The 433,669-nt window shown below is 45.1% G+C and carries 350 protein-coding genes, 1 rRNA gene, 2 pseudogenes, 4 riboswitches and 1 other annotated feature (1 of these 358 only partly in view); of the genes and pseudogenes, 277 read left to right on the forward strand and 76 right to left on the reverse strand.

Features of this window, described 5'->3' with window-relative positions:
- The 4 genes in view from H509_RS0102745 to H509_RS0102760 are tightly spaced (at most 37 nt apart) and all read left to right on the forward strand, a layout consistent with a single transcriptional unit that may run on beyond the window.
- Window positions 1-194, forward strand: partial view of a LytTR family DNA-binding domain-containing protein gene (locus H509_RS0102745; protein WP_028543719.1) — the 3' portion only. Its footprint begins 268 nt before the window's first position; 194 of the gene's 462 nt are visible here — the last part of the coding sequence; the start codon falls outside the window, past its left edge; it ends in the stop codon at window positions 192-194.
- Window positions 184-591, forward strand: coding sequence for a DUF3021 domain-containing protein (locus H509_RS0102750; RefSeq protein WP_028543720.1), 408 nt, complete (start codon window positions 184-186; stop codon window positions 589-591). Before H509_RS0102745 ends, H509_RS0102750 begins: the two co-directional genes overlap by 11 nt.
- A 14-nt stretch (window positions 592-605) precedes the next feature.
- The gene (locus H509_RS0102755) at window positions 606-1,526 is read left to right on the forward strand and encodes an ABC transporter ATP-binding protein (protein WP_028543721.1); all 921 of its coding nucleotides are present in this window, start codon (window positions 606-608) and stop codon (window positions 1,524-1,526) included.
- 37 nt (window positions 1,527-1,563) lie between these two features.
- Window positions 1,564-2,712, forward strand: a complete 1,149-nt coding sequence (locus tag H509_RS0102760) for an ABC transporter permease (protein WP_028543722.1) — start codon at window positions 1,564-1,566, stop codon at window positions 2,710-2,712.
- A gap of 133 nt (window positions 2,713-2,845) precedes the next feature.
- Here the strand turns inward: H509_RS0102760 and H509_RS0102765 are convergent, their stop codons facing one another.
- Both H509_RS0102765 and H509_RS0102770 read right to left on the reverse strand, forming a co-directional pair.
- The gene (locus tag H509_RS0102765) at window positions 2,846-3,901 is read right to left on the reverse strand and encodes a saccharopine dehydrogenase family protein (protein WP_036695951.1); all 1,056 of its coding nucleotides are present in this window, start codon (window positions 3,899-3,901) and stop codon (window positions 2,846-2,848) included.
- A gap of 12 nt (window positions 3,902-3,913) precedes the next feature.
- Complete coding sequence (locus tag H509_RS0102770) at window positions 3,914-4,627, reverse strand: class I SAM-dependent methyltransferase (RefSeq protein WP_028543724.1); 714 nt, start codon at window positions 4,625-4,627, stop codon at window positions 3,914-3,916.
- A gap of 148 nt (window positions 4,628-4,775) precedes the next feature.
- Between H509_RS0102770 and H509_RS0102775 the strand changes: the two genes are divergently transcribed.
- The 3 genes from H509_RS0102775 to H509_RS0102785 all read left to right on the forward strand — a co-directional run bounded on the left by H509_RS0102775 (window position 4,776) and on the right by H509_RS0102785 (window position 7,714).
- Window positions 4,776-5,084: an MGMT family protein gene (locus H509_RS0102775; protein ID WP_028543725.1), complete on the forward strand. Its 309-nt coding sequence runs from the start codon at window positions 4,776-4,778 to the stop codon at window positions 5,082-5,084.
- A gap of 142 nt (window positions 5,085-5,226) precedes the next feature.
- The gene (locus H509_RS0102780; protein ID WP_028543726.1) at window positions 5,227-5,520 is read left to right on the forward strand and encodes a DUF6509 family protein; all 294 of its coding nucleotides are present in this window, start codon (window positions 5,227-5,229) and stop codon (window positions 5,518-5,520) included.
- A 283-nt stretch (window positions 5,521-5,803) separates the two neighbouring features.
- Window positions 5,804-7,714: a beta-N-acetylhexosaminidase gene (locus tag H509_RS0102785; RefSeq protein WP_028543727.1), complete on the forward strand. Its 1,911-nt coding sequence runs from the start codon at window positions 5,804-5,806 to the stop codon at window positions 7,712-7,714.
- A 252-nt stretch (window positions 7,715-7,966) separates the two neighbouring features.
- On the opposite strand, the gene H509_RS0102790 is transcribed toward H509_RS0102785, so the two are convergent.
- The gene (locus tag H509_RS0102790; protein WP_028543728.1) at window positions 7,967-11,293 is read right to left on the reverse strand and encodes a DEAD/DEAH box helicase; all 3,327 of its coding nucleotides are present in this window, start codon (window positions 11,291-11,293) and stop codon (window positions 7,967-7,969) included.
- A gap of 311 nt (window positions 11,294-11,604) precedes the next feature.
- Between H509_RS0102790 and H509_RS0102795 the strand changes: the two genes are divergently transcribed.
- The 8 genes from H509_RS0102795 to H509_RS0102830 all read left to right on the forward strand — a co-directional run bounded on the left by H509_RS0102795 (window position 11,605) and on the right by H509_RS0102830 (window position 21,904).
- Window positions 11,605-12,735, forward strand: coding sequence for a glycosyl hydrolase family 8 (locus H509_RS0102795; protein ID WP_028543729.1), 1,131 nt, complete (start codon window positions 11,605-11,607; stop codon window positions 12,733-12,735).
- A 30-nt stretch (window positions 12,736-12,765) separates the two neighbouring features.
- Window positions 12,766-14,256 (forward strand): glycan biosynthesis hexose transferase WsfD, encoded by a 1,491-nt coding sequence (wsfD, locus tag H509_RS24070; protein ID WP_211234300.1) that lies wholly within the window; start codon window positions 12,766-12,768, stop codon window positions 14,254-14,256.
- 27 nt (window positions 14,257-14,283) lie between these two features.
- Window positions 14,284-15,846 (forward strand): DUF2334 domain-containing protein, encoded by a 1,563-nt coding sequence (locus H509_RS0102805; protein WP_028543730.1) that lies wholly within the window; start codon window positions 14,284-14,286, stop codon window positions 15,844-15,846.
- A gap of 10 nt (window positions 15,847-15,856) precedes the next feature.
- On the forward strand, window positions 15,857-17,107 hold the full coding sequence (locus H509_RS0102810) for a glycosyltransferase family 2 protein (RefSeq protein WP_028543731.1): 1,251 nt from the start codon (window positions 15,857-15,859) through the stop codon (window positions 17,105-17,107).
- A gap of 16 nt (window positions 17,108-17,123) precedes the next feature.
- Window positions 17,124-19,232, forward strand: coding sequence for a cellulose biosynthesis cyclic di-GMP-binding regulatory protein BcsB (locus H509_RS0102815; protein WP_028543732.1), 2,109 nt, complete (start codon window positions 17,124-17,126; stop codon window positions 19,230-19,232).
- Window positions 19,213-20,067, forward strand: a complete 855-nt coding sequence (locus H509_RS0102820; protein ID WP_028543733.1) for a diguanylate cyclase domain-containing protein — start codon at window positions 19,213-19,215, stop codon at window positions 20,065-20,067. The genes H509_RS0102815 and H509_RS0102820 overlap by 20 nt, the downstream gene beginning before the upstream one ends.
- Window positions 20,068-20,225: 158 nt before the next feature.
- On the forward strand, window positions 20,226-21,017 hold the full coding sequence (locus H509_RS0102825) for a DUF817 domain-containing protein (RefSeq protein ID WP_028543734.1): 792 nt from the start codon (window positions 20,226-20,228) through the stop codon (window positions 21,015-21,017).
- A gap of 161 nt (window positions 21,018-21,178) precedes the next feature.
- Entirely contained in the window at window positions 21,179-21,904 is a 726-nt protein-coding gene (locus H509_RS0102830; RefSeq protein ID WP_028543735.1) for a MerR family transcriptional regulator, read from the forward strand.
- A gap of 108 nt (window positions 21,905-22,012) precedes the next feature.
- Here H509_RS0102830 and H509_RS0102835 read toward each other — a convergent pair whose 3' ends face one another.
- Entirely contained in the window at window positions 22,013-22,234 is a 222-nt protein-coding gene (locus H509_RS0102835; RefSeq protein ID WP_028543736.1) for a hypothetical protein, read from the reverse strand.
- A 308-nt stretch (window positions 22,235-22,542) separates the two neighbouring features.
- Between H509_RS0102835 and H509_RS0102840 the strand changes: the two genes are divergently transcribed.
- The 3 genes from H509_RS0102840 to H509_RS0102850 all read left to right on the forward strand — a co-directional run bounded on the left by H509_RS0102840 (window position 22,543) and on the right by H509_RS0102850 (window position 25,041).
- On the forward strand, window positions 22,543-23,739 hold the full coding sequence (locus H509_RS0102840) for a ParM/StbA family protein (RefSeq protein WP_028543737.1): 1,197 nt from the start codon (window positions 22,543-22,545) through the stop codon (window positions 23,737-23,739).
- A gap of 44 nt (window positions 23,740-23,783) precedes the next feature.
- Window positions 23,784-24,131 carry a hypothetical protein gene (locus tag H509_RS27075; protein WP_028543738.1) on the forward strand — a complete coding sequence of 116 codons (348 nt, stop codon included), beginning with the start codon at window positions 23,784-23,786 and terminating at the stop codon, window positions 24,129-24,131.
- Window positions 24,132-24,333: 202 nt separating this feature from the next.
- A complete protein-coding gene (locus tag H509_RS0102850; protein WP_028543739.1) occupies window positions 24,334-25,041 on the forward strand; it encodes a DNA alkylation repair protein in 708 nt (235 codons plus the stop codon).
- A gap of 159 nt (window positions 25,042-25,200) precedes the next feature.
- On the opposite strand, the gene pepT is transcribed toward H509_RS0102850, so the two are convergent.
- On the reverse strand, window positions 25,201-26,442 hold the full coding sequence (gene pepT, locus H509_RS0102855) for a peptidase T (RefSeq protein ID WP_028543740.1): 1,242 nt from the start codon (window positions 26,440-26,442) through the stop codon (window positions 25,201-25,203).
- Between the two features lie 338 nt (window positions 26,443-26,780).
- On the opposite strand from pepT, the gene H509_RS0102860 reads away from it, so the two are divergent.
- The 10 genes and pseudogenes from H509_RS0102860 (at window position 26,781) to H509_RS0102905 (ending at window position 33,747) form a co-directional block, all read left to right on the forward strand.
- Window positions 26,781-28,022 carry an MFS transporter gene (locus H509_RS0102860; RefSeq protein ID WP_028543741.1) on the forward strand — a complete coding sequence of 414 codons (1,242 nt, stop codon included), beginning with the start codon at window positions 26,781-26,783 and terminating at the stop codon, window positions 28,020-28,022.
- Between the two features lie 146 nt (window positions 28,023-28,168).
- Window positions 28,169-29,209 (forward strand): ComEC/Rec2 family competence protein, encoded by a 1,041-nt coding sequence (locus tag H509_RS24075; RefSeq protein WP_051286774.1) that lies wholly within the window; start codon window positions 28,169-28,171, stop codon window positions 29,207-29,209.
- Between the two features lie 69 nt (window positions 29,210-29,278).
- Entirely contained in the window at window positions 29,279-29,524 is a 246-nt protein-coding gene (locus H509_RS0102870; RefSeq protein ID WP_051286775.1) for a DUF3006 domain-containing protein, read from the forward strand.
- Window positions 29,525-29,749: 225 nt separating this feature from the next.
- Window positions 29,750-29,815, forward strand: a pseudogene (locus H509_RS28725) (SF0329 family protein); the annotation flags it as partial.
- 251 nt (window positions 29,816-30,066) lie between these two features.
- On the forward strand, window positions 30,067-30,204 hold the full coding sequence (locus tag H509_RS27470) for a hypothetical protein (protein ID WP_157277418.1): 138 nt from the start codon (window positions 30,067-30,069) through the stop codon (window positions 30,202-30,204).
- Window positions 30,205-30,215: 11 nt separating this feature from the next.
- Complete coding sequence (locus tag H509_RS0102885; protein ID WP_028543743.1) at window positions 30,216-30,428, forward strand: hypothetical protein; 213 nt, start codon at window positions 30,216-30,218, stop codon at window positions 30,426-30,428.
- Between the two features lie 109 nt (window positions 30,429-30,537).
- Entirely contained in the window at window positions 30,538-31,164 is a 627-nt protein-coding gene (locus H509_RS0102890) for a TetR/AcrR family transcriptional regulator (protein WP_028543744.1), read from the forward strand.
- A gap of 26 nt (window positions 31,165-31,190) precedes the next feature.
- On the forward strand, window positions 31,191-32,081 hold the full coding sequence (locus tag H509_RS0102895; RefSeq protein ID WP_036695955.1) for an ABC transporter ATP-binding protein: 891 nt from the start codon (window positions 31,191-31,193) through the stop codon (window positions 32,079-32,081).
- Between the two features lie 6 nt (window positions 32,082-32,087).
- Window positions 32,088-32,885: an ABC transporter permease subunit gene (locus H509_RS0102900; RefSeq protein WP_028543746.1), complete on the forward strand. Its 798-nt coding sequence runs from the start codon at window positions 32,088-32,090 to the stop codon at window positions 32,883-32,885.
- A 58-nt stretch (window positions 32,886-32,943) separates the two neighbouring features.
- Window positions 32,944-33,747, forward strand: coding sequence for an ABC transporter permease subunit (locus tag H509_RS0102905; protein ID WP_028543747.1), 804 nt, complete (start codon window positions 32,944-32,946; stop codon window positions 33,745-33,747).
- A gap of 67 nt (window positions 33,748-33,814) precedes the next feature.
- On the opposite strand, the gene H509_RS24080 is transcribed toward H509_RS0102905, so the two are convergent.
- Window positions 33,815-34,297 (reverse strand): GyrI-like domain-containing protein, encoded by a 483-nt coding sequence (locus H509_RS24080; protein WP_036695959.1) that lies wholly within the window; start codon window positions 34,295-34,297, stop codon window positions 33,815-33,817.
- A gap of 251 nt (window positions 34,298-34,548) precedes the next feature.
- Between H509_RS24080 and H509_RS0102915 the strand changes: the two genes are divergently transcribed.
- Window positions 34,549-35,016, forward strand: coding sequence for a GNAT family N-acetyltransferase (locus tag H509_RS0102915; RefSeq protein ID WP_028543748.1), 468 nt, complete (start codon window positions 34,549-34,551; stop codon window positions 35,014-35,016).
- A gap of 137 nt (window positions 35,017-35,153) precedes the next feature.
- A complete protein-coding gene (locus H509_RS0102920) occupies window positions 35,154-37,454 on the forward strand; it encodes an ATP-dependent DNA helicase (protein ID WP_028543749.1) in 2,301 nt (766 codons plus the stop codon).
- Between the two features lie 91 nt (window positions 37,455-37,545).
- Here H509_RS0102920 and H509_RS24085 read toward each other — a convergent pair whose 3' ends face one another.
- From H509_RS24085 to H509_RS0102935, 3 genes are all read right to left on the reverse strand, one after another.
- On the reverse strand, window positions 37,546-39,918 hold the full coding sequence (locus tag H509_RS24085) for a fibronectin type III domain-containing protein (protein ID WP_157277420.1): 2,373 nt from the start codon (window positions 39,916-39,918) through the stop codon (window positions 37,546-37,548).
- Between the two features lie 420 nt (window positions 39,919-40,338).
- Complete coding sequence (locus H509_RS0102930) at window positions 40,339-41,427, reverse strand: chymotrypsin family serine protease (protein WP_028543750.1); 1,089 nt, start codon at window positions 41,425-41,427, stop codon at window positions 40,339-40,341.
- Window positions 41,428-41,626: 199 nt separating this feature from the next.
- A complete protein-coding gene (locus H509_RS0102935; RefSeq protein ID WP_028543751.1) occupies window positions 41,627-42,292 on the reverse strand; it encodes an NAD(P)H-dependent oxidoreductase in 666 nt (221 codons plus the stop codon).
- A 128-nt stretch (window positions 42,293-42,420) separates the two neighbouring features.
- On the opposite strand from H509_RS0102935, the gene H509_RS24090 reads away from it, so the two are divergent.
- The 3 genes from H509_RS24090 to H509_RS0102950 all read left to right on the forward strand — a co-directional run bounded on the left by H509_RS24090 (window position 42,421) and on the right by H509_RS0102950 (window position 45,450).
- On the forward strand, window positions 42,421-42,762 hold the full coding sequence (locus H509_RS24090) for a winged helix-turn-helix transcriptional regulator (protein WP_051286777.1): 342 nt from the start codon (window positions 42,421-42,423) through the stop codon (window positions 42,760-42,762).
- Window positions 42,763-43,077: 315 nt separating this feature from the next.
- Window positions 43,078-43,725, forward strand: a complete 648-nt coding sequence (locus H509_RS0102945; protein WP_028543752.1) for a TVP38/TMEM64 family protein — start codon at window positions 43,078-43,080, stop codon at window positions 43,723-43,725.
- Between the two features lie 456 nt (window positions 43,726-44,181).
- On the forward strand, window positions 44,182-45,450 hold the full coding sequence (locus H509_RS0102950; protein WP_028543753.1) for an ammonium transporter: 1,269 nt from the start codon (window positions 44,182-44,184) through the stop codon (window positions 45,448-45,450).
- Between the two features lie 467 nt (window positions 45,451-45,917).
- Here H509_RS0102950 and H509_RS24095 read toward each other — a convergent pair whose 3' ends face one another.
- Window positions 45,918-46,508, reverse strand: coding sequence for a hypothetical protein (locus H509_RS24095; protein ID WP_051286778.1), 591 nt, complete (start codon window positions 46,506-46,508; stop codon window positions 45,918-45,920).
- 383 nt (window positions 46,509-46,891) lie between these two features.
- On the opposite strand from H509_RS24095, the gene H509_RS24100 reads away from it, so the two are divergent.
- Window positions 46,892-47,911 carry a hypothetical protein gene (locus H509_RS24100; RefSeq protein WP_051286779.1) on the forward strand — a complete coding sequence of 340 codons (1,020 nt, stop codon included), beginning with the start codon at window positions 46,892-46,894 and terminating at the stop codon, window positions 47,909-47,911.
- Window positions 47,912-47,994: 83 nt separating this feature from the next.
- Here the strand turns inward: H509_RS24100 and qoxD are convergent, their stop codons facing one another.
- The 5 genes from qoxD to H509_RS26595 form a co-directional block, all read right to left on the reverse strand.
- Window positions 47,995-48,282, reverse strand: a complete 288-nt coding sequence (gene qoxD / locus H509_RS0102965) for a cytochrome aa3 quinol oxidase subunit IV (protein ID WP_028543754.1) — start codon at window positions 48,280-48,282, stop codon at window positions 47,995-47,997.
- A gap of 1 nt (window position 48,283) precedes the next feature.
- Window positions 48,284-48,880, reverse strand: a complete 597-nt coding sequence (qoxC, locus tag H509_RS0102970) for a cytochrome aa3 quinol oxidase subunit III (protein ID WP_028543755.1) — start codon at window positions 48,878-48,880, stop codon at window positions 48,284-48,286.
- Window positions 48,877-50,820 carry a cytochrome aa3 quinol oxidase subunit I gene (gene qoxB, locus H509_RS0102975; RefSeq protein ID WP_028543756.1) on the reverse strand — a complete coding sequence of 648 codons (1,944 nt, stop codon included), beginning with the start codon at window positions 50,818-50,820 and terminating at the stop codon, window positions 48,877-48,879. Before qoxB ends, qoxC begins: the two co-directional genes overlap by 4 nt.
- A 27-nt stretch (window positions 50,821-50,847) precedes the next feature.
- The gene (gene qoxA, locus H509_RS0102980; protein WP_028543757.1) at window positions 50,848-51,849 is read right to left on the reverse strand and encodes a cytochrome aa3 quinol oxidase subunit II; all 1,002 of its coding nucleotides are present in this window, start codon (window positions 51,847-51,849) and stop codon (window positions 50,848-50,850) included.
- A gap of 488 nt (window positions 51,850-52,337) precedes the next feature.
- Window positions 52,338-52,790, reverse strand: coding sequence for a hypothetical protein (locus tag H509_RS26595; RefSeq protein WP_051286780.1), 453 nt, complete (start codon window positions 52,788-52,790; stop codon window positions 52,338-52,340).
- Window positions 52,791-52,982: 192 nt separating this feature from the next.
- Here H509_RS26595 and H509_RS0102990 point away from each other — a divergent pair, with 192 nt between their 5' ends.
- The gene (locus H509_RS0102990) at window positions 52,983-53,294 is read left to right on the forward strand and encodes an antibiotic biosynthesis monooxygenase (RefSeq protein WP_028543758.1); all 312 of its coding nucleotides are present in this window, start codon (window positions 52,983-52,985) and stop codon (window positions 53,292-53,294) included.
- 38 nt (window positions 53,295-53,332) lie between these two features.
- Entirely contained in the window at window positions 53,333-54,052 is a 720-nt protein-coding gene (locus tag H509_RS0102995; RefSeq protein ID WP_028543759.1) for a 3-ketoacyl-ACP reductase, read from the forward strand.
- 227 nt (window positions 54,053-54,279) lie between these two features.
- Here H509_RS0102995 and H509_RS0103000 read toward each other — a convergent pair whose 3' ends face one another.
- Window positions 54,280-54,813: a GNAT family N-acetyltransferase gene (locus H509_RS0103000; RefSeq protein ID WP_028543760.1), complete on the reverse strand. Its 534-nt coding sequence runs from the start codon at window positions 54,811-54,813 to the stop codon at window positions 54,280-54,282.
- Window positions 54,814-55,005: 192 nt separating this feature from the next.
- Here H509_RS0103000 and H509_RS28120 point away from each other — a divergent pair, with 192 nt between their 5' ends.
- The 4 genes from H509_RS28120 to H509_RS24110 all read left to right on the forward strand — a co-directional run bounded on the left by H509_RS28120 (window position 55,006) and on the right by H509_RS24110 (window position 57,605).
- A complete protein-coding gene (locus H509_RS28120) occupies window positions 55,006-55,194 on the forward strand; it encodes a hypothetical protein (protein ID WP_211234301.1) in 189 nt (62 codons plus the stop codon).
- A gap of 160 nt (window positions 55,195-55,354) precedes the next feature.
- On the forward strand, window positions 55,355-56,308 hold the full coding sequence (locus H509_RS0103010; RefSeq protein ID WP_028543761.1) for a 1,4-dihydroxy-2-naphthoate polyprenyltransferase: 954 nt from the start codon (window positions 55,355-55,357) through the stop codon (window positions 56,306-56,308).
- 190 nt (window positions 56,309-56,498) lie between these two features.
- The gene (locus H509_RS0103015) at window positions 56,499-57,353 is read left to right on the forward strand and encodes an SPFH domain-containing protein (protein ID WP_028543762.1); all 855 of its coding nucleotides are present in this window, start codon (window positions 56,499-56,501) and stop codon (window positions 57,351-57,353) included.
- An 18-nt stretch (window positions 57,354-57,371) separates the two neighbouring features.
- On the forward strand, window positions 57,372-57,605 hold the full coding sequence (locus tag H509_RS24110; RefSeq protein WP_036695966.1) for a type II toxin-antitoxin system antitoxin: 234 nt from the start codon (window positions 57,372-57,374) through the stop codon (window positions 57,603-57,605).
- Between the two features lie 187 nt (window positions 57,606-57,792).
- Here H509_RS24110 and H509_RS0103025 read toward each other — a convergent pair whose 3' ends face one another.
- Window positions 57,793-59,052, reverse strand: coding sequence for a Glu/Leu/Phe/Val family dehydrogenase (locus tag H509_RS0103025; protein ID WP_028543763.1), 1,260 nt, complete (start codon window positions 59,050-59,052; stop codon window positions 57,793-57,795).
- Window positions 59,053-59,304: 252 nt separating this feature from the next.
- Here H509_RS0103025 and H509_RS0103030 point away from each other — a divergent pair, with 252 nt between their 5' ends.
- From H509_RS0103030 to H509_RS0103070, 9 genes are all read left to right on the forward strand, one after another.
- Entirely contained in the window at window positions 59,305-59,883 is a 579-nt protein-coding gene (locus tag H509_RS0103030; RefSeq protein WP_028543764.1) for a sigma-70 family RNA polymerase sigma factor, read from the forward strand.
- Entirely contained in the window at window positions 59,873-60,859 is a 987-nt protein-coding gene (locus tag H509_RS0103035; protein ID WP_028543765.1) for a hypothetical protein, read from the forward strand. The genes H509_RS0103030 and H509_RS0103035 overlap by 11 nt, the downstream gene beginning before the upstream one ends.
- Window positions 60,860-61,099: 240 nt before the next feature.
- Window positions 61,100-61,231: a DUF4023 domain-containing protein gene (locus H509_RS27080; protein WP_036695970.1), complete on the forward strand. Its 132-nt coding sequence runs from the start codon at window positions 61,100-61,102 to the stop codon at window positions 61,229-61,231.
- A 440-nt stretch (window positions 61,232-61,671) separates the two neighbouring features.
- Entirely contained in the window at window positions 61,672-62,622 is a 951-nt protein-coding gene (locus H509_RS0103045; RefSeq protein ID WP_028543766.1) for an ABC transporter permease, read from the forward strand.
- Window positions 62,622-63,566 (forward strand): iron chelate uptake ABC transporter family permease subunit, encoded by a 945-nt coding sequence (locus H509_RS0103050; protein ID WP_028543767.1) that lies wholly within the window; start codon window positions 62,622-62,624, stop codon window positions 63,564-63,566. The genes H509_RS0103045 and H509_RS0103050 overlap by 1 nt, the downstream gene beginning before the upstream one ends.
- Window positions 63,560-64,318: an iron ABC transporter ATP-binding protein gene (locus tag H509_RS0103055; RefSeq protein WP_028543768.1), complete on the forward strand. Its 759-nt coding sequence runs from the start codon at window positions 63,560-63,562 to the stop codon at window positions 64,316-64,318. Before H509_RS0103050 ends, H509_RS0103055 begins: the two co-directional genes overlap by 7 nt.
- A gap of 99 nt (window positions 64,319-64,417) precedes the next feature.
- Window positions 64,418-65,386: a siderophore ABC transporter substrate-binding protein gene (locus tag H509_RS0103060; RefSeq protein WP_211234306.1), complete on the forward strand. Its 969-nt coding sequence runs from the start codon at window positions 64,418-64,420 to the stop codon at window positions 65,384-65,386.
- Between the two features lie 237 nt (window positions 65,387-65,623).
- Window positions 65,624-65,824 carry a cold-shock protein gene (locus H509_RS0103065; protein ID WP_028543770.1) on the forward strand — a complete coding sequence of 67 codons (201 nt, stop codon included), beginning with the start codon at window positions 65,624-65,626 and terminating at the stop codon, window positions 65,822-65,824.
- A gap of 261 nt (window positions 65,825-66,085) precedes the next feature.
- Window positions 66,086-66,676 (forward strand): GNAT family N-acetyltransferase, encoded by a 591-nt coding sequence (locus H509_RS0103070; protein WP_245595972.1) that lies wholly within the window; start codon window positions 66,086-66,088, stop codon window positions 66,674-66,676.
- A gap of 131 nt (window positions 66,677-66,807) precedes the next feature.
- Here the strand turns inward: H509_RS0103070 and H509_RS0103075 are convergent, their stop codons facing one another.
- Together H509_RS0103075 and H509_RS0103080 are read right to left on the reverse strand one after the other, a co-directional pair.
- Entirely contained in the window at window positions 66,808-67,152 is a 345-nt protein-coding gene (locus H509_RS0103075; protein WP_028543772.1) for an MmcQ/YjbR family DNA-binding protein, read from the reverse strand.
- A 79-nt stretch (window positions 67,153-67,231) separates the two neighbouring features.
- Window positions 67,232-67,609: a nitrous oxide-stimulated promoter family protein gene (locus H509_RS0103080; RefSeq protein WP_028543773.1), complete on the reverse strand. Its 378-nt coding sequence runs from the start codon at window positions 67,607-67,609 to the stop codon at window positions 67,232-67,234.
- A gap of 119 nt (window positions 67,610-67,728) precedes the next feature.
- Here H509_RS0103080 and H509_RS0103085 point away from each other — a divergent pair, with 119 nt between their 5' ends.
- Both H509_RS0103085 and H509_RS0103090 read left to right on the forward strand, forming a co-directional pair.
- On the forward strand, window positions 67,729-68,712 hold the full coding sequence (locus H509_RS0103085; RefSeq protein ID WP_028543774.1) for a helix-turn-helix transcriptional regulator: 984 nt from the start codon (window positions 67,729-67,731) through the stop codon (window positions 68,710-68,712).
- A gap of 146 nt (window positions 68,713-68,858) precedes the next feature.
- The gene (locus H509_RS0103090) at window positions 68,859-69,401 is read left to right on the forward strand and encodes a DinB family protein (RefSeq protein ID WP_028543775.1); all 543 of its coding nucleotides are present in this window, start codon (window positions 68,859-68,861) and stop codon (window positions 69,399-69,401) included.
- A gap of 104 nt (window positions 69,402-69,505) precedes the next feature.
- On the opposite strand, the gene H509_RS0103095 is transcribed toward H509_RS0103090, so the two are convergent.
- Window positions 69,506-70,690: an MGDG synthase family glycosyltransferase gene (locus H509_RS0103095; RefSeq protein ID WP_028543776.1), complete on the reverse strand. Its 1,185-nt coding sequence runs from the start codon at window positions 70,688-70,690 to the stop codon at window positions 69,506-69,508.
- Window positions 70,691-70,963: 273 nt separating this feature from the next.
- Here H509_RS0103095 and H509_RS0103100 point away from each other — a divergent pair, with 273 nt between their 5' ends.
- From H509_RS0103100 to H509_RS0103145, 10 genes are all read left to right on the forward strand, one after another.
- Window positions 70,964-74,203, forward strand: coding sequence for a hybrid sensor histidine kinase/response regulator (locus H509_RS0103100; protein WP_028543777.1), 3,240 nt, complete (start codon window positions 70,964-70,966; stop codon window positions 74,201-74,203).
- Window positions 74,175-75,359: a response regulator gene (locus tag H509_RS0103105; RefSeq protein ID WP_028543778.1), complete on the forward strand. Its 1,185-nt coding sequence runs from the start codon at window positions 74,175-74,177 to the stop codon at window positions 75,357-75,359. Before H509_RS0103100 ends, H509_RS0103105 begins: the two co-directional genes overlap by 29 nt.
- 500 nt (window positions 75,360-75,859) lie before the next feature.
- Window positions 75,860-77,257 (forward strand): cytochrome ubiquinol oxidase subunit I, encoded by a 1,398-nt coding sequence (locus H509_RS0103110; protein WP_028543779.1) that lies wholly within the window; start codon window positions 75,860-75,862, stop codon window positions 77,255-77,257.
- On the forward strand, window positions 77,254-78,270 hold the full coding sequence (gene cydB, locus H509_RS0103115) for a cytochrome d ubiquinol oxidase subunit II (protein ID WP_028543780.1): 1,017 nt from the start codon (window positions 77,254-77,256) through the stop codon (window positions 78,268-78,270). The genes H509_RS0103110 and cydB overlap by 4 nt, the downstream gene beginning before the upstream one ends.
- The gene (cydD, locus tag H509_RS0103120; RefSeq protein ID WP_028543781.1) at window positions 78,270-79,997 is read left to right on the forward strand and encodes a thiol reductant ABC exporter subunit CydD; all 1,728 of its coding nucleotides are present in this window, start codon (window positions 78,270-78,272) and stop codon (window positions 79,995-79,997) included. Before cydB ends, cydD begins: the two co-directional genes overlap by 1 nt.
- Window positions 79,994-81,781 carry a thiol reductant ABC exporter subunit CydC gene (gene cydC / locus H509_RS0103125; protein WP_028543782.1) on the forward strand — a complete coding sequence of 596 codons (1,788 nt, stop codon included), beginning with the start codon at window positions 79,994-79,996 and terminating at the stop codon, window positions 81,779-81,781. The genes cydD and cydC overlap by 4 nt, the downstream gene beginning before the upstream one ends.
- Before the next feature lie 241 nt (window positions 81,782-82,022).
- The gene (locus H509_RS0103130) at window positions 82,023-83,285 is read left to right on the forward strand and encodes a multidrug effflux MFS transporter (RefSeq protein WP_028543783.1); all 1,263 of its coding nucleotides are present in this window, start codon (window positions 82,023-82,025) and stop codon (window positions 83,283-83,285) included.
- A gap of 354 nt (window positions 83,286-83,639) precedes the next feature.
- A complete protein-coding gene (locus tag H509_RS0103135) occupies window positions 83,640-85,370 on the forward strand; it encodes an ABC transporter ATP-binding protein (RefSeq protein WP_028543784.1) in 1,731 nt (576 codons plus the stop codon).
- Window positions 85,363-87,207, forward strand: a complete 1,845-nt coding sequence (locus H509_RS0103140) for an ABC transporter ATP-binding protein (protein WP_051286782.1) — start codon at window positions 85,363-85,365, stop codon at window positions 87,205-87,207. The genes H509_RS0103135 and H509_RS0103140 overlap by 8 nt, the downstream gene beginning before the upstream one ends.
- 261 nt (window positions 87,208-87,468) lie before the next feature.
- Window positions 87,469-88,251, forward strand: a complete 783-nt coding sequence (locus tag H509_RS0103145) for an alpha/beta hydrolase (protein ID WP_028543786.1) — start codon at window positions 87,469-87,471, stop codon at window positions 88,249-88,251.
- 99 nt (window positions 88,252-88,350) lie between these two features.
- On the opposite strand, the gene H509_RS0103150 is transcribed toward H509_RS0103145, so the two are convergent.
- The 3 genes from H509_RS0103150 to H509_RS0103160 are packed head-to-tail and all read right to left on the reverse strand — an operon-like array spanning window position 88,351 to window position 90,436.
- A complete protein-coding gene (locus tag H509_RS0103150) occupies window positions 88,351-89,088 on the reverse strand; it encodes a polymer-forming cytoskeletal protein (protein ID WP_028543787.1) in 738 nt (245 codons plus the stop codon).
- A 33-nt stretch (window positions 89,089-89,121) separates the two neighbouring features.
- Window positions 89,122-89,796: an integral membrane protein gene (locus H509_RS0103155; protein WP_028543788.1), complete on the reverse strand. Its 675-nt coding sequence runs from the start codon at window positions 89,794-89,796 to the stop codon at window positions 89,122-89,124.
- Window positions 89,797-89,812: 16 nt separating this feature from the next.
- Entirely contained in the window at window positions 89,813-90,436 is a 624-nt protein-coding gene (locus H509_RS0103160; RefSeq protein WP_028543789.1) for a YhbD family protein, read from the reverse strand.
- 282 nt (window positions 90,437-90,718) lie between these two features.
- On the opposite strand from H509_RS0103160, the gene H509_RS0103165 reads away from it, so the two are divergent.
- Genes H509_RS0103165 through H509_RS0103175 form a run of 3 tightly spaced genes read left to right on the forward strand, consistent with a single transcriptional unit; the run spans window position 90,719 to window position 92,877 of the window.
- Window positions 90,719-91,213 carry a cation:proton antiporter regulatory subunit gene (locus H509_RS0103165; RefSeq protein ID WP_028543790.1) on the forward strand — a complete coding sequence of 165 codons (495 nt, stop codon included), beginning with the start codon at window positions 90,719-90,721 and terminating at the stop codon, window positions 91,211-91,213.
- Between the two features lie 4 nt (window positions 91,214-91,217).
- Entirely contained in the window at window positions 91,218-92,444 is a 1,227-nt protein-coding gene (locus H509_RS0103170) for a cation:proton antiporter (RefSeq protein ID WP_028543791.1), read from the forward strand.
- A gap of 49 nt (window positions 92,445-92,493) precedes the next feature.
- A complete protein-coding gene (locus H509_RS0103175) occupies window positions 92,494-92,877 on the forward strand; it encodes a hypothetical protein (RefSeq protein ID WP_028543792.1) in 384 nt (127 codons plus the stop codon).
- On the opposite strand, the gene H509_RS0103180 is transcribed toward H509_RS0103175, so the two are convergent.
- Window positions 92,835-93,377 carry a cob(I)yrinic acid a,c-diamide adenosyltransferase gene (locus H509_RS0103180; protein WP_028543793.1) on the reverse strand — a complete coding sequence of 181 codons (543 nt, stop codon included), beginning with the start codon at window positions 93,375-93,377 and terminating at the stop codon, window positions 92,835-92,837. The two genes, H509_RS0103175 and H509_RS0103180, sit on opposite strands and share 43 nt — an antisense overlap.
- An 82-nt stretch (window positions 93,378-93,459) precedes the next feature.
- On the opposite strand from H509_RS0103180, the gene H509_RS28125 reads away from it, so the two are divergent.
- Entirely contained in the window at window positions 93,460-93,636 is a 177-nt protein-coding gene (locus tag H509_RS28125; protein ID WP_157277422.1) for a hypothetical protein, read from the forward strand.
- Between the two features lie 2 nt (window positions 93,637-93,638).
- The gene (locus H509_RS27085; RefSeq protein WP_157277424.1) at window positions 93,639-93,884 is read left to right on the forward strand and encodes a hypothetical protein; all 246 of its coding nucleotides are present in this window, start codon (window positions 93,639-93,641) and stop codon (window positions 93,882-93,884) included.
- 183 nt (window positions 93,885-94,067) lie between these two features.
- Here H509_RS27085 and H509_RS0103190 read toward each other — a convergent pair whose 3' ends face one another.
- The 5 genes from H509_RS0103190 to H509_RS0103215 all read right to left on the reverse strand — a co-directional run bounded on the left by H509_RS0103190 (window position 94,068) and on the right by H509_RS0103215 (window position 100,568).
- Window positions 94,068-95,417 carry a TrkH family potassium uptake protein gene (locus tag H509_RS0103190; RefSeq protein ID WP_028543794.1) on the reverse strand — a complete coding sequence of 450 codons (1,350 nt, stop codon included), beginning with the start codon at window positions 95,415-95,417 and terminating at the stop codon, window positions 94,068-94,070.
- 201 nt (window positions 95,418-95,618) lie between these two features.
- The gene (locus H509_RS0103195) at window positions 95,619-96,449 is read right to left on the reverse strand and encodes a carbohydrate ABC transporter permease (RefSeq protein ID WP_028543795.1); all 831 of its coding nucleotides are present in this window, start codon (window positions 96,447-96,449) and stop codon (window positions 95,619-95,621) included.
- Window positions 96,449-97,336 (reverse strand): carbohydrate ABC transporter permease, encoded by an 888-nt coding sequence (locus tag H509_RS0103200; RefSeq protein WP_028543796.1) that lies wholly within the window; start codon window positions 97,334-97,336, stop codon window positions 96,449-96,451. The genes H509_RS0103195 and H509_RS0103200 overlap by 1 nt, the downstream gene beginning before the upstream one ends.
- A 104-nt stretch (window positions 97,337-97,440) precedes the next feature.
- The gene (locus H509_RS0103205) at window positions 97,441-98,793 is read right to left on the reverse strand and encodes an extracellular solute-binding protein (RefSeq protein WP_028543797.1); all 1,353 of its coding nucleotides are present in this window, start codon (window positions 98,791-98,793) and stop codon (window positions 97,441-97,443) included.
- Window positions 98,794-99,287: 494 nt separating this feature from the next.
- Window positions 99,288-100,568, reverse strand: a complete 1,281-nt coding sequence (locus tag H509_RS0103215) for an MFS transporter (RefSeq protein WP_028543798.1) — start codon at window positions 100,566-100,568, stop codon at window positions 99,288-99,290.
- Between the two features lie 341 nt (window positions 100,569-100,909).
- On the opposite strand from H509_RS0103215, the gene H509_RS24125 reads away from it, so the two are divergent.
- The 6 genes from H509_RS24125 to H509_RS24130 all read left to right on the forward strand — a co-directional run bounded on the left by H509_RS24125 (window position 100,910) and on the right by H509_RS24130 (window position 113,136).
- A complete protein-coding gene (locus tag H509_RS24125; protein WP_245595973.1) occupies window positions 100,910-101,434 on the forward strand; it encodes a MarR family winged helix-turn-helix transcriptional regulator in 525 nt (174 codons plus the stop codon).
- Window positions 101,431-103,158, forward strand: a complete 1,728-nt coding sequence (locus tag H509_RS0103225; RefSeq protein ID WP_028543799.1) for an ABC transporter ATP-binding protein — start codon at window positions 101,431-101,433, stop codon at window positions 103,156-103,158. Before H509_RS24125 ends, H509_RS0103225 begins: the two co-directional genes overlap by 4 nt.
- A gap of 44 nt (window positions 103,159-103,202) precedes the next feature.
- Entirely contained in the window at window positions 103,203-105,029 is a 1,827-nt protein-coding gene (locus H509_RS0103230) for an ABC transporter ATP-binding protein (RefSeq protein WP_157277438.1), read from the forward strand.
- Between the two features lie 157 nt (window positions 105,030-105,186).
- A complete protein-coding gene (locus H509_RS27935) occupies window positions 105,187-105,378 on the forward strand; it encodes a hypothetical protein (protein WP_028543801.1) in 192 nt (63 codons plus the stop codon).
- A gap of 64 nt (window positions 105,379-105,442) precedes the next feature.
- Complete coding sequence (locus tag H509_RS0103240; RefSeq protein WP_036695984.1) at window positions 105,443-106,474, forward strand: response regulator transcription factor; 1,032 nt, start codon at window positions 105,443-105,445, stop codon at window positions 106,472-106,474.
- 200 nt (window positions 106,475-106,674) lie between these two features.
- Window positions 106,675-113,136: a phosphodiester glycosidase family protein gene (locus H509_RS24130; protein ID WP_036695987.1), complete on the forward strand. Its 6,462-nt coding sequence runs from the start codon at window positions 106,675-106,677 to the stop codon at window positions 113,134-113,136.
- A gap of 615 nt (window positions 113,137-113,751) precedes the next feature.
- On the opposite strand, the gene H509_RS0103255 is transcribed toward H509_RS24130, so the two are convergent.
- The 3 genes from H509_RS0103255 to H509_RS0103265 form a co-directional block, all read right to left on the reverse strand.
- On the reverse strand, window positions 113,752-115,899 hold the full coding sequence (locus H509_RS0103255; protein WP_028543803.1) for a YhgE/Pip domain-containing protein: 2,148 nt from the start codon (window positions 115,897-115,899) through the stop codon (window positions 113,752-113,754).
- A gap of 226 nt (window positions 115,900-116,125) precedes the next feature.
- Window positions 116,126-117,868, reverse strand: a complete 1,743-nt coding sequence (gene ade / locus H509_RS0103260; RefSeq protein WP_028543804.1) for an adenine deaminase — start codon at window positions 117,866-117,868, stop codon at window positions 116,126-116,128.
- A gap of 110 nt (window positions 117,869-117,978) precedes the next feature.
- Window positions 117,979-118,081, reverse strand: a riboswitch (purine riboswitch).
- A 59-nt stretch (window positions 118,082-118,140) separates the two neighbouring features.
- The gene (locus tag H509_RS0103265) at window positions 118,141-118,506 is read right to left on the reverse strand and encodes a YxeA family protein (protein ID WP_028543805.1); all 366 of its coding nucleotides are present in this window, start codon (window positions 118,504-118,506) and stop codon (window positions 118,141-118,143) included.
- Window positions 118,507-118,807: 301 nt separating this feature from the next.
- On the opposite strand from H509_RS0103265, the gene H509_RS24135 reads away from it, so the two are divergent.
- A complete protein-coding gene (locus H509_RS24135; RefSeq protein ID WP_051286784.1) occupies window positions 118,808-120,463 on the forward strand; it encodes a DEAD/DEAH box helicase in 1,656 nt (551 codons plus the stop codon).
- A gap of 80 nt (window positions 120,464-120,543) precedes the next feature.
- Window positions 120,544-122,343: an MASE4 domain-containing protein gene (locus H509_RS0103275; RefSeq protein ID WP_028543806.1), complete on the forward strand. Its 1,800-nt coding sequence runs from the start codon at window positions 120,544-120,546 to the stop codon at window positions 122,341-122,343.
- Window positions 122,344-122,416: 73 nt separating this feature from the next.
- Here H509_RS0103275 and H509_RS24140 read toward each other — a convergent pair whose 3' ends face one another.
- Window positions 122,417-123,331 (reverse strand): TetR/AcrR family transcriptional regulator, encoded by a 915-nt coding sequence (locus H509_RS24140; RefSeq protein WP_051286785.1) that lies wholly within the window; start codon window positions 123,329-123,331, stop codon window positions 122,417-122,419.
- Window positions 123,332-123,570: 239 nt separating this feature from the next.
- On the opposite strand from H509_RS24140, the gene H509_RS0103285 reads away from it, so the two are divergent.
- A complete protein-coding gene (locus tag H509_RS0103285; RefSeq protein WP_028543807.1) occupies window positions 123,571-126,843 on the forward strand; it encodes an efflux RND transporter permease subunit in 3,273 nt (1,090 codons plus the stop codon).
- A 261-nt stretch (window positions 126,844-127,104) separates the two neighbouring features.
- On the forward strand, window positions 127,105-127,266 hold the full coding sequence (locus H509_RS27485) for a hypothetical protein (protein WP_157277426.1): 162 nt from the start codon (window positions 127,105-127,107) through the stop codon (window positions 127,264-127,266).
- Window positions 127,267-127,293: 27 nt separating this feature from the next.
- Here H509_RS27485 and H509_RS0103290 read toward each other — a convergent pair whose 3' ends face one another.
- Both H509_RS0103290 and H509_RS0103295 read right to left on the reverse strand, forming a co-directional pair.
- A complete protein-coding gene (locus tag H509_RS0103290; protein ID WP_028543808.1) occupies window positions 127,294-127,731 on the reverse strand; it encodes an Rrf2 family transcriptional regulator in 438 nt (145 codons plus the stop codon).
- A 41-nt stretch (window positions 127,732-127,772) separates the two neighbouring features.
- Window positions 127,773-128,861: an ArsR/SmtB family transcription factor gene (locus tag H509_RS0103295; protein ID WP_028543809.1), complete on the reverse strand. Its 1,089-nt coding sequence runs from the start codon at window positions 128,859-128,861 to the stop codon at window positions 127,773-127,775.
- Window positions 128,862-129,363: 502 nt separating this feature from the next.
- Between H509_RS0103295 and H509_RS0103300 the strand changes: the two genes are divergently transcribed.
- From H509_RS0103300 to H509_RS24145, 7 genes are all read left to right on the forward strand, one after another.
- On the forward strand, window positions 129,364-130,797 hold the full coding sequence (locus tag H509_RS0103300; RefSeq protein WP_028543810.1) for an APC family permease: 1,434 nt from the start codon (window positions 129,364-129,366) through the stop codon (window positions 130,795-130,797).
- Window positions 130,798-130,988: 191 nt separating this feature from the next.
- On the forward strand, window positions 130,989-131,762 hold the full coding sequence (locus H509_RS0103305) for a DUF2087 domain-containing protein (RefSeq protein WP_051286786.1): 774 nt from the start codon (window positions 130,989-130,991) through the stop codon (window positions 131,760-131,762).
- 28 nt (window positions 131,763-131,790) lie between these two features.
- The gene (locus tag H509_RS0103310) at window positions 131,791-132,156 is read left to right on the forward strand and encodes a GIY-YIG nuclease family protein (protein WP_028543812.1); all 366 of its coding nucleotides are present in this window, start codon (window positions 131,791-131,793) and stop codon (window positions 132,154-132,156) included.
- 142 nt (window positions 132,157-132,298) lie between these two features.
- On the forward strand, window positions 132,299-134,092 hold the full coding sequence (locus tag H509_RS0103315; protein WP_028543813.1) for a S9 family peptidase: 1,794 nt from the start codon (window positions 132,299-132,301) through the stop codon (window positions 134,090-134,092).
- Between the two features lie 279 nt (window positions 134,093-134,371).
- On the forward strand, window positions 134,372-137,116 hold the full coding sequence (gene hrpB, locus H509_RS0103320) for an ATP-dependent helicase HrpB (protein ID WP_051286807.1): 2,745 nt from the start codon (window positions 134,372-134,374) through the stop codon (window positions 137,114-137,116).
- 144 nt (window positions 137,117-137,260) lie between these two features.
- Window positions 137,261-137,782, forward strand: a complete 522-nt coding sequence (locus H509_RS0103325; RefSeq protein WP_245595974.1) for a CcdC family protein — start codon at window positions 137,261-137,263, stop codon at window positions 137,780-137,782.
- Between the two features lie 210 nt (window positions 137,783-137,992).
- Complete coding sequence (locus tag H509_RS24145) at window positions 137,993-139,357, forward strand: radical SAM/SPASM domain-containing protein (protein WP_036695992.1); 1,365 nt, start codon at window positions 137,993-137,995, stop codon at window positions 139,355-139,357.
- A 207-nt stretch (window positions 139,358-139,564) separates the two neighbouring features.
- On the opposite strand, the gene H509_RS0103340 is transcribed toward H509_RS24145, so the two are convergent.
- Together H509_RS0103340 and H509_RS0103345 are read right to left on the reverse strand one after the other, a co-directional pair.
- Window positions 139,565-140,845: an MFS transporter gene (locus H509_RS0103340; protein WP_036695997.1), complete on the reverse strand. Its 1,281-nt coding sequence runs from the start codon at window positions 140,843-140,845 to the stop codon at window positions 139,565-139,567.
- A 248-nt stretch (window positions 140,846-141,093) separates the two neighbouring features.
- The gene (locus H509_RS0103345) at window positions 141,094-142,476 is read right to left on the reverse strand and encodes a YjiH family protein (protein WP_028543817.1); all 1,383 of its coding nucleotides are present in this window, start codon (window positions 142,474-142,476) and stop codon (window positions 141,094-141,096) included.
- Between the two features lie 185 nt (window positions 142,477-142,661).
- Here H509_RS0103345 and H509_RS0103350 point away from each other — a divergent pair, with 185 nt between their 5' ends.
- Window positions 142,662-142,955 carry a YciI family protein gene (locus tag H509_RS0103350; RefSeq protein WP_028543818.1) on the forward strand — a complete coding sequence of 98 codons (294 nt, stop codon included), beginning with the start codon at window positions 142,662-142,664 and terminating at the stop codon, window positions 142,953-142,955.
- Window positions 142,956-143,057: 102 nt separating this feature from the next.
- Here the strand turns inward: H509_RS0103350 and H509_RS0103355 are convergent, their stop codons facing one another.
- The 3 genes from H509_RS0103355 to H509_RS24150 form a co-directional block, all read right to left on the reverse strand.
- Entirely contained in the window at window positions 143,058-143,774 is a 717-nt protein-coding gene (locus tag H509_RS0103355) for an ABC transporter permease (RefSeq protein WP_245595975.1), read from the reverse strand.
- On the reverse strand, window positions 143,771-144,625 hold the full coding sequence (locus H509_RS0103360; RefSeq protein ID WP_028543820.1) for an ABC transporter ATP-binding protein: 855 nt from the start codon (window positions 144,623-144,625) through the stop codon (window positions 143,771-143,773). Before H509_RS0103360 ends, H509_RS0103355 begins: the two co-directional genes overlap by 4 nt.
- 169 nt (window positions 144,626-144,794) lie before the next feature.
- Window positions 144,795-146,105, reverse strand: coding sequence for a LytTR family transcriptional regulator DNA-binding domain-containing protein (locus H509_RS24150; RefSeq protein WP_051286787.1), 1,311 nt, complete (start codon window positions 146,103-146,105; stop codon window positions 144,795-144,797).
- 269 nt (window positions 146,106-146,374) lie between these two features.
- Window positions 146,375-146,474: riboswitch (purine riboswitch) on the forward strand.
- Window positions 146,475-146,571: 97 nt separating this feature from the next.
- On the opposite strand from H509_RS24150, the gene H509_RS0103370 reads away from it, so the two are divergent.
- Window positions 146,572-148,005 (forward strand): NAD(P)/FAD-dependent oxidoreductase, encoded by a 1,434-nt coding sequence (locus H509_RS0103370; protein ID WP_028543821.1) that lies wholly within the window; start codon window positions 146,572-146,574, stop codon window positions 148,003-148,005.
- 90 nt (window positions 148,006-148,095) lie between these two features.
- On the opposite strand, the gene H509_RS0103375 is transcribed toward H509_RS0103370, so the two are convergent.
- Complete coding sequence (locus H509_RS0103375; RefSeq protein ID WP_028543822.1) at window positions 148,096-148,674, reverse strand: hypothetical protein; 579 nt, start codon at window positions 148,672-148,674, stop codon at window positions 148,096-148,098.
- A complete protein-coding gene (locus H509_RS0103380; RefSeq protein ID WP_028543823.1) occupies window positions 148,674-149,207 on the reverse strand; it encodes a hypothetical protein in 534 nt (177 codons plus the stop codon). The genes H509_RS0103375 and H509_RS0103380 overlap by 1 nt, the downstream gene beginning before the upstream one ends.
- 281 nt (window positions 149,208-149,488) lie before the next feature.
- On the opposite strand from H509_RS0103380, the gene H509_RS0103385 reads away from it, so the two are divergent.
- The 4 genes from H509_RS0103385 to H509_RS0103405 all read left to right on the forward strand — a co-directional run bounded on the left by H509_RS0103385 (window position 149,489) and on the right by H509_RS0103405 (window position 154,962).
- Complete coding sequence (locus H509_RS0103385; RefSeq protein ID WP_028543824.1) at window positions 149,489-150,376, forward strand: formate/nitrite transporter family protein; 888 nt, start codon at window positions 149,489-149,491, stop codon at window positions 150,374-150,376.
- A gap of 511 nt (window positions 150,377-150,887) precedes the next feature.
- Window positions 150,888-152,303 (forward strand): flavocytochrome c, encoded by a 1,416-nt coding sequence (locus H509_RS0103395; protein ID WP_028543825.1) that lies wholly within the window; start codon window positions 150,888-150,890, stop codon window positions 152,301-152,303.
- Between the two features lie 80 nt (window positions 152,304-152,383).
- The gene (locus H509_RS0103400) at window positions 152,384-152,728 is read left to right on the forward strand and encodes an FMN-binding protein (protein WP_028543826.1); all 345 of its coding nucleotides are present in this window, start codon (window positions 152,384-152,386) and stop codon (window positions 152,726-152,728) included.
- A 323-nt stretch (window positions 152,729-153,051) separates the two neighbouring features.
- A complete protein-coding gene (locus H509_RS0103405) occupies window positions 153,052-154,962 on the forward strand; it encodes a beta-N-acetylhexosaminidase (protein ID WP_028543827.1) in 1,911 nt (636 codons plus the stop codon).
- 179 nt (window positions 154,963-155,141) lie between these two features.
- Here the strand turns inward: H509_RS0103405 and H509_RS26605 are convergent, their stop codons facing one another.
- From H509_RS26605 to H509_RS0103420, 3 genes are all read right to left on the reverse strand, one after another.
- Window positions 155,142-156,371 carry a copper amine oxidase N-terminal domain-containing protein gene (locus H509_RS26605; RefSeq protein WP_028543828.1) on the reverse strand — a complete coding sequence of 410 codons (1,230 nt, stop codon included), beginning with the start codon at window positions 156,369-156,371 and terminating at the stop codon, window positions 155,142-155,144.
- Between the two features lie 251 nt (window positions 156,372-156,622).
- Window positions 156,623-157,984: an anaerobic C4-dicarboxylate transporter family protein gene (locus H509_RS0103415; RefSeq protein WP_028543829.1), complete on the reverse strand. Its 1,362-nt coding sequence runs from the start codon at window positions 157,982-157,984 to the stop codon at window positions 156,623-156,625.
- 137 nt (window positions 157,985-158,121) lie between these two features.
- Window positions 158,122-159,222 carry an FAD:protein FMN transferase gene (locus H509_RS0103420; RefSeq protein ID WP_051286788.1) on the reverse strand — a complete coding sequence of 367 codons (1,101 nt, stop codon included), beginning with the start codon at window positions 159,220-159,222 and terminating at the stop codon, window positions 158,122-158,124.
- 235 nt (window positions 159,223-159,457) lie between these two features.
- On the opposite strand from H509_RS0103420, the gene H509_RS0103425 reads away from it, so the two are divergent.
- From H509_RS0103425 to H509_RS0103470, 10 genes are all read left to right on the forward strand, one after another.
- Entirely contained in the window at window positions 159,458-159,850 is a 393-nt protein-coding gene (locus H509_RS0103425; protein ID WP_028543831.1) for a NusG domain II-containing protein, read from the forward strand.
- Complete coding sequence (locus H509_RS0103430) at window positions 159,834-160,391, forward strand: Gx transporter family protein (protein WP_028543832.1); 558 nt, start codon at window positions 159,834-159,836, stop codon at window positions 160,389-160,391. The genes H509_RS0103425 and H509_RS0103430 overlap by 17 nt, the downstream gene beginning before the upstream one ends.
- A 116-nt stretch (window positions 160,392-160,507) precedes the next feature.
- Window positions 160,508-161,332: an ATP-binding cassette domain-containing protein gene (locus tag H509_RS24160; RefSeq protein ID WP_036696000.1), complete on the forward strand. Its 825-nt coding sequence runs from the start codon at window positions 160,508-160,510 to the stop codon at window positions 161,330-161,332.
- Window positions 161,305-162,273 (forward strand): ATP-binding cassette domain-containing protein, encoded by a 969-nt coding sequence (locus H509_RS24165; protein ID WP_051286789.1) that lies wholly within the window; start codon window positions 161,305-161,307, stop codon window positions 162,271-162,273. Before H509_RS24160 ends, H509_RS24165 begins: the two co-directional genes overlap by 28 nt.
- A 3-nt stretch (window positions 162,274-162,276) precedes the next feature.
- Complete coding sequence (locus H509_RS0103445; protein WP_028543833.1) at window positions 162,277-163,068, forward strand: energy-coupling factor transporter transmembrane component T family protein; 792 nt, start codon at window positions 162,277-162,279, stop codon at window positions 163,066-163,068.
- A 140-nt stretch (window positions 163,069-163,208) separates the two neighbouring features.
- On the forward strand, window positions 163,209-165,191 hold the full coding sequence (locus H509_RS0103450) for a peptidase U32 family protein (protein ID WP_028543834.1): 1,983 nt from the start codon (window positions 163,209-163,211) through the stop codon (window positions 165,189-165,191).
- Window positions 165,192-165,355: 164 nt separating this feature from the next.
- A complete protein-coding gene (locus H509_RS0103455) occupies window positions 165,356-166,666 on the forward strand; it encodes an aspartate aminotransferase family protein (protein ID WP_036696003.1) in 1,311 nt (436 codons plus the stop codon).
- A gap of 12 nt (window positions 166,667-166,678) precedes the next feature.
- A complete protein-coding gene (locus tag H509_RS0103460; RefSeq protein WP_028543836.1) occupies window positions 166,679-167,554 on the forward strand; it encodes a UbiA-like polyprenyltransferase in 876 nt (291 codons plus the stop codon).
- Between the two features lie 198 nt (window positions 167,555-167,752).
- Window positions 167,753-168,079: a PadR family transcriptional regulator gene (locus H509_RS0103465; RefSeq protein WP_028543837.1), complete on the forward strand. Its 327-nt coding sequence runs from the start codon at window positions 167,753-167,755 to the stop codon at window positions 168,077-168,079.
- A 3-nt stretch (window positions 168,080-168,082) separates the two neighbouring features.
- Complete coding sequence (locus H509_RS0103470) at window positions 168,083-169,447, forward strand: FtsW/RodA/SpoVE family cell cycle protein (protein ID WP_028543838.1); 1,365 nt, start codon at window positions 168,083-168,085, stop codon at window positions 169,445-169,447.
- An 88-nt stretch (window positions 169,448-169,535) separates the two neighbouring features.
- On the opposite strand, the gene H509_RS0103475 is transcribed toward H509_RS0103470, so the two are convergent.
- The 5 genes from H509_RS0103475 to H509_RS0103495 all read right to left on the reverse strand — a co-directional run bounded on the left by H509_RS0103475 (window position 169,536) and on the right by H509_RS0103495 (window position 174,805).
- Window positions 169,536-170,066 (reverse strand): hypothetical protein, encoded by a 531-nt coding sequence (locus H509_RS0103475; RefSeq protein WP_028543839.1) that lies wholly within the window; start codon window positions 170,064-170,066, stop codon window positions 169,536-169,538.
- Between the two features lie 239 nt (window positions 170,067-170,305).
- Window positions 170,306-171,301 carry a polyprenyl synthetase family protein gene (locus tag H509_RS0103480; protein ID WP_028543840.1) on the reverse strand — a complete coding sequence of 332 codons (996 nt, stop codon included), beginning with the start codon at window positions 171,299-171,301 and terminating at the stop codon, window positions 170,306-170,308.
- Window positions 171,288-171,770: a hypothetical protein gene (locus H509_RS0103485; protein WP_028543841.1), complete on the reverse strand. Its 483-nt coding sequence runs from the start codon at window positions 171,768-171,770 to the stop codon at window positions 171,288-171,290. Before H509_RS0103485 ends, H509_RS0103480 begins: the two co-directional genes overlap by 14 nt.
- 96 nt (window positions 171,771-171,866) lie before the next feature.
- On the reverse strand, window positions 171,867-173,741 hold the full coding sequence (locus H509_RS0103490; protein WP_028543842.1) for an FAD-dependent oxidoreductase: 1,875 nt from the start codon (window positions 173,739-173,741) through the stop codon (window positions 171,867-171,869).
- 212 nt (window positions 173,742-173,953) lie between these two features.
- Window positions 173,954-174,805 carry a hypothetical protein gene (locus H509_RS0103495; RefSeq protein WP_028543843.1) on the reverse strand — a complete coding sequence of 284 codons (852 nt, stop codon included), beginning with the start codon at window positions 174,803-174,805 and terminating at the stop codon, window positions 173,954-173,956.
- Between the two features lie 302 nt (window positions 174,806-175,107).
- Here H509_RS0103495 and H509_RS0103500 point away from each other — a divergent pair, with 302 nt between their 5' ends.
- The 5 genes from H509_RS0103500 to H509_RS26610 all read left to right on the forward strand — a co-directional run bounded on the left by H509_RS0103500 (window position 175,108) and on the right by H509_RS26610 (window position 180,764).
- A complete protein-coding gene (locus H509_RS0103500) occupies window positions 175,108-175,650 on the forward strand; it encodes a PadR family transcriptional regulator (protein ID WP_028543844.1) in 543 nt (180 codons plus the stop codon).
- A gap of 154 nt (window positions 175,651-175,804) precedes the next feature.
- Window positions 175,805-176,518 (forward strand): queuosine precursor transporter, encoded by a 714-nt coding sequence (locus H509_RS0103505; protein ID WP_028543845.1) that lies wholly within the window; start codon window positions 175,805-175,807, stop codon window positions 176,516-176,518.
- 531 nt (window positions 176,519-177,049) lie between these two features.
- Window positions 177,050-178,549: an ABC transporter substrate-binding protein gene (locus tag H509_RS0103510; protein ID WP_028543846.1), complete on the forward strand. Its 1,500-nt coding sequence runs from the start codon at window positions 177,050-177,052 to the stop codon at window positions 178,547-178,549.
- A gap of 71 nt (window positions 178,550-178,620) precedes the next feature.
- Entirely contained in the window at window positions 178,621-180,144 is a 1,524-nt protein-coding gene (locus H509_RS0103515) for a sulfatase family protein (RefSeq protein ID WP_036696007.1), read from the forward strand.
- A gap of 251 nt (window positions 180,145-180,395) precedes the next feature.
- A complete protein-coding gene (locus tag H509_RS26610; protein ID WP_028543848.1) occupies window positions 180,396-180,764 on the forward strand; it encodes a hypothetical protein in 369 nt (122 codons plus the stop codon).
- Window positions 180,765-180,792: 28 nt separating this feature from the next.
- On the opposite strand, the gene H509_RS0103525 is transcribed toward H509_RS26610, so the two are convergent.
- On the reverse strand, window positions 180,793-181,530 hold the full coding sequence (locus H509_RS0103525) for a ZIP family metal transporter (RefSeq protein WP_028543849.1): 738 nt from the start codon (window positions 181,528-181,530) through the stop codon (window positions 180,793-180,795).
- A 98-nt stretch (window positions 181,531-181,628) separates the two neighbouring features.
- A complete protein-coding gene (locus tag H509_RS24175; protein WP_036696010.1) occupies window positions 181,629-182,105 on the reverse strand; it encodes a YbgA family protein in 477 nt (158 codons plus the stop codon).
- Window positions 182,106-182,266: 161 nt separating this feature from the next.
- A riboswitch (TPP riboswitch) is annotated at window positions 182,267-182,379 on the forward strand.
- 364 nt (window positions 182,380-182,743) lie between these two features.
- Here H509_RS24175 and H509_RS0103535 point away from each other — a divergent pair.
- The 6 genes from H509_RS0103535 (at window position 182,744) to H509_RS0103560 (ending at window position 188,611) form a co-directional block, all read left to right on the forward strand.
- Window positions 182,744-183,790: an ABC transporter substrate-binding protein gene (locus H509_RS0103535; RefSeq protein WP_028543850.1), complete on the forward strand. Its 1,047-nt coding sequence runs from the start codon at window positions 182,744-182,746 to the stop codon at window positions 183,788-183,790.
- Window positions 183,791-183,881: 91 nt separating this feature from the next.
- Window positions 183,882-184,175, forward strand: coding sequence for a thiamine-binding protein (locus H509_RS0103540; protein WP_028543851.1), 294 nt, complete (start codon window positions 183,882-183,884; stop codon window positions 184,173-184,175).
- On the forward strand, window positions 184,172-184,948 hold the full coding sequence (locus tag H509_RS0103545) for an ABC transporter permease (RefSeq protein WP_028543852.1): 777 nt from the start codon (window positions 184,172-184,174) through the stop codon (window positions 184,946-184,948). Before H509_RS0103540 ends, H509_RS0103545 begins: the two co-directional genes overlap by 4 nt.
- A 13-nt stretch (window positions 184,949-184,961) precedes the next feature.
- Entirely contained in the window at window positions 184,962-185,816 is an 855-nt protein-coding gene (locus H509_RS24180) for an ABC transporter ATP-binding protein (RefSeq protein ID WP_084159060.1), read from the forward strand.
- Window positions 185,817-186,121: 305 nt separating this feature from the next.
- Window positions 186,122-187,654 carry an MDR family MFS transporter gene (locus H509_RS0103555; RefSeq protein ID WP_028543853.1) on the forward strand — a complete coding sequence of 511 codons (1,533 nt, stop codon included), beginning with the start codon at window positions 186,122-186,124 and terminating at the stop codon, window positions 187,652-187,654.
- A gap of 132 nt (window positions 187,655-187,786) precedes the next feature.
- Window positions 187,787-188,611 carry a TatD family hydrolase gene (locus tag H509_RS0103560; RefSeq protein WP_051286790.1) on the forward strand — a complete coding sequence of 275 codons (825 nt, stop codon included), beginning with the start codon at window positions 187,787-187,789 and terminating at the stop codon, window positions 188,609-188,611.
- A gap of 150 nt (window positions 188,612-188,761) precedes the next feature.
- On the opposite strand, the gene H509_RS0103565 is transcribed toward H509_RS0103560, so the two are convergent.
- The gene (locus tag H509_RS0103565) at window positions 188,762-190,129 is read right to left on the reverse strand and encodes a Na+/H+ antiporter family protein (RefSeq protein WP_028543855.1); all 1,368 of its coding nucleotides are present in this window, start codon (window positions 190,127-190,129) and stop codon (window positions 188,762-188,764) included.
- Window positions 190,130-190,519: 390 nt separating this feature from the next.
- Between H509_RS0103565 and H509_RS0103570 the strand changes: the two genes are divergently transcribed.
- The 3 genes from H509_RS0103570 (at window position 190,520) to H509_RS0103580 (ending at window position 195,390) form a co-directional block, all read left to right on the forward strand.
- The gene (locus H509_RS0103570) at window positions 190,520-191,794 is read left to right on the forward strand and encodes an MFS transporter (protein WP_028543856.1); all 1,275 of its coding nucleotides are present in this window, start codon (window positions 190,520-190,522) and stop codon (window positions 191,792-191,794) included.
- Window positions 191,795-191,935: 141 nt separating this feature from the next.
- Window positions 191,936-192,276, forward strand: a binding site (T-box leader).
- Window positions 192,277-192,353: 77 nt separating this feature from the next.
- The gene (gene ilvA / locus H509_RS0103575) at window positions 192,354-193,607 is read left to right on the forward strand and encodes a threonine ammonia-lyase IlvA (RefSeq protein ID WP_028543857.1); all 1,254 of its coding nucleotides are present in this window, start codon (window positions 192,354-192,356) and stop codon (window positions 193,605-193,607) included.
- Between the two features lie 115 nt (window positions 193,608-193,722).
- The gene (locus H509_RS0103580) at window positions 193,723-195,390 is read left to right on the forward strand and encodes a glutamine--tRNA ligase/YqeY domain fusion protein (RefSeq protein WP_028543858.1); all 1,668 of its coding nucleotides are present in this window, start codon (window positions 193,723-193,725) and stop codon (window positions 195,388-195,390) included.
- 210 nt (window positions 195,391-195,600) lie between these two features.
- On the opposite strand, the gene H509_RS0103585 is transcribed toward H509_RS0103580, so the two are convergent.
- The 3 genes from H509_RS0103585 to H509_RS0103595 all read right to left on the reverse strand — a co-directional run bounded on the left by H509_RS0103585 (window position 195,601) and on the right by H509_RS0103595 (window position 198,782).
- Entirely contained in the window at window positions 195,601-196,344 is a 744-nt protein-coding gene (locus H509_RS0103585; protein ID WP_028543859.1) for an SDR family oxidoreductase, read from the reverse strand.
- A gap of 359 nt (window positions 196,345-196,703) precedes the next feature.
- Entirely contained in the window at window positions 196,704-197,822 is a 1,119-nt protein-coding gene (locus H509_RS0103590; protein ID WP_028543860.1) for a Gfo/Idh/MocA family protein, read from the reverse strand.
- A 90-nt stretch (window positions 197,823-197,912) separates the two neighbouring features.
- Complete coding sequence (locus H509_RS0103595; protein ID WP_028543861.1) at window positions 197,913-198,782, reverse strand: sugar phosphate isomerase/epimerase family protein; 870 nt, start codon at window positions 198,780-198,782, stop codon at window positions 197,913-197,915.
- A 307-nt stretch (window positions 198,783-199,089) separates the two neighbouring features.
- Between H509_RS0103595 and H509_RS26615 the strand changes: the two genes are divergently transcribed.
- Complete coding sequence (locus H509_RS26615; RefSeq protein WP_051286791.1) at window positions 199,090-200,592, forward strand: VanW family protein; 1,503 nt, start codon at window positions 199,090-199,092, stop codon at window positions 200,590-200,592.
- A gap of 169 nt (window positions 200,593-200,761) precedes the next feature.
- On the opposite strand, the gene H509_RS0103605 is transcribed toward H509_RS26615, so the two are convergent.
- A complete protein-coding gene (locus tag H509_RS0103605; RefSeq protein WP_028543862.1) occupies window positions 200,762-201,643 on the reverse strand; it encodes a C40 family peptidase in 882 nt (293 codons plus the stop codon).
- A 397-nt stretch (window positions 201,644-202,040) separates the two neighbouring features.
- Between H509_RS0103605 and H509_RS24190 the strand changes: the two genes are divergently transcribed.
- The 9 genes from H509_RS24190 to H509_RS0103650 all read left to right on the forward strand — a co-directional run bounded on the left by H509_RS24190 (window position 202,041) and on the right by H509_RS0103650 (window position 215,266).
- Complete coding sequence (locus H509_RS24190) at window positions 202,041-202,508, forward strand: OsmC family protein (protein ID WP_051286792.1); 468 nt, start codon at window positions 202,041-202,043, stop codon at window positions 202,506-202,508.
- A 269-nt stretch (window positions 202,509-202,777) separates the two neighbouring features.
- Entirely contained in the window at window positions 202,778-204,694 is a 1,917-nt protein-coding gene (locus tag H509_RS0103615) for a sensor histidine kinase (RefSeq protein WP_028543863.1), read from the forward strand.
- A gap of 45 nt (window positions 204,695-204,739) precedes the next feature.
- Window positions 204,740-206,296, forward strand: a complete 1,557-nt coding sequence (locus H509_RS0103620; protein ID WP_028543864.1) for a response regulator transcription factor — start codon at window positions 204,740-204,742, stop codon at window positions 206,294-206,296.
- Between the two features lie 200 nt (window positions 206,297-206,496).
- A complete protein-coding gene (locus H509_RS0103625) occupies window positions 206,497-207,435 on the forward strand; it encodes an ABC transporter permease (protein WP_028543865.1) in 939 nt (312 codons plus the stop codon).
- 17 nt (window positions 207,436-207,452) lie between these two features.
- On the forward strand, window positions 207,453-208,370 hold the full coding sequence (locus tag H509_RS0103630; protein WP_028543866.1) for a carbohydrate ABC transporter permease: 918 nt from the start codon (window positions 207,453-207,455) through the stop codon (window positions 208,368-208,370).
- Between the two features lie 102 nt (window positions 208,371-208,472).
- Window positions 208,473-209,957, forward strand: a complete 1,485-nt coding sequence (locus H509_RS0103635; RefSeq protein ID WP_028543867.1) for an ABC transporter substrate-binding protein — start codon at window positions 208,473-208,475, stop codon at window positions 209,955-209,957.
- 203 nt (window positions 209,958-210,160) lie between these two features.
- Entirely contained in the window at window positions 210,161-211,444 is a 1,284-nt protein-coding gene (locus H509_RS0103640; RefSeq protein ID WP_028543868.1) for a glycoside hydrolase family 125 protein, read from the forward strand.
- A 43-nt stretch (window positions 211,445-211,487) separates the two neighbouring features.
- Window positions 211,488-214,208, forward strand: a complete 2,721-nt coding sequence (locus H509_RS0103645) for an alpha-mannosidase (protein WP_028543869.1) — start codon at window positions 211,488-211,490, stop codon at window positions 214,206-214,208.
- A gap of 305 nt (window positions 214,209-214,513) precedes the next feature.
- Complete coding sequence (locus H509_RS0103650) at window positions 214,514-215,266, forward strand: alpha/beta hydrolase (RefSeq protein ID WP_084159072.1); 753 nt, start codon at window positions 214,514-214,516, stop codon at window positions 215,264-215,266.
- 108 nt (window positions 215,267-215,374) lie between these two features.
- On the opposite strand, the gene H509_RS0103655 is transcribed toward H509_RS0103650, so the two are convergent.
- Window positions 215,375-216,463, reverse strand: a complete 1,089-nt coding sequence (locus tag H509_RS0103655) for a M24 family metallopeptidase (protein ID WP_028543871.1) — start codon at window positions 216,461-216,463, stop codon at window positions 215,375-215,377.
- 712 nt (window positions 216,464-217,175) lie between these two features.
- On the opposite strand from H509_RS0103655, the gene deoB reads away from it, so the two are divergent.
- Together deoB and tkt are read left to right on the forward strand one after the other, a co-directional pair.
- Complete coding sequence (gene deoB, locus H509_RS0103660) at window positions 217,176-218,363, forward strand: phosphopentomutase (RefSeq protein ID WP_028543872.1); 1,188 nt, start codon at window positions 217,176-217,178, stop codon at window positions 218,361-218,363.
- 60 nt (window positions 218,364-218,423) lie between these two features.
- Complete coding sequence (gene tkt / locus H509_RS0103665) at window positions 218,424-220,412, forward strand: transketolase (protein ID WP_036696015.1); 1,989 nt, start codon at window positions 218,424-218,426, stop codon at window positions 220,410-220,412.
- Window positions 220,413-220,568: 156 nt separating this feature from the next.
- On the opposite strand, the gene H509_RS0103670 is transcribed toward tkt, so the two are convergent.
- On the reverse strand, window positions 220,569-223,076 hold the full coding sequence (locus H509_RS0103670) for a glycoside hydrolase family 38 N-terminal domain-containing protein (protein ID WP_028543874.1): 2,508 nt from the start codon (window positions 223,074-223,076) through the stop codon (window positions 220,569-220,571).
- A 135-nt stretch (window positions 223,077-223,211) separates the two neighbouring features.
- Window positions 223,212-223,775: an ROK family protein gene (locus tag H509_RS26620; RefSeq protein ID WP_245595976.1), complete on the reverse strand. Its 564-nt coding sequence runs from the start codon at window positions 223,773-223,775 to the stop codon at window positions 223,212-223,214.
- A gap of 8 nt (window positions 223,776-223,783) precedes the next feature.
- Between H509_RS26620 and H509_RS28310 the strand changes: the two genes are divergently transcribed.
- A complete protein-coding gene (locus tag H509_RS28310; RefSeq protein ID WP_245595977.1) occupies window positions 223,784-223,999 on the forward strand; it encodes a hypothetical protein in 216 nt (71 codons plus the stop codon).
- A gap of 366 nt (window positions 224,000-224,365) precedes the next feature.
- Here H509_RS28310 and H509_RS24200 read toward each other — a convergent pair whose 3' ends face one another.
- Both H509_RS24200 and H509_RS24205 read right to left on the reverse strand, forming a co-directional pair.
- Window positions 224,366-226,585 (reverse strand): class I mannose-6-phosphate isomerase, encoded by a 2,220-nt coding sequence (locus H509_RS24200; RefSeq protein WP_169450842.1) that lies wholly within the window; start codon window positions 226,583-226,585, stop codon window positions 224,366-224,368.
- A 112-nt stretch (window positions 226,586-226,697) separates the two neighbouring features.
- Window positions 226,698-227,645: an AraC family transcriptional regulator gene (locus H509_RS24205; RefSeq protein WP_051286794.1), complete on the reverse strand. Its 948-nt coding sequence runs from the start codon at window positions 227,643-227,645 to the stop codon at window positions 226,698-226,700.
- A gap of 490 nt (window positions 227,646-228,135) precedes the next feature.
- Between H509_RS24205 and H509_RS0103690 the strand changes: the two genes are divergently transcribed.
- On the forward strand, window positions 228,136-228,804 hold the full coding sequence (locus tag H509_RS0103690) for a TorD/DmsD family molecular chaperone (RefSeq protein ID WP_028543876.1): 669 nt from the start codon (window positions 228,136-228,138) through the stop codon (window positions 228,802-228,804).
- 226 nt (window positions 228,805-229,030) lie between these two features.
- Here the strand turns inward: H509_RS0103690 and H509_RS0103695 are convergent, their stop codons facing one another.
- Genes H509_RS0103695 through H509_RS0103705 form a run of 3 tightly spaced genes read right to left on the reverse strand, consistent with a single transcriptional unit; the run spans window position 229,031 to window position 230,288 of the window.
- Window positions 229,031-229,345 carry a DMT family transporter gene (locus tag H509_RS0103695; protein ID WP_028543877.1) on the reverse strand — a complete coding sequence of 105 codons (315 nt, stop codon included), beginning with the start codon at window positions 229,343-229,345 and terminating at the stop codon, window positions 229,031-229,033.
- Window positions 229,345-229,689, reverse strand: a complete 345-nt coding sequence (locus H509_RS0103700; protein ID WP_036696018.1) for a DMT family transporter — start codon at window positions 229,687-229,689, stop codon at window positions 229,345-229,347. The genes H509_RS0103695 and H509_RS0103700 overlap by 1 nt, the downstream gene beginning before the upstream one ends.
- Entirely contained in the window at window positions 229,686-230,288 is a 603-nt protein-coding gene (locus H509_RS0103705) for a TetR/AcrR family transcriptional regulator (protein WP_036696020.1), read from the reverse strand. The genes H509_RS0103700 and H509_RS0103705 overlap by 4 nt, the downstream gene beginning before the upstream one ends.
- 249 nt (window positions 230,289-230,537) lie before the next feature.
- Between H509_RS0103705 and cls the strand changes: the two genes are divergently transcribed.
- The 15 genes from cls to H509_RS0103775 all read left to right on the forward strand — a co-directional run bounded on the left by cls (window position 230,538) and on the right by H509_RS0103775 (window position 248,781).
- Window positions 230,538-232,049, forward strand: a complete 1,512-nt coding sequence (cls, locus tag H509_RS0103710; RefSeq protein ID WP_028543880.1) for a cardiolipin synthase — start codon at window positions 230,538-230,540, stop codon at window positions 232,047-232,049.
- 241 nt (window positions 232,050-232,290) lie between these two features.
- Complete coding sequence (locus H509_RS0103715) at window positions 232,291-233,139, forward strand: ABC transporter ATP-binding protein (RefSeq protein ID WP_028543881.1); 849 nt, start codon at window positions 232,291-232,293, stop codon at window positions 233,137-233,139.
- A gap of 211 nt (window positions 233,140-233,350) precedes the next feature.
- Window positions 233,351-234,013: an L-serine ammonia-lyase, iron-sulfur-dependent subunit beta gene (gene sdaAB, locus H509_RS0103720; protein ID WP_028543882.1), complete on the forward strand. Its 663-nt coding sequence runs from the start codon at window positions 233,351-233,353 to the stop codon at window positions 234,011-234,013.
- 145 nt (window positions 234,014-234,158) lie between these two features.
- Window positions 234,159-235,040, forward strand: coding sequence for an L-serine ammonia-lyase, iron-sulfur-dependent, subunit alpha (gene sdaAA, locus H509_RS0103725; protein ID WP_028543883.1), 882 nt, complete (start codon window positions 234,159-234,161; stop codon window positions 235,038-235,040).
- Between the two features lie 258 nt (window positions 235,041-235,298).
- Window positions 235,299-236,369: a type 2 isopentenyl-diphosphate Delta-isomerase gene (fni, locus tag H509_RS0103730; RefSeq protein ID WP_036696024.1), complete on the forward strand. Its 1,071-nt coding sequence runs from the start codon at window positions 235,299-235,301 to the stop codon at window positions 236,367-236,369.
- 422 nt (window positions 236,370-236,791) lie between these two features.
- A complete protein-coding gene (locus H509_RS0103735) occupies window positions 236,792-237,355 on the forward strand; it encodes an ECF-type riboflavin transporter substrate-binding protein (RefSeq protein WP_028543885.1) in 564 nt (187 codons plus the stop codon).
- A gap of 45 nt (window positions 237,356-237,400) precedes the next feature.
- Window positions 237,401-239,113, forward strand: coding sequence for an ABC transporter ATP-binding protein (locus H509_RS0103740; RefSeq protein ID WP_028543886.1), 1,713 nt, complete (start codon window positions 237,401-237,403; stop codon window positions 239,111-239,113).
- The gene (locus H509_RS0103745; protein ID WP_028543887.1) at window positions 239,106-239,942 is read left to right on the forward strand and encodes an energy-coupling factor transporter transmembrane component T family protein; all 837 of its coding nucleotides are present in this window, start codon (window positions 239,106-239,108) and stop codon (window positions 239,940-239,942) included. Before H509_RS0103740 ends, H509_RS0103745 begins: the two co-directional genes overlap by 8 nt.
- 158 nt (window positions 239,943-240,100) lie before the next feature.
- A complete protein-coding gene (locus H509_RS28130; RefSeq protein ID WP_211234302.1) occupies window positions 240,101-240,271 on the forward strand; it encodes a hypothetical protein in 171 nt (56 codons plus the stop codon).
- Window positions 240,272-240,328: 57 nt separating this feature from the next.
- On the forward strand, window positions 240,329-242,881 hold the full coding sequence (locus H509_RS0103750; RefSeq protein ID WP_245595980.1) for a glycerophosphodiester phosphodiesterase family protein: 2,553 nt from the start codon (window positions 240,329-240,331) through the stop codon (window positions 242,879-242,881).
- Window positions 242,882-242,997: 116 nt separating this feature from the next.
- Entirely contained in the window at window positions 242,998-244,347 is a 1,350-nt protein-coding gene (locus H509_RS0103755; protein ID WP_028543889.1) for an ABC transporter substrate-binding protein, read from the forward strand.
- A gap of 132 nt (window positions 244,348-244,479) precedes the next feature.
- Entirely contained in the window at window positions 244,480-245,373 is an 894-nt protein-coding gene (locus H509_RS0103760; protein WP_028543890.1) for a carbohydrate ABC transporter permease, read from the forward strand.
- A gap of 131 nt (window positions 245,374-245,504) precedes the next feature.
- A complete protein-coding gene (locus H509_RS0103765) occupies window positions 245,505-246,287 on the forward strand; it encodes a carbohydrate ABC transporter permease (RefSeq protein ID WP_036696186.1) in 783 nt (260 codons plus the stop codon).
- A 255-nt stretch (window positions 246,288-246,542) separates the two neighbouring features.
- Window positions 246,543-247,460 carry a hypothetical protein gene (locus H509_RS0103770; RefSeq protein WP_028543892.1) on the forward strand — a complete coding sequence of 306 codons (918 nt, stop codon included), beginning with the start codon at window positions 246,543-246,545 and terminating at the stop codon, window positions 247,458-247,460.
- Between the two features lie 133 nt (window positions 247,461-247,593).
- A complete protein-coding gene (locus tag H509_RS0103775; protein WP_169450844.1) occupies window positions 247,594-248,781 on the forward strand; it encodes a hypothetical protein in 1,188 nt (395 codons plus the stop codon).
- A gap of 69 nt (window positions 248,782-248,850) precedes the next feature.
- On the opposite strand, the gene H509_RS27945 is transcribed toward H509_RS0103775, so the two are convergent.
- Window positions 248,851-248,994 (reverse strand): hypothetical protein, encoded by a 144-nt coding sequence (locus H509_RS27945; RefSeq protein WP_169450846.1) that lies wholly within the window; start codon window positions 248,992-248,994, stop codon window positions 248,851-248,853.
- Window positions 248,995-249,444: 450 nt separating this feature from the next.
- On the opposite strand from H509_RS27945, the gene ychF reads away from it, so the two are divergent.
- From ychF to H509_RS0103895, 23 genes are all read left to right on the forward strand, one after another.
- Window positions 249,445-250,545, forward strand: a complete 1,101-nt coding sequence (gene ychF, locus H509_RS0103785) for a redox-regulated ATPase YchF (protein WP_028543894.1) — start codon at window positions 249,445-249,447, stop codon at window positions 250,543-250,545.
- 142 nt (window positions 250,546-250,687) lie between these two features.
- Window positions 250,688-251,761: a peptide chain release factor 1 gene (gene prfA / locus H509_RS0103790; RefSeq protein WP_028543895.1), complete on the forward strand. Its 1,074-nt coding sequence runs from the start codon at window positions 250,688-250,690 to the stop codon at window positions 251,759-251,761.
- Window positions 251,758-252,681, forward strand: coding sequence for a peptide chain release factor N(5)-glutamine methyltransferase (prmC, locus tag H509_RS0103795; protein WP_425414215.1), 924 nt, complete (start codon window positions 251,758-251,760; stop codon window positions 252,679-252,681). Before prfA ends, prmC begins: the two co-directional genes overlap by 4 nt.
- Window positions 252,682-252,999: 318 nt before the next feature.
- Window positions 253,000-253,764 (forward strand): stage II sporulation protein R, encoded by a 765-nt coding sequence (gene spoIIR / locus H509_RS0103800; RefSeq protein ID WP_028543897.1) that lies wholly within the window; start codon window positions 253,000-253,002, stop codon window positions 253,762-253,764.
- Window positions 253,765-253,958: 194 nt separating this feature from the next.
- Window positions 253,959-255,398, forward strand: a complete 1,440-nt coding sequence (locus H509_RS24210; protein WP_425414216.1) for an L-threonylcarbamoyladenylate synthase — start codon at window positions 253,959-253,961, stop codon at window positions 255,396-255,398.
- A gap of 156 nt (window positions 255,399-255,554) precedes the next feature.
- Window positions 255,555-256,121, forward strand: a complete 567-nt coding sequence (locus H509_RS0103810; protein ID WP_028543898.1) for a manganese efflux pump MntP — start codon at window positions 255,555-255,557, stop codon at window positions 256,119-256,121.
- Between the two features lie 89 nt (window positions 256,122-256,210).
- Window positions 256,211-256,792 carry a low molecular weight protein arginine phosphatase gene (locus H509_RS0103815; protein WP_028543899.1) on the forward strand — a complete coding sequence of 194 codons (582 nt, stop codon included), beginning with the start codon at window positions 256,211-256,213 and terminating at the stop codon, window positions 256,790-256,792.
- 44 nt (window positions 256,793-256,836) lie between these two features.
- A riboswitch (ZMP/ZTP riboswitch) is annotated at window positions 256,837-256,919 on the forward strand.
- Between the two features lie 246 nt (window positions 256,920-257,165).
- Complete coding sequence (rpiB, locus tag H509_RS0103820; RefSeq protein ID WP_028543900.1) at window positions 257,166-257,624, forward strand: ribose 5-phosphate isomerase B; 459 nt, start codon at window positions 257,166-257,168, stop codon at window positions 257,622-257,624.
- A gap of 15 nt (window positions 257,625-257,639) precedes the next feature.
- The gene (locus tag H509_RS0103825; protein ID WP_051286795.1) at window positions 257,640-258,230 is read left to right on the forward strand and encodes a TIGR01440 family protein; all 591 of its coding nucleotides are present in this window, start codon (window positions 257,640-257,642) and stop codon (window positions 258,228-258,230) included.
- A gap of 73 nt (window positions 258,231-258,303) precedes the next feature.
- Complete coding sequence (locus H509_RS0103830; RefSeq protein ID WP_028543902.1) at window positions 258,304-259,554, forward strand: serine hydroxymethyltransferase; 1,251 nt, start codon at window positions 258,304-258,306, stop codon at window positions 259,552-259,554.
- A gap of 161 nt (window positions 259,555-259,715) precedes the next feature.
- A complete protein-coding gene (locus tag H509_RS26625; protein WP_051286796.1) occupies window positions 259,716-260,870 on the forward strand; it encodes a glycine-rich domain-containing protein in 1,155 nt (384 codons plus the stop codon).
- 262 nt (window positions 260,871-261,132) lie between these two features.
- Window positions 261,133-261,762: a uracil phosphoribosyltransferase gene (gene upp, locus H509_RS0103840; protein ID WP_028543903.1), complete on the forward strand. Its 630-nt coding sequence runs from the start codon at window positions 261,133-261,135 to the stop codon at window positions 261,760-261,762.
- Window positions 261,763-261,843: 81 nt separating this feature from the next.
- Entirely contained in the window at window positions 261,844-263,004 is a 1,161-nt protein-coding gene (wecB, locus tag H509_RS0103845) for a non-hydrolyzing UDP-N-acetylglucosamine 2-epimerase (protein ID WP_028543904.1), read from the forward strand.
- Window positions 263,005-263,180: 176 nt separating this feature from the next.
- Entirely contained in the window at window positions 263,181-263,423 is a 243-nt protein-coding gene (locus H509_RS0103850; RefSeq protein WP_028543905.1) for an AtpZ/AtpI family protein, read from the forward strand.
- Window positions 263,416-263,790, forward strand: coding sequence for an ATP synthase subunit I (locus H509_RS0103855; protein WP_028543906.1), 375 nt, complete (start codon window positions 263,416-263,418; stop codon window positions 263,788-263,790). Before H509_RS0103850 ends, H509_RS0103855 begins: the two co-directional genes overlap by 8 nt.
- Window positions 263,791-263,818: 28 nt before the next feature.
- Entirely contained in the window at window positions 263,819-264,610 is a 792-nt protein-coding gene (atpB, locus tag H509_RS0103860) for a F0F1 ATP synthase subunit A (RefSeq protein ID WP_028543907.1), read from the forward strand.
- A gap of 92 nt (window positions 264,611-264,702) precedes the next feature.
- The gene (gene atpE, locus H509_RS0103865) at window positions 264,703-264,927 is read left to right on the forward strand and encodes a F0F1 ATP synthase subunit C (protein ID WP_028543908.1); all 225 of its coding nucleotides are present in this window, start codon (window positions 264,703-264,705) and stop codon (window positions 264,925-264,927) included.
- A gap of 134 nt (window positions 264,928-265,061) precedes the next feature.
- Window positions 265,062-265,547 (forward strand): F0F1 ATP synthase subunit B, encoded by a 486-nt coding sequence (atpF, locus tag H509_RS0103870; RefSeq protein WP_028543909.1) that lies wholly within the window; start codon window positions 265,062-265,064, stop codon window positions 265,545-265,547.
- A complete protein-coding gene (locus tag H509_RS0103875; RefSeq protein ID WP_028543910.1) occupies window positions 265,547-266,095 on the forward strand; it encodes a F0F1 ATP synthase subunit delta in 549 nt (182 codons plus the stop codon). Before atpF ends, H509_RS0103875 begins: the two co-directional genes overlap by 1 nt.
- A 35-nt stretch (window positions 266,096-266,130) precedes the next feature.
- Entirely contained in the window at window positions 266,131-267,645 is a 1,515-nt protein-coding gene (gene atpA, locus H509_RS0103880) for a F0F1 ATP synthase subunit alpha (RefSeq protein WP_028543911.1), read from the forward strand.
- A gap of 111 nt (window positions 267,646-267,756) precedes the next feature.
- The gene (gene atpG, locus H509_RS0103885; RefSeq protein ID WP_028543912.1) at window positions 267,757-268,629 is read left to right on the forward strand and encodes an ATP synthase F1 subunit gamma; all 873 of its coding nucleotides are present in this window, start codon (window positions 267,757-267,759) and stop codon (window positions 268,627-268,629) included.
- An 80-nt stretch (window positions 268,630-268,709) separates the two neighbouring features.
- Window positions 268,710-270,116 carry a F0F1 ATP synthase subunit beta gene (gene atpD, locus H509_RS0103890; protein ID WP_028543913.1) on the forward strand — a complete coding sequence of 469 codons (1,407 nt, stop codon included), beginning with the start codon at window positions 268,710-268,712 and terminating at the stop codon, window positions 270,114-270,116.
- A gap of 66 nt (window positions 270,117-270,182) precedes the next feature.
- Window positions 270,183-270,596, forward strand: a complete 414-nt coding sequence (locus tag H509_RS0103895) for a F0F1 ATP synthase subunit epsilon (RefSeq protein ID WP_028543914.1) — start codon at window positions 270,183-270,185, stop codon at window positions 270,594-270,596.
- 112 nt (window positions 270,597-270,708) lie between these two features.
- Here H509_RS0103895 and H509_RS0103900 read toward each other — a convergent pair whose 3' ends face one another.
- On the reverse strand, window positions 270,709-272,043 hold the full coding sequence (locus H509_RS0103900; RefSeq protein WP_028543915.1) for an FAD-dependent oxidoreductase: 1,335 nt from the start codon (window positions 272,041-272,043) through the stop codon (window positions 270,709-270,711).
- Between the two features lie 311 nt (window positions 272,044-272,354).
- Window positions 272,355-273,008: an SDR family NAD(P)-dependent oxidoreductase gene (locus H509_RS0103905; RefSeq protein WP_028543916.1), complete on the reverse strand. Its 654-nt coding sequence runs from the start codon at window positions 273,006-273,008 to the stop codon at window positions 272,355-272,357.
- A 586-nt stretch (window positions 273,009-273,594) separates the two neighbouring features.
- Between H509_RS0103905 and H509_RS0103910 the strand changes: the two genes are divergently transcribed.
- From H509_RS0103910 to argH, 70 genes and pseudogenes are all read left to right on the forward strand, one after another.
- Window positions 273,595-273,963, forward strand: a complete 369-nt coding sequence (locus tag H509_RS0103910) for an NADH-quinone oxidoreductase subunit A (protein ID WP_028543917.1) — start codon at window positions 273,595-273,597, stop codon at window positions 273,961-273,963.
- On the forward strand, window positions 273,948-274,466 hold the full coding sequence (locus H509_RS0103915) for a NuoB/complex I 20 kDa subunit family protein (RefSeq protein WP_028543918.1): 519 nt from the start codon (window positions 273,948-273,950) through the stop codon (window positions 274,464-274,466). The genes H509_RS0103910 and H509_RS0103915 overlap by 16 nt, the downstream gene beginning before the upstream one ends.
- Window positions 274,463-275,527 carry an NADH-quinone oxidoreductase subunit C gene (locus tag H509_RS0103920; protein ID WP_028543919.1) on the forward strand — a complete coding sequence of 355 codons (1,065 nt, stop codon included), beginning with the start codon at window positions 274,463-274,465 and terminating at the stop codon, window positions 275,525-275,527. Before H509_RS0103915 ends, H509_RS0103920 begins: the two co-directional genes overlap by 4 nt.
- A 5-nt stretch (window positions 275,528-275,532) precedes the next feature.
- Window positions 275,533-276,633 carry an NADH-quinone oxidoreductase subunit D gene (locus H509_RS0103925; protein WP_028543920.1) on the forward strand — a complete coding sequence of 367 codons (1,101 nt, stop codon included), beginning with the start codon at window positions 275,533-275,535 and terminating at the stop codon, window positions 276,631-276,633.
- Complete coding sequence (gene nuoH, locus H509_RS0103930) at window positions 276,633-277,643, forward strand: NADH-quinone oxidoreductase subunit NuoH (protein WP_028543921.1); 1,011 nt, start codon at window positions 276,633-276,635, stop codon at window positions 277,641-277,643. The genes H509_RS0103925 and nuoH overlap by 1 nt, the downstream gene beginning before the upstream one ends.
- 16 nt (window positions 277,644-277,659) lie before the next feature.
- Entirely contained in the window at window positions 277,660-278,112 is a 453-nt protein-coding gene (nuoI, locus tag H509_RS0103935) for an NADH-quinone oxidoreductase subunit NuoI (RefSeq protein ID WP_028543922.1), read from the forward strand.
- Window positions 278,105-278,617 (forward strand): annotated as a pseudogene (locus H509_RS24220) (NADH-quinone oxidoreductase subunit J); the annotation flags it as partial. The gene nuoI and the pseudogene H509_RS24220, both read left to right, overlap by 8 nt.
- A gap of 119 nt (window positions 278,618-278,736) precedes the next feature.
- Window positions 278,737-279,048: an NADH-quinone oxidoreductase subunit NuoK gene (nuoK, locus tag H509_RS0103945; RefSeq protein ID WP_028543923.1), complete on the forward strand. Its 312-nt coding sequence runs from the start codon at window positions 278,737-278,739 to the stop codon at window positions 279,046-279,048.
- Window positions 279,049-279,069: 21 nt separating this feature from the next.
- A complete protein-coding gene (gene nuoL / locus H509_RS0103950) occupies window positions 279,070-280,971 on the forward strand; it encodes an NADH-quinone oxidoreductase subunit L (RefSeq protein ID WP_028543924.1) in 1,902 nt (633 codons plus the stop codon).
- Complete coding sequence (locus tag H509_RS0103955; protein ID WP_028543925.1) at window positions 280,971-282,581, forward strand: complex I subunit 4 family protein; 1,611 nt, start codon at window positions 280,971-280,973, stop codon at window positions 282,579-282,581. The genes nuoL and H509_RS0103955 overlap by 1 nt, the downstream gene beginning before the upstream one ends.
- 4 nt (window positions 282,582-282,585) lie before the next feature.
- Window positions 282,586-284,166 carry an NADH-quinone oxidoreductase subunit N gene (locus tag H509_RS0103960; protein WP_028543926.1) on the forward strand — a complete coding sequence of 527 codons (1,581 nt, stop codon included), beginning with the start codon at window positions 282,586-282,588 and terminating at the stop codon, window positions 284,164-284,166.
- 353 nt (window positions 284,167-284,519) lie between these two features.
- Window positions 284,520-287,372, forward strand: a complete 2,853-nt coding sequence (locus H509_RS24225; RefSeq protein ID WP_036696031.1) for a S8 family serine peptidase — start codon at window positions 284,520-284,522, stop codon at window positions 287,370-287,372.
- Window positions 287,373-287,414: 42 nt separating this feature from the next.
- Complete coding sequence (locus H509_RS0103970) at window positions 287,415-287,669, forward strand: DUF1146 family protein (protein WP_028543927.1); 255 nt, start codon at window positions 287,415-287,417, stop codon at window positions 287,667-287,669.
- 426 nt (window positions 287,670-288,095) lie between these two features.
- Window positions 288,096-289,430 (forward strand): UDP-N-acetylglucosamine 1-carboxyvinyltransferase, encoded by a 1,335-nt coding sequence (gene murA / locus H509_RS0103975; protein WP_028543928.1) that lies wholly within the window; start codon window positions 288,096-288,098, stop codon window positions 289,428-289,430.
- A 545-nt stretch (window positions 289,431-289,975) separates the two neighbouring features.
- Window positions 289,976-291,073 (forward strand): stage II sporulation protein D, encoded by a 1,098-nt coding sequence (spoIID, locus tag H509_RS0103985; RefSeq protein ID WP_036696034.1) that lies wholly within the window; start codon window positions 289,976-289,978, stop codon window positions 291,071-291,073.
- Between the two features lie 84 nt (window positions 291,074-291,157).
- Window positions 291,158-291,931, forward strand: a complete 774-nt coding sequence (locus H509_RS0103990; RefSeq protein ID WP_028543931.1) for a M23 family metallopeptidase — start codon at window positions 291,158-291,160, stop codon at window positions 291,929-291,931.
- A 311-nt stretch (window positions 291,932-292,242) separates the two neighbouring features.
- On the forward strand, window positions 292,243-292,530 hold the full coding sequence (gene spoIIID / locus H509_RS0103995) for a sporulation transcriptional regulator SpoIIID (protein ID WP_028543932.1): 288 nt from the start codon (window positions 292,243-292,245) through the stop codon (window positions 292,528-292,530).
- A gap of 186 nt (window positions 292,531-292,716) precedes the next feature.
- The gene (gene mreB / locus H509_RS0104000; RefSeq protein ID WP_028543933.1) at window positions 292,717-293,718 is read left to right on the forward strand and encodes a rod shape-determining protein; all 1,002 of its coding nucleotides are present in this window, start codon (window positions 292,717-292,719) and stop codon (window positions 293,716-293,718) included.
- 51 nt (window positions 293,719-293,769) lie between these two features.
- Window positions 293,770-294,627: a flagellar hook-basal body protein gene (locus H509_RS0104005; RefSeq protein WP_028543934.1), complete on the forward strand. Its 858-nt coding sequence runs from the start codon at window positions 293,770-293,772 to the stop codon at window positions 294,625-294,627.
- A 49-nt stretch (window positions 294,628-294,676) separates the two neighbouring features.
- Window positions 294,677-295,513: a flagellar hook-basal body protein gene (locus H509_RS0104010; protein WP_028543935.1), complete on the forward strand. Its 837-nt coding sequence runs from the start codon at window positions 294,677-294,679 to the stop codon at window positions 295,511-295,513.
- A complete protein-coding gene (locus H509_RS27490; protein WP_036696037.1) occupies window positions 295,483-295,842 on the forward strand; it encodes a DNA-directed RNA polymerase subunit beta in 360 nt (119 codons plus the stop codon). The genes H509_RS0104010 and H509_RS27490 overlap by 31 nt, the downstream gene beginning before the upstream one ends.
- A 542-nt stretch (window positions 295,843-296,384) precedes the next feature.
- Entirely contained in the window at window positions 296,385-297,635 is a 1,251-nt protein-coding gene (locus tag H509_RS24235) for an S-layer homology domain-containing protein (RefSeq protein ID WP_051286797.1), read from the forward strand.
- Window positions 297,636-297,751: 116 nt separating this feature from the next.
- Entirely contained in the window at window positions 297,752-301,039 is a 3,288-nt protein-coding gene (locus H509_RS24240; RefSeq protein ID WP_157277430.1) for a DUF5704 domain-containing protein, read from the forward strand.
- A 238-nt stretch (window positions 301,040-301,277) separates the two neighbouring features.
- Entirely contained in the window at window positions 301,278-301,793 is a 516-nt protein-coding gene (locus H509_RS0104035; RefSeq protein ID WP_028543937.1) for a CDP-alcohol phosphatidyltransferase family protein, read from the forward strand.
- A gap of 183 nt (window positions 301,794-301,976) precedes the next feature.
- Complete coding sequence (gene fabZ / locus H509_RS0104040; protein ID WP_036696041.1) at window positions 301,977-302,411, forward strand: 3-hydroxyacyl-ACP dehydratase FabZ; 435 nt, start codon at window positions 301,977-301,979, stop codon at window positions 302,409-302,411.
- Between the two features lie 139 nt (window positions 302,412-302,550).
- Complete coding sequence (locus H509_RS0104045) at window positions 302,551-304,557, forward strand: DUF5693 family protein (RefSeq protein ID WP_028543939.1); 2,007 nt, start codon at window positions 302,551-302,553, stop codon at window positions 304,555-304,557.
- On the forward strand, window positions 304,533-305,660 hold the full coding sequence (csaB, locus tag H509_RS0104050; RefSeq protein ID WP_028543940.1) for a polysaccharide pyruvyl transferase CsaB: 1,128 nt from the start codon (window positions 304,533-304,535) through the stop codon (window positions 305,658-305,660). The genes H509_RS0104045 and csaB overlap by 25 nt, the downstream gene beginning before the upstream one ends.
- Before the next feature lie 12 nt (window positions 305,661-305,672).
- Entirely contained in the window at window positions 305,673-306,431 is a 759-nt protein-coding gene (locus H509_RS0104055) for a WecB/TagA/CpsF family glycosyltransferase (RefSeq protein ID WP_028543941.1), read from the forward strand.
- Between the two features lie 115 nt (window positions 306,432-306,546).
- Window positions 306,547-307,671 carry an MraY family glycosyltransferase gene (locus tag H509_RS0104060; RefSeq protein WP_028543942.1) on the forward strand — a complete coding sequence of 375 codons (1,125 nt, stop codon included), beginning with the start codon at window positions 306,547-306,549 and terminating at the stop codon, window positions 307,669-307,671.
- A gap of 249 nt (window positions 307,672-307,920) precedes the next feature.
- Window positions 307,921-311,880, forward strand: coding sequence for an S-layer homology domain-containing protein (locus tag H509_RS0104065; RefSeq protein ID WP_028543943.1), 3,960 nt, complete (start codon window positions 307,921-307,923; stop codon window positions 311,878-311,880).
- Window positions 311,881-312,452: 572 nt separating this feature from the next.
- Entirely contained in the window at window positions 312,453-315,512 is a 3,060-nt protein-coding gene (locus H509_RS26630) for an S-layer homology domain-containing protein (protein ID WP_051286799.1), read from the forward strand.
- Window positions 315,513-315,675: 163 nt separating this feature from the next.
- Complete coding sequence (locus tag H509_RS0104075; protein ID WP_028543944.1) at window positions 315,676-318,165, forward strand: hypothetical protein; 2,490 nt, start codon at window positions 315,676-315,678, stop codon at window positions 318,163-318,165.
- A 9-nt stretch (window positions 318,166-318,174) separates the two neighbouring features.
- Window positions 318,175-318,675 (forward strand): hypothetical protein, encoded by a 501-nt coding sequence (locus H509_RS0104080; protein ID WP_036696045.1) that lies wholly within the window; start codon window positions 318,175-318,177, stop codon window positions 318,673-318,675.
- A gap of 302 nt (window positions 318,676-318,977) precedes the next feature.
- Window positions 318,978-319,262 carry an alpha/beta-type small acid-soluble spore protein gene (locus H509_RS0104085; RefSeq protein WP_028543946.1) on the forward strand — a complete coding sequence of 95 codons (285 nt, stop codon included), beginning with the start codon at window positions 318,978-318,980 and terminating at the stop codon, window positions 319,260-319,262.
- Between the two features lie 181 nt (window positions 319,263-319,443).
- On the forward strand, window positions 319,444-320,646 hold the full coding sequence (gene metK / locus H509_RS0104090) for a methionine adenosyltransferase (protein ID WP_028543947.1): 1,203 nt from the start codon (window positions 319,444-319,446) through the stop codon (window positions 320,644-320,646).
- A 134-nt stretch (window positions 320,647-320,780) separates the two neighbouring features.
- The gene (locus tag H509_RS0104095) at window positions 320,781-325,133 is read left to right on the forward strand and encodes an Ig-like domain-containing protein (RefSeq protein WP_028543948.1); all 4,353 of its coding nucleotides are present in this window, start codon (window positions 320,781-320,783) and stop codon (window positions 325,131-325,133) included.
- Window positions 325,134-325,547: 414 nt separating this feature from the next.
- Window positions 325,548-328,274 (forward strand): stalk domain-containing protein, encoded by a 2,727-nt coding sequence (locus tag H509_RS0104100; protein WP_028543949.1) that lies wholly within the window; start codon window positions 325,548-325,550, stop codon window positions 328,272-328,274.
- A gap of 121 nt (window positions 328,275-328,395) precedes the next feature.
- Window positions 328,396-329,556, forward strand: coding sequence for a sensor histidine kinase (locus tag H509_RS0104105; protein WP_028543950.1), 1,161 nt, complete (start codon window positions 328,396-328,398; stop codon window positions 329,554-329,556).
- A gap of 4 nt (window positions 329,557-329,560) precedes the next feature.
- Window positions 329,561-330,283, forward strand: a complete 723-nt coding sequence (locus H509_RS0104110) for a response regulator (protein WP_028543951.1) — start codon at window positions 329,561-329,563, stop codon at window positions 330,281-330,283.
- Between the two features lie 107 nt (window positions 330,284-330,390).
- Window positions 330,391-330,834, forward strand: a complete 444-nt coding sequence (locus H509_RS0104115; protein ID WP_028543952.1) for a hypothetical protein — start codon at window positions 330,391-330,393, stop codon at window positions 330,832-330,834.
- A 267-nt stretch (window positions 330,835-331,101) separates the two neighbouring features.
- Window positions 331,102-333,291: an ATP-dependent helicase ComFA gene (locus H509_RS0104120; RefSeq protein ID WP_028543953.1), complete on the forward strand. Its 2,190-nt coding sequence runs from the start codon at window positions 331,102-331,104 to the stop codon at window positions 333,289-333,291.
- 97 nt (window positions 333,292-333,388) lie between these two features.
- A complete protein-coding gene (locus tag H509_RS0104125) occupies window positions 333,389-334,264 on the forward strand; it encodes a ComF family protein (protein WP_028543954.1) in 876 nt (291 codons plus the stop codon).
- A 117-nt stretch (window positions 334,265-334,381) separates the two neighbouring features.
- Window positions 334,382-334,783: a TIGR03826 family flagellar region protein gene (locus tag H509_RS0104130; protein ID WP_028543955.1), complete on the forward strand. Its 402-nt coding sequence runs from the start codon at window positions 334,382-334,384 to the stop codon at window positions 334,781-334,783.
- A 357-nt stretch (window positions 334,784-335,140) separates the two neighbouring features.
- Window positions 335,141-335,416 (forward strand): flagellar biosynthesis anti-sigma factor FlgM, encoded by a 276-nt coding sequence (gene flgM, locus H509_RS0104135; protein ID WP_028543956.1) that lies wholly within the window; start codon window positions 335,141-335,143, stop codon window positions 335,414-335,416.
- A gap of 14 nt (window positions 335,417-335,430) precedes the next feature.
- A complete protein-coding gene (locus tag H509_RS0104140) occupies window positions 335,431-335,928 on the forward strand; it encodes a flagellar protein FlgN (protein WP_028543957.1) in 498 nt (165 codons plus the stop codon).
- A 30-nt stretch (window positions 335,929-335,958) separates the two neighbouring features.
- Window positions 335,959-337,527, forward strand: a complete 1,569-nt coding sequence (gene flgK, locus H509_RS0104145) for a flagellar hook-associated protein FlgK (protein ID WP_028543958.1) — start codon at window positions 335,959-335,961, stop codon at window positions 337,525-337,527.
- 14 nt (window positions 337,528-337,541) lie between these two features.
- On the forward strand, window positions 337,542-338,432 hold the full coding sequence (gene flgL, locus H509_RS0104150; RefSeq protein WP_028543959.1) for a flagellar hook-associated protein FlgL: 891 nt from the start codon (window positions 337,542-337,544) through the stop codon (window positions 338,430-338,432).
- Between the two features lie 14 nt (window positions 338,433-338,446).
- Entirely contained in the window at window positions 338,447-339,019 is a 573-nt protein-coding gene (locus H509_RS0104155; RefSeq protein WP_028543960.1) for a DUF6470 family protein, read from the forward strand.
- A gap of 63 nt (window positions 339,020-339,082) precedes the next feature.
- On the forward strand, window positions 339,083-339,514 hold the full coding sequence (gene fliW / locus H509_RS0104160) for a flagellar assembly protein FliW (RefSeq protein ID WP_036696050.1): 432 nt from the start codon (window positions 339,083-339,085) through the stop codon (window positions 339,512-339,514).
- Window positions 339,514-339,753 (forward strand): carbon storage regulator CsrA, encoded by a 240-nt coding sequence (csrA, locus tag H509_RS0104165; protein ID WP_028543962.1) that lies wholly within the window; start codon window positions 339,514-339,516, stop codon window positions 339,751-339,753. Before fliW ends, csrA begins: the two co-directional genes overlap by 1 nt.
- Window positions 339,754-339,920: 167 nt before the next feature.
- Window positions 339,921-340,751 carry a flagellin N-terminal helical domain-containing protein gene (locus H509_RS0104170; protein ID WP_028543963.1) on the forward strand — a complete coding sequence of 277 codons (831 nt, stop codon included), beginning with the start codon at window positions 339,921-339,923 and terminating at the stop codon, window positions 340,749-340,751.
- Between the two features lie 93 nt (window positions 340,752-340,844).
- Window positions 340,845-341,183 (forward strand): flagellar protein FlaG, encoded by a 339-nt coding sequence (locus H509_RS26635; RefSeq protein WP_051286800.1) that lies wholly within the window; start codon window positions 340,845-340,847, stop codon window positions 341,181-341,183.
- Between the two features lie 16 nt (window positions 341,184-341,199).
- The gene (fliD, locus tag H509_RS0104180) at window positions 341,200-342,675 is read left to right on the forward strand and encodes a flagellar filament capping protein FliD (RefSeq protein WP_028543964.1); all 1,476 of its coding nucleotides are present in this window, start codon (window positions 341,200-341,202) and stop codon (window positions 342,673-342,675) included.
- A gap of 39 nt (window positions 342,676-342,714) precedes the next feature.
- The gene (gene fliS, locus H509_RS0104185) at window positions 342,715-343,095 is read left to right on the forward strand and encodes a flagellar export chaperone FliS (RefSeq protein WP_028543965.1); all 381 of its coding nucleotides are present in this window, start codon (window positions 342,715-342,717) and stop codon (window positions 343,093-343,095) included.
- Between the two features lies 1 nt (window position 343,096).
- Window positions 343,097-343,435 carry a hypothetical protein gene (locus tag H509_RS0104190; RefSeq protein WP_028543966.1) on the forward strand — a complete coding sequence of 113 codons (339 nt, stop codon included), beginning with the start codon at window positions 343,097-343,099 and terminating at the stop codon, window positions 343,433-343,435.
- Window positions 343,436-343,450: 15 nt separating this feature from the next.
- Window positions 343,451-347,422, forward strand: a complete 3,972-nt coding sequence (locus H509_RS0104195; protein WP_028543967.1) for an IPT/TIG domain-containing protein — start codon at window positions 343,451-343,453, stop codon at window positions 347,420-347,422.
- 67 nt (window positions 347,423-347,489) lie between these two features.
- Entirely contained in the window at window positions 347,490-348,581 is a 1,092-nt protein-coding gene (locus H509_RS0104200; RefSeq protein WP_028543968.1) for a glycosyltransferase family 2 protein, read from the forward strand.
- A 26-nt stretch (window positions 348,582-348,607) separates the two neighbouring features.
- Window positions 348,608-350,470 (forward strand): glycosyltransferase, encoded by a 1,863-nt coding sequence (locus tag H509_RS0104205; RefSeq protein WP_028543969.1) that lies wholly within the window; start codon window positions 348,608-348,610, stop codon window positions 350,468-350,470.
- A gap of 362 nt (window positions 350,471-350,832) precedes the next feature.
- Window positions 350,833-351,030: a cold shock domain-containing protein gene (locus H509_RS0104210; protein WP_021257113.1), complete on the forward strand. Its 198-nt coding sequence runs from the start codon at window positions 350,833-350,835 to the stop codon at window positions 351,028-351,030.
- A 331-nt stretch (window positions 351,031-351,361) separates the two neighbouring features.
- Window positions 351,362-351,901: a ribosome hibernation-promoting factor, HPF/YfiA family gene (hpf, locus tag H509_RS0104215; protein ID WP_028543970.1), complete on the forward strand. Its 540-nt coding sequence runs from the start codon at window positions 351,362-351,364 to the stop codon at window positions 351,899-351,901.
- 317 nt (window positions 351,902-352,218) lie between these two features.
- Complete coding sequence (gene secA / locus H509_RS0104220; protein WP_028543971.1) at window positions 352,219-354,720, forward strand: preprotein translocase subunit SecA; 2,502 nt, start codon at window positions 352,219-352,221, stop codon at window positions 354,718-354,720.
- 188 nt (window positions 354,721-354,908) lie between these two features.
- Window positions 354,909-356,025, forward strand: a protein-coding gene (gene prfB / locus H509_RS0104225) for a peptide chain release factor 2 (protein ID WP_157277434.1) whose coding sequence is annotated in 2 segments (ribosomal slippage) — window positions 354,909-354,980 and window positions 354,982-356,025 — 1,116 coding nt in all. Because the reading frame shifts where the segments join, the coding sequence is not laid out codon by codon here.
- A 284-nt stretch (window positions 356,026-356,309) separates the two neighbouring features.
- A complete protein-coding gene (locus tag H509_RS0104230) occupies window positions 356,310-357,203 on the forward strand; it encodes a YitT family protein (RefSeq protein WP_028543973.1) in 894 nt (297 codons plus the stop codon).
- Window positions 357,204-357,591: 388 nt separating this feature from the next.
- Window positions 357,592-358,644, forward strand: coding sequence for an N-acetyl-gamma-glutamyl-phosphate reductase (argC, locus tag H509_RS0104235; protein ID WP_028543974.1), 1,053 nt, complete (start codon window positions 357,592-357,594; stop codon window positions 358,642-358,644).
- Window positions 358,645-358,696: 52 nt separating this feature from the next.
- A complete protein-coding gene (argJ, locus tag H509_RS0104240; RefSeq protein ID WP_084159067.1) occupies window positions 358,697-359,977 on the forward strand; it encodes a bifunctional glutamate N-acetyltransferase/amino-acid acetyltransferase ArgJ in 1,281 nt (426 codons plus the stop codon).
- Window positions 359,978-360,128: 151 nt separating this feature from the next.
- Window positions 360,129-360,947: an acetylglutamate kinase gene (argB, locus tag H509_RS0104245; RefSeq protein WP_028543976.1), complete on the forward strand. Its 819-nt coding sequence runs from the start codon at window positions 360,129-360,131 to the stop codon at window positions 360,945-360,947.
- A gap of 111 nt (window positions 360,948-361,058) precedes the next feature.
- Window positions 361,059-362,264, forward strand: coding sequence for an acetylornithine transaminase (locus tag H509_RS0104250; protein WP_036696055.1), 1,206 nt, complete (start codon window positions 361,059-361,061; stop codon window positions 362,262-362,264).
- Between the two features lie 254 nt (window positions 362,265-362,518).
- Window positions 362,519-363,466, forward strand: coding sequence for an ornithine carbamoyltransferase (gene argF, locus H509_RS0104255; protein WP_084159068.1), 948 nt, complete (start codon window positions 362,519-362,521; stop codon window positions 363,464-363,466).
- 80 nt (window positions 363,467-363,546) lie between these two features.
- Window positions 363,547-364,842 (forward strand): argininosuccinate synthase, encoded by a 1,296-nt coding sequence (locus H509_RS24255; RefSeq protein ID WP_051286814.1) that lies wholly within the window; start codon window positions 363,547-363,549, stop codon window positions 364,840-364,842.
- A gap of 147 nt (window positions 364,843-364,989) precedes the next feature.
- A complete protein-coding gene (argH, locus tag H509_RS0104265; RefSeq protein WP_028543979.1) occupies window positions 364,990-366,402 on the forward strand; it encodes an argininosuccinate lyase in 1,413 nt (470 codons plus the stop codon).
- 260 nt (window positions 366,403-366,662) lie between these two features.
- On the opposite strand, the gene H509_RS0104270 is transcribed toward argH, so the two are convergent.
- Window positions 366,663-368,090 carry a VanW family protein gene (locus tag H509_RS0104270; protein ID WP_028543980.1) on the reverse strand — a complete coding sequence of 476 codons (1,428 nt, stop codon included), beginning with the start codon at window positions 368,088-368,090 and terminating at the stop codon, window positions 366,663-366,665.
- 463 nt (window positions 368,091-368,553) lie between these two features.
- On the opposite strand from H509_RS0104270, the gene ftsE reads away from it, so the two are divergent.
- The 5 genes from ftsE (at window position 368,554) to H509_RS0104295 (ending at window position 374,415) form a co-directional block, all read left to right on the forward strand.
- Window positions 368,554-369,240: a cell division ATP-binding protein FtsE gene (ftsE, locus tag H509_RS0104275; protein WP_028543981.1), complete on the forward strand. Its 687-nt coding sequence runs from the start codon at window positions 368,554-368,556 to the stop codon at window positions 369,238-369,240.
- Entirely contained in the window at window positions 369,230-370,141 is a 912-nt protein-coding gene (gene ftsX, locus H509_RS0104280; protein WP_028543982.1) for a permease-like cell division protein FtsX, read from the forward strand. The genes ftsE and ftsX overlap by 11 nt, the downstream gene beginning before the upstream one ends.
- Window positions 370,142-370,176: 35 nt before the next feature.
- Window positions 370,177-371,460, forward strand: coding sequence for a murein hydrolase activator EnvC family protein (locus H509_RS0104285; protein WP_036696057.1), 1,284 nt, complete (start codon window positions 370,177-370,179; stop codon window positions 371,458-371,460).
- A gap of 113 nt (window positions 371,461-371,573) precedes the next feature.
- Window positions 371,574-373,016, forward strand: coding sequence for a S41 family peptidase (locus tag H509_RS0104290; protein ID WP_028543984.1), 1,443 nt, complete (start codon window positions 371,574-371,576; stop codon window positions 373,014-373,016).
- Window positions 373,017-373,113: 97 nt separating this feature from the next.
- Window positions 373,114-374,415, forward strand: a complete 1,302-nt coding sequence (locus H509_RS0104295) for a PDZ domain-containing protein (RefSeq protein ID WP_028543985.1) — start codon at window positions 373,114-373,116, stop codon at window positions 374,413-374,415.
- 317 nt (window positions 374,416-374,732) lie between these two features.
- Here the strand turns inward: H509_RS0104295 and H509_RS0104300 are convergent, their stop codons facing one another.
- Window positions 374,733-375,611, reverse strand: coding sequence for a flagellar motor protein MotB (locus tag H509_RS0104300; protein WP_028543986.1), 879 nt, complete (start codon window positions 375,609-375,611; stop codon window positions 374,733-374,735).
- Window positions 375,595-376,407, reverse strand: a complete 813-nt coding sequence (locus H509_RS0104305; protein WP_028543987.1) for a flagellar motor protein — start codon at window positions 376,405-376,407, stop codon at window positions 375,595-375,597. The genes H509_RS0104300 and H509_RS0104305 overlap by 17 nt, the downstream gene beginning before the upstream one ends.
- A 464-nt stretch (window positions 376,408-376,871) precedes the next feature.
- Here H509_RS0104305 and uvrB point away from each other — a divergent pair, with 464 nt between their 5' ends.
- The 8 genes from uvrB (at window position 376,872) to galU (ending at window position 390,229) form a co-directional block, all read left to right on the forward strand.
- Window positions 376,872-378,869 carry an excinuclease ABC subunit UvrB gene (uvrB, locus tag H509_RS0104310; protein ID WP_028543988.1) on the forward strand — a complete coding sequence of 666 codons (1,998 nt, stop codon included), beginning with the start codon at window positions 376,872-376,874 and terminating at the stop codon, window positions 378,867-378,869.
- A gap of 249 nt (window positions 378,870-379,118) precedes the next feature.
- The gene (gene uvrA, locus H509_RS0104315) at window positions 379,119-381,986 is read left to right on the forward strand and encodes an excinuclease ABC subunit UvrA (protein WP_028543989.1); all 2,868 of its coding nucleotides are present in this window, start codon (window positions 379,119-379,121) and stop codon (window positions 381,984-381,986) included.
- Between the two features lie 229 nt (window positions 381,987-382,215).
- Window positions 382,216-382,992 (forward strand): HAD family hydrolase, encoded by a 777-nt coding sequence (locus H509_RS0104320; protein ID WP_028543990.1) that lies wholly within the window; start codon window positions 382,216-382,218, stop codon window positions 382,990-382,992.
- Between the two features lie 488 nt (window positions 382,993-383,480).
- A complete protein-coding gene (locus H509_RS0104325) occupies window positions 383,481-383,687 on the forward strand; it encodes a DUF2759 family protein (protein WP_028543991.1) in 207 nt (68 codons plus the stop codon).
- 214 nt (window positions 383,688-383,901) lie between these two features.
- Window positions 383,902-385,065 (forward strand): S1C family serine protease, encoded by a 1,164-nt coding sequence (locus tag H509_RS0104330; RefSeq protein ID WP_036696059.1) that lies wholly within the window; start codon window positions 383,902-383,904, stop codon window positions 385,063-385,065.
- Between the two features lie 52 nt (window positions 385,066-385,117).
- Entirely contained in the window at window positions 385,118-386,113 is a 996-nt protein-coding gene (locus tag H509_RS0104335; RefSeq protein WP_028543993.1) for a stalk domain-containing protein, read from the forward strand.
- 420 nt (window positions 386,114-386,533) lie between these two features.
- Window positions 386,534-389,149 (forward strand): U32 family peptidase, encoded by a 2,616-nt coding sequence (locus tag H509_RS0104340; protein ID WP_028543994.1) that lies wholly within the window; start codon window positions 386,534-386,536, stop codon window positions 389,147-389,149.
- A 189-nt stretch (window positions 389,150-389,338) separates the two neighbouring features.
- On the forward strand, window positions 389,339-390,229 hold the full coding sequence (gene galU / locus H509_RS0104345; RefSeq protein ID WP_028543995.1) for a UTP--glucose-1-phosphate uridylyltransferase GalU: 891 nt from the start codon (window positions 389,339-389,341) through the stop codon (window positions 390,227-390,229).
- Between the two features lie 42 nt (window positions 390,230-390,271).
- Here the strand turns inward: galU and H509_RS0104350 are convergent, their stop codons facing one another.
- Entirely contained in the window at window positions 390,272-392,740 is a 2,469-nt protein-coding gene (locus H509_RS0104350) for an O-antigen ligase family protein (protein ID WP_028543996.1), read from the reverse strand.
- Between the two features lie 86 nt (window positions 392,741-392,826).
- On the opposite strand from H509_RS0104350, the gene H509_RS0104355 reads away from it, so the two are divergent.
- The 24 genes from H509_RS0104355 (at window position 392,827) to H509_RS27495 (ending at window position 421,740) form a co-directional block, all read left to right on the forward strand.
- Entirely contained in the window at window positions 392,827-393,606 is a 780-nt protein-coding gene (locus tag H509_RS0104355) for an ABC transporter permease (RefSeq protein ID WP_036696061.1), read from the forward strand.
- Between the two features lie 12 nt (window positions 393,607-393,618).
- Window positions 393,619-394,887 (forward strand): ABC transporter ATP-binding protein, encoded by a 1,269-nt coding sequence (locus H509_RS0104360; protein WP_028543998.1) that lies wholly within the window; start codon window positions 393,619-393,621, stop codon window positions 394,885-394,887.
- A gap of 12 nt (window positions 394,888-394,899) precedes the next feature.
- A complete protein-coding gene (locus tag H509_RS0104365; RefSeq protein ID WP_245595978.1) occupies window positions 394,900-398,208 on the forward strand; it encodes a glycosyltransferase in 3,309 nt (1,102 codons plus the stop codon).
- An 11-nt stretch (window positions 398,209-398,219) separates the two neighbouring features.
- A complete protein-coding gene (locus H509_RS0104370) occupies window positions 398,220-399,575 on the forward strand; it encodes a mannose-1-phosphate guanylyltransferase/mannose-6-phosphate isomerase (protein ID WP_028544000.1) in 1,356 nt (451 codons plus the stop codon).
- Between the two features lie 55 nt (window positions 399,576-399,630).
- Window positions 399,631-401,283, forward strand: a complete 1,653-nt coding sequence (locus tag H509_RS26640; RefSeq protein ID WP_051286802.1) for an acyltransferase family protein — start codon at window positions 399,631-399,633, stop codon at window positions 401,281-401,283.
- Window positions 401,284-401,312: 29 nt separating this feature from the next.
- On the forward strand, window positions 401,313-403,871 hold the full coding sequence (locus H509_RS0104380) for a hypothetical protein (RefSeq protein WP_028544001.1): 2,559 nt from the start codon (window positions 401,313-401,315) through the stop codon (window positions 403,869-403,871).
- A 33-nt stretch (window positions 403,872-403,904) separates the two neighbouring features.
- Entirely contained in the window at window positions 403,905-404,831 is a 927-nt protein-coding gene (locus H509_RS0104385) for a glycosyltransferase family 2 protein (RefSeq protein WP_036696065.1), read from the forward strand.
- A 9-nt stretch (window positions 404,832-404,840) separates the two neighbouring features.
- A complete protein-coding gene (locus H509_RS0104390) occupies window positions 404,841-405,500 on the forward strand; it encodes an acetyltransferase (RefSeq protein ID WP_028544003.1) in 660 nt (219 codons plus the stop codon).
- Window positions 405,490-406,434: a hypothetical protein gene (locus H509_RS0104395; protein WP_028544004.1), complete on the forward strand. Its 945-nt coding sequence runs from the start codon at window positions 405,490-405,492 to the stop codon at window positions 406,432-406,434. Before H509_RS0104390 ends, H509_RS0104395 begins: the two co-directional genes overlap by 11 nt.
- Before the next feature lie 9 nt (window positions 406,435-406,443).
- Window positions 406,444-407,157, forward strand: coding sequence for a WbqC family protein (locus H509_RS0104400; RefSeq protein WP_028544005.1), 714 nt, complete (start codon window positions 406,444-406,446; stop codon window positions 407,155-407,157).
- Complete coding sequence (locus H509_RS28730; RefSeq protein ID WP_169450848.1) at window positions 407,124-407,501, forward strand: DMT family transporter; 378 nt, start codon at window positions 407,124-407,126, stop codon at window positions 407,499-407,501. The genes H509_RS0104400 and H509_RS28730 overlap by 34 nt, the downstream gene beginning before the upstream one ends.
- Entirely contained in the window at window positions 407,498-407,824 is a 327-nt protein-coding gene (locus H509_RS28735) for an EamA family transporter (RefSeq protein WP_028544006.1), read from the forward strand. Before H509_RS28730 ends, H509_RS28735 begins: the two co-directional genes overlap by 4 nt.
- A complete protein-coding gene (locus H509_RS26645) occupies window positions 407,821-408,354 on the forward strand; it encodes an acyltransferase (protein WP_051286803.1) in 534 nt (177 codons plus the stop codon). The genes H509_RS28735 and H509_RS26645 overlap by 4 nt, the downstream gene beginning before the upstream one ends.
- Window positions 408,341-409,468, forward strand: coding sequence for a dTDP-4-amino-4,6-dideoxygalactose transaminase (rffA, locus tag H509_RS0104415; protein WP_028544007.1), 1,128 nt, complete (start codon window positions 408,341-408,343; stop codon window positions 409,466-409,468). Before H509_RS26645 ends, rffA begins: the two co-directional genes overlap by 14 nt.
- 24 nt (window positions 409,469-409,492) lie before the next feature.
- Entirely contained in the window at window positions 409,493-410,236 is a 744-nt protein-coding gene (locus H509_RS0104420) for a sugar phosphate nucleotidyltransferase (protein WP_028544008.1), read from the forward strand.
- 12 nt (window positions 410,237-410,248) lie between these two features.
- The gene (gene rfbC, locus H509_RS0104425; protein ID WP_028544009.1) at window positions 410,249-410,797 is read left to right on the forward strand and encodes a dTDP-4-dehydrorhamnose 3,5-epimerase; all 549 of its coding nucleotides are present in this window, start codon (window positions 410,249-410,251) and stop codon (window positions 410,795-410,797) included.
- An 11-nt stretch (window positions 410,798-410,808) separates the two neighbouring features.
- Window positions 410,809-411,816: a dTDP-glucose 4,6-dehydratase gene (rfbB, locus tag H509_RS0104430; RefSeq protein WP_028544010.1), complete on the forward strand. Its 1,008-nt coding sequence runs from the start codon at window positions 410,809-410,811 to the stop codon at window positions 411,814-411,816.
- A gap of 9 nt (window positions 411,817-411,825) precedes the next feature.
- Complete coding sequence (gene rfbD / locus H509_RS0104435; protein ID WP_028544011.1) at window positions 411,826-412,674, forward strand: dTDP-4-dehydrorhamnose reductase; 849 nt, start codon at window positions 411,826-411,828, stop codon at window positions 412,672-412,674.
- Window positions 412,675-412,773: 99 nt separating this feature from the next.
- The gene (locus H509_RS0104440) at window positions 412,774-413,658 is read left to right on the forward strand and encodes a glycosyltransferase family 2 protein (protein WP_028544012.1); all 885 of its coding nucleotides are present in this window, start codon (window positions 412,774-412,776) and stop codon (window positions 413,656-413,658) included.
- 119 nt (window positions 413,659-413,777) lie between these two features.
- Entirely contained in the window at window positions 413,778-415,184 is a 1,407-nt protein-coding gene (locus H509_RS0104445) for an undecaprenyl-phosphate glucose phosphotransferase (RefSeq protein ID WP_028544013.1), read from the forward strand.
- A 475-nt stretch (window positions 415,185-415,659) separates the two neighbouring features.
- Complete coding sequence (pcrB, locus tag H509_RS0104455; protein WP_036696229.1) at window positions 415,660-416,367, forward strand: heptaprenylglyceryl phosphate synthase; 708 nt, start codon at window positions 415,660-415,662, stop codon at window positions 416,365-416,367.
- 308 nt (window positions 416,368-416,675) lie between these two features.
- The gene (pcrA, locus tag H509_RS0104460; RefSeq protein ID WP_028544015.1) at window positions 416,676-419,129 is read left to right on the forward strand and encodes a DNA helicase PcrA; all 2,454 of its coding nucleotides are present in this window, start codon (window positions 416,676-416,678) and stop codon (window positions 419,127-419,129) included.
- A gap of 361 nt (window positions 419,130-419,490) precedes the next feature.
- Window positions 419,491-421,545 carry an NAD-dependent DNA ligase LigA gene (ligA, locus tag H509_RS0104465; RefSeq protein WP_028544016.1) on the forward strand — a complete coding sequence of 685 codons (2,055 nt, stop codon included), beginning with the start codon at window positions 419,491-419,493 and terminating at the stop codon, window positions 421,543-421,545.
- A gap of 36 nt (window positions 421,546-421,581) precedes the next feature.
- Entirely contained in the window at window positions 421,582-421,740 is a 159-nt protein-coding gene (locus tag H509_RS27495) for a hypothetical protein (protein WP_211234304.1), read from the forward strand.
- 136 nt (window positions 421,741-421,876) lie between these two features.
- On the opposite strand, the gene H509_RS0104470 is transcribed toward H509_RS27495, so the two are convergent.
- From H509_RS0104470 to H509_RS0104480, 3 genes are all read right to left on the reverse strand, one after another.
- Window positions 421,877-422,266, reverse strand: coding sequence for a DUF5684 domain-containing protein (locus H509_RS0104470; RefSeq protein ID WP_028544017.1), 390 nt, complete (start codon window positions 422,264-422,266; stop codon window positions 421,877-421,879).
- Window positions 422,267-422,418: 152 nt separating this feature from the next.
- Window positions 422,419-424,167: an alpha-glycosidase gene (locus H509_RS0104475; protein WP_028544018.1), complete on the reverse strand. Its 1,749-nt coding sequence runs from the start codon at window positions 424,165-424,167 to the stop codon at window positions 422,419-422,421.
- A 93-nt stretch (window positions 424,168-424,260) separates the two neighbouring features.
- A complete protein-coding gene (locus H509_RS0104480) occupies window positions 424,261-425,283 on the reverse strand; it encodes a LacI family DNA-binding transcriptional regulator (RefSeq protein WP_028544019.1) in 1,023 nt (340 codons plus the stop codon).
- A 279-nt stretch (window positions 425,284-425,562) separates the two neighbouring features.
- On the opposite strand from H509_RS0104480, the gene H509_RS0104485 reads away from it, so the two are divergent.
- The 4 genes from H509_RS0104485 (at window position 425,563) to H509_RS0104500 (ending at window position 431,747) form a co-directional block, all read left to right on the forward strand.
- Entirely contained in the window at window positions 425,563-426,846 is a 1,284-nt protein-coding gene (locus H509_RS0104485; RefSeq protein WP_028544020.1) for a sugar ABC transporter substrate-binding protein, read from the forward strand.
- 119 nt (window positions 426,847-426,965) lie between these two features.
- Complete coding sequence (locus H509_RS0104490) at window positions 426,966-428,357, forward strand: carbohydrate ABC transporter permease (RefSeq protein ID WP_084159070.1); 1,392 nt, start codon at window positions 426,966-426,968, stop codon at window positions 428,355-428,357.
- Window positions 428,354-429,196, forward strand: a complete 843-nt coding sequence (locus tag H509_RS0104495; RefSeq protein WP_028544022.1) for a sugar ABC transporter permease — start codon at window positions 428,354-428,356, stop codon at window positions 429,194-429,196. Before H509_RS0104490 ends, H509_RS0104495 begins: the two co-directional genes overlap by 4 nt.
- A 100-nt stretch (window positions 429,197-429,296) precedes the next feature.
- On the forward strand, window positions 429,297-431,747 hold the full coding sequence (locus tag H509_RS0104500; RefSeq protein ID WP_036696070.1) for a glycoside hydrolase family 31 protein: 2,451 nt from the start codon (window positions 429,297-429,299) through the stop codon (window positions 431,745-431,747).
- A gap of 265 nt (window positions 431,748-432,012) precedes the next feature.
- On the opposite strand, the gene H509_RS0104505 is transcribed toward H509_RS0104500, so the two are convergent.
- Window positions 432,013-433,035 (reverse strand): LacI family DNA-binding transcriptional regulator, encoded by a 1,023-nt coding sequence (locus H509_RS0104505; protein ID WP_028544024.1) that lies wholly within the window; start codon window positions 433,033-433,035, stop codon window positions 432,013-432,015.
- A gap of 539 nt (window positions 433,036-433,574) precedes the next feature.
- Between H509_RS0104505 and H509_RS0104510 the strand changes: the two genes are divergently transcribed.
- Window positions 433,575-433,669 (forward strand): 16S ribosomal RNA (locus H509_RS0104510); the annotation flags it as partial.

Consider the following 433,669-nt stretch of genomic DNA (forward strand, 5'->3'; position numbering starts at 1 on the left):
TGACTCCGCTTCAGTTTATGCGATTTTCCAAATCGGTTATCGGCAATATCGATTTAATTGACAGGTTTGAGTTGGCGTTTAACGGCAACCTTTGTGTCTACTTTAAATCAGGAAGCAAGGAATACGTTTCTCGCAGCTATGTAAACGCACTTAAACAGCAGTTAATTTTGGGAGGCGTCAAAAATGATTATTGATATGGTGAAACGGATATCCGTCGGGTTTTGTTACGCTGCTATTATAACGTTTATATCACTTACCGTACTAATGCTGAACGATGCGGAAGTATCCGTTCGTGTGTTGTGGCTGAATATGTTAGGCAGTATGATTATTGGCGCTTACTTCGGCCTCGCTTCTTTTATATTTACTTACGATAAATGGAGTCCGCTGAAGCAGCTAATTGTTCATTATGTGCTCTCACTAATCGTATATTTTAGTACGGCATTTCTGATTGGCTGGATTCCGCCTATCTTCACAGCACTGATGATGTCACTCGTTATTTTTAGCGCTATTTATACTCTATTCTGGTTAGGGTATCGATCTTATTACAGAAAGCAAGCCAAAGAGCTTAATGATTCGGTCAGATTTAAGTAGAGGGGGATAACGAAATGAAACATGTTCTTGAAGTAGCGGATGTAGTTAAACGATATGGCAGCAAAACGGCACTTGATCAAGTAGACGTTCACGTAAAAGAAGGAAGCTGCTTTGGGCTGCTTGGTCCGAATGGGGCGGGCAAGTCAACGCTAATGAAGCTTATGACTGGTATATTGCAGGCTGACAGTGGCATGATTCGTGCATTTGGCATGGATACACGTCATCAAATGAGCGAAATTAGACAGCGCGTTGGGTATGTACCACAGGAAATTACATTGTACGAGAAGCTGAGCGCAGTTCAGAACTTGAAATTTTTTGGGGAAATGTATGGAGTAAACGGTGCTGAACTGAAGCAGCGCATTGCACATGTTCTGGAGCAGGTAGGCTTGTCTGATCGGGCTAATGAAGCCGTAGAAACCTATTCGGGCGGGATGAAGCGTCGTATCAATTTGGCTGCGGCGCTGCTGCATCAGCCCCAATTAATTATTCTGGATGAGCCTACAGTAGGGATTGATCCACAATCGCGAAATCATATATTTGAAATGATACGGGGTCTAAAGAAGGAAGGGCTGACTCTCGTCTATTCCACTCACTATATGGAGGAAGTAGAGGCACTGTGTGACGATATCGCTATTATTGATCACGGTTCGGTCATTGCACAGGGCAGCTTGCACGAAATATTGGAGCAGCACGCCGATCAGGCTGTATATGTAGAGTCTGACTACATAACGGAACCACCACAGTTGAGCAGCATAAAGCGGGCAAGTGCTCGTGGTCGGGGCTGGGTGTTGGAGAGCGAACAACCACTACATACTTTACGTGATCTGTCTCAACTGTTTGCTGAGGCGGGTGCCCGTGTGCATGCACTCGAGCTGGTTAAGCCTTCGCTTGACCGTGTGTTTCTGAAACTGACAGGTACAGCACTGCGCGATTAATCGTTAATGCCAATATAATGTAGTGGGGAGTGGGATTATGATTCGTAGCATTTTTATAAAAGAGACGCAACTGCTGCTAAAAGATAAGGGGACCTATTTTTGGCTGTTTGTACTGCCTATTTTATTTATTGTGATGTTCTCCTCTATATTTGGAAATGCAGGTACGACAACCTATACGATTCGTTATTTTGATGCGGACGGAACGAAGGAATCCCGTCAGTTCATGGATACGCTGGCTCAAATTAAAGGATTTGAGCTGGCAGCAGATAACGAGAAGTCACTAGCTGATCAAATTCAAGCCGTGCGAGATGGCAAGCAAACATCGTTGCTTGTAATCCCGCAAGGTTACAGCCAACGCCTGCTTGGCAAGGGTGCGGCTGAAGTGGAACTGCATCGTGATGCTGCGGAGGATGCTGCCGCAGCGCCTGTCGCAGCTGTATTGGACAGTGTAACGAAGCAGTATCAGGAACATAAATTGCGGGTCGCGCTAAAGGGGACGGGGCAGAGCCAGACAGGGATTGATGCGTTGCTGACTGCCCCCATCCAAGTAAAAGATATTAAGGAAAACGTGGCTAAAGCGAATCCGGTCACGCAAATTGTACCCGGTTATACCGTCATGTTTGTATTTTTTATTATGATTACGATGATTCATAACTTTCTGCGGGATCGGGATTCAGGTATGGTGTCCCGCCTCAAAGGCACACCGCTGAAGGCACATCAATACTTGATTGGCATGTGGCTGCCCAACATGATGGTAGTACTTGTCCAATCGACGGTTCTCCTGACGTTTGGATTTATCGTATACGGCCTTCATCTAGGCGACTTGTTTGCAGTAGCGGCTGTCATTATTAGCTTGTCCATTTGCGCAACAGGAATTGGGCTAATGTTGTCGGTGCTGGTCAACAGTGTCAACACAGGGGTGGCAATCGTTCAAATTATTGCGATGGGTGGTGCCATCGTCGGAGGGCTTTGGTTTCCCTATGAGCTCTTGCCGAAGGCGGTGCAGTGGATCGGTTTATTTACGCCCCAATATTGGGCGCAGCGTGGTATGCAGGATGTCATGATTCGGGGAGCACATCTGGACGGTGTATGGATGACGATTCTTATTCTGTTGGCATTTGGGCTGGCAGGTTTGGCGGTGGCAACTGCAAGCTTTAATCGTTTTGCAGCCAAAGCTAAAAATTAAAATACGACTGAAATCGAGTACCCCCGCGACTTGCAGCCAACGGTCGGGGGGGGGGGGCTTACTTCCGAAGCGGAATAAGGACGGTTACATAGATGCTCTACTCTTTCTTCGTATTAAGCACTCCATGACGTGACTACGCATCCTGCTCCAGCCAAGCTGTTAGTTCTTTCATTTCAAATAATTGCTCAATATGGTAAACACCAGCTGGATATGGCGATTTGTTAATTGCATGAGCGACATAAGCTGCTACTCTCGCAGTCATATCTGATTGATCTTTGCCATGAAGCATACAGGCAACGGTTGACTCTATGCCTGCTCTTTGTCCTTTTGCTTTAGCCGTCACGGCGAAGTGATCTTTACCGAAGTGAAGATGGCTAAAACATTTTACGGTTGCATGTCGAACCCACGGTATTCGAAGCAGACGAGATAAGCCAGATTTACGCAGCCCTGCGACGAGAGTTGTTACTACAGACGAATCAAAGCATAAGCGTGTAGCAACGGATGGTACCCCCAAAGTATGGGGTAGTGTCTGTTGATCGGAAAAGGGGAAGCGATAGGCTCGCTTGTGTCCTCGCTTATACCCAAAATCGGTTGTTTGGCTATCCGTGAAGCTGTTGACGACCACCTTTTTATTGTTTTCGATAACTTCAAACGAAGCAGATAATTGATCCACGGTCCACTCAATGGCGGCCGTTCCATGCCGGTCCCCGAGTCCAAGCATAATGGCTAGATCAATGCTGTCTGTTTGCTCCAGCTGCTTTGAAGCTTGGAGCGCCAACAAGTTGGTCAGGCCGGGAGCAAGTCCAACGCTTAATACAGCGGTTGCGCCGTATTTCTCAGCCACCCCGCGCATCTGCTCGACCTCGACAAGAAAGGAACCGTTGGCTGAGACGTCGATATAGTGCGTCCCACTCTGGAAGCAGGCGCGGACAAAGCTGCTGTCCGCCTGATCGAGACACATTACGACCAGCTTGACGCGTGTCAGCAGCGTAGGGTCTATGGGAGCACTTATATCCAGCAGCAAGGGCTTTACTTGGCCATTTAAAGCGGTGGATAGCTGCTCTGCCTGCTTGAAATTGCGGCCCGCAGCATACACTTTGCCAGGATATAAAGCCCCCAACTGACGGCATATCGTACGGCCAACATGGCCGTAACCGCCAACTACAACAATACAATCTTTCACTGTCATGATGATGACCACCTATTCTTTGATAGCGAACCAGGCGTCAATGAGATAGGCTCCATAATAGGATGTTGGCTCTCTGAATCCTGCTTCTCTAAGAAGTGTTAATAATGTGCTAGTTGGAATGGGATCAAATTCCTTACCGAAGGAAGTTGCAAATCGCTCCCATTCCTCTATCGGAACACCGTTGTCCAGCATATGAGCTTTCCAAGCTTGCATCATAATTGTAAAGGCCTCTGTAGCAGGGCTGCCATTAATGGCGGCTATACATAAAGGCGCACCAGGTTTTAATCGTTGGGCTAGGCTGCTGAGCAGCCTAGCTTTTTCGCTCAGACCCTGTACGAAATGAAGGACAAGCAGGCAGGTAGCAGCATCATAAAGGCGTGACTGCGGTAATTGATCTACACTGCCGTGGACCAAGGTCACGGGGGGCGTTAGTGACATTGACTCCATCCGACGTGTGGCGACCTCTAGCATGCGATCCGATGGATCTAGGCCAGTGAGTTTCCAGTCAGGATGCGCACTTCCGAGTGTTACCAGTTCTTGGCCCCCGCCTGCGCCAACGATCAGCACCTCCGGCGGCTGTTGTAAAGATTGCAGCAGCACGTTCATTAGACGTGCAGTCATATCATACAGGTGATGATAACCGGGAATTTTAGCAGCTATTGTATCGATGTACCGATCTGCCCGCAAATGATTCCAGTTCATGGAAGCGTCTGATGAAGGATTCATAGGGTTGCTCCTCACGTGATTTAATATACAATAGGAATACGATTTGATCTTAATTATAAGGATTGTCATCTGTTCCACCATCCCAGATATGTGGGATTTGATGTGGACGTGCGCTGCTTATAACAAGATGATGGGAGATGAAGGCGCTATGCAGCCTTTTACGAGACGGGTTATCGAAATTGTTAAAGGTATACCCGAAGGTTCTGTTATGACGTATGGTCAAGTGGCGGAACTGGCGGGAAGCAAGCGCGGGGCAAGACAAGTTGTGCGAGTCCTTCATTCTATGAGTACGGCTTACGAGCTCCCGTGGCACAGAGTGATTAATGCCAAAGGAGAGATTGCCTTGTCGGATGATGAAGCCCGATTTAAGCAAATTGTTTATTTAAATAGTGAAGGTGTCATGCTGGATGAAGCGGGACGTATTGATCTCGTAAAATATCAAGCGAAGATGCAGTAGCGTCGGTGCGGTTATGTAATTGTCACACAGGCGGTTACGTGATCTCATATAGGTTGTTAGAACTGGCTGGTACTTGAGGCATACATCATTTTTGGCTGTAACGTGTATAATGGAAGCTAGGACTACGAGAAGGGATGAGTATATGCTGAACATTACGGAATACAGCGTGGAAATATTAAAGGATCCCTTTGGTATTTTGTCAGGCAAGCGATATGAGTTTATAGTGGATCTGGATGTTCCAGAGGATGATGAGCTCCATTCAGAGCATGGCGTATACATAAAAGCGATCTTTATGGTAGATGAAGATCAATCACGTATCGTCAAATATGATTTTTATGAACACACCACCCATCAATATTTGGACTTTGATATGGAGCCTGAAGAGGAAGCTGCGTTAGCAGATTTCTGCAAGGCGCATACTGGAGACGCAGAGTAACAGGCAGTCGGGTACATTGTGCCATCTAAATGTGTCACCTAAAGAGGAAGCTGGTTCCCACGCGTATTTTTACGTACAGGGAACTGGCTTTATTCTTTGAGTTATGTAATTCCGCTCTACAATTGTTTAAGCGATTTCACAATTAACCCTCCCAATCCCGCTCCAATTTAAATATAATGAAGGCAGTGTTATATTTTTCCTGACTTTCAGTCACATCTTACAATTGAATAAGCAGAGAATGTTCTATATTAATCAATGGGTAATAGCTGAGGGGGAAGCCGTAATGAAGCTGCAATTTGAAGGAAATGTAAGCGATCTGCGTGCTGGTATTGAACTGCTCGCGAAGGAAATTCAATTCGTGGAAGCGCAAGATGGTATTCCTGTCCTTGTCGAATCCTCGTCTGGTACGCTGGAAGTTGGTTTGGATCAGGGCAAAGGGTACATACGTTACGGACATAAGCATCAATTTTTTAGAGGACTGGGGCTGTTTGTGCAGCATGCTCGCAAGGGTCTACCGTTCCAGCATAGGGAGACGCAGCAATTTGATACGGTGGGTCCTATGTTCGACCTGTCTCGTAATGCGGTGCTGACGCTGGACAGCTTTAAATTTATGCTGCGTAAGATGGCATTAATGGGCATGAATACAGTCATGTTGTACATGGAAGACACCTACGAAATTGGCGAAGAGCCTTACTTTGGTTATATGCGAGGACGGTACTCGCCAGCGGAGCTGCGTGAAATTGACGATTACGCTGATCAATTTGGCATTGAGGCATTTCCTAGCATTCAGACACTTGCACATTTGGAGGAGTTTCTGAAGTGGGAGCCTGTCAAAGAGTACAAGGATACTAAGGGAGCACTGTTGGTCGGGGACCAGAAGACAGATCAATTGGTGGAACGCATGATAGATGCTGCAAGTGCTCCGTTCCGCAGTCGTAAGATTCATATCGGGATGGATGAAGCGGAGGAGCTTGGCCGCGGCAAATATTTGGACCTTAACGGGTTTACGAGCCGCTTTGATATTATGACGGCGCATCTGGATAAAGTGTTGGATATTGTACGGCGTCGTGGCTTAAAGCCCTTGATGTGGAGCGACATGTTTTTAAAATTTGCTTCAACCGACGGCAGCGAGCATTACGATACAGAAACTCAAATTCCAGCAGAAATGGCGAGTCGTATCCCAAAAGATGTAGACATGGTGTATTGGGATTATGTGCACACGGAGCGAGAGGATTATGAGAAGCTGATCGCGAAGCATCGTCCACTGGGCTGCAATCTGGTGTTTGCCGGAGGCGTATGGGTGTTTAACACCTTTGGAGTTAATTACGGCTTGTCTCTTAACGCGACAGACATCGCCTTGCAGGTGTGCAAGGAACAGGGCATACGCGAGGTTTACGCGACTATGTGGGGTGATGACGGTATGGAAAGCAATCCGTATATTGCCCTGTACGGATTGCAATTCTATGCGGAGCATGCGTATGCAACTGGCAAACTGGACGACGCACAACTTGCGGAGCGGGTGAAGTTCTGCACAGGGATTGATGCCGATGCCTATTTGCAGCTCAAATATTTGGACGAGACGCCAGGTGCTGAACCGGACAATCGCAAGCAGAGCAATCCTTCCAAGTTCCTGCTCTATCAGGATGTGCTGCTTGGTTTATTCGACAAGCAGATTGAAGGACTTGATATTGCGCAGCACTATGCGCAATTAGAGCAGCGAATTCGCAGCAGCCGCGTTCAGGAGGCTGAACTGGATTATATATTCGAGGTACCAGAGAAGCTGTGCGGCGTTCTGAAGCGTAAGAGCGAGATTGGCATCGCCCTGAAGCAGGCGTATGACGCCAAGGACCACGATACGCTGCGACATATCGCCGTGGAAGTGCTGCCTCAGATAACGGAGGCCGTACAGGCGCTGCGGGCCGCTCACCGGACCCAATGGCTGCGTATGTTTAAGCCATTCGGCTGGGAAGTGATTGATATCCGGTATGGAGGCATCGTAAATCGCCTGGATACAGCTTCTATGCGGCTGCTTGATTATACAGAGGGACGGATCGGACAGATCGAGGAGTTGGAACAAGAGCGGTTATTGTACAGCTCGTCCAACCGATTTAATCAAAAGGGCTTGGGCTGGTGCAGCTATTATTATCGGATGGCATCACCAAATGTGTTCTTCCATGTGTTAAATCCCTTTTAAATGAAAAAAGCGGCAGCGCTCTTCTGTAGCTAAATTAAAGAAAAGACGTCCCACATGGTGTTATCTGGACCATCTGTCGTGAGGACGTCTTTTCCCTGCGTGTATCATGTATAGGCTTGAGTCCGCTCAACCATAATGAAAGAGCCTATGCGGCATTCCTGTACGTTATACATAGTGTTATGTGGTATGCCTACTGGTAGAACTAACGGTGAGCGAGTGGAGCTAATAGGCAGACCGACCAGTAGATTGATTTTAAAGCATCAAAATGTCCCGAATTTCTTGCTCTGTTAGGGAGGACAAAGCTTCTTCACCAGGCTGAATGACTTCTTCAATGAGGTCCTTTTTCCTTTGCTGCAATTCATACATTTTGTCCTCTACGGTGCCTTGTGTAACCAGTCTGATCACTTGTACGACCTTCTTTTGCCCGATGCGATAGGCCCGATCTGCTGCTTGCTGCTCTACAGCCGGATTCCACCATAGATCATACAGAATAACGGTGTCTGCTCCCGTTAAGTTAAGACCTGTGCCACCTGCTTTTAACGAGATGAGAAACAAATCACGTTCGCCTTCATTAAATCGGCTGCACAGCTCTACGCGTTCTGCTGACGGGGTACTGCCGTCCAAATAAAAATGGGCTGCTCCCCGTTCGGTTAACTCTCGTTTGATCAGATTAAGCATCCCTGTAAACTGAGAAAATACGAGCAGGCGTCGGCCAGCAGCTATAGACTGTTCGATAATTTCAAGCAGCAGTTCGAATTTAGCTGAGCTTCCGACGTAACCGTCGACGAACAGAGCAGGATGGCAGCATAACTGGCGTAATCGGGTAAGACCTGCCAAAATTTTAATGCGGCTTTTCTGAAATCCCGTCTCGTCTAAATGTTTAAGTGTGTCTTTTTGCAGCTTGGCAAGATAGGCGAGATATAACTTCTTCTGCTCGGGCAGCAGTTCAGTTGCTTGGACCGATTCTATCTTCTCAGGCAGCTCTTTCAGTACGTCCGTCTTCAACCGACGAAGTAGAAAGGGACGTGCACGTTTGGCCACGGTATCACGCGGCAAATCGTTAAAGGTTTGTCTATTCGAGAACAGTTCAGGGAACACGGCATCAAAAATCGACCAAAGCTCTTCCAGTCTGTTTTCCACAGGCGTACCTGTAAGGGCGAATCGGTATTTGGCCTGAATAGTTTTTACAGCGTGTGCCGTTTGTGTTGTGTAATTTTTGAATGCTTGTGCTTCATCCAAAATGAGCGTATGGAAAGCAGACTTGGCATATAACTGGATATCCCGGCGCAGCAGCGGATACGAAGTAATAATCACATCTGCTGCAAATTTACTGCTCAACAACCGAAGGCGTTCTGGCTGGCTGCCATCTGCGATGGCAACGCTTAGTTCAGGAGCGAACTTGTGCAGCTCATTTCGCCAATTGTATAGCAGCGACGCAGGGGCGATGACAAGAGCCGACATATTTTGCTTGCGAATGTCAGGCAGCACGGACACAAGGAATGCGATGGTTTGCAGCGTTTTGCCCAGGCCCATGTCATCTGCGAGAATGCCCCCAAAGCGATAATGGGCTAACGTCTTCATCCACTGATAACCGTACTTCTGGTAATCACGAAGCACTGGTGTTAGATGGTCTGGCAGCGGGAAATCCAGATTGTCCGGATTTCGCATGTTTTCGATAAAAAGACGTAACGACCGACCGATGGAGATTGCTTTCCCATGCTCGTTAGTATGCATCAGCTGCAGGCTGCGGGCGATTGGAATTTTGAACAAGGCAGCCTTTGTTTCTTCCTTGTGAAGCTCCATCGTATTCATAAAGCGGCTAATTTCTTGAAAAGCTTCGCTTTCCAGTGACAGCAAGGTGCCGCTTGGCAGGCGATAATATTTCTTTTTATCTTCTAACGATTGCAGCAGTTGGCGAATGTCAGCCTCGGCAATCCCGTCCATCTCAAACTTAAATTCAAGCCAGTCCGTGCGCTCATCCACATCAACCGTAATGTGTGGCGCCACAGGTGCGGCATGTAATCGTGCCTTCACAGCGGAGGTGGCATAAATCTGCATCGATGCTTTCAGTTTTGGGACGATATGGTACAAAAAATCATATTCTGCATCCTCGTCATCAAGGAAGTAGCCACTTTCTGTTTTGGCAAAAGGACATTGTTCTATCATCTCTATAATTTGTTGCTCTTGCTCCGTGTCTCGCATAAGAATGCGGTTAGCGGCACGCTGCTGGGTGTGTGCTTCTAAAGGATTAAGAACGATGTCGCCATACTGGAACTCCAATCCTGCCAGCAGCCGATCCCGAACGCGGTCCAGATAGAGCTTAGCTTGCAGTGCAGGCTGGACAATCCGCTCGGCTATGCTTGGCGTAATGTGGACACTTCCTAGCTTTGATAAGCCAGGGATGACTTGTTCCATGTATGGCTCGATCTGGCCTGCAGGAATTCGAAATGATTGCTTGCGGTAGGACTCCAGCAATTGCCTCATCTCGCTGAGCCGCTTGCAATGATCAGGGGCTAGCTGAACTAGCTTTCCTTCAGACACGACCATTCCGTATTGTTCCATTATGGTTATCTGGTCCATTCCTTGCACGTCCATCTGGAAGCCTTCATCGCCAGCTTGATCCAGCTTAAACAGGAGCGGCAGCGACTCGTCAACTACTCGTAAACCAGAATAACTGACCCCTTCATGCTCCAGTGTGACGGATTTGGCTTGGGCGAGCAGGGGAAAAAGGTCGTTCCATATATAAGCAGGCAGAGGAAGGGTACGTTCCCCGCCTGCACGATTGGCGGGGTTGGAGTAGCTATGCGCAGTTTCCAGATGGACTTCTTCCTGACGATAAGCACGGATCAGCTGCTGCAAAATCGCATCATCGTGTGGATGAAAGCTGTGCAGCAACGGATCATATGTAAACAATTTGGAGAAGGTGTAGCTTCTCCCTCGATCAACGCTGTCCAGAAACTCGCGCAGCTTCTGAATGATATAGAGCCGCTTCGGGCCGACCTTGCATTCGATAGCTAAAATGAATTTGCGATATCCGTAAGCAATAGGCTTGCAGGTAAACTCCATTTCAAGCTGAATGCGCTCATCAAAGCGTAAGCGAGTTCCCGTCGAGTTCTTCTGCTTTCGGGCAAAGAGGCCCAGCATCCCGTGTGTGACTTGGATGTCGCTGTTAGCAATTGTAGAGCGTTCATCTACCCGTGTATGACTTTGTGATGTAGAATGCTCCGATCGGCGGGCAGTACGAGCAGCAAGAGAAATGGGACTAGCATAAGCAGAAGACGGCTCTTCCTGTTCCATTTCATATATACATAAAAGAACGGCAGCAACATGTTTGCAGAAGCTTCCCTTTGCGGGGAACCCGGGACATGTGCATGTAGCTGATATATGTTTATTTGGGTCTTTATCTACATTTACGCGGTAATAATCTTCAGTGCCGTGTACGGTAGCTTGAAAGTTTCCGGCTTTGAGATTATGGTGCGTTAGTGTTACTCGTCCGGCGCTGTAGTAAGCTTCACCGCGTTCATAAGAGAATAAGCCACATTGTGACTTAATAATAGGCAGGGTCAACTTTAAGCTCATGGTCTCGATCCTTCCTTGGCATAGATGAAAATAGGAATGGGGATTGGACTTCTTATGTACATGATAGCAGAAATAAAGGCAAAAAAATAAAGCGGGGTAGGAAGAGGAACAGATGTTAAGAATATGTTCAGTATAGTTTGATAACATTAACAATACTGTATATCCATAAATAAAACCAATATATGGTTTTCTGTAACAATTACATAATGAGTTGACAGTATAGATATGATATGTTTCTGTATGTATAGAGGCGCCACTTTGTGGGTTTTATCGACAGTGATGGTGTTTATTTTGATGAAGGAGACTGAGCTATGAGCAAGAATGTGATCGTGTGTTTAAGTATTGTTCTGTCTCTGTTTACGACGGTGGCATGCAAGCAGCCTGAGCATGCTGAACCGCCCGCAAGGGAAGCCCATTTATTGCCGATCCAGCATTATGGTGATGCTCTACATATGCAGGACAAACAAAAGGAACTGTACAGCTTTATCGTGAACAAGCTGTCAGGCTCAAGTGGTATACATACCAATTATCGTGATACCAGCCAAGCGGCGGAAATGGCGACCGGACATGAAGTGTTAAGTGAATCCGCGGGACTTATGATGCGATACTATGCACTTACTGGTCAACAAGACGCATTTGATCAGGAATGGGCGAAAGCGCAGCGAAGCTTCAATTTGTCCGCAGGCTTCAGCTATCGTTTCAGTCCGAAACAGCAAAAGAAGTATACACTTAATGCGGCAGTTGATGACTTGCGAATCATCCGTGCGTTGTATGAAGCAGGGGAAGCGTTTAAGAACGAGCGTTACGTGAAAGAGGGGGCAACTTACGGCAGCAGGCTCTATGAGCATAATGTCAAAGCCGGCTACTTGTACGACTTTTATGACGAAACGTATCAGATTACAAACGACTTTGTGACTTTATGTTATATTGACCTAGCTACGCTGAGGCTGCTTCCATTAGATTCAAAGCAACAGGAGCAGTTGTACGGAAATATGCTAGGCATTGCGAAGAACGGCTATTTATCAGATCACTTCCCTTTTTATGAGACCCGATATCAATATAAGACCAACGCTTACAGTTCAGATAACATCAACACAGTAGAGTCGCTGATTACGATTTTATCTCTTGCTGAAGTGAACCAGCATAATAAAGCGAGCATTCAATATATTAAGAAACAGGTCAAAGCAGGCACTTTGTACGGTCAATATACGAGAGAAGGAAAGCCAACCAATAATATTCAATCAACGGCTATTTATGCAATTGCTGCGATGATTGGTGCTGAGCTTGGGGACAAGTCCTTATACGAAGACAGCATTCGGAGGATGAATCTATTTCAGGTTGAGGATAGAGACAGCCACTTGCAAGGGGGATTTGGTGATACCGCTTCTGAACAAGCCTTTTCTTTTGATAATCTAATGGCTTTGCTGGCTTATGCCTATTAATAGAAACGTAATGAGGAGATGGCGTGCGACATGGCTAACATCAGGTCCAAATTACATATGGAGCGCGGACTTGCGTCGTTAAGCCGCTATGTGTCACCGTCGTTATTGGCTGCGGCCGGAGTACTAATCATCACGATTATGGCTTTGTTTGTTCCTCCCTATATCGGGATGGCGGATAACGGCGACTATTTTCGTATTTTATATAGCAACGGCTTATATTTTAATACGCCCGACTACGACAGCCAGTATTTTGGTTACTTTATTAAGAAGTTTGGCATTTTTCAATATTTCAATGAGAACCAAGCGAGTTTGTTTTCATCGCAATCACTCTTTATTAAGCTTTCAATCTGGTTAAATACGTTTGTGGATCAGCAAGTATTTGATGTGCGGGTTCAGGCCGCGCTGTTTACCGTCTTATATATCGTAGCGGTTTACCTATTGGTGGAAAGCTTGACGTGGAAAGTGCCTGTGAAGTACGGCTATCCGATTGCAATACTGGCTATTTTTTTGTTTGCAGATACCGCATACACTGCTTATTTTAACTCCTTCTTTGGAGAAAGCATTGTATTTATTATGATGGTATATGTATTTGCGGCAGGACTGCTGATGTATAGGAAACGATATAATGACTATGTTTTGATGGCGATAATGCTCGTGAGCGGTTTGCTTCTAACGACCAGTAAGCAGCAAAATGCACCTCTTGGCATCATAATTGCCCTAATGGGTATCTGTTTGATCTTTATTCGTAAGGAACGAAAGTTCCGTGTGTGTATGGCTTCTTCACTAGCGGTCTTACTGCTGGCGGGTATTGGGACATACGCATTAATTCCGAAGGAATTTGTTAATATTAACAAATACCACGCGATGACTCGGGGAATTTTGATGGGATCGGAAGACCCTGAAGAGACGCTGAGCAAGTTTGATATCGACAAGCAGTATGCCATTCTAAACGAAAGTATCTATTATGAGCTGTACACCACAATAGATGTAGATTCTCCGATACTGGAAGATCATTTTTATAACAAGTATGGGTTTGGATCTATTTTAAAATATTACGTGACACATCCTGGAAAGGCTATTGATATGTTAGATCTGGCTGCCAAGAGTGCATTCAAAATTCGTCCTCCTGCTATGGGGAACTATGAGAAGTCAGTAGGCAAAGCATTCAGGGAGCAAACGAACTTCTTCTCAGGCTACAGTACTTTAAAGGCCGCAATGGCTCCTAAAACATTTGGCTTTGTTGTCATCTGGATGACCCTCATACTCGGGTTATACATGCCGGCGTTTATTGCTGCTGTAAAGGCCAAAAATAGTAGGCGCATGCTCCGATTGCCACTAATTGTAACCATGATCCTAATGGGCTTGTCTGGTATTGCCGTTTCTATCATTGGTGCGGGGGATGCGGATTTATCTAAGCATGAATTTGTGTTTACGGCTGCTTTTGACATCGTAACATTTGTTGTGGTTGCTGATGCGATTCGTCGACGTTTATGGAGCGGTCAAGAGTTGGACAGTCCCTAATATATAATCGGTATCGGAGGTGACGTGATGGCGGGCTGCAAGTACATTAAAGTAGCATTGATCTTGGTGGTTACACTAGGCATATGGATGGGGAGCACTTCAGCTTCTGTTCTCGCTGTAGATGCCGATGCCGTGAAGGAAAAGCCGAAGCATGTCCTGCTCACCTACGATAGCTACGGCATTGGTACATCAAGACAAGGCAATATGGATGCGTTACAGCAACTGCTTGCCGCATTCGGTGCCCAAGTCACTATTGTGGATATTGATCGCTATCAACCCGGAACACTTCAAACCTATGACAAAGTGATTGGTGTACATAATGCGTATGACCTGCCTTTGTCAAATGCCGATTACATAGCAGACTTAGAAGCCTATAAAGGTGACTATTTCCACATCGGGGCCATGATTCCGCCCCAAGTAAAAGCTAAACTGGGTTTGCAGACACAAATGGCAAGTGGCGGCACAATCCGGATTTCCATCGATAAGCTGCAACAAACCTTTATTCAAGCGGAACCACTTCCCTACGTGCAGAAGGCCACAGGCCGAACATACGGTGAGCTCACGATTGGAGGAACAGCATATCCATTTGCGGTATCACATGAGAAATATGGTTATATTCCTTATTTGAAGCAAGGTAATCTTAGTGAAATTGCAGCAGCTTACGTGTTAAAGGACTGGCTTGAAGTGAGCCATAAAGGACGCACTTACCTGTTATTTAAAGAAGTGTATCCCTTTTCTGATTTAAACTTGTTGGAACGACTTGCGGATCAGCTTCATGAAGCCGGACTCCCCTTTATGGTCAGTGTCAGACCTGTGTTCAGCAATACTGATTACCCAGCCATGAAGCGTTATTTGGAGACGCTAAAATATATGCAGTCGCGCAATGGCAGCATCCTCATTAACGCTCCGGTCGTGGCTTCGACGATCAGCGTACAAGATGATACTTTGCAGGCCAAAATGGAAGGGTTTGTAGATGTATTGGCTGATTACGGTATAGCACCACTAGGTGTAGGAGCGGAAATGTATTGGTCCTATGACCATTTGTATGCGGAGCAGGGAATGTCCTTCTCGAATTCAGCTGTACTGTATCCGAATGAACAGGCCAGTTACAGATCCAGATCGGATACCTCTAAAGCATTTCAATCGTCGTTGTTTAGTATGTCGCTAAGCTTCATGGATCAGTTTGATCGCTCTAGCAAAGCGATCCCGCCCTTACCGATGGATTCAGTTATTACATTTGATTTTTTTAAGGATCAGGCGCAGTTGGATACCGCCATTCAAAATTTGCTGGATAGCTGGATTACATTTTCAGACTACAAATATGAATCACATGAGGTAAAAACACCGCGAAACCATATTGTATCGTATAAAGGGGCTATCGCTATTAATGGTCAACGTGTTGACCTTGGAAGTGCAATCAAGGATATCAGCTCAGACTATACATATAAGGAAGAACAGCAAAAAAGCTTTGAGAAGCTGTTTAATGTACAAAACAAAATATTTATTATCATTATCATCATTACACTGATGGTGTTTGGCGGCTTCTTTATCGTTGGGTATCGATTGTATAAACGAAAATATTACAAATAAGGAGGCAGACATGACGATAGCAGATGTTCTTATGTTGATTGCGGTTATCTGCATCTGGTCCCTCTTGCTCGTGAATGTGGTCTTGATTATAGCGGGTTACCTGTACTATATCGACATTGAAGGCGAGACTGTGCCTGAGATTAAAGGCGAGGCGCCATTTGTCTCCATTATGGTACCTGCCCATAATGAGGGCGTTGTCATCACGCAGACGGTTGAAGCTTTGCTGGCACTTGATTATCCACATGAACGTTATGAGATTATTGTTATTAATGATAACTCATCCGACAACAGTAGTGAACTGCTCGGCGAACTGAAAGGACGTTATCCTGGACGCAACCTGATTATTATTAATACAGATGCGGTTACAGGCGGCAAAGGGAAATCCAATGCCCTGAATATTGGATTTGCGCAGAGCAAAGGCGAGTTGATTGCCATCTACGATGCCGATAATACGCCTGAGAAGACCGCTTTGCGTTATTTGGTAGGCGAAATTATGAATGATGAGTCGTTAGGTGCTGTCATCGGCAAGTTCAGAACACGCAATCGCAACACAAATTTGCTGACACGTTTTATTAACATAGAGACCTTATCGTTTCAATGGATGGCGCAAGCGGGGCGATGGAAACTATTTAAGCTTTGTACGATACCAGGAACTAATTTTATAATGCGACGACATATTGTGGAGGAAATTGGGGGCTGGGATGTCAAAGCAATCGCGGAAGATACCGAAATCAGCTTCCGTATCTACATGATGGGTTATCGAATCAAGTTCCAGCCTAAAGCCGTGACGTGGGAGCAGGAACCGCAGACGCTGAAGGTATGGTTCAAGCAGCGCACACGCTGGGCTAAGGGCAACATTTATGTCATCGTTAAAAATATCCCACTGCTGTTTGAGCGTTCAGCCAAGATTATCCGGTTTGATATATTATACTTTTTATCGATTTATTTTCTATTGCTGACTTCCTTGGTTATGTCTGATATTCTGCTTATTCTACATGCATTGGGTTATGTGCACACGACGATTGCGGGATTCAGTTCTTTCTTATGGGTGCTGGCGATTACGCTCTTTATTGTAGGAACTTTTATAACCATTATTACGGAAAAAGGAGAGATGAGGCTCTCCAATCTGTGGATTATTATGCTTATGTATGTATCCTATTGTCAATTATGGATGGTTGTTGCGGCTTACGGTTTATACAACTATGTAAAGGATCAATTGTTCAAGCGGGAAGTAAAATGGTACAAAACGGAACGTTATTAAGACAGGAGAGAAGCTCGTGAATAAACGGTGGATTGTGATAGGCATGACCTGTTTGTCCTTGTTATTTGTACAGTTAGGACAAGCTTCGGCGGCTGTAGCTAATCGTATTCAAGCGGCCGGCCAACAGATGTATGAGACGGTGCTCAGCAGCACCGATACAGCATTGTCAGGCGTAGTGGCATCACGGCAGTTTTTTTTCCAGACGGAATCCTATTGGAATGTTGGCGAAGTAAAGATCAATTTAGACTATAAAGCCTCACCGCTGACACGTGGTGAGCAATCGAGTGTCACACTAGTCATGAACGGAACGAAGTTCCATTCGTTCCGGCCTGCTGTAAGTGATGCGGTGAAACAGCGCCTGACTGTAACGGTGCCGAGTGAGCTGATTGTGAAGGGCAGCAACACGTTAACCGTGGAAGGTTATATTGTTACTAATCTGGAGAACCAAATTTGCGTACCCGTTGAGAAGCGTGATAATTGGTTGCAATTGCGGCAGACATCCAGTGTGGAGGTAAGCTATAGAAGTGAAGCATTAACGGGAAGCATTAATGACTTCAACCGCCACTTTGTGGGCAGGGACACGATAAAGGCCAGCCTTGGTGCGATTGCGGTGCCTTCCAAGAGTGAGCCGGCTGAATTGGAAGCAGCCGTTCACGCGTTGTCTGGCTTTGCCAAAGCGAACAGTCTAAAAGAGAAAGCAATTCCCATGCATACTTGGGATACGGCTGCATTAAAAGAAAAGCAAGCTATCGTGGCGATTGGTTTATATGATCATTTGCCATCAGATGTGCGGAGCGCTATAGGTAATGAAGACTTAAGCAGCACCGCACTTATTCAAGTCATCACGTTGGATCGTCAACCGACACTTGTTGTTACGTCACAAAATCCCGACGTATTAGTGAAAGCTGGCCGATTGCTGGCTAATCAGGAGATGGTCGGCCAATTAGACGCAAATCGTAAACTAGTGGATGCCAATACAAACGTGGACACGCCCGATGTTACAGTGAACCGAAACGTCACATTAACCGAGACAGGCGATCGTTTGACAGGCTGGATGCACCAAGAGAAGACATACTTTGTATCTCTACCCGCCAACCGCTCAATAGCCGATGCAAGTAAGGTTAGTCTGGATCTGCGTTATGCGAAGAACTTGGACTTCCATCGTTCCTTGGTGACGGTGCTGATCAACAATACACCAATCGGTAGCAAGAAGCTGACTTCGGAACTGGCCAATGGGGATACACTTTCATTGCCAATTCCAAAAAACCTTGAAGTAACCGGCAATTTCTCTGTGACGGTTGCTTTTGATCTGGAACTGGAGAACGTGACTTGTGTAAGGCCACAAGATCAGATGCCTTGGGCGTACATTACGAAGGACTCCTTGCTGCAACTTAACACAAAGGATAAGACCGATCTGCTGTTTAACAATTATCCGAATCCGTTTCTTCGAGATGGTGGATATAACCAAGTGGCGGTAGTCATGCCGCAGGTTAAGGATAGTTATACCTACTTGGCATTATCTAACCTGTTTAATTTGTTGGGGCAATATGCTGAGGGCAACACAGGGGACGTAAAGTTCTATGAAGACAGTGAAGCCGCGAAGGCGCTTAAGGAGCGTAACATTATTGCGATTGGCTCCTACCATAACAATAAGATTTTTCAGGACCCCAAACTAAAGCTATACTTCCAGTACGATTCCAAAGGTGATGGTTTCATTTCCAATGAGAAAATGAGTATCGACACGGATTATGGAAAACGTATGGGCACGCTGCAATTGTTAGACTCACCTTATGAGGCGGGTCATGGATTGCTGGCAGTTACAGGGGCAAGCTCGGAGTATTATTATCTTGCATCCAAGCTTTTGGCGAGTGAGAATACGAAGTGGAAAGTGTATGGAGACGGTGTAGCTACGGATAAGGATGGTAACATCCACGCCTATCGCTTCAAGAAACAGACGGAGCAGGAGGCGGCATCTGTTCTGGATGACGTATTGGAACGGGGAGACGTACTTGGCTTCATGGTAGCTGCTGTGCTGGTGATGCTTCTTGTCTTGGTGGCATTAATTTTAATGATCCGTAAATATAGAAAGAAACGGGGGGCGGGCGATGAAACGGAATCAAAGTAGCCTAGTATCGGATGGCGCCTTCTTGTTCTGGTTTGTTATCACCTTTATTTGCGTCGTTTTTATGGTTGGCGACCCTAACCGTTACCTCGTCAATATTATTTTTCTAAACGTTGCTTTCCTCATCGCCATTGTGACCTACTTTACGACGGTAACAACGGGATTAATGATGAACATCGTGTTTATTTTTGGATTTGGAACGTTCACTTTGTACCAGACTGTGGTTGAAGGCGGAGTCATCGGTGTACACAATTATTTCTGGCTAGTAATGACTCCGATATTTACAGTGACCGCTTGGATGATGACTCTTGGGAATCGGCGGCTGCAAAATGAAAACGAGCAGTTAAAAAAGAAAAATACGTCACTTGCAACGATGGATGAGACGACGGATTTAAAAAATGCACGTTCGTTCCAAAAGGACGCGACTATATTTATGGCGCTGTCCACTCGGTATCAGATTCCACTGACGCTGCTAGTGGTAAAAGTGAAATATTGGGACGAGTTAAAACGGATGGTTAGTGAAGAGCAGATGTCGGAGATGATCTATGATTTATCCAAATTAAGCGAGACTAGCATCCGGATGAACGATTCCCTGTATATGTTAAATGCAGATAACCCAACTTGGGGACTATTGTTATTTACAGATCGCGACGGAGCAAACGTAGTCATTGATCGTTTGAAGGAGAAAGTTGCTGCGTTTAACACGGTGGAGTTCGCTGGAAAGTACAAAATTGAGCTGAACCTCAACATCGGTGCAATTGAGTACCAGCCGGATAAAGTGCCAACACCGCTCGACTTTATCGTGCAGGCTCGAAAACAGTTGGAGTATGATGTATAGTCTCCTAACGATAGCGACAAACGACGAATACAGTCTAATCAGAACAGCCTATCCCGTTAGCTTGGGTGGGCTGTTTTTTCTGTATTGCCGGAGGTAAGTTGGTATATCGCTCACATCTCCATTATAATCATAGGCAGTGGAAGGAGTGAGGTATTTAGATGACGGCTGAGCATAAGCTTAATCCATTTATGCAGTTGCTGCATTTCGGATATCATCAGGCGATGAGTTGCCTATTTCCTGTTCTTATTTTTGTAACGTTGGCGGTATCCAAATTTATAGAGGTTCCTTTTATTCCACGGTATGATCTCATTTTGCTCATCTTGCTGCTGGTTCAGGTGCTGATGTATAAAGGTGGATTAGAAACGCTTGATGAAATCAAAGTGATATGTGTATTTCACGTAATTGGCCTCGCCCTTGAGTTATACAAGGTACATATGGGCTCATGGTCATATCCAGAAGCGGCATATACGAAATGGTTTGGTGTACCGCTCTATAGCGGCTTTATGTATGCAAGTGTAGCCAGCTTTATGTGCCAGGTATGGCGGAGATTACGAATGGATATGACGGGCTGGCCAGGGATGATGGCCACGGTGCTGCTAGGCGGTGCTATTTATTTTAACTTTTATACTCATCATTTTATACCGGATTTCCGATGGTGGCTGACGGGGCTTGTGTTTATCGTTTTTTGGCGGACACAAATTTTGTATACAGTAAGAACCAAAACGTATCGGATGCCGCTAACACTTGCTTTTTTAATTGTAGGTTTTTTTATTTGGCTGGCAGAAAATATCGCTACATTTTTTGGGGCCTGGAAGTATCCAGATCAGCATGAAACCTGGCGAATTGTTGGTGTCAGCAAAATTAGCTCATGGTTTCTGCTTGTCATTATTAGCGTAATTATTGTAGCGCAGCTTAAATATGTGAAGGCGAATCGGATCAAAAAGACATAGTCGAGTTGGATGAGTTTCTTGTCAGTAGCTAGGTGAGGCGCTGTACGAGCAACTGTACAGTAGCCAAGTGTTTTTCTTTTTTTGCAAAATGGATTTATTTTCGGTTGACCCTCACGTTACGGGATAGTTTAAAGTGAGTGGTGAAAGGAGGCCAAGAGGATATGAAAGTAAAAGAAGTTGCCGATCTGGCCGGAATCAGCGTGCGCACGCTGCATCACTATGATGAAATTGGACTATTAGTACCAAAAGAGACGACCGAGGCAGGCTATCGTCTGTACACACAGGATGATGTGGAGCTACTACAGCAGATTTTATTTTTCAGAGAACTTGGCTTCCCTTTAAAAAGAATTAAGGAGATTATTGATGATCCATCGTTTGATCGAGAGGAAGCGCTGAGAATGCACCGCAGCATTCTGCTTGAACAGCGCAGTCGCTTGAACCGAATGATTATGACCATCGATAAGACGATCCAACACGCAAAAGGGGAGATTCAAATGGCTGACAAGGAACGTTTTGAAGGGTTTGACTTTAGCCGCAACCCGTATGAGGAAGAAGCACGGAAACGTTGGGGGGATACGGCGGTTGATCAAGCAAATGCTAAAGCCGCTCACATGACAAAGGAACAGCAGGATGCCTTTCATCAGGTATATGTTAACCTTGCTGCTGTGCGTCATTTGGCTCCTGCATCAGAGGAGGCCCAAACGGCAATTACAGCGTGGTATGTGCTGCTGAATGAGTGGGGTAACTACTCGCCGGAGGCTTTCCGGGGTCTAGGACAAATGTATGTTGCCGATGAACGCTTCACCAACAACATTGATCAGTTTGGTGAAGGCCTGGCCCAGTTTATGTGTGACGCGATGGGGATTTATGCGGATAACCAGTCTTGATGGCTGGCTGCCTTCCCATTCTAAAGAGAACTAGTGGAGAGTCCCGATCCTTATTAAGGAAATCGGGGCTCTTTTCGTGTACACGGGCCCGTGCGCGAGCTAGTCGGCTCAATCCTCGTCTATGTCGCAGCTTTCAATTGCGGTGAAAAATACGTCCAAAATGTCCTTGTCATAGTGCGACCGCACATAATCGGAAATGGACGCCAGTTGCTTCTCGCTTGTATATTCAAGGCAGGGCCGCCCTTCGCATCGCAACACAGTACAGTCAAATTGCTGCTTCACATCTTCAATGACATTATCTGTGACAATTCCATTACTTGCCGCCTTCATAACGATTCCTCACTTTCGGTTAAGTAAACGCTAATGTACGCCATTTCTGGTAATGGCCTTCCTTTTCTATTATTCAAAATTTAACTATTTGTTCCGATGACATTTATCACAACATGTGGAGATCAAATGCTCAGTGAATGATGACCGCATCTGTTGTATGAAGTCGATATGTGCAGAAACTTACCGTATACGACAGCAAGCGGGAAGATCGTTGCGGTTTAGAATAGGTCTCCCAGCAGATTGTCTGATAACACTCTGTATGGCAAAGTAATACCAGGTCATATGTTTCAGATGAGGAGGAATGGAAGATGAACTTTCACTTTTTTGTCGGCAATGATAACGGGAACAGTGAGCATGATCTGATTATTGATGGAAGATGGATTGCGCAGCCAAATGTTAATTGTGCGGTGGACGAGCTACCGTGGAGTGAGGAACAGCAGCCAGAAAGCTTTGTTAAGCAGTTGCAGGAGCAATTGGTTGTTACGATCGATTCCCCAGCGGCGCGGCCAGGTATGTATTATATCGGTCAATTTGCGCTGGAGAGCGGGGAACTGCTAGACAATCTTCAGATCGGTATTGATTTGAAAAGTGACATGGATTTGCCTGTTGTGAATACACTTGCTCAAATCGCGGCGGTTGCTGTACAGAAAGCCTATGAGGAAAGTAATCATATTGCTGAGCAAATAGAGGTGGAAGCCGATATGGCGACAGCACTTCCAGTCACACAGCATACGGATGAGACATCTGCAAAGTTTGAGAGGCGGTTTACATCCAGTCCTCACCATGTGACGGTTCATCTCGGAACGCGTCGTGTTGCGGTGAGGATTACTTTTCCTTTTGTGAAAGCAGTGCCCGAAGCTACACCGGTTATATTTACTTTGCAAAAAGACGAAGATGGTAAATGGCGCGATGGCGACATTTTTCAACAGTTTGCTGCCAGCTATGGCATGGATAAAAAGTTTAACGGCAGCTACTTTAAAGACAAGCGTATCCTTCATGTCGATATTGGCGATGGTTCGACAGAATATCCGATTACGGAGGGGAACAAATTTCTGCGTCAGTTTGTACATGGTAGTCATCATGGTGCGGGTTATGCCATTGAAGAAGCACTGGATGACTTTAATCGCCTCATTCATCTCCCGAATTCTCCGCGTCAATTTTTTAGCGACGTCCTTAAAAACCCACATCATAAGTATTATGCTCGTGCGATCAAGACTGTAAAAAGACCGCTGGAAAGTCAGGTGAAGCAGATTGTGCAGCATGTTAAGCGGCAGCTCACGAAGTCCCGTAATGAAGTTGATTTGATCTGCGTGTATGGTGGTGGCAGCATACTAATGCGTTCCAGCTTGTACCCTCATCTTCATGAATTGTGCAAGGAACGTGAATTGCAGCTTCTCTATATCCCCGATGCCTATGCCGTTCAAATGAATGCTATGGGATTAAACGCTTTTGTACGCGGTAAAATCTATGAGGGCTTAAAAAGCAAGGCTATGCAAACCGTGTAGATCAGGTATGTGCTGATCAAAAGTGAGGTGGAAGGTGATTCGCTGTGAAAAAAAGCAAGCTGCCGGGGGACAATATTAGTCTAAAAACAAAAAAATCGGAAGATCCTTTAATTATGGATTGGATCAATGCACAAACGAACCTGATGGACTCCTTGCGTTATTTAATAGAACAGGAGATTGTACAACAAGGCATTCGTAATTTGCAGGCTGTAGTGCCTGTCGAGCGTAACGTATTAGCCGCCGTAACAACTTTGCTGCCGCAGTTTGGATTAGAGGAACGTTCTACATTTGAACAACTTATAGAAGATAGCGAAGATGCGCAAGCGAAGGAAGAACTGGCAAAGGAACTGGATGATGAACTGGTAGAGGGAGATATTGAGGCATGGGTGTAAACGTGGCGGTAGGCAGGAACTGTCCCTAAGTATCGGTATTACTTGGTGTTACTTGATCATCTGGAGTATGACATTGTAGTATTTAGAAACATAAAGTGTTATATAATCACACAAGCTTGGATACCATGAGCCGCAAGGGGAGTACAAGCATTATGAACTAAGCATGATGTGTGTATGATCGTAAGGAAATGAGGGATGTGGTATGACTTTAGAGGAGGTCATGTCCAGATTAGAGGCAATGGGCACGGAGCAGACGAAACGAACTTTTATTCGTCACGGAGCCAAGGAACCGCTTTACGGTGTAAAGATTGGTGACTTAAAGAAGCTGGTCTCCACCGTGAAGAAGGACCAAGCACTTGCTCGGGCGTTATATGAGACTGGCAATAGCGATGCTATGTATTTAGCGGGTTTGACCGTCAATCCACGTACGATGGATAAGGAGACACTACAAGCTTGGGCGAAACAAGCCAACTGGGTGATGCATTCGGAAACGACAGTTCCAGGGGTCGCGGCAGAGAGCCCCTTTGCTTTTGAATTGGCACGAGAATGGATGCAGTCCAGTGACGAAGGGATTGCCGCGTGTGGATGGAGCACCTATATTAATGCGATGTCCATTACACCTGATGAGCAGTTGGATCTGGAGGAAATTAAACAATTGCTCCATCAAGTGGAGAGGACGATTCATGAGGAACGTAATCGGGTGCGATATACGATGAATGGATTTGTCATTGGCGTTGGTGCTTTTGTTGCGGCGCTCCACGAGGAAGCCGTCCGAACTGCGGCAGCGATTGGTAACGTTCATGTTCATATGGGTGACACAGCTTGTAAAGTTCCAGAAGCGACAGCTTACATTAAGAAGGTAGAAGCGGCTGGGAAGCTTGGGGTCAAGCGAAAGACGTGTATTTGCTAATATAATAATAGGGTCTAATCTGTACGGATCTAGGCTGATATTGGGCAATATCCAGTATCGGCTTTTTGTGTTATGAATAGCTGTACACGCGGTGTCCGGTCGGGTTCACGTTTTCTCCTGCAACTGGGCACCGCATGTCGTGTAGGTACAACTTGTAGGTTAGGCCTCGCTTTGTTGTTCAAAACGTTTAATAATCTCAATTACCACTTGCGTTGCTTTGACCATGTTATCAACCGAAACATATTCAAATTTGCCGTGGTAGTTCTCACCGCCCGTAAAAATGTTGGGTGTAGGCAGTCCCATGTAAGATAACTGGGAGCCGTCAGTACCCCCACGGATTGGACGGATAATAGGTTTAATATCAAGTGACTCCATCGCTTCACGTGCCAGATGTACAATCTCGATGACTGGCTCAATCTTATCCTTCATGTTGTAGTATTGGTCGTACATATCAAGCACAACGTTATGCTCACCATACGTTTGCTGAAATTCCTGTACGATGCGGGTTAAATGGGCTTTCTTGGCATCAAATTTCTCCCGATCAAAGTCACGAATGATGTAGCTTAGTTTCGTTTCCTCCACATCACCACGGAAGGAACTTAGGTGATAGAAGCCCTCATAACCATCGGTATGCTCAGGCGCCTCTTCTACTGGCAGCCTTCCATGCAACTGCATGGCGATTTTCGCCGAATGGATCATCTTATCCTTCGCGCTGCCAGGATGAACATTCGAACCTTTCACCGTAATCTTGGCGGCTGCGGCATTAAAGCTCTCGTATTCAAGCTCACCGAGAGGTCCACCATCTACCGTATAGGCATAAACAGCGTCAAAAGCAGCGACATCAAAATGCTGTGGTCCTCTGCCGATTTCCTCATCTGGTGTAAAGGCTACGCGTACTCGACCGTGCTTAATCTCAGGGTGCGCGATCAAATACGCCATTGCCGTCATAATCTCAGCAATCCCTGCTTTGTTGTCTGCACCGAGCAGCGTAGTGCCATCGGTTGTTATTAAAGTATGGCCTTTATACTGGCTTAGCTCTGGAAAGTCCTGCGGTGACAGGACAACACGCAGCTCTTCATTTAACGTGATATCACCCCCGTCGTACGATTCAACGATCTGGGGTTTTACGTCTTTGCCTGTAAAGTCAGTCGCGGTGTCCACATGGGCGAGGAAACCGATCGTGGGCACTTGCGACTTGTCCGTATTGGAAGGAAGCGTGGCCATGACGTAACCATTGGCGTCTATCGTCACTTCCTGCATCCCTATTTCTTCAAGTTCTTTAACAAGCATGTTGCCAAGTGTAAGCTGCCCCGGCGTAGTTGGGCATGTGGTGCTGTCTTCATCGGATTGCGTGTCCACCTGTACGTAAGTTGTTAATCTAGCAATAAGGTCTTGTTTCAACTTGTTCCACTCCCTTCTATTTCCTATTTTATTTTAACACGAACTATCAGTTGTCATGTACTCCCTTATAAATTCGTATTGCTTGAGCTTGTTGGAATTGACCTCATGTCTATTTATGCGGATAAACCTTTACAAATAGATGGAATTATTTATAATAAAATAAATCATTAGGAGGTGTGTCATCATGCAAAAATGCTTATCATTTACCCCACACGATCGAAAGAAAATACAAATCGAGCGGTAGAGGGCGCGCGCGAGTAAAGCGCAGGTAAGGATACGGCAATTTAACGTAGGCTTAACGTGACGTGCCATCTGCCGGAGAGGCGGATATAACCAATATGAACTTACGCGCGGCACAAGTCTATATCATCATGATGTTTATGACGGCTTTAGCTAGCTCAACGATGTTTGTTACACATGGCATTTATTTTGTTGCCGAATTAGGATTAAATCCTGTTCAGCTCGTATTGATGGGAACGGTGCTAGAGCTGACGGTTCTATTATTTGAAGGAATTACAGGTGTTGTTGCGGATACCTATAGTCGACGGCGTTCCGTTATTATCGGAATGTTTGTTATTGGAGCAGGCTTTGTACTGGAAGGCAGTGTGATGTGGATAGGAACTATGATTCCCGTCCTTTCTTTATTCGCATGGGTACTGGTGGCTGAATTGATTTGGGGTATAGGCCATACTTTTATTAGCGGCGCAGATTCAGCCTGGATTGTGGATGAAGTTGGCGAATCAAACGTAGGCAACCTTTTCTTACAAACGAAGCGAGTGTCGCTGTGGGGCAACTTGTTAGGAATTGGCTTGAGTGTCTGGATGTCCACAATTGCACCTAATTTGCCGTATGTGTTAGGAGGGCTTATTTATGCAAGCGTGGGTGTATTTTTGCTTTTTTTTATGAAGGAGACCGCCTTTGTGGGCGCAGTCCACAAGCAGCAAGTTTCACATTGGCAGCATATGAAGTCAACCTGGCTATCTGGTGCGTCCACGGTAAGAAGGAATCCTATACTCTTTATGATTGTCGGGGTGACTTTGTTTAGTGGTGCAGCATCAGAAGGTTATGACCGATTATGGGAGATGCATTTGATTACAGAAATCGGATTCCCGCAAAATATGGCTTTATCGATGCCTATGTGGTTTGGCTTGATCGCGATGGTGTCAACTTTGATTAGCATTGCTGCTGTCAGGATTACGGATAGCAGGCTGGATATGAGCAATGAACGGGTCGTCTTTGGGGCCATGTTTGGGCTGACAGCTGTCCGAATTGCGGGTATTGTAATGCTTGCTTTCTCGCCGAATTTGATATGGGCACTTGGCTCAATTCTTATTGTCGGAGTCGTCAATACGTTGAGTCAGCCGATTTATGAGACGTGGCTTAATATGAATATGGAAAGCAAGTCTCGGGCGACGGTACTATCAATGATTAGTCAGACGGATGCACTCGGTCAAACGGCAGGTGGCCCCATCGTTGGCTGGGTAGGCAGTCGTGTGTCTGTGCGGGCTTCCCTAATTACAGCAGCGGTGCTGCTAGGACCGATCTTGACGGTGTTCAGTCGTGCGCTGCGCAGACGATAGCAGGGTAATTTATAAGGACATGTTATCCCATTCGACGGGATAGCACGATGGAGGGCACGATAGAAGTGCTCTCTTTGTCGTAGATACGGATATGTACATTTGTTATGATAGGCATAACATCATGAGAGAGAAAGGTCGGTAACGTAATGCCTCCCAACAAATCTAACACGCAGGCTAGTCGTAAAAAAGCAAGCGGTGCAACATCAGGCGGGCGTAAGTCAGCACGCAACACTAAACAACAATCAAAGGGATTAACGGTCCTCATAAACCTGCTTGTACTGGCTGCTGTGCTCGTAGGCATATATATTGCGAATATTCCAGCGGATTCCAGCGATGGGCATCGTGCGGCTTCAAGTGCGCAGACGCAAAAAACGGGGCTTCCGGCTTCGAAGGTGAAACCGGCGAGCGGAGAAGCTGACGAGAAGCTGGAGGTCCACTTTTTTGATGTTGGCCAAGGCGACAGTACACTGGTGGTTACGCCTTCAGGTGAGACGATCTTGATCGATGCGGGACAAAACAATAAAGGTGAGCTTGTGGTTGATTATTTGAAGGAACTTGGCATTGATCGACTGGATGCGGTCATTGCTACTCATCCCGATGCGGATCATATCGGAGGTCTGGATATTGTCGTAAATAAGTTGGATGTCAAAAGTGTCTATGCACCTCGCGTTGCGCACACCACACAAACGTATAAAGACTTTCTGAACGCAGTGAAGCACAAAGGCTTAACGATTAAAGCTGCGCGATCAGGTACTTCCCTTCCGTTATCAGATGGCGTTACGGCGAGTTTTGCTGCGCCAGTCAACAGTTATGGGGATCATTTTAACGAGTGGAGCGCGGTTCTGCGGCTGGAGTATGGGAATACATCGTTCCTGTTTACAGGAGATGCGGAGCAAGAGTCGGAAGCAGATATGTTGGCAAGTGGCTTCAAGCTTGCTGCGGATGTGCTGAAAGTAGGCCACCACGGTTCGCGCACCTCTTCGAGCCAAGCTTTCTTACATGCGGTAAAGCCACGCTATGCTGTAATTAGCGCTGGTACTGGCAACAAGTACGGCCATCCGCACGACGTTATTTTGAAACGTCTAGCTAAAGCAGGAGCTTCCGTGTATCGAACGGACAAGCAGGGCAGCGTTGTGGCATACAGCAACGGGCACGAAATCTGGATGACGACAGATAAGGGGTCGTAGGGATACTTTGTTTTGCATCTCCACCGACAAGTCTGAACATGAATGCATGAAGTGACTAGGAGGGATTGCATGTGTGACTCACAAAAGAAGGGAACACGTTTTGGCGTAATCGACAGGTTTGAAGAGGAATGGGCTGTAATTGAGGTGGATGGTAATATGCAAGAGGTAAAACGTCATCTACTGCCTGTACACGCACGTCCTGGAGATGCAGTTGTGATCGAGAATGGGGCGATTCGTGTGGATCAGGAACGAACGGCACGTCTGCGTCAAGAGGCGGAGCAGATGGTAGATGAGTTATTTGAGGATGAGCATTAAGCAGTGTAACTAAAGGGTATTGGAGTAGGTTCGTAAAAGGTGTAGTTCAAAGTCAGTCTAAACTGACTACGGACGCCCCGTTTTTGTTGAATGTTAACAATATATGAAGGAGAAAACAAGTCGTTACAAAAGGACATTCGGCATGCCTCGAACTGGACGTATGAAGAGCACAATGATCGGTTCGAGTGCCCGAATGGCCGCTACGTTCGCTTTAAGAAATACAAATCTTTAGAGGAGAGCATAGAGAGCAAGGATATCTGGTTGAATATTCTGGCTTTGGTGGACAGACGATCCGTTATGTGCGGTAAAAATATTCTTTTGGTGTAGCTGCCAAGACAGGATATCCGCTATTGCCTCCAAACTACCGCCAAACGGGCACGAAATACGCAAATAGCGTACCTCCTTGTCCGCTAAGCAGTCTAATAATCCTTGCATCCACCCTATAACGGATCTCTCGTCCGGTCACGTATTCCACGCTGCTTCCGCACCATCATACCGATGTCCGTGCACTCTGCACCTAAGCTGTAACGAGGTCTTTTAATGTGCGCATTTTAGGAGCAATGGAAGAGCTGCCTGTTAACAAACATCTGCTCGCACCTACTTTAACTCCTATTGAAAATAAACGAGCTCAGATGCTTGTGGATTTGCAGCGCTACGTTTATGCGTATTTTTGCTTATGAAGGAAGATCACATGAAAAACGGTCAATTAATACCGGGCTACGATGTACAAATGGCGACCGAAAGCCAGTTGAAGGTAGCGGGCATCCGTTCCGTAATTTTTCAAAAGGAGCATAAGCACCAACAAAGTTGGACGGAAAACATTACGTTTTCTGCCCAACTTTTTTATTTTGGGGCTTTTCGGAGAGCTCCTTTTTTGTTGAGTATTGGAGATGAAGGCCGCTAGTAATGGTTTCATGTCCACAAGCGAAATAATTAGGGCATTGACCACGGTGGTCAATTGGCATATACTAACATTGACCGTGGTGGTCAACGATATCGGTGGAGGACATCAAATGATTGAAAAATTTCTTAACCTAAGCATGGATAAGCAGGAACGGATCATTAATGCAGCACTGAAAGTATTTTCACAGCAGGGGTATGAGCAAGCCTCTACCAATGAGATTGTAAAAGAGGCAGGTATATCGAAAGGGTTGCTGTTTCATTATTTTAACAACAAGAAAGAGTTGTTTTTTTACTTATATGGTTATGCGGTTGAACAATTGATGAATGAGTTTGTGGCGAAGCTCAGCCGGGATGAGAAAGATATTTTTATGAAGCTGAGGCAAGCTGTGCTGCTTAAGTTTGACCTGATTCAAAGGTACCCGGACGTATTTGACTTCCTCAAAACAGCCTACTTTGAAAATTGTGCCGAAATTAAACCGGAGTTAGAGCATTACAATAAGGAGCTTATGGCTAGTGGCTATAGCACCATCTTCCACAATATTGACCATAGCTTATTTAAAGAAGGGATCGATGTGACACGAGCAATCCAAATTATTTTTTGGGCGTTGGAAGGCTTCGGGCTACAGCAGCAGGAGAAGTGGAAGGCAAATCGTTATGAGGATATCAACATGGATGAGGTTATGGAAGAAATCGATCAATATATGCACATATTAAAGCAAGCTTTCTATCGCCAATAAGGGGCATGCTGAGAGGAGTGTCACAAATGAGCGTAAGTGTAATTGAATTGAACCAGTTAACGAAGGCTTACGGCAGTGCAAGAGGGATCTCCAATTTAAGCTTTACGGTCGAGCAAGGTGAAATATTTGGATTTATTGGACCTAACGGAGCGGGAAAGTCGACCACGATTCGTACGCTGCTAGGGCTAATTAAGCCTACAAGCGGCAGTGCAGCCATTTTCGGCAAGGATACAGTGCAGCATGGAACGGAAATCCGCAAAGAGATCGGGTATCTTCCTTCAGAAGTATTTTACTATGATCATATGAAAGTGAAGGACTTATTAAACTATTCTGCAAGCTTCTACAAGAAGGATTGCCGGTCGCGTATTAAGGAATTGGCTGATAGTATGAATTTGGACTTAAACAAAAGGATCAATGACTTGTCGCTAGGCAATAAAAAGAAGGTAGGCATCATACAAGGGTTGTTGCATGAACCGAAACTGATCATTTTGGATGAGCCGACGAGCGGCTTAGATCCGTTAATGCAGCAAACGTTTTTTGAGCTGCTAGAGCAGGAAAACAAGAAGGGGGCGACCATTTTGTTCTCCTCGCATATTTTGAGCGAGGTCCAACGTTTATGTGATCGCGTGGCGATCATTAAGGAGGGAAAGCTCGTAAAGCTGGAGAAGATGAGCGTGCTGAAAGCAGACAGTTACAAAAGAATTAAGCTGGAAACAACTGCTCCGATTCCGCTTCATTATTTTCAATTAAGTGGGGTGCATGAATTAGAGGTTAAAGGTTCAATGATCCAGTTTTTATATAAAGGCAATCTGAATGTAATAACGGCCAAACTTGCGGCAATCGAGATTAACAATTTGTGGTTGGAGGAACCGGATTTAGAAGAGATCTTTATGCATTATTATGAGCGGGAGGGCTGACCCGTAATGAACATGTATAGCTATGAATTAAAGGCGTATCGTTCGTTCACCCTGATTTGGACTGCTGCGTTGGTGGCACTGGCTGCTTTTATGTTGTCCATGTTCCCGACGTTTACGCATGATGCGGAGTCGTTTAAGTCGCTGCTGAGAAGTATGCCCGAGTCTGTTCTGCATGCGGTAGGCATTCAAATTGAATCGATCACTTCATTGTTAGGGTTTTATTCCTATACGTTTATGTATGTGACATTGTGTGGGGCCATCCAGGCGATGACTCTTGGGGTTTCCATAATATCCAGGGAATGGCGCGACAAAACAGCGGACTTCCTGCTAACGAAACCTGTGGCGCGTTCTAGCATCCTGACAGCAAAGCTGCTTGCAGCTTGTACTTTGCTGGTACTAACGAATCTGATTTATTTATGTGCAGCCAGTACACTAGCCTTACTTGTAAGTGCAGCTTCGTTTGATTTAACTGTATTATTGTTGGTGTCCGTGACGCTGTTTTTTGTGCAAATCATATTTTTCTCTTTGGGTATGCTGTTAGCCGTGCTTGCGCCCAAAATAAGAGCTGTTTTGTCCATATCGCTCGGAGTTGTGTTTGGTTTTTTTCTCATTGGCATTTTAGGCGCGTCCACGGGAGCGGATAAGCTGCGTATATTAACCCCCTTCAAATATTATGATGCTGCGTACATTGTGCGGCATGCGGGATACGAGGTTTCATATCTATGGATGGGGCTGGTTGTCGCTGTTACGTCGATCATAGTTAGTTACATCGTGTTTATGAGGCGGGATGTAGATTTGGTTTAAATAATGCGAGGACGCCACTGGACACGAGGAACTTACAAGTACGTGAGGGGGTTCTACGGTGAATATATTTAGACGGGAATTAAAGGCTACGCGCAAGTCATTGCTTATATGGTGTATCGGAATTATCGTAATGATCATATCTGGAATGGGGAAGTATGAGGGGATGTCCGTATCTGCAACAGGTCAGTCAATGAACGAGCTTGTTGCTAATATGCCTAAGTCACTACAGGTCATTTTGGGTATCGGCACATTTGATTTATCAAAAGCAAGCGGGTACTACGGGGTGCTATTTTTGTATTTGCTCATGATGGCTACGATTCATGCAGCTATGCTTGGTGCGAGTATGATCTCGAAGGAAGAGCGAGACAAGACGGCTGAGTTTTTGCTCGTAAAGCCCGTCTCCAGAAGCTTTGTGTTAACGGCAAAGCTGCTAGCCGCTTTGGTTAACGTAATGGTGGTTGGTCTTGTCATGTGGATTTCCTCGGTGGTAATAGTTAACAACTACAGTCACGGTGAGTATGTGAATGGTGATATTGCACTCATGATGGCAGGGATGTTTATATTACAGCTATTATTTCTTATGATAGGCGCTATGATTGCGGCAAATAGTCGTCATGCGAAGCGGGCAGTCTCTTGGTCAACAGCGATCCTGTTAGTCACTTTTATGTTGGCGCTGGGGATAGATTTAAGCGGCAAGCTGGATCTGTTGGCTTACGTAACCCCCTTTAAATATTTTGAGGCTAAAAATGTAATGTACGGTGGCGGCTTATCTAAGGTTTCTGTAGGGTTGTCAGTTGCAATTATAGGTATTTGCTCGGTGCTGACCTATGTGGGGTACAATAGGCGAGATTTGAATATGTAGCATGGTACAGTAGAACACGAGCGGTTGGGTGGCCAAGGCGGCTATCCATCTGCTCGTGTTTATTAGTTTATTGTTTTTTGTTAATCGGAATCCAGACTTCAAATGAATAGTCTTCAGATGCGGGATTACCCGGATAATATACCTCTAACTCAGGGCCGGCAGCATGTTCATATCCGGTAGCAGGTAACCATTCCTGGAAAATTCGGGCCCATAGCTGCTGCATCGCATGCGGCATCTCGCCTGAAGCAGGGAAAACGGCCCACGTGTAGGCTGGAATTAAATAAGAGTCCAGAGTCGTATCCTCCACCGCTTGCTTACTTTCGACAGCAATCCAATAATACATCTCTCCTGTTTCAGGTTTAAAATCGGTGCAAATTCCAAGCAAATGATGGGTTGGTTCAAGCTCGGTTAGTCGGCAGCATGTTCCGTCCTCGTTGCATTGCTTCCAGAATTGAGGAATGTGCCGTAAGTTTTCGCCATCTTTGGTCGTAGTATGAAGTGCCTTACCAATGACATGAAAAGCGGGTTTATCGATTACTTTGTATTCCATTTCCTCATCTCCCTTCAAAATAGATGAAATGCCACGCAAGGGAAGGCTTTAAGCGAGCCCTCCAATTGGCGTACGGCAGAGGGTGCGGCAATATGTTACGATGCTATGCGCTTTCCGAAGGGTTTTTGTAAATGAACGCATTTGTGTAGGGAAGGATGAGCGCACAGCAGCACGAATATGTAAATTATATACTATTTTAAATGCGAGTAAAGCGGGATTAGATGCCACTTTTCATAAAAAGGAGATTTAGCATGAACATACGCAAGTTAAATACAAACGAATTATATCCAATGGAATTGTTGCTGCTAGCAGATCCTTCGCGTGCTATTGTAGAGGAATATGTCCAGCGTGGCCATTGTTACATAGCAGAACAGAACACTGAACATAACAACAAGGACGTTGTCGGAGTGTACGTACTGTTGCCAACAAGACCGTCTACGGTAGAGCTTGTTAATGTGGCAGTTGCTGAAGAGCATCATGGTAAAGGCATCGGAAAATGTCTAGTGCGGCACGCCCTTGAGACGGCTAAATCATTAGGCTACAGCACGGTGGAGTTGGGAACTGGCAATTCGAGCATTGGTCAGCTTGCACTTTATCAGAAATGCGGGTTCCGCATTGTGGGCATCGATCACAATTTCTTCGTCCGGCATTATCCGGAGCCTATTTTCGAAAATGAAATCCAATGCAGGGATATGGTGCGTTTATCTCAAGACTTGTAAGAGGTGTACTAAATTAACGCTGCTGCTCAACAAATGAAGAAGAAGGCGCCCGAAACTTTTGTCGTTGTATCTTACTGCCAACGGTCGTGGTAAAATGAAGAACAAATGTTCTCCACTACACAACGATAGGTGATATCATGCCGAGCTTGATTTATATAGCTGTAAGAACGTTGGTTGAATATGTATATCGCAGCGGAAGCATTGATGCGGGCTTTCGGACGACAAGTACGCTGGCAGAAGGTACGAAAGCGCATCAGAAGATACAACGCAATTATGGGGAGCAAGATCAGAAGGAAGTACATTTATACACCGAGATTCCTTATGGTAAGTATTTGTTTGGCATCGAGGGGCGATGTGACGGCTTGCTTGTACAAGACGGTCAGTTGACCATAGATGAGATCAAATCTACTGCAAAGGATATCGGTCAGCTTACAGCAGATGCGTATCCTGTCCATTGGGCGCAGGCGAAGTGTTATGCCTTTATGTACGCAAAGGAGCATCAAGTAGATCGGATGCGGATTCAGTTGACCTATGTACAGGTAGATACGGAGCAGCAAAAGCACTTTGTTCAGGAAGCTACATATGGTGAATTGGAGCAGTGGATACAGGATATATTGGGGCAGTATGCACCTTATGCCGATTTACTGAATCAGCACAGATACAGCAGGAATAAAAGTATCGAGCAATTAACATTTCCGTTTAATACTTATCGGGCAGGCCAACGCAGGCTGGCAGGTGCTGTGTATCGTACGATTGAAGAAGGCGTATCGCTGTATGTCAGAGCACCTACCGGAATAGGCAAGACGATCTCGACGATATTTCCGGCTATTAAAGCAATAGGACAAGGGTTGCTTGAGCAGCTGTTTTATTTGACGGCCAAGACGATTACACGTACAGCGGCAGAGGATGCGTTTGCCCATTTGCGTACAAATGGCCTTGTGGTGCATAGTGTGACGCTGACGGCCAAGGAGAAAATATGTTTTCAAGCGGAGATGAGCTGTCGGAAGGAAGATTGTCCCTATGCAGATGGCTACTATGACCGATTAAATGCGGGTCTATTGGATATGCTCTCCCAAGAGACGTTGATGACACGCACGGTCATTGAACATTACGCACGAAAGCACCGTCTGTGCCCTTTTGAGCTGTCATTGGATGCTGCTTATGTGGCGGATGTGGTGATAGGGGATTACAATTATATTTTTGATCCGCGTATCTCTTTAAAGAGAATGTTGGCAGAACGCAGAAATGAAACTGCTTTGTTAGTGGATGAAGCCCACAACTTGGTTGATCGCGCCCGGGAAATGTTCTCGAGCACTTTAGTCAAGTCGGCTTTTCTTGCTTTACAAAGGGAGTTTAAGACGGTCAATGCAGAGATTTATCAGTCTGCCAAAGCGATTAATGACTATTTTGTGCGGTTTCGCAAGCTGAGTGACGAGAAATGTCGTGTAGAGAAAGAATTGCCGGAGGAATTAGTAACATTGGTAGCGGCTTTTGTCATACAGGCAGAGAGGCAGCTTGCATCATCTGGTAACGCAGATACGAGTCCGCTGCTGTTGGATACGTATTTTGCGTCACAAAGCTTTGTTCGAATCGGAAAGTTGTTTGATGAAAAATATGTTGCTTATGCCGAATTAGAGCGAAGCGAGGTACGGTTAAAGTTGTTTTGTCTGGACCCCTCTTATTTGCTCCATCAGATGGGGAAAGGATTTCGCGCGCATATTTACTTTTCGGCCACGTTGTCTCCAATCGCTTACTACAGGGATATGCTAGGAGCTGGCGAGGAGGACTATTCGTTGTCTCTTGCCACCCCATTTTCTGCGGAGCAGTTGGAAGTATCCGTACTTCCCGTGTCTACTCGTTATGCTGACAGGGAGCGAACAAAAGAGGGGATTACGCAGCAGCTTCACCAGTTGGTGGAGAGGCGGCAGGGCAACTATTTGTTCTTTTTCCCTTCCTATGCTTATATGAATCTCGTATATGAGATGTTTGCAGCAGAAAACCGTCCAGATGTGGATGTGATCGTGCAGCAGATGGATATGACGGAAGAGGAACGAGAGCAGTATTTGAGCGCGTTTCAGCCTGACAATGGCCGTACATTGGTTGGGTTTGCGGTGATGGGCGGCATATTCTCAGAAGGCATTGATCTGGTTGGAGATCGCTTGACTGGAGTCGTCGTCGTTGGCGTAGGGCTGCCACAGCTTGGGGTGGAGCGGGATATTTTGCGTCATTTTTTTAATGGGATGGGCAAGCACGGGTATGATTATGCTTATGTCTACCCTGGTATGAATAAGGTGCTTCAAGCCGGTGGCAGACTCATTCGATCGGAGCAGGATCGGGGGATGCTGATGCTGGTAGATGACCGATATTTGCAGGGGCACTATAGAAGCTTGTTGCCAGAGGAATGGCGTAATTACACCGTGTTACATGTAAGGAATTAGTATGATCGATTTAATATTTGATACCTTCCCATAATAATAAGGCTGAGCGGATAATCCACTCAGCCTTATTATTATGATTTTCAATTAAATTTTAATACTCCTCGGGATTAGGATCCGTTTGGTTACCGCCATTAGACGTTTCTGAACTATTCCCGCCAGAAGAATCTGCCGTATCGTATCCGTTCACTTCAAATGTAATAATTTTATCGAAGAAAACATAGTCCTTTCGATTTTTAAACGGACCTTTATTATTATTGTGTTTATCGATAGCATACATTACGGAACCTTTACCGGTTGCGCGCACTTCATACCATGTAATGAATGCATTTACTTCTGCCATGGAAAGATCATACTCTTTCTCAATGCTGTTATTCAACACAAGACGAAGAATAGCACGATTGCCCGCTTGTTCCTCTCCACCTGGGCCAGGAGGGGTTACAACCTCCGTTTTAGGCGTTGCGGAAGCTTCATTTGAATTTCCGCTTTCTCCTGCAGTATTTACAGCAGTGACGACATAGTAATAAGTGGTTCCGTTGGATACAGCCGTATCTAAATAGCTATAGGTACTTCCGGTAACCGTTGCAATTGTTGTGTATGGTCCACCTGCTGTTGTGCTACGTTTAAGATTATAACTACCTGCATTGCTGACGACATTCCAATTTAGAACGACTTTGCTATCTCCTGCTTTAGCTGTCAGGTGGAGTGGTGCCGGTACTGGCTGTTCAATTGCTTTACCGAAAACGTTCCATTCCGTAATTTTCATAGCAGAATTAGCTTTTAATACTACCATTTTTACCTTTTCTACTTTATTTGGCAGTGTTTCTAATTTGTCATTTTCGACAGGGTGGTGAGAGTACACCAAGTTGTTTTTATCATCATAAAATTCCATGGTAGCTTTAATGTCAGTTGAATTTAATATAGAGGAAGTAACCTCTACTGGATTATTAAAAGAGTACCAAGCAAGCGTTCCGATGCTAGCATTAAGATACTGGCCTGAAGTTGTATTGTTATCTGTCATCTCGCGCGTCATAAGTAGCGATTTAGCCACATCTTTTCCTACATTTAAAGCAAGTCCATCTAATAATCCACCTGTATATTTGGTGGCATCTGGCTTAATGCTGCGTTCAGGAGAGTTTGTGCTTTCTCCTGCCTCATTTAAAGAGGATACAACATAATAATAAGTAGTACCATTAGTTACTGACTTATCGTAGTATGAAGTACCTGACAGCCCGGATACTAGTGGGGCATATGGTCCGCTTTTGGATGTGGCGCGTTTCACGTTATATGTTTTTGCCCCAGTATCAGCCCACTCTAGATAAACGATTTTGTCCCCGCCATGTATCCAGCTAATAGTAGTTGGATTGGGTGCTACGGATGGAGATGAGAATACATTCCACTCATCAACACGACCGTTAGAGTCGAGTTTGAGAACGACAGAGGAAACGTCTTTCATAATTTTTGGAAGTGACTGCATACCATCGATACTTAGTGATTTATAAGTGTCAATCAATCCGTTTTCTTTATTATAAAATTCGATGGTTGCTTTTGGGACGGAAGTGCTCAGGATGACAGACGATATATCAACCGGATCAGCAAAGGAATGCCATGTCATAGATCCAAGCTGTTGATTCATGTACTGATATGTATTTGCATTGTTATCGGTGATCTCACGAGCTTTACGTAATGGTTGTTTTACATCATGACCGACACTTAAAGCAATCCCGTCCAACAATCCACCCGTATACTTTGTTGCATCTGGTTTAATACTGCGTTCAGGAGAATTAGGACTTTCTCCAGCTTCGTTTACAGCAGATACTACATAAAAATAAGAAATGCCATTTGTAGGGACCTTCTCGGTATAAGAAGTACCAGATACTGAACCTACAGTAGTGAATGGACCACCAGAGGAAGTATGACGTTTCACGTTGTAAGATTTTGCCCCAGTGTTATCCCACTCTAGGTACACGCTCTTATCTCCGCCTTGTATCCAATTAATAGTTGTTGGGTTTGGTGCAACAGATGGGCTGGAAAATACATTCCACTCATATACAGCTGTGTAAGAATCCCCCTTAAGGACGACCATTGATACATTTTCAGCAACTTTGGGAAGTGTTTCAATACCGTTAATGTTTAGTGTTTTGTAGGAATCTATAAACTTGTTATTGGCATCGAAAAATTCTATAACGGCACTTTTGTTGCCGTACATCATGACAGATGTAATGTTTTGTGGTGAAGCAAAGGTGTGCCAAGCTAATTGTGATCTAAGGTATCCTATGGTAGTTGGGTCACCATCTGTCATTTGAGTCATATCGTTAATGGAAGGTTGTCCGACCTTAGCGCCAATCTGAATCGGAACATTGTCTAAGAGACCATCTGTATATTTACTTGGTGCAGCTTGAACAGAAGCTATCGAAATAAAAGTAAACAGGGTAACAAAAAATAAGGATAAACTAAATTTCTTCACTTGATTTCCTCCAATAATGGTAATTAAAATAATCCCAATTAATTATTTTTTTTCATTAAATTTGATTAAATTCTTATATAAGATTTATATGGGATAATAATGAATTCTTAACTAAAATATCACGCAATTTAATTTATGTCTAAACATTTAATGGCATTAATGTTTTTATTATTCAACCAGATACTTACATATCTTGCGATTAAGGAAAGGTTTTGTCCCTGATATGTTGGAAGAAGTGCGAGTTAGTAGTTAGTATTTATTACTGACTCTGTCCCCTTTATACAAGGACCACTCAGCCTCTGCAAACACAAGCAAAGAGTGCCCTTGTATAAAGGGTACATTCCAGTAGAAGGAACTCAGGGATAAAACGTCAGAGCTGAAACGTAAAAGTGAGGCGATGCAGTTTCACTCTTGATGTTTCTATCTTCGCCGTGCGCGTCGAGCTCTGACGATCTTGATGCTGGATAACTGCTTTGCTGTGAGTGGTTGGGCATAAGCGGGGCTGCTCTGTCGCTTGCCTTTTACACGTCCGGTTAAACGTGCTGGTCTGGCTACGAGCACATTAAATGCTTGAGCAAACCAGTTAAAAGGATAGCTGATGGAGCGCAGACCGTTAGAAGTGGAAGCATAATTGACGGCGGCAGCAAAGTTGTCATTGTCTCGCAGCCATACAGAACCCGAATCGCCTGGCAAAGATACAGCAGAGCTGCCTAGTACGACTGTTTGATTGCGGAACAATATAGTGCCTAGCCCGCCGTAGCTGCCGTAATCCACATTAAAGTCTGAATTTACGGATTCAACCGTGCCTCTGACAAAGCCTGTTGTGCGGCCTGACTTCTTGAAACGTTCACCAACGCGATAGGTTAGCAAGTGGCCAGGTATGACACCGACACCTGCATAACGGGGATCTAGGAGGCTATTGCTCAGCGGAATGGAGGTGGCTGCATCGAGGAAGTTGGCGGCGTTTCGCTGTAGTTGTATAAACCGTTCGAGTCGCCCTATCCGATCCGTGACAGAATTTCCGCCGTCTGCGGCTCCTGGCTGAATCGTTTCGGTGTATCCCGCAGTATTGTTGCGATTGAGCACGTGGTTGTTGCTGCAAATTAGCAGTTGGTTTCGCTGCGGATTGTTAATCACGATCAGGCCAGCTGTTCCGGACACACCGCCGGAACCTGGAATACTCGGGTACCCGACACTGTAGCCGGCGGGTACGGGGCGGACGCGATCGCGTAATTGACTGATCGCAGCTTTGTTGGCTTTGATGTGACCCGACACGATAACTCGTATAGGTACAGAAACGGATGAACCTCCACTGCCAGTCGTTACGGCACTAGGTATGGAAAGCTTCGCTGCGGCGGATGCTTTCGCCGTATACACAATGACACTTGCACCCTTACTTGGCTTAGTAGGATTCGCATAACCCACACCGATGCCTACAATTCCTTTTTTCTTAAGATAAGCCGGTGCCAAACGTGTTTTGGCTTTATAGGCTTCATGAAAGCTGGCCATAGGTTCCCTCTTTTCGTTGAAATTCCATCCTATTTTATGCGATGTCATTAGGCGAGGGACTAGGCGTTTTGACTAATTTGGGGATACCCGTCTACAGAAGCCCGATACAAGCGTATTATACTTGGCTTTTAGAGAAAGGTAATTAATGAACAAAGAAAGAGACACCCGTCCAAATGGTGTCCCGTTAAGAAATGATAGTTTATTTGACCCACTGAACCACTTGTTTAATTGCTTGACGAGTTTTAGGGCGGGGATCACTGACACGATAACCGAAGGCGACCATACAAGAAACCCCGAATTCATCTCCTATAATGATTCCTTCTTCTCTTAAAATGGCTTCCACCTTCTCCTTGTCAAATCCTTCAATAGGACAAGAATCAATGCCAATCTGTGCAGCCGCAGTCATCATGTTTCCGAGTGCGATGTACGTCTGCCTACATGCCCATTCAAACATAGCTCTGTCGTTCCCGAGCAGCTTAAAATCGTCTTGCAGGAAGTTATGATACATGCTGCCCTTAGATTGCACCGCTTCAGGAGGTAGCTGTTGAATATCGGTCATCATCTTTTGGATATGAGTTGATTGAGCAGCCATGTAAGGGGCTGTTCGTGCTAATAGAATGACGAAGTGACTCGATGTGGGAAGTTGGCGTTGCGCCCCCCAGGTCACTGTTTTTAATTGATCGCGGAGGTCGTTGTTTTGTACTACAACGAATTTCCAAGGCTCAAAGCCAAAGGAGCTTGGGGATAATCGTCCCGTCTCCAAAATAAAATCAAAATCGTCCGCATTGATTTTCCGCTGCTCATCAAACTGCTTGCAAGCGTGTCTAAAGCGATAAGCTTCTAAAATTTGTTCTTTCGTATTCATCGGTTTCCCTCCACGATATTATTTACAACAATAGTTCTCATAATGGAGTATAACGTGTATAGTTACTTTTAGTAAGTACGCACAATTTTGATATGTAGTATCAATTTATATACTTCAGGAGGTACTATATGGCTAAAGAACGTAACGGCTTAAATCAGGAAGTGGCAGGATGTCCGGTGGAATTGACATTGGATGTTATTGGTGGAAAGTGGAAAGGGGTATTGCTGTATCATCTGATCGACGGTGAGAAACGATTTAATGAATTTCGTCGGATCTGCCCTAATATTACACAACGAATGCTGACACTTCAACTCCGAGAGCTTGAAGCGGACGGCATTATTCATCGAGAAGTATACCACCAGGTTCCCCCGAAGGTGGAATATTCCTTAACGCAGCTTGGTCGAACGTTGGTGCCCATCATTCTACTAATGCGAGATTGGGGCAAACAAAATAGAGATATTTATTTATAATAGCTTAGAGCAGCATACTAAAGCGGACCTGTGTGAGGAAATAGGGAGCGATTGTGGCGCAGACTTATTAACTTTTGTGTAAGGAATGTAATAATATAGTGTGTTTAAAATTATGAATAAAGGATGAACTTGTGAAGCGAACGTATCCGTTTTGCTTCTTCTTTTTTCTGGAACCAAACCGTTCATTTCATTATTTATGGTATGCTAGTGCAAAGGTCACATAACAACAACTTTACACATAATAGCTTATATATAAAGGACGGGTTGAGGCATGTCGACAGCGGGTTGTGCAGTAGAGGGTGTAGGTGCTCATTTATGGTAATAGCGGATATTGCTTCTTATTTGACAGAAGAACATTTGACGGCATTTATGGAAACGTTCCGTTCCTTTGGACCGCTCCCCGGCATTTTGCTGACATTTATGAAATCATTTATCCCCCCACTCCCGACGATGATTATCGTAGGTGTGAACGCTGCTGTATACGGATTGTGGCTGGGATTTCTTTATTCCTGGATTGGCATTGTAAGTGGATGTTTGGTTACCTTTCTAATCATACGTAAACTAGCAGGGCATCGGTACGTGGAACGCTGGTCACAAAAGCCCAAAGTACAGAAAGCGATGCTGTGGGTACGTCACAATGCTTTTAGTTATGTGTTTTTACTAAGTATTTTCCCAGTAGGACCGTTTGTAATTATTAATATGGTAGCTGCGATCGCGCAGATGCGGCTCCGCTCATACTTGATTGCGATTGTATTCGGGAAAGCATTGATGGTATTCTCTGTTTCGATTATTGGACACGATCTGGAAAGATTTGTTTACCATCCGATAGAGCTTATATACGTTGTATTATTTGTAGGCATATCGTTATTTATTAGCAAAAAGATTGAAGCTCGTTTTACTAAAGCTACAACCAAACATCAGGAGGCAAAGTCGGCTGTAGCCGAGCAACGCCAATCCATATAATGGGTGGTGGGATGCCGACCTTCTGAGTGCCATTAGATTTATATGAAGCAGCCCGGAGAGTAGATGTACTTGCTCCCCGGGCTATTTGCTGTCTGCGGAGCTTCAGCTTGGTTTCCTGTATCAGGATTTGAAGAGCGGAGAGAAACATAAAAAACATCACATTTGACGTAATGTATGTAAGATAATATTACATTTGTTCTGCGCTTATTTGATTTGAATAGCGTTATTAAAGGTTTTTACTTAATAAATTCAACAAATAAAACGTGTTAAGGTTAAAAAATAATAAATTCAAAAATTGATGTTATATATATTGACATTAATAAGGTGTGTCTTTAAAATACTAAGAAAATGAATTAAGCATGTTATAAAACATGACATTATGAATGGTTTTGCTTCTAGTTGTGAACAAATGCAAGAAATATAACATCATATTAGATTGCGAAAGGACTGGTCAGGATGGAGTTAGGAACTAGCGCAATATGGACAATGTTGGGGGCAATATTGGTGTTATTTATGCAGTGCGGGTTCATTATGCTGGAAGCGGGTTCTACACAAATGAAAAATGCGGGTCATATTGCAGGTAAAACCGTCTTTTCAGTAGGAATTGTGTCGCTGGTATTTTGGGCGGTGGGTTATGCCTTTATTTTTGGTACACATGGGGGCCCCATAATAGGCTGGGGAGATTTCTTTGCGTTTGATATGAAAGATGTGCCAGATGGGAGCGTGGTGGCACCGACAGTTATGTTTATGTTCCAATTAGCTTTTGCTGCCATCTCAATGTCCGTTGCTTGGGGAGGCTTTGCGGAAAGGGCGAAGCTTTCTGTATATCTGATCTTTGCTGTAATTTTCTCTGCTATTATTTATCCAGTTATTGCGCATTGGATATGGGGTGGCGGCTGGCTTGCCGAGCATGGGAAGCAAGACTATGCGGGCTCAACTGTCGTGCACTTAACAGGGGCAATGGCAGCATTAGCCGCAACTATATTACTGAAGCCGCGTCTCGGCAAATATCATCCATCTGGTAAGCCTAATGAGATTCCAGGGCATAATCAGGTGTTTACGACCTTGGGTGTCATGCTGTTGTGGATCGGTTGGTTTGGTTTTAATGCAGGCAGTACGATTACGGCTGGGGATGGCAGCTTTTTCGGATTTATAGCTGTGAATACGCAGTTGGGCGCGGCAGCTGGAGCTGCTGCTGCTCTGTTGATCTCTTGGGTGCTCATGGGCAAAGCTGATATCCCTACTATGCTTAATGGAGCTTTAGCGGGGCTTGTTGCGATCACTGCCTCATGTGCTTTTGTGGAGTCGTGGGCAGCTATCGTCATCGGTCTAGTTGCAGGGTTACTCGTATACGGCAGTATGCGAATGTTTGACAAGTTAGGCATTGATGACCCAATCTACGCCTTGTCCGTTCACGGGATGGCTGGCGTATGGGGGACCTTATCCAATGGTCTGTTTGCTACACCTGAGCTGGTGGATCAAGTAGGTGTAGGCAAGCCAGGCTTGTTCTATGGCGGTGGACTGGAGCAATTGGGAGTTCAGGCAATGGGTGTTGCGGTATGTGCCGCATTTGCTTTCACAGCGTCGTATGTTGTCCTTGCTATTATGAAGTCAGTGATGGGTCTTCGGGTTACAGAGGAAGAAGAACTGGTTGGACTGGATATGAGCGAACATGGCTCTTATGGCTATCCAGAGCAGATGAAAGGTGTAACTACTCATCGTTAAAATAAATGAGGTTATATTATATATTTCCAAATCATTATGCACGTTCTATTTACAGGACGGGGATGTCGGTGAAGTCTGGCGATATCCCGTCTTTTTTTGTTCCAATGACACATATTGATATACGGTTAAATTAGAGGGCAAAGAATGTGTTAGGACATTGAATGTATTATCGAAAAATACAACTAATTTCATTTCCTCTTTTGCGAAATTTGTATAGCTATTATCGTGGATAACTGGATAGACATAGTTAAAGCCAAGATATTGAGAACATCTTGATCCGTAGATCCACCAATAACGATCATGATTAAGTTGAATATAATAAATGAGACAAGCAGCGATGCCAGTAGTACAATAATGGTTACTTTCCCTAATGCACCTCTAAATGACTGGCGAGCCTTTGTAGGAACTGCTATTAAGCAAGATTGCTATTTAGAAACGGTACTTTAGTAGGTTTAGCTTTGCTTGGATTATGGTGTAATACTAAACATATTTATCAAATCATGCCTTATTTTTTCATGTTTACTGCTATTTTTATCTGAAGTATTTTTACGTTCAGATAAAGATTCTCCTTCCACATTTAGATTAAATACCCCATTCTGCATGTTTATGATGCTATAGTTACCTGAAGTATTTTTTGCAAGTGTCACAAGGTATTTCGTATCTTTTTTCATTTCAATATAATGATCTGTTGTGATTTTTCTTTGCCCATCTATGCGCTGTATGTATGCAACGGGTTCAATAACAGGGAGGGGAGAATTTAAATCCCATTCCCCTTTTAGTATTTTTTCAACCTTTATATCCGTCACTGTGTAGAAGTCCTGAATTGCACCTGAGGTGTAATTCTTTACAACATGCTCGCGATCTTTAAACTCATGAATAGGAGTGCCGATTAGAATGAGTTCCGCGCTGTTCGTTAATTCAATTGCAGTGTCATGTGAAATGTAGGATGCTTGAGTATTAATTTCTCCGCGATACACATTATATACAAAAAAATAATATAAAGTAAAACACGTGAACAAGGACAATGTACTCACGACAATTTTATTTTTAATAGACATATGATCCCCCTTTTTTAATTGCAATTCCACCAACTTAGCGCTTAAGTGACCCACTTTGCATGGAACTATGGTGTAGATTAACAGGGATGATAGGGATAAATGGGGAGGCAAAGACTGGGTAATGCAGTGTTAAATAAATAGCTATTTCTAATCTTACAACAAATTATTAGAACAGAGCCAGTCCGCCTATGGACGATGAGGCGCATATGCGTTACGTGATGATATGAGCGTAGGCATTCTATCCAATTCAAAGGGACGTAGGTTAATAGGCCTGATTCAAATACGCCGCTCTCAACTCTATTGAAGCAGAATAGAAACATTTAACAGTTAGAAACGTAACAAAAGAGTGTGAAAATTCCGGTGTTTAAAGGAACGGTGTGTAAATGAGAAAATTAGCGTTGCTTACGATGACGGCAGTTGTGTTGCTGTGTACCCTTTTTAGTGTACCTTCATACGCGGAGCTTAACGTTGATGCCGCAGACAGTAAGGTCAATTCTGAGCTTGATTCAACTGTAATGGATCAGGTAAAAGCAGCTGTGAAGCAAGTCGCACCAGACAATAACATAAAACCTGACATCCATGTGATCGTAGAGGATCGTGACGGAATTAAATTGGAGGGGGAGCTGTCTCAGCCAGCCGCAAAGTTCAGTATATTTTATGACAAAAAGAAGCAGAGGGTCAATCATACATCGGTCTATTATCAGATTCAACAACAAGAGATGGTGTTAGACGATGCCTTGCAGAACAAGATAACTAACTTTAAAAAGACGTTTGAGGATAAAAAGTATCCTTTTAAGTTTGACTCGTTCTGGCGGATAAAATCCCCTTATCAGGATAACGAGCCGAGAAACTACTGGGTATTCTGGGGTGTTGATCAGGCGCTAGAGATCGACCTTGATAAAGGGAATCGGATTACCGCTCACCAAAGCTTTTCTTTAAAGCAAATCGATGCAAAGCTGTTGGCAAAAGCAACAAAAGCGATTAACCAGTTAAATTACTCCGATAAAATCGATATTACATACGTGTCGCGAATGAGAAATGAGCAAGATGGAAGCTTTTTCTGGTATTTTTATGATCGATACGAACATAATTACATTAAGATAGGTGTCTTGACGAATAAGGTTTGGGAAGCAGAGGCAACGAATATAGATTGGTTTGATGAAAAAGACTTTGCGAAGTCGTTTGCGAAGCCGAAATATAGTCCAACTAAGGCGATTTCAATTGCAAGTGTTTCTGTTAAAGCACTATTTAATGTAAATCTAACAGGTTATAAAGTGAAAGTGAAGTTAAACGAATATACGTTTACACGAGACAAACAGGCTACAATAATCGGAAAAATAAACAAGAAGGGCCAGTTTTATTCTTTAAAAATGATACCGTCTGCTGGAGCTTTAATACAATAATAAAGAAGCAGCCATCCTATCACAGGATGGCTGCTTTGTCTTATAGAGGTGTTATTTGCATAACTACACTTGTACTCTCGATCTTACAAGTAACCCCAAATCATTGTAAACAATGTGCCAAAGATCGTAACCAGACCAACAAACAACGCATAAGCGATATTGGTATAGTTCGAAGCTTTGTTCGACTTGTCTTCATCAATGTGCATAAACATAAACAACTGAACAGCTGCTTGAATGGCAGCACAGATGAGTAGAATCGTAATTGCTGTCGTAAAGGACATATCCCAGACGATGACCGCTAGTGCGACTACAGAAAGGATGAGAGAGAAGACGTATCCCATCACATGACGAATCGGGAATAGTTGTTTCATGTCACATCAATCCTTTCAAGTATACAAAGCTGAAGATAAAGATCCAGACAACGTCAAGGAAGTGCCAGTACAGCGAGAAAATAAACGATTTGTTCGCTGTATCGTGTGTAAAGCCTTCACGTTGGGTCTGAATCATAATACCCGAACCCCACAACAGACCCATTGTAACGTGGGCACCGTGCGTACCTAGCAAGACAAACAAGCTAGACAAGAACGCTGACGTTTGCAAAGTCGCGCCTTCGTGAACATAAGTGACGAATTCATAGATTTCGATTCCTAAGAAACCGAGACCTAGCAGCAACGTGATGGCCATAAACGTCATAAACGGCTTCTTCATACCTAAGCGCATAGCATGGATAGCTAGACCACACGTAAAGCTGCTCGTTAAGAGCAAGAACGTTTCCAGCAATACAGGCTTGATCTGGAATATTTCCGCAGCCGAAGGGCCAGTGCCCGAACGGGTCCAAAGCGTAAAGTAAACGGCAAACAGAGTCGAGAAGAGCACGATCTCCGCGCCGAGGAAGATCCAGAAACCAAATATGCGGTTACTGTTCTCTTCCGTCTGATATTCTAGCGGCAGCGTTTTATCGATCTTCATGCTTTATCACCCCGCAGTTGTTGTTCCGTCTTGTTGATTTCCTTCACCGATATATGACGACCATGATCACGTTCAAAGGAACGGACAGCAAGCATAACCACAATCGCGATACCGGAAATGATAGCTGGTGTCCACCAACTGAATATCATAAAGAATCCGAAGAAGAAGAAAATAACACCAAGTACGAATGGCTGCCCATTGTTGTTAGGCATATGAATCTCTTCAATCTTATCTTCAAATAAAGGTTGTTTGTCTTTTTTCCAGAACCAGAATGCATCCAAGCTTTTCACATTTGGTGTGACTGCAAAGTTGTATTCAGGAACAGGACTGTGTGTTGCCCACTCAAGTGTACGTGCATCCCACGGATCGCTTGTTGTATCGCGTGGCTCGTATCTGAAACTCCAGTAGATGCTGTATACGAGTACTGCAAATCCGATAGCAAGTCCGATGGAGCCAATCGTTGCAAGCAAGTTAAGCGGCCCGAATCCTGTACTTGCAGAATACGTGTACATACGGCGTGTCATCCCTTTTAGTCCCAAGAAGAATAACGGCAAGAATGTCACGTTAAAGCAAATTGCGATCAACCAGAATGCAAGCTTACCAAGACGCTCGTTCAGGCGGAAGCCGAACAATTTAGGGAACCAGTAGTACATACCTGCGATAACTGCAAATACAGTACCTGGAATCAATACGTAATGGAAGTGAGCAACCAGGAACATCGTGTTATGGTACTGATAATCGGCACTCGCCATAGCAAGCATAACGCCGGTTACGCCACCGATCGTAAAGATCGGAATAAAGGCGAGAGAATAAAGCATTGGTGTTGTAAACTGTATCCTACCCTTATGGAGGGTGAAGAGCCAGTTGAATATTTTAACCCCTGTCGGAATGGCGATTGCCATCGTCGTAACGGAGAAGAATCCGTTAACCATCGCACCGTGTCCCATCGTATAGAAGTGATGCGCCCATACGAGGAAGGATAAAAGTGAAATTGCGACCATACTGATAACCATCGATTTGTAGCCATACAAATTTTTGCGTGAGAATGTAGAAATAATTTCACTGTAAATACCGAAAGCAGGTAATACAACGATATATACTTCAGGATGTCCCCATACCCAGAACAGGTTGGCCCAGAGCATATCCATACCGCCGTTCGCCATCGTAAAGAATTGCGCACCGAACATCCGGTCGAACATCATTAACGCAAGTGCAACTGTCAAGACAGGGAATGCAAATACGATAATGACACATGTAATTAATACGGACCATGTAAACATAGGCATACGCATCAATTTCATGCCAGGAGCACGCATTTTGAGAATCGTAACGATAAAGTTAACACCTGTCATTAACGTACCGATACCTGCAATCTGCAAGGCAATTGAGTAGAAGTTATTCCCTACGGTTGGGCTAAGCTCAAGACTTGCAAGTGGGAAGTAAGCCGTCCAACCTGCATCTGGAGATCCGCCGATAACAAAAGAGATGTTAAACAGCATGGCTCCGGAGAAGAAGAGCCAGAAGCTTACCGCGTTCAGACGTGGGAACGCTACGTCGCGTGCACCAATCTGGAGCGGAATAACAACGTTCATCAAACCGATAATAAATGGCATTGCCATAAATAAGATCATAATGATGCCGTGAGTCGTAAATACTTCATTATAGTGCTGCGCGTCTAAGAACTTCATGTCTGGCCCTGCGAGCTGCGTACGCATCATGAGTGCGTCTACACCGCCGCGGAACAGCATGACAAGCGCGGATAAAATATACATGATACCGATTTTCTTGTGATCGACAGTAGTCAGCCACTCGCGCCAAAGATAGCCCCACTTCTTAAAGTAGGTTAAGCCTACGAGGATGGCAAGCGATACAAGCACGATGCTGGCCATAGCGCCATAGATCATCGGTTCGCCGGTAACGAAAAATTCGTCCCATTTCATACTGAGTTGACTCCTTTCTGTTTCTTTCTAGTTGCCGTGCTGAGCATGGTCATTTTCTTTGTTGTCCATGTCCATTTCGGAATGGTCCATTTTCGAGTGATCCATATTGTCCATCTTAGAGTGATCCATCTTCGAATGGTCCATTTCCTTGTCTGCTTCGTTATGGGAGTCAGCATCAGAAGATCCGTGGTTATGTCCACCATTAGCGCCCTCTGGTGCTGGTCTGAATGTTAAATGAGTAGACGAATAAGATTTGCGGCCGAGATGATCGGCTTCAAGCAAGCTGTCAAACTCAGCTTCTGTTAATGCCGGAGCGGTCTGCTTCACTTCATTGACCCAGTCCGTATAGCCTTTAGGTGACATCGCTAGCACTTCAAAGTCCATGTGGGCAAAGCCTTTACCCGAGAAGTTCGAGTTCTTGCCGACAAAGGAACCTTCATGCTCTGCAACAAGGTTTAACTTCGTAACCATGTCACTCATGGCGTACTTCTGCCCGCCAAGTTGTGGTACCCAGAAGCTCGTAATCGGTCCGAAAGAGTACAGACGGAATTGAACAGGGCGGTTAGTCGGGATGTTGACATAGTTAACGGTCTCGACGCCCTCTTCCGGATAGCTGAAGTGCCATTTCCAGTCGGAAGAAGAAGCATAAATAATTAATGGCTTCTGATCTTCATAGCCTACTGGTGTTGTTTCTACTGCATTAGTCGAACGAATCGTTACGACTGACAGAATAACAACGATGATGACGGGAATAATCGTCCAAGTGATTTCCATCCATTTGCTGCCCTCTTCATGTGGCGGTTCATAGTCTGGAGCTGCTTTGGATGCGCGATACTTCGTCAACATGTAGATGTACAGTACATAGACGACCAACAATACGACTGCCATGACGATCATGGAGAAGATGATGACGTCCGATTGGGTCTTGGCTACAGGGCCTTTTGGATTCAGAACCGCAAGTGAATCACAGCCGGTCAGCAGCACAAGAAGAGCTGTAAATACGGTGAGTAACAACCCTTTCTTTTTCATTAACGTACCCCTTTCTCTGTGGTGAACTATATATTAAGAATTGTTGGGATAATCCAATCTGCGACCATGGTCTATCTTATTGAAGTAACACCATAAAAACAAACCAAAGAGAAAACCATAATTGACAGCAAAAACCAGATATGGTGGCAATATTTGAGCGTCGCATGCTTGAATTTGCTTGAAATGTGAGGAATATCACTGAATTTGGCCGAAAACAGGCGTTTTCAAAATTTGTACACAATTGTTGAATTAGCGATAGAATTTGCAATATTGTCACAAATTAGTGCCAGATTGTGCTTAAGTTCACTTAATTTTGGCCGCATTTATTCTAGGAATACAGATTGGTTACCATTATGTAAACATTTCTAGGACGTATGGAGTAGATGTCTCGGTGAACAAACCTTGAACATTATGTGTTCAAAAAGTGAAAACAGCCTTAACCGATGTTAAGACTGTCTCTAATCAGCACTATTATACGTTAATTCTCATTATTTACGTTTTGTTCCATCTACCGTGTATCGATCCGTAATATGACGCCCGCCGCCTGCCTTCTCGGAGTACTTAATTTCGTTGCGCATGGAGTCGTATTCATAGCCATCCTGAAGAAAAAGATGCTTCACTTCAAGCTTGAATTTGATCGCACATTCAGGGCATAAGTAGCCGCGTTGAATGGTCTTGTCACAGAAATAACATTCGTAATGCAAGTTAGGATAATCCTGTACGTATAATTTACCTTCGTTAATGAATCGAATGATTTTGCCCGCGGGCACTTCAGTCGCTTCGCTCAGTTCTTGAATGGTGCTGTCGCGATACTTTTTGAGGTAGGCTGCACAGCGATCTAACTCGGACCGAATAAAAGCAAAGCAGTCGGGGCAGTACACAGAATAATATTTTTGAAAAATTTTGCCGCACCGTTTGCAATTGTCCACATTTATAGTCATGAAAGACACCTCGATGATGTAAAAGTAATTAAGTGATAAATTAGTAGGACATTGTGCTTATATAGTATACCTTTTTATAGGAAAAAAGGGGTGTTTGGTTTCAGTTTGCTGCTTTCGTTATAATAAAGAAGGAGATTCAAGCTGCTGTTATGCAGGTCTCTTATAACTATTATCGGAATTGGAGGCGAGAGTATGTTAGTGGTAACGAATACGATTCGAATTAAATCCGGGTTTGGCAAGCAGGTGGCGGAACGGTTTGCTGCGGCAAAAGGGGTTCAGCAAATGCCGGGCTTCGTACGGCTGGAAGTATGGCTTGGCGAAGGCAAAGAAGGCGAAGAGGAACTGAAGGTCTGTACCCTGTGGGAGGACGAGGAATCGTTTAAAGGTTGGACTTCAAGCGAAGCTTTCCGTCAAGCACACCGTGGATCAGGTGACAGTAAAGAGTACATGCTGGGCGCCTCGTTAAATAAATATGAAGTCGTCGTCAGTCAGGATACACCTTAGTTTTTACATAGAACGATTAGGATTAGGAGGATATACAGATGGAGTTAACTAATAAAGCAGCTATTATTACGGGTGCGGGTAAAGGAATCGGTAAAGCTATCGCAGTAGCGTTGGCAAAGGAAGGTACTCATCTAGGTCTAATTGCCCGTACTGCATCTGATCTGGAAGCACTTCGCTCGGAATTGACCGAACAGTACGGTATTCGTGTGAGTGTGGCAACTGCGGATATTTCCGTACAGGAAGAGGCGGAACGCGCAGTAGCTTCTTTGATTACGGAATTAGGTACAGTAGATATACTGATCAACAATGCGGGTGTGGCCAAGTTTGGCACATTGGTTGATATGGACCCGTTGGAGTGGGAGCGTATTATCCGAATCAATTTGATGGGAACTTACTACGTAACACGTGCGGCTCTGCCAACGATGATTGCCAACAATGTAGGTAATGTCATAAACGTTGCTTCTACAGCAGGTGAGCGCGGCTTTGCAACAGGCTCGGCGTATAATGCCTCGAAGTTTGCAGTGATGGGGATGACGGAAGCGTTAATGCAAGAGGTGCGCAAGTTTAATATTCGTGTGGTGGCTTTAACACCTAGCACGGTAAATACGGACTTGGCTCGTGATGCCGGATTAAAGACGGATGATGGCGATAGCATCATGCAGCCGGAAGATGTGGCGGAACTGGCGTTAGCTACCTTAAAGCTGCCACAGCGTGTATTTGTGAAGACCGCAGGTATTTGGTCGACAAATCCGCAGTAAGAATAGTTAGGACCATAGTCCTTATACGGTCGTTGCGAGTGAGCGTCCAGAGCTGCAGGATGGAAAAAGTGGCGTAATTGCTGAGAAGCTTTGATCATACAACCGGTTCGTTTGGAGCAGCAGAGGCTGATGTATGGACTGTACTGTACCCCCAAGGAGGACACTTTGAGAAAAGGGAGCCTTTTGGGGGTTATTTGTATGCTCATTTCTTCATGGCGAATGTACACTTAGCGGCGTAATTTTTCAAACAGATGAAATCCATTTTTTATACCCCTATGTGTATATCCAAGACTGCTGTAAAAGGTAAATAACCGCATATTTTGTTCGATACAATCCAGTCGAATCTGGTGCTTGCCCGTAAATGTAATGCCGTTCTCTACCCACTTCATCACAGAAGAGCCAAGCTCTGACCCTGCATAGTCCCGGTTAATGGCTAGACGGTGTACATATATAGATGAATCGTGGCCTTCATCTCCCCATAGATCGATGTCCCACGGGCTTGGTTGTTGCAAGAGCATCACCATTGCAGCAAGCGTACTTCCCTCATGGAATACAAATACATCTCCACGAATGATAGCTTTGCTAGTGCCATGCACGTCCTCACCACTGAGCAAAGAATTCCACTGTGTAGAACCTTGGCTGTGCAGCCATTGCGCGGTCTTAGTGAGCAGGTTCATTACGTCGGCAGTATCCGCCTCAGTCGCTTGGCGGACTTGTACGCGGTCTAATATGCTGTGCTGTTGCAAGGTGTAATGTGTCATCTGAACCTCCCATTTTACATGTTACTTTAGTTATATCGAATGTAAAATCACTTGGCAAGTTACAGGACACCCGCAGGGGAGAAGTTAACTAAATCTCAATATGATAGAGGACAAAGACCTTGAAACAGCTACCTTTTGCAGTCGATAAAATAACGTTTGTTAATTTAGTTAGTGTTCACTTATCATAGGCGTATGAAGAAAAGAGTACATATTGATAGTAAAAAAATGGACATCGCACAGGCGGCTATGCGTTTATTTGCTGCTAAGGGGATTGACGGCTATGTGAACCAACAAGGAACCTTTATCGATCGTTACCACAAGATGATTGATCATCTTTTGAGCGCACTTATCTGCGGTGCTTATTATAGTATCGTTTACTAGAATGGCTGTTAGTGCTGTGCAGGCAGCACTTGGATTTTGCTCTCATTTGAACTGAAGTGATTTCATCAATCATCATTTTTACAGGATAAATTGGAGAAAATAAGCTATTATCATATGTAGCAATAATCATTACAGTACGATTTATTGAAGGGGTATGAATGTGACATTAGGACGTTTTATGCAGCTAGTTGAAATCAAAACAAAAGCGGCCAGCATGATTCCATTTGCTATCGGGTCGTTGTATGCAGTTTACCGTTTCCACGAGTTTCAGTGGCTGCATTTTGTGCTTATGTTTGTGTCGCTGCTCAGCTTTGACATGGCGACAACAGCTATTAACAACTACATCGACTATAAGAAAGCCGTCAAGACACAGGGCTATGGTTATGAAGAGCACAACGCCATTGTTAAGTATGGAATCAGGGAATGGACAGTAGTAGGCATTATTTTTGTCTTGTTAGGAACGGCAGGGGTAACGGGATTTATTTTGTTTTTACATACCAACTTAGTTGTGTTGCTTTTGGGCGGATTATCTTTTCTTGTCGGTATATTGTATTCCTTCGGTCCTATTCCGATTTCGCGGATGCCGCTAGGTGAGATTTTCTCAGGGTTGTTTATGGGGTTTGTAATTATTTTTATTTCCACATACGTTCATGTTGGACAAGAGCAGCTGGTTTCCTTGCTTTATGATAACGGCTGGGTTCATGTTCACATCAACATACTGGAAGTGCTGCTTGTGTTCTTTATTTCTTCCCCTGCCATTATGGGGATCGCTAACATTATGCTGGCAAACAATATTAGTGATATGGAAGATGATATCGAAAACAGACGATATACACTTCCCGTTTATATCGGCAAGCTTAATGCACTAAGATTGTTCCGTTATGCGTACTGGGCAGCGTACTTGGATCTTATCGTATTGTGGGCTTTAGGTGTCCACCCTGCCATTTTGTTGTTGGTACTACTAACTTACATACCAGTTAGCCGCAACATAAAGCTTTTTGAAGCTAAGCAAACGAAGAAGGATACGTTTATTTTGTCGGTAAGAAATTTTATGATCACAAACGCAGCACGTATTGCAGCATGGGGGACAGCTATTTTGTTGTCTCAATGGTAGCGATAACGTAGCCGTATATAGTGGCTGACACCCTCCATTAATCCTGTGAAACGAAAGGCTTTCAAGGAAGGTGGAGGTTGTTTGTGGTTGAGTTGTTGAAGGTGGTGAACAAATTTAATTTACATATATATGAAAAAGTGATATCATAAAGATATCAAAAATATAAACTTGTTTTTAGGGAGTGATGACCGTGTTCAAAGAAGAGAAATGCTCTAGCTTGAATGGTTTTGCTGCTCTATTGCTTATTGCCGCTATGGCTGCTGCGGGAGTGTACCTGATCGTGTTAGAGACTACGGTGACTATTGCGGCCGGAATTGTAGTGTCCAGCTTGGCCGCTATTCTGCTCACTGGCTTGACAATCGTACAGCCTAATCAGGCTCACGTAGTGACGTTTTTTGGGCGCTATTTAGGTGTCATTCGAGAAAGCGGCTTTTATATGATTATTCCGTTCTCCAGTCGTAAGCGGATATCGCTCCGCGTACGTAACTTTAACAGCGTCAAGCTTAAGGTGAACGATGTGGATGGCAATCCAATTGAGATTGCAGCGGTTATCGTATTTTCCGTCATCGATTCCGCCAAAGCCTTGTTCGAGGTAGATGAATATGAGAAGTTCGTCGAAATCCAGAGCGAGACGGCCCTTCGACATGTAGCGAGTAAATACCCGTATGATTCGGTGGAAGCCGGGGTGTTTTCTTTACGTGGCAATACAGAGGAGATCGCAGCGGAGCTTAGCGACGAGCTTCAAAATCGCTTGGCAATTGCGGGCGTGAAAGTAATAGAGTCTCGCCTGACACATCTTGCGTACTCGACGGAGATTGCGAGTGCCATGCTTCAACGTCAGCAAGCAGCAGCTATCATTGCTGCACGCGAAAAAATTGTGGATGGCGCAGTTACGATGGTTCAGCTTGCCATTGAACGGTTGCAAGCTGATGGCATCGTTGAACTTGATGATGAACGTAAAGCAGCTATGATTAATAACTTACTCGTTGCCGTAGTTTCTGATCGCTCTGCCCAGCCGGTCATTAACACGGGTACGATCTATTAACGTGAAGCAGGCCGATTAATGGCCAGTAAGAAGAAGAACTTTCCGCTCCGTCTTGATCCAAGCGTGTATGAGGCTTTGGAACGCTGGGCATCTGATGAATTCCGAAGCGTAAATGGGCACATGGAGTTTTTGTTGAGGGAGGCGCTTCGAGAAGCAGGAAGACTTCCGTCTACTCGTCGCCGTACGTCCCCTGAGGCGGGTTCAAAGCCGATACTACCACAAGGGGATTCAACGACAAGCGCCGAAGACTAGTCTTGTGCTGCACATTATCATTGCATTCAGTGGAATGTGGTAACACGCCGACAACTGTTCTACAACCGATATAAGCCCCCTTGTTATCCTGTATCAGGAGGCAAGGGGGCTTATATAATGCTGTCTCATCCGGCTAATTAAGCTTGCATCAAGTCACATTAGCCGACATTAGCGCATGAGTTGGGTATTATACCCAACCGCGTGCCTGCATTGCTACGGTAACACGATGAAGGGAAATCATGTAAGCTGCCGTGCGAAGATTAGTTTCGTACTCTTTTGCCATTTTACGGACGGCATCGTACGATTTCACCATATTCGCTTCAAGCTTTTCTAGTACCTCTTCTTCAGACCAGTAGTAGTTCATCAAGTTTTGTACCCATTCAAAGTATGAAACGGTAACGCCTCCGGCGTTAGCCAAAATGTCAGGAATAACGATACAGCCTTTAGCGTCCAGAATTTCATCTGCTTCAGGTGTAGTAGGACCGTTAGCTGCCTCGGCAATAATACGGGCTTTTACGTTGGCTGCGTTTTCTTTTGTAATAACATTTTCAAGTGCAGCAGGTACCAAAATGTCTACTTCAAGCTCTAGCAATTGCTCGTTGCTGATCGCATACTGAGCGCCGTAGTCCGCAAGCTTTGCCGTGTCCTTTAACTCCTCGACGCGGGTGATGTCCAGACCAGCCGGATCATAGATGCCGCCTCGGGAATCGCTTACAGCTACAATGGTTGCCCCAAGGTCATGCAGTAATCGGGCAGCGATGCGACCCGCGTTGCCGTAGCCTTGAACCGCTACTCTAGCTTGTTCCATTGGAAGGTCAATATCTTTTAAAGCGGATTGAATCGCGTATACACAGCCTTGTGCGGTAGCTTCGCCGCGTCCTTGGGAACCGCCAATAATAATCGGTTTGCCTGTGATGACGCCTGGAGCATTGTGGCCGCGCAGCTTGCTGTACGTATCCATCATCCACCCCATAATTTGTGGTGTTGTATATACGTCAGGTGCAGGGATGTCGCGTTCTGGTCCTACAATGTCAGCGATCGCTTCCATAAATGCACGGCTTAAGCGTTCCAACTCACCGATGCTTAATTCGCGTGGATCACAGATAACGCCGCCTTTACCGCCACCGTAAGGCAATCCAACCACGCCACATTTAAAGGTCATCCACATCGATAAAGCTTTAACTTCATCAAGTGTAACTCCTGGGTGGAAGCGAATTCCGCCTTTTGTGGGTCCGATTGCGTCGTTATGCTGGGAGCGGTAGCCGTCAAAGATACGAACACTTCCATCATCCATCTTAACAGGGAAGCTGACCGATAATACGCGTTTCGGTTTCTTTAGCAGTTCCGTAACATGTGAGGGAAGCTGCAATTTAGCGGCTGCTGTGTCGACTTGGCGTTGCGCAATCAAGTAAGGATTTAACTCTTCTTGCTGAGTAGAATGACTCATCATTAATCACCAATCCTTTTTCTGTTAATCTCGCTTTTTAAAGTATTATAAAGGTTAGGATGTAAAGTTGAAATAAAAAATATATAGATCTAGTGAAAAATGTTTAAAAAAATATAATTTCCCGAACATAAAAGCGCTTTATCTGTTAAATTCTTCGTGTTTATGGCATTCTGCATTTTATTTCTATGAAAGTGAACCTAAAACGCGATTGGAGCCAATATCTCATGTAACACCTGAATGGAGGCCGGCTACATGAAGGAATTAAATATTACCCCGCTAATCATCCGGATGAGGGCTGGGGACACCGAAGCATTTCAACAACTTTATGAGGAGACAAAAGATTATACGTACCGTCTAATTTATTTCCTTGCCCCGAATAAGCAAGATACAGCGGACATGATGAGTGAGGTTTATTTGGAGCTGTTCCGAGCATGGGACAAATACGACCCAACGCAACCGTTCTATGCGTGGATGAACGGCATTATTGTACGCCAAGTGCGGAGCTGGAACAGGGGAGTGTGGCGTCGGTTTCGGTTGTTGGAACGAGTGAAGTCACATGGTGCCCAACCGCCATTTGCAGAGATGGACGATCGTCTGTATGCCATGCATGCTCAGATGGAAGTGCTCCCTGTTGTTGAATTGCTTTCTCAAAAGTTAAAGGAAGTAATTGTGCTCCGGTACGTACATGACTACACCTTACAGGAGATTGCGATGATACTTGATATCCCTGTAGGTACTGTAAAATCCCGCCATCACTTGGCATTAAAGCAGTTGCGTCGTCATATGGACGAACGAAAGGCAGAAAGGGGAGAAACATCCTATGTCCATTGAGCAAAAGTTAAAGCAAGAATATCAGTCAGCATCCGAATCACTGCATCTACCTTCCTCGCTGGACACTCATATGACGGCCTTAATTGCCGAGCAAGGCATGAAATGGAGAGAGGGGAAACCTATGATTGTAAAACGTAAATTCACTGCACGCAAATGGATGTACGCCGCGCTAATTGCAGTAGTATTGTCAGGGTTCGGTTATGCGACGCAGAAATTGCTGTTTCAATCCGACCACGGTTTAGTTCAGACTGAGGTGTGGACAGATAGCAGCTTTAAGCTTGCGCCGTCTTTGAAGACTGATATTCGTCGTACGATGGCAGAGGTGAAACAGCAACTGCAAGAAGGTCAGCAAGCAGTTGTCTATATGGAGGCGCTTGAGAAAGCGGAGTCTGCGTCATTTAGGCAGCATCCTTTGCTTAGTGTATCCAAGCCTATTTCTGAACAGCATTTAGAGCAATGGAGCGAGAAGGTGGCGAGTGCGGGCATTTACAATGCGGTGCCCCACCAGCTGAGCGGGTTTACTTTTGAATCAGGCAAAGCTGAGCCTGCTTTCGGTGGCATTGTTGGTCTGGAAGGGCTTGAGATGTTAGGTGAGCTGCGTCAGGACAGTGAGGACCAAGGAAAAGCGTACAGCTGGAAACTTCAACAACAGGAAACAAATACGCCAGTCCATATTTACACGTCCACATATAAGAACGCGGATGCGGACCGTCTGTATGTGCAGTATGATCATTTTTTGGAGAAAATCAAAATAAAAGCGATGTCGCCAGACACGATCATCCATGAGCGGATACAAAAAGATGGGGTCGATGCCGACTACGTTGAGAACAACGACTATCTATTTAGTGATACAGGAATATACAAAGAGCTGTCATGGATGTCGAAGAGCTCCTCGTCTGTCCTTATCCGTGTCATTACTGACTCCCCTCATATTTCGAAAGAGCAGCTTATTCAAGCAGCCCAATCCTTGGAGTGAGCTAGGGATAAAACCATATCGTCCGTACGTCCCGTAACCAGGGAGTTATAAGTTAAATAAAGAAAATCATGGGCTATGAACCAAATGGTTATAGGTTCTTAACGATTGCAAAGCAGGCTTTGCTCTCACAGCAAATGGGTGAAATTAGGACGCCATCATGGGTAACGGGACATGATTTCGCTGCTTCTTGGTTAAAGTAAAAGGGACTTCGTGGGCAGGAAATAAGGAGGGTACATCATAATGGACAACACACACGAATTTGTGCAGAAGGTGCACGAAAATCAGGAGAAAGCTCGGAAAAATCAGCAGCATTATGGAAAAGGGACACCAGGCGATAAGCTGCCAGGAAAGCAAAAAAGCACGAATAAATAACGAGGTAAGAACATGAAATTTGAACTGATGATGGTAGGAAAGTAAAAATCGTTTTCAGTATGAGTTTACAAATGAACGAAGCCGTCTACTCGATTAACTAGCGAGGGGCGGCTTTTTTAATGTGGTAATCAGCGAGTATTACAACCTATGTCAGGTGCTTGAGTTCGCTTTAGTTCGGGATATGAAGGAATTTGTGCAATCATTTGGAAAAATGAAAAGGGATTACTTCCAGTAGTAAACAATATTGTGACAAAAGGGTGAGCGATAACATTAAATTCTTTGTTTTTGTTGACTTATACCTTTAGTGCGTTATAATCGTAACTGTTACAGTAAATGAGAATCAATCTCAATTATACGACACCTAATCTCAGTCAGCTAACTTTCGATCATAACATGATTATTGCGAATGAGTTAACGACGTTACAGTGAAAAGGATAACTATGAGAAAAAGATATCTTGTGATTGCGCTCGTTGTCTTATCAGTCATATCTCTGTTTATAGGAGTTAAAGAATTGTCTTTGCTTGATTTGTTTCATTTGACAGAAGATAAGACACAAACTTTGTATATTAGCCGTATTCCACGACTAATGAGCATTATTATTGCAGGAATGAGCATGAGTATTGTCGGGCTTATGATGCAGCAGTTAAGCCGCAATCGCTTCGTGTCGCCAACGACGGCAGGAACGATGGATTCTGCCAAGTTTGGGGTGTTGGTCGCCCTGATGATCTTTCCGACGGCCACGCCACTTATAAAGATGTCTATAGCTTTTCTATTTGCCCTTTTAGGCACTTACATCTTTATGAAAATACTGGACCGGGTGAAGTTTAAAGATGCCATTTTTATTCCACTCGTCGGCCTTATGTTCGGCAGCATAGTTAGTTCGATTACGACATTTTTTGCGTATAAGCATGACTTGATCCAAAATATATCATCTTGGATGCATGGAGATTTCTCCATGACGATTCAAGGGCAGTATGAACTGATTTACCTAAGTGTTCCGGCGCTTGTTGTCGCTTATTTATTCGCTAATCGGTTTACAGTAGCCGGCATGGGGGAAGAGTTTTCGCACAACCTGGGCTTGAAATACAAACAAGTAGTAAACCTTGGCCTTGTCATCGTGGCGTTAGTCTCGGCTGTCGTCCTGCTAACAGTAGGTACAATTCCGTTTCTCGGGCTTATTATTCCGAATATTGTTACGATCTACCAAGGTGACAATTTGAAGAAAAATTTGCCTCATACGGCATTGCTCGGTGCGGTGTTTGTCCTGGCCTGTGACATTATAGGTCGACTCATCATCTATCCGTACGAAATCTCAATTGGACTGACGGTGGGTGTGATAGGCAGTATTATCTTTATTTACTTACTTATGAGAAGAAAGGCTTACCAGTGATGAGAGGGAAACTATGGACACTAGCAGCATTAGCATTGACCTTGATCATTATATTTATGGTTATTAAGGCTAACGGAAACTGGGATTACATCCTTCCACGCAGGGGCAAAAAAATAGTGGCCATCGTTATAACGGGAGGCGCAATTGCTTTCTCCACGATGATATTTCAGACCATTACGAACAACCGTATCCTTACTCCGAGCATTCTCGGCCTGGATTCACTTTATATGCTTATTCAAACGACAGTTGTCTTTGTATTTGGCTCAACGAGTATGACGATGCTGGATCGGAATCTGAACTTTGCCCTATCCGTAGGGCTGATGATGCTGTTTGCCAGTGTGTTTTACAAGGTGTTGTTTCGTAGAGAGGGCCAAAATATTTACTTTTTGCTGTTGTTAGGTCTTATCTTTGGTACTTTATTTTCAAGTATGTCATCGTTTATGGAAATTCTCATCGATCCGAATGAGTTTCAGATCGTCCAGGATCGGATGTTTGCCAGTTTTAACAACATTAATACCGATCTGCTCATTCTTTCTATAGTGGTGTTAATTGGTGTTTTACTATATTTTATGAAATTCATGAAGTTCTTGGATGTATTGTCATTAGGCAGAGAAGAGGCTATAAATCTGGGTGTCGATTACGACTATGTCGTCAAGCGTCTGCTCATAATTGTGGCCATTCTAATCTCGATTGCAACTGCTTTGGTTGGGCCTATAACATTCCTCGGACTGCTGGTGGCCAATATAGCGCATCAATTGTTTAAAACCCATCGTCATCGTGTTTTGATTACAGGGTCTGTACTCATTAGTATTGTGGCCTTGATTGGTGGGCAGCTAATTGTAGAACGAGTATTTACCTTTGAGACAACGATTAGCGTCATTGTTAACTTTGTTGGCGGTGTGTACTTTATATATCTTCTGCTAAAGGAGAACAAAACGTGGTAGAAGTCAAACTAGTCTCCAAACAGTATAGCGGCAAGCCGGTTGTCGATAACGTATCGGTCAATATTGCAAAGGGCAAGATTACGTCTTTCATTGGGCCAAACGGCGCAGGGAAAAGTACATTGCTATCAATGGTGAGTCGATTGCTCTCCAAAGATTCAGGTGAAATTATTTTGGATGGCAAGGAGATCAGCCAGTGCAAGAGTGCCGAGCTCGCCAAGCAAATTTCGATTCTGAAGCAGTCAAACCATATTACAGTGCGCTTATCCATTCGTGATTTGGTTAGCTTTGGGCGGTTTCCTTATTCACAAGGCAAATTGACGCCGCAGGATTGGGTTTTCGTTGATGAGGCCATTCAGTATATGGAACTGGAGGATATCCAGCATAAGTTTCTGGATCAACTAAGCGGAGGCCAACGTCAGCGTGCTTATATCGCGATGGTGCTGGCTCAGAATACGGAATACATTTTGCTGGACGAACCTTTAAACAATTTGGACATGAAACATTCGGTTCAGATTATGAAGGTGCTGCGCAGATTAGTGGATGAGCTTGGCAAGACAATAGTTATTGTTATTCATGATATTAACTTTGCTTCTTGTTACTCCGATTATATCGTGGCTCTAAAAGAGGGACGAATTGTAAAAGAAGGTCCAACAGCGGAAATTATCGATTCTGCCGTTCTAAAGGACGTATACGATATGGACATTCCGATTCAGGTCATTAACGGTAACAAAATTTGTGTTTATTTTAAATAACACTTGAAATGTACGCTTCTTATATTGGGTGATACGTGTTAGTTCACATATAAATAATTTCTTGAGGTGATAGAATTGAAGAAAAAATGGTTAGTTATTATGATGACATTAGTCATCGCGGTGGTTGCTGCTGCATGCGGCGACAAAAATACAGCTTCGAATGGCGGTTCGACGGAGCAAGCAACAGGCTCTACAACGTCCACAACGGCTGCTGAGCAGTCGGAGCTTGAGATTACACATAAATTGGGAACGACTAAAGTCAAATTAAACCCACAAAAAGTGGTTGTGTTCGACTTTGGTGCATTAGATACATTAGATAAATTAGGCGTTCCAGTTGCGGGAGTTCCGCGTGCAGGTAACGTTCCAGCATACTTGGCAAAATATAATTCCGCAGAAATTGAAAATGTTGGTGGTTTAAAAGAGCCTGATTTTGAGAAAATTAATGATATGAAGCCAGACCTGATCTTGATCTCGGGTCGTCAATCTGACGCTTACAAAGAGCTGAGTTCGATTGCACCGACTGTATACGTGGGAGTAGACACTAAAAATTACATGGGATCTTTTAAAGAAAATGTGAAAATGCTGAGTAAAATATTCGGCAAAGAAGCAGAAGCGGATAAACAATTGGCAGCAATTGACGATTCCATCAAAGCATTAAATGAAAAAGCTACTGCTAGCGGTAAAAATGCACTCATAATTTTGGCGAATGAAGGAAAGATAAGTGCATATGGTCCGAAATCACGTTTTGGTATTTTGCATGATGTGTTTGGTATGAAGGCTGTTGATCCTAATATTGAAGTGTCCACTCATGGACAAAGTGTGTCATTTGAGTACATCGCAGAAAAAAATCCGGACTATTTGTTCGTTGTGGACCGTGGTGCTGTAGTTAAAAGTGAAGCAGGTGCGTCTTCTGTAAAAGATGTAGTGGAGAATGCATTGGTTAAGAATACGAAGGCGTCCAAGGACGGCAATATCGTATATCTGAACCCTGAATTCTGGTACCTTTCTGGCGGTGGATTAGAATCTGTAGCTGAGATGGTAAAAGAAGTATCCAAAAGCTTAAAATAGTGTTATAATGTGTTTATCAGTTTGCCGCTTCTCGGCACTGTTCGAGAAGTGGCAGCACATTGATATAATAAATATTGCATTTTGCCTCTTTTTAAGGTATGATTAAGTCAATCCTACATTTTGAAACCTTCAATTGCGTATTGTAAAAGGTTCTCATGTTAGTGAACCTTTTACAATACGCAATTTTTATTTTCAAAATAAAAAGAGGTATATGTTTTAGCGTTGGAGGTGAAATAAATGCAAACAGGTACAGTTAAATGGTTTAACGCTGACAAAGGTTTCGGCTTCATCGAAGTTGAAGGTGGCGACGATGTATTCGTACATTTCTCCGCAATCACTGGTGACGGCTTCAAAACTTTGGACGAAGGCCAACGTGTCGAGTTCAACATCGTACAAGGTAACCGTGGACCGCAAGCGGAAAACGTTGTTAAATTGTAATTGATGGAAAACAGCCCTTAACTTCGGTTAAGGGCTGTTTTTTTGTATGCTTGCAAGCCCTAGCTTCCACTAATGGGTAGACGAAGGGGTTTGACGCAGCGATCCGCAAGGAGTACCCTTTATAAGACCTCTTGTATCGTGAGCCGGAGTGCGAAGCTCCCCTGCCCTACAGGAAAGACCATTACTTAGATCCGGGGTGGAACTATTTGTAGTCGCAACATTATTACCTTAGAACGCAAACATATCCCACAAGCAGCTCAAGTGTTAGCTGCACAATTTATGGAAGACCCGCTGTATACGTTTATGCTCCCTGATTCAAGTACGAGGCAAGATGTGCTTCGTATCTTTTTTCGTCATTACTTAGAAATGTTGTCCCCTTATTCCGATCTTTATGCAAGCTCTTCACAATGGGAATCGGTTGCGCTTGTATTCCGCTCTGAGCAATTCGGCAGTTCCATACTGTCTCAGATGAAGTATTGGAGAAGAATTGCAGCAGCTATCCTAAAATCACTTCCTGCTTGCCGATATATTGGCGTTAAAGGTTTTATCAGGGGTGTATCCATTTTGCACAGTATGAGTTCAGCTTGGCTTCAGATGCTAGGTGACAGACCATATGCACATTTAGACATGTTGGTTGTGCAGCGGGCTTATCGTGGAACAGGTCAAGTGAGTAAAATGATGGAACCCCTGTTAGCGGAGTGTGATGCCAAAGGCTGGGCATGTACGCTAGAAACACAGAATCCCGATAACGTACCTTTGTATGGCCGATATGGCTTCACATTGGTTGAGACGATTCGCTTGCCTAATAGTGAGCTTGAACAATATTGTATGGTGTATAATCCAAATCATTGATTACTAGCTAGTGCAATCGAAGTGAGCGAAACTATGTAACAAAAGCCGTTGAGTTGATCAGCATGATGCTGATGAGCTCAACGGCTTTTTGAATTTCTTGAATTTCTTGCATTTCGTCCCGTATCGTTACCTTATGAACCGATCATATTACGCTCTGCCTTCGTCATTCCTTTTAAAACGAGCTCGTAGGAATGATCAATCATGGCTTGTATCTCTTCATCTGTCAGCTTGCCGTCTAGTGCGACCGTGTTCCAATGCTTCTTGTTAAGATGATAGCCTGGTGTAATCTCAGGGTATTGCTCACGCAATGAATCGGCTTTAAATGGATCACACTTCAAGCTTACAGTAGGAGTTCCATCCGAGGGAAAGAGGGCGTACATTTTGGTTCCCGCCTTCATCACATGAACTTCTGGGCCAAACGGATTGGTTTGGCTAGTCCCTCGCTTCGTCATACAATAATCTATCCACTTGCTCATCTTTGGCGCCGACCTTCTTCCTCATCTAGTTAGGATGGCCTTAGCATAGCCAATTTGTGCATGTAAATCAATTTCATATTTATTTAACAGATTTCTTTTGCCGTGTCCCAGGTATCGTGGGTGGCTTCTGTAAGCTGCTTATGAGATGGCGCATCGCCATAATAGGGCGGCGGTATACCATGCGTGGACCAGCGTAACGCATAACTTGCTTTATGCTCTCGCGCATGTCGGGTTTGTAGCAGTGAATCGGACATTTTCCACAGGTAGGCTTGTGTGCTCCGAATTGGCAGTGGCTTAGCCGCTTATAGGCATATCTCGTAAGCGCTGCACATGAATCACATAATGGCGCTGCTTTCATCTTGTTATCTATAGTTTCCTGCTGGTGATGCGCACAGCAATAAATACGCACCATATAGGTGAGTGTCTCTTTTTCTTTTGTTATACGGGGTATTCCCATCCACATGACTCCTCTGCTCAGGTTTAATATACATATCAGGTTCTATTTCATTAATATAAATTATATAAGGCTATCGTGAATAAGAAGGTGAGCAAATTAACAGAGACGGAGGAATGGGAATGAATCGTACGGATCGTTTGATGGCGATTGTACTTGAGCTCCGACAAAGGCGTGTATGTCGGGCCGAAGATCTTGCGACATTGTATGAAGTCGGAGTACGTACGATATACAGAGACATGCAGGCTTTGTCCGAAATGGGAGTGCCCATTGCTTCAATCCCTGGCATCGGGTATTCCCTGATGGAAGGCTATTTCTTGCCGCCCGTGCTGCTGCACCCTGAAGAAGCGATTCTGCTGCTCACGGGTGTCGAGCATATTGGCGGCAGGCTGGATGAGTCATGGACAGCTTATGCACAGGGCGCTCGCGCCAAGATGAAGGAACTGCTTAATGAGGCAGGCCTGCATCGTATGCGGGATATTGAAGGGCAAATACGCTTTTTGCCCGAGGATTATGGCGTGACACCGCTGCATCGGAACAAGACAGATCCGCTGCTCCACAGGATGCAGCAGGCAGTGAAGCAGCAGCGTGTGTTGTTCATTCGATATGAAGCCCCTGTAGGCATGAGCGGCTCAGTAGAGACGGAGCGTACGATTCACCCTTATGGCATTGTGCATACTGGGGCTGTGTGGGTCGTGATTGCGTACTGCGGCTTGCGATTGTCTATTCGCCACTTCCGTCTCGACCGGATTCGGGAGCTAAAGGAGATGGAAGAGCGCTTTGAGCGGCCTGCCCATTTCTCGCTGTCCGAATATATGCCTACCGACGAATGTAGGGATCGTGCCTATCACGTTACTGTTTCTTTTCCGATACGTTTGGCACAGCAAGTGAAAGAGTCACGTTATTTTTACATTCAATCAGTAGAGGAACGGGAACACGAACTGATCGTTAAGCTCACTGCGCGCAAGGAGCAAGATGTACTTTCGTGGCTGTTAAGCTGGGGCGCTCAGGCGACTGTAGTTGAGCCGGCATCGTTGGCACAAGCCATTAAAGCGGAAGCAGAACGCATGGTACAACTTTATAGCTCGGATGCAGCTCATTACTGACATAAGGTTGTCAGGAGCGCTTCGATATACTGAGTTTACAAGTGCCAACTGGTCGTATGAGAGGTGACGGTCTTGAATAGTGGGAACGTGCCGACAACTAACAGAAGGCGGACTCCGTATAAGAAGGGACGAATCATATGTTAAAAATGAATGTAAATGAAAGACTGAGCCAAGAGGTGGCGGAGATTAGGCAATCGTTGAGACAATACGAGCTTGAGCTTGACTATTATTCGACGGAGCAATTAACAGCGGTACCGTTAGTAGGCAGTTGGTCAATCGGACAAGTATATAAACACCTTATCGACTCTACGCTCCGTTTTCATTTGCGTGCTATCGAACAATGCGCAGCCGAGAAAGCAGCAGGTGGTGCTAAGACGGAAGTTGGCGAGGTGATTTATAAGGGTGGTGCATTTCCGCCGATTAAGATCAAGGTGCCGGATTCAGCGGATTATACACCACTTCAGCCGGCAGATCGGCAGCAACTGATTGACGGGTTGCGTCAAGTCTCTATCGAACTGGATGCGGCTTTGATCACGGCTGCTGGTAGTGACCCGCAATCGAAAGTCGAGCACCCTGGACTGGGATGGCTGAATGCGGAAGAATGGCTGCAACTGGTCAGGATGCATTTTCACCATCATTTACGTCAGAAAGCAGAGCTGGATACGGCCCTTGGCATGTCTGCCCGTTAAATTTCGAATTGGCTGCCAGTCGTTAAAAATAACCTTCATCCCTCCTGTGGAAATAGTGGGAGGGATGAAGGTTATTTTCATATTACTATAAGCTTATCATACAGTTAGATGGCGTTGCGACGCATCCATCGCTTCGCTGTTGGCTGCGGTCGTACAGCTGTCTGCTGCGCCATGCGAAGAATGGCTTCCGCGCTATCGGCTTGCATGCGGCCGCGTTCTGTAAGTGCACGATCACCCATCCGCTGTAGTTTCTCAGGATTGGCGGCCAAGTATGCCAACTGGCGCACCAGATCGTCGCTGCCTTTGGCGCGACACGCCAGCCCATTACGAACCAAGTACCGGATATTATCGCGTTCTTGTCCTGGCAGTGGCTTGTAAACGAGCAGCGGCAGCTGCTGCGCAATTGCTTCAGCGGTTGTGACGCCGCCCGATTTCGTAATGATAAGATCGGACATCGCCATATATTCATGCACGGGCTTTACGTATCCTTCTATGCGCAGATGGAGCGGCGAGGAACTGGCCCACTGCTGCAGCTGGCGGCGGAGCTTATCGTTGTTGCCGCACACAATAATGAATTGCAGGTGTTTAGCCCATTGCTCATGCTCTAGTGCTTCCAGAATGGACAAATCCATCAGCCCGCAGCCTCCGCCCATCAGCAGTACTGTCATTTTGTCAGGTTGAAGCAAATAGTTGGCCCGCAATGCTTGTTTATCGTATTGTTCATAAAATTCAGGGCGAACGGGTATACCCGTAACTTCTATATAAGAGGGGTTGATCCCTTGGCGAATGAGCTTTGTTCTTGCTGCCTCAGAGCCTACCATATACAGGTCTGTATAAGGGTGAAGCCAGAAGCTGTGATCTGTATGATCTGTAATTACGGTAACGGCTGGACAATGCGTGATGCCGCGTTCTTTCAGCTTGGATACAGCTGCGCTTGCGGCAGGAAAGGTGCTGACAATAACGTCGGGGGTCAGCTCCCGAATGAGCTTGCTCAATGGTCGTAGACTTGTGAGGCGGACGTTTTTGACAAACTGAGCCACTCCACGGTCTTTGCGAGTCATTTCGAACATATATCCATACATGCTAGGAAAGTGTTTTAACCATTGAACGAAGCAATAAGAGCCGACTCCATGCAGATGGGGAGCCATCTGCTCCAAGTAGTCGACGACATGAACGTTTACGTCTTCGCCGAATCGTTGTGCTACTATATCTCGTATCGCGTTTGCGGTCTGGATATGCCCATGTCCTAGCGAGCCAGTCAACACCAATATATTCGTTTGTTTACGCACTGTCGAAGCCTCCGTTCCATACGACATGTAATCTCCATCTCCCTTTAAATTATCTGAATAAGGTGCTACTATAAACGTTGTTTGTGATACTACTATATTATCGTTCCGAGCCGCTGATCAAAACAGACCGCAGGTTAGTTCTTATCCTAGACCTTCGACGGGCATAATCTGGAAGTTGTTCCGATTACGTTGAATTTGCTCTTGTAGAATACTCGGCAAGTTCGGTAAAATATTCCTAAATTGATTGTAATAACTTTATGAGGGATGGAATTTATGCTACTAGCAACACCTAACAATCACCGCCGTTCCTTTGGAGTTATTGGATTCCTGCTCCTCGTCGTCATTTTACTGTTTGGACTGCCGCTGCTTGGAACGAATGCCAAGCCTTGTGCCATATCAGAGCAGGGGATTATAGATTTAGGCCAGTGCCAATGGAGTGAAGTTGGCACGGTGGAGCTTGATGGACTGTGGGCGTATACCCCTAATCAACTGTTGTGGCCCACCTCGCAGATGGCGGATTCGGCTTATGTGCAAATTCCGCATCAATGGCAGGCTAATGGCAGGAGCCTATTTCAAGACGATGCTGTCAATTATGCTACCTATCGTATAACACTCAAGCTTCCTAGTGGTTATCACAATTATGGGATTAGGGTATCTAACGTGAAGACAGCAAGCCGGCTGTATGTTGACGGCAAATTGCTAGGGTCTAGGGGGCAGGTGGGAACGAGCAGAGAGACGTCAATCCCGTATAATCAGCCCTATACCGTATATTTTTCGACGCAGAAAGAGGAAGTGGAGCTAGTATTACAGGCATCTAACTTTCATTTCTATGCGAATACAGGTATTTCCGAACGAATATTTATAGGGACGAGCGACAGTATCCAGACTATGGAGAAACATAACGGTTTTATGGATGTCACTCTCATTTCGTGTTTGCTGTTTATGGGGATCTATTTCCTCGGGGAAAATTTTTACCGTCGTGACCAAGGATCGATAGCTTTTTTCCCGCTATTCTGTTTCTCAGGAGCGTTGTATTTTGCATGCCACGGCGAGAAGCTAATATTGGAGTTTGTTGCGGGCATTTCATATGAATGGGTAACCAAGCTTCAGATTATATCTAGTTCTGGGGTGAGCAATTTCTTTCTGGCTCATACGTATAATCAGTTAAAAGTTAATTCCTCGGCTAAGTTTGTGAAATTATCAGGTGTTGTATCACTGCTTATCGTCAGTTTCGTGCTCATGACACCAATGAGCGTTTATACCAAGTTTATGTTTTATTTTATCATTTTGTACATTGTTGGGCTATTGTATATTATTTTTATTTCGGTACGGGCATTACTTTATCGGATGACAGGTTCTGCATATATTTTTGTAAGTGTGATGTCGGCCATTCAAGTAATTGGATTGATGATATCCAGAACGGGATGGGTAGGCGCGGGTTCTTCGTTACTGCCTTTAGGCATTCCTATTTTTATGCTGGCACAGGGGCTGCTTATTTCGAGTCGATTTACGAGTGCTTATCATCAGATTAAACAGCTCTCAGAGCAGCTTATGGCTAAAATGAAAGGTCAGGAGCAATTTCTAGTTCGGACTTCACACGAGCTAAAGACTCCGTTAAACGCCATCATTAACATAAGTGAGTCTATGCTGGAAGGAGCCGGCGGCAAGCTGAATGCTTCTCAAAGAGCGGATATGCGCCTTGTTAACGGCACTGCAAGGGGCCTTAGTTATTTGGTTAAGGACATTTTGGATAATGAGCAAATAAAGAATCGCCGTATTCGCCTGCGTCCAAGCTCATTTGATGTGTACGAGATCGTCGCTTTTGTCATCGACGTGTTTCAGCGTTTGAACCGTAATGGAGAAGTAGACGTTCGTAATGAAGTGAAGGCCGGTGCGCATTATGTGGTGGGTGACGAGAACAGGGTTACACAGATTTTGTACAATTTATTGGATAATGCGCTCAAACATACAGAAACGGGTCATATAACGGTATCCTGTGTTTTTCATGAGGGTTGGCAAAAGGTTGCCGTAGCGGACACGGGGGCAGGCATTGAGGCACAGCACTTGGAGCGGATCTTCATGGATTATCAGCAGATCGACGGCGCTTCATTAACGGATACGTCAGGTATTGGAATTGGTTTGCCCATCACGAAGCAGCTAGTTGAAATGCAAGGAGGTCAAATGGAGGTTCAGTCCAAGATTGGTGAAGGCAGCAACTTTACCTTTACGCTGCCAGCAGTTAAATTAGAGGGGCAACCGACAGATGGAAGCGGGGCTATTAGCGAGCCAGTCAACCAATCCGAAGCGGAAGCGGCTTCGGCCCGTCAATTAGACAGTTTACAGGCGGCAGATCATACGGTCAGCAGCGATGAATTGAGGGAGCAGCTGCTAGGAGCAGCTGCTGAATTTCATCAGCTTGGCGAGGTAGACGTTGATAGGGATGGACAAGCAGTAATATCTTCTGCAGGTCAGGAGCAGGGCCACATCCTTCTCGTGGATGATAATTATGCAAGCTTAAAGGCACTTTCTAATCTGTTAGAGCTTGAAGGGTATACTTGTGAGCTTGCACGTAGCGGCAAGGCAGCCTTAACGTTACTTGAAGACGGCAATCGATTTAATCTGTGTATTATGGATGTGATGATGCCGATGATGTCAGGCTTTGATTTATGCCGTGCAATCCGGGAAATGTATAATCCACTGGATTTGCCGGTCTTAATGGCGACAGCGGGCTCAAACGTACATCTGAATCAAATCGGGTTTGAGGCGGGAGCTAACGATTTTATTCATAAGCCATATGATTGGACGGATCTAAAAGGAAGGGTCAAGACGTTAGTACAGCTGAAGGAAACGGTGCTGCAACTTGTACACTCGGAGCGAGATATGCTGCGCGCGCAAATTAAACCACATTTCCTGTTTAACTCTATCAATACAATATTATGGATGAGCAAGCGGGACGCAGATGAAACGAGAAAGTTGCTGCATGCACTTAGCGATTTTTTGCGAGGCAGCTTTGATTTTGACAATCAAGAAATGGAAGTCCCTTTTACGGATGAACTGCGTATCATCGAAGCTTACTTATCGCTTGAGCGGGCACGTTTTGGTTCACGCCTCAAAGTGGAATACCATTTGGAGGAGAGGAACTTCGCTGTTCCTCCGCTGCTGTTGCAGCCTATTGTTGAGAATGCTGTTCGTCATGGTGTTATGGAGAAGGTGGAAGGCGGAACTATAGTCATCACTTCACGCAAAGTGGAGACATGGATAGAGCTATCGGTATCTGATGACGGTGTGGGCATGGATGCAAGTCGTATCGATTTAGATAGGAAAGCTGCCGGAGCCTCCTTATTTGGAGAAAAGCGCAGGGGGATCGGACTTTCGAACATTAACCGCAGATTACGCAGCTTGTATGGAACATCCCTGAGCATAGTTGATCGCGAAGGCGGTGGTACTGTCGTAACGATGCGGATACGAGCAGGAGATGATAATCATGACTTATCAAATAGTCGTCGTGGATGACGAACTTCCGGCTCTGGGTGAGATGGAAGACCTGTTAAAAGAAGAGGTGTTGGCAGGAGAGGTAGTTGTGTTCTCTCATGCGGAACAAGCACTCGAGTGGGTATTACGTCATGAGCCAGATATCGTCTTACTGGATATTCAGATGCCTGGAATAAATGGACTTGCGTTTGCAGAGCGTCTCTTGGAGGCTAATACACTGATTGAGGTTGTGTTTGTAACGGCCTACAATCAGTATGCGCTGCAAGCGTTTGAGCTAAGTGCTGTTGACTATATTCTAAAGCCGGTCAAGCCAGAACGACTGAATCGCACGCTGCAACGTATCCATAACAGACGTCTAGGACAAATGAGACCTGACCATCCTAAGCTTAACCTGAATGAAGCAGATGTTCATAACGTAATCGATATTGAAAATGAGCAAGCGAGAATCACCCCTGCCATATTTAGTCTTGGCCGTTTGAAAATAGAAGCTCCATCTGGTTTGCTCAAATGGCGTACCGTAAAAGTAGAAGAATTGTTTGCGTATTTGCTGTTAAAGGGTTCAGCCAGTCTTGATCAGATTATTAATGATATTTTTCCGAACTCGGACCCCAATAAGGCGAAAGCCTACGTACACACTTGTGTATATCAAATTCGACGAGCTGTTGCGGAAGTGTCATTACAAAGCTATATACATGTAACTTATGTTGACCGGATGTACAAGCTTGTGTTGTCTAATATTTGGCACGACAGGGAAATATTTATGGATGAACAATTGGATTCCTCCGATCATAAGGCGTTAGAACAAATGTCAGCTCTTTATCGTGGCGACTGGTGTGAAGGATTGGACGGGATGTGGATGACGACGCATCGGGAGGAAACTCGGGACCGATATTTGTGGCTTCTGGAGGATATGATCAATCTTAATCAGAAGCAAGGAGAGTATCGGAAGGCGCTGGCCAACATCCGTAAGCTCATGAAGCTTGATCCTTGGAACGAGCACTATGCCGCGCTGATGACAGAGTTGTACGTGATCAATGGCGAGAAGACAAAAGCCAAGCATTTTGTGCAAGAGTATCAGGACCAGTATGAACGAGAGCTGGATGAGTCGTTGTCTGAGGGGTGGCATCAGCGTATACATACCATATTTGGGGGAGAAGTAGCTAGTGCGCAGGAATAAGGTAAGCAGCCTGCTCCCCTGCTCAGGTACATATAGAAGGTGAAGAGTCCGTCCCATTCCTGTAGCAGAGAAGTTTCCAGCATTAGGATAGCGTTCTATTTTAAGTGTAGAATTGAAAGTTTGTTGTCGATAACAATGTGATAAGCTTCGAATGGCTCGCTAGGGGTGACAACCTTTGTGCGGGCTATTTGTAATTTTAAATTTGCTATGCCTTTTCATCATAAAAGCGCCTCTGTTTTTAACAAACCTGTGACGCTTGAGAAAAAGTTCTCAAATTAATCAAGAAGAGGGCTTGGGCGTGTGATTTATGTCACAACCGGAGCGTGACTTTTTTGACAGAATAATGGTGGGTAAGGGCAGTGAGTCCTGAAACCAAGCATAATGAGTATGTTCAGCAGGCAAGACTTCGTTAAGACGCAAGGCTGCTGACGGATTTTTGTCGATTAAGACATAGTTTAACAACAGAGCTTATGAAAAAGAAATGCTGGAGGGGTAAACGAATGGATATGGTCATGCTGTCTCGGATCCAGTTTGCATCGACGACGATCTTTCACTTCTTCTTCGTCCCGGTGTCAATCGGTCTTGCACTCATCATTGCGATGATGCAGACGATGTACGTCGTTAAAGGCGATGAGCAGTACAAGAAGATGGCAAAGTTCTGGGGAAAGTTGTTCCTCATCAACTTTGCAGTAGGTGTCGTGACGGGGATTATTCAAGAATTCCAGTTCGGTATGAACTGGTCCAACTATTCAAGATTCGTCGGGGACGTGTTTGGAGCGCCGCTTGCGATTGAAGCGCTGGCTGCCTTCTTCATGGAGTCTACATTTATCGGACTATGGATCTTTGGTTGGGATCGCCTATCGAAAAAGGTACACTTGGTATGTATTTGGCTTGTAGCGATTGGAACGACGCTATCTGCTTTCTGGATTTTAGCTGCGAACTCTTTTATGCAGCGTCCGGTTGGTTATCAGATCGTCAATGGCCGTGCGGAGATGAACGACTTCTTCGCATTGATTACGAACGGTCAATTGTTGGTCGAGTTTCCGCATACGGTATTTGGGGCCTTTGCAACAGGGGCGTTCCTGATTACCGGTATTAGTGCCTACAAAATGTTAAAGAAGCAGGACACCGAATTTTTCAAGCAATCCTTTAAAATTGGTATTATAGTTGCATTTGTGGCTTCTTTCTTAGTGGCGATCTTTGGTCACCAACAAGCACAATACTTGGTGCACACGCAGCCGATGAAGATGGCTGCTGCGGAAGGCTTGTGGACTACAAGTGATGACCCTGCGCCGTGGACAGTATTTGCGGCCATTAACACAGATAAGCAGTCTAACAAGTATGAGTTCAAAGTGCCTTACGCACTTAGCTTCCTTTCCTACAGCAAATTCTCGGGTGAAGTAGTCGGGATGAAGGAACTGCAAGCTGAGTACGAGCAAAAGTATGGCCCTGGGGATTATATTCCTCCTGTTAAAACGACGTTCTGGAGCTTCCGCATAATGGTGCTCGCAGGTACGCTTATGATTTTGCTAGGCATGTATGGGGTATACATGATGGCACGCAAGAAACTGGATAAGCTGAAGCCGTGGTATTTGAACGCGATGTTGTTCGGAATATCCTTGCCGTTTATCGGCAACACTTCTGGCTGGGTGATGACAGAGTTTGGTCGTCAGCCGTGGACAGTGTTTGGTTTGATGAGAACAGAGGACAGTATCTCGCCAAGTGTAACAGCAGGGCAAGTTTTGTTCTCAACGATTTCATTTACAACCATTTATAGCATATTAGGTATATTAGCTGTCTGGTTGTTTGTTAAAGTGATCAAAAAAGGCCCGAACGCGGTAGATCAAGCACATACCGTTAAGGCTAATGATCCATTTGCAAGGGAGGGACAGCAATAATGGAACTGAGTGAACTGTGGTTTGTTCTCGTTGGGGTATTGTTTGTCGGCTTCTTTTTCCTAGAAGGATTCGACTTTGGCGTAGGTATGTCCACGACTTTCCTTGCTAAGACTGATGGAGAACGTCGAGTGCTGATCAACTCGATCGGTCCGTTCTGGGATGCAAATGAAGTATGGTTGCTAACGGCTGGTGGAGCGATGTTTGCTGCATTCCCGCATTGGTATGCAACTTTGTTCAGCGGATTCTATACACCGCTTGTTGTCGTTCTGCTTGCCTTGATCGGTCGGGGTGTGGCGTTCGAGTTCCGTGGCAAAGGGGAAACCGAAGCTTGGAAGAAAACATGGGATGTCGTTATTTTGTTAGGTAGTATGCTTCCTCCGTTCCTGTTCGGTGTTGTGTTTGCGAACTTGCTGCAAGGGTTACCGATTGATAAGAACATGGAAATGAGCGCAGGTTTGTTTGACGTCGTGAATGCTTATACGGTCGTTGGTGGTGTGACGGTAACGGTGTTGTGTCTGGTTCACGGGCTTCTGTTTGCTACTTTGCGTACCACTGGCACCTTGCAGGAGCGCGCGCGTAAACAAGCGAAGACGTTGCTTGTGCCACTGGCTGTATTGTTTGTTGCTTTTGCCATTATGACTTATACAATGACGGATATTTTTGAAGCGCGGGGAACGATCCTAACCATTATGGCAGTGCTAGGTGCGATCGCGTTTGTATTGTCAGGCTACTATATGAGCAAAAAGAGAGACGGTTGGGCATTTGCCATGACAGGTACTCTTATCGCTTTGGCGATATCAGGTGTATTTGTAGGTATGTTCCCAAATGTCATGATCAGCTCGATCGACAGTGCGTTTAATTTGACAGTGTATAATGCTGCCTCGGGAGCATATTCACTTAAAGTGATGACGATTGTAGCACTCAGCTTGCTGCCGTTTGTTCTCGGCTATCAAATTTGGAGCTACTTCGTGTTTCATAAACGGGTACATGAGAAGGAGCACTTGGAATACTAATGGGTAAAAAGACACTCGGATTCAAAGGAATAAGACCGGTAATGATCGCAATTGCGGCCCTGACTTTGATTCACAGTGTGTCCATCATATTTATGGCTATAGGGCTGGCGGAGTCGATCTCCGCCCTCTTTGGCGGATCATCGCTGCAGGAACAGTCGGGCACTATTGCCGTGTTCCTGTTTGCTTTTATTATCCGGCATGTGACAGCCCTTGTGTCGCAGAAGCTGGCCTACCGTTATGCGGAACGCACAGGGCGCGACCTGCGCAAGGAACTGATGGATAAGCTGTTCCAATTTGGTCCGCGGCTTGCGAAGACTGAGGGAACAGGTAACTTAGTTACGCTTGTGTTGGATGGTGTCGCGCAGTTCCGCACTTATCTGGAATTGTTTATTCCCCGTATGCTTGGCACGGCGATTACGCCGGTTCTAATATGGGTGTATATCCTCTGGCTCGATCGAGTGGCTGCGCTGATTTTGGCGGTAACGATGCCGATTCTGATCGTGTTTATGATTCTGATGGGGTTGGCCGCAAAGAAGCAGATGGACCGTCAATGGGAATCGTATCGGGTGCTGTCGAACCACTTTGTGGATTCGCTTCGTGGGCTGGAGACGCTCAAGATGCTCGGACTAAGCGGCTCACACAGCAGCTCTATTGAGGGTGTCAGCGACAAATATCGAACGGCAACTATGAAGACGTTGCGTGTGGCGTTCCTGTCCTCGTTTGCCCTTGATTTCTTTACGATGCTATCGGTAGCGTCGGTGGCGGTAAGCCTTGGACTGCGCCTAATCAATGGCACGATGGAACTGGAGCCTGCGCTGTTGGTGCTAATTCTCGCACCGGAATATTTCCTTCCTGTGCGTATGGTCGGCGCGGATTACCATGCCACCTTAAAGGGGAAGGAAGCGGGAAAAGCGATTCAGTCGCTGATCGATGCTGCTTCGACAGAAGCGATGACAGCTGCACTGCCCGCTGCATTGACTTGGTCAGCGGACAGCGTACTGAAGCTGTCCCAAGTGGGGGTTCAGCACGAGGAGACGGGCCCGCACTCGTTGCAGCATGTAACAGTCGAGCTGCGTGGCTGCAAGAAGGTTGGCATTATAGGCACAAGCGGCGCGGGCAAGTCCACGTTAATTGATGTGCTGGGCGGCTTCTTGCGTCCAACAGCAGGCGAACTGGAAGTAGACGGCACAAAGGTAGCTGCGTTAAGCGATCCGGCGTGGCGTACGGCAGTAACCTATATCCCACAGCATCCGTATATTTTTAGCAGCTCGCTTGCAGACAATGTGCGCTTCTATCATCCTGAAGCTACAGATGAGGCGGTTAGCAGGGCACTGGCAGCGGCAGGCTTGGCTGAGTTGGTGAAAGGACTGCCGCAGGGCGAAGCCGAGTTAATCGGCAACGGTGGCCGCCGATTAAGCGGGGGACAGGAGCAGCGCGTAGCGTTAGCCCGCGCTTTCTTGAGTGATCGTCCCATTATGCTGCTTGACGAGCCGACGGCACACTTGGACATTGAGACGGAGTATGAATTAAAAGAAACGATGCTGCCGCTTTTTGAAGGAAAGCTGGTACTGCTTGCTACACATCGAATGCATTGGATGCCGGATATGGACGTTATCGTGGTTATGGAGCAGGGAAGTATCGCTGAAATGGGAACTCACCAAGAGCTGCTTGACCGCAAAGGAACGTATTATGAATTGATGAAAGCTGAAGGGGAGGAACTAGGATGAAACGGGAGCAATGGTTTAAGCCCTACTTTCAGGCTTATTACGGCCGTTTCACGCTGATTGTCTTCCTAGGTGTGCTAACGGCTGTTAGTGCGGCTGCCCTGATGTTTACATCAGGGTACTTGATTTCCAAGTCCGCGCTCCGACCGGAGAACATATTAATGGTCTACGTGCCGACCGTGCTCGTACGGACATTCGGCATTAGTCGCGCTGTCATTCATTACGTGGAACGGCTTGTCGGGCATGACGCCATCTTGCGCGTGCTGTCGCATATGCGAGTGCGGCTGTATCGGATTTTGGAGCCGCAGGCTCTGTTTTTGCGTTCGCGTTATCGGACAGGGGATGTACTTGGCGTGCTCGCCGATGATATTGAATACTTACAAAATGTATATATGCGCACCGTATTTCCGAGCATTGTCGCATTAGTAATGTATGCCGTCGTCATTGGTGCGTTAGGCTGGTTCGATGCAAGCTTTGCTGCCATTATGGCACTTTATATTTTTGTACTAGTATGTATTTTGCCCTATGCCTCGCTTCTGTTAACTAAAGCTAAAAATCGTCAACTCAAGCGGGATCGGAACGGGTTATACCAGAAGTTAACGGACGCGGTGCTTGGGCTCGGAGATTGGGTGATTAGCGGACGTGCGTCCCAGTTCGTCCATTCTTACGAACAAGATGAGGCAAAAGTAGCGGATATTGAACGTTCGCTCAGCAATTGGTCCAAATGGCGTACACTTGTAGCCCAAGGTGTTGTAGGTACGATTATCGTGTCGATCATTTATTGGGCAGGACAGCAATATGCGGATCGACAAATGGATGTGACGTTGATTGCTGCGTTTGTGCTAGTAGTGCTGCCGCTAATGGATGCGTTTTTACCTGTGTCGGAAGCAATCGAGAAAATTCCGCAGTATCGTGAATCTGTAGATCGCCTTTTGAATATGGGATCAACAGCTGAAGCCAGCAGTACGGATGAGCAAGCAAGAGCTGCGCGTGCAAATGCCGCGTTGGAGAAGATTGCTGCTTCAGGCAAGCAGGTTACTTTAGGGATACATGATGTGCGTCATCGGTACGGCTCTGACGATCCGTGGAGTGTCAATGGTGTTACACTTGAATTGGCGCCAGGCAAGAAGGTTGCCATTATCGGACGAAGCGGGGCGGGCAAATCAACATTAATCAAGCTGATCCAAGGTGCGTTAACACCTACGGAGGGTCAAGTCACGATTAATGGTGTCCCTGCTTCTGACTTTGGCGATCAGATACCTAAGGTGATATCGGTCTTAAACCAGAGCCCGCATTTGTTTGATACGACAGTCGGGAACAATATCCGACTTGGCAGGCTGGAAGCTTCTGATGAAGAGATCAAGCACGCTGCTCACCAGGTGAAGCTGGGATCGATGATCGCTGCTCTGCCAGCGGGCTATGACACGCTGATGCATGAGACTGGGCAGCGGTTCTCGGGCGGCGAGCGGCAGCGGGTAGCGTTAGCCCGTATTTTGTTACAGAATACGCCAGTTGTTATTTTGGATGAACCGACGGTAGGACTTGATCCTCGAACGGAGCGGGAACTGCTGCACACCATTTTCCAGACGATGGAGGAGAAGACACTAATCTGGATTACACATCACCTTGTTGGGGTGGAGAAGATGGATGAAGTCATCTTTGTGGAAAATGGGGAAGTAGAGATGCGTGGCACACACGCTGAACTGATGGCACGGGAACCACGATATCGTAAGCTGTATCAATTGGATAGACCTATGCTTGCAAAAGAAGGTCGCTTGGATGTATGAGTTAGTATTTCCGGGCTATTCTATTTGTAAGGAATAAGCTAGATCACACCGTTGAACACAGGTTAGCTCTCAAGAGCAGCCTGTGTTTTTTTGCGTACGCGCAAGATTACCAGTATAACGAATGGTATTTTAATAAATTTATTAGACAGAACAGGCTCCAGTTATGTTACTATTGTCTTATCCTTATTTGTAGTTGTGAAAAAGTAAGTTACTCTATTTGAATAAGAAAGGTAGGCTTAGTATGAAATCAGCTTCACATGATTCGACAGAAGGTTCGTCAATACGCTCTATTTCAAACAAACAACGTATCGGTATGGCGGTTGTGCTTGGTTCGATGACAGCCATCGGTCCACTATCGATAGATATGTACTTGCCATCCCTGCCGATTTTGGCTGCGGATTTGCAGACAACTACATCTTATGCGCAGCTTAGCTTAACGGCATTCTTATTAGGAATTGCGCTTGGGCAATTGTTAATGGGGCCGCTTAGTGATGCACGTGGCCGCCGTATGCCGCTAATTGCTTCACTTGTTGTATACGCAGTTACGTCCTTTTTGTGTGCATTCGTACCCTCCATCTGGGGCTTGCTTGCGCTGCGCTTCATTCAAGGGGTCGCTGGGGCTGGCGGAATCGTAATCGCTCGTGCGATGGTTCGTGATATGTACGACGGTCCTGAGCTGACCAAATTTTTCTCCCTCTTGATGTTAATTAACGGACTTGCACCTATTATGGCACCTGTAGCTGGTGGCCAACTTTTGAAGTGGACCACATGGCACGGCATCTTTGTTGTGTTAGGTTTGCTAGGTATTTTGTTAATTGCGTCAGCCGTATGGGGATTAAAGGAAACGTTGCCCGAGCAGCGCCGCTTAAAAGGCGGGGTAAAAGCAACGTTGTCCACCTTTGGCGGACTGCTTGGCGACCGCGCGTTTATGGGGTTTGCATTGTCGATGGGGCTAGTATCGGCGGCCATGTTTGCGTATATATCAGGTTCACCCTTTGTACTACAAAATATTTATGGTGTGTCCCCACAAATGTTTAGCTTGTTATTTGCATTAAACGGTCTAGGTTTAATTGTGGCTACCCAAATAACGGGACGGTTAGTCGGGCGCTACCACGAATCACAATTATTTGTTGCGGGGCTTTTGCTATCACTTGCGGGTGGCTTAACGTTACTCGCCATGATTCTTATTCATGCACCATTGCTTGCGATTCTCATCCCACTGTTTGTGTCGGTATCAAGCACAGGTGTGGTTGGTACGGTAGGCTTTGCTCTAGCTATGCAAAATCAAGCTAGCAATGCGGGAAGCGCCTCTGCAATGCTAGGCTTGCTGCCATTTATATTGGGATCGGTTGTCGCCCCGCTTGTAGGCCTTGGTGGTGAACATACCGCTGTTCCTATGGGGATCGTAATCGCATGCTGCAGCCTGTTGGCGATGACCTTTTATTTAGGTATGATCCGCAAGCGTTATGCCAAGCCTGCCAATCAGCAGGATATGAGCGTTTAAGTGTTCTAACAGACAGGCATTGATTACGTTTAGAGCCATCATAATGCCACAATAGAATTATATCATTTCGTTAAGAGCCGGAGGGGGTTGTCCTTTCCGGCTCTTCTATTGAATACATTAATCATAGGGAATGCATAGATAAAAAACACTATAGCTGTAAATGTGAAGCGAGGTTGTCTGACGGTTTTAGAAACCATTTTATAGTGAGGAGGGAGCACAATTTAATCGTATAGGGCTTGGATGGCAAACAATTTTGCCGACTTATGTAAGTTCTTGAATATTTAGATTTTGACGTGAGAGGGGGAACGTGATTAGATCAATATAACAAGTGTAGACGGAGGTAAATGGAGCCAAATGAAGAAAGTGTTGTCTTACCTTAAACCTTATCGAATACCGATGGGTTTTGCGATTACGCTGATGTTAATAGAGTTAGCAGTTGAGCTGATGCAGCCGCTGCTAATTGCTAAAATAATCAACGAAGGAATAACCCCTAAAAATATGAATCTGGTTCTGCAATGGGGCGGTGTGATGCTGGGATTGGCGTTTATCGGCTTCGCTTGCGGAATCATTAACTCTTATTTTGCTTCCCGGGTAGCGCAGAATTACAGCTTTGACCTGCGGCGCAGTTTATTCGATCGCATCCAGTCGTTTTCATTTGCCAACTTTAATCAATTTCCGACTGCGACGTTGATTACACGGGTGACGAGTGATGTAACCCAGGTTCAAAATTGTGTATTTATGGCGATGCGTATTATGATGCGAGCTCCGTTATTGCTGCTTGGCGGACTTGTTATGGCACTTGTGGTCCATGTGAAGCTGGCGCTTATTTTGGCAGTAGTCACGCCGTTGATGCTTGTATTTTTAGTTTGGATGATGAAAAAGGGATTTGTTCTTTTTCGTTCTGTACAAGAAAAGTTGGATCGTGCGAACAGTGTGCTGCGGGAAAATTTGCTGGGCATGCGCCTGATTAAGTCCTTTGTACGAAGTAAGCATGAACAATCTCGCTTTGCAGCCGCTAACCAAGAGCTGGTAGATCGAACTGTAGCCGTGCTGCGTTTGATGGAGACGGCTGTGCCGGTATTGTTATTTGTGATGAATGTTAGCGTACTGCTCATTTTGTGGATTGGGCATGATCAAGTGCTTACTGGTGGTGCTAATATCGGTGAAGTCGTGGCGGTCGTAAATTATGCAGCTAGAATAACGGGGGCTTTTTCCGTTGTATCGATGATTGTGATGACTTTATCGCGTGCACGCGCATCCGCTCAGCGAATAGAGCAGGTGTTGAATGCTGAGGCGGATGTCATCGATAATGAGCAGGCTATTCCATCCGCGCGGATTAGCGATGGGGGCGTGCGCTTTGACGAGGTAACCTTTGTATATCCTGAACACGATGTCCCCGTATTGGAGCGAATCAGCTTTGTTGTAGAGCCTGGTCAAATAGCAGCTATTATGGGAGCCACAGGTGCAGGCAAGTCCACATTGTTTCAGCTTATTCCACGTCTATACGATGTAACTACGGGGCGTGTATGTATTGATGGAATCGATGTGCGAGACATGCTGCTGGATCATCTGCGCGGAGATATCGGTTATGTCCCACAAGAGGCGATGCTGTTCTCAGGCACGATTGCGGACAATATCCGCTTTGGTCATGAAGGCGCCACGCAAGCAGAAGTGGTGAATGCGGCACAGCGTGCACAGATTCATGAGACGATTATGAGGCTGCCTAATCAGTATGACACCGTTATTGGGCAGAAAGGCATTAATTTATCCGGCGGACAGAAGCAGCGCCTGTCCATCGCCCGTGCTCTGGTGCGCAGTCCTAAGCTGCTGCTGTTGGACGACAGCACAAGCGCATTGGATGTGCAGACGGAAGCAAAGCTGCTGCGTGCGCTGCCAACAGCATCGTGTACCACCTTGATGATTACGCAAAAGATCAGCACAGCAATCCATGCGGACATTATTGTGCTGCTTGACGAAGGAAAGCTGCTTGCGGCGGGTCCCCACGACGAATTGCTGCGCCAATCCGTGCTGTACCAGCGTATGGTGGAGTCGCAATTCGGAAAGGAGGCAGTACCGCATGTCTAATGAACGGGGCAGCAACCCTAATGGAATACCGTCGAGTACAGCGTCACCGCTGCCTAGGAAGGGTCATGGAGCAGGGCCGCGACAGAAGCAGAAACCAAAAGATATGTTGGGGACGCTACTGAAAATATGGGCCTACCTGTCCAATTATAGAGGTCGATTGGGGCTTATTTTAATATTGGTGCTCATCAGTTCTGTACTTGGACTTCTGGGGCCGTTCCTGCTTGGTTATGCGATCGATCGATTTATTGGTGCACCGGATCACGGAGGACTTGTGCAGCTTATCGTGCTGCTTGCTTGTGTGTATGTGGTTCATTCCATCGCTTTGTGGCTGCAAAATATTTGGATGATCCGCATTTCACAGCAAGCCGTATCACAAATGCGCAAGGAGCTGTTTCAAAGCTTGCATCGTATGCCAGTATCATTTTTTGTGAAGCGGCAGCACGGGGAACTAATGAGTAGATTGACCAATGATATGGACAATGTCAGCTCAACGTTAAACAGCTCTTTTATTCAGCTGTCATCCAGCGTGCTTACGTTTGTAGGTATGTTAGGTATGATGTTGTGGTTGAGCCCCACGCTCACACTTATTACGCTGCTTATCGTGCCGCTTATGTACTTTGGCATGAAATGGATTACTAATCGAACAGGCAAATATTTTAAAGAACAACAGCGCAACTTAGGGGATATGAACGGTTTTATTGAGGAGACATTTTCGGGTCAAAAAATGGTAAAGGCATTCTCGCAAGAGCGGAAGGTCACAGCGCAATTTATTGAAAAAAGCGAGCGTCTGCGAGAAGCGGGCTGTTGGGCTCAAATGTATTCGGGCTTTATTCCGAAGCTGATGAACATGTTGAACAACGTTAGTTTTGCCATCATTGCAGGGGCGGGCGGACTAATGGCGGTTTACGGGATGATCACCATCGGAGTTATCGTCACGTTTGGCGAATATGCAAGGCAGTTCACTCGCCCGCTAAATGATCTCGCGAATCAATTTAATACTTTTTTGTCCGCCATTGCTGGGGCCGAAAGGGTGTTTGAAATTTTGGAGCAGGACCCCGAGGCGAAGGATGAAGGGCAGGCTATGCCTATTCATGAGATCCGTGGTGAGATCCGCTATGAAGACGTATCGTTTGCGTATGAGAAGGATATGCAGACGGTATCGGAGCTTAACTTTCATTTGGCAGCAGGACAAACGGCTGCATTGGTCGGACCTACTGGTGCTGGCAAGTCGACCGTTATTCATTTACTCTCTCGTTTCTATGATCCAGATGAAGGTACAATCTACGTGGATGGCGTCGATATCCGACAAATTACACGAGACAGCTTGCGCAGCCATATGGGGTTTGTACTCCAAGATCCGTTTTTATTTCAGGGCACGATTCGTGATAACATTCGCTACGGACGGCTAGAAGCAACGGATGAGGAAGTGGAACAAGCGGCGGAGTTGGCGAATGCTCACTCCTTTATAAGTAGACTTTCGTGTGGGTACGAGACATTGCTGGACGCAGAAGGTAGTGGAATTAGTCAAGGACAGAAGCAATTAATATCGATTGCGCGTGCCATATTGGCCGATCCCTCAATATTGGTATTGGATGAGGCAACAAGCAGCATCGATACGGTCACGGAATTGAAAATTCAGGAGGCTTTGTACCGTTTGATGCGGGGCAGAACGAACATCGTAATTGCCCATCGCCTGAATACGGTGCGGCAAGCAGATGTGATCGTTGTCTTGGAAAACGGGCGCATTACGGAGCAGGGTAATCACAATGGGCTAATGGACAAGCGGGGATTTTATTACGGGCTTGTACAGAGCCAGTTTGAGGAGGTTATTGTATAGATCTGTTGGCGTGGTTTAAAAGGCTGTTAACAAGCGTGGGAAGCAATGAGCTGCGAACAAGGATGACGGAGGGGCTAAGCCCCTTCCGTGTCACGTTCAGGTAGTTTAAGTGATATAACACAAAACGCGCTTATTTATATGGTTCCGTTTATAATTGAAGTATGAACTCGGTTCATTCGTTTGATAACGATAACACAATGTTTGTGTATGGTAGAGCTATTCATTCGAATTGGATTACATCGCTATGGAGGGGACAGAGCTATGGCTTTAATGAATTGCAGTTTCTACTCGGAGGTATTGGGTCTTAATACAGAGATGACGGTAATCGTACCGCAGCAAACAACTTCTCAGATTGGTTTGGAAGGGTATGCAGCCAAGAGCCTGCATCCTACACTTTATTTGCTGCATGGTTTATCTGACGATCATACGATTTGGATACGTCGGACCTCTATCGAGCGTTACGTGGCGAAGCTTGGGCTCGCCGTAGTCATCCCGCAGATGCACCGCAGCTTCTACACCGATATGGCAAGTGGACTCGCCTATTGGACATTCTTGACCGAGGAACTGCCAAAGCTGGCACGAGGCTTCTTCCCCTTGTCAGACAAGCGCGAGGACAATTATGTCGCCGGATTATCGATGGGCGGATATGGAGCGTTTAAATGGGCGCTAACCTATCCCGAACGATTTGCAGCTGCCGCCAGTCTATCTGGTGCGCTTGATATCGGAAATGATCTGTTCAGACAACGACTGGCACAGGATATGCAGCTGATTTTTGGCGAGCAGCCTGTGTCGGGAACGGAGAATGACTTACTGCACCTGCTGAAGTTGGGCGAGGACAGGCAGGGCTTGAAGCCAAAGCTTTATCAGTGCTGCGGGACGGAGGACTTCTTATATAAGGATAACCTGACATTCCGTAATGCCGCACAACATTCTACTTATGAGCTGCATTATGAAGAAGGCCCAGGAGAGCATGAGTGGGGGTACTGGGACGCGCGTATTCAGGATGTATTGGCGTGGCTTCCATTAAGACACAAACAAAAATAAGCAGTGAATCAACAGGAGGCCCGATCACGATTGGTATACTAAATGTGGCTATTGTGTTCGGGCCAATTGAATGAGAGCTTTATTGCTAGTCAATTGAAGTTAAACTTGTAAGGCAGACTCAACAGTGCTGCTATCGTGTTGGGTATAACGATGACGGTATTCGACTCGTCCGATGCGGCAGCCCTCACCGATCCGTACATGATTGCCACGAACTACATCAGCAGTCGTGTGCTCAAGTTCGATCTCATCGCCCTCGATAATATCGGCAGTTAATCGTGCCTCTGGCATGACTTTAAACAGAGCAGGGATAAACTTAAGGACGTTGCCAATGCTGTTGCCTTTACGTACTATTATTTTTTCGCCGCCAATCTCCTTGGCACTGCACGCCCAATTAACCTTCGCATCCAAAATACCTACGTTTAACAAGCCATCGATGTTAAAACAACCGTTCGTTTCTAATCGCTCCACTTCGCAATTTCCATGAATAGTTACGCCGCCTCTAATCTTCAGTCGTTCACCGCGCAGCGATTGACTGACGTTAAACATCCCATTAATGCTTGCTTCTTGCACAAGCACATGGCCTAGCGTATTAGCTTCACCTTGAACGGACAGCTTTCTCGTCTCTAGGTTGCCTTCTGCGCGCAATGTGCCCTGTACGCTTGTTTCGTCTGCAATCGTATGGCCTAATACGACGGCGGTCCCGGAGCAGGAGAACTTATGACAGTTGATATCCCCAGTTACTTCTCCATCACCCATAATGGAAACTTTGTTGTATGTCCCCCCTGAGGCCGTAGAAGACCCCATAATTCTCATGTTTTGCGCGGAACGTTTATCCATATGTTATCCCTCCATTTATCCGTGTACTAGCTGTTATAACTTAGTTGTCCGATTCACTTTTGCTTGGTTGTGTACGTCTAATCCTACTTTGTATTCGACATGGTCTATTTCGCATCCAGGCCCGATCACAACCATGCTGCCGCGCACGATACGGGCTTTCGTATACTCTAACACGATTTCATCGCCCTCAATGGTATCGGCTTCCAGATAAGGGCTCGTAAATAAAGAAGTAACCATTCTGGAAAATGAATTCATTCGACCTTGCCTGACTGTGATCGATTCACCACCGATCTCCCGCGCGCGGCAGGCACCCAAAATGGTGGCGTCGATGGTACCGGCATTTAGCAGTCCATCAATGCTAAACATCCCATTAATCGTTACTCGTTCTGCTTCGCAGTCACGGTGGACGGTTAACTTCCCTTGCGTCTCAAGCGTATCACTGTTAAGCATGCCATCAACCGTTGCCATTCCATTGATTCTACATTGCGCTGCCCGCAAATGACCATTGATGGAGCAAGTACCATCGATTTGTGCGGATGGTGTGGTCAGGCTCCCTTTAACCTTGGATGTGCCGCTGCCTCTAAATGAATTACACGAGGCGTCTCCATTAATAGTGGCCATCCCATTTAACGTGATACGATGAAAAGACCCGCCGCTTGAACTGCCGACACCGTTAATATTCATATCTCTTAAAGGTTGTTCGTACATGAGCTTATCCTCCGATTCAAGTAAGTTTGACCTTTAATTGCTCCACGCACTCCGTCATCGAAAGCTTTGCCACCAACTTTGTGCTGTGGTCAACGTACATCTCGCTTGGGCTTGTTACGAGCAGAAATGAGGTAGAGCCCATGTTTCTCAGCATGACAAGTTCACTGCCTTTGCCCTGAAGCTTTTTGAAATGTTCACGCAGCACTTGCAGCAGCCGTTTTCCTTCTTCTATGCTCATTTGTCCGGTTTGAAGCATTTGGTCTAAAGCATATACATAAATGATTTGCTCAAATGAGTAGGCTTCTGCATCTCCCGTCTGCTCGGTAAATAACTGCATAGCTATTTCCGTAATAATGTTGCGATCAATAAGCTCAGCTTTGGTCAGCGCCATTGAGGCTAGGTTGGGAGAGAACATATCTGCCAATTCGTCCAAAGAGAGGTTATCCTTCATATTAACTATTTTATCGATGCGCTCCAGTATTTTTTCTTTAGGAAAAAACGTTTCTTGGCCGGTAAACGTTGATTTGCGAATAAACCAGTCTTCTGGAATCAAGTCTTTACGCTTCCATCTATAGAGCTGTCCATAGGAAATACCGGTCAGATCCAGCAAATCCTTTTTCGATATAAGCTGGTCTTCGATCACTTCGGCACCCTCCTTTAGCAGTTGTTTAAACTTCGTAACACTGTTTCGTTAATATCGTAACACTGTTGCGCTAACTGCGCAAGGCACCTGTAGACGGAACTAGACTACATCTATAGACGGAGGAAATGGATAGGCAAATTCATAATTAGCCATACAAATGGAGAAATTGTATATATAAGGTGCCAAATCCATACAATTCACGGCTGATAAGGGTGAATTGACGAATCCATGTTATAATTAAAGGGTGTAATTAAAAAATGTACATTGGAGGTAGTGGGAATGAACCAAATTAAAGAAACGGACCTGCCCGGTATTGGTCGTAAGTTTCAGGTAACGACCCGTAGTGGCGACAAGCTTGTCATTATTATTCATGATGATGGTCGTCGAGAGATGTATCACTTTGATTATGAGGATCCAGATGACAGCGTTTCTATGGTGACGTTGGATGATGACGAGGCACGGCAAATTGCCGGTATCGTAGGGGGATTGTCCTACAAACCTAAAGCACTTGAGAACATTGAGGTAGCACTGGATGATCTCATTATCGAGTGGTTTAAGATTGACAGCCATGCAGCTTGTATCGGCCAGACCATCGGGGGACTTGATGTAAGACAGAAGACGGGAGCGGCTATTATCGCCGTTATCGAGAAAAATGCCGAGAAAAAAATTAATCCGGGGCCTGATTATTCCTTTGTAGGAGAATCAATGTTGGTTGTGGCCGGGGAAAGGCATCAACTAAAGAAACTAAAAAATATTTTAACGAGCGGAGAGTGATACGATGGATCATGTTGTACTCGAACTTGGTCTGGCTGTTGCCCTTGTAGCTCTGGCGGGACTAATATCCACGAAGCTGAGGTTCTCTGTTATACCGTTCTACATTCTGATCGGTATGGCTGTTGGTCCACATGCTCCGAAGTTCGGAGAGTTTGATTTCCGATTTATCGAGAGTGCTCCGCTTATTGAGCTGTTGGGCAGATTAGGTGTTCTGTTTCTACTGTTTTATTTGGGGTTGGAGTTCTCAGTTGGTCGATTAATCAAGGCTGGTAAATCGATCGCCATCGGCGGTACGATCTATATTGTTATTAACTTTGGACTAGGGCTGGCCTTTGGCTTTGGCGCGGGACTTCCCTATCAGGAAGTGCTTGTCATTGCAGGTATTGTCAGTATTTCATCAAGCGCAATTGTAGCTAAAGTGTTGGTGGATCTCAAACGAACAGCTAATCCGGAGACGGAAATGATTTTAGGAATTATTATGTTTGAAGATATTTTCCTTGCTGTGTACATCTCAGTATTGTCAGGGCTTGTGTTAAGTGGAGCGAGTTCACTAGGTGGAGTATTACTGTCAGCGGCAACCGCACTTGGATTTATGCTGCTCGTACTCGTTGTTGGCCGCAAAGCTTTGCCTCTTATTAACCGGATGTTTAACATTCGTTCGAATGAACTCTTTTTACTGTCTGTGTTTGCACTGCTTTTTATCGTAGCTGGTTTCTCGGAGACGATTCACGTTGCAGAAGCAATTGGAGCTTTGCTTGTAGGCCTCGTATTAGCGGAGACAGAGCATATGAAGCGGATCGAGCATTTGATCTTGCCCTTCCGTGATTTCTTTGGCGCTTTGTTCTTTTTTAGCTTTGGTCTTACGATAGACCCATTCACGCTTGGTGGCGCCGTGTGGCTCTCGATTGGCGCTGTTGTTATTACGTTGTTCGGCAACTACATTGCCGGAATGTTGGCAGGTAGAAGCGCAGGCTTGTCACACAAGGCCTCATCCAATATTGGGTTGACGATTGTGTCCCGTGGCGAGTTTTCCATCATATTGGCGAACATCGGTAAAGCAGGGGGACTGCTAGAGCTGTTACAGCCTTTTGCCGCATTATATGTGCTTATTCTTGCTATATTAGGACCATTTCTCACAAAAGAGTCCAAGTATGTGTTCATGTTTATGAACTCCATTTTCAAATGGGACCGCAAGAAAGACAAAGTAAAACCGAAACCGTCGGCTGAATAAACGACATATTCCAGAAGTGAACCAAGCAGCGAACAGGAGGGGTTATTCGATGAACATCATCAAAAATTCCATCGTATTATCGATCATCGTAGCCTTGCTATACTCTGTGTTCGTCCCGGTAGCACTGATGGATAATGCGCATGCGCCGAACGATCCTATGTTTCTGGTGTTAAAGGATCAGATTCAAGTCAACTGCAATCAAGTATTCCGCACGCCATCCGTAAAAAAGACGATTGCGATCCAGAAGATTATCCCTACACACGGGGATGTTGCTCTTATGTTGTCGCCTATCGTGTGGATTATAAAGCAGGCGGTGTGCCTGCTCGCTATCATTTTATTTTTACGTTTACTTATGCTCATGCCTGTAAAATACTTGTCTAATTACCTCCATCAAAATTCCAAACCTAGAACGGCAGGAATACCCTCGTCGTAATAATGTTTAACGGGTTGGACTTCGGATACCAAGTCCGCAACAGCGATTACGGCCGGTGAGGCAGAACGACCTGTAATAATTAAATTTAGTTTTTCTGGGCGCTGCTGAATAACGTCTATCACCTCAGACAATGGAAGTACATCATCAATAGGGAAAGTATCGATAGCAAGTGCGTTGTTTAACTCATCCAAAATGATAAAGTCATATTGACCCGATGCAATTTCCTGCTTGGCGATCGACCAAGCCTTGGCCAACGATTCCCGATGCTCCTCTGGTGTTTTTAACCACGTAAAGCCAATACCTAATTGACGCACCTCTACGCCGATTTTTTCCAACGCAATCTGCTCTCCGTACGTTCGATCAGGACTCTTAATGAATTGTAACATTAACACTTTAAAGCCTCTGCCGACTGCACGGACGCTTAAACCTACGGCTGCTGTGGTCTTGCCTTTTCCATCCCCTGTGTATACAAGCACTAAACCTCTTGATTTCTTGGACATCGCTGCTGCCTCCTCATATAGTTTATTGTCTAAACGTTTGCGGATAGGGTAAAGCACGAACTATTTATATTGTATCCTATTCATGCGTAAAGTGCAGCGCAGTTCTATTTGTGCTTGCTATCAAAATGGATGGAAATATACGAATCTACTAGTAGCTTTGTTAGAGGCAGGCGCTCACCAATTTACATATGATGTAGTAGACCTTATTGGAGGTGAGAGCGATGTCGAGATTCTATTATTGCGGCTGTCACAGTCATAAATATGATCCTTGCAAACCAAAACATCATCCTGCCTGTGAGGACAAGCACCACGACTGCTATGAGGATGAAGAGGAAGAGGATAAATGCAAGCATAAAGAAGAGAAGTACGATCCGTGCAAGAAGAAAAAGGACAAATGCAAAGAGCACAAACATGATCCGTGCAAGAAGAAAAAGAAGAAGGAAGACAAGTGCAAAAAAAAGGATGACAAAAAGAAGTGCAAACAAAAGGATCATAAGAAGTGTGTAAAAAAGGTGAAAAAGGTGTATGTCGTGTATGAAATTACTTGTAAAAATAAACATGAAAAAGACTGATCGTTGATTTATTTGCACGTAAACACCGAAGCAGCGTCAAAGCTTGTCCGCTTCGTTTGTCATATATCATTAGATTGGATAAATAGGGGCAAAGAATGCTGCCCCTATTTAATAGTGTCTACCCTATCATAATTTTTCCTTCCGGATAACGGTACAGCGACTGTGGCTTGCGTCTATTTAATGCATAAGCAAGGGTTAGCGGTCCTAATCTGCCGATAAACATAGCGGCACAGAACACCAGCTTACCGAATACGGACAACTCTGCTGTTAAGCCCATTGATAGGCCTACGGTCGCGACCGCCGAGGTCGTATCAAACAAAATTTCCAAGAACGGTTTTTGTTCGGTGACGGCCAAAAGCATTGCGATCGATAGCACCATCATTAGGGCAAGGAATATTATCGTGAGCGCCTTTACGATTTGATCCTTGGACAAACGGGTCCGAAACAGTACCGCATCTTCACGTCCGCGAAGCATAGCTGCAACGGCGCAGATCAGGATGGCAAAAGTAGTTGTCTTGATGCCGCCTCCAGCCGAGCCCGGGGAACCCCCGACGAACATTAAAATAACCATAAAAAATTGTGTAACCTGTCTTAAACCTTGAATATCAACCGTGCTTGTCCCTGATGAACGAGACGAAATGGATTGAAAGACGGATGAATAAATTTTACCTGAAAAGGACATCGGCTGTAGAGTGTTTGGATTTGTAAATTCAAATACAAATATCATGACGGCGCCGACCACAATCAAAATAGCTGTCATAGACAACACCACTTTAGAGTGCAACGAAAACTTTCGTTTTCTTGGGAACTCGTAAAGTTCAGCTAGTACAATAAAGCCTAATCCACCTGATACAATAAGGAAAAAGGCAACGACATTAAACAAAAAATCGTCGGCATAAGCTTGGAAGCTATTTCCGAATAAATCTAGGCCCCCATTGTTAAACAATGACACAGAATGAAACAAACCATAGTAGAGCGCCTTTTTGATCGGCATTTCTCGCAGCCAGTGCAGAGCCAGAATCAACGCGGCACTAGCTTGAATAACGGCGACAAATATAATAATGCGGCGAATGATCCGCACGATTCCTTCCATACTGTCTGTGTTCATAGCTTGCTGTAAGATGAGTCGCTCGCGCAGTGATATTTTTTTGCCGAGCATTAAGTAAAATAACGTAGCAACCGTCATAAATCCGATGCCGCCAATCTGAACCAGTATAATAATGACGATTTCACCGAACATAGTAAACGTCGCTGCCGTATCTACTACGGTTAGTCCGGTGACACATATCGCCGAAGTTGCCGTGAACAGGGCATCTACCCAGCCTATAGCATGTCCGTCGTGAACGGAGATCGGCAGTCTTAACAGCACAGTGCCAATTAGAATTAGCAGTAGAAAGCCGGTCACTAATACTCGCGAGGGAGTCCAGTTTTTCCACTGCCTGGCAAGGGAATTCCACCAGGATGCCATGAGTACACCTCCTTTAACCAAAACGTTCACTAGTATATCGTTTCCAGCGGCACTTGTAAATGGCATGTGTTGCACAATGATATGAAGATAAGTACGTTTAGTATCCCCAATCTGCTGTGGAGCAACCTGTTGATGCTAATAAAAGCAAAAAAATCCGCCCCCGTAGGAGCGGATTTGTGCCAGCTTATAGTCGTTGTTAGGTTAGCCTTTTACACTTCCGGCCGTCACCCCTTCGATAATTTGCTTTTGCAAAATGCCGTAAATGATAATGACGGGTACAACGCTGATCGTAATGGCAGCGGTCAGCGCCCCGTAGTTCATATTAAACTTGTCCGCGAATGATACGACGGCAACGGGAAGCGTTCGCAGTTCCTGATTGGATAGGAACAAGTTGGCCAGAATGTATTCGTTCCAGTTGCCGATAAAGTTAAGGATAAACACGGTAACTAGCGTAGGCATCGTTAACGGGATGACGATACGTCCCAACAGGCCGTAAGTAGACAAGCCATCCATAATGCCGGCCTCTTCCAGTTCAGTCGGCATCGATTTTAGGAAGGCAGCAATGACAAATGTAGTCAGGGGAATACCAAATGCGGCATAAGGAATCATTAATGCAAACGGCGTATTATAAATTCCAAAATCTTTAATCATGATATAGAGTGGTATAAGTAATGATGCAGGCGGAATTAAGATGGACAACAACAGCAGGCCCAGAACGAGCTTGCTTAACGTAGGGAATTTCATTCGTGTCACCGCGTAGGCGATGGCGGTTGATAACAATATAGTCGTGACGGTTGATACGATGCTGATATAGAGACTGTTGACAAAGTAAGTACCTATATGAGAGCTTGATAGCGCATTGGCATAGTTGTCCCAACTCAGTCTGGACGGCAGGCCCCACGGGTCGTTAAATATTTCCGTATTGTTTTTGAAGGAAGAAATAAAAACAAACAGTAACGGAAACACAACGATAACGACATAGACAAGAAGGACGACGTGAGACAGAATACGACTTTGGGCACGGAGCTTCATTAATATTCGGCCTCCTTCGACGTCTTCTTGTTTACGAGATGATAGATAAGAGACAGTATGGCGGTAAACACCGTAATAATAATGGCAATTGCATTTGCGTAACCGAAATCTCCAAGTGCATAAGCTTGCTGATACATGTATGTAGCCATCACTTCAGAGCTGCCGAATGGCCCGCCATTGGTCATGATGAGTACAATATCAAGCGCCTTCATCGCACCTGTAATAGATAGCAGCATCGTCACTACGATGACCGGGCGAATCAGTGGAATGGTCAATAGCCAAGCCTTGCGCCAGCCTACAGCGCCGTCGATTTCACCAGCCTCTAATATTTCCTTAGGAATAGCAAATATGCCCGCAAGTACAAGCACGATGTAGAACCCCGTCCACTGCCAGCCATTCGTGACCAGCACAGACAAAAAGGCGGTCTTCTCATCCCCCAGCCACAATCTTGTCCACGTTTCCAGCCCTGCTGCCTTAAGAATTTGATTAAGCAATCCCGCATCCGGCGAATAAATAAACTGCCAGATGACCGCAATCGACGCTGTTGATAAAATGCTGGGCATAAATACAGTCAACTTATAGAAATCGAGGAGCCGCTTTACACCGCTCACTAAAATAGAAACGACAATAATAATCGGAACTTGAATAAAGACGGAAAACAGTACAAAATAAATATTATTTTTAAAGGCAACCCAAAATTTCTCGTCTGATAATGCACGGATAAAGTTATCAACCCCATTATAAACGGGGGCTGTAATACCGTCCCAACTCGTCACCGAATATTGAAGAGACTTAAATAATGGAATCAAATAAAAAGTAATATAGAGCACGAGAGCCGGTACGACAAATACCATATAAGCGACACGATTCCGGAGTATTTTGTTCATCGTTCATCTCCTACGTTCCGGTGAGCATCGAGCCATAACCGGGATGGAATGTAAGAAGCGGGAACCACAGCTGAAGGCTGGTTCCCGATACGAATGCTTATCACTTATTTCCCTTCCTTGATCGCTTTCTCTTGCGCTTGCTGCATACGCTCAGCTGCTTTTTCTGGTGTTATTTTGCCGCCCAGCAGCTCTTGTACCGTCTGCTCCAACGTAACTTTTACACTCTTTTGTACAAGTGCATCGAATGCAGGGAACGCACCTTTGGCGGAGCCTTGAGATTCACCTAGTGACTTCACCAGCTCTGTTGCCCCTTCCACGTTGCTAACTCCTTTCATCGCAGGAATACGACTTGATTCGATAAGGCTTCGTTTTTGCTGCTCCACATTGTACCAGTTTTTAATAAAAGCTTTGACCGCTTTTAATTCGTTTTCCTTTAAGTTGGCAGAGACACCAAATCCATTGGACCAGCCGCCGTTAATATAACCGTCTCCAGGGCCGCCAACGTCAGGAAGCCGGAAGAAGCCGGATACATCTTTAACTGTAGAGGTGTCGCCTGTGATGGCATTAGCAGCCCAACTGCCATCAAACAGCATCGCCGCTTTGCCTGTATAGAAGTTGGCTTGACCTTGAGAATACTTTAGACCAAGAACGTTCGGATCGATGTACCCTTTGTTTTTCAGATCCTGTACACGTTTTAAAGCTTCCACAACAGCAGGATCTGTCCACTTGGTTGCGCCTGTCGCAAAGCCATCTTGCAGTGCAGGTCCGCCAAGGCCAACGAACAGACTGTTCACGAGCATGTTGGCTACCCATCCGTCGCCAGAACCATCTCCCATTGCAATTGGTGTAATGCCTTTTGCTTTAAGTGCTTCGCACACAGCAAGCAATTCATCCCAGGTTTTAGGGACGGTTACACCTGCATCTTCGAATAGCTTTTTATTATAAAAGAACCCCTCAATATAACCTGATTCGGGAAGTCCATATATTTTTCCATCCACTGTGAATTCCCTTAAATTAAAGAAGGCGTCCGCGATACCAAGCTCGGTCAACATATCATTTAGGGCAAGTAAACGTCCTGCTTTTGCGTATTTGATCGTATCATCTCCACCAAACAGGTTAAATAATGGAGGCTGTGTACCGCTGGTCATCTCGGCTTTCAGCTTTACGTCGCGGTTCACTGTATCTTCAACACCATCGAGCTTGAATTTCAAGCCAGGTACTTCCTTCTCTGTTGCCGCGGATACTTCCTCAAGCTGTTTTAGCATGGCCTTTGCGGTGTCACGTACGTTTATGTGACGGATAACAACGTCAAACGACTCTGCTTTCTCTGGTTCAGGAGTCGTAGTTCCACCTGATTCCTTTGGTGGGTCAGCCGGTTTGCTAGAACCGCTGCATCCTGCTAGTGTGAGCATTCCCATAAGTGCAACGATCATCAATAACGTCAAGCTTTTTTTCATTTCTTAACACTCCCGCATTCAAATTTGTTTTAGCGTGAAAGATGGACAAGGCTACCATTCAAGCTGATGCGTGAACTTGGAGCTGGCGAAATGAGGACTGAACCTGCTGACTGTATCCCCCTCTTTGGATAATACGTATTCAATAAAGCTATACGCAGCAAAGCTAGGCAGCATCACCTCCTTAAAGCATGTTGTGAAGTATGTTTTAAAGTTAGCTGTGTAGGATAAGGTGTGTAGAATTTATAAATGTAGCAGGTAAAATGGTGTGTAAAGTCGATGGTGAGTCTTCGGTTGAGTTAATATTAGCTACCGTATTTGTGAGTAACGTGAGGTGAGTTGTTCGTTAGGTCAGTGGTTGTTAGAAAGTGTTAGCGGTTATCTTTTTAGCCATAAACCACAATAATGAAAGCGCTTTTTTAGTTGATATGAGGATAATAACACAAATAAATCAAATTACAAGATGCTTGAATCGAAAATAGAAAAAAGAAAAAGCCTCATGGGGTTGAGGCTTCAGTAGTTGAGGTTCGTTTCATATGAGCTTCTCGAAACATGAAGTAAAAGCATACAGCGGCTGTCACATACAACAATCCCGTTATACAAAATGTCAGGGCATACCCCCAGTAGCTTCCATAATGCGTAATGAGAGACGATTGTACGGTACCCATGCTAGCCCATCCTAACATAAAGGCAGTCTGGGTAAAGGAATTAGCGATCCCTCTCCTGCGGTCGGACACAAGGTCAACCATTAGGGTAGATTGAATAGGGTTAGCCGCATTCATAAGCGCTTGCCGAAATAAGAAGCTGACGGAAGCAATGACGAACAGGTTCGTAAAGCCGGTCAAGAGCAGAAAAGGCAATGACAGCAGTTGAAAATATACAACCGCGCGTACTTGGCCGACGCGCTTGGCTAACGATGGTCCGATCAGGATCGAAAAAATGGTCATTACTTGCCCAAGTGAAACCAGTAGGCCGACTGCCGTTAACGAGACGTGGAAGCGGTCGGTAAAGTACAGGTTCAAGTAGGGTACGACCAGGCCGGAGCCAAAGCCAACAAGAAGTTGGGCTAATGTAAATTGAATGATTCGTTTCCAGTCCTCATCCTGGCGCAAGCCTGACGGTAACGGGGAGGGTTGTTTCTCGACTAGTAAAGGCTCAGGCTGCACCAGCTTGTTTTCTTTTACGAACAGTAAGGGCACAAAGGAAGCGAGGCTGACTGCACCACCAACCATAAGTACCAATTGGAGACTGGATACTTTGTCCCAGCCAACGCCTTGCATCCAGTCGGCCCAGATGCCGCCTCCTATGCTACCGATAACCTGTGCAGCAAGCACCATAGAGAAATGGTAGCTGAAAATGTGCAGCCTTTGTGACTTGTCAATGTTGGCAGCAAGGAAAGGCACGGCAAGCACTTGATAAAAGGAAGCAAACAAGCCGGAGCACACAGCAAACAGTTGCAGCCCTAGTTCACCTTCGACATACGACCGTCCCATAAAGCTAAGTCCGGTAAATAAGGCGCCGATAATGAGGATGTTTTTCCGGCTAATGCGATCCCCTGCGAGGCCGATGGGGATAAACATCAGGGCGGTGGCCAGGGACTGTATGCTGACAAGTGTTCCATTCATCGCCTGATTAAATCCAAGTGCCTGAATATATAAGTTGTACAGCACCATAAACATGCCGCTTCCGAATTGATAGAGCAAATTAGAAATAAAGAACAGCTTAATATTCCGGTTCCAATGTTTGATTTCTGACCATAAATGATGAGGATAACGCATAAATAACCTCCGAGTATTGGTGAATGGCTTATCTATTGTATCAGGGGTTAATCTGGAAGGGAAAGGGAGGAAAGTCATAGTTTATTGCTAAAACAGCCTTATATCTGCCGATTGCTCCTGCTATCTATTAAACAGCAGTTAAATAGTCACGAAGCAAATAAAGACGAGATGCATGCGTTGTATATGTAACGGGGGGAGTAAGTTCTCCATATGTATGTCAGGGCGTGCCGGATTAAGAATTTGACAGTAAAAGTTTTACGAATATATAATTATATTAATAAAATAATAAATAGATTAATAATTAGATTAGCTATTAAATAGTAAAGCTATTGAATAAATGGGTGAACATAAATGATGAAGGGGGAGATGGGTTGTTTGATCAAGAGACGACAGCTTATAAGCTTGCGCAGTCTTTTATGCGATTAAGCAGGGCTGAGTGGCATCAACGTATGCATACTGGTAAAAAGCGCAGTGAGATGATGGTGTTGTTCTGTTTGAAACGTCGGGCACATGATGGAGAGCCAGCTATGCGAGTGTCTGAGATTAGCAGTTTGCTGCGAGTTGCTTCACCTACAGTTACACAGACTTTAAATGGTATGGAAAATAAAGGATTGATTCAAAGAGTCATGGACAAGCAAGATCGACGTGCAGTTCGGGTAAAGCTAACGGAAGCAGGCATGAAGTTGACAGAGGAAGGGGAGCAGCAATTTGCTGTTCATATGAACGGCCTCCTTACATACTTGGGTGAAGAGGATAGCGGTCAACTAGCCGAATTGCTGAACAAAGTATACGAGTATTACGACATGCTTAACAAGGAACATGAGCAGTATAAAGAGACATGTAAAGATGGAGTTGAGGAAACATGATGAAATTGTTTCGTTATTTAAAGCCGTATCGGCTGCCGATTGGAATTATATTGGCGCTTGTATTTGTACAATCGCTGTCTGAATTGTACTTGCCTACGTTAATGTCCGATATCGTTAACTTTGGTATTTCAAAAGGAGATGTACCTTATATATGGCAGATTGGGGGCATCATGCTCGCAGTAGCTATTGGCGGGACAATCTGTGCCATCATTAGCAGCTACATGTCGGCAAAAGTAGCTATGGGGTATGGTAAGTTGATGCGTGGCAAAGTATTTAACCATGTGCAGCACTTCTCTTTACAGGAATTTGATCAAATAGGGACATCGTCGCTAATTACAAGGACGACCAATGATATTACCCAAGTGCAGCAAGTGCTCGTTATGATATTGCGGATGATGATCAGTGCGCCAATGATGTGTATCGGCGGTATCATTATGGCGGTTAACAAGGACGCAAAGCTTACATTGGTGCTCGCAGTCGTCATTCCCATTTTGGCTTTGGCGATATTTGCGGTAGCGAGCAAAGGCATACCTTTATTTAAAGCGATGCAAAAAAAGCTGGATCACCTCAATTTAGTGCTGCGTGAAGGTTTGATCGGTATTCGTGTAATCCGCTCCTTTAACCGAACGACTCATGAGAAGCAGCGCTTTAATGACGCCAATACAGATTTAACGCAGACAGCAGTCAAGGTTAACCGGATTATGGCGTCACTTATGCCGATTATGATGTTGGCGTTTAACTTTTCAACGATTGCTATTATATGGTTCGGCAGTGAACGGATTAACGCAGGTAGCATGCAAGTAGGCGATTTAATGGCATTTATCCAATATGCGACCCAAATTATGTTTTCCCTCGTTATGGTCTCGATCATATTTGTAATGATTCCGCGTGCTTCTGCTTCGGCAACTCGTATTAATGAGGTGTTGGACATGGAGCCTGTTATTCGGGACCAAGTGAATGGAAAGCAGACAACCAGCCAACACGGATATGTTGAATTTGATCGTGTTACGTTTAGTTACCCTGGAGCAGAAAATCCTGCCTTGTCCAATATTTCATTTAGCGCCCGCCCAGGTGAGACAACTGCGATTATAGGTGGCACAGGATCGGGCAAGTCCACGATGCTTAACTTAATTCCGCGCTTCTACGACATTGACAGCGGGCGAATTCTCGTGGATGGCATCGACGTCAGGGAGATGTCACATGATTATTTAAGATCGAAGATCGGACTCGTGCCACAGAAGGCAGTCTTGTTTTCGGGCACAATTGCTGACAACATCCGGTACGGTAAACAGGATGCTACCGATGAAGAGATAAGACACGCAGCAGATGTGGCACAAGCGACAGCCTTTATTAACGAAATGCCGGATGGATTTGAATCTATGATTGCCCAAGGCGGCACGAATGTCTCTGGAGGCCAGAAGCAGCGATTATCTATTGCTCGCGCCTTGGTGCGCAAGCCGGAGATTTATATATTTGATGATAGCTTTTCGGCGCTGGATTTCAAGACGGATGCGAAGCTGCGGGCAGCTTTAAAGGGAGAAACGGTAAATTCGACCGTCATCCTAGTTGCGCAGCGTGTTAGCACCGTTATGGATGCCGACCGGATTATTGTAATGGAGGAAGGCAAGATTGCAGACGTTGGTACGCATAAAGAGCTGCTAGAGAAGAGCGACGTATATCGTGAGATCGTGTCCTCGCAGTTGTCAGAGGAGGAGATTGCGTGAGTGACCTGAAAAAATCAACAAAGTCTGGCGGTAAGCATGGCGGCATGGGGCCGATGGGGCCTGGCATGATGATGCCTGGCGATAAGGCTAAAGATTTCAAAGGAACGTTAAAGCGGCTGCTCCGGTATTTAAAGCCTAGTCGCACGAAGTTGATTGTTATTTTCTTTATGGCCATTTGCAGTACGGTGTTCTCTATCGTCAGCCCAAAAATTATGGGGAAGGCGACTACGAAGCTGTATGAATTTACGATGGCCAAGCTGAACGGTTTGCCAGCCGTAATGGACTTTGAATTTATTAATCAAATCCTGCTGCTGCTCGTTGGTTTGTATTTGTTCAGCGCTTTGTTCAGTTATGTGCAGCAATATATTATGGCTGGTGTAGCGCAAAATGTGGTTTATGATATGCGGAAGGAAGTAAATAATAAGTTAAACCGACTGCCGCTTAAATATTTTGACTCACGGACGCACGGTGAAATTTTAAGCCGTGTCACCAATGACGTTGACAATATTAGTACAACATTACAGCAGAGCCTGACACAGCTTATTACATCTATTATTACGATTATCGGTGTCATTGTAATGATGCTGACGATCAGCCCGCTGCTGACGTTGATCTGCATGCTCACACTGCCACTAAGTGCAATCGTCATTAAGATGGTCGCATCGCGTTCACAGAAACACTTTGTGGGTCAGCAGAAATCGCTTGGTGAGTTGAACGGACACGTGGAAGAAATGTACACAGGACACAACATCGTGAAGGCATTCGGCCACGAAGATCAATCGCTTGCACAATTTGGTCAAATTAATGATCGTCTGTATGAATCGGGTTGGAGGGCACAATTTATATCCGGTATGATTATGCCGTTGATGAATTTTATCGGCAATATCGGTTATGTGCTTATCTGTGTTGTGGGTGGTATTCTAGTTACTCAAAAATCGATTGAAATCGGGGATATTCAGGCGTTTATCCAATATGCGCGCCAATTTACACAGCCCATCGCACAAACAGCCAATATCGCTAACATCATCCAATCAACGATAGCTTCAGCAGAACGTGTATTTGAAATATTGGATGAGACGGAAGAGGTTCCGGAAACTGAGTCTGCTGTAGCAATTGCTAGTCCCGCGGGCAGAGTGGAGTTCGACCATGTTCAATTTGGGTACAAGGCAGATGAGCTGCTGATCAAAGACATGAATGTTGATGTAAAGCCAGGTCAAACTATTGCGATCGTGGGACCAACGGGAGCGGGTAAGACGACCTTAATTAATCTGTTAATGCGATTTTATGAAATTAACGGTGGTGCAATTAAGATTGACGATGTGGACATCACACATATGAAACGCAGTGATCTACGCACCCTGTTTGGGATGGTTCTACAAGACACCTGGCTGTTTAACGGCACGATTCGCGACAATATCGCTTACGGTCGTGAGGGCGCTTCGGAAGCCGATATAATACGTGCCGCAAAGGCCGCTCATGCGGATCACTTTATTCGTACGCTGCCGAAAGGTTATGATACCGTGCTGAATGAAGAAGCGTCTAACATTTCACAAGGGCAAAAGCAACTGCTGACGATTGCACGCGCGATATTAGCTGACCCTGCAATCTTGATTCTGGATGAAGCGACAAGTAGTGTGGATACACGCACCGAGGTTCATATCCAGAAGGCGATGAATCAATTAATGCAGGGCAGAACGAGCTTCGTAATCGCGCATCGTTTGTCCACCATTCGTAATGCGGATCTGATTCTGGTCATGAATCAAGGAACCGTGATTGAGCAAGGCACACATGATGAGCTGATGCAGCAGAAAGGCTTCTACGCCGACCTGTACAACAGCCAATTTTCAGACTCCGCACCAGCGGTCATCTAAACGCAGCGCCATTTCATGATAACCCGATGCACACCATCCCTTTGTATGGTGATTGTGATCGGGTTTTTTTATTAACTAAATATTTACATTCCTATAACGACCACTTGACACTTGTGAAGTAAGGTATTTATACACCTACTATAAAGAAGGCTGACAGATGACGGATGTAGACAAGCCTGCACGCAAGAGAGCCAATCCTTCACGGGTAATGGTTTGCTTTAGGTTGTTTATTGTCTTTGTTGTAGTGGTGTCATATGAAAAATTTCCACCTGTGGCCTCGCCAAGCAAAATTGGCGTTGACGAATCAGGTGTTGTTTGTGTTGTCAGGATGTGGTTATCGGGTCTTTAACATGGATGGCAGAGTGGATAAGCTATTTTCGTCTAAATACATCGTAAATAAGGGGGGATGTAAAATGCCACGTATTATGATTGCTTCAGCCGACGGCAGTCTGCGTGCGCAAGTACGTGATATGATCGCCAGTCAAGGCTACGACGTCTGGTTAGAAGTCGCTAGTAGGGAGGAGGCTCTTTGTACTTTAGAGCAGGTGTTGCCCCGCATCGTGCTTGCTGACATGCTGCTGCCAGCAAGCGGTGGGCTGCGACTGATGCAGGATATCGAGCAATCTCAGCTGCCGGTGGCAATGATCCTGCTCAGTCCCGTATGCAGCTACGACTATGTTCACCAAGCCTTACAAAGTGGAGCGGTTGATTATCTCGTCTATCCATTCGAGCCGCAAGAGCTTGCACAAGCTTTGCGGCGAGCCGAGAAGCGCTGCGGCATGCTAGAGGGCAATCGCCGCCTCGTGTTATACATGATGCAGCTATTTCACGATATGCATGCCATCAAGCCTCATGAGCTGCTAGAGCGGCAAGAGGAGCTGTTACGGCACATCTTTCGCTTAAAACATAGCTATGGCGGGGTGCGTGAGATGTATATTCGTATGCTGCAAATGAAGTGGAATCAGATGTTGAAGTCTTATGAGCTGTCGTCAGAAACAGGAGAGACCCAGAACGAGCAGCTTGTGTTGAAGTGTTCCGAAGATGAGGCCCGGATCAGATGTTATTTCCAACAAATTGCGGAACTCTGGTTAGAGCAATCCGCCAAGCTTCACGGACCGAACAGGAGGCTTCTTATGAAGATGGCTTGCCTGTATATTAACGAGAACTACAAACAGGAGTTTACGTTAACACAAATCAGTGAGCGTTATGGGATGAGCGTATCTTATTTTAGCAAACAGTTTAAGCACTATTCTGGTGATACGCTTGTGAATTATGTAAACAAGGTGCGCATTCAAAAAGCGAAGCAGCTTCTGATGCAGCCCCAACTTAAAATATACGAAGTTGCACATGAGGTCGGTTACTCCACATTGCAATACTTTAATCGCGTATTCAAACAGGTTGAAAATGCGACTCCGCTGGAATACCGCAGGAAGATTGGTTTATAGAGGATAAGATTTTGTGAAGAACAATATTGACGAATAAATAGCCAGATTGTTTCATTACTTCGATCCTGCTGCTCTCTATACTTTACTGGTGTAGGGGGTGGTTCAACGCAAGCAGCGAGGCGGAATCATCGTTGGTTCGAGAATAACGCTCGCTAGTCCAATAGTAGGTTGAACAACAGTAGGAGGCCGTGAAACGAATCATGAAACATATAAAGCGCACCATGTCGCTATTATTAATTGTCATGTTGCTGACATCTTTAGGCAGTCCAATGGGTCAGGCTATGGCAGCGGACACCGGATCTCCGTCGAATGCTCAAGTGCTGGATGAACGCCGGATGAGTATTGGGCCAGGTGCAACGTATGTATGGCAGGACATGAAATTAAAGCAAGGCTTGGAAAAAGTACACTACGTTGAATTTGACCCGTCCAATCCGATGCTGGATGTACAAGCTGGAAGGACCAATGGAAAAGTATATGGCATGACAGGCGTTACGCAAATGGCAAACGATGCAGATAAGCCTGGCAACCGCGTCGTTGCGGCTATTAACGGGGACTTTTACGACATGTCAACAGGTGTCCCGCTAGGTTTGTTTATGGATAGCGGTCGCATTTTGGTCAGTCCTCCATATAAAACAGATTGGTATGCGTTTGGGCTACGTGAGGATGGTACAACGGTTTATGATCTGAGTCCAACGTTGGAGCGAACAATTACGATCGGCGGAGATATCGTTAACATATCGCACATTAACCGTATGCGTGATAACTCAGAGTCGCTTATGCTGTACACGAGTGATTTTCATACTTCGACGCTGACAAATGATCTGGGCGACGAGGTTGTGCTGGACGTGCTCAGTGGAGAAGTGAAGAGCGGGAGCAGCTTAAAATTAAAAGTGGCAGACATACATAAAGATAAAGGTGATACCTCATTAACAGATGGTCAGGTTGTATTGTCTGCCTCGGGCAAGTATCGTGATGTACTCGCGAAGTTAAAGCGCGGCGATGAGGTTGAGGCTCATTTTGAAATGGAGGATGCTTGGAAAAATGTCAAAATGGCCATTGGCGGCGTTCACATTTTGCTGAAGCAGGGCACAGTTCAGCCTCATGCTGATAAGACTTTACAGCCGCGTGTTGCCATCGGAACGAAGGCAGACGGCTCGATCATGATGATGGTAATTGACGGTCGAGCACCTGGCTTCAGTGAAGGAGTCTCGTACGATGACCTGGCGCTCATTATGAAGCAGGCCGGGGCTGAAGATGCGCTTTGTTTGGATGGCGGCGGATCATCTACCTTTGTAGCCAGACTTCCTGGTGAGCCAAAACGAAGTGTGTTAAATCAGCCATCTGATGGACATGAGCGAAAGACGGCGAACGGCATTTTACTCGTAAATAAAGCGCCTGAAGGGCCTGCTCATAAGTTGGTTGTCCAGCCTTCGTTTGAGCGCGTGCTTACAGGGTCCACTGTCGCGTTTAAGTCGGCAGGCGTTGATGCATCCGGTCATCCAACGTCTATGACAGCGTCCCCTACTTGGAACGTTGACGCCGCAGTGGGGAGCATTGATGCACAAGGACGGTTTACAGCCGGTACTGTAGCAGGAACTGCTGAAATCCGTGCCGCGGCGGGATCGCTGACTGGCAGCGGACAGGTGGAAGTGGTAGATACGTTAACAGAATTGAGATTACCAGATGCTGTACGTACGGTTACGTCAGGCGGCAAGGTACCGCTAAGTGTAACGGCGCTGCGAGACGGGCAAGTTATTCGGTCATCCCAAAATCAATTTGACTGGAAAGTGGAGGGGCCTATTGGCACTGTGGATGCCAATGGTGTGTTTACCGCTACTAACGATACACAGAAGGAAGGACGGGTCATCGTCAGCCATAAAGGGGTGACAGCGTCTATGGATGTGAAGGTAGGACTTCCGCCTATTATACTGGAGGATTTTGAAAACGGGGTTGACCGCTATCACGAGTCATCTGGTGCACGCTTCAAACGGGTGCGCGCTTCTGAGGAAAGCAGCGAAGATTTTGTTCGCTTCGGGCAAAAGTCAATCAAGTTGGAATATGACTTTAGAGAGCAATTGGGTACCTCTGGTGCATATGTCGCGGCAAAAGACAAATCGCAGTGGATTGAAATTCCAGGGTATCCAGAGAAAATAAGCGCATGGGTATACGGAGATGGCAAGAAGCATTGGCTTCGTTCACAACTGCGGGACGGTAATGATGCTGCTGTCGGCATCGACTGGATCGACGCTTCGATCGGTGTGGATTGGGTCGGTTGGAAGTATGTCGAAGTAAACGTTCCGAAAGGTAGACCACTCCCGCTGCGGATCGATCAGCCTTTTCGATACATGGAGACAAATAACAATAAGAAGGATGAGGGGGTACTATATTTTGATCAGCTTCGTGCTTTGTATGGGCCTGTTCAGGATGATATGAATCCGCCTCTTATTAAAGATGTTACGCCTCAGGACGGCGCCACTGTTCATACCAACACACCTAAGATCCAGGTCGTGGCTGAGGATGATGGATATGATGCAGTGAAGCATCCAGGCACGACGTTGATTGACCCTAACTCGATACGTATGTATGTGGACGGTGTACAGGTTAACGCTACTTTGTATCCACCAAAGGGACAAATTCATTATACACCGTCAGTGCCGTTGGCTGATGGCGTTCACGCCGTCAGGGTGAGGGTAAAGGATGAGTCAGGCAACATGACAGAGAAAAACTGGACGTTTACCGTAGATACAGGGGCTTCCAAAATAGTGTACAGCGGCAATCCAGAAGTGTATGCAGGTGAAACGTATACGGTAAATATAAAAGCTATCAAAGCCGCCGAGATCAGATCGGGATATGTTGAATATCGTTATGATCGACAATTGGTCGATAGTGTTCAAGTAGATAAACATGTCTCGTTAACGGAAGCGCAGCTAAGAGCTGATGTGGATGAAGCGAAGGGGATGGTGAGAATTACCTTTAACGATTTGAACACGTCTTCCTTACAGGATGATCAAATTATGGCTGCTATCCGCTTCAAATTAAAAGCAGAAGCGGAAGGTCACTTTAAGCTTCATTTTGAAACAGGAGCTTTTAAGTTAAAGGACAAGGGTGAGACATTATTCGCTTTTTATGGACTTCCTGTTGAAGCGACCATTAAAAATCAATTGCAATTGACTTGGGAAGAGGATGGCATCGCTCACGGTTATGAGACGGTGTTCCATGTGAGAGATGAGCAAGGACTGCCGGTAGAAGGAGCATCAATTGTTACGGTGGATGGTCTATTGGTAGGTGTTACTGCTGCGGGTGGTCAGGTCCAATCTTCTATACTGACAGCAGAAGTAAAAGAATACGTGATACGTGCGATAAAAGCAGGACAATACAGCCGTACCCACAAATTTAAAGTATCCAAGCTGTTTGGCACGGCGAGTCCGCATAATATTAGCGTATCGATGGGAGTGGATGCGTCCAGTTCGCGTGGTTTTACGTGGCACACCCATCCTAATACGACGAATACTGTAGTGGAACTGGTCAAGAAGAAAGACTTTACGGACTTTACTAGCAGTTCAGTGCAAAAAGTAATCGGCAGCAGTTACATTTTTAATACAACCGATATTGGTACTGTACGCGTGCATAAGGCTGTAGCTGAAGGGTTGGAGCCAAATACCACATATGTATATCGAGTTGGTGATGGAAGTGGAAATTATAGTGCAGAAGGCAGCTTTAAGACGGCAGGTTTAGGGGATGAGCGTACTAAATTTGTGTATATTGCAGATTCACAAGCGACGGACGATGCCGGTTTTAAGCTGTGGGGTGACATTTTAGATAAGGCAATGACAGATCACCCAGATGCACAATTTTTGTTACATACCGGCGATATTGTGGAGGATGGCTATAAAGAAAATGAATGGAATTTGTGGTTTAAGCACGCACAGGAGCAATTGCTAAAAACCACGATTGTATCTGTGGTAGGGAATCATGAGGTTACGGGGCCTAATAAAAATGATTATTTCCTGGCTCACTTTAACCATCCACAGAATGGAATCGATAAGTTAAAAGGTACCAGTTATTCTTTTGACTATAAAGATGTTCACATTGCAGTCTTAAATAGTGAATACGAGTTTGAAGCGCAGCAAGAGTGGCTGCGTCAAGATTTAGCTGCCACTAAAAAGAAGTGGAAGCTCGTTACGTTCCATCGCGGGCCATATGGCAGCGTTTATGACACGGAACATATTCGGAAACAATGGGCTCCTGTGATGGATGAATTTAAAGTGGATCTTGTGCTTAACGGACATGATCATGTGTACATGCGAAGTCATCCGATGAAGGGAGAACAGGTCGTAGGGAACGGTGAGGGCACAACTTATGTCATCGCTGGCTCTTCCGGACCGAAGTTCTATGCGATCTTTGACCGTTATTGGCAGAAGGTTGTGGATGACGAGAAGACGCAAATCTACACAGCAGTTGAAGTGGAAGGCGATGAATTAAAGTTTGTCGCCAAAACCAAAACGGGTCGCGTGGTGGATCAATTTGTACTCACGAAGCCTGAAAGTAAGCCGGAACAAATCTTAATCGATCGTACGCAAGCAGAGATGGCCGTAGGGGAAGCGATCAAGCTGAATGCAACCGTAATGCCAGAGGGCACTTATGACCGTTCAGTAACATGGTCCGTCTATCAAGCGGTGCCGACAAGCCCGACAACTGGACGTGATGTCGTACAAGTGACGCCTGACGGTGTCGTCACAGCACTTCAGCTTGGTCAGGCATGGGTTCGGGCGCAAAGTGTTGTCGCTTCCGTGTATGCGGACGCGTTGATCACAGTCAACCGTCCACAGCAGGTTGAGATTAAAGGAGTAGAAGTAAGTCCGACTATTGCTAAGCTGAAAGTCGGAGATACGTTGCAGGCACGTGCCGTTGTTTTACCAACAGATTTGGCTAGTCAAAGTGTCGTCTGGTCGGTATACGGCTCGCATGCAGCAGGTATCGTTAAAGTGACAGATCAAGGCTTGATTACGGGACTTAAGCCCGGCACGGCTTTGATACGGGTGATAAGTCAGGTGGATAGCTCTAAGTATGCAGACATGCAGCTCACGGTAGAACCATCAGGACCTGTAATTGTACCTGTGCAGAACGTGATGTTAAGCCGTTCTAGTGCGACTTTGAAGGAAGGCGAAGGGCTGCAATTGACGGCAACAGTTCTTCCTGCTAATGCCACCAATGCATCCGTCGTCTGGTCGGTGTACGGCCAATCCGCTATGCAGGACATTGTAGAAGTGTCTCAAACGGGCTTTATTAGGGCGATGAAGGAAGGAAAGGCCATCATTCGGGTAACGAGCTTAAGTGACGTTAGCAAGTATGCTGATTTCACGCTTACAGTAGTGAGACGGACAGAAAGTGGTGGTGATACTTCCACTCCGAATCAGCCAAGCAGGCCAGAAACAGGCAAGCCGGACACTGACAAGCCTAATATTTCAGATACCGCATATGGCGTAAAGGTGGTTGCTGGTCGTATTACGGGAACAGCTCAAGTTGATGTCAACAATCGGCATGCCGTAATAGAGCTGCCAAGCAAAGTGTGGGAAGAGGCATTATCCCAAGCTAGCGCTGATGAAGGCGGCGTGAGACGGGTCCGATTCGATGTGGCGGGGACAAAAGATGCGGTACAGCTTGAGGTGAAGCTGCCAACAGCTGCTGTTGCAGCAGGCAATCTCAAGACTCGCCTCCTACTGGTGACCGATATGGCAGAGGTTGTGTTCGCGTCGAATACATGGTCTTCTTCTAACAGCAGCAATCAGATTTCCTTGATTGTGCGCAAAGAGGATGCGGCCGCCATCCCGTCCAGTTTATTTGTCCAAGTAGGTAATCGGCCTGTAATCAGCGTTTATGCGAAGCAAGGAGAGCAGCTGTTATCTTGGAACAAAGCCAGTGAAGCATCACGTATCGGGATAACTTACAAGCCGCAGCCGGCTGAATTAGCGAAGACGCAAGGAATTATAGTGTGGCATATTAATGAAGCGGGAGTAGCAGCCATCATCCCGAATGGTCGATACGATGCCAAGTCAGGTGCTGTGCAGTTGTTATCACAGGAGCCAGGAACATACGCGATCGCATATGTGAATCACACCTTCCGTGATGTCCAGTCGATGGTCTGGGCTCGTGAAGCGGTGGAGTTCCTTGCCGCGCGTAACGTGGTGAAAGGTGTTGACGGCAACAGCTTTGCGCCTGCTCGTAGTGTGACTCGCGCAGATTATATCGTAATGCTGGTGCGTGCTTTGGGGCTGACTGCCCAGCACAGGTCTGGTTTTATGGACGTGGCCAGTGATAAGTACTATTACGAAGCCGTTTCTATTGCGAAATCGCTTGGCATTACACAAGGTGTTGGTCAAGAACGATTTAAACCAAATCAAGCTATATCACGCGAAGAAATGATAGTGATGACTGCACGTGCACTCAAGCAGGCCAATAGGCTGGATGTGGCCTATAACCCGAGTGTTATGTCTCCATTTGAGGATGCCAAGCAAGTAAATAGTTACGCAGCTGCGAGCGTATCTACTTTAGTGGAAGCGGGCGTCCTCACAGGCAGCGGGAATCGGTTGTATGTACAACGTCATGCTTCGCGTGCAGAAGTGGCGGTTCTACTTACACGGGTTCTTCAAGTCGTGTATTAAATAGCAGATTACGATCGTCTAGTTGTTCAAACACAGAGAAGAGATATAACGGCTTGCTGTTGTATCACCCTAACAACCCAATGGATCAACGGAGTAGTATCGTTGTTCTGTTGGGTTGTTTTTTATGTATGGAGAGGCTCTACTCTAGCATTCATTTAATCTTCTAAAGGCAAATAAATATCGATGATACACGCTACTTGTTCAAGGGAATCCAATTGATGTGCGATTTCATGGCGTCTTTTTAAAAGATCCTTACGCATGTTTACGACAATATCATTTTCGAGATTCTTGATTTGCCGACGCTGTAACGGAAAAACCTACTAGCTTGGTTATACGACGTTCTAACGTTTGCATTGGTGTGGTTGTCATAACGTCACAACTCCTTATATAGAGGGTAAAAATAGAAATTTAGCTGATTTTCAATTGATTATAAAATCTACCATGCAGTAAGGGAAGCCGTTTCAAGTTTGGGATGGCTTATGTTCTTGTTGACACTCACGTGTCAACTGCTGTTTGTTATGGAGCTAACCTGATGTAACGAATAGCAGACGGAATAAAGGTGATCGTGTATGAAATGGCACAAAATGAGTGGTTACCAATGCAGTCATTGCCAGTTTAATGAATGAGCTTGCTTGACTTTGCTTTTTTCACCAATACAGCGCTGCTGCGGTTAATTGATGTTTTTAGAGCTAGTCCGATAACTAGGAAAATACCGGCATAAATAACCATCATGAGCAGATCTCGCTGAATGATATCCCACAATATGCCCCCTACTGCTTCACGCATCATACTAATGGCATATGTAAAGGGAAGATAGGGATAGATCGCCTGAAAAAAAGGCGGTGTTACCTGTATGGGGAAAGTCCCCCCTGAGCCGGCTAGCTGAAGTACGAGCAGCACAATCGCTAACGCTTTGCCGACGTTGCCAAACACGGATACAAGTGTGTAAACAATTAACATAAATACACTGCTAATAAGCAGTCCGAACAGGATAAACCAGCTTTTGTGCAGCACATAAGCACCAAGGATATACATATCCCCTACTGTGACAAAGAAAGATTGGAACCATGCAATCGTCAAAAATGTGAGGTAGCGTCCAAAATAAATCTGGTAGTCCTTGTATGGCGCGTTTTCCTCATGTACGTCTACTGTGAGCAGCGAGACCAACAGCAGTGCGCCGACCCAGAGCGACAGCGTCGTAAAGAACGGTGACATAGCCGAACCATAGTTTGGGATAGGGTAAAGCTTATTTTCCTTTAATCGCACGGGCTCTGCAAAAAACTCACTTTCCTTCTCAAAATTGTTTTTGAGCAGATCAATAATTTCATTCAAATCGCCACGTGCTTCAATTGCACGAATTTTATCGGCTACATCCTTTATTTTTCCGCGAACAGCAGGTAAATTGCTCTTTATCGTTTGTATTTCCTTATTGCCAATGACTAGCGCCTTAGAGGCATCCTCCAGTATGCTTTTCACATCTGGCATTCGCGAAATGCCCTGCTGGAGCAGCTTGCTTGTATTTTGCACCGTTTGTTGTGCCTTCTTCACACCTTGTGTAATTTCAGGTGCAATTTCTGTGTCAAAGCGATTATACAGTTGGCGGCTCATATTTGCGGTGCTCCCAGCAGCACTGTTCAAACGGCTAATGAGCTCGTCTGAGGCATTTTCGCCGCGTTGTATGGCATCCTGAAGCTCTTTGACGACAGCTTGCTGTTGTTCCAGCTTATTCGTTAATCCTTGCACCTGATTCGTAATAAGCGAAGGCTCCCCTGGGAGCAAGCGACCAAGGCGAGAGAACCAATCAGCAATACCAGATGACACACGGATAGCGGATTGAAGTCGTGTATCCGTTCGTTCCAAAGTGTTGAGCACAAGCGAGGGTTTCGCGTTGACATCCTGTAATAAGGAGGTTACATCCTGAGTCGCGATCGCTGTTTGTTCGATAGAACGAATGTCCTGTTTGATGTAAGGTGCTATTGCCTCAATGCCCTCGTTGCTATATGTCAGAAGCTCTGACACACCTTGTGCAAATACGGCCCCTTCTTCAGCAATTTGCGCGACTAGGGGGAGACTCTGCTTGGCCTCCGCAACGATCGCATTCGTTTTGCTCACATCGGTCAGGGCAGTATCTACTGCTTGGGCAATTTGCGGAAAGTTCTGCTCTAGCTTAAAGACGAGACTCCTTACTTTCTCAATTGTGGGCAATTCATTTTTAAGTTCCACACCAACCTCGTTAAATATTTGAAAAATGGTGCGATTTGCGGTTTTTACGAAATTAGAGCTCACTTGTTCAATAATGCTGGATGCCCCTTTGGATGTAATTTTAGGTGAGATCGCGTTTATTTTTTCATTGACATCGTATTCGATTTCAGCCTTGATTGGATTGTCGGTTAATACGGTTCCGATTCTGGCCGAAAAGTCTTTGGGAATGACAATGCTGGCATAATAGTCGCCGTGCTGAACGCCGCGATAAGCTTCCTTCTCATCTAAGAAAATCCAGCCAATGGCGTGGTTTTCTTTTAGAGAGGCTATAATTTCACGTCCGATGTTAATCGGTTTGTTTAAAATTGTAGTGCCGGCATCATTGTTAGCAACCGCAATCTGAATCCCTTTTGTATTGCCATAAGGGTCCCATGAGGCCTTGATATTAAACCAAGCATAGAGAGAGGGTAGAACGACAAGTCCGCCGATAATAATGGCTGCTGCCCAGTTGGTAACGATTCGGGATAAATCGGTTTTGTATATCGAGAAAATGGTTTTCATAAGTCCTCCATATTAAGCGAATGCAAATGAATTGCTAATCCACATTATGTGTCGGACAATAGGTTGTCATGCATGAAGTGGCAATAATGTTGTGGCATCAAAACTAAACATCAAAACTAAAAAAGAAAGACTCCACCGCTGACGAATGCAGTGTATGCACATGGTCAAGGGTGGAGTCTTTGCAATTTCGGTACTTCGGCACGATAACCGAAGGAAGGGGATTAGGTTATTTCTGCGTAATAGCAATGTGACAGAAGGACTGGAAGTCAAACAGTCCCATATCGGTCAGCTTCAGCTCTGGTATGACGGGCAAGCACAAAAACGATAACGTTACAAAGGGGTGGAATGCCTTTGAGGCATTCACGAGATCAAGCGCCTGATGAAGCTGCTCAAGCTGTGCGAGGACATCTTCATAACGGGCAGTAGAGATTAAGCCCGCAAGTGGCAGATCAAGAACAGCTAGCACTTGTCCCTCTTTAATGACTGCTAGGCCACCGCCGGATTGGCGCAGCGTCTCTATGGCGAGCAGCATATCACGGTCATTGGTGCCCGCGACGACCAAGTTGTGCGAGTCATGGGCAACCGTCGAAGCGATAGCCCCGCAAGTAAGGGCAAAGCCCTTCACGATGCCAAGACCGATGTTGTTAGTAGCACGATGACGCTCCACGACCGCCATCTTGAGCTGATCCTTTACGATAGAAGGCTGAAAGCAGCCATCTACGGTATCAACTTCCTCGACGAGATGGCGCGTAATCAAGCTGTTAGGCGAGATGCCTATAACATGACAGTTATGGTTGCCCTCTAACGGCAATTGAAGGTGCTGTTCATTGACCTGCTGGATGTGAACTGTACGCAGCATGTTGTCAGGTGGAGCTATCATGTCTAACGAAGGTCCTACGTATTGTCCCTCCTGTGCGACCAGTTGTCCTAATCGGTACACTTGGTGAATCTTGATTTGTTCCAGATCATCCAAGAGCAGCAGATCGGCGTCATAGCCAGGTGCTACTGCTCCTTTTGACATAAAGCCGAAGCACTCGGCCGCATTCAGCGAGGCCATCTGGATAGCGATGAGCGGGGCGATGCCGCATCGAATCGCTAGCCGAACATTGTAGTCAACGCTGCCTTCCGCGATCAATTCGTCTAGGTGCTTGTCATCCGTGCAAAATACGCATCGACGTGCGTTATGCGCCGTCACAACCGGAGCGAGTGCCTGCACGTCTTTGGCGACCGAGCCCTCGCGCAGCATCACGTACATACCGCGTCGAAGGCGCGATTTCGCCTCCTCGACGCGGACGCACTCGTGATCCGTGCGAATGCCTGCCGCACGGTAGACGTTCACGGCATCGTCGTCAAGGCCCGCGCCGTGCCCATCCAAATAGCCGCTATGCTGTAACGCATCCGTGAGCTTTTGCGTCATATCTTCAGCGCCTTGTCGAACGGAAGGATAGTCCATCACTTCGGCGAGACCAAGTACGCGCGGATGCGCATAGAAGGGGCGCAGCTTGTCGGCGGTTAAGACGGCGCCTGCGTTCTCAAACGGTGTCGCCGGTACGCAGGACGGCAGCATAACTCGAACGTCCAACGGCAGCCCTTCCGAGGCATCCAGCATGTATTGGATGCCATCCGTGCCGCTAACGTTAGCGATCTCATGCGGGTCTGTCACAACTGTAGTTATCCCGTGAGGCAAGACGACACGGGCAAACTCAGGTGGCGTCACCATAGAGGATTCGATATGAACGTGTGTATCTATAAAAGAAGGCGCAATGTAACGGCCTTGTGCATCGATTTCTTGTTTACCTTCATAACACCCGATTCCGACGATCCGACCGTCAGTAATTGCGATGTCACCTGTCGTCACTTCCAGATTAAACACATCGATAATCCGTCCGTTCTTAATGACCAGATCGGCGGGCTGCTGCTTGCTTGCAGATGAAATGAGGCGTTGTACTTGCTGCTTCGTGACAGTCATGGGGTCAATAATCTCCTTTAAATATTAATAAAAGCAAAAAAACTCTAGCGCGCTGCTAGAGCTTGACTGCAAGGAGAATGGAAAGCGTCAGCCGCCTTGCTTGGGCGGCCATCTGCTGACTCCTTCCTCGTAGTCAAACTATTTACGGTAGTTTGGTAGAAACTTACGGACCTTATTTCCGCTGATTATACGAGAATAAATGAACACATATTTAGATCATCTTATAGAGTGGTAACTAACACGTCAAGGCCATTCTTGAGGTATCTAAAAGTTTACTTACTTATTTTTACTTTAGCCGCATCAGGAATGTCTTCAAGCTGCACCTCTGTATAGGAAATAACGGTATCCGCTCGCAGTGAAATTTTCAAATAGGCATGCTGACGCAGCACTTTCAGACCATTAAACGTAATGTCGCGTTTATTGCCTTGCTCATCAAAGCCAGGCAGGGTATACATATAGTTGGCATATTCTTCGCCTTTGTCGGTTTTCGATTTTTCAACGGTGTATTTATCTCCGACCTGAACGTAGTATTCTTCTTTTTTGGAAAATGGATTATGTTCTGGCGCATAATTAATAAAAGCAATAAATACGCCTGCCATTAAGGCGAATACAAACACGAGTGCAATTAGTTTTTTCATGCTGACACGTCCCTTTATTGTTGTTATGGATTCCAGTATGTTCTCTGTCATAATCATAAAATACAATTCTAAACGAAACCATTTATTTGACAGGCAATTACCTTAAGATTTTGTCACACAAGAACAACAGCAAAATATAACCTAATAAAGAAGGTTCATGAATGGACCACCTTAGAAATTGATAATAATCCTATACAGATATGGTATGATTAACGCTTAGTAATAACGTGTAATATCTCCTGTTATACCGTTTAATACTATGTATTTTACCGCGCGTAAACGCGAAAGGATGATCAAATAAATGACACAGCATAAGGGTGCTCCTATACCTACGTTTAAGAAATGCGGCATTAATGATGAATGGATACAAGCTTTAAGCATCCAAGGTATCACACAGCCTACGGCCATTCAAGGCCAGACCATTCCCGATGTATTGCTAGGCACGGATGTAATTGGTCAAGCAAAAACGGGAACTGGCAAGACGCTAGCTTTTCTGCTTCCGATGCTGCAACGATTGGATCGGCAATCAGAGGCTGTGCAGGGGCTGATCGTTGCCCCGACACGAGAATTGGCGCTCCAGATTACAGCAGAGGCGAATAAGCTTGCTGCGGCATATGCGGCCAAATCCAAAGAAACACCTATTCCGGTGCTTGCCGTATACGGTGGACAAGATGTAGAGCGTCAAATGCGGAAGCTGAAAGGAAACGTGCAGATTGTTATTGCTACCCCTGGACGATTGCTGGATCATTTGCGCCGCGGCACGATCGAATTGTCCCATTTGCAGACGCTCGTGCTTGATGAGGCTGATCAAATGCTTCACATGGGCTTCCTTGATGAGGTAGAACAAGTGATAGCGCAGACGCCTGCTAATCGTCAGACGTTGTTGTTTTCCGCGACGCTAACGGATGAGGTGCGTGCTTTGGCTGCCCGCTATACTCGTTCGGCTAAAGATGTGAGAGTGGAGAGCGAACGTATTACGGTAAAGGGAATTGAGCAGTGGGTATTGGAAACGACAGATCGTACGAAGCAGTCTACGCTGCGTGGCTTGCTGAAGGAGCTTAACCCTTATCTGGCCATTGTATTTTGTCGTACGAAGATTCGTGCCAAGGCACTGAATGAAGCGTTGCAGCAGTATGGCTTCGTCTCGGACGAGCTGCATGGAGATTTGTCACAAACGAAGCGTGAGCAGGTAATGCGCAACTTCCGAGATGCCAAGCTTCATATTTTGGTTGCAACAGATGTAGCTGCTAGAGGTATCGACGTAGACGGTGTTACGCATGTATTTAACTATGACATGCCGCTCGACACGGAAGGTTACGTCCATCGTATCGGACGTACGGGCCGCGCGGGCAACAAAGGTGTAGCTATCACGATGGCTGCTGCTAAGGATGGCGGCTTGCTGCGTGCGATTGAGAAGGGACTCGGCCAATCCATTCCGCGTTGGCAGCAGAGTGGAGTATCCGCCAAAGCGGAGCGAATTGTAGAAGGACGCTCCAAGCCGTCCGATTCTCGCTCAGCACAATCTGACAGAGGGCGGTCAAGACGTTCATCTGATGCGCATACAGAGCGTGATGGCGCGAGCAGAACTGGCCGCGCAGCAGCTTCTTCACGCCGTTCAGATCGCGCGGCTTCAGAGCGGTTTGGTCGTTCTGCTTCACGGAGCAAGGGCGGACGGCAGATGGATCAAGACAAGTCACGCCGCGCTGGTACGTCGACGGAACAAAGCCGTAAGGCGGAGCGAGGCTTTGATGCAGGTGCGAAAGGTCAAGGATCACGGAATAAGAAATCGGATAGAGGTTCAGCAGCACGATCTGCTGCTACGCGTGAGCATGGAGCAACTGCGGCTACTAGATCGGGCAAGCAAGGTGGAAGAGGCACACAAAGTGCGAACGGTGCATTGTCGTCCAAGCGAGGGGCTCAACGCCAACCTTCACGATCTTCTCGTCGATCACGTTAAGCACATACATCGAGCGAAACCTTTTTGGTCCAAGGCTAGTACAACTTAGGGTACAAATGTGAAGGAAGGGTGTACTTGCTATGTCGCATATGCGTGATTCGATAACGAGTCTCGTGAACTTGACGACGACACGTAAACAGAGGATAGCAGCACTGCTGTTTGCCATCATGATCTTGATCGTATCAGTTGCCATTATGCCGACTGCAAATACGAAGATATACGAGATTAAATCCTTTATCCCGATGTTGACGGCCTGGATTTTGTTTGGTGACTTGATGACGTCGTACTTGTTATATATTCAATATCGAACTTCTGGCTCGAAGCCGCTGCTCATTTTATCTGCATCGTTTATGTTTACAGGGCTTGTTGTCATTCCACACCTGTTAACATTTCCGAATATAGTGACAGAAGGCTGGTTTGTAGGGAAGGAGCAAACATCGGTCTGGCTGTGGATTGTGTGGCATATGGGATTTCCTATAGGGATTCTGTTATACACGTTTACGATAGACCGATGGGGCTCTGCGTGCGAGGGACGCCGTGCTTTCTGGCTGCGCTGTTCGATTGTGACGGGAACAGTTTGCGTAATTGGATTGATCGTGTTTGCTGTTATACGTTACGAATCACAGTTGCCCGAAATGATTGTCCATAACGATTACAGCCATCTAACGCGGTCAATTATCGGCCCTGTCTTGTGGGCAGTAAACTTATTGGCAGTTGTCTATTTGTATTACAAGACACGTGCCCAAAGTGTACTGCATTTATGGCTGATGGTATCCACGTTTGCTTTTTTTCTGGATGTATCGCTAACCTTGTATGCAGAGTCCAGATATAGTCTGGGCTGGTACGTGGCACGTGTGAACTCACTATTCTCGGCATCAGCGGTACTAGTTATTTTCTTTTATGAAATTAACCGTCTCTATATTCGTTTAATTCGTTCTCAAGAGAAGTTGGAGCATTCAGAAGAGCATTTGAACCGCATTTTAGGCAGTATAACAGATTCCTTTTTGGCGGTAGATCGTCAGTGGAAGTATACGTATATGAACAAAGAGGCTGAGAAATATGTAGGCATCTCGTTTGAAAAGGTAAGAGGAAAGCATTTCTGGGCGATTAATTCACACCTGTTAAATACAGCGTGGTATACGATGGCGCAGCTAGTAATGAAGAACAAGGCTGCGGAGGAATTTGTCTGGTACGACACATCCAAGGAACATTGGTTGGAAATTCGTATTTATCCGTCTAACGATGGCATTTCCATTTTCTTTCGTGATGTGACGGAGCGGATGATCGCTGAGGGTCAATTAAAAGAAGCAAACGAGAAGCTGCAAATGGCCAATCGGCTGCTGACAGACTTCTCATTTACAGATGGATTAACAGGTGTATATAACAGAAGGTACTTTGACCAGATGCTTCAGCAAGAATGGCAGCACTCGATGCATGATCAAATTCCACTTTCCTTAATTATGTTTGATATTGATTTCTTCAAAATGTATAACGACACTTATGGGCACCAGATGGGTGATGAATGTCTAACTTCAGTTGCACATGCGGTCAGGGATGCGCTTTCGCATACGACGGCTATTGTTTGTCGCTATGGTGGTGAGGAATTTGCAATCTTACTGCCACAGGCGGACCGTAAAGCTGCCGTTGGCTTTGGAGGTATGGTTCGTGAAACGATTAATAACCTTGCCATTCCCCATCAGGCGTCCAATGTTTCGGCATATGTCACCTGTAGTGTAGGGGTCGCCACTGTACATGTACCTGCGCATACAGATTCAAGCTCGCTGCAAGGACAGCTTATAATGAGGTCAGACGCGGCATTATACGAAGCAAAGCTGTCGGGTCGAAATCAAGTGAAATTTATGGATGTTCATCTGAAATAAAGAGGGCAGGCTCACCGATAGGGAGAACTGCCCTCTTTGCCATATTTGAAGGTCACTTAGAAAACGAAGTCAACTAGTTTAGGTCGCCAGCGCTTGTGCTTGCAGGTGCGGAAAAAGCTTTAATCTCATAGTAGGCACCAATCTTGGCTTGCAAACTGTGCAGCTCCGGTGTAGCTGTTAAATTGTGCAGCATCCCTTCAATTAGAGGCAGACGCGGCTCATCGGCTTCCATCTCATCTAAAAGAATACGAAGCGTAACCTGAAGGTGACTTGAGTCTGGCTGATCCATAACTTTGGCGAGAGTGCGTTTCAGCTGTTGGATCAATATTGGCCGCATGTCCTTTGGACTTTGAGGGAACGCTGAACACATCATATTTGAGAGTGCATGATGTGTGAGCAGCGGACGTTCTTGCGATTGAATTAATCCCTCAACCAAATCGTCCAGCCGATTCACCATGTAGGTTGCGACGCGATCGGGTTCCAACTGCGCCTTGTCAAAAATAATAAGCTCCATGACAGCGTTAAGCATCCCTTGAAGCAGCAGCACAATGTCGTTAACATATGCAGTAATTCGTTCCCCATACATCTTAACCACGTGTGATGTATAGAAAGTAATTCCTTCGGATCGCATTTGTTGTATAAATGCAGCCATTTCCTCATTAAAAGGGATTGCGTGTTCTCTGGCATGCATAATAATAAACTCTTTGTGCTGCGCGAGTTCCTCGAATTGGCACTGCATTTGTTTAATAAAGGTATCTCTTTCATTAAGTCCTTCATTTTCTATTTCTAACACACGACTCTGAATCCGGTCGTAGTAATAGTGGAAGGTGGCTAACAACAGTGCTTCCTTTGATTCAAAGTATAAATAAAAAGCACCCTTGGATATGCCGCATTCAGTCGCAATTTCCTGGACGGAAGTGGAAATAACCCCCTTACAGGCAAAAAGCTTCATTGCGGTTTCGATAATGAGCTTCTCTTTTTCTTTCATATCTACGCTCCTATATGCTTCAATACTTTCCATTATGCTGTTTCCGTGGCAAGAGTCAACAACAGATTATACTGTAACCTAGTTAAGGGGATAGCTATATGCATTACGTCTAACAGGACAAGCATTCATTAACTCACTGGTCATTTGACTTGAACTGACTAGTCAGTTATATTATGAGTGGTTATGACTTTCGGGTCAAGACGGAGAGGAAACCAGATAGAGATAGGAGGAGAATCGGGTTGAACAGCCTTATAAATTTTACTTTAAAAAATAAGTTTGCCGTATGGTTATTAACGATTATTGTCACCGTTGCAGGTCTATACTCCGGGATGAATATGAAGTTGGAGACGCTGCCTGACATTACGACCCCGGTGGTCACTGTCACAACTATTTATCCGGGGGCAACCCCGCTAGAAGTGACCGATAAGGTAACAAAGCCGATTGAACAACGACTTCAAAATTTAAGTGGGGTAAAGCGGGTAGGATCTTCCTCGTTTCAGAATGCCTCCCAAATTCAGGTCGAGTACAGCTTTAGCTCGGATATGGACAAGTCGGAGGAAGAAGTAAAACAAGTTCTTTCCGATATAAAGTTACCTGAAGGCGTGCAGCCTTCGAAAGTATCTCGTCTAAGCTTTAACGCTTTTCCGGTTATTACGTACAGTGTATCCAACGATAAAGCATCACTTGCCGTATTAACCAAGCAAGTGCAGGATTATGTTCTTCCGAAGCTGGAGGGCATTGAAGGAGTAGCTAATGTTCAAATTTCGGGTCAGCATGCAGAGGAAGTGCAACTCCTCTTTGACCAAGGGAAGCTAAGCAAGTATGGTTTGTCCCAAGATACGGTACAAGCTATGATTAAAGGCTCAGATTTAAGGTTTCCATTAGGTGTATACACATTTGGTTCTAAAGAGCAGTCCGTTGTTATTGATGGGAAGTTCACAACTATAGAAGATCTCAAAGGACTTGAAATCCCATACAGTCCAGCCCCTACGGGGGGTGCTGGCGGAATGGGCGGTGTGGCAGACCAAGCAGGCAATGCGAAAGGGATGTCTGGTATGGCAGGTTCCGCAGGCAGTGGCGCTGCGGAAGGCGCTGCACCTGGTCAGACGGGGACGATACCTGGCGCAGGTGTAGCAGCGGGACTAGGAAAAGGTGCTTCTGGCGGGGTGACCCCAGGCCAGAAGTCACAGCCTATAGAACTGAAGCTGCCGACCGTAAAGCTCGGTGAACTAGCCAAGATTGAACTTGTGGGCAAAGCGGAATCGATTTCCCGCACAAACGGGAAGGATGCGATCGGCATTCAAATCGTTAAAGGTGCGGATGCTAACACGGTTGATGTAGTGAATGGAGCCAAGCAGGCTGTCAGCGAACTACAGGATAAGTACCCTGATCTTGAAATGATTTCGACGATGGACCAAGGCAAGCCGATTGAAGAATCGGTAAATACGATGCTCAGCAAAGCTATTTTTGGCGCCGTCTTTGCCATGTTGATTATATTGCTGTTTTTACGTAATTTCCGAACCACTTTAATTTCAGTGGTGTCGATTCCATTGTCCTTGTTAATTGCCATTTTGGCGCTTAATCAGATGGATATTACGTTGAATATGATGACTCTTGGCGCAATGACCGTAGCGATAGGACGTGTGGTAGACGATTCGATTGTCGTTGTGGAAAATATATTCCGACGTATGTCGCTGCCGAACGAACCCCTTAAGGGCAAGGATCTGATGCGTGAAGCTACGAAGGAAATGTTTATGCCTATCTTTTCCTCCACAATCGTGACGATTGCGGTATTTTTACCGCTCGGTTTGGTTCAAGGGATGATTGGTGAAATGTTTCTGCCATTTGCGTTGACCATAGTATTTGCACTGCTGGCTTCGTTGCTGGTAGCCATCACGATTGTTCCGATGATGGCGCACTCTTTATTTAAAAAAGGAGTTAAGAGCAAGCAGCACGCACATGAGGAGCACCCAAGTCGGTTAAGCCGCAGTTATAAAAAGGTGTTAAATTGGTCCCTGAATCACAAAGTTATTACATCTATTGTTGCTGTTTTGCTGCTGGTTGGCAGCTTTGCGCTAGTGCCGTACGTTGGGGTCAGCTTCTTGCCTTCGCAATCTGAAAAAATGGTGATCGCCACGTACAGTCCAGAGCCTGGACAAACCTTAAGCGATGTCACCAAAACTGCAGAACAAGCCGATCAATTTTTCCGTAAGCGTAATGGGGTTGAGACTGTTCAATATTCATTGGGCGGTAAAAATCCTTTCAGTCCGGGAAGCACCAATCAAGCGTTGTTTTTCGTGAAATATAGCAAGGATACGCCTGATTTTACAAAAGAACAAACTCAAGTTCTAAAGGATCTACAGGCGGATACAGAGAAAGGCCGCTGGGGAACGATGGATTTTGGAGCCGGTGGCATGGGAAGCAATTCCTTAAAGGTGTATGTATATGGAGATAAGATCGAAGAGATGAAACCCGTGGTGCAGGATTTGGAAGCACGCATGAAAAAGATTGCGGATCTGAAAAATGTAAAGTCGAGCTTATCTAAAACGTTTGATGAATATACACTGGAAGTAAACCAGGAGAAGCTTAGTGAACTCGGGCTGACAGCAGCGGAAGTTGGAATGAGCCTCAGTCAGCAGCGGGAACGTCCGGTATTAACGACTGTTGAGAAAGATGGTGAGGAGCTAAACGTCTATTTGCAAGTGGAACAGCCGAAATATGCGTCCATCGATGACCTGGTGAACAAGAAGATTACATCTCGACTCGGTCAAACAGTTGCGATTAAAGATGTTGTCGAGGTGAAAAAGGGCACAACATCAGACACTGTTACTCGCCGCGATGGCCGTCTCGTTATAGATGTGGGCGGTGACATTACGTCGAGCAGTGTTACAACGGTATCCAATGAAGTGAAAAAGGAAATGGATGCGATTAATGTACCTGCAAACATTGAAGTATCGATGGGCGGTGTTACCCAAGATATTAAGGAATCATTTACACAACTAGGTGTTGCGATGGCAGCAGCGATTGCTATTGTGTATTTGATTTTGGTCATTACATTTGGGGGAGGATTAGCGCCGTTTGCGATTTTGTTCTCCCTGCCATTTACGATTATCGGTGCATTGGTTGCGCTGCTGATAGCGGGCGAGACCATTAGTATTTCCGCTATGATCGGGGCGCTTATGTTAATTGGTATCGTTGTGACGAACGCTATCGTCTTAATTGATCGCGTTATTCATAAGGAGAAGGAGGGCATGTCTACTCGGGAAGCCTTGCTGGAAGCAGGAGTTACTCGTCTGAGACCAATTCTGATGACGGCGATTGCTACGATAGGTGCGTTAATTCCGCTTGCGATCGGAATTGAAGGCAGTGGTATCATTTCTCGAGGTTTGGGTGTGACCGTTATTGGTGGCTTAACCAGTTCGACTTTGTTGACCTTATTAATTGTACCAATTGTGTACGAGAGCTTGAGTAAGCTGCGCCGTAAGGATAAGCAGCATCAGGCTGCTGCATAACATCACGAAAAGAAGCCGCTCCCTAGGTTTTGGACTTGGGGGGCGGCTTTTGCTTAAATGGGGATGATTGTGTTTGTCTGTTTGTCTGCTTTATGTAAGCCCTTAGCACCACTATCCCATTCGCTCAGAAGAAGTGTGAAGTGTGAAGTGTGAAATGTGAAATGTGAAGTGCAAAGTGCTAAGTGGTGTCTCCCATCGGAGGTATCCGATACCCGTCGAAATCAGTGGGTATGCGTAGGTATGAGTAGGTAGTAGAGACGGATGAACAAAATCATAGAGACTGCCCTTGCAGCGGTGCTTATGTTCCCATCAGGTAAGCAGGTGAATCATACAACCTGTTACGGCAAGGGTACATGTCACAGTGATGCTGCGGACAGTCTCTTCTTAAGCTATGCATCTGGGAAGGGGATGCTGCCTCATTGATACGGAAAAGCTAACCGTGATGAGGCGCTATACGTCGAGCTGCTTTCGCCCTTGAAAATCGTCCACGAGCGCGCTCAGTGGAATCTCGGCTAACACTCTTTCCATAGCGGCTTGTGCAGATACCAAAATGCCCTCAAGGACAGACTGGATATTAGCTCCCACAAAACATTCGGGATTTGGCTGCTCGTGCATATGGAACAATTCGCCTTCTTCAACGACTTCAACGGCTCGATAAATATCAAGCAGCGTAATCTGATCCGGTTCCTTGAGTAATGTTGCTCCTCCGGTACCAGGACGGACTTGTACAAGTCCAGCTTGCTTAAGCTTACCTGTCAGTCTGCGAATAACGACAGGATTCGTATTCACGCTTCCTGCGATCCAATCAGATGTTAGGAGCTGATTACGCTCCAGGGCGAGCAGACATAAAATATGAACGGCTACGCTAAAGCGACTGCTTATTTTCATGTTGAACCACCTCAATGTAACTATTATAGTTACAACTAACTTTATTTGTCAATGTTTGAAGCGCCGCGTGGATTGGGGAGCAGTAGTGAGGATAACTGCTCTAACAAACGTTCGATCTGCTCAGGCTGCACCTGATACATAACTCGATTCTCATGACGTGTAGCTTTTACCAAACCCGCTTGACTTAAAGCATTTACATGATGCGAGACTGTAGAGTTTGTTAATTCAATCTCTTTAGCCAATTCATAACCATAACGTGGTGCTTGATTAAGCAACTGAATAATTTTGATTCGTTTCTCATCCGCAAGCAGCTTAAAGATGTCAGAGATCTGCTGGCTCTGGTTGCGCTTGGCTTGCAAGTAATCTTGTCGATTCACTCCAAGTATACATAACAGCTGATGATCATTCAAAAGCAGCATGGAGGAAGTATGAAAGAAATAGGAAGGAATAAAGATCGTTTCCTGCTCCACATTCATTTTCTCATCTAAGTCAATGCCAAGCAAGGCATTTAAGTTATGCGCTCGTTCCTCGTCAAAGGTATGTTGCAGCTGCTGTACAGCTTGTTGGTGAATTGGCTCAAAAGGCATAGAGAAGGTGGCATATACCGTCTCATAAAAGTGTGTGACAATACTCAGAAATTTGCGCTTTGTTTCTTCTACATCGTGGGCAAAGTAATATACCTTCCATTGCTCTTCCTCTGATAATGTGGATTGCTTCATGTGAGTGAGCAAGGATAAGGCATCCCATTCCGGAGTCTCGTCCAATATGTCCTTGTCTTCCCATTTGACACACCGGAGGAAAGCGTGCAGCAGTTCCTTTGCAGGCCACTGCTCCAGTGCATGGATTACAGCCTCTATATCGTGGAGCAATCCCTTTTTGTAGAAATCCGTTAGCAAATAAATACCCATAGAGCTTTCTGGATTAAAAAATAGCTGGAGATTTTTTAAACCGTCCGCACCGATTGCTTGTCTAGCCTCTTTGACGAAACGGTCCATTTCTTTGGACGCAAATGCGGCAGCGTTTGGCACGGACGGGGTCAGCATTTCATGATTAACGACACGATACATCGCGGCAAACCATTCAAAGACAGGTGATATATGGGCATAGATAGACGGGGCGATCGGAATCACGGCAATAGCTCCTTTATAAGGGTTCGATTAATGTCGAAAGAGTGATCAAATGTAAATCAAAATATATAGGGTGATTATGTAAAAGTCAACTAGGCATGATAAGGGAATATGACGGCTGTATTTATTGACCGATGGACTAAAAAAGAATTATACAAAGAGGTGTGGTTACGGTATGTTGTGAATTAGGAGGAATTGATTATTGTACATGACTGACCTGTGCAGCTGCTACTCCAGATGAAGTCAAGTATATGCGATTATAGGTTTGAAGGGGACCATGCTGCACTTCAATTATCTATAAATGGAATTTATTCTGCAATTTCCAGTAGGAAATGTTTCTCATTCTGTATATACTAATGAAGGGCCTATGGACGCATAGGCTCTTTTGTGTGTTTTTGCACATCCTGAACAAACCGATCTGTGTAAAATGATGGTAACTTTAGGCCATGCGGGGACATACCAGATTAGATTCACCGTTATATTTAGGAAAAGGGAGATTAACAGCATGAACGACAACGAAATGCAAAAAAAACTGCGCTGGTATAACATTGCTCTGATGGCTTTCATCTCGGTATGGGGCTTCGGTAATGTTGTTAATAACTATGCCAATCAAGGTTTAACCGTTATTACTTCATGGATTCTTATTATTGCGTTGTATTTTATTCCATACACGTTAATGGTAGGTCAACTAGGATCTACATTTAAGGATAGTAAGGGCGGCGTCAGCAGTTGGATTAAAGAAACGATGGGACCCAACATCGCTTACATGGCCGCGTGGACGTACTGGGTCGTACACGTCCCGTATTTGGCACAGAAGCCGCAAGCTATTCTAATTGCTTTAGGATGGGCATTCACAGGCAGTGGGAACTTAATTAAAGAGATTTCACCCGTTATGCTACAGTTTATGACATTGATCATCTTTGTCTTTTTCTTGTGGATTGCATCCCGTGGTATTACATCACTGAAACAAATAGGTACCGTTGCGGGAATTTCCGTGTTTGTGATGTCTTTGTTATATATCGTAATGGCGGTGACAGCTCCTGCTTTGACGGGCGCAACGATCGCTACGTCTGATATGTCCATCAAGTCTTTTATACCGGACTTTAACTTTGCCTACTTTACGACCTTGTCCATGCTTGTGTTTGCGGTGGGCGGGGCTGAGAAAATTTCGCCTTATGTCAACGATACTCGCAATCCAGGCAGAGAATTCCCTCGTGGGATGCTTACATTGGCTATTATGGTGGCCATATGCGCGCTGCTAGGTTCGTTTGCAATGGGAATGATGTTTGATTCGAATAACATCCCTGCCGATTTGAAGATGAATGGCCAATATTATGCATTTCAAATACTGGGAGATTATTATGGTTTAGGTAATACACTAATGGTTATTTATGCGATTGCCAATACGCTTGCTCAAATTTCAGCCTTGGCCTTCTCCATTGATGCACCGTTAAAAGTGTTGTTAGCGGACTCCAGTGAAAAGCATATTCCGAAATCACTGCTGAAGATAAACGATCGTGGTACGCCGGTGAATGGTTACATTTTAACGCTGGTATTGGTAGGTATTTTAATTATGGTGCCCGTTATCGGTATTGGTGAAATGAACTCATTGTTTAACTGGCTTCTGGATCTAAATTCCATCGTTATGCCGCTGCGGTACTTGTTTGTATTTCTTGCCTTTATGGCATTGATGAAATTGTCCGATAAGTTTACATCGGAATATCGTTTTGTTAAAAACAACAAGATTGGATTTGCTATTGGTTTATGGTGTTTCCTCTTTACAGCGTTTGCTTGTATTATGGGGATGTTCCCGAAAATGGAGGCTTTCACGAGCGAATGGTATTTCCAACTCAGTTTAAATGTGATCACTCCATTTATTTTGCTCGGTCTTGGTTTAATCTTGCCCATGCTGGTGAAGCTTAAGCAGCCCCGTAAATAACAATGACTCAACTCATTGAACACTAACTGCAGCCTGTCTGAAGGATGACTTCGGACAGGTTATTTTTATGTTTTGCACCCAACTCCAGAAAGTTTATTGACAAAATATAAACAAAATAAGATAATGTTTATAAATTAACAAACAATCTATTAATATGTTTACTAAATATAAATTGAAACGGAGCTCATATGATGAAAAAAGACATAACCGATCTATTTCAGAATGCCACCGTTGCGGAGCTGAAGCTAGGATACGTACACGATCCATCCGATGATCACTACGTTTGCCTTATTTGTGGTGATGGCTACGAGCGAGGTGTTATTTATGCGGATGAAGAAGGGAGTACCGGATTATTTTACGAAGCAGAGAAACAAATGAAGCGTCATATTAAGCACAAGCATCAATCGATGTTTCACCATTTGATTGAATTGGATAAGAAGCGCACAGGATTGACGGATTTGCAAAAGGAACTGATCAGCCTGTTTTATGACGGTCTCTCAGACGCAGACATCGTCAAGAAGTTGGGCGGCAGCAGCTCCACGATTCGGAATCATCGCTTTACGATGCGTGAGAAGATGAAGCAGGCTAAGCTGTTCCTTGCGCTAACGGAGATGATGGAGGAACACAGTGCGATTGCGCCTAAGTTGGTGCCTGTGCCCGTGACTGCCAATATGGTGGATGAGCGTTATGTGATCACGGAGCAGGAGCGTGAAGGGTTCTTAAATCAGTATTTCCCCGATGGATGGGAGGGGAGATTGACCGCATTTCCGAAAAAGGAGAAGCGAAAGCTCGTCATTTTGCGTAATTTGGCCGAACGCTTTGAGCGAGGTCGTGTATACACGGAGAAAGAAATTAACGCCGTTTTAAAGGAAGCATTCCATGATTACGTAACGTTGCGCAGATACATGATTGATTACGGTCTTTTGGACCGGAAAGAAGATGGAAGCCAGTACTGGTTAAAATAAATGAGATGAAAAAGGAGAGTTGTTTACGATGAGAACACGTGAAGAGCTGAAGCAGTTTGCCCGTGAGTACGCCAAGACACATCGTAAGATGGGCATTTATCAGGTGAGAAACAAAGTGACAGGGTATCAAATCATTGGCAGCAGCATGGATTTGGAGAAGGTGTGGAATAAAGAGTCCTTTACATTAAAAATGAACGGCCATGTTAATCGTGGGTTACAGAAAGAGTGGAACACCTATGGTGAGGAGTCGTTTGAAATTGAATTTCTGGAGCTGATTGAGCCAGAAGAAGAGTGGATTACGAGTGATCAGGAGCGAGTTAAATATAAGCTAATGCTTCAGAAGTTACTGGAAACTTGGACAGAGCGCTTGCAAGAGACATCCCGTGAAGATTAATTCACGGGATGTTTTTTCTTGTCTGGTGACGGATTAAAAAGGGTAATATTGACTTTTAATCGATATGCTAATATAGTTTTATCATAATCGAATTATATATTTTATAAATATGAAACTATATATCGACAAGGGAGGATACAGTATGATTCAGTTTCCGAAGCCAGAAGTAGAACAATATTTTCAGGTTAGTGTCATACGCCAGTTTGCCGTGAATGCGGACGAATCAAGAATTGTCTTCAGCAGCAATATGAATGGAACATTTAACTTGTGGGCGATGGATTTCCATGCAGAGCATCCTTTTCCTTATCCCTTAACGTATGAAGGGCAAACGAGCAGCTTTATTAAAATGGACGGTGAAGGCCGCTTTATTTTAACCTCCTTGGACCGTGATGGGGACGAAAATTATCATATTTATGCACTGCCCTGGAATGGGGGACAGGCGCTTAAGCTGATTGAAGGCGCGGCTGACGATAAATATTTTTATGTGCAGATGTCAGAGGACGGGAAGCGACTTTATTATGTCACAAGCAAAGACAACCCTCAGTTTATGAATAGCCGAGTCTACAACTTAGAGACAAAGGAAGATAAGTTAATTCACGAAGGCAGCGCCACATCTACCTTCCTGACCGGCGTTAGCCCTGACGAGCAAGTGATTGCGTACTCACAGTCTTATGCTAATACATATAGCGTCACTTACGTATGCCGTAAGGGTGAAGAGCCTCAATGTGTGACACCGTCGGCTGATGTTGTGCACATAGTAGGTGACGTTTGTTTTGTTGATAATGATACGGTGTTGTTTGTGACGGATTATGAGCAGGAATATGCTTATATAGCACAATACCAATTGTCGACCAAGCAATTTGAGCGGGTATGCGCCATTGAGAAAGAAAGTGTGACGAACTTGAAGTGGCATAAGGAAACGCGTACCTTGTATGTGGTCACGGAAAAGGGAGTTGTTGATAAGTTATATGCCTATGGCTATGACAGCGGCGAATTAGTAGCGATGTCACTTCCAACTGATATTGTGGAACAGCTTAGCGTGGCGGCTTCAGGCAATATTTATGTACTGGCACGCGGAGCCGTTTGTCCGACTAATATTTATCGGTATGCAGAGGGCGCGTGGGCAGCCTTGACACATAATGTGATGACAGGTTTAACCGCAGAAGATTTAGTCGATCCCGATATCGTTACGTATGACTCTTTCGACGGCACAGTTATTGAAGCGCTGTTGTATCGTGCCAAAGAAGCTGTTGCAAACGGGTACACCATCTTTTGGCCGCACGGTGGGCCGCAAGCAGCAGAGCGGAAGCAGTTTCGGGCGATGTTTCAGTATTTGCTCGCTCAGGGTTATCATATCTTTGCGCCGAACTTCCGTGGCAGCACAGGATATGGCAGCTCCTTTGTGAAGCTGGTAGAACGTGATTGGGGTGAAGGACCACGCAAGGACTGCCTGGCAGGGATGGAGTGGCTTTTTGCTCAAGGCATCTCAAGCCGCGAGAAGCTGTTTGTATTTGGCGGAAGCTATGGCGGATATATGACGCTGCTGCTGGCAGGGCGTCATGCCGATTATTTCCGCGCAGCAATTGATTATGTAGGTGTCAGTAATTTATTTACCTTTGTAAAATCAGTGCCTGAGTTTTGGAAGCCGCTCATGGAGCGGTGGCTTGGCGATCCGGAGAAGGATAAGGAACGCTTTATCAAGGATTCCCCGATTACGTACCTTGATGATATGACCAACCCGATGCTGATTGTGCAGGGGGCGAATGATCCACGCGTAGTGAAGGAAGAGTCGGATCAGATTGTGGAGGCTCTTCGTGCTCAGGGCCGTGACGTAGAGTATCTAGTGTTTGAGGACGAAGGGCACGGTGTAGTGCGCAAACAAAATGAGAAAGTTTTGTACCAGACGATTGTGGATTTCCTCAAGCGTCATCAATAAGCGAAATGGCCGTGCTCCATAGGATGGGGGCACGGCTTTATTTAATGTGGGGGGGACGGGGCTCGGATTGCGCCTGTCTGCGATGGCAGGTTATAATGCCAACATATTAGGAACGGGAAGCAGGCTGCGAAGAAAATGTAAGAGCTGAACATCATGTGAATCAGCATGTGAATCAGCAGTGAACAGCAGTGAGACAGTACGAGCAGCTGCTTACATATGCTTCAGGGACGACAATCCCATGTGCTTCTGACGGAAGGAAGGTGAGCAAAGATGAGTGAGATGGAACGGAGAAGACGGGAGCAGGGCATCTCTAATGCAGCGCCCTTGCAGCAGGCTGCGCTGCCGATAGACGTGGTATGCCCGTCTATCGTTCAAGCGTTGGCAAGCGGCAAGGGGGCCGTGCTTGTTGCGGAGCCTGGCGCGGGCAAGACGACCCGCGTGCCGCTTGCGCTGCTAGATGCGCCGTGGCTGAATGGCGGGCGCATCGTGATGCTTGAGCCGCGCAGGCTGGCCGCTCGAGCCGCTTCGCAATTTATGGCAGCCACGCTAGGCGAACGCGTAGGCGATCAGGTTGGGTATCGCGTACGCATGGATACGAAGGTAAGTGCAGCTACACGAATCGAAGTAGTGACTGAAGGCGTGCTCACACGAATGCTACAGACGGATCCGTCCCTTGAAGGGATTGGGCTGCTTATTTTTGACGAATTCCATGAAAGAAACTTGCACGCTGATCTCGGCTTGGCACTAGCTTTGGAGGCACAGAGTGTGTTAAGAGAGGATCTGCGTATATTAGTCATGTCAGCTACGCTTGAGGCGGAGCCTGTAGCAGCGCTGATGGACGGTGTGCCGATCATTCAGAGTAAGGGCAGGACGTATCCAGTCGAAACACATTATATACCACGCGTGAGCCAAGAGCCGCTAGAGACCGCCGTGGCTCGCCAAGTAGAGCGGGCGCTTCATACGCATGACGGGGACATTATGGTGTTTCTGCCTGGGGCGGGTGAAATTCACCGTACAGCAGGAGAACTTGCGAAAATGGGATATGGTGGTGCAAATAGAGCCGAACATTCCATTACAGTGCTGCCTTTATACGGGCAGTTGCCGCAAGAGGCACAAGATGCGGCGATCGCTCCGGGCCGCGCCGACGTTCGCAAAGTTGTCTTGACGACATCAATTGCGGAGACAAGCCTTACGGTTGAGGGTGTGCGTGTAGTCATCGACAGTGGTTATAGTCGAGTCTCACGATTTTCGCCGCGAACAGGAATGTCGCGTTTAGTGACGGAACGAGTGACGCAGGATGCAGCAGATCAACGGCGTGGCCGCGCAGGACGGCTAGGACCTGGCATTTGCTACAGATTGTGGTCAGCGGAGGAACATGGGCATTTGGCCAAGCAGCGGGTGCCAGAAATGCTGGATGCCGATCTGGCTCCGCTTGCGCTTGAACTGGCGGGATGGGGCAGTCCAGATGGCCAGGCGCTGCGCTGGCTAACCCCACCGCCATCAGCTGCTTTGCAGCAGGCGCGCCACCTTTTGGATCAATTAGGCGCGGTGTCAGATAAAGGAAAACTGTCGGCACATGGTCGGCGTATGATGTCCACAGGCTTGCATCCACGTTTAGCTCACATGGTGCTGATCAGCATGGAGATGGGCTACGGCCGAGAAGCGTGTGAGTGGGCTGCCCTTCTTCAGGAGCGCGATATTGTCAGGTCGGGCTCTACACGCAGTGGGGGGACTTTACCCGCGGAACGTATCGGTGGCGCTGACATTCGTTCACGATTGAAACTGATTAGACAGATGAGTACAAGTACAGTTAATAGTCGGCATAATTCAGGTGGGGGAACGAGTAGATTACAGGCTAATACCCAAGGAGACTCTGATACAGCCAATGGCTCCGAGGCAACAAGTTATGTATCTGCATCGAATAAGGTGTTAGTTGATCAAATCGATAGTGGCTCGTTATGGCGCGTACAAGAAGAAATTCGTAGACTTGAACGGACATTTCCGCAAATTTTCGAACAGAGCGATAAATGTAAGGATATTCAAGGTGGGGTGCTGCTGGCGCTTGCATTCCCTGATCGCATCGCTGAGCGCAGAGCGGACGGCCGTTATCTGTTGAGCAGCGGCAGGGGAGCCGCATTTGGAAAAGCGACTGCACAAGATCCGATTGCATACGCGCCTTATGTAGTAGCCGTGCAGTTGGATGATCAGGGAACGGATAGTCGCATTCAATTGGCGGCGCCTATTTCTTTAGAGGTCATTGAGGCACATCTAAAGGCGTTTATTAAGCGTACGATTACTGTCGAATGGGATAAAGAAGCCGAGGCGGTACGTGCATTGGAACAGATGAAGCTAGGCGCACTTGTGCTGCGCGAGCGACCGGATGCGCAGCCAGATGCGGATCAAGTGCTTGCTGTGCTCCTAGATGCTATAGCCCGTCATCCAGAAGGACTGCAAGTATTACCGTGGTCCAAATCTGCCCGTCAACTTCAGGCACGGCTTGAATTTATGCATTTTCACCGTCCTGATGAATGGCCTGCTGCGTCAGATGGTGCGCTTCTGGCTACGCTGCATGAATGGCTTGCGCCGCATTTGTATGGCATGCGCAAGCGCAGCGACCTCCAGAAGCTCCAGCTCACCTCGCTGCTGGAGGGACTGCTGCCGTGGCCGATGCGGCAGCAGCTAGACGCCGTGGCGCCGTCCAGCATCGTCGTGCCGAGCGGCTCCCGCATCGGCATCGATTACAGCAAGCCCGAACAGCCCGTGCTGGCGGTTCGCCTGCAGGAGCTGTTTGGGCTGCAAGAGACGCCGCGCATAGCAGGCGGCAAAGTGCCGCTAACGCTGCACCTCCTGTCACCGGCTCAACGACCGGTGCAAGTGACGCAGGACCTGGCAAGCTTCTGGCGGAGTACGTACTTTGAGGTGAAGAAAGACCTCAAAGGTCGATACCCTAAGCACTACTGGCCAGAAGACCCGACGGAAGCTCTGGCGACACGACGCACTCGCCCGCCAGGTGGATCAGCCTAACTCAAATAGGAACAGATTAGGCCAACAGGTATGTCATCGATTGGAAAGTGTGATCCAGATCACTTATAATAAAGAAATATCAAGTATGGATAAACTTCTACTCCATTATCTCCATAAGTAGGAGGAGAAGGTTGAAATACAGGGATGAATAATAACAATCTGGAGGTGGCACAGATGCCGCATATAGCTGTATCTTCTCATCTGTTGTCGATACTCGTATCGTTGGTCGGGGGCATAACGGTTATTATGCTGCGCTTGCGTGCGGCCAATAAACCAACCAATCAGATGAAGATTATTATGCCGCCTATTGGCATGGCGACAGGCTTTCTTATGTTTGTTGTTCCTGCGACACGGATTCCTTGGACTTATGGGTGGATCGCCTTTCTTGCAGGGGCCATCTTGTTTGCTTACCCACTTATAAAGACATCCAAGTTCCAACGAATCGAGAATGACATTTACTTAACACGTTCTAACATGTTTATCGTAGTTATTGTGAGCTTGCTTGTTATACGCTTATTGCTGCACGATGTGGTGGAGTCCTACGTAACACTGATGCAAAGCGCCAGCATATTTTTTATTTTGGCATTTGGCATGATTATGCCTTGGCGTCTCGCGATGTATGTGCAGTACCGCAAGCTAGTAGGTACGAGTAGCCGTTCTTCTTGAGAAGAGTGGAGTTGATCCGATCGGATTGCTTAATAAAAGGCCGGTCCTCTTGATGAGGAGTCCGGCTTTTTGGCTTGTAAAGGCACCTTTTTTAAATACCACGTGATAACCATCATTGTTCAAACCTAATTACGCAAGGCATGATAAGAGTGCCAATTATACATACATATAGAGATGTTGGATTACATGGGAGAAAGGATTTGTGTCACTATGCCACAATCTCAGCAATCTGCGCCCTCGGTCTGGAAGTCGTCCCGTTTTAACGCCCTTACGGAAGTTGATGACGGAGGACTCGTTGTATTTAACAGCTTTAGCGGAGCTATCGCATCATTTTCAATGGAGGAACGTCAACAAGTGCGAGATCTGTTGTCTGGCTTAACGACGGTAAGCACTCCACAGGGCATCGTGCACCATCTGATCGAGCAGGGGTTTCTCGTGCAGGAACATACAGATGAGTTGCATGGTGCAGCACACCTGCATCAAAACATATACGGCACGGATAGTATGCATCTGGTGCTGCTGGCGACGGAAGCATGCAGTTTTCGCTGTCATTATTGTTATGAGACGTTCCCCCGTGGACGGATGGAGAATCATGTAATAACGGGCGTAAAGCGTTATATACAACAGAAGGCAAATACGCTGAACCATTTGCACATTAGCTGGCACGGTGGCGAGCCACTGTTAGCTTGGGATGTCATTGCAGAGCTGTCAACATCGTTTATGGAGACGGCAGAAGCCGGAGTTATGCAGTATAGCGCGGATATGGCGACAAATGGTTATTATTTGACAGTAGAGAAGATGGAACAGTTGTTAGGGTGGAACGTGAATCGGTTGATGATTACACTTGACGGACCCGCGCGCGTTCATAACGAGCGTCGTCCGCTTGCTGGTGGGGGCGGCACGTATGAACGAATTATGAGCAATTTGATCGCATTACAGGCGACTCGTCTGCCATTTGATATTCACATCCGCATTAATTTTGATAATAGCACGCTGCAAGCCGTTGAGGCGTTTATTCCTGAACTCGCCAGACAGTTTGCCGGAGATGATAGATTTAAAATATATCCGCGTCCTGTCGGATGTATGGGAGGAGAAAATGATCTTCAACTCCCCGTATGTGATGATCGAACCAAGGATGAACGAATCTGGTCTTATCATGAGCAGATCATTAATGAAGGACTTCAGATGAGCTCTTTTGTACCGGAAATGTTAGTTCCTGGAGGGGCTGTATGTTACGCGGCTAAATCAAATTCGCTTATTGTGGGGGCAGACGGCAAACTGTACAAGTGTTCAGTCGCAATCGACGAGGAATACAATCAGCTTGGATATCTGGATGAAGAAGGACAGGCTCATATTGATTTCGATAAAATGCTGCTTTGGACCACATCAGGTGAGGAGAAAGATGAGAGATGCCAAGCCTGTTTTTTCCGCCCAGCTTGTCAGGGAAATCATTGTCCCTTGTACCGCATGCGTACTGGCAATCGTCCCTGCTCTTACGAAAAGCGTCAAATAAAGAAAACTCTTCGCACGATTTGGCTTCAAGAAGAGGCAGTTACAGCAGCGTTTATGAAATAATGAAGGAGGTGACTTGGCATGAAAATCATTCGTTCTGCTGCCCAAGCAGCTTGTATCCACACGGGGCGTGTCATGAAATCTGTGCCTGGGAATTTAAAATAATTTAAAAGAACGAAGCTGATCCTCTTTCCTGCCTACTAAAAGTGTACAGGGAAGAGGATCGCTAGTTCGTTTACTCAGTTATAGACTTCGTAAAGCGGATCACTTTTATTTCATTTGTGTCGCAAGGTGGCTATCTGTCCACGATTGTACCGTGCGATCATTTGGCAGGAACAAGGTGAGCAACCCCAGCAAGGGCAGAAAGCTTGTTGCAATCATCATGGTACTTTCGCTCGTCCACTCGTTTCCGAAACCAACCAATAAACTACCCAATCCCCCCATTCCAAAAGCAAGTCCAGTAATGAGGCCAGAGACGGTGCCGATACTGCTTGGATACAACGCTTGTGCATAGATAACGGCTGTTGCGAAGCTGGACAGCAAAATAAATCCTAATAGAGCTAATACAACGCCAGCCCAGAAGAGTGGGAGATAAGGCAAACAAAGTGCCAACGGAATAGCGCCAATTAGAGATGCAGCAATGAGGTTACGTTTGCCGAAACGATCGGCTAAAGGACCGCCGAACAAGGTGCCAAGCGCGCCCGCAGCCATAAATATAAAGATGTAGGTTTGGGCGTCCCCTTTTGTTAACCCGTAGTCGGATTGCAGATAGAAGTTGTAATACGTGCTAATTGCTGACACATACCAAGAGCGGATAGTCACGATTGTCACTAAGATGATCGTAGCCCCTAATATACGCTTACGCTGAGCAGGATCGATCGTGCCACGAGGCAGCTTCTTGGCAAATGTATATCCTTGCTTCATGCTGCTGCTATACCAGCGTGCAATAAAGCTCTGGACAATAATGCCCGCAGCGGCTACTACTGTAAACCAAATAGCGCCAACTTGCCCGAGGGGGATAAAAATCCATTTGGTCATTAGCGGAGCAAGCGATTGGCCCGTGTTACCGCCAACTTGAAAGATGGACTGAGCCAGTCCCTTACGGTTGCCAGCAGCCATATGGGCTACGCGCATACCCTCTGGATGAAAGGCTGCTGAGCCTAACCCTACAAATATAACTGCAACCATCACCATCACGTAGTTCGGAGCGTAGGCAAGCAGCAGCATGCCTGTAAATGTAAAGCACATCCCTATAGGCAGCAGCGAGGGGGTTGGCCTTCTGTCAGAAAAGAAGCCTACAACAGGCTGCATAATAGATGCTGTCACATTTAATGCAAAAGAGATCCACCCAATCTGTACGTATGTTAAGGACATCGAGTCTCGCAGGACGGGGAAGATTGCGGTAATAACGGCTTGAATGGAATCGTTAAACAAATGGACAAAGCTGATTGCAATGAGAATCCGATAAACGGTCTTCGACGTAGGCGCGGGCGCAGGTGCGGGTAACGAAGCGCCGCTAGGTGAAACGGTCAAAGAAGGGGATTGTGCCATACGTGGACTCCTCTCTTTAATCTTATATTTATAGGGGGATTTAAAGTTGTTCTCGTTGATGAATGTAACCATACTCTTGTTATGTAAAGTCAGGCAATAACGAAAAAAGCCCAATATCTGCATAAAACGGTATGTTACCGAAAGCAGACAGGGCTAATCACGATATTTCTTAAATTTCATTCTTTTTACGATAACTTAAACGAGAGGCAGTACATAAAGGCCCTTAGTGAACCGGCATTAAATAGAAGCTAGAATAGCAGATGGGCGATCCCTACTATAATAGGCAGCGTAATCATTGTCCGTAAAATAAAAATAAGGATCAGGTCCTTCATATGAACGGGAAGCTTGGAGCCAAGCAGCAGCCCGCCTACTTCGGACATGTATATCAGCTGCGTAACCGATAGAGCAGCAACAACAAACCGTGTCAGCTCGCTTTCGATACCGGAGGCCAGCACAGTAGGGAGGAACATATCCGCAAAGCCAACCATTACAGTTTGGGCGGCGGCCTCTGCTTCAGGTACACCCAGCACATTCAAGATAGGCAGAAAAGGCTTGCCAAGCCATTCAAACAGCGGTGTGTGCGTAGCGAGAGCCACTGCCGTTGTTCCTATGGCCATAACAACTGGAATGACGCCAACCCATAGGTCAAGAATGTTTTTGCCGCCATTATGGAAGAAAGAACGGAACCCTTCATGGCTTTTCGCTTTGGCAGCAGCTTGGTGCAGCCCCCAACGCCAAGACGTCCAGCCTGGCGGTACAATTTCCTCCGTTACGGCTACTGCTCCAGGCTCATACGTGTTAGGCTTGCGTGAAAGTGGCGGAATACGCGGCATAATAATAGCTGCGATCATGCCAGCAAACGTAACAGTTGCATAGAACGGCAGAAACATATGCCCGAGGTGTACATTGGATAACACAATAAAGCTAAACGTTATAGACACAGCTGTAAAGGTGGTGCCAATGACCGCAGCTTCGCGCTGCGTGTAATGACCGGATTCGTACTGCTTGCTAGTCATCATCACGCCAATTGTGCCGTCACCAAGCCAAGAGGCCATACAGTTAATAGAAGACCGACCAGGCAGCGTAAATAGTGGCCGCATCACTTTACTCATCAGCATACCTGCAAATTCCAGCAAGCCGAAGTCCACCAGCAGCGGGAGCAGCAAGCCAGCCAACATAAACACGACAAACAGACCAGGAAGCAAACTGTTGAGCAGCATCCCCCCTGTGTCAGCGGACCATATCCATTCAGGCCCTATTTTCCAATACGTTAAAATGGCAAACACAAAACCTAACGTACGCACACCAAACCAAAATGGTGTGACGTTAAACAACGTTCTCCACAGGTGATGGTGGGCAAGCCTGCTAGAACGAATGCCAATATTAATGAGTGAGCCAAGCCATGCAAGGGAAATGAGCATAACTGTTGCGGGAGCTAATATCCCTTCACACACTTGCTGAATGTATTTGGCGAGAAAAGCAATGGGCACCGTTACCTCTCCGTCCCACGAAACGGGGACTACGAATAACAATAGCCCTAAAATCGAAGGTATTAAAAAGGACAGCACTGCACTTGCAGACAGTCGCGAAGGCGGCGTCTGAAGGGAAGCTGAGTCATGGTTGGATGTCATGTAGTACGTTCTCCTCATACCGAAATAAGTATATTTATGCAACATGGACAACTTTATACGATTATAAGCAAAAATCCAACCCCTTTAGTCAAGGAATATGTTGGAATATACGGCGGAGCTTGCGTCATTTGCGGTGGGAGAGTAGGATTGACGTTGTATTTAGCAACAGAAAGGGGAGAGAACAGATGTTTTTGGTAACGATTACATATACATGTTCTGTAGAAGCGGTAGATGAATATTTAGATGGGCACCGTGCATTTCTCGACACGTATTATGCGGCGGACAAGTTTATTATGTCTGGTCCATTCGAACCGCGCAGCGGCGGTCTCATTGTAGTTGACACGGATGATGAGGACGAGCTTGAAGCGATTTTGTCTGCAGATCCCTTTTACCAGCATGGGGTCGCACGTTATGAGCGGATGCGATTCCGCCCTACGAAGGCAGCGGACTGTCTTAAAAATCGACTGTCGCTCAGCTAGTCACTAAAGCGAATCCCCCTAGCGATCACAAGCTTGCGCCAGTGTGGTCTAGGGGGATATTATTGCTCGGGAAATATTGTAAGCTTATGTCGAGCGATAACCTTAGGCGTCGTATCGTTTACTGCGATACAGAACGAGACACGCCACGATGGAAGCGATCATCCAGATGCAAATGATAGCGGCATGTACGAGTATATCTCCGATACTGCCACCTTTCCAAAGCAAGTCGATCGCTATCGTTAATCGCTCGGACGGTGTATAACTAACAAGCGTATTCACCAGCTCACTCTTGAGGGACGGTCCGAATAACGGGCCGAACATAAACAGTACCATAATCGGCATGCTGACAAATGTGGTTTCCATCGTGCTGCGGGATAACAATCCAATGATCGTGCCCATAGCCAAGTACATAATTAAAGTAGGTGCAATCGTTAAAAGTAATCCGGCGATAGGCACATGAGGCGTCTTACCTACCACAAAAGAAGCAATCAACACAAGAATGGTTAGCATACCTGCGATGACACTTTTGCCCATAAGGACTTCCATCGGTCTTGCCGGGGACAGCATCAGAACCCGTAGAGTATGCTTTTCTTTCTCTTCTGCGATCATAATCGCCTGCACGCTGGCACCTGTCATCATCAAAGCCATATTAATGGGCAGTGTTAGCACTAACGATGTTGCTCCTTCGGCAATTGTGCCAAACATATAAGAGAAGAGGATAGGCAGTACTGCCGTCAGCAGCAGGGTGGTGTTTTTCATTGCATCTTTATATTCTTTGCCAATAATAGCTTGAAGTCTACTCATGGAAAAAGTCATCATTTTAATACGCCTCCAGTTAAGGAAATAAAAATATCATTTAACGTCGGTTCGTTGGAATGAATGGATTGCACTTTGCCGCTAATCATCCAGTCATAAATCTGCTTGGCACCTTCCGCATCTTGTTTTAGTTGGAACGTACCTTCTGCTGTGGAGACGGTAACAGTATGGTCCGAATTATTTAATCGAAGCTGCTGTGGTGTGTCCATTGCGGCTAGTTTGCCTTGGTGAAGGAAGGCGATCCGGTCGCATATAGCTTCAGCTTCTTCCATATCATGTGTCGTCAAAAAAATCGTTGTTCCTGCACGATTTAGTTCACGTAGTGAATGATGAATATGACGAGTGTTGGTGGGATCAAGCGCTGAAGTAGGCTCATCGAGAAACAGCAGATCGGGTTGATGGATAAGAGCACGGGCTAATGTGACACGCTGCTTCATGCCTTTAGATAATGTTTTTACGGTTGTGCTGCGCTCCTGCTGGAGATTAACCTGCTCCAGCGCCTCATCTACACGTTTAGTGGATACGCCGTACAGCTTGCAATACAACTCCAAATTGTCTTTCACGGATAATCGGTCGTACAACGTGCTGTTGTCTGTTAATATGCCGATACGTTGTAAATGACGAGCGCGCTCCTGCTCATTCATCTTCTTCACATCAACCCCGAACACTTTGGCAATACCGGAACTGGGCATTAATTGGGCAGTTAATATTTTGACGGTAGTGGTCTTGCCTGATCCACTCGGACCTAAGAAGCCGAATATCTCACCTTTTTTGACGTGAAAATCAAGATGCTGAAGCGCGGTCTTATTCTCAAAAGCTTTAGTCATCCCTTGTACTTCAATAATGTGTTCCATGTATGCACCCTCACTTTGTAATTGGATATGATTTTGGCGGAGCGGTGTAATGTCCGTCCCTTCTGACACTTCCATCGTACGACGAGTACGCTCCTGTCACATCAAATATCGGATGAAATGCGCATACATTAGGTTGAATGGAGCCTCTTTAAGGGGTGAATGGAACACATCACGATATGCCTAGTATAAGCTTCATCTCCTCATATTTGCCTTTAGAGAGTGGGATTTTGCTTTTCTGCTCATCATCCAAAACAAGGCTGTAGCTGTTGCGTGACCAAATAATGACTTCACGAACACGCTGCAAGTTCACTAAGTAAGATCGGTGACAACGAAAGAAGCCAAAAGCTTTTAATTTTTGTTCCAACTGTAGCAATGTCATCGAGCTTGGATAGGTTTCGTGTTGGATGTGCAGATGCGACAGCCCATCTTGACTTTCCACAAAATTAATTTCAAGCGGATCAATAAGCACGATTTTGTCTTGAATACGTGCAGGTATTTTATCCAGCATAATGGGCGGGATGTATTTGACCTCGTGTTGATTGGTATCTTCAGCCTCTTCTTGTGATTGCTCAGAAGCAGGCTTGCCCGTCTCGTTCATCATATCATTGACCTTAAGCGAGGCATTTACCTCAGTGAGAGGTGCCTCGACGTGCAAGTGTGCAGCTTTTTCTGATGATGATGGCTCCTCATCGGAATAAGAAGAAGTTGGTAATTTTTCAAAGGATTCCATTTCTTCCGAATGTTCAGCGGAAAGCGCTACTTCATCGCTTGTGTCAGTGTCTGTCTTAATGTCCTGCTCTAGCACCATTTGCTTGAATCCAGCGGGTGTCCAACGGGTAATAAAGGAAGTGAGCGACATAGCGCTCTCTAAGGCTGGCACGGTCATCAACACAGCAGTGCCTTCTTCAATGAGGGCGGCAAGCCATTGACGCAGTATAAAGCAGCTTTCCATATCTAGCTGAAACTCAGGGTCTTCGATTAAAATCAGTCGAGGCGCATGAATAGCTGCACGAGCAAAATGAAAGCGTCGCTGTTCAGAAGCAGTTAATTTGAAAAGGGGCACATTTTGTTTTTCTTGCAGACCAACTATGTGGAGCATCCGGCTAATACGATCTTTATTAGAAGAGCCGAACAATTTCATATAAAACAAAAGAGCTTCTCGCGAGCTAAGCCGTTCGTAGACAGGGTCCTGTTGTCTGACCCAACCAACAAACGGCTGAAGCTGTTTCTTTAACACCAGTGGTTGATTGTTCCACGTTGCAGACCCAGATGAGGGTTGCTGTACACCTAGCAGAACATCTATTAACAATTGCCCCATCGCGTGATTACATTGAATAGCGGCACACTGGCCGGGCTCTATGTGAAGTGTTAGTGGATCAAGCAAAGTTGAATTTCCTTTGGTCACTTGCAGTTTCTTAATGTGAAGGCTAGAGCAATCATGCGAAGCTGCGGTTGTATGTGCTTGCTTGGATGCTGACATAGACTTTAATTCACTCCGTTTCTAATCGTTTCAAATTACAAATACTATACTTGATCATAAATCGAAACAGATATCTTGAATAGCCATAATATAGAAAGATGGTCGGTGGTCAGAAGCAATGTTCGGTAATTAACTAAGTATTATTTAAATTAGTAATTAAACATGAATTATATCTATATATTTACGAACAATTAGTTAAATATCTATTGACTCGTTCGCTTATGTCTATTACAATGTGATTGTTGCTTACAACAACCTGATAAGTATGATGCAATCAACATTGTCTTGTTCGTATATCCCTGATGATAAGGTTCAGGGGTTTCTACCGGGAACCGTAAATTCCTGACTACGATCGGATGTGCGGTTCTTTATCGCACTTCCGCATCGCGGTCAGGAATTTTTTTGCCTATGGCAAATGATATTCAAGTGAGCAATTACTTGATTAATGGTTATCAAGGAGGAACTTATGAGTAAGTATGATGTTATTGTAGTTGGAGCAGGTCCAGCAGGAATTTTCACTTGTTACGAATTGACTTTAAAAGCGCCGCATTTACGGGTTGCTCTGGTGGATAAGGGTCATGATATTTATCGTCGCAGTTGTCCAATTTTGGAAGAAAAGATTAAGATGTGTCCTCCGCCAGCAGGCAAGAAAGATTTTGCGGGCTGCGTTCCGGCATGCTCCATTACAAATGGCTTTGGTGGTGCGGGCGCTTACAGCGACGGTAAATTTAATGTAACGACTGAGTTTGGTGGCTGGCTGACGGACTATTTGGCGCCAACTCAAGTGCTGGATCTCATTCGCTACGTGGATAACATCAATTTGGAGCACGGGGCGACAAGAGAGATTACCGATCCGACAACAGGGACCGTGCGGCAGATCGAGCAGCAGGGTTATGCGGCTGGCTTGAAGCTGCTGCGTGCTCAAGTCCGGCATTTAGGGACAGAACAAAATCTTGAAATTTTGAAGTCCATTTATGAGTATCTTAAGCCTCGTATTGAGATGATATATAAAGCCGAAGTTACGGACATTGTGACGCATAAGCAGGACGGTAAACATAGAATCAAAGGTATAGAGTTAAAAAGCGGAGAGATTTACGAGGCGGATCAAGTCGTTATTGTACCCGGTCGAGATGGCTCGGCGTGGCTAACTGAGATTTTGAAGAAGCGCCGCTTGAAAATGTATAACAATCAAGTCGATGTTGGTGTACGTGTGGAAACATCTGACGTCGTTATGCAGGAAATTAACACGCACTTATATGAAGGGAAATTTATTTATAACACGTCTGTTGGCACCCGAGTCCGCACCTTTTGCAGCAATCCTTCGGGACACGTAGTAGTAGAGAACCATAGCGGAATTATGTGCGCAAATGGTCACTCCTACAAAGATCCGAAGCTCGGTTCGGCCAATACGAACTTTGCGCTGCTAGTGTCTCATCGGTTTACGGAGCCATTCGACAAGCCTAATGAATATGCACGTGAGATTTGTAAACGTGCAAACGACCTTTCCAGCGGGGGCGTAATTGTACAGAAATATGGCGATATTATAAGAGGCCGCCGTTCCACTGACAACCGGATTCGGGAAGGGTTTTTAGAGCCTACACTTCGCGAAGCAGTGCCGGGCGACTTAGGGCTGGTGCTTCCCTACAACACGATGAAAAGCTTGATCGAGATGATGGATGCGCTTGACAAGGTGACGCCAGGCATAGCCTCTGAGCATACGTTGTTCTATGGAGTTGAGGCCAAGTTTTATTCTGCTCGTCCGAAGCTGGACGATACACTTGAATCCGAGATTGAAGGCTTGTACTGTGGCGGGGACGGGGCAGGTATTACTCGCGGCTTAGCACAGGCAGGAGCAGCAGGCGTACACATTGCACGCAGTATTGTAGCAAAGCGGTCATAAAAGACGAGAAAACCGATTGGTAACAAAATAATAGGAGCGAGACACGGGACATATCTCTCGTGTCTCGCTCCTATTTTAGTCGAAATGGGGTTACGCTTCCCACCAGAACACACTCGTTTGAACGGACAATACGCCAAGCACGGAAAGTGAGGCACTCATGTTAAGGGATAACGTTTGTGAGGGCGGCACAATAATAGCACCATTAAAATTAAGCGTGAAAGGACCGCCCACAACAGGCATGGATATAATAGCAGTTCCTCCGCTAACAGCTGAAGTTGAGCTTGTGACGGTCATAATACTCGTGTTGCTGCTGCCTAGATTGGCATTATTAGTTGACACACCTGAAGGAGAGGACAGCGTACCACCTCTATACATCGTATATGTGGCTGACAAGCTCGACAACAGGCTTAGCCCAACCCCTACACCACCAGCAACACTGATAATATAACACGATTTTGTTGAGCTTCCATTGTTCATGCGCAGGGATGTAACAACAGAGCCGCCAAGTACGCCTAGTGAGGCAGAGTTGGTCGTAAACGCGCTGAACATATTACCGTTAATGCTGGCGCTGTATTGCGGCGGTGAGACAGCGGCGGGCGAACTGATCGTGTTAGTAGCCAAGGAGTATACTGAATTGTTGATTGAATTAAACACATGAAAGTTACTCATTATACTTCCCACCAGTTCAGGTTAACCGATCCCGTTAACGAGCCAACACCCAACGATACGGTAAAGACTTGATTTGGTGGTACGACGATACTGCCGCCAAAAGAAAAGGTGTACACACCCGCGGTCACAAAAGTAGAGTATAGAGTCGTTGGGGTTCCGCCTAGCGTACCTGTCAATTGTTTAGTCGTTACAATACTAGCTGTACCGTTACCTAGATTGCTGTTAATAGCACTCGGCGTTGTGCCTCCAGTGATGGTCCCGCCAGCGTATAGAATTAAACTGGCACTAGCGGAGGCTCCGCCTGATATGTTGTTCATATAGACAGATTTGCCGCTCCCAGATGGATTTGTAATTTGCAACAGCAGGTTTTGGCTTCCCCCTACGCTGACATTGCCTGTTGGCAGCAGAAAGGAAACTCCCGCAGCGGCAGCAGCCGCTGAAGCATCTTCTTCAACTGCCGGGTTGGTGTAGGTATTAGTGAGCAGTGCGTATAACTGGGTGGATGTCGTATTAAAGACGGCATGATTAGGCATTTATATATTACTCCCTCCTCATTAAAAGTGGGACTGATAATCTACTGTCCTTTACGGTTGATATAGAGTATGTGACGAGCAGTCATCTCGTGCGTGGACAAGTTCCGTTGTGTGGCAGGTATATAAATTTTAAGGTTTATGCCTATAGATCGCAGGTGATTGTGATAAATTGCACATTATCTATATGGAACGTTAGCTATTATAGAAATATAAGAATTTTAGCTAATTTCCATTCGTAAACCCACACCTAAAAGATGATTAGTCATAGAGGAGGAATCAACATGGCAGGCTATTTGAAGCCGCAAGAAATTGCAGCAGCTACCGTGGAGACTGGTGTAGTGAAGGCTCGTAATCCTTTAAGCGTGATGGCCCTGTTAGGCTTTTTGGCAGGTGCGTTTATCGCGCTTGGGTATTTATTATATATTCGAGTGACAGCAGGCGCACCCGCAGAGTGGGGAAGCATAAACAGCTTGATTGGAGCCGCATTGTTCCCTGTCGGGTTAATACTGGTGCTGCTGGCAGGCGGTGAACTGCTGACCGGCAACATGATGGCGGTGCCGTTGGCGCGGATGAAAGGACGTATTTCCACAATGGAGGTTGTCCGCAACCTGGTTGTGATTACAATAACGAATTTTTTGGGTGCATTATTTGTTGCTTATTTCTTTGGCCATATTGTAGGGCTGACAGGAAGCGGCGTATATTTGGAGAAAACGATTGACGTTGCAGGCCATAAGCTTCATGATACTTTCCTGCAAGCATTTGTATCAGGAATTGGATGTAACTGGCTGGTAGCTTTAGCGGTATGGCTTGCTTATGGTTCCAAAAGCTTTAGCGGAAAGATTCTAGGTATATGGTTTCCTACAATGGCGTTTGTTGCGATTGGATTTCAGCACGTCGTGGCCAATATGTTTGTAATACCTGCTGCGATCTTCGAAGGCCACTATAGTTGGGGACAGTATATGACTAATTTCGTTCCGGTATGGCTTGGTAACCTGGTCGGAGGTGCCGTATTTGTGGCAGGTATTTATTACATGGTCTATTTGAAAAAGTATGAACCTGTATCTGTTGGAGCATCTGCATCTGTCGAGAATGTAGATTCAGATTGTACAGCCGCGCCTCAAGCTTCAGCGGCATCTTCTGTTTCGAATGTGAAGCCTCATCTTAATTAGTATCAAGCTATATGTATACAGCGGATCAAGGCTGTCTCTGAAGCAATTATGCTTTTGGGGCGGTCTTTTATTTTGAATATCGTTTGTTTCACTCTCCCGATAGCTCAGGCAGATGCTAGTCTGTTGACACCCTTTTAAAAGGATTTTAAAAGGATGGGCAGTTTGGATAGGCAGTTTCTGAGTCAAGGGGAGAGTGAAGCTAAGGACGCGGATAAGATATGGATAGTAGTTGAGCAGGTGTCGCTACAACTATCTGCGTACATCCTAAAGGCGTGGTAACACGATTACATGAATAACAAGATCAAATTTGTAGTGTCATGAATTACAAATTTCAAAAGTGAACTTTTTCACATGAATGATATCGCTAACGTGATAATATAAAAGTAAGTTATTAAGTGAAAATATTCACTATTATCAAAATTACATTTTGATGTGAATTACGAATTTTGCTTAATGACAGTAGAGATAGAGCTAGGGTTAGCACTAAACTAGGCTGAAAGGGAGTATTTTAATGAAGAAGTGGGTAGCAACAGTATTATCGGCTGTGATGGTGATGTCCATGTTAGCTGGTTGCGGCAGTAAAGGGGAAACGGCGGATGTTGTTGTAGTTGGAGCAGGCGGCGCAGGTCTGTCGGCTGCGGTTAAAGCAACAGAAGACGGAGCTAAAGTTATCGTTCTTGAGAAGATGCCAATGGTCGGCGGCAACACAACGCGTGCGACAGGCGGCTTAAATGCAGCGGGCACCAAGCAGCAAATAGAAAAAGGGATTAAAGATAGCCAGCAACTATTTTTCGAGGATACGATGAAGGGCGGATATGATAAGAACAATCCGGATCTTGTTCAAGTCTTAACGACAAATGCCAAAGGTTCCGTCGAATGGCTTGAGGGCTTTGGCGCAGATTTGTCTGACGTAGGCCGGATGGCGGGTGCCAGCGTGAATCGGACACACCGTCCTACAGGCGGCGCAGCTGTAGGTTCGCATATTGCTTCGGTATTGGACAAAACAGCTAAAGCTAAAGGTATTGACGTGCGCACGCGTAATGAACTGACAGAGATCGTGACGGATAAAGACGGTAATGTAACGGGTGTCAAAGCAAAAGATAAAGAGGGCAAGGAATATACTATTAACGCAAAAGCTGTCGTGTTGGCAACAGGCGGATTCTCTGCCAACCAAGACATGGTCATGAAGTACAAGCCTGAACTAAAAGGTTTTGCCACTACCAATCACCCTGGTGCAACAGGAGAAGTGATGGATATGGCTAACAAGCTTGGTGCAGGACTTGTTGATATATCGGAAATACAAACACACCCGACCGTAGTGCCTGATAAAGGTGTGATGGTAACAGAAGCTGTTCGTGGCAACGGGGCCATCTTATTAAACAAAGAGGGTAAACGATTTGTAAATGAGCTGTTAACACGTGATGTTGTGTCCAAAGCGATTTTGGAGCAAAAAGACGGGCGCGCCTTTTTATTTTTTGACAAAGGGATGCGTGATAGCTTAAAAGCTACAGAAGAATATTTTAATATGAGTTTGGTTGCAGAAGCAGACAGCGTAGAGGCGCTGGCTGAAAAACTTAATGTAGATAAAGCAGTTATGTCCGAGTCTGTAAAAGAGTACAATGGGCTGGTTAAGGCGGGTAAAGATAGCCAATTCGAACGTGCTGATTTGCCTCGTGAGCTAAACAAAGGTCCTTATTATGCGATCGAAGTTACACCTGCTGTTCACCATACGATGGGTGGTCTCAAAATTAATACAGATGCACAGGTGTTAAAAGAGGATGGCACGATTATGAAGGGATTATTTGCAGCTGGTGAGGTAACGGGCGGCGTGCATGGCGGCAACCGTCTTGGTGGCAACGCGCTGGCTGATATTATTACATTTGGCAAGATTGCAGGCACAAACGCAGCAAAGTTAGTAAAATCCTAACCTAGCTAATAAGAACTGGTATAACTATAAAGCGAGTATAGCGAGTAAGTGATTAAATGGATGCAGGGGAGAGATTGACGATGAAAAAAGCAGCTTCGTGGGTGGCACTTGGTCTTGCGGCAGCATTGCTGTTGTCTGGTTGTGGCGGCGCTGGTAAATATAAAGATGGAACATATGAAGGAACAGGCCGTGGAGCATCGAGCGACATTAAAGTGGCGGTAACGGTAAAAGCGGGCAAGATCGAGAGCATTGAACTGAAAGAACATGAAGAAACTGCACAGTTAATTGAAGCAGTTAAAGAGAATACAATTCCTGATATTGTGACGAAGCAGGATACGGCAGGTGTAGAGGCATTAACGGGTGCAACCAAATCTTCAGAAGGTGTACTTGCTGCCGTGAAGCAAGCACTGGAGCAAGCCAAATAATTGTAACTCCATAGGAAAGGGGCCGTTCATTAGAGCGGCCCTTGTTACATGTTGGCACGGTAGAGGTTTGTTCAGTATCGTGAATGGAGAATGGGACATAACGAGAGAAAGACAACGTTATTGTAATGTTTAATTTTACATTTGTAATAAATATATCTTGATTTTAAGATTTTATGTATTATTTTTTGCACCATTTGTCACGTTAATGCTCACTTTTATTGATAAATGTATGATACACTAGTAGCAGCTCAACAGTATTTGCACATTTACATGTACGACATACTGTAAGCGCCTACAACGTGATTGATGGGAGGAATTCGGCTATGAGACTACATGTTACAGGTGACATAAGTGCGTTGCTGCCAGGCATTCAAACGTTACAGTCGAATCTGGGGTTTGAACAGAGTGAAGAGGGCATAACCGTTCAGGTGGAACAAGCCAAAGGTAAGCTATTTGTGAAGTGGGAGCAGGGTAAGGGATGGATTCGTTATGAGGAGCCCATTCACTTTTTCCGCGCGTTAAGCTTGCTGGTGGAAAGAATACAAAACGATGCAGAAGGCGTTACTGAGGAAGAGCCTCAGTTTACTTATAACGGCACGATGTTTGACGCATCGCGCAATGCTGTGCCAAACTTGCACATGATCAAGCAGACATTGCGCTCGATGGCGCTAATGGGCTTAAATGGACTTATGTTGTATACCGAAGATACGTATGAAATTAAAGAACGTCCTTACTTCGGCTACATGCGCGGTCGCTACACAGCGGCAGAGTTACGTGAAATTGACGAGTACGCAGCACAATTCGGGATTGAGGTTATCCCGTGCATTCAGACACTAGGGCACTTGGCGCAAGCGCTGAAATGGGACTCGATGCTGGAATTACGGGATACGGAAGACGTGCTGCTTGCTCATTATGAAGATACTTATGTGTTTATCGAGCAAATGTTTAAGGCAGTATCGGATTCTGTACGTTCGAAGCGGATTCATATCGGTATGGATGAAGCGTTTGGGCTAGGATTAGGTCGTTATTTGATCAAAAATGGCTTTCGGGAACGCTTTGATATAATGAATGAGCATTTGGCAAAAGTGCTGGAGCTAACAAAAAAGTATGGCTTGGAACCGATGATGTGGAGCGACATGTATTTCCATCTATTGATGAAGGATGGCGGCCATTATTATGATGGGGAAGTCGATTTCACTGCGGAAGTTGTATCCCAAATTCCAAAAGGTGTACGCTTCGTATATTGGGATTACTACCATAACGATCAGGCGTTCTATGAGGACTTTATTGATAAGCATCGCCAGCTTGGCTCAGAACCTGTATTTGCAGGAGGGATCTGGACGTGGGGCAGCATAAGTCCTAACTACGGCAAGACGTGGGAGAATACGAACCCGGCGCTGCTCGCCTGCAAGGCCAAAGGCGTGAAGGAAGTATTCGCAACGGCATGGGGTGATAATGGCCAAGAGACCAACCTAATGACGACCTTGCTAGGCTTGCAATTGTTTGCAGAGCATGGCTACACTTCCGGCGATGTGGACGATAATCGATTGAAGGAACGTTTCCGTACATGTACAGGGCAGAGCTTCGATGATTATTGGCAGCTCACTTATTTGGATGAGACTCCAGGCGTAACGGTGAACAACATGCACAGCTCAAACAGTTCGAAGTTTTTGCTTTGGCAGGACACCTTGATTGGATTGTTTGACAAGCATTTGGAGGGTGAACTGGAAACGTCGTTACCCGAGCATTATAAGCAGCTGGCGCATCGCATGACAGCGGCAGAGGCGAACGCCGACGGCGATCATAAGCTAGTATTTAACTTGTATACCAAGCTGGCTGCGGTACTGTCAGAGAAGGCCACCCTAGGCATTCAAGTTACCCGCGCCTATCAAGCGGGTGATAAGGAAACGCTGCGCCGTTTGGCGGAATGCTCCATTCCGCTTGTGCACTCGTTAGTCGATGCAACACGCAAAGCGCACCGCAAGCTGTGGATGGCCACATGTAAGCCATTTGGCTGGGAAGTGCTTGATATTCGTTACGGCGGCGTGTTGTCCCGCCTGCAATCGGCAGAAGATCGGCTGATTGATTACGTGGAAGGGCATGTGGAACGTTTGGAAGAGCTAGAGGCTGAGCGCCTGCCATTCCAATATTTAAGTCCTCCTGAGGAGCATATTATTGCGCAGGGCACCTTCTATCACCGGATCGTAACCGGTGCTGTGTTATCGGCAACTTAATAGCTCACCTCACAGCGCCATTGAATAGCTATACCATTAAATAGCTATAAAAAAGAAAGCCCTGTCGCAAAGTGATGAAGTATTAAGGACTGATCCCTGTCTCAATGACGGGACAGTCCCTCCAGCTTCATCACTGCGGCGGGGCTATTTAAGCAGCGGTGCACCGGCTTGTTGCTCCTTTACGTAGAGGCAAGGGGAGTGGTACGTAGCGGATATACGCGTACAATCATCCATTGTCCGTCTGCGCCTTGCTCCAAGACGACAACGCTAGAGGACTCGACATTCTCGAAATCGGCTCCTTTGAGCTTTTTAATGGTCTGCACCATATGAACGGCAACCTCATTGCCGCTATAATGAATGACTTTGGCTTGTTCAAGACTTACAGCCAAGTCATACGTATTAAACCGTTTGACGTACGTTTGTTTGAGGTTCGCCAGCTCGTTGGCGGACATTTTCATCTTGCCAAGCAGACCCTCTACATTTTCTTCGTTTTCATATTTAACGACCTGCTGAAGTGTACTCATAACCTGTTTCTCTTCATTATTTGGCAAACTGACACGTGATTGCAGCACATCGTCAAGTACGATATAGACGAGATCGCTAACTTCACGTTCGCTTATTTTCCATGTGCCGTCTATTTTATTTACGGTATATAAATTATCGCTGCGGCTGTCTGGTTTGAAGGCTCCTTTCGTGCTGTGTGTTAATTCAACCGTATGTACAAGCGCGCTATTACCACGTAGATCGAGCACATGAATTTCCTTGAGGGTTGTAGCCAAGTCAAATTTGTTCATCTGCTCTTGAATGCTGGAACCAAGTTGGTACAAGGAGCCTTTTGTATCCATTAATCCCATGAGACGCTCATAATGTTTTTCATTTGCGAATTGAATATATTGCGTAAATAGCGATTTTATTTGTTGTTCTTCTGTTTGATGCTCTGTCGGGGTAGTGGGAGAAGTTGAGATAAGCACCTGCTGATTGAGTTTGTCCCACTTCACGGTATTTCCTGTTGCCTCACCGATAAAACGAAGGGGAATATAAGTTGAATTGCGTATGGATTGGGGAGCACTGGTTAAGGTGACGGTAGCTCCATTAACTTGGGCTTGCTTACTGCCTATTTGAAGTTTAATGACGAGCTTGTCCCGCGTTCCGGTTACAGTCTGGCTTTTGTCATCCCACTGTACACGTAGTCCCAGTTGTTCAAAAAGGGGTCGAAAAGGAACAAGGACAGAGCCATTGCTCATGAGAGGGGGCGTGCTCAGGTGAACGTGCTTGTTGTTGATGAGTACGGATATCGTATTGGGGTGCGTACTTGCGGCTTTGGCCGGAATGACAGCGCCGGTGTAAAAAAAGAGGCATGAAAAGCTTAACAACAGAGCAGCAAAACGGGCGCGTGTGCGGGTTTGCATAGGCATATCTCCTCACTTAGCTATAAAATAAAAAGTCTAGGTATTACATTAATATTAAACTGATTATAGCGATAAATGAAAGCGATTACTATATATTCATTGAGCTAGACAGTCGTTAACGCATCAACATAGGTGCAAAAAACCTCCCCCAATTGCTGTAATGATCGACTTCATCATCATGAGACGGGAGAGGTTTAGAAGCAAGTGTGTGACTTGAATGGTACATAAGGCAACTGTTTCTTGGATGCCTGTTACAGCAGCAGACTAGAGAGGCCGAAGCCGATTGTGACCGCTGATACTGTTGCTACTATGCCTGGCAGCATAAAGCTGTGATTGAGCAGGTATCGGCCTATTCGCGTCGTACCTGTACGGTCAAAGTTGATAGCGGCAATGACGGTAGGATAGTTCGGGATAAAGAAATATCCATTAACCGATGGGAACATCGCAATTAACGCCGGCGCGGGTATGCCTACGGCTAGTCCAAGCGGCATGAGTCCACGTACGGTTGCTGCTTGTGAGTTGAGCAGAATTGACATTACAAACAAAGCAAAGGCAAACATCCACGGCGCAGCGGTGACGATATCTCTAATCGCCCCATCAATCATTTCCATGTTGCCGCGGAAGAAGGTGTCGCCCATCCATGCGATACCAAAAATGCTGATAACGGCCTGCATGCCAGCCGTAAAGATGCCGCTTGTAACAACTTTGGCTGCCGAGGCACGCGTGGCGAGCAAAATGAGCGCACCGGCTGACAGCATCACAATCTCAACAATTTGCGGCATACCGAGCGTCTGCAATACGCCTTCGGCATCGGTCCAACTAGGTCGCAAGCTTGGGAAGGAACCAAAGAAGACAACGCCGAGCACACCTAGCAGGAACAAGACGACGGAGAGTGCCGCGCCGCGTTGTTTCACCTCTCCTGTTGACGCTGTTGACTGTTCTTGGGCGGAGCCGGAGTTGGAACGTTCGTTCATTCCTATTGGCAGCACACTGCCTTCTTTAACACGGCGATTAAATTCCTCATCTTCCGCCAGCGGCTTGCCATATCGGCTCATGACAAGCGCACCAAGTGCGCATCCGATCAGTGTCGCGGGAATACTAACCATAAGGATATCCGGCAAATGATAACCTTTGGGCGCGAGCAACGCCAATAGCGCAACAGTCGCTGCCGAGATTGGACTTGCTGTAATCGCCTGTTGTGATGCGATTACAGCAATAGACATCGGGCGCTCTGGCCGCACGCCAGACTGACGCGTTACTTCGGCGATGACGGGCATGACCGAATACGCCACATGCCCAGTACCGGCGCACAACGTAAACAAATAGGTTACGACGGGCGCCATAAAAGTAATATGCTGCGGATTGCGGCGCAAGGCACGTTCGGCTAAGCGGACGAGAACATCCATGCCGCCAGCGGTTTGCATAATGGCGGTAGCCGTTACAACTGCTGCAATCATCAGCATCACATCAATTGGCGGCTCGCTTGGCGTTAAGCCGAAGCCAAATGTCAGCACGGCTAACGCCAAGCCGCCGATGACACCTAGGCCAATCCCTCCAAGGCGGGAGCCGAAATATAGGGCGAGGATAACGATTAATAATTGGAGTCCAAACATAACTCACGACCTTTCCTTAACTTATAGCGTGGCAATAAAATACCCGCCTTATCCGGCGCACGCTTCAAGATGCGCGCAGTTCGGATAGTAGGCGGGCAGAAATTGAATAACGGTACATGTTGCGTAATTCCTTACGATTACTTTAACTCAGCAAAATGATAAGCCTCGTTGGTAAGCTCGAAGTATTTTTTGATGCCAGAGGAGCAATACACTTTCTGGTCTGTCGTAATAAAGATAGCCTCTGCCTCAGTTTTGGACTCAATAAAAGCCATGCCTTCTTGTAATCCAAGTGAGAACGCGGATGTGGACAATGCATCTGCATCAGTAGAGCGATCGGTAACAATGGTCACGCTATTGAGATTGTTTACGACAGGATAACCTGTTGTTGTATCCAAAATGTGGTGATAATGCTTGCCGTCTTTAACAAAATAGCGCTCGTATACCCCTGATGTGACAATTGTTTTGTCCGCTACCTTCATGCGGCCAATCTGGTTGCCTCTTGATTCGTTCGGATCTTGGACGCCGATCGTCCAGTCTACACCGCCAGGCTTCTGACCAACGGCGTATATGTTGCCGCCAAGGTCGATAATGGCACTTTTATAGCCTTGATCCCGCACGTAGTCGGCAATTACATCGGCAGCGTAGCCTTTGCCAATGCCCCCTAAATCAAGCACCATATCCGGCTCAAGGGAGATGGTCATGTTGTTTTTGTCCAGCTTGACCTTGTTGTAGTCAAGCAGCTTGAGGCCTGCCTCAATTTCTGTCTTGGCCGGCACTCTGGCATCATCGTGTCCGATGTTCCACATGTTGACGAGTGGACCGATGCTTGGATCAAAGCGCCCGTGTGTGCGTGCTGCATAATCAAGCGATGTTTCGATGACTTGGTATAAGGGCTTCGAAACTTGAAAAGGACCTTTACCAGCCTGGGCATTCAGCTTATACAGCTCACTCGTTTCCAATGTTCGGCTCATTTCACTTTCAATGTCTTTCATAAGGGAGTTGATATGCTCGAAGTCTTGATCACTTGCGCGCGAATCGTATATTTTCACAGTCACAATAGTATCAAATATAAAGTATGATTTGGTCTTCACATCTTGCTGCGCCGTTGTGCCACCCTTTTCTGACGTTTGATCAGCACTACTTCCGCATCCGCTGAATAATAGAGCCATCGATAAAGCCACAATAAGGACAGACCCGAGGCGGTGCAATGGTAAACGTGAAGTCGAATGTGGTCTCATAGCCTATTCCTCCGTATTTCATAATCAGTGTGCTATTAGCATCTGTACAAGCACCTCATTATATCAGCAGACATGTAAATTGGAAAGGAAATGACGCATAGCATAGTACCAAAATCGCATTACAGCAGGTGTTTGTTCACAGTTACGCCTTGCCTCTAACATTGAACGATTGTTGACTAAGTTGTATAATGGCATAGATATTTAAAATTATATTTAACTCAAGGAGTCAACCAGAATGAAACGTGGAGACTTAATCCTGATTGGAGTAGTCATAGTGGCGGCCTTGGCTTTCTTCGTACCCAAATGGCTTTTTCAAAATCAAAGTGAAAATATGCACAATGCTAATGTGTATGCCGAAATATCGGTTGATGGAAAATTGTTTAAAAAGGTAAAGATCACTAAAGAAGAGCAGCTTATTCCAGTTAAAACAGACCACGGCCTAAATGTGCTGAAAGTACATGACGGTGGCATTGAAATGTTTGATGCGGATTGTCCGGACAAAGTGTGTCTGTCCTTCGGTTTTGTCACAAGGGCTGGCGATACAATTGTATGCTTGCCGCATCGCGTCTTGGTAGAACTGAAGAGTGAGAGCGGAGAGGAGAGTGACCTCGATGCCGTCGTCAGTTAAGTTAAGCGACACTTCGCTTAAGCTGAAGAAGGCGGTTATTATCGCGATCTTTAGTGCGGTTGCAGTCGTACTTGGGATATTGGAATCGTTGCTGCCAACACAGCTTATTATACCTGGTGCAAAGCTTGGACTCGCCAATATTATGGTGCTTACTTGTTTATATTTCTTGAAGGGACGAGACGCCTTTACGCTTGTCATTCTCAAAACGTTGCTTATGACATTGCTTCTTGGCACCTTCTCCGCATTTTTGTTCTCTTTTTTAGGCGCGTTGTTCAGCTTTGTTGTCATGTACGGCTTAATGAAAATCGGTCGTGGACATATTAGTTTACTTGGCATTAGCGTGGTTGGTGGCGTTGCTCACAATATCGGTCAATTAACAGCTGCGGTCATTGTATTTAAAACTTCCAAAATCTTTTATTATTTGCCGCCGTTAATGCTGCTTGGAGTCGTGACCGGAATATTTATCGGTATCGCTGTTAAATATGTTGTTGCTTCCTTGTCTAAGTTATCGATATTTGAACCATTTGTGCCAGAGAACTGATCTTTGTATTTATATTTCGAAGTGAAACATAGTTGTTGGTGGCGTCATGTCCGATATGGAGGCATGATGCCTTCATCATGTTGGCTACATTTTAGCGGGCAGGGGGCAGTACCAGAATGATTAGATTGGAAAATATACACTTTCAATATCCTAAGCGCGAAGCGTTATTTTCCGACTTGAAGCTGCATGTCCCGCGTGGACAATGGGTATCTATTGTTGGGCCTAACGGTTCAGGAAAGTCTACCCTTGTGAAGTTGGTTAATGGGTTGCTGAGCCCTGATTCGGGTACGATACATATAGACGGCACCTTGCTTGACGGGGAGAGTGTCAGCGATATACGCCGCCGGACCGGATATTTGTTCCAGAATCCGGACAATCAGTTTATTGCGACGACTGTGCGCGACGACATCGCCTTCGGCATGGAGAATCGCTGTGTGCCTCGTGCGGACATGAAGCAGCGAATTGATGCGATTGCGGAACAATTAGGCATTAGCGAATGGCTGAATCGTCATCCTGCTTCACTCTCTGGCGGTCAGAAGCAGCGGGTTGCTATTGCCGGATTGCTGGTGCTGAACCCAGAGATTATGATCTGGGACGAGGCCACTTCCATGCTGGACGAGCGCTCCAAGCAGGATATGCTGCTGCGTCTGCGGCATTTACATAAGAATCAAGGGCTTACGATTTTGTCTGTTACCCATGATGCGGAAGAAATATTAGCCTCTGACCGTGCTGTTGTCATCCGAAACGGAGTGATTGCAGCGGATATGAGTCCGATTCAATTGTTTGAGGACAGGAATCTTGCTTGGGAATGCCGATTGCAGCCGCCATTTTCCTTGGCGCTTTCACTGGAATTAAGGGAAAAAGGTATGGACATTGGGCTTCATCACCATGAGGAGGAGTTGATGAGAGCGTTATGGCCATCGTTACATGTGAACAAATAAGTTATCAATATGCGAAGGCTAGTATCCATCAGCCGCTCGCGTTGATCGATGTAAGCTTGCGCTTGGAGCAGGGGAAGTTCTATGCCATTGTAGGAGCTACAGGATCGGGCAAGTCAACGCTGCTTCAGCATTTGAATGGCATTTATCAGCCTACCAAGGGGAAGCTTCAAGTGTATGATGTTGTTTTCGCAGCTGGAGCGAAGGTGAAAGGGCTCAAGCCGCTTAGAAGCCGTGTAGGTCTCGTGTTTCAATTTCCAGAGCAGCAGCTATTTGAAGAGACAGTTGAAAAAGATCTAATGTTTGGTCCGATCCAGTTTGGCGCGGACGAGCAACAGGCACGAGCAGCCGCAGTGGAAGCGCTGCTTGCAGTCGGACTTGACGAGGCGTTTATGGCACGCAGTCCATTTGAGTTAAGTGGTGGACAGATGCGAAAGGTTGCCATTGCTACTGTGTTGGCCTCTAACCCCGAATTAATCGTGTTAGATGAGCCGACAGCTACGCTGGACCCTGTAAGCCGCACAGAACTGATTGCATTATTAAAACGGCTATGTGTGGAGCAGGGCAGAACGATTGTGATGGTCACCCACCGGCTGGACGAAGTCCTTGCAGCAGCCGATGAGTTTATATTAATGCAGCAAGGGGCAGTAACGTACACAGGGACACGTGCAGACTTGATAAGGTCTCCACATTTGCTGCAAGCAGCAGATATTGTCGTGCCCAATGAAATGAAGCTTGCTCATGAAATTTCAGAGCGACTGGGCATAGTGGTGGATGAGCTCCCTTCTGGAATAGAAGGGTGGGCGGATTGGCTCATTCACAATAGTGATGCTGCGAGCAAGGCTGTTGATCGGTATGCTACCGATAGCAGTGCTAGTCAGCAGGAGCAAACAGACAAGGCATCACCTCGTGGGATGACAGAGTCAGATGAAAAGGGGGAGTAGCATATGGATGAACGAATGGTTATGGGCCGCTATGTGGCGGCGCAATCATGGGTCCACCAACTTGATCCACGAGCTAAGCTGACGGCTATGGTGCTTTTTTTGATTGCCGTTATTTGTGCGGATTACAGCTTGGAATTAGCTGTTATTACAGCGTTCTCCCTTGTCATCTTGATGACTTCTGGTATTCCGCTGCGTCGTTATGGCCGCGCATCCAAGCCGCTGTGGCCGCTGATGGCTTTTATGTTTCTTTTTTATGTATTATTTGAACATAACGGTGATGTGTGGCTAAGCATCGGCAGCTTTACCGTAACTAGCGAAGGGGTTCTCCTCGGCTTGTATGCGGTGTGGCGCATGCTGCTATTAGTTTGTTTTACCTCTATACTTACGTTTACGACTACACCAATTGAACTTAATTTGGGCTTAGAAGCGGTGCTAAAGCCACTCAAGCTGATAGGCGTATCCCCACAACAGTGGACGATGATGATAACGATTGCCTTAAGGTTTATTCCGACTATTTTTGAGGAAGCCAACAAGATACTAAAGGCCCAAGCATCACGTGGCGCTGATTATGAGGATTTAAAACTAAAGGAAAAAGGCAAACTGGTCGTGACCCTTTTGGTACCGGTAACTGTAGGAGCTTTTCGCAGAGCTGAAGAGCTCGTAATGGCAATGGAATCACGCGGATACGTGCTGGATGCCAAGAGGACTTCGTTGCGTTATTTGACGTGGCAAGGTACAGACACACTATTTATTTTGTTATTTATCGTGCTTACAGCAGGAATGATAATCCTATAAGACGGGCCGTTCCGCATACACATGTAACACATATGCAATTCGTTTTCTGAAAATGTGAATAATGTCACATAAACCTGGCGGTATTTGTTGTAATTTAAATATATACAATTTTAAATTTATGCGGGTGAGGAGGAACGACTGTGGCGAGATATTTTAACGGTAAAGAAATTGAACTGTTGGCTCCTGCTGGAACTTTTGAAATTTTTAAATCGGTTATAGACGCTAATTGTGATGCCGTTTATTTTGGGGGACCCTCTTTAAATATGCGGATGATGCGTAAGGGGTACAATTTAAGCTACGATGAAGTAAGTGAAGCAATTAACATGACACGTGCCCGTGGGAAACGTGCGTATGTTACGGTGAATAACCTGCTCAATGAAGAAGACTTAGAGGAAGCAAAACGATATTTTGAATTTTTGAACAAAGTCGGGCCCGATGCGATTATTTCTCAGGATCTGGCTGTGTTCCCGTTGATTCAGCAATTAAATCTTAATAATATTCCAGTTCATTCATCCGTGATGATGAATGTGCATAACCTCGAAATGATTGAGGCGATGCGTGATATGGGAGTGACCCGTATCGTGGCATCCCGTGAGATGGATTTGCATACTGCAGAGCTGCTGCAAACGAAGACGGGAATGGAATTTGAGTACTTTGTTCATGGTGACATGTGTACGGTACACGGGGCAAACTGTTTGTACAGCGCTATGCTTTATGGCAACAGCGCGAGCAGAGGGCGTTGCATGAAGCCTTGCCGCTGGGATTATCGGGTGAAAAAGGATGGTAATGTTTATCCGACTGAATATCCACTCGCGGCAAAAGATATGTATATGTATGAACATATCCCTGAGCTAATCAAGTCTGGTATTACATCCTTTAAGCTAGAGGGACGTATGCGCGACATTGAATTTTTATCGATGGTCATAAACAGCTATGGTGAAGCTATTGATCGTTATATTGCAGATCCGCTTGGCTATAATCGTCAAGAGGGTGCGGATACGTTGTATGAGAACCGTAAACGCGACTTCTCCACCGCTTATGCGTTTGGTAAGCCAGGTCTGGATTATATTAATACTCGCTATGAAGGCACAGGCAAGTTCTACAGCACAGGTAAAGTATTCAGCACGCCTACAGCTGAGCGGGAGATGAAAGAGGAACGACTTGTTCAGGTTCGTGATACATTGGGTGCTGTGCAGCGTCAACCGGAGGGAACAGGGCCGAAGCCTGCTCTATCCGTTCACGTTAATAACATGGCGCAAGCGCGGGTAGCGATTGAAGAAGGGGCAGACTACGTATACTTAACTGGGGATGTGTTCCAACCCGATCGACCGTTTAATCGTGCGGAAATAGAGCAGCTTACGGCAGAGAAGGGTACGGCTCAAATTTTGTTAGGGATGCCTCGGATGATGACTGAAATGCATATGGAGCAGTACAATCATTTTCTGAAAAATGGTACTAATCATAATTACTATGGACTTGATGGACTGTTAGCTTCTAATATTGGCGCTATGCGCAAATTCCGTGATCTTGGTCTGCCCATGATTGCCGACTTCTGTGTTAACGTATACAACCATATGTCAGCTGATGTGTATCGTAATCAGTTTAACATGGAGCGTGTGCATGCATCTTTGGAGCTGCCGTTAAATGATCTTAGTAATTTGCTGGCGCACGCCAAGACGCCAGTTGAAGTTATCGTTCACGGTTCTCCAATCGTAATGTATTTGGAACTGGATTTGTATGAAAATGCGGCCACGTTGGAGCCGATCGCACAGGAAAACAATCAATATGTCGATAATCAGTACCTTGTTCTTTTGACTGATAAAGGGGAAAATCCAATCTATCGGGATTGGAGCGGTCGCAACCATTTGGCGCTTGCAAAGGAACTTTGTTATTTGCCGCTGCTGAAGGAGCTGCATGAAGCAGGTGCTAATCACTTCCGCATTGAAGGCAAGACGTATACGCCTGAACAATTGCGTCAAATTGTCCGTGTGTATCGCAAAGCAACCGCGGATTTGTCGCAGTGCGGCAACCTGTTTGAACAGATGAAGCCAGTATACGCCGGTTATACGCTTGGGTCTTTACAATTCGGGACGGCGTTGAATTTGGAGCTGACAGAGGCTTAATAAGTTTGCAGATGGTTATCATGCTGCCATTGGCTGGACCACAAGCAGAAACAAAATGCTGATTTATGTACAGTAGATTCCGCAGCGCGAGCGGCAGACCCTCGATGTCTGCCGCTTCTTGCGGACCAGCCAGATGAGATCGTGAGATAGAAGGGTGGATTAACGTGAACAGTGCGACAAATGTCATTCATGATCAGACCTATATCGGGCCAGAGGGTGTGCTTGCGAAGCGAAAAGAGTATTTTTATCCGTGCACGCATCATTTTTACAAGCAGCCGCCGCAAATTGTACGGGGCAAGATGCAGTATCTATACGACAACGAGGGCAAATCTTATGTCGATTTTTTTGCGGGCGTATCGGTTGTAGCCTGTGGCCATTGTAATGATCGGATTACAGCAAAGACGATCGAACAGCTTCAAACTTTGCAGCATACGACGACGATATACTTGACACAGCCTATGGTAGATTTGGCTGAGCGCTTGGCCAATGGTGTGCTACCAGGTGAACTGAAGCGGACCTTTTTTTGCAACAGTGGATCGGAAGCAAATGAAGGTGCCATGCTGCTCGCCCGCCTTCATACGAAACGCCGTCATTTTATTGCATTGGAACAAGGTTTGCACGGGCGAACTTTTTTGACGATGGGTGTGACCGGTATACCGATGTGGCGCTCTGATGATTATTTAGATACAGGAGTAGCCTTCATTCCTCGGCCCTATCAGCCCGATACCGATATCGATACCGCGGCACGTCGCTCTGTGGAGGCGCTTCGCGAACTGCTGGCTGCGAAAGGGGACACCTTTGCGGCAATGATTGTGGAGCCAATCCAAGGAAACGGCGGCATGATGGTACCTCCCGACTGGTACTTCAAGGAGGTCAAAGCCTTGTTGGAGCAGCATGGCGTGCTGCTGATTGCTGATGAAATCCAGACGGGATTTGGCCGCACAGGCCGTATGTTTGCGATGGAGCATTACGGTGTTGTGCCTGATATCCTGTCGATGGCCAAAGCACTTGGAAACGGTGTGCCGATCGGCGCATTTGCGACAACGGACCAAATTGCGGCCAGCTTTAATCGGCCTTCAGCCTCAACGTTTGGCGGCAATCCAGTATCTTCTGCGACAGCTTTAGCCGTGCTCGATTATATCGAGCAGGAAGGCTTGGTAGAACGTTCCGCTCAAGTTGGCGGGAAGCTAATTGCAGGGTTACGCGCTTTACAGGCGAATTATACGGTCATTGCGGATGTACGAGGCAAAGGGTTTATGGCAGGTGCAGAATTGCGCGGAGCGGATGAGCAGGCGAGTGCGGAACTGACGGACCTTGTCTTGGAGCAGATGAAGGACCGGGGATTCATTATTGGAAAAAATGGGGTTGGCCGTAATGTGCTTGCCTTCCAGCCACCTATTATGATGCCAGAAGAAGATGTCGAGGCTATGCTGACCGCACTGGAAGCGGTCTTGGCCGACGTGACATCAAGGTAGTGGGATGACAGTATGGAATTAATTCATAAGGTTATTCACAAAACGCGAATGTTTGGCGAATTGGTGATGTTCTCACACACTCTGTTTTCGCTGCCATTTGCGATCATATCGATGGTCTGGGCGGCACAAGGTGTGCCGTCTGGACATATTCTGCTCTGGTCGCTTATTGCTCTGGTCGCCGCGCGGAATGGAGCCAACGCCTTTAATCGTATCGTCGATCTGAAATTTGACGCTGCCAACCCGCGCACAGCGCATCGACACATGCCACGCAAGCTGCTGCTTGAACGTGAGGTGTACATCTTTGTCGTGGTGAACTTTGCCATCTTTATACTTGCAGCAGGGATGTTAAATGCATTGTGTTTATGGCTGTCGCCTGTTGCCATCGTGCTCATTTGCTCTTATTCGTACACCAAGCGTTTTACTTGGCTGTGTCACTTGTATTTGGGCTTTACCATTGCTTCAGCCCCTGTTGGAGCGTGGTTTGCTGTTACTGGTGAATTTGCAGTGACACCGTTTGTGTTAGGCACGATTGTGATGTTGTGGATTGCTGGATTTGATATCATTTATGCTACACAGGATATTGAATTTGATAGCAAAACAGGATTGTGGAGTGTGCCGCGTGTATTCGGGCTGGAGGATGCTTTATTTATCTCACGAGCAATGCATATGGTTATGGTGCTGCTGCTGCTTGCCTTGTATTTGGTTCAGCCAGGTCTCGGCTGGTTGTACCTCACGGGCATCGGAATTGCGTGTTTGCTGTTGGCGATTGAACACAACATTATTAAGCCAGCCAGCCGCAAACGGATGAACGTAGCGTCATACAACTTAAACCAGATTATTAGTATGGTGATCTTGTTTTGTACGTTGACAGATCAATTTCTGTTGTAATGGACAAGCTTTAACAGAAAACCAAACAAGTCGCATAGAGTATGGTGTTGGGTTTCGATTTAATAATAATGTTACAAGGCTGAACCAAGGCAGGGATATGGCTTGGTTCAGCCTTTATTGTTTTACATACATAGATTTACGATGTATAGTGTATATAGGCATTAAAAATTCCAACATTAGGAATAGGCGGTGAGTAGGTTGAAGGTTAGCAAAGAATTGTTGAAAGGCAGTACAACAATGCTAGTTCTGTCCATGTTAGAGAAGGAGCCCATGTATGGGTACAAGCTAATTAAGAAGCTCGAAGCTGCCTCATCCGGCGTATTTGCCTTAAAGGAGGGCACGTTGTACCCCATTTTGCATGCACTGGAAAGTGACGGTGCTGTGGAGGCTGTATGGAGTGAAGCGGAAGGGCGCGCACGCAAGACTTATCAGATTACGGATAAGGGACGTAAACTGCTGCAAGAGAAGACAGGCGAATGGCAGTTGTTCCAGCGGTCCTTAAATCAAGTGCTGGGGGAGGCATAGCGTGTGTGTATCGAAGCTGATAGTCAGCGTATGTGTGAGGAACGATTTGCTGCTTATGTGCAGGACGTGTTACAGCAAGTAAAGGCCAAGGAAATGCATAAGCAGATTGGTGATGAGCTGTTGGACCATTTGTGGTCTGCTCAAGAAGAAGCTGTAAGCAGTGGGCTCTCGGCGTTGGAAGCCGCCGAGAGCAGCATGAAGCAGATGGGGCCCGTCAAGGAGTTGGCAACAACCTTTAACCTTATTCACCGCCACCGGTGGCCTTGGGAAATATGGGGCCTTTTGGCTGTGTGGATTACGATCGGTCTACTTGCATTTATCTCCCACGAATTATCCGTTAATAGTATATCTTCCAAGTATGGAGGAGAGCATTCCTTTATTGTTTCCCGAATCTTTTATTTAGCAGTAGGCATCATTATATTTACAGTCGCTGTTTTCATTCATTACCGCAGGTGGCTTCAGGCAGGCGTTTGGTTATACGCTCTAATCTTAGGGGGCATTTTGTTAGCTAAAATATCGAGCTTTCGTGGACATATGGTAGGTTCAAGAAGTTATCTGGTGGCAGTTGGTCTATCGATAGATTTTGGGGCCGTGTCACCATTTGTATTTCTGCTTGCTTTTCTGCTTACGATCCATCATATCGGGAAATTACCTGTTCGAAAACATCGAATACTATTGCTCATTATGGGTTTCACGCCTATTTTGTTTTACGTGTACGAATATCGAATGTATCAACTCCTGTTCTATTTGCTTGGAATGGCAGGTTTGCTGCTGCTTCTAAAACGATATAAACTTTTGTTGTACGGGATAATCAGCCTTTGCATTGGTGGAGGTATCGTCGTATCCGCCAATGATGAACTGTTGAATTACATTACTCGGAGATTAGAGGGATGGCCTGCACATATTTTTGATCCTTCATTGGATTATGGGTACCGTACCATACGTGAAACGCTAGCATCAGCAGGATGGTGGGGAAATGGAATGAGCAGTCAGCTTCCTGTACCTCAAACTTTAAGTGATAATTTAAGTGTCTTTGTCGTGCATGCATTCGGTTGGTCAGCAGGGCTGCTCATGCTTGTTGTGATCGGGATGTTGATTTATAGCCTGCATCGTGCAGCACTAGCTGTACCAGACAGGCTGGGGCGGCTAATGATGCAGCTTGTTCCTATGCTGCTGTCCATTAAGATCTTAATCTATGTATGCGGAATCATAGGCATCTTGCCTTTAAACGGTGGAGGGTTCCCTATGCTTGGGGCAGGCCACTCGGAGAGTATGAGCTGGTTGTTTATGTTTGGTGTATTTAGCAGTGTATATATACGCAAAGATATAATTCCGTTATTGCAAGACGATAGAGTACCGATAAGGTAGCTGTTGCACAGCTAATAAGCTGATAGTCGCTGATGTGCGTCTATCAGCTTGTATATAGCTACTGCCTGTGAGAGTAATGAAGTGCCAGTTACACCTTCGGGTTTAAACCCGATGGAGTCGGCTCTTGCTCCATTGCATAATCGAAATCCTCGATATCATAGATCGGTACAGGAATTTCGTGTTCGATGATGCGGCTCACATATTCAAATTGGTCCGTTAATAACGGCGCCTGCTCGCGTATGCTCGTTAAGATGAGCTCCGTCTCAATCGGATCAAACACTTCACCATAGCGCATATTGTCCATCGCATTTATGATGACGCAGGCAACATTGTTTTGCAATAGCAGCGGAGGGCTGCTGCGCCACGGTGCGCTAAGGGCTCGTTCAATCTTCTTTTTGTTGAGATCAGTTTCGAAGAAGCCAATCAAAGCATCCATCTGCTGCTTGGCCAGCCTATCTTCTTCCGGGTCTGGCATGACTCGCTCACCGCTTTGGCGCATTTCATATAGTTCTGCGATCGTCGTGTAAGGGATCAGAAATTGAACCGGTCTGTTGGGTACGAGCAGGTGACCGTATGCGGCTAACATAACTGCTTCAATGACAAATTGCCGAGTCTGCACGGTCAAACCTCCTTTGTGATGTGACACATACACACCATTCCATAATAACACCATGCCCGATCACACGGAAGAGTAAACGGGGGAGTACGCCTGAGAGACGCAGCATGGTATTGGCGCGTGCATAGTGATGCCAGGGGAGTAGTCTTCGGTGCCACATAATTGTAACGCGTGGACTGACTGGGATATGAGATATAAATAACCGGACCTATCTTGTGAAAGACAGGCCCGGATGTCAACGATTAATAAGTCCGTTCTTCAAAATAACGCCATAACGTCTGCAAATCACGATGGGCTGGATATGAAGCTAATTGCTCAGTAATGCTCCAGGCACGATTCATAAAGTGCTGACTTTGATCTAACGCGAGTCCTAACGCGCCACTGTCACGAATGAGTCCCACTGCTTCATCAAATTGCTCCACCGTGGAATCTGCCCCCAGTTGAAGCAGCTTTTTGCGTATATAAGGGTCCTCCATAGCCAGCATGGCGGGGAGTGTCACTTGTCCGTTACGCAAATCAGCTCCTGCTGGCTTGCCCAATGTATCGGCTGACTGCATGTAATCTAACACATCGTCGCGAACTTGGAAAGCCATGCCTAGTTGGTCGCCAAACTCGTGCAGCAGCTCGATAACTGCATCATCCGCGAGTCCGGCTTGTGCGCCTAGCTGTAAGGCCGTTGCCATCAGCAAGGCTGTTTTGTTACGTGTCTTTTCCCAATATTGTTCTAATGGGACATCGAATTTGTAACGCTGGTCCATCTGTTGGTATTCGCCAAGGCAAAGCTGCGTTGTCGTGACGGCCGTAAGATCTTTAACGTAGTCTTCCAGATTGCCCTTTTGCTCAGTCAGCAATTCAACGACACGACACATCATATAGTTTCCGATAAAGACGGCTGTTTTCGGATCCGTCTTCTTGTGCAGGGCGGGTTGACCTCGTCTTGTGTCTGCCTGATCCAGAATGTCATCATGAATAAGTGACGCTGCATGTATGAATTCACACACCGAAGCGAGACGATATACATTATTATTTTCAGGATCACTGCCGAAACGACTACCGACAATAACCATAATTGGACGCAATCGCTTACCGCCGGCTCGAACGAGTTCAATTACATTTCTTGTAATGACCGATCGTGAAGTCAAATCCTCATCGTAGGTTACAATCCGCTCCAGATCGCGGTTGATACGCTTTAACGAAACGTGAAGTTGATCCGCCAAAGAGAGGCTAGATAACATCATACGTCACCTGCTTAAAGCGCTGCGTGGACTTGTATCGACGCAAGTATCGTTTCGATACGAATCTGCACAATCGCTGGTGAAGTTGCGTTTCTATGGTGCGGGAGCCTTCTGCCCGGCGAATTTGCACAAGCTTCATCGTCTTTGCCAAGTCGGCAATAAGGTCAACGAATCCATGCCGCAGTGCAAATTGCAAATAGAAGCTTTGCAAGAAGTCTCCATCCAGTACGCCACGTCCGACGTGATCCGGATGAGTTGGCAGATGATCATGGCTGCGAATGGACTGAAGCAACAGCCAATAACAGCCTAGGAGCACTCGACGGTCTTGCTGCTCCATGTCATAACCGACTAACACCTCTGCCATGTCCAGCAGGATAGGCTCGTCTGCGCCCGCATTCAAATGAATTCCCGTTTGCGCAGGAAGTTCTTGCATTAGAAGTTGGTTCGTTTCTTGTAAGAGTTGCCGGTTCATGGGAACCCCCCGCTTCCCTTAGAAATAAGTAAAGTAATGTGCAACATGTACACATTACTTTACGTTTATCGAGTGAAGCCTATTCTTATTTACGTATTAATCCGTATAAAGGTACCATTTTTTGACGAACGGAACTTTCTTCCACATCCGTTTCAGGCGTGGGTACAAGTAGTAGTCCAGACCAAGCGTGCTGCCGGAACCACCGATCAGTGCGAAAGCACCGAAGACATACCATAACATCTCATATGGAGCCATACCGGATGTATAGATCATAACACCCATTGCAATGGTACCAAGTGAAGCGATTGCCGTAAACAGACCTAGAATCAGCATAGCGCCGAATACAATCTCTGCAATAACCATACCGGTTTGGAAGAAATGAGCCAATCCAGTAAATCCACCATCAGCTGTATAGAAGAACGTATCCATAGACCAGTCAACCATGTTCTTGATAAAACCTGGAACCGGAATCGCCTCAACTGCTGTTTTTGCACCTTCAACTGCGGAAGCTGCTGTATGTGCGTCAACGGTTTCCTTAACGGCGTCAATTGCCTGAGAAGCTCCAGTGGTACCATCTGTAACCTTAGCAGGAATCAAGAAGATCTTGCTTGGATCAGTAATAACCTTTTGTAATTTCTCAATGCCTTCTAGCAGCCATTTACCACCGATAAAGATACGAAGTGGCACTAACCAGAAGTTAGGCGAACGCATAGCCAAGTGACCGCCTACAAAGCTGCGATTATTTTTCACACGGAAAAATTCGTGAATCTTGTAAGACCATACTTTGTAGAAACCAAGCACCTGAATAAAGTAAACCATGTTGATCAGATGTTTAAAGAGCATAGCCATAAAGCCCGTGCAGTTAAACATCTTGCCAGGCATACCAACAGAAGCTACGCCGTAACGACCACCGATACATACCATCGTGCCGTGGAAGGTCGGTTTATACGATTTTTTCGTACCATTTTTAATATCAGCTGTAATATTATGTGCAATTATTCCAGCGGAATGCTCCGCATTTTCTACCATCTGCGGTACAGGACGTTCTTCGCCTTCTGGGATGTAGAAAATGTTGTCACCTACGACATACACATTTTCATGATCAACAGATTGCAGCTTATCATTAGTTACGATACGTTTACGACCGTTCTGTTGAACATCCAGATTGCCAACAAGCTCGGAGCCTTCGACACCAGCAGTCCATACGACCGTTTGCGCTTTAACGTCACCTTTGTCACCAAGCACGACAGAGTTTTCGGTCACGCCTGTAATTTTAGCACTTGTAATCATTTCTACATTCATCTTGGTCAAATACTTCTCAGCCTTCTTAATCAGCTTGTCCGGCAAGATTGGCAAAATTTTAGGTGCCATATCAGCTACAACAAGACGAACTTCAGAAGGATCAACGTGGAACTCATGGCAGAGCTCTTCACGATATTCAGCAATTTCACCAATTAATTCGACACCCGTAAAGCCTGCACCAACGACTACAAAGGTGAGCATTTCTTTACGCATCTCTGCATTTAGTTCTTTGGTCGCTTTCATGAACATGTCACGAATTTGGCGTTTCAAAAGAACAGCATCCTCAAAAGACCAGAGCGTCATGGAATGCTCTTCTGCACCTGGAATACCAAAGAAGGAAGGCTTACATCCGGTACCGATAACTAGATAATCATAATCATAAGATTGTTTGCGGCCTTTAAGTGATTTCCCGTTAAAGTCAATGTTAGTAACTTCATCTAACACTACATCTACTTTACGACCCGCAAAAATTTGCTTCAAATCCATTTTGATGGCATCTTCATCGACTCGGCACGCTGCGACTTCATGCAGCTCTGTCATCATCGTATGGTAAGGTTTGCGGTCAATCAGCGTGATGCTGACGTCTTTGTCTTTATTTAGACGTTTAGCCAGCTTCTTCGCTGTGAGAACACCACCATATCCGCCGCCCAATACAACGATCTTTTTCATGGTTTTGTTTCACCCCTGCTGTGAAATTTAAAATTTAGTATAGTCTCCATAATTTAAATACAAAAGATTTAAATTTAAGCTACATGTTATCAAGAATGGAGCCCCGCCGCAGAAAAAGCTGTGATGTTTTCCACACTAGGTGTAATTCATACGCTTTTTTATGCAACGGAGCTGCCAATAGTCTGCTTCTGTATACTTAGACTAGAAATGAATTATTTTGCAGAAGCGAGTGCTTCTTGAGCCAATTTAACAAATCCGCCTACATGGACTGATACACCTGTTACTGCATCTTGTGTACCATCTTCTTTAACGACAAGCGCCGCAGGATCTTGTTTTGCGATCAACTCATCTTCCATTTTTTTAGCTTGCTCATGCCAGTTCATACCGTAAGTACCAGCAATGGATTTTTGTTTTTTTGTTTCTTTACCATCTTTGTTGATGTTATCCCAGTTAGCTGCAACGATTTGTCCGTTAAATACTGTTACATCAACTGTTTCTTTCCAACCTTTATCGTCAAAATCTTTGCCTTCAGCATGGTATCCGCCATCTTTGAATTGACCTGCTTCAACAGGGCCTGCTGCCAATGCTTGGTCAGCCAAAGTAACAAAATCACCTACGTGAATGGATACGCCAGACACAGCATCTGTTTTGCCTTCTTTAACTGCGATTGCTTTAGGATCTTGCTTTTCAATAAGTGCATCTTCCATTTTTTTAGCTTGCTCGTGCCATTCGGATTGAGCACCGCCTGCTTTCATGCCATATTTGCCGGATTCAGAAAGTTGTTTTTTAGTATCGCCGGCTGTTTTTGTGTTAGCGCCATCCCAATTAACAGCTGTAATTTTGCCGTCTTTTACTTCAAGTTTGACCATGTACATCCAGCCTTTATCATCTGGTGTACCTTTAGCAAAGTAGTTGCCGTCTTTATATTGACCTTGCTCTGCACCTGCAGATGGTGTTTCAGTTGATGTTTCTGGTTGTTTAGCTTCTTCTTTTGCTCCACCACATCCTGCTAGAAGACCAAATGCCAATACTGCTGTACAAAGCAATGCTAATTTCTTTTTCATCTTACATCTCCACCTTTTGTTTTGGAAAATTTTTTTGTTTTGAAGATCGTTGAGTAAAATATACTTTGTGAAAATTTTATCTAACTAGCCACAAGTACATTGTAACACTTTATCACAAACTTGCAAGAGTTTAAGGAATAGTTTTAAAAGGGATGTTGTATATCGATAACATTGTTCGCAAAATGATCATATTTTAGTTATTTGCCATAATGGAAATTGTAGGATGGAAACATGATGGACAATTTTATACAATAGATTATGTTTCTAAGTTATGACAATGAAATAGACAACGAGGTGTAGACATGCAAGCAAAAGATATTATATTGGGTCTGCTCATGCAGGGCCCTATGTCTGGTTATGATATCAAACAACATTATGAAGTGAGCCTCGGTCATTTCTTCGATGCGAGCTATGGTTCGGTATATCCGACCTTGAAGCAGTTAGAGAAGACTGCTCTTATTGAAAAGGAAACGATTATTCAAGAAGGGAAACCGAACAAGAATCTGTATTCCATTACGGACCAGGGCAAGGAGCAATTTTATCAATATTTATTTTCTCCTATTCAGGCGGACATTTACCGCTCAGACATTTTGGCTCGCCTCTACTTTGGCAAATTTGGCGATGCACAATCGTTGATTGAGCGGCTTCAAGAAGCGGTTATCCAGCGGCAAGCGCAATTGGCACAGCTTGAACACGCCTATCACATGCACAAGCAGGACCTTTCTGCTCCGCGTCTTATCTCGCTCCAGTTCGGCATGGAAGACTACAAAGCCCAGATCAGCGTATTCCAGAAAGGAATACAGTATCTTCGCTCTGAGGAAAGTTTCGAATTCTGGGAGCGATAACTTTCCACTTACATTTCGCTTGGCAACCCCTTGGCAACCCTATGTAGATATGTTACATTGATGTTCGTTGTGTCATTATAAGCCTGTGCTCCGCTCCTTGGGCGGGGCCGCGGTTCGTAACCATCCCGCGTTACCAAAACTAAGGAGGAATTATATGTTTAATGCTTGGTGGGGAGTGCTGTTCGTATTCACGAACTTTGCATTCTTCCTTATTTGTTATCGTTTTTTTGGTAAATACGGTCTTTATGCCTGGATCGGTGTAATGACGGTAGTAGCCAACATTCAAGTCGTCAAGACGATTGAGATGCTAGGCATCGTCATGACACTGGGGAATACAGCCAATGCGACGCTCTTTTTAACGACCGACTTATTAAATGAAAAGTATGGTGCCCGCGAAGCGCGACGTGCCGTCTGGTTTGGATTTTTTACACTCATTATGACGACGGTCATTATGCAGATGGCGCTTATTTTCACACCCCAGACCGGAGATTTGGCACAACAATCGTTGGAGCAAATATTCGGCTTGATGCCCCGCATTGCGGCGGGAAGCTTGACAGCTTACTTTGTCAGCCAGTTCCTTGACGTGAAACTGTTCAGTCTAGTGAAGGCTAAGTACGGCAAGAAGAATCAGCTATGGATTAGAAGCAATCTAAGCACAGGGATTAGTCAGTTGGCCGATTCCTTTGTGTTTTGTATGATTGCATTTGGCGGATTCTATACTTGGGACATCTGGTTCCAAATTTTTATGACCACATATGCTGTGAAATTAATTGTCTCCGTTGCATCGACCCCATTCCTGTATTGGGCTAGAAGCTTCCGTGTACGTCAGTTTGATCATACAGATGAAACAGCAGCAAACCAACCTTAAAGGTTGTACAAACCTTAATCATTGTCCCATTCGTGCGTATGCGAAAGAAGTGGGGGAGTGATTAAGGTTTTTTTGTGTATTATATGTACATTTTATGTGCAAAAACAAGTTAAAATGTTACGAATGTAACTTCTTGATGTAGAAATAAATGCGTAATTTATATCGCTTATACTTTATGGATGCGCGTGTCAGAAGTGAAATAGGCTGTAAAAGGGACAGTGTTTTATAGAAGCGGTCTGTCTGTACAGTGGATAGCCTCAAGTTGATAGGGGAATGTAAAATTTTACGTGCTCTAAATGAATATTATGGTGAAAATTATAGCGCAATAATGTAAAAAATATTGTCAAATTTTTTTACAAAAGTATTGCTCCTCTTCAAACCGTAGCTTATAATGAGATCACCATCCTTGTAAGCGATTACATTAATAGTGCGCTTCTGTTCAAAGCCATACGTTTGTATACGTTCAGAGTGCTCTTTAACTACTAGTTATGGAGGTTCTGATACAACAAAGATCAACTAGGGGGAATAAGTATGAACAAAGGAAAAAGAGTACTACTTCTCACGCTTATAATGGTGCTGGCATCTGCAATGCTGCTGTCTGCTTGTGGCAGTGGCGGCGGCTCAACAACCGAAGGAAAAGAATCAGGCAAACCTGCTGACAAAAAAGAAGAGAAGCCTGTTGAGCTTGTATGGTATACGATTGGTACGCCACAGAAGGATACGAAGGAAGTTTTTGAAAAAGTAAGTGCATACACGAAAGAAAAAATAAATGCCACAATTGACATTAAAATGCTGGATTGGGGCGATTACGACAAGAAGATGCAAGTAATTGCTGCATCTGGAGAGCCATACGATATTGCCTTTACCTGCTCATGGGCGTTTAACTATGTAAACAACGCGCAAAAGGGTGCGTTTTACAAGATGAATGACCTGTTGGATCAGTATGGCAGCGGTATTAAGGAAGTCGTACATCCATCCTTCCTTGAGGGCGCCAAAATTAAAGGTGAACTGTACGCTATTCCGGTCAACAAAGAGCTGCCCGCACAGCGCGTATACCGATTCAATCAGACCTTGGTTGACAAATATAAGTTCGACATTACAAAAATAAAAACTCTTGAAGATTTGGAGCCGATGCTAAAAACCGTTACAGAACAAGAGAAGATCAAACCGATCGCCTCCAAAATCGGCCTGCCCCAAATGTATGATTATTTGATCGATGCTAAGATTCCAATTGGTGTGCCGCTTCATGCTACAGAGCCGAAGCTTCAGATTACGCTGGATACACCAGAACAGATGAAACAGTATGAGACGATGCACCGCTATTACAAAGCAGGCTTTATGCCGTCGGATGTATCTACTTATACCGATGCTAATGCAAGTGATGCGTTGAAGACAGGCAGATGGTTTGTGGATACTGCACATTACCAACCATTTGCAGAGTCGAGCTGGTCGCAGGGCATTCCGGACAAAGTGGTCGTGCAGCCTGCGGAAGAAGCAATGGTATACAACTGGTCTGTGACAGGCTCCATGATGGCGATTTCGGCAACTTCGAAATATCCAGAGAAGGCGATGGAGTTTATTAATTTGCTGAATACGGACAAATACTTGCGTAACTTAGTTAACAATGGTATCGAAGGTAAGCACTATAAACGTGTGGACGATCAGACGATTGAGCCGCTTCCTGCAAGAAAAGAGGGTTATGACGTGCCGCAGTTTACTCTCGGCAATTTCTTCTTGCTGGATCTGCTGCCTGAAGATCCGAAAGACAAGTGGAAGCAATTTGAGGACTTTAACAACTCGGCTAAAAATGCACCGCTGCTTGGCTTCACGCTGGATACATCTAAAATTCGTAGTGAAATTGCGGCTGTACAGAACGTTTCCGATGAATTCGATAAAACATTAACAACAGGTACAGTTGACCCTAAAGTGTTTGTCCCTAAAGCGATGGAGAAATACAAGGCGGCTGGCATCGAGAAATTGATGGAAGAAGCGCAGCGTCAAATTGATGAATGGGTGAAATCCAAGAAATAAGGATGATACGAAGCCGCAGCCATTAGGCTCCGGCTTCGTGCTGTTGAATGAGAAGGAGGAGAAAGGTGAACATGTCGACAAAGCATATATCGAACAAACCTAACATCGTGTTTATTGTGACGGATCAGCAGCGACGGGATACGTTATCCTGTTATGACGCGGACACGTTATGTCAGACACCGAATCTGGATCGTCTAGCGGCAGAAGGGGTCGTATTTGATAACGCCTATGCTAGCTTTCCGGTTTGTACGCCTGCTCGGGCTTCTATGCAGACAGGCATGTACCCATTTAAGCATGGGATGCAAAACAATACGTATTCTCCTGGCTGTCTAGTGAACGAGCTTCCACAAACGGACTATTTGCTTAGCCGCCAACTCAAAGAACGTGCTGGCTACAGCGTAGGCCACACTGGCAAATGGCATCTGGGGCAAGGGCCAACAGATCGGGACTTATTCGAAAGAAATTTGAAATATATCGAATTTCCTGACATGGCTGCGGGCAATCGTTCACTGCCCACCGACGTAGGATATGAGGGTGATAACTTCCCAGGACATGGCGGCGGTGGCTGGGATTATGCGCAATTCCGTAAATATTTAGTTGAGCAGGGACTGGAACTCAAAATTGAGAATCGTATTAGTGGGCATTATGGAGGTCATTTTGGAGCTGAAGTTACTTCTCCAGTAGAAACGACAGTTGAACATTACATTACGGATCGCGCAATGATCCATATGGACCACTTTCTGGAACGGGAGGAGCCGTTTATGATGGCTATCCACTATTGGGGGCCACATGAGCCTTATATTGCGCCGACAGATACATTGGACTTGTACCGAAACGTGAGAATTCCACCTTGGCGGAACTTCAAGGATGACGGGAATGCAAAGCCTACGATACACAACGTAAAGCGAAGTTTGGTACAAGAGTGGGAAACGTTTGAACCATTTGTGAAACATTATTATGCAGTCATGACCCATATCGACCGCCAGGTTGGACGTATCGTGCAGTATTTGCAAGACAAGGGAGTCTATGACGATACGGTCATTATGTTCTGTGCAGATCATGGCGAATCGCTTGGCATTCATGGCGGCTTATGTGACAAAGGATTTTTTATGTATGATGAAACATGCCGCATTCCACTTATCGTGAAGCCTGCTGCGGGTGGTGGAGAGGGAGGGCGCAAGGTAGAGCATATGGTAGGCACTTGCGACCTTTACGCTACCCTGTTATGTTACGCAGGTATTTCCGAGCTCCATCATGGGGCAGACGGACGTTCGCTAGAACCGATTGTGAGAGGGGAACCAGTGGCGGATTGGCCGGATGCGGTTGTGACGGAATTTACGGGGCTAGGCAGCTTGTTATGTTCACAACGGATGATTCGTATGGGGAATTATAAGTATGTGTTTAACGGTGGCGACATTGATGAGCTATACGATCTGAAGTGTGATCCCTATGAAATGCATAATCGGATTCAAGATGAGGAGTACGCGGAAGTGCTGCGTTGTATGCGATTACGTTTGGCGGATTGGATGGAAGAGCATCAAGACCATCTCGTTGTGGAATACCGATTGTTACGGCTAAGGGATGTAGGTGTTTAAACTACAGCATTGATTTGGCCAATAAAGTTATCGTTAACAAAATGAGTTGATAAACATTTGAAGGAACAGGCAGCTGGGATTAGGTACTCGGCTGCCTGTTTGGGTTATTATTTAGGGAGGAGCATGACGTTGCAGGTCTGTGGCAAGCAAGGTGTTGTCTCGCACAAGGCTGCTGCCATTTCATTAATGAGATGCCTTTTAGAACGATTAAAGTGTTATAATATGTAAAATGAAAAAAGAGGGGTGCGCCATTGAAAACGAGCACGTCCTGTTTGATAAGCGCTATGTTATTAAGCGTCTCCTTTGTTGTAGGCATGGGGCTACACGGGCAATGGAGCCATACCCGAGATGCCGTTGTAGTACATCGCGAACAACCCCCGACTCCAGCTGACTTCCATGAAAATGAAATCATGGATGAAGCTCAACTGGCAGCTTACCTCCATATGACAACCCAAGAGCTTCAAAATGTGATTGTAACGGATGACCTTTTGAAGAAAAATGTTACGATTTATGATACCTATAGATTTATCCCTTATGGCATATTGGGCAGCAAGAAAGTGTTTCTCAAAACACACATTGATAAGTGGTTGGACTATATTACACGCAGTCCTGTAAAATAGCTATTCGTCACTGCACGATATGTCTATCTTAAATCCACTCGATTAAGGCGACCATCGTAATTAGACCTAGCAAAAAGGATACGGTGGCAGAGCGCTGGTGTCCGTCGCCATGACTTTCTGGAATAAGCTCCTTATACACGATAAACATCATTGCACCAGCAGCAAAGGACAATCCGTAAGGCACCATATTGCTCACAACGGTACTTAGCAAATAACCAATCAGACTTGTCACGATCTCAACCGCGCCAGTCAGCGTCGCAATAAAGAGCGCCTTTAATCGGCTAACCTGCTGATTCACTAAAAACAAAGCAACCAGAAAGCCCTCGGGTGCATTTTGCAAGCCGATGGAAAGGGCAATTAAGGGTCCTAGTGTATCATTGCTGCTAGCATAACTTACACCTACGGATAGACCTTCCGGCAGGTTGTGCATTGTGATGGCCGCAATGATCAGCAAGGAGCGCTTGTCGATATTGGCAACGCCCCGAACTACGCCTGAATTTTCAAGATCAAGGTGTGGTACGGCTTTTTCCAACAAGAGCAGTGTAAAGCATCCAAGCATAATACCGATAGCAAGTACGAATACATTTGAATGCGCCAACGCTTCCGGTATAAGACTCATCATGGAGGCGGAAGTCATAATGCCAGCGGTATAAGCGAGCAGAATATCGCGCCAACGATGTGTCATGTTTCTCAAAAATAAAATGGGGATAGCCCCCAAGCCTGTAGACAGTGCTGACACCGTACTGCCAATCAAGACGTCGTTCATCTTAGTTGTTATCCTCCTGTCTAGTCCGTCTAATGATTGAAATACAACGTAACATTGATACTCCCGTGCGTTGTAGGGTTACGATAGAGTATGCATATTTATCGGGATGTGCGCCCAAAGAAACTATTCTTAAACGTATGTTGCAAATAGGAAGAGTGATACTGATCTGCCATGAGAGCTAGCCACTGCACTACAGGAAGCCAGGATTCAGGCAAGAATAAAGCCGAATCATACACCTTATCATCCTTCGCAGCCAGTCCATTTTGCAACAAGGCTTCATACTGAATACGTTCCTCTAGGGAAACATGCTTGCTGACGTAACCCCACATATGTTCTATTGATGTACGTAAACCAGCTGGCGAATAAGGGATATGGTGCTGAGTATAGAGCAAGTCTACTTGAATTTGTTCGTAGTCCGCCACACTTTTCGCTTGGCTAAATTGAGCGGCTATCTCTTTGTAGTATCGGTAACCACGTGCCATAATATCATATTTCATTCCCGCCCACAGCTGTTCGGTGTATCGGCGTATGTCCGATAGCTTATAAAGTTGAGAGGGATCGTTCTGTGTATTCATCGGTATCGCTCCCTATTTAATGAAGAGTGCTTGATCACTTGCTCCAGAAATGTTGCTCTTTCATCATAACATGTCAAATCGATGATGGATTATGCTGGACATTCAGAGAGGTCAGGTCTATAATTACGTGTGAAAAGTCGTGTCATCACCACTTGAATTGAATAGGACGCTAGGGGAGCTGGAATAAGGCCGGCTGAGATCGTATCCCACAAGATACTGACCCTTTCACCTGATCTGGGTAATGCCAGCGTAGGTAAGACGTATGATGGTGTATAGAGTAACAGTGAAGCACTGTGCAGCTAGTTAACAGTACAAGCGATGCTACATCTCGAATAGGTTCTTGGTTAGCTGTTCCGAATAGGGATACTAGAATCAAGGTGATGCCATTAAAGACGAGATGACGAACGATCGTTGCCTGTTCTAGTAGTAAGCTGCTTTATGTTATCGCCATCCTTATAGACGCAGCTGGTAACGCCCCAATATTTTGGGGCGTTTTTTAGTATACGTTGTTTGATACGGTGCTATGGTTATACCCTGTAACAGTTGGAAGTTAGATCGTTCAATGAATCGGTGATGCTGCATGCTGCCCTGCAAGGGCAAAATAGGATACAGCTAGAGGACATTAGGAGGGGTAACACATGCAACAAACATCGCGTAAGCGCGGACTCATACTGGCAGTAATCTTGATGATGGCCACTATGTTAGCCGCTTGTGGCACAGGAACGAACAACAGTGGTGCGGATAGTGGCACTTCTGGCAAAGACGCTGAATCTTCATCTAAGTCATTGCGCAGCATAAAAATGGTGTTGGACTGGACGCCCAATACGAACCATACAGGTTTGTATGTAGCAAAAGAAAAAGGCTTCTTCCAAGAAGCAGGCTTGGACGTAGAAATTATTCCACCTGGATCTGGCGGATCGGATGCTATGGTTGCATCAGGAGAAGTGCCCTTTGGAGTAACTGTGCAAGAGAACATCACACAGGCTCGCCTTCAAGGTGTGCCGATTGTATCCTTGGCTGCTATTATTCAACATAATACGTCCGGATTTGCAGCACCAAAGGCTAAAAATATTAAAACACCTCACGACTTCGAAGGCAAAACCTATGGTGGTTGGGGTTCGCCTGTAGAAGAAGCGGTGATTCGTTCAATCATGCAGCAAGAGAAAGCGGATTATGATAAAGTAAAAAATGTAAATATGGGCAACGCAGACTATTTTACAGCGGTAAAGAAAGATATCGATTTTGCATGGATATTTTATGCATGGACAGGAATTGAAGCCGAATTGCGTGGCGAGCCGATTGATATGATCTATGTTAATCAATTCTCGGACAAGCTGGACTACTACACGCCAGTCATCGCTACAAATGAGAAGACGATTCAAGATGATCCTGAACTAGTAAAATCGTTTATGAGCGCAGTATCCAAAGGATATCAATTTGCAATTGATAAGCCAGAGGAAGCAGCTGACCTGCTGCTAAAAGCAGTGCCTGATCTGAATAAGGAGCTTGTACAGGCCAGTCAGAAGTGGCTCAGCCCTAAATATAAGGATGATGCACCACGTTGGGGCGAGCAGAAACGAGAAGTGTGGGACAATTATATGACGTGGTTAGTGGACAACAAGCTGATGGAGAAGACGATCGATATTGACAAAGCGTACACGAATGACTTTTTGCCTGCATCGTAGGAATGAATCCTTTGTGACGACGTTACTTATATTGAATGAACGTATGAACAACATAGTGTGAACTTATGCTTTATATAAAGGAGAGAGCAGGATGGCCAACAGCTTAGTGAGTATTCAAATAATTCCGAAAACACCAAACGGTGAAAATGTTATTCCCTATGTAGATCGAGCAATTGAAATCATTCAACAGTCTGGCGTAAAGCACCAGGTTAATGCGTTGGACACAACGATGGAAGGTGAGCTGAGCGAGCTGCTGCGCGTAATCGAACGCATGAATGAGGCGATGATTGAGTTCGGAAGCCCAAGTGTTATTTCTCAGGTCAAAATATTGTATACACCATCGGGGATTACGATGGATACGTTAACAGAGAAGTACCGGCCATGAGTCGACGTCGTTGGTCGCAAGCGGGGCCGCCCATCGTGGCGGTCCTTTTGCTGCTTATCGTTTGGCAGCTGGCTGTCCTTATGTTCGAAGTCGAAAAATGGATGCTTCCGAGTCCAATCGATATCGTAACAGAAGCGATACATAGTGCTCCATCTCTCTTAAAGCACACTTGGGCTACGCTGGAGCTAACCTTGATTGGTTTTGGCTGTGGGGCAGCTGTGGGGCTGGTTGTTGCTATGCTGCTGCATCCGATTCCACTTGTGAAGCGTGCCATTTATCCCCTTATCATCTTAAGTCAAAATGTGCCGACAATTGCGCTCCTGCCGCTGCTTATGATCTGGTTTGGCTTTGGACTTATGCCTAAAATTGTAGTTATTACGTTAGTCTGCTTTTTCCCGATCACAATTGCGCTAATGGATGGACTGATGCAGACGGATCGTACGATGCTTCATTATATGCGAATGGCAGGAGCAACTCGTGCGCAGCTCTTTTGGAAGTTGGAGCTTCCTCATGCCATGCCTGCGCTCTTCTCCGGTCTGAAGATTGCGGCGACTTATAGTGTAATGAGTGCTATCGTAGCTGAATGGTTAGGTACGGATAAAGGGATCGGTTATTACATGGTGCTGCAAAAAGCAGCCTTCCGTACAGACCGGATGTTTGTTGCGATTGCTATCGTTGTGCTTATGAGCATTACGATGTTTAGTATCGTGCAGGCGATCGAACGTCGTGTTGTCCACTGGCAAGCTGCACGATCACATCAGCGCAACAAGTGAAGGGGGCTTGAACATGCAGCAATGGCTTGACGATGTAAGTACAAAATTAAATAAGTCGGCTACGGGCGATACAGTAGATACGTTCACAGGTAAGGTACATGAAACAAGAGAGGACTGCTTGTTGCAGGTTCAAGGTGTAAGCGTCAGCTTCGCAGACGCGAAGGAACGTGTACATGTGCTTGACGATGTCACCCTGTCCGTAGATCGTGGACAATTCGTGACGATTATTGGGCCTTCCGGATCGGGGAAAAGCACCTTGTTTCATCTGATTGGTGGACTATTGCGGCCAACTTCGGGGGATATTGTTATTAATGGCACATCGGTTGTAGGTCAGACGGGACATGTAAGTTATATGCCGCAGCAGCCTGCTCTATTCCCGTGGCGGACTATTGAGGACAACGTAATTTTGGCACAGGAACTGGCTGGACATAGCAAGAAGATGCTTCGTCAGGAAGCTCGGCAGTGGCTGGCTAACGTAGGCCTCGCGGGTTATGAACGGGCATATCCACATATGCTGTCTGGCGGGATGCAGCAGCGTGCAGCATTTTTGCGGGCCCTGCTTAGCCCGCATGAGCTGATGCTGCTCGACGAGCCGTTCAGTGCGTTAGATGCGCTTACGCGCAGTGAGATGCAGCAGTGGCTGCTTGAGCAATGGGAACGGCATCGGCGTTCCGTGTTATTTGTTACGCACAGCATAGAGGAGGCCTTGCTGCTGTCTGATACGATTTATGTGCTGTCGAATCGGCCAGCCCATGTGTTGGAGCGGGTGCAGGTGCCGTTTGCACGACCACGGCAACAAGCATTAACGCTAGACCCTGCGTTTGCAGCGCTAAAGCAGCAGATAGCCGGGATGCTGCGGCAGCAGTAGCCGCAGTTATTGTGGATATGTGAATAGGTGCGGCATCATTAGTGGCCTTCTTCTGTCATGTAATGCTGTTTGCAGTCATAGAGTGAATTTAGAAATTGACTTTATGGTCAAGTGTAAAGGATAGTATGATGAAGTCTAAGGGTGAATCCTTTAGAATAAGGCCACATAATAAATTCTTAACCTGACTTATCGTTCAATATCTATGTAGAAAATATGTAATGATTCGTATATAATGAATGTCATTACATAAACATAGACAACATGTTATGGACAGCTTCAGTCGAGGTTGAGGAGGAAATAAAGCGATGATAAAGAAAGAAAGTGATCTGCGACCGATTGTACTTGGACTGCTGTTAGGGATTTTAATGTCAGCAATAGACAATACAATTGTAGCGACCGCGATGCCAACGATTGTTGGTGAGATGGGCGGCTTTGACAAGTTTGTCTGGGTAACATCTGCATATATGGTTGCCACGATGGCGGGGATGCCCATCTTCGGCAAATTGTCCGATATGTATGGGCGCAAACGGTTTTATATTTTTGGCCTGCTCATGTTTCTGCTTGGGAGTGCTCTTTGTGGTACGGCCCAGAGTATTGAAATGCTGGCTGTGTACCGTGCTGTACAAGGAATCGGTGGCGGCGCCTTAATGCCGATTGCGTTTACGATTATATTTGATGTGTTCCCGCCTGAGAAGCGGGGTAAGATGACGGGCTTGTTTGGCGCGGTTTTTGGAATATCTAGTGTGGCAGGTCCTCTACTCGGTGCCTATATCACGGAGTATTTCGGATGGGAGTGGGTCTTCTATATTAATCTGCCATTGGGCCTCGTATCGTTATGGCTGATTATGAAATTTTATAAAGAGACGGCTTCTACGTCGAAGCACCGTATTGATTGGGGCGGGGCGTGTACACTTGTTTTATCTATCGTAAGTTTGATGTTTGCATTGGAACTTGGCGGTAAAACCTTTGCGTGGAATTCTTATCCTATCCTTGGTTTGTTTGCATCCTTTGTTGTTTTCCTGCTTATGTTTCTAGCAATTGAAACAAAAGTTAGTGAGCCGATTATTTCGTTCTCCCTCTTTAAGCGGCAGTTGTTTGCAGCGAGCCAAAGTATCGGATTTTTCTATGGAGTCGCTTTTGTCATCGGTACGATCTACATTCCGATGTATGTGCAAGGGGTTTATGGTGGTTCGGCATCCAACAGCGGTCTGATTTTAACTCCGATGATGGTTGGATCGGTAATTACAAGCTCGATCGCGGGTTTATTGGTGAGTAAGACCAGCTATCGTAATTTGATGATTGTTTCCGGATTGTTCTTTACGGCTGGTATGATCTGCTTGAGCACCCTGACACCAGATACGCCTAGATATTTAGTGACCGTATACATGGTGCTGACTGGGCTTGGTGTGGGCTTCTCCTTCTCACTTCTCAGCATGTCTTCTGTGCATGAGCTGGAATTTGATCAGCGCGGTGCTGCGAATTCCACGATCTCCTTCTCCCGTTCGTTAGGGATGACCATCGGGATTACCGTATTCGGATCATTGCAAAGCTCGATCTTCGCGAATCGGTTAGCTGATATGATGCCAGGTGGTACCGAAACATTTGGTGAACTGAGCGGCCAAGCATTACTGACGCCAGAGATGCGAGTGAAAATTCCACCAGAGGTGTATGGCAAGATGACCTCTGCACTTGCTTCGTCAATCTCGGACTTGTTCTTGTGGGCGCTTATTCCGGTTGCTTTTGCGTTAGTTAGCATTATGCTTATGGGTAAAGATCGCTTAATTGTGAACAAAGGCGGGTTCACAGGTGAGCAGCAGCCAGTGAAACGTGCAAAATAAAAGGCAATTTGACAAAGGTCGTTCCAGGCAGCTGAAAGCAATAGCTTAAAGCGGCTTGGAGCGGCCTTTTTACGTGGCAGAAAAGAAGGTCTAATCGATTTATATTTGAACACGATAAGGGAGGGCGTCCATATGTCAACAGCATATAAGGACATCAACAATTATCCGGTCCGTCGTTATGTGGACACCCATATTCATCTGGATATGTATGAGGAAGATAGGGCAAGTGCGTTTATGAGCGCACTTGGTACGACAGCGGGGGTAGATTATGTTGTTGCGGTTTCGATGCATTTGGAATCTTGCAAGGCAACCGAGGTATTAGCGTCATGCAGCAATCGTGTGCTGCCCGCGTACGGCTATCATCCAGAACAAGAGCTGCCGTCTGAAGAGGCATATGCAGCTTTGTTCGCGTGGATGGATCAACGCCAATCGCAGATGCGTGCCATTGGTGAAGTAGGTCTGCCTTATTATCGGCGTGAAGAGGCGTTGATGAGGGGCGAGCCGTTTCATCGGGAGCCCTACATCGAATTGCTGGAGCCTTTTATAAAGCGGGCAGCCGCATGGAACAAGCCAATTGTGTTGCACGCCGTTTATGATGATGCGCCAATTGTATGTGACATGCTGGAGCGGCACAGTGTAAGAAAGGCTCATTTTCACTGGTTCAAAGGAGACAACAAAACGATTCAACGTATGGCCGCTAACGGATATTACGTATCATTTACGCCTGATCTTTTGTATGAAGCGGAGATTATGCAGCTTGCAAACCAATATCCAAGCGGTCAAGTGATGACGGAGACAGATGGTCCTTGGCTGTTCGAAGGTCCATTTGTTGGACGATCGACCGAGCCTGAGATGGTAAAGTCTGTTGCAGCGAAGTGGGCAGTACTTCAAGGTCTCTCAGAGACGGAAGCGGCGGATATATTGTACCGCAATGCGCAGCGTTTATACGAGTTCTGAGCAGTTAATTGGAGCTGTTGACACGTTGACGGAGATGTTATAGCAGGAATATGTGCAGATATGGCCTAGCTCAATTCAGAAAAGGATATCATTTTCCTTAACCGAGGATGATATCCTTTTCTCCTGTGAACGAACATGACTCCGCGTCTTCTACAGCAGCATGGCAGCTATAAAGCCGAAGACGAGCAGCGGCACGTTGTAGTGTAAAAAGGTAGGCACGCACGTATCCCAAATGTGATCGTGCTGTCCATCAGCATTAAGGCCAGCTGTTGGCCCCAATGTGCTGTCTGATGCTGGCGAGCCAGCATCTCCAAGAGCAGCGGCCGTCCCGATCAATGATATCGTTGCGAGGGGACTAAAGCCAAGCTTCATCGCTAGCGGCACAAATACTGTGGCGATCAGCGGGATCGTTGAGAACGACGATCCGATGCCAAGGGTGACAAGCAGCCCGATCGCGAGCATCAAGATGGCTGCGAATGCGCGATTGTCACCGACAAAGCTGGCGCAAGCCTGCACGAGCGACTCAATGTCGCCTGTCGCACGTAAGACGGCGCCAAAGCCCGCGGCTGACATCATAACAAAGCCGATGTACGACATCGAACGCATGCCGTCTGAGAAGACGCGATCCGAACGCTCGCGTGGCATTATTTTGGCTAGCAGCAGAAGGGCAAGCCCTGCGCCTGCGCCATAAATCATGGAGCCGGTGCTTAACTGCACCGTAAGCATCACCGCAATGGACAGTATACCTGCTATCGTCATATGCGCAGACCCTTGCTTGGCGGCTGAAACAGCAGTATCAGCCTGTATCGAATCATGTTGTCCGGCAACGAAAGGACCAGACGACGTTTGCGATGCCGAGTAGTGCCTTGCTTTGCGATACGAGAAAAATGTAGCGAAAAGCAAGCCAGTTATCATCCCTATCGCAGGGATGAGCATCGCTTTAGGAAGCATCGACGCATCTACCTGCAAGCCATTTTGCGTCATATTCGCGGCTACCGTTTCATGAAAGATCGCGCCGAATCCAACCGGAATGAGCATATACGGCATGATTAAGCCAAAGGTTAAGGCGTTAGCTATTGCTCTGCGATCGATGTGCAAAGAGTTAAACAGCCCTAGAAGCGGTGGTATAAGCACAGGTATAAATGCGATGTGTACAGGTACAGCATTTTGCGACAAGCAGGCGATACATGCAATGGCAATGACAACTGCAAAACGGGTCATATGACTCGTGTTCGCCCCTGCTTGTTTGCGTCCAACTAACAAGCTTGCTCGGTGTACGATTCGTTCAGGCAGTCCGGTTTCAGTTAATGCGGCGGCAAAAGCGCCTAGCAGCGCGTAACTTAGCGCAATAGATGCATTGTCTTTAAGCCCCTCTGTAAAAACATCGATCGTTGGTGTTACGCCAAGTCCGCCTGATAGTCCGGCTACTACGGCTGATATAAGCATTGCCATCACGATGTGGACTCGGCAAAGGCTTAAAGCGAATAAGGTCGCTAAAGATAACAATACGGCATTCATAGATGTCACCCATTCATATTAGAAAATAATTGTTTTATTACGTTTTACTATGATAACTAATTAAAACATTACCACTTTACCAAAGCAACGTACAATGTTTAACAATCAGACGTTTTGTAGACGGAAACATGAAGCTGGACTTCCTGTTCTCCCTAAGTCAGGCTACAAGAGCCGCAGCATGACGATAAACCATTATGTAGCTGTATCACCACCTCAGTTGTAAAATATGTAAACGATATCCATTCAAACCGTTCTCCAGCCCGATTGTAGCGTATTATTTATGCAGGTACACTGAATAATGTCCACTAGATGACAAGATGAGATGAAACGGAATAGTTGTCTCTAACCGTACAGTTATAGGCTCTATTTCACATGGAGGAGAGAATAATAATGAAAGCAACACATCCCCCAGGACACGCATCACCGCTTAGTCTGTTCAAAAACCGATTTGTGCAGGCCATCATGGTAGCGGGATTATTTATGCAATTGGGCATTTGGATTCGCAACTTTGCAGTGCTGCTGTATGTCGTGGAAATGACAAACAAAAATGCGACGGCTGTGTCACTTGTATCGGTGGCTGAATTTGCACCGATTTTTATTTTTTCCTTTATAGGAGGCACCTTCGCCGATCGTTGGCGTCCTAAGCGGACGATGGTATGGTGTGATATTTTAAGTGCGGCTTCTGTCTTTACTGTGTTACTTACCATAATGATGGGATCGTGGCAGGCGGTCTTCTTTACGACCTTTGTGTCTGCTATTCTGTCGCAATTTTCACAGCCATCCTCTATGAAGCTGTTTAAGCATCACGTGCCAGAAGATATGATGCAGGCAGGAATGTCCATTTTCCAGACGATGGTTGCTGTTTTTATGGTGTTGGGCCCTGGAGTAGGGACGTTTATTTTTCAAAAATACGGTATTACGGTGTCCTTGATTGTAACAGGTATTGCCTTCCTGTTGTCTGCACTTGCGCTTACTTTTCTTCCTCCGGATAAAGTGGAAGAGAACCAAACAAATTCCGGCTCTACTGTCGGGAAAGAGCTGGCAGCAGGCTTCCGTTATGTGATGAATAGCAGCTTGCTGAAATCATTAGGTGCTTGCTTTGCACTTGCAGGGCTTGCATTGGGACTTATCCAGCCTATGGCAATATTTTTAGTGACGGAACGTCTTCAACTGCCTGAATCTTATTTGAGCGTATTGCTAATGGTGAACGGCGCGGCGATGTTTGTAGGTGGCGCGCTGTCGATGGTGTTTGGCAAGAAATTCAAACCACAGCAGATGCTTGTTTTCGGTATGTTTATTAGTAGTATAAGTATGGTTATTGGCGGGTGGTCGACCGTGCTATGGTTGACTTTAATTTCACAACTGATCGGTGGTTTGGTGCTACCAAGCATTCAAATCGGAATCAGTACGTTAATATTAAAAAATACAGAGCCTGATTTTATCGGTCGAGTCAACGGTATATTAAGTCCGATGTTTATCGGTTCGATGGTCATTACGATGGCGGTATCCGGCATTTTAAAAGAAGCTTTGTCATTGGTGCCGCTATACGGGATTGCGTCGGTGCTGTTTATTTTAGGTGTTGCGGTTATGATCCCGACTTTGCGGATGCGTGAACCTGAGTCTGGGCCCACTTCATTAAACAATACGTTGGCGAGCAATGAGTAGACTATTCTGCTGTTACCTTGTCTTGAAGAGCATACGGCTGCATGAGAATGGATATGTCTCTCTATGGAAGACGAATAGCTGATAAACCATTGACTTTTAGTAACTAACGGGCACATAATAGTAAACAACATGTAGGTTGGACTAACATTGGTGATGAGAACATGTACGCTGCGGGAAGCTTCCAGAGAGTCGACGGTTGGTGCAAGTCGATGGCGAGCGCATACGTAAATCCTCTCTGAAATGTCACGCTGAAGCGAAGACGATGCAGCCGGCTAAAGGTGCATGACAGCGTCGGATACGCGAGTAAGTGTGGACGGAATCCTCCGTTATCGGGAATGCGCAGAATAGCGCGACCAAGTGCTGCACAGCATAAGGTCAGTAGAAGCACACGAAGATAGCGGAAGCTTGTCTTGTGCGGCATGCTGACGATAGGATGACGTGCAGAATAAGGGTGGTACCACGAGTATATACTCGTCCCTTCTGGGACGGGTTTTTTTTGTATTCTGGCAGAACAACGAAGAACTAGAGAGATAAGTGAGCTGAAAGCGAGGAGCTGGACATGGGAACGACAAACGTAATGATGGAGCATATTGTACGCGCGCATCACGTACTGAAGGAAGTAATTGTACGCACGCCGCTACAGCGTGATCCGATACTGTCTGCAAGATACGATTGTAATGTGTATTTGAAGCGGGAAGATTTGCAGGTTGTCCGGTCATTTAAAATTAGAGGCGCCTACAACAAGATTCGTCATCTGTCTGAGGAAGAACTGCAACGAGGCATCGTATGTGCTAGTGCAGGCAACCATGCACAGGGCGTAGCGTTTTCTTGTCAGGCTCTTCGTATTCAGGGCACCATTGTAATGCCTAGCACGACGCCAAGTCAGAAGGTAACACAAGTGAAGCGGTTCGGTGGCACCTATGTAAATGTAGTGCTGACAGGGGATACGTATGATGATGCTTACGAAGCAGCTATGAAAGTGTGTGACGAAAATGGCATGACGTTTATTCATCCGTTTGATGATCCTTACATCGTAGCAGGTAATGGAACCGTCGGGATGGAAATTATGGAGTCGCTTGATGCCCCCGCAGATTATACATTTGTGACGATCGGTGGTGGAGGACTAGCGGCAGGTGTAGGCTCTTACATTAAGACAGTAAGTCCGACCACACGCATAATCGGGGTAGAACCGCAAGGTGCAGCGTCTATGACTGAGGCGCTAGCGCAAAAAGAAGTTGTAACTTTGCAGCATATCGACAAATTCGTAGACGGTGCGGCTGTCAAACGTGTGGGGCAGCTTCCTTTTGAAATTTGCTCCCAGGTGCTTGATGACGTGATTCACGTTCCAGAAGGCAAAGCATGCACGACTATTTTACAACTCTACAATGAAAGCGCGATTGTAGTAGAGCCTGCGGGTGCTTTAACGATAGCGGCACTGGATTTGTACCGTGAACATATTCGTGGGAAGACAGTGGTGTGCGTAGTCAGTGGTGGTAACAACGATATTGACCGGATGCAGGAAATCAAAGAACGTTCACTTATATATGAAGGATTAAAATATTATTTCACGGTTAACTTCCCGCAGCGTGCGGGAGCCCTGCGCGAGTTTTTGCAGGAGGTGCTCGGGCCAAATGATGATATTACGCGGTTTGAGTATTATAAGAAGCATAATAAGGACAATGGGGCAGCGCTGGTGGGTATAGAACTCCAGCATCCTGACGATTATGCGCCATTGCTCGCACGGATGAAGAAGAAAAACTTAACTTATATTGAAGTCAACAAAGATTCTGTCTTGTTTGACTTGTTAGTGTAAGCTCGTAGTTGAACTGGACAGACGTTACCGTTATATTATGGAGAATAAGCATAGTCCCTTGTGCACTATAAATAACAATTTACTTGTTGTGAGGACATTCAGAAAGGTTGATATTATGGAGAACTCGAATCACACTTCTAATTTTATACGTAACATTATCGTGGAAGACCTAAAGGAAGGTCGCGTGAATGAAATCATTACACGTTTTCCACCAGAACCGAACGGCTACCTGCATATTGGGCACGCGAAGTCGATCTGTTTGAACTTTGAACTCGCTAAAGAATTTAAAGGCCGCGCGAACTTGCGATTTGATGATACGAATCCGATTAAAGAAGATCAAGAGTATGTCGATTCCATTAAGCAGGACGTGGAATGGCTTGGCTTTACATGGGATGAGCTTAATTTTGCGTCGAATTACTTTGAAGAGATGTACAATCGGGCTATTGTGCTCATCAATAAAGGTAAAGCTTTTGTGTGCGACTTGAACGCTGAGCAAATTCGTGAGACGCGTGGCACGCTGACGGAGCCAGGCCAGAATAGCCCTTACCGTGATCGTACTGTGGAAGAGAACTTGGAGCTGTTCGATCGTATGCGCAAGGGAGAGTTTGGGAACGGGGAGAAAGTGCTGCGTGCCAAAATTGACATGTTATCACCTAACATTAACTTGCGCGATCCGGTCATTTATCGAGTGTCTCACACGCCGCACCACAACACGGGCGACCAATGGTGTATTTATCCGATGTATGCTTTTGCACACCCGATCGAAGATGCTATCGAAGGGATAACGCACTCTATTTGTACGCTGGAGTTTGAGGATCAGCGTCCATTTTACGATTGGGTTGTCGCAGAGACAGAAATGGAAAAGGTTCCTCATCAATATGAATTTGCACGTTTAAACTTGACCAATACGGTTATGAGTAAACGGAAGCTGAAGCAGCTCGTGGATGAAGGAGTGGTTGACGGCTGGGACGATCCGCGTATGCCAACGATCTCTGGTTTGCGCCGTCGTGGCTTTACACCGGAATCGATCCGTACGTTTTGCCGCGAGATTGGCGTGACGAAGAGTAATGGAACTATCGACTCGAAGTATTTGGATTACTTTATTCGTGAAGACCTGAAGTTGAAGGCTCCACGCACGATGGGTATTCTTAAGCCGCTTAAAGTCGTCATTACGAACTATCCAGAGGGCGAAGTGGAGTGGCTGGACGCTGAAATCAACCCAGAAGTTCCAGAGATGGGTCTGCGCCAGATTCCGTTTTCGCGCGAGTTGTATATTGAGCAAGACGACTTTATGGAGAATCCTCCAAACAAGTATTTCCGCTTGTTCCCTGGCAACGAGGTGCGCTTAAAGCACGCATACTTCATTAAGTGTAATGACTTTGTGAAGGATGAAGCAGGTAATGTGGTGGAAATTCATTGTACGTATGACCAAGAAACGAAGAGTGGCAGCGGATTTACAGGCCGTAAAGTAAAAGGCACGATCCACTGGGTGGAAGCCACACACGCCGTTCCAGCGGAGTTCCGCTTGTACGAGCCGCTTATTCTGGATGAAGCGGAAGAAGCAGAGGGCGAAGGCAGCTTCCTCGATCATTTGAACCCAAATTCGATCGTAACGGAGCAGGGCTTTGTTGAGCCAAATATGAAGGATGTGCAACCTCAAGATAAATTCCAATTTTTCCGTCATGGCTACTTTAATGCTGATTCAAAGTATACGAAGGATGGCAATATTGTATTTAACTTGATTGTATCTTTGAAGAGTTCTTTTGAACTGCCCAAGTCATAATTTCATCTGCATGTGAAGATCGACAATTGGCTAGTCAAATAAATGTGAGGATGTTTGCGGCTTGGTCCGTGGCATAACACATAAAGTACACAAGTAAGTACATGAACAGCACCGCTACTCGGCGGTGCTGTTTTTTTAAATGTCAGACAAGGAGTGTGTGCTGTATATGATGTTCACCTTAAGAGGTAAAGGAAGCACTGCTCTGTACGATTAACGTGTTGATGAAGGCCAGGAATCAAGCTGGATGGCATTGATCGCACAAATTCGATCCCGCGTAAGCGCAAATGTAATCGACTCGATTACATGGCGATTTGATATTTGTTGGTCGGCATGAAAATCGCGAGGTGATAGCCAATCCTCATCTAATGGCGACACATCATCAAAATTAGGCGGATATACGGCGATGACCCGAATACCTTCTGGCTTTAGCCGCTGGCGTAGTCGATCAGTGAAGCCTGCTTGAGCGAATTTGGCAGCGTAAAATGCTTCGTGGGCGGTCTCGTGTTGATAATTAGGCAAGCCACAAACCGATATTATATTTACAATGTCAGCGGCTGTTGAGCGACGCAGCAGGGGCAGCATGTGGCGTGTTACGAGCGAGGTGCCTAAGGCGGCGGAATTAATCGTATCACTGATGGCCTCATCGGTGACACTGTCCAGATCACCTTCAAGCCAGGTAGCCCCGTTATTGACGACAATATCGATAACAGCTGTTTCCTCGGCAACTGCTGTACAGAAAGCTTGAATTTGTTGCGGACTGCACAGATCCACAATATACGTTTTTGGAAGATGTCCCGTTGTGTCTTGAATCTGTTGACACGTTTCATCCAGACTTCCTGCTTGGCGAGCCGCTAGAAACAATTCGGCTCCCATTTCTGCAAATCGAATCGCCATAGCTCTCCCTAATCCTCTTCCTGCTCCAGTGATGACAACTTTTTTTCCTGCCAAGTCCATAGTTCTTTCCTCCGTCTGCAAACGATTTGTCCCTACAAGTAGAAAGGTATATGCTGTAAGCGCGAAGTAAACCAGCCAGTTGTAGAGCGATCATATTAGACCGCTCATAAAAAGGCTAGTTAGCCTCTCCTACATTCTAAACATAAATGTTTAAAATGTATAGTTATAGCGTCGATATAGAGGGAATTGGATTGGCATGGGAGCAGCACCATATGACCACATCACACCAAAAGCCCGTCGCCAGCATAAAGAGGGACGGGCACTAAACGGTAACACCTTTAAAATGTGAAGATGAATAGGTGTTGTGGATCTTAACTTATCTGTATTCACAAGTATTCGACATTCATAAGCATTCGGGGTTACAGCTGAAGAGCTGTTGATACGGACAGATCAGCTACTTCATCGGCTGTCACTTCGCGTCCAAGCTTGCTGGACAGGTAAATTCCTTCGCTAATGAGCATCGTATCAAGAGCGAGTTGGGCAGTTGGCAGCAGCGGCACAATACCCTGAAGAGCAGCAATCCAATGATGCTGTGAGGAATCGTATGCCCATTCCGTATCTCGCAGCATATGCCAGCGGCGGTCCATCGCCTCAAGATCAATCGTGGCATCGAAATCGATATCACAATCCGTATAATGATAGCTTAATCCCTCTGTATCTTTAGCAGCTGGCAAACGGATTCCTCCTGTTGCTCCTACGATGCTGCTTCCTTCAAAAGCTCCCATATGAATGGACCAAGCCTCAATGATATCTAGCGTGATGCCACCTTCAAACTTTACAAGGCCTACACCAAGCTCTTCTACATCAAACTGGCTAATATGTCGTCGTTCGGCAAGCATATCCATCTCTTGATAGGTTTGCCCGCTAATCCGCACAGGTTTAGGAAGGCCTAGCAAATATAACAGCTGGGAGATGTGGTATACGCCCATGTCATACATAGCTCCACCCGAGGCGGTAGCTTTGCGGGTAAAGGCAGGTGTTCCGTAACCATCAACGTAAGGTCGACCACGGCGTCGGTAGCCTGTTGAACGTGCATGGTACAGCCTGCCGAGCTTTCCTCCGTCAATAATGGCTTTGGCAGCCTTAGTTTCTTTGGCGTACAAATTGCCAAGCTGGATGTGCAGCAGCTTGCCGGACGCTGTTGCTGTCTCCATCATTGCAATGGCATCACGATAGGAGCCTGCGATTGGCTTTTCACAGTAGACATGCTTTCCAGCTTGCAGCGCCTCGATTGCAATTGGCGCGTGAAGATTGTTATGCAGGCAGACGTCGATGGCATCGATGTCATCACGATGCAGCAGCTCGCGGAAGTTACTAGTGTATACGGGAATATTGTACTGAGCAGCTACACCTTGTGCCTCAACCAGATTTGTATCACATACGGCAACAAGCTCTGCGTCCTTTATTTTAGAATATTGATCTAGGTGATGCTTGCCGATTTGGCCCACTCCGATAACGGCTATTCTCTTGGCTGTCAATTTGAAGCCCTCCTTGCTTGACGTGTGACGGAAGATATAAGCAGATAAGCAGCAGTAATTAAGTTAGTTTATCTTGTACAAAATGTGAGTTTATTCTAGTTGAGAGGACGACGTGGCTGCAACAGCTGCCTCTAGGTGACTTTGCAATTGTTGCAGTGCATGAGCAATGGCTGCACGTTGGTCCTGTGGGGCATTATACTCAACTGCCCAGAACCCTTCATAGCCTGCCTGAAGGAGTGGGCTGAGCAAGGCTGGTGCATGATCAGCTTGTAGTGTCTTCTGATCGATGTGCACATGCTTGGTCCAAGGAATTACTTGCGCGTCGCCTGCAAGCGCAAATTGCTGTCTTTCCTCTGAGGAGCTGCTGCTGCGTGCATAAGACGGCACGGCGTGCTGCCATCTTCCGAGGTGCAGCAATACACCGTAATTTGGATGGTTGACCGCTTCAGAAATGCGGACGATTGAGGCAGGATTCAAGGCAAAGCCGGTATGATTTTCGGGCCCGACCCAGTAACCGCCCTCGGCAGCCCGCGCAGCGTATTCGTGGTAGCGCGTGGCAATGTACGTAAGCGCCTCATCGGACATCGTATCGGAGCCGTGCATTACCGCATCGATGCGGACGGACTTGGCGCCTAGCATCTCGGCAGCTCTAAGGTGGGACAATGCGTTCTGGTGCAGTGCTTCACGCACCTCTGGGTCCGGGTCCCATAGATGGGCTGTATCCACTGCTATATTGGCCAGTGTCATCTCCCGTTCCTTGAGGGCCTGTGCAATTCGTTTTATCGTATCGTCATCGGCGACCGCCCAGAGTGGCCGTGACGTATCAGCAAAGAAGGCATTCCAAAGATCGATTGCCTGAAGTCCGAATTGCGTATGCACCGTCTCTATATAAGAGAAGACGTCCATTTTTCCTTCCACGCGTAAGTTGTTAAAAGAAAATCCGCCAATCGATATGTTCATGGTGGGTTGAACCTCCTTCGAATGCTATTTATACAATATGTCACATCATACATTCGAGCGTAGCAGATAATAAGCGACAGAACAAAGTCATTTGTGAGCAAAATGATACCGTTTACATGGGGATATTTGCCTTGATCTCGATATAACGCCCTCAAGCTGACTTTTCTACAGAATCGCAGCCTGTTTTGTATGTAATGACCTTAATCTTGACACGATAAGGAAAGATAACCAATTCGGTAAACGCCTTGTAACCACATCAGCTCCATTTTTCGGTATAGTGATAGCAGGAGGGGAGGTATGGCATTCCATGCTTGAGGAAGAACAAGCAAATAACAATGAATCTGTTGAGAACGACAAGGAGCAGACCAAGCCTTCTATCGTGTCTTATTTACATCATATATGGAAGAAATATACGATATACATTTTAACAGCGGCGAGTATCCTCTTCATTGTAATTGCAAGCGGTGGCTGGTTTATATGGAACACGATGAACGATAACAACCTTCCTGCCGGATATCGAGTATTTGGCTTAGATGCAAAAGGGATGAAGCCTGATCAATTGCGAGAACAGATGCAGCGGCGGATTGAATCGTGGGAGCAGACAAAGATCGTCTTTATTCCAGATCGAACAGACGCTACGCTCAGCAATCTGGCCTCACAATCGCTTACATTAAAGGAACTGGGCATCTCGTTTAACAGTGTGGAAGCGGAGCAGCAACTTGAGGACTGGAGCAACGGTGGCTTCTGGAAGAGACTACAGCTGAAGGGTGAGCTGCCTACTCAAAATGTTAGCGGTGCTATAACTGTCGATCAGGAACAGCTGTGGCGGACGATGAGTGATACTTATGGCGAGGCCATTAATCGTAAGCCGAAAGATGCTGAAGTGCGATATGATATACCTTTAAAACCTAGTTATGTAAAGGAAACGGACGGTATCGAGCTGGATGCATTTCAGTTAAAGCAGCAGTTGACGGAGCAAGTATCCAAATACGTACTAAACAAACAAGAGCAGGCTAGATTGTTAATGCTGCGAATGCCGCTAATTACAGTGCCTGCAAACGTTACGCTCAGTACGTTGCAGCAGCGCAAGCCAAACGCACTTCTTGCTGAATATACGACCCGAATCGCCGATAGCGGTAAAGGACATTATCATAATATTGAAGCGAGTGCTAAAGTGTTAAATGGACTAGTTCTTCACCCAGGTCAGCGTGTAAGGTATCAAGATATTGCCGATAAGACGGAGCAAAAGTATGGGTTGCAGGAAGCTCCGGTCATAGAGAAGGGCAAGCTCATAGATGGCATTGGCGGCGGCTTGTGCCAGACGTCCACCACGATGTACAATGCGGCGCTGCGCAGCGGGCTTCAAATTGTGGAGCGTCAATCCCACTCGCTCCCTGTTGGTTATGTGCCCTTGGGGCTGGATGCAACTTATTCGGACAATGGTCCCGATTTGGTTATTCGTAACAACACGGAGGGCGACGTCGTTTGGACCAGTCGAGTGGAGGATCATAAGCTTACGATTCGGCTTTATGGGCAGAAAGAGTCTGGAACGACGTATCAAGTCGAAACGAGACTTGTGAAAGAGACGCAGCCTGCTTCGGTGTACGAGTTTAAAGGGGTTACAAAAGAAAAGCAAACCCATGTATTACAAAAGGGTAGAGCGGGCTATGTCCTTGAAACTTATCGCATTAAACTTGTGAACGGGATTGCGGTTGCAAGAGAGAAGCTAAGCAACTCGGTCTATCGCTCGCAGCCGACGCATTATACCGTTGAGGAGACGCAATTTGTTCATACACCAACAACGCCGTAGCTGAGAGCTACGGCGTTGTTTATAAGGGGAACTAATCGGGTATCCATTTATATGAAGTTATACGATGTCATGTTTCGGATCAGAGGTGAAGATGTTTAGGGTGAGGAATGAAACAACCGGGGGAATCAAGCTCCAAGTCCCGTTTATTAATTCTTCTCGTTTCTAAGCTTTATGCACGCTTGGCGCCAACGTATGTTTTCTGTGCCCAACTGGAACCCATGCTGGATACTTTGACACTTCGCGCGGAACCTGAATTGGCTTCAATAAACTTATTGTCGCCGACATAGATTCCAACGTGAGTAATCCGAGTTCCTCCAGAAGAGAAGAAGACAAGATCTCCTTTTTGAGGATTTTTCATCAAAGTGCCTAACGATTTGTACATATCATGCGCCGTGCGTGGCAACGCTGTTCCATGTTTGCGGAATACGTAATTTACGAATCCTGAACAATCAAAGCCGTTAGGCGAAGTGCCTCCCCACACATAAGGTACACCAAGATAACTGTAGGCCGAATTTAAAATTTTATTGGCTTGAGTCGTAGGCGCCGGGGAGCTTGTTGTGACTTCAGGTATCTCCTTGTAACGGTTCACCTGTGGCAGTGACTTTGTTAAAGAAGGGTCCCATTTAAATTGCAAATTCATCTGGTCAATGAGAAAACGAAAAGGCACGTATGTATTGTTCTGATAGGACCACGGGCCGTCTCCCATTTGGACAGCTTGTCCATCCACTACGACTTGGCTGTCGCCGGTGCGAAAGCGAAGCTTCTTAGTACCGTCAGTAATCGTAATTTCCAAGTGATCTTCATCTATAGTAGACCATTCCAGGTCATAATTCATTTGATCCGCAAATGCACGCAGGGGAACGTAAAGGTTCTCTCCGCCTTCCAGAATAGGAACTGTTCCGTTAAACTGGACCGTATTATTATTGATTGTCATCGAAATATTTTTTGCGCTTGTATCTGCGTAAGCTTTTGTGCCGAGCGCGCCGTCCGACAAGAGCATGCATCCAAAAACAGCGCTCGCAATAAGAGCAGCTCGTACTGCAACCTTCAAAACATCGCCTCCTCAATAGTTGTCTGCCATCTGTGTTATGTCGTGTGCGACGTTCAGTGGACATACACGATCCTACCATATCAATGGTAAATCTACCAATAGTCTGGGAGAACCATTTATGACAGAATTGTAATTTATAAAAATTATCTTACAAAATTGTAACCTTGTCAAAGGATCAGGCATAGGTAATGTATTCCTGCGACAGTTTGTGGATGAGGGCGATCCGTATGTTGGACCGATATAAGACAGTTTTGTGAACAGAGCCCTTATTGTTATGGATCAGGGGCTGTTTTAAGTTTGCATCCGAGCTGTAATGGGTAATAAGCCTTGATCGTGGCGCTCAAACGATCTGAACACTGGATATCGTTACAATCGATGAACAGGGAGGCTTATTGCCATGCAAGTATCACTTAGAAGAGTTCAACATGATCAGCATCTAGGAGTGGCGCATACACACAGTATCAGAATTGATCCAAGAACGTTCAGCGAAGGTGATGATGCTGGATTTCGTCCTTCAGAACTATGGATGCTAGGACTTGCTTCCTGTCTAGGGCGCTCCATTCAACAGTACGCGGATAAACAGGGGTGGACCATTCAGCATCTTGGTATTGAAGTAGAGGATGCTCTGGATGAATACAATCATATTCAGCAGCTGACTTTTTATTTGCGTACAGAAGGTATTGCTTATGCTGCACGTGTGGAAATGTTTCAAGCCGTGCGCTATGGCAGCAAGCTGCTGCGTACTGTGAGTTCGGAAATTAACATTCGATTTGTAGATCAGACTTCCTCACCGCAGGTGCCACGTCAGCATTCTGATAGTCTAGGGGAAAGTGTGAGTAAGGGTAAAGAGCTTTACCTCGTATAGGCTTCACACAGGACTTTGTTAAGGTGTACGCATTATATATGACGGGTTCCGCCATTGAAGAGGGGAACACGCATCATTAGGATATACTAGAAGAGGCAGACCGGACTCGCTTCGGCACATGCCTCTTTTGTTTGTGTGCAGCGGTATATTCGTATTATAAGGTAAAATATGGAATGTAATATTATCGCGGTCGCGAACCTATACGAAGATATAGATTACGTTTACAATAGATAAGGTACCTGCATGCAGTAGATGAAAGGAACAAGATCATGTTCAAACATTTCTATCAAAGGTATTTCAAGCGCAAACTGTTTAATAAGCTTATTGTCATCTACTCCTTAATTGCGGTTGTGTCACTGGTGACGTTGTCAGTGTTCGCTTATCAATTTTATGCGCGTAAAGATATCAACACAGCCGTTATGGAACAACAACGTACAGTGGATACGATTAATCGCTACTTCGATCAGAAGAATGAGATGGCACAAGCGATGATTCAGCAGCTATACCAGGATAATACGCTAATTGAAGATACGATCTATTTGCTGGAGCACGGATATGAGTCGTATTTGAAGTTCAGACTGGATACGTACAGCAAGAGTAACAGCTTTTATGCACGTGACTTCAGGGATTTCTATTCGAATCAATTTTTGAAAGACTCAGACGTACGCAACATCATTTTATACAGCCAAAAGCAGCATTTTGCTTATATGTTTAGTGGCAAGGGTGATCCGAAGCTGTACGAATGGAAAGGGCCAGGCCGTGAATCGCCTGAATTTATTATTGAGCGATACATGGGGATTGGCAAGGCAACGCTTGAACAGCCGAGCACGCTGACAGATGCGGTAAAGAACGTGCATGACATCGACGAACATGCCGCTCTAGGCAGTGAAATGGGCACGATAAGAGACAGCAAAATTAGTGGGACGGAAGAGGTAGCGGTAACATCTGAGCGCACTTTTGTGACCATCAATAATCGTGTAAATAACAAAGAAACACTTATGACCGCTGGTGAGATTAGTATCGATTTTAATACGAGTGGTATTGAACGTAATATTGACTACGAACAGCGTGAGGCGCAATACGCTGTAATGAATGGCGATGGTCAACTGATTTATCATTCAAAGACGTGGGATATGAAGCGTTTTGAGCAAAATGCTGGCAAAATATTTGCAGTAGACCGCAGCAATCCTGAGCCTACCAAGCTTGAAGGGTATGGTACGACATATGTAAACATGTCCCAAATGAATAAGCTCGGTTTGACGGTCATTGCTTTGCTTCCGCAAGAGAGCATTACTTCTCATTTGTCTGGATTACGTAACACGATTATGTTTGTGACAGCGCTTATCATTATTGCGGTTGTGTCCTTAACTTATTTTTCTGTTATTCATCTTTCACGCCGCACACAGTCCATCGTTATGGCTATGAAAAAGGTTCAGGATGGCAATCTGGAAACGAGAATACCTGTTAACCAAGAGGATGAATTGGGGCTTATTGCTCAGAGCTTTAACCGGATGTGTGAGGACTTAAAACAGTACATTAATCGTTTTTACAAGTCGGAGCTGAAGCAGAAGCATGCCGAGTTGATTGCACTGCAAGCGCAGATTAAGCCACATTTTTTGTATAATACACTAGAAGTCATTCGGATGCGGGCCGTGTCTAAGGGAGCACACGATGTAGGGGATATGATATATAATCTGGCCTCTATTTTCAGACATATGGTCAAGGACAAAACGATGATTCTGCTGTATGAAGAAATTGAAAATAGTAAGCGTTATCTGGAACTGACACGTTTGCGGTACCGAGACAAGCTGCAATACACCATTCGAATGGAGGAGCATATAGGCGGCTACAACATTATGAAGTTATCTGTACAGCCGATCATTGAGAACTATTTGGTACATGGGCTTGGCCTGGAGAGGACAGACAACCACGTGCTGATCGAGGCGGTAAAAGCAGACAATTGTCTCGTCATCTCTGTGTCAGACAACGGGAAGGGTATAGCACCTGAACGGTTGCAGCAGATTCAAAACGATCTGAATCATCCTGAATTAACGGATCATGGTTCTTTAGGGTTAAAAAATGTGCATGATCGTCTTAAAATATTATATGGAGAACAAGCAGGCTTGACCATAGACAGCGTCGTGAATTCGGGCACTGTCGTTACGCTGCGCGTGCCGCTTCAATAAGGCTGATGTCGGAGGCGGCAGGCACCAACGATGGGGGGATACGATATGTATGATGTGTTTCTAGTGGATGATGAACCGTTCATTATAGAGGGATTGCAGTCTATTCTGGAGTGGAATGATTACGGCCTTACCATTGTAGGACAAGCCGAAAATGGGGAAGAAGCATGGAAACAGCTTCAGGAGAGGCCTGTGGACCTTGTTGTGACAGATATAATGATGCCGAAGATGACAGGGCTTCAATTAATTGAGAAGGTCAAAGGATTGCATCCACAGACCCGCTTTATTATATTGAGCGGCTACAATGAGTTTGTATATGTGAAGGAAGGCATCAAGCTCGGTGTTGAAAATTATTTGCTAAAGCCAATCAATTTGGAAGAGTTCTGCTCTACACTGGAAACGACAGTACAGAAGTTGGATCAGACGCTTTCACATAAGCAAGCAGAGCAGCACAATCGGGACATTTTGCGTGATAATGTTCTTTATCGCTGGATTAGAGACCAGATTCATCTCGAAGAGCTCCAACAGCGGGCTGAATTGCTTGGTATCCACTTTTTGCATCCTTATTACTGGACGATTCTAATTCGCACTGAAAGTGATAATGGCTTGGAATTGGATATGGACCTCAAGCAGCAGGAGAAGCTGGCTAAGGGTGCACAATCGTTCGTCAAGGAGTTTGCTGAAGGGTACTGCATTCGGGAATGGGACGGCGAAATTGCGCTGGTTATAGGTCTCAATCAGTCTGCTGACAAGGCATTGATCACAGAACGATTAATTCGTTGGAAGTTGGACGTGGAGAAAGAGCATGATACAACGCTCCAGGTGACGACGGGCAGCGTCCAATCGGGTTATGCCCTGGTAGCTGTCAGCTATGCTCATGCGAAGCAGGTTCAGCCTTACCATCTGGTTAAAGATGAGGACGGTATCATTGATTACGATGAAACATTGAACTATCGTTCATCACGTCCTTCGTCCGTGCAGCCGGACATTAATCCTTATGTGAAGTTGTTGTACGCAAAGGATAAAGACGGCATTCATCGGCTGCTCGATGACGATTTTGAACGCCTGCGTGTAGTTGAAGGGGCAGAACCTCGTGATATTCGTAACTTTGCAGTAGAGCTGCTTATTGCATGGAAGCAGTCGATAAATGATGAGGCGCTGCATGCATCCGAGGGAGAGCAGGATTGGTTTGATGCTGTATATCGGATACAGTCCATACAAGCTCTGAAGGAGCATTTGGAGCAGGCGGCTGTGAAGCTGATCGACCTGCTTAATCAGCCGCAAGATATGTCGCCGGTCGTGAAGCAGGTGCTTCAGCATATTGATGATCGTTACGCCGAGGAATTATCGCTCAAGACGTTAAGTCAGGTGTACAATATAAATCCTGTTTATTTGGGACAATTGTTTCAGAAGGAAGTGCAGTGCACATTTTCAGACTATTTGAATAAAACCCGTATTAAGATGGCCAAGCAAATGTTAATTGAAACCAATTATCGTATGACCGACATTGCTGAAAAGGTAGGTTATTGGGACAAAAGTTACTTCTATAAGCAATTTAAGAAATACGTCGGCATATCTCCCAAGGAATACAGGGAGATCCATTAAAAGGAATTAATTTTCCTTTAGTTGTCCAATATAGTAAAGGGCTTCCATGGTCTGCATCTACCAAATGCGCCGTGTGTAAGCCCTTTCTTTATTTTGTACACCAAATCTAAAGTTTATTGACTGTTGAAAGCGATTTATTTCGGATACTCTAAGAGTACACCAAGCAAACAATTGCAAACAAAGCAACGGGGGATGATCGGATGCAAACCATCAAGAACATCTTAAGGAACATCAACCAAAACCGAATCTTTTTGATTATGGTACTGCCAGGGGCATTATGGTTTTTGTTCTTCTCTTACCTTCCGATGTTCGGTACTGTTATCGCTTTCAAGGACTACCGCTTTAGCCGTGACGGCTTCTTGGCGAGTCTCCAGCAAAGCGAGTGGGTAGGATTTAAGAACTTTGAATATTTATTCAGCACAAATGACGCTTACGTCATTACTAGGAACACGATCGTATACAACGTAGTGTTTATCGTGCTCGGCCTGATCTTTGCTGTAGGGATGGCTATTATTTTAAGTGAGATCGTTAACAAACGACTTGCAAAAGTGTATCAAACCGGGATGTTCTTGCCTTACTTCTTGTCCTGGGTTATCGTCGGTTACTTCACATTCAGTTTCTTGAGCGTGGATAAAGGCGTTATGAACCAGCTGCTGACTTGGATGGGTAAAGATCCGGTGTCATGGTACGCGGATACGACTTACTGGCCTTACATTCTCGTCTTCCTGAACATGTGGAAGGGTATCGGTTACTCCAGCGTTGTCTACTTGGCGGCGATCGTTGGTATCGATAAAACGTACTACGAAGCAGCAATGATTGACGGAGCTAACAAATGGCAGCAGATTCGTAACATTACGCTTCCATTTATCACACCGTTGATTACGATTCTGACGCTGCTAGCAATCGGCCGTATCTTCTATGCGGACTTTGGTCTCTTCTACCAAATTCCACGGGATTCTGGTCCGTTGTACGCGGTCACCAACGTTATCGACACTTACGTATATCGCGGTTTGAAAGCAACTGGCGAGATTTCAATGAGTACGGCGGCTGGTTTGTATCAATCGCTTGTCGGATTCGTTCTCGTTATGACATCGAACTGGGTTGTACGCAAATTCAACAAAGACAACGCGTTGTTCTAAATTAGGGGGGACTGACCTTGCGCACAAAAAAACATCGCGACGTTCACCATCTCTCACCAGGGTTGAATGTACTGTTTAATATCATAGCAGGTGGTTTTGCACTCCTGTGTGTGTTTCCATTCATCTTTGTTATTATCATCTCGCTAACAAGCGAGGCATCGTTAAACAAGAACGGTTACGCGTTCTGGCCTGAAGAGTGGAGCTTCGCCGCTTACGAATATATTTTCAAAGCAGGCGACCAATTGCTTCGATCATACGGCGTTACTATCATGATTACGATTGTTGGTACGCTTATCAGCTTGATCGTCATTGCGTTATATGCTTATGCTATCTCTCGTAAGAACTTTACGTATCGGAATTTCTTCTCCTTTATCGCGTTCTTTACGATGTTGTTTAACGGCGGTCTGGTTCCAACTTACATGGTTGTTACCCAAGTGCTGCACTTAAAAGATACGGTATGGGCATTGATCCTGCCGCTGATCATGAATGCGTTCTACGTCCTCATCCTGAGAACGTTCTATAACACAACGGTGCCGGATGCGATTATCGAATCCGCTAAGATTGACGGAGCAGGTGAGCTGCGAGCTTTCTTTACGATCGTGCTGCCAATCTCGCTGCCAGGTATCGCAACAATTGGATTGTTTGCTACACTCGGCTTCTGGAATGACTGGTTTAATGCCTTGCTGTACATCGACAATCCAGCGCTCGTGCCGCTTCAATCCATGCTCATGCGGATTGAAAACAGTATGCAATTCTTGCTTAGCAATGCACAGCTCAGCTCTTCGGGTCAATCACTCGAACTGTTGCGTACGCTGCCGCAGGAAGCAACACGTATGGCGCTCGTTGTACTGGCTACCGTGCCGATTGCATGTGCCTATCCATTCTTCCAACGTTATTTCGTACAAGGCTTAACGATTGGCGCTGTAAAAGAATAATGGTTATAGTTATAACCGGCAGGCTGTCTTCTAACGGACAGCCTGTCCGGAAATAATAAATCATCAACAGCATGCTCATTTTACAAAAGGGGATGAAACAAAATGGCAAAAGCAAAAAAATGGCTTATGATGACTTTTTGCCTCGTTATGGTCGCTTCACTCGTTCTGACTGGATGCGGAGGCAACAAAAATGAAGCAGGATCAGGTGCAGATGCAGGAACACCGGAAAAACCGGTTGAATTGGTCTGGTACACCATTGGTACTCCACAAAAAGACGTAGACAAAGTAATGGAAAAAGTCAGCGAGTACACCAAAGAGAAAATCGGCGTTACGATCAAAATGAAAATGTTCGACTGGGGTGATTACAACCAAAAAATGGGCGTAATCGCTGCTTCTGGTGAACCTTATGATATCGCTTTCACATGTTCTTGGGCTTTTGACTATGTAACAAACGCTAAGAAAGGTGCTTTCTATGACCTGACAGAGCTAGTTGACAAATACGGTCAAGGCATTAAAGATGCACTGCACCCATCCTTCTTGGAAGGTGCTAAAATTGACGGCAAGCTGTATGCAATTCCTGTAAACAAAGAGCTTCCGGCACAAAAAGTGTTCCGTTACAACAAAACATTGGTTGACAAGTACAAATTGGACGTTAACAGTGTGAAAACACTTGAAGACCTTGAGCCGCTTCTTGCAGCAGTTAAGAAAGGCGAATCTGGCGTATATCCATTGTCCGCTGGTAAAGACTTCAAATTCGACTTGCCAATGGATTTGGTGAATGAGAACTTGCCGCTAGGTGTTCGTCTCGACGACAAAGGCGACTTGAAGCTTCAAAACTTGTTTGAGCAACCAGAAGTAACAAAACATTTGGATACTATGTTCAAATACTATAAAGCCGGCTACTTGAAACAAGATGCTGCAACAGCTACAACAGGTGATGAGCAAAAAACAGGTAAATGGCTTGTAGATATGCCACAAACACAACCGTTTGCTGACACTATGTGGACTGATAGCTACGGTTATGGAATCGAATCCCACCCAGCTGAAGATCCTTACGTGTACAACTGGTCTGTAACAGGTTCCATGATGGGTGTGTCCGCTAACTCCAAATATCCGGAGAAAGCTATGCAATTCTTGAACTTGCTGAACACAGATAAATACCTTCGTAACTTGGTTAACAACGGTATTGAAGGCGAGCACTTCAAACGTCTTGCAGAAGATCGTATTGAATACTTGCCAGCAAAACAAGAAGGCTATGATATGCCGCAATTTACACTGGGTAACTTCTTTATCCTTGACAAATTGCCAACAGATCCAGACAACAAATGGGATGAGTTCAAAAAATTCAATGACGCTGCTAAAAATGCACCGTTGCTTGGATTCAACTTTGACGGTTCCAGCTTGAAAACTGAAATTGCTGCATTACAAAACGTTCGTGAAGAATTCTACCCATCCATCTTCACTGGTTCCGTTGACCCTAAAGTTTACGTGCCACGTATGATGGAAAAATTAAAAGCTGCTGGTCTTGATAAAGTTCAAGCTGAAATGCAAACACAATTGGATGCTTGGAAAGCAAGCAAGAAATAAACAGCAAGCTAGCATAACGGCATTCATTTCACCTTTGCAGATTTGACAACAGGAATGAACAATATGCCACCAGCGAAATGAATATCCCGTGCAATCAGGTGGAGCATTCGCTTCACCTGATTGTGTTTCATTTTGAAGCGTAAAATGAGCATATACACTAATAGATTACTATTGATATGGTTGGAGATAAGGAGAGAGCCGACATGGAACGTTTACCCCAAGCCGTGCTTCGCGTGATGGAAGAAGCCAATACGAAGTTGTCTGATAATCCGAAATTAAAGCAATTGTTCCTGAATTGCTTCCCGAATACACTGCAAACGACTACGAAGCTGCATGATGATGATACTTCTTACGTGTTTACTGGCGACATTCCAGCCATGTGGCTGCGTGATTCTAGTGCACAAGTGCGCCAATACTTGCCCCTTGCCAAAGAAGACGCTGATATTCGCCGTATCATTGCAGGATTGGTACGCAAACAAATGAAATATATTCAAATCGATCCTTATGCAAATGCGTTTAATGAAACACCTGTTGCACTAGATGAGATTCATCACCGTGACAACACGGAGCTGAATGGTTGGGTATGGGAACGCAAGTATGAGATTGATTCGCTTTGTTACCCGATCCAACTGGCGTACTTGTATTGGAAGACAACAGGCGATACGTCTCTCTTTACAGGTGAATTCAAGACGGTTGCTACGATCATTATGAACCTGTGGACGACAGAGCAGCGTCACTTTGAACAGTCTCCTTACCGTTTCAGCCGGATGGACTGCCGGAAGACAGATACGCTCAAAAATAACGGCATGGGTATGCCAGTAAACTACACAGGCATGACATGGTCCGCATTCCGTCCTAGTGATGATGCATGTACGTTTGGATATTTGATTCCAGCAAACATGTTTGCCGTTGTCGTACTGCGCTACCTCGAAGAAATTGCAACTGAAATTTATGAGGATGGTCCATTTGCGGATAAGGCACGTCGCTTGAAGGATGAAATAGAAGAAGGCATTCAAACTTATGGCATCTTCCACCACCCGAAATACGGCAAAATATATGCATACGAGACAGATGGTTTTGGCAATTACAACCTGATGGACGATGCTAACGTGCCGAGCTTGCTCGCGATACCTTATTTGGGCTACACAACAGCAGATGATCCGATTTATCAAAATACACGCCGCTTTATTCTGAGCGAAGACAATCCATATTACTTCAGTGGTGAGCAAGCACAAGGAATCGGCAGCCCGCACACTCCTGATCGCCACATCTGGCATATTGCTTTGTCTATGCAGGGGCTGACAGCAGACAAGCAGGATGAGGTCCAAAAACTGATCAAGCTGCTGACAACAACGGATGCTGATACAGGTTATATGCATGAAGGTTTCCATGCGGATGATGCCAAAGTATTTACACGCGAATGGTTTGCATGGTCCAATAGCTTGTTTTCAGAATTGATTTACCGCACATACTGGCTGAACAACTAATTCAATTGATATTGTTTCATGAGCAGAAGGGAGAGTTATAACAATGGCTAAAAAGACAGCACACATTATATCGCATACCCACTGGGACCGCGAATGGTATATGCCTTATGAGTATCATCATGCACTTCTGATCGAGTTAATGGATACTTTGCTGGAGACGCTTGATCGTGATCCGGACTTCAAAAGCTTCCATTTAGATGGACAAACGATCATACTGGAAGATTACTTCCAAGTAAGACCGGAAATGAAAAACAAAGTCGAGCATTACATCCGTGAGGGACGCATTCAAATTGGACCTTGGTACATTTTGCAAGATGAGTTCCTAACTAGCAGTGAGTCTAACATTCGTAATTTGCAAATTGGTCACCGAGACGCGAAGCAATATGGCGGCTTGATCTCCAAGGTTGGTTATTTCCCAGATTCCTTCGGTAACATGGGACAAGCGCCACAAATTTTGAAACAAGCCAACATTGATGTTGCTGTATTCGGTCGTGGAGTGAAGCCGACGGGCTTTAACAACCAAGTGTCAGAGGACGCTTCTTACGAATCTCCATACTCCGAGATGGTATGGCAATCGCCAGATGGTTCCCGCGTCGTAGGTATACTGTTTGCGAACTGGTATTGCAACGGCATGGAAGTGCCGGTTGACGAGCCGCAAGCACTCGCGTATTGGGAGAAACGAATTCCAGACGCAGAGAAATTTGCTTCTACGAACCATCTGTTGTTTATGAATGGTTGCGACCATCAGCCAATTCAGACAGATTTGTCGAAGGCGATTGAGGTTGCGAAAAAATTGTTCCCTGATACGGACTTTGTTCATTCCAGCTTTAACGAGTATGTGGATGATGTGTTTAAGGAGCTTCCTGAGAACTTGCAAACAGTGGAAGGCGAATTGCGCAGCCAACGTACTGATGGCTGGTATACGCTGGTGAACACGGCTTCTTCCCGTGTATATTTGAAGCAGATGAATGCTGAGAACCAAACGCTGCTGGAGAAAGTAGCTGAGCCGCTGGCGACGATTGCGCACCAAGTAGGCAAGCCTTACCCGCATCACCTGTTTGTGTATGCTTGGAAGACTTTGATGCAGAACCACCCGCATGATAGCATTTGCGGCTGCTCGGTTGACGAAGTTCATCGCGAGATGGTAACTCGTTTTGAAAAATCGAAGCATATGACGGAAATGATTATTAACGAATCTTTGGATGCACTAATGCCTACCATTGATACAAGCGTATTTGAAGGCAAGCAAGCTGTTCCGTTTACGGTATTTAACACAGCGGGTTATAACCGCAACGGTGTAGTTGAAGTTACACTTGAGTTGAAACGCCGTTATTTCAGCGAAGCTCATCCTACCGTGCTGGCTAAAGAAATGAAGGTAGAACCAGTCGAGGCGGGTGCTGTGGTTGACGCAGCTGGAAATGTGCTTGATTGTGAATGGGAAGATGCGGGTGTTATGTTTGGTTATGACTTGCCAAAAGACAAGTTCCGTCAACCATACATGGCACGTATTATCAAAGTACGTGTACAGGCAACGGATGTACCGGCATTTGGTTACCAGACGTTAGCCTGGGTACCAGGTGCAGCGAAGCAAGCAGTGGCTAACTTGGCGACTGAAGACTTTGCACTGGAAAACGAACGTTTAAAAGCTGAAGTGCTTGAGAACGGATCTATTCGTATGATGGACAAACAGACAGGTCATGTATATGAAGGGATTAACGTATACGAAGATGCCGGGGATATCGGTAATGAGTATATGTTCCGTATGCCAGAAGGCTCTACGCCGCTGACGACAGCCGATGTGAAAGCTGAACGTAAAGTGGTTGAGAATTCGCCGTTCCGTGCTGTAATCGAAGTGACACATAACTGGAGCATTCCGGTTTCAGCGGATGAGACGTTACAACAAGAACAAATCGATATCGTGGACTTCCCTACTCGTAAAGCACAGCGCTCAACGGAGATGGTACCGTTCCACATCGTGACTCGTTATACGCTGGATCGCGGCGCAAAACGTGTCGATGTACATGTGACGATGGATAATAAATCAAAGGATCATCGCGTACGCGCGTTGTTCCCGACCGGCTTCCAAGCGGAGACGCATGTAGCCGATTCGATTTTCGAAGTGGCGAGCCGCAACAACGTTCCGGCCAAGGAGTGGAAGAACCCTAGCAATGATCAACATCAGCAAGCATTTGTCAGTGTAAGTGATGGCAAGCTTGGCTTAACAGTTGCTAACAAAGGGCTCTGCGAATATGAAGTATCGCAGGACAACAAAAACACGATTGCAGTTACACTGCTTCGTTCATCGGGGGAGCTTGGTGACTGGGGCTACTTCCCGACACCGGAAGCACAGTGCTTAGGTATCAATACGGCCGAATATGCGATTATTCCGCACGAGGCTGACGTGGTTACATCAGGTGCGTTTGCAGAGGCTTACAGTTTCCCTGTACCATTCCTGACGCGTCAGACGGATGTTCATGTTGGTCAATTCCCAGCCGAGTATGCCTTTATCGCATGGGAAGGCGAGCAAGTGGCGTTCTCCTCACTGAAGATGGCAGAAGAAACTGGCGATATGGTAGCCCGTTGGTACAACATGGCACATGAGCCGCGTAAACTGTCTGTGAAATTGCCTGAACGTGTTCGACGTTTCTATCGTAGTAACGTAATGGAAGTATTAGGCGAGGCACTGTATACAAATAGCTCACAAGAAGTATCCGTTGATCTTGGCGCAGCTGAAATCTTTACAGTAGGCGTCAAAAAACAATAAGAAACGGGCGCAAGCATACCTTTTCTACAACAAGACTGCTCTTGGCGGCGCATAGCTGCTGGGAGCGGTCTTTTTTAGTTGGCCCAACGAGGGGGGACATCTGTCAATAACAGTGGAGGCGCAGGAGTAAAAACCGCAAATTTGTGCAATTTATAGGTGATGCAGTTACAGGTTAAGGAGGAATTTACATGAACAAAATGCGTTCTGCTGTCACAGTGATAAGCTTGCTCATTCTCGGTATGCTGCTGCTCCCCATGTATCCTTTACATGTACAGGCGTTAAATGATACAGGTGCTCATCAGCCTATGCTGGACACGAAGCAAGAACCTTTAACTTTTGTCCTTGTGCATGGGGCATGGGGCGACTCTAGCTACTGGGATAAAACAGCAGCCGAGCTGCGTAAACTGGGGCATACCGTCTATACGCCGAATTTGCCTGGTCATGGCAAAGATACAAACAAGAACGTCACTCACGCTGATTACGTAAAGGCTGTATTGGACCCTATCAAGCGGAATAACTTGCAGAACATCGTCCTTGTAGGTCACAGCTTTGGTGGAACAGTCATCGCCAAAGCAGCAGAGCAAATACCAGATCGCCTGCGGCGTATGATTTTTATGGATGCCTTTGTGGTTAGGGATGGCTACAGTGCAGCAGATGAAGCTCCACTTCAGGTGAAAAAGAACTGGGAAGACATTGCAGCCGCCTCGAAGGACAACACTGTAATGCTTCCATTTCCGGTCTGGCGAGAGACGTTTATGAACAACGCTGACCTAAAGCTTGCCCAAACTGTATACAAGACGGTGACACCGGAGCCAGCAGGTCCTGTATTTGAGAAGCTGAATCTTGCCAAGTTCTATCAACTGACCACTCCACGCAGCTATTTGTATTTCACGGATGACATCGCTCTGCCTCAAGGAGAGCAGTCTGGATGGCATCCACATATGTCAAGCCGCCTCGGCTTGTTCCGGCTCATTACGGCACATGGGGATCATATGACACCGTTTCATACCGATCCGGAACTTGTTGCCCGTAAATTAATCGCAGCAGGGCGCGATTAAATCAAAAAGGTGTGCTTCATCGTAATTGTCTTGTGGCTAAATGAATCCACAGCATATACGAGAAGCACACCACTTTATACATAAAAGAGTGACATAAATGAATAGTGATTATCCAATGATCGTTAATTGCTTCGGATAGGAGGTGAGAACACGTACACCTTCTTTAGTAACGACAACGTCATCCTCGATTCGTACACCGCCTTTTCCTTGGACATAGACTCCAGGCTCAATCGTAAATACATGGCCTGGTTCCAATACTGCTTCATTTTGATCATGAATAGAGGGGTATTCGTGGACGTCGATGCCGAGCCCATGACCGAGACGATGATTAAAATAAGGGCCATAGCCTTTATCCGTAATCACTTGTCTGGCTGTTTGGTCAAGCGAAGCGTAAGTGATGCCTGGTCGCACCGCAGCTATTGCTGCTTCATTGGCAGCCAGCACCGTATTATATATTTCCTTTAGTTCCTCGCTAATCTCTCCAACAGCAAAGGTTCGTGTAATATCAGACGCGTAGCCATTCAAATATACGCCTAAGTCAAACAAGAGTAGATCGCCTGCTTGAATGATACGCTGCCCAGGCACACCATGCGGCAAGGCGGAATTGTCTCCTGCCAGCACCATCGTAGAGAAGGAAGGGCCTTCCGCGCCTTGTTTCTTCATTTCATATTCCAAATCGGCTACTACTTCCGCTTCCGTCATCCCAATCCGAACACGACGAACGACATTGTCAAGCACCGTCTCGATGCAGTCGACTGCGGCTTGCAGCCGTTCAATTTCTTCCTCTGACTTAATGACACGCAACGATTGCAGCACGGCCCCAATATCTACATAATGTGCAGCTTGCACGACAGATTGCAGCGACTCATAACGCTGTACAGTCATGTGGGCTTTTTCCAGGCCAAATGTTGTTACAGTGTCTGGAAGCTGCTGCTTTAAGATGTTATAGGGGTTATCCGTATCCGAATGTGTGGCAATACGTTTGATGGATGATACAGCTGCTGCTTTGTCGGCATCAAGAGCGGGCACTATCAGGACAGGCTCTTGTCCTTTGGCCAACACGATTCCGAGGAAGCGCTCATGTGGATCACAAGCGAAGCCGGTAATATAATAAACATGTTTTGGGTCTGTGACTAAAATTGCGTCCCATTGCTCCGTTTCCATCGTGGCGATCAGTGTATGTAACGTGTGATTCATTGCATTCATCCTTTCTTTCTGAAATGTAACGGATGGCTCTTTTTGTACGATAATTCGAAGATACCATGTTCACTGGCAAAATGCGAATAGCTGAGCGTATGTGAGTAGATGAGTAGGTGATGATAGGAGGATGCGGTTACTTTGGAGTTGTCCATATGTGTTGGGGATGGATACTCATTTAGGGATGCTCACTTTGATGCCGACTTGCTTCTCTTGCGGTTCTCGTTTAATCCTCCTTAGTATCACTATCCCAATAGCTCAGTTTCTGGATAGGAGACAGATGGGAACTTAATACAACAAATCATCATTAGTACAATGATTAATAATGAAAAAAATGATGTGCAAGTGTACAAGGCTAAATAGGACTCAAAACCGTTAGCAGGGGAGAGGAATTTCCAAATGTTTCACGTTCCCCGTGGAACATTTAGGCGTTGTTCCATTTTCATACCAGAATTAAGCCCGATTTATGTGAAACAGTTAACAAAATAAGCGTGAGAGGGATAACTGAGAAATACATAAAAAGCTGCTATAGTGGAGCCATGCTGGCCTTCATGAAGGCGCGCTTGCGACTTCATTTATGTAAGCGATAACAGGACACATGTCCGCGATTTATTTAGCATTCTAGTATACAATAAATAGTCTCAAATCACGGGTGTACACCAAGCTGGCTTATTTTTTAGATTTCACTCTATTAAACGGAGGGATATGTTATATGAAATTCAAACGGATTAATGTCATTGTGATGGATAGTGTTGGTATTGGCGAGTTGCCGGATGCTCCTGACTTCGGAGATACAGGCAGCCATACGCTAGGGCACATTTGTGAGCAAGTGCCAACTATAAAGCTGCCTAATTTGACAGCGTTGGGTCTTGGTAACATTGCGCCTTTATCTGCTGTTCCGGCAGTCGAACATCCACAAGCCAGCTATGGCAAAATGGCTGAAGTATCAGTAGGCAAAGATACGATGACAGGCCATTGGGAGCTGATGGGACTGAAGGTAGAAGTACCGTTCCAAGTGTACCCTGACGGATTTCCGGAACAATTGATTAGCAAGTTTGAAGAGTTGACAGGACGAAAAGTTATCGGAAACAAACCGTCCTCTGGTACCGTCATTCTCGATGAATACGGTGAGGAGCAAATGAAAACAGGGGCATGGATTGTGTATACATCTGCGGACAGTGTCTTCCAACTTGCAGCCCATGAGGATGTTATCCCCTTGGAAGAGTTGTATCGTGCATGCGAAATTGCTCGAGAGCTGACCTTGCACGATCCCTTTATGGTTGGACGTATAATCGCAAGACCATACGTTGGGGAGCCAGGCGCATTTAAACGTACGCCAAACCGCCATGATTATGCGCTGGACCCATTCGGTGATACGGTGCTGACGCATTTGAAAGAGGCAGGCCACGATGTTATATCGGTAGGTAAAATTAATGACATTTTTACAGGTCAAGGAATAACGGCATCTCATCCGACAAAGAGCAATTTGGACGGTATTCAGACGAATATCCGTTTGTTGGAGCAGTCGTTTAACGGATTGCTCTTTACGAATTTGGTTGACTTTGATTCTTTATACGGACACCGTCGTGATCCTCAAGGATACGCAGCATGTCTGGAGGAGTTTGATCAATATATTCCGCAATTGATGGAACGGACAGGTGAAGAGGATCTGCTAATTATTACTGCGGACCACGGTAACGACCCTATACATCCAGGTACCGATCATACGCGTGAGTACGTACCTGTGCTGATCTATAACCCGCTGCTTGCGAAAGAAGCCGCATCTATCGGCACACGCTCGACATTTGCTGATCTAGCAGCGACTATTGCCGACAACTTCGGCGTCAAAGCGCCAAACATTGGCGAAAGCTTCTTGCAGCAGTTGCGTGTACAAAAATAATAAATTCAAAAATAAGCAATACAAATAGATCGAAGATAGAAATTGGGGGAAATCAACTTTATGAGTACAATTCAGGAACAAGCTATTCACAGCATTCGTACATTAGGAATTGATGCGATAGAGAAATCCAAATCGGGCCATCCAGGTATCGTTATGGGTGCAGCGCCGATGGCTTATACGTTGTGGACAAAACATTTGCAAGTGAACCCGCAGGCGCCACAATGGTTTAACCGGGATCGTTTTGTGTTATCCGCTGGACACGGTTCTATGCTTTTGTATTCACTGCTTCACCTTTCAGGTTTTGATCTGTCTATTGACGATCTTAAGGCGTTCCGTCAAGATGGCTCCAAAACTCCAGGTCATCCTGAATTCGGGCATACGGCTGGTGTAGACGCGACTACAGGCCCGCTTGGCCAAGGTGTAGCTATGGCGGTTGGTATGGCGCTTGCTGAACAGCATCTTGCAGCGAAGTACAACCGCGATCAATTATCGATCGTGGACCACTACACCTATGTTATATGCGGTGATGGCGATTTGATGGAAGGCGTATCAGCGGAAGCAAGCTCATTTGCAGGCCATCAACAATTGGGCAAGCTTATTATGATGTATGATTCCAACGATATTTGCTTGGATGGCGATTTGTCTGAAGCGTATTCCGAACAAACACGTCAGCGCTATGAAGCATACGGTTGGCAGACGATTCTCGTTGAGAACGGCAACGATGTTCATGCGCTAAATGCTGCTATTGAGGAAGCGAAGCGCGACACGAAACGTCCAACGCTGATCGAAGTGAAGACGGTAATCGGATTCGGCTCTCCGAGCAAGGCAGGGACAAATGCGGTTCATGGAGCTCCTCTTGGTGCTGAAGAAGCGGCGTTAACGAAGGCTGCTTATAACTGGACAGAAGAGCCGTTTGTAATACCACAAGACGTGTACGCACACTATGCAGACCATGTGGCAGCACGTGGACAAGCAGCAATGGCAGCTTGGACAACGATGATGGAGCAATACGAAGCGGCTCACCCTGAACTGTACAGTGAATTGCAGATGGCGATCCAGTCTGAGCTTCCAGCAGATGCTTTTGACAACCTTCCAACACATGAAGCAGGCTATCAGCAAGCGACTCGCAACTCGAGTCATGATGCCATTAACGCGATTGCGTCTAAAGTGAATTACTTCCTTGGCGGCTCTGCTGACTTGGCTCATTCCAATATGACTACGATAAAAGGGGAAGGATTGCTGACACCAGCAGAACCAGGCAACCGTAACGTACAGTATGGTGTACGTGAGTTCGCGATGGGCGCGATGCTGAACGGAATGGCGGTTCACAAAGGTTTGCGTGTATTTGGAAGCACCTTCTTTGTGTTTAGCGATTATTTAAAAGCGGCTATGCGCTTATCCTCATTGATGAGTGTGCCAGTGACCTACGTCATGACACATGATAGTATTGCGGTTGGTGAAGATGGTCCTACACATGAGCCAATCGAACAGTTGGCTGGCTTGCGTGCCCTGCCGAACATGAACGTAATTCGCCCTGCGGACGCACGCGAGACACAAGGGGCTTGGAAGCTGGCGATGCAGTCTAAGAGTACACCTACTTCAATCGTATTGACACGTCAGCCATTAGAAGTGATGGAAACGTCGAGCTTGGATCTGGTAAGTCGCGGTGCTTACGTTATTGGAGCCGAATCCAAACGTCTTGATGCGATTTTGATTGCTTCTGGGTCCGAGGTGAACTTGGCCATGCAAGCAAAAGATGCATTGATTGTAGAAGGAATTGATGTACGTGTAGTTAGTATGCCTTCTCAAGAACTGTTTGATGCACAATCTGCTGAATATAAAGAGTCTGTGTTGCCTAATCATTGCAGAGCTCGTCTTGCTATCGAAATGGGTGCAACCTTTGGCTGGCACAAATACGTCGGACTGGATGGCGATGTGCTTGGAATCGATACGTTCGGCGCATCTGCCCCTGCATCGGTATTGCTTCCGCAATATGGCTTTACAGCAGACAACGTTAAAGAAAAGGTCGTTCGCTTGCTGAAAAAGTAAGTTGTACTTGCCGAATTGTCAAGAAGGATACAGGTAGTTAGCACTTATTTTAGGTTGTAGTCTATATCTAGTACTCGAATAAATATAAAGATAGACCGCTCTTCTTATCTTGAACAGGTAAGAGGAGCGGTCTATTTATGGTGCAGAAGGGCTACCTTAATGGACGCGGGATACGAGTAATCCGCTTGTTAAGGCATCAAGCGTCGGCTTAATACTAGCCGTCTCCAAATTAGCCTTTGAAGATACGAAGTAGCGGAATTCATAGAAGCCGCCAAGCGTAGCTTTAAAGTTGGTTTCCCAATAGTTGGTCATCAGCCACGCATAAGTTTCCGGCTTCGCATCTGCGGGCTGTTGGGAATGGACAAGTCGGCGACCATACTCCAGTGATCCCCATTGTATGAGGGGGGTATCAGGTGTTGCCAGCAGCAGGGTGTTGGATGCATCCTGCCAAGCGATGCCCTCTTGAATACATGAGTAATCGAGACAAGTGCCTGGCAGTTGATCGAGCCAAGGGCGTACCAGTGCGCCTGCCTTGTCGGCATATACGGTGTCTTCCGCTGCGTTACCGCTCGTAAATGGCAGCGCCACATAGACGTTTTCGGGATTCCAGACGCTATCTTTGTGCAGCCTTATAGAGACATCGACACGATTGGAACAAGCATGTACTTTAAGGAACAGCGCATAATAGCTCATACCCTCCACCTTGTAAAGTAGTTCAACAGTTGCATATAGCGGTCCATTTTCCAAGGTGCGTACCCGCACTAATTGCCCAATGGATCGCTTCACATTTATCCCTTTGCGGTTTCGTCCCATCTGGCTTCGAACAGCCCAGACTTGTGCAGGATCTATGTCATTGACGGGTGGAGTTACCTCGTAAATAGGTGTAAAAGCATTGTAATTCCGGTCTGAGCGCAGCATTTCTTGCTCAATCTCTTTGTTGTACCACGATACAATTCCAGTGCCTTCTTGCCACGTTATTCGAGTATAGGGAGATTCAACTCCATGCTGTGTGACGTGGATAGGGTGCGCTGCGTCTGCTGCTGTTACTTGCTTGAACATATCCTCCATGTCATACACTCGATCACTACCTATTAAGCGAGTATTGGTTGTCATTACTCCAACAGGCTTGCTGCTGCCCTGTTTAGCCCGCAACGTTAACGTACATTGTTCCTGCGCTTGCAGCTCGATGTCTACAATAATGGACTGTTGGTGTGGAGCCTGATGCGGCAATATGTTGCCCGTTGTCTCGCAAACGACCTCCAGACCGTGCGGGAAATGAGCAGGTTCCCACCCGTCCAACTGCAATGTGATCGTATCTCTTGCTGTCGTATCCGCCAGATTGACGACACGATAGCGGTAAGGACGATTGGGGGACAGCGTTGACGTCCCTTGAGCTAGAAGCGCTTTATCCAGCGCACGGTAAGCTAAGCGACTAGCTTCAGCTGCGTTAGTTTGCTTACGGACTTCAAGCAGTTGGACATTCGGATGCCAAGGTTCATAAATGGACGAATGATAACCCCAAGTATGCTCGGCGTACATAATAAGTGCCTGCTCTGCTGCTCCAATCTCTTGCTCGGTAACTGCTGAACGGTCAGGGTCGAGACGTTTAACTTTGCGCAGTGTTCTTTGCGCGTCCCGGTATATTTGTGTGTGCATGGCAGTAGAGCTGACACCATCTGACCACCAATCAGGCCAATCCCCGCGATGCACGGGCAATTGGGTTAAGTTCTCCTGCTTCAAGCGAGCGAAGAAGGCGGATAACGTTGTCATTTCGATGCGAATACAATCGCCGAATTGTGCATTCCATTCCGAGATCCAATCGGCTATCGCAGCGTTAGGGGCTCCATTATCCGTTGCCAATCCTGATAACATTACAGGTACGAAGGAGAACGGATATTGTTCGGCTTCAAGCTGACAAACGTAACGATGCAGGCGGATACGGGCCAATTGGTCATGTGTAGTTTTATTTTCATAGAGTTGATGCTGAAATTCATCCTGTATCATATATTTGCCTAGCGCATCCGGACAAAGACCAAGCTCATTGCCAAACATGTAATGCTCGCCGTTCCATACGAGCAGCTTATCGCCTGAAGCAGTTTCCCACCAGAACGGCTGCTGCTTGCGGCCAAGCGCATACATTCCGTGGTGCGTATGAATACAGGAAAATAAGTGCTCGATCCCGTTATCGAGCAGGCTTTGTGCGTAACCCCAGCTGTATCCATTGATATCAGCTGTCATGGCACTATCAATGGTGTGCCCAATGGATGCAGCATATGTTTGGGCCTTGCTGTGAAGGCGCTGCAACAAGTCATAATCAGGCAGTTCTGTCATGTTTAAATAAGTGCCGGAGAGCTCGATGTCTCCGCGTAATACGGCATCAGCAAAGTTTTGCTGTTCTGCCGGTGATGCTTCTTCTAGGAAGCGCTCAACGGCCCAGAACGTTTCGCAGGTCCAACGGAAACCTGTCCACCCTGGCTTGCTGCCATCATGGGCGGCAGTAACGACTCGAAGGGCTTGGCGAATAAAGTCGATATGATATTGTTCGATTTTTTCTTGGCGCTCAGTATAACCAATATCGGTATGCGAATGATGAATGGCGTATATTGTCCACGGGCGTGATGGTTGCTCAATAGCTGTTTGTTTCACTTGTTGTTGTAAATCCATAATAAATGCTCCTTTACATCTAGGATTAGTTTAAATTTGTACGGTAGTATGAGGTAACGAGTAGATCAGTGAATCTGAAAGTGTTCTTATTTGAGTCAAATTGAGTCAAAAGTTTGCGTCTGTCTTATGGGACGTCTATCGGAATAAAAGTTCTATTCCCTCAAATACATGCTCCATCAGGTCACCTTGATGTGTAACGACCGGAGCAGGATTGCCAAGGCTGACTTCCAAATAGGGCAGCCAGAGGTCGCAGCTCTTGGCAATCTGCCCGCCTAACACGAGGCGGTCCGGTTTAAACCGCGCCGTATACGGCGCAAGCATGCGGCCGAGGTGGAATCCGTACTCGGCCCATGCATCAGCAGCGCGCTTGTCGCCTACACGGGCTGCTAATGCAAGCTCTTGCACATCCTGCTGCGGATGGCGGCGTGCGCCATATATGTCGGCAAGCGCGATCAAGCCGCGTCGGCCGAACTGCTCGTCAACCGCGGCATGGCGATAGCGCTCTGCGTACAGCATGCCGCTTGGTGGCACTCCGTCGCGGCCTTCCACCAGCTTGCCGTGGTCGACAAAGCCTGAACCTAGCCCCGTGCCAAGTGTTAGGCAGATTAGCCGCTCGGACGGGTATAGGCGGCTTACGCCTAGCGCAAACAGCGAGGCATCGTTCGCAAAGCGGATGTCCGCCTCGGCCAACCTTCGCACCCACGCTTGTGCCGTTCGTAAAGAAGCGCGTCGTCGCAGTTCGCGTTGCAGCAGCTCGCCAACGTTCATCCCGTACAGGCGCTCATACTTGCTTACCCCTTGCAGCAGGGCGACACCGTTCTCGTAATCGAACGGGCCGGGGAAGGCAAAGCCGATACGGACCTTATAACTGGGCGTCGTGGGCCGTACCGGGGCTGCTGCACGTATCATGCCGCGAGCCCTGATGTGCTCGGTATGCTCAACAGTTGTGTAGGGTCTAGCAGCATCAGCCCTTTTGTTTGTTGGGGTAATGGCTTTCTGGCGTGCGCTAAAGGGAGTTCGGTCGGCAATGGCAACGCCAACCTCATCCTGTGTAGAGCGGGCTCGTGAGGGATGGCGTGCCGCCTCATACGCCCCGAGCAATTCCATGCATACATTGGCGAAATTTGCGATTATAACGTGTGTTTCTCGCTCAGAGCAGGAAGGCTGTACGATGCGCAAATGAGGCAGCAAGCGGCCATCTTCGAGCAAGGCCGCCTTTAGTGTTGTGCCTCCTGCATCCAGAGCAAGCGTGACTGTGCGTACAGGCGCGGCGTGACGCAAGGGCGCAGTCATTTGCGTGCCTCCTTGCCATCATGCCAGCCGTGAGGCAGCAGCGGTGTACGCCAGCTTGGAGCCACCTGTGCACGGATGAGCGTACATGGCGCTCCGCCTACATTTTCCAACCGATAACGACCGATGCTAGCTGGCACAATGTAAGCCTCGGCGTACCCCCACTCTACAGCCTTCGAGACTTCTGCTTCCGGTATTAGACGGACACGTTCGCCTTCTACGAGATTTAGCATCACAAATGCATCTTCCGTGTTGTCATTCCATGTGTCGACGAGTTTCAGCCGCCGTACCTGAAACAGCAAATCGTCACGTTCGGCGAGCAGCTCTTCTACATTGGCCCCTTGTGTACGGTGTACGACAGGCTTAGCAATTAACTCTTGACGTACCATCGCCGTATCGATGCTATCGTCAATATTGCAGGCGGCGTGCTCGCGGTTAATGGGCCTAGGCAAGCCATCCTTGTCCAACCGCAAATAATCATATATTTTAAACGTGAACCACCACGTTGTTGATGAAATCTCCAGTACGAAGTTGTCCCGACCTGAGCTATGCACAGCGCCTGGCGGGATCAGGAACAGATCCCCTTTTGTAGCAGACCACTCATTAACGTAATCACTTAGCATAAGCGGTACCTGAGCAGCATGAGCTGCATCTACGCCAGTCAGCAGTTGCTTTCCTGTGACCCCCTCTTTTAGGCCAAGCGTAACTGTTGGAGTGGAGCCAGACTTTTGTTCCATCACATAATAGGATTCCTGCTGTGTCATCGTCTCGTTAAATTCAGACGCTGCGTAATGTTGCTGCGGATGAACTTGTAAGGACAAGCGATCACCATCGATGGTATCCAAATAGTTAAATCGAATCGGGAAATAGTCACCAAACAGCTCCACATTTCGTTTCCCCAATATAGCTAAGGCTTCTGCTTGGAGCAGAAGTGTGAACGGTACTTCAATAGTATAGTCACCATACCCGAGCAGCAGCGTGTTTTCCGGTGCAATCGGCTCAAAGCTCCATGCGCAATTGGACCATTCACTTGGCAGGCTGCACAGCTCTTTTAAATATTGTCCACCCCATATACCGGGGGCAAAAAACGGTTTTACTCTAAACGGCTGTCGTGCAGCCTCGTTTAGCATCGCTGACAGCATGGGGACAGGGACGGAAATGGGGGCTGCGGGATTATTCATATCTACATAAATATGAAATGCAGCAACATATTCTTTGCGGTATCGCTCCCATACCGGCCACTCCAAAAATAGAGCTTCCTTGTAGGTAGTGACGGAGTCTCCTGAGCTGTCGATACCGAGACTTCCCATCCCTTGCTGATGCAACAGCTGTTGATTTTCACGGGATAAATCCAGATAGCAGGCCAAGTTGGACGTTGCAGTTGCCTTTTCAGTTGCTGCTATATTCGATGCCGAAAAGGGTGCTGAAGTCACATCCGCAGTTGCTGTCACTGCGGTCATCCCCGTTGCTGACGCTGCATTTTCTTCTGCCTGTAGCCAATAAGCACCTGGACCGTAAATGACAAGCAGCTTATCAAGGCCAAAATGAGCTGCCTGATGTGTTAGTGTATTCAGGTTCGTGTGTTCCACTGAATTCACTGCACCATCACCGTAAATTGCTAATCTGGCATCTACATCTGACTGCCATTCGGTGCGGGCGGTATCGCGGAAATAATGATGAACGTGAACGTCTGAAGCCATATATCCAAAAGCGCGGTTGTCAGTCAAATAAGGCATGAACTGTTGTTTTAGTTGAGCGGAGCTCTTCATATAGTCGTACGTACAAAACGTAAACATAGAAATGCCGCGGTGTGAACTAGCCTCTTGCAGGACATGTATCGCCGCTTCAAAATCTGCCCCATGAGTACCATCTATTATGATGGTGCGGCAGCTTGTACGATTCGTATTTTCCTTGTCACTTAATTGCTTGGCCTCGTCATCCTTGTATGCGATTGGTGCCAAGAAGGGATGTTCCCAATTTAAGGCCCACTGGACTATAAATTCGGCCCATTCCTGATAATCTACCGTAATGCATTTTGATTTGTTATCGGTAACGGATTTATTTGTAGCTGTTTTATTAAACTGTTTCTGTTGTTCATCTTGTTCACTTTGTTCACGTTGCTGACTGACCAAATTATACGAGTTAAGGTGTACAACGTTAATCGGATACGTTTGAAAGGGACGTGCTGATAATGATCCTGTATAGGTTGCTGCTGGCACTATGAACGCCTCCATTTCCGCCAAGCGCATGTTGTTATGCTCTTATTGTAAACAGCGGATAAAGAGGCGTATTTACACAAACAAGTACGCCTTTTGTACAATCAGGACATCTTTAGGTTGAGGTGGATTTTGGTGGTGATGTTGGAAAGTGCTGAGAGCCTGATCTTCCCTCTGTGAACTGGACACGTCGAAAGCGGGCAGGAGCCACGCCAAGCTTACGCGTAAACACCCTTGTAAAATAGTGTACGGATTCAAATCCGCAGCGAGAGGCGATGTCTTTGATCGCTAGTTCCTCCCGCAGCAGCATTTCGGCTGCCAATTGCACACGCCGCTCTTGTATATAATGGACAAAGGTTTGATTCAGCTCTTGTGCAAACAGTCTCGTCAAATGGCGAGAGGAAATGTGTAAATGATGAGCAACCAGTTGGAGCGACAAGTTTTCACTTATGTTGTCATCAATAAATAGCTTGGCTTGGCGAAAAAGAGGATTGCCATCTTCTTTGCCCTCTGTTGTTACGCTCAGCGTATCTGTATCGCCGCCATGAAGCGGGAGCAGTGAGATCAGAAGTGTTAACGCGGTATGATGTACGGCAAGTGCAGGGAACGATGATGGCTCCGTGAACATGGAAATGATAGTCGACCACAAATGGGCTGTCGGCCTCACCATAGTATCTTGTAAGACGGGAACCCCCTCTTCAGCTAAATGGCGGAAAGCTTGAACATAAGAGGAAGTGCTTCCTTCTTCAATCACCTCAAATGCTGTATAACAGAGCGCCATCCCATGTTCGCTGCATATTTGATGCCATTTTCCCGGCCGAGATAAAAAAGCCGTACCCGTCAGCAGTTCATATTCGCGGCCTTCTTCCATATATATACCTTGTCCCTCCATAACATAACAGGCTTCAAAGAAGGAATGGCGGTGTGGCGTATTGTCATAATGTTCCGGCATAAATCCCCAATAAAGGACTTTTAACTGGAGTCCAGGTCCGGTTAGCTGCATAGCGGTTCGATTCAAAATCGTATTAGCTCGCTTAAACGCGGAGACGGTCTGCAAATCCATAATAGCACCTGCCTTTTAATTGCTTGATGCACATTTTAGTGAGCATAGCTTAGCTTCTATTGTATCGTTATTATGATGTTGCGTGAAAGGGGAGAGGCATTGTTCTTGAAGTGTAGAAGCGGTTCCATTTCGTCTTATAGGGTGTCATTTGTAAACTGCCATTTGTCAAATTTGCTTCGATTGTTTACCAGTAATTTAATGGATTAATAGCAATTAAACAGGTAAAGTTTGATGACTAGTCTGGGCGAGACGGAATAGGAATGGACAAGATGAAGCAAGCTGTAGAGAGGCTTACACCTGTAATGATATCGTTTTAGTGGTGAACCTTTATCACTTTGAGAACAGTATAATCTAAAGTTGATCTGGGATTCACAGCAATGTCACACCGGAGGCATAATGTCTGCAAATTGTCACAGTTTTCCCTCTTTACATATGGGAAAATGGAAGTGCAAGGAAGAAAAAAGGATTTACTTTACGGAGGGGAAGGACGATGCTAACGACGACGGAACAGCCAGCCCACTGGAATGAACAGACCGTTGAAAGATTGGAAACTCGGAAAGCTGCTTATCAACTATTGGTCGATTTTCTAGGAGAACAACCGACGCTTGAAGTGATTGTGTCTTGGCAGAATCATCCGGAACTATCTCGATTGTCTGAAATATCCGAGGGAGCTCGCCTGCTGTGCGAACGGTTGAAGTCGATGTCGCTGAGCGAGTTGTATGCGGTATTCTCTTCGATGCGCGACGAGTACGTGCGATTGTTCAGCCGGGGTGGCGAATTGCCAGTTACCCCATGCGAGTCCATGTATCGCGCTTCAGAACAGATGTTGCCGAAGTCCTACGCCCAAGAAGTACGCGAGACTTACGCCGATTTTAGTCTGTATTTTAAGAAGATGCATGGCGAACCCGATGATCATATCGCAATCGAATTGGAATTTATGGCCGTTATCATTGAGAAGATGTTGAACACCGTTATGACAGCAGAGCGTTATGATCGTTACATGAATGGACAACGCGAATTTGTTAGAGAGCATTTGCAGCGTTGGGCCGCTCGTTTCGGGGAAGATCTGGAACAGCATTCGAAGCATCCTGTATATGTTGCCGTTGGTATTATGCTACAGGATTTCTTGGCGAAAGAAGCCGCTTGGGCTGCCAACTAGCAGACTAGCTTGGCATGAAGGACAACTCTGTGCGTCGCTTTGTAAGTGACGCATGCACATACAAGAAGACGGGTCCCGTTATGAAGGGAACCCGTCTTCTTTGTTATTTCATTCTTAGCCTAATGAAGCTATGGCTATACATAAAAGCTTACATGGGCCTGCATAAACCTATAAGAGCTATAAGATCTATGAGAGCTGAGTGTTAGTGATAACTCAAATCAACATACTAAGCGATCAATTTTAAGCCAACTACAGAACCTACAATTAACGCAATACAGCCTACTCTGATGACAGATTTCTGTTCTCCAAAGACAAACATGCCAAGCAGCGTGCTGCCTGCTGTTCCGATACCCGTCCAGATGGCGTAAGCAGTACCCATAGAGATGCTCTCCATCGCATAGGACAGCAGGGTAAAGCTAACACCAAAAGTTAACGCCATGTACACATAAGAAGACCAGTGAGGGTTCGTGGTCGCACGCTTAATGGCAAGTACACCAGCGACTTCACATAGACCCGCCACGATTAGGGCGATCCAAGCCATTAGACCTCACTCTCCTTTGTCTGTGACGTGGTGACCAATTTCAAACCGATGACTCCGGCTGCTAATGTGGCGATAAATAACAATTTTAATACGTTCACAGGCTCTCCAAACACAAGCATCTCCGTTAATACAGTACCAGCGGTACCTAACCCTGTAAATACCGCATACACCGTACCAAGCGGCAAATGTTTGGCAGCCTCAATTAACACTTTAAAGCTGATCATAATCGCAATAATTGTTATGAGCCATTCCCACCAGAAGGTGGAATGCTTTAACCCCGTCACCCAAACGACTTCAATGACACCAGCGAGGATGACAAGTAGCCAATGTTTATTGTTGTTCATGATGGATGCCCTCCTTTACAATCACAGGTTAGTCCTCTCCAAAACAAGACCCAGGACGCTTCCAGCTTGCGGTCAAAGCGTTCAGGTCCTCCATACAGCAGCTCTACAAACAAGCCATCGAGAATACACATAAATGCTGTTGCAGCCTGTTCGGGATGCACTGCTCCGATTTCTCCCGTGCGTATACCTTGAGCCATGAGCGGTACAAGGCCGCTTTCAAGGCGATCAAGAAATGCATACAACTGTCCCATTACTTGCTCATGGAGAGAAGCAGGTGGAAAAAACGACATCCGCAGCATAAATTTCAATTCGGGTTTCATTTCGTAACTTTCTTTATACAACGTGAGCACCTGTTTTAACTGATCATGAAGTAAAGTTTGCTCATGCCTGCGTAAAAGAGCACCTACGTAATCCAATTCCTGCTGAAACACGCCTTGCAAGACGTGCAGAAACAAATCTTCCTTGCTCTTATAATGTGCATAAATAGAAGGTTTCTTAATCCCAACCTCTTCAGCGATCTTAGCCATAGAAGCCCCGTCATAGCCGTATTCGGCAAAGTGGGCTAAAGCGACTTGATGAATACGATTAGCTGTTACCATCGTTACCTCCAAATCAATACGTAATATCGAAAAACCTTCCTAACGTTCGGTAGTTATTATTTCACAGGATGAAGGACGTGTCAATGCTGGGAACGTCAAAATGATAAAGGTATAGCAATTAAATCGTTCATTGGGCATAATGAAAGCACAGCATACATATATTTTCAGCGCTTCGAGGCTCATTTATTCGAACTCGCGGCTGGCGGGTACGTAATATGGAAATGGGTTAGTTCGGGGAGGAGGTACACGATGAGGAGAACGTTTCAAGTCATTATTTTTATAATCATGCTGCTTACGCTCGGTTATTATGTAAACGATACATTTGGCAAGACGATTGCCTGGGCGCTCAGCCTGCTGACCACATTGGCGGTTATTACGTTGGTTATTACTATTTTTATGGAAAATCGTCATCCTTCTAGCACGGTGGCATGGATACTGATGCTTGCGCTCGTACCTGTTGTCGGGTTCTTTTTTTATTTGTTGTTCGGTCAAAATTATCGCAAACGAAGAAAGTACTCTCAAAAAGCAAAACGGGATAAACATAGCTACGGCTTTCTCGATAAAGAGCAAATGGCCAAACACCCGCGATATGCAGAATTTACGCCTGATCAGCGTCTCATGCTGCAACTAACGAATCGTATGAGCAAAAGTCCTGTTACATTTTCTTCTCATACAGAGGTGCTAACGAATGGCGAGGAGACGTTTGCTTCGCTTATTACACAACTAAAACAAGCGCGTCATCACATTCATATGGAGTATTACATTTATAGAGATGATGAAATTGGCCGTGAAATCAAGCAAATATTGATGGAAAAGGCGAGGCAAGGTGTGGAAGTTCGCTTTATGTACGATGCGGTAGGCAGTTTATATTTGAAGAAGCCGTTTGTTGAGGAAATGCGTCGTGCTGGAGTTGAAGTTGCTGCATTTGGCCCTGTGAAGCTCCGTGTTTTCTCCAGTAAAGTGAATTATCGCAATCATCGTAAAATTGTCATTGTAGATGGAAACGTCGGTTTTATTGGTGGGCTCAACGTTGGTGATGAGTATTTAAGCCGCAGCAAAACGTATGGGTTTTGGCGCGATACGCATATGATCGTAAGAGGAGAAGCGGTGCAAGCGCTGCAAGTCATCTTTCTTCAGGATTGGCGACATATGACAGAGCAGCATATAACAGGATCGCAGTATTTTGTGGCGTGCTCTTCTGGTGTTAAGGAGCAAGGTGCCGTTCAAATAATTGCTAGTGGACCTGATCAGGAATTTCAGACGATGAAAAATGTATTTTTCTCGATGCTGACGTCTGCCAAACGGTCGATCTGGATAGCAACGCCTTATTTTATACCGGATGAAGATATTTTTACGGCTCTTAAAGTAGCTGCCCTGTCTGGCATCGAAGTAAAGCTGCTATTTCCTAGCAAGCCTGATAAGTGGCTTCCTTTTTTAGCGTCCCATTCTTACTTTTCGGGATTAATCGAAGCCGGGGTACGTATATATGAATATGAAAAGGGTTTCCTGCACTCTAAACTTATTATTGTTGATGGTGAGCTGGCTACGATTGGTACAACTAATATGGATATGCGCAGCTTCTACTTGAATTTTGAAGTAAATGCGTTGTTGCTGCGTACCGAGAGTGTTCAGCGCTTGGTAAGTGACTTTGAACGTGATTTGCAGTCAGCGACGCGAATACGAGAAGAACAATTTTTACACAGACGTATGGCCACACGATTTTTGGAATCGGTGGCCCGCTTGTTCTCGCCGCTCTTATAGCGGCGGGAAATGGCCCCAATAAAGATCCATACAGTATAGATTGACGGATGGTAATCTTTGTGGCATCATAAGAGATAATTATTTGTGAGAACGATTATCATCTTCGGTTAGTGTTATTAACGTATGGACCTACGCTCTGTTGTAGAAGTTAGTTCTAATGAATGCGAATTTAGGTTATCGATTATAGCTGTCAATTATAGCATTTAAGTATACTGGCGTTTAAGCGCAAGGAGGCACGACAATGGGAGTATTGCAGACGCAGTCGTTAACGTTGTCTTACGGGGATACCAACATAATAGAAGATTTATCCGTACAAATTCCAGAAGGTAAGATTACGGTGCTTATCGGAAGCAATGGTTGCGGCAAGTCTACACTGCTCCGCTCGCTTGCTCGGCTTATGAAGCCTAACCAAGGCTCTGTACTGCTGGATGGACGTGACATTCACCAGTCGGTCACAAAGGAAGTTGCACGCAAGATGGCTATTTTGCCGCAAGGACCAGTTGCACCGGAAGGGTTAACTGTACATCAACTGGTTAAGCAGGGACGATATCCTTACCAGACATGGCTGAAGCAATGGTCTGAAGAGGATGAGAGGCTTGTAAACTATGCGCTTAAGGTAACCAATATGGAGCCTTTTGCAGACCGTTCTGTTGATGCGCTTTCTGGCGGACAACGTCAGCGCGCCTGGATCGCGATGACGCTGGCTCAAAACACGGACATTATTTTGTTGGATGAGCCGACTACATATTTGGACATGAGTCACCAGATCGAGATTCTTGATCTGTTGTATGAATTGAATCGCAAGGAAGGTCGTACGATTGCGATGGTTCTGCATGACTTGAACTTGGCTTGTCGTTATGCGGATCACATTATTGCTGTGCGTGATAAAGGGATTTATAATCAAGGCGCGCCAGAACGTATTTTGACACCTCAGTTGGTAAAAGATGTATTTCATATGGAGTGTGTAATCTGTTCGGACCCTCTATTTGGCACACCGATGTGTGTACCACGAGGCAAAGGAAGAATGTGTCCTGCGAATTGTGAATTGTTGGAACAATGTGATGCTCCACAATTGGTAGGCGCTGTATAAGGAAAGATGACGTAACATGGGTACAATGAAGCCATCTCCTGCATCCTGGTATGCAAGATGGCTTTTTTTGCTGTGAACAGGCGTTTATTTATTGACAACCTGTTAATTAACACGTACGCTTTTCTTGAAAATGTCTTTGGTAAGAGGACAATATCTGCATACAATAATGTAATTAGCTGTACTCGGGTTATTCAAATGGAGGAGGAACGGTATGAAGTACCGCAGTGTCTTTGACATTATTGGTCCGATTATGGTTGGCCCTTCGAGCTCCCATACGGCGGGAGCAGCGAAGATCGGTAGATTGGCACGCAGCATCTTCGGGCGTCAGCCCCGACAAGTTCACATTTCATTGTATGGGTCGTTTGCCGAAACGTTTAAAGGGCATGCAACAGACGTCGCTTTAATAGCTGGTTTATTGGATTATGATACCAATGACCCGCGTTTGCCTGAGGCCCCGAAATACGCAGAGGAGGCTGGTGTCGAAGTTCACATTACGACAGAAGAAGCCGTTCCAGAGCATCCGAACACGGCGCGTATCTTGATGAAGGACGATCAGGACGAGATGGAGGTTGTAGGTATCTCGATTGGCGGCGGCAAGGTCGAAATTTGTGAGCTAAATGGATTCCAGTTGAATTTGTCTGGTCAAAGCCCGGCAATACTGGTCGTGAACCATGACCGCTTCGGTGTCATCGCAGGTGTAACAAACATATTAAGCCAGCAACAAGTGAACATTGGCAATATGAAAGTGTCTCGGAAGGAAAAAGGGAAGATGGCGCTAATGGTCATTGAAACGGATGAAATGATGAACGAAGTGATTATAGATGAAATCCGCAAGCTTTCAGGTGTGAGTCGAGTGCTGCGCATGGAGGATTAAAGAAATCTGTTGCTCATATGAGCAACAGACTTGATTTATGGTTGAAATGGTTCATGCGGTTCAGGTTCAAAAAGTAGGTATATACACGTGTAACCGTAAACCGCAAATAATCGAATGAACTAATGAAAAAGGAGGTAGCGCTTACATGTTTCGTAACGTAGCTGAATTAGTTGCCTTGGCTGAAGAGCGATCTTGTTCCATTGCCGATATTATGATCGAGCAAGAAGTAAGGGTGTCAGGTCGCAGCATCGAGCAGGTCCGTGAGCAGATGGGTCGCAATTTGGATGTGATGGAGCAGGCAGTGGAACGTGGATTAAACGGCGTACGGTCCCATTCGGGATTGACGGGTGGCGACGCGGTTAAAATGCATCACTATATTTCGAGCGGCAACGGTTTGAGTGGACATACCATTTTAGACGCTGTCAGCAAGGCCGTTGCAACCAATGAAGTTAACGCAGCAATGGGCCTCATTTGCGCAACTCCGACTGCGGGTTCGGCGGGTGTCGTGCCTGGCGTATTATTTGCGCTGCGTGACAAGCTGAACCCTACGCGCGAGCAGATGATCGACTTTTTGTTCACATCGGGTGCCTTTGGCATGGTAGTGGCGAACAACGCGTCGATCAGCGGCGCAGCTGGCGGCTGCCAAGCCGAGGTCGGCTCTGCCGCAGGCATGGCCGCGGCAGCAATTGTGGCGCTTGCTGGCGGCACACCACAGCAGTCCGCGACGGGCATGGCCATTGCGCTTAAGAACTTGCTCGGCCTCGTCTGTGACCCGGTTGCGGGTCTCGTCGAGGTGCCATGCGTAAAGCGCAACGCAATGGGGGCGGCTGTGGCTATGGTTGCCGCAGATATGTCACTTGCGGGTATTACGAGCACGATCCCCTGCGACGAAGTGATCGAGGCGATGTTCCGCATCGGGCAGACGATGCCGACTGCGCTGCGGGAGACTGCGTTAGGCGGTCTTGCTGCAACACCTACAGGCAAGCGGCTAAAGCAGGAGATATTTGGCGATGGAGATTCCCGCTAGACATAAATAACGGTAAAATAACCTTTGTTATGTTCAATTGAACATTAGACAAAGGTTATTTTATTAGTATAGTCGAAGTAGGTTATATCATTTATTACAATTTTGATTAGTTCCGTTTACAACTACAGTTCATGTTCGTTACTATAGATCAGGTGTGGATTGCACATAATACACCTTGATGATTAGTGAAGTAACTCATAAACTAGGTTTCGTGAGCAAATAGAAAGTATAGAACCTCGAAAGGGGCAGCAACTTGATATGTCCAATTTGGATCTACATAGAAGACAGGGAAATGAGCAGGAAAGTGTAACCGCGCAGCGCAAAGCGGAGCATGTGCGCATTTGCTTAGAAGAGCAAGTAAATGGTGTGGGGATCACGACAGGACTTGAACACTATCGGTTTGTCCATCAGGCATTGCCTGAGATCAACTTTCATGATATTAGCATTCGTACAGAGTGGTTAGGCAAATCGATGGCTGCTCCATTTCTGATCAGCTCGATGACAGGTGGTAGTCACGGGACGGGTGCAATCAATCGCCGTCTTGCGGCTGCTGCGGAAGCCAGAGGCTGGGCTATGGGCGTGGGCTCTGTACGGGCGGCGGTTGAAGATGAGACAGTCGCTGACACGTTCCGATTACGTGACGTGGCACCGTCCATTCCACTGCTGGCCAACATTGGTGCTGTGCAGCTTAACATGGGAATGGGTATTGATCATTGCCGGCGCGCAGTCGACATTGTAGAGGCGGATGCACTTGTCCTGCATCTGAATGCGATGCAGGAAGTATTTCAGCCAGAGGGAGATGTTAACTTCTCCCGCCTGCTGCCTAAGATTGAAGCGCTGTGCAGTCAATTGGGTGTGCCAGTCGGTGTCAAGGAAGTGGGATGGGGCATAGCGGCTGACACAGCTTGCCAGCTTGCAGAAGCTGGCGTATCCTTTATCGACGTGGCCGGAGCGGGAGGAACGTCCTGGAGTCAGGTAGAAAAGCTGCGTTCAACAGCAGGTGTGCGTCGTCGTGCAGCTGAGGCGTTTGCAGATTGGGGCATCCCGACGGCAGATAGTATCATTCAAGTACGCGAGGCACTGCCAGGTATGGCACTTGTGGCCAGTGGAGGGCTGCATCATGGCGTAGACGCTGCCAAAGCGTTAGCCTTAGGCGCAAACCTTGCTGGTTATGGCCGCTCGCTGCTAACGTCGGCTGTTCATACAGATGAAGCTGTTTATGAGATGCTTGAACAGGTCGAACTGGAGCTCAAAATTGCTATGTTTGGTATTGGTGCTGCATCGTTAGGTGAACTGCGAGGGACAAGCAGATTAACTAAAGAGGGATGACTGCACCAAATAGTAGCTTTGTTTTGTATGTTGCAACTTAAAAATTGCTGTGGCTGCTTTGTCTCAGGCGTTGTGTGTAGGCCGCGCATTTTTATAAAGTTGAGTCATCATGACCACTTCAGCCGATTGTTCGCTTATTCTCGTTCATATTTTTATAACGTCGTCCTTTACGCTTAGACGGAGTTACTATTTTTGCGCCGAAAAGTGCTGAAAACGCTTGTATTTGACTATTATGCGTGAAAAAAGTAAATATTTATTTAATTATGGAAAATAAAACCTGTACCCATACAATGGAAAATCCTTTATATTAGGTTTGAAATCACAATCTAACGTTCGGAATTATGATTTGTATTAGGTTTATTCCTCGGTACCGAACGAGCGAGCGTCGATACATACTTACTTATAGAAGGAAGGTTGATGGGATGAAACAGTCAGTTCTCAACTTCAGCACCAAGACGGTGGTTGCTATCGGTATCGGAGCGGCTTTATACGGCTTGCTCGGCAATATTTCTATTCCACTAATCGCTCAGACGGCACTTCGCCCAGCTATTGCGATCTTGACCATCTTTGGCGCCATGTTTGGCCCTGTGGTCGGCTTACTTAGTGGATTTATCGGTCACATCATCACGGACTTAACGTGGGGCGGCGGCCAGATCTGGTGGACGTGGGTGGTAGGCTCTGCTGTTACGGGTCTCGGAATGGGGCTTGTTTCTATGAGCCGTTCCTTTAATGTAAATGAAGGAAGCTCAAGCACATCCCATATCGTTACATTAGCGGTAGCAGGCAGCTTGGCGCTTGCCGTAGGTTTTGGTGTGTCTAGCATACTCGACGTGTACCTGTACGGGGAAGCGCCAGATAAGATGTGGGCACAATATGGATTTGCTACGGTTTCTAACGTAATTGTTCATTTGGTGTTAGGTGTTCCGGCTGTGCTCGGCTTGTTAAAGCTGAACCGTCGCAACTCCAACCTTAAAGTAATGAAATAGGCATTCGTTTGCCACAGCATGACAACGACAGGAGTTATTGAATAGATGAACCAACCGATTATCTCTTTTCGAGATTTTAGTTTTCAATATCGCAGCTTGTCTGAACCCACGCTTAAAGGCATCAACCTCGATATTTATCCGGGGGAGAAAATATTAATCGCTGGTCCAAGTGGTTCTGGCAAGTCTACTTTAGCCCATTGTATCAATGGGCTCATTCCTTTTACGTATGGTGGCACCATTACTGGCGACTACACGCTGCGTGGTAAACGTCCGGCTGATCTGAGCATATTTGAAATTAGTCAGACAGTAGGCACGATATTACAAGATCAGGACGGCCAATTTATCGGTTTGTCGGTCGGTGAAGATGTTGCATTTGCATTTGAAAATGAATGTATGCCCCAATCTGAGATGCGTCCGCTAGTAGAGCAGGCGTTGCAGGTGGTTGATATGCTTCCACTTATCAACCAGAGCCCGCACGATTTGTCGGGCGGCCAGAAACAGCGTGTGTCACTGGCGGGTGTCATTTCAATGGACACAGAGGTGCTGCTGTTTGATGAACCGCTTGCCAATCTGGACCCAGCTAGCGGAAAAAAAGCAATTGAACTAATGGAGGACATTCACCAGAAGTCCAACAAGACGATGATTATTATCGAGCACCGTGTGGAAGACGTGCTCGAGCAGCCTATCGATCGGATCGTTGTGATGGCCGAAGGTGAAATTGTTGCGATAGGGACGCCTGATGAATTGTTAGCCTCCAGTATGTTACAGACACATGGCTTGCGGGAACCATTATATGTTGCTGCGCTCAAATACGCGGGTGTAGGGCTCGCTAAAGAAGACCATCCAACTTCGTTGGAGTTGTTAAGTGAGCGGAGCGAAGTGCGTGAACGTCTAAGCATATGGTTAGAAAAAGAGTTGGACATAACCGCTAGAAGTGCATCCGAGCCTATTCTAGCCCTACAGGACGTGAAGTTCTCATACGATGGTGAACGAGACATTATTAAAGGGGTATCGCTTCATATTGGGCGTGGAGAGCGTGTGGCTTTGCTTGGTAACAATGGCGCGGGCAAGTCTACGCTCTCGCATTTGTTTACGGGGATCGCTAAACCTTCGTCAGGTGATGTGCTTTACGGTGGAGAGCGTATTAATGATTGGTCTATTCGAAAGCGCGGCGAACATATCGGCTATGTGATGCAAAATCCGAACCATATGATTACGCAGCAAATGATCGCAGACGAGGTTAGTCTCGGTCTGCGTATGAGAGGAATGGCCCCAGACGCGGTAACAGCTCGTGTAGAAGAGACGCTGCGTACTTGCGGCTTGTACGGTTATCGGAATTGGCCGATTTCTGCGCTTAGTTATGGACAGAAGAAACGGGTAACGATCGCTTCTATTTTGGCGCTGCAACCGGAGATTATGATATTGGACGAACCAACCGCAGGTCAGGATTACAAGCATTATACAGAGTTTATGGATTTCATCGTATCCTTGTCAGACCAAGGAACGTCATTTTTATTTATTACTCACGATATGCATTTGGCACTGGAGTATACCGATCGTGCTGCTGTGCTTCATGATGGGCACTGCATCGCACAGGGCCCGACTTCACAAGTGCTGACCAATATCGAGGCCATTGCACAGGCCAATCTCAAAGAGACATCACTTGGCAAGCTTGCCCGCAGTACGGGAGTTGCGCAGCCGGAGCAGTTCGTACGGCATTTTATTCAGCATGAGAAGAAGGTGAAGCGAGATGAGTAAGTCCGGAACGTTGTATATTGAGGGCGACTCGTTATTTCACCGTATGGACGGCGCGGCAAAGCTGTTTATGTTTGCTGTTTGGACGGTATTTGTGTTTCTGTTTCAGGATATTCGTATTTTTGTGCCGCTCTTCCTATTTGGAATCGGACTGCTCATTGCAGCAAAGCTGCCTTATAAACGAATCCGTTTCTTCTTATGGTTGATGATTGTATTTAATTTGATGAATTGCCTGTTAACTTTATTGATTACGCCTGCTTATGGCAGTAAAGTATGGGGAACGACGACCGTCATCTTAAATTTGGGCTACAACGTATTGACATTGGAATCGGTGTTTTATGTGCTGACGTTAACCCTCAAGTACATGTCGATGATGCCGATTACGTTATTGTTTATTTTTACGACACATCCGACTCGGTTTGCGAGCAGCTTGAACCGCATTGGTGTACCTTACAAGATTGCTTTTGCATTTAGCATTGCTTTTCGATATGTACCCGATCTCCAGACGGAATTTCGAAACATTTCTAATGCGATGCAGGCTCGTGGCATGGGCTTTGGCAAAGGAGAGGGTTCCTATAGGGAACGCTTTAAGCACTTTGTGTCGATAGCCATACCGCTTGTGCAGTCCTCATTACATCGAATAGAAACCGTATCAAACGCGATGGACCTGCGTGGTTTTGGCCGCCATCGCCGTCGGACTTGGTTTTCAGCGACGGCATGGCAGCGAGCAGACTATTGCATTGCCGTCATTTGTGTCATTGTAATGGTAGTTGCCATTGCTGTACGCATGAACGGGTTCGGTACGTTCTGGTACCCATTTACATCTGTTTAACGTTAACAAGACCTTATTTGTTATGCGAACAATAGCAGGCAGGCCGAAAAAGTCAGTTGATGATTTTGGCCATCTTGCTGTTGTTCAGCCTGACAGTGTAGGGTCTTTTTTTGATTTACATCGTTTTTAATTCTACTTGATACGAATCTCGATTTTGTATGATAACGTGGATGTATTGGCAGTTCAAATGCTGTATGGTGGTGTCGCAGACGGGGCGAGAACAGGAGCACCCTTCTGGCGTGTATCGGGAATTTAAGACTTGCTATTGTGGCAGGAGGCTTCCGAATACGCTTGAATGGGTGTCATTTGTGCTGCTTTTGAAGCGTTAATGCAAGCAATTGAATCTGCTTGATCCATTCGGTAGAGGAGGAATTGTGTTGTTTAAAATGAAGTTTTGTCACATGAGACGTAAGCTAATTGCAGGCATGCTGATGGTACTGTCCCTAACCGTATTTCATGATGCTAAGGGGTGGCTGTCTGTGGCTGAAGCTGAAGCAGGGCAATCGGCCACTGCTCCTAGCGAAGGATTGCAAGGATTAAAAGCAGGCGTGGCTGTAAGCAAAGACCATGATCCGCTTACGGTGGTCGAATCTACTTATTTTATAGAGGATGCTTACAAGGCACAGTCTAAGTCTGTGCTAACAGTGCCTCCTTCTCCCCACATGGTGGAGACGTTTGATCACGTTCCTGATGGCCAGCTTCCAATAGGTTGGGAGACGATCGAAGGCGACTTTCAGGTTCGTAATGGTGCATTAATTGGGCGTTCATCTGCGAGCGTCAGTCCTGCACGAATTTTGCTGCCGGCCGGCATGGAAGGTGATGGTAACATCGTATTTGAAGCGGATATGACGTTTCTGAGTGTGATCGAACCTAGCCGCTGGGCATCCCTTATGTACCGGATTCAGCCTACGCAGAAGCAAGGGTATTATCCGTATTATCAGTTTGCTTTTCGCCAAGGCGCAACCGCAGCTAACGGCATCGAGTTTGCGTATCGCACACCTCAGAACAGTTGGGACGTGCGGGAGAAGACGTCCCACAGTACGTCATTTGCCATAAATAAAACGTATCATATGAAAGTGGTGGCATCACGTGAGCGAGTGCGCCAATACGTGGACGGTGAATTGCTGCTGGATACGGACCGTGCAGGCGAACACGCCAATGGCCGCCTAGGTTTTCAGGCAAATGGTGTCCAAGTTAAGTTTGACAATGTGAAGGTTACTTTGAATCCCCCGTTACTGCCTCCTATTACTTCCCAATCTAAGGCGTATCAGCCGAAGAAGCCGAGCACTACTCTCATATTTACCCCTGATGTGGCTGTAACCGAAATTGAATCGCTGGAGCAGCTTATGAAGCTTGCAAATCAAGGCACGACTACTGTATGGCTGAAGGTGAAGCAGGAAGAGGGGCAACTGACAGCGTATAGTGGCAGCTACCGGATTGGACTGTTATTAGATGTGCTGCACAAGCTAAAGGGCAACTTTATCCCTATGCTGGAACCGGCGCAATCCTATGAAGCGCAAGCAATCGGAAAGCTGCTCCAAGAGGAAGGCATTCAGGATGCCCATCTAGTAAGCTCGGATCTTGAATTACTGCGCAGCATACGACAAAAAGATATGAAGTTGCGCCGCGCTTATACGGTGACAGACAGCCCGCTCTTAACAGAAGATCAGCTTGGCAGAATAAGTCTGGATGCGCATTCGGTCGGTGCGAACATCGTGGTGCTGCCACAGGCTGTATCTACGCAGGAGAACGTGCACTATTTGGCAGTACGCGGTTTGGCTGCCTGGGTAATTACGGATAACAGCGACTTAGGTGTACATGCCGCGTTGGTATCTGGGGCAAGGGGAATCGTTACTTCTCAGCCTGCGAAGGTCAGCAATGCTTGGAGCATATATCCCAAAGATACATTGCTCAATCGCCCCATTTTAATCGCTCATCGTGGTGCGCCACAAATTGCTCCTGAGGATACATTGGCTTCGTATGAAAAGGCGATACAGTTCGGCAGCGAAGTGATGGAGAACGACATCCGGCGCACGGCCGATGGGGAATTGGTGCTGCTTCATGATGAGACAGTTAACCGGACAACAAATGGAACAGGTTATGTGCGAAATATGACGTTACAGGAAGTTAAAAAGCTGGATGCAGGGAGCTGGTTCGGATCGGCTTTTAAGGGAGAGCGTATTCCGACATTACGTGAGGCGCTGCGACAGCTAAAAGGACGCCCCGTTATTATGCTGGCTGAACCAAAGGAAGACGGTTTGGAGGCGCAGATTATTCAACTTATTAAAGAGGAGGGGGTAGCTTCTCAGGTTTTGATCCAAAGCTTTAGTGATCAGCATTTGCGTTATGTACGCGATATAGAACCTGCTTATGGAAGAGGGCTGCTCGAGTCGCAAACACCTCCTTTGAGTGCTGCACTAGATAAGGCGATGAAGCAGCAGCAATATTATACGGCGCTTCAATCCATGTCAGCGCCAAGCTATGGAAGCATGTACCCCGAATTGGCCGCATATGGCGGCAGCCGTGGTCTTACGTTTTGGACATGGACGGTTAATGATCAGAACAAGATGAAGCAGTTAATTCGTCTTGGTGTTCACGGAATTATTACAGACCTGTTGCACCAGCTAAAGGAAGATACTGTGCGTGTCCAATTGCAGGCAGATCAGTTGGAGCTAAAGATGGGCCATACGTTCCAACCCGTTATAAAACGGCATACGAGAGAAGGAAGAGCGATTGTTGCAGAGGCGGCGTCTGTAAAGTGGATTGTTGTGCAGCCCGCCCATTCCCTAATTCAACAAGTGAATCCTCAGACAGGGCTGTCTGAGCTAATTGCCAGTAGTCCAGGGAAGGCGATTGTGATGGCGGCGGTAACGGGTCATGCCGCAGGTGGAACATGGCAGTTTATAAGTGCGCCTGTTGAAGTTCTGGTTGTGCCTTAACGAAACCTTCATCTCCCGATAACATGACGATATTAATTAAACGTTACATTAGAACGGTAGGGCGTACAAGCCCGCAGATCATTGAACCGGAAGTTCAGAAGGGGAGATAAGAACAGATGCAAATGCGTGCAAAATGGATGCTGCTCGTTGTTGTGTGCTTCACGATGCTGCTCGGCTGTGCCAAGTCACAAACAACCGAAACATCAACGAGTGCAAACAAAGAGCCTGAAACGGCCCAGACGACACCAGCAGCAGAAGAGCCAATTGAGCTTCAATTTTATTATCCGATCGCGGTTGGTGGTCCGTTAACTAAAGTTATTGAAGACATGACGGCTAAGTTCACCCAAAAACACCCTAACATTAAGGTCAATTCGGTGTACACAGGCAGTTATGCGGATACGACAACGAAGATTCAAGCGGGAATTCAAGCACAGCAGCCTCCAGATGTGGCAGTTATGCTGTCAACAGAACTGTTCAGTATGCTGGATACGAATGCAGTCATACCATTGGATGACTTTATTGCAAAGGATAGCTCTTTTAATAAAGAGGATATATATCCGGCATTTATGGCGAACTCTCAGGTAGAAGGAAAGACATACAGCATTCCATTCCAACGCAGCACAATCGTTCTTTATTATAACAAAGCAGCTTTTAAAGAAGCGGGCCTAGATCCGGAGAAGCCGCCTACAACGTGGGAGGAGCTTACTCAGTACGCTAGTAAGCTGAAAAAAGATGGCCGTCAAGGCATTGAGATCCCAGGCTCTGGATTTGCTTATTGGATGTTCCAGTTGTTCTCCTTGCAAAATGCGAAAGATGTTAATCAGAACTTGATGTCCGAAGACGGCAAAAAAGCATTTTTTAACACACCAGAAAACGTTGAAGCATTGCAATACTGGGTCGACTTGTCTAAGAAACATAAAGTGATGCCAGAAGGCGTAATTGAGTGGGCAACGGTGCCAACGGACTTTATCGAAGGCAAGACGGCCATGATGATTCATACAACAGGCAACTTGACTAACGTCAAAAATAACGCCAAGTTTGATTTCGGTGTTGCCTTCCTGCCGATGAGCAAACAGTACGGCTCTCCTACTGGCGGCGGTAACTTCTACATCTTTAAAGATATCGATCCGAAGAAGCAAGCGGCAGCATGGGAATTTGTTAAATTTATGACAGAGCCAGAGATGGCTGCCCAGTGGAGCATCGATACCGGATACGTAGGCGTACGCAAGTCTGCTTATGAAACGGAGCTTATGAAAAAGTATGCGGCGGAGTTCCCGCAGGCGCTTGTCGCTCGTGACCAATTGCAGCATGCACACGCAGAGTTATCCACCCACAATAACGGCAAAGTGTCCAAGGCGCTGACTGATCAAATTCAAGCTGCTTTAACAGGTACGACAGATCCTGCCACTGCACTGAAAAAAGCGCAAGAAGATGCAGACAAAGCACTGGCTCCATTTAATAAGTAAAAGCAACCCTCCTCACATGCCAGATGGCAGCGGGTGAGCGAGGTCAAGACGAACCGGCAGTGCGACACAGGTCGTTCTGCCGGTTTGTGTTAGAAAGTCGTATATTTTGTAAGTTGTAAAGGGGCGATATCGATGACGACTGCTAAGTGGGGCGAGCGGTTGAAGCGTAATGGATTTGCTTGGGCGCTCCTACTGCCTTCGCTTATATTTCTTGGCTTGTTTACTTATTATCCAATGCTGAAGACTGCATGGCTCAGCTTGCATCAATCGGACTTGGCCACTCCAAAGCCGGTGTTTATCGGCTTTGATAACTATATAACGATGTTCCAGGACGCCGTGTTCCAAAAAGTGTTCACGAACAATATATGGTTTGCCATCGGTACGGTACCTACTTCAATGGCACTTGCGTTTGTGATGGCACTGTTTGCTGACAAAGCCATGCGCGGCCGCGGATTCGTACGTTTTGCCTACTTTTATCCAAATATGATTCCGATGATAGCCGTCGCGAATATATGGCTGTTTATTTATACGCCGCAGTATGGCCTGCTTGCGAGATTTGCCTCTTGGTTTGGTCAATCTGATATGAGTCTGCTTGGTCATCCCGATACGGTAATGGGAGCACTAGTGGTTATGTTGATTTGGAAAGAGGCAGGTTATTTTATGATCTTCTATTTAGCCGGATTACAAAACATACCGAAGGATCTGTACGAATCGGCTGCGGTAGACGGTGTAGGTGTATGGACGGTGCTGCGCCGTATTACGATACCATTAACGATGCCGACGACACTATTTGTGGCCATTGTGGCGTTAACCAACGCATTTAAGCTTGTGGATCATCTATGGATTATGACTAAAGGTGGTCCTGATAATGCAAGCAGCTTGTTGTTATACCACATTTATGATACGGCATTTAGTTTCTATGATCAGGGCATGGGTGCTGCTATGACCGTTGTTATGATTGTGCTGCTGCTTGTGTTGTCTTCCTTGCAATTTTTCGGATGGGACAAAAAAATTCATTATCAATAGGAGGGTGTTGCATGACTGAACCGATCGACGCCCCTTGGCATAACCGGTCCGAGCCGCGTCTAATGCGCTCCGAACGCGAGCTTCGAAACGAACGTATTCGCAGTCAAGCTTTAAAAGCATTGTGGACGTTTATGATGATGGTAGTTGGCGTGTTATGGCTAATCCCGTTTGTATGGGTGCTGTGGACGGCGCTTCGACCGAAGGAAGCCATCATTAGTAACGTATGGTCTTGGCAGTGGACGTTTGATCATTTTATAAAAGTATGGAACGGGGCTCCTTTCGCTCAATATTATATGAACACGTTAACGATCTCAGGTGGTGTGCTGCTTGTTCAACTTGTGACACTTACATTAGCGGCGTATGCTTTTGCCAGACTGCGATTCTTTGGGAAAGAAGTCTTATTTATGCTGTTTCTGGTGCAAATTATGGTGCCGGCAGATGTACTTATTTTCTCCAATTACCACGTGTTAAAAGAGTTTGGTCTGCTGGATACGAAGCTTGGCATTATGTTCCCTTATTTTGCTTCCGCTTTTGGAATTTTTCTGCTTCGGCAAGCCTTTAAGCAAGTTCCATATGAACTTGAAGAGGCAGCCGTAGTGGAAGGAAGCTCACGCCTTGGCATTCTGTGGCGTATTTACGTGCCGTTAACACGACCTATTTACGTATCTTTTGCTGTTGTGTCGGTCAGCTATCAGTGGAACAACTTCCTCTGGCCCCTTATTGTCACTAACTCGGTAGAAAACCGTCCGCTTACGGTTGGCTTGGCGATATTCGCCCAGTCATTTGAAACGGGAGCGCAATGGTCGGAGGTGAGCGCTGCCACACTAATTGTTGTCGCCCCACTTCTTGTGTTCTTCCTGCTCTTCCAGCGTCAATTTATTAGTAGCTTTATGCATTCCGGTATAAAAGGCTAACGAGATCAACGTACTAGCGTGCTGCCTAATAGACCCCATCATACTTTGTATGGTGGGGTTTTCAGCTATCGGATTCGTGCAGACATAGAGCGCTGTTCTCAAAAAAATATCGAGGAGTGCAACCTTTTATGGCGAGGCGGCGTCTGGGGTGGTATGAAGCAAGACAAAGTGATCTATTCTCTCTTTTTGCTGTAGCAGAAGGATGAGAATTACCATTATATCCACTATCATTCGAACAAACAGGAGGAGACAATAATGAAAACATGGACTAAATTTCTCGTGACAACTAGCCTGGTAGCTATGGTAGCGATACCGTTAACAGCAGGCGCTCAGGCGGTAAAGCCTATTTCTAGTGTTCCTGTCGAGAAGGTAGAGCAGGTTAAAGAGATAAGCAACACAGGGACAATCCAACAAATTGTCCACACTAAACAGGGTGCATATCTGATGTTTGCAAGTAACGAAGCCAAGCAAAATGAGGACTTGATTCGTCTGAATTTTAATAAGAATACTTTAGTAGTAGACCAGAATAGTAAAAAGGCGGACTTAATTGAAGCGTTGGAGAAAGGCTGGAAAGTAACGGCCAAATATGGCCCCGCAATGACAAAGAGTCTCCCACCACAAGCCTCCGCAACGAAATTTATCGTCGAGCGTGTAGAGGAGCTAAAAGCGATTAAGTCAACAGGAGTCATTGCGGAAGCGAAGGATAACCGTCTAGTTGTAGTTGGAAACAGCCCTGTTATTCTTACTGTAACGGATGAAACAGTTATTACAGATGCTGCCGGTAAAAAGCTGGATAAGAGCGCGCTGAAATCCAACATGCGCATTGAAGCAGAGTACGGTCCGATGATGACGATGAGTATGCCGCCAATGAGTGGTGCCAAGAGCATCGTTGTATTAGGCGAAACGGCTCGTGTGGAAGGTGTGGTCGCTGAATCAGCGAAGCAAGAAAGCGACAATAGCCGTGTTCATATTGACGTAAAAGCTGATGATAAGCGGGAAAATGATATCATATTAAACATAACCGATGAGACAAAGATCGTGGATGTATACGGACAAGAGCTTAAGACAAGCGATCTTACAAAAGGCGTCAAGGTGGTAGGCTTCCATTCGTTGATGACAACTAGATCAATTCCTGCGATAAGCAATGCGGTGCTTATTGTCGTTCAGCCGTAATAGAAGTGAGAATAGCACAGCCCCAGCCGTTCAGTCAGTAACGGTTGGGGCTGTTTTGCTCCGTTTGGCAACATAATATACAAAAAATGTTCGAATCGCATTGCGAACCGTCCACATACACATGCTATAATGGGTGATAAAACCACGACGCCATGTTGGCGCGTCATCTGGAGGATTAGAACTGATGGGCATAACAAGTCGAGTCGATATGTACTTTACATTCGATTCCGCGGTTAATCTGCAGGAACTGCTCTGTGTGATGGAAAATGGTACGTGGGAACAATCATCAGAAGCGGTTCAAGAATGTTTTGACTTTTTGAGTATGGAAGAAGCAAGCGAAAGCAAGGCTACTTATTTGGTTCATCCGCTGCTTGACCTGTTATGTGTCCGTAATAAATCTGTTGCCAAGGCTAATGTGCTGAACCGAATGACAGGATTGATGGTGCAGGATATGGATATATATCCTGATTTTGGCGTTACGCCGTCTATAGCGGCTGCAAGTCAACAGTCAAGCTGCCGCTACCAAGTGTGGCGCACGGCTATGATTGAACGGTTGGACGATTTGTTGGTGCTTCTGGAAGAAGATGAGGCAACAGCTGTCCAGACGATTTACGCGCTTCACCTGCTGCAATGTGAGGATGAACGCGTTGAGGCCGGACTGCTTGAGACGACCTTGCATACCAAATCGGCACGCATCCGATTGAATGGGTTGTTAGCCTTGACCGATTGGCGCCGCAGAGCCGGAAAGCCGTACAATCCCGCTATTGCATTCGGGCAGGCGCACAGTGATGCCCTTTATGAAGCGATGCGGGCGGTCTGTATGTGCTTGACAGCAGGGCAGCAAGTAAGAGCCCACGATTGGTCGCACCTGCTAAGAGGTGTTGAACTGCCAAGAATTGATCGGATGACCTTCCCTTGGGCAGACGGTTCGCCAGCAGCTTGTTGCGCACAGGCGGCACGTATTGCTATGACTAGAATGGGTTGGGAACGAGATCAGCGCGCTTGGTGGTGGAAAGAATGTTTGAGTGAGACCGTTAAAGCGCATCGTCTGCGGTCACGGACGATTACGTGGGAATGCGGTCAAGCTGAAGTGCAATGGGATGAAGAATGGCTGCAATGGAATTGGAATGGACCGATGCTTATTGCAGACAATATGCTGCAATCGCTGTTTTTGGACGGAGAAGCGGTTGGTGCATTTCACGAGCAATGTACAGCAGTAAGAGAAGCACTAAAGGTACTCGCTCATCAGCAGATCGAATCACCGAACGCTTCCAAGTATGGTGTGAAGCATTTGCTGTACCCATTGAATTTTAAAGTTTAATTTGTGAAGCGCTTGTCGATAATAAACTCCCCATGTGGCAATCCACATGGGAGTTTTTTCTATACAGGATTAATCGCTTTTTTTTGGCTTTTGTTTAAAAGGGACGGCTGTTTTGGCCTGTTCTAACGTATCGTTTACAAATGCCATGTCTTGGTTTTTGGCTTTCATATTTGTTGAGCCGACGTAGTTGCCTTGATGAGTTTTATTTTCCATAGTTAAGGTCCTTTCCTATACCGATTAAGCAAGAGCCCTTCCGGACTCGCTTAGCTTTAGTGTGGGAAGAGCAGGACCAAACTATGCGTACGGACGTGAATAAAGATAATAATTAAGATAAGAAGCACAGCTTTAAGTGGGTGAAAGTGAGGAATTTGCGAACAACGGCTCATTAAAGTGAAAGTATGGGCAATCTCTGCTGATTCTGATATAATACAAAAAGAGTGAAAAATTTCATTTTGAATCGAAAGTAATACATCTAGTCAATGGCTAGGTTTTTTTTATGTGGTTGGTTATAATGGTTAAGGAATTTTTTTTGTGGCAGGTAGGAAACGTCTGGATACGTTGTTAAAGAGACCGTAATAATTCACTTCGTAAACACTCATAACCGTGAGATGGATAACGAATGTATGGAGATAACATATACGCAGCTGAGGAGTGGGATGGGAAATGGCATTAAAAGCAGGAATCGTAGGTTTGCCTAATGTCGGGAAATCGACTTTGTTTAACGCAATAACACAAGCGGGTGCAGAATCTGCAAACTATCCATTTTGTACAATCGATCCAAACGTAGGTGTGGTTGAAGTGCCAGATGAGCGTCTGGACAAATTAACAGAACTGGTAGTTCCGAACCGTACGGTACCGACTGCATTCGAATTTGTAGATATCGCAGGACTTGTTCGCGGTGCAAGCAAAGGGGAAGGTCTAGGTAATAAGTTCCTTGCTCATATTCGCGAAGTAGATGCGATTGTACATGTGGTGCGCTGTTTTGAAGATGAGAACATTACACATGTGGACGGTAAAGTAGATCCAATTAGTGATATTCAAACTATTAATTTGGAATTAATTTTGGCTGACCTAGAGTCTGTCGAGAAGCGCCTTGATCGTACGAAGAAAAACATGAAGAGCGGCGACAAGAAATACGCGCTCGAAGCTTCTGTACTGGAGAAGCTAAAAGAGGCTTTATACGATGATAAGCCAGTTCGCAGCGTGGATCTTACAGAAGATGAAAAAGCGGCTGTTCGTGAACTGCATTTGTTGACTAGCAAGCCTGTTCTATATGCAGCCAATGTGAGTGAGGATGAAGTGGCCACAGCGGATAACAACCCTTATGTAGCCAAAGTCCGTGAATTTGCTGCTGAAGAGGGTGCAGAAGTTGTGCCGATCAGTGCAAAGGTAGAGGCTGAGATTGCAGAGCTTGAGGGAGAAGATCGTACCATGTTCCTAGAGGAGCTTGGTCTTGAAGAATCCGGTTTGAACCGTCTGATCAAAGCTGCTTATCGCCTACTTGGTCTTTACACATACTTTACAGCGGGTGTGCAAGAAGTACGCGCATGGACGATCCGTAAAGGGATGAAAGCACCACAAGCAGCGGGAGTGATCCATACGGACTTTGAGCGTGGATTTATCCGTGCGGAAGTGGTTTCCTTTGATGATTTGGTTGCAGGTGGCTCCATGAACGTAGTGAAGGAGCAAGGCAAGCTGCGTTTGGAAGGAAAAGAATATGTAGTTCAAGACGGTGACGTCATGCATTTCAGATTTAACGTCTAGCGATACTGTCGCTGCTGTTAGATCTGAATTTAACGGCTTACTTGATAAGGTAAGTTAACTATTGCTTGGAACCTACAGGATGTTCAGAAGCACGTTTTGTGTAGGTACATTGTAAACTATAAAGTGAGGTGACCCCCGTATGATGTTAGATCGTTTGCAAGCATTGGCTGACCGTTATGAGAAGCTGAGCGAGCTGCTCTGTGACCCGGATGTTGCCAGCGACCCGAAGAAGCTGCGTGATTATTCCAAAGAGCAATCCGATTTGCAAGGCGCTTATGAAGCCTATATGGAATATAAAAATGTCATAAGTGAGCTTGAGGCGGCAAAAGCCATGATGCAAGAGAAATTGGACGATGAGATGCGCGACATGGTCAAAATGGAAATTGAGGACTTGAGCGGTCGTCAGAAGGAATTGGAAGAGCGCATCCGTGTACTGCTGCTGCCTAAAGATCCTAATGATGATAAAAACGTCATTGTTGAGATCCGTGGAGCTGCGGGAGGAGACGAAGCAGCTTTGTTTGCGGCAGATTTGTACCGGATGTACACGCGATATGCGGATACACAAGGCTGGCGCACAGAGCTTATGGAAGCAAACATTAACGATCTGGGCGGCTTTAAAGAAGTTATCTTTATGATTAGCGGCAAAGGTGCATACAGCAAGATGAAGTACGAGAGCGGTGCTCATCGCGTACAACGTATTCCAGTAACAGAATCAGGCGGACGTATTCATACCTCAACGTCAACCGTTGGTGTAATGCCTGAGATTGAAGACTTTGAAGTAGAAATACTTGACAAAGATATTCGTGTAGATACGTTTTGTTCCTCCGGTGCTGGCGGACAGTCCGTTAATACGACGAAATCTGCGGTTCGTGTTACACACGTTCCGACAGGTATTATCGCAACATGTCAGGACGGCAAGTCACAAAACGACAATAAGGCCAAGGCACTGCAAGTGCTGCGTGCACGTATTTATGATATTAAACGTCAGGAAGAAGAAGCGAAATCTGCGGCTGAACGTAAAAGCAAGGTCGGAACAGGGGATCGCAGTGAGCGGATTCGGACGTACAACTTTCCACAGAGCCGTGTGACGGATCACCGGATTGGTCTGACACTGCACAAGCTGGATCAAGTGTTGAACGGTGATATGGAAGATATCGTTCAAGCGCTGACGATTACCGAACAGGCGGAGCTTCTGGAGCGTGAGAATCAATTATGATTATGAGCGGTAATGGAGATGGAACGGAACGCCAGTTCCACCTTGAACTGCCGCTTACAATAAGGGAAGCCTGGTTACAGGCTTCTTCTTGTTTATGTGCAAGCGGCGTAGAGGATGGGCAGCACCATGCCGAGCTGTTGCTTCGGCATGTGCTTGGCTGGGGGCGAGCGGCTTACTTGAGCCGCCTCCAGGAGCTGCTTCCGGAAGCTGCGGCAGCAGCGTACGAAGCTATGATTGCGCGGCGATCACTTGGGGAGCCAACGCAATATATTATGGGCGAAGCCTATTTTTATGGGCTTCGGTTCGAAGTGTCCGCGGACGTCTTGATTCCGCGTCCAGAGACGGAGCTGCTTGTGGAGGCAGTGCTGGAAGAAGCGAAGCTGCTGTATGGCGAGCGGGCTTCATTGACAGCTGCTGATATTGGAACAGGCAGCGGAGCAATCGCTTGTACAATTGCGTATGAGCGTCCAGAATGGCAGCTGGTTGCAGTGGATATTTCTTTAGGTGCGTTGCAAATGGCGCAGCATAATGCAGCGCTGCTGCATGTGGATGAACGTATTGAGTGGCTGGAGGGCGACCTGATTATGCCGTTGCAGGGAAGGGTGCCTGTTGACATTTTAATCTCAAATCCCCCTTATATTCCCGAGTCCGATATGCGGGAGCTTCAACGTGAAGTCCGCGATTTTGAGCCACACACAGCTCTTGTAGGAGGGGCGGATGGCTTAGACCCCTATCGGCGCATGATGGGAATGTTAGCGTATCTAAGTGAGCGTCCCCGCATGGTTGCCTTTGAGCTTGGGCAAGGACAAGCGCGTGAAGTGGCTGCCTTAGTTGAGCAGGCTGGCTATACAGAGAAGATTCGTATTGTTCAAGACTTGGCAGGAATTGAAAGACACGTAATCGGTATCAGGCCGTTATAACAGCTAAGAAGGTGGTTGTTGCCGTGATAGGAGTAATGTTCTGTTTGCGATGCCAGCAGCCGTTGATCGCTCATTCAAATAACCGTTTCACTAATTAGTTGAGAGGGAATATAAGTGAATGAAACCGTGAGTTATACTGCATTTGATATTTTCCTTTTGATACGAAGGTTCAATTATGGCCTTGGTGGATATAAGGGAAATATTCATCTTCAGTAGAGCTGGCGGTTTTTTTAATAGATTAATAGGTTTAGCTCGGTAAGGTTGGGGACATAATGATGGCTAAGAGGCGCGCCCAACCTCACAAGGAGCATAACCGTCATGCGTAATCGTAGACTGTTGCAGCTTATTCTGCTAAGTGTCATTTTAGCAGGAGCAATGATGAGTTGGGACTTAACAACTGTATATGGATCACAGACAAGCAAAGGGAAGCAGCAATCGGAGCAGGATTCCTCCGTTATTCCTAGTGATGCTATTCGACTTCGGATATTAGCTCATTCAGATTCGGAGCAGGACCAGAAGCTAAAACGAGAAGTTCGTGATCGGGTAGTAGAGCAGATGAATTTATGGTTAGGCGATAGTGATCTTCCGCAGACTCGAGCACAGGCGAGAGAATGGATTCAGTCCCATATGGATCAATTACACGAAATCGCACAACAAGTTGTAAAAGAGAGTGGCAAGTCGTATGGAGTCATCGCAGAGCTGAAGGAAGTTCCTTTTCCTGCTAAAATATATGGTGGTCGTGTTTATCCGGCTGGTAGGTATGAAGCACTACGTATTACGCTTGGCGAAGGTAAAGGCCAGAACTGGTGGTGTGTGTTGTTTCCTCCTCTCTGCTTTGTAGATGGTGAGCAAGGAACTGCTATTGCCAAAGCTTCAGATCAACGCGAAGATACGACCTCGGTGAAGAAATCCAAGACTGATGAGAAAAATGTGAAGCAAAGCACTCCGAATAAGCAAACGGGCAGTGCGCTGCCAATTGAGGGTTCAGCAGGCGATGAGAAAGAAGTGCGTTTTTTCTTGTGGGATATGTTTGCTGCACTTGGCAACTGGATCGGAAATTTGTTTTACGCACTTTTTGGTTAATAAATTGCCCTATCCCTAAGTTAAGTCGTTATAGGATCAGAATTGATGCTTATCGTAGATTGCACTTATCGTGTATAATAATTAAGTATATAGCTTGAATTTGTTAATCAATGAAGAACCTTTATATAAATACGAAAAAAGGAGATGTCGAACCCCTGTCGGCATCTTCTTTCATTGCTAAGGACGGAGTTAAGATGAACGATATGGGACGGCCACAATATGATCAAGCTGCGTCACAGCTAAATACACGTTGCTGGTCATTAGCAGAACAGACGGCAAGCGAGCAGGAGCAAGCTATTCAAACAGCAGCCCAACTGCTAGCACAGGGCCAGACAGTAGCTTTTCCTACGGAGACTGTATATGGACTTGGGGCAGATGCCACGTCAACGAGGGCAGTTGAACAAATATTTTACGCTAAAGGACGTCCGTCGGATAATCCTTTAATCGTCCATATAGCGGACCAAGCTGAGGTAGAGCAGCTAGTAGAGCCTTACAACGAATTGGTGAGCCGCTTGATGGAGCGCTTTTGGCCAGGACCTTTGACGTTAGTGCTGCCTGTACGTCAAGGCGCAGTATCACCTAAAGTGACGGCAGGGCTCACAACTGTTGCTGTTCGTATGCCGGATCATGAGGTTGCGAGGCGGCTTATACGCGCGGCGGGACGTCCGATTGCCGCGCCAAGCGCCAATCGATCAGGACGCCCGAGTCCGACAACAGCAGCACATGTGCTGGAGGACTTGGACGGACGCATAGCAGGTATTGTAGACGGAGGGCCAACAGGCGTAGGTGTAGAGTCAACGGTAGTAGAGGTGGACGGTGATCGTGTGCACGTGCTTCGTCCAGGCGGTATTACGATAGCGATGCTGCAAGAGCTTTGTTTGCAGGTAACGATTGATCCGGCAGTTGACCCAGCTGGAGGTATGCTGCACCCTGTTCTGATAGAGCAGGAGCTGGGAACGTACAAGTCTACAACTGTAACCTCAAATGTAGCCTCAGATGTGGATTCAATTAAGGATTCCATTGAGAATTCAGCTGTGACGGCACCAAAGGCTTTAAAGCGTGATATTCCAGTAACAGCAGCTGCGTCAAGCGCCGAGCCTATTTTAGAACAAAGTGTTATATCAGAAGACGTCCTATCAGTGGCGTCAGATCGTGATGTATCGAGCTCTTCTGGAGACGAGTCTGATATAGAGCTATTGGCTAGTGAATGTGTCAACACTAACGCTGCTCACACTGCTGTTCCTCTTGAGGCTCCGCGTTCACCTGGAATGAAGTATACACACTACGCGCCGACGGGTGTTATGCGTATTGTGCAGGGTGACTCTGCCGACGCTGTGTCGGCCTATATACAGGCCGACATTGCCGACGCCAAGCGCCGCGGAGAAACGACTGGCATCCTCACGTTTCGCGAGCATGCCGGCCAGTATCGCGCCGATGTTGTTGCAGAGTTGGGCAGCTTAAGCGAGCTCAATCAAGCTGCCCAACTGCTATATAGTGCTTTGCGTCGCTTCGATGACGCTGGCATTACCTACATTCTTGCGGAGGCTTGCCCAACCGAAGGAATCGGGCTCGCGGTCATGAACCGCCTTGTAAAAGCGGCGGGACACCGCATTGTTCAAGTTCCATCAAGCTAAGCTTTAGTGGTTGAGCAAGTATGCAGCATGATAGGCGCTGTTACAGAGCTACAGGGGCGCTGACGATTGCCATTTTCCACAACCTTAGATGAAGGTATGTTTGCTTCCTTGACCGCATACGTTGATAATAACGCTAGGACAAGGAGAGACAAAACCATGTGGATAACGTCGATACCGATAGGCCAATGGTTGACGATAATGGTTATGGCGCTTGCACTTGGCTTTGACGCTTTTTCTTTGTGTCTGGGCATCGGGATAAAAGGGATTAGAGGCAGGGATATGGTTCGTATTAGCCTTATGATTGCTTTGTTTCATATTGCCATGCCACTGTTGGGCATTCTGACAGGAATATGGATGAGTGCTATACTTGGACAGATTACAGTTATTGCGGCTGGAGCCCTATTGGTTATGCTAGGGGCCCATATGGTATACAGCTCTTTTAAAGGTGAATCTTCAGGGTGGATAGATACAGCTACTTTAGGAGGAACTATGTTATTTGCACTTAGTGTGAGTGTGGATTCCTTCTCGGTTGGTGTATCGTTAGGGATGTATCAATCGCATATGTTAATGACGATAACAGCTTTTGGCTTGTTGGGAGGACTTATGTCTATACTAGGCCTGAAGCTGGGCAATCAGGTTGGTCAGCATTTAGGAGAGTACGGTGAAGCGGCTGGCGGTGCAATTTTATTGACATTTGGGGTGTTGTTTTTATTGCCTGGCTAAAAATAGTGTATCATATAGTAGAATTTACTTGCAGATGATCGACTATCGAGTGTCTGCTACTTCATTAATAGCAGCGGAGGGGACCTGACATGACACGCATTTTGTTTGTATGCACTGGCAACACGTGCCGAAGTCCAATGGCGGAGTCGATGCTTCGTCATCTGGCACATGAGAGAGGCGTAAATGTAGAAGTGCGTTCAGCTGGGGTGTCGGCTTGGGGCGATGCACCGATGTCGGAGCACGCGCACAGCGTCTTGGAGAAATGGGAGATGCCTCATGAAGGCTTTCATTCACAAGGGCTGGCGGCATCGTTAGTAGCGTGGGCAGATTTGATCCTGACTCTGACACACGGTCATAAGCAGCATGTTTTGCAGCGGTATCCACAAGCGGCGGATAAGGTGTACACACTTAAAGAATATGTGAGTACCGATGAAGGTGCTTTATTGGCGCAAGAGCAAATGCATGCTTTAATTGCAGAGCTGCAATTAAAGCTGGCAATGGGGGAGCAGCCGACTCCGGAGGAAATGCAACTGCTGAACCGGCTTCAACAGCAGGCACCAGAAACAGATATTGCTGATCCTTATGGTGGTTCATTGGAGCAGTATGTGCAGACGGCAGAAGATATTAAAGCATCGTTGTACCTTTTGCTGGACAAGCTCATAAAAAAATAAATTGCGTTTGTTTTCGTAATGCGTTATGATTTGGCTAACTAACACGGGTTCGATGTAACTGGCGACAAGAGTGGATGAAACCACGATGGAGCATCGAACGATACGGCCGGTCGCCTGGGCAGAGGAGCAAAGTATGTTTTCGAACATACTTGTGCTCTTTTTTGTTATCCTACAACCAAAGATGTAACACCTTTCCTCTGAAAATTAGTTATAATAGAGGTGTCTAACAAGCCTTTTTCCGTGCGCACGTGTGCCTGTTCATGATAAGGAATAGGAGGTAGGACAGCCCATAGGGCTTGACTGATCCAATCCTTTGATTTGGGTATAATAGGATGCAGGTGTGCACGACTAATGATACAGGAGGAAACAACAGATGAAGATTGCAATTGGCGCCGATCATGCCGGCGTGAATCTGAAGCAGGATATCATTGCGGTGATTGAGCAGCTTGGACATGAAGTGGTGGACTTAGGATGCGACTGTTCCACTTCCGTAGATTATCCGGATTATGCGTTGCCCGTAGCTGAAATGGTGGCGAAGCAGGAAGCGGATCGTGGGGTGCTTATTTGCGGGACTGGGATCGGTATGTCGATTGCAGCCAATAAAGTACGGGGCGTTCGCTGTGCATTAGTTCACGACTTGTTCTCTGCGAAAGCAACTCGGGAACACAATGACACAAACGTAATTGCTCTTGGAGAACGTGTGATAGGTCCTGGACTAGCACAAGAAATCGTTCGCACTTGGCTTTCGACAGATTTCAGCCAAGGTGAGCGTCATATTGGCCGTCTTCGCAAGGTCGAGCTGATTGAGCAAACCTATCATTCCACTCCTTAGAATGGAGGAAGAGTGATGACGAAACCAGATTATATTCGGCAGATTCATGCAGAAGCAGAGGCTGCGGCTCACGCGTTAGCAGATGCAGCCCAGTTGTCACCAGGCCAGTTAGTCATTATCGGATGCAGCACAAGCGAAGTAATCGGACAACGGATCGGCACTTCAGGAACGATAGAGCTTGCCACTGCGTTGTATGCAGGTATTGAACTGCTAAGAACGAAGTACGGCGCCCAATTGGCTTTTCAATGCTGTGAGCATCTGAATAGAGCCCTTGTTGTGGAGCGGACGACCTGTGAGCGTTTGCGGCTTGATGAAGTTAATGCCGTTCCCGTACCAAAGGCAGGGGGATCAATGGCTGCGATAGCTTATACAAGCTTTGCCCAACCTTGTCTGGTAGAGACGATATCCGCAGATGCGGGTATTGATATTGGAGAAACTTTAATTGGTATGCATTTGAAGCGGGTAGCTGTTCCGCTACGTACTTCCGTTAAATCCATTGGAGCAGCGAGAGTAACAATGGCGATGACACGTCCTAAGCTAATTGGCGGGGAACGTGCCGTATACCGCTTACCGGACACAAATTCACTACAGTTGTCTTGTGAATAACAAGTTCTGTTGCAGCCTTTACGCCTATGCGTTGCATGTATAAGGTAAATTATATTTGGGAGGGTTTGAACTTATGGTTGAACAATTGAGACAGCAAGATCCAGCCGTATTGGAAGCTATGAACTTGGAGCTTCAACGTCAACGCCACAACATTGAGCTTATCGCATCAGAGAATATTGTTAGTGAAGCAGTAATTGAAGCGATGGGTACGGTATTGACGAATAAATACGCAGAGGGTTATCCAGGACGCCGTTATTATGGCGGCTGTGAGCATGTAGATATTGTAGAAGATATCGCACGCGATCGCGCAAAAGAGCTGTTTGGCGCTGAGCATGTAAACGTTCAGCCGCATTCCGGTGCTCAAGCCAACATGGCTGTATATTTGGCAGCTCTGCAACCGGGTGATACTGTTCTTGGTATGAACCTGGCACATGGCGGTCATCTTACGCACGGCAGCCCTGTTAATGCGTCTGGTTTGCTGTACAACTTTGTAGCCTATGGTGTGAACGAAGAAACATTCCGTATCGACTACGATGATGTTCGCAAAGCCGCGTTCAAACATCGCCCTAAGATGATCGTGGCAGGAGCTAGCGCATATCCGCGTATCATCGATTTTGAGAAGCTTGCTGCTATCGCTAATGATGTAGGCGCCTTGTTTATGGTAGACATGGCTCACATTGCAGGACTCGTAGCTGCTGGTTTACATCCAAATCCAGTACCTCATGCACACTTTGTAACGACAACAACACATAAGACGCTTCGTGGTCCACGTGGCGGAATGATTTTGTGTCGTAAGTCATGGGCGCAGGCAATTGACAAAGCGGTATTCCCAGGTACGCAAGGGGGACCGTTGATGCATGTTATCGCATCCAAAGCAGTAGCGCTAGGTGAAGCACTTCAGCCTTCCTTTAAGACTTATGCGGAGCAAGTGGTCAAGAATGCGCAAGTGTTGGCTGAATCTCTCGTGGCCCAAGGATTAAACCTTGTGTCCGGTGGTACAGACAATCACTTGATGCTTATTGATACTCGCAACATTAACATTACAGGTAAAGATGCCGAGAAAGTATTGGATTCAGTAGGTATTACTGTAAACAAAAACGCAATTCCATTTGATCCTACAAGCCCGTTTGTAACAAGCGGCATTCGAATTGGTACGCCTGCGGCGACTTCTCGTGGTATGGATGAGTCCGCTATGACGAAGATTGGTGAGATTATCGCTTTGACGCTCAGAAATCCGACCGATGAGGCTGTATTAAGTGAAGCACGCGAAATGGTGCGAGCTTTGACGGATCAATATCCATTGTACCCAGAACTGAAATATTAATCGATTGTATATAATTAAGGGCTGAACCCATTGCCATACACAAGGCGGTGGGTCAGCCTGTTTTACTATGTTTGGGAGAGTTTATTTGGTCGTTTGCTATCCTATTTGACGTTTATATGTAAATCAATAGTGTTGGACCAAATGTGTGGGGGAATCAAAAAATGGGATATGTAGTATTAGTTCTCGTTGTAGGGGCTGTGTTAGTTATAGTTCTCTTGGGAGGGCAAAGGGGCAGTAGGAACAGACACGATATAGCGAGACATCGAGGTAATGCTCGTTCTGCAAGGCTGCGCAGTCGTCATATTGTATTTACGGGGCGTGCGCCGGAACATCTAGGCACCAGTGAGGGAGACCCTGTCTATCCATTAGTGCTTCAGTATGAACGGAGTTGGCACTCTACATATGAGGAGAGATTAAAACAAAGAGTACTTGCTGACAATACGAGTATGACCGACGAGGAGTACAGTTGGCGTAAGTTAGAATTAGATCGTTATTTTATCGTTTGCGCCATACTCAAGGAAGTCCCGATGTTTAGTCGTAAAATAGATGATTTGTGGCATGATATGCTAATGTTTACCGCCGATTATGACCAATGGTCAGCGCGTTATATCGGTGTTAAGATTCACCATCAGCCTACGCTAGAAATGAAACCAACGCCTGGTTTACGGGCTTGGTTTGATTGGGTGTATAGTCAATTGTTTGAGCCCGAGCCTTACACGCGTTTGTTATGGGGGCCATTTTTCCGTCACCCGCTTGAACCGAAACTTTTGGAGCAGTTGGCCGAGGGTACGGAAGATGAGCTGTTGAATCATGTGTTCCGCCGAGATACAGCTGAACGTTACCCCGAGATTTTAGGCGTGATTCGGTTCTTAATGCAACGTGCAAAGGATCAACTTGTACAAGCCAAAGGAATGACCAAAGTTCCTCGTATGGATCAGATTAAGGTACGCTCAAGTTCAGACTCAGGCTTATTTTATGGAGATTCAAATGAGGTGCAGTGTTCGTCCAATACGAATTATGATCACTTATGGTATTGCACTTCATTTCTGCTGTTGGTAGGTTCATATACGTCCTATGATCACTATCAAGAGGTGGCGGCTGCGATAGACAATAGCGAGCGTATGGACAATACTATTATAACAGAGGATGTGTCGGCAAGAGATCAGCGGCATCATTCAAATTGCTCAAGTTATGGGTGCAGCAGCAACGATAGTAGCAGTGATAATAGGAGTGATAATCATAGCTCTAATTGCAGCTCTTCAGATAGTGGAGGCAGCTCTTCCTCTTGCGGCGCAGGATGTGGCTCTTCGGACTAATAGTTCCATTGGGCTAGATGCATCGGCGTGCTGATTAGTTCTTTTGTATGGACATGTATAAGCAGTCACAGGTTTGCTTACAAATATATGGTACAGGTGCAGGGGTATAAGTGTTGACGAAGTGTGAACAACACGGGGTGCAGCTTGCTTAAAGCGAAGCGATCATGTGCAGTTCCTGCCGATGAATGTTATAATAGAGCCTGTTTGTACGAATCAAATGATCAGTCATCAATGAGAGTAAATAGCGGAGGGACACAATTGTATGGGCAAATTAGTCATTTGCGATCATCCTTTAATTCAACACAAAGTCACTTTAATCCGAGACAAGCGCACGAATACGAAAGATTTTCGCGAGCTAGTGGACGAAGTGGCAACACTTATGGCGTACGAGATTACACGTGAACTCAAACTGGAGACAATCACGGTAGAGACGCCTGTAGCTACGACAGAATGTAAAGTTATATCTGGACGGATGCTTGGACTGATTCCGATTCTTCGTGCTGGTCTAGGTATGGTGGAAGGTGTCGTTAAGCTGATTCCAGGTGCCAAAATCGGGCATGTCGGTTTGTTCCGTGACCCGGAAACGTTAAAGCCAGTCGAGTATTATACGAAGCTGCCTACCGATGTTCAAGAGCGTCAACTTATTGTCATTGATCCGATGCTGGCCACGGGGGGCTCAGCGATTGCAGCTATTGATGTTTTGAAGAAACGCCAATGCACTCAAATCAAGTTGATGTGTCTGATTGCAGCACCTGAAGGGGTGAAGGCGGTGCAGGAAGCACATCCTGATGTTGATATTTACTTAGCTGCATTGGATGAGCGTTTGGATGACCACGGTTACATAGTACCAGGTCTTGGAGATGCAGGGGATCGATTGTTTGGTACGAAATAATAATTAGAGTATGTACAGCCTGGCTGCCGTAAACACGGCAGCCAGGCTGGCATAGACTACCATTTGATGGAGGATTTACACATGCGTAAAGTAAAAGTGATGACGATTTTTGGCGTCCGACCAGAGGCGATTAAGATGGCTCCACTCATTTTGGAGCTGCAAAAGCACCCGGATCAGATCGAATCGGTGGTATGTGTGACTGCTCAACATCGCCAAATGTTGGATCAGGTATTGGAAGTGTTTGACATCAAGCCTGATTATGACTTGGATATTATGCAGCAACGTCAATCGTTAAATGATATCACGATTCGAGTGCTGCAAGGGTTGCAACCTGTTCTTGAAGAAGCAAAGCCAGATATCGTATTAGTGCATGGTGACACGCTTACAACGTTTCTGGCGAGCTATGCAGCGTTTATGCAGCAGATTCAAGTGGGGCATGTAGAAGCTGGCCTACGAACATGGAATAAGCAGTCTCCTTTCCCAGAGGAAATGAATCGCCAGCTTACAGGTGTTATTGCTGATTTACATTTTTCACCTACCGAATGGTCGGCGAACAACTTAAGACAAGAAAACAAAAAAGATTCATCGATATATGTCACAGGCAACACCGTAACGGATGTGTTTCAATATACAGTACGTTCCGATTATCAACATGAAGTATTAGACTGGGCGCAAGGGAAACGCCTGATTCTTATGACGGCACATCGTCGTGAATCGCAAGGCGAGCCTCACCGGAATATTTTCCGCGCTGTTCGCCGCATAGCGGACGAGTTCGAAGATGTAGCGATTGTGTATCCGGTGCACCCAAGCCCAGCTGTACGCGAACCGGCTCACGAGATGTTAGGGAACCATCCTCGCATTAAGCTGATTGAACCGCTTGATGTTGTGGACTTGCATAACTTTTACCCACATACTCATCTCATATTGACCGATTCAGGCGGACTTCAGGAGGAAGCACCGTCTTTTGGCATACCTGTGCTTGTGCTTCGTGAAACTACCGAACGACCGGAAGGCATCGAGGCGGGAACGTTAGAATTGGTAGGTACCGAAGAAGCTCAAGTGTATGAACGTACAAAGGCACTGTTGCAGGATGAATCAACGTATGCTCGTATGAGCAAAGCGGCTAATCCTTATGGTGATGGCAAAGCGTCAGAACGTATTGTCAGTGCGATTCTTCATAGTTTTGGCTTGAAAACGGAACGTCCTGATTCATTTCACACAACGTTCACAAATGAGACTTAAAACACCTTCTAGCCTTGATATTCCACAGCATACAGTGACACTGTACGGTTTGTGTGAAGTCCAACAGTAGCGGATTCGTGAAAGATTGACTTCCATCACCAAAATCTAACAAATTATTGAATTGACAATTTTGTGAGGGTTTCTTACAATGAATTGGGATTAAAAGGGTGATGGACATGGTTAAACCGTCAAAACCGCGAGGTAAAAGGACTCCTTGGTCAGCAGTCGGCTTAGTGAGTGCGATTGGTGTCGATATTTCGTTGTGTACGGTTGGAGGCTATTATCTTGGCTCCTGGTTGAAAGATCAACTAGGGGGATCTGATTTGTGGGTGGCATCAGGTGTGCTGCTCGGGGTACTAACAGGTATTCTGAGTATCATCATACTTATTAATAAAGTTATGGGGGAAGCGGATGGATGAAATTACAACCCACCTGAAAGTATTGTTAAGAGTGACGTTGTTGTTTTTAGCCGCTTGCTTCATGGTTTGGGCGTTCGTCCCGTCATTCCGCAGCATAACGCTTGGTCTTATTTTGGGATCAAGTGCTAGCTATATAAATGCTGCCTTACTATCAATGAAGATGCGTAAGTTTTCAGAATTGATGGAAGGTGGTACAGTGAAGAGAATGAGTTTGGGCTTTGCTTCTCGTGCAGCAATGGCGGTATTAGTCGTCATTATTGCTTTGCGGGTGCCAGGCATTAATCTTTATTCAGCGGTAGCGGGTTTGTTTTTAGCGCAGTTTGCTTTGTTATTTATCGGGGCGGCTGTCTTGCGTAGACAAAAGTGACGTTTCGTCTGAGAAAGGGGTGAGAAACATGCATGAATCACCAATTATTAATTTGGGCGGATTTCATCTCGACCTTTCTGTAGTTTTAATGCTCTTCGTTAGTTCTCTGATTGTATTTGTACTCGCTATTGTGGCGACACGTAATCTATCTGTTGAGAACCCGGGGAAACTACAGAACTTTATGGAATGGGTCGTGGAGTTCGTTCAGGGGCTGATCTCCAGTACAATGGATTGGAAGAAAGGCAAAGCGTTTGTGTCACTTGGTATGACCTTGATCTTATTCATTTTCGTCAGCAACTTGCTAGGGCTGCCCTTCTCGGTGGTAACCGAACATCATCACGCAGACGCGAAAGTGTTTGGACAGGTTATTGAAGCGACAAGCACCGCTCACTTCAGCCAACTAGAAGCAGAAGGCAAAGAAGCGCACGCAGAACTTCTCTGGTGGAAATCCCCAACAGCTGATGCGTCTGTAACGATGGGACTGGCAATTATTATCTTCATCCTTTGCCATTACCTTGGGTTGGTGAAGAATACAAAAGGATACTTCAAGCACTATGTGCAGCCTTATGTCATCTTCCTGCCGATCAACTTGATTGAGACTCTAGCTAAGCCTCTAACGCACGGTATGCGTCTATACGCAAACATCTATGCGGGCGAAGTATTGATAACTGTACTTCTTGGAGCTGGCTTCTGGGGTATTCCAGGATTGGTAGCATGGCAAGGCTTCAGTATATTCATTGGAGCAATCCAAGCATTCGTATTTACGATTCTGACGATGGTATACATCGGCCAGATGATCGAAACGCACGACGAACATTAACTATCAATTATGCTTACGTGTAGTAGATAACCGTAAAGCTGATTGCATAATCATACAAAATTTCAGTATTTAATTTTAAGGAGGATATATCAATGGGAGCAATGGCGTTATTAGCAGCTGGTATTGCAGTAGGTTTGGGTGCACTTGGTGCAGGTATTGGTAACGGTTTGATCGTAAGTAAGACAGTAGAAGGTATCGCTCGTCAGCCTGAAGCGAAATCCACACTTCAAACAACGATGTTTATCGGGGTAGGTTTGGTAGAGGTTCTTCCGATTATCGGTGTCGTAATGGCATTCTTGTTCTTCGGAAAAGCTTAATAATTACAGGTATGGACATTGGCGGGGAAGGCTACGGCCATCCGCGCCTTCCTTTTACATGGAGTATGACACGTAACGTGATGATTTTATAAGTCAGACCCAAGTTTACACGCTTCAGAAAGGAGTGACTTGATTTGAGCATTCTTTGGGAAAATATTGTGATCTCGATGGTCGCATTCCTTATCCTATTTCTTTTGCTGTCCAAGTATGCTTTCGGACCGTTGTTCACCGTCATGGAAAAACGACGTGAACTGGTGAAGCAGCAACTGGATGAAGCTGCGAACAGCCGCACTCAAGCGCAGGCATTCGTAGACGAGCAGAAACAAGCTTTGGCTGCTGCACGCAAAGACGCTTACGACATTATTGACCAAGCGAAACAAACTAGTGTTCGTCAAGCCGACGATATTATCGCGCAAGCTAAAAACGAAACCATTCGTTTGAAAGAAGAAGCAGCACGCGATATCGTAAGCGAGAAGAACAAAGCGGTTGAAGCGCTTCGTAATGAAGTGAGCAGCATGTCTGTAGCAATCGCTTCCAAGATTTTGGAGAAACAAGTGGATGAGAAAGACCAATCTCAATTGGTTGACCAATACCTGAAAGAGGTAGGGGGCAAACAATAATGAGCCAGGATACAGTAGTTGCTAAACGTTATGCGAAGGCTCTGTTTCAATTGGCTTTGGAGCAACAATCCGTTTCTGAAAGGGAGCAACAGCTTAAATATGTCGTGCAGGCTATTGCGTCCAGTCATGAACTGGAATTGCTGCTTACGACACCGAACATAGATGTAAAGGGCAAAAAGGAAGTGTTAAACAGCGCATTTCAAGGACATGTGTCCGAAAATGTAGTTAACACGATTCAATTGCTCGTTGAGCGCGGACGCATCAACATATTGGGTGATGTGTTAGCAAGTTATGTCCATATTGCTGGTGAGGCGCTAGGCACTGCGGATGCAATTGTGACGTCAGCAGTTGCGCTTAGCGAATCGGAGAAGCAGGATGTAGCTGCATCTTTTGGTCGCAAAGTGAACAGAACGATTCGTGTACACAATGTGGTTGACCCGTCGATTATCGGCGGTATTCAGGTTCGCATTGGTGATCGTTTATTTGATGGAAGCTTGTCAGGCAAGCTTGATCGTATGGAGAAGGCCTTAAAGTCCGATGCACGGTAACATATACAGTACGGTATAGAATGGGGTGAAGCGAATTGAGCATTAGACCTGATGAAATCAGCACGCTGATTAAAAGTCAAATCGAGAAATATAAATCCGAAATCGAAGTGGCGGAAGTCGGTACAGTCATTCAAGTAGGTGACGGTATTGCTCGCGTTCACGGTTTAGAGCAATGTATGCAGGGCGAATTGCTTGAATTCTCTAACGGCGTTATGGGTATGGCGCTGAACTTGGAAGAGAACAACGTAGGTATCGTTATTCTTGGACCATACAAAGATATTCGCGAAGGTGACCAAGTTAAACGAACAGGGCGTATTATGGAAGTTCCTGTTGGCGAAGCATTGCTTGGTCGCGTCGTAAGTCCATTGGGACATCCGTTGGATGGCAAAGGTCCAATTGAGACTACAGAATTCCGTCCGATTGAAGCTAACGCACCAGGCGTTATCGACCGTAAATCAGTTCATGAGCCTATGCAAACAGGGATCAAAGCGATCGACGCGATGGTACCAATCGGCCGCGGACAACGTGAGTTGATTATCGGTGACCGTCAAACGGGTAAAACGGCTATCGCAATTGATACAATTCTGAACCAAAAGGGTAACGGAGTGAAGTGTATCTACGTTGCAATTGGTCAGAAGCAATCTACAGTAGCACAGGTTGTAGAAACATTGCGTCGTCATGGCGCTTTGGATTACACGATTGTCGTTACTGCTGCGGCATCTGAGCCGTCTCCATTGTTGTTCTTGGCTCCTTATGCAGGATGTGCAATGGGTGAGTACTTCATGTACAAGGGCGAGCACGTTCTTGTTATTTACGATGATTTGACTAAACAAGCGGCAGCATACCGCGAGTTGTCCTTGCTGCTCCGTCGTCCTCCAGGCCGTGAAGCCTATCCAGGTGACGTATTCTACCTGCACTCCCGTTTGCTGGAGCGTGCAGCGAAGCTGAGCGACGAGAAAGGCGGCGGTTCATTGACTGCCCTGCCATTTATCGAGACGCAAGCATCAGACGTGTCGGCCTACATTCCGACAAACGTAATTTCCATAACAGACGGCCAGATCTTCTTGGAGTCTGACTTGTTCTACTCCGGACAACGTCCAGCGATTAACGTTGGTATTTCCGTATCCCGTGTAGGTGGCTCAGCTCAAATTAAAGCCATGAAAAAAGTTGCAGGTACGCTGCGTTTGGACTTGGCACAATATCGTGAACTTCAAGCGTTCGCACAGTTCGGCTCGGACTTGGATAAGTCTACACTTGCACGTCTGAACCGCGGTGCGCGTCTGATGGAAATCCTGAAGCAAGGTGTTCACCAGCCGCTCCCAGTTGAGAAACAAGTCGTCAGCCTTTATGTAGCTACAAAAGGCCACATCGATGAGATTCCAGTTCAAGACGTTACACGTTTTGAACATGAGTTCTTGGATTATGTAGGTTCCAACTACGAGACGATCTTCACATCCATTCGTGATACGAAGGATCTGTCCAAGGAAACAGAAGATGCATTGGTGGAAGCAGTGACGAAGTTCAAGAAGGGCTTTGCTGTAACGGCTTAATGATGTATAGATAGTGGGCCGGGTACGTGATAAGCGTCCCGGCGCACAACGTTCAAGAGCGAAGAAGTTTGCTTTGCCTCACGCAAAGCGTACAAGGCAGGTGAAACGTTAATGGCTAAAGGGATGCGCGATATTAAACGCCAGATCAAGAGCATTCAAAGTACAAAGCAAATTACTAAGGCGATGGAGATGGTGGCGGCTGCGAAGCTGCGCCGTGCAGAAGAGCAAGCGCAAGCGGCTCGTCCATATGCGGATAAGCTCAAAGAGGTTGTTGCCAGCATCGCTTCAGGTACAAAAGGTATTACTCATCCGATGCTCGTCAAGCGTCCAGTGAAGAAAACGGGTTACCTTGTCATTACCTCAGACCGCGGTCTTGCAGGTGGTTACAATGCCAACGTTCTTCGTATGGTCACGCAGACGATTCGTGAACGTCATCGTTCCAACGATGAGTTTGTATTGTTTGTAATCGGACGCAAAGGCCGTGATTATTTCCGTCGTCGGGGATTACCGATCGTAGCGGAAGTGACAGAAGTGCCGGATGCGCCAACATTTGCGGATGTTAAGACGATTGCTTATAAGGCAGTTAAATATTTCGAAGAAGAGCAATATGACGAATTGAACTTGTTCTACAATCAATTTGTTAATGCCCTCACGCAAGTGCCAACGGAGAAACGTTTGCTTCCGTTGGAAGACGATGGGACTGACACTCATACGCATGCGCCTACTGCTGCATATGAATTTGAGCCGTCTCCTGAAGTCGTATTGGAGCATTTATTGCCGAAATACGCAGAGACACTTATATTCAGTGCTGTATTGGATGCAAAGGCGAGTGAATTTGGGGCTAAAATGACGGCAATGGGAAGTGCGACGAAGAATGCATCCGATATGATATCGGGGCTGACTTTGACATACAACCGTGCACGTCAAGCTGCCATTACGCAAGAAATTTCGGAGATCGTAGCAGGGGCTAACGCTCAAGGCTAATTCGGATATAGTGGATGTTTTCAGTAGGATGAATTGATAAGGCTAAATCGCTTATCAAGGTCATCAGAGGAGGGAACGAGATGAATAAAGGACGCGTTATTAGCGTTACGGGTCCGGTTGTCGACATTGAGTTCGAACGTGGTCAACTTCCGGAAATTTTAAACGCGGTTAAGGTTGAACAAAAATCGACCACTCCTGGCGCGCCTGACATCAACTTGACGTTGGAAGTATCGGTACATTTGGGCGATAACATCGTTCGTTGTGTAGCGATGTCTTCCACGGATGGTATGGTGCGTGGCATGGAAGCAGTGGACCAAGGCACTCCAATTTCAGTGCCTGTAGGCAGCGCGACATTGGGACGCGTATTTAACGTATTGGGCAATCCGATTGACAATGCGGGTGCAGTAGCCAATGAGCACACGAGCCCAATTCACCGTGAAGCTCCCAAATTCGATGAATTGTCGACACAAGCGGAGATTCTGGAAACGGGAATTAAAGTTATCGACTTGCTTGCACCTTACGCAAAGGGCGGTAAAATCGGCTTGTTTGGTGGTGCAGGTGTAGGTAAGACCGTTACGATTCAAGAATTGATCAACAACATTGCACAAGAACACGGTGGTATTTCCGTATTTGCGGGTGTTGGTGAACGTACTCGTGAAGGTAACGACTTGTACCATGAGATGAAAGATTCAGGCGTTATTAACAAGACAGCAATGGTGTTCGGTCAAATGAACGAGCCTCCTGGCGCACGTCTTCGTGTAGCCTTGACAGGCTTGACTATGGCGGAATACTTCCGTGATGAAGAAGGCAAAGACGTACTTCTCTTTATCGACAACATCTTCCGCTTCACTCAAGCGGGTTCTGAGGTATCCGCGTTGCTCGGACGTATGCCGTCCGCGGTAGGTTACCAGCCAACATTGGCAACAGAAATGGGTCAATTACAAGAGCGTATTACGTCAACGAAAAAAGGTTCAGTTACGTCGATCCAAGCGATTTACGTTCCTGCGGATGACTATACGGATCCAGCACCAGCTACAACGTTTGCTCACTTGGATGCAACAACAAACTTGGAGCGTAAAATTTCCGAGATGGGTATCTTCCCAGCGGTAGATCCACTCGCTTCTTCTTCTCGTATCCTTGCACCAGACATCGTTGGTGAAGAGCACTATAACGTAGCACAAGGCGTTAAGCGCTTGTTGCAGCGTTACAAAGAGCTTCAAGATATTATTAATATCTTGGGTATGGACGAATTGTCCGAAGAAGATAAGCTGACTGTTGCGCGCGCGCGTAAGATTCAACGCTTCTTGTCGCAGCCGTTCCACGTTGCTGAGCCATTCACAGGTCTCTCTGGTAAATATGTTCCTGTTAAAGAAACGGTTCGCAGCTTCAAAGAAATTTTGGAAGGCAAACATGATGATCTTCCAGAAGCAGCCTTCTTGTTCGTAGGTGTTATTGAGGAAGCTGTGGAAAAAGCGAAGACGCTGTAAAGCGGCTTGACGTGATACGGTCTGCTTTATCGTTAGGATAAGCAGAACGGAAGGAGGGAACCGCAGTTGAGTACCTTTTTATTGGAAATTGTCACGCCTGAGCGCAAAGTATTTGCGCAAGAGGTGGACATGGTCAGCGTTAAGGGCGTTGAAGGGGATCTCGGCATCTTGGCAGGTCATATTCCGATGGTCACGCCGCTTGATATTGCACCAATGAAGATCAAGTTCGGTGGTCAAGAGCATTGGATCGCTGTTCATGGTGGATTTGTGGAAGTACGCAAAGACAAAGTGGTTGTCCTTGCGGAAAGTGCAGAATTGCCAGAGAACATTGACGTTGAGCGTGCGAAAGCAGCGAAGGCCCGTGCTGAGCAGCGTATTGCTATGGCAGAACGAAGCAAGCAGGATCACGTTGATTTCCGTCGTGCTGAAGTGTCGCTCCATCGTGCTATAACACGGATTAAAGTATCGGAACGAGGTTAAGAGGTTCCTTAAATAGAAGCAGGCTATCCCGGATAGGTTATAGATCCTTGGGATAGCCTGTTTTTGTATTACTAATTTTATTTTGTAAAAGTGCTGTCTTGTGTCGTGTAAGTTAAGTGTTCCAGGTTTGCAACGCTACCGCATTTAAATAGTTCCACGGTTTGTTGAAATGCGGCTGGAAGAAGAAATCTACGACGGCAAGCTCATCCACCGTCATACGATTCTGAATACAGACCGACATCGTGTTAATTGCAGCGGTTAGATCAATGGTAGAGCTAAGCTGCGCCCCTACAATTCGGCGCGAGCCTTGCTCAAATACCAGTTTTAACTTTAATGGCTCTGTTGTAGGCATAAACTCTGGGCGATAATGGTCTTCCAATAGGCTCGTTTCCACAACTAGCCCTTGTTGTATGGCTGCATCTTCTGTAAGCCCTGTAGTGGCAATATGGTGCTCATAAATTTTAATGCCGGATGTACCCTGCGTTCCAAGAGAGCGAATTCTAGGCGTCATCAGATTACATGCAGCTATAGTACCCATCCGTACCGCATTGGTTGCTAAGGGGATATAAGCTGGTTGCTCAGTCGGATTATATTGAACAGCAGTGCAATCACCCGCTGCAAAGACATCAGGATGGCTAGTACGCATGTACTCATCAACGATAATAGCTCCATTATCGAGCATATCTAATTTGCCGCGCATAAACGCTGTATTGGGTTGGAAGCCGATGCACAAAATAACGAGATCAGCAGCGTATTCCCCTTTGTCTGTAACTACACTGCTTACGGTACCGTTAGTACCATTGAATCGGTGAACAGTTTCACCAAGAGCTAACACAACACCGCGATCTGCAAAAGATTTCTCTACAGGTGCTGTAAATTCCACATCCAAATATTTGGCCATAATGCGATCTGTCATATCAATTAGCGTAACATGCTTTCCACTTTCCTCGAATGCTTCAACAAGCTCAATTCCAATATAACCAGCCCCAATGACTACAATATTGGTAGCTTCTTTTGCTTTGTGAATGATCGTTTGCGAATGATGATAATTTTTGCAAAGCAATATATTGCTGAACTCAGCACCTTCAAATCGGGGAACGATCGGCCATGAGCCAGTTGTAATAATTAATTTGTCGAACGTATCTTCAATGACGTCTCCATTATCAAGATTGCGGGCAGTCAACGTATGAGCGTCCAGATCAAGCGCCGTGACGTCATGCTTCATATGTGTGGTCACCCCAAGCTGACGAAGTGCCTCGGGAGAAGAGTAGAACAATTTATCCGCATCAGGAACGACCCCGCCTACATTTAAAGCAATGCCACAAGATAAAAACGATATATTATCGTTACGTTCATAAACCGTGATAACAGCATCGGGGTAACGTTTAGCAGCTTGTACGATAGCGGCTGTTCCAGCATGTGTACATCCAATAACGGCAATTTTCATCTAAATAACCTCCTAAGGGTAAGTGCATGGGATGTGGGCAATTAAATTTAACATAGTGAAAGTGAAAACATTCACTACATATGTCAAAAAGGAAAGCAATCATGTGATGTATATCACAATGTGCTTGAACTTTATTATATGCATTGTGAAAAAAATTGCAAGTAGTAAATAAAAATTTTAATTAATTGTATTTTGCGTAAGGACTAAATTTGGTTTATGATCACCACAAATAAATGAGCATAATAATTTGCAGCTATGGCATCAAAAAAACCGGAGAAGCTGCTGCTCCGTCCGGTCTTTTACCTGCTTGTCTACGGTCTAATGATGACTTCTGCTTCGTTTTTCTGCTGATGCATACGGTAGAAAGCCTCGCCAATCACATCGGGGCTAAAGGCAGTACCTGGTTGTACGAATCCGCTAATTGTAAGTGTACCTGCATAAAGGCCATAGTTCTTCAACTCGTCATGCAAACTTAAAGCGAGATTACGAATACTGGACTTACCAACGCCTAGTGAAGCAAGTGTAGCGGTTGGGTGAATGGCTTGACCACCACCTGTAAATAAAATGGAGCCTGTACCGCGTGTACGCATGCCAGAGAGCACACACTGAGCAGCGGTAAGGGCGCCTATTACATTTACTTGCAGGTCAGCAAGCATGTCGCTAGGAGCTACTTCAGAAGGATAGCCTGGCGTATGAGCTGATGCGTTGTATATGAGTACGTCAGGCACTCCGTACTGCTGCTCCAACTCATTTAAAGTATTTCGTAGAGAGGTTTCGTCTCCGGCATAAGCAACGGTTCCTTCGGCAGTTACATTTTGTTCAATTAGTGCTTGTTTCATAGCTTCGAGTAGTGATTCCTCGCGTGTAATCAGAAGCGGCAAATAGCCGCGCTTGCCAAAAGTCTTGGCGATTCCTAGTCCGATACCGCAGCCTGCGCCGACGATCCAAATCATCGGTTGTTTCATGGTATGTCATCCCCTTATCGTCATAGATCCGATGTCATTTTATTTTAAACGATAGAAAGGCAAGGTTTCAAAGGTAAAGTTAACAATGAGAAATGAGAATATGTGGGGTTCTGTTAAATAACTATTTTGAAATACTTGACACCGTTATTAATTTCACGTTATACTGATCTCAGTTAATATTGATAATCATTCTCATATCTGAGTGGAGAGTTGTTATCACATTGGCTACGTTCTCGCAGACGTTCTTCTTGGTGAATGACGTATTGCAGTAGGTTGGTTGTAAGGTAGTTAGTTTCCTCATCCTCCATGTTTTTTGCCGCGGTCGGTTCCGCGGCTCTTTTTTTTGCCTAATATAAGTGTGTATTATATTTATGTCACACAATGTTCATAAATGGATTGTCTCAAGGTGGGCATGTGATCATACCTATTAAAGGAAAACATTGTATTTAAAAATTGTCGAAAACGTATAAATACTATAGCTTTTACGTAGACGATATTGGCAGGTTTTGTTATAATTGTGTCGGGTTTATTACGAGTTAACTGCTGTACAGTCAAATAATATCGCTGCACGACGGAGGGGGATGTCATGGATTACATCAACAATTACGTCATCGTGGCCATTTTTGTCGCACTTGGTATTTTGCTGCCGGTAGTTGCGCTCGCAGTAGGGCGACTATTAAGGCCGCACAAGCCGACAGAAATGAAGAAGACCACTTATGAAAGCGGTAACGAACCAGTGGGTGTGGGACAAGTACGGTTTAATATCCGGTATTACTTGTTTGCGCTCATGTTTGTCATTTTTGATGTCGAAACCGTTTTCTTGTACCCGTGGGCAGTTGCTTACAAGCAGCTGGGGTTGTTTGCTTTAGTTGAAATGCTTATCTTTGTCGGGTTGCTGCTTGTTGGTCTCATCTACGCCTGGAAAAAGAAGGTGCTCAAATGGAATTCGCTTTAGAATCAATTACCCCCGAAGAACAACGGGAGCTAGAACGTAACGTGTTTTTTGGTACGTTGGAGCAGTTGAAGGCATGGGCACGCAGCAATTCGTTGTGGCCGCTTACGTTTGGTCTGGCGTGCTGTGCGATTGAAATGATGGGAACTGGGGCGTCACATTATGACTTGGACCGATTTGGCGTCATATTTCGGACTTCACCTCGACAGTCAGACTGCATGATTGTTGCAGGAACAGTAACGAAAAAGATGGCTCCGCTGCTGCGGCGTTTGTATGATCAGATGCCTGAGCCCAAGTGGGTGATAGCAATGGGGTCTTGTGCAACAGCCGGTGGTCCTTATGTAAAGTCTTACGCTGTAGTTAAGGGAGTGGATCAGGTAGTGCCAGTCGATGTGTATATACCTGGCTGTCCGCCAAATCCTGCGGCACTGATCTATGGCATTAATAAACTACAAGAGAAGATCCGCTATGAGGCTAAGACTGGGAAGCGGGTGTCTAACCGATGAGTGAGGATAACCAACCAACGAATAGAGAGAAGCCATTACTTGAGCCAGACCAAGAGCCGAAGGGACCTGCTCAAGCAGTAGAGGGTGAATTGGAAGCTTCTACTGACAATACGGCTGATGACAGGAATAACGTGGGCGAGAGCGCAGCAAATGAACAGATGGAAGTGAAGCAAAGCGAGATGCAGGAAGTCGGAGTGAAGCCGACTGACGATAAGGGCGATGCGCCAGCGGATAACGCGCAGGAGAAAGCTGCGGAGGCAGAGGTGCAGCCGGTGGAGCGCAAGGGCGATGCGCCAGCGGATAGCGCGCAGGAGAAAGCTGCGGAGGCAGAGGCGCAGCCAGCGGAGCACAAGGGCGAAGCGCCAACGGAAGCGGCGGCAGACAAGCCGGCCCGCAAGCCGCTGACGGAGGAAGAGAGGGCTGCACGCGCTAAGGCGGCAGCAGAAGCAAAAGCAGCGCGAGCCACAGCGGCTGAAGGCGGCACAGTGGGCGATTCCGCAGCGGAGCCTGCTGCAGCAACACGGCCAGCGCGAGCGCCACGAGCGCCGAAGGAGGAGGAGCCAGAACAGCCAAAGGTGCCTTCTCCAAAGCAACCTGTGCTGGATAGACTTGTGGAGCAGCTTCGAGCTGACATCGCTCCGGATGCGGTAGAGGCATCTATTATCAATGAAACGGATGGTCATATGCCAACCGTCACAATTAAAGCGGAGCACTGGTACCAGACGGCACAGTGGCTGCGGCATAATCCGGAGTGGGCTTGCGATTATTTACGGAATTTATCAGGAGTTGATCAAGAGAGCTATTTAGCTGTCGTGTACCACCTTATTAGTTTAAAGACTCGCATGGAGGTGGCAGTCCACGTGAAGACAGACCGTGAGCAGCCGTCTATCGCCTCCGTAACCCCGATATGGCCTACTGCGGATTGGAACGAGCGCGAAACCTATGATTTGTTTGGTATAGCGTTTCCAGGACATCCGAACTTAAGGCGAATTATGATGTCGGATGACTGGGTAGGTCATCCGCTTCGCAAAGACTACGAGCAGCTTGATTCGGAGGTGTGATGCCTATGATACGGACAGAAGAACTGCTCTTAAACGTAGGCCCCCAGCATCCTAGCACACATGGCGTATTTCGCATCGTCGTCAAACTTGACGGTGAAGTCATTACCGAAGCAACTCCCGTAATGGGCTACTTGCACCGCGGTACTGAGAAGCTGGCGGAAAGCTTAAATTACACACAAATTATTCCCTACACAGATCGAATGGATTATGTATCGGCGATGACCAATAATTATGTGTTGGTGCACGCTGTTGAGAAGATGATGAACATTGAAGTGCCAGAACGTGCCGAGTTCCTTCGTTTAATTGTGATGGAACTTCAACGTGTAGCCAGTCACCTTGTATGGTGGGGAACATATTTGCTGGACATCGGCGCGATGAGCCCATTCCTGTATGCTTTCCGAGATCGCGAGATTATTATTGATCTTTTTAACGAGATCAGCGGCGCACGCTTGACGTACAACTATATGCGTGTAGGCGGTGTAAAGTGGGATGCTCCATCCGGATGGATAGATAAAGTACGTGACTTTATCCCCTATATGCGCAAACGAATGGATGAATATGACCGTCTCGTCAGTGGCAACGAAATCTTTCTGGCCCGCATTAAAGGGGTCGGTCAATATGATGCAGACACGGCTATCGCCTATGGCTTGAGCGGAGCTAATCTGCGTTGCACAGGTGTGGACTGGGATTTGCGTAAGACAGAACCTTATAGCCTCTACGACCGCTTCGAGTTTGATGTACCGCTCGGACAGAAGGGGGACTGCTACGACAGATATTTGATCCGCTTGCAGGAAATTCACGAGAGCTTGAGAATTTTGGAGCAAGCTGTCGCACAATTCCCGTCTGGCGGGGATACGATGGGCAAAGTGCCACGCGTCATTAGACCGCCAGCCGGTGAAGTATATGCACGTATCGAATCTCCACGTGGTGAGATTGGCTGCTACATTATATCGAAAGGGAAAGCGGAGCCCTACCGCTTAAAATTCCGCAGGCCCTCATTTGTAAATCTTCAAATATTACCTAAATTGCTCGTTGGCGAAACGATGACTAACCTGATCACTATATTAGGTGGCGTCGATATCGTCGTCGGGGAGGTGGATTGCTAGTGCAAGAGCTAATTCAGCAATCTTTTACGTGGCAGAATGGGCTCGTATTTTTCGGATGGGGAGTTGTTTTCCTGTTTGTTGTGCTCGGTTTTGTTACGTATGCGATATATTTTGAACGAAAAGTTATTGGCTGGATGCAGCTGCGGCATGGCCCTACACGAGTAGGTCCGCTTGGATTGTTGCAGACGGTAGCCGATATCCTCAAGCTTCTGCTCAAAGAAGATACAATTCCTAAAAAAGCGGATCGTGCGCTTTTTATACTTGCTCCAGTCCTTGTATATGTGCCGTCCTTTGCGGTGCTTGCTACGATTCCTTATACACAATCATTAGGTTTTGCCGATCTCAACGTTGGTCTGCTTTATTATGCGGCCTTGTCCAGTATTTCTACAATTGGTGTTGTATTGGGCGGTTGGGCGTCTAACAACAAATATTCATTGCTAGGTGGCATGCGGTCGGCGGCACAAATGATCAGTTATGAGATTCCACTGGTCATGTCGGTGGTGGGCGTTATTATGCTAAATGGAAGCTTAAGCTTGCGTACGATTGTAGGGGGACAAGGGAACAATTTTTGGGAGTGGAACTTCCTTCCTCAAATCATCGGTTTTGTTATCTTTATGATTGCGGCGGTGTCCGAGCTGAACCGAACGCCTTTTGACTTGCCGGAAGCAGAGTCAGAACTGGTTGCTGGATACCATGTGGAATACAGTGGCTTCCGCTTTGCGTTTTTTATGCTCGCCGAGTATGTATACGTTTTTGCGATTTCGGCGTTAACGACAGTATTATTTTTAGGCGGTTGGCACCCACCGCTTGCGGTTCTTGATTTCATCCCAGGCTTGTTATGGTTTGTACTTAAATTTTCCTTCTGCGTATTCTTCTTGTTCTGGCTGCGTGCGACGATGCCACGTATCCGTGTCGATCAACTGATGAGTTTCGGCTGGAAGGTGCTGCTGCCGCTTGCGATACTTAATATTTTCTTGACTGCGGCTTATATCGAGATATTTAACAAATAAGCAAGGGGTGAAAACCGTGAAAGGATTGCTTAAAGGTCTTGGTGTCACATTTAAGGCGATGACATCCAAAAAGATCACCTACGCCTATCCAGACGTTCCTTTGCAAATGCCGGATCGGTTCCGCGGGATTCAGCATTTTGACCCGGATAAATGTATTGTATGTAATGCGTGTGCCCGCGTCTGTCCAACCGAATGTATTACATTGACAGGCAAGCCCAACCCGGATCCTGACAAAAAGGGGAAGGTCATCGACACGTATGATATTAACTTTGAGATTTGTATCCTTTGTGATCTGTGCACAGAAGTGTGCCCAACCGAAGCGATCGTGATGACCAACAACTTTGAACTGGCAACTTACAGCCGCGACGATTTGTACAAGGATCGGGATTGGCTAAATGGCAACAACAGTCTGATCCGGCAGGACAATATCTCAATGCTGCCAAAAGGAGGGGCAAAGAAAGATGTTTAACTTTTCAATGGAGCTTAATGGTCAGACCATAGCTTTCTTTGCCTTGGCAGTATGTGTAATCACGGGTGCTGTGTTAATGCTGAACTTTACAAAAGTTGTACATATGGTCGTATCGCTTGCTTTTTCCTTCGTAGGTTTGGCTGGTATCTATGTGCTGCTAGAAGCTGAGTTTGTAGCATTTGTGCAGGTACTCGTCTATGCGGGTGCGATCTCAATTCTCATGATCTTTGGCATTATGATGACACGACATGATAAGCAAGACGAGGTGATCATGAAGCCTTGGAAGGAAGCGCTGGCAGCCATAGGCTGTTTGGCGCTGTTCGGCGTGCTGTTCTTCGCGATTCGAGGAACGCAGTTTCCGACACCTGCCGACAAGCCTCTGTCCGAGGACAACACGCTTGCGCTCGGCAAGCTGCTGTTTACAGAGCATGTTATTCCGTTTGAATTGTTGTCTGTATTGTTGACAGTAGCGTTTATTGGTGCAATCGTACTGGCAAAAAATGACGATCCGACTTCGATTAATCCGTCTTCTGCACTGACAGATCAGTCCTCCGTGTCTGCTTCTGAACCATTATCATCAGGCTTGCAACAGCTGCAAGAGCCCCCTAAAGGAGGCAATCCGACATGAGCACGATGCTGGCTTCCTTTTTAACATTGGCTGCGATTTTATTTTGTATTGGGCTATACGGTGTGTTGACTAAACGAAGTGCCGTCATTGTCCTGCTTTCTATTGAATTGATGTTAAACGCAGTGAACTTAAACTTAGTCGCATTTTCTAAATACGGAGTCGTTCCGAGCCTTAAAGGGCAAGTGTTCTCGCTCTTTAACATCGCGATCGCCGCAGCGGAAGCTGCTGTTGGAGTTGCAATTTTGATCGCGTTGTACCGGAATCGTGGCACGGCCAACGTGGACGAATATGACGACTTACGCAGATAACGGATTAGGAGGATACGAGAAATGGAGACCGTCTTTTCGCAATACGCGTGGGCTATTCCAACTATTCCGCTGCTCGCGTTCCTCGTGTTGACGGCACTTGGACGTCAAATAAAGGGAGCTGCCTCCCTGCTTGGCCTCTTGAGTTCGTTAGCGGCGTTAGTGCTGTCTGTTCTAGTTCTGACGGAGCGTTGGTCACCTGATGCAGAAGTGTATTCCCACAGTATAGATTGGGTCAATTTGGGGGAGGTCACACTTCGAGTAGGCTATGAACTGACTAATTTAAATGTATTGATGCTGATAGTTGTGACGATAGTTAGTACATTAGTCAACCTTTATGCTAAAGGGTATATGGAGGGTGACGACAGACAGCACGTATTTTTTGCTTATATAGCTTTATTTACAAGCTCGATGCTTGGCCTCGTGGTTTCACCGAATCTGCTGCAATTGTATATGTTCTGGGAATTGGTAGGGGCGTGCTCTTTCCTCCTGATCGGCTTCTGGTATGATCGCCCTGCGGCACGAGCAGCAGCCAAAAAAGCTTTTATTGTAACACGCATCGGCGATGTGGGGCTGCTTATTGCGATTTTGCTGCTCTTCTGGCAGATGCCTGACCATTCGCTAGACTTCAGTGTCATTCAAACGGTATTCCAAAGTGGAGATTCCCTTGCACAACATGGCATTACCGCTGGTATAGCTACGTGGATCGCTTCGCTGATCTTTATAGGCGCGATGGGGAAATCGGGTCAGTTCCCCCTCCATACTTGGCTGCCTGACGCGATGGAAGGGCCAACGCCCATCTCAGCGCTAATCCATGCTGCAACGATGGTTGCCGCTGGTGTCTACTTGGTGGCGCGTACATTTTCGATTTTTCATGTGTCTCCTACGGCGATGGCTATCGTAGCAGGGATAGGTGGTTTTACAGCTATATTTGCCGCAACGATTGGGCTTGCACAGCGAGATATTAAACGAATATTGGCTTATTCAACAGTTAGCCAGTTAGGGTATATGATGATGGCGTTAGGACTAGGCGCTGTTACAGCAGGTGTGTTTCATCTGTTTACACATGCGTTCTTTAAGGCACTTTTGTTCCTTGGCGCGGGCAGTGTGATACATGCGGTACATACGCAGGATATATTCCAGATGGGCGGGCTTGGCCGTAAAATGAAAGTAACGACGTGGACGTTTGCAATCGGTGCTATGGCGCTTTCCGGCATTCCGCCATTTTCAGGCTTCTGGTCCAAGGACGCTATTTTGGCAGCCGCATGGGAGCAAGATCATAAGCTGCTGTTTGTAATTGGTGTGCTGGCGGCATTTTTTACGGCGTTTTATATGGCACGGTTGTTCTTTGTGGCCTTTACTGGCAAGCCAGCAGATGACCAGATTTATCAACAAGCGCACGAATCCCCGTCGTCAATGACGATTCCATTGGTTGTGTTAGCGGTGCTGGCCCTTATTGCGGGCTTTGTCTACACGCCATTTAATGGCCAATTTGGTATTTGGCTGACTGGAGAGCCCGCTGAGGATCATGCGAATGTGCTTGTTATGATCATTTCGGTAGCGGCAGGTGTGTGTGGTGTGCTGCTCGGTTATGTGTTATACCGACCTGGTCAATCCCAACGCGTTGATAAGCTTGAGCAGGCAGCAGCACCGTTGTTTCGTGTGCTGGAGCGCAAATATTACATCGATGAATTGTACAACTGGTTAATTGTCCGTCCATTACGTGTTATAGGGAAAGGATTGGACATAATCGATCGCTATGTGGTGGATGGCCTGGTTCGCTTTATTTCCGCATTTGTAGATGGATGGGGTAGAACCTCTACACGAGTCCAAAACGGACAGTTGCAAACCTATGGTATCGTGTCCTTGTTTGGTTTCGTAGCGTTGGTCTTGCTGATGCTAGCGCTAGGAAGGGGGTTCTGGTAATGGTCGGTCAGATAAGTTCAATTCCGTGGTTGTCGTTGTTGACATTCTCCCCGCTGCTTGGCGTGCTTATCCTGTTACTTATTCCGAAGGAGCGGGTATTTGCAATTCGGACAATAGGTATTGTGACAACCTTTATCTCCCTCATTATCGCAGTTGTTATATATGCGGGATATGATGCATCCAAGCAGGGGAACACCTTGTTAGAAAAGTTCGACTGGATTTCCATACCACTAAATCTGGATGTGGCAAAAGGCATTCAGTCATGGACATTAGACATTCCATACCATTTGGCTTTGGACGGACTGTCACTGCCGCTTGTAGTTATGACGACAATTGTGGCTGCGATGTCAGCTTTGGCTTCAGTATCTATTCGTAAACGTCAGAAAACATATTTTATTTTGTTATTGCTGTTGGAAGTAGGTATGCTTGGTGTCTTTATGGCACGTGACTTATTTTTGTTTTTCGCCTTTTTTGAATGGACATTGGTTCCGACCTTTTTCTTAATCGGGATATGGGGCTTAGCTAATCGAGAGCGGGCAGCCAACCATTTTCTGCTATATAACGGACTCGGTTCAGCGCTGATGTTTGTTGCTTTTGCTATTTTGGTTGCAACAGCTGGTTTTGATCAGATTACGGACACAAGCGGCGCAGTCAAGTTTGTGTACAGCGGTGATCTTTATACGATCGTAAATCATTTACAATCATCAGGGGCTGCTGCTAACCTGGGTCACAGTCCGTTCTTCTTGTCTGAAGGCTGGCGAATGGGTACGTTTGTGCTGTTGTTGATAGCTTTTGGCATTAAGCTGCCCCTTTTCCCTTTCCATACTTGGATGCTGAAAGTACATGCGGAAGCACCGACTCCTGTTGTGATGCTTCATTCAGGTGTTCTGCTTAAAATGGGAGCCTACGGTCTTATTCAGTTCGGTATGGTGCTGCTACCACAGCAGTTGGCAGATTGGGCAACGGTGTTAGCTGTCCTTGGTATTATTAATATTTTATATGGTGCGATTTTGGCTTTTGTCCAAACTGAATTTAGACTAGTGTTAGCCTATTCAAGTATTAGCCATATGGGATTTGTGTTGTTCGGGATTGCGGCGATGAATGAAATCGGGCTGCAAGGCGCTGTCATGCAAATGGTATCACACGGATTTATTTCCGCTTTGTTTTTCTTGCTTGTAGGCAGTTTGAGCGAGCGTACTGGAACTACGCGCCTCGACGAGCTTGGCGGCCTGGCCAAGCGGATTCCGTTTATTAGCGCTCTATTACTGATTGCAGGTTTAGCTTCTTTAGGACTCCCCGGATTATCGGGATTTCCAGCCGAGTTATTTTCATTGCTTGGCTTGTACGGCAATTTGCCGTGGGCTGCAACCATTGGCGCATTTGGTGTGATTCTCAGTGCTGTGTACGTATTGCGCGGAGTATTAGCTATTACATTCGGGCCAATAGCTGCGCATCATCAACAGCTGAAAGACGCACGCCTGGTCGAGGCTGTTCCGGCTATCGTATTAACAGCTTGCATCGTACTGATTGGTCTGTTCCCGTCTTTGGTGACAGCGCCTGTTGAGTATGGTGTCAGTCACATTATCGATATGTTCAAGGTAGGGGGCTAATCGTATGGATACTATAACCGTTCAACCCTTACAATGGAGCGAGCTTTCTGCCCTAGCACCGGAACTGACGCTTGTTATTGCAGCAGTTCTCATCTCCCTGATCGACCTGCTGCTCCCTAAGCGTATCCATCGAGAATGGATAGGAATTTTGTCGCTGGCAAGTGTGCTGTTCTCTCTCTACTTTGTAGTGTCGACATTGGCAGATCGATATACACAAGCCGTCGGTGGCGAAGCAGTAGGAGCATTACAGCTGCTGAATCAGAGTTACCGGGTGGATGATTTTGCTTTGCTGCTAAAGGTTTTATTTCTAGTTGGCACCGCATTTGTTATTTTGATCAGTATGGGAAGTATGAAGGATGATGAGCTTCCGCATCGCGGCGAATATTATTATTTGCTTCTTCCAGCGGCGCTCGGCGGCATGATGATGGCATCGTCTGGCGACTTGATTACGTTGTATGTGGGACTTGAGCTTTTAAGTATTACTTCCTATATTTTAGTTGGTATGAAAAAGAACGACCGGAGGTCCACAGAAGGTGCATTTAAATATGCAGTGCTTGGAAGTGTTGCCTCTGCCTTTATATTGTATGGTATGTCGTTTTTGTATGGCATGAGCGGCAGCACCAACCTGATTGATATTGCACAGTCACTTACTACTCATGTTGCTGCCTTCCAACCGTTAATATACGTTAGTTTCTTACTGCTTATCGTGGGACTTGGATTTAAAATTGCAGCGGCTCCGTTCCATGCGTGGTCTCCTGACGTCTATCAAGGGGCGCCAACGCCAATTACAGCCTTTCTAGCTGTTGTGGCAAAAGGAGCGAGCCTTGCCGTTGTGTTCCGGATCATATTTAATGTATTTTTCGGACTGGGAGCTGAGTCGGACACAGAAGGACAGCGTGTATTCTCTATATACAATGATGTTACGATTATGCTGCTGGCGATTGCCGCGTTATCTATGGTGGTAGGAACAACGATGGCTTTAAGACAAAAGAATGTGAAACGACTTTTGGCGCTGTCGGGAATTGCAAACGCAGGTTATCTGCTCGTTCCTATAGGATTAAACATCCTTGGAAATACGATAAACGCCTCGGTTTTTAATGCATTCTGGTATTATCTTGCGGCCTACTTATTTACAACGATAGGTGCATTTGCTGTACTGATGGTGGTCAGCCGCGTAGTTGGCCATGAGGAGCTAAAAGGCTTTGCCGGTTTGTACCATCGTTCACCGTGGCTAGCTGTCGCTATGACTGTTTTTGTCCTTTCGTTGGCAGGTATTCCGATTACAGCAGGGTTTTTCGGAAAGCTCTACATTATTGTTGGAGCAGTGGCTGCACATTCAATATGGATTGCGATTGTTATGATGCTGACTAGTGTAATCTCGTTCTACTTTTACTTCGGGTTTATTCGCCAAATGTATATGAGGCATGGTCAGGAGGGGAAAATAACGGTTCTTGCTCCTCAAGGATCTGTTATTGCTATATGCGTACTGTTTGTCTTGGGCTTCGGCTTATTTCCAAATGAAGTGATGGGTTGGCTGAACACGCTGTTCTCTATTCCCGGTGATTTGTTCACCTTAACACCATAGGGTTAAATGGCTTTATTTGCAGCTACTTAACAGCTCCGTGCTCATCTTAGGCACTACATGCCAGATTGTTGGAATTGCTGCTGAAGAAATGTACTCTTCGGACGATGCCCTATCCGTTAGGATTTAGGTACGCCCAATAATAGGTTTTCGCTAGATCGGGAGCATCTTGACAGGGGAGTATGTTATAATGATACCGGCTTGGGTTCGCTGTTAGGCAGCGGCCCGGCCGGTTTTCTATTGTATGTGCACCATCAACTGAGCGAGACCGTGTAAGTGCGAATAGATTAAATTCAAATTGACATGCAGGTTTAAGCAGGATCACCTGACAACCATTGATACTGGAAGTGAAAGTCATGAACACACGATGGCGTCGAATCATCGTTATGCTCTTTGTGGTCACATTAACTTGGACGACCTTAATAAGCTGTGGTGCTGTAAGTCCACAGTATACTGAAGTTCCCATAAACTCTGCGCATCCTTTGCTTGGGGTTAACGGAAAAGAAACAAGTGAGAACGCAGTGCCAGAATCGACATCTTGGATCGTCAAATGGAAGGAACCCGGCGTATACGATGAAGCTATTGTGCAGGACAGCATCATCCTAAGCACTCAGGAACGATTGGGTATTACGGTTATGAAACCATCTATTCATGTCGAGGTAAAAGATTGGCTGAAACGATTCAAACACAATAAACGGGTTGAATATATAGAGCCGAATCATCGTGTTAAGTCGTTGTCTGGTGCGGTAGTGCCCAACGATCCTAGCTTTCCACAGCAGCATTATTTAAAGCAGATCGGTGCTGACGTTGCTTGGTCACAGGTTAATAAAAGTTCTGGTATTACGATTGCTTTAGTGGATACAGGTGTAGACATGGATCATCCCGACCTTAAAGCGAATTTAATTCCGGGCGTCAACTTACTGGAGCCAGGGCTGCCTAAGGATGACAATGGACACGGCACCAATGTAGCAGGTGTTGTGGCTGCGATCGGCAATAATGGCAAAGGGACGGCTGGCATTACATGGTCAGCGAAGATTTTGCCGATTAAGGCTCTTGATTCGCGTGGATATGGAGATGAGGATAAGTTAGGTGCGGGTATTTTATACGCGGTAGATCACGGGGCAAAGATCGTTGTGATGTCTGTCGGACTATACCGATATTCGAAATATATGCAGGACATCGTTCAATATGCGGAGGACAAGGGTGTACTGCTTGTGGCCGCAACGGGGAATGATGGCACGAGATATCAGGAGAAGGTTGAAGTCAAATACCCAGCAGCCTATGCGAGTGTGTTGGCGACTGGGGGCAGTACACCACAACTAACCGTTGAGCCGCGTTCTAATACAGGTCCAGAGATCGATATTGTAGCTCCTTGGCATGTGTATACGACTGCACTAGGCGGCGGATACAAAAATGCGGAAGGAACTTCGATGGCAGCGCCACAAGTAGCGGGCGTAGCTGCCCTGCTATGGAGCAAATATCCACACTTGAAGCCTTATCAAATTCGGGAACATTTGCGTATGACTGCACAAGATATTGTTGCCAAAGGCTGGGATAACAATAGTGGCTACGGGATGGTACGCGCGGATAAAGCGTTGTTGACCGCTCCTAAGCCAGAAGGATACATTATCCATCAAGCAAGGAATAAAGCACGTGCGTTTCCCATAGATACGATGAATACAGGTTATGTAGCAGATGGAAAGGTTGGTAACTGGTATCGTGTGGAGGTGCCTTATGACGGGACGCTCGACTTGAAGTATCAACGTATTGCGGGAAATAGCCCAATACAAGTCGTTCATTATGTAGGAGCTAGCCAAGAGGGGAAACGATATAGTCCTGTTGGAGCGGATCCTATTTCTCTGTCTGTCAAAAAAGGTGTGCATTACATTCGATTGAGCGCTGCACAGGCGACTAAGTCCAATCCGGCAACGTACAAGCTAGCTTCTCGTTTCCGCATTGCAGCAGATCCATTTGAACCAAACGATAAGCAGTATGAAGCTTACGCTTTGCCTGCCCGCAAACAGCAGGTTACGGGAACATTTAGCCATACAGGGGACAAAGACTGGTTTGAAGTACAAATTCCATCCAGAGGAACGTTAACAATTAAAGTTACGACGGATACAGTGAGAATTGACCCGATGGTGGAAGTGGCCGGACCAGACAATTATGTGCATATTATGGATGATAATACGGAAGGGCAGGCGGAAATGTCGGTTTTATCCGACTTGAAACCAGGCAAATATTATATTCGTATTCAAAATGCAGTCACCGCAAAGGCAGAACCTGTCGCAGGTCAATATACAATGCATCTGGACTTTTTGACGCAGTATACGGACCCGAATGAACCTAATGATAAAATGTATGAGGCAGTTACGATAACACCAAATACGAATTATACAGGTGTGTTTCATTCGCATAGCGACAAAGATTGGTTCCAGCTTCAATTGGAAGAGCAGGCATATATTAATTTTGAGCTTCAACGTATTCCGAGCAACCGAACTGTAGAAATGAGCGTCTTTAATAAGGAGCAAAAGCTGCTTCTATCAGGACGTAACCGCAAGGGCGAATCTAAGCTTGAGGCGGGCATAAAGCTTGAAAAAGGTTCCTACTACATTCGGTTAACCGCTAATGAGAAATTTGATACCAACTATTATACGCTGCGTGCATCCAAGTTGGCGTTGGTTGCAGGGATGCGTGATGTCAAGGGGCACTGGGCACAAGAGGCGATCGTGGGGGCAATTAAGAAGGGTTGGATTAAAGGGTATGCAGATGCCCAATTTGCCCCTAATCGATTGATCACTAGGGCAGAGGCTGCTACTGTTATTGCAAATGCATTTAAATTAAAGAGCAGCGCGGCAAATCTGCCTGTGTTTACAGATGTGCCGCAGTCGCATTGGGCGTACTCGGCGGTGTCCAGAGTTGCGCAAGCGCATATCGCAGCTGGTTACGAGACAGGTAGATTTGCGCCAGCTAAAGAGGTCACCCGTGCCGAGACAGCGGTGATGATAGGCAACGCCCTTCATCTTATTGCTCGAATGCCGGCTGAGCAACCTTTTGTGGATGTGCCGCTTAATCATTGGGCAGCACCGATGCTGGCGGAATTAAAAAAGCAGCAATTGATTAAAGGGTATGCAGATGGCTCTTTTGCCCCAAATCGATCGACAACAAGAGCGGAGTTTGTATCGATGCTGTTTTCCGTTGCTGGATAGATTGGAAGCAGCAAAACAGTGCATGAGGAGGAGGAAGGGACGTTGAATGATTCATTTAACGACATATCGGCAGCGGTAGGCGTCAGTGGAATCGTACAAATGATTTTGACCTTGTGCTGTATCGCGGTAGCGTGGTGGTCTTTGCAGCATCTTAAGCTGGACTTGGTAATGCGATATCCGAAAAGTCCATCCGGCAAGATGCTGCATTTGTTGTTGGCGATTATTTTAGGCCGCGCAGTATCCCATTTCTTTATTGATTACTGGGGATGGACACAAGCTTTGAAATATTTATTCTAACAGATAATAAATATTGAGGATGGTATGTACGTTGTTTGAACACACGATGCAATGGGTTATAAAAGGAAGACTGCCATTGAATTCATCGTGGTGAGTCACAATTGTCGAATAACATCGAAGGAAGATGTCAACAATGGATGATAGCCCCAAGGAAAATGTGGAATGTTGTTGTCGAAATTAACGCTTGTCCATCTTTGTAAAGGGATGGTATTATTAAGGTCGGGTTAAGATAGCCCGTATGTATGGATGAAGAGTAACTATTATTTTTTTTGCAGAAGTATGCATGTCAAAAGTATGTATGTCCGTATCTCCAGGGAAAAGCAGTCGCTTTTACAGGAGCACATCAACATGGTGCATCAATTAAAGAAGCTTTTCTTACAGAGCAATAATGTGATGGGGCGGAATAAAAGCGCGGAGGGAAACGTGATGAGCAAATTTATCGTCCGCGGAGGCAAGCGGTTGTCGGGTACGGTTCGAGTTAGCGGTGCCAAAAATGCAGTGCTTCCGATACTCGCAGCTTCGTTATTGGGGGAAGAAGGCGTCAGCGTTATTCATGATGCGCCTCCACTCGAGGATGTAAAGACGATACACCAAGTGTTGGAAAAATTAGGTGCAAACCTTACATATGCCAACGAGACTGTACGTATTCAAGCAGAGCAGCTTCAATCCTTTGAAGCTAACTATGAGCTTGTACGTAAGATGAGAGCTTCTTTCCTAGTGATGGGACCTCTGCTCGCTCGTGCAGGTAAGGCGCGCATTTCCTTGCCAGGCGGATGTGCAATCGGCTCAAGACCAATCGATCAGCATTTAAAAGGCTTTGAAGCGATGGGTGCCGAAATTGGACTAGGTCAAGGTTATATTGAAGCGACAGTTAAAGGCCGATTAAAGGGCGCAAAAATTTATTTGGACGTTGCAAGTGTAGGCGCTACTGAGAATATTATGATGGCTGCCACACTAGCAGAAGGCACAACCCTAATTGAGAACGCAGCACGTGAACCGGAAATCGTTGATTTGGCGAACTATCTGAACAAGATGGGCGCCATTGTACGTGGTGCTGGAACGGGCGTTATTCGTATCGAGGGCGTAGAACGGATGCACGGTGCTGAGCATACTGTTATTCCTGATCGTGTTGAAGCGGGAACTTATATGGTTGCTGCTGCCATGACAGGTGGCGATGTATATGTGGAAGGTGCGATTGCAGATCATCTAGGTCCGGTTATTGCGAAGATGGAAGAGATGGGCGTGACCATTGTACCGGACGAGAATGGCATCCGTGTTATTGCGGATAAGCCGTTGAAGGCGGTTGATGTTAAGACACTGCCTTATCCAGGCTTCCCGACAGATATGCAATCTCAAATGATGGCGCTGCTGTTAGTTGCAACAGGTACGTCTGTAATTACAGAGACTGTATTTGAGAACCGTTTTATGCACGTTGATGAGTTTAACCTCATGAATGCAAACATAAAGGTGGATGGCCGTTCGGCTATTATTCCAGGCAGTGCAAAGCTGATTGGCGCCAAAGTGTGTGCAACCGATTTGCGTGCAGGCGCTTCGCTTATTTGCGCAGGGTTAGTAGCAGAAGGTACAACGGAAGTTGGCGGAACCCATCATATTGATCGTGGTTACGTACATCTTGCTGAGAAGTTGTCTGCGCTCGGTGCAGATATTTGGCGTGTCCACGCAGAGAAGGCCGAAGCAGCCGAATCTGTTGAAGACGTTCCAGAAGTGAAGCTGTTTAACGTACAGCCAACTTGGGCTTAATCGCTTAGAGTGGAGTTACACTAACAGAAGATCAGAACAGATAGCCGTTTCCCTAGGGGGACGGTTTTTTTGTGTTTGTCTCCAAGGATACTGGTTAATCAACAGCGTAAGGATATAATCACCGTGTACAATTACGTAGCTCCTCTTACTCCTCTATTACTATACTTATTTTCATTTTATTACAGGGGGAATCTTCTTTTATTACAAACTGAAGGCATTTCTTTATTTAACGAGAGTGCGGGTGAATATGTTGCGGGTATGCTCATGTATACTGCAATCGATTCACTTGTTAATGCTCCATGTGGACAAAGAGGGGATAAGGAGGATTTAAATATAATATGTTCTCTTATTCTAGCGTTCTACCTTCTCCCACCGTTTCATAACATGAAAGTATAGCGGCAGCAGCCGTGATGATTGGACAAAATAGCTGATAGAAACAGGAGGGAGAGTAGATGGAAGGCGACCAAATTATGGAGAATGAGCGAAGCACAACGCGAGAACATTCGCAGCGTGGATCTATAAATAGAGGGCGTAGGAGGGGGCAAATGAACAAGAGGCACAATTCTCGAGGTTGGATTCACTTTGCCTTGTGGAGCAGCTTGCTTATGGCTTTTGCGCTGCTTGCACCAGTGCTGCTTGTGTCGAAAGGACATCAGCAGCAAGCAGTGCCAAGTCCGCGCGGCGGCAAGGCGGCGATATCCATCACGACAGAGCCTGCCGATACGCCGCCATATGTACGCGTGTACGTCACGGCCACGCGTAAGGTGGAGCGAGTGGGGCTGGAACGATATGTGCGCGGCGTCGTGGCTGCTGAAATGCCAGAGCGCTTTGAACTGGAAGCGCTCAAGGCACAGGCAACTGCCGCGCGCACATATATAGTGCGCCGTCTTGCGCGCGGCGATGTTGGCGGCGCGGTGGGTGGGGCCGACGTAACAGACACCGTCGCCCACCAAGCCTATGTGCCGCTTGCGAAGCTCGCGGAACGACCAAGTGACGCGATTGCCAAGCTGAATCGCGCCGTTAACGATACGGCGGGGCTAGTCCTTACCTATCAGAACAAGCCTATTGAGGCTACCTTTTTTTCAACGAGCAATGGCTATACTGAGAATGTGGAAGATTACTGGAATCAGAAGCTTCCCTATTTGAGGAGTGTATCCAGTCCGTGGGACAAGAAGCTATCCCCACGGTTTATGACAACGGTTCGAATGGAAGTGAATGAATTTTTGCGGAAGCTGGGTGTCGCTGTTGATACAGTACCTGCCCTAAAGACCGCGATTTCAAATCGGGACAAGGGAGTAGGAGCCGCCGACACACTCTCTACAGCTATCGAACTGCTCTCTGTCACTAAAGGGAAACGAATCGGGGAAGTGCAGGTAGGCACGCACACCTTTTCAGGTAGACAATTTAGAGAAAAACTCGGATTAAGTTCATCGGCAATTAGCTGGAAAATGGAAAACGGCAAAATCGTACTAACAACTTATGGTTATGGCCACGGCGTTGGCATGAGTCAGTATGGCGCCCAAGGCATGGCGCTGGAAGGGGCAAGCGCAGAGCGTATACTAACCTATTATTATCAAGGGGTTAAGCTGACTCCAGTTTCGCAGGTATTAGAGAAGATAGATACGGCTTATGCTAAACGATAGCCAATAGAGATAATCTCAAAAATTAGTAATTGCTTGCGTATAAAAGTGAGAGTCGCGGTAACAATGGTTACTGAGGTGATCACAATGAGTGAACAAAACCAAAACTCTAAGGTTAACAAATCTACGACATCATCTTCGAATACGCCGAACACGCCGGAAGCTTCAAAACTAGCAGGAGCTCAAGCGGTTCCAACTTCGGGATGGAGAAAGCTGTTGTCTAAGAAGTGGGCATTCCCTGCTTTGTATGTCGCGGCAGCAGCCATTATTTTAACGTTAGTCTGGGTCTATCAGGGCTCCAACATGCAACCGCTACAGACTAGCGCCACCAAGACACAAGTAGAGACAACACAAGGTCAAGGTACGGACGCTGTAGCAGGAACACAAGAAGATGTGAAAGCTGTTGTATCCAACAATGAAACACTTGGTTGGCCAGTCGAGGATGTACAAGGTGTAGACGTCGTTATGGGATTTTTTGATGCCGCAGCTTCTAAAGAAGATCAACAACGTGCGGTAGTAGAATACAAACAGACTTTTACGCCGAACTCGGGTATTGATCTGGCGCGTAAAGACCAGCAGCCGTTTGAAGTGCTAGCTGCGATGAGTGGAACAGTTACACGAGCTGAACAGCATCCTATGATGGGCAATGTTGTAGAAATCGATCATGGCAACGGGATGAAAACCGTGTATCAAAGTGTAGCGGAATTAAAGGTTAAAAAAGGCGACGCGGTTAAAAAAGGTGCGGTAATTGCCTCCGCGGGGCGCAGCGAAATGGAGAAGGACTTGGGTGTCCATGTTCATTTTGAAGTGTTCGAGGGAACGACTCCGGTTAATCCGACAAGCTTGCTAGCTAAAAATTAGTGCAGATTTCACAAAGGCGGGAGCATATGCTTCCGTCTTTTTTTGTTGTTGGGGTGTGGTATCTGGATTTCAGCTTCTAAGTATCCATATTGTGGCGTAACGTCCCCGCAAAATTGAACGGGCTTCCGATTTGTTAAGAAATAGCTCAAAGTGTTGTTCTATAAGCATATTTCCGTCCTCTCCTTCGTTTTGCTGAATGATTTTTATGAAAATAATCGGCATGGTCAGGCTTGTCACGCTTGGTTATAACGCATAAGTGGGCAGACCCCTCATATAATGTACCAAACTAATCCGAGTAGGGAGGCGGGAACGTGCACGATTACATCAAGGAACGAACCATCAAAATCGGCCGCTGCATTGTCGAAACCAAGCATACGGTTCGCACCATAGCCAAAGAGTTCGGCGTGTCGAAAAGCACGGTGCATAAAGATTTGACCGAGCGGCTTCCGGAAATTAATCCGGACCTCGCGGATCAGGTTAAGCACATTCTCGAATACCACAAATCCGTGCGTCATTTGCGTGGAGGAGAGGCCACCAAGATCAAGTACAAAAAGACGAGCACAAAAAAACGCGAGGTGCTCACTGCGGGCAAATCGTAGCCTTCCTCACATGCGCAAACGTTAGCCATAAATATTCGTTCCGAGATTGTCGTATACGTTGTTAATCTTTCATTGAACCGAGAGCTGGAAATGTGCTATGTTAAGGAATGAGTGTACATTTTGCAGGAATTGGTCGGAATTCATCGTATTTTAGTAGAAATAATTATTGTGGAGGCTCTCGAACCTATGTTTAGCAAGGATATCGGAATCGACTTGGGAACGGCGAACGTGCTGATTCATGTGAAAGGAAAGGGGGTTGTCTTAAACGAGCCGTCAGTAGTTGCAATCGAGAGCGATTCGAAACGTGTGCTGGCGGTTGGTGAAGATGCACGTAAGATGGTAGGGCGTACCCCGGGCAACATCGTGCCAATCCGTCCGTTGAAGGACGGCGTTATCGCAGACTTCGAGATTACCGAAGCCATGCTGAGATATTTTATTAACCACGTCGGCGGCCGCAAATGGTATTCGCACCCGCGCATCTTAATTTGCGCGCCGACTAACATTACTTCAGTTGAACAAAAAGCGATACGACAAGCAGCGGAAAAGAGCGGCGCTAAGGAAGTCTTCCTTGAGGAAGAGCCTAAAGCAGCCGCTATTGGCGCGGGAATGGATATATTCCAGCCTAGCGGTAACATGGTTGTGGATATTGGTGGCGGAACGACTGATGTCGCAGTGCTTTCTATGGGTGATATCGTAACAGCCTCATCGATCAAAGTAGCTGGTGATAAATTTGACGCCTCCATCATGAGATATATTAAACATAAGTACAAATTGTTAATCGGGGAACGGACTTCCGAGGATATTAAGATTAATATCGGTACTGTTCGTCCAGGCGGAGGACAGCGTGAAATGGACATCCGCGGACGTGATATGGTATCAGGACTGCCATACACGGTCACCATTACATCGAATGAGGTGCGCGAGGCGCTATGGGATCCGGTATCTTCTATAGTAGCTGCTGCCAAATCGGTGCTGGAGCGTACACCACCAGAGTTGTCTGCGGATATTATTGACCGTGGTGTTATTTTGACAGGTGGCGGTGCCATGATGGATGGCTTGGATGAGCTGATGGCAGAAGAATTGAAGGTTCCTGTTCTGATTGCTGAAGACCCAATGCATTGTGTTGTGAAGGGTACAGGAATTATGCTTGATAATTTAGATAAAGTTGTAAAGAAATCGTTCGGATAAGCCGATATATAGGAATAGAATCCGATATCGGGAATCCGGGAGGAACGGCATATGTTAAGAGGGTTATATACAGCCGCTTCAGGCATGTTGACGCAGCAGCGTCGCCATGACACGGTTACAAATAACATTACTAATATGAATACACCAGGCTTTAAGGCTGTGAATAGCGTGCAGCGCTCATTTCCAGAGATGATGATTGCTCTTATGGGGAAAGATGCTGCTGCCGGACAACAAATTGGCAAGATCAATACAGGCGTATTCGGCGAAGAGAGCCGTCTTGTATTTACACAAGGGGACTTGATGCAGACGAATCAAATGGGTGACTTTGCGCTTGTATCAAATATTCAGGTGCCAGGCGTAGCCTTTGATGCATCAGGCAAATCTATCGATGCTCAAGGAAATGTGACTTATAAGCCAGAGGCTTTCTTTACTGTGCGTGCAGGTGAAGAAGTGCGATATACACGTGATGGACATTTTCAACTGAACGAGAACAACGAGCTAATTACGGCTGACGGCTCACTCGTCATGAACCGTAATAATACGCCTATTGTGCTAAACAACATTAACTTGTCTGATGTTAAGGCTGATGGTACTGGTCAGTTGTTTAATGCTCGGACAGGGGCCGCGTTGGGACAAGCATTGTCCATTACACGTATCGATAATCCTAACGATCTTGTTCGTGTTGGTGAGGGTCAATTCCGTCTGGAGGAGGGTGCACAAGCAGGTACGCCCGCTGCAATCGGGGATGCCAGAGTGGAACAAGGGTACTTGGAGCGTTCAAATGTTGACCCTGCACAATCGATGGTTGATTTGAACATTGCTTTTCGTGCGTATGAAGCGAATCAGAAAATAATCCAATTCTACGATAAGACGTTGGACAAGACGGTAAATGAGGTAGGACGGGTCTAAGACCTGTTATGCTTATTTACGCCAATTATAAGGAGGCAAGCCGTAACATATGAACAATTCTATTATTGCTGCATCGGTATCGATGAGCGGGCTGCAACGTAAATTGGACGTCATTGCTGACAACGTCGCCAACGTGGATACACGAGGATTTAAGCGTAAGACAGCGAGCTTTGCAGATGTCCTGACGAATGCTCAACAGCAACATCGCGACTTCAAACTTCCAGGCCGAGCTACTCCGCTTGGATTTACTAATGGTTATGGTTCCATGATGACAGGTGTCGGACTTGACTTTAGCCAAGGATCTTTACTTACAACGAACGTGCCTACTGATCTTGCGATCGAGGGTAATGGTTTGTTTGAAGTAAGAACACCTGAAGGGACAGCATTTGTGCGTGAAGGCGACTTCCACATGGTGCCTACCAATACAGGCGAAGCCCTGCTGACGACACGGACAGGAGCAGTTGTTTCTTCAGCAGACGATTCCGATATTCGTATTCGTGTGCAGGAAGGCTATCAGATGAAGATTGATGCTGCTGGTCGTGTATATGAAGTGAAGCCAAGTACGAATGAGCAGATTCTCGTGGGTACTTTAAAGCTTGTGCAAGCTATTAAGCCTGAACTGTTGCAAAAGATTGACAATAATATGTATGTAATCCCACCAACGATGGATCGTAATACGGTCTTACAAACATTGGACTTGACGAATATCCCGCCAGATGGTAAGGTGCCATTGACGGTGCGTCAAGGTGTGCTGGAAAGTTCGAACGTCTCGTTAGGTGATGAGATGTCCGAGTTGATACAAGCACAGCGCGCCTATCAGATGTCCGCTCGTGCATTGTCTTCGGGAGACGCGATGTGGGGACTCGCGAACAGCATGAGGGGTTAAGCGAAGCAGGTGATCGTGGTATGAGTTATGATGAACAAGAAGCATTTCCGAATCAACGGTTGAGTCGATCTGATCGTACTCGTTCTACGAGTACAGGAGAGCAGGCGGACGACAATCATTTGTCATCTACTAATGCTGATGGGGTGAAGACGGGGAAGAAGTCTTCCGCCATGAAGTGGGTATTTCGGTTGCTGATTACACCGATGCTCTGTATTCTTACTGCATATGCAGGTATGGTCATCGGATTGGTGGTACTTGGCCACGGTACTGTTACTGAAGCGTTGAACTTTAGTACGTGGACACATTTGTTCCGTTTAGTATTTGGATAATTATAATAGGATTGTTGGGAAGCACCCACGAAACAGATTCTGTTCTGTTTTGGGTGCTTTTTTTGCGTTTATCATATGGAGGAAACTGTTTAGTATGGTATATTGAGGAGGATATTATTTGATTTCTCCTCTTAAGGGCCCGCTGCTGTGGCAAGACGGTACTATTTTATTGCTGCTCATGTTTATCCGCTGCATTCATATTCCACTTTTAGTATGAGGTAGACTGCCTGCCCGGCTCACTTTTACACCTTCCTTTCATAAATGATGGCACATTTGGTTTATGTGTAATCATTTCAAAGTCCGATCACTGTATGTGCTGGTTTGTTGTTTTTTATTTTGAATAATGTGGTGTGCTAATAACGCTTGACGTAGAGCATTTTGCGTTTATTAGCTGAGATGAAATAGACAGAGGGCGTAGGCTGCCCGATCATTGTGTGAGCAATGATCAGGGTCATATTGTTTGGAATTCCATGTGACAATACGTCACGGTATGGAGTTATCTATATAGGTTATTTATTTTTATAAGAAAAGAGGTCTGAAGAATGAGGAAGTATGGGTGGTTGTTGATATTCCTTGTAGCAGCATGCGGTGGTATCAGTGGTGCAATACCGTCGGCAGCCTCTGGAATAGCTGAGGTATCTAAAGTATTTGATATGCCTACGTTGCCTGAAGCAGGTCAATATCAAGATGTGTCAGCCCAACATTGGGCTAGCCCAGCAATTGTTATGGCTTCTGCCAAAGGGTACGTCAGCGGATACCCAGATGGTACGTTTAGGCCAAATAGTAAGATTACGAGGGCTGAATTTATTAAGATGACAGCAATCGCACTCCAGTTGGAGGTGGAAGCATCTACGGGTGGGGAGTGGTATGAACCCTACGTGGAAGCGGCAAGTGATGTGAAGCTGATTGGGGATAATAAATGGTCAGCAGGAGGATGGAATCAGCCAATGACTCGCTTGGAGATGGCGAGTACAGCTGCCAGAGCGATCGGTGAACGCACTTCGGACAACGGGAAGTGGATGTATATTGCAGCCAAAAGAGGGTTGATTACCGGCACGGACCAGAAAGGGACGCTTAGTGTAAAGGACACCACCAATCGGGCGCAGGCAGTCGCTGTTATTGAACGTATGCTTACTGTTAAAAGTGGAGGCAAGGTTACTGTTGATAAGTACGCTGTATCCAGTGCTGAATTGGCGTGGCACGGTACGAACATTTTTACGATTATGCCAGAAATATTCACGACACCGGCTAGTCAATATGCAGGCAAGACGATTGAAGAATTATGGAGAAAAGACAGAATGGTCATCGACTCTGTTGATGGGAAATATCGCGGGCAATTGGATGCGTTAGTGGCGATAGATCTCGAAGATCCACAGGACCCTAATCTGGCACTGCTCCCAGATATACATAAGTTAAAGTGGTTTAACAATGACACATCTCGTAACGATCTAATGGTGCATAAATGGAGGAAGAGTTACATTTTGTACTACAAAGGGCACGAGGTATATAACAAAGATACGAAATTGTATGCTAGACAGAACTATGTACCTTTTTTGTTACGGGGATTTAGTTCCCCTGATATGCAAGCCTATTTTAGAGGTACTTTAAATAAACCCGCCACATTATTTGTGGACCAACTAGGTGACATACCTGCGTTTATTGTTCCTAAAAATGGATGGTTACAAAATGGTCAACTTAAAATTTCTATACATACTCCTTCATTCTCTAATTATGGATATAAGTCAAATGACTTACTTGTAGTCGATGGACCTTATGTCGATCCAAGTTTTTGATTCTAAACATATTATAGAAGGGATTGGTGATCGAAATAAAGGTATATAAATGGATATTTTTTACATTCTTATGGATGATCTTCATTGGATTTTGTATATTTTATACTTTACATTCAATGTCCGCATTAACCTCTGAGCAGACGTTCTCGGCAAAGAAAATACTATATGATGTAAATGCTATAAATATTTTGGAGGGACAGCAATCTATTTTTTCTAAAAATAAGACTCTAACAACAAAAAAACTAAACGAGGATGCGGGTGCAGGGAATAAAATTACTCGAATTGTATTTTACAAAGATAATGTCATTATAAAGACTCTAAACGTTAACGCACAGCGATACAGCGGAGCGATTTTGTTTAATGGAGAACAGGTCCCTGTTGTCTCCAAAAAAAATGATGCTAATGGAACTTGGTTTGCTTGGCAGCGCTACGCTGCTGGTGGGCGTAACAATCATTGGTACCCAGGCATCAGTTCATACATAGCCTTGAATGGCGATCCTGAGAGTGAATCCGAAAGTCGAAGGTGCATGCCTCCTCCTGAAAAAGAAACTGTTAGCGGCCAAAGAATGGATAAATACCCTGGTTGTTATATTCAACTAATGGCAACTTATCCGAGGACTCAAGCGTTTAAAAGTTTGAAGTTTAATAGAGATTTCCCATCAACTGTAATTGAAGACAATAAGTCTATTTTAGCGAGTCTAAATCCTTGGAAAAAAGACATCAATCCGGTTGTGGACTGGGATCAGACTGTAACTTCCCCGACGATTAGCGGGAAGAGTGACAAATCCACCCAAATTGTTGGTTTCGAAGTCAAGGACCTCAACGGAGCGACCGTTACATTTACCCAAAAGTATGACCATGTCGGTTACAAGTACAATCTGCCTGCCACTGGGGCAGCAATGATGTTTTTCTTCGCTGCTTATACATATGATATTCACTCGTACACTTACCGTTATCCTGATCTTATGAAAGTATACTATACAGATGAGGACAATAGTGGATGCCCGCCCGGTCAAAATTGTAATCCAGCAGACACTAAATGCTCAGCACCTGTACCCTCAGGTAAAGAAGTACGTGCAGAACAGATGAACCCCGCCGCAACGGGTTCCATTCAAGCGGATAAGGCCTTTGATGTATCGCTTGGGATTCCAACTTCCGAAACGCTGCGTACTAACGTGCTTGCACCACACTATTTGTTTAAGCACAAATTTGTTGAGATGATAGGAACATGTCAGACGCAGGTAGAGGTAGGTAAAACGTATGTGTTGCACTGGGATCCGGGGAAATCAGGTCCTGTAGGTCCTGACGGTCAGCCTGGCCCCATCCTGCCCAATCCACAAACCCAAAATTATCGTTCCCGTGAGCTGATTGAAATCGAACGCAAATATAGTTATTGGGTCATAGATACTTTAGAAGTATACGATATTGATCGCGCCGACATTCGTAACTATGCTCTGCCAGGTGAACAGGTTACTTTAATTCCACGCTCCTACGTTCCTGTAAATATCGAAACGAAGGATTATGACACTTTTGAGGCGCATGCCTATTTACCTGATTTTAATAAAATGATTGAACTTCCTAGTCAGCATGTCAACGATGGCGGCAAGACGCCTCCGCCGGTTCCGAATGAAGTAAGTACGTTGTTTGCTCGGGAGGCCGAGCTTCGAGTACCTCAAATGCAGGTTCGTAATGATCAGCTGTTGTTAAATGGACAATTGTTGATGAACGGAGCATGGCATATGGAGAAGACAACAATTCCGCAAGTTATTCCGCAAGCTGTGACGATTGGGCATAACGTCTTAAATCAGAGTGAGCTGCGTATCGACAGCCACAAGCCAAATGTACGGCACGCTCGAAGTGAAGGCATCATTTTTTATACTTTAAACACAGGCATACGTGCAGGATCTGATAAACAATTTACGATTAAACAAATTAATCCGGTTACTGTGCATACCCCTACTGTTATGTATGCCTCTATTTCTGATGATAAGTCACACAATCAGAAAACAATCCCAAATGCTGCGCGGGCAGCTCTCATCTTAAATCGTCCATTTATTGTAGCACTCCCTACTACAGGCAAACATGTAAATTACCCAGGATACGGTCAACGTGATTATGCGAAGTACATTCGTGACAAACAAGTTTATTTCCCATTTGACGTCTATGCAAGCGATGGAACGTACGTGCCTAAGCATACTTGGGTTAGCATACCCGTTTCGCAAGCAACGGCGACATTTCACCTGCCTGTTTGGGTTGATGAGGGGGATTACGCTGTTTACTACCGTGCTTTCGCTGAAAATGCCTCTTTACATGCATCAAATCAATCCTACGCCAATACAGAACTGAGTCATCATGTAGCTGTAGATACCATTGATGTTGAAGTGATCGGGCGGTTGTATGATTTTCGTATAAGTGACATTATGGATTTGAACTGGGAACAAGTTTTTCGTGTTGGGAAGGGGAGTAAAGATCATTCTGGTTTCTATTACTGGACGGGATTAAATGACTTGAATGGTGCAGTGAGAGGAAATAAGCTGCCTTATCGACTGCCAATAGCTCCAGGAAGCCATCCGGCGGCTGGCTTTCAGCGAGTGGTGGTTAAGACAGGTTATGCCTTCAAGTTTGACCTAAAAACGATAGGCAACATGTTTGGTTCGCAGGATCATGTGCGTATTAAGCCGGCTTTTTATTTCACGGATCGTAATGGGAGCAAACGCCAGCCAGTTGATGTGTATTACCATACGGACAAGAAGTTATTTGTTCGTATTGGTTCGACTGAGGATACATTACAGCGTAAAGTTACACTTAATACTAGGCTTCGCAACGTTGCCGAGCCCTCAATCCGTAAGACAGCGGAAGCTTATTTTGACTTATTTGCATCAACAATAACAATTTCCAAGCAAGCATTTGTGCAAAAATGGCTAAAGACCTCCATTCAGGAGACACCTGTTGGGGGATATAGCCATATTCAACTCCCTTATCAATTGCGGACATTTATAGGTCCTGGCGTATCAGAAGTTCCCTATGCCGTAGATGCTGCACGTGCTGCTGGCTCCATTCAGCAATGGTATGGAGAATACAATGTGCCTGCCAAGCTGTATATTGTGCCGAAAGGATTTCAGCTTCAACAGCAATTTCGTTTTGATGAGCAATCACCCTTCTTTTTAAGGGATGGTTATCTAATCGTGCAATTTAATATCGACACAATTAGGAATGACAATACGAGAGAGCCCCATCTACAATACATACATGCTCCGCTTACCAATCAGTGGAGACGCGAAGGGTTTCCTAGTCAACATCAGACACCCGAAGGGACTGTGTTCGAACTTCGTGATGGTGATGTTATATTTTATGAAGCGAATCAATCCAAACACGGTGATTATTATTCTAGCGGCACACATTAAGGCTTCCCAACAGGCACGAATTGGACCGTAAAGCGACAATCCAATGCCGTCGTCCCAGCAGAGGATAATATACTGGAACTACCCAGTTCCGTTTAACATTCTATTTACCTTCAACTTCCCGTCGCTCATATGTATCCATCACGGGCTCTACTCATCTGCGGCAGTTTTAATTTTGAATAGGGGCATGTATAATAGGTTGGAGGAAAGATGAAAAATGGGGGTTACTGGGGGTTTTGGGGTGAATGTCCCGAATGTGTTAACGGCGTTTCGTCTCGTGCTCATCCCTGTATACTTAGCTCTTTTTTTTACAGGTCAACGCTATGCAGCTTTTGGGGTATGGCTATTGGCAGGACTTACGGACATTCTTGACGGTTATATCGCGCGCAAGCGCAACCAAGTTACCTATGTGGGTATGATGCTAGACCCATTGGCAGACAAGCTAATGATGATTGCGGTTATATTATCGCTGCTCTGGTCGGGCGATTTGCCACTGTTTGCTGCAATTGCGATATTTATACGTGATGCTGGCATGATTGTGGGCTCACTTGTATTTCATTTTAGAGGCAAGAAGACCGTACCCGCCAATATGATGGGTAAACTGACAACCGTGTTATATTATGCGGCCATCGTAAGTGTATACTTCCAATGGGAGTATGCAGTGCCTAGTTTGTGGGCAGTCATTATATTTTCCTTTATCACTTCACTGCAGTATGTGTTCCAATTTGAGCGTATTAATCGTCAGGTTGAAATGTAATGTGGCAGAGGGGGATCTGGATAGATCCAATACATACATAAGCAGGAAAAAAGAGCTTCCCGTTACCGCTTCGTGGCTGGGGAAAGCTCCTTATCTTAACCTTCTCGCCTGCAGTCGTTGAAGGATGTAGTTATTGTTGACGTAATTTGGTGGTTTTTATTCAATTTAGAAGGGAGAATGAACATGCAACTAAATATTGAACAAATTAAAGAAATCATTCCACATCGTTATCCATTTCTGTTGGTAGATCGAATTGATGAGGTAGTTGAAGGTCAACGTGCAGTGGGCATCAAAAATGTCACAGTTAATGAGCCGTTTTTCCAAGGACATTTTCCGTCGTATCCCGTCATGCCTGGTGTGCTTATTATTGAAGCATTGGCTCAAGTTGGGGCGGCATGTATGTTAATGAAGGAAGAAAACAAAGGTAAGATTGGATTTTTGGCGGGAATCGATAACGCTCGTTTTCGTGGTCAAGTTGTGCCTGGAGACACGTTAACACTGGAAGTGAACATTACACGCATGAAGGGCTCTATAGGAAAAGGACAAGCAATCGCTAAAGTTGGCGATAACGTGGTCGCTGAAGCGGAGATTATGTTCGCATTATCTAAGCCTGAATAACGTGATGGATATACAGCATTTGGGACATTATACATGGTAATCACCTTCCAGGATAGGAAGGTTCACGATCATAATGAGTCGGGCTTATAGCGATATGACGCTATAGGCCTTCATTGTGACGGTTTGAGGAGGGACATTCGTGCTTCAATCTTTAGAACAGATGAATCGACGTTTCAAAAAATGGTTATGGCTTCTAGTTATCGTCGGTTTGGTAGCATCTTTGCCAGTCGTTGTGCAGCGTGTACAGACAGAACAGACGTCTAAAAATGTGGAATTTGTATTTGATTATCGTGATCTTGTAGACATTTCGGTATATAAGCCTAATCCGGCTGCTTATATTGATGAGCAATTAGATCGGCTAAAAGAAGCGGGCGTTCAATCGATGGCTATGTTTGAGAGCTCGCTGCAAGAGATGAAGTCAGCTCGTCGTATTGTATTGTACAATTCTAACGATGCTGCGCTGCTTCACAATAAAGTGGCTAATCCAAATGAAAATTATACGTATTTGTTATTCCAAAGCCAGGACGATGAGCGGGAACTGTCCCCGCTTATTGAGAAGACTTTTATCCAACTAGGTATCAATGTTCGCCTGTGGAAATTTGATGGTAAAAATGGTCTAGTCATCGAGACACCCGTTGAGAGTGCATTGATGAAGTCCATGCCGCAAGATCCAATAGCTATGAAGCAGTTAAGAGACAAGGGCTTTAACATTGTCCCGCGTTTATCCGACTCGTCCTTATACAATCAGAAGCAGACGGAAGAGCTGCTTCAAATGTACGAAGCAAATGGTGTTACGCGAATTTTGTTTGACGGGGAATCTGTAAAAGGGTTTAATGATGACGTTGAGATGAACAGCCTTACCGCATTTGCGGACTTGTTAAATAAACATGGTATCGGAATCGCAGCGATTGAAGGCTTGAAGGCTCCGCAGAAGGGCTTTAACAAGCTGGCCTTTTTAACTAAGTATAATGTGGCTCGTATCCATTCTATAGCTGAAGCGGAATCGTTTAATGACCCGAAAGTGTTGGGGGATCGGTTGGCGCTTGCCTCCAAGGACCGTAACATTCGAATGTTCTATTTAAATGCAACTGTGAAGAAGGATGTAACGAAGTCGGAGATTGTGGATTCGGTGGACAATCTTATTCGATCCATGCAAGAACCAGGTCAAGGGTTGGCTAAAATCAAGCATGATGGTTTTGAATTTGGACAAGCTAAGCCATTCCAAGTTGAGGATGCTGGATGGCAGCGTTATGCAAAGGCAGTAGCGGTAGTTGGGGGTATTGCGTTAATTGCATTGCTCATATCTTACTTTATTCCTTATGTGATGCTACTGGTCTTTATTGTGGGGCTAGTGGGTGGGGCTGGTTTGTTTGCCTTACATTCCTCCTTGCTCGAGCAAGTGTTGGCGCTTGGGGTAGCTGTAAGTGCACCAACGATTGCAATGGTACTTGCCATTAGAAGAATTGAAATGAGCGCGCTTGATTCAAGCTTAGGATCACGCTTAAGTCGCTCAGTGATGCTGTTTGTTCGAACCGTGTTGTTGTCATTAATTGCGGTGCCGTATGTCATTGCATTTTTGAATAATATTACGTATAGTTTGGTACTAACGCAGTTCCGCGGCGTAAGCTTGCTTCATCTTGCACCGCTTGCGCTGACCGCTTTATATGTATTCCTGTACCGTGGTGAATCGGTATTTAAGGAAGCGAAGCGGTGGTTGATGATGCCATTTACATTGCTGTGGGTGGCAGGCTTTGGTGTTGCAGCAATAGGCGGGTACTATTACTTATCTCGAACAGGTAATGCTGGCAACGTCAGCTCGTTAGAGCAAATGTTCCGTTATTTACTTGAGAATACATTTGGTGTGCGCCCGCGTAACAAAGAGTTCTTGTTTGCGCATCCGCTGCTGCTTGTAGGTGCCTTTATTGCTTTCCGGTATCGTATCGGTCAGTTTTTGCTTATCGCAGCTGCGATGGGACAATTGTCAATGGTGGATACATTTGCGCATATTCATACGCCGGTAATGATATCGGCGATCCGCACAGGTCTTGGATTGGGTCTTGGACTTATTATTGGTGTGATCGGCATCTTAGTCTGGTACGTCATTGAAAGGTGTTGGGATGCATGGCGTCCGAAGTTAAAACAATAGTATTATCCGGGTATTACGGGTTTAATAATAGTGGTGACGAAGCTGTTCTGAAGTCGATACTAACGGCGCTTGAACGAGCAGGTGAGGCACAAGGGGTTCGGATAGAACCTGTTGTGCTGTCTGGTGATCCAGCTACAACGACCAAGTTGTATGGGGTTCGTGCCGTGCATCGGATGCGACTTGGCGAGGTATGGAGTGCAATTCGTCAATCAGATGGGCTTATTAGCGGAGGAGGGAGCTTGTTGCAGGATGCGACAAGCTCTAAGACGATTCCCTATTATATCGGCGTGATTAAGCTGGCACAGTTGCTTCGCAAGCCTACCTTCATGTATGCTCAAGGTATCGGTCCGGTTCAACGCAAGACTTTTTATCCGTTGATTTGCCATACGTTCAAACGTGCGGCATACGTATCCGTTAGAGATACGGAATCAGCTGAGCTTTTAGTTAAGATGGGGTTATCCCGTGAGAAAATTGATGTTGTACCTGATCCTGTTATGGGATTAAGATTGCCTGAGCAAGTGGAACAAGGTTCATCAACAGACGAATCAGGATTGCCTTACGTTGGCGTGTCTGTACGTTATTGGAATGCGGATCATACCGATCTTGTAAAAGTGGCTGAGATGCTTAAGGTTGTGATGGAGCGCCATGCTGTACACCTTCGTTTTGTGCCGTTCCACGGTAAAGCGGATGAAGAGGCATCGCAATTTGTAATGGAACAACTGGGCGACGTAAGTCAATTGGGGAGTGCGGCAAGCATAAGTCCCGCATTTGCGTATCCATTGGACATGTTGGCTGAAGTAAGCCGATGTCAGCTTCTTATTGGAATGAGATTACATTCACTTATTTATGCGGCATCTCAGAAAGTTCCGGTGCTTGGCATATCTTATGATCCGAAGATCGATCAGTTTTTACATCGGTTGGACGAACAAGCAATTGGCTCAACACAGAAGCTTGATCCTACAGATGCAGCAGATGAAGTATTGTCTGTATTGCATAATCTTGATGCGTGGCGTCACAACCATCATCGTGCGATCGAGCGGTTAATACAGGAAGCTGAAAGACCGGCGCAACAAGTCGTACGAATGTTGCGTCAATACAAATAAGGTGATTATCGGATGAAAGAGACAAAGCAGTATCCTTTTGTACCTATATACGGTATCCCATTCTCTAAGTTGACGATGCAGGACACAGTGGTATGGTTGACTCAAGCCATTCAAGAGCGCCGCAGCACACATGTTATCACAGCAAATCCCATCATGGTTATGGCTGCTTTGGAGAATGCTAATTTCATGAAAGTGATGAAGCAGTCTGATCTTGTCGTGCCCGATGGCACGGGTGTCGTATGGGCAGCTAATTATGTTGGTGATCCTCTGCCAGAACGTGTAACGGGATTTGATTTACTCCATCAACTGATGACTGCTGGTCAGGAATACAGATGGCGGGTATATATGCTCGGAGCATCACCAGAAGTGATTCAAGAGGCTGCATCGAGGTTACAACAACAATATCCAGCGATCGAGATCGTTGGGTACAGGGACGGTTATTTTGGGGCTGCGGAAGATGAGCAAGTAGTTGAGCAGATAAGTTCATTACATCCAGACATCCTATTTGTTGCTCGGGGCGCGGACACACAGGAGCCTTGGATCGCAAAGTACCGTGACCGCTTGAATAGTACGGTGATGATGGGAGTTGGCGGCAGCTTTGATGTGATCTCTGGCCGCTCGAAAAGAGCTCCTGAATGGGTGCAATCGATGCGAATAGAGTGGCTTTATCGACTTGTGAAAGAGCCGTCGAGATTTACACGAATGCTTGCTTTGCCGAAATTTGCCTTGAAAGTGATGCGTGACAAAGAAAAGGTGACCAAAATAAATTAAAATCGCGGTTTATCTTTCGATTACGCGAGTTTTCACGGTATTCTACAGTTGGTGTTTCCATTTTGAACGGAGTATAATTCAATCCGGTAACACAAATGGAGGTTGAAATAATCCAATGATAATCGTATATGTACTTGGTGGACTGTTAGCGTTGCTGCTAGCCACCGGATTAACGCCGCTAGTAAAGAAACTGGCCTTTAAGGTCGGGGCTGTCGATGTACCAAATGCGCGTAAAGTGCATACGAGAATTATGCCACGTATGGGCGGTCTCGGGATTTACGGAGCATTTGTGTTGTCATTGGTCGCACTTATGTTTGTGATTCCGGATACGTTATTTGGTTCAGTACGAGACGCTAACCTGATTAAGTCATTGCTTGCGGGTGGAACCATCATCGTCATTATAGGCGCGTTGGATGACCGCTTCGAGCTATCGGCAAAAGTAAAATTAGTTGGTCAGATTATTGCCGCGTGTGTTGTGGTATTTGGCTTTGATTTAACGGTGAACTTTGTTAATGTGCCGTTTGGTGACCAATATTTAAATATTGATAACTGGATTGCAATTCCGCTTACGATCTTCTGGATCGTCGGTGTAACCAATGCGATTAACTTAATTGATGGCTTGGATGGGCTCGCTGCAGGCGTGTCTGGCATATCCATTGCTACATTGCTTGTGATGGCTGTTATTATGGGCAATCCTGTAGTCATCCTATTATGTGCATTGCTGCTTGGCAGCATCATCGGATTTTTGTTCTTTAATTTTCATCCGGCACGGATCTTTATGGGGGATTCGGGTTCCTTGTTCTTGGGCTTCAGCTTAGCTGTATTGTCCATGCTTGGATTTAAGCAAGTTGCTATCGTGTCCTTTATTACGCCGCTTCTTATTATTGGCGTACCGTTATCCGATACGTTCTTTGCGATTATACGCCGTTGGCTGCAAAAGAAACCGATATTCGCGCCAGACAAGGGGCATTTGCATCATTGTTTGCGTGAGCTTGGATTTAGCCATCGGAAGACAGTATTAATTATTTATGGCATAGCTTCATTCTTTGGTATTTTAGCTATTATTCAGTCTATTGCGGCATCACATGATGCGAATTGGGTAACTTTTGTTGTGATCTGTGTCATGATAGTGTCACTACAGCTAGGGGCAGAGGTGATTGGTATCGTCAGTAAGACAAGACGTCCTATGCTGGATATGCTGCATCGATTACGCGTTAAAGCACATTCTCGTTCAGAGTAGAATATTTGATAAGCTATATGGAAGAAGCCTTTGTATGCTTCGGGATAAGCCCGGAAAGTACAGAGGCTTTTTTTTGTTGTGTTTACAGATGTAGGTGGCGAATATATAAGTTTTTTGTCTTGTGAAATCGAATCAATAGGAAAAATGTCTAAAATTATGCATCCGTTTAACCGATAAGTAAAATACAAGAAACTTTTCATATTGAGGAGCGAAGGTAGAACGATGGATACAAAAAGGAGGACACTAACATTGAAGAGATTGTTGTCGATGATGTTGACGCTGGCGCTTATTGTTACGATGGTGCCATTGCCTTTTAGCTCGGTTGCAGAGGCAGCGGGAGGTGCCCAGTATTTTATTTTCCCGAACGAGCAGTATGCTCCAAATAGCGCCCGTGTCACCAATAACGAGCGTGTAACGTTAGAGGGGACGTTAAATGGCGTTAACGGCAAAGATATATCGTACAGTGTATACCAGATCACGATGAGTGGAGGCCAGGAGGTTGTTGTCAACTCAAGGGAACAACAAACGGCTAACATTGTAATTAACGGATCCAGTCTCAAAATATTTAACTTGCAGCTATATCCTGGCCTCAACCGTGTAACATTCAAAGGATTCCAAGGAAATAGTGAAGTTTACGATTCTATTTACATTGAGTACCGTAACGGACCAACGATGTATGATATGTCCGTAGCTTTGGACGGATACAAATATGAACTGAAAGAAAATGAAACAACTGTAGTGTTCTCAGATGCTTCTAAGGGCAAGCCTACAGCTAACATCAGTATTACAGGTAAAGCTCCAAATGCGGATAAAGTACAAGTTACAGTCAATGGGCGAAGTTGGTCATTTACCGTTTCGTCGAGCAATGATTGGAACTTCTTCGCTTCACCTATTACGGTGAATAAAGGAAAGAACTTAGTTACCATTAAAGCGTTTAATGGCACCCAATCTGTAGAAACGACTCGTGAAGTAGCATTCTACAATGATTCTGTCACTTTTTATGATGTACACATGCAGGATAACGCAGGGAACAAGGTTGACTTGAGCGGGTATCCAACTGTAAGTGCGGGTACAAATACGACGGTTTATGGTAAAGTAATTGTTCCGATTCCACCTAACACAACTCCAACCACGCCACCAAGCGTAGGTTATAAGATTGATGGAGTTTCTGGAACAGTAAGCTCTCCGAAAATCGAGAAGATTGACAGTAAATTTATGATTATGTCTTTCGAAATTCCGAATCCGGCTATTCCGTTGGATAAACGTGTCAATATTGAACTACAGTCTACAAACATGGCGACAACACCACCAATGTTGGAAACTTCAACAAACTTTGGTGTGCTCCTGAAGGATGGCACTAAGCCATATATTCTTGAGGGCAAATATTTGCCAAGCTACTCCAGTTCTATGTCAAGCTCTGAGGTGCTCTCGTTGACTGGTGTAAAGCTGGATGGTGCTGAGATTTTCTCCTTACCGACAGCTTTGGAATTCTACGTAGTGAATGATCCTGGTGGAAATGAAGTTACAATTAGCAAAATTACTGACGCATTCGGCAAAGACGTTACAAGCGGCTTTGGTCTTGGCGCTCGTATCGCTTCGGATACAGTTGTTCAAAATGTAAACGGTGTTCCTACTAACCTGACAAGGCTTATATATAAGTTGGAGAAGCTGCCGACAACAGGTAAGCTAAACATCGAATTCAGTATGAACGGCGAGAGATACGCTGCGACTCTAACCCTTTTGTATGGACCATTTGTGAAATACGAAAAGGCTTATGATGGCATCAAGATTTATACGGACACTACATTGTCCCCAGACGTACGCCTTACTCAAGTTATGAATACAACTTTGGGTAATCTGGAAGGGCAAATGTTTAATATTGCTAACGAGAATGAGATCGTGTACGGGGGTACAGGCAAAACCGTCTTCTTCTACGTGAACAATACACAAGTACAAATTGAAGAAGTTGCAGGTAAAAGTAAATTTAATTTTGTAATTAGCGATCCTGCCGAGCAGAAGAAGGCATTTGAAGCGATGTTTAGTGGTGACAACAAAATTAAATTTGTATATCGTTCCAAAAAAGAATATTACGAGAAAACGATCACAGTAACGTTGATTCCGACGAACTTGCCAGAAATACCGGCTAAAAACACAGATGGGATCTTCCCGTATAGTGTGATTTACCCTGAGCCTAAAGTGAATGACCCAGCTTTTGATAAAAAGGGCGGCATCTACTATACCAAAGAAGCATACATGCATGTCTATGGTACATTTGACTTTGTAGACTTAGGACACTCTGTTGGTGAAGCAACAACCAAGTTGTCCGGAATGAACGCTGATAAAACAGCGGAAGGATACAAACTTCGCATTCAATCACCAGTACTCAAAGATGACATTGTATGGTCTCTAAAAAATAACGTGACTGTAATTGGTAACAATCAGGCTCCAGTTGAGATCAGTGGACCATCTGGCGCAGTTACAGGCATTATGGTGACGTACAATCAAGACAGCCAAACATTTAGCTTCCATTTAAAAGATGTGCAGCTTCCAATCGACGGCAGTCCGATCGTATACAACATGACTGTATTTAATAGCGGTGAGGGTGGCCCACGTGCCACGTACCGTTTGGAAGTAGTGCCTATTAATGTACCGTTTACGATACTTAAACCTAACATTCAAAAACGTATTCTGAACCAGAACTTTGTGGAAGTGATTATTCATTCCCCTGGTGCTGACCAAGTAACAATCAATAAGGTTAAGGCTGAGAAGTTCAAATATGATGAAGGTTATGATGGACAGCATGTGTATGACAATGCGTACAAAGCCTTTGTTACGAACCTGAAGGCGAATCGGGATACAAAGATTGAAATTGTTATTACGAGAGGCAAGGACAGCTATAAGAGTGATATTACTGTGAAATATGTCCCTACAAGCATTCCAGGGGCGCAATATATGGAGACAATGAAAAACGGTCACAAGGTGTTTGATGGCCAGTTGTCCCTTACCCTGACTAAGGGGACTAATCTTATCCGCCGTGATTATAATGTACCAACGGAGTTTAAGACACAAGTATACACAGGTAATCAGTTCTTGTTTGCTATCGCCAATCCAACTGATGGTGTTGTTGATAGACGGGACTTTGAATATATCCCGCCTAACTATGATATGGAGATGCAGCTTTCCGAGATTATTTTCTCCCGAAGCTTCTCTAATCGCTTTATAAAGTCTAGCCCTGTGTTCTGGATCGATCCAGGCTTGGCTGACGATATTCAGACCAAGAATTTGTATGACCCAATAAGTGTGGGTAGTGATCCATACCAGCTGCCAGGAGCGCCTGTGCAAATGTTCTATAAGCGTGACCCTTCGCGCGAACTTGTACCATCCAAGGTAGGAAAGCTTACTTTGGCATATGACAAAAACTTGTCTAACGACGGCGGACGTATGGTAACTGTGTTCCGTTTTGATCCAGAGCTCCAGCAGTGGGAAAACATTGGTGGCGTAGTGGATGAGAAGAAACATACGGTAACAGTACCATTTGATCGTTTTGGCTATTACACAGTTGGTAAGCTGGCGTATTCTTACGGGGATGTTGTCCAGCACCCATATGCTCGTGACTTTATTGAGACGGTGTTTGCTAAAGGTGTTATGAATGCATATGAGCTTGAGAGCTACTTCGGTACTGATTTGTATGTATCGCGTGGGGAGTTTGCGCGTATGATCGTCCGTGCATTGGCGATTCCATTAAATTATCAAGGACAACGACACTTTGATGATGCCAATCTGCCTGATGATCAGATGAATCAAATTAGCGCCAGTGCGCTTTGGGATTTCCGTTACATCGAAACGGCGGCTCGTGAGGGAATTGTAAGAGGTATTTCGCCAAGACAATTTGGTGTTGATCTTAATATTTCACGTCAAGATGCATCTGTAATGATTGCTAAGGCTCTTAACCTGAAGTTGGATACGGACAGAGCAAAAGTCCGCAAAGAGCTGCTTAAGTACTTCCAGGACGTCGACAAAATCGACTACTATGCACAGCCTTCTGTACTAGCTATCGCGAAGAAGGGCTTTATTAGCGGCTTGCCTATTGATTCTACTGATCCGAAGAAGGGCTACGTATTCCAACCAGAAGCTAATATGCTTCGTGGTGATGCAGCGCTAATTATGGCTCGTGTAATGATTAGTATGAAAAAGCTGCCTAAGATGTAAGGTTGTTGACGGATTAGGCGTATTTATTGATAGGTAATTCGCGGGAGAGTCGATGATACTCGGCTCTCCCTCTTTCTTTAATAGCTATAAGTTCTTGTCTGTCTCAATTTGGACAAATGTAAGGTAACCACATTAAAACCAGTAACCTGTATTTTTTACATCAGTTGGAAAACTTTGATGAATGACTGAGGTGATGGATTGCAGGTATACTAGGTGACGTGGTAGGCGGAAGCGTACATAAAGTATTGCATAACCGTATATATAATGGAGATATCATGTTATACGAAAGAAAAGATGCGAAATAAAAAACATTTTTTCTCTCCGAGCGCAACTTTTTCGCAACTGGTGCGTTTAATTACATGAGATTGAAAAACAGACGGCAAAATTCATTATTCTTCCCTGTTTTTCTCAAAAATATGCTTTACGCTAGGCATGTGCCCATGTATAATGTCTAGAGTGGCATAAATATCTCTATTATTCCCATTCGTTTACGAGTTTCTGTGACATGTCCGTGTTACAGACTTCTTTTTGAATACATTTCGCTCTACTCTGGGAAGGGGGTGAATCGGCGAATGAGGGAAATGAGTTATGAATCTTCAGAGAAACACTCTCAACAACCGAAGCAATTTAGAGGAGGAGAAAAAAAGGTTATGAAAAAAAGATTGGCTCTATTACTATCCGTTGCTATGGCGTTCTCCATGTTCGCAAACGTGGCATTCGGTGCAGAAAACACACTTACAACAGCACAAAAGTACGACGAATTGGTTAAAGCAGGTGTATTCAGCGGTTTCCCAGGTCAAACTGATCCGCAATTGAACACTTTGACTGACCGTGCACAATTCTCCAAAATCTTGGCACTTGTTGCAGGTTTGGATCAAGTAGAAGGTAACTCCTTCAAAGATCAAAACTACAGCAAACATTGGGCTAAAGGTTACATCGAAGCAGTTGTTAAAGCTGGTTACATGAACGGCGTAGGCAACAGCAAATTCGATCTTAAAGGTAAAGTAACTGGTGAGCAAATGGCGAAATCCTTCGCATTGGCTCTTGGTTTGAAAGAAGTAGCTGACGCTCCAGCAGCTGAAGGCGTTACTAAATGGGCAACTGGTTGGGTAGCAGCTATTAAAGCAGCAGGCTTCGACTTCTCCGTAAACGGTAAATGGAATGTCCCAGCTCCACGTTCCGTATTGGTAGAAGCAGCTTATGACATCAAAGCTAAAACTGGTGTTAAAGTTGAGTCCGCAGTAGCGATCGACGAGAAAACAGTAGAAGTTACTTTCTCCGACAAAGAGAAAGAAAAAGTAACTCTTGACAAAGCTCTTGTAGAAGGTCAAGAAACAACTGTTTCCGTAACACATAAAGGCAAAAAATACGATGTTAAAGTAACTCTTAAAGCTCTTGCTGTAGATGCAAAAGTTTTGGGATTGACTAAAGTTGAAGCTAAGTTGACTCGTTCTGTTGACACTGCTAAAGCTAAGTTTGAAATCAAACGCGGCTCCACAGTATTGACTAACAAAGACGTTAAATTCTCTGACGACAAGTTGACAGCTCAAATCGAACTTTCTTCCAAAATGAGAGAGGGCGAGTACACTGTGACATTGTCTGGTGTATCTGAGAAGCCTGTAACTGCTACTTTCAAAGTAGAAGAAGAAAGAGTTGAAAAAATCGAACTCTTGAGCGATAAAGCAGCTGTATCCAGAGACTTCGACAGCGTATCTGTTGGTTTCAAAGTATTGAACCAATATGGTGACGATATCTCTAAAACAACTCCAATCAACTGGACTGCTAGCAAAGGTACAGTTAGTGTTGATGGCAGCATGTTGACAGTTAAAAACGTTATTGGTTCTACAACTGTTGGTAAATACATCTTGGGTGAAAAACTCACGATTACTGGTATTGAAAGCACTAAATACCAAAAATCCCTTACTACAACTGTAACAGTTAGCGAATTCGCTGTTGTTGACAAAGTTGAATTCAAAGGATTGTACAATGCTGACAAGAAAGAGTTGAACACTAACTCCGAGTTTGGTGACTTCTACTTGTTGTTTGAAGCATATGACCAATACGGCAACAAATTGGGTAAATCCCAATTGGAAAATGCTATTATTGCTTATACAAGCAACCCAGGTATCGCAGGTGTTGAGCAATCTGTTGCAAACGCAACATATGGCCAAACACCACGTATCTATGACAGAGTCGGTGCTAACAATGACAGCTTAGCATTGCGCTTGGCAGCTCCATTGAGCACTCAAAAAATGAGCGGTAAAGTAACTGTAACTGTTACTGGTATGTACTCTGCTAAAACATTCACTAATGAGATTGAAGTTGCTAAAGCTTCAACTGTAGAGAAATTCACGCTTCTGAAACCAGAAAAAGTTGTTGCAACAGGCGAAACAGTTAAAATCCCTTACGTTGCATATGACCAATTTGGTAAAGAAGTTACAGCATTCAAAGATTTGGACGGTAAAATTTCCGTTCAAGGTCCTAACATTACAGTTAAATCTGACCCAATTACCAAAAAGTTCGTAATTGAGTACAAAGCTCCAGCTACAGAAACACAATACGTAGCAATCTCGTCTTACATCGTTAGTGGCGGCGGTAACTCTGTAGTTACTTTCGATGTTAAAAAAGCAGCTACTCCTAACCAAGTAGTTAGCGTTGGAGATAAAGTATCTCTTGGTATCGAGGGTACTCAAAAGTTGAACAAAGACAACATCAAACTTGAAGACCAATATGGCCGTGAAATGACTTTGAAAAAAGCCATCGAACTTAACTACAAATTGGTTCTGAAAAACAACAACCCTGAGTACATTACTGCAAGTGCAACTGAAATCACAACTGAATCCGGTGAGATCGTTCTGACTGGTAAAGCTAAAGGTAGCGCAAGCTTCGAACTTGCTATCGTGAAAACTGATGGCACTGTAGTAAATAACTCTGCGTTCTCATTCAACGTAAGCGTTGTTGAAAAAGGCGCGATCAGCGAGTATGTTGTTGAAGATATCCCAACAATCGCTGACTTGACTGGAACTGGCGTTGCACAAACTGTATATGCAAATGACTACAAAGTTGGTCTGAAAGTATACGGTAAAACATCTGGCGGCGGAAAAGTAAACATTCCAGCTTCCCAATACAAAGTTGTTACAACAAACAGCAACCTGAAATTTGTCGATGGCAAATTGGTAGCTGACAATGTAAGCTTTGACAGCAACAAAACTGAAGCTAAAGCAAATATTGTTGTAACTATTGATGGTGCTGATAACCCAACACCTGTCACTAAAGAAGTAACAATTTCTAAAGCTAAACCAGAAGCTAAAGAAATTAAAGTTGGTGACAAAGCTGGAAACGTTGCTTCCATTGATGGTACAGCTATCACTACAACAGCAATTGCTAACGCTGGTGATCTTGCAGCTATCCTGAAAGTTAAAGACCAATATGGTGTTGAAAGAGTTTACTCCGCAGATCAATTCACAGCAGTTGTAACACAAATTCCAACTGGAGTAACTGTGGATAACAATGGCGGATTGGCTAACAGCGTTCTTATTAACAATGCTGTGGTTGGAAAAGAATTCCAAGTAACATTCTATGCGCTGAACAGCACTACTAGCATCACATTGAAAGTGGTTGTTGTTGCCTAACAGCTAATAACTAACTGCTCTTATTGGAAAAGGCTTGTCACTTAGTGACAAGCCTTTTTTACATTTTACTAAATATATAATTGTACAAAAAAGCAACTTTACACATAGTAAAAGCGTAGTATATAGAAGAGGAAATTAGAAGATGAACAGGAGAGGATGCTCTTTGAATAGAAAGAAATACGTAGCCGTAGTACTATCTTTTATTATGGCTGTTAGTATGACGGGGCCATTAATGTCAAGTAAAGTAGAAGCTAGCGCTGTAAAGAGCTCAAACCCAGTATTCAAGCCGGCTGCGCTAAATAAAGTGAATCTCACATCAAAGAGTTACCTATCAGTATCAGATGTCCAATTCTATAATGTTAAGAATGACAAAGTTGTATATTACACGGTAACTATTCAGAACAATGATACTAAGTCTTTGAACCTAATGGACTATTGGTTTAACATTAAATCCAACACTGGTGAAAAGTATCCAATCCAGTTGTTGGGGTTAGCTGAGAAGAAAGATAATTTAATTGTACCTAATACAAGCAAAACATTTAAGATATATACAAAAGTAAATTCTAAGCTGAATTTATACAATTTATCTCTTAATGTGATTAAATGGGATTTTTCAGTGCCAGGTTTCGAGCGTAGCATTGGGAAAGTAACCATTCCGACTACGTATTCCAATGTAACTCCTATTGGAAGCTATAAGAATATTCAAGATGGAGACAAAAAGGTACAGACGATTGCATCTTCATTACAACTCGTGAATATTGCAGATAAGTTGGAAGCTCAGATGACTTTTTACATAAGAAATACGGGAGATACTACGCTGTTATTGAACAATTATAACTACTACTTGAAGACAAGCACAAACAAATACTATCAGCTCGAATCTGAAATTAAAGAACTTTCTATTGCTCCTGGTGAAAATAAGGCTGTGGTCTTGTATGCTAAACTTCCTCTGACAGCATCCAAGGAAAAATTCCAACTGTTTATTTCAAGTGTAGAAGGAACAGAAAATAAAGTTGAACTACCAGTTGGTTATTATGCGATGATGTTTAAGAGCAAGCTTAACTCAACAGTAGCAGCAGGAAAGCCAGGTTTAATTACAGTCCAAGGACAGTCTATTTCAACTCAAGTTAATAACACAATGGTTGATACTAATAGTGAGTATCACAATATTACAATGACCTATAAAATGGAGAATAAAGGAAAAAATCCTGTTTCATTACCTAAAAATCAGTATCAGTTAATGACAAAGGATCAGTTGTTATATCCTTTAACAATAGCAGAGGAAGTTGCAACAGAGCTGTTGCCCAACCTGTCAAAAGAAATTGTATTAACAGCTTCTATCCCAGCGAATACTAGCTTGGATGGTTTAAAACTAGTTATAAAAAAGACAAAAGAAGAAAATAAAACTAATGACTATCTAATTGCACAATATCAAGTACCGCCGACTAATACAACAACAGGTTCTAATAAGACTACTTATGTGAGTAAACAAGGTGTATACGAAGTTTCAATGAGCGGTGTTGAACGTCTACCTTGGGATAAAGATGATTTGGTAAATACAAAAGTAACTATTAAAAACGTTGGAAATAAAATGCAGCCTGTGCCTTCGTTAAAGCCAACCGTTTGGTTGAATGGTGTAAAGCTAGATGAGAAGCTTGTGCAACTTTTGGATGTGCAGGGAGAAGTTGGGTTAGAAGTTGGGAAATCAACTGAGTATATTCTGACTACAAAAGTGGCTAATGATTCTAAATTCAACAATGCTAAAATTCAGTTATCTGAAATTATTGACGGAAAACCAGTAAATAATGTTGGTTATTTCGTAGTAGCTACTCAAGATACAAAACTACCGATAGTTAAGTCGAATGAGTACTATTTGGCAAATCAACCTGGAACAAAAGCAAGTTTAACGGCGCTTGACTCAAATACGTATATTGGTAAAAACACAAATGTAATTAACAGCGTGTTTAGCTTCAAAAATACAGGCGATCGATACATTCAATTGCCTCAACTTAAAGCCTACTATATTACACCAGATAGCACTTATATTCCAGCACAAGTGAATTCTGTAGAACAAGAGATTAGTCCGAATGGTCTGGCGTTGTTGTCTATAAATGCAGATGTCCCAGGCAAGTATAATTCTAAAGATCTCAAATTGATGGTAGGTCAGGGTATTACAAATGGTAAGTATGCAACTGGTAAAGACAAGTCTGATGGTTATGTAGCAGCAAGTATTTTAGAGTTACCAAAAGAGAATAATGATAAAGTAAACCTGTTTACACCAATTGATATTAGACCATATACATTTAAAATCAACAAAATCAGTGCTAATAAATCCGGTCTAAGTAATATTGGTGAAGTGAAGCTGGACTTTAATTATGATTTGAGCCAATACAATCCATATGAAGGCACCAACAATGTTCATAAACTAGTGTTCCAAGTAGAGTACAACGGCAAGAAGATTGATAAAGTGTTTGAAATTAACAATGGCTCGGGTACGTTGGCATTAGGAGACAAAGTTGCAGAAACATTTATGATCAACGATATTGCATTTGATACAATTGAACATAGTGGATTTACGCTGAACATTTATGACGAGGTACAGGGGGCTCGCAAACTGCTTATTTCGCATAAGGTATATTCTTTCACATCGTAGGAGGTGCGTATGAGTAAGAATATAAAATGGGTAACTCTAATTGCATTTTCAATTGTTATTGTTGGAAGTTTGGTAATTCAAATGTCCGGAATTTTAAGTGCTGAACCAGGCGATTCCCAAGATCCTTTGGTGACTAAGAGTTATGTTGACGAACAGATTGCGAAGCTCAACGGTGGAAATGAGAATGGAACAGGCAGTAACACAGACAATGGCAGTTCTTCGAGTAATGAGCTAAAGATCGTTACGATTAAGCCAGGACAGCAGTTGATAGCAAAGGCCGGTGCAGAATTTGTGATCCGTGCGGGCAAGGCAGAAATCTTCAGCTCAGATGCAAGTGGTGTATCAGATTTAACGGATGGTAAAGATCTCACCAAGGGCATGGACGCGCCAAGCAATCACTTGCTTATGTTTCCGCGTGACGGACGTGGCATTGCTGCTAAGGATACGCCTAAGAACAGTGTAGTTGTTACGGTTCGAGGTGGTTATGAAGTTCAAACCGTCAAAGAGTAATTCTTTAGTGGGATTCATCTTGTAACATGGACATGTCGTTATGATGAGATGAATCGGCTAGAATTATTCCTAACATAATTACCTAAACGCAAAGGAGGGCGGCCAAATGGCCGCTTCTTCTTTTTTACAACCATCACATTATTTCCTTCGGGTGCTCAAACCTCTAAAGTACATACTAAGATTACATCATTAACTGTGCTGTACATGCTCATGATCAGAAGCGATTTCCTTAGATGACGGGAAATGAGCTTGGGTGATTACAGAACAACTCATTAAAATGTAGTAATCAAGGAGGAAATAAGATGTCCAGAAATAAATTAGTACCTGCAAGCAAAGCTGCTTTGTATCAAATGAAGTATGAAATTGCAGCAGAATTAGGATTACCTGTAACATATAAAAGTAGTCCTTCAGGTTACGGGGATACGGAGTTTGGAACGGAATTTGGGGAGCTATCACACTCATCATCTTATACGGGTGGTCGTGAAAATTGGGGGCATCTTTCTTCAAGAGATGCTGGTTCAATTGGTGGAGAGATCACAAAACGGTTAATTTCACAAGCCGAACAATCTGTCGGCTCTCTCATTTAATTGTAAAGAAAAATTAGGAAAAACTATTTTCATATCTTTCATTGACATGCACCGACAAATACCGTAATATGTTTTCTCGAAGGCTGGTATAACAACCTTTTCCAAAATGGGAAAGGTTCGTTTTTTGTCTAGGCTTTCCATTATGGAAAGCTCACATTATTTGTATGGGGGGTTGAGTCCAATGTCTATTAAAGGACGCCACTTGTTCACTTCCGAATCCGTTACTGAAGGACATCCAGATAAGATCTGTGACCAGATTTCAGATGCGGTATTGGACGCCTTTCTGGCAAATGACCCGAATGCTCGGGTTGCGTGCGAAGTTTCCGTTGCTACAGGCCTTGTGCTTGTTATCGGTGAAATTAGCACCTCAGCCGATTATGTTGATATTCCATCCATCGTTCGTAACACGATTAAAGATATCGGGTATACACGTGCGAAATATGGATTCGACTATAACACATGTGCAGTGTTGACATCGTTAAACGAGCAGTCTCCTGACATTGCTCAAGGTGTTAATGAAGGTATTGAGACACGTACGGAAGAAGACGTTAAAAATGAGAAGGAAAATATCGGAGCTGGTGACCAAGGGTTGATGTTTGGATTTGCATCCAACGAGACGCCTGAATTAATGCCTTTACCAATTGCTCTTTCTCACCGTATTTCCCGCCGATTGGCAGAAGTTCGTAAAAACGGAACTTTGAACTATCTTCGTCCTGATGGCAAAACACAAGTGACGATTGAATATAACGAAGGCAAACCTGTTCGTGTAGATACGATCGTTGTATCCACGCAGCATGCTGAGGATGCTACGCTAGCTCAGATTCAGAACGATATCCAAGAACACGTAATTAAACCGGTTGTACCTGCTGAATGGCTGGATGAGAATACGAAGTATTTCATCAATCCAACAGGACGTTTCGTTATCGGTGGACCGCAAGGTGATGCTGGTCTTACAGGTCGTAAGATCATCGTAGATACGTATGGCGGCTATGCCCGTCATGGCGGTGGAGCTTTCTCTGGTAAAGATCCAACGAAGGTAGACCGCTCTGCTGCATATGCGGCACGTTACGTAGCGAAAAATATCGTTGCAGCCGGATTGGCTGACAAATGTGAAATCCAATTGGCTTACGCTATTGGTGTTGCGCGTCCAGTATCTGTAAACGTGGACACGTATGGAACAGGTAAAGTAGCTGAAGAGAAGCTGGAAGAGCTGATTGAACAGAACTTCGACCTGCGTCCAGCTGGAATCATCAAGATGCTGGATCTTCGTCGTCCAATCTACAAACAGACAGCAGCTTATGGACACTTTGGCCGTACAGATATTGACCTTCCTTGGGAACGTGTTGATAAAGCGGAAGTGCTTCGTGCAGGTGCTGGATTGTAATAACCGCAATCATAACTCGGAACCTCCGCTCCTGAATAGGAACGGAGGTTTTTTTGCGTAACTCTAAACATTTGCACAGATATTACCGAATATAGAAGTACGAGTGTCTTTATTTGTCGGAGGGGAAAAATCAAATGAAGCAAATGAAAAGATATATATCGGTTATGTTAGCTGCAATGCTTATTTTGCAAGGAACACTTGCATTTACGGTATCAGCTAAACCAGCCGGTAGCGTGAAGGAAGTCAGCATTTTGGCAACTGGCCCTAATGTAGTCTCATTCTCACCTACTTCCGGAACGGAAGGTGTACAGCTTAGCTCCTCATTCTCCATTAACTTTTCAGAAAATGTGACTGCTGGAGCAGGAAAGATTACGATACATCAAGCATCAACTAATGCGGAAGTGGTGGCCATTCCAGCTGCCCAAGCGAGTATTACACAAAGCCTGGTACAGTTTAATGTAAATGGACTACAAGCAAATACTAATTATTACATACTCGTATCTGCTGATGCTTTTCAAGGGACTTCAGGGGCATATGTGGGTATCCAAAGTGGCGCACAATGGCGTTTTAAAACGGCTGCGGATGTGGACACCAATCCATTGTTATTAACAGGGAGTAGTCCGCTCAACAATGCAGTAGGAGTACCGGTAACTACTCCAATAACGCTTACGTTTAACAAGCCTGTATTTGCCAACCAAGGTAGCATTACGATTGAGACTGAATATGGAGTTCAATTAACTTCTGTTCCGGTAACAGATTCACGTGTTACGGGGTCGGGGACAAACACGATTATGTTAAATGGACCATTCTCATTGCCTAACCAGACGGGGATTCATGTAGTTGTGCCTGCGTGGGCATTTGTGGATGCAGGTGGTAAAGGCTCTGCTGAGATCGTTAAGGGCCAATGGAAGTTTAAGACGGTGTCTGCTAATAATACACCTCCAACGGTTGTATCCTATGTTCCCCAACGTTTAGCTGGCGGGGTGTCCGTTAATCCAACATTAAGTTTAGAATTTAACGAAGATATATTTAAAAATCAGGGCAACGTCTATATTAAGAGATTAAAAGATAACGTTGCAAAAACGATCAGTGTTAACGACGTAGCGATCAGTGGCCGAACAGCGAAAATTAACGTTACAGGTTTAGATGCAAATACGGAATACTATGTGCTGATCGACTCAGGTGCATTTATGGACTCAGACAATACTCCATTTGCAGGCATTCAGACGTCAAGCACGTGGCAGTTTACGACTGAGGCTGGTCAGAATCAAGCGCCAGTAACCTTTACCTCGTTATTGCCAGCTAATAACGCTACAGGGGTAGCCGTGCGTCCAACGCTTAAATTAACATTTAATAAGCCCGTTTATCCTGGTGTAGGCAACATTACGATCTACAATGGAAGCAATCCTGTCATGACGTTTGGTGCGAGCTCAACGAATGTTACAGGTGGTGGGTCTGATACCATACAAATTAATTTATCAACAGATCTTCAAGATAACCAAAATTATAGTGTAAAAGTAGATGCCGGTGCTTTCCGTGATATTTACGGTAACTCGTTTAATGGTATTTCTACAAGCCAATGGAACTTCCGAGTAACAAAGGATACAGGTGTGCCAGCAATTGCTTATGTCTATCCTACAGATACTTCTAAAAATGTACCATTGGCCACTGAGATCACCATGACGATGAATAAAGAAGTACAGCTTGGTACTGGCAGTATTACACTTAAACGAAATGGATACGGTACGACAGCAGATGTGGTAGTTGATCCTAACAATAAGCGTGTTGTGCGTATTAAACCGAGATCTGCATTGGTAGGTGGATCTACGTATACGGTTGATGTTGGTAGGGGAGCAGTCAAGGATCTGGCAGGGAATGATTATCCAGGCATGACCAACGCTTGGAGCTTTACGACATTAGTTCCTGATACAGTACCACCTACATTAGAGTCAGTTGTGATGCTGAAGTCGGATGTAGTAGAGCTGTCTTATAACAAAGATTTGGATAGTAGCAGTGTTCCTATGTCGACGAACTTTAAGCTTACCGTTAACGGTGAGGATCGGCCATTAATGAGTACATATGTATTTGGCAAAAAGGTACAGGTATATCTACAAAGTGGTATTGCTATAGGTCAGGATATAAGGTTGTCGTATACGCAAGGAACTGCCCCGCTTAAAGATATCAATGGAAATCGTGCGGCAAGTTTCTCTAATCGTGAGGTTACAAATAAAGTTGAAAATTCGATGTCAAAAATAACTAACGCAGTAGCAACAGGGAGTATTATTCAATTAACTTTTAATGATTCTTTAAAAGATATTGATTCTAAAGGGATATCGCAGTTTAACGTCTCCATAGACGGTGTTGTAAGACAGCCTGTTAATATTGTAGGGTCAGGATCACTTGTGACGTTGACACTAAATCAAGGAATTACGGACGGACAAGTTGTTACCTTACAGTATCAGCCAGGAGCTTATCCGCTAAAAGATCGGTACGATGGCACTCTAACAGGTTTTGGCCCAATCTATATTAGAAATGGTATGGATACTAAACCTCCTGTGCTAGTCTCTACATTAGTTGAAGGAACACGTTTAATCTTAAATTATAATGAAGGGATTAATCCTGATAACTTACCGATGAAAAGTCACTATTCTGTATTGGTTAATGATAAGGCCAGATACGTGAATAAAGTTGAAGTTCGGAACAATCAGGTTATACTCACATTAGCATCAGCGGTTTCTTCTAAAAATGACGCCGTAACCTTGTCATATGTACCTGGTTATCCTAGAATAACCGACTTATCTAACAATCAAGCAGCAGCCTTTAGCTTGCTAACAGTAGGAAACGTGACAGACTCCAGCTATCCACAAGTGGATAAAGCGACGATTACAAATGATCTTATTACATTGACCTTTAATAAACAGCTGGATAATCAGTCAGTACCATCATCAAGTTACTTCTCGGTACGAGTAGGCAATCAGATTCGATCGATTCGTTCGGTACAAGTCAACAATTCGATTGTTACTTTGACTTTATCGTCTGCGGCTGCATCAACCGAGACGGTTGTAGTCACGTATACGGCGCCGTATTCTAACGGATTAATGGACTTGAACGGCAGCAAGGTTCGCAGTTTTTCCAACATGACGGCAACAAATACGACTACAGGCGGTAACAATAACAACGGTGGCACAGGTACGGTACCACAGTATACACAGGAGGCTTCATGGAACTTGTTCCTGAAAGATATGCTCCTGGTCAACACAGCAGCGGCAACAAAGACAACTGATCGTACACAAAGTGGCCAATACGTAAACCGCTACAACGTAAATGACGCGCAGTGGAAGGGCGTTTTGGACTATGCGACCCGCAACGGTCGCCAAGTGGTCGCCTTGGATCTCGCTGAGAGCGAGAAAGCAGCTATTGTTGCGATTCCGGTAAAGGCACTTGAGGATATGTCGAGGACTGACAAGGATCTCGAGATTGGCGTACGCTACGGCAATTGGCTGTACACCATTGCATTGCAAAATATTCCGTATTCCGAGATTGGACGCCAGTTAAACGGAACAGCAAGTAACGCGACGTTACTGTTCCAGATTGAGCAACAGCCAAGCCAGCAATCGACGTATTTAGCTACTGCGATTCGTAATGAAGCTGGCGCAGCTATAACGGAGCCTTACCAATTTAACTTGTCTGCATTTACGAGTTATCCGGCTGCTAGGGCTACTCCAGTAGTCGCTAAAACAAACGTGAGCAATCGATTGACTTCAGCTGTAACAGCAGCTCAAATCTCTGCTGTACGTGTTGACGTAGGAACAGGAGCGGGCTTAGCCTATGTTCCTACCAAAGTGAAATCAGAAAGTGGCGTTAGCGTTACGAACAGCATTCTAAATGCGAATGGTGCAATAGCGATTGCGCGTAGTACACGTTCGTTTTCGGATGTGGGCAGCCATTGGGCAGCGTCAGATATTAACGCACTTGCAGGCCGCTTTGTAGCGACGGCTCGTCAAAACGGCAAGTTTGAGCCCAATAAGGCGATTACACGTGAAGAATTTGCGGTGTTCATTGCGAAGGGGATTGGCTTGGATGGCAATCTTGAAGCGGCAAAGCGTTTCCGTGACGTATCTGGTACATCCACTGCCGCACCTTATATTGGGGCGGCTGTAAAGGCTGGTATTATAACAGGCAATGTAGATGGGACGTTTAAACCAGGCAGTCCGATTACACGCGAGCAGATGGCACTCATGATGAACCGTGCGATGACGCATACAGGAAACTCGGTGAAATTGTCGCAGTCGGCAAGTCAATGGATGTCCAAGTTTAAAGATCGCAAGCAAATTAATACAAGCTCCCAGGATGCTGTAGCTAAGATGCTTGAGGTTGGTATCATTCAAGGGATGACGAAGGATACATTTGGACCGCGCGACCAGGCTACACGTGCGCAAGCAAGCGTTATGATTAAGCGAATGATGCAGAAAATTGATTTTATGTAAGTATAACTTCATTTCGTAATTTATTTTAAAGCTAGCACTTCCACTCCTGTCACAAACAGGTAGTGAAAGTGCTAGCTTTTTTAGTGTTTAAGCATTTCATGAACTTCAAATGGAAAAAAACGAAACTTTTTTCCTCTTCTATGAGTCTATTAGTAATAGGGCTATATATAATCTGGATATGTGCGGATGAGTATATGATAATTCCTGTAATTTAACTAGGTCTCCATATTTTGATGACATGCTCACGATGGATAGCGGAGAGTTTCATTTTTGATGTGCGCACAACTGGAGTAAAAGAAGCTAGTAGATAATGAGATTCATAGACATCAATGACATTAACGTGACTTTCAGCCAAGAGTAGTAGAACTGAACTAATTTGTTGCCGATGCTTCAACAAGCATAAAGCACGACATCATGGGGAGTGAAACAAACGAAATGGGGAACACGAAGGGAACGCGTCGCAAGTCGCGTTGTTCGAAATGGATTGTTATGTTGATTACGGGGGCGATGCTGTTATCGCCTGGATATGGCTTCGCATCTGTTGTGAAGGCAGATGGAGAGAATGGTAAAAGTGCAGCTTCTATGGCTGCTTCACAATTAACTAAGACTGGTGAGGAAATCATTACGTCAGGGGCTCGGCTGATTCATTATCAATTTACTACTACACGCGGTGGCAAGCCAGCAACTGCCAAATTAAACATTATCGAAGCGGATCTGTCTAATCCATATTTAAAGCTGGACACGATGACAGGCAAGAGTGGACAGTTAACGACGCGTCAAAGTGTGTCGGGGATGGTCAAGGATACAGGCGCTGTAGCAGGTGTTAACGGTGATTACTACAACACCGGCTTGGAAGGCGTGCCGCTAGGCGGAGCTATTGCTGGAGGGGCGATGGTATCGAGCCCATCCGCTCTAAAGGGGATGTATGCATTTGCCGTCACCAAAGAGGGCAAGCCAAGCATAGATGAGTATCGCTTTGAAGGTTACGTGCAGGGAGAAGACAGCTCGACGTTTCCTCTGGCGGGGATTAATAAAGCGACGTATATGACAGAACCGGACAAAAAGTATAGCCACATGGACACCATGTACATTTATACGAGCGCATGGAAAAATCAAGAGCGTCCCTCAAAGAGCTCGACGACACCAACCGAGGTGCTTGTCCGCAATGGGGTTGTTGAACGGTTGTCAGAAATGTCTTCTTTGCCGATGACGGCTCCAGAAGATGGTTACATACTGCGTGGGCATGGGAAAGCTGCTGAGTATATGCGCCAAAATATGCAGGTGGGAATGCTTGTGAGCGCAAAATATCATTTGAATTCTCAGACGACGGGCCAGCAAGTCGACCCCGGTCAATTTCAAATGATGATCGGTGGACATACATTGCTTGTGGAAAATGGCAAGGCATCCGGATTTACGCGTAATACGGATTCGATCAGCGGCAGTAGTGCACGTGCGCGTACAGCAGTAGGGTATTCCAAAGATGGACGCTATGCGTATATTATCACGGTAGAGAAAAATGACAGTAGTGTTGGCCTTACACTGGCTGAAATGCAAAAGGCGCTCGTACAGGCAAACGTCTGGAAAGCTGTTAACTTGGATGGCGGCGGATCAACTACGATGGTGCATCGTCCGTTGGCGGAGACGAGCACAATATTGTCACATGATACAGAGACAGGTTCAACACAACGTGCGATTGTAAATGGACTAGGCATCTTTACGACGGCTCCGAAGGGTGAAGTCAAAGGAATGATGCTCGCTGGCTCTGAAAAGCTGTTTATAGGCCAAGAAGCCTCTTATACAATGAAGGCTTACGATCAATATTACAATCCAATTGATGCGTCTAATACGAACGTGAATTGGAGCTCATCTAATAGCGTACTCGTGTGGAACGGCACTTCATTTGTAGCGAAGAAGTCCGGAAAGGCACAAGTAGTAGCTAAATCAGGGTCTGCCAAGACGACCAAGGACGTAGAGGTGATCGGGGCAAGTTCGCTTGATGAGCTGTATATCGCAGCTTCTGGAGCGCCTCTTGTAGCGGGAACTGCTGTGACGTTACCTGTAAAGGCTAAGCTAAAGGACGGAACGACGGTTAATGTGCCAAAGGCATCCGTGACGTGGGAATTGCAAGGGTTTAGCGGAAATGTTAAGGATGGCGTTCTTCATGTGACAAAGGTGCCTGAAGGGTCCCAGATTGGATATGCATTTGCTAACTATGATGGCTTTAAGACGATGATCCCTGTCACGGTTGGCGCCGAAAAGCTTATTGAAGATTTTAATAAAACCGCTTTGACTCCAAGCTTCGCTGGGCTCCCTAAGGAATCAACGTTTGGAACCGCCTCGATTGTGGGCAATTACGAAGGTAGATCTGCCGCGGATAAAGTTGTAAAGTTGACTTATGACATGTCCAAAGGTGCTGCTAATAAGTTTGCCTATGCGATTTTAAATGGGGGGGCTGGGCTCCCGCTCGGAGGGACGCCAACATCGATGAAAATCGATGTGTACGGGGATAACAGCATGAACTGGCTCCGCGCCAAGTTTACAGATAAGAACGGTAAAGAGTACTTACATGATGTATCCAAATATATAGATTGGTCCGGCTGGAAGACGATTAATGTTGATATGTCTAGTATTGGCGCCTCAGGGGACCTTACGTTGGAACGTTTATACGTGGTGAACTTGCAGGACGGTCAAGACGAGCGTGCAGCAGTAGGCGAGATCGCATTTGATAATATTCGTGCCCATATGCCTGCGGGGTCCTCCATCAGTCTTCCAAGTGCTGATATGAAGCTGACAGTTAACAGTAAGACAGCTTCCGTAAACGGCAAAGACAAGAAGCTGGATGTTGCGCCAATTGTGCTCCATAATTCTACTTACGTGCCCGTTAAAGTGATTTTGGACGAATTTGGCGGGAAATCAACTTGGAACAGTGCGGCAAGGAAAGTGACTGTGCTTCGTGGGGACCGATATATCGAGTTAGTGGTCGGTGCTAAAGAATTTATAAGCAATGGCAAAAGAAATAAGTCTGAAGTAGCTCCTGTGTTACGTTCAAATAGAACATTAGTCCCATTAAGATTAGTTTCCGAACAATTAGGCCTAGTCATAAATTGGGATATAAAGTCGAAGTCCATTACGATACGCTGATGTGGTATGATAAGGGATGAAACAACCAATCATTCTTAACGTATAGCCACCTCTACACGCGGTCGATCTTACTGAGAAAGACCTGGATAGAGACTTATCTCAATAAGGGGACGGAACGTAAGTGGAGAAACAAGTCGATGAAATTGACCGCGTCATAAAGAATGCCATTCAAGTGATGCAGGATAGCAAGTACCAAATTTATGAGATTCTGGATTCGGCACGCGATGAGGCGGTTGCTCTCCAATATCAGATGCATGAGCTGATGGAAGAAACGGCTCGCATTTGCGATAAGGTAGACGAGCTGGAACGAAAATTTCGTCTGGCTCGTTTGCGTTTGACTGAAGTCAGTCGCGACTTCATGAAGTATGCGGAGGAGGACAGCAAGCAGGCGTATGAACGGGCTACGCAGTTGCAGGTCGAGCTTCTGATATACAGGGAGAAAGAGAGCTATCTTAAGACAAGACGCGACGACTTACAGAAACGATTAAAAAATGTAGAAACCTCAATCGAACGAGCCGAAACAATCGGTTCGCAGATGAATGTAGCATTGGAATATTTATCGGGTGACTTATCTCAGTTAACACGGATTTTGGAGTCTGCTAAGAATAGACAGCTTCTGGGCCTTAAGATTATATTGGCGCAAGAGGAGGAACGTAAGCGAATTGCAAGAGAAATTCATGACGGACCGGCTCAATCGCTTGCTAATGTAGTGCTTAGGACGGAAATTGTAGAAAGAATGCTGTCGAAGCAGGAATTTGAAATGGTGCAGCACGAAATAGTAGACTTGAAATCCCAGGTTCGGATGGGACTAGAGGAGATACGTAAAACCATATTTAACCTGAGGCCAATGGCACTAGATGATCTGGGACTTGTGCCTACGCTGCGTAAGTTTGTTCATGACTTTGAGGAGAAAAGCAAGATCCGCACCTCGTTTGAAGTGAAGGGGAAAGAGAATCGACTTAAATCCGCTATGGAAGCTGCTGTGTACCGATTGGTTCAGGAAGCTTTCAGCAATGCCGCCAAACATGCAGATCCATCCTACGTTTCATGTAAGATTACATATGATCAAGATGAAATCCGGTTGATGATTGAGGATAATGGACGCGGATTTAATTTGAATTCGCTGGAGCTTAAGGGGAAAGAACAAACTAGCTTTGGCTTGATAGGCATGCGTGAGCGTGTGGAATTGTTGGAAGGTCAGATGGAAATTCATTCAACTGAGAATGAAGGGACACAGATCATAATACTAATTCCAACGAATGTGGACAAGAGAGAGGAGTAAGCATATGGAGAATCGCAAGACGGGGAAATCCAAGATTAGAGTGCTCCTTGCTGACGATCACCAGCTGTTTCGTGAGGGATTAAAGCGCATTTTAAATATGGAAGAGGACTTGGAAGTGATCGGGGAATGCGGGGACGGCATTCAGGTGCTTGAATTTTGTAATGATGAAGTACCTGATGTCGTCTTAATGGATATTAATATGCCAATTGAAAATGGTGTTGTAGCAACAGAACGGATGCGGGACATATTTCCAGACGTAAAGGTTATTATACTGTCCATTCATGACGATGAAAGTTATGTCTTCGAAACGTTGCGCAAAGGTGCATCTGGTTATTTGTTGAAGGATATGGAAGCGGAATCTTTAATTAATGCGATCCGTTCGGTCGTGACGGGTTACGCGTATATCCACCCTAAAGTGACAGGCAAGCTGATTCAACAGCTTCGACGTATGACGTTGCTAGACGAGCGTGGGGTTATGGAGCAGGATGCATCAAAGGAGAATGGTGTTCGTCTGAACAACATGGAGGATAATCCACTTACGCGGCGTGAAGCAGAAGTTCTTCGGTTAATGGCGGAGGGCAAAAGCAATAAAAATATTGGTGAATTCCTGTTTATTAGCGAGAAGACGGTAAAAAACCATGTTAGTAGTATTTTACAGAAGATGGAAGTGGATGATCGGACGCAAGCGGTAATCAACTCCATTAAGAACGGCTGGGTAACACTGTAGTCCATTCGTATGAGGTACAACTTGTAAAAAAATCGAAATTTGGCGACGCTTGTCCGTCACCGTAGCACATTTTGCGGCATACACTTGGTTATAGGGAGGTGGGCCGCATGATCGCAATGCTGTTATGGATTGTAGGATGCTACGGGGTGGCAGTAGCGACTGTTCATCTGATGCACCACTTGCACAATAAATTGCGCGGGGATAAGCCTGTGCCGTGGATGCATGTTATCGTGGCAACGCATAATGATGAGCGGCACATGGAGTGGATTGTTCGTGCCTACTGCTGGTTTGCCTGGTTAAAAGGGAGACGATTGCATCTCACGATGGTGGACAGCGGATCTATAGATGCGACAATCGATATTGTATGGCGGATCGCAAGACGTTATGATGTGACATGTGATATGATGAATGTGAGCAGTGTGAAGGAACAGATGGAAGTGGTCGCGCTGCTGGAGAAGAAGAGACAGGTGGAAGAACTGCAAGTAGTCCTGTATCTGAAGCGTAAGGAAGATTGGCGTAAAGTTCCCTTTATGGTGGGCAGCTCGTTATAAGACGTCGCTATGGAATTGGAGACGTCGCCGGAGAGGGAAATGACAGCGAATTCATTAAAGTGTATGAATTGAATAGAATGAAGATGTGAAGCACACATCGCTTTTGACTAGAAGTCGGAGCGGGTGTGCTTTTTTGTCGTGTCATGCAACTGTTGATATGTACGTTGTGTGTGGGAAATTATAGAAAAAAGTTAGTAAAGGACTATCTCGCGTCTTTTTAGAAGTAGTGAGTGCAGTTACAAAATTATTGTAGAGGAGTTGTGAGGAATGCAAGTACAGCTGTATTGGGTGAGAACAAATGAAGGGTGGCAGATGGGCTTCACACTAGATAGTTGGGTAGATGTTCAGTACTGGAGCATGGTTGCAAAATCAGCAATCGGGGGAGGAGACGCATACGATGAGGGATTAGGAAGGTGCGCTTATAAGATGACCATTATACATTTGGTCCTACCCCTTTCGATAGCGCTTCAGATGACACAACGGTTTGTATCGGAACATTGTATGGATGATTGGGAGGAACAGCAATGGAAGGCTTACGTCGCTCGTATGCTTTCTTCGTACTCGGAGTGGCTAGGGGGCGAAGAAGGTCGAGCGCAATGGAGCCTACAGCCGCTCCGTGTTGAGTTGATTCAAGACCTGAGAGTAAGGGATACCATCGTGGAATCTCATCATTGTGGCATGCGGTATGAGACGAGTGACGTGACAATATCAGGCTCAGTACAAAGCAGGGTTGCGGAAGGAACTGCCCGTTATGAACCGTGTAAGGACAGGCAGTCAACGGTGGGATGGAAGATGAGTGAACGATCGGAAATGAGATACATTCAAAAGATGTGTGCTCGCTTAGCTCCGTTAATTGAAGGCAGGGCGCTAATGGAGGCGGAAGTATTGTCTTTAATGAGGGCGAATGGATATGAAATAAACCTCGAGTTGCTGCGTTCTATATTACAGTTGGGCATGTTACAGGGGGAGATTGAGTTGACGAACGGCGTTGCGACAGGGGAGAGAACGAGTGGATGGATTCGTTTTAGCCAACAGGTCAAGCGTCTGGTAGGTCGCAGTTTGCCTGCAGTGAGATTGCTTGCCCACGGAAATATACGACAGGGACGAAGTGTGAAGCCCCGGGCATGTGAATCAGAAGCCCATTGCCGTCGATGTGGCAGCAGAAAGGAGAAACTGCAACTTTCTGCTTGTGCCAGTTGTGGTTCCTCTGCCTGTTATACTTGCTTAACTTGTTTAAACTTGGCGAGAAGCCGCTCGTGCTCCTTGTTAGTTCTCGGCGTAACGAAGCCTAAAATAGGAGAAGCCCGAATGGGGGTGCATCAGCAAGCGAGGGTACAGGGGATGACGGCCGATGAAATGGAGCTTCTTCTTGATCGGTATAGCTTGGCGACAGCGCAGAAGGAGGCGAGCAGGGCTGCACTTCGTTATTTGCGTAGTCGAGAAGGGAATACGGATTTAAGTAAGGGGGAGTTTTTGTTGTGGGCCGTCACAGGTGCTGGCAAGACGGAGATGTTGTTCCCGATGGCAGCCTATGCATTCGATAGGGGACAAAAGGTATGTATTGCAACGCCTAGACGAGACGTTGTGTTAGAGCTACAGCCAAGAATTAAGAAGGCGTTTCCGGGAGCACGTGTCGTTACGTTATATGGCGGAAGTGATGAGCGTTGGTCGAAAGGGGACATCACGTTGACGACGACGCATCAACTACTGCGCTTTTATCAATCGTTTGACTTGATGGTTGTGGATGAGTTGGATGCGTACCCCTATCATAACAATCCGATGCTTGAGCGTGCAGCACAGCGGGCTTGCGCGCCAAGCGGCACGTTTGTGTATTTGTCGGCTACGCCGCCTAAGGCGATGCAGCGCGCCGTGAAGCGGGGCCGACTCGCACAGGCGATTGTGCCTGTGCGGTATCATCGCCATCCGCTGCCGGTTCCCTCGCGGATGGCGATGCCAGGTGTAGCCCGCTGCATCGCACGCGGGCAGCTGCCACAGCACGTCGTGCTTACGCTGCGACGTGCTGTGGACAGGGGCGCGCAACTGTTTATATTTGTTGCGCGCATACGCCATATTGATGGCGTAGTGGATCTGCTGCGTGCTGTGTTCCCGCAGCAGCCTGTAGCAGGCACGTCCGCTGCTGACCCAGAGCGGACGGATAAAGTACGTCGCTTTCGGCAGGGAGAGATTCGTATCCTCGTTACGACGACAATTCTGGAACGTGGTGTAACTGTGCCGAAAAGCGACGTCTTTATTCTCGATGCGGATCATTCACTCTTCGATGAATCTTCCTTAGTCCAGATGGCAGGGCGGGCTGGACGATCAAAGGATGATCCGTGCGGTGTCGTCTGTTTTGGTGCACCGCAGTGGACCCGTTCGCAACGAGATGCTGTACGTCAAATTAGACGTATGAATCGAATTGCGCGTAATCGAGGTTATTTATGTGCAGCAACTTCATAAGAGTTGTATTAAGGGAAGGCCTGCACGATCACGTTTAAAGCAAGTTCACTTGCTGCATAGAGCTTGCTAGCAGGCTTGGAGGTGGAAATTTCTAAGTATGATGAGTGGATGGTACGAACGAATGAGTATACCTCGCAGAGGAGTGTGCCTAGTTTGTGGTCAGCAAGCAAGCGGTGGAAGCCAAAGCCCTTACCGAGATGGGACAAGTACACTGAAATGGCGGGAGCAGCTGTGCCGGAATTGTTACTTAACGATCCCGCTCATCCAGGAGATGGGGTGTGTAAGCTGTGGCCGGAGTATTCGTTGTTCAGACTGTCTTCGTCGGCCGCTTGCGCCATACGGACTTGCGTGCAATCGCAGCGTTGTACACTATAACGAGCAGATGAAGGATTGGTTAACTCAATTCAAGTTTAAAGGTCATATGGGTTATGCTCACGTAATGGCAGGGATGATGCTCGATCAATATCAGCCATTAATGCGTGCAGCAGGAGTACAGCTTCATGCGCAGCAAAGACAACAACGAACGTGGTGGAGTATAGTCGGGGCATGGTTGAACCAACATCATGGAAGCTCATGGCCAGATTGGATTACGTTTGTCCCCACATCACAACGGCGTCTTCAAGAGCGCGGGTTCAATCAGGCAGAGGTGCTGGCGTCTAGTCTGGCAACAACTTGGCGTCGCCCCCTTATAAGTTGTCTTGTTCGGATAACCGATTATGGTCATCAAAGCAAGCAGTCACGTGCGGGTCGAGAACGAAGTTTGGATCATACCTATCGTTGGGATGAGCGTGCTGCCGAGCAGCTTAAATTGTGTCACGTTAATGAGCGGAATCAGCCGATTCACATTTTGCTAGTTGATGATGTATATACGACTGGAAATACGCTTCGAGCGTGCGCATACGCGATTCAAAGGGGGATGAAGTTAAGTGAGACTAAGGCAATTATAACCAGTTATACGTGGGCACGTGCTTAGCATCCGGTAGAGGAAATGGCAAGCCTAAAGAGATGATCAACAAATTTCATGATTCCCTCTCGTTTTCTGTCAAATGTTGCGCTATGATGTAGCTATATGACAGTGGGAGGGTATCGTATGGAGTTAAGTAATTGCTACCGCTGCGGAAAGCTGTTCGCCAAGGCATATCGTAATATCTGCCAAGATTGCGCAAGAGATATAGAAGCGGAATACACTCGCTGTGCTGATTATTTACGCCAGAATCGGCAAGCGACCGTGATAGAATTATCCGATGAGACAGGTGTGAGCACACGCCAGATCACACAGTTTATTCGTGAGGGCCGTATTTCGGTAGCGAACATGCCGAATCTGGCTTATCCGTGTGAGGTGTGCGGTGAATTTATTCGTGATGGACATATGTGCGAGAATTGCAGACGTCGCTTGATGAATGATTTGGAGCGGGCAAAGCAAGACAACAGCAATGCAAATGCAGCATCGGATAAGCACAGTACAGGGACTTACCGAATTTCAGAAAATTAAGTAAAAAACTTTAAATTGTCAAGTCATTTCTTTTGCCGAAAACTAAATAATTGTTACATATCAGCCGATAATCTTAGTAAAGGTTATCGGCTTTATGTTGTTCTTTAAGGGCAATATACCTTTGCAGATATCTTTTGTTGTGCAGGTTTGGATATTGCTTATGCATGGAGACATACTGTTATGATAAGCTTTCATATAGAGACGTTTATGTTGACAAGCTTCTAAATAACAGCCACAACTTTTGAGATACAAGCCACAATATTCACTGAACACAACATTATCCACCATACACAATCAACTAACTTTTAAAACTACCCGTATAGAGAGCTTGTTACATTTGGAATGAGGTGAACACTGATGAAGATTAATGATACGCAACGAATTGGGGCAGCGCAGCAATATCAGCGCCAGCAGGCGATGCAACGCTCCGCCAAAGCACAGACACGTAAGGACGAGGTTTCCATTTCTACGGAAGCGCAGCAGATGTTAAACGCACAAAATCGTGTTCAGGATTCGAATCGCGCTGACCGAATTCAGGAGCTGAAGCAGGCAGTATCAACAGGAACATACCACGTTGAAGCGGACAAGATTGCCGAGAAGCTCCTTCCGTTATTCCGTGAGGATAAGAAGTAAGAAGGTGAGCGAGAATGAGTATTACACGTGTTATTGCAGCGTTGGATCAGTTAAGTGCCCTTCATGAACAGTTACTAGAAATAGCAGAAGAGAAGAAAGGGGTTCTTATTCGCAACGAGGTTGATGCCTTGGCTGCCCTGACGAATAAAGAATCTCGGATTATTAAGCTAGTGAACGAGGCTGATGAAGAACGGAATCAAGCTGCCCAGTTATTTTTAAAAGAAAAGGGTATTCGCTCCACGCTTCAGCTCACGGTTACCGAACTGTCCAGACTTGTGTTTAATCATGAGGAACGCGCTGAACTACATGAAGCTCAGCTTCGATTGACGAAAGTATTAGAAGCTCTAAAAGTTCAGAACCGGAACATTCAAGATTTGCTGGAGCAATCGCTTAATTTTGTTGATTATTCTTTGAACTTGCTAACCAGCCGACCGGAAGACGAATCAATTTATCAGCATCCTAGTCTCGGGCATAACAAATCTTCAAGAAGTATGTTCGACACTAGAGCTTAACCAAGTTTATAACAGAGAGGAACGAGCCTGATGCGTTCTACATTTCATACTTTGGAAATAGGCAAGCGAGGAATTGTAGCTCAACAGCTTTCTATTGCGACTACAGGACACAACATTACAAACGCAAATACACCAGGTTATTCGAGACAAGTAGCCAGACTTGTTGCGGCTCGTCCGATTGATTATCCAGGAATCCACAACAATTCCAAACTTCCGAACCAGATGGGGATGGGGGTTGAGGTTGAGAGTATTACGCGTATTCGTGATTATTTGATGGATATTGAATATCGTAATCAGAATACCGTTCAATCTACTTGGAAAGTACAACAAGAAACACTCGGTAATATTGAAGGGATCTTTAACGAGCCGTCAGAGAACAGCTTAGCAACAAGTATATCTGAGTTCTGGAACTCATGGCAGCTTTTAAGTAAGAATCCAGGCAATTCTGACCTATCCTCTCGTACTGTCGTACAGCAGAAGGCGATTGCTTTGACGGAGACGTTTGGCCATATCTCCAGCCAGCTTAAAGTGTTGGACAGCAACTTGACAGAACGTATCAATGTTAAGATTTCTGAGGGAAATAATTATGTAGGACAAATATCGGAATTAACGCAAATGATAAAGCGTATTGAAGGGCTTGGCGACAATGCCAATGACCTTCGTGATAAGCGCGATTTGCTAGTGGATCAATTGTCCGGCCTAGGTAATGTGCAGGTTTTCGAAACGGATACAGATTATCAAGTCACATTTGGCGGTACGATGGTTGTCGATAATATGGATTCCACTAACATTACACTTGGTGATGTTGGTGCTCTGACAAATGGCGAAATTAAAGGGTATATCGATTCGCGTGATGTTCATGTTGCCAACTATCGTCAACAATTAAATGTCATCGCTAATACGATTGCGAACGGACCGGTTGAAGTGACTCTTCCAGCCGGAACCATACTTCCGCCAGGCGTGTCGATTCCTAACGCTGTAGTTGACCCTGCCAATTCGCGCAAGCTGCTGAATGACACCAAGTATACTGTGAATGGTCTAAATGGCTTACATAAGCTTGGTTATAACTTACAGGAGCCTGCTCAATCGGGTCTCGATTTCTTTGTGGCATCTGATGGAAGTGGAACCATTACCGCAGAAAACATTCGTATTAATCAAGTAATTAAAGATGATGTTAAAAATATCGGCGCCTCGATGCGTACAGAGTCTAAAACACTTCCGAATGGCACAACAACGGAAGTTGCTCTGCAAGGTAACGGAGACATGGCGTTGTTGATAGCAAGCTTAAATGAGAAGGTGTACAGCTTTACGCAGCCGGGTTCCATTACAAACTCCGCTACTATTGGCGGTTATTTGCAATCTGTAGTCGCTAACTTGGGGACTGATGCGGACCATGCAACCAAAATGCTCGAGAACAGTACGCTGCTGACTAGCCATGCTGATAACCTTCGCCAATCGGTCAGCAGTGTTTCTTTGGATGAGGAAATGTCGAACTTGATCAAGTTCCAGCAGTCATATAGTGCATCTGCTCGTATCGTAACAACTATTGATGAAATGTTGGATAAGCTCATTAACGGCACAGGTGTCGTAGGAAGATAGGGGGTAAATAATTAATGCGTATTACACAATCCATGATGGGTAAGTCCATGATGACGAATCTTCAGACCAACTATAAGCGTCTTGACAAATATCAGGAGCAGCTTATGACAAACCGACGCTTGAACCGCCCTTCTGATGACCCTGTGGGTGTAGCAAGTGCGCTTCATTATCGAGCTGAGATCAGCTCGACTACACAGTTTGCGGATAATGTTCAGGATGCAGATTCATTTATGAAGTTTACGGACTCTGTTATTAATGAGGCTACGCAAGCCATCCAGAAGCTTTCTGAGTTAGCGGTTCAAGGTGGTACAGATACGGTTCCTGATGATGCCCGTGAGAACATTGCCAGAGAAACAGAACAATTGTATAAACATTTGGTTTCATTAGGAAATTCGCAGTTTAAAGGGAAGTATATTTTTAACGGCCAACGAATCAACCAACAACCTTATCCGGATGACCCTGCTAATCAGGCGTACAGTTTAGATACAGGGGTTGTACAGTATCAGGTTGGAGCTGGAATTTATGTTGATGTTAATACATTGGGAGACAAAGTGTTTGGTGCTCAAGGAGCCGATAGCGTTTTTGCTATTGTAGACAATATGAGGAAGGGCTTAGTAAATGACAATACCTCGGATATTGCAGCATCGATTCCCAAACTTCAAGGTATCCTTGAAAAATTAACCTTGGCCCAGGCTGAGGTCGGTGCAAAGCAGAATCGATTGGAATTTACAACAAGTCGATTAGATGATCTAAATTTGAACTACATTGACCTTCAGTCCAAGACGGAAGATATTGATATGCCGAAAACGATTACGGAGCTAAAAACAGCGGAAAGCATTTTCCAAGCTTCGTTAGATACAATTGCACGTATTTCACGTCCGAGTTTGCTTGACTTTTTAAGATAGGGTGATGATGTTGGATGAACATACCCCGTATACAAATTAATCAGCAATTCTCTAAAATAGGCATAGAAAGTGATAAGGGACAACTTAGCATCCAAACTCCTATTCCCAAATTGGAAGTATCGCAGGAGCATGTTTCGGTTAAAATGCATCATAGTGATGGGCAGTTGGAAATCGATTCGAGAAAAGCATGGTCTGCATTAGGCCGAGCAAGATTTGAAGAAGTTACCGACCGAATAGCTCAAGACTCGTTGCAAATTTCCATGCAGAACATTGCTAATATTTCGAGTGAGGGCGATCGAATGATGGCTTTTCATACTAAGCAGAATGCTTTTGCTGAAATAGCCAGAGAGAAGATGTTTCAGGAGTTTCCTATTGAAATTGCAGGGCCGCCTAGCTACGATAATGTAGACGTGACCTATACAGCTGGTGTATTAACTACGGAATGGAACTTGGGTGGAGTTAAATTTGATTTTGAGAGAACTAAGCCGCAGATTGATTATTATCCAGGTAAAGTAAATCCGTACTTAGTTCAGAAGAACTATATTTTCTTCTCCAGCAATGGTCAACAATTAGATGCAGTGGTTTAATAATAGTAGCTATATAGAACGGATTATGTTCTTTATAGCTATTTTATTTTGGAGGGATTGTTTATGGTAGCGATACGTTCTACACGTCTAGGTGATCTTGAAGTTGATGATGCTAATATTGTCTATTTTGATGAGGGTATATTAGGGTTTTCAGAATTCAAACAATATGCGTGGTTATCTTCAAATGCTTCTGACTCTGCTATTGAATTACTTCAATCCAAGGATGAAAAAAATTTAACATTTATTATTACTGACCCGTTCTTATTTGAAATGAACTATTCTTTTGACCTCAGTGAGGAATGGAAACAGAAACTTGAAATTTCGCAACTTGAACAAGCTGCTGTACGTGTAATTGTAACTGCTAGGGATGACAATTTTACAACCATTAATTTAAAGGCACCGATCATTGTAAACAGAGAGACAAAACAGGCAGCACAAGTAGTTCTAGACGGCCCTGAATACCCATTGCAGCATCCAATTGGGGGGGGACAATAATGCTAGTGCTAACACGCTCCAAAGGGCAGAAAATAATGATTGGACAGGATATTGTCCTTACTGTTGTAGAGGTAAATGGGGATCAAGTTAGAATTGGAATTGAGGCTCCCTCTAATGTCTCAGTCTACCGTGAGGAGATATTTAACAGTATAAAAGAGCAGAATGAAATTGCAGCTAAATCTAATATATCCGAAGATCAATTGAATAGGATTAATTCCTTGTTACAGCGAAAAAAATAAACATATTTCAAAAAAAATGAAAGTTGCTATAAACTTAGGACGAGTCTAACCGATATATTAATTAGTAGGTCAAACGTAACGATTCTGTCGGCCGAAGAATCTAACGAGACCAACGGTGTAAGCAAGGAAGCGAACACCATAACACGATTCCAGGGAGGAACTATATCATGCGTATTAATCACAACATCAGCTCTTACAATGCTCATCGTCAATTGACTACAAACAACTTCCAACAATCCAAATCTTTGGAGAAATTGTCTTCTGGTTACCGTATTAACCGTGCGGCTGACGATGCTGCTGGTCTTGCTATTTCCGAAAAAATGCGTAACCAAATCCGTGGTTTGGAGCAAGCTTCCAAAAATGCTTTGGATGGTATCTCTTTGATCCAAACAGCTGAAGGCGCATTGAACGAAACTCATGCTATGCTTCAACGTATGTCTGAATTGATGGTTCAAGGTGCTAACGAAGTATTGACAACTACAGATGCAGCTAAGATCGACTCTGAGGTTACTCAACTTCGTTCCCAAATCGACGACATCGCTAAGCAAACACAATTTAACACTAAAAAATTGTTGAATGCAGCTTCTACAGTTGTATTCCAAGTAGGCGCAAACGCTGGTGAAACAATTTCCTTGTCCTTGAAAAAAGCAGATTCCGCTGCTCTTTCCATCGATGCTACTACAGTAACAGCATTGGCTAGTGCAACTAACTTGAATACTACAGCTGCATCTAACTTGACAGCTATTCAAGGCGCGATCAATACTGTTTCTGGTATTCGTTCTGACTTGGGTGCGGTACAAAACCGTCTTGAGCACACTATCAACAACTTGGGTACAACTGCTGAGAACTTGCAAGCAGCTGAATCCCGTGTTCGTGATGTTGATATGGCTAAAGAAATGTCCGAGTTCACGAAGAATAACATTCTTCAACAAGCTGCTACAGCTATGCTGGCGCAAGCTAACCAACAACCTCAAGGAGTACTGCAATTGCTCCGTTAATGCAGGCTCAAGGCCGGCCGGAAATCGGGCCGGCCTTTTTTAATAGGATAGAAAGTGAAGGCAGCACCTATTAAACAAAAGAGGGATGTAGGTATGAGGATCGAACAACGACCAGTCGATATTTTCCCTACTCCAATAACATTACAAGACATCGCATCGTGCAGTATGGAATTTGCGGGAAAAAACACGGGGCAAACTTATAATGCTGGAAAGCACTCTCTATCAGAATTGGTGGAGAAATGCAACAAAGCCTTAAGTGAAAACGAAACGCACATTCAAGTGAAGATTCATGATAAAACAAATACAATCATGGTTATGGTTGTTCGAAATGATACTGAGGAAGTAATTAGAGAGATACCAAGTGAAAAAATGCTGGATATGATGTACAACATCTGTATTCGAACGGGTGTTTTTTTTGATGAGAAGATGTAGAGGAGGGAGATCATAAATGCCGGGTGTAGGCGGACCTATTCGACTAAGCGGGTTGTCGTCCAATATGGACATTGATAAGCTAGTTAGTGATCTGATGAGAGCAGAACGACAACCTTTAGATAAACTTCATCGTCAGAAACAATCTGTTGTTTGGCAGCGTGAGGATTATCGATCAGCGAATACAGCATTTCTTAATTTCCGGTTGGCAGCTGATGAGATTCGTTTTGAAAAAACATTCAATAAAACTACAGCTACCTCTTCCGATGATAAGGTGGCAAGTATTTCAATAAGTAATAGTAGCTTGTCAAGTTCTTTCCAAGTCAAGGTGGATAAAGTAGCAACCAGCGCTACAGTAATAGGTACAGCCATAACTGCTGACGCTGCTAAACCATTAAATGAAACCGGTACGATTCGCATTAATGGTGTGGATATTAATGTGACAGCGGACGAAAAAATCGATTCGATTGTCAAGAACATCAATGCTCAATCTTCCAAAACGGGAGTACAGGCCTCTTTTGATACCAATTCGAACCGTTTAATGTTAATGACAAAGGAAACGGGTACAAATTCTAAAATTGAGTTGTCCCTTCCGAGTAATTTACAGAATGCATTAAAGCTTAATCCTACTACGGTGAGTGGCACAGACTCAGAATATAGTGTAAATCAAGGGCCTGTTATCACTTCGGGAAGCAATTCAATTAACGTAAACGGGGTTCAACTTCAATTAAAAAATGTTGGACAAACTTCGATTGGAGTAGAGTCGGATACTTCAGGATTGGTTGACAAAATCAAAAACTTTGTCAACAAATACAACGAGATGGTTGATAAGATATCCAGCTCAGTTACTACAAAACGGAATCGCGATTATAAACCATTAACTGACGAAGAAAAAGCATCTATGTCTGAGAAACAAGTCGAGATGTGGGAAAATAAGGCAAGACAAGGCATCTTGTTTAGCGACCCGATGCTCCGCGGTGCGTTGCAATCTTTACGCAGTGCCATGAGTACTCCACTCGATGGAGTGGGTAAAGACGATTTGAAAATGTTATCTCAGATTGGGATTAAAGCATCATCGGATTATAGAAATAACGGTAAGCTGGAGATAGACGAGAAGAAGCTGACCGACGCTATTAACAATCGATTTGATGAAGTGAAACAATTGTTCTTAAAAACGTCAACGACAAAACCTGATACACCTGAGGGAATCAAGCAGCGTCGAGCTGAATTGGGGATAGGCGACAGGCTGTATGAAGAAGTTGACGCTATTATGAAGAAGGTTACTAAAAAAATGGGTTCCGCAACGTCGCTAGAATCGATGGACGAAAGTATGATTGGTAAACAACTAAAAGTCATTAATGACCAAGAAAAAAGTTGGTCGAGAAGGTTACAAGATATTGAAACACGGTACTACAAAAAATTTACTGCTATGGAAAAAGCAATGCAGAAATTAAATAGTCAAGGTTCTTGGCTAGCACAACAGCTAGGGCAATAATATTTTACAAGAATAGTGACTGATGGAGAGAGGTTAACGATGCAGAACGCGAGACAACAGCAATATTTGAAAGTTCAAGTTGAGACAGCTAGCCCTGGTGAATTGACATTATTACTTTATCAGGAGATGGTCAAATCATTGCTTCGAGCCAAGCAGTTATATTCTCAACATCAGTATGTAGATATGAACAGTAACTTGCACAAGGTACGTTCTATTCTCAATGAACTGATAGTGACGCTTAATACAGACTATGATATCGCTAAGGATTTATATCAGTTGTACATGTTCTATAGTCAGCATATTGCTCAATTTATTGTAAAGAGGGATGAGCAATTACTTGATGAAGTATTGGAATTTGCTAAGGGCATGGTAGAAACATGGAAACAGGCGCTTCTGCAATTGAAGACAGGTGGGAATTGATGTGACATATCATGAGGAGAACCCATCTGTTATCATAAGTTCGCTTGTTGAGGTATACCAAGTCATATTGCAAGATTTTCAATTTGAACGTTATGAACAGTATGAATCTGAACTAGACTCTCTGTATAGCAAATTAGCACAGTGTAATTTGCCTGAAGCAGCTAGATCTGAGCTTATGATAGTCAAAGAGCTTCACGATCAGCTTGTAGATCACATTCTTGTAGAAAAAAACGATTTAAACAGAGATCTAATTAAAATAGAGACGGGAAAGAAAGCTTCAAATCCTTATATGAAATTTAATGCTCCATCGAATGCTTTCTTTTTTGATCAAAAACAGTAATGGGGAGGCTTACTTATGAGGAAGTTCATGCCAAAGTGGCTGAATCTCTTGGTAATTACAATGCTTGTTGTCCTGAACTTGCCATTAACAGCGGCAGCAAGTGAGGTCCCTTCGGGCCAAATCGTAAACGTAACGAAATCTGTAAATCCTCAAAGTATTCTAGAGGGTGAAGAGTCTGAGGTTACTCTTAACGTACAAGGATCTAATCCAGTCAATTATGTAAAGCCAAATGATATTATACTAATTATTGACCGTTCAGGAAGTATGGCTCCATCTTCAAGTAATAATAATGAGGATAAAATATCCAATGCAAAATCTGCTGCTAAAGGCTTTATTAATTCGGTAGATTTTTCAAAGCATCAGATTGGTATTGTTGATTTCAGTACTACGATCAGTTCTAAGCCGATGTCCACGAATGCGACAGAGTTGACGAACTATGTAAACCAAATCAGTGCAACTGGTGGTACGGCAACAGCTACTGCAATAGAAAGTGCAAGAGGTTTGTTGCAAAACCATCGACCGGATGCACAGCCTGTTATTATCTTGCTTACAGATGGTCAAGCTACGCATCCTCAACCTGAAGAGAACGCACGTAAGTTGGCAGTGGAACAAGCTAAGCTTGCTAAGCAAGAAGGGATTGTATTTTATACTGTAGCTCTTCTTTTGCCAACCGAGAACCCAACTTCAAGTGCACCTAACCTATTACTTAAAGAAATGGCGACTACGGCTCAACACCATCACTTTGTATTAGGTTCTAATGGTCTGAAGGAAATTTATGAGGCAATTGTTAAAGAAATTGGATTAGCAAGTGCTTACGATGTCACAGTTACAGATTCTATCGCTCCCGAATTCGAGGTAGTTCCGGGGTCGTACGAGAACAACATTCCACAACCAACGTTAAATGGAAACAAGTTGGAATGGAAATTTTTGGAATTAAAAAACGAGGTTTTGACCTTTAAATACAAGATTCGTCACGTTAAAGGGTCTAAGGTTGGAGAATTGCCTGTAGGTAACGAGGCGATTAAGGTTAACTATAAAGATTATTTGGGTATTCGACAAGCATTTGAAGTTGTACAACCTACCATTAAAGTAGCGTATCCAGCACCTGTCATTACTTCCGTTATTAAGAATAATGGTGATGTTGCGGGAGGAGAGAATGTTGAGATAAACGGTAAATTCTTCCGGACTCAGCCTAGCGTGCTATTTGGGAATAAGCCCGCACTCTCTGTTAATTATGTAAGTCCTGAGAAGTTGATTGTAGTAGCACCTCCAGGTGCACCAGGTGAAATTTCATTAGTTGTAACAAATGATGATGGACAACAAGCTAAAGCATCATATCTTTACCATGCACAGCCTGTAATTACATCCGTTACTCCAACACAAGGACCGATTGAAGGAGGAAATGAGGTAGTTATTAAAGGTGACTACTTCATGGATGGAGCTGTAATTAAGTTCGGTGAAAATGCTGCGACTGTTAAGTCTATCACAGCTAAAGAAATTAAGGTAACAGCTCCAGTAGGTAAAAATAGCGGTGCAGTTGCTGTCAGTGTCACAAATCCAGATGGTAAGACTACAAGTATGGCAGATGCATATACGTACATTGAAGGTCCTAAGATTGCATCCATTACCCCAGCTGTAGGTTCGACTTTGGGGGGAGACCAAGTTAAAATAACGGGATCTCATTTCGAGCCGACAACAAAAGTGTTCTTCAAAAACAAAGAAGTGACTGTAGAGTATGTATCATCAGCTGAGCTTCGTCTAGTTACTCCGGTTTGGACGGCTGCAGAGGTTGTTGATGTTAAAGTAGTAAACTCCAACCTGCTTGAGTATGTAGCAGTCAAAGGATTTACTTATGAGAATCCAGCTCCAGCTATCGAGTCTGTGACTCCAGTGGAGGGTCCAATCGAAGGCGGAACGTTGGTCACCGTTAAAGGAAAATACTTCAAAGATGGCGCGAAGCTTTATTTTGAAGATAAGTTAATTTCCGTAGTAACAGTTGTGGACTCTACTACGATTCGTTTTAGAACCCCTGCTTGGACTACTGACAGCTCAGTAAGCTTGAAAGTTGTAAATCCTGATAGCAAAGAGGCTGTTCAGCAAAATGCTTTCAAATATTTGAAAGCACCTGCTCCAGAGTTGTTAACAATTACACCTGATAAGGGTTCTACACTTGGGGCAGAAGTGGTTACACTAACAGGTAAAAACTTTGCTACTGGATTAAAGGTAATGTTTAATAGTACGAATGTAACTGTATCGTCCGTTACCGCAGATACTATTAAAATCAAAACACCAAAATGGGCAGCAGAAGAAACTGTTGATGTGACGGTATTGAGTGCTGATGGTCAAACTAGCACCCTAAAACAAGCATATACATTTATTGCACCACCACCACCTCCAGGACCTAAGGTTGTTAGTATTGAACCCGCTTCTGGCCCTGTGGCTGGTGGAAACTTAGTGTATATTAACGGAGAAAATTTCAAAGAAGGCTTTAAGCTCTATTTGGGAACGCAACAAGTTACCGTTACTGCATATTTAAGTGATAAACAAATCAGAGTTAGGGTTCCAGCTACGGCTAAACCGGGAAAAGTGGATGTCAAGTTTGTCAACCCAGATGGACAATCTGTAGTGGTTGATCAAGGTTATGAGTTCCTAGCACCACCAGCACCTACCGTAAATCAAGTATCACCTGACAATGGTTTAATATCGGGTGGAAACGTAGTGACAGTTAAAGGAACCAATTTCTTAAGTACTTCTAAGTTATTCATTAACGATACAGCAGTTACATTCACATTTGTGTCAAATACGGAATTACGCTATAAGGCTCCTGCTTGGGGAAAAGCTGAAAGTGTTAGTATTTCCGTAGCGGATGCGTTCGATCAAGTAGGGAAACTTGACAATGCCTATACGTATAAAGAGCCTGAGAAAGATCCAGCTCCAACCATTTCTGACATTACACCTAATGAAGGATTGATTGCGGGTGGTCAAATCACTTTCGTAAATGGTAAAGGATTTAAAGATACTTCGAAAGTGTTTGTAGGAGATAAAGAAGCTACAACTGTATTTATAAGCACGGAGCAGCTCAAGGTTCGCATGCCGAACTGGCCGCAAGCAGAGAAAGTTGATATAAAAGTCAAAAACCCGGACGATCAGTGGGGTGAGTTGCCTCAAGCATTCTCTTACATTACACCACCACCACCACCAAAACCTGAAGTCACTTCCGTATCACCTGATAAGGGATTGATGGCTGGAGGTCAAGTGGCCACCGTAAATGGTGCTAAGTTTGTAGATGGTGCAGTCGTATCAATGGGTGGGAAATCAGTAACAACTGTATTCCTTAGCGATTCTCAACTGCGTATTCGTACATTGGCGTGGCCTACTCCTGGAAGTGTGGATGTCACTGTAACTAATCCAGATGGACAGTCTGCTACATTGACAGCTGGCTTCACATATGAGCTTCCACCAGCACCAACAGTAGCATCTATAACACCTGATTCTAGTGTGTTTAATGAATCTATCGTTATTGTTATTAAAGGTGAGAACTTTGATGCTGGAACAATTGCATTCTTTAATGATGTAGCTGCAACAACAACCTTTATCGATAGTACTCAACTAAAAGTTAGAACTCCGAAGTGGGCGAAACCTGAAAGTGTTGAGTTGAAACTGGTTGCTGGTAGTGGACAAGTGGTATCCTTACCTAATGGATTTACCTTTAAGCCTGTTCCACCTAAGCCGGCTCCTGTCATTGCAGAATTAACAGCGACAAGCGGATCGGCATCTGGAGGACATATTTTCTACATTAATGGATCTAATTACGTGAGCGGTGCAGTAGTGTACTTTGGAGGAGTAAAGGCAATTACTGTGTATGTGAGTCCAACACAGTTAAAAGTTAGAACTCCGGCTTCACCTGTTAAAGGACCTGTTGATGTTAAAGTAGTTAATCCAGACGGTCAGGAAGGAATCGTTGCTGGAGGATATACTTTCTCCTAATATGCGAGGAATGGATACGGTGTCTAGTGTACTAGGCGCCGTATCTTTTATAAGAAGGACGTGGATCATGAAATCATTAATTTCTGCTTGTATGATTGTGAAAAATGAAGAGAATTTTATAAAAAAAAGTATTCAGTCTCTTCTCCCATATGTGGAAGAAATTGTTGTAGTGGATACAGGTTCAACGGATGCCACCACTTCGATCGCTTTGGAGTTAGGTGCCCATATAACATCAATACTGTGGGAAGATGATTTTAGTGCAGCTCGAAATGCTGCTATTAAACAAGCGAGCAGACCGATTATTTTCATGATCGATGCTGATGAAGAATTAAATGAGCACACAATTGGAGCCCTTTACGACACTGCAAGCCTTTTACATCGTGATAAAAATCTAACTGCACGGGTGAAAGTAAGGAATTATACAGAAAATAATAGTATTTCAATCAGTTATATTACCAGGATGTTTCCCAATACAGGTATGTTTAAATACGCGGGACGTATACACGAGCAGCTTTATGAAGAGAGTTCTACCCCGAGAAGTGTAGAATCAAATATTGAATTGATTCACCATGGCTATCTGCCAGAAGTTATTGCGGATAAACAAAAGGTGAATAGAAACATAAATTTACTTAGAAGAGAAGCCTCCATACATGAGGATAATCCATACATTTTATATCAATTAGGTAAAACCTATACTATACAAAAAGAGTACGATAGCGCAGAACGCTATCTACAACAGGCTTATCAACTCGCTTTGTTGCAAGAACACTATTGTTTGCCTAACATTATTCACTCATTATGCCATACGTTACTTCACTTGAAGAGATATAAAGAATTTGTATCAATGGTTGATACTGGTATTGCTTTATATATGGATTTTACCGACCTATACTTTATGAAGGGACGGGCAATAGTAGATAATTTGGATCTGGCTCAGTTAGCCTTGGTCCCAATTTTGTTTGAGAAATGCGTAGCTATGGGTGAGGTTGTAAATACACAGTATGAGACCCATGAAGGTGTAGGTACATTTAAGGCTTTATATAATCTGGGTGTGTACTACGAACTTATTGGACAGAAGGATCAAGCATCTGTTTACTATAAACGAAGCTTAGATTATGGTTTTAAACCAGCGATGGAAAGATTGCATTCTTCAGGCTAAACAACATGACCAAAGGAGACTGGCATATGTGTGCACCAAAAATTTCGTTATGTATGATCGTTAAAAATGAAGAGGTCACCTTGGGAAGATGTTTGGACAGTGTTATAAATGTTGTAGATGAGATTGTTGTAGTAGATACAGGGTCTACTGACCGCACTCTAGAGATTTTGAAAGAGCGTGGAATTGAGGCTCAACATTATACTTGGAACAATCATTTTGGTGATGCTCGTAACTATGCGTTGTCTTTTGCCACAGGGCAGTTTATCTTACAACTCGATGCAGATGAATATTTGGATCAGGAAACGAAATCTGTTTTATGTGAGCCTTTAGACTGTGATTATTACATTTTAAGAATTAGAAATGATCTGGGGTCAGGATTTAACGAAGTACATTCATCCATTCGATTATTTCGTAATTTAGCAGATTTAAAATATACAGGCGCTTTACATGAACATATCGAAATTAAAGATATGCAGCTAAAGCGCGGTTCGCTGCAAGCACTTATTCATCATGATGGATATAAGCAAGCGGTAATTGATAAAAAAAATAAAAATAAAAGAAATATGCAAATTATAAAAAAAGAAGCTAAATTAAATCCTAATGCATTTAACTTATATAATCTTGGGGTACAGCTTAAAATAGAAGAGGATTTTTTGGCTGCAATCGATGCATTCAAGAAGTCGTTTGCTGCAGGTAGCAATTATACATTTACTCCAAAGCTCCTTGTATATTTAGGACAATGCTTGATGAAGCTTAAAAGGTATGAAGAGGCACTTGCTGTATTCAACGATAGCATTGCGCTGTATTCCGATTATACAGATTTGCATTACTTTAAAGGTTTTGTATATGATTGTATGGAGTATTACAGAGATGCGGAATCTTGTTACAAGAAATGTCTACAGTTGGGTGAAGCACCGGAAGTATATCATAATTCCCAAGAGGGTGTGGGAACCTACCTGGCGCATGCCCAATTAGCAGAATTATATTTTAAAGAGGGCCGCAGAGATGAGGCACTGACTCATGCTATTGAAGCATTAAGAGGGAGTCATAATAGCTTCCCGACGTTAAAAGTTTTTTTGAACATATATCCAGGTGGGGATAGGCAGCAAATTTATGAGATTTTAAAGCAAGTATGGTCTATTAATACCAGCGCTGATTTCGAGATGCTCTTGCTGGTACTGTATCAGCTTAGACATCCATTACTTTTATCTTATATTAAAGAGTTTAAAATCAATGTACCTAATAGCTTGCAACGATTTATTCTTCTTTTGGATAAAAAATACGAAGAGGCAGCTAAGTGTGAGTTGGAACACTCTGTTGGAAATACAAAAGATATGCTGTTGCAATCATTTGTTCTTCAGAACGGTTTATATTTTGATCAGGTAGCCGATCAAATTAACCTTAATGCTAAAGAGGTAAAAATATTAAGGAAGATGATTGCTGGTGAGGAAGTAAAGGAAACAAACTTGTCATCCGCTTTCTACACTTACCTTGCAGATTTATTACAAGACCTCTTTCATTTGCAGGAATATAATATTATTGATTATTTTGGTGGCCCTAACGTTCAAGACCCGGCGATAAAACTGTTGCTTGGGCAAAAACTTACGGAATTTGAGTTCTATGATGTTGTCTTAAATGTGCTTGTTGAGGGCCAATCAAGTATAATGAATGCTAAAATTTTTGAAACAGCTGCTAGAGCGTTGGAATTTATTAAAGATCCAGAGTTTATTTATTACTACAAAAAATGCTCAGAAATCAAACCTTCATTTAATATCTGGTATCGTTTGTATGAGGGGAGCCTTAAAAGCGGAAATCGCTTAGAAACCACAACTTATTTAGAGAAACTTAAGAGTATGAAGCCAGCTTCGGAATGGGTTAAAAATCTATAGTATGTTTCAGAAATAGAACGATACGAGGGTATCTATTATACTTTGGGTATATAGTTTTTAGTTTATGGCTGCTGACAGATGAATGATATCTGAGAGCAGCCGTAAACTTATATAATATCTGTGATTTAAAAAAGCGAAATATTTCCATGTGAATTTTAATAAAAGTAGTGACTAGAGGTATTATTCGCTTAATTATGCTTATGGAAATCAAAGTGCGCGCACACATGGAATTGATATTTAGATCTACATTGCCCATTTAAATATTTTCCAATAATCTCATTGACACCGCTTCCACCCGGTGATATAGTCGATTTGTAGGGTACATTTACCTACGGATTTGAAGATGAAGGGATGATTTTAAGATGCAAGGTAAAGTGAAATGGTTTAACGCAGAGAAAGGTTACGGCTTTATCGAAACTGCAGAAGGAAACGACGTATTCGTTCACTTCTCCGCTATCCAAACTGATGGCTTCAAGACTTTGGAAGAAGGCCAATCTGTAGAATTCGATATCGTGGAAGGCGCACGCGGTCCACAAGCAGCTAACGTAATCAAATTGTAATTATAACGGCGATTGCCGAATTATATATGATTCGATTAGCTAATTTAAACCCTCTGATTCGTCAGAGGGTTTTTTTAGTGTTTGAATCTGCTTAAAGCTAAAGCGATTCTAAAATGCGCTGACGCATGTACAGTATACAGTCTATGTGAGCTGTATTGCGTATGTTACAGCGTAGTTTACAACCAGTCATTTTTTAACACTTTCGACTTCGTTTCAAAAGTACATTATATAGGTAATAATGTGTACGCAAGTGTCGATGAATTGTAAACGTTATTTTGAATTCGACCCTTTGCCTATGTTATAATGAAGGTAAGCAAAGGAGGAGTGCACTATGAATTACAGCATTCGAGGTCAACAGATTGAAGTAACCGAAGCTCTTCGCGAATATGTGGAGAAGAAACTCAGCCGACTTGAACGCTATTTTGAAGCACCCGCTTCTGACGTAAGTGTAACTTTAAGTGTAACCCGCGATTTGCATAACGTAGAAGTCACGATTCCAATGCCAGGCTTGCTCTTGCGAGCGGAGCACCGCAGCAAGGACATGTATGCATCGATTGATGCGGTCGTCGATAAGTTAGAACGTCAGATCCGCAAGCATAAGACCAAGGTGAACCGCAAGTTCCGTCAGCGTGACGATAGCTTGAATCTGTTATTCAGAGAAGAGCCGTCAGTAGCTCATGAGGAAGAGGACATGCTTGAGCTGGTGCGGACCAAGCGCTTTACGTTGAAGCCAATGGATGTGGAAGAAGCGATCCTCCAGATGAATATGATTGGACACAGCTTCTTCGTATTCTCGAATGCGGACACGAAAGAAGTCAATGTTGTCTATCGTCGGGATGACGGACGATATGGACTCATTGAACAGGGCTAAGCACAATGCAGCCTGCTGCTGAACGAGGATAATAGGAACAAGATGTTTCCTTATTAGTTAACCTCTAACAGAGCCTGCATATCATACCAGTAATGAACTGAGCCTATTTCCACAACGGAATAGGCTCTTTTAACGTATAATAGAGTATAGATAGCTGTATATACGGAGGATAGTGACCATAACGGTTGCGACTCCTCTTTGAAACTGTTACAATTTATTGCAAAACGAGTCAACGGACAGGTTCTTTTCTGAAGACCGCACGAGCAAGATGTGGCTATAGACCATAAATGATCTGATTTGCATGAAAGGGGTTAACCATGCTAGGACTTGTAAAGAAAATTTTCGGTGATACCAACGAACGCGAAGTGAAGCGTTTAATGAAAACAGTAGAGGTTATCAACGGCATGGAGCCGGATTTCGAGAAGCTTTCGGATGAACAGCTTCGCGCCAAGACGGATGAATTCCGTGCTCGTCTGGAGAAGGGCGATACGCTGGAACAATTGCTGCCAGAAGCATTTGCGACTGTGCGCGAAACATCAAAGCGTGTGCTTGGAAAGCGTCATTATGATGTTCAGTTGCTTGGGGGTATGGTGCTTCACGAAGGCAAGATTGCAGAGATGAAGACCGGGGAAGGTAAGACGCTTGTTGGAACCCTGTCGGTCTATTTAAATGCGCTTGCAGGCAAAGGTGTTCACGTGGTGACAGTCAATGATTATTTGGCGACACGTGACAGTGAAGAGATGGGGCAAATCTACAATTTCTTGGGTATGACTGTTGGTCTGAACTTGAATGGCATGGACCCAGACATGAAGCAAGAAGCTTATGCGGCAGACATCACATATGGTACAAACAATGAGTTTGGTTTTGATTATTTGCGTGACAACATGGTTCTATATAAAGAACAAATGGTACAACGCCCCCTGTCTTATGCAATTATCGATGAAGTGGACTCCATTCTCGTTGACGAAGCGCGTACGCCGTTAATTATTTCCGGTCAAGCCGCTAAATCAACTGATATGTACTTTTCCGCAGACCGCTTTATTAGCCGTTTGAGCGAAGAGGACTACACGGTAGACGTGAAGACTCGCCAAGTAGCCTTGTCCGAAGCGGGTGTGGCGAAGGCCGAGAAGGCATTTAACGTAGAGAATTTGTTTGACGTTAAGAACGTTACGCTGAACCATCATATTCAGCAAGCTTTGCGTGCGCATATTATTATGCGATTAGACGTAGATTATGTCGTTAATGACGGTGAAGTTGTAATCGTCGACGAATTTACAGGCCGCATGATGGCTGGCCGTCGTTATAGCGATGGTTTGCATCAGGCCATCGAAGCGAAGGAAGGATTGGAAGTTCAGAACGAGAGTATGACTCTCGCAACGATCACTTTCCAGAACTACTTCCGTATGTATCGCAAGCTGGCTGGTATGACCGGTACAGCTAAGACTGAGGAAGAAGAGTTCAAGAGCATTTATGGTCTTGAAGTGCTGCAAATTCCGACCAACAAGCCGAATCAGCGTAAAGATATGCCGGACGTCGTTTATAAGACGGTAAATGGCAAGTTCCGCGCTGCGGTCGAAGAGATCGTAGAGCGTCACAAGAACAATCAGCCGATTCTTGTAGGTACAGTATCTATTGAGAATTCAGAGCGCCTTTCGGATATGCTGCACAAGAAAGGCATCCAACATAAAGTGCTTAATGCCAAGTTCCACGCGGAGGAAGCAGAAATTATTTCGCGTGCAGGCCAACCAGGCTCCGTCACGATCGCTACCAACATGGCGGGCCGTGGTACGGACATTCTGCTTGGAGAAGGCGTGCCTTCAGTAGGTGGTCTTCATATTATCGGTACGGAGCGCCATGAGAGCCGCCGTATTGATAACCAGCTCCGCGGTCGTGCAGGCCGTCAGGGCGACCCAGGGTCCTCCCAGTTCTATTTATCACTGGAAGATGAATTGATGCGCCGTTTCGGAGCTGACAACGTGCTGGGCATGATGGAGCGCCTTGGATTTGATGAGGATTCTCCAATCGAATCCAAGCTGATCACACGTGCAGTAGAATCGGCTCAGAAACGTGTTGAGGGCAACAACTTTGATTTGCGTAAAGTCGTTCTTCAATATGACGACGTGATGAATCAACAGCGCGAGATTATTTATCGCCAGCGTCGCGAGGTGTTGGAGTCTGATAACATCCGCCAAATCGTTATGGATATGCTGAAGCCTTGTATTGACCGGGTTGTAGATGCTCATTGCAGCGAAGAAGAAGTGCCAGAGAACTGGGAATATGAAGAGGTTCTTACTTATATGCACCGTCACTTCCTAGAAGAGGGTTCGCTGACAAGAGATGATCTGTGGGGTAAAGAGCAAGAAGAGCTTAAAGAGTTCTTATTTAACAAAGTAATGGATAAATATATTGAACGCGAGCAAGCGATGGGCGAAGAGCTCGTGCGCGAATTCGAGAAAGTTATCGTATTGCGTGCTGTAGACTCCAAGTGGATGGATCATATCGATGCGATGGATCACCTTCGCCAAGGTATTCACCTTCGTGCTTACGGTGGTACTGATCCGCTGCGTGAATACCAATTCGAAGGATATGAGATGTTTAACAGCATGATCGCATCTATTCAGGAAGAGGTATCCACTTACATCATGAAAGCGCAAGTGGAACAAAACGTGGAGCGTCAGGCAGTTGTCGAGGAGAGCAAGATGTCGACTAACGCAGAGCCTGCTGTGAAACGTCCGGTGACGAAGGACGACACGATCGGCCGTAACGATCCTTGTCCATGCGGCAGCGGCAAGAAGTATAAGCAATGCCACGGCAAGTAGTAATTGCGTCCGTACACGTGCTCTAGGCACGTGTCAACGCATAGTGCGTGTGCCGTGCATACGATAGAGCAACGGGCGCCCGTATCGGCGCCCGTTGTTCAGTGCTATTCGCCTTTATCCGGTACAGCCAGAGGAATCGGTCATCTCGGGTAAAGGCTAATCATCATGGATAATAGAGGTGACTGACGATGATCGATGCAAGCGTTCGACATCAGCTGCGTGAGCTCGCAGCTAAATTATTAAATCTTAGGGGGTCTCTTTGACTTAGACCTTAAGCTCGAACTCATTGCAGATTTTGAAGTGAAGATGGCTGCGCCGGACTTCTGGGATGATAATGAGCGTGCTCAGGCGTTCATATCTGAAATGAATGCTGTTAAAGGCAGTGTAGATCAGTATCAAGTTCTGTTTCAAGAGCAAGAAGATATCGAAATGATGATGGAACTGGCAGAGGAAGAGGACGATGAGAGTCTGGTCAGTGAAATAGAGGAAAGTATTAAGCAATTGTTTGCCAAGGTAGAGAAGTTTGAACTCCAACTGCTCCTTAGTGAAGAATACGATAAATATAATGCAATTTTGGAGCTGCACCCGGGAGCTGGTGGTACGGAATCTCAAGACTGGGGCCAGATGCTGCTGCGTATGTATACACGATGGGCTGAGAAGCGCGGCTTTAAGGTTGAAGTACTTGACTATTTACCAGGTGATGAAGCGGGCATTAAGAGTGTTACCTTATTAATTAAGGGCTATAACGCCTATGGTTATCTTAAGGCAGAGAAGGGCGTGCACCGCTTAGTGCGCATCTCGCCTTTTGACTCATCTGGCCGCCGGCATACTTCATTTGTATCTTGTGATGTCGTACCGGAGATTAATGACGACAGCGCTGTTGAGATCAGAACGGAGGACTTGAAGATTGATACGTACCGTGCGAGCGGTGCGGGTGGTCAGCATATTAATACGACGGATTCCGCCGTCCGGATTACCCATCTCCCAAGTGGAGTAGTTGTGACGTGTCAAACAGAGCGCTCCCAGATCAAAAACCGTGAACGGGCGATGACGTTGCTTCGATCCAAGCTCGTAGAGAAGAAGATTGAAGAACAAGCCAAGCATTTGGCGGAAATTCGTGGTGAGCAGATGGAAATCGCATGGGGCAGTCAGATTCGTTCCTACGTATTCCATCCATATAGTATGGTCAAAGACCACCGCACGTCGGTGGAAACCGGCAACGTCGGTGCCGTCATGGACGGGGACCTCGATGAGTTCATTGAATCGTACTTAAGATCGCGCATTCAACAACCTGCAGAACAATAAATATGGGGATTGAATGATGAACCTGCGCCGACGTTGTCGGGGCAGGTTTTTTGCTGTACTTGAACGCTGTGCCTGAACAGAGTATGTGCATGCAGGCATTGCGTATACTAAGGGGCAGCTGCGGGAACTTTACCCGCGTATCAACAGGAGCACGATCAGCTGACTGCGCAGCCCTTATTTATAGAGGGAGAAAGAGTGACGTGTTCAGATATGTTATTTTGCAAAACTATTTTCCTAATATATAACCATACTGATGTGAGTGAGAACTGAAAAGGAGAGATTATATGTCATCCCCATCCCTTACCAAAAAGCCGCGGCGCGGCCCGTTGCTGCCAGCTAGCCATCCGGCACGAACTGTGCTGGAATATGCCCTCATACTGCTTGGTGCCTTTATTATGGCGATTACGTTTAACATGCTTCAGCTTCCAAACAAAATTGCTTCCGGGGGGATTTCGGGTCTTTCTATCGTTTTGAAGGACGTGCTGGGCTGGCGACCTGCGATTACCCAATATGCATTTAATATACCGTTATTTATACTGGGAGTTGTGCTATTAGGCAAACGATACGGCGTCCGCACATTAGTTGGTTCTATTGCGCTGCCATCCTTTGTATACCTTACGTCTGGCCTTCCTGCTGGTACGCATAATCCACTGCTTGCTGCTATATTTGGCGGTATCGGTATTGGACTTGGACTTGGCATCGTCTTTCGGGGCAGAGGCTCTACAGGTGGTAATGCCATTACCGCTCAATTGATTCATACATTTCTTGGGATTGGCCTTCCATTGGCTGTTGCGATCTGTGATGGCATCGTCATCTTGCTTGCCGGTGTGCTGTTATCATTTGAAGATGCGATGTATGCCCTAATTGGTTTGTTTGTTATGAGTAAAACATTAGACGTTGTGCAGATCGGATTTGGTTATACAAAAGTCGCCTTTATTATTACGGAGAAGACGGAGGAGATGTGTGAAGCCGTGCTGAATGATCTGGATCGTGGTCTCACTAAGCTTCATGGTGAAGGTGGATATACGGGCGACAGTCGTCTCGTGTTAATGGTCGTAGTTGGGCAAACCGAGATTGTTAAACTTAAAAACATCGTCCGGGCAGTGGACTCTCATGCTTTTGTAATTATTAGTGATACGAACGAAGTGCTAGGTGAGGGATTCAAAATTCATTCTTAACGAGTTAACAAGTTGAATATAGACGATATCGGCTATGATGGGCTTGGAGCTTACTATTTTGCAACGTTACACCTTTAACATGAACGGCTTCCCACCATCATCTCTCAGCCCTTAAAACGCTGTGTGGGGTGGTACTAACACCGCTTATGCAATTTGGTTATACAAGCTTATGCATAAAATTATGAATAATGGTAACACACGACGAATATCCGCATTGCTGCTTTTTATAAAGCAGTAGTGCGGATATTTTTTTAGTAAAGGTGTTGTATTATTATAAATAGAGTCGTATAATGATACATATTTATTCATCAGGTAACGGTTGCCTATAGATGGAGCGGACGTTAGTGGATATTAGTCTTTTATTTGATCGTGAAGGAGATTAGGTTACATGTCACAAGCACGTTTAAAGGTTGCTATTGTTGGATCAACCGGGTATGGCGGCGTCGAATTAATACGCTTTCTGCTGCATCATCCCTTCGTGGAGATCACGTCTGTCATATCGGCCTCAAGCTCTGGAACGGCTTTAGCAGATGGTTATCCGCATTTGAATCAGATCATGTGTAATACGTTGGATGGCGTTGATATAGAACTTATGAGGCAGAAGGCAGATGTTGTCTTTACAGCAACACCTACAGGCGTAAGTGCCAAGCTAGTGCCCCAACTGCTGCAAGCAGGCCTAAAAGTCATTGACTTGTCGGGCGACTTTCGTCTTAAAAATAGTGCGGATTACGAGAAATGGTATAAGCATGAGGCTGTAGATGCTGATGCGTTGGAGCAAGCGGTATACGGACTGTGCGAGTGGTACGGTGAAGAGGTCCGCGGCAAATCCTTCATTTCCAATCCAGGCTGTTATGCAACAGCGGCATTGCTCGGCTTGACACCGGCGCTGCAAGCCAATTGGCTAGAGTCGGATTCGATTATCATCGATGCCAAATCAGGAATATCCGGTGCAGGTAGAGGCACAAGTCTAACGGTGCACTACTCCGAAATAAATGAGAACTTTAAAGCTTACAAAATAAATTCGCATCAGCATACACCAGAAATCGAGCAGGTGCTGACGAATATTTACGGCAAGCCTGTAACGGTTACCTTTACACCGCATTTGACACCTATGACACGCGGCATTATGTGTACGATGTATGCCAAGCTGAATGGTAGATATACGAATTGTGATTTTGTCCAGTTGTATAGTGAACTGTATGAGGGGCGTTCGTTTGTAAGAGTTCGTCCTACTGGCCAGTGGCCTGCAACTAAGGAAGTGTACGGCTCTAATTTCTGTGACATCGGCTTTGCGGTAGACGAGCGGACACAACGTGTGACGATAGTGTCAGTCATTGATAATGTGGTAAAAGGCGCAGCTGGTCAAGCGATCCAGAACTTGAACTTGCTGATGGGTTGGAATGAAACGACAGGCTTGTACTTTACTCCAGTATATCCATAAATAGCTCATTTTAATAGAGTCTGATTTAAAATTGAAAGGCGAGGGATGCCTGATGACGATTCAAACTACAACGTCCAGTTATTTGACTACAGAACTGGAAGAGGATATAGACAGTTTGCCGTATCAAATTATTGACGGTTCAGTGACCACTCCAGCAGGTTTCCGTGCGGGCGGGCTTCATTGCGGCTTAAAGAAGACGTCTCGTAATGACATTGGGGCCATCGTCTGTGATGTGCCTGCTGCCGCAGCCGCAGTGTACACGACGAATGCCTTCCAAGCTGCGCCGCTTGGAGTTACTCGCGCAAGCCTGGCTGAGACAGGCAAGCTGCGTGCAGTCATTGTAAACAGCGGCAATGCCAATGCGTGCACGGGCAAGCAAGGCGAGGCGGATGCTTACCGGATGCGCAGTGCTATGGCTGAGCAGATTGGCGTCGATCCTCATTATGTAGCGGTAGCCTCGACAGGGGTAATTGGCGAGAACTTAAAAATGGATTGTGTGGAGACGGGCATTGCCTCCATTAAGGATCTGTTAACAGCAGCGCGAGACGGAGCTGAACAGTTCAGTCAGGCTATACTGACGACCGATCTCGTCAAGAAGGAAGCTTGCGTTCAACTTCGAATAAACGGTGAAGTGGTTACGATTGCTGGCACAGCTAAAGGGTCCGGTATGATTCATCCGAACATGGCAACGATGCTTGGATTTGTGACAACGGATGCGAACATCGAGCCCGAAGTGCTGCACAAGCTGCTCAAGCAAACCACTAACGATACATTTAACATGATTACGGTTGACGGAGATACAAGCACTAATGATATGCTGCTCGCTATGGCAAGCGGCTATGCCGCTCATGAAGCGTTAACAGAGCAGCACGAGGCGTGGCCTGCGTTTCAAGCCGCATTTCAATACGTTTGCACGGTGCTGGCGAAGGCAATCGCTCGTGACGGAGAAGGGGCGACCAAGCTAATTGAGGTACGGATAAAGGGAGCCGCCTCTGATGACGCGGCAAAGAAAATTGCCAAGTCCGTTGTAGGCTCAAGCCTCGTGAAATCTGCTGTATTTGGCGCTGATGCGAACTGGGGACGTGTAATTGCCGCAGTCGGTTATTCAGGTGAGCAGGTAAGAACGGATGCGGTTGATATTTATTTGGGTTCCATCCCGGTGTTGCTTGAATCTACACCAGTGAAGTTTGATGAAGACGCAGCACTTGAATATTTAAAGGAGGAAACGATTGTTTTCACTGTTAACCTCCATATGGATGAAGGAAAAGCTACAGCATGGGGCTGTGACCTGACTTACGATTATGTGCGCATTAATGCAGCTTATCGGACCTAGAGCAAAAGCAATTGATATATATAAAGGAGATCGCACAAGTTTGTGGGATTAAACTAAATTCGAATGGATGACGTGTGGAAGCGAGCGGGGTCTACCCTAGTGAATCCCTTTGTTGAAAAGAAAAGCTTGACTAGAGTAGGAGGAGAACCGGATGAATGCAACACGATTTGTTATGAAATGCGGTGGGAGCACGTTGGCTGATTTGCCGGACGCTTTTTATGAGCAGTTGCGGGACATACAGCTTGCAGGAACGGTGCCGATTATTGTACACGGCGGCGGGCCGGCCATTTCGGAGACGCTGCAAAAGCTTGGTATCGAAACGGAGTTCGTCAACGGACTTCGCAAGACAAGCGAAGAAGTGCTGGACGTCGTTGAAATGGTACTCGCAGGCGGCATGAATAAACAGATTGTGCGTCGGCTTCATCGTGTCGGTGCCTCTGCTATCGGATTGTCGGGGACGGATGGACAGCTCATTACGGCGCAGCCTGTGGCTCAAGCGGATGAGATTGGATTTGTCGGAGATGTTGTTGGGATAGATGCCAATTTGATCGAAGGTGTGCTCAACATGGGGTATATGCCTGTCATCGCTCCGATTGGCATAGATGGAGCGGGTCAGCGTTACAACATTAACGCAGATACGGCGGCAGGCGCAGTAGCAGCTCACTTGGGAGTAGAGCGACTGCTAGTTATTACAGACGTGCCTGGAATTATGAAGGTTGTAGAGGGAGAGAAGATCGTTCTGCCTGTAGTGTCAACGGAACAGATTGAAGCTATGATTGCAGGCGGTGACATTTACGGAGGCATGATTCCAAAGGTAAGAGCTGCAATGAAGTGTTTGGACGGTGGTGTAGCGGAGGTTGTGATTGCACAAGGTTCTGAGCCGAATGTGTTGAAGCGGCTTGCAGCGGGGGAAGCACTTGGTACTCGAATAGTACGCGCAACCGTACATACGGCGAGCTCGCCAAGATGAGTTGAAGTGAATCCATTTCAAACGCAAGAGCTGATGTACGTGATGTGAGGCTAAAAAGATGTAAGACCGCCAAGTATAGCGATGATAGATGATGAATGGAGATGAATAACAATGTCAACTTCAATAAACGATTCAGCAGCCGAAACAAGTGCGTTGTTTCCGACATATGCCCGTTATCCGATCGCCTTGGTCAAGGGTGAGGGCAGCCGTTTGTGGGATGACGCTGGAAAATGTTATTTGGACTTTATGAGCGGTTTGGCTGTAACCAATCTTGGGCATGTACCCGCGCAAGTAAAGGCCAAGATCGTAGCACAACTGGATACGTTGTGGCATGTATCGAATTTGTTTCATATTCCTCAGCAGGAAGAGGCTGCGGCATTGCTGGTGAAGCATAGCTGTGCGGATGCTGTATTTTTTTGCAATAGCGGCGCAGAGGCCAATGAAGCGGCGATCAAGCTAGCTCGTCGTTATCAACAAAACATAGCCGGCACTGGACGATATGAGATTATTACGTTTCATCAATCGTTTCATGGTCGGACACTGGCAACGTTGACGGCAACTGGACAGGATAAGGTAAAGGATGGATATGCGCCATTGCCTGAGGGCTTTAAATATGCGCCTTTCAATGATATTGAAGCGCTTCGAGACGCAATTAGTGATCAGACAGGGGCTATTATGCTGGAAATTGTCCAAGCGGAGGGCGGAGTTAACTTGCTGCAGCCTGAATTTGCAGCAGCGGTTGATGCGCTGTGCAAGGAGCTTGGTCTGCTGCTGATCATTGATGAAGTGCAGACAGGGATGGGGCGGACAGGAAAGATGTTCGCACACGAGCATTATGGCCTTCAGCCTGACATCTTCACGTTGGCAAAAGGATTGGGTAGCGGCTTCCCTGTAGGTGCAATGCTTGCAAAGGGATATTTGCGAGATGCCTTTGGACCAGGAAGCCACGCTTCCACCTTTGGTGGCACACCATTGTCGATGTCTGCTGTAATCGGAACGCTCGAAACACATATTAGCGAGCAAATAGCAGCTCGCGTAGCTGATACGGGAACGTATCTGATGGCGCAACTGCACGATAAAATTGGCTCCTTGCCAGTTGTCAAAGAGATTCGTGGTATGGGGCTGTTGATCGGTATTGAATGCAACATTCCTGTACAAGGGATGTTGGCAGAAGCTCAACAAGCAGGCTTGCTGTTTGTGTCGGCAGGACCTAACGTCATTCGTCTGCTGCCGAACTTGCTTGTCACCAAAGAAGAGATTGAGGAAGCAATCCGTATACTTCAGCCTATTTTACAGGCAGCTTCGGTGACCGCATAGTCGGATGCAGCAAGCATTCGCCTCCTGAATAGCAGGGCTTTGGCGAGCGAAGCTTCTAACGACTTATTACAGGATTACATGCGGTAGCCCATTCGTTAATTTAATGATCTATTTATCTATTCATTTATTTGTCGTTTATTGATTTATCGAATGGGACTGCTGCATGTTAATTGATCGATAAGACGATACGAATCGTAATGGACGCGTCCATTGAACAATAGAGCAAACATTCAAACATGGAGGGGGCGGTCTACATGACGAATACACAATTGGATATGAGAGGGCGTGACTTTGTCGCGCTAGCAGATTATACGCAAGAGGAATTATACGCGCTTATGCATTACGGAATTGAGTTGAAGCGCAAGCAGAAAGCAGGAGATCCAGAGCAGGCATTAAGAGGGAAATCACTTGCAATGATCTTTGAGAAGTCTTCAACCCGCACACGTGTGTCTTTTGAAGTTGGTATGTTTCAGTTGGGCGGCACTGCCTTATTTCTGAGCAAAAATGACATTCAGATCGGACGTGGAGAGACGATATACGACACGGCGCAGACGCTGTCTCGTTATGTAGACGGCATTATGATTCGTACCTTTGCGCACCGCACGGTCATCGACTTGGCACGCGCAGCAACGATACCTGTCATCAATGGATTATCGGATCTGAATCATCCTTGTCAGGCGCTCGCTGATTATATGACCATTTACGAGAAAAAAGGCAAGCTAGAAGGATTAAAGGTGGCTTATGTCGGGGACGGCAACAATATGGCGCATTCGCTTATTATGGGAGCGTCGAAGTTCGGTATAAATATTACGGTTGCTACGCCTAACAATTATGCGCCAGATGCTGACGTAGTGAAACAAGCGCAGGAGCAGGGCAAGTTGTATGGTTCAACGATTACTTTAACCAATGATCCTCGTGAAGCAGTAGCGGACGCTGATGTGGTGTATACAGACGTATGGGCTAGCATGGGCTTTGAATCTGAGCAGCAGAAGCGTGAACTTGCGTTCCGAGATTTTCAGGTGGATGAGGAGCTTGTGAAGTGGGCAAAGTCAGACTATTTGTTTATGCACTGTCTGCCTGCACATCGTGGTGAGGAAGTAAGTGAGGGTGTTATTGATGGAAGCAATTCCATTGTGTTTGATCAGGCGGAAAATCGTCTGCATGCACAGAAAGCTGTGTTAGCTTCTCTAATGCGTGATTAGACGAGTAAAGAGGACATGACGACATCATGTTAAGCTGTGCGCTGCAAGTGATCGGAGAAGAGAGAAGTGGGGGAGAAAACATGGCAAAAGATAAGATCGTGTTGGCTTATTCAGGCGGTTTGGATACATCGGTCATTTTAAAATGGTTAAAAGAAACGTACGATGCCGAAATTATTGCGTTTACGGCTGACATCGGACAAAAAGATGAATTGGAAGGTTTAGAGGAGAAGGCGCTTGCTACTGGTGCTTCCAAAGTATACATTGACGACTTGCGCGATGAATTCGCAAGCGACTTTATATATCCGATGTTTCAAGCGGGTGCCTTGTACGAAGGACAATATTTGTTAGGCACGAGTATCGCGCGGCCTTTGATTGCAAAGCGTATGGTCGAAATCGCTAAAGCGGAAGGTGCGATAGCGATCGCACACGGTGCGACAGGCAAAGGCAACGACCAAGTTCGCTTTGAATTAACGGCTGCGTCATTGGCGCCTGAGATCAAGGTGATTGCGCCTTGGCGATCTGAGGCGTTCCGTGAGCAGTTTCCTGGACGGGCAGAGATGATTGCATACGCTGAGAAGCATGGTATTCCAGTACAGGCATCTGCTGCAAAGCCCTATTCGATGGATCGCAACTTGCTCCATATTAGCTTTGAGAGCGGCGTGCTGGAGGACCCTTGGTTTGACCCGAGTGCGGATGAGAACAAAGGGATGTTTGTACTAAGCGTAGCACCAGAAGATGCGCCTGATGCTGCTGAGTATGTGGAGTTGACATTTGAACAGGGAAACTGCATAGCCATTAATGGTGAGACGTTAAGCCCACTGCAGGTCATGGAACAATTAAACGCGATCGGGGGCAAACACGGTATTGGACGTGTTGATATGGTAGAGAACCGCTTCGTTGGGATGAAAAGCCGCGGTGTATATGAGACGCCAGGCGGTACGATTCTGTTTACGGCGCATCGCAAAATGGAATCGTTAACGATGGATCGTGAGGTCATGCATCTGCGTGATTCATTAATTGCCAAGTATAGCGCTATCGTCTACAACGGCTTTTGGTTTGCGCCGGAGCGGCTGGCGATCCAAGCACTTGTGCAAGAGAGTCAAAAGTATGTTTCAGGCATTGTACGTTTGAAGCTTTATAAAGGAAACGTGATTGGTGCAGGGGTACAAAGTGCGGTTAGTTTGTATAACCCTGACATCGCTACGATGGAAGCTGATCCATCGCAAGCCTATGATCAGAATGACGCGACAGGGTTTATCCATTTGAATGCATTACGTCTTAAAGTAGCCTCTGGCGTACACGGTGTTAGTGTGCATGGCGTGGAATTAAAGCTGGATCAGAACGCAACAGCAGTTGAAACGTCAGCGTCCAAGTAGAACGCAGGACAGGGGAACGTATCGAAATTAAGCTTGTGTTCTGATCTGATCAGTTGGAACTTTAATTGGGTTGATTTTAGAAGGAAACGTTGCTAGTGATAGAGGTAGACAACGTATAGCTGTGGATAGCGGTTAGGGGGAAGGTAATTGAGCAAACTATGGGGCGGACGGTTTACGAAACAGACAGATGAATTAGTGGAGCAGTACACCGCATCGATTTCATTTGATCAGCAGCTTGCGGAAGAAGATATTCAAGGCAGTCTGGCACATGTGACGATGCTTGGACGTTGTGGTATCGTTCCACAAGAGGATGTAGAGCAGATTCAACAAGGCTTGGCACAAGTGTTGGAATTAATCCGCAGCAAGGAGATGGTTTACTCCGTCTCGGATGAAGATATTCATATGAACATCGAGAAAAAGCTTATAGAGTTGATAGGTCCTGTTGGGGGAAAGCTGCATACAGGGCGCAGTCGCAATGATCAGGTGGCGACAGATATGCATCTCTATTTGCGCAAGCATGTCGTTATTTTTGTAGAGCTGTTGTCTAAACTCCAGATTGCGTTGATGGAGCAGGCAAAAGCCAATTACGACACTATTGTTCCTGGCTATACACATTTGCAGCGTGCGCAGCCAATTCTGTTTGCTCATCACCTGATGGCGTATGTATCCATGTTTGAGCGTGATATTGAACGTCTGCAAGACAGCTACAAGCGGATCAATACGCTTCCGCTCGGAGCCGGGGCACTGGCCGGAACTACGTTTCCGATTGATCGCCATGATGTGGCTGAACAACTTGGCTTTGATCGTGTATACGAGAACAGTCTTGACGCGGTGAGTGATCGTGACTTTATCGTTGAGTTTTTATCAAATGCCTCATTGGTGATGATGCACTTGTCCCGCTTATGCGAAGAACTGGTCCTTTGGTCCAGTACAGAATTTCAATTTATTGAACTTGACGACGCATTTTGTACAGGCTCAAGCATTATGCCGCAAAAAAAGAACCCTGATGTCGCTGAGCTGGTCCGTGGCAAGACAGGACGGGTATATGGCAATCTAATGGGGATGCTGACGGTGCTGAAGTCGCTGCCGCTTGCTTATAACAAAGATATGCAGGAAGACAAGGAAGGAATGCTGGACACCGTCTCCACCTTGGACGGCGCTTTGCGCTTGTTTGCACCGATGATTGCCACGATGAAAGTCAATCGTGATCGGATGCGACAAGCGGTGCGGCAGGATTTCTCTAACGCTACCGATATTGCCGACTTTTTGGTAAACAAAGGTTTGCCATTCAGGCAAGCGCATGAAGTGATCGGAAAAACGGTACTGTACTGTATCCAGAAAAACGTATATCTGCTAGATCTGTCACTGGAGGAGTTTAAGCAATTCTCACCATTGTTTGATGAAACGATTTATGCAGTGCTTCAACCGGAGCAAGTTGTAAATGCCCGCAACGTGTACGGCGGAACGGCTACCGTGCAAGTACAGGCAGCAGTCGGACGTGCTAGCGAAGCACTAAACAGAACCGAAGCATGGCTTCATGAGCACGAAAATAAGTTTTGACTTTGGTGGATAGGGAAAAACGAGTTGTATTGGCGTGCTGGCGTCTGTTAGGAAGGGAAAAGTATAAGCAAGCGTATAAGCAGCACAGCGTATGATCGTGCCAAGAAGGAATTAAAATGAATGCAGCCGCGCGTTAATAGGGTCCTGTGAGGCCTCACGCGTGTGCGCTGATACAGCGATAGGGGCTGTTCCTGAGAGGTGTCATTACACCTGCATGGAACAGCCCCTTTTCATATGGAAGGTGAGCTGATGCTTATTGTTTATCTGAAGTTGGGCCCATTTACCCCGTCTTCAACAATTGATTTCTGATCGTTAGGTGCTTGGCGAAGTCCACTGTCACCAGAGTTGATCGCAATAAGTGTAGGCTGTGGACGGTAAGTATCGACAGCTATGCGCTCGCGGGATATTTCTTTGCCGTTAAGCAATTTGAGTCGATAGGATTCAACGGTGTACCCCTTCTTGCCCCGCTGAAGCGTCTCTTGTGTCCCGACGGGGAGATCACTGTTTTTGACATACTTCACAGCAGGTTCCAATACTTTTACCGTTTTTGTCTCCATTTTGTAGGTGATGCTGCTATCCATCGTGCCAAACAATTTGACTGTCATTTTATCGTGATCCGTTGAAGTGCGGATGAGCAGGTTTTTCCCACTAGTATTTTTGAACTTGAAATTAATATAACCTTGGGAAAAGGTGGCATCCAACCCTAAAGGCAAATAAGTGACTGGCATCGAGTGATTTCGTCGCTCAACGATATCCAGCCCGGTACGTAATACTGCGTTATAGAGCGTACTTGATACTTGACAGATTCCGCCACCAATGCCAGGCACGAGCTTACCATTTAAAATGACAGGAGCTTCTTTGAATCCATATAAGCGCTCCGTCTTGGCAATTATTTTATCGTAGTCGAATACTTCTCCTGGCTTTAGGATCATATCATCGATCGTTTTGGCGGCAGCATTCACATTATGAATCCGCCCTGCATCACCTGGTCGTAGAAAGGTAGACACTTCGATAATTTTACGCTCGATGCCTTCATTTTGCAGCATCTCTAAAGTAATCGCCGCACTGGTCTGTACGAGCGGGACCTCAATCGTTAATTGCCGCTCCAAGCTCCAGTCCGAAGGAATGGCGACACGAATAAGCTGTTCCATTTGCATGCGGTCAAGCCGGTATACTTTTTTGTCTGGCGTATATGTGACTTGGTCATTAGCTGTAATCTCACGTCGAGCATTCACAGGCTTGCCGAAAGTTTGAATTTCCCAAGCGGAGTTAAATCGTTGTTTCCAAACGTTATTATTCCAAGTAAAGCCGAGTGCCCAGTTTTCTTTAAACGTTCGTCGGGCCTGAAATCGTTCCCATAAGGTTCCTGCGGATAGTTTGTCTAGTGCTAGCAGCAGCGGTTTAGCATCATATCGCACGCCAAGGTCTTTTAATGTCGTTTGAACGGGGTTTAGGTTGACTCCTTTAAATATAAACTGAACGGGCATCTGCTCTAATAGTTTGATTTTATTTATTAATTCGGTTTCAAATGACTGCCGCTCCATACCGCCAATCTGCCAGCTTGACAAGTGTACTTGAAAAGGCAAAGCAGTCGTATTCACATAATGGTTAGCCCAACCCCAAACTGCTCCTGTAGCCATTAGTAGGAGCAGTGCGCTCCCTATCCACCAACTTAACCACTTCTTCACACGACTGCCTCCTGTCTACTGACACCATGATCCCTTGTTCGTTTCTGTGGGACATGCCTTGCCGACACCATGACCTGCACATAGCAGTGGTGCATCTCGTCTTAGGGCCAATGGTCATAACTTCTGCCATAAGGGTTGTTATGTGAACATGTATATGCAACAGCAGTCAACATCTTTACTTCATTTCAAAGTTCTCTAAGGATTAACGAAGCCGGCATGTTTGGTGATAGCCCTCGACATTTTGCAAGTGAAAATGTTTATTTTTGCAATAAGCTCGTCTATCCAAGTCGAAATACAAAGGACAACTAAGGACGACTACAGTAGCCGACATTTTCCCGGGAAATATCGTTTCCTTACAGCTGTAAAAGTAAAAAGATGTTGGAAATCGAATTTAATTAAAGGATTTGAGGTAGCTGTGTCGAATATATATAAGCTGATTTTATATACGTAGGAAGTGATTCGCTTGATCGAAATGCAAGATGTATGGAAGACGTATACGGACGGATCGCATGCACTGCGCGGTGTCTCGGTACGTATCGAGAAGGATGAGTTTGTATATTTGGTGGGACCGTCGGGTGCAGGTAAATCAACATTTATGAAATTGATTTATAGAGAAGAAGTGCCAACCAAAGGACAGATATCGGTAAATGGTTTTAACATTGGCAAGTTAAAGCATCGGAAAATTCCTTTTGTTCGCCGCAATATAGGGGTTATATTTCAAGACTTTAGATTATTGCCTAAGATGACCGTTTATGAAAATGTCGCATTTGCGATGGAAGTTATTGAAGCACCCAAAAAAGTCATTAAGCGCCGAGTACCTGAAGTGCTGGAGCTTGTAGGCTTGAAGCATAAGGTGAACAGCCTGCCTGCGCAGTTGTCAGGGGGCGAACAGCAGCGCATCGCGATAGCGCGTGCGATCGTCAACAACCCGTCAGTCATCGTAGCGGATGAGCCGACAGGCAATCTGGACCCGGAGACATCCTGGGGAATTATGAAGCTGCTCGAGGAGATCAATTATCGAGGCACTACGATTGTGATGGCGACACATAACAAAGACATCGTAAATACCATTCGCAGACGAGTGATTGCAATTGAACATGGCCATATTGTTCGCGATGTAGTACGGGGGGATTACGGTTATGACAATTAACACAGTCACCCGTCATATTCGCGAGGGCGGCAAAAGTATTTTTCGAAATGGATGGATGTCGATTGCTTCGATAAGCTCCATTGTCATTTCGTTGTTTATTTTAGGTGTGTTTATTCTGCTGTCTTTTAACTTGAATACGTTAACGAAGCAGATTGACAGTCAAGTGCAAATACGGGTGTTCCTTCAATTAAATACGACTAAAGAGCAGATGGAATTGCTGCAAACAGACATTGGGAATATGGCGGAGGTCAGTAAGGTGACACCGATATCCAAGGCTGAGGGGATGAAGCTGCTTCAGCAAAGTCTTGGTGAGGACGGCAAGGAATTGTTGAAAGGTTATACCGAGAAGACGAATCCTTTGCCTGATTCCATGACAGTTGATGTCTATAATCCGGATACAGTGCCGATGGTAGCCAAGAAGATTCAGGCGCTGAATGATACGAATAGCGAGAAGCCGATCTGGCAGGTCAAGTATGGCAAAGGTACGGTGGAGAAACTGTTTAAGATTACAGAGGCGATTCGTAATGGAGGCTTAATCTTGGTGGCTGGACTTGCTGTCACGGCTATGTTCCTCATCGCCAATACGATAAAGGTGACCATCATGGCCCGTCAACGCGAAATTGGCATCATGAAGCTGGTAGGGGCAACGAACTCCTTTATCCGCTGGCCCTTCTTTATTGAAGGCATGTTGATTGGATTGTTAGGTTCGGTTATTACACTTGGCATTTTATTTGTTGGTTATCATCAACTTATATTAGTTTCTCAGAACGGCATGCAATTTATCCAACTGATTCCATTGCAAGAGCTGTGGCTGCTACTAACTGGATTGCTAGTTGTACTTGGTGTACTAATCGGAGTATGGGGCAGCACGCTGTCTATTCGTAAATTTTTGAAAGTCTAAACCATCTACAGATCGATTCGATTGGAGGACCTGTCTTGAAAAAGAAATGGTTGTTGCTCGTATTGAGCTGTACGCTGTTGTTTACTATAGTGTCACCGTCAACGGGACAAGCTTCGGAAATGAGCAAAGTAAATAAAGAACTAAGAGAACTACAGCAGCAAATGAAAGCGGCCGAAAACAAGCAACAGCAAGCAGAGGATACCCTGGCTGTAGCGGAATCGGGCAAGAAGAAGACACAAGCCGACATGCAAGTAATCGTAAAGCAAATTGATAAGAAAGCTAATGAGTTGGCTTCTGTGTCTACACAGATCGATGAGTCGGAGACGAATCTGGAGCAGAATGCGAAGCTGCTTGAAGAAGCAAACCATCGAATTGCTGATCGTGAAAAGCTGCTTGATACTCGTGTGCAATTGATGTATACGAATGGTAATGTCTCCTACCTTGATGTGTTATTCAGTTCAACCAGCTTCATGGACTTTCTGGACCGTCTGAGCTCATTGGAGCAAATTGCTAACCAAGACAAGCAGATTTTGGAAGAACATAAACGAGACAAGCAGCTTGTACTGGACAAGAAAAAAGAGATTGAAGACGAGCTTAAGCGCGTCCGGCTTCTATACGCCAAGTTGGAGCAGACGAAGCTCGAGTTAATGAAGCAAGAACGTGAGAAAGAAGTGATGATCGCTAGCTTCGATCAACAAATTGAGGAATCTCATGGCTTAAGTGATGAGCAGGACCGCCTATTGGTGGAATTTGCGATGAAGCGCTCTGAATTGATGTCTAAGAAGAAGAAGATAGCCGATCAGGAAGAAGCTGAACGAAGAGCAAGAGAAGAAGCAGCCAGAAAAGCGCGTGAGCAATCAGGTTCCAACACGGGCAGTAATTCAGATTCGGGCTCTGGATCAAATGGTGCTGATGCTGGCGGCAAGCTTGGTGTTCCGCTTCGTGCAGACTATTATATTTCCTCTCCCTTTGGTTCTAGGGTAGATCCAATTACGGGCAGCCGAGGGGCGTTCCATAGCGGTTTAGATATGGCCACACCAGGTGGTACTAACATTTATGCTGCTGATGATGGCGTCGTTATTTTGGCAGAATGGTGGAGTGGTTATGGCTATTGTGTCATTATCGATCACGGCAATGGGTTGTGGACGCTGTATGGCCATATTCGCAAAGGCGGCATTAAGGTTGATAAAGGGCAGGACGTCAAACGTGGCGAGAAAATTGCGGAGGTTGGCGCAACGGGACGCGCGACGGGCAACCACTTGCATTTTGAGGTCCGATTGAATGGAGAGAAAGTAGATCCAGCTCCATATTTGAAATAAAAATAGAAATGTTGGCATATACTAATGAGTGTGCAAACACATGCGCTCATGTGAACAATGACTGATAGAGTAGTTTGGCATCAGCATGCGGATGAGATAAGGGCGGTGATCTTATGAATTTCAAAGGACGTACAGTTGCAATTCTAGTTGGGACAGCAATTGTACTTAGCAGTTTGCTCACCATGACAGCAAGGGATCTGCCGATATTCGCGAGCAGTGGACAGGCTAGCGCAGGTAGCGGAGGACTATCAACAAAAGAAGTTCAAAAGCTGAGCTCGGTGCTACAAGTCATTGAAAGCAAATACTTCAAAGAAGTAGACCGTAACAAGCTGGTTAACGGTGCTGTGGAAGGGATGTTTACTGCTTTAGGGGACCCGTATTCTACTTACATGCAGAAGCAGGAAGCGGATAGCTTTAATGTAAGCGTTGAGGGTGGGTTCACAGGTATTGGGGCCGAGGTGACGATGGAGGAAGGCAAAGTTACGATCGTATCCCCTATTAAAGATACACCTGCTGAACGCGCAGGGCTGAAGCCTAAAGATGTACTGATTACGGTTGATGGAACGAATCTGACCGGCTTAACGTTAAATCAGGCGGTTGAGAAGATTCGTGGCCCTCGTGGCAGCACGGTCAAGATTGAAGTGAAACGACCAGGCTCAGCCGATACGATGGTGTTTAATATCGTTCGAGACAAGGTGGATTTAGAAACGGTATATCCTTCGATGCAAGAAGGCAAAGTGGGATACATTGAGATCCGTCAGTTCTCAACGAATACACACGAGCATTTCGTAAAAGCATTGGATGAGTTGGAAGCGAAGGGGATGAAGGGGCTAGTTATCGATGTGCGCAACAATCCAGGCGGCGTGCTTGATATTGTGGAAAAGATGACACAGCCGTTTATCCAGAAGGGCAAGCCTTTGCTGCAAGTCGAATACCGCAATAAGGAACGGGAAGTACACAAGTCGGAGGGAACGGCTAAGCCGAAGACGTATCCGATTGCTATTCTTACGAATAAAGGCAGTGCAAGTGCTTCCGAGATTATGGCAAGCGCATTGCAGGAGTCCGCAGGCGTTAAAATTGTAGGCGAGCATACTTTTGGTAAAGGTACTGTACAAACGAGCTACACAACAAGTGGTGATGAAGGCAGTTTAATTAAGATTACGATTGCCAAATGGCTAACACCTAAAGGCAACTGGATTCACCAGAAGGGAATTGAACCAGACGTTCCTGTGAAACAGCCGGACTATTTTAATGCAGCACCAGTCGTTAAAGATAAGACGCTGAAGCTGGACATGAACTCCTCCGACGTACAGAATGTACAGGTTATTTTAGGGGGACTAGGCTACAAACTGGATCGTAAAGACGGCTACTTCTCAGCAAGCACGGAAACCGCGTTAAAAGCTTTCCAGAAGCAGCACAAGTTGCCAGTAAACGGCCAAGTGGATAAACAAACAGCTGAGAAATTGGAGCTGGAAATTATAAAAGCGATGCGCGAACCGAAAAATGACGCTCAATTAAAAGCGGCGATTCAAACCGTGCAGAAGGAGATCCGCTAACGATTGTCGAATAGTAAGAAGGTCGCAAGCTACTCGCTTCGACCTTCTTCTTTTTTTGGCTTGATTATAGAACGATACGCGGAAAGGAGCGAATATAGTGGACGTTGCCCTTGAATTCGGCTATCGTGTTGCGTGGGCCTTGTTACAATTGCTGCTGTCGCCATTCTATTGGCTGTCAGTCGTATTTATCGCCATACATTATCGTAGACAAATGCTGCTTGAAAGACGTTTATTTTCCGTGAAAATGAACAGCTGGATCGGACAGACTTGGCGTGCCTGGTTGGGTGGGCTTCTCGCAGGCATATGCGTCTCGGCAGCGTCGATCGGTCTTGGTATTACCATTCCGCAGTCGATCGTGTTCTTACTATGGGGGATCAGCATCGTGCTGTTGTTGTTCCGCGTGAGGATGCTCTGTCTTGCTTATGCAGCGGGCATAGCAGCGCTTGGTCAGACGATACTGCGCTTCATGCCGGACTGGACACCGGATGGCTGGGTGGGAACGCTAACAACAGATTTGCGCGAGATGAATGCAGCAGGCTTGCTGGTGCTTGTTGCTTTGCTGCATGCTGCTGAGGCTTGGCTAGTACGCAAGCAGGCTCCTTTATTTGCAAGTCCTTTATTTATGGAAAGCAAGCGTGGCCGAGTTGTAGGCGCTTATCAGATGCAGACACTTTGGCCCATTCCGTTGTTCTTGCTATTTCCAACAGTTACAGCAGGTGAGACGCTTCCTTGGACACCGCTATTAAGCGGAGACATTTGGCAGCAAGGTTGGATGTTGATGGCGTTTCCCGTTATGATTGGTTTTTCAGAGCTGACGTATACGTACTTGCCACAAGAGAAAGCAGCCGTGACATCATCCCGACTGTTTATGTACGCCGCTGCACTGTTGACGATATCACTTCTGGCCAACTGGTGGACACCACTTGTAGCCGTAGCAGGTATCGTTGCAATCGGCATGCATGAGTGGTTAATTTGGCAGAGCAAGTTTGAAGAATCAGGCAGAAGTCCTATTCTTACACATGATCGGAACGGACTTCGCGTTCAAGCGGTTCTGCCTGGCAGTCCGGCTGAGGAAATAGGGATTCAAGTAGGCGAGCTCATTTCTAAAGTGAACGGCATTCCGGTGCGGACGAAGGAAGAGCTGCATCAAGCGTTACGATCTAGTGCGGCCTTTTGCAAACTTGAGGTATATAACAACAGCGGTGATTTGAAATTTGTACAGCGTGCTGTGTATGCTGGAGAACATCATCAATTAGGTGTACTACTTGCTCCGGATGACGATGTGAATTACGTCGCGATTACGAAGCCAGCATCTTTATTACATTTGTTATCCGTGCCTTGGAAAAGATCTGGGCATGCAGGGATAGGGATAAACAAAGACAAAGAATCATCGGCTTAATAAGAACGCTCATTTCTGTGGAGAAGTGAGCGTTTTCTTATTTTATAAGGAAGAAGCGGTCATATTATTGTGATTTGTGGATAACTAATTCGAAAACCATCAAATCTGTCAACAAGTTGTTAACAACCTGTGGGTAAGATATGAGAAAACGTGAATAACTTTTAATTAGTTGTGTACAGTTTGTTTATAAAATGTGATGCTTCTTTTACCTACATGTTGTCAGCTTGAACGACTCCACGGCGTAAAGTTGGGGGATAGAACAACAAGGCCGTTCTTATAAGTGGTAGCTTATAAGAACGGCCTTGTTAAGTTATGCGCTACGTGGATGGCTGTACTACATTTCGTAGAATAATGATTTCGACACGGCGGTTTTTTTGGCGTCCAGTGTCGGAATCGTTGGAAGCTACAGGGCGTGTATCCCCATAACCTGCGATTTGGAACTGAGCGCTGTCCAGCTTCTTCTCATCTACGAAAAATCGCAGAACAGAAAGCGCGCGTTCGGCGGATAGTGCCCAGTTATCCTTGAAACGGCCACCTGGGGCCATTTTCAGGTTGTCTGTATGACCTTCAATGCTAATCGTTGTATTCAGCTTGCTGAATAGGCTGGCGAGCTTGTCCAATGTAGGCGTCGCCAAACTTGTCAGTTCCGCTCTACCAAGAGAGAACAACAAACGGTCACTCATTCTTATTTCGATACCTTTAGGTGTATCTGTGACGCTAAGGGCGTCGTGCAGCTTGTTGTCGTCAATATATTGTTGGATGACGGACATCGTCTGTTGCAGCATCTCTTCTTGCTTGCGGAATGCAAGATCTTTCTCCGTAATTTGACCGATCATGACAGCTTGTTTATTTGGATTAGCGTCTTGACCCGCATTAGCCTCTAATTTGTTCACCTTGGCGTTAATCTGGTCACCAGTGGCTCCATCCTTCTTGGTACTTATTGCCCCTGTCTGGCCCGGCTTCGTATATGCGCCGTCTAAAATACCTGATCCTTTTGGCAGTTGCCCGTCGCCACTGCGGAACGAAGTTTGTAACGTCTCGGATAATGACTCATATTTGACTAAGTCTACTTGACTCATCGCATACATAACGACAAAAAAGATTAACAATAAAGTGATAAGATCGGAATAAGTAATTAGCCAACGTTCATGATTCTCAGCAGATTGACCACGTCGAGTTCTACTTTTGCGTCTCATATGTCATCCCCCGCTTCATCTCAGGCACACGCTGCAACGGTTGTATGGCATCCTCACCTAGCATAAAGGAGCTGAGCTTCTTACGGATAATTTGCGGGTTCTCTCCGGCCTGTACGGCAAGTACGCCAAACTGAATCATTTCCATCTCGCGTATCATTTGCTCGCTGCGAGTTTTGATCTTGGATGCAATCGGCAAGTAGATAACGTTAGCTGTAGCAACACCATATAAAGTGGCCGTAAATGCCACCGCTATGGAAGGTCCGAGCATAGTGGGATCATTAAGATTACTTAGCACGTGAATTAGACCCATAACGGTACCGATAATTCCCATTGTTGGCGCGTATCCGCCAGCAGCTTCAAATACTTTGGCGTAACCCTCATGTTTGTGTTCAACAGCATCCATGTCGATATCCATGATTTGTTTAATAAGCTCCGGATCAGTTCCATCGACAACCATCATCATGCCGTCGCGTAAAAAGGGGTTCTTGTGCTTTTGGACCATATCTTCGAGTGCCAATACACCATCGCGGCGTGCTTGTGTGCCCATCGCAACGATATCGTCAATAAGGCGCGGCATCTGGGTAGGAGTTTGACGGAAGGCCAACTTCAAGGCTTGCGGAATACTGCGCAATCGATTGCCAGGGAAGCTGACAACAACAGCCGCAAATGTTCCACCGAATACGATGAGGGCCGCAGTTGCCTCCCATAAGCCGCTGAGATTGCCTCCTTCTAAAAGGAATCCGCCGATCAAAGCGACGAGTCCCGCTATAATGCCAACTAAAGTTGTCTTATCCATGCTATAATCCATCCTCCTGATGCAGTTCCCATTTGCAACCAATCGAAGTTAAGAGTATAATTAACGGGAACAAACATTCTTATTTTATGTGGTATACAGACGTACATTAAACACTTATAAGGAAAGCCTTGAGGAATCAAGGTATGTTACATTTATCGGGTATTTTGATCATAAAGTTTAGCGTTTTTACTTAATGGCGGCCATTTGCTACTGAAGGCCTAGCTAGGGGTTAATAGCTGCGGTTCAAGGTATGTAGTACTTGGAGTTCAGGTATTTCTTTATGCCTACACTTATACTTTTATACTGGTTCTCCACTGAAGCATAAGCATACAGACTTTAACGTGGAGAGCTTCATATTAATACGATGGGTATGACAAGAATGAAGAGACATGTCTATGAAGAGGGCAGTCTGGGGTAATGCTGTAGTAAGGAACAATGATGAAGGGTGCGGTGATGAAATTAACATGGCAGATATTCAAGTGTCCTCGAAGCGTTTCGAGCTCGTGTCTGAGTTTGAACCGCAAGGCGATCAGCCAGAAGCGATTAACAAGTTGGTAGAAGGACTGCACGCGGGTAAGCGATATCAGACGCTGCTTGGTGCAACAGGAACAGGGAAGACTTTTACGGTAGCGCAGACTATCGCTGCTGTGAATCGCCCCACACTAGTTATTGCACACAATAAGACGCTGGCGGCGCAATTATGTAGTGAATTCAAGGAATTTTTCCCGAATAATGCGGTAGAGTATTTTGTTAGTTATTACGACTATTATCAGCCAGAAGCCTACATCCCTTCATCGGATACGTTTATCGAGAAGGATTCAAGCATTAATGACGAGATCGATAAGCTGCGTCACTCTGCTACATCGGCATTGTTCGAACGGCGTGATGTTATTATTGTCGCAAGCGTCTCCTGTATTTATGGTTTAGGCTCACCGATTGAGTACGGAAATCTGGTATTGTCACTGCGTACTGGAATGGAACGATCGCGTAATGACATTCTGGCAAGATTAGTAGACATCCAATACCAGCGGAATGACTTGAACTTTATTCGTGGTACATTTCGTGTGCGCGGAGATGTCATTGAGATTTTTCCGGCTTCGAAAAGTGAACACGCTGTACGCGTTGAGTTGTTTGGGGATGAGATCGAACGGATTACGGAAATAGATGTGCTGACAGGTGAGATTATCGCTGAACGTGATCATATTGCGATCTTCCCTGCATCTCACTTCGTGACAGCCGAAGAGACGATGAAGCGAGCGCTTGTTGACATTGAGCGTGAACTGGAAGAGCGTTTAGCCGAACTTCGGGGAGCTAACAAGCTGCTGGAAGCACAAAGGCTGGAGCAGCGTACGCGATATGATATCGAGATGATGCAGGAAGTAGGATTTTGCTCCGGAATTGAGAACTATTCCGGTCCGTTGACGTTCCGTGAGCGCGGAGCTACGCCATATACACTGCTTGATTATTTTCCAGAGGATTACCTTGTTGTGGTGGATGAGTCCCATGTCTCTCTTCCCCAAATACGCGGCATGTTTAACGGTGACCGAGCGCGTAAGACGGTGCTTGTGGAGCACGGCTTCCGTCTCCCTTCAGCGTTGGATAACCGGCCGCTGCAATTTGAAGAATTTGAGCAGAAGGTAGGTCAGGCACTCTTTATATCGGCGACGCCAGGACCATTCGAGTTAGAGCACTGTCCGCAGATGATCGAGCAGATAATTCGTCCGACTGGACTGCTTGATCCGATTATTGAGGTGCGTCCTACTAAGGGGCAAATCGATGACTTGATCAACGAGATTCGGATACGACTTGATAAGGATGAACGTGTGCTCGTTACGACGTTGACGAAGAAGATGTCAGAGGATTTGACAGACTATTTGAAAGAGATTGGCATTAAGGTGCGATATTTGCATTCGGATATTAAAACACTGGAGCGGATGATGCTGCTGCGTGATCTTCGTCTTGGTGTGTATCATGTATTGATCGGGATTAACCTTCTGCGGGAAGGGCTTGATCTTCCAGAAGTATCGCTAGTTACGATACTCGATGCTGACAAAGAAGGTTTCTTGCGTGCAGAGCGCTCATTAATCCAGACGATTGGTCGAGCGGCGAGGAATGCAGAAGGTCGCGTTATTATGTATGGTGACAAGATAACCGATTCCATGAACAAAGCGATCAAGGAGACTGCCCGTCGCCGGGAGATTCAGATTGCTTATAATGAAGCACACGGTATAACACCACAGACTATACGTAAGAAGATACGTGATGTAATTGAAGCAACCAAGTCAGCAGACGCGAAGTCGGAGTTGTCAGCGGACAAAGGTATAGACAAGATGTCAAAGAAAGATCGTCAGTCGTTAATTCAACGCTTGGAGAAGGAAATGAAAGATGCCGCGAAGAGCATGCAGTTTGAGCGTGCTGCTGAGCTGCGTGACGCTTTGCTTGAACTGCGGGCGATGGATTAAGTGATAGTCCGCCTCGTTTAATGGATGCAGGTCATGCATAGTGCTGTACCTTTGACCACTTCGTGCTAGTATGCCGTGCAAGCGATAGCTACTATGACTCGGACATTTTATCCGAGCTTACGCAGCATAAGGAAGAGGATAGGGCGGGCATGTCCCGATTGTTAAGATAGATAAATGATTTATTGCGGTAATGATGAACTAAATGCTAATGAAGTGGTTCGTGTGGACCTAGAGCGGGAGGATAAAGCGGTGGCAAGTGATTCAATCGTAATCAAAGGGGCTCGTGCCCACAACTTAAAAAATATCGACGTAACGATTCCGCGTGATAAATTTGTAGTACTAACGGGGTTAAGTGGCTCCGGCAAATCATCCCTAGCTTTTGACACCATTTATGCGGAAGGACAACGTCGTTATGTGGAGTCGTTGTCTGCTTATGCAAGACAATTTCTAGGGCAGATGGAGAAGCCGGACGTTGATTCTATAGACGGCTTATCGCCTGCGATCTCTATTGACCAGAAGACAACAAGCCGCAATCCAAGGTCCACAGTAGGGACGGTCACGGAGATTTACGATTACTTGCGTTTGTTATTTGCACGAATCGGTCGTCCGCACTGTCCTGAGCACGGCATAGCCATTACGTCGCAGACGGTGGAGCAGATGGTAGACCGTATTATGGAATATCCGGAACGTACCAAGCTTCAACTGCTTGCTCCTGTTATATCGGGTCGCAAAGGGGAGCATAAGACGGTATTTGCCGATATTCAGAAGCAAGGCTTTGTACGGGTACGCGTAGATGGAGAACTGCGAGAAGTTGCAGAATCTATTGAGTTGGAGAAGAATAAGAAACACAACATTGAGGTTGTAGTGGACCGTATTGTCGTGAAAGAAGACGTTCAAGCTCGGCTAGCGGATTCCATTGAGACAGCGTTGAACCTTTCCGGAGGCAAGCTGATTGTTGATATTATTGATCAGGAAGAGCTTGTGTTCAGTTCAAATTTGGCCTGTCCGACTTGTGGATTTAGTATCGATGAGCTGGCACCGCGGATGTTCTCCTTTAATAGTCCGTTTGGAGCATGTCCAGAGTGTGATGGTCTCGGCGTGAAGATGATTGTAGATTCAGAACTGCTCGTGCCTGATCGCAGTAAGTCTATCGAAGATGGCGCGTTTGAGGCTTGGGCCGGCAGTACGTCTAACTATTATCCTCAATTTCTACAGGCCGTGTGTGAGCACTACAGCATACCGACGGATTTACCAGTGTCACAGTTGGAGCCAGAGCATATGACGAAGCTGCTGCATGGTACTGGCAATGAAAAGATCCGTTTTCTGTACGAGAACGACTTTGGCCATAGGAAGGAAGCGCAAGTTTCGTTTGAAGGCATTATTCACAACTTGGAACGACGTTACCGTGAGACAGCCTCAGAGGGAATTCGCGAGTTCATTGAAGGGTTTATGAGCGCGAAGCCATGCGGTTCCTGCAAAGGTCATCGCTTGCGGAAAGAGAGCTTGGCTGTCACGATAGGTGAACAGAACATGGCATACGTGACTTCGTTATCTATCGGTGAAGCGCAGCGTTTCTTTGCATTACTTAAACTTTCAGAGAAGGAATTGCTAATCGCAAATCTCATTTTGAAGGAGATTAATGCCCGGTTGGGATTTTTGGTTAACGTGGGCTTGGAATATTTGACACTGAACCGAGCCGCGGGCACCTTGTCTGGTGGAGAGGCGCAGCGTATTCGTTTAGCCACACAGATTGGTTCAAGCTTGATGGGTGTCCTTTATATATTGGACGAGCCGAGCATTGGCCTGCATCAACGCGATAATGACCGTCTCATTCAGACACTGGAACACATGCGTAATTTGGGAAACACACTTATTGTAGTAGAGCACGATGAAGATACGATGCTGGCCGCAGATTATATTATTGATATCGGACCAGGAGCAGGCATGCACGGGGGGACGGTAATCGCTCAAGGAACACCGCAGGAAGTTATGGCAAGTGAGGAGTCGTTAACTGGCCAATATTTAAGTGGGCGTAAGTTTATTCCTGTACCGCTTAATCGACGTAAGTCAGATGGCCGCTGGTTAGAGATTCGTGGCGCGAAGGAGAACAATCTGCGCAGTGTTAACGTGAAGGTTCCACTTGGTATGTTTACAGCAGTGACGGGCGTTTCTGGCTCAGGCAAGTCGACCCTCATTAACGAGATTCTGTATAAGACACTCGCGCGTGACCTGAATAAAGCCAAAGTACGCCCGGGTGAGCATAAAGAGATTCGTGGCTTGGAGTTAATTGATAAAGTCATTGATATTGATCAATCACCCATTGGACGTACTCCTCGTTCCAATCCTGCAACGTATACGGGGGTATTTGACGATATTCGTGATTTGTTCTCTACTACCAATGAAGCGAAGATTCGTGGTTACAAGAAGGGGCGCTTCAGCTTTAACGTTAAGGGAGGACGCTGTGAAGCTTGCCGCGGCGATGGAATTATTAAGATTGAGATGCATTTCCTTCCCGATGTATATGTACCGTGTGAGATATGCAAAGGGAAGCGTTACAATCGTGAGACTTTGGAAGTGAAATATAAAGGCAAGAACATTTCAGATGTTCTGGATATGACGATTGAAGTGGCTGTTGATTTCTTCCAGAACGTGCCGCGTATTCACCGTAAGATTCAGACGCTGATGGACGTAGGCTTGGGGTATATGAAGCTAGGGCAGCCTGCAACGACGTTGTCGGGTGGTGAGGCACAACGGGTCAAGCTTGCTGCTGAGCTCTACCGTCGCAGTACGGGGCGTACTTTATACATTTTGGACGAGCCTACAACAGGTCTGCACGTTGCCGATATTGATCGACTGCTTGAGGTGCTGCATCGTCTTGTTGATTCTGGAGAGAGTGTGCTTGTCATCGAGCATAATCTCGACGTCATTAAGACGGCCGATTATGTGATTGATCTCGGTCCAGAAGGTGGTAGTGGCGGCGGCCTCATTGTTGGACAAGGATCGCCTGAAGAGGTTGTAGAAATAGAAGCTTCGTATACAGGGCGCTACTTGAAGCCTATTTTAGAACGTGATCGTTTGCGCACTGAACAGGCGCAAGAGCTGGCAGCTCAACTGTAAATAGTTAAGATAACAGCAATGTTTACAGCGTGTGAATTAGCGAAAGGAGTCCTGCGGGGCTCCTTTCTTAGTATAGAGGTAAGGGATGTTGATAGGTAAAGATTAATTTATCCTTGTAAGGAGGATAAATGTTTTACAGTTCGTTGGCAGGAACCGACACGCGGTTGTAGAACTCGTAATGAAGCTGTGAATGTATTGTGGCTTAAAACGAAAAAAGGATGGTAACAGCATGGTAGAGATAATCGTCGGCGAGAAACGTGCGCAAGTGCGCGGCATCTTATTTGACAAGGATGGGACGCTGCTACAGTTTATAAGCTTGTGGGGAAGCTGGGCAGAAATCGTGTTGGATGGATTAGAACGTGAGCTTCGTTTAGAAGGAGCAGAGCTTCCAGAAGGTCCTGGATATTTACTTGGCGTATTTTTAAATGAAAAACGTCAAGTAACAGCGCATGATCGCTTTGGTCCGCTTGCGATGGGGTCCCCATCCCAGATGATCGGAATTGCTGCTTATTATTTATATCGAACAGGCGTGCCTTGGAATGAAGCGACTCGTCGAGTGACAGCGGTTGTGGAGCATGCTAATGAGGAAAGCTTATCAAGGGCCGACATTCGTCCTGTAGAGGGGGTTGTCTCGTTCCTTGAGCGTTGTAAAGCGCTTGGTCTGCGCCTAGCTGTTGTGACAGCTGACGACAAGCGTCCATCTGAGCAGCATTTGACGAAAATGGGGATTCGCCACTTCTTTGATTCTGTGGTGGGTGATGATTGCGTGGAGCATGGCAAGCCATTTCCGGATATGGTGGAGCTTGCATGCCGTGAAATTGGGTTAGAGCCTCATGAGGTGGCTGTTATTGGTGACTCCGTCGGAGATATGGAAATGGGGCAGAGTGCGGGTGCTGTGCTGCAAATCTTTATTGATGAGGAAATGCGCTTTGAGGAGCCGCCTGCGTGTACAGATGTCATGATCCGTTCTTTTCATGATATTGCATTGCAAAAGCATGCTACGTAACGTAAGCACACACAAATGACATCTATATTTGGTGCGAACCTTTTACATGCAGCGGTCACGTAGTTAATACCTGTGAGCACAATTGCAGAAGCAGAAGAGTTAGACAGCTCAAACGATGATTTCATGGATAGTGCACGGTATTTACGTAATATGAAGTTTGAATGGGGTAAACCCCTAACATAACAGTCCTGAGTACTCTGCATCAGAGATCAGGGCTGTCTTTTTTCATTTGCCAAAGCTCTAGGGCGTTCACAACTAATGACAAGTGAACTGCGTTTGTACCGCTTGGACATCAAAAATAGACATAAAAAAGATGGAATGTGAACATATCAGTGAATTTAATCATGAAAATATAGAATGCAATGGTATAAACGTGAAGAAAAGGTGACAATCTTGTTAAATATGAACAATTTATCTTGCAAGTCAAGCTGGGTAAATATAACATAGATGAAGATACGTATTTCGCACGATTAAAGGGAGGTCGCACCATGTTATTAGCTGAGGCGGCGGCAGCGGCAAAAGAGAGCGCTTTCGATTATTTTGATATTTTCATGCTCGTGCTTACATTGATTTTGCTATGGGCTGTTATTCGTCAAGTGAAGCAGCGTCCCAGAAATATGTTTGCCCTGGGTTTCGCCGTTGTGAGCTTCTTGGTGTTCGTAGCTGCTGACGTAATTATGATTAGCGGCTGGTAATGCATGAGGTACGGTTAGAGCCTCTAAGTAATCGCATAATGATACATATCCTATCTGAATTGAAACACGCGTAAAGGCTCCTTGATTACGATATCAAGGAGTCTTTTTTTGGTTTGCATGCTGGTTTGGAGGGATTATGGGGTAATAGCTAGAATGATTAAAGGATGCGAATAGAAAGAAATTGGAATTCGCGGCTTAAGGGAGAGGGAGAAAAATGGAGAAATCAAACAACAACATAGTAGCAGGGAAACGTGCAAGTGGAACACGGAGAGGACAAGTATTACTGTGTACGATGGCCGTCTTCCTTAGCATGACGATGGCACAGCCATTTGCTGCATCAGCTGAATCCGTATCATTGCCAGCCATACAGGCTAATGGAAAGACTTACATAGAAGCAAGTGCGCTTGCAGACGTATTGGGCGGGAAAGGGCAATACGATGCCAAGAGCAAGCAGTATCAGCTGTCTTTAAACACGGTACCTAGTGTAGTTAAAAAAGTAAGCCCATCTGTTGTGGCTATTATAGGACAAGATGAAGAGGCGCTAGAAGAAGTGGAAGACCCGCGTGATGCGCTGTCACACGGCACTGGTGTAGTTGTTCGTGCAGATGGCTGGATCGTCACGAATGCACACGTAGTGCGACATTTGAAGAAGGCGATGGTGATCACATCAGACGGAGTATCCCATGCCGTAACCAAGGTGATATGGGATGAGGATGTGGATCTCGCATTAGTTCATATCAATAAGACAGGGCTAAAGCCTGCAACATTTATGGCTGCCACTGACAAGGTTGAAGCTGGACAAGGAGTGGTGGCGATTGGAACTCCAGTATCTTTTGTTCTGCAAAATTCGGTGTCCGTAGGTGTCATTAGCGGTGTTCAACGTGTTGTGGATAATAACTTCAAGCTGCTGCAAACGGATACGGCCATTAATCCGGGCAACAGCGGGGGACCGCTTCTAAATATGCGGGGAGAAGTAGTTGGCATCAACACGTTAAAATATTACGGCGAAGATATTGACAATTTAGGCTTTGCTATCCCGGCAGATACGGTGAAATGGACTGTTGATCACATGCTGAAGTACGGAAAGTTAAAGCGGGCTGCGATTGGTGTCCAGATGGATGAGAACTGGGCAGCATCGTATGGTCTTCCCACCGAGCAGTCATTAAGGATTGATGCTGTCATCAGTGCAAATGCCAAAAAGGCAGGTATTCGGGCAGGTGACATTCTGCTCGCCGTTAATGGCAAGCCTGTGCGCACACTTGCAGATATTAATGAGGCATTAAAAGGACTGCTGCCAGGCAAACAAACCAAGCTGGTTCTGCTTAATGGTGGCAAGAAAAGAACGGTGCAGGTTACGCTTGGAGAGTATTATACATAGGTTATGTCATTTAGTGCTTAAGAGTAATAAATCTTAAAGAGGAGCATTGACGGTGGGCAGTCAGAAAAAAAGATTACGGTTCGGGTTGGCGACTTTCTGGATGGTGATGATCTTCCTTTCAGGAATGGTATTGTCAAATGAAGCTGCTAATGCACAATCTAAGGACAAGGTTACCTCAAGTAATATGGTTAAAGAAATTCGATTTAGGTTGGGAAGTAACCTGGCTGTAGTGAATGGGCTAACGACAAAGATTGAACAGCCTTACGAGGTCAATGGAATTACGATGATTCCTGCGGGCGTTCTAATAAAGGCATTTGGTATTTATGGCTACTGGGAAATACCTAAAGAGGCATTTGTAATAATGGCCGGTCAACGAGAGCTATCGATCTCTTTAGACAGTTCTTACGCGATGATCAACCGGAAGCAGGTAACGTTGAAGGCTCGTCCTAAGATAAAGAATAACGCTCTTATGATCCCACTTCGGGATGTGACGGAAGGCTTGGGGGCTGTTATCAGGCAAAATAAAGATCGCTCAGTATCTATATTGTGGAATCCGGATGAGGCTTATGTAGACATGACTCGCTCGGGCTGCTCTACTTGCGGGTGGTCAGTTCATCTTCCTGAAAATTGGTATTTTCGCGAGGACGCAGAACGTAAAGAGAACATTCAATTTTTAACGAACGACGGCACTTCATACTTTGCGTTATATATCAGCAATACGGCGACTGCCGCTAGAACTGGAGAAGATATGATAAATTCTTTGAAGGCTTGGGTGGAGCCTCATGAGAATGTAAAAGACAAGAGAGTGGGGCAGATTCATGGATATACGTTTGCTGAGCTAAAGACAATTGTTCAGGTTTCTCTGGAAAGTAAACCACTAGAGACTTCTTATATGAGGCGCTACGAGTATGATGGAAAAGCTTACGTATTGCTTGCTACGGAAGGTAGTTATAATGAATATGAGGAGATATGGAATACGTTTGTGCCAACATTCCAGACTTCTGCTGTTCCAATCGAAATGAAACCGATTCATATGGGAAATGAATAGATAAGATGAATCTCTTAGTGGACACACATCATAAACTTAACAAGCAGTAGACTGCATTTTACGATACGAGTATATGAATAGTAATTTCTTTTTACGTTATATATCGTCTGTGTCGGCAATGACAGGATGTTGTTGCTTTCTATATGCGTGCATTAAAGGCGTCTTATTCGTCTCAGGCAGAGCAGCAATTTATGAAAGTAGTAGAGTCTATGGTGGTACACAAATAATGATGTCTTTAGTCGAAGGTCTATAAGTGAAGCGCGCTCCAAGATCAGAATATGTGGTCTTGGAGTGTTTTTATGTTTATTACTCCGTGGGAGTGTGAAATATTTCATTGTGTCAGGAGGTAGATTCAGCCTCTATTATGGGGTAAACTGTATATTTAGAGCTCCTGATGGGGCACTTTGATGGAGGATGAAGATGACTAGAGAGATACAACGTGAAGATATAGAATTGTTGGCGCCTGCGGGCGATTGGGATTGTATGCGTGCCGCAGTGGCGAATGGTGCGGACGCTATATTTTTTGGTGTGGAAAAATTTAACGCACGTGCGCGTGCAAATAATTTCCGAATGGACGAGTTGCCGGAGATCATGGCATTTCTGCATAGCTATGGGGTTAAGGGCTTCTTGACCTTTAATATTTTGGTGTTTGAAGATGAGCTGAGAGATGCGCAGCAGCTAATTGATGCTTGTATCGATGCGGGTGTAGATGCTGTCATTGTACAGGATTTGGGCTTGGTGAAAATGATCCGTGAAATGTCTCCAGACTTCCCGATTCATGGCTCTACACAAATGACAATTACGTCTCCTGAGGCAGCTGAGTTTACGAAGCCTTTTGGTATGGAGCGGGTCGTGCTGGGCCGGGAGAACAATTTAAAGCAAATTCAGAAAATTGGTGAGATCGCTAAAGTACCGATGGAGGTATTTGTACACGGTGCGTTATGTGTCTCTTATTCGGGCCAGTGCTTGACTTCGGAGATGTGGGGCGGCCGTTCTGCGAACCGTGGCGAATGCGCGCAAGCATGCCGTTTGCCGTATGACATGATGGTGGACGGTGAGCATCAGCCTATGGGTGATGTAACTTATTTATTGTCGCCGAAAGACCTGGCGGCGATTGACATCGTGCCAGAGCTTATTGAAGCGGGCGTAACATCCTTTAAGATCGAAGGACGTATGAAGCAGCCAGAGTACGTAGCTAACGTCGTGAGCAAGTACCGCAAAGCAATAGATGATTACTTTGACGGCACGTGGACAGGACCTTCCAAGGAAGAAGTGCGCGAGTTGCAGCAGAGCTTTTCGCGTGGCTTTACACACGGCTTCCTGTCGGGTACAAACAACAAACAGCTCGTAGATGGAACGTTTCCGAAGAGCCGCGGCGTATATTTGGGCCGTGTCGAGCAGGTGCTGCGTGACGGCGTAGTTTGTAAGCTGGAGGCGCCGCTTAAGCGTGGGGACGGGATTGGATTTGACGCGGGGGACCCGACACAGAAGGAAGAGGGCGGCCGGGTTTATGATGTACGCCGCAAAGGTGTGAAGCTGGAGGGCGAGGCTGAGGAAGGCTGGATCGTAGACATCGTACCAGGGCGTAATGATGTGAACTTACGCAGGGTGAAGGTAGGCGACCGGATTTGGAAGACAAGCGATCAGGCGCTAGACAAGCGGATGCGTGCTACATTTGAGACGGAGAAGCCGTATCGGGTATTTCCGATGCACGTGCGCGTGGAAGGCCGTGTAGGCGAGCCGCTGAAGACGTGGTGGACAGATGTGCAGAAGGGGACGACCGTTCAAGTTGATTCGGAACTGCTGCTGGAAGAGGCGCAGAAGCGTCCGATGGACCGTGAGCTGCTGGAAGAGCAGCTTGGTCGCTTAGGCGGCACGGTGTATCAGCTGGAGCAGCTGGAGGCTGAGCTGGAGGGCAGCGTGATTGTGCCGATGCGCGAGTTGAATGCGATTCGCCGCCGCGCAGTGGAGCACTTGGCGGGTGAACGGCCGAAGCCGCCAGTCTACGTCAAGCGTGACGTAGACGTATTGGCAGGCGCTGCCGTGCAGCATACGGCAGTGCCGTTTGGCGGCGCGCAGCTTACCGCGCTCTGCCGCACGCTGGAGCAGGTGCAGGCAGCAGTGCGGACCGATGTGGCGTTAATTTACGCCGACTTCGAGTTCATTAAGCAGTTCCCGGCAGCAATTGAAGCCTGCCGAGCTGCTGGCAAGCCGATTGCGCTCGTGACACCGCGCATTCATATGCCTAACGAAAATGGATACCATCGTAACATCCTGAATCTGAAGCCGGATGCGGTGTTAATCCGCAATACGGGTGCTTTGCATTATTACCAGCAGGCTAAGGCTGAATGGGAGCTTAAGCGTGCTGAGGCTAGCAGAGATGCGCAGCCAAGCGATGAGATAATAGCAGAAGCAGCAGACAACTCGAATCTGGCTGTCTGCCCGCCGAATCCGGTGGGAGATGACTCTTTCCCGCAGTTAATCGGGGATTTCTCGCTGAACGTAGCGAATCACAAGACGGTGCAGCTGTTTGCAGAAGCAGGCCTTGATCGGATTACACCCTCGTATGACTTGAACATTCAGCAGATGGTAGATATGCTGCGTCACGCGGACACGTCCAAGCTCGAAATAGTCATCCATCAGCATTTGCCGATGTTCCACACCGAGCATTGCGTGTACTGTACGTTCCTCAGCGAAGGTACAGACTACACGAACTGCGGCCGTCCGTGCGAAGAGCACAACGTCTCCTTGCGAGATCGTATCGGAATGTCTCATCCGGTCCGGGTAGACGAGGGCTGCCGCAATACGGTGTACAACGCCATCGAGCAGTCCGGTTCGGAATACTTGCCGAATTTCCTCGAGTTAGGCGTCGACTCCTATCGCGTCGAGTTCCTGGAGGAGACCGCGGAGCAGGTCAATCAGGTCATTGACTTGTACAACCGCTCCCTGCGCGGCGAGATTAGCGGCACCCAGGTGTGGCGTACGCTCAAGGCAACCAATCAGCTTGGCGTTACACGTGGGCAATTGGTGAAGTAGTAGGGGATATCTAATGTGGATATAGGGGCTGCCCTTAAGTCATGTCATTGACTTAAGGGAACAGCCTCTTGTTTGTTAGAGTAGCTTTTATGACATTGCTCGCACGTAATATTGGTGCAAAATGGCATTATGAAATGGTATAATGTGAAGTATCATGCTAACTGAATTGGGAATAAGAGGGTGACGAAGATGAAAGTACGCAAAGCGATCATTCCAGCGGCTGGCTTAGGAACAAGATTTTTACCGGCCACTAAGGCGATGCCAAAGGAAATGCTCCCGATCGTGGACAAGCCGACGATCCAATACATCATAGAAGAAGCGGTTGCTTCTGGCATAGAAGATATTATTATTGTAACGGGTAAGGGAAAACGTGCGATTGAAGATCATTTTGACAACGTATTCGAGTTAGAGGCGCTGCTATTAGAAAAGGAAAAGCACGAATTGCTTAAAGAAGTACGCAAGTCCTCTAATATGGCGGATATTCATTACATTCGGCAGAAGGAGCCGCGTGGCTTAGGTCATGCCATATGGTGCGCTCGTAAGTTTATTGGTAATGAACCTTTTGCTGTCCTGCTTGGTGATGACATTGTACAGGCAGAAGTTCCGTGTCTCCGTCAGATGATTAACGTGTTTAATGATTATCAATCGTCTGTAGTGGGTGTACAGCCGATTCCGTGGGAAGATGTGTGCCGATATGGTGTTGTGGCAGGAGAGCAGCTTACAGAGCGTGTGATGCGCTCGGAGAAGTTGGTAGAGAAGCCGGCAGTAGGGTCAGCCCCTTCTAACTGGGCCATCATGGGAAGATACATACTGACACCACACATTTTTGATCTCCTGGAGAATCAGGAGGCAGGTGTAAATGGTGAAATTCAATTAACAGATGCAATTCAGCATTTAAGTCAGGTGGAGCAGGTACTTGCTTATCACTTTGAAGGCCAACGCCATGATGTAGGGGAGAAGCTTGGATTTATCGAAACGACGATTCATTACGCGCTCCAACATGCTGATTTGAGAGATCCTTTATTGCGGTACATGGAACAGCAAATACGGGCAGCACATGCAGAAACGACTCGGGATTAATCCCGAGTCGTTTTTCTTCTTATACATTTCTTTGCAACAGATTTATTGAATTTGCATGTTTACGATACTATCCATTTTAGTCTGTTCCTCTGGATCAAGTGCCAGCAGCTTCGCCAGATTCACATCATCCTGTAAGCCAAGCTTCTTAGTCATAGCAAGGTACCACCTTAATAGATCCCGCTTGCTTGTATCATTCGGCTTAGCCGGATCAGGTGTTAAATCCTCCTGCAGGTGAGCTTTCATTATGTCGTAAGCCTCTTGCGTCTTGCCCGTCAAATAGTAAGCTTGACCCGCATGAAGTGCTACTTTAGGTGTAATTTCAAATTTGCGTCCTTGAAGCTGCCCCTCTGGGAGCGTCTTCAGGTGCTCAATACCCCGTTCAATGTGCTGTAAGGAATCAAATACGGAGTTGAAATATTTATCCTTTAAAGCTTTGTCCTCCGAATTAGAACCCAATAGGGATGCAATGTGCATATATTGCTCGTACCACTCGATATCCCACGGATAACGATATTTATTGTTCTCATAAACATCGTAAATGTCTGTACTCTTATTTTTGTAGGAATAGAGCTTGTTTAGCAGCATCCACAATTGTTTATTAGAAGGCTCCGATTTAAGTGTATCCGTCAGTAAGCTTTCAGCAGCTGTGAAGAACTCTTCTTTCTGCGTTTGCTTAAAGATTTGACCCATTAAATCGGCCTTCATCCCTACGTAATCTGGATGATGTGCTCGAATGCCAAGTGCTTTATCCAGCGGAGCTGTGATTTGGGTGTAGTCATTACTGCTGCCAGCAGCGACAACGGATTGATTAAATGAGTTAGATGCTGATACAAATGTGATAGCGGTAATGAGTAGGACAATAGATATAAGACCAAACACTGTTAAATAAATAGAACGTACTTTTGTAGGCTTCCAACTTAGTTTAGCGAACGGTTTGCTATCTATAGCAGCAGTCATCCCACCTAGTCCGATAAATACGAGAATGCCCATAAAGACGTAACTCATGTTAAAGTCCAAAATACTATGAACAAGAATCGAAAACGCAATTATGAAGTACATAAAGTAACTTTCACGTTTTTCTATATCTGCACGTTTGTAAGAACGGACGTATTGATAGAAAATATAAAGGACAAATGCCATAAAGATCGTAAACCCTAGAATGCCAGTTTCAATCACGTACTGCAAGAAAAAGTTATGTGCTTGACGCGAGGTATATGGGTTGTTTTGATACTGCTCATATAGAGCAGACCATCCGCCTCCGCCTGCACCAATGACCGGATAGTCGGCAACTACCTTCACTGCGTCCTTATAGAATGTAAGGCGTTCCAATACGGAGTGCTGACCGAAATTGATGTTTTCCAGACGTGTTTGGACGTTCTCAGGAAGAATATTTTTGACACTCGTACCAATGAAAATATAGAGAATAAGAGCTCCTAATACAGCACCCCCAACAGGAATGAGCAGCGAACCCCACTTCAGTTTAGACAATCCAGTCGTTCTAGCTTCTAACCAAGGAGCTAACCAACGTTCGATTACAACGGAGATACTGGCTGAGATTAATGATCCGACAAGAATGTAAGCCCATCCTTTAAAGGATTCACTAGCAGAAAAAGTCTGTTGCACACTTAATCCTAAGTCAGTAACCGGGTTAAGAATAAGGATTGTTACGATACTACTGATTGCTAAATGTAGAATCCAGATTAATTGTCGATGCGGCTTCAGGAAAATGAGTAGTACAACAAAGACCACTGGTAACAATAATAATCCACCACGAGACAAGGTTAAGAATAAGGATAATAGAATAGGCACGAGCATAAATCCGTGTCCAGCCTGTCCCCACCAATTTCGAGCTTTGCCTACAAAGAATACAGCCGCGAACAAGAAGGCCATCAAGAAGGCAGCGTATGTATTTGCATATTGGAACACGGATGTGAGTCGTGCACCGTTGGAATCAATCATAACTGCATCACGGTAGGCTCCAGACTCCAGAGTGGGAGAACCTAACCATTTCACCAGGACCGTAACGCCAGGTCCATTTCCTAACCAATGGAACAAACCAAAAAACACAATAATGTAAGAAATTATCATGATTGTAAGATTTAATGTTCGATTTACGACAGCATCTTGCGCTATAATGGATGAGGCAACAAAAAATATAGCGTAAATTGTCACGATAAGCAGCATATTTAGCGCCAAATACTGTGAGTCGGCGCTTATCAATGATACTGCATAACTTGCTGGCAGTAAGAAAACTAAGACTGACAATGTATCTTTATGAGAAGACCATTTGAATTGCTTCCAGCCAACGGCCACTGTTAAGAGGCCAATAAATGCTGATAGTAATGCTGCAATGTAAACCGATTGTTCAAAAGTGGAAGTTTGTCCGTTAAATAAGGCTGTTCTAAATGCAGACCAAAATAAAATTAAGATAATTGCTCCAAGTAGTAACCAAGGTGTTTTGGGGCCAGTAGTGGCATTACTCTTGGGACCAGAATAACCATAAGTCGACAATTTTTACGCTCCTTTACTGTATATGTACTTTGTTAAGTTTAGCATAATGATAGATCATTTTTAAACAAGAGAGTTGTGACATTAATATGATACAAAAATTAATTTCCCATCAGCTGTTTATTTTCGAGTTAGCTAGAGCGGACTTTAAAAAACGTTATTTTGGCTCCTTTCTAGGAATAACATGGGCATTCATTCAGCCCCTTATAACCATATTACTATTTTGGTTTGTATTTCAAGTAGGCTTCAGAAGTACACCTATAGATGATGTTCCTTTTATTCTTTGGTTATCATGTGCTATCATTCCTTGGAATTTTTTCTCGGAATCGGTGCAGGCATCTACGGGATCGATACTAGAAAACAGTTTTTTAATTAAGAAGATGGTTTTTAAGTCTGAAGTGTTACCTGTTGTTAAAATATATGCTGCTCTTTTTGTACATCTATTCTTTTTGATATTTTTAATGGCCATGTTTTTATTCTATGGTTATGGATTCTCAATCTATTATATTCAAGTATTTTATTATTTAATTGCAAGTTTAACCCTGGTGTTGGGGGTAGCCTGGATCACCAGTTCATTAATGTTGTTTTTAAAGGATACTTCACAGGTTGTAGCAATGTTGCTGCAGTTCGGCTTTTGGTTAACTCCTATTTTTTATCCAGTGACTTTTATTCCTGAAAAGTATCAATTTATTTATCGGCTGAATCCAATGTTTTATATAACCGACGGATATAGAAATACGTTTATATATCACAAGTGGTTCTGGGAGAGCCCAGGTACAATGTACTTTTGGACAGTAACAACGGTGCTCTTGGGTGTGGGCTATTACGTGTTCAAAAAATTGAAGCCACATTTTGCAGATGTTTTGTGAGGAGCTAAATCTATGGATGATTGTTCAATCTCTATACGTAACCTGTGTAAGATTTATAAGATGTACGATAAAAATGTAGATCGATTTAAAGAAGTGATAAACCCATTTAAGCATAAGTATCACAGGGAATTTACTGCTGTAAATGATGTTTCTTTTGATGTGAAAAAAAACGAATGTTTAGGTATTATCGGAAAAAATGGATCAGGTAAATCAACTTTATTAAAAATGGTAACAGGCGTTCTTACCCCTACTTTTGGAAATATCGAAGTAGAAGGGAAAATTTCGGCACTTCTCGAGCTGGGCGCTGGGTTTAATCCTGAGTTTACCGGTATCGAAAACGTATATTTGAATGGAACTTTGATGGGATATTCAAAGCGAGATATGGATGCCAAACTAAATGACATATTAGATTTTGCTGATATTGGTGACTTTGTTTTTCAACCAGTAAAAACCTATTCTAGTGGAATGTTTGTAAGGCTTGCTTTTGCGGTGGCTATTAATGTCGAACCAGACATATTAATTGTAGATGAAGCGTTAAGTGTCGGTGATATTCGTTTCCAACAAAAGTGCTACCGAAAAATTGAAGCCTTAAAATCTAAGGCGACTATTATTTTTGTAACTCATGATATGACCGTTATAAATAAATACTGTGACAGAGTTATATGGATTAACGAGGGGAAGTTAATTGAAGAGGGTACACCGTTGGAAGTTTCTAAAAAATATCAAGCTTATATGATAGGAGCTGACATAAGCACGCTAACGTTTACTAACCAAAAAGCGGCAGATGAAAATGAGAAGATTATAGTAGAGGACTTTTCAGAGCAACTCGATGTAATGGGTGATGATAAGGCGCTGATAACTGGAATGACATTATACGATGATGCTTCTGGCCTAAAGACAACTGTGATCGAGCCGCTCCAGGAGATAAAGCTGCGGATTAAAGTGAATGTATTCAGTTTGATCAAGAACGCAATAGTAGGTTTTACGATAAAGGATAGATTGGGAAATATTATAACTCAGACGAATAGTTTTGTGTTAGGCCAGGGGATTGAAGACTTAGAAGGTGGCAAAACTTATATATTCGGTTTTAACTTCAAGTTTCCACATCTCAACCATGGACAGTATACGATTTCTCCGGCAGTGGCTTCCGGTACACAGGAAGAGCATATTCAACATAGTTGGGTACATGACGCGTTAGTCTGCCAAGTTATTCCTGTTAATGGGTATAGTCTGAGCGGAATCGTCCATTTAGATGGTGTGAAATTTGAAAATGTCTTATAGAAAATAGGTGATATGATGGATTTTACAGGTGAAAGATATGTACCTAATATTAGTGATGTGCAGTTGACAATTGAGCATACACAGAGATATTCTGCCATTCTGGATATTGTAAAAGAAAAAAAAGTACTAGATGCTGCTTGTGGGGAAGGGTATGGTTCCTTTCTGTTAGCTTCTTACGCAAAGAGTGTAGTTGGTTTAGATATTGATCAGACAACGATTTTAGAGGCGATCGGAAAATACAAAAAGGATAATCTCTCATACCAAGTTTCTTCTATAGAGATGCTTCCTTTTGAAGATGATTCTTTTGATATTGTAGTTTCATATGAAACGATTGAACATGTGGACGAGCAAACTCAGCGTAATTTTTTAAAAGAGATCAAGAGAGTTTTGAAAGCAGATGGTTTATTAATTATCTCGACTCCAAATAAAGAATTATATACAGATAAATATAGTTATAGCAATCCGTATCATATTAAGGAGTTTTACAAAGCAGAGTTTCAAGAATTCTTGAATAGGTATTTTAAGTACACAAGCTTTTACTCCCAAAGATTTGAGGTTGTCTCTGTCATTAATGGTAGTGCTACTTTTGGGAAATATGATTGGGATAGTAGTTCCCTTGGTGACACACCATCGAGTTTATCGGATAAGTATCTAATCTCAATCTGTAGCGACAACTCATTTTTATCAAATATCTCATTGGCCTCTTTAGCGCCCTATCCTGCAAAATATGAGAATATGGTAGAGAGAGTGTACACACTTCAAGATGAAGTAGAGGAAAGAAACAAACATATTCAATTATTAGATGATGAGATCAGTTTTTTAAGAGATAAGTTTGAGCAGTATCAGAAAGAGCAAGAACGATACAAAACAGCGTTAAATGAAACCGAATCATTGTTGTCAGAGATTGCGAAAAAAAACAAAGAGCTGCAAGAGGTGAAAACAGAGATTACAGATAGAATAAGTGAATTGATGGAAGTACAGTTTGATGTTGAAGATAAAAAAGTTCAAATTCAACATCTACAATCCAAGTTATCAGAAGTAGAAGTTGCTCTTGCCAATAAACAGGGACATATTGGATTATTATTAGAGCAAGAAAGAAAACTAAATAACATTTTAGAATCCAACGGGTGGAAGATGTTGCTCCGTTTATACGCGATTAGAGACTCTTTATTCCCGAAAGGGAGTAAAAGAAAGTTCTTTATGAAGATGGTTGTTAGAACTTTGAAGAATCCAGGCAAAATGTTGTCGAAGATAAATAAAGATAACCTGAAAAAGATATTTTATTATTCAAAAACAGAAGAATTAACCATGTTAGAACAGCGTATCGATAATTATATGGAGCGTCATAATCAGCAAGTACACAAGCAGGAACTCAAGTTGTTTGAACTGCAGCAGTTCACAAAATTAATCTTTAAAAAGGAAGAACGTCCATTAGTATCTATTATTATTCCTGTCTATAATCAATGGAATTATACTTATGCTTGTCTTGCATCCATTTTGGAGAATACACCAGATATCTCGTATGAGGTTATTATTGCTGATGATATGTCTTCAGATGAAACAATTAATGTTCATAACTATGTAGAAAACGTAAATGTAGTACGTGACGGAGAAAATAGAGGTTTTCTACTGAACTGTAACCATGCGGCGAAGGTAGCAAAAGGGGAATATATATTCTTCCTTAATAATGATACAAATGTTCAGCCGCGTTGGTTGAAATCATTAGTTGAGTTAATGCAGCAAGATCCTACTATAGGAATGGCGGGTTCAAAGCTTATTTATCCTGATGGAAGACAACAAGAGGCTGGTGGTATCATATGGAATGATGCAAGTGGATGGAACTATGGGCGTTTAGATGACCCAGACAAACCAGAATACAACTACGTAAAAGAATCAGACTATATATCAGGCGCTGCTATAATGATTAGAAAGTCATTGTGGACTGAGCTTGGTGGTTTTGACGAAAGATATGTTCCTGCATACTTTGAGGATACTGACCTAGCATTTGAAGTTAGGAAATTAGGTTACAAGGTTGTGTTTCAACCAAGCTCAGTTGTAGTGCATTTTGAAGGTATTTCACATGGAACAGACACTGGAAGTGGAATTAAGAGTTACCAACTTAAGAATAAGGAAAAGTTTTTGGAAAAGTGGGCAGGTACACTACAAGAACAGCATTTTAATAATGCAGATCATGTATTTCTAGCTCGAGATAGAAGTAAAAATAAAAAAGTTATTGTAATCGTGGATCATTATGTACCGCACTATGATAAGGATGCAGGGGGAAGATGTACGTATTTCTATTCTAAACTCTTTGTTTCTTTAGGATATAAAGTTATATTTATTGGTGACAATTTTTATCAACATGAGCCTTATACCTTAGAACTTCAGCAGCTTGGTATTGAAGTTCTATATGGAAATTGGTTTGCTAAAAATATAATGCAGTGGATTAAAAACAATGGTCAATATTTTGATTATGTTTATTTGAATAGACCTCATATTTCTATGAAATATATTGATGTATTTAAAAAACACACTAAAGCAAAGATCATATATTTTGGCCACGATCTCCACTATATTAGAGAAATGCGTAACTATGAAATATCCAGAAATGTAAATTTACTAAAATCAGCTGAAGAATGGAAACAGAAAGAGTTTGAGTTAATTTCCAAATCTGATGTAGTTCATGTGGTCGGAGACTATGAACAGGGAGTTTTAAAGCAAGAGTTCCCGAGTAAGCTTGTTCGAAATATTCCATTATTCATCTATCCGACACGTTATGAGCAATCTAATGAGTTTGAAAATAGAAAACATTTGTTATTTGTTGGAGGATTTAACCATAAGCCTAATCATGATGGGGTCATGTGGTTTATCAATCAAATTTGGCCTAAAATAAAGGAAGTTCATGCTGATATCAAATTCTATATTGTAGGTTCAAATCCGCCGGATGATATTAAGTCCCTACAATCGGACGATATTATTGTAACGGGGTATGTGTCGGATGAGCAATTAATGAATTACTATAATATGTGCAGAGTTGTTGTGGTTCCTCTGAGGTTTGGTGCTGGTGTTAAAGGAAAAGTAGTAGAGGCCATGTACCATCAAGTACCTACCGTGACTACAATGATTGGCGCAGAAGGTCTAGAGGCAGTGGGGGCTTCTTTAGAAATTACAGATGACGAAGATATGTTTGCTGCTGCAACGATTGATGTTTACTCAGATAAATCTAAATGGAATGAACTTTCAGGAAATTCTGGAAGGTATATTGAGGAATATTTTACGGAGAAAGCAGCTAAAGCGGTTATATCAATGGATTTCGACTGAGGGAGATTGTAATGATTAATGTGGTATTATGTGGCGGCAATGGAACACGATTATGGCCATTGTCCCGTACACTTTATCCAAAACAATTCAATAAGCTAATTGGTGAACGTTCCCTTTTTCAAATGACACTGGAACGGAACCGTACATTGTGTACCGATACCTTGATTGTTTCTAATGAGGAGCAGTATTTTTTAGCATTGGATCATATAGAGGAGCTTGGCTATCAAGACGCCAAGTTCCTTTTGGAACCAATTGGACGAAATACTGCTCCTGCTATTGCTTTGGCCTGTATGATGGTTGATGAAGAAGAACTTGTGCTGGTCACTCCATCAGATCATATCGTTAAGAACCATACAGAGTATTCGAGATGTGTTAAGGATGCTATGAGTCTTGCTGAGACAGGAGCAATCGTTACCTTCGGAATACACCCAGAATATCCTGAGACTGGATATGGATATATCGAGGCAAATGGAATTGACGTAGTTTCATTTAAGGAGAAACCTGACCTAACAACAGCAGAACATTACATAGAGCAAGGGAAGTTCTATTGGAATAGTGGCATGTTTCTTTTCAAAGCAGGCATTTTCCTTAATGAGTTGAAAAACCACGCTCCCAATATATTTGAATCAAGCCGTCAGGCCTTTGAAAGTGCGAAGATATATCAATATGTTACACGTATTCAGAAAAAAGATATGATTCAGATCCCATCGGACAGCATTGATTATGCAGTTATGGAGAAGAGTACATGTGTTAAGATGATTCCTGCTCAAATTGGATGGTCTGATCTAGGTAGCTTCGAAGCTTTATATCAAGAACTTCCAAAGGATGAATCAGGGAATACCCTTGGTGCTAGTTTTAATCAAGTTAACTCCAGAAACAATTTAATCATCTCCAAGGATCGTTTTGTAGCCACTGTAGATGTACAAGATCTGATTATTGTGGATACACCAGATGCACTCTTAGTATCAAAAAAAGGATCATCACAAGATGTGAAATTGATTGTAGAACAGTTGAAGCAAAATAGTTCCCCTTTATGCGATAACCATACTACTGCCTATCGTCCATGGGGAAATCATACTGTACTGGACTGTGAAGATAACTATAAGATTAGAAAAGTAATTATCAAACCGGGTCAAAGATTAACTACCCAGATGCATTTTCATCGTAACGAACATTGGATTGTTGTCAGTGGTACAGCTCAAATTACGGTTAATGGGGTTAAATCCTTCCTGCGAACAAATGAATCGACATTCATTCGTATGGGTGATGAACACTCTGTTGAAAATCCAGGTAATATTGATTTGCATTTAATTGAGGTTCAGGTCGGGGAATATATTTCGGAAGAAGATATTTTCCGAATCAGTTGATCCGATCATTAAGCTTAATTTTTAAAATAACAGAGTAAGGTTGGAGATAGTAATCATGATGATTGACGGACAATCAAAGAGGATTAGACCCCATAATGCATATTTAAGCTTAGGTGATCTTGCAATTGGTAGAAATAATAATTTTGATGTGATCCGATTTATTGCTGCCACAATGGTATTGTATTCTCATGCGTTCCCGCTTGGTGAGGGGAAGGGCCAGCAGGGGGAAATTCTTTATACCTTATCTAACGGGCAATGGTATACTGGTAGCCTGGCTGTAGCTATATTTTTTATCGTTAGTGGATTTCTAATTACACAAAGTTATGAACATTCAAAATCAATTATTACCTTCGTAAAGTCACGATTTTTGAGGATTTTCCCAGGACTTTTAATGGCTCTATTACTTTCAACATTTGTGTTAGGGCCACTCGTAACTAGTTTACCTTTAAAAGAGTATTTTGTTCATCCTCAAACCTATCAATATCTAAAAGCGTTTTTCTTATTCCCGATGGAATGGTTTCTTCCTGGTGTTTTTGAAACTAATGTATACAAGGGTGCTGTAAATGGTTCGTTATGGACTATTCCGTTCGAAGTTATTTGTTATATCATTGTAGCCATTTTAGGGATTGTAGGTATGTTGAGATTTAAAAAAATGATTTTGTTAATATCATTTGTGAATCTCTTTTATTACCTTTTTCAAAATAAAATTTCACCTTCGGGTAGTGGGCATATTTGGGGGCTTGAAATCTCAACCCTTTCTGAACTGTTCGTATATTTTTCTTTCGGAATGCTATTTTACATTTATCGTAGTTATATCCCCTATAATAAACACTTAGCAATGTTATCGATATTTATGTTATTTATAAGTCTGCAATATGGTGGAGTTAAGGAACTATTTATTTTATTTGGTACTTATCTTGTGTTTTATTTAGCCTTTTCGCCAACTGTTAAACTCAATGGATTTTCTAAATTTGGGGATTTTTCCTATGGTTTATATATATATGCATTCCCAGTCCAGCAATTAGTTACATATTATTATGGGGGGCAGATGGATGCAGTTTTAAATTTTCTTATTTCATTTATGATTACAATTTTTATATCTGTTTTATCATGGCATTTAGTTGAGAAGCATGCACTCAAATTAAAAAAGTATAAGCTAGTAAAATATAATTTTTCTTCATTGATAGATGCGCTAAGAGCTCGCTGGTTAGATCCTATTCGTAACAGTGCACGATTGAAAATGGTATTTGGTTGGAAGACGTTTATTGTTTTATTCACAATTTTTGTGTTTGGTTGTAATTACTACAATCAAGTTCCATCAACAATTACTTTTCCTTATGATAAAGGCGAATCTATGTTTAGCGGGGGCTGGCTGCCTCAAAGCCCATCCGAAAATTATAGATGGATCAATAAAAGTGCAGGGCTAGAGGTAGCGAAGCCTACTTCAGCAAGCAATCTTTTAATAGAAGGTTATGTCCCTGAAACATTTATTGAAATTAACAAAGTTGTTGTATACATGAATGATCAAGCGGTGTATGAGACTGCGCTTGTTCCGGGAAATCCGCTCCTCATCAACGTTAACGTTCAGAATATAACGAATAAACAAATATATGTCCGACTTGAATTTAATAACGCTCATATGCCAAAGCAAAGTGATGCAGATCAAAGAGAAATGAGTGCAATGATAAGTAAAGTATATTTCCAATAGAAAATAATAATTATTTAGTAGGAGATCTTATGATTGATATTCTTACAAAGGGTAAACAACGGGTTTTATTTGTTCTACTAGCCATCCTATTTTTATCAATTGCTTTTCAATATAGTACAATAAAAAATATTTTGTATAAGGTTTATAAGTGGCAGATGGTACAGCCAGAAATAATCAATGGCATTTTTGAAATATTATTAGTAAGTGCAGCTTTTCTGGCAGTTGTAGTATTTTTTAAAAAAAGCTGGTGTACTGCAGGAATAATAATTATCAGTGCGGTTTTTTTGTATTTTCACGGTATTCTACCAGCTGTTATACTTGCAGTATTATACTTTGAGGCCATGATTTCATTGGGGAGATTTTCATTAAATCTTCTTCTGAAAACAAAGAATGAAATTATAGATAAGTACCTTGTATTCTTTCTGATTGGTTTTTTAGTCTGGTGTTTTGTAAGTATTATTTGTTCTTTACTCGGTAAGGGGAGCTTTAACGATCTTAGAATAGTAACAGTATTATTATGGCTTCTAAGTTATATAAAAGGTTTTAACATGCCTTTATTGGTTCATTTATTAAAGAAATTTAGTGAGTTAAATAAGCGAGAGAAAATGCCATCTCTGTTTTTAATAATTTTGGTTTTAATTCAGTCAGCTAAAGCAAATACATCACTAGCTTACGAATTTGATTCAATATGGTATGGGCTTAGACCGGAAGCTGTACTGGTTGGTAATGCATCATTTTATGATAATTTAGGGATGGTCAGTTATGTTCATTTATACCCAAAGCTGTTCGAATTGTTTTTAATACCAATTAGTAATCTTGGGAATTTTAGTTACATCATTATTATTAATGTTATTTTTTATTCATTGTTAATGTATACATTGATAATGATGTTTCGGAAACTAAATCAGAACATGTTTACAAGTCTGTTTTATACATCATTGATAGCTACTATACCAGTTGTATCCAATATGGCATCTACAGCTAAAACTGATATGTTTTCCACATTTTTGTTAGTGCTAGGTATATATTTTCTTTGGAATTGGATTGTTTCTTTAAGGCAAAATGAGACCAGAGATAGCAGTCAGTTTTGGTTTAGCATTATTTCATTGACGCTTTCTTTAGGTGGTAAGCCAACCAATATACTTTATGTTCCATTTATTGTTCTTGGCTTGATAATATACATTTTGTTAAACAAAAGTACATTGCAAATCAAAGGGATTTTTAAAATAAAACAATATACAACAAGATATTCAATTTTATTTGCTCTTTCAATACTAGTTATTGCCGGTGTTTATTATAGGACCTATAAGATATCGGGAGTGCCCCTTTATCCTACTTTTGGAAATTTGTGGGATAAGTTAGGTTTTGAAGTGCAATATCCATATGCGTTAAAAAATGTAGGAGAGACTGCTGTTTTGTTAGATGTGATGGGGTTTCTCTCCAGATGGTTTCATCTATTTTTTGATCCACAACCATATGGTCATGTAATTATGTTGTGGATTGGTAATATATCGCTTTTTCTAATACTATCTCTTGGACTATTTCGATTACTTGGCAATAAAATGGAGTTGAAAAAGGATCTATTATTTCTTGTTGCTCCATTGTGTCTAGTAGGAATGTTTTATGCGACGGTACTGCCAAATGGAGGAGACAGCAACTTTTATCTTGTACCTTTAATTATGGGTACTGTTGGGGTTATACATCATTTAACACCTTGCTTATTTCGCTATAAGAAGATTTTGTTCATTTCATTAGTTTTATTTATTCCTGTACAAAGTCTGTTAATGTTTGTGTCTCATCCATCATGGAGTTATGGTATGTCACCAATTAATATAGCGGGTGAGAATAACACAGATAGGTTAAAGAATAACCTGTTTCAATATAACGGGATTGCTAAAGTTGAAGAGCATCTGAAAAATTCAGGGAGTATGGACAAATGTATTGGATTGGGGGATGACTATTTATTAAATCAGCTCTCATGCAGAATGGAGACCATTAATGCGACAGCTTCCGATTACTTAGGAAATTCTAAATTGTTTTCAAGTATGGAAAACTTAAAGGAATTTATCAACTGGAGTAATACAAAATATCTCATTATTCCTAATTCTATTCCTAATGATAATCAAGCAATATATGGTCTTTTGAAGGAATTTCACTCCAAGGGGTATGTAGTTGCTGATTCTAAATATGATCTAATTGTACTGGATCGTGATCGGGAGTCAAGTAGTGATACGGCCATTAATGATATTCAATTATTACAGGGTTGGTTTACAAATGAAGGTAGTTACAGTTGGATTGGTAAGACTGCTGAAGCGAGAGTGAGAACGGGAGCAGCAGGTTTGCTTGAGATAAAAGGTTTTCAGCCGGGTGTGTTTGGTAATGTTACAATAAAGGTCTTTGCTGATGACGAGCTCATAACCCAGAAAACAGTTACTCAAGGTGAGTTTGCAATTGAACATCAATTAGATAGTAATGAGGTTATAAATCTTAGAATTGAAGTGGATAAAGCGTTTATACCTAAAGAAAAAGGTATGGGAGATGATATCAGAGAGCTGTCAATTATGATAAATAGTTTAAAAATATCATAAACGTTTGATATCAGAATAGAAAAGGTGATAGTCTTGAAACCATATTTTTCAGTGGTTGTTCCCGTTTACAGGTCTGAAAAAAACTTGAGTGAGCTTTATGCACGTATAAAAGCTTCCTTAGAGAAGCTAAATGCTAACTTTGAACTTATATTAGTGGAAGATTGTGGGGGTGACGATTCTTGGCGGGTTATCCAAGAGTTAAGTGAACAAGATAGTAGGGTCATCGGTATTAGGTTTACAAAAAACTTTGGCCAACATGCTGCCATTATATGTGGAATTGCGCAAGCAAATGGAGAATGGATTATTACTTTAGATGATGATTTAGAGCAACGACCAGAAGATATTCATCTTCTCTATGAAAAAGTGAGACAAGGATACGATTTAGTTTATGGCACTTATGAGGAAAGGTCACATGCTAAGTGGAGAAATATGACGTCTCATGTAGCAAGAAAATTATTTAATAAAGCAATTCCCAATCTGAATTATGAATATACATCTTTTAGAATTATGCATAATAAGATTGGCAAGTCGTTAGTACAATTTGAATCTCCCTTCCCTTTTGTAGATGGATACTTGGCATGGGTAACAAATAACTATTCTACAGTGACCGTTGAACATGGGGTTAGAAAACACGGAGTGAGCAATTACAGCTTCTCTAAGTTACTAAAACACACTATTAACATTTTTGTCTCTTTTTCAGATATTCCATTAAAGTTTGCTTCGTGGATGGGGCTATTTTCATTTATCACAGGATTTATGTGGCTTGTTGTCATATTATTCAGAAAATTATTCATTGGAATACCAATAGCGGGATATGCCTCCATAATCGCAGGGATTGTTTTATTTGGAGGGATTCAGTTATTTGTTTTGGGTATATTTGGGGAGTATCTTGGCCGGATTAATTACAAGACTACAAAAAAACCGCTATATATCGTATCGAAGACTACGAATGAACATTAGAGGTGTTAAATGAAAATTATTATTATTGGTGGAAAGGGAACTGCAGTTAACATAGCTGATCATATAATTAACGCACAAAGAGTGCATGGGGAAACCATTGAATTTCTCGGATATGCCATAGACGATCCTTCATTAAAGGATTCTATCAATGGCCATCCAATTGTGTGCACGACTGATAAGTTACTTCATACCTTTGGACATTACTCTGATGTTAAATTTATTTTTTCTTTGTATAAACCGGAAAAAATGATAGAGCGAATCCAGCTTTTGAAAAGTTTTGGAATATCAGGCGACAAATTCTACACCTTTATACATCCAACTTCTTATGTATCAGAGCACGTTAAGTTAGGTATAGGTAATGTGGTTTTGTCTAATTGTTCCATCAATACTAATGTATCAATTGGAAATTATAATATTATTAACTCAAATGTTGTTATAGAGCATGATTCGAACATTGGGGATAATAACTTTATTTCTGCAGCTGCTTGTGTGGGGTCCAGTGTTGATATAAAGAATGGCTCGTTTATTGGGTTAAATTCCTCTATAAGAGAGAGGACAGTAATTCATAACTTTTCTTTTGTAGGTATCGGCTCAAATGTTTTGAAGGATGTGGATGCTGGAACTATAGTTTACGGCAACCCAGCTAAGGAGCGTAAAAATGATATTTGAGCCTAGAGCTTCAGCAATCATCTATAATCTTCTAAACAGTTATGAAGGAGATAAGGTCTTTTTAGTACCTGCAAATGTTTGTCCGATTGTATTGGTGACCTTTTTAAAAGCTAAGAAAAGATTCGAGCTCATTGACATATCTAATCAAACACTTTGTATGGATGAAGAAGTTGTACTGAGCAAGTTGAAGGATAACCCCAATAAGTATGCAGGTGTATTTTTTGTCAGAACTTTTGGTGTATCGGATTCATTTGAATATTTTTATGAAGAAATCAAAAGAGTGAATGAAAACTTTCTGATTATAGACGATCAATGTCTGTCTGCACCTCAATTGTACAAAGAAACAAATGCTGATGTGGTACTTTACAGTACAGGATATGCTAAAATAGTAGACTTGGGTTATGGTGGACTAGCCCAAATAAAGCCTAATGTCAGGTACAACAAAAGTGCGTTGAGTTTTGATGCACAAAGTCATGAACATATTATTAAAGAGTACAAAGATAGTATCGCTAATCATTCTATGTTTCGGTATAAAGATTGTGATTGGTTAGACAATACACAGGTTGTTTTTTCCCTGGAGCAATATCTTACATTAATTGAGCAAGCATATAAAACTAGTATTGAGGCAAAGAAAAAACTTAATAAAGTTTATTCAGAGAATCTCCCTCAGTGCATCCAGTTAGATTCTAAGTATCAACTTTGGAGATTTAATATTTTAATAAATAACAAAGAACAAATTTTAAATGATCTTTTTAGGAGCCAACTATTTGCTAGTTCACATTATGCATCACTCAGTGGGATTTTTAGTTTCGGGAAAGCGCCTAATGCAGAGAAGTTACATTCTAATATTCTTAATTTATTCAATGATCAAAACTATGATGAACAAAAGGCGTATAGAACTATTGATATTATTAATAAATATGTAAAAAGTTAGGAGAAAGACATGGCTACAGTTTCTGTCATCCAGTCAAACTATATCCCTTGGAAGGGTTATTTTGATATTATTAATGATTCAGAACTTTTTATCTTTCATGATGATTTACAATATACGAAAAATGATTGGCGCAATCGAAATAAAATTAAAAGCCATGCTGGTGCGAAATGGCTTACTATTCCTGTTGGCTCCAGAGAAGACAGGCTCATTGATGAAGTGCTGCTCCCAGCGACGAACTGGGGGCACAAGCATTGGAACGAAATTAAAATGTCGTACTCAAAAGCCCCATATTTCAAGAGCTACAAGGAGTTTTTTGAAGATGTTTATTTAGGACAAAGATGGAGCACTTTATCTGAGTTTAATCAATATTTAATAAAATATATCTCTCAGGAGTTTTTAGGAATAAAAACTCAATTTATTAATTCAAGTGAACTTAATATACCTGGAAAGAAATTAGACAAGTTAATCAATCTATTACAAAAAGTTGAGGCTAGTAAATACATTTCTGGTCCAGCTGCCAAAGATTATATTGATGAATCAAGATTTATTGAGGCAGGTATTAAATTAGATTACAAGGATTATTCAAATTATCCTGAATTTTTGCAACTACATCCTCCTTTTGAGCATTATGTATCTATTATTGATTTGTTATTTCATGCAGGTCCTGACTCCACCTATTTCATATGGGGATGGAGGGAAGATACGAATTGCAACTTAATATAAACTATTTATATTTAATATTAAGTGTTCTTTTTCAATCTTTTTCATTTGTATTTACTAAATTCGCAGCAATAGATATTGAACAAGATAGCTTTTTTTCATTACTAGTGAATCGATATTATTTAACGGCATTATTATGTTTATTGATTCAATCCGTATTTTGGCAAATAACACTTAGGAAAATTGATCTTTCTGTAGCGTATCCACTTACTGCAGTTAACAATTTACTCATTCTTATTTTCAGCTACTGTATTTTTAATGAACAGGTTAGTTTGAGTAATATTATTGGGGTGTCTATAATTATGATAGGTATAGCTGTTCAAAGTAAAAAGAGTGAGAATACATGATTATTGCACTTGTAATAATTTTAGTTGTAACAAACAGTGTTGCTCAAGTGTTTCTCAAATTAGGTGCTGTTCAAAATAAGTCAACTTTTTTGAAAATCATTAACCTTCACACTATAGTTGGATATTCGTTGTTCTTTTTGGCTACTCTATTATCTGTCTACTCATTGAAATTTATAAGTTTCAAAGAATTGACAGTTATCATTTCGTTGAATTATGTAGTTACACTCTTGTTGTCTATTTTAATTTTGAAGGAGAAGTTTACAGGGAGAAAAGTACTGTCGACCCTCCTTATTGTATTCGGGGTGATAGTTTTTAACTTATGAAAATTAAACGATTTTTATTTGGTCTATATTCATATTTGTTTAATTTATTTTATATTATTTTAGATTTGTTACCTCCGTTTATAAGACAAGTGCTCTTTAAAATTATGTTCAAGAAGTTTGGAAAAGATAATAATGTGGATTACAAAACATACTTTAGATATCCTTCAAAAATAAGATTAGGTAATAATGTATGGATTAATAGAGGGTGCCAAATATTTGGTTCTTTCCATATAAAAGATGCAGAAATTATTTTTGGTGATAATGTTGCATTAGGACCTAACGTTACTATTTTTTCAGCTTCTCATGACTATAAATACTTAAATCTCCCTGATACAGCTGGTTCTGTAATTATAAAGAACGATGTTTGGATTGGCGGAAATTCCACTATTCTACCGGGAGTTGTTTTAGGAGAAGGTTGTGTTATTGGAGCTGGCTCCGTTGTAACTAAAAGTATTCCGCCATACTGTATTGCGGTAGGAAATCCTGCTGTAGTTATTAAAAGGAGAGAAATCAATAATGATTCTATTTAATATCCCTGCTATAACTAATCATGAACAGTCATATATTCAGGAAGCTCTTATTGATGGTAAGCTTTCTGGTGACGGTCGGTTTACTAAAATGTCAAACGAGTGGATGGAGGGGAAATTTGATTCTGCAAAGGTATTGCTAACAACCTCCTGTACACATGCTTTAGAAATGGCAGCCATTCTAGCTGATATCAAAGAAGGTGACGAGGTAATAATGCCTTCGTACACTTTTGTTTCTACCGCTAATGCTTTTGTATTAAGGGGGGCAAAAATTGTTTTTGTAGATGTTCGTCCAGATACTATGAACTTAGACGAATCGTTAATAGAAGCTGCTATTACTCCAAAAACGAAAGCAATTGTACCCGTCCATTATGCAGGCGTCGCTTGTGAGATGGATAAGATTATGGAGCTGGCAAATAAGTACGACTTGATTGTAATTGAAGATGCTGCTCAAGGAGTCATGAGTCAATACAAGGGCCGTCATTTGGGGGCAATTGGACATCTTGGTTGCTACAGTTTCCATGAAACTAAAAACTATAATTGTGGCGAAGGAGGAGCTTTATTAGTCAACTATGAGAATTACATAGAACGGGCGGAAATTATACGTGAAAAGGGAACGGATCGTTCTAGGTTTTTCAGAGGACAAGTAGATAAATATACATGGGTTGATATTGGTTCTTCCTATTTACCTAGTGAGATTAATGCAGCATTTCTATACGCTCAGTTAGAAAAGGCAGAAGAGATTAATAACAATCGTTTAGAAAGCTGGGATAGATACTATTTAGGTCTTGAGGAGCTTAAGATTAAAGGATACATTAAATTGCCTACCGTCCCTGAAGGGTGTACTCATAACGCTCACATGTTTTATATTAAATGCGGCTCTTTAGATGAGAGAACAAGATTAATGAAGTATTTAAAGGATGAGGGTATTCAATCCGTATTCCACTATGTTCCTTTACATTCTTCTGAAGCTGGAATGAGATTCGGACATTTCCATGGCGAAGATAGATATACAACAGTTGAAAGTGAAAAGCTATTAAGATTACCGCTATATTACAATATTTCACGAAATGATATTGATAGAGTTGTAGAGAGTATCAAGAAGTTCTATATTTAAAATAATCCGTAAGGAAGTGACGATGTGAAAGGTATTATTTTAGCAGGTGGTACAGGATCAAGATTATACCCATTAACAAAGGTTACTAATAAGCATTTATTGCCAGTCGGAAAATATCCGATGATATTCCACTCTGTGAATAAATTGAAGCAAGCTGGTATACAAGACATTCTTATTGTCACGGGTAAAGAGCATATGGGGGATGTTGTAAACCTGCTTGGCAGTGGTCGCGAAATGGGAGTATGCTTTACTTATAAAGTGCAGGATGAGGCTGGTGGAATCGCACAAGCACTTGATCTTGCAGAACATTTTGTAGGCAATGATCAAATTGTGGTTATTTTAGGCGACAATGTTTTTGAAGATGACATTTCTGATTATGTTTCAAGCTTCCAAGTACAAAAGGACGGGGCAAAAATCTTGCTACAAGAGGTCCATGATCCTCAACGCTACGGCGTTGCTGAGTTAGCAGGCAACAATATTGTCTCTATTGAAGAAAAGCCAAAGCAACCTAAAAGTAATTTTGCTGTAACTGGAATCTATATGTTTGATAGCAAAGTATTTGATATTATAAAAACGTTAAAGCCATCAGGACGTGGAGAATTGGAAATTACGGATGTAAATAACGCATATATTGAACGTAATGAGTTAACATTTGATGTTTTGAATGGTTGGTGGACGGATGCAGGTACACATGCCTCTTTACAGCGTGCAAATGAACTGGCGAAAGAATTAACATTCAGTGAAGAGTTTGGGAAATTAAAACTATAAGGAGGCATAGGGATGCTTGTCACTCCTTTATCATTGAGCGGTGCTTTATTAGTTGAACCAAAAGTGTTTGGAGACACTAGAGGATTCTTTATGGAGAGTTACAACAGTGAACTATTTGCTCAGCATGGAATAGACACGGTTTTTATTCAAGACAATCATGCTCTTTCAGTAGAGGCTGGTGTATTAAGGGGGTTGCATTATCAGCTTAATCCCAAGGCACAAACCAAGCTTGTTAGAGTGACATCCGGTGCTATTTATGATGTTATTGTAGATATTAGAAAGAACTCTATTACCTATGGGAAATGGGTAGGTGTTATTTTAAGCGAGCATAACAAGCGACAGTTGCTTGTTCCTCAGGGCTTTGCGCATGGTTATTGTACCCTTGTTCCTAATACTGAGGTTCAATATAAAGTAGATGCTCTTTATGCACCTGACTACGACCGGGGAATATGTTGGGGTGATCCGCAGTTGGGGATTGACTGGCCTGTTTCATTTCCTATTTTGTCAGATAAAGATCAGCATCATCCTACATTAATTGATGCTGATAATAATTTTGAGTAGGAGGTAATATCGTGAAATTACTTGTAACGGGCGGAGCTGGATTTATCGGAAGCAACTTCGTCATGTATATGTTAAATAAATACCCTGATTATAATATTATAAATGTAGACGCGCTTACCTATGCTGGAAACCTAGAAAATCTTCAAAGTGCACAAGCGAATAGTAACTATTCTTTTGTAAAGGCAGATATTGCAGACGCTAATGCTATGGAGGTTATCTTTAAGCAAGGGATTGATATTGTTGTTAATTTTGCAGCAGAATCTCATGTAGATCGCTCGATTTTGGAGCCTGAGATTTTTGTGAAAACAAATGTTATGGGGACGCAAGTACTTCTTGATGCTGCAAAAAATTATGGGGTGTCCAAATTTGTCCAAGTATCAACTGATGAAGTATATGGCACTTTGGGTGAAACAGGTTTGTTCACAGAGGAGACACCACTTGCTCCTAACAGTCCATACTCTTCTAGTAAGGCAGGGGGAGATCTTCTAGTTCGCGCGTATCATGAGACTTTCGGATTGCCTATTAATATTACACGTTGTTCAAATAACTACGGCCCATATCAATTTCCAGAGAAGCTAATTCCTCTTATCATCGCTAATGCTCTTGATAACAAGGAACTTCCTGTCTATGGGGATGGTCTAAATATACGTGATTGGTTGTTTGTTGAGGATCATTGTAGTGCAATTGATTTGGTTATTCATAATGGCGTGAACGGTGAGGTATACAACGTCGGCGGAAATAATGAACGCACTAATATTCATATCGTTAAGACCATCTTACAGGAGTTGAATAAACCAGAATCTTTGATTAAATATGTTAAGGATCGTCCAGGACACGATCGACGCTATGGTATCGATGCTTCAAAAATTACTCAACAATTGGGATGGAAGCCTAAACATAATTTTGAAACAGGCATCAAGGAAACTATACGTTGGTATCTTGATAATCAAGCATGGTGGGAACGAATTCAATCAGGTGAATATCAGGCTTATTATAAACAACAATATGGAAATCGCTAGGATGACTATATGAAAATATTAGTAACCGGGGCAAATGGACAATTAGGAAGAGATGTTGTCAATCTATTGTTACGTCAAGGACATGAGGTCTTTGGACCGACTCGAAATGAACTGGATATTACGGACCAGATACAATGCGGTTTTATTATTAGCAAAATAAAACCGGACGTTGTAGTTCATTGTGCAGCCTATACGGCTGTAGATAAGGCAGAAAGTGATTGTGTCACAGCTTTCCAAGTAAATGCTAATGGAACCCGTAATCTTGCGGTCCTTGCTGAGAAATGTAATTTTAAATTGTGTTACGTGAGTACTGACTATGTGTTTGATGGGAAATCTTCTGTACCTTATCTTGAGTATGATTCTACTAATCCTGTCACGATATATGGCAAGTCAAAAAGAGCTGGAGAGATAATGGTACAAACACTTAGTTCTCGGTACTTTATTGTAAGGACATCTTGGGTATACGGGCTATATGGGAATAACTTTGTCAAAACTATGCTTAAACTGGGTACAGAACGAAATGAGATCAAAGTGGTTTCAGATCAACTTGGCTCTCCCACGTTGACAATTGATCTTGCTAGATTTATTGCAGAACTTATACCTACGGAAAAATATGGAATTTACCACGCTTCTAATCAGGGACAGTGTTCGTGGTTCGAATTTGCACAAGCTATTTTTGATGAAGCAGGTATGAAACAAGTTTCACTTCTTCCTTGCTCGACTGAAGAGTTTCCACGTCCTGCACCAAGACCAGCGTACTCTGTTATGGAACATTTGGCCATTAGAACAAATGGATTAACGGACCTGCCTGAATGGAGGAGTTCGTTAAAAACATTCATTGGGCATTACTGTAATTAAAAAATGGCTAGGCCCTAGTGCTTAGCCATTTTTTAATTATGCTAATATTCTATTATGTTAAACATGTGTCTGAGATTCCGTAATTTATAAGGAGGGGCTATGGATTTATCTATCATTATTGTAAACTATAATACTTGTGAGCTCACTCAAAACTGTCTAGATTCAATATACAAGTCTGTTACCAACTATAGTTACGAAGTTATATTAATCGACAATGCTTCGAAAGATGGATCTGTTGAAATGCTTCGTGATTATAGTAACACTATGAAATTAATTGAGAACAGAGGAAATTTAGGTTTTTCCAAAGCTAACAATCAGGGTATTAAAATTGCTCAAGGTCGTCATATCCTCCTACTCAACTCGGATACTATTGTCCAACCAGATACTTTTGATATTATGGTCCGTTTCATGGATGACAACCCGAAGGTTGGTACATCGGGTTGCAAAGTCATTCTTCCTGATGGTAAGTTAGACAAGGCATGTAAACGTGGATTTCCTACCCCTTCAGCAACCTTCTATTATGTTTCGGGGTTAGCTAAGGTGTTTCCCAAGAATCCACGTATTAACGCTTATCATCGTGGAGATCTAGATGAAGATCAGCCCACTCCAATAGATTGTCTTATTGGTGCATTTATGCTAGTCCGCCGTGAAGCAATAGATCAGGTTGGAATGTTAGATGAATCTTTCTTTATGTACGGGGAGGATGTGGACTGGTGTTACCGAATAAAAGAAGCAGGCTGGGTGAACTATTACTACCCATTGACGCATATTGTTCATTATAAAAGGGCCAGCAGTCGAAACAAACCCTATAAAATTACGTATGAGTTCCATAGGGCGATATATGTCCTTTATAATAAACATTTTCGTAAACAATACGCTTGGTGGATAAATTCCCTAATGTATATTGGAATGACAGGAAAGCTGGCTGTAGCACTAACCATGAATACCCTTTCTAAGGGATTAAATCTATTTAAGTCACGCTAAGCAGATAAATATGTCAGATATCAGACTCTTTTAGAAAATATTAACTTACTCCTTATACTTAAGTTTATTTTCCGGTATACTAGGGTGAGAATATTGAATAATAAAGGATAGAGGTTGACATGATTCGTAAAAATCAAAGGTTTTTGTCGAAACTCTATATGCTATTTGATATATTATGTATCTTGGTTGCATTTGGAGCGGCTTGGTGGGTAAAGTTCATAAGTAATTACTTGGATGGCGATTCAGCACTTCCGTATTCGACCTATGTGATGTGGGGCGTGATATATGGAGTCATAGTTCTTGCTATTGGCTCGATGTCTTCATTGTACTCCTTTCATCGGAAGAAACGATTTGCGGATGAGGTAATACGCATTTTACAAACACACGGCATCAGTTTATTTATCCTCCTTGGTATGCTGTTTTTCTTTAAGCAAATTCATATTTCACGCGAATTTCTAGCGGTGTTTATTATGATTTCTGCTATGCTTACCGTTATTTATCGTTATTCTGTGAAGGTGATATTACGCTCGGCTCGCCAGAAAGGTTTTAATAAGCAATTCATTCTCATACTTGGGGCAGGAACTTTAGGCAAGAAATTCTATAGTAATTTAAGGAATTATCCTGAAATGGGATATGATGTAGTAGGATTTCTGGATGATCAAGCAACCTGGGATGTGCAAGAGGAGTGCAAGTTTAAACCAATCCTTGGTACATTAAATGATTTAGAGAATCTGTTGTCCGAATGTCTTGTAGATGAAGTTATCATCGCACTACCATTGGACGCGCATCATAAGTTCGCAAGTATCATTAATACGTGTGAAAAAGCTGGCGTACGTACACTTATCATTCCGGACTTTTTTGATTATTTACCATCGCGTCCGTACTTCGATAATTTTGCTGGTATGCCTATGATTAACGTCCGTGATATCCCACTTGATGTGATGCGCAACCGAGTTTTTAAGCGTACCTTTGATATTGTATTTGCAATACTAGCCATTGTTATCACTTCGCCTGTATTGCTGTTAGTCTCTCTAGGAATTAAGCTAACTTCACCGGGCCCGATCATTTTCAAGCAGGAGCGAGTCGGCTTGAATCGGCGCAACTTTAATATGTATAAATTCCGTTCGATGAAAGTGAGCTCGGAAGAGACCTCGGATACGGTATGGACAACAGAGAATGACCCGCGCAAGACGAGATTTGGCAGTTTTCTACGGAAGACAAGTCTGGATGAATTGCCGCAGTTCTTTAATGTACTGTTTGGTCACATGAGTGTAGTGGGGCCACGGCCGGAGCGTCCGTTCTTTGTGGAGCAATTTAAGGAAGAGATTCCGAAGTATATGGTGAAGCATCATGTACGTCCTGGTATTACAGGCTGGGCACAGAGTAATGGTTTAAGAGGCGATACTTCAATTGAGGAGCGGATTCGCCTAGATATTTTCTACATCGAGAATTGGTCCTTATTATTTGATATTAAGATTATTTGGAAGACGATATGGAATGGCTTTATAAATAAGAATGCGTATTAATTATAGTATGGAAGTATAAAAGCAGACACTAACTCCCCACACTAAGAATAATATTGTATGGGGAGTTGATGTTTGATGCAGCGTATGCGTGATGAGTGGGAGCAAGATTCGAGTTCTACCGGGCGTGGATGGTTAAACGGTCTGCTGATAGGTGGCGTGTTGTGGATTATCATCATAATGTGTACTCGTTGGTTATGAAGTTGATAATCCTTTGTTTATAAAAGGAGTAGATATACAGAGCCTCTTCTTGCGTGACAAGAAGGGGTTCTTTTTGTACAATGGACAAGAACGTACATTCGTAGTTACACAGAAACCACCTATTCCAATATACCTTCATTGACACCCCCTTTCCGCTGGCTTAGACTTATTCTGTTAGGCCCATCATATGGGCTATTGGTCAGCGCTTGTATGCGCTGGAGCGTGAGATGTATATACAGAGAGTGGAGGAACTGAAGTGGCGGCTTCCGCAAATGGAATGAGTGCAATTCATGATATACAGTTAAGACAATGGAAACATGTATTTAAGCTTGATCCGGACAAAGAGATTGACGATGAGTGTCTGGAGCGGATATGTATGTCCGGTTCTGATGCCATTATGGTTGGAGGATCAAGTGGAGTTACATTTGAGAACACAGTGGACCTGATGGCGCGCGTTCGCAGATTTGCACTGCCTGTGGTACAGGAGGTATCCGATCTGGATGCGGTCGTACCCGGTTTTGACGCGTACTTTATCCCAATGGTGATGAATACAACGAGCACGGATTGGTTAGTAGGCCAGCATAAGCGTGCGATTGAACAATACGAATATATGATGCCGTGGGAAATGATTATTCCAGAGGGGTATATTATTTTGAATCCGGAGGCAACAGCGGCGAAAGTAAGTCAGGCGAATGCAACACTGACAGCGAAGGAAGCAGCGGCGTACGCGCATATTGCGGACAAGCTGATGCGTCTGCCTGTTATATATGCAGAGTACAGCGGGATGTTTGGCGACATGGACACAGTTATGCAGATTAAGAAGGCGGCAAGTCAGGCGCATGTGATTTATGGCGGTGGTATTCGAACTGTGGAGCAGGCTAGGCTGGCTGCGCAAGCTGCGGATACGATTGTGGTAGGTAATGTGGTGTATGAGGATTTGGAGGCGGCTCTTGCTACTGTTGGGGCTGTCAAGGCGAGCCAATAGAGGGTTTAAATGTAATGTCAGCAGTAACATCTCACATGGCTGTGTTGTCGTTTTTTACAGAAGAGTCCTTATTAATGGGCTTGGTATGAAGTGTTCATGATAAACACGAAACATAGGTGATATTTTTTTAAGGAACTCCAATTGAATGTGTGATGAGATTTTGGGGACACAATATTTGTTATTTGCTCTTCATGGTGAGTTTCAGGCAATCAGGCAATGGAGTTCTTTTTAAGGTTATTTGGTGGATATTCATGATGATTTATGGATCGTTATTCTAAATATTAGGTAGGGAAGGAGCTTGCGGACTTATGTTTGAATTTCTGGAATCAGCGGATGAGGGGAAGAAGCCTGCGAAGATGGCGACGGACATTCATGAGGCGATTAAGAGGCTGAACCGTGAGCAGCGGCGAGCGGTCGAGGCGACGGAAGGGCCATTGCTTATTATGGCGGGAGCGGGCTCAGGCAAGACACGGGTGCTGACGCACCGTATTGCTTACTTGATCGCCACACGTAAGGCGGCGCCGTGGAGCATTTTGGCGATTACATTTACAAATAAAGCATCACGTGAGATGCAGGAGCGTGTTGCCAAGTTAGTTGGGCCAGAAGGTCAAGATATTTGGGTGTCTACGTTCCACTCCATGTGCGTCCGCATATTACGTCGAGATATTGAGCGAATCGGATTTTCTTCCAACTTTACGATTTTGGATTCCTCGGATTCCTTATCGGTTATTCGCGGCATTATGAAGGAACAGAATATAGATACGAAAAAGTTTGATCCGAAAGCTGTACAAGCAACGATTAGCACCGCAAAAAACGAACTGGTCACACCTAAGCGATTTGAAGAGAAGATCGGCGATTATTTTGAAGGACTTGTATCAAAAGTATATACGCAGTATCAGAAGCGGCTCCGTTCGAATAATGCACTTGATTTTGACGATATCATTATGAAGACAACACAGCTGTTTAAGGACGAGCCTGAAGTGTTGGACTTCTATCAGAAGAAATTTAAATATATTCATGTTGACGAGTATCAGGATACGAACCGTGCGCAGTACATGCTGTGTCGTATGTTAGCGGATCAGCATCGCAATATTTGTGTAGTAGGCGATAGCGATCAATCGATTTATCGTTGGCGGGGGGCGGATATTACGAATATCCTCAATTTTGAAGAGGATTACCCGAACGCAACGACGATTATGCTGGAGCAGAATTATCGATCCACTGCAAATATTTTGAACGCGGCGAACCAGGTGATTCAGAACAATACGGGACGGAAACCTAAGAAACTATGGACGGACAGTGGTGAAGGCAATCCGATTAAAGTGTACCAAGCAGATACAGAGCATGATGAGGGTTACTTTGTAACAGCCGAAATCAAGAAAAATCAAATGAGCGGCAAATCGTACAGCCAGCATGCGATTTTGTATCGGACAAATGCTCAGTCTCGTGTAATCGAGGAAATTCTCATCAAATCCGAAATCCCTTACCAAATTGTAGGCGGAATTAAGTTCTACGATCGCAAAGAGATTAAAGACGTGCTCGGTTACTTAAGATTAATTTCCAACCCTGACGACGATATTAGTTTGGAGCGGATTGTAAATGTACCAAAACGAGGGATTGGTGCGACTACAATTGCCAAGCTGGCAGAAGCGGCATCAGAGAGGGGCACGTCGATTATGAAAGTGATTTGCGACATGGATTTGCTTGATATTGCGCCGCGCACGAAGGGCACACTTCGCGAATTTTATAGCATGATCGATAGTCTGAATAAGATGCAGGAATTTGTCTCTGTAACAGAGTTGACGGAAAAGACGTTGGAACTGTCTGAGTATAAGCTTGAGTTACAACGTGAGAATACGTTGGAGTCCAAAGCTCGCATGGAAAATATCGACGAGTTCCTGTCGGTGACACAAGAGTTTGAGCAGCGTAATGAGGACCGATCGTTAGTATCCTTCCTGACGGATCTAGCACTTATTGCCGACATCGATTCCATGAACGATGCAGAGGACGAGGAACAGACCGACTCGGTCATTTTGATGACGATGCACAGTGCCAAGGGGCTGGAGTTTCCTGTTGTGTTTATTATCGGCATGGAGGAAGGGGTATTCCCGCATAGCCGAGCGTTTACGGACAACGAGGAGTTGGAGGAAGAACGGCGCCTAGCCTATGTTGGCATTACGCGGGCGGAGCAGCAGCTGTTTTTGACGTCAGCGCGCACGCGGACTTTGTTTGGACGGACAAATGCGAATCCGTCGTCCCGTTTCTTAGGCGAGATTCCTGATGAGCTGAAAGAAGATGTATCGCCATCTGGTGGGCGTTACGGGAGCTTTGACCGTTACGGCCGGCAAGCCGCGTCCGCAGGTTATGGTGGGCGCGGGCTTGGCTACAGTGGTGCTGGCGGTGGATCAGCCGCTGGTACGGCGCCTGGCAGTATGGCCTATGGCACGGCAGGCCAAGCGTCGGGGAGCGCGGCTGCACGCAGCTCTGCGGGCACATTTGGCGGTGCGATGCGCCCTGCCGGAGCGGGAGCAGCAGGTGCGAGCCGTGTGACGGTTTCCACCCCGCTAGATAAGGCTAAACAAGCGGGCAGCAGTGATGCAAGCTTTCAGGCCGGCGACAAGGTGTCTCACGGCAAGTGGGGGATTGGCGTAATCGTATCCGTCAAAGGAACAGGCACAGATACCGAACTGCAAATCGCTTTCCCTGCTCCAGTCGGAGTGAAACGTCTGTTGGCTACGTTTGCGCCAGTTACAAAGGTTTGATCTTTGATTAGGGTTTGGATAATATCAAATAACTTGTGTGTAGACTCAATCGTTGGATCCGACTACACTTGTTTATTGTGTTCTTATGCTCCAGACCATAACGGATAAAGTGTACAAATCGTATACGTACGCCCGACAAGGATTCCGATACAATTCCGATTCGAATGAAGTAGACCACGCTCGTCATGGCAATCATAACTGATACAAGCCATGTGCGGGCGTGTTACATATGAAGACAAGTCGAGCTACAGAAATAATCAATAGAATTGTCCGCCTATCTGGTTAACAATTTTAACAAAGACCTGTAGAAACACGAACCATCTTAATAGACTTAATTATGAGGAAAGGGGCATGCCCATACATGACTAACCAAGCAGCCTCCGCTGAACAGCAAGCTCGCATTCAGGAGCTTATAACCGAGCTAAACCGATACAACTACCATTACTACACGCTCGACAAGCCCATTGCAAGTGATAAGGAGTACGATATGCTCTATGATGAGCTTGTAACACTCGAGCAGGAGACAGGTGTTGTGCTGCCTAACTCACCTACGCAGCGGGTTGGTGGCGAACTGCTGAACGGATTTGACCCGCACCGACATCTTGCGCGCCTGTGGAGCTTGGACAAAGCTCAAAATGAAGGGGATTTACAAGCCTGGTACCAGCGTGTCGTGAAGCTAATTGCAGACTATAATACTAAAAATCCTGACGTAACACCGCTGCCAGATCCTCATTTTGTCGTAGAGCTGAAGTTTGATGGTCTTACACTAAATTTGACTTACAGCAACGGTGAACTTGTGCAAGCAGCAACTCGCGGCAACGGTTCCATTGGAGAGTCCATCCTTCCGCAAGTGAAGACGATTCGCTCTGTACCACTGACCATTCCGTATACAGCTGGAACACTTGAGATTCAAGGCGAAGGAATTATGAACCTATCCGTGCTGGAAGCTTATAACCAGACAGCAGCCGAGCCGCTCAAAAATGCACGCAACGCCGCCGCAGGCGCTCTGCGTAATTTGAATCCTAAGGTGACGGCGACACGGAAGCTAAACGCGTTTTTCTATAACGTTGGTTATACGGATGATTTGACGTTTGACACCCATCAAGAGATGATGCAATTTCTGCGCGACAACGAGTTCAAAGTTAACCCGTATGTGACTTACTTCAGTACGATTGACGAGGTCAAAGCGGAATTGCAGCGTGTTCAGGAGCAACGGGCTTCATTGGATTATTTAATCGACGGAGCTGTCGTCAAGCTGACAGACATGCGGACTCGCGAAGTGTTGGGGTATACCGACAAGTTCCCGCGTTGGGCCGTAGCCTTTAAGTTTGAAGCAGAAGAGACAACAACTGTGTTGGAAAGTGTCAGCTGGGAAGTCGGACGTACTGGCAAAATTACACCAGTCGCACGTGTTGAAGCGGTGGAGTTGGCCGGAGTTACCGTACAGAACTGTACACTAAACAATATAGGGGATATTGAACGCAAAAACTTAAAGTTTGCCTTGGGGTCCCGCGTATTTATACGCCGTTCCAATGATGTTATTCCTGAAATTTTGGGCAAGGTTACAGATGAGCAGGATGGTCAAGAAATTGTATGTCCAACGCAATGTCCGTCTTGCGGCTCAAATTTGGAAATGCGTGGAGCACATTTGTTCTGCAACAATAAACTTGGCTGCAAACCACAAATCGTAGCAAGACTAGCTCACTTTGCATCCCGTGACGCGATGGATATTGAGACATTTAGTGTGATGACAGCAGAGCAGTTGTACGACGAAGTGGAAGTTCGTGATCCGGCTGATCTATACGCGCTGACGTTCGAGCAGCTTGTAGCCTTAAACCGCTTTGGTGAGAAGAAAGCGAACAATTTGCTGCAGTCGCTGGAGGCAAGTAAGACACGGGAGTTGTCCTCCTTCTTGTTTGCGCTTGGCATTCCGAACACAGGTAAGACTACGACGCGTGCGCTCGCTGAGCATTATCTTAGCTTGGAGGGTGTGATGGGAGCCACGACAGAAGAACTGATGGGACTTCAAGATGTGGGTGCAATTGTAGCAGACAGCATCGTAAGTTACTTTGCCGATCCGTTAAATCGGGCAAGTGTGGAGAAGATGCTTGCACTAGGCGTTGCTCCACAAAGCGAGGAGCCGAAGGCGCCAGTTAACACGGATTCGATCTTCTTTGGCAAAACGGTAGTCCTCACAGGGACGCTGCACCAACTTACACGTGATGATGCTACTGCTAAGCTGGAAGCTTGCGGGGCAAAGGTAACAGGAAGTGTGTCCAAGAAGACAGATCTTGTGATCGCAGGGGAAAAGGCAGGCAGCAAGCTGGCTAAGGCTGAGCAGTTAGGCATCCCAACCATTACGGATGAAAATGAGTTTGTTCGTTTGTTAAATGAAGCGTTGGGCGGTCAAGGTTAATGATTGCTGCTCATGTCATAAAATAACGATAGTCATTTGGGAGTTAACATGGGTGCGCAAGTGCGAGGCAGCTCAGAGTCGCTTCGCTTTGCGAGCTCAGGAACCTTCCCTAAAAAAGTACAGCACAACAGCCCCATTCCAAGTGAAATGGGGCTGCTCGCGTTGCACCCTACAATAGAACCTGACCAGCTTTAAACACGGCTAACATAGGCTATCGAGCCTGGTTCATGTTCACCGTTTACAGCAGGGACGATATTTGTACGCTTTTTTCCAAACATCGCTTAGCTTTTAGGCACAATCAGCAACCAGAATTTATGGGGTACACCTTATGTTAACGAAGATATAGGACGTACCTCACATTGTTGCTAAAGGCTAAATAGTAAAGGTAAATAAGATTCACCACTGGAATAATAAGCAGAATGATTTCAAGTCCGCTCCGGGCGAATGCCTTTATAAATTTGTACATCAAATAAATACTAGCCACAACGTTAACAAAAGGAATTATAAGGAGCAGAAGGAACCATAAGCTCTCCTGTGCCACCCGAATAACCAGTATGATGTTTAGTATAGGAACAAAAGCAAACCAGGACTTGTCGTATCCTGCTTTATTGCCAAGTACATAATAGGGGACTGTCCCAAGCAAGTAAAATACCAAATAAAAAACGATGGAAAACAAACCCCAGCCTAATCCCAGTACGCCGTTCTCATAGAAGTTATACATCCGATCACTCCTTTGTTATATCGTGCTCATCGTCTACCTTTCGGGCAGCTAAGCATCAGCACATATGAGGGATATATTAGAGTATGGCGGCATAACGACTTTCATGACCTTGTTGTGTATAGTATAGGCTGGCTGAAAATCTCATTATTTTATTAACGACGTAAAATAATGGCGCTCATCGCTTCAACTGAGATCGACACCTTGCTGTTTTGAGCCACAATAGACGTTCCCGAAACTTCATTAAGCCATTCACCTGCAGTGAGCAGCAGTTGAATAGTGCGCCGACGGGGGCTGTTATTGAGTACCACGATCACATGATGCTGTTCGTCAGCACGCTCATATGCGATGACACGATCATTTTCCTTTGCATACAAGAAGCGGAAGCTGCCGGCGCGAAGCGCCGTATATTTATGTCTAAGCGCAATCGTGTCTTTATAATGCTGGAGCAGCTCTTGATCCTGCTTCGTTTCATCCCACTCCATACATTTGCGGCAGTCAGGGTCGTTGCCCCCGTCCAGTCCGACTTCGTCTCCATAGTAAATACACGGTGTCCCCAAAAAAGTCAGTTGGAACAAAGAAGCCAACTTTAACTTACGTTTGTCCCCACCGCATAGCGTCAGTAATCGAGCAGTGTCGTGGCTGTCGAGCAGGTTAAACATCACTTCATTTGCCTGCTGCGGATAAAGGGCCAATTGATGCTCGATCGCCTGCTTAAATTGCAGGCCGTCGATGTTGCTGTCTGCAAAGAAATCGTGCATCGCATACGTAAACGGGTAATTCATGACGGCATCAAATTGATCGCCTTGCAGCCACATCATGCCTTCGTGGAACATTTCACCGAGAATGTATGCTTCTGGATTTACCGCTTTTACTGTCTGCCGGAATTCGCGCCAAAATTGATGATCGACTTCATTGGCTACGTCAAGACGCCAGCCGTCAATGCCGACTTCTTCAATCCAGTAACGGGCAACTTCAAGCAAATATTGCTTAACTGCTGGTTGCTCCGTATTTAATTTTGGCATCATCGGTGTAAAAGCAAACGTATCAAAGGTAGGAATGCCGTCAATGACCGTCAGCGGAAACTGGCGGACATGGAACCAATCTTTGTAGATGGAAGCTTCCCCTTTCTCCAGCACGTCAACGTAAGGTTCAAACGTATATCCGCAATGATTAAATACAGCATCCAGCAGCACTCGAATACCTCTGCGATGGCATGCATCTACTAGTTCCTTGAGCTTATCGTTAGACCCAAAGTGAGGGTCCACTTTCATGTAATCTTTTGTGTCGTATTTATGATTGGTCGTTGCTGCAAATATCGGGGTAAAATAAATAGCCGTAACCCCTAGCTTCACTAGATGGTCAAGATGGTCGATGACCCCTTGCAGGTCGCCTCCAAAATAATTGTCCGGTGTCGGCTCGCCTCCCCAAGACTGCACGCCTTCAGGGTCGTTACTTGTATCGCCGTTTGCAAAGCGCTCCGGAAATATTTGATAAAAGACGGCATCCTTCACCCAAGCGGGTGGAGTAAACACGTCAGCAGGGTTCAGAAACGGATACTCGAACCAGCTTTTAGTTGGTGTGGGTACATCCTTTTGAAAACCGCGTTCGGTCATCCATATTTCCTCTGTCGCAGCTTCTAGCTTAAATACATACGCGAGTCGACGGAAGGTGGGAACCGTTTCTGCCTGCCAATAGTCAAATAAATCATCTTGATACAGGCGCGTCATGGATATAGGAGTTGTCTTTTCCATACCTTCCCAGCATTCAAATTTGTCACCATAATATACAGTTACACGTTTAACATCGTCTTTTTTCGTGCGGATGCGTACATGAATGGTTTTGCAATCATAAGCATAGGCCCAATTTTGTTTCGGGCGATGGTAGATAGCTTCTAGCAGCATGATTTGATATCTCCTTTGATGTAGGAAAGTGAATGAAAGACAAAGGCCGTGCGGTTTATGGCTAGCATTCATTTATTGACAAGGCTACTCGAACTATTCGGCAGGTACTTGCACCGAATCGCGCCATATGAGTTGATGCGGAATAATGATGCGGGCCTGCTCGAAACCCTCTCCCTTAATACGCTGCACAAGAGCTTGCACAGCCGATTGGCCCATCTGGTAAGTACCTATGTCCACGCTTGAGATTTGCGGCAAACACATTTGTGCTAACGACGTATTGTTAAAGCCGACTACGCTGCATTCCTCAGGAACACGCAAACCGTTATTCCACAGGGTACGAATAATGCTAAATGCCATCACGTCATCCGTCGTAATAATAGCGGTTGGGCGTGTTGCTAACGATAAAATGTGCTTGGTAATTTGGGCGGCCGATTCTGGTGTGAATGCACTCTCATATACATAATCACGATCAAACGGTATACCAGCTTCCAACAGAGCCTTGCTGAATCCGTCCAGTCGATCTTTGGACACGGTCAAATCAAATGGACCACTCACAAAGGCGATGCGACGATGCCCTAGGCTAATAAGATGACGAGTAATCGCTTGTGATGCAGCAATGTTGTCGTTATCAACTGAGGTTATGTCGCTAAAGTCCTCACTGCGCCCTACGAGTACAAACGGAAACTTTTCCTCGCGCAGAAAGGAGATATTGACATCATCCTTATGTGAGGCTAGCAAAATAATACCGTCCACGTTACGACCGCGCACTAATCGCTCTACCGCCTTGAGCTCTTCCTCTGCATTGGAACCCGTTGTCATCAAAATATCGTAATGAATGGAGGCGGCTTTAGCCACCATACCGCGTATAATTTCCGAGAAAAACTGATTCTGGAACAATTCATCAGCAGGACGAGGAAGAACAATTCCGATATTGTGTGTTGTGTTTGTAACTAGGCTTTTGGCTAGCATATTCGGGTGATAGCCGAGTTCATCCATCACCTTGCGTACTTTGCGGCTAGTCTTCTGACTGATCCGTGAATCATTCGAAATGACACGGGAAACTGTAGAAGGGGATACACCGGCTTGTTCGGCTACATGTACAATCGTTACTGCCATTCGTAAGACCTCACTTAACTAGAACTATTCCGATTATGTGTCACAGTATAGAGGATAAAAAATTTTTGTGCAAACGGTTTACAAATAATATGGCACTGTGTATAATTCGATTTAGGCGTAACCGCTTACAACTCAAGTCACAGCAAGGACTTATTTTTTTAATTATTTGTGCAAAGGTTTGCATAAACTAATGAGATATATATCACGTTTGTCATTATTGTTGCCTTTGCGCGCGTTATTCCACACCATGAACCAGAACCGAAAGGGGCAGTAAAGAAGATGAAGAAATGGGTAGCAATGCTGGTGTCAGTCATGATGGTATTTACAATTACGGCATGTTCATCTAGCGGAAGCAATTCCACTCCGGCGGAGACGGGTACGTCTTCAGAAACAACAGATCAGGCAGCAGCTTCAAACGAAGAGTTGAAGCCTGAGGATGGCGCAAATCTAATCGTATGGGAAAGCAAAGAGGCTCGTCCTTTTGTAGAGGCAATTGCAAAGGAGTTTACTGCTAAATACAACGTCCCGGTTAAATACGAGGAAGTAGCCGCTCCTGACCAAGTAAACAAGCTCGTAAATGATGGTCCGGCCGGCATTGCAGCAGATGTTGTTGTGTTCCCGCACGATAATTTAGGCAAGGCGGTAACAGCTGGATTGATTTTGCCAAATGATTTCCACGAAGAGCAGACACGTGCACAGAACTCCGAACTGGCAGTTAACGCAGCTTCCTTTGACGGTGTTCTGTATGGCTACCCGCGTTCCGTAGAGACGCTAATCATGTTCTACAACAAGGATCTGGTTCCGGAAGCGCCTAAGACAATGGAAGAAGTTATCGAGTTGTCCAAAAAGATGAATGACGTAAAAAACAAGAAGTACACCTATATGTGGGAGATCGGTAACTTCTACTACGATTACATGTTCCTCGCCTCAACAGGTGGTTACGTATTTGGCAATAACGGCAGTGACAAAGCCGATATTGGCTTAAACAACGAAGGAGCGATTAAAGGAGCATCGTTCTTGCAGCAGTTCGCCAAACAAGTGCTTCCACTTACGACTTCTGATGTTACAGGTGACGTTAAGAAAGGTCTCTTTACGAGCGGACAATTGGCTTTGAATATTGATGGTCCGTGGGCTATTCCAGACTTGAAAGCATCCGGCATTAATTTGGGCGCAGCGCCGATTCCTGGCATTGAAGGTCAACCGTCCAAGACATTCTCTGGTGTGAAAGCTTGGTACGTCAACTCGTACTCGAAATATCCTAACGCTGCAAAGCTGTTTGCTGAATTTGCTTCAACTAAAGATGCGCAGTTGAAAAACTATGAAATGACAGGTGTAGTTCCTTCTAATAAAGATGCGGCAGCAGACAGTAAAGTAGCGGGTGATCCGTTTACAGTAGCTGTGCTGGAGCAGTTCAAAAATTCTTATCCAATGCCTGCGATTCCAGAAATGGGAAGTGTGTGGAGTCCGATGGCTGCTGGCTTGGCAGACGTACTAAATAAGGGCAAAGACCCGAAAGCAGCACTTGATAATGCCGTACAACAAATCAAAGATGCTGTGAAGTAAAAGAGATAGAGAGAGGGCCCGGGGGAGTGATCTACGCTTGCCCGGGTCGTTTAATTGGATAGTTAAGGTTATACAAATGGGAACATGATCTTTAAGGTAGCGAGAGAGGAGAGAACCTCATGGCCACTAAACAATCGGCTTCAGCGAGTGACGCAGCAGCAATTAGCCGTCAATCCCAGCCGTCGCCAAATGATACGAAGTCCAATATTGCCGCCAAGGCTGCTGTGCTTTCCGGTGTATTTTGGGGGCTAGGGCAACTATTTAATCGTCAATATGTAAAAGGCATCCTATTGATGCTGTTAGAAGCTGTAGGTTTGATCTATTTAATTAATTATTTGCCACGAGCGGTATGGGGTATTTACACGTTGGGTGAAACACCGTCGCAAATGATGAAAGTCGGGAAGCTATACAAAATGGTTCCTGGCGACCATTCCATTCATTTGATTATTAAAGGACTCATTACGCTACTTGTGCTGTTTATATTTGTGTGGGTGTATGTCCTAGTTGTAAGAGACGCCCACGCGGTAGGCCGCATACGTACTAAAGGTGACAAACCGAACAATTTCTTGCAAACGCTGGAGTATATCAAAGAGCAAAAGTTTGCCTACTTGTTCCTTGCACTGCCAACGGCTGCGGTATTGTTCTTTACGATAATGCCTATTATTTTTATGATCTTGCTAGCTTTTACTAACTATTCGGCACCCGAACACATTCCTCCGGCAAAGCTTGTCGATTGGGTTGGGTTCCAGAATTTTAAAGACTTGCTACAGCTAGGCACATGGAGCGGCACGTTCTATGGTGTGCTGGCATGGACTATTATTTGGGCCGTACTCGCTACGGTGACCTGTTATTTCGGCGGGATTCTTGTTGCCCTTTTAGTTCAACAATCAGGTATTCGCTTGAAGACGATGTGGCGCACAATTTTTATTATCCCGTATGCGATTCCACAAATGTTGTCTTTCCTTATTATGCGCAACATGTTTAATGGAGAGTTTGGACCGATTAACCAATACTTAAGTTATTTTGGCTTGGGCAAACTACCTTGGTTGTCTGATCCGTTCTGGGCGAAAGTTACCGTATTAATGGTTAATATGTGGGTAGGTATTCCTGTGACGATGGTACTTGTTATCGGCATCTTAACGACAATTCCAAAAGATATGTATGAAGCAGCTGACGTGGATGGCGCAACAGCGTGGCACAAGTTCAGAGCCATTACGATGCCTATGATTACGTATTCAACTGCACCGATCTTAATTGGTCAATTTGCAGGTAACATCAACAACTTTAACGTTATTTTCCTGATGACCAATGGTAATCCGCCAAATGGTGAATATCAGTACGCCGGTAGCACGGATTTGCTTGTAACATGGCTCTACAAGCTGACTTTGGACAATAACAAGTTTAATATGGCGGCGGCCATCGGAATTATTATCTTTATTATCGTAGCTTCACTATCGATTTGGAGCTATAGACGTACCCGTTCGTTCCGAGAGGAGGATATGATCCAATGAGTGTAGGAGCCAAAAAAAATTCGCGTACTCGGCTGCTTTTCAGTTATCTTATGCTGATTATTATTGCCATTTGTGTGTTTTATCCGACGATTTGGATTGTGATGTCTTCCATCCGACCTGGAACGTCCATTTACAGCGAGTCACTTATTCCTAGCAATCCGACGTTTGAACATTATGTCAGTTTGTTTACGTCAGAACAGTATCAATATGGACGTTGGTATTTAAATACGTTAAAGATTGCGACGTTAAATATGATATTTGGCGTTATTCTTGTGGTGATGACAGCCTATGCTTTGTCACGCTTCCGGTTCTATGGACGGAAAAACTTGATGTCCGGTATGCTCGTGTTGGGTATGTTCCCTGGTTTTATGAGCATGATCGCAATCTATATCCTGCTTATGCAGTTAAACTTGCTGGATACGCATCTCGCTTTAATTTTGGTGTACTCGGCCGGCGCGCCGTTAGGAGCGTTTGTCGTCAAAGGTTTCTTCGACACCATTCCAAAGAGCTTGGAAGAGTCAGCTCGGATCGACGGTGCAACCCATTGGACAGTATTTATTAAAATTATGCTGCCACTCTCTAAACCGATGATTACGTACATTGGACTGATGACATTTGCTGGTGCATGGGGTGATTTTATATTTGCCCGACTGGTGCTGCGCACGAAAGAAAAATGGACACTTGCTATCGGCTTGTGGGATATGGTTAACAATGCATCTTCGAACTTTACCATGTTTGCGGCTGGCGCTGTGTTAATTGCGATTCCGATCGCTTTGCTGTATTTGTTCTTGCAGCGCTTCTTGGTGGAAGGGTTAACCGCTGGAGCAAGCAAAGGGTAATCACAAGCAATGTTAATGTTTTATGACGTGTAGCTTCCAATCGTGTAGTAACTACAAATAGAGAGCATTTCAATTTGGACTAAAAGCAGGAGGGACTATGATGCTAGATACAAGCGCAGCTATACACCCAGAGAACGCAAGCCACCGGACACAAAGTCATACAGGCGTTCAGCTTGGGAATATTACTCATATAAAAGAATTGGATCAGGCGCTCCTACTTGTGGGCAGTCATTTTAATCTGGCGATTACTTCTGTTGATGCAGGTGTTGTTCGACTGAAGACTTATCGTGGTCAAGCGCCCAACTGGAACACGACGCCTGCAATTATTGCAGCTGAAGGCCGTACACCTCAGTCGATAACATGGACGGAGACGGACGTACAAGTATCCGTTACAATTGGGAAGACCCGACTTGAAATTAGTCGCATAACAGGCGCTATCAGCATTCGTAATGAGGCTCATCCAACTGTGGAGATGGTAAGCTTACAGCGCAATCGTGAGGCGATAGGCGACTACACGGCATTTATTAGTCTTGCAGAAGATGATCATATTTACGGGTTAGGTGAGAAGACAGGCTTCCTTGACAAGCGTGGTGAGCGGTATACGATGTGGAATTCAGACGTATATGCACCTCACGTACCAGAAATGGAAGCTTTGTATCAATCCATTCCTTTTTTGACCGTGTTAAATCAAGGTAGAAGTTATGGGCTGTTTCTCGATAATCCGGGCAAAACGGTTTTCGATATGCGCACCTATGCAAATTCTGCGATGCTTCAAACGTGGACGGGTGAATTTGACCTGTATTGGATAGAAGGGCCAACGTTAAAAGAAGTTATTGTACGTTACGGTGATTTGACAGGACGTATGCCACTGCCGCCGAAATGGGCGCTTGGATATCATCAATCCCGTTACAGCTATATGGATGAAAAAGAAGTATTGGAATTGGCTCATAACTTCCGCGAGAAGGAAATCCCTTGTGATGTGATCCATCTCGACATCCATTATATGAACGGTTATCGTGTATTTACATTTGACGAGAATCGTTTCCCGAATCCAGAACGGATGATGGAAGAACTGCGCAGCTTAGGGTTCCATATCGTGCCGATCGTAGACCCAGGTGTGAAAAAAGATCCTATGTATGCCGTATATATGGAAGGTGTGGATGGTGACTTCTACTGCAAAACGGCAGAGGGAGACATCTATACAGGTCCAGTATGGCCTGGAGAGAGTGCGTTCCCTGACTTTACGGAATCACGTGTGCGGGAATGGTGGCAGGAGAAGCAGCGGTTCTATACTGACTTAGGTATCGACGGCATCTGGAATGATATGAATGAGCCGGCCATTTTTAATGAAACCAAAACGATGGACGTAAACGTCATCCACGGTAATGAAGGTGATCGCAAGACGCATGGTGAGGTGCATAACTTGTACGGCATGTGTATGTCACAAGCCAGCTATGAAGGGTTAAAGGCGTTGCTTGATGGTAAGCGTCCCTTCGTACTGACTCGTGCCGGCTACAGCGGTATTCAGCGTTACGCGGCAGTGTGGACAGGTGATAACCGCAGCTTCTGGGAGCATATGTCGATGGCGATGCCGATGGTATTAAATCTTGGCATGTCTGGGGTGCCGTTTGCTGGTCCGGATATTGGTGGCTTTGCACACCATACGAGTGGCGAATTGTTGGCGCGTTGGACGCAAATGGGTGTATTTTTCCCTTATGTGCGTAATCATAGCGCAATTGATACGCTGCGTCAGGAACCTTGGTCATTTGGTGAAGAGATTGAACAAATTTGCCAACAATATATCGGTTTGCGTTATCAATGGATGCCTTATCTATACCACTGGTTCTATGAAGCATCAAAGACAGGACTTCCAGTGATGAGACCATTGGTGCTTGAGTATCCTCACGATCCACAAGTATACAACCTGTGCGACCAGTTCCTAGTAGGAGACTCGGTTATCATTGCACCGATTTATCGCCCGAATACGGAATGGCGGTCCGTATACTTGCCAGAAGGAGAATGGGTAGATTATTGGAGTGGCGAGCGTTACGCTGGTAAGCAGCATATTCATGTGCATGCACCGTTGGCGAAGCTGCCTATGTATGTGCGTGCGGGTGCTATCTGGCTCGAAGGTCCTATCCGTCAACACGCAGAAGAGATCGCTGCCGATGAGCACGTGACGGCTTCTGTCTATGTACAAGGAGCAGGTACATCATCAACTTTGGAATGGTATGAGGATGATGGTCTTACGTTTGCATACGAGCAAGGCCAATGGAACAAGATGTTGATTCAGGTAACAGAATCTGAACGGGATATTACCATCACGTCTAAATATACAAACTATGGTTACGAGCCGAAACGGACTAGCTTGAATTTCCGCTTGCTAGGTATATCTGCTGTGCCTACTGGTGTTGCTGGTGCAGGAGATCAGGTTCCATTAGAGCAGCTTGCAGCACAAACGACAGGCTGGGCATATGATACAGCGCGTGGTGTGTTGGTAGTGAAGTTGCAGGAGAACTCTGCTGGACACGAGTTGAGCATTACATTGTAAGCTGCTTAGCCTTATTCGGCAGCAATGAGCTTGTAAAATAAACAGCGATGGATTCGAACGGTGATAACGCTCGGATGCATCGCTGTTTTTGTGGTGTCCAAAATGTACTTTGCTTGTTAGGGTAGGGGACGAAGCAGAGGGTGCAAGTAAAGAGAAATGGAGCGGGAGATCACGTACAAAAAGGCCGTTAATAGTCAGCGTTTAACATGGGCTCATTGTCATAGAATAACGTATCGTGATCCCCCATATGCAGCGTTCAGGTCTGTTATGTACAGCGTGCTTGCACGGATTCGCGCCAAATAAGCTGATGCGGCATAATGATTCGTGCCTGTGCAAAGCCGTCTTTCTTTATAGATTGGATGAGCGCTTGCGCTGTTGTGTTGCCCATCTGATAGATCCCGATATCCACACTGGAAATCGGCGGCAGGGACATTTCGGACAGCAGCGTATTATTGAAGCCGACAACGCTATATTTTTCCGGCACGCGCCAGCCTTTGTTCCATAAGGTACGAATAACGCTGAAGGCGACCAGATCGTCAATTGCGATAATTGCTGTTGGCTGATCTTCCAACGCTAGTATTCGATCGGTTACTTCTATAGAAGACTGTGCGGTAAAACTTCCTTCAAACATATATTCCTGTTGCATTTCAATGCCTGCCTCTAGCAATGCTTTCTGATAACCATCGATCCGATCCTTGGAAACCGTTAAATTGAATGGCCCGCTTACAAAAGCAATTTTGCGGTGTCCCTTAACAATCAAATTACGTGTAATATCATAGGCAGCTGCTACATTGTCGTTATCGACGGATATGATGTCGGCGTATTGATTACTTCGCCCAACAAGTACAAACGGAAACTGCTTGTCCCGTAAAAAAGAAATAATTTGATCGTCGCTTCGTGATGACAGTAAGATAATACCATCTACGTACCTGCCTTGAACGAGACGCTCTACCGCTTTTTCTTCCTCAATCTGATTTGTGCCTGCGGTCATGAGCACGTCGTAGCCATTAGAAGCAGCTTTTGTGACGATGCCCCGTATAATCTCGGAAAAAAACTGATTCTGGAACAATTCATCAGCAGGACGTGGGAGCACGATGCCAATATTGTTAGTTGTCTTGGTAACAAGACTTTTGGCCAGCATATTAGGATGATAGCCGAGCTCTTCCATTACCTTTCGAACTTTGCGGCACGTCTTCTGGCTAATACGAGTGTCATTGGATATGACACGTGATACGGTAGAAGGTGATACGCCTGCCTTTTGTGCGACGTCTACAATAGTTACAGCCATTTGGGGTATCCTCACTTAGTAAAATATACCCAGAGTATACGTGAAGCGTTGTTAATGCGCAAACCATTTAGGTCGAGGCAATTGATTTCAGTTGAGTAGCAAAGTACGAACAAGGCTATTGCTAGAAAACGGACTAACGATATGATGTGTTAAGCAGCTTTTGTTTAAGTAGGATACAAATATTCAAGACAACGTATTGATTTTACTGGCAAAGTCATAGATTAATAGTTTTACTAAATTGTAAATTTTTAAAAGTTGCATTCGACATTATTTTTATGTTACATTATTTCTTGTCGATTCGACGCCACAAGCTACGGCGAACGGCGCTAAGAAATAAAGAGTTGACAAGCCAGAATGCTTCTGGTAAAGTAAATAAGCGTTCGACATTGGATGTCGGATAATGAAGTAAGTTCCTTGAAAACTGAACAAATGACGAAGCAAACAATAGAGAATTAAATTCTCGTCAGCAATACAAATGAGCAAGTCAAACACTTGAGTGAAATTTGATCGCAATCTTTGATTGTGTAGCGAAATTCGCTTTAATGGAGAGTTTGATCCTGGCTCAGGACGAACGCTGGCGGCGTGCCTAATACATGCAAGTCGAGCGGAGTTGATGAGGTGCTTGCACCTCTGA

Source organism: Paenibacillus taiwanensis DSM 18679, from assembly GCF_000425125.1.
In the GTDB taxonomy this organism is placed as follows: Bacteria; Bacillota; Bacilli; order Paenibacillales; family Paenibacillaceae; genus Paenibacillus_B; species Paenibacillus_B taiwanensis.

Bases quoted from the DNA above. Each gene is read 5' to 3' on its own strand.
- H509_RS24225 (WP_036696031.1), top strand. From the start codon at position 284,520: ATGAACACACGATGGCGTCGAATCATCGTTATGCTCTTTGTGGTCACA.
- H509_RS0103495 (WP_028543843.1), bottom strand. From the start codon at position 174,805: ATGAAAAAGAAATTAGCATTGCTTTGTACAGCAGTATTGGCATTTGGT.
- H509_RS24100 (WP_051286779.1), top strand. From the start codon at position 46,892: ATGAGAAAATTAGCGTTGCTTACGATGACGGCAGTTGTGTTGCTGTGT.
- H509_RS0103100 (WP_028543777.1), top strand. From the start codon at position 70,964: ATGCTACTAGCAACACCTAACAATCACCGCCGTTCCTTTGGAGTTATT.
- H509_RS24165 (WP_051286789.1), top strand. From the start codon at position 161,305: ATGGCCATCGTTACATGTGAACAAATAAGTTATCAATATGCGAAGGCT.
- H509_RS0103325 (WP_245595974.1), top strand. From the start codon at position 137,261: ATGAATAATAACAATCTGGAGGTGGCACAGATGCCGCATATAGCTGTA.
- H509_RS0103425 (WP_028543831.1), top strand. From the start codon at position 159,458: ATGAAACGTGGAGACTTAATCCTGATTGGAGTAGTCATAGTGGCGGCC.
- H509_RS0103385 (WP_028543824.1), top strand. From the start codon at position 149,489: ATGGCAGGCTATTTGAAGCCGCAAGAAATTGCAGCAGCTACCGTGGAG.
- wecB (WP_028543904.1), top strand. From the start codon at position 261,844: ATGCGTAAAGTAAAAGTGATGACGATTTTTGGCGTCCGACCAGAGGCG.
- H509_RS0102790 (WP_028543728.1), bottom strand. From the start codon at position 11,293: ATGAGCTTAAAGTTGACCCTGCCTATTATTAAGTCACAATGTGGCTTA.
- H509_RS0103645 (WP_028543869.1), top strand. From the start codon at position 211,488: ATGGCTAAAAAGACAGCACACATTATATCGCATACCCACTGGGACCGC.
- H509_RS0103815 (WP_028543899.1), top strand. From the start codon at position 256,211: ATGACACGCATTTTGTTTGTATGCACTGGCAACACGTGCCGAAGTCCA.
- H509_RS0104085 (WP_028543946.1), top strand. From the start codon at position 318,978: ATGTCCAGAAATAAATTAGTACCTGCAAGCAAAGCTGCTTTGTATCAA.
- pcrB (WP_036696229.1), top strand. From the start codon at position 415,660: ATGAGTGCAATTCATGATATACAGTTAAGACAATGGAAACATGTATTT.
- H509_RS0103310 (WP_028543812.1), top strand. From the start codon at position 131,791: ATGAGAACACGTGAAGAGCTGAAGCAGTTTGCCCGTGAGTACGCCAAG.
- H509_RS0103565 (WP_028543855.1), bottom strand. From the start codon at position 190,129: ATGAATGCCGTATTGTTATCTTTAGCGACCTTATTCGCTTTAAGCCTT.
- H509_RS0103585 (WP_028543859.1), bottom strand. From the start codon at position 196,344: ATGGACTTGGCAGGAAAAAAAGTTGTCATCACTGGAGCAGGAAGAGGA.
- H509_RS0103570 (WP_028543856.1), top strand. From the start codon at position 190,520: ATGAAAGCAACACATCCCCCAGGACACGCATCACCGCTTAGTCTGTTC.
- H509_RS26635 (WP_051286800.1), top strand. From the start codon at position 340,845: ATGAGGATCGAACAACGACCAGTCGATATTTTCCCTACTCCAATAACA.
- cydC (WP_028543782.1), top strand. From the start codon at position 79,994: ATGAAACGGGAGCAATGGTTTAAGCCCTACTTTCAGGCTTATTACGGC.
- H509_RS24175 (WP_036696010.1), bottom strand. From the start codon at position 182,105: ATGAATACACAGAACGATCCCTCTCAACTTTATAAGCTATCGGACATA.
- H509_RS0104470 (WP_028544017.1), bottom strand. From the start codon at position 422,266: ATGTATAACTTCTATGAGAACGGCGTACTGGGATTAGGCTGGGGTTTG.
- H509_RS0104290 (WP_028543984.1), top strand. From the start codon at position 371,574: ATGAATTTCAAAGGACGTACAGTTGCAATTCTAGTTGGGACAGCAATT.
- sdaAB (WP_028543882.1), top strand. From the start codon at position 233,351: ATGAAGTACCGCAGTGTCTTTGACATTATTGGTCCGATTATGGTTGGC.
- tkt (WP_036696015.1), top strand. From the start codon at position 218,424: ATGAGTACAATTCAGGAACAAGCTATTCACAGCATTCGTACATTAGGA.
- ilvA (WP_028543857.1), top strand. From the start codon at position 192,354: ATGGGAACGACAAACGTAATGATGGAGCATATTGTACGCGCGCATCAC.
- H509_RS0102890 (WP_028543744.1), top strand. From the start codon at position 30,538: ATGATTGAAAAATTTCTTAACCTAAGCATGGATAAGCAGGAACGGATC.
- qoxA (WP_028543757.1), bottom strand. From the start codon at position 51,849: ATGAAAAAGAAAGGGTTGTTACTCACCGTATTTACAGCTCTTCTTGTG.
- H509_RS0104500 (WP_036696070.1), top strand. From the start codon at position 429,297: ATGCTAGATACAAGCGCAGCTATACACCCAGAGAACGCAAGCCACCGG.
- atpG (WP_028543912.1), top strand. From the start codon at position 267,757: ATGGCTAAAGGGATGCGCGATATTAAACGCCAGATCAAGAGCATTCAA.
- H509_RS0104130 (WP_028543955.1), top strand. From the start codon at position 334,382: ATGGAGTTAAGTAATTGCTACCGCTGCGGAAAGCTGTTCGCCAAGGCA.
- H509_RS0104250 (WP_036696055.1), top strand. From the start codon at position 361,059: ATGTCAACTTCAATAAACGATTCAGCAGCCGAAACAAGTGCGTTGTTT.
- H509_RS0103430 (WP_028543832.1), top strand. From the start codon at position 159,834: ATGCCGTCGTCAGTTAAGTTAAGCGACACTTCGCTTAAGCTGAAGAAG.
- sdaAA (WP_028543883.1), top strand. From the start codon at position 234,159: ATGTTTCGTAACGTAGCTGAATTAGTTGCCTTGGCTGAAGAGCGATCT.
- H509_RS24095 (WP_051286778.1), bottom strand. From the start codon at position 46,508: ATGTCTATTAAAAATAAAATTGTCGTGAGTACATTGTCCTTGTTCACG.
- H509_RS0103690 (WP_028543876.1), top strand. From the start codon at position 228,136: ATGCTAACGACGACGGAACAGCCAGCCCACTGGAATGAACAGACCGTT.
- flgL (WP_028543959.1), top strand. From the start codon at position 337,542: ATGCGTATTACACAATCCATGATGGGTAAGTCCATGATGACGAATCTT.
- H509_RS0103300 (WP_028543810.1), top strand. From the start codon at position 129,364: ATGAACGACAACGAAATGCAAAAAAAACTGCGCTGGTATAACATTGCT.
- atpB (WP_028543907.1), top strand. From the start codon at position 263,819: ATGCATGAATCACCAATTATTAATTTGGGCGGATTTCATCTCGACCTT.
- H509_RS0102850 (WP_028543739.1), top strand. From the start codon at position 24,334: ATGACTTTAGAGGAGGTCATGTCCAGATTAGAGGCAATGGGCACGGAG.
- H509_RS0104010 (WP_028543935.1), top strand. From the start codon at position 294,677: ATGAACAATTCTATTATTGCTGCATCGGTATCGATGAGCGGGCTGCAA.
- H509_RS0103745 (WP_028543887.1), top strand. From the start codon at position 239,106: ATGAGTAAGTCCGGAACGTTGTATATTGAGGGCGACTCGTTATTTCAC.
- H509_RS0104300 (WP_028543986.1), bottom strand. From the start codon at position 375,611: ATGAGACGCAAAAGTAGAACTCGACGTGGTCAATCTGCTGAGAATCAT.
- H509_RS0104095 (WP_028543948.1), top strand. From the start codon at position 320,781: ATGAAGCAAATGAAAAGATATATATCGGTTATGTTAGCTGCAATGCTT.
- H509_RS0103580 (WP_028543858.1), top strand. From the start codon at position 193,723: ATGGAGAACTCGAATCACACTTCTAATTTTATACGTAACATTATCGTG.
- H509_RS28730 (WP_169450848.1), top strand. From the start codon at position 407,124: ATGGAGGGAAGATACGAATTGCAACTTAATATAAACTATTTATATTTA.
- H509_RS0104055 (WP_028543941.1), top strand. From the start codon at position 305,673: ATGAAAGAGACAAAGCAGTATCCTTTTGTACCTATATACGGTATCCCA.
- H509_RS0103080 (WP_028543773.1), bottom strand. From the start codon at position 67,609: ATGGGAATACCCCGTATAACAAAAGAAAAAGAGACACTCACCTATATG.
- H509_RS26630 (WP_051286799.1), top strand. From the start codon at position 312,453: ATGAGGGAAATGAGTTATGAATCTTCAGAGAAACACTCTCAACAACCG.
- H509_RS0103540 (WP_028543851.1), top strand. From the start codon at position 183,882: ATGGCCAACAGCTTAGTGAGTATTCAAATAATTCCGAAAACACCAAAC.
- qoxD (WP_028543754.1), bottom strand. From the start codon at position 48,282: ATGAAACAACTATTCCCGATTCGTCATGTGATGGGATACGTCTTCTCT.
- H509_RS0104005 (WP_028543934.1), top strand. From the start codon at position 293,770: ATGTTAAGAGGGTTATATACAGCCGCTTCAGGCATGTTGACGCAGCAG.
- H509_RS0103875 (WP_028543910.1), top strand. From the start codon at position 265,547: ATGAGCCAGGATACAGTAGTTGCTAAACGTTATGCGAAGGCTCTGTTT.
- H509_RS0103735 (WP_028543885.1), top strand. From the start codon at position 236,792: ATGAAACAGTCAGTTCTCAACTTCAGCACCAAGACGGTGGTTGCTATC.
- H509_RS0102785 (WP_028543727.1), top strand. From the start codon at position 5,804: ATGAAGCTGCAATTTGAAGGAAATGTAAGCGATCTGCGTGCTGGTATT.
- H509_RS0103905 (WP_028543916.1), bottom strand. From the start codon at position 273,008: ATGAAACAACCGATGATTTGGATCGTCGGCGCAGGCTGCGGTATCGGA.
- H509_RS0103650 (WP_084159072.1), top strand. From the start codon at position 214,514: ATGCTGGACACGAAGCAAGAACCTTTAACTTTTGTCCTTGTGCATGGG.
- H509_RS0103370 (WP_028543821.1), top strand. From the start codon at position 146,572: ATGAGTAAGTATGATGTTATTGTAGTTGGAGCAGGTCCAGCAGGAATT.
- H509_RS0104475 (WP_028544018.1), bottom strand. From the start codon at position 424,167: ATGCTGCTAGAAGCTATCTACCATCGCCCGAAACAAAATTGGGCCTAT.
- rffA (WP_028544007.1), top strand. From the start codon at position 408,341: ATGATTCTATTTAATATCCCTGCTATAACTAATCATGAACAGTCATAT.
- H509_RS0103490 (WP_028543842.1), bottom strand. From the start codon at position 173,741: ATGAAAAAGATCGTTGTATTGGGCGGCGGATATGGTGGTGTTCTCACA.
- H509_RS0103180 (WP_028543793.1), bottom strand. From the start codon at position 93,377: ATGTCCAAGAAATCAAGAGGTTTAGTGCTTGTATACACAGGGGATGGA.
- H509_RS0102805 (WP_028543730.1), top strand. From the start codon at position 14,284: ATGGCGGGCTGCAAGTACATTAAAGTAGCATTGATCTTGGTGGTTACA.
- H509_RS0103750 (WP_245595980.1), top strand. From the start codon at position 240,329: ATGAAGTTTTGTCACATGAGACGTAAGCTAATTGCAGGCATGCTGATG.
- ftsX (WP_028543982.1), top strand. From the start codon at position 369,230: ATGACAATTAACACAGTCACCCGTCATATTCGCGAGGGCGGCAAAAGT.
- H509_RS28735 (WP_028544006.1), top strand. From the start codon at position 407,498: ATGATTATTGCACTTGTAATAATTTTAGTTGTAACAAACAGTGTTGCT.
- H509_RS0103195 (WP_028543795.1), bottom strand. From the start codon at position 96,449: ATGAAGCTCCGTGCCCAAAGTCGTATTCTGTCTCACGTCGTCCTTCTT.
- H509_RS0102775 (WP_028543725.1), top strand. From the start codon at position 4,776: ATGCAGCCTTTTACGAGACGGGTTATCGAAATTGTTAAAGGTATACCC.
- rfbC (WP_028544009.1), top strand. From the start codon at position 410,249: ATGCTTGTCACTCCTTTATCATTGAGCGGTGCTTTATTAGTTGAACCA.
- H509_RS0103405 (WP_028543827.1), top strand. From the start codon at position 153,052: ATGAGACTACATGTTACAGGTGACATAAGTGCGTTGCTGCCAGGCATT.
- H509_RS0103765 (WP_036696186.1), top strand. From the start codon at position 245,505: ATGATGATGGTAGTTGGCGTGTTATGGCTAATCCCGTTTGTATGGGTG.
- H509_RS0104320 (WP_028543990.1), top strand. From the start codon at position 382,216: ATGGTAGAGATAATCGTCGGCGAGAAACGTGCGCAAGTGCGCGGCATC.
- H509_RS0103225 (WP_028543799.1), top strand. From the start codon at position 101,431: ATGATGAAATTGTTTCGTTATTTAAAGCCGTATCGGCTGCCGATTGGA.
- nuoK (WP_028543923.1), top strand. From the start codon at position 278,737: ATGAGCACGATGCTGGCTTCCTTTTTAACATTGGCTGCGATTTTATTT.
- H509_RS0102990 (WP_028543758.1), top strand. From the start codon at position 52,983: ATGTTAGTGGTAACGAATACGATTCGAATTAAATCCGGGTTTGGCAAG.
- H509_RS0103500 (WP_028543844.1), top strand. From the start codon at position 175,108: ATGCAAGCAAAAGATATTATATTGGGTCTGCTCATGCAGGGCCCTATG.
- H509_RS0103145 (WP_028543786.1), top strand. From the start codon at position 87,469: ATGGCTTTAATGAATTGCAGTTTCTACTCGGAGGTATTGGGTCTTAAT.
- H509_RS0104340 (WP_028543994.1), top strand. From the start codon at position 386,534: ATGACTAGAGAGATACAACGTGAAGATATAGAATTGTTGGCGCCTGCG.
- H509_RS0103480 (WP_028543840.1), bottom strand. From the start codon at position 171,301: ATGATGTTATCTAGCCTCTCTTTGGCGGATCAACTTCACGTTTCGTTA.
- H509_RS24140 (WP_051286785.1), bottom strand. From the start codon at position 123,331: ATGAAAGAAAAAGAGAAGCTCATTATCGAAACCGCAATGAAGCTTTTT.
- H509_RS0103110 (WP_028543779.1), top strand. From the start codon at position 75,860: ATGGATATGGTCATGCTGTCTCGGATCCAGTTTGCATCGACGACGATC.
- H509_RS0103715 (WP_028543881.1), top strand. From the start codon at position 232,291: ATGGGAGTATTGCAGACGCAGTCGTTAACGTTGTCTTACGGGGATACC.
- upp (WP_028543903.1), top strand. From the start codon at position 261,133: ATGGGCAAATTAGTCATTTGCGATCATCCTTTAATTCAACACAAAGTC.
- H509_RS0103190 (WP_028543794.1), bottom strand. From the start codon at position 95,417: ATGGCATCCTGGTGGAATTCCCTTGCCAGGCAGTGGAAAAACTGGACT.
- csaB (WP_028543940.1), top strand. From the start codon at position 304,533: ATGGCGTCCGAAGTTAAAACAATAGTATTATCCGGGTATTACGGGTTT.
- deoB (WP_028543872.1), top strand. From the start codon at position 217,176: ATGAAATTCAAACGGATTAATGTCATTGTGATGGATAGTGTTGGTATT.
- H509_RS0104210 (WP_021257113.1), top strand. From the start codon at position 350,833: ATGCAAGGTAAAGTGAAATGGTTTAACGCAGAGAAAGGTTACGGCTTT.
- H509_RS0103345 (WP_028543817.1), bottom strand. From the start codon at position 142,476: ATGACATCCAACCATGACTCAGCTTCCCTTCAGACGCCGCCTTCGCGA.
- H509_RS28125 (WP_157277422.1), top strand. From the start codon at position 93,460: ATGCGTAAAGTGCAGCGCAGTTCTATTTGTGCTTGCTATCAAAATGGA.
- H509_RS0103025 (WP_028543763.1), bottom strand. From the start codon at position 59,052: ATGAGTCATTCTACTCAGCAAGAAGAGTTAAATCCTTACTTGATTGCG.
- H509_RS24145 (WP_036695992.1), top strand. From the start codon at position 137,993: ATGCCACAATCTCAGCAATCTGCGCCCTCGGTCTGGAAGTCGTCCCGT.
- H509_RS0104305 (WP_028543987.1), bottom strand. From the start codon at position 376,407: ATGGATAAGACAACTTTAGTTGGCATTATAGCGGGACTCGTCGCTTTG.
- secA (WP_028543971.1), top strand. From the start codon at position 352,219: ATGCTAGGACTTGTAAAGAAAATTTTCGGTGATACCAACGAACGCGAA.
- H509_RS0102750 (WP_028543720.1), top strand. From the start codon at position 184: ATGATTATTGATATGGTGAAACGGATATCCGTCGGGTTTTGTTACGCT.
- H509_RS0103130 (WP_028543783.1), top strand. From the start codon at position 82,023: ATGAAATCAGCTTCACATGATTCGACAGAAGGTTCGTCAATACGCTCT.
- H509_RS0102885 (WP_028543743.1), top strand. From the start codon at position 30,216: ATGAAAAACGGTCAATTAATACCGGGCTACGATGTACAAATGGCGACC.
- H509_RS26595 (WP_051286780.1), bottom strand. From the start codon at position 52,790: ATGACTATAAATGTGGACAATTGCAAACGGTGCGGCAAAATTTTTCAA.
- H509_RS0102840 (WP_028543737.1), top strand. From the start codon at position 22,543: ATGAACTTTCACTTTTTTGTCGGCAATGATAACGGGAACAGTGAGCAT.
- H509_RS0103150 (WP_028543787.1), bottom strand. From the start codon at position 89,088: ATGGATAAACGTTCCGCGCAAAACATGAGAATTATGGGGTCTTCTACG.
- H509_RS28120 (WP_211234301.1), top strand. From the start codon at position 55,006: ATGAAGAAAAGAGTACATATTGATAGTAAAAAAATGGACATCGCACAG.
- H509_RS26625 (WP_051286796.1), top strand. From the start codon at position 259,716: ATGGGATATGTAGTATTAGTTCTCGTTGTAGGGGCTGTGTTAGTTATA.
- fliW (WP_036696050.1), top strand. From the start codon at position 339,083: ATGGTAGCGATACGTTCTACACGTCTAGGTGATCTTGAAGTTGATGAT.
- H509_RS0103275 (WP_028543806.1), top strand. From the start codon at position 120,544: ATGTCGCATATGCGTGATTCGATAACGAGTCTCGTGAACTTGACGACG.
- rfbD (WP_028544011.1), top strand. From the start codon at position 411,826: ATGAAAATATTAGTAACCGGGGCAAATGGACAATTAGGAAGAGATGTT.
- H509_RS24240 (WP_157277430.1), top strand. From the start codon at position 297,752: ATGTCCGCATTAACCTCTGAGCAGACGTTCTCGGCAAAGAAAATACTA.
- H509_RS0103545 (WP_028543852.1), top strand. From the start codon at position 184,172: ATGAGTCGACGTCGTTGGTCGCAAGCGGGGCCGCCCATCGTGGCGGTC.
- H509_RS0103695 (WP_028543877.1), bottom strand. From the start codon at position 229,345: ATGGCTTGGATCGCCCTAATCGTGGCGGGTCTATGTGAAGTCGCTGGT.
- H509_RS0102830 (WP_028543735.1), top strand. From the start codon at position 21,179: ATGAAAGTAAAAGAAGTTGCCGATCTGGCCGGAATCAGCGTGCGCACG.
- H509_RS0103075 (WP_028543772.1), bottom strand. From the start codon at position 67,152: ATGAGCAAGTGGATAGATTATTGTATGACGAAGCGAGGGACTAGCCAA.
- H509_RS0104505 (WP_028544024.1), bottom strand. From the start codon at position 433,035: ATGGCTGTAACTATTGTAGACGTCGCACAAAAGGCAGGCGTATCACCT.
- qoxB (WP_028543756.1), bottom strand. From the start codon at position 50,820: ATGAAATGGGACGAATTTTTCGTTACCGGCGAACCGATGATCTATGGC.
- H509_RS0103175 (WP_028543792.1), top strand. From the start codon at position 92,494: ATGAACATCATCAAAAATTCCATCGTATTATCGATCATCGTAGCCTTG.
- H509_RS0104400 (WP_028544005.1), top strand. From the start codon at position 406,444: ATGGCTACAGTTTCTGTCATCCAGTCAAACTATATCCCTTGGAAGGGT.
- H509_RS0104200 (WP_028543968.1), top strand. From the start codon at position 347,490: ATGAAATCATTAATTTCTGCTTGTATGATTGTGAAAAATGAAGAGAAT.
- H509_RS26615 (WP_051286791.1), top strand. From the start codon at position 199,090: ATGCTTGAGGAAGAACAAGCAAATAACAATGAATCTGTTGAGAACGAC.
- H509_RS0103315 (WP_028543813.1), top strand. From the start codon at position 132,299: ATGATTCAGTTTCCGAAGCCAGAAGTAGAACAATATTTTCAGGTTAGT.
- H509_RS24130 (WP_036695987.1), top strand. From the start codon at position 106,675: ATGAAACATATAAAGCGCACCATGTCGCTATTATTAATTGTCATGTTG.
- H509_RS0104445 (WP_028544013.1), top strand. From the start codon at position 413,778: ATGATTCGTAAAAATCAAAGGTTTTTGTCGAAACTCTATATGCTATTT.
- H509_RS0103615 (WP_028543863.1), top strand. From the start codon at position 202,778: ATGTTCAAACATTTCTATCAAAGGTATTTCAAGCGCAAACTGTTTAAT.
- H509_RS24135 (WP_051286784.1), top strand. From the start codon at position 118,808: ATGACACAGCATAAGGGTGCTCCTATACCTACGTTTAAGAAATGCGGC.
- H509_RS0103395 (WP_028543825.1), top strand. From the start codon at position 150,888: ATGAAGAAGTGGGTAGCAACAGTATTATCGGCTGTGATGGTGATGTCC.
- H509_RS0103755 (WP_028543889.1), top strand. From the start codon at position 242,998: ATGCAAATGCGTGCAAAATGGATGCTGCTCGTTGTTGTGTGCTTCACG.
- flgM (WP_028543956.1), top strand. From the start codon at position 335,141: ATGAAGATTAATGATACGCAACGAATTGGGGCAGCGCAGCAATATCAG.
- H509_RS0103900 (WP_028543915.1), bottom strand. From the start codon at position 272,043: ATGAAAATTGCCGTTATTGGATGTACACATGCTGGAACAGCCGCTATC.
- H509_RS0103380 (WP_028543823.1), bottom strand. From the start codon at position 149,207: ATGCCTAATCATGCCGTCTTTAATACGACATCCACCCAGTTATACGCA.
- H509_RS0103305 (WP_051286786.1), top strand. From the start codon at position 130,989: ATGAAAAAAGACATAACCGATCTATTTCAGAATGCCACCGTTGCGGAG.
- H509_RS0104380 (WP_028544001.1), top strand. From the start codon at position 401,313: ATGATTGATATTCTTACAAAGGGTAAACAACGGGTTTTATTTGTTCTA.
- H509_RS24235 (WP_051286797.1), top strand. From the start codon at position 296,385: ATGAGGAAGTATGGGTGGTTGTTGATATTCCTTGTAGCAGCATGCGGT.
- H509_RS0103555 (WP_028543853.1), top strand. From the start codon at position 186,122: ATGATAAAGAAAGAAAGTGATCTGCGACCGATTGTACTTGGACTGCTG.
- H509_RS24110 (WP_036695966.1), top strand. From the start codon at position 57,372: ATGGCCAGTAAGAAGAAGAACTTTCCGCTCCGTCTTGATCCAAGCGTG.
- H509_RS0103535 (WP_028543850.1), top strand. From the start codon at position 182,744: ATGCAACAAACATCGCGTAAGCGCGGACTCATACTGGCAGTAATCTTG.
- H509_RS0103955 (WP_028543925.1), top strand. From the start codon at position 280,971: ATGGTCGGTCAGATAAGTTCAATTCCGTGGTTGTCGTTGTTGACATTC.
- hpf (WP_028543970.1), top strand. From the start codon at position 351,362: ATGAATTACAGCATTCGAGGTCAACAGATTGAAGTAACCGAAGCTCTT.
- argJ (WP_084159067.1), top strand. From the start codon at position 358,697: ATGACGATTCAAACTACAACGTCCAGTTATTTGACTACAGAACTGGAA.
- H509_RS0103910 (WP_028543917.1), top strand. From the start codon at position 273,595: ATGGATTACATCAACAATTACGTCATCGTGGCCATTTTTGTCGCACTT.
- cls (WP_028543880.1), top strand. From the start codon at position 230,538: ATGAGGAGAACGTTTCAAGTCATTATTTTTATAATCATGCTGCTTACG.
- pcrA (WP_028544015.1), top strand. From the start codon at position 416,676: ATGTTTGAATTTCTGGAATCAGCGGATGAGGGGAAGAAGCCTGCGAAG.
- csrA (WP_028543962.1), top strand. From the start codon at position 339,514: ATGCTAGTGCTAACACGCTCCAAAGGGCAGAAAATAATGATTGGACAG.
- H509_RS0102935 (WP_028543751.1), bottom strand. From the start codon at position 42,292: ATGAATACGAAAGAACAAATTTTAGAAGCTTATCGCTTTAGACACGCT.
- H509_RS0104060 (WP_028543942.1), top strand. From the start codon at position 306,547: ATGATAATCGTATATGTACTTGGTGGACTGTTAGCGTTGCTGCTAGCC.
- H509_RS0102895 (WP_036695955.1), top strand. From the start codon at position 31,191: ATGAGCGTAAGTGTAATTGAATTGAACCAGTTAACGAAGGCTTACGGC.
- hrpB (WP_051286807.1), top strand. From the start codon at position 134,372: ATGGAACGGAGAAGACGGGAGCAGGGCATCTCTAATGCAGCGCCCTTG.
- H509_RS0103635 (WP_028543867.1), top strand. From the start codon at position 208,473: ATGGCAAAAGCAAAAAAATGGCTTATGATGACTTTTTGCCTCGTTATG.
- H509_RS26605 (WP_028543828.1), bottom strand. From the start codon at position 156,371: ATGCAAACCCGCACACGCGCCCGTTTTGCTGCTCTGTTGTTAAGCTTT.
- H509_RS24080 (WP_036695959.1), bottom strand. From the start codon at position 34,297: ATGGAATACAAAGTAATCGATAAACCCGCTTTTCATGTCATTGGTAAG.
- H509_RS0104440 (WP_028544012.1), top strand. From the start codon at position 412,774: ATGGATTTATCTATCATTATTGTAAACTATAATACTTGTGAGCTCACT.
- H509_RS0103105 (WP_028543778.1), top strand. From the start codon at position 74,175: ATGACTTATCAAATAGTCGTCGTGGATGACGAACTTCCGGCTCTGGGT.
- H509_RS0102795 (WP_028543729.1), top strand. From the start codon at position 11,605: ATGAGCAAGAATGTGATCGTGTGTTTAAGTATTGTTCTGTCTCTGTTT.
- H509_RS0103290 (WP_028543808.1), bottom strand. From the start codon at position 127,731: ATGAAAATAAGCAGTCGCTTTAGCGTAGCCGTTCATATTTTATGTCTG.
- flgK (WP_028543958.1), top strand. From the start codon at position 335,959: ATGCGTTCTACATTTCATACTTTGGAAATAGGCAAGCGAGGAATTGTA.
- H509_RS0103445 (WP_028543833.1), top strand. From the start codon at position 162,277: ATGGATGAACGAATGGTTATGGGCCGCTATGTGGCGGCGCAATCATGG.
- fliS (WP_028543965.1), top strand. From the start codon at position 342,715: ATGCAGAACGCGAGACAACAGCAATATTTGAAAGTTCAAGTTGAGACA.
- metK (WP_028543947.1), top strand. From the start codon at position 319,444: ATGTCTATTAAAGGACGCCACTTGTTCACTTCCGAATCCGTTACTGAA.
- qoxC (WP_028543755.1), bottom strand. From the start codon at position 48,880: ATGAAGATCGATAAAACGCTGCCGCTAGAATATCAGACGGAAGAGAAC.
- H509_RS0104365 (WP_245595978.1), top strand. From the start codon at position 394,900: ATGATGGATTTTACAGGTGAAAGATATGTACCTAATATTAGTGATGTG.
- rpiB (WP_028543900.1), top strand. From the start codon at position 257,166: ATGAAGATTGCAATTGGCGCCGATCATGCCGGCGTGAATCTGAAGCAG.
- H509_RS26640 (WP_051286802.1), top strand. From the start codon at position 399,631: ATGATGATTGACGGACAATCAAAGAGGATTAGACCCCATAATGCATAT.
- nuoL (WP_028543924.1), top strand. From the start codon at position 279,070: ATGGAGACCGTCTTTTCGCAATACGCGTGGGCTATTCCAACTATTCCG.
- H509_RS0103165 (WP_028543790.1), top strand. From the start codon at position 90,719: ATGAACCAAATTAAAGAAACGGACCTGCCCGGTATTGGTCGTAAGTTT.
- ligA (WP_028544016.1), top strand. From the start codon at position 419,491: ATGACTAACCAAGCAGCCTCCGCTGAACAGCAAGCTCGCATTCAGGAG.
- H509_RS0102930 (WP_028543750.1), bottom strand. From the start codon at position 41,427: ATGGCCAGCTTTCATGAAGCCTATAAAGCCAAAACACGTTTGGCACCG.
- H509_RS0103850 (WP_028543905.1), top strand. From the start codon at position 263,181: ATGGTTAAACCGTCAAAACCGCGAGGTAAAAGGACTCCTTGGTCAGCA.
- H509_RS0102900 (WP_028543746.1), top strand. From the start codon at position 32,088: ATGAACATGTATAGCTATGAATTAAAGGCGTATCGTTCGTTCACCCTG.
- H509_RS24150 (WP_051286787.1), bottom strand. From the start codon at position 146,105: ATGTCAGCATCCAAGCAAGCACATACAACCGCAGCTTCGCATGATTGC.
- H509_RS0103050 (WP_028543767.1), top strand. From the start codon at position 62,622: ATGAGAGGGAAACTATGGACACTAGCAGCATTAGCATTGACCTTGATC.
- ade (WP_028543804.1), bottom strand. From the start codon at position 117,868: ATGACTGTCACGAAGCAGCAAGTACAACGCCTCATTTCATCTGCAAGC.
- H509_RS0103065 (WP_028543770.1), top strand. From the start codon at position 65,624: ATGCAAACAGGTACAGTTAAATGGTTTAACGCTGACAAAGGTTTCGGC.
- prmC (WP_425414215.1), top strand. From the start codon at position 251,758: ATGATTATGAGCGGTAATGGAGATGGAACGGAACGCCAGTTCCACCTT.
- H509_RS0104355 (WP_036696061.1), top strand. From the start codon at position 392,827: ATGATACAAAAATTAATTTCCCATCAGCTGTTTATTTTCGAGTTAGCT.
- H509_RS0103170 (WP_028543791.1), top strand. From the start codon at position 91,218: ATGGATCATGTTGTACTCGAACTTGGTCTGGCTGTTGCCCTTGTAGCT.
- galU (WP_028543995.1), top strand. From the start codon at position 389,339: ATGAAAGTACGCAAAGCGATCATTCCAGCGGCTGGCTTAGGAACAAGA.
- H509_RS0103215 (WP_028543798.1), bottom strand. From the start codon at position 100,568: ATGCGTTATCCTCATCATTTATGGTCAGAAATCAAACATTGGAACCGG.
- H509_RS0103200 (WP_028543796.1), bottom strand. From the start codon at position 97,336: ATGAACAAAATACTCCGGAATCGTGTCGCTTATATGGTATTTGTCGTA.
- H509_RS28130 (WP_211234302.1), top strand. From the start codon at position 240,101: ATGATAACGTGGATGTATTGGCAGTTCAAATGCTGTATGGTGGTGTCG.
- H509_RS24180 (WP_084159060.1), top strand. From the start codon at position 184,962: ATGCAGCAATGGCTTGACGATGTAAGTACAAAATTAAATAAGTCGGCT.
- H509_RS24255 (WP_051286814.1), top strand. From the start codon at position 363,547: ATGGCAAAAGATAAGATCGTGTTGGCTTATTCAGGCGGTTTGGATACA.
- ychF (WP_028543894.1), top strand. From the start codon at position 249,445: ATGGCATTAAAAGCAGGAATCGTAGGTTTGCCTAATGTCGGGAAATCG.
- H509_RS0103350 (WP_028543818.1), top strand. From the start codon at position 142,662: ATGTTTTTGGTAACGATTACATATACATGTTCTGTAGAAGCGGTAGAT.
- H509_RS0103505 (WP_028543845.1), top strand. From the start codon at position 175,805: ATGTTTAATGCTTGGTGGGGAGTGCTGTTCGTATTCACGAACTTTGCA.
- H509_RS0103485 (WP_028543841.1), bottom strand. From the start codon at position 171,770: ATGAACCGGCAACTCTTACAAGAAACGAACCAACTTCTAATGCAAGAA.
- H509_RS0104120 (WP_028543953.1), top strand. From the start codon at position 331,102: ATGCAAGTACAGCTGTATTGGGTGAGAACAAATGAAGGGTGGCAGATG.
- H509_RS0104370 (WP_028544000.1), top strand. From the start codon at position 398,220: ATGATTAATGTGGTATTATGTGGCGGCAATGGAACACGATTATGGCCA.
- H509_RS0103640 (WP_028543868.1), top strand. From the start codon at position 210,161: ATGGAACGTTTACCCCAAGCCGTGCTTCGCGTGATGGAAGAAGCCAAT.
- H509_RS0103375 (WP_028543822.1), bottom strand. From the start codon at position 148,674: ATGAGTAACTTTCATGTGTTTAATTCAATCAACAATTCAGTATACTCC.
- H509_RS0102820 (WP_028543733.1), top strand. From the start codon at position 19,213: ATGAAACGGAATCAAAGTAGCCTAGTATCGGATGGCGCCTTCTTGTTC.
- H509_RS27085 (WP_157277424.1), top strand. From the start codon at position 93,639: ATGATCCTTGCAAACCAAAACATCATCCTGCCTGTGAGGACAAGCACC.
- H509_RS0103460 (WP_028543836.1), top strand. From the start codon at position 166,679: ATGGAATTAATTCATAAGGTTATTCACAAAACGCGAATGTTTGGCGAA.
- H509_RS27485 (WP_157277426.1), top strand. From the start codon at position 127,105: ATGAACAAAATCATAGAGACTGCCCTTGCAGCGGTGCTTATGTTCCCA.
- H509_RS0103760 (WP_028543890.1), top strand. From the start codon at position 244,480: ATGACGACTGCTAAGTGGGGCGAGCGGTTGAAGCGTAATGGATTTGCT.
- fliD (WP_028543964.1), top strand. From the start codon at position 341,200: ATGCCGGGTGTAGGCGGACCTATTCGACTAAGCGGGTTGTCGTCCAAT.
- H509_RS0103420 (WP_051286788.1), bottom strand. From the start codon at position 159,222: ATGAGACCACATTCGACTTCACGTTTACCATTGCACCGCCTCGGGTCT.
- H509_RS0103915 (WP_028543918.1), top strand. From the start codon at position 273,948: ATGGAATTCGCTTTAGAATCAATTACCCCCGAAGAACAACGGGAGCTA.
- H509_RS0103205 (WP_028543797.1), bottom strand. From the start codon at position 98,793: ATGAAAAAAAGCTTGACGTTATTGATGATCGTTGCACTTATGGGAATG.
- H509_RS0103925 (WP_028543920.1), top strand. From the start codon at position 275,533: ATGATACGGACAGAAGAACTGCTCTTAAACGTAGGCCCCCAGCATCCT.
- H509_RS0104110 (WP_028543951.1), top strand. From the start codon at position 329,561: ATGGAGAATCGCAAGACGGGGAAATCCAAGATTAGAGTGCTCCTTGCT.
- H509_RS0103560 (WP_051286790.1), top strand. From the start codon at position 187,787: ATGTCAACAGCATATAAGGACATCAACAATTATCCGGTCCGTCGTTAT.
- H509_RS0104485 (WP_028544020.1), top strand. From the start codon at position 425,563: ATGAAGAAATGGGTAGCAATGCTGGTGTCAGTCATGATGGTATTTACA.
- spoIIR (WP_028543897.1), top strand. From the start codon at position 253,000: ATGCGTAATCGTAGACTGTTGCAGCTTATTCTGCTAAGTGTCATTTTA.
- wsfD (WP_211234300.1), top strand. From the start codon at position 12,766: ATGGCTAACATCAGGTCCAAATTACATATGGAGCGCGGACTTGCGTCG.
- H509_RS0104155 (WP_028543960.1), top strand. From the start codon at position 338,447: ATGAACATACCCCGTATACAAATTAATCAGCAATTCTCTAAAATAGGC.
- H509_RS0102950 (WP_028543753.1), top strand. From the start codon at position 44,182: ATGGAGTTAGGAACTAGCGCAATATGGACAATGTTGGGGGCAATATTG.
- H509_RS0103340 (WP_036695997.1), bottom strand. From the start codon at position 140,845: ATGGCACAATCCCCTTCTTTGACCGTTTCACCTAGCGGCGCTTCGTTA.
- H509_RS0104490 (WP_084159070.1), top strand. From the start codon at position 426,966: ATGGCCACTAAACAATCGGCTTCAGCGAGTGACGCAGCAGCAATTAGC.
- H509_RS0104395 (WP_028544004.1), top strand. From the start codon at position 405,490: ATGATATTTGAGCCTAGAGCTTCAGCAATCATCTATAATCTTCTAAAC.
- H509_RS24190 (WP_051286792.1), top strand. From the start codon at position 202,041: ATGCAAGTATCACTTAGAAGAGTTCAACATGATCAGCATCTAGGAGTG.
- H509_RS0103855 (WP_028543906.1), top strand. From the start codon at position 263,416: ATGGATGAAATTACAACCCACCTGAAAGTATTGTTAAGAGTGACGTTG.
- H509_RS0102870 (WP_051286775.1), top strand. From the start codon at position 29,279: ATGTGTGACTCACAAAAGAAGGGAACACGTTTTGGCGTAATCGACAGG.
- H509_RS0103360 (WP_028543820.1), bottom strand. From the start codon at position 144,625: ATGGAACACATTATTGAAGTACAAGGGATGACTAAAGCTTTTGAGAAT.
- H509_RS0103655 (WP_028543871.1), bottom strand. From the start codon at position 216,463: ATGAATCACACGTTACATACACTGATCGCCACGATGGAAACGGAGCAA.
- H509_RS0103240 (WP_036695984.1), top strand. From the start codon at position 105,443: ATGCCACGTATTATGATTGCTTCAGCCGACGGCAGTCTGCGTGCGCAA.
- H509_RS0103265 (WP_028543805.1), bottom strand. From the start codon at position 118,506: ATGAAAAAACTAATTGCACTCGTGTTTGTATTCGCCTTAATGGCAGGC.
- H509_RS0102860 (WP_028543741.1), top strand. From the start codon at position 26,781: ATGAACTTACGCGCGGCACAAGTCTATATCATCATGATGTTTATGACG.
- H509_RS0103770 (WP_028543892.1), top strand. From the start codon at position 246,543: ATGAAAACATGGACTAAATTTCTCGTGACAACTAGCCTGGTAGCTATG.
- H509_RS0103355 (WP_245595975.1), bottom strand. From the start codon at position 143,774: ATGATGACTTTTTCCATGAGTAGACTTCAAGCTATTATTGGCAAAGAA.
- H509_RS0103085 (WP_028543774.1), top strand. From the start codon at position 67,729: ATGAATCGTACGGATCGTTTGATGGCGATTGTACTTGAGCTCCGACAA.
- H509_RS0103620 (WP_028543864.1), top strand. From the start codon at position 204,740: ATGTATGATGTGTTTCTAGTGGATGATGAACCGTTCATTATAGAGGGA.
- H509_RS24210 (WP_425414216.1), top strand. From the start codon at position 253,959: ATGAACGATATGGGACGGCCACAATATGATCAAGCTGCGTCACAGCTA.
- atpD (WP_028543913.1), top strand. From the start codon at position 268,710: ATGAATAAAGGACGCGTTATTAGCGTTACGGGTCCGGTTGTCGACATT.
- H509_RS0103700 (WP_036696018.1), bottom strand. From the start codon at position 229,689: ATGAACAACAATAAACATTGGCTACTTGTCATCCTCGCTGGTGTCATT.
- cydD (WP_028543781.1), top strand. From the start codon at position 78,270: ATGGGTAAAAAGACACTCGGATTCAAAGGAATAAGACCGGTAATGATC.
- H509_RS0103230 (WP_157277438.1), top strand. From the start codon at position 103,203: ATGGGGCCGATGGGGCCTGGCATGATGATGCCTGGCGATAAGGCTAAA.
- H509_RS0104495 (WP_028544022.1), top strand. From the start codon at position 428,354: ATGAGTGTAGGAGCCAAAAAAAATTCGCGTACTCGGCTGCTTTTCAGT.
- H509_RS0104230 (WP_028543973.1), top strand. From the start codon at position 356,310: ATGTCATCCCCATCCCTTACCAAAAAGCCGCGGCGCGGCCCGTTGCTG.
- H509_RS0104330 (WP_036696059.1), top strand. From the start codon at position 383,902: ATGGAGAAATCAAACAACAACATAGTAGCAGGGAAACGTGCAAGTGGA.
- H509_RS26645 (WP_051286803.1), top strand. From the start codon at position 407,821: ATGAAAATTAAACGATTTTTATTTGGTCTATATTCATATTTGTTTAAT.
- H509_RS0103920 (WP_028543919.1), top strand. From the start codon at position 274,463: ATGAGTGAGGATAACCAACCAACGAATAGAGAGAAGCCATTACTTGAG.
- H509_RS0103825 (WP_051286795.1), top strand. From the start codon at position 257,640: ATGACGAAACCAGATTATATTCGGCAGATTCATGCAGAAGCAGAGGCT.
- H509_RS0102835 (WP_028543736.1), bottom strand. From the start codon at position 22,234: ATGAAGGCGGCAAGTAATGGAATTGTCACAGATAATGTCATTGAAGAT.
- H509_RS0104080 (WP_036696045.1), top strand. From the start codon at position 318,175: ATGAGTAAGAATATAAAATGGGTAACTCTAATTGCATTTTCAATTGTT.
- H509_RS0103030 (WP_028543764.1), top strand. From the start codon at position 59,305: ATGAAGGAATTAAATATTACCCCGCTAATCATCCGGATGAGGGCTGGG.
- murA (WP_028543928.1), top strand. From the start codon at position 288,096: ATGAGCAAATTTATCGTCCGCGGAGGCAAGCGGTTGTCGGGTACGGTT.
- H509_RS0104115 (WP_028543952.1), top strand. From the start codon at position 330,391: ATGATCGCAATGCTGTTATGGATTGTAGGATGCTACGGGGTGGCAGTA.
- H509_RS0103510 (WP_028543846.1), top strand. From the start codon at position 177,050: ATGAACAAAGGAAAAAGAGTACTACTTCTCACGCTTATAATGGTGCTG.
- H509_RS0103155 (WP_028543788.1), bottom strand. From the start codon at position 89,796: ATGTACGAACAACCTTTAAGAGATATGAATATTAACGGTGTCGGCAGT.
- argC (WP_028543974.1), top strand. From the start codon at position 357,592: ATGTCACAAGCACGTTTAAAGGTTGCTATTGTTGGATCAACCGGGTAT.
- H509_RS0103255 (WP_028543803.1), bottom strand. From the start codon at position 115,899: ATGAAAACCATTTTCTCGATATACAAAACCGATTTATCCCGAATCGTT.
- argB (WP_028543976.1), top strand. From the start codon at position 360,129: ATGAATGCAACACGATTTGTTATGAAATGCGGTGGGAGCACGTTGGCT.
- H509_RS0103135 (WP_028543784.1), top strand. From the start codon at position 83,640: ATGAAGAAAGTGTTGTCTTACCTTAAACCTTATCGAATACCGATGGGT.
- H509_RS0104480 (WP_028544019.1), bottom strand. From the start codon at position 425,283: ATGGCAGTAACGATTGTACATGTAGCCGAACAAGCCGGTGTATCCCCT.
- H509_RS0103415 (WP_028543829.1), bottom strand. From the start codon at position 157,984: ATGTTTGGACTCCAATTATTAATCGTTATCCTCGCCCTATATTTCGGC.
- H509_RS0104195 (WP_028543967.1), top strand. From the start codon at position 343,451: ATGAGGAAGTTCATGCCAAAGTGGCTGAATCTCTTGGTAATTACAATG.
- H509_RS0102765 (WP_036695951.1), bottom strand. From the start codon at position 3,901: ATGACAGTGAAAGATTGTATTGTTGTAGTTGGCGGTTACGGCCATGTT.
- H509_RS27080 (WP_036695970.1), top strand. From the start codon at position 61,100: ATGGACAACACACACGAATTTGTGCAGAAGGTGCACGAAAATCAGGAG.
- H509_RS0103000 (WP_028543760.1), bottom strand. From the start codon at position 54,813: ATGACACATTACACCTTGCAACAGCACAGCATATTAGACCGCGTACAA.
- H509_RS0103140 (WP_051286782.1), top strand. From the start codon at position 85,363: ATGTCTAATGAACGGGGCAGCAACCCTAATGGAATACCGTCGAGTACA.
- H509_RS0104170 (WP_028543963.1), top strand. From the start codon at position 339,921: ATGCGTATTAATCACAACATCAGCTCTTACAATGCTCATCGTCAATTG.
- H509_RS27935 (WP_028543801.1), top strand. From the start codon at position 105,187: ATGACGGATGTAGACAAGCCTGCACGCAAGAGAGCCAATCCTTCACGG.
- H509_RS0104390 (WP_028544003.1), top strand. From the start codon at position 404,841: ATGAAAATTATTATTATTGGTGGAAAGGGAACTGCAGTTAACATAGCT.
- H509_RS0103525 (WP_028543849.1), bottom strand. From the start codon at position 181,530: ATGAACGACGTCTTGATTGGCAGTACGGTGTCAGCACTGTCTACAGGC.
- H509_RS0102810 (WP_028543731.1), top strand. From the start codon at position 15,857: ATGACGATAGCAGATGTTCTTATGTTGATTGCGGTTATCTGCATCTGG.
- H509_RS0102915 (WP_028543748.1), top strand. From the start codon at position 34,549: ATGAACATACGCAAGTTAAATACAAACGAATTATATCCAATGGAATTG.
- H509_RS0103740 (WP_028543886.1), top strand. From the start codon at position 237,401: ATGAACCAACCGATTATCTCTTTTCGAGATTTTAGTTTTCAATATCGC.
- H509_RS0102760 (WP_028543722.1), top strand. From the start codon at position 1,564: ATGATTCGTAGCATTTTTATAAAAGAGACGCAACTGCTGCTAAAAGAT.
- H509_RS0103670 (WP_028543874.1), bottom strand. From the start codon at position 223,076: ATGGATTTACAACAACAAGTGAAACAAACAGCTATTGAGCAACCATCA.
- H509_RS0102945 (WP_028543752.1), top strand. From the start codon at position 43,078: ATGGTAATAGCGGATATTGCTTCTTATTTGACAGAAGAACATTTGACG.
- H509_RS0103705 (WP_036696020.1), bottom strand. From the start codon at position 230,288: ATGGTAACAGCTAATCGTATTCATCAAGTCGCTTTAGCCCACTTTGCC.
- H509_RS0102770 (WP_028543724.1), bottom strand. From the start codon at position 4,627: ATGAATCCTTCATCAGACGCTTCCATGAACTGGAATCATTTGCGGGCA.
- H509_RS0103625 (WP_028543865.1), top strand. From the start codon at position 206,497: ATGCAAACCATCAAGAACATCTTAAGGAACATCAACCAAAACCGAATC.
- prfA (WP_028543895.1), top strand. From the start codon at position 250,688: ATGTTAGATCGTTTGCAAGCATTGGCTGACCGTTATGAGAAGCTGAGC.
- H509_RS0103595 (WP_028543861.1), bottom strand. From the start codon at position 198,782: ATGAACATATCGATTGGCGGATTTTCTTTTAACAACTTACGCGTGGAA.
- H509_RS0104325 (WP_028543991.1), top strand. From the start codon at position 383,481: ATGTTATTAGCTGAGGCGGCGGCAGCGGCAAAAGAGAGCGCTTTCGAT.
- mreB (WP_028543933.1), top strand. From the start codon at position 292,717: ATGTTTAGCAAGGATATCGGAATCGACTTGGGAACGGCGAACGTGCTG.
- fabZ (WP_036696041.1), top strand. From the start codon at position 301,977: ATGCAACTAAATATTGAACAAATTAAAGAAATCATTCCACATCGTTAT.
- H509_RS0103400 (WP_028543826.1), top strand. From the start codon at position 152,384: ATGAAAAAAGCAGCTTCGTGGGTGGCACTTGGTCTTGCGGCAGCATTG.
- H509_RS0104125 (WP_028543954.1), top strand. From the start codon at position 333,389: ATGATGAGTGGATGGTACGAACGAATGAGTATACCTCGCAGAGGAGTG.
- H509_RS0102825 (WP_028543734.1), top strand. From the start codon at position 20,226: ATGACGGCTGAGCATAAGCTTAATCCATTTATGCAGTTGCTGCATTTC.
- uvrB (WP_028543988.1), top strand. From the start codon at position 376,872: ATGGCAGATATTCAAGTGTCCTCGAAGCGTTTCGAGCTCGTGTCTGAG.
- H509_RS0102995 (WP_028543759.1), top strand. From the start codon at position 53,333: ATGGAGTTAACTAATAAAGCAGCTATTATTACGGGTGCGGGTAAAGGA.
- H509_RS0103830 (WP_028543902.1), top strand. From the start codon at position 258,304: ATGGTTGAACAATTGAGACAGCAAGATCCAGCCGTATTGGAAGCTATG.
- H509_RS0102755 (WP_028543721.1), top strand. From the start codon at position 606: ATGAAACATGTTCTTGAAGTAGCGGATGTAGTTAAACGATATGGCAGC.
- H509_RS0103990 (WP_028543931.1), top strand. From the start codon at position 291,158: ATGAGTGAACAAAACCAAAACTCTAAGGTTAACAAATCTACGACATCA.
- H509_RS24075 (WP_051286774.1), top strand. From the start codon at position 28,169: ATGCCTCCCAACAAATCTAACACGCAGGCTAGTCGTAAAAAAGCAAGC.
- H509_RS0102920 (WP_028543749.1), top strand. From the start codon at position 35,154: ATGCCGAGCTTGATTTATATAGCTGTAAGAACGTTGGTTGAATATGTA.
- H509_RS0104360 (WP_028543998.1), top strand. From the start codon at position 393,619: ATGGATGATTGTTCAATCTCTATACGTAACCTGTGTAAGATTTATAAG.
- H509_RS0103060 (WP_211234306.1), top strand. From the start codon at position 64,418: ATGATGACATTAGTCATCGCGGTGGTTGCTGCTGCATGCGGCGACAAA.
- H509_RS0103960 (WP_028543926.1), top strand. From the start codon at position 282,586: ATGGATACTATAACCGTTCAACCCTTACAATGGAGCGAGCTTTCTGCC.
- H509_RS0104100 (WP_028543949.1), top strand. From the start codon at position 325,548: ATGGGGAGTGAAACAAACGAAATGGGGAACACGAAGGGAACGCGTCGC.
- H509_RS0103515 (WP_036696007.1), top strand. From the start codon at position 178,621: ATGTCGACAAAGCATATATCGAACAAACCTAACATCGTGTTTATTGTG.
- H509_RS0104140 (WP_028543957.1), top strand. From the start codon at position 335,431: ATGAGTATTACACGTGTTATTGCAGCGTTGGATCAGTTAAGTGCCCTT.
- H509_RS0102780 (WP_028543726.1), top strand. From the start codon at position 5,227: ATGCTGAACATTACGGAATACAGCGTGGAAATATTAAAGGATCCCTTT.
- H509_RS0103035 (WP_028543765.1), top strand. From the start codon at position 59,873: ATGTCCATTGAGCAAAAGTTAAAGCAAGAATATCAGTCAGCATCCGAA.
- H509_RS24090 (WP_051286777.1), top strand. From the start codon at position 42,421: ATGGCTAAAGAACGTAACGGCTTAAATCAGGAAGTGGCAGGATGTCCG.
- H509_RS27945 (WP_169450846.1), bottom strand. From the start codon at position 248,994: ATGGAAAATAAAACTCATCAAGGCAACTACGTCGGCTCAACAAATATG.
- spoIID (WP_036696034.1), top strand. From the start codon at position 289,976: ATGAACAAGAGGCACAATTCTCGAGGTTGGATTCACTTTGCCTTGTGG.
- atpE (WP_028543908.1), top strand. From the start codon at position 264,703: ATGGGAGCAATGGCGTTATTAGCAGCTGGTATTGCAGTAGGTTTGGGT.
- H509_RS0104205 (WP_028543969.1), top strand. From the start codon at position 348,608: ATGTGTGCACCAAAAATTTCGTTATGTATGATCGTTAAAAATGAAGAG.
- H509_RS0103090 (WP_028543775.1), top strand. From the start codon at position 68,859: ATGAATGTAAATGAAAGACTGAGCCAAGAGGTGGCGGAGATTAGGCAA.
- H509_RS0103045 (WP_028543766.1), top strand. From the start codon at position 61,672: ATGAGAAAAAGATATCTTGTGATTGCGCTCGTTGTCTTATCAGTCATA.
- H509_RS0103810 (WP_028543898.1), top strand. From the start codon at position 255,555: ATGTGGATAACGTCGATACCGATAGGCCAATGGTTGACGATAATGGTT.
- argF (WP_084159068.1), top strand. From the start codon at position 362,519: ATGACGAATACACAATTGGATATGAGAGGGCGTGACTTTGTCGCGCTA.
- H509_RS24205 (WP_051286794.1), bottom strand. From the start codon at position 227,645: ATGGATTTGCAGACCGTCTCCGCGTTTAAGCGAGCTAATACGATTTTG.
- H509_RS24160 (WP_036696000.1), top strand. From the start codon at position 160,508: ATGATTAGATTGGAAAATATACACTTTCAATATCCTAAGCGCGAAGCG.
- fni (WP_036696024.1), top strand. From the start codon at position 235,299: ATGTCCAATTTGGATCTACATAGAAGACAGGGAAATGAGCAGGAAAGT.